This is a genomic window from Variovorax sp., from assembly GCF_035634955.1.
Taxonomy (GTDB): Bacteria; Pseudomonadota; Gammaproteobacteria; order Burkholderiales; family Burkholderiaceae_C; genus Variovorax.
Genome location: NZ_DASQBZ010000033.1, coordinates 1 through 345718 on the forward strand (window position 1 = coordinate 1; position 345718 = coordinate 345718).

General features: G+C 67.8%; 304 protein-coding genes, 7 tRNA genes and 1 riboswitch. Of the genes, 119 read left to right on the plus strand and 192 right to left on the minus strand.

Features of this window, described 5'->3' with window-relative positions:
• Positions 1-210: FimD/PapC N-terminal domain-containing protein (locus VES41_RS22680; protein ID WP_324821792.1), on the minus strand; the 210-nt coding region annotated here is incomplete at its 3' end.
• Between VES41_RS22680 and VES41_RS22685 the strand changes: the two genes are divergently transcribed.
• The gene (locus VES41_RS22685; RefSeq protein ID WP_324821794.1) at positions 203-466 is read left to right on the plus strand and encodes a hypothetical protein; all 264 of its coding nucleotides are present in this window, start codon (positions 203-205) and stop codon (positions 464-466) included. The genes VES41_RS22680 and VES41_RS22685 overlap by 8 nt on opposite strands.
• 212 nt (positions 467-678) lie before the next feature.
• Here VES41_RS22685 and VES41_RS22690 read toward each other — a convergent pair whose 3' ends face one another.
• Together VES41_RS22690 and VES41_RS22695 are read right to left on the minus strand one after the other, a co-directional pair.
• Positions 679-1425 carry a fimbrial biogenesis chaperone gene (locus VES41_RS22690; RefSeq protein WP_324821796.1) on the minus strand — a complete coding sequence of 249 codons (747 nt, stop codon included), beginning with the start codon at positions 1423-1425 and terminating at the stop codon, positions 679-681.
• Positions 1426-1504: 79 nt separating this feature from the next.
• Positions 1505-2062 (minus strand): fimbrial protein, encoded by a 558-nt coding sequence (locus VES41_RS22695; protein ID WP_324821798.1) that lies wholly within the window; start codon positions 2060-2062, stop codon positions 1505-1507.
• A gap of 453 nt (positions 2063-2515) precedes the next feature.
• On the opposite strand from VES41_RS22695, the gene VES41_RS22700 reads away from it, so the two are divergent.
• From VES41_RS22700 to VES41_RS22730, 7 genes are all read left to right on the plus strand, one after another.
• Positions 2516-5218, plus strand: coding sequence for a LuxR C-terminal-related transcriptional regulator (locus tag VES41_RS22700; protein ID WP_324821800.1), 2703 nt, complete (start codon positions 2516-2518; stop codon positions 5216-5218).
• Positions 5219-5383: 165 nt separating this feature from the next.
• Positions 5384-6271: a TauD/TfdA dioxygenase family protein gene (locus VES41_RS22705; protein WP_414719219.1), complete on the plus strand. Its 888-nt coding sequence runs from the start codon at positions 5384-5386 to the stop codon at positions 6269-6271.
• 42 nt (positions 6272-6313) lie between these two features.
• Entirely contained in the window at positions 6314-7372 is a 1059-nt protein-coding gene (locus tag VES41_RS22710; RefSeq protein WP_324821802.1) for a 3-keto-5-aminohexanoate cleavage protein, read from the plus strand.
• A 5-nt stretch (positions 7373-7377) separates the two neighbouring features.
• The gene (locus VES41_RS22715; protein ID WP_324821804.1) at positions 7378-8364 is read left to right on the plus strand and encodes a tripartite tricarboxylate transporter substrate binding protein; all 987 of its coding nucleotides are present in this window, start codon (positions 7378-7380) and stop codon (positions 8362-8364) included.
• Between the two features lie 24 nt (positions 8365-8388).
• The gene (locus tag VES41_RS22720; RefSeq protein ID WP_324821806.1) at positions 8389-9360 is read left to right on the plus strand and encodes a quinone oxidoreductase; all 972 of its coding nucleotides are present in this window, start codon (positions 8389-8391) and stop codon (positions 9358-9360) included.
• Positions 9361-9498: 138 nt separating this feature from the next.
• Positions 9499-10770: a porin gene (locus VES41_RS22725; RefSeq protein ID WP_324821808.1), complete on the plus strand. Its 1272-nt coding sequence runs from the start codon at positions 9499-9501 to the stop codon at positions 10768-10770.
• A gap of 171 nt (positions 10771-10941) precedes the next feature.
• Positions 10942-11100: a DUF3309 family protein gene (locus tag VES41_RS22730; RefSeq protein WP_324821810.1), complete on the plus strand. Its 159-nt coding sequence runs from the start codon at positions 10942-10944 to the stop codon at positions 11098-11100.
• 66 nt (positions 11101-11166) lie between these two features.
• Here the strand turns inward: VES41_RS22730 and hrpA are convergent, their stop codons facing one another.
• Complete coding sequence (gene hrpA, locus VES41_RS22735) at positions 11167-15213, minus strand: ATP-dependent RNA helicase HrpA (RefSeq protein ID WP_414719220.1); 4047 nt, start codon at positions 15211-15213, stop codon at positions 11167-11169.
• A 14-nt stretch (positions 15214-15227) separates the two neighbouring features.
• Between hrpA and argA the strand changes: the two genes are divergently transcribed.
• From argA to VES41_RS22775, 8 genes are all read left to right on the plus strand, one after another.
• The gene (argA, locus tag VES41_RS22740) at positions 15228-16577 is read left to right on the plus strand and encodes an amino-acid N-acetyltransferase (protein ID WP_324821814.1); all 1350 of its coding nucleotides are present in this window, start codon (positions 15228-15230) and stop codon (positions 16575-16577) included.
• A 58-nt stretch (positions 16578-16635) separates the two neighbouring features.
• Complete coding sequence (gene dapC, locus VES41_RS22745; RefSeq protein ID WP_324821816.1) at positions 16636-17841, plus strand: succinyldiaminopimelate transaminase; 1206 nt, start codon at positions 16636-16638, stop codon at positions 17839-17841.
• A gap of 38 nt (positions 17842-17879) precedes the next feature.
• Complete coding sequence (dapD, locus tag VES41_RS22750) at positions 17880-18713, plus strand: 2,3,4,5-tetrahydropyridine-2,6-dicarboxylate N-succinyltransferase (protein ID WP_324821818.1); 834 nt, start codon at positions 17880-17882, stop codon at positions 18711-18713.
• Positions 18714-18865: 152 nt separating this feature from the next.
• A complete protein-coding gene (locus VES41_RS22755; RefSeq protein ID WP_324821821.1) occupies positions 18866-20020 on the plus strand; it encodes a PilT/PilU family type 4a pilus ATPase in 1155 nt (384 codons plus the stop codon).
• A 14-nt stretch (positions 20021-20034) separates the two neighbouring features.
• Positions 20035-21210, plus strand: a complete 1176-nt coding sequence (dapE, locus tag VES41_RS22760; protein WP_324821823.1) for a succinyl-diaminopimelate desuccinylase — start codon at positions 20035-20037, stop codon at positions 21208-21210.
• On the plus strand, positions 21207-22076 hold the full coding sequence (gene prmB, locus VES41_RS22765; protein ID WP_324821825.1) for a 50S ribosomal protein L3 N(5)-glutamine methyltransferase: 870 nt from the start codon (positions 21207-21209) through the stop codon (positions 22074-22076). The genes dapE and prmB overlap by 4 nt, the downstream gene beginning before the upstream one ends.
• A gap of 106 nt (positions 22077-22182) precedes the next feature.
• Entirely contained in the window at positions 22183-24228 is a 2046-nt protein-coding gene (locus tag VES41_RS22770; protein ID WP_324821827.1) for an ABC-F family ATP-binding cassette domain-containing protein, read from the plus strand.
• Positions 24229-24413: 185 nt separating this feature from the next.
• Positions 24414-24647, plus strand: a complete 234-nt coding sequence (locus tag VES41_RS22775) for a hypothetical protein (RefSeq protein WP_324821829.1) — start codon at positions 24414-24416, stop codon at positions 24645-24647.
• Between the two features lie 81 nt (positions 24648-24728).
• Here the strand turns inward: VES41_RS22775 and VES41_RS22780 are convergent, their stop codons facing one another.
• From VES41_RS22780 to VES41_RS22790, 3 genes are all read right to left on the minus strand, one after another.
• Positions 24729-26291: an arylsulfatase gene (locus VES41_RS22780; RefSeq protein WP_324821831.1), complete on the minus strand. Its 1563-nt coding sequence runs from the start codon at positions 26289-26291 to the stop codon at positions 24729-24731.
• A 63-nt stretch (positions 26292-26354) separates the two neighbouring features.
• Positions 26355-27182, minus strand: coding sequence for a DUF2950 family protein (locus VES41_RS22785; RefSeq protein ID WP_324821833.1), 828 nt, complete (start codon positions 27180-27182; stop codon positions 26355-26357).
• A 6-nt stretch (positions 27183-27188) separates the two neighbouring features.
• Positions 27189-28583 carry a DUF3300 domain-containing protein gene (locus VES41_RS22790; RefSeq protein ID WP_324821835.1) on the minus strand — a complete coding sequence of 465 codons (1395 nt, stop codon included), beginning with the start codon at positions 28581-28583 and terminating at the stop codon, positions 27189-27191.
• A gap of 298 nt (positions 28584-28881) precedes the next feature.
• On the opposite strand from VES41_RS22790, the gene VES41_RS22795 reads away from it, so the two are divergent.
• Together VES41_RS22795 and msrA are read left to right on the plus strand one after the other, a co-directional pair.
• Entirely contained in the window at positions 28882-29697 is an 816-nt protein-coding gene (locus VES41_RS22795) for a hypothetical protein (RefSeq protein ID WP_324821837.1), read from the plus strand.
• Between the two features lie 30 nt (positions 29698-29727).
• Positions 29728-30240, plus strand: coding sequence for a peptide-methionine (S)-S-oxide reductase MsrA (msrA, locus tag VES41_RS22800; RefSeq protein ID WP_324821839.1), 513 nt, complete (start codon positions 29728-29730; stop codon positions 30238-30240).
• Positions 30241-30261: 21 nt separating this feature from the next.
• Here msrA and VES41_RS22805 read toward each other — a convergent pair whose 3' ends face one another.
• The 20 genes from VES41_RS22805 to tolB form a co-directional block, all read right to left on the minus strand.
• Complete coding sequence (locus tag VES41_RS22805) at positions 30262-30687, minus strand: low molecular weight protein-tyrosine-phosphatase (RefSeq protein WP_324821841.1); 426 nt, start codon at positions 30685-30687, stop codon at positions 30262-30264.
• 49 nt (positions 30688-30736) lie between these two features.
• Entirely contained in the window at positions 30737-33058 is a 2322-nt protein-coding gene (locus VES41_RS22810) for a nucleoside-diphosphate sugar epimerase/dehydratase (RefSeq protein ID WP_324821843.1), read from the minus strand.
• 146 nt (positions 33059-33204) lie between these two features.
• A complete protein-coding gene (locus tag VES41_RS22815; protein ID WP_324821845.1) occupies positions 33205-34401 on the minus strand; it encodes a DegT/DnrJ/EryC1/StrS aminotransferase family protein in 1197 nt (398 codons plus the stop codon).
• A 34-nt stretch (positions 34402-34435) separates the two neighbouring features.
• Positions 34436-35098: an acetyltransferase gene (locus tag VES41_RS22820; protein WP_324821847.1), complete on the minus strand. Its 663-nt coding sequence runs from the start codon at positions 35096-35098 to the stop codon at positions 34436-34438.
• Positions 35095-35691 carry a sugar transferase gene (locus VES41_RS22825; protein ID WP_324821849.1) on the minus strand — a complete coding sequence of 199 codons (597 nt, stop codon included), beginning with the start codon at positions 35689-35691 and terminating at the stop codon, positions 35095-35097. Before VES41_RS22825 ends, VES41_RS22820 begins: the two co-directional genes overlap by 4 nt.
• A complete protein-coding gene (locus VES41_RS22830) occupies positions 35688-36938 on the minus strand; it encodes a glycosyltransferase family 4 protein (protein ID WP_324821851.1) in 1251 nt (416 codons plus the stop codon). Before VES41_RS22830 ends, VES41_RS22825 begins: the two co-directional genes overlap by 4 nt.
• Positions 36935-38206 (minus strand): hypothetical protein, encoded by a 1272-nt coding sequence (locus VES41_RS22835; protein WP_324821853.1) that lies wholly within the window; start codon positions 38204-38206, stop codon positions 36935-36937. Before VES41_RS22835 ends, VES41_RS22830 begins: the two co-directional genes overlap by 4 nt.
• Positions 38207-38208: 2 nt before the next feature.
• Positions 38209-38958 (minus strand): lipid II flippase family protein, encoded by a 750-nt coding sequence (locus VES41_RS22840; RefSeq protein WP_324821855.1) that lies wholly within the window; start codon positions 38956-38958, stop codon positions 38209-38211.
• Positions 38948-40003 (minus strand): glycosyltransferase, encoded by a 1056-nt coding sequence (locus VES41_RS22845; protein WP_324821857.1) that lies wholly within the window; start codon positions 40001-40003, stop codon positions 38948-38950. Before VES41_RS22845 ends, VES41_RS22840 begins: the two co-directional genes overlap by 11 nt.
• 11 nt (positions 40004-40014) lie before the next feature.
• Positions 40015-41277 carry a UDP-N-acetyl-D-mannosamine dehydrogenase gene (gene wecC, locus VES41_RS22850; RefSeq protein ID WP_324821859.1) on the minus strand — a complete coding sequence of 421 codons (1263 nt, stop codon included), beginning with the start codon at positions 41275-41277 and terminating at the stop codon, positions 40015-40017.
• A gap of 16 nt (positions 41278-41293) precedes the next feature.
• Positions 41294-42421 carry a non-hydrolyzing UDP-N-acetylglucosamine 2-epimerase gene (gene wecB, locus VES41_RS22855; protein ID WP_324821861.1) on the minus strand — a complete coding sequence of 376 codons (1128 nt, stop codon included), beginning with the start codon at positions 42419-42421 and terminating at the stop codon, positions 41294-41296.
• 78 nt (positions 42422-42499) lie between these two features.
• Positions 42500-44734: a polysaccharide biosynthesis tyrosine autokinase gene (locus tag VES41_RS22860; RefSeq protein WP_324821863.1), complete on the minus strand. Its 2235-nt coding sequence runs from the start codon at positions 44732-44734 to the stop codon at positions 42500-42502.
• Between the two features lie 11 nt (positions 44735-44745).
• The gene (locus VES41_RS22865; protein WP_324821865.1) at positions 44746-45924 is read right to left on the minus strand and encodes a polysaccharide biosynthesis/export family protein; all 1179 of its coding nucleotides are present in this window, start codon (positions 45922-45924) and stop codon (positions 44746-44748) included.
• A gap of 28 nt (positions 45925-45952) precedes the next feature.
• Positions 45953-48190, minus strand: coding sequence for a YjbH domain-containing protein (locus VES41_RS22870; RefSeq protein ID WP_324821867.1), 2238 nt, complete (start codon positions 48188-48190; stop codon positions 45953-45955).
• A 147-nt stretch (positions 48191-48337) separates the two neighbouring features.
• Complete coding sequence (locus tag VES41_RS22875; RefSeq protein ID WP_324821869.1) at positions 48338-49096, minus strand: hypothetical protein; 759 nt, start codon at positions 49094-49096, stop codon at positions 48338-48340.
• A 418-nt stretch (positions 49097-49514) separates the two neighbouring features.
• Positions 49515-49590: transfer RNA gene (locus VES41_RS22880), tRNA-Lys, on the minus strand.
• A 43-nt stretch (positions 49591-49633) separates the two neighbouring features.
• Positions 49634-50455, minus strand: a complete 822-nt coding sequence (locus tag VES41_RS22885; RefSeq protein ID WP_324821871.1) for a tRNA threonylcarbamoyladenosine dehydratase — start codon at positions 50453-50455, stop codon at positions 49634-49636.
• Between the two features lie 8 nt (positions 50456-50463).
• Positions 50464-51195 carry a tol-pal system protein YbgF gene (gene ybgF, locus VES41_RS22890; RefSeq protein WP_324821873.1) on the minus strand — a complete coding sequence of 244 codons (732 nt, stop codon included), beginning with the start codon at positions 51193-51195 and terminating at the stop codon, positions 50464-50466.
• On the minus strand, positions 51192-51698 hold the full coding sequence (pal, locus tag VES41_RS22895) for a peptidoglycan-associated lipoprotein Pal (RefSeq protein ID WP_324821875.1): 507 nt from the start codon (positions 51696-51698) through the stop codon (positions 51192-51194). The genes ybgF and pal overlap by 4 nt, the downstream gene beginning before the upstream one ends.
• Positions 51699-51719: 21 nt before the next feature.
• Positions 51720-53036 carry a Tol-Pal system beta propeller repeat protein TolB gene (tolB, locus tag VES41_RS22900; protein WP_324821877.1) on the minus strand — a complete coding sequence of 439 codons (1317 nt, stop codon included), beginning with the start codon at positions 53034-53036 and terminating at the stop codon, positions 51720-51722.
• A gap of 137 nt (positions 53037-53173) precedes the next feature.
• Between tolB and msbA the strand changes: the two genes are divergently transcribed.
• Positions 53174-54964 (plus strand): lipid A export permease/ATP-binding protein MsbA, encoded by a 1791-nt coding sequence (msbA, locus tag VES41_RS22905; protein WP_324821879.1) that lies wholly within the window; start codon positions 53174-53176, stop codon positions 54962-54964.
• Between the two features lie 33 nt (positions 54965-54997).
• Here msbA and rng read toward each other — a convergent pair whose 3' ends face one another.
• Genes rng through VES41_RS22945 form a run of 8 tightly spaced genes read right to left on the minus strand, consistent with a single transcriptional unit; the run spans position 54998 to position 61874 of the window.
• Positions 54998-56524 (minus strand): ribonuclease G, encoded by a 1527-nt coding sequence (gene rng, locus VES41_RS22910; protein ID WP_324821880.1) that lies wholly within the window; start codon positions 56522-56524, stop codon positions 54998-55000.
• 2 nt (positions 56525-56526) lie between these two features.
• Positions 56527-57129: a Maf family protein gene (locus VES41_RS22915; protein WP_324821881.1), complete on the minus strand. Its 603-nt coding sequence runs from the start codon at positions 57127-57129 to the stop codon at positions 56527-56529.
• Positions 57126-57593, minus strand: a complete 468-nt coding sequence (gene rlmH, locus VES41_RS22920) for a 23S rRNA (pseudouridine(1915)-N(3))-methyltransferase RlmH (RefSeq protein ID WP_324821883.1) — start codon at positions 57591-57593, stop codon at positions 57126-57128. The genes VES41_RS22915 and rlmH overlap by 4 nt, the downstream gene beginning before the upstream one ends.
• Positions 57590-58297, minus strand: coding sequence for a ribosome silencing factor (rsfS, locus tag VES41_RS22925; protein WP_324821885.1), 708 nt, complete (start codon positions 58295-58297; stop codon positions 57590-57592). The genes rlmH and rsfS overlap by 4 nt, the downstream gene beginning before the upstream one ends.
• Entirely contained in the window at positions 58297-58935 is a 639-nt protein-coding gene (nadD, locus tag VES41_RS22930) for a nicotinate (nicotinamide) nucleotide adenylyltransferase (protein ID WP_324821887.1), read from the minus strand. Before nadD ends, rsfS begins: the two co-directional genes overlap by 1 nt.
• The gene (hemF, locus tag VES41_RS22935; protein ID WP_324822541.1) at positions 58926-59843 is read right to left on the minus strand and encodes an oxygen-dependent coproporphyrinogen oxidase; all 918 of its coding nucleotides are present in this window, start codon (positions 59841-59843) and stop codon (positions 58926-58928) included. The genes nadD and hemF overlap by 10 nt, the downstream gene beginning before the upstream one ends.
• A complete protein-coding gene (gene purD, locus VES41_RS22940) occupies positions 59843-61138 on the minus strand; it encodes a phosphoribosylamine--glycine ligase (protein ID WP_324821889.1) in 1296 nt (431 codons plus the stop codon). The genes hemF and purD overlap by 1 nt, the downstream gene beginning before the upstream one ends.
• Positions 61139-61148: 10 nt before the next feature.
• Entirely contained in the window at positions 61149-61874 is a 726-nt protein-coding gene (locus tag VES41_RS22945) for a YebC/PmpR family DNA-binding transcriptional regulator (protein WP_324821891.1), read from the minus strand.
• A gap of 119 nt (positions 61875-61993) precedes the next feature.
• Between VES41_RS22945 and VES41_RS22950 the strand changes: the two genes are divergently transcribed.
• From VES41_RS22950 to VES41_RS22965, 4 genes are read left to right on the plus strand one after another with little or no spacing between them, the layout of a single operon-like run.
• Positions 61994-62764, plus strand: coding sequence for a class I SAM-dependent methyltransferase (locus VES41_RS22950; protein ID WP_324821894.1), 771 nt, complete (start codon positions 61994-61996; stop codon positions 62762-62764).
• Positions 62761-63792, plus strand: a complete 1032-nt coding sequence (locus VES41_RS22955) for a Rid family hydrolase (protein ID WP_324821896.1) — start codon at positions 62761-62763, stop codon at positions 63790-63792. The genes VES41_RS22950 and VES41_RS22955 overlap by 4 nt, the downstream gene beginning before the upstream one ends.
• A 24-nt stretch (positions 63793-63816) precedes the next feature.
• Entirely contained in the window at positions 63817-64590 is a 774-nt protein-coding gene (locus VES41_RS22960; RefSeq protein WP_324821898.1) for a lysophospholipid acyltransferase family protein, read from the plus strand.
• A complete protein-coding gene (locus VES41_RS22965; protein WP_324821900.1) occupies positions 64557-65330 on the plus strand; it encodes a glycosyltransferase family 2 protein in 774 nt (257 codons plus the stop codon). The genes VES41_RS22960 and VES41_RS22965 overlap by 34 nt, the downstream gene beginning before the upstream one ends.
• 22 nt (positions 65331-65352) lie before the next feature.
• Here the strand turns inward: VES41_RS22965 and fabG are convergent, their stop codons facing one another.
• The 10 genes from fabG to VES41_RS23015 all read right to left on the minus strand — a co-directional run bounded on the left by fabG (position 65353) and on the right by VES41_RS23015 (position 74929).
• Positions 65353-66084 (minus strand): 3-oxoacyl-ACP reductase FabG, encoded by a 732-nt coding sequence (fabG, locus tag VES41_RS22970; protein WP_324821902.1) that lies wholly within the window; start codon positions 66082-66084, stop codon positions 65353-65355.
• Complete coding sequence (locus VES41_RS22975; RefSeq protein WP_414719234.1) at positions 66081-66485, minus strand: hydroxymyristoyl-ACP dehydratase; 405 nt, start codon at positions 66483-66485, stop codon at positions 66081-66083. Before VES41_RS22975 ends, fabG begins: the two co-directional genes overlap by 4 nt.
• 70 nt (positions 66486-66555) lie before the next feature.
• Complete coding sequence (locus tag VES41_RS22980; protein ID WP_324821906.1) at positions 66556-67323, minus strand: class I SAM-dependent methyltransferase; 768 nt, start codon at positions 67321-67323, stop codon at positions 66556-66558.
• Positions 67320-68195, minus strand: a complete 876-nt coding sequence (locus tag VES41_RS22985; protein WP_324821908.1) for a polysaccharide deacetylase family protein — start codon at positions 68193-68195, stop codon at positions 67320-67322. The genes VES41_RS22980 and VES41_RS22985 overlap by 4 nt, the downstream gene beginning before the upstream one ends.
• A 35-nt stretch (positions 68196-68230) precedes the next feature.
• A complete protein-coding gene (locus VES41_RS22990) occupies positions 68231-70624 on the minus strand; it encodes an MMPL family transporter (protein ID WP_324821910.1) in 2394 nt (797 codons plus the stop codon).
• Between the two features lie 17 nt (positions 70625-70641).
• Positions 70642-71265 (minus strand): LolA-related protein, encoded by a 624-nt coding sequence (locus VES41_RS22995; RefSeq protein WP_324821913.1) that lies wholly within the window; start codon positions 71263-71265, stop codon positions 70642-70644.
• The gene (locus VES41_RS23000) at positions 71237-72238 is read right to left on the minus strand and encodes an acyl-CoA synthetase (protein ID WP_324821915.1); all 1002 of its coding nucleotides are present in this window, start codon (positions 72236-72238) and stop codon (positions 71237-71239) included. The genes VES41_RS22995 and VES41_RS23000 overlap by 29 nt, the downstream gene beginning before the upstream one ends.
• A complete protein-coding gene (locus VES41_RS23005; protein WP_324821917.1) occupies positions 72235-73965 on the minus strand; it encodes an AMP-binding protein in 1731 nt (576 codons plus the stop codon). Before VES41_RS23005 ends, VES41_RS23000 begins: the two co-directional genes overlap by 4 nt.
• On the minus strand, positions 73962-74600 hold the full coding sequence (locus tag VES41_RS23010; RefSeq protein ID WP_324821919.1) for a hypothetical protein: 639 nt from the start codon (positions 74598-74600) through the stop codon (positions 73962-73964). The genes VES41_RS23005 and VES41_RS23010 overlap by 4 nt, the downstream gene beginning before the upstream one ends.
• Before the next feature lie 38 nt (positions 74601-74638).
• Positions 74639-74929 (minus strand): phosphopantetheine-binding protein, encoded by a 291-nt coding sequence (locus tag VES41_RS23015; protein ID WP_324821921.1) that lies wholly within the window; start codon positions 74927-74929, stop codon positions 74639-74641.
• A gap of 100 nt (positions 74930-75029) precedes the next feature.
• On the opposite strand from VES41_RS23015, the gene VES41_RS23020 reads away from it, so the two are divergent.
• From VES41_RS23020 to VES41_RS23035, 4 genes are read left to right on the plus strand one after another with little or no spacing between them, the layout of a single operon-like run.
• Positions 75030-76559, plus strand: a complete 1530-nt coding sequence (locus VES41_RS23020; RefSeq protein ID WP_324821923.1) for a helicase HerA-like domain-containing protein — start codon at positions 75030-75032, stop codon at positions 76557-76559.
• Between the two features lie 40 nt (positions 76560-76599).
• Positions 76600-77361: a leucyl/phenylalanyl-tRNA--protein transferase gene (gene aat, locus VES41_RS23025; protein ID WP_324821925.1), complete on the plus strand. Its 762-nt coding sequence runs from the start codon at positions 76600-76602 to the stop codon at positions 77359-77361.
• Positions 77358-78107 (plus strand): arginyltransferase, encoded by a 750-nt coding sequence (locus VES41_RS23030; RefSeq protein ID WP_324821927.1) that lies wholly within the window; start codon positions 77358-77360, stop codon positions 78105-78107. The genes aat and VES41_RS23030 overlap by 4 nt, the downstream gene beginning before the upstream one ends.
• Before the next feature lie 30 nt (positions 78108-78137).
• Positions 78138-78959 carry an IclR family transcriptional regulator gene (locus tag VES41_RS23035; RefSeq protein ID WP_324821929.1) on the plus strand — a complete coding sequence of 274 codons (822 nt, stop codon included), beginning with the start codon at positions 78138-78140 and terminating at the stop codon, positions 78957-78959.
• Between the two features lie 101 nt (positions 78960-79060).
• Here the strand turns inward: VES41_RS23035 and VES41_RS23040 are convergent, their stop codons facing one another.
• From VES41_RS23040 to VES41_RS23095, 12 genes are all read right to left on the minus strand, one after another.
• Positions 79061-80245 (minus strand): serine hydrolase, encoded by a 1185-nt coding sequence (locus tag VES41_RS23040; RefSeq protein ID WP_324821931.1) that lies wholly within the window; start codon positions 80243-80245, stop codon positions 79061-79063.
• Positions 80246-80363: 118 nt separating this feature from the next.
• Entirely contained in the window at positions 80364-81902 is a 1539-nt protein-coding gene (locus tag VES41_RS23045) for a 2-isopropylmalate synthase (RefSeq protein WP_324821933.1), read from the minus strand.
• A 33-nt stretch (positions 81903-81935) separates the two neighbouring features.
• Complete coding sequence (leuA, locus tag VES41_RS23050) at positions 81936-83639, minus strand: 2-isopropylmalate synthase (RefSeq protein WP_324822544.1); 1704 nt, start codon at positions 83637-83639, stop codon at positions 81936-81938.
• 198 nt (positions 83640-83837) lie between these two features.
• Positions 83838-85409: a TolC family protein gene (locus tag VES41_RS23055; RefSeq protein ID WP_324821935.1), complete on the minus strand. Its 1572-nt coding sequence runs from the start codon at positions 85407-85409 to the stop codon at positions 83838-83840.
• Complete coding sequence (locus VES41_RS23060) at positions 85402-86388, minus strand: efflux RND transporter periplasmic adaptor subunit (RefSeq protein WP_324821937.1); 987 nt, start codon at positions 86386-86388, stop codon at positions 85402-85404. Before VES41_RS23060 ends, VES41_RS23055 begins: the two co-directional genes overlap by 8 nt.
• Before the next feature lie 22 nt (positions 86389-86410).
• Positions 86411-86614 (minus strand): DUF1656 domain-containing protein, encoded by a 204-nt coding sequence (locus tag VES41_RS23065; protein ID WP_324821939.1) that lies wholly within the window; start codon positions 86612-86614, stop codon positions 86411-86413.
• A complete protein-coding gene (locus tag VES41_RS23070; RefSeq protein WP_324821941.1) occupies positions 86611-88788 on the minus strand; it encodes an FUSC family protein in 2178 nt (725 codons plus the stop codon). The genes VES41_RS23065 and VES41_RS23070 overlap by 4 nt, the downstream gene beginning before the upstream one ends.
• Complete coding sequence (locus VES41_RS23075; protein WP_324821943.1) at positions 88785-89282, minus strand: MarR family winged helix-turn-helix transcriptional regulator; 498 nt, start codon at positions 89280-89282, stop codon at positions 88785-88787. Before VES41_RS23075 ends, VES41_RS23070 begins: the two co-directional genes overlap by 4 nt.
• Positions 89283-89385: 103 nt before the next feature.
• Entirely contained in the window at positions 89386-90219 is an 834-nt protein-coding gene (pssA, locus tag VES41_RS23080; protein ID WP_324821945.1) for a CDP-diacylglycerol--serine O-phosphatidyltransferase, read from the minus strand.
• 223 nt (positions 90220-90442) lie between these two features.
• Positions 90443-91462 carry a ketol-acid reductoisomerase gene (gene ilvC / locus VES41_RS23085; RefSeq protein WP_324822547.1) on the minus strand — a complete coding sequence of 340 codons (1020 nt, stop codon included), beginning with the start codon at positions 91460-91462 and terminating at the stop codon, positions 90443-90445.
• 34 nt (positions 91463-91496) lie between these two features.
• Positions 91497-91988 carry an acetolactate synthase small subunit gene (ilvN, locus tag VES41_RS23090; protein ID WP_324821947.1) on the minus strand — a complete coding sequence of 164 codons (492 nt, stop codon included), beginning with the start codon at positions 91986-91988 and terminating at the stop codon, positions 91497-91499.
• A gap of 129 nt (positions 91989-92117) precedes the next feature.
• Positions 92118-93902, minus strand: a complete 1785-nt coding sequence (locus VES41_RS23095; protein ID WP_324821949.1) for an acetolactate synthase 3 catalytic subunit — start codon at positions 93900-93902, stop codon at positions 92118-92120.
• A 262-nt stretch (positions 93903-94164) separates the two neighbouring features.
• On the opposite strand from VES41_RS23095, the gene VES41_RS23100 reads away from it, so the two are divergent.
• The 6 genes from VES41_RS23100 to VES41_RS23125 all read left to right on the plus strand — a co-directional run bounded on the left by VES41_RS23100 (position 94165) and on the right by VES41_RS23125 (position 97489).
• Positions 94165-94737, plus strand: coding sequence for an RNA polymerase sigma factor (locus tag VES41_RS23100; protein WP_324821951.1), 573 nt, complete (start codon positions 94165-94167; stop codon positions 94735-94737).
• Positions 94734-95186, plus strand: a complete 453-nt coding sequence (locus tag VES41_RS23105; protein ID WP_324821953.1) for a DUF3619 family protein — start codon at positions 94734-94736, stop codon at positions 95184-95186. Before VES41_RS23100 ends, VES41_RS23105 begins: the two co-directional genes overlap by 4 nt.
• Entirely contained in the window at positions 95186-95908 is a 723-nt protein-coding gene (locus VES41_RS23110) for a DUF3106 domain-containing protein (protein WP_324821955.1), read from the plus strand. Before VES41_RS23105 ends, VES41_RS23110 begins: the two co-directional genes overlap by 1 nt.
• Before the next feature lie 119 nt (positions 95909-96027).
• A complete protein-coding gene (locus VES41_RS23115; RefSeq protein ID WP_414719235.1) occupies positions 96028-96483 on the plus strand; it encodes an RDD family protein in 456 nt (151 codons plus the stop codon).
• On the plus strand, positions 96476-96871 hold the full coding sequence (locus VES41_RS23120) for a diacylglycerol kinase (RefSeq protein WP_414719222.1): 396 nt from the start codon (positions 96476-96478) through the stop codon (positions 96869-96871). The genes VES41_RS23115 and VES41_RS23120 overlap by 8 nt, the downstream gene beginning before the upstream one ends.
• A gap of 18 nt (positions 96872-96889) precedes the next feature.
• Entirely contained in the window at positions 96890-97489 is a 600-nt protein-coding gene (locus VES41_RS23125; protein ID WP_324821957.1) for a TIGR00730 family Rossman fold protein, read from the plus strand.
• Between the two features lie 40 nt (positions 97490-97529).
• Here VES41_RS23125 and VES41_RS23130 read toward each other — a convergent pair whose 3' ends face one another.
• Both VES41_RS23130 and VES41_RS23135 read right to left on the minus strand, forming a co-directional pair.
• Positions 97530-97868, minus strand: coding sequence for a P-II family nitrogen regulator (locus VES41_RS23130; RefSeq protein ID WP_324821958.1), 339 nt, complete (start codon positions 97866-97868; stop codon positions 97530-97532).
• The gene (locus VES41_RS23135) at positions 97865-99556 is read right to left on the minus strand and encodes an NAD+ synthase (protein WP_324821960.1); all 1692 of its coding nucleotides are present in this window, start codon (positions 99554-99556) and stop codon (positions 97865-97867) included. Before VES41_RS23135 ends, VES41_RS23130 begins: the two co-directional genes overlap by 4 nt.
• 110 nt (positions 99557-99666) lie before the next feature.
• Between VES41_RS23135 and VES41_RS23140 the strand changes: the two genes are divergently transcribed.
• Positions 99667-100608 carry a DMT family transporter gene (locus tag VES41_RS23140; RefSeq protein ID WP_324821962.1) on the plus strand — a complete coding sequence of 314 codons (942 nt, stop codon included), beginning with the start codon at positions 99667-99669 and terminating at the stop codon, positions 100606-100608.
• Between the two features lie 6 nt (positions 100609-100614).
• Positions 100615-101796, plus strand: coding sequence for a GNAT family N-acetyltransferase (locus VES41_RS23145; RefSeq protein ID WP_324821964.1), 1182 nt, complete (start codon positions 100615-100617; stop codon positions 101794-101796).
• Positions 101797-101837: 41 nt separating this feature from the next.
• On the opposite strand, the gene ppa is transcribed toward VES41_RS23145, so the two are convergent.
• A complete protein-coding gene (gene ppa, locus VES41_RS23150; RefSeq protein ID WP_324821966.1) occupies positions 101838-102365 on the minus strand; it encodes an inorganic diphosphatase in 528 nt (175 codons plus the stop codon).
• 269 nt (positions 102366-102634) lie between these two features.
• On the opposite strand from ppa, the gene VES41_RS23155 reads away from it, so the two are divergent.
• Complete coding sequence (locus VES41_RS23155; protein ID WP_324821968.1) at positions 102635-104704, plus strand: sodium-translocating pyrophosphatase; 2070 nt, start codon at positions 102635-102637, stop codon at positions 104702-104704.
• A 27-nt stretch (positions 104705-104731) separates the two neighbouring features.
• On the opposite strand, the gene sbcB is transcribed toward VES41_RS23155, so the two are convergent.
• The 5 genes from sbcB to icd all read right to left on the minus strand — a co-directional run bounded on the left by sbcB (position 104732) and on the right by icd (position 112207).
• Positions 104732-106180, minus strand: a complete 1449-nt coding sequence (sbcB, locus tag VES41_RS23160) for an exodeoxyribonuclease I (protein ID WP_324821970.1) — start codon at positions 106178-106180, stop codon at positions 104732-104734.
• 138 nt (positions 106181-106318) lie between these two features.
• On the minus strand, positions 106319-107770 hold the full coding sequence (gene cls, locus VES41_RS23165) for a cardiolipin synthase (protein WP_324822554.1): 1452 nt from the start codon (positions 107768-107770) through the stop codon (positions 106319-106321).
• A 136-nt stretch (positions 107771-107906) separates the two neighbouring features.
• A complete protein-coding gene (clpA, locus tag VES41_RS23170) occupies positions 107907-110225 on the minus strand; it encodes an ATP-dependent Clp protease ATP-binding subunit ClpA (RefSeq protein ID WP_324821972.1) in 2319 nt (772 codons plus the stop codon).
• Between the two features lie 57 nt (positions 110226-110282).
• The gene (gene clpS, locus VES41_RS23175; protein WP_324821974.1) at positions 110283-110642 is read right to left on the minus strand and encodes an ATP-dependent Clp protease adapter ClpS; all 360 of its coding nucleotides are present in this window, start codon (positions 110640-110642) and stop codon (positions 110283-110285) included.
• Between the two features lie 305 nt (positions 110643-110947).
• On the minus strand, positions 110948-112207 hold the full coding sequence (gene icd / locus VES41_RS23180) for an NADP-dependent isocitrate dehydrogenase (protein WP_324821976.1): 1260 nt from the start codon (positions 112205-112207) through the stop codon (positions 110948-110950).
• Between the two features lie 246 nt (positions 112208-112453).
• Between icd and VES41_RS23185 the strand changes: the two genes are divergently transcribed.
• Positions 112454-112927, plus strand: coding sequence for a DUF192 domain-containing protein (locus VES41_RS23185; RefSeq protein ID WP_324821978.1), 474 nt, complete (start codon positions 112454-112456; stop codon positions 112925-112927).
• 76 nt (positions 112928-113003) lie between these two features.
• On the opposite strand, the gene VES41_RS23190 is transcribed toward VES41_RS23185, so the two are convergent.
• Positions 113004-113585 carry a superoxide dismutase gene (locus tag VES41_RS23190; protein ID WP_324821980.1) on the minus strand — a complete coding sequence of 194 codons (582 nt, stop codon included), beginning with the start codon at positions 113583-113585 and terminating at the stop codon, positions 113004-113006.
• 53 nt (positions 113586-113638) lie between these two features.
• Complete coding sequence (xseA, locus tag VES41_RS23195; RefSeq protein ID WP_414719236.1) at positions 113639-114961, minus strand: exodeoxyribonuclease VII large subunit; 1323 nt, start codon at positions 114959-114961, stop codon at positions 113639-113641.
• Positions 114962-115271: 310 nt separating this feature from the next.
• On the opposite strand from xseA, the gene VES41_RS23200 reads away from it, so the two are divergent.
• From VES41_RS23200 to adk, 6 genes are all read left to right on the plus strand, one after another.
• Positions 115272-115904: a MotA/TolQ/ExbB proton channel family protein gene (locus VES41_RS23200; RefSeq protein WP_324821985.1), complete on the plus strand. Its 633-nt coding sequence runs from the start codon at positions 115272-115274 to the stop codon at positions 115902-115904.
• Between the two features lie 7 nt (positions 115905-115911).
• Complete coding sequence (locus VES41_RS23205; RefSeq protein ID WP_414719225.1) at positions 115912-116355, plus strand: ExbD/TolR family protein; 444 nt, start codon at positions 115912-115914, stop codon at positions 116353-116355.
• Positions 116352-117326 carry a tetraacyldisaccharide 4'-kinase gene (gene lpxK, locus VES41_RS23210; protein ID WP_324822560.1) on the plus strand — a complete coding sequence of 325 codons (975 nt, stop codon included), beginning with the start codon at positions 116352-116354 and terminating at the stop codon, positions 117324-117326. The genes VES41_RS23205 and lpxK overlap by 4 nt, the downstream gene beginning before the upstream one ends.
• Complete coding sequence (locus VES41_RS23215) at positions 117319-117501, plus strand: Trm112 family protein (RefSeq protein ID WP_324821987.1); 183 nt, start codon at positions 117319-117321, stop codon at positions 117499-117501. The genes lpxK and VES41_RS23215 overlap by 8 nt, the downstream gene beginning before the upstream one ends.
• Positions 117502-117512: 11 nt before the next feature.
• Positions 117513-118286, plus strand: coding sequence for a 3-deoxy-manno-octulosonate cytidylyltransferase (kdsB, locus tag VES41_RS23220; RefSeq protein ID WP_324821989.1), 774 nt, complete (start codon positions 117513-117515; stop codon positions 118284-118286).
• A 125-nt stretch (positions 118287-118411) separates the two neighbouring features.
• The gene (gene adk / locus VES41_RS23225; protein WP_324821991.1) at positions 118412-119068 is read left to right on the plus strand and encodes an adenylate kinase; all 657 of its coding nucleotides are present in this window, start codon (positions 118412-118414) and stop codon (positions 119066-119068) included.
• A 44-nt stretch (positions 119069-119112) separates the two neighbouring features.
• Here the strand turns inward: adk and VES41_RS23230 are convergent, their stop codons facing one another.
• From VES41_RS23230 to VES41_RS23240, 3 genes are read right to left on the minus strand one after another with little or no spacing between them, the layout of a single operon-like run.
• Complete coding sequence (locus VES41_RS23230; RefSeq protein ID WP_324821993.1) at positions 119113-119589, minus strand: DUF6152 family protein; 477 nt, start codon at positions 119587-119589, stop codon at positions 119113-119115.
• A gap of 17 nt (positions 119590-119606) precedes the next feature.
• On the minus strand, positions 119607-120023 hold the full coding sequence (locus VES41_RS23235) for a hypothetical protein (RefSeq protein ID WP_324821995.1): 417 nt from the start codon (positions 120021-120023) through the stop codon (positions 119607-119609).
• Between the two features lie 5 nt (positions 120024-120028).
• Positions 120029-121018, minus strand: coding sequence for an asparaginase (locus VES41_RS23240; protein ID WP_324821997.1), 990 nt, complete (start codon positions 121016-121018; stop codon positions 120029-120031).
• A gap of 80 nt (positions 121019-121098) precedes the next feature.
• On the opposite strand from VES41_RS23240, the gene lexA reads away from it, so the two are divergent.
• The 3 genes from lexA to VES41_RS23255 all read left to right on the plus strand — a co-directional run bounded on the left by lexA (position 121099) and on the right by VES41_RS23255 (position 123369).
• On the plus strand, positions 121099-121782 hold the full coding sequence (gene lexA, locus VES41_RS23245; protein WP_324821999.1) for a transcriptional repressor LexA: 684 nt from the start codon (positions 121099-121101) through the stop codon (positions 121780-121782).
• 116 nt (positions 121783-121898) lie between these two features.
• Positions 121899-122243, plus strand: coding sequence for a hypothetical protein (locus VES41_RS23250; protein ID WP_324822001.1), 345 nt, complete (start codon positions 121899-121901; stop codon positions 122241-122243).
• Between the two features lie 118 nt (positions 122244-122361).
• Positions 122362-123369: a D-2-hydroxyacid dehydrogenase family protein gene (locus VES41_RS23255; protein WP_324822003.1), complete on the plus strand. Its 1008-nt coding sequence runs from the start codon at positions 122362-122364 to the stop codon at positions 123367-123369.
• Between the two features lie 21 nt (positions 123370-123390).
• Here the strand turns inward: VES41_RS23255 and VES41_RS23260 are convergent, their stop codons facing one another.
• Complete coding sequence (locus VES41_RS23260) at positions 123391-125727, minus strand: hypothetical protein (RefSeq protein ID WP_324822005.1); 2337 nt, start codon at positions 125725-125727, stop codon at positions 123391-123393.
• Between VES41_RS23260 and VES41_RS23265 the strand changes: the two genes are divergently transcribed.
• The 5 genes from VES41_RS23265 to VES41_RS23285 are packed head-to-tail and all read left to right on the plus strand — an operon-like array spanning position 125718 to position 131240.
• Complete coding sequence (locus VES41_RS23265; RefSeq protein WP_324822007.1) at positions 125718-127238, plus strand: 3-hydroxyacyl-CoA dehydrogenase; 1521 nt, start codon at positions 125718-125720, stop codon at positions 127236-127238. The genes VES41_RS23260 and VES41_RS23265 overlap by 10 nt on opposite strands.
• A gap of 25 nt (positions 127239-127263) precedes the next feature.
• Positions 127264-128043 (plus strand): oxepin-CoA hydrolase, alternative type, encoded by a 780-nt coding sequence (locus VES41_RS23270; protein ID WP_324822009.1) that lies wholly within the window; start codon positions 127264-127266, stop codon positions 128041-128043.
• A 58-nt stretch (positions 128044-128101) separates the two neighbouring features.
• Positions 128102-128821, plus strand: coding sequence for a Crp/Fnr family transcriptional regulator (locus VES41_RS23275; protein ID WP_324822011.1), 720 nt, complete (start codon positions 128102-128104; stop codon positions 128819-128821).
• A gap of 22 nt (positions 128822-128843) precedes the next feature.
• Positions 128844-129935 carry a phosphotransferase gene (locus VES41_RS23280; protein ID WP_324822013.1) on the plus strand — a complete coding sequence of 364 codons (1092 nt, stop codon included), beginning with the start codon at positions 128844-128846 and terminating at the stop codon, positions 129933-129935.
• 36 nt (positions 129936-129971) lie between these two features.
• On the plus strand, positions 129972-131240 hold the full coding sequence (locus tag VES41_RS23285) for an acyl-CoA dehydrogenase family protein (RefSeq protein WP_324822015.1): 1269 nt from the start codon (positions 129972-129974) through the stop codon (positions 131238-131240).
• A gap of 42 nt (positions 131241-131282) precedes the next feature.
• Here VES41_RS23285 and VES41_RS23290 read toward each other — a convergent pair whose 3' ends face one another.
• The 5 genes from VES41_RS23290 to VES41_RS23310 all read right to left on the minus strand — a co-directional run bounded on the left by VES41_RS23290 (position 131283) and on the right by VES41_RS23310 (position 136822).
• Positions 131283-131762: a GNAT family N-acetyltransferase gene (locus tag VES41_RS23290; RefSeq protein ID WP_324822017.1), complete on the minus strand. Its 480-nt coding sequence runs from the start codon at positions 131760-131762 to the stop codon at positions 131283-131285.
• A complete protein-coding gene (gene glmM, locus VES41_RS23295; protein WP_324822019.1) occupies positions 131759-133087 on the minus strand; it encodes a phosphoglucosamine mutase in 1329 nt (442 codons plus the stop codon). The genes VES41_RS23290 and glmM overlap by 4 nt, the downstream gene beginning before the upstream one ends.
• 68 nt (positions 133088-133155) lie before the next feature.
• On the minus strand, positions 133156-133938 hold the full coding sequence (gene folP, locus VES41_RS23300; RefSeq protein WP_324822563.1) for a dihydropteroate synthase: 783 nt from the start codon (positions 133936-133938) through the stop codon (positions 133156-133158).
• Positions 133939-134063: 125 nt separating this feature from the next.
• On the minus strand, positions 134064-135983 hold the full coding sequence (gene ftsH, locus VES41_RS23305) for an ATP-dependent zinc metalloprotease FtsH (protein ID WP_324822023.1): 1920 nt from the start codon (positions 135981-135983) through the stop codon (positions 134064-134066).
• Between the two features lie 176 nt (positions 135984-136159).
• Positions 136160-136822, minus strand: coding sequence for an RlmE family RNA methyltransferase (locus tag VES41_RS23310; protein ID WP_324822026.1), 663 nt, complete (start codon positions 136820-136822; stop codon positions 136160-136162).
• 21 nt (positions 136823-136843) lie between these two features.
• Here VES41_RS23310 and VES41_RS23315 point away from each other — a divergent pair, with 21 nt between their 5' ends.
• Both VES41_RS23315 and VES41_RS23320 read left to right on the plus strand, forming a co-directional pair.
• Positions 136844-137320: a YhbY family RNA-binding protein gene (locus VES41_RS23315; protein ID WP_324822029.1), complete on the plus strand. Its 477-nt coding sequence runs from the start codon at positions 136844-136846 to the stop codon at positions 137318-137320.
• An 11-nt stretch (positions 137321-137331) separates the two neighbouring features.
• Complete coding sequence (locus VES41_RS23320; RefSeq protein ID WP_324822032.1) at positions 137332-138105, plus strand: glycosyltransferase; 774 nt, start codon at positions 137332-137334, stop codon at positions 138103-138105.
• A gap of 47 nt (positions 138106-138152) precedes the next feature.
• Here VES41_RS23320 and VES41_RS23325 read toward each other — a convergent pair whose 3' ends face one another.
• The 21 genes from VES41_RS23325 to rpsB all read right to left on the minus strand — a co-directional run bounded on the left by VES41_RS23325 (position 138153) and on the right by rpsB (position 159915).
• The gene (locus tag VES41_RS23325; protein WP_324822035.1) at positions 138153-138575 is read right to left on the minus strand and encodes a DUF4149 domain-containing protein; all 423 of its coding nucleotides are present in this window, start codon (positions 138573-138575) and stop codon (positions 138153-138155) included.
• Positions 138576-138600: 25 nt separating this feature from the next.
• Positions 138601-139080: a transcription elongation factor GreA gene (gene greA / locus VES41_RS23330; RefSeq protein WP_324822039.1), complete on the minus strand. Its 480-nt coding sequence runs from the start codon at positions 139078-139080 to the stop codon at positions 138601-138603.
• A 93-nt stretch (positions 139081-139173) separates the two neighbouring features.
• Positions 139174-140049, minus strand: coding sequence for a Kdo hydroxylase family protein (locus tag VES41_RS23335; RefSeq protein WP_324822042.1), 876 nt, complete (start codon positions 140047-140049; stop codon positions 139174-139176).
• Between the two features lie 26 nt (positions 140050-140075).
• Complete coding sequence (carB, locus tag VES41_RS23340; RefSeq protein WP_324822045.1) at positions 140076-143303, minus strand: carbamoyl-phosphate synthase large subunit; 3228 nt, start codon at positions 143301-143303, stop codon at positions 140076-140078.
• Positions 143296-144480: a glutamine-hydrolyzing carbamoyl-phosphate synthase small subunit gene (carA, locus tag VES41_RS23345; protein WP_324822048.1), complete on the minus strand. Its 1185-nt coding sequence runs from the start codon at positions 144478-144480 to the stop codon at positions 143296-143298. The genes carB and carA overlap by 8 nt, the downstream gene beginning before the upstream one ends.
• A 145-nt stretch (positions 144481-144625) precedes the next feature.
• Positions 144626-145423 carry an RNA methyltransferase gene (locus VES41_RS23350; protein ID WP_324822052.1) on the minus strand — a complete coding sequence of 266 codons (798 nt, stop codon included), beginning with the start codon at positions 145421-145423 and terminating at the stop codon, positions 144626-144628.
• The gene (rnhB, locus tag VES41_RS23355) at positions 145420-146124 is read right to left on the minus strand and encodes a ribonuclease HII (RefSeq protein WP_414719226.1); all 705 of its coding nucleotides are present in this window, start codon (positions 146122-146124) and stop codon (positions 145420-145422) included. The genes VES41_RS23350 and rnhB overlap by 4 nt, the downstream gene beginning before the upstream one ends.
• Entirely contained in the window at positions 146096-147244 is a 1149-nt protein-coding gene (lpxB, locus tag VES41_RS23360) for a lipid-A-disaccharide synthase (protein ID WP_324822055.1), read from the minus strand. Before lpxB ends, rnhB begins: the two co-directional genes overlap by 29 nt.
• Positions 147245-147256: 12 nt before the next feature.
• A complete protein-coding gene (gene lpxA / locus VES41_RS23365) occupies positions 147257-148045 on the minus strand; it encodes an acyl-ACP--UDP-N-acetylglucosamine O-acyltransferase (RefSeq protein WP_324822058.1) in 789 nt (262 codons plus the stop codon).
• Positions 148046-148077: 32 nt separating this feature from the next.
• On the minus strand, positions 148078-148527 hold the full coding sequence (gene fabZ, locus VES41_RS23370; RefSeq protein ID WP_324822061.1) for a 3-hydroxyacyl-ACP dehydratase FabZ: 450 nt from the start codon (positions 148525-148527) through the stop codon (positions 148078-148080).
• Entirely contained in the window at positions 148524-149513 is a 990-nt protein-coding gene (gene lpxD / locus VES41_RS23375) for a UDP-3-O-(3-hydroxymyristoyl)glucosamine N-acyltransferase (protein ID WP_324822064.1), read from the minus strand. Before lpxD ends, fabZ begins: the two co-directional genes overlap by 4 nt.
• 26 nt (positions 149514-149539) lie before the next feature.
• Positions 149540-150082: an OmpH family outer membrane protein gene (locus tag VES41_RS23380; protein ID WP_324822067.1), complete on the minus strand. Its 543-nt coding sequence runs from the start codon at positions 150080-150082 to the stop codon at positions 149540-149542.
• On the minus strand, positions 150082-152484 hold the full coding sequence (gene bamA, locus VES41_RS23385) for an outer membrane protein assembly factor BamA (protein WP_324822071.1): 2403 nt from the start codon (positions 152482-152484) through the stop codon (positions 150082-150084). The genes VES41_RS23380 and bamA overlap by 1 nt, the downstream gene beginning before the upstream one ends.
• Positions 152485-152521: 37 nt before the next feature.
• A complete protein-coding gene (gene rseP, locus VES41_RS23390) occupies positions 152522-153892 on the minus strand; it encodes an RIP metalloprotease RseP (RefSeq protein ID WP_324822074.1) in 1371 nt (456 codons plus the stop codon).
• 31 nt (positions 153893-153923) lie between these two features.
• Entirely contained in the window at positions 153924-155108 is a 1185-nt protein-coding gene (ispC, locus tag VES41_RS23395; RefSeq protein ID WP_324822077.1) for a 1-deoxy-D-xylulose-5-phosphate reductoisomerase, read from the minus strand.
• Position 155109: 1 nt separating this feature from the next.
• A complete protein-coding gene (locus VES41_RS23400) occupies positions 155110-155955 on the minus strand; it encodes a phosphatidate cytidylyltransferase (protein ID WP_324822080.1) in 846 nt (281 codons plus the stop codon).
• A gap of 5 nt (positions 155956-155960) precedes the next feature.
• On the minus strand, positions 155961-156686 hold the full coding sequence (gene uppS / locus VES41_RS23405; protein ID WP_324822566.1) for a polyprenyl diphosphate synthase: 726 nt from the start codon (positions 156684-156686) through the stop codon (positions 155961-155963).
• A gap of 22 nt (positions 156687-156708) precedes the next feature.
• Positions 156709-157272: a ribosome recycling factor gene (gene frr / locus VES41_RS23410; RefSeq protein ID WP_324822082.1), complete on the minus strand. Its 564-nt coding sequence runs from the start codon at positions 157270-157272 to the stop codon at positions 156709-156711.
• Between the two features lie 69 nt (positions 157273-157341).
• Complete coding sequence (gene pyrH, locus VES41_RS23415) at positions 157342-158064, minus strand: UMP kinase (RefSeq protein ID WP_324822085.1); 723 nt, start codon at positions 158062-158064, stop codon at positions 157342-157344.
• Between the two features lie 88 nt (positions 158065-158152).
• A complete protein-coding gene (tsf, locus tag VES41_RS23420; protein ID WP_324822088.1) occupies positions 158153-159082 on the minus strand; it encodes a translation elongation factor Ts in 930 nt (309 codons plus the stop codon).
• A gap of 80 nt (positions 159083-159162) precedes the next feature.
• Complete coding sequence (rpsB, locus tag VES41_RS23425) at positions 159163-159915, minus strand: 30S ribosomal protein S2 (RefSeq protein ID WP_324822091.1); 753 nt, start codon at positions 159913-159915, stop codon at positions 159163-159165.
• Between the two features lie 265 nt (positions 159916-160180).
• Between rpsB and VES41_RS23430 the strand changes: the two genes are divergently transcribed.
• The 5 genes from VES41_RS23430 to VES41_RS23450 all read left to right on the plus strand — a co-directional run bounded on the left by VES41_RS23430 (position 160181) and on the right by VES41_RS23450 (position 166542).
• Positions 160181-161509, plus strand: a complete 1329-nt coding sequence (locus VES41_RS23430; RefSeq protein ID WP_324822094.1) for an amidase — start codon at positions 160181-160183, stop codon at positions 161507-161509.
• A 132-nt stretch (positions 161510-161641) separates the two neighbouring features.
• Positions 161642-162136 (plus strand): MarR family winged helix-turn-helix transcriptional regulator, encoded by a 495-nt coding sequence (locus VES41_RS23435; protein ID WP_324822097.1) that lies wholly within the window; start codon positions 161642-161644, stop codon positions 162134-162136.
• Positions 162133-163698, plus strand: coding sequence for an MFS transporter (locus VES41_RS23440; RefSeq protein ID WP_324822100.1), 1566 nt, complete (start codon positions 162133-162135; stop codon positions 163696-163698). Before VES41_RS23435 ends, VES41_RS23440 begins: the two co-directional genes overlap by 4 nt.
• A gap of 116 nt (positions 163699-163814) precedes the next feature.
• The gene (locus VES41_RS23445; RefSeq protein WP_324822103.1) at positions 163815-165071 is read left to right on the plus strand and encodes a D-amino acid dehydrogenase; all 1257 of its coding nucleotides are present in this window, start codon (positions 163815-163817) and stop codon (positions 165069-165071) included.
• Between the two features lie 25 nt (positions 165072-165096).
• Positions 165097-166542: an NAD(P)H-hydrate dehydratase gene (locus tag VES41_RS23450; RefSeq protein WP_324822106.1), complete on the plus strand. Its 1446-nt coding sequence runs from the start codon at positions 165097-165099 to the stop codon at positions 166540-166542.
• 48 nt (positions 166543-166590) lie between these two features.
• On the opposite strand, the gene VES41_RS23455 is transcribed toward VES41_RS23450, so the two are convergent.
• Positions 166591-167355: an SDR family oxidoreductase gene (locus VES41_RS23455; protein ID WP_324822109.1), complete on the minus strand. Its 765-nt coding sequence runs from the start codon at positions 167353-167355 to the stop codon at positions 166591-166593.
• 39 nt (positions 167356-167394) lie between these two features.
• Positions 167395-169674, minus strand: a complete 2280-nt coding sequence (rnr, locus tag VES41_RS23460) for a ribonuclease R (RefSeq protein WP_414719228.1) — start codon at positions 169672-169674, stop codon at positions 167395-167397.
• A 45-nt stretch (positions 169675-169719) separates the two neighbouring features.
• Here rnr and VES41_RS23465 point away from each other — a divergent pair.
• Positions 169720-169804, plus strand: a tRNA-Leu gene (locus VES41_RS23465).
• A gap of 131 nt (positions 169805-169935) precedes the next feature.
• Here VES41_RS23465 and VES41_RS23470 read toward each other — a convergent pair.
• Positions 169936-170961, minus strand: coding sequence for a LacI family DNA-binding transcriptional regulator (locus VES41_RS23470; RefSeq protein WP_324822112.1), 1026 nt, complete (start codon positions 170959-170961; stop codon positions 169936-169938).
• A 170-nt stretch (positions 170962-171131) separates the two neighbouring features.
• Here VES41_RS23470 and VES41_RS23475 point away from each other — a divergent pair, with 170 nt between their 5' ends.
• From VES41_RS23475 to VES41_RS23490, 4 genes are read left to right on the plus strand one after another with little or no spacing between them, the layout of a single operon-like run.
• Positions 171132-171641 carry a gluconokinase gene (locus tag VES41_RS23475; protein ID WP_324822115.1) on the plus strand — a complete coding sequence of 170 codons (510 nt, stop codon included), beginning with the start codon at positions 171132-171134 and terminating at the stop codon, positions 171639-171641.
• Positions 171638-172147, plus strand: coding sequence for a TRAP transporter small permease subunit (locus VES41_RS23480; protein WP_324822118.1), 510 nt, complete (start codon positions 171638-171640; stop codon positions 172145-172147). Before VES41_RS23475 ends, VES41_RS23480 begins: the two co-directional genes overlap by 4 nt.
• A gap of 4 nt (positions 172148-172151) precedes the next feature.
• Positions 172152-173444: a TRAP transporter large permease subunit gene (locus VES41_RS23485; protein WP_324822121.1), complete on the plus strand. Its 1293-nt coding sequence runs from the start codon at positions 172152-172154 to the stop codon at positions 173442-173444.
• A 42-nt stretch (positions 173445-173486) separates the two neighbouring features.
• On the plus strand, positions 173487-174506 hold the full coding sequence (locus VES41_RS23490) for a TRAP transporter substrate-binding protein (RefSeq protein ID WP_324822123.1): 1020 nt from the start codon (positions 173487-173489) through the stop codon (positions 174504-174506).
• Between the two features lie 21 nt (positions 174507-174527).
• Here the strand turns inward: VES41_RS23490 and rimO are convergent, their stop codons facing one another.
• The 6 genes from rimO to VES41_RS23520 all read right to left on the minus strand — a co-directional run bounded on the left by rimO (position 174528) and on the right by VES41_RS23520 (position 180521).
• Positions 174528-175922 carry a 30S ribosomal protein S12 methylthiotransferase RimO gene (rimO, locus tag VES41_RS23495; RefSeq protein WP_324822125.1) on the minus strand — a complete coding sequence of 465 codons (1395 nt, stop codon included), beginning with the start codon at positions 175920-175922 and terminating at the stop codon, positions 174528-174530.
• An 89-nt stretch (positions 175923-176011) separates the two neighbouring features.
• Positions 176012-176548, minus strand: a complete 537-nt coding sequence (gene phaR, locus VES41_RS23500) for a polyhydroxyalkanoate synthesis repressor PhaR (protein WP_324822129.1) — start codon at positions 176546-176548, stop codon at positions 176012-176014.
• Positions 176549-176647: 99 nt separating this feature from the next.
• Positions 176648-177022: a hypothetical protein gene (locus VES41_RS23505; RefSeq protein ID WP_324822131.1), complete on the minus strand. Its 375-nt coding sequence runs from the start codon at positions 177020-177022 to the stop codon at positions 176648-176650.
• 167 nt (positions 177023-177189) lie between these two features.
• Positions 177190-177266 (minus strand) — tRNA-Val (locus VES41_RS23510).
• Between the two features lie 59 nt (positions 177267-177325).
• On the minus strand, positions 177326-179509 hold the full coding sequence (locus tag VES41_RS23515) for a bifunctional (p)ppGpp synthetase/guanosine-3',5'-bis(diphosphate) 3'-pyrophosphohydrolase (protein ID WP_324822134.1): 2184 nt from the start codon (positions 179507-179509) through the stop codon (positions 177326-177328).
• Between the two features lie 64 nt (positions 179510-179573).
• Complete coding sequence (locus tag VES41_RS23520) at positions 179574-180521, minus strand: alpha/beta hydrolase (RefSeq protein WP_324822137.1); 948 nt, start codon at positions 180519-180521, stop codon at positions 179574-179576.
• A 69-nt stretch (positions 180522-180590) separates the two neighbouring features.
• Here VES41_RS23520 and VES41_RS23525 point away from each other — a divergent pair, with 69 nt between their 5' ends.
• Positions 180591-181361, plus strand: coding sequence for a 3-hydroxybutyrate dehydrogenase (locus tag VES41_RS23525; RefSeq protein WP_324822140.1), 771 nt, complete (start codon positions 180591-180593; stop codon positions 181359-181361).
• Positions 181362-181424: 63 nt separating this feature from the next.
• Here VES41_RS23525 and VES41_RS23530 read toward each other — a convergent pair whose 3' ends face one another.
• Both VES41_RS23530 and VES41_RS23535 read right to left on the minus strand, forming a co-directional pair.
• Positions 181425-182114 (minus strand): SIMPL domain-containing protein, encoded by a 690-nt coding sequence (locus VES41_RS23530; RefSeq protein WP_324822144.1) that lies wholly within the window; start codon positions 182112-182114, stop codon positions 181425-181427.
• Between the two features lie 87 nt (positions 182115-182201).
• On the minus strand, positions 182202-182519 hold the full coding sequence (locus VES41_RS23535) for a hypothetical protein (protein WP_324822147.1): 318 nt from the start codon (positions 182517-182519) through the stop codon (positions 182202-182204).
• Between the two features lie 183 nt (positions 182520-182702).
• Between VES41_RS23535 and ompR the strand changes: the two genes are divergently transcribed.
• Positions 182703-183434, plus strand: a complete 732-nt coding sequence (gene ompR, locus VES41_RS23540) for a two-component system response regulator OmpR (protein ID WP_324822150.1) — start codon at positions 182703-182705, stop codon at positions 183432-183434.
• Positions 183435-183480: 46 nt separating this feature from the next.
• Positions 183481-184962, plus strand: a complete 1482-nt coding sequence (locus VES41_RS23545; RefSeq protein ID WP_324822153.1) for a sensor histidine kinase — start codon at positions 183481-183483, stop codon at positions 184960-184962.
• A 45-nt stretch (positions 184963-185007) separates the two neighbouring features.
• Here VES41_RS23545 and ispF read toward each other — a convergent pair whose 3' ends face one another.
• Positions 185008-185484: a 2-C-methyl-D-erythritol 2,4-cyclodiphosphate synthase gene (gene ispF, locus VES41_RS23550; RefSeq protein ID WP_324822572.1), complete on the minus strand. Its 477-nt coding sequence runs from the start codon at positions 185482-185484 to the stop codon at positions 185008-185010.
• Between the two features lie 5 nt (positions 185485-185489).
• On the minus strand, positions 185490-186209 hold the full coding sequence (gene ispD / locus VES41_RS23555; protein ID WP_324822157.1) for a 2-C-methyl-D-erythritol 4-phosphate cytidylyltransferase: 720 nt from the start codon (positions 186207-186209) through the stop codon (positions 185490-185492).
• Between the two features lie 92 nt (positions 186210-186301).
• Here ispD and mfd point away from each other — a divergent pair, with 92 nt between their 5' ends.
• The 11 genes from mfd to VES41_RS23610 all read left to right on the plus strand — a co-directional run bounded on the left by mfd (position 186302) and on the right by VES41_RS23610 (position 200886).
• The gene (gene mfd, locus VES41_RS23560; protein ID WP_324822161.1) at positions 186302-189796 is read left to right on the plus strand and encodes a transcription-repair coupling factor; all 3495 of its coding nucleotides are present in this window, start codon (positions 186302-186304) and stop codon (positions 189794-189796) included.
• Positions 189797-189968: 172 nt separating this feature from the next.
• Positions 189969-191054: an OmpA family protein gene (locus tag VES41_RS23565; RefSeq protein ID WP_324822164.1), complete on the plus strand. Its 1086-nt coding sequence runs from the start codon at positions 189969-189971 to the stop codon at positions 191052-191054.
• A 126-nt stretch (positions 191055-191180) separates the two neighbouring features.
• Positions 191181-191915, plus strand: a complete 735-nt coding sequence (gene serB / locus VES41_RS23570) for a phosphoserine phosphatase SerB (RefSeq protein ID WP_324822167.1) — start codon at positions 191181-191183, stop codon at positions 191913-191915.
• A 174-nt stretch (positions 191916-192089) separates the two neighbouring features.
• Positions 192090-193658: an ABC transporter substrate-binding protein gene (locus VES41_RS23575; RefSeq protein ID WP_324822575.1), complete on the plus strand. Its 1569-nt coding sequence runs from the start codon at positions 192090-192092 to the stop codon at positions 193656-193658.
• A 51-nt stretch (positions 193659-193709) separates the two neighbouring features.
• Entirely contained in the window at positions 193710-194687 is a 978-nt protein-coding gene (locus VES41_RS23580; protein ID WP_324822170.1) for an ABC transporter permease, read from the plus strand.
• Entirely contained in the window at positions 194684-195604 is a 921-nt protein-coding gene (locus VES41_RS23585) for an ABC transporter permease (protein ID WP_324822173.1), read from the plus strand. Before VES41_RS23580 ends, VES41_RS23585 begins: the two co-directional genes overlap by 4 nt.
• Complete coding sequence (locus VES41_RS23590) at positions 195601-196575, plus strand: ABC transporter ATP-binding protein (protein WP_324822175.1); 975 nt, start codon at positions 195601-195603, stop codon at positions 196573-196575. Before VES41_RS23585 ends, VES41_RS23590 begins: the two co-directional genes overlap by 4 nt.
• Before the next feature lie 17 nt (positions 196576-196592).
• On the plus strand, positions 196593-197660 hold the full coding sequence (locus tag VES41_RS23595) for an oligopeptide/dipeptide ABC transporter ATP-binding protein (RefSeq protein ID WP_324822178.1): 1068 nt from the start codon (positions 196593-196595) through the stop codon (positions 197658-197660).
• Positions 197661-197668: 8 nt separating this feature from the next.
• Positions 197669-198559, plus strand: a complete 891-nt coding sequence (locus tag VES41_RS23600) for an N-formylglutamate amidohydrolase (protein WP_324822181.1) — start codon at positions 197669-197671, stop codon at positions 198557-198559.
• A 42-nt stretch (positions 198560-198601) separates the two neighbouring features.
• Positions 198602-199807: a M20 aminoacylase family protein gene (locus VES41_RS23605; protein ID WP_324822184.1), complete on the plus strand. Its 1206-nt coding sequence runs from the start codon at positions 198602-198604 to the stop codon at positions 199805-199807.
• Positions 199808-199821: 14 nt separating this feature from the next.
• Complete coding sequence (locus VES41_RS23610) at positions 199822-200886, plus strand: Ldh family oxidoreductase (RefSeq protein WP_324822187.1); 1065 nt, start codon at positions 199822-199824, stop codon at positions 200884-200886.
• Positions 200887-200941: 55 nt separating this feature from the next.
• Here the strand turns inward: VES41_RS23610 and VES41_RS23615 are convergent, their stop codons facing one another.
• Positions 200942-201274 carry a DUF6172 family protein gene (locus VES41_RS23615; protein WP_324822190.1) on the minus strand — a complete coding sequence of 111 codons (333 nt, stop codon included), beginning with the start codon at positions 201272-201274 and terminating at the stop codon, positions 200942-200944.
• Positions 201275-201278: 4 nt separating this feature from the next.
• Positions 201279-202478: a PLP-dependent aminotransferase family protein gene (locus VES41_RS23620; protein WP_324822193.1), complete on the minus strand. Its 1200-nt coding sequence runs from the start codon at positions 202476-202478 to the stop codon at positions 201279-201281.
• Positions 202479-202610: 132 nt separating this feature from the next.
• On the opposite strand from VES41_RS23620, the gene VES41_RS23625 reads away from it, so the two are divergent.
• Together VES41_RS23625 and VES41_RS23630 are read left to right on the plus strand one after the other, a co-directional pair.
• Positions 202611-203675 carry a TerB family tellurite resistance protein gene (locus VES41_RS23625; protein WP_324822195.1) on the plus strand — a complete coding sequence of 355 codons (1065 nt, stop codon included), beginning with the start codon at positions 202611-202613 and terminating at the stop codon, positions 203673-203675.
• A 149-nt stretch (positions 203676-203824) separates the two neighbouring features.
• On the plus strand, positions 203825-204028 hold the full coding sequence (locus tag VES41_RS23630; RefSeq protein ID WP_324822198.1) for a hypothetical protein: 204 nt from the start codon (positions 203825-203827) through the stop codon (positions 204026-204028).
• 13 nt (positions 204029-204041) lie between these two features.
• Here the strand turns inward: VES41_RS23630 and VES41_RS23635 are convergent, their stop codons facing one another.
• The 4 genes from VES41_RS23635 to VES41_RS23650 are packed head-to-tail and all read right to left on the minus strand — an operon-like array spanning position 204042 to position 208542.
• A complete protein-coding gene (locus VES41_RS23635; RefSeq protein ID WP_324822201.1) occupies positions 204042-205253 on the minus strand; it encodes a CoA transferase in 1212 nt (403 codons plus the stop codon).
• Positions 205253-206230 (minus strand): tripartite tricarboxylate transporter substrate binding protein, encoded by a 978-nt coding sequence (locus VES41_RS23640; RefSeq protein WP_324822204.1) that lies wholly within the window; start codon positions 206228-206230, stop codon positions 205253-205255. The genes VES41_RS23635 and VES41_RS23640 overlap by 1 nt, the downstream gene beginning before the upstream one ends.
• 9 nt (positions 206231-206239) lie before the next feature.
• Positions 206240-207388 carry an acyl-CoA dehydrogenase family protein gene (locus VES41_RS23645; protein ID WP_324822207.1) on the minus strand — a complete coding sequence of 383 codons (1149 nt, stop codon included), beginning with the start codon at positions 207386-207388 and terminating at the stop codon, positions 206240-206242.
• Entirely contained in the window at positions 207385-208542 is a 1158-nt protein-coding gene (locus VES41_RS23650) for an acyl-CoA dehydrogenase family protein (protein WP_324822210.1), read from the minus strand. The genes VES41_RS23645 and VES41_RS23650 overlap by 4 nt, the downstream gene beginning before the upstream one ends.
• A gap of 127 nt (positions 208543-208669) precedes the next feature.
• Between VES41_RS23650 and VES41_RS23655 the strand changes: the two genes are divergently transcribed.
• A complete protein-coding gene (locus VES41_RS23655) occupies positions 208670-209467 on the plus strand; it encodes an IclR family transcriptional regulator (RefSeq protein ID WP_324822213.1) in 798 nt (265 codons plus the stop codon).
• A 17-nt stretch (positions 209468-209484) separates the two neighbouring features.
• On the opposite strand, the gene VES41_RS23660 is transcribed toward VES41_RS23655, so the two are convergent.
• From VES41_RS23660 to VES41_RS23675, 4 genes are read right to left on the minus strand one after another with little or no spacing between them, the layout of a single operon-like run.
• Entirely contained in the window at positions 209485-210123 is a 639-nt protein-coding gene (locus tag VES41_RS23660; protein ID WP_324822215.1) for a glutathione S-transferase, read from the minus strand.
• Positions 210120-211019 (minus strand): aromatic ring-hydroxylating dioxygenase subunit alpha, encoded by a 900-nt coding sequence (locus tag VES41_RS23665; RefSeq protein ID WP_324822218.1) that lies wholly within the window; start codon positions 211017-211019, stop codon positions 210120-210122. Before VES41_RS23665 ends, VES41_RS23660 begins: the two co-directional genes overlap by 4 nt.
• The gene (locus VES41_RS23670) at positions 211016-211726 is read right to left on the minus strand and encodes a Rieske (2Fe-2S) protein (RefSeq protein ID WP_324822221.1); all 711 of its coding nucleotides are present in this window, start codon (positions 211724-211726) and stop codon (positions 211016-211018) included. The genes VES41_RS23665 and VES41_RS23670 overlap by 4 nt, the downstream gene beginning before the upstream one ends.
• Positions 211723-212796, minus strand: a complete 1074-nt coding sequence (locus VES41_RS23675; protein ID WP_324822224.1) for a BMP family ABC transporter substrate-binding protein — start codon at positions 212794-212796, stop codon at positions 211723-211725. Before VES41_RS23675 ends, VES41_RS23670 begins: the two co-directional genes overlap by 4 nt.
• A 116-nt stretch (positions 212797-212912) precedes the next feature.
• Here VES41_RS23675 and VES41_RS23680 point away from each other — a divergent pair, with 116 nt between their 5' ends.
• Positions 212913-213854 (plus strand): LysR family transcriptional regulator, encoded by a 942-nt coding sequence (locus tag VES41_RS23680; RefSeq protein WP_324822227.1) that lies wholly within the window; start codon positions 212913-212915, stop codon positions 213852-213854.
• A gap of 37 nt (positions 213855-213891) precedes the next feature.
• Here the strand turns inward: VES41_RS23680 and VES41_RS23685 are convergent, their stop codons facing one another.
• Positions 213892-216237 (minus strand): cytochrome P450/oxidoreductase, encoded by a 2346-nt coding sequence (locus VES41_RS23685; protein WP_324822230.1) that lies wholly within the window; start codon positions 216235-216237, stop codon positions 213892-213894.
• 150 nt (positions 216238-216387) lie between these two features.
• Positions 216388-217371 (minus strand): tripartite tricarboxylate transporter substrate binding protein, encoded by a 984-nt coding sequence (locus VES41_RS23690; protein ID WP_324822233.1) that lies wholly within the window; start codon positions 217369-217371, stop codon positions 216388-216390.
• 106 nt (positions 217372-217477) lie between these two features.
• Between VES41_RS23690 and VES41_RS23695 the strand changes: the two genes are divergently transcribed.
• Positions 217478-218323 carry an IclR family transcriptional regulator gene (locus VES41_RS23695; RefSeq protein WP_324822235.1) on the plus strand — a complete coding sequence of 282 codons (846 nt, stop codon included), beginning with the start codon at positions 217478-217480 and terminating at the stop codon, positions 218321-218323.
• A gap of 102 nt (positions 218324-218425) precedes the next feature.
• Here VES41_RS23695 and VES41_RS23700 read toward each other — a convergent pair whose 3' ends face one another.
• Genes VES41_RS23700 through VES41_RS23710 form a run of 3 tightly spaced genes read right to left on the minus strand, consistent with a single transcriptional unit; the run spans position 218426 to position 221415 of the window.
• The gene (locus VES41_RS23700) at positions 218426-219916 is read right to left on the minus strand and encodes a tripartite tricarboxylate transporter permease (RefSeq protein WP_324822237.1); all 1491 of its coding nucleotides are present in this window, start codon (positions 219914-219916) and stop codon (positions 218426-218428) included.
• 33 nt (positions 219917-219949) lie between these two features.
• Entirely contained in the window at positions 219950-220423 is a 474-nt protein-coding gene (locus VES41_RS23705) for a tripartite tricarboxylate transporter TctB family protein (RefSeq protein WP_324822240.1), read from the minus strand.
• Complete coding sequence (locus VES41_RS23710) at positions 220420-221415, minus strand: tripartite tricarboxylate transporter substrate binding protein (RefSeq protein WP_324822243.1); 996 nt, start codon at positions 221413-221415, stop codon at positions 220420-220422. Before VES41_RS23710 ends, VES41_RS23705 begins: the two co-directional genes overlap by 4 nt.
• A gap of 134 nt (positions 221416-221549) precedes the next feature.
• On the opposite strand from VES41_RS23710, the gene nth reads away from it, so the two are divergent.
• The 7 genes from nth to VES41_RS23745 all read left to right on the plus strand — a co-directional run bounded on the left by nth (position 221550) and on the right by VES41_RS23745 (position 236564).
• Entirely contained in the window at positions 221550-222203 is a 654-nt protein-coding gene (nth, locus tag VES41_RS23715) for an endonuclease III (RefSeq protein ID WP_324822246.1), read from the plus strand.
• Between the two features lie 311 nt (positions 222204-222514).
• Complete coding sequence (locus VES41_RS23720) at positions 222515-224341, plus strand: ShlB/FhaC/HecB family hemolysin secretion/activation protein (RefSeq protein WP_324822249.1); 1827 nt, start codon at positions 222515-222517, stop codon at positions 224339-224341.
• A gap of 124 nt (positions 224342-224465) precedes the next feature.
• Positions 224466-234905 carry a filamentous hemagglutinin N-terminal domain-containing protein gene (locus VES41_RS23725; RefSeq protein WP_324822252.1) on the plus strand — a complete coding sequence of 3480 codons (10440 nt, stop codon included), beginning with the start codon at positions 224466-224468 and terminating at the stop codon, positions 234903-234905.
• A 20-nt stretch (positions 234906-234925) separates the two neighbouring features.
• The gene (locus VES41_RS23730; protein ID WP_324822255.1) at positions 234926-235333 is read left to right on the plus strand and encodes a hypothetical protein; all 408 of its coding nucleotides are present in this window, start codon (positions 234926-234928) and stop codon (positions 235331-235333) included.
• Positions 235334-235534: 201 nt separating this feature from the next.
• Positions 235535-235729 carry a hypothetical protein gene (locus VES41_RS23735; RefSeq protein ID WP_324822257.1) on the plus strand — a complete coding sequence of 65 codons (195 nt, stop codon included), beginning with the start codon at positions 235535-235537 and terminating at the stop codon, positions 235727-235729.
• A 124-nt stretch (positions 235730-235853) separates the two neighbouring features.
• Complete coding sequence (locus tag VES41_RS23740) at positions 235854-236270, plus strand: hypothetical protein (RefSeq protein WP_324822260.1); 417 nt, start codon at positions 235854-235856, stop codon at positions 236268-236270.
• A 45-nt stretch (positions 236271-236315) separates the two neighbouring features.
• Positions 236316-236564, plus strand: a complete 249-nt coding sequence (locus VES41_RS23745) for a hypothetical protein (RefSeq protein ID WP_324822263.1) — start codon at positions 236316-236318, stop codon at positions 236562-236564.
• Positions 236565-236610: 46 nt separating this feature from the next.
• On the opposite strand, the gene VES41_RS23750 is transcribed toward VES41_RS23745, so the two are convergent.
• The 12 genes from VES41_RS23750 to VES41_RS23805 are packed head-to-tail and all read right to left on the minus strand — an operon-like array spanning position 236611 to position 248168.
• Complete coding sequence (locus VES41_RS23750; RefSeq protein WP_324822266.1) at positions 236611-237159, minus strand: histidine phosphatase family protein; 549 nt, start codon at positions 237157-237159, stop codon at positions 236611-236613.
• Complete coding sequence (gene cobS, locus VES41_RS23755) at positions 237156-237950, minus strand: adenosylcobinamide-GDP ribazoletransferase (RefSeq protein ID WP_324822268.1); 795 nt, start codon at positions 237948-237950, stop codon at positions 237156-237158. The genes VES41_RS23750 and cobS overlap by 4 nt, the downstream gene beginning before the upstream one ends.
• Positions 237947-239020, minus strand: a complete 1074-nt coding sequence (gene cobT / locus VES41_RS23760; RefSeq protein ID WP_324822272.1) for a nicotinate-nucleotide--dimethylbenzimidazole phosphoribosyltransferase — start codon at positions 239018-239020, stop codon at positions 237947-237949. Before cobT ends, cobS begins: the two co-directional genes overlap by 4 nt.
• Complete coding sequence (locus VES41_RS23765) at positions 239017-240492, minus strand: cobyric acid synthase (protein ID WP_324822275.1); 1476 nt, start codon at positions 240490-240492, stop codon at positions 239017-239019. Before VES41_RS23765 ends, cobT begins: the two co-directional genes overlap by 4 nt.
• A gap of 22 nt (positions 240493-240514) precedes the next feature.
• On the minus strand, positions 240515-241495 hold the full coding sequence (locus tag VES41_RS23770) for an aminotransferase class I/II-fold pyridoxal phosphate-dependent enzyme (protein ID WP_324822278.1): 981 nt from the start codon (positions 241493-241495) through the stop codon (positions 240515-240517).
• On the minus strand, positions 241492-242460 hold the full coding sequence (gene cbiB / locus VES41_RS23775) for an adenosylcobinamide-phosphate synthase CbiB (RefSeq protein WP_324822281.1): 969 nt from the start codon (positions 242458-242460) through the stop codon (positions 241492-241494). The genes VES41_RS23770 and cbiB overlap by 4 nt, the downstream gene beginning before the upstream one ends.
• Positions 242461-242471: 11 nt before the next feature.
• Positions 242472-243041, minus strand: coding sequence for a cob(I)yrinic acid a,c-diamide adenosyltransferase (gene cobO / locus VES41_RS23780; protein ID WP_324822284.1), 570 nt, complete (start codon positions 243039-243041; stop codon positions 242472-242474).
• A gap of 19 nt (positions 243042-243060) precedes the next feature.
• The gene (locus VES41_RS23785; protein ID WP_324822287.1) at positions 243061-243828 is read right to left on the minus strand and encodes an ABC transporter ATP-binding protein; all 768 of its coding nucleotides are present in this window, start codon (positions 243826-243828) and stop codon (positions 243061-243063) included.
• On the minus strand, positions 243825-244802 hold the full coding sequence (locus VES41_RS23790) for an iron ABC transporter permease (RefSeq protein WP_324822289.1): 978 nt from the start codon (positions 244800-244802) through the stop codon (positions 243825-243827). The genes VES41_RS23785 and VES41_RS23790 overlap by 4 nt, the downstream gene beginning before the upstream one ends.
• The gene (locus VES41_RS23795) at positions 244799-245659 is read right to left on the minus strand and encodes a helical backbone metal receptor (RefSeq protein WP_324822292.1); all 861 of its coding nucleotides are present in this window, start codon (positions 245657-245659) and stop codon (positions 244799-244801) included. Before VES41_RS23795 ends, VES41_RS23790 begins: the two co-directional genes overlap by 4 nt.
• Positions 245656-246273, minus strand: a complete 618-nt coding sequence (locus VES41_RS23800; protein WP_324822295.1) for a bifunctional adenosylcobinamide kinase/adenosylcobinamide-phosphate guanylyltransferase — start codon at positions 246271-246273, stop codon at positions 245656-245658. Before VES41_RS23800 ends, VES41_RS23795 begins: the two co-directional genes overlap by 4 nt.
• Entirely contained in the window at positions 246255-248168 is a 1914-nt protein-coding gene (locus VES41_RS23805; RefSeq protein ID WP_324822298.1) for a TonB-dependent receptor domain-containing protein, read from the minus strand. Before VES41_RS23805 ends, VES41_RS23800 begins: the two co-directional genes overlap by 19 nt.
• Positions 248169-248247: 79 nt before the next feature.
• Positions 248248-248498, minus strand: a riboswitch (cobalamin riboswitch).
• A 41-nt stretch (positions 248499-248539) separates the two neighbouring features.
• Between VES41_RS23805 and VES41_RS23810 the strand changes: the two genes are divergently transcribed.
• From VES41_RS23810 to VES41_RS23825, 4 genes are all read left to right on the plus strand, one after another.
• Entirely contained in the window at positions 248540-248764 is a 225-nt protein-coding gene (locus tag VES41_RS23810) for a DUF904 domain-containing protein (protein ID WP_324822300.1), read from the plus strand.
• Positions 248761-249096, plus strand: a complete 336-nt coding sequence (locus VES41_RS23815; RefSeq protein ID WP_324822303.1) for a cell division protein ZapA — start codon at positions 248761-248763, stop codon at positions 249094-249096. Before VES41_RS23810 ends, VES41_RS23815 begins: the two co-directional genes overlap by 4 nt.
• A gap of 505 nt (positions 249097-249601) precedes the next feature.
• Positions 249602-250417, plus strand: a complete 816-nt coding sequence (locus VES41_RS23820) for a sulfite exporter TauE/SafE family protein (protein WP_324822306.1) — start codon at positions 249602-249604, stop codon at positions 250415-250417.
• A gap of 103 nt (positions 250418-250520) precedes the next feature.
• Complete coding sequence (locus VES41_RS23825; protein ID WP_324822308.1) at positions 250521-250946, plus strand: universal stress protein; 426 nt, start codon at positions 250521-250523, stop codon at positions 250944-250946.
• Between the two features lie 40 nt (positions 250947-250986).
• Here VES41_RS23825 and VES41_RS23830 read toward each other — a convergent pair whose 3' ends face one another.
• The 4 genes from VES41_RS23830 to VES41_RS23845 are packed head-to-tail and all read right to left on the minus strand — an operon-like array spanning position 250987 to position 255498.
• On the minus strand, positions 250987-252528 hold the full coding sequence (locus VES41_RS23830) for a malonyl-CoA synthase (protein ID WP_324822311.1): 1542 nt from the start codon (positions 252526-252528) through the stop codon (positions 250987-250989).
• Positions 252529-252575: 47 nt separating this feature from the next.
• The gene (locus tag VES41_RS23835) at positions 252576-253376 is read right to left on the minus strand and encodes an enoyl-CoA hydratase/isomerase family protein (RefSeq protein ID WP_324822578.1); all 801 of its coding nucleotides are present in this window, start codon (positions 253374-253376) and stop codon (positions 252576-252578) included.
• Positions 253377-253408: 32 nt separating this feature from the next.
• Complete coding sequence (locus VES41_RS23840; protein WP_324822581.1) at positions 253409-254809, minus strand: malonyl-CoA decarboxylase; 1401 nt, start codon at positions 254807-254809, stop codon at positions 253409-253411.
• 17 nt (positions 254810-254826) lie between these two features.
• Positions 254827-255498 carry a GntR family transcriptional regulator gene (locus VES41_RS23845; protein ID WP_324822314.1) on the minus strand — a complete coding sequence of 224 codons (672 nt, stop codon included), beginning with the start codon at positions 255496-255498 and terminating at the stop codon, positions 254827-254829.
• Positions 255499-255558: 60 nt separating this feature from the next.
• On the opposite strand from VES41_RS23845, the gene VES41_RS23850 reads away from it, so the two are divergent.
• Positions 255559-256563 (plus strand): pseudouridine synthase, encoded by a 1005-nt coding sequence (locus VES41_RS23850; RefSeq protein WP_324822317.1) that lies wholly within the window; start codon positions 255559-255561, stop codon positions 256561-256563.
• A 16-nt stretch (positions 256564-256579) separates the two neighbouring features.
• Here the strand turns inward: VES41_RS23850 and lgt are convergent, their stop codons facing one another.
• Complete coding sequence (lgt, locus tag VES41_RS23855) at positions 256580-257422, minus strand: prolipoprotein diacylglyceryl transferase (RefSeq protein ID WP_324822320.1); 843 nt, start codon at positions 257420-257422, stop codon at positions 256580-256582.
• A gap of 4 nt (positions 257423-257426) precedes the next feature.
• The gene (locus tag VES41_RS23860) at positions 257427-258386 is read right to left on the minus strand and encodes a LysR family transcriptional regulator (protein ID WP_324822323.1); all 960 of its coding nucleotides are present in this window, start codon (positions 258384-258386) and stop codon (positions 257427-257429) included.
• A gap of 101 nt (positions 258387-258487) precedes the next feature.
• On the opposite strand from VES41_RS23860, the gene ilvD reads away from it, so the two are divergent.
• Entirely contained in the window at positions 258488-260182 is a 1695-nt protein-coding gene (ilvD, locus tag VES41_RS23865) for a dihydroxy-acid dehydratase (protein WP_324822326.1), read from the plus strand.
• Positions 260183-260200: 18 nt separating this feature from the next.
• Here the strand turns inward: ilvD and VES41_RS23870 are convergent, their stop codons facing one another.
• Positions 260201-260455 carry a TIGR04438 family Trp-rich protein gene (locus tag VES41_RS23870; protein ID WP_324822329.1) on the minus strand — a complete coding sequence of 85 codons (255 nt, stop codon included), beginning with the start codon at positions 260453-260455 and terminating at the stop codon, positions 260201-260203.
• A gap of 134 nt (positions 260456-260589) precedes the next feature.
• Between VES41_RS23870 and VES41_RS23875 the strand changes: the two genes are divergently transcribed.
• Positions 260590-260895: a c-type cytochrome gene (locus VES41_RS23875; RefSeq protein WP_324822332.1), complete on the plus strand. Its 306-nt coding sequence runs from the start codon at positions 260590-260592 to the stop codon at positions 260893-260895.
• 9 nt (positions 260896-260904) lie between these two features.
• On the opposite strand, the gene VES41_RS23880 is transcribed toward VES41_RS23875, so the two are convergent.
• Together VES41_RS23880 and acs are read right to left on the minus strand one after the other, a co-directional pair.
• On the minus strand, positions 260905-261405 hold the full coding sequence (locus tag VES41_RS23880) for a LapA family protein (protein WP_324822335.1): 501 nt from the start codon (positions 261403-261405) through the stop codon (positions 260905-260907).
• 123 nt (positions 261406-261528) lie between these two features.
• On the minus strand, positions 261529-263526 hold the full coding sequence (gene acs, locus VES41_RS23885) for an acetate--CoA ligase (RefSeq protein ID WP_324822339.1): 1998 nt from the start codon (positions 263524-263526) through the stop codon (positions 261529-261531).
• A gap of 220 nt (positions 263527-263746) precedes the next feature.
• On the opposite strand from acs, the gene VES41_RS23890 reads away from it, so the two are divergent.
• Positions 263747-264361, plus strand: coding sequence for a TIGR00645 family protein (locus VES41_RS23890; protein ID WP_324822342.1), 615 nt, complete (start codon positions 263747-263749; stop codon positions 264359-264361).
• Positions 264362-264419: 58 nt separating this feature from the next.
• On the opposite strand, the gene VES41_RS23895 is transcribed toward VES41_RS23890, so the two are convergent.
• The 4 genes from VES41_RS23895 to fumC form a co-directional block, all read right to left on the minus strand.
• Positions 264420-265943, minus strand: coding sequence for a cytochrome c (locus tag VES41_RS23895; RefSeq protein WP_324822344.1), 1524 nt, complete (start codon positions 265941-265943; stop codon positions 264420-264422).
• The gene (locus VES41_RS23900) at positions 265940-267712 is read right to left on the minus strand and encodes a GMC family oxidoreductase (protein WP_324822347.1); all 1773 of its coding nucleotides are present in this window, start codon (positions 267710-267712) and stop codon (positions 265940-265942) included. Before VES41_RS23900 ends, VES41_RS23895 begins: the two co-directional genes overlap by 4 nt.
• Before the next feature lie 12 nt (positions 267713-267724).
• Entirely contained in the window at positions 267725-268462 is a 738-nt protein-coding gene (locus VES41_RS23905) for a gluconate 2-dehydrogenase subunit 3 family protein (RefSeq protein WP_324822350.1), read from the minus strand.
• Positions 268463-268588: 126 nt separating this feature from the next.
• Positions 268589-269986, minus strand: coding sequence for a class II fumarate hydratase (gene fumC, locus VES41_RS23910; RefSeq protein ID WP_324822353.1), 1398 nt, complete (start codon positions 269984-269986; stop codon positions 268589-268591).
• Positions 269987-270384: 398 nt separating this feature from the next.
• Between fumC and proV the strand changes: the two genes are divergently transcribed.
• Genes proV through proX form a run of 3 tightly spaced genes read left to right on the plus strand, consistent with a single transcriptional unit; the run spans position 270385 to position 273953 of the window.
• The gene (gene proV / locus VES41_RS23915; protein ID WP_324822356.1) at positions 270385-271611 is read left to right on the plus strand and encodes a glycine betaine/L-proline ABC transporter ATP-binding protein ProV; all 1227 of its coding nucleotides are present in this window, start codon (positions 270385-270387) and stop codon (positions 271609-271611) included.
• 18 nt (positions 271612-271629) lie between these two features.
• Positions 271630-272910: a glycine betaine/L-proline ABC transporter permease ProW gene (gene proW, locus VES41_RS23920; protein WP_324822359.1), complete on the plus strand. Its 1281-nt coding sequence runs from the start codon at positions 271630-271632 to the stop codon at positions 272908-272910.
• A gap of 23 nt (positions 272911-272933) precedes the next feature.
• Positions 272934-273953, plus strand: a complete 1020-nt coding sequence (gene proX, locus VES41_RS23925) for a glycine betaine/L-proline ABC transporter substrate-binding protein ProX (protein ID WP_324822362.1) — start codon at positions 272934-272936, stop codon at positions 273951-273953.
• Positions 273954-273985: 32 nt separating this feature from the next.
• On the opposite strand, the gene VES41_RS23930 is transcribed toward proX, so the two are convergent.
• Positions 273986-274414, minus strand: coding sequence for a VOC family protein (locus VES41_RS23930; protein WP_324822365.1), 429 nt, complete (start codon positions 274412-274414; stop codon positions 273986-273988).
• Between the two features lie 165 nt (positions 274415-274579).
• Here VES41_RS23930 and VES41_RS23935 point away from each other — a divergent pair, with 165 nt between their 5' ends.
• Complete coding sequence (locus tag VES41_RS23935; protein WP_324822367.1) at positions 274580-276133, plus strand: fumarate hydratase; 1554 nt, start codon at positions 274580-274582, stop codon at positions 276131-276133.
• Positions 276130-276990 carry a glutamate racemase gene (murI, locus tag VES41_RS23940; protein WP_324822370.1) on the plus strand — a complete coding sequence of 287 codons (861 nt, stop codon included), beginning with the start codon at positions 276130-276132 and terminating at the stop codon, positions 276988-276990. Before VES41_RS23935 ends, murI begins: the two co-directional genes overlap by 4 nt.
• A 36-nt stretch (positions 276991-277026) precedes the next feature.
• Here the strand turns inward: murI and VES41_RS23945 are convergent, their stop codons facing one another.
• The 3 genes from VES41_RS23945 to VES41_RS23955 all read right to left on the minus strand — a co-directional run bounded on the left by VES41_RS23945 (position 277027) and on the right by VES41_RS23955 (position 279429).
• Positions 277027-278331, minus strand: a complete 1305-nt coding sequence (locus VES41_RS23945) for an MFS transporter (protein WP_324822373.1) — start codon at positions 278329-278331, stop codon at positions 277027-277029.
• A gap of 105 nt (positions 278332-278436) precedes the next feature.
• Positions 278437-279069, minus strand: coding sequence for a DUF6806 family protein (locus VES41_RS23950; RefSeq protein WP_324822376.1), 633 nt, complete (start codon positions 279067-279069; stop codon positions 278437-278439).
• 275 nt (positions 279070-279344) lie between these two features.
• Positions 279345-279429, minus strand: a tRNA-Leu gene (locus VES41_RS23955).
• Between the two features lie 611 nt (positions 279430-280040).
• Here VES41_RS23955 and VES41_RS23960 point away from each other — a divergent pair.
• Positions 280041-280739, plus strand: coding sequence for a type VI secretion system accessory protein TagJ (locus VES41_RS23960; protein WP_324822379.1), 699 nt, complete (start codon positions 280041-280043; stop codon positions 280737-280739).
• Positions 280740-280792: 53 nt separating this feature from the next.
• Here the strand turns inward: VES41_RS23960 and VES41_RS23965 are convergent.
• From VES41_RS23965 to VES41_RS24005, 9 genes are all read right to left on the minus strand, one after another.
• Positions 280793-280866, minus strand: a tRNA-Cys gene (locus VES41_RS23965).
• Between the two features lie 85 nt (positions 280867-280951).
• Positions 280952-281027, minus strand: a tRNA-Gly gene (locus tag VES41_RS23970).
• Between the two features lie 67 nt (positions 281028-281094).
• Positions 281095-283536: an endopeptidase La gene (gene lon, locus VES41_RS23975; RefSeq protein WP_324822382.1), complete on the minus strand. Its 2442-nt coding sequence runs from the start codon at positions 283534-283536 to the stop codon at positions 281095-281097.
• Positions 283537-283659: 123 nt separating this feature from the next.
• Positions 283660-284925, minus strand: a complete 1266-nt coding sequence (clpX, locus tag VES41_RS23980) for an ATP-dependent Clp protease ATP-binding subunit ClpX (protein ID WP_324822385.1) — start codon at positions 284923-284925, stop codon at positions 283660-283662.
• 103 nt (positions 284926-285028) lie between these two features.
• Positions 285029-285637, minus strand: coding sequence for an ATP-dependent Clp endopeptidase proteolytic subunit ClpP (gene clpP / locus VES41_RS23985; RefSeq protein ID WP_324822388.1), 609 nt, complete (start codon positions 285635-285637; stop codon positions 285029-285031).
• Between the two features lie 95 nt (positions 285638-285732).
• On the minus strand, positions 285733-287052 hold the full coding sequence (gene tig / locus VES41_RS23990) for a trigger factor (protein WP_324822391.1): 1320 nt from the start codon (positions 287050-287052) through the stop codon (positions 285733-285735).
• A 30-nt stretch (positions 287053-287082) separates the two neighbouring features.
• Positions 287083-287169, minus strand: a tRNA-Leu gene (locus tag VES41_RS23995).
• A gap of 145 nt (positions 287170-287314) precedes the next feature.
• Entirely contained in the window at positions 287315-290512 is a 3198-nt protein-coding gene (locus VES41_RS24000) for an efflux RND transporter permease subunit (protein WP_324822394.1), read from the minus strand.
• Between the two features lie 10 nt (positions 290513-290522).
• Entirely contained in the window at positions 290523-291707 is a 1185-nt protein-coding gene (locus VES41_RS24005) for an efflux RND transporter periplasmic adaptor subunit (protein WP_324822397.1), read from the minus strand.
• A 150-nt stretch (positions 291708-291857) separates the two neighbouring features.
• On the opposite strand from VES41_RS24005, the gene hpnC reads away from it, so the two are divergent.
• Genes hpnC through hpnE form a run of 3 tightly spaced genes read left to right on the plus strand, consistent with a single transcriptional unit; the run spans position 291858 to position 294948 of the window.
• Entirely contained in the window at positions 291858-292775 is a 918-nt protein-coding gene (hpnC, locus tag VES41_RS24010; protein WP_324822401.1) for a squalene synthase HpnC, read from the plus strand.
• Positions 292772-293611, plus strand: coding sequence for a presqualene diphosphate synthase HpnD (hpnD, locus tag VES41_RS24015; protein ID WP_324822404.1), 840 nt, complete (start codon positions 292772-292774; stop codon positions 293609-293611). The genes hpnC and hpnD overlap by 4 nt, the downstream gene beginning before the upstream one ends.
• Positions 293608-294948, plus strand: coding sequence for a hydroxysqualene dehydroxylase HpnE (hpnE, locus tag VES41_RS24020; protein ID WP_324822407.1), 1341 nt, complete (start codon positions 293608-293610; stop codon positions 294946-294948). The genes hpnD and hpnE overlap by 4 nt, the downstream gene beginning before the upstream one ends.
• Here the strand turns inward: hpnE and VES41_RS24025 are convergent.
• The 3 genes from VES41_RS24025 to VES41_RS24035 all read right to left on the minus strand — a co-directional run bounded on the left by VES41_RS24025 (position 294908) and on the right by VES41_RS24035 (position 298311).
• Positions 294908-295360 (minus strand): SH3 domain-containing protein, encoded by a 453-nt coding sequence (locus VES41_RS24025; protein WP_324822411.1) that lies wholly within the window; start codon positions 295358-295360, stop codon positions 294908-294910. The two genes, hpnE and VES41_RS24025, sit on opposite strands and share 41 nt — an antisense overlap.
• A gap of 126 nt (positions 295361-295486) precedes the next feature.
• A complete protein-coding gene (locus VES41_RS24030) occupies positions 295487-296920 on the minus strand; it encodes a sigma-54 dependent transcriptional regulator (RefSeq protein ID WP_324822414.1) in 1434 nt (477 codons plus the stop codon).
• Positions 296921-296934: 14 nt separating this feature from the next.
• Positions 296935-298311, minus strand: coding sequence for an acetate kinase (locus VES41_RS24035; protein ID WP_324822417.1), 1377 nt, complete (start codon positions 298309-298311; stop codon positions 296935-296937).
• A 679-nt stretch (positions 298312-298990) separates the two neighbouring features.
• Between VES41_RS24035 and VES41_RS24040 the strand changes: the two genes are divergently transcribed.
• From VES41_RS24040 to VES41_RS24055, 4 genes are all read left to right on the plus strand, one after another.
• Positions 298991-300298, plus strand: a complete 1308-nt coding sequence (locus VES41_RS24040) for a hypothetical protein (RefSeq protein WP_324822420.1) — start codon at positions 298991-298993, stop codon at positions 300296-300298.
• A 110-nt stretch (positions 300299-300408) separates the two neighbouring features.
• Positions 300409-300759 carry a hypothetical protein gene (locus VES41_RS24045; protein WP_324822423.1) on the plus strand — a complete coding sequence of 117 codons (351 nt, stop codon included), beginning with the start codon at positions 300409-300411 and terminating at the stop codon, positions 300757-300759.
• A gap of 10 nt (positions 300760-300769) precedes the next feature.
• Positions 300770-301450, plus strand: coding sequence for a C39 family peptidase (locus VES41_RS24050; RefSeq protein WP_324822426.1), 681 nt, complete (start codon positions 300770-300772; stop codon positions 301448-301450).
• Complete coding sequence (locus VES41_RS24055; protein WP_324822430.1) at positions 301450-301959, plus strand: hypothetical protein; 510 nt, start codon at positions 301450-301452, stop codon at positions 301957-301959. The genes VES41_RS24050 and VES41_RS24055 overlap by 1 nt, the downstream gene beginning before the upstream one ends.
• A 29-nt stretch (positions 301960-301988) precedes the next feature.
• On the opposite strand, the gene VES41_RS24060 is transcribed toward VES41_RS24055, so the two are convergent.
• Positions 301989-302753, minus strand: a complete 765-nt coding sequence (locus VES41_RS24060; protein ID WP_324822433.1) for an HAD-IA family hydrolase — start codon at positions 302751-302753, stop codon at positions 301989-301991.
• A 15-nt stretch (positions 302754-302768) separates the two neighbouring features.
• Here VES41_RS24060 and hemH point away from each other — a divergent pair, with 15 nt between their 5' ends.
• Positions 302769-303818 (plus strand): ferrochelatase, encoded by a 1050-nt coding sequence (gene hemH, locus VES41_RS24065; RefSeq protein ID WP_324822436.1) that lies wholly within the window; start codon positions 302769-302771, stop codon positions 303816-303818.
• A 3-nt stretch (positions 303819-303821) separates the two neighbouring features.
• Here hemH and VES41_RS24070 read toward each other — a convergent pair whose 3' ends face one another.
• The 9 genes from VES41_RS24070 to putA form a co-directional block, all read right to left on the minus strand.
• Positions 303822-304331, minus strand: coding sequence for a DUF1993 domain-containing protein (locus VES41_RS24070; RefSeq protein ID WP_324822439.1), 510 nt, complete (start codon positions 304329-304331; stop codon positions 303822-303824).
• Between the two features lie 39 nt (positions 304332-304370).
• A complete protein-coding gene (locus tag VES41_RS24075) occupies positions 304371-305258 on the minus strand; it encodes an alpha/beta fold hydrolase (protein ID WP_324822442.1) in 888 nt (295 codons plus the stop codon).
• Entirely contained in the window at positions 305255-306364 is a 1110-nt protein-coding gene (locus VES41_RS24080; RefSeq protein WP_324822446.1) for a branched-chain amino acid ABC transporter permease, read from the minus strand. The genes VES41_RS24075 and VES41_RS24080 overlap by 4 nt, the downstream gene beginning before the upstream one ends.
• A gap of 14 nt (positions 306365-306378) precedes the next feature.
• Complete coding sequence (locus VES41_RS24085; RefSeq protein ID WP_324822450.1) at positions 306379-307359, minus strand: branched-chain amino acid ABC transporter permease; 981 nt, start codon at positions 307357-307359, stop codon at positions 306379-306381.
• 53 nt (positions 307360-307412) lie between these two features.
• Positions 307413-308138, minus strand: a complete 726-nt coding sequence (locus tag VES41_RS24090; protein WP_324822453.1) for an ABC transporter ATP-binding protein — start codon at positions 308136-308138, stop codon at positions 307413-307415.
• Positions 308135-308965 carry an ABC transporter ATP-binding protein gene (locus tag VES41_RS24095; RefSeq protein WP_324822456.1) on the minus strand — a complete coding sequence of 277 codons (831 nt, stop codon included), beginning with the start codon at positions 308963-308965 and terminating at the stop codon, positions 308135-308137. Before VES41_RS24095 ends, VES41_RS24090 begins: the two co-directional genes overlap by 4 nt.
• Positions 308966-309027: 62 nt before the next feature.
• On the minus strand, positions 309028-310233 hold the full coding sequence (locus tag VES41_RS24100; protein ID WP_324822459.1) for a substrate-binding domain-containing protein: 1206 nt from the start codon (positions 310231-310233) through the stop codon (positions 309028-309030).
• Positions 310234-310398: 165 nt separating this feature from the next.
• The gene (locus VES41_RS24105; protein WP_324822462.1) at positions 310399-311922 is read right to left on the minus strand and encodes a sigma-54 interaction domain-containing protein; all 1524 of its coding nucleotides are present in this window, start codon (positions 311920-311922) and stop codon (positions 310399-310401) included.
• 70 nt (positions 311923-311992) lie between these two features.
• Positions 311993-315814: a trifunctional transcriptional regulator/proline dehydrogenase/L-glutamate gamma-semialdehyde dehydrogenase gene (gene putA, locus VES41_RS24110; protein WP_324822465.1), complete on the minus strand. Its 3822-nt coding sequence runs from the start codon at positions 315812-315814 to the stop codon at positions 311993-311995.
• Positions 315815-316213: 399 nt separating this feature from the next.
• On the opposite strand from putA, the gene VES41_RS24115 reads away from it, so the two are divergent.
• The 6 genes from VES41_RS24115 (at position 316214) to VES41_RS24140 (ending at position 325483) form a co-directional block, all read left to right on the plus strand.
• Entirely contained in the window at positions 316214-317725 is a 1512-nt protein-coding gene (locus tag VES41_RS24115; RefSeq protein ID WP_324822468.1) for an efflux transporter outer membrane subunit, read from the plus strand.
• Positions 317722-318978: an efflux RND transporter periplasmic adaptor subunit gene (locus VES41_RS24120; protein WP_324822470.1), complete on the plus strand. Its 1257-nt coding sequence runs from the start codon at positions 317722-317724 to the stop codon at positions 318976-318978. The genes VES41_RS24115 and VES41_RS24120 overlap by 4 nt, the downstream gene beginning before the upstream one ends.
• Positions 318979-319011: 33 nt before the next feature.
• A complete protein-coding gene (locus VES41_RS24125) occupies positions 319012-322125 on the plus strand; it encodes an efflux RND transporter permease subunit (RefSeq protein WP_324822474.1) in 3114 nt (1037 codons plus the stop codon).
• Positions 322126-322264: 139 nt separating this feature from the next.
• A complete protein-coding gene (locus tag VES41_RS24130) occupies positions 322265-323962 on the plus strand; it encodes a copper resistance system multicopper oxidase (RefSeq protein ID WP_324822477.1) in 1698 nt (565 codons plus the stop codon).
• Positions 323963-323988: 26 nt separating this feature from the next.
• A complete protein-coding gene (locus VES41_RS24135; RefSeq protein ID WP_324822479.1) occupies positions 323989-324972 on the plus strand; it encodes a copper resistance protein B in 984 nt (327 codons plus the stop codon).
• Between the two features lie 133 nt (positions 324973-325105).
• Positions 325106-325483, plus strand: a complete 378-nt coding sequence (locus tag VES41_RS24140) for a DUF4148 domain-containing protein (RefSeq protein ID WP_324822483.1) — start codon at positions 325106-325108, stop codon at positions 325481-325483.
• Positions 325484-325533: 50 nt separating this feature from the next.
• Here VES41_RS24140 and VES41_RS24145 read toward each other — a convergent pair whose 3' ends face one another.
• From VES41_RS24145 to VES41_RS24155, 3 genes are read right to left on the minus strand one after another with little or no spacing between them, the layout of a single operon-like run.
• On the minus strand, positions 325534-326898 hold the full coding sequence (locus VES41_RS24145) for a heavy metal sensor histidine kinase (protein ID WP_324822488.1): 1365 nt from the start codon (positions 326896-326898) through the stop codon (positions 325534-325536).
• Positions 326899-326927: 29 nt separating this feature from the next.
• Positions 326928-327608 carry a heavy metal response regulator transcription factor gene (locus tag VES41_RS24150; RefSeq protein WP_324822492.1) on the minus strand — a complete coding sequence of 227 codons (681 nt, stop codon included), beginning with the start codon at positions 327606-327608 and terminating at the stop codon, positions 326928-326930.
• Positions 327609-327654: 46 nt separating this feature from the next.
• Positions 327655-328134 (minus strand): winged helix-turn-helix transcriptional regulator, encoded by a 480-nt coding sequence (locus tag VES41_RS24155; RefSeq protein ID WP_324822495.1) that lies wholly within the window; start codon positions 328132-328134, stop codon positions 327655-327657.
• Between VES41_RS24155 and VES41_RS24160 the strand changes: the two genes are divergently transcribed.
• Positions 328023-329603, plus strand: a complete 1581-nt coding sequence (locus VES41_RS24160; protein WP_324822498.1) for a D-amino acid dehydrogenase — start codon at positions 328023-328025, stop codon at positions 329601-329603. The genes VES41_RS24155 and VES41_RS24160 overlap by 112 nt on opposite strands.
• A 106-nt stretch (positions 329604-329709) precedes the next feature.
• Positions 329710-330108 (plus strand): hypothetical protein, encoded by a 399-nt coding sequence (locus VES41_RS24165; protein ID WP_324822501.1) that lies wholly within the window; start codon positions 329710-329712, stop codon positions 330106-330108.
• A 22-nt stretch (positions 330109-330130) separates the two neighbouring features.
• Here the strand turns inward: VES41_RS24165 and VES41_RS24170 are convergent, their stop codons facing one another.
• The 13 genes from VES41_RS24170 to VES41_RS24230 all read right to left on the minus strand — a co-directional run.
• Positions 330131-330940: a Crp/Fnr family transcriptional regulator gene (locus tag VES41_RS24170; RefSeq protein ID WP_324822504.1), complete on the minus strand. Its 810-nt coding sequence runs from the start codon at positions 330938-330940 to the stop codon at positions 330131-330133.
• 17 nt (positions 330941-330957) lie between these two features.
• A complete protein-coding gene (locus VES41_RS24175) occupies positions 330958-331800 on the minus strand; it encodes a Crp/Fnr family transcriptional regulator (protein ID WP_324822507.1) in 843 nt (280 codons plus the stop codon).
• 75 nt (positions 331801-331875) lie between these two features.
• A complete protein-coding gene (locus tag VES41_RS24180; protein ID WP_324822510.1) occupies positions 331876-332631 on the minus strand; it encodes a SapC family protein in 756 nt (251 codons plus the stop codon).
• Positions 332632-332659: 28 nt separating this feature from the next.
• The gene (locus tag VES41_RS24185) at positions 332660-333016 is read right to left on the minus strand and encodes a DUF6277 family protein (RefSeq protein WP_324822512.1); all 357 of its coding nucleotides are present in this window, start codon (positions 333014-333016) and stop codon (positions 332660-332662) included.
• Between the two features lie 35 nt (positions 333017-333051).
• Positions 333052-336570 (minus strand): type VI secretion system membrane subunit TssM, encoded by a 3519-nt coding sequence (tssM, locus tag VES41_RS24190; RefSeq protein ID WP_324822515.1) that lies wholly within the window; start codon positions 336568-336570, stop codon positions 333052-333054.
• On the minus strand, positions 336567-338087 hold the full coding sequence (gene icmH, locus VES41_RS24195) for a type IVB secretion system protein IcmH/DotU (RefSeq protein ID WP_324822518.1): 1521 nt from the start codon (positions 338085-338087) through the stop codon (positions 336567-336569). The genes tssM and icmH overlap by 4 nt, the downstream gene beginning before the upstream one ends.
• A complete protein-coding gene (tssK, locus tag VES41_RS24200; protein WP_324822521.1) occupies positions 338084-339445 on the minus strand; it encodes a type VI secretion system baseplate subunit TssK in 1362 nt (453 codons plus the stop codon). Before tssK ends, icmH begins: the two co-directional genes overlap by 4 nt.
• A 13-nt stretch (positions 339446-339458) precedes the next feature.
• Positions 339459-340160, minus strand: a complete 702-nt coding sequence (locus tag VES41_RS24205; protein ID WP_324822524.1) for a type VI secretion lipoprotein TssJ — start codon at positions 340158-340160, stop codon at positions 339459-339461.
• 4 nt (positions 340161-340164) lie between these two features.
• Positions 340165-340569, minus strand: coding sequence for a DUF4150 domain-containing protein (locus tag VES41_RS24210; RefSeq protein WP_414719232.1), 405 nt, complete (start codon positions 340567-340569; stop codon positions 340165-340167).
• Between the two features lie 3 nt (positions 340570-340572).
• Positions 340573-341196: a DUF3540 domain-containing protein gene (locus VES41_RS24215; protein WP_324822527.1), complete on the minus strand. Its 624-nt coding sequence runs from the start codon at positions 341194-341196 to the stop codon at positions 340573-340575.
• 4 nt (positions 341197-341200) lie between these two features.
• Complete coding sequence (locus VES41_RS24220) at positions 341201-342295, minus strand: pentapeptide repeat-containing protein (protein ID WP_324822530.1); 1095 nt, start codon at positions 342293-342295, stop codon at positions 341201-341203.
• Positions 342292-344349 carry a DUF2169 family type VI secretion system accessory protein gene (locus VES41_RS24225; protein ID WP_324822533.1) on the minus strand — a complete coding sequence of 686 codons (2058 nt, stop codon included), beginning with the start codon at positions 344347-344349 and terminating at the stop codon, positions 342292-342294. Before VES41_RS24225 ends, VES41_RS24220 begins: the two co-directional genes overlap by 4 nt.
• Positions 344350-344550: 201 nt before the next feature.
• The coding region (locus VES41_RS24230) for a bacteriophage T4 gp5 trimerisation domain-containing protein (protein WP_414719233.1) at positions 344551-345718 on the minus strand (1168 nt) is incomplete at its 5' end.

Sequence of the window (345718 nt, forward strand, 5' to 3'; positions counted from 1 at the left end):
GGCGCCGACGAAGCGCACGTCGATGCGGTCCAGGCGCCTGCCGTTGACCAGGATGTCCAGGTTGTAGACGCCGGGGGCCACCTGGTTGGCGCGCGAGAAGCGCGCCACGTCCACGGTCTCGTTCGGGCGCGTGCGCAGGAAGGTGGTGGGAAAGGCAATGTCCTCGGCAGCGGTGGCCGAGGCAACGGTGGCCGAGGCAGCGGTGGCCACGGCATCGGCCGTGCTCGTGCTCGTGCTCGTGCTGGTGCTCGTGCTGGTGCTGGTGCTCGTGCTGGTGCTGGTGCTGGTGCTGGTGCTGGTGTTGCTACTCGTGCTGGTACTCGTGTTCGCGTCCGCGGGCATCGGAGCGGCCATGACGCCCACCAGCACCGACAGCGCCGACAGCACCGCCGGCGGCGCGCATGACAACCGGCCCGCGTCGGTGCGCACCCGCGGCGCCTTCAGGCGCGCGGGTGGCAGACGATGACGGGACCGGAGCTTCATGCTTGTGTTCCTGGTGGGTGCGTGCACCGGCACGCAGCCGTCCCCGCGGGCGTGCCACAAAGCAGCAGCGGCCGCACGGATCGGCAACGGGAAATAACGACGGTTCAGGCGATGCGCGGATCGCCATGCCGGCCGGGCGCCGGCGGGCCGCGGCGGGCCGCGGCAGACCGCGGCAGACCGCGACGCAGCGCAGCGCTACCTGGTGCTGATCGGCGCCTCGCCGGGCAGGGCCGCGGCGTGGTCGCTGATGGCCACGTAGTGCACCTTGGCGCCCGCGTCGGCCCCGGCCAGGTCGGGAATGCGCAGCACCGTGGCGCCTTCGGGGGCCACCATGCCGCCCATGTCGTTCTTGAACGTGCGGCTGCCGTCCTCGATGCCGAACTCGCTGAAGGACACGTGGTAGGGCGTGGGGTTGGTCACCCGCAGCGCCTGGCCCTTGCCATCGGGCGCGGGCACCAGTTGCCAGGTCAGCTTGGCCGGTGCGTCCTCGGGCCTGCCGTCGAGCCGGGCCGGGCGCACGAAGATCTTGATGCGCGTGCGAAACGCAAACTGCAGCGTGTTCGCGCGCGAGGCCTTGGCCGACTTGGGCGGAATGTCCAGCACGTTGAGCCAGAACACCGACTCGCGGTCGCTTGGCAGTGCCTCGCCCGTGTACATGATGCGCAGCGTCTGCGACTTCTGCGGCTCCATGCGAAAGATCGGCGGCGTCACCACGAACGGCACCTTCGACTGGCCCGGGTCGGCATCGGTCTTGCCGTCATCCACCCACACCTGCACCAGCGACGGCGCGCGGCTGTCGTTGTCGACCTTGACGTTGACTTCGCGCTCGGCCATCGGGTAGATCACCCGGGTCCCGCCGATGGTCACGCTGGCGTGGGCAGGCCCGGCCAGCAGCGCACCAGCGAGCGCCGCGGCGAAAAGGCAGCGGGTTGGCAACTTCAAGTCAATCTCCCTGGAACTGAAAAATCGAACACGTCGGGGCGCCCCACGCGGGGACGCCCTGCCCCTGGCCGGCACCGGCTTATTGATAGTCCATCGTGTATTGCACGGACGTGTCGACCGCGCCGGCGGTGGCGGCGCCGGTCGAGAAATACTGGCCGTAATAGGTCAGGTCCGCATTGCCAGCCGTAATTGCCGCACCGAGCGTCGCGATGTCGTTGTTCGAATTGGTGGTGATGTTGATCGGTTGGAAATTGCTGTTGAGCAATTGCACCTGCACGTTGCTGGCGCCGCCAGTGCTGGCCTGGTTGACCAGGTTGCCGCTCGACTGGTCCACGGTCGGGCCGTTCTCGAACCGCGCAATGGCCTTGGTGGCACCGCCGGTGCAACCGCTGAGCGAGAACACGATGTCGGATGGCCCCGACACACCGGCAGTGTCGCCAGCATTGGCAAGGGAGCTGGCCGGTACCGCAGGCAAGGTCACCGTGACGTCAGCCGGCGTGCCGGCGGCAACGCCGTTGATCGAGCAGGTGGTGTCCGTGATGCTCCCGGTGAACGTGATGGTGCCGTCGGCGGCTTGGGCATTGATGGCAAACAGGCTCGCAGCGGCGATTCCGACGGCGGAAATAACTTTCTTCATTTAGCGCTTTCGTAGAGTTTCAAATTAACCAAAAGCCACCGAGTCCGGGGTCAAACTCTCGCTTGGCTGGCGCTCAATCCGCCACCGTCGAGGGAGACAATGACCGAGTGACCGCAATTGCGGCAACCTTTAATTGAGCATTGTTAATTATCACCACAACAATAGTTGACTAATGTGCGAAACGGATTTGCGTGAACCCGGAAATTTCCTACAGAGGCGTCAACCGCGTCCTCAATGCACTGCAGAGGATTAGCATTTGCGAGCGGCCATGAATTAATTGACCGAATCGCTCTTGGATTGATCCGGCCCACTTGTCATTCGAGAAAGGCTTCGGCGCGTGCCTGCAACGCCCCGTCGCCTCTGGGCAGCGCGCACACGGGGCCGGCATGGCCGGCGCGGCACGGGTCTCCTGGGTGAGAATCCGGCGGTGCAGGCTTTGACGGACGCGACCCATTGGCGACCTCCACCTCCGCTGGCGCTGCCGGCAACCCCTACGATCTGCTGCTGAAGGTGACGCCGCCGCGATTGCCGCGCCACCTGGTGTCGCGGGCACGCCTGTTCTCCGGCGGCGAAGACCTGCGCGGCCACGCGGCATTCGTGGTGCAGGCCCCAGCCGGCTTCGGCAAGACGTCGCTGCTCGCGCAATGGCGACGCGAGTATCTGGTCACCGGCGCAGCCGTCGCCTGGGTCAGCGCCCAGTCGAACGATCACCCGCACCGCCTGGTGCAGAGCCTGGCGCTGGCCGTTCGACTGGCCATTGGTCGCCCGGCCTTCGGGCGAAGCGTGATCGAGGCCGACGCCGCCGATGCCAGTGCCGCGGCAGACGGCCTGGCCAGCGTCACGGAGTTCCTGGCCGATCTGGTGCAGGCGGCACCGGACGTCGTGCTGATCGTGGACGAAGCCGAGCGCCTGCCTTCTTCCTCGCGCAAGGCCCTGGCCTACCTGCTGCGCAATGCACCGTCGAACGTGCGCCTGCTGATCGCCGCGCGTCCCGATTTCGAACTGGACATCGACGACCTGATCGCCTACGGGCAATGCGTCGAGATCGGGGCGGCGCAGTTGCGCTTCAGCCTCGAGGACACCCTGAAGCTGGTACACGAGCGTTTCGGCGCCCGCGTCGATCACGACGCCACCGCCCGCCTGCATGCATTGACCGAAGGCTGGCCGCTGGGCCTGCAGCTGGCGCTGACGCTCGTGTCGCGCGGGGACGATGCCAGCGCCAACATGGCCGCGCTGGTGGCGCACGGCGGCCAGTTGCAGGGCCAGCTCGTCCGGCTGCTGCTCGCCGACCTGGCGCCGCCCGATCGCGAGTTGCTGACGCGGCTGTCCATCCTTGACCCGCTTCATCCCGACCTGTGCCGTGCCGTGGCCGATACCGCCGACGCCGGCGCGCGGCTGGCGCGCCTGGCCAGCGACACGCCGCTGTTCACCGCCGCGGAGCATGGCGAGTGGCTGCGCATGCATGCACTGGCGCGGGACGTGCTGCGCCAGCACTTCGCCGAACTCGACGCCGCGCAGCAGGCACAGGCACACGCGCGCGCGGCACAGTGGCTGGACGACCACGGCTTCCTCGAACAAGCTGCCCGCCACGCGCTGGCTGCCGGCCAGCGCGAGAAGGCCTATGACCTGGCCGAGCGCAGCCTCTACGAATCGTTGATGCAGCGCGGCCGCCAGGGTGCGGTGCTCGAATGGCTCGGCCGGCTGCCGGCCGACGAGCTCGACCGGCGACCGCGCCTGCTGCTGGCGGCGGCCTGGACGCTGGCGGCCAGCGAGCGCCATCCCGAAGCGCAGCGCCTGGTCGAGCGCATCCTGGCCCAGCCGATGGCGGACGAGCCGCTGCGCTGCGAATGCGCGCTGATCCTGGGCGGCGCCGCCGCGTTCGCGGACGACCCCGATCGCTTCGTGGCGCTGCACGCGCCCTGGACCGCGTCGGCGCCGCTGGCCGACCCGCTGCTCCAGCAGGTCCACGCCAACCGCATGGCCTACCAGGCGCTGCTCGAGGGCGAGCCGGCGCTGGCCCGCCTGCGGCTGCAGCAGGCGCCGCGCAGTGGGGCGGCGCCCGGTGCCGGCTACATCGGACACTGGAGCGAACTGCTCACCGGCCTGAGCTACATGTGGGAAGGCCAGGTCCTGCTGGCGGAACGTCTGCTTCGTCCCGCCGTGGCCCAGGTCGAGGCGGAGCTGGGCCGCCGCAACCGCTTCAGCTGCATGCTGGCCGCCCTGCTGGCGGCCGCCTCCTGGGACCTGGGACGGCCCGACGACGCCGCAGCACTGCTGGCCGACCGCCTCGACGTCCTCGAGCACAGCGGCCTGCCGGAGTCGTTGCTGCTGGCCTACCAGACCGCCGCGCGCATCGCCACGGCGGAAGGCGAACAGCACCGGGTGCTGGAACTGCTCGGCGCACTGGACGCGGCGGGCGTCGCCCGGAACCTGCCGCGGCTGCGCATCGCCAGCCTGGCCGACCGCGTACGACTGCACGCCCAGCACCGGCGCGCCGAGAGCTGCCGCGCGCTATGCGGGCAGATCGACGCCCTGCTGGCCGACCCGGCGTTCGCCGCCAGGCCCTTGTGGCGACGCGACGCGCAGCTGCGACGCGACCTCGCACACGGCTACGCGGCAATCGCCGCGCAGAACTGGCGCGATGCCCTGGCACCGCTCGAGCGTGCAGACGAACTCGCGCGGCAGCTCGGGCACGGTCGCACCCACATCGAACTGCTGGGCCTGCGCGCGCTGGCGCTCGAGCGTTGCGGCGAAGCATCGCAGGGGCTCATCCGCGAAGCGATGGACCTGGCGGGCGTCTACGGCCTGCGCCGCGTATTCTCCGACGCGCACCCCGACCTCGGCACCTGGGTCGCGACGCTCGCGGCCGAGGAGGCACCGCAGGACGCGCCGGGCATGGCGATGCCGCCGGCGGCTCCCGCGCCCACCCCCGCTGCCGCGGTCCCGCATGGCGCGGCGCTCACCCCAAAAGAGCGCGAGGTGCTCCAACTGCTCGCCCGCAACCTGTCGAACAAGGAGATCGGGCGGGCCATGCAGGTCGGGGAGACGACGACCAAGTGGCATGTCAAGAACCTGTTCGCCAAGCTCGAGGCCGGCACGCGAAAGCAGGTGGTCCAGCGTGCGCGCATCCTCGGGTTGATCGGTCCGGACGCCTGATTGCACCGTGTCGCGCCATCCGCCTGGATCGCCGGCACATGCAGAGAAACCCCCAGACGGGGGCCCCTCCTTCAAGAAGGGGGCGCCGGAAGGCATTGCTGCGTAACCTTCAGGTCTGCACGCATTCGGCCCACCCGGGCACGCTTGCGGCCCAGGAGACAAGCGATGAACACGACCACGACCCCTTCGGCGTCCGCGACCGGCATCGAGGCCCACCCGCTGACCTGCGCCATCGGCGCGCAAGTGCGCAACGTGAGCCTGGCCCGGGCCTCGCGCGACGCCGGGCTGGCAGCCGCGATCCGGGAACTGCTGTTGCGCCACAAGGTCCTGTTCTTCCGCGACCAGGAGCTCACCCGCGCCGAGCACGTGGCCTTTGCCCGCCACTTCGGCGAACTGGAAGACCACCCGGTGGCCGGCAGCGACCCTGAGCACCCCGGCCTGGTCCGCATCTACAAGACGCCCGACGCGCCGCTCGACCGCTACGAGAACGGCTGGCACACCGACGCCACCTGGCGCGAAGCGCCGCCCTTCGGCTGCGTGCTGCGCTGCGTGGAGTGCCCGCCAGTGGGCGGGGACACCATGTGGGCCAACATGGCGCTGGCCTACGAGAAGCTGCCGCAGCAGGTGAAGGAGCGGATTGCGCCCCTGCGGGCGCGCCACAGCATCGAGGCGACGTTCGGCGCCGCCATGCCGGTCGAGAAGCGCCTGGCACTGAAGGCCCAGTTCCCCGATGCCGAGCACCCCGTGGTCCGCACCCACCCCGAGACGGGCGAGAAGATCCTGTTCGTCAATGCCTTCACCACCCATCTGAGCAACTTCCACACGCCGGACAACGTCCGCTACGGCCAGGACTTCACGCAGGGCAGTTCGGCCCTGCTGCAGTACCTCATCAACCAGGCCGCCATCCCCGAATACCAGGTGCGCTGGCGCTGGCAGCCGGGTGACGTGGCCATGTGGGACAACCGGTCCACGCAGCACTACGCAGTGATGGACTACCCGCCGTGCCACCGAAAGATGGAACGGGCCGGCATCGTCGGCGAAGCCACCTTCTGAGCGCTCCTCGCCACTTTCAACTCTCTCTCCAAGGTCATCGCCATGAACTTCCTCGACGGCTCCCTCTACCCCGAAAACCAGCAGCCACTGATCATCACCGCCGCACCGTACGCGCCGGCCTGGGTCCCCGCCGACTTCCCCGAGGACATCGCGGTGACGATGGAGGAGCAGGTCCAGAAGGCGGTCGACTGCTATGAAGCCGGCGCCCGCGTCCTGCACCTGCACGTGCGCGAACTCGACGGCAAGGGCTCCAAGCGCCTGTCCAAGTTCAACGAGCTGATTGCCGGCGTGCGCCGCGCCGTGCCCGACATGATCATCCAGGTGGGAGGCTCGATCAGCTTCGCGCCCGAGACCGAAGGCGCCGCCGCGAAATGGCTGTCGGACGACACCCGCCACATGCTGGCCGAACTCGACCCCAAGCCCGACCAGGTGACGGTGACGGTCAACACCTCGCAGATGAACGTCGTCGAGCACTGGGAAGATGCGGACATCCGCGGCACGTCCATGGAAGACCCGGAGGTCTACAACGCCTACAAGGAAATGACCGTGCCGGCGCAGCCGGGCTGGGCCGAGGAACACATCCGGCGCCTGAACGAAGCCGGCATCCAGAGCGCGTTCCAGTGCTACAACATCAACAGCTTCGAGTCGGTCGAGCGCCTGATGCGCCGCGGCATCTACAAGGGGCCGCTGGTGCTCAACTGGGTGGCCATCGGCGGCGGCATGGACATGCCCAGCCTCTACAGTCTGGCCAACTTCGTGCGCGCCCTGCCCGACGGCGCGGTGCTGACGGTGGAAAGCTCCATGCGCAACGTTCTGCCGATCAACATGATGGGCATCGCCCTGGGCCTGCACGTGCGCTGCGGCACCGAGGACAACCTGTGGAACCAGGCGCGCACCGAGAAAATGAGCACGGTCGAGCAGATCCGGCAACTGGTGCGCATCTCGCAGGAGTTCGGCCGCCCGATCGCCACCGCCGCGCAGGCGCGCGAGATCTGCCAGATCGACGTGTTCTACGACACGGTCCAAGAGAGCCTGGCGCGCAACGGTTTCGCCCCCAACCGCAACGGCGGCCAGCAGGGCTTCCTGCGCAAGGTGGCCTGAACGCCATGCAGAACTCAGCATTCACCATAGCTGCACGCCTGGCCGGCCTGGCGATCGCCCTCGCAGCGGCGCTGCAGCCATCCGCGGCCAACGCCTTCATCGACAAGCCGGTCAAGTTGATCGTGCCGGCGCCGCCGGGCGGCACCATCGACGTCATGGCCCGCATCGTCGGCGACCAGCTCTCACGCGACATCGGCCAGGCGGTCATCGTCGAGAACAAGCCCGGTGCCGGCGGCGCCATCGCGGTCAAGTACATGTTGTCCCAGCCCGCGGACGGGCAGGCATTGATGATGATCGCCAGCAACGTGCTCACGGAAGTGCCGCACGTGCTCCAAGGCGGATTCGATCCGCTCAAGGACGTCAAGCCGGTGGCCGTGATGGCGCGCTCGGTCATGCTGTTCATTGCTTCGCCCCAGTTCCCGGCCAAGGACGCCAAGGCAGCGATCGCGTTCGTGAAGGCGCATCCGGGCGAGGTTTCCTACGCCTCGTACAGCGCCGGCACGGCCTCGCAGTACGCCGGCGCGATCCTGAACAAGTCGGCGCAGCTGGACATGGTGCATGTGCCCTTCCCCGGCTCGGCGCCGGCGCTGGCCCAGGTGATGGGCGGGCAGATCCCGCTGATGTTCGACGGCGCCGTCACCTCGAAGAACCTCATCGCCGCGGGCAAGGTCCGGCTGCTGGCGGTGGCGTACAAGTCGCGCCTGCCGGACTTTCCCACCGTGCCGACGTTCGCGGAACTCGGCTACCCGGAACTGAACTTCAGCAACTGGACCGGCGTGATCGCATCGTCCAGGCTGCCAGCCGAACTGACGGAGAAGATCCATGCGGCGCTGCAGAAGGTGGCGGCCAATCCCGACGTGCGCAAACGCCTGGTCGATGCGGGCTTCGAGCCGACCACCGACCTCTCGCCGGCACAGGCCGCGGTCGACGTGCGCGAAGAGTACGACCGCAACGCGGCGATCGTGAAGTCGTTCGACATCAAGCTGAACTAGGCACAGGCAGCAGAAGGAAAAACCATGGTCCAAGCCATCCGCTTCAATGAAACCGGCGGCCCGGAAGTCCTCAGGTTGGAGAACATCGACGTCGGCGAGCCCGGCCCGGGTCAGGCACGCGTGCGCCACACCTACATTGCCGTCAACTTCATCGACATCTACTTCCGTACCGGCCGCTACCCCCTGGCCTTGCCCAATGGCCTCGGCTCCGACGCGGTGGGCGTGGTCGAGGCCGTGGGGCCGGACGTCACCGGCATCGCGCCGGGCGACCGCGTGGGCTACCTCATCGGCCCGCAGGGCGCGTATTCGCAGGCACGAGTGATGCCGGCCGACTTGCTGATCCCCCTGCCGGACGGCATCAGCGACAGCACCGCCGCGACGCTGATGATGAAGGGCATGACGGCCCAGTACCTGTTCCGCCAGGTCTATCCGCTCAAGGGCGGCGAGACCATCCTCTACCACGCGGCCGCCGGCGGCGTCGGCCTGATCGCCTGCCAGTGGGCGCGGGCCATGGGCGTGACCATGATCGGCACCGTGAGCACCGACGAGAAGGCGGCGGTCGCCAAGGCCAATGGGTGCACCCACACCATCGTCACCTCGCGCGAGAACATTGCCCAGCGGGTGCGCGAACTGACCGGCGGCAAGGGCGTGCCGGTGGTCTACGACTCGGTGGGCAAGGACACGCTCGAGGCCTCGCTCGACAGCCTGCAGCCGCGCGGTTCGCTCGTGAGCAACGGCACGTCGTCGGGCCCGGTGGTCATCGATTCGCAGCTGCTCGCCGCCAAGGGTTCGCTGTGGGTCACGCGGCCGGCAATGATGCATTACATCCAGCCGCGGTCGCACATGCTGGACATGGCGCGCGAACTGTTCGACCACGTGCTGACCGGCAACATCGTCAGCGAGCCGCAGCAGACCTTCGCGCTGGCCGACGCGGCCGACGCGCACCGCGCGCTCGAAGGAAGAAGGACCACCGGCGCGACCGTGCTGGTCCCCTGACCCGGACAGGGACAGGAACAGGACCTCCGTCATTCATCGCACGCGCTCGGCGAGCGCGGGGGCGGCGCTCGCGTTCATGACGCGGCGCGCGCTCGCGCACGCCCTCAGGAATTCCCACAACTATCAGAGACAGTGATCATGAAGAGACCTCTCGTTGCCCTGGCCGCGATGGCCGGTGCCGGCCTGGCGACGGCCCAATCGTCCGTCACCGTGTTCGGCATCATCGACGCCGGCGTCAGCTACTACCAGACCCGCAGCCACTACGTGGACACCGGCAACGGCGGCGATTCGCAGCCTCATCCCACGATGGTGCAGAACCAGACGGTGATGTCCTCCGGCAACCTGATCGGCAGCCGGCTCGGATTCCGCGGCACGGAAGACCTGGGCGGCGGGATGGCGGCCAGCTTCTGGCTCGAGGCGGGCCTGGCCAACGACACGGGCTCGGGCTTCGCTCCCAATGGCCTGGGCTTCAATCGGCGCTCGACGGTGAGCCTGTCGGGCGGATTCGGCGAGTTCCGCCTGGGCCGGGACTACACCCCGACGTTCCTGAGCGACAACGTCTTCGATCCCTTCGCCACGGTGGGCGCCGGGGCGAGCGTCATCAGCATGCTGCTCGGCGGGGCGGGCGGCCCGGGCACGATCAACAACCTGATCGCCAACCCCAACTACGTGCGCGCCAACAACAGCGTCAGCTACTTCCTGCCGCCCAATCTCGGTGGCTTCTATGGCCAGGTGATGTACGGCTTGGGCGAGAACGTCAAGTACGACCCCGGCTCCAGCACGCCGACCACGCTCAACACCGCACGTACCGGCCGCTATGTCGGCGCCCGGCTCGGCTACGCGAAGGGGCCGCTGGATGTTGCAGCGTCGCACGGCGCGAGCACCATCGGCGACGACTACTACGGCGGCCTGACCAAGACGCTCGGCACCAGCAATGTCGCCGCGACCTACGACTTCGGCTTGCTGAAGCTGTTCGGCGAGTACACGTACGTCCAGGTGAAGAACGACTACGTGAACCCGCCGGTCGCCGCGCCGTCGGGCGACGTCACGGCCAACGGCTACCTGGTCGGCATGACGCTGCCGGTCGGCCCGGGCCTGATCCGCGTCGCGTACTCGCACCTGGTGGCGGACGTCAGCGAAGCACCGATGAGCCAGGGCCTGGACCTGCCCGACCCCACGGCCGACAAGCTCGCGCTGGGCTACGTGCACAACCTCTCCAGGCGCACCGCGCTCTACACGACGGTCGCCGTCACCAGGAACAGGAACGGCGCGGCGATTCCCCCCGCCCTGCCGCCCAACGGAACGGCCGGCTACACCGCCGCCTCCATCGACGACGTCCTCAATCAGCGCTCCGGGTATCGCGCGGACAAGGGATACGGCTGGGACGTCGGCATCCGCCACATCTTCTAGCCTCGCTTCCGGCGCGGCGCGGCGCGCGCCGCGCCGCCCGAACGCAGCCGGTGTCCGACAGCGAAGCCGGCTGTTTCCCGACCCGGCGACGGGCCCGGCTCCCGCGCTCAAGACAAGCACCGGCCCCCACGATGGACGGGCGTTGAACAACACCAATGTCCGGAGAAAAACATGTCCCTGTCCTTCATCCTGCTGATCGTCCTGATCCTGCTGCTTATCGGTGCGCTGCCCAGCTGGGGTTACAGCCGCAGCTGGGGCTACATGCCCAGCGGCGGCCTCGGGTTGGTACTGCTGATCGTGATCATCCTGCTGCTGCTCGGATACATCTAGCCTCGCGCAACACACCTGAAATCGGATGAACGCAGCGCCGGCCTCGGGAGGGGCCGGCGTTCTGCATCAATGTCCCAACTGGCTCCAGGCCTTGTCCAGCCGCTTGATGCTCACCGGTTGCGGCGTGCGCAGTTCCTGCGCGAAAAAACTCACCCTCAGTTCTTCCAGTAGCCAGCGAAACTCGCGCAGGCGATCGTCCTGTACGCCCTTGCGCTCGGCCACCAGCCGCCAGTAGCGCGCTTCCTGCGGCCGCAGTTCAGCCAGCTTCTGCGCATCGCGCGCCGGATCGGCGCGCAACTTGTCCAGCCTAAGCACGATGCCCTTGAGATAGCGGGCGAAGTGCTGCAATTGCGGCCACGGCGTCTCGGCGATGAATCGCTTGCCGACCAGCCTTTGCAACTGCTGGGCCGCGTCCTGCACCGCCTCGGGATGGTTCTTCGTGTCCTTGATCTTGCGAGCCGCCAGCGCGTACTCGACAAGAATGACTCCTGCCAGACGCGCCACCTCATTGGCGATCAAGGTCAGCCGGCCCCGTCCTTCCTCGGTCCGGCGCGCAAAGGCCGGCGCGTCCGTCGGCAGCGGCTCGAGCAGGAAGGCGCGTTCGAGCGCAACGTCGATGATCTGCGCGCGCAGCTCCTCCAACGTGCCCAGCGGCATGTAGGCCACCGCCATCTTCTGCAGGTCGGGAATGTTCTTTTCCAGGTACTTGAGCGCGTCGCGGATCTGCAGCGCGAACAGCCTGCGCAGGCCGGCGCGATGCTTTTGCGCGGCCACCTCCGGCTCGTCGAAGACCTCGATGCGCACCGCGTCGCCTTCGTCGAGCAGGGCCGGAAAGCCGATCAGCGTCTGTCCCCCGCGGCGCAGTTCCATCAGCTCAGGCAATTCGCCGAAGGACCAGTCCGTATAGCGGCGATCGGCCGCCGTGGCGCCGGGCGCCGCGTGCGCGGCGGAACTGCCGCCCTTGCCAGTCGCTGCCGGCGCGCCTGCGGACGCGGGCCGCGCCGCGCCAGCCGGCCCGGTCTGCTGGGCGCCGCCCGCGTCGGCGGTGCCGGCCTTGCGCGTCTGCAGGCCGGCCAGTGCCTGGAAGGCGCCGCGCGCCTTGGCGCCCAGCTCCGCGCGCAACGCGCCCAGGTTGCGGCCCATGCCCAGCTGCCGGCCGTGCTCGTCCACGACGCGCAGGTTCATGAACAGGTGGGGCGCGAGCATGTCGAGCTTGAAATCCGCGCGCTTGACGTCCAGCCCCGTGATGTCGCGCACCTGCTTGAGCAGGGCATCGGTGAGCGAGCCCTTGGCGAATTCCTCGGGGGTGCCCAGTTGCTCCGCCAGGCGGCCGGCCGATTCCGGCAGCGGCACCAGGCGCGAGCGCGGCTTCTGCGGCAGGCTCTTGAGCAAGGCCTGGATCTTGTCCTTGAGCATGCCCGGCACCAGCCATTCGCAGCGTTCCTCGGCGACCTGGTTGAGCACGAACAGCGGCACCGACACCGTCAGCCCGTCGCGCGCGTCGCCCGGCTCGTGCAGGTAGGCCGCCGCGCAGTCGACGCCGCCGAGCTTGACCGTGGGCGGAAAAGCTTGCGCGGTGACGCCGGCGGCCTGGTGGCGCATGAGGTCTTCGCGCGTCAGGTGCAGCAGCTTCGGCTGCTCGCGCGAGGCCACGCGCCACCAGCCCTGGAACTCGGCCGCGCTGGCCACGTTCGCGGGCAGCTGCGCGTCATAGAAGGCATAGATGAGCGCGTCGTCGACCAGCACGTCCTGGCGGCGCGACTTGTGCTCGAGCTGCTCGACTTCCCGCAGCAGCTTTCGGTTGGCCTGCAGGAATGGCAGCTGGGTGTCCCATTCCTGCGCCACCAGCGCCTCGCGGATGAATATCTGGCGCGCCTCGACCGGATCGACCTGCGCGTAGTCCACGCGCCGGCCGCTGTAGATCACCAGGCCGTAGAGCGTGGCGCGCTCGAAGGCGACCACGCGCGCCTCCTTCTTTTCCCAATGCGGGTCGAGCACCTGTTTCTTGAGCAGATGCGCGGCGGCCTGCTCGATCCAGCGCGGCTCGACATTGGCGATGCCGCGCCCGAACAGGCGCGTCGTCTCAACCAGCTCGGCGCACACGATCCAGCGGCCCGGCTTCTTCTTCAGGTGCGCGCCCGGATGGCGGTGGAACTTGATGCCTCGCGCGCCGAGGTATTCGCCCGAGCCGGCGCCCTCCTCGTCGAGCTTGCAGCCCACGTTGCCTAGCAGGCCCGAGAGCATGGAAAGGTGCAGCTCCTCGTAGCTCGCCGGCTGGGCATTCAGGCGCCACTTGTGCTCGGTCACCACCGTCAGCAACTGCGAATGGGTGTCGCGCCATTCACGCACCCGGCGCACGTTGACGAAGTTCTGCCGCAGCAACTGCTCGTACTGCCGGTTGCTCAGGCGATGCCGGTCGCCGTCCTGGCCGTGGCCGCCGCGCGCATCATGGATCCACTGCCACAGCCGCAGGTAGCCACTGAACTCGCTCTTCTCGTCGTCGAACTTGGCGTGAGCCTGGTCGGCCTGGGCCTGCGCCTCGAGCGGCCGGTCGCGCACGTCCTGAACCGACAGCGCGGAGGCGATCACCAGCACTTCGGCCAGGGCCCCGCGCTCGCGCGCCTCCAGGATCATCCGGCCGACCCGCGGGTCCAGCGGCAGCCGCGCCAGTTCGGTGCCGGTGGCCGTCAAGGCATTGGACTCGTCGACCGCGCCGAGCTCGCCCAGCAGCTGGTACCCGTCGGTGATCGCCCGGCGCGACGGCGCCTCGAGGAACGGGAAGCGCTCCACGTCGCCCAGGTGCAGCGACTTCATGCGCAGGATGACGCCGGCCAGCGAACTGCGCAGGATCTCCGGATCGGTAAAGCGCGGCCGGCCGTTGAAGTCGTCCTCGCCATACAGGCGGATGCAGATCCCGTTGGCCACCCGGCCGCAGCGGCCGGCGCGCTGGTTGGCCGCGGCCTGGCTGATCGGCTCGACCAGCAACTGCTCGACCTTGCTGCGGAAGCTGTAGCGCTTGACCCGCGCCGTGCCGGCGTCGATCACGTAGCGGATGCCCGGAACCGTCAACGACGTCTCGGCCACGTTGGTGGCCAGCACGATGCGCCGCCCGCCATGCGGCTGGAACACGCGGTCCTGCTCGGCCTGCGACAGCCGCGCGAACAGCGGCAGCACCTCGGCATTGCGCAGCGCCGGCTGGTGCGCCAGGTGCCGCCGCAGGTGGTCGGCGGCCTCGCGGATCTCGCGTTCGCCCGGCAGGAACACCAGGATGTCGCCGCCCATGCGCGGGTCGCGCCAGAGCTCGTCCACGCCTTCGGCGATGGCGTCGTTCAGGTCGTGGTCGCGCGTTTCCTCGAAAGGCCGCCAGCGCATCTCGACCGGGTAGGTCCGGCCCGAGACCATCAGCACAGGCGCGGGCACCGGCTCGGCCTGCCCGGGCGCCTGGGTGGCGAAATGCCGGGCAAAGCGGTCGGCGTCGATGGTGGCCGAGGTGACGATGACCTTCAGGTCCGGCCGGCGCGGCAGGATCTCGCGCAGGTAGCCCAGCAGGAAGTCGATGTTCAGCGAGCGCTCGTGCGCCTCGTCGATGATCAGCGTGTCGTAGGCCTTGAGCAGCGGATCGCCCTGGGTCTCGGCCAGCAGGATGCCGTCGGTCATCAGCTTGACCGAGGCGTCGCGCGAGAGCCGGTCCTGGAAGCGCACCTTGAAGCCCACCACCTCGCCCAGCGGCGTGTTCAGCTCCTCGGCGATGCGCCGCGCCACCGAACTGGCGGCGATCCGGCGCGGCTGCGTGTGCCCGATCAGCCGCCCCTTGCCCGGCGGCGCGTTCAGGCGCCCGCGGCCCAGCGCCAGCGCGATCTTGGGCAGCTGCGTGGTCTTGCCCGAGCCGGTCTCGCCGCAGACGATCACGACCTGGTGGGCGGCGATGGCGGCGGCGATCTCGTCGCGCCGGGCCGATACCGGCAGCGCGTCGGGGAATTCGATCTTCAGTGCGGTGGGGGCGGCAGCGGCGTCGGACAAGGCGGAATTGACCGGGCCTGGCGCCCGGAAGAAAGCTTCGGAGACAATCGCCGGATTATCCCCGCCGGGCTGGCGGGCCGCCGCCGGCCGCATTTGATTCCAGCTGCATGTCCACTGTTTTCAACTTCACCTTTGTCCCGTGGTTCCGGTCGGTCGCGCCGTACATCCACATGCACCGGGGCAAGACCTTCGTGGTGGCCATGGCGGGCGAGGCCATCGCCGCGGGCAAGCTGCAGCACATCGCGCAGGACCTGGCGCTCATCCAGAGCATGGGCGTCAAGGTGGTGCTGGTGCACGGCTTTCGCCCGCAGGTGAACGAGCAGCTCAAGGCCAAGGGGCACGAGGCGCGCTATTCGCACGGCATGCGCATCACCGACAGCGTGGCGCTCGACTGCGCGCAGGAGGCGGCCGGCCAGCTGCGCTACGAGATCGAGGCCGCGTTCAGCCAGGGCCTGCCGAACACGCCCATGGCCGGCGCCACGGTGCGGATGATCTCGGGCAACTTCATCACCGCCAGGCCGGTGGGCGTGGTGGACGGCGTGGATTTCATGCATTCGGGCCTGGTGCGCAAGGTGGACGTGGCCGGCATCCGGCGCGCGCTCGATTTCGGCGCCATGGTGCTGCTGTCGCCCTTCGGCTTCTCGCCCACCGGCGAGGCCTTCAACCTGACCATGGAAGAGGTGGCCACCAGCGTCGCCACGGCGATCCAGGCCGACAAGCTGATCTTCCTGACCGAGATTCCCGGCATTCCCCAGCAGCCGGACCATCCGGTGAGCGAAGACAACCCCATCGACACCGAGCTGCCCCTGGCCGATGCCAAGAAGCTGCTGGCCGCGCTGGCGTCGCCCCAGCGCCCGACGGACACCGCGTTCTACCTGCAGCACTGCGTCAAGGCCTGCGCCGGCGGCGTGGAGCGCAACCACATCATTCCGTTCGCGGTGGACGGCTCGCTGCTGCTCGAGGTGTACGTGCACGACGGCATCGGCACCATGGTGGTGGACGAGAAGCTCGAAAGCCTGCACGAGGCCACCGCCGACGACATCGGGGGCATCCTGCAGCTGATCGAGCCCTACGAGCGCGACGGCACGCTGGTCAAGCGCAGCCGCACCGAGATCGAGCGCGACATCGGCCACTACACCGTGATCGAGCACGACGGCGTGATCTTCGGCTGCGCGGCCCTCTACCCGTATCCGGAGGCGCGTACCGGCGAGATGGCGGCGCTGACGGTGTCGAACCAGTCGCAGTCGCAGGGCGACGGCGAACGCCTGCTCAAGCGCGTGGAACAGCGCGCCAGGGCCATGGGCCTCGAGAGCATCTTCGTGCTGACCACCCGCACCATGCACTGGTTCATCAAGCGCGGCTTCACCTCGGTCGACCCTGACTGGCTGCCCGAGGCGCGCAAGAAGAAATACAACTGGGACCGCAAGAGCCAGGTGCTGGTCAAGCGCCTCTCGTGAGCGCCGGCATGCCGCCGGCGGCCGGCAGCCCCCGGCCCGCTGGCCGATAATCCGGGCCATGAATCCCCTGCTTGCCAGGCTGCAGCCCTACCCCTTCGAGAGGCTGCGGCAACTGTTCGCCGGCGTCACGCCGGACCCGGCCTATTCGCCGATCAGCCTGGGCATCGGCGAGCCGCGCCATGCCACACCCGGCTTCATCAAGGACGCGCTGACCGCCGGCATGGGCGCGCTGGCGGCCTATCCGGCCACCGCCGGCGACCTGAAGCTGCGCGAGTCCTTCACCCGCTGGCTGCACAAGCGCTACCAGCTCGACCTCGACCCCGCCACCCAGGTGCTGCCGGTCAACGGCTCGCGCGAGGCGCTTTTCTCCCTGGCGCAGACAATCATCGACGGCCGCCGCGAACCGGCGCCGTTCGTGGTCTCGCCCAATCCGTTCTACCAGATCTACGAGGGTGCGGCCCTGCTGGCCGGGGCCGAGCCGTACTACGTGCCGAGCGTGCCCGCGCGCAACTTCGCGGTCGACTGGGCCGGCGTGCCCGAGGCGGTCTGGCAGCGCACGCAGCTGGTGTTCGTCTGCTCGCCGGGCAACCCGACCGGCGCCGTGATGCCGCTGGACGAGTGGCAGCGCCTGTTCGAACTGTCGGACCGGCACGGCTTCGTCATCGCCTCGGACGAGTGCTACGGCGAGATCTACTTCCGCGACGAGCCCCCGCTGGGCGGCCTGGAGGCGGCGGCCAAGCTCGGACGCAACGATTTCCGCAACCTGATCGCGCTGACCTCGCTGTCCAAGCGCAGCAACGTGCCGGGCCTGCGCAGCGGCTTCGTGGCGGGCGACGCGGCCCTCATCAAGGCCTTCCTGCTCTACCGCACCTACCACGGCAGCGCGATGAGCGGCGCGGTCGCGGCCGCCAGCATCGCGGCCTGGAGCGACGAGTCGCACGTGGTGGACAACCGCGCCCAGTACCGCGCCAAGTTCGCGGCGGTCACGCCCCTGCTCGAGCCGGTGCTCGACGTGCGCCTGCCGGACGCCAGCTTCTACCTGTGGGCCGGCGTGCCGCCAGCCTGGGAAGGCGACGACGCCGCGTTCGCCCGCGCCCTCTACGGTCAATACAATGTGACGGTTCTGCCCGGCTCCTACCTGGCGCGCGAGGCACAGGGCGCCAACCCGGGCCGGGGCCGCGTGCGCATGGCCCTGGTGGCAGACACCGCCGAATGCATCGAGGCCGCCGAGCGCATCGTGCGCTTCGTCCAGCAAGGCCGCTGAGCGCGCCCTGCCAACAGATACCAACCGAAACCATCGACATGACCCAGCAACTCCAGCAAACCATCGACGCCGCGTGGGAAGACCGCGCCAACATCTCGGCCAGCGCCGCCTCCAAGGAAGTGCGCGACGCCGTCGAGCACGTCATTGCCGAGCTCAACAACGGCAGCCTGCGCGTGGCCACCCGCGAGGCGGTCGGCCAGTGGACGGTGCACCAGTGGATCAAGAAGGCCGTGCTGCTGTCGTTCCGCCTGCGTGACAACGAGCAGATCACCGCCGGCGCGCTCGGTTTCTACGACAAGGTGCCGACCAAGTTCTCGCACCTGTCGGCCAGCGAGCTCAAGGAAGCCGGCGTGCGCATCGTGCCGCCGGCCGTGGCGCGCCGCGGCAGCTACATCGCCAAGGGCGCGGTGCTGATGCCGTCTTACGTGAACATCGGCGCCTACGTCGGCGAGAACACCATGGTCGACACCTGGGCCACCGTCGGCTCGTGCGCCCAGATCGGCGCCAACGTCCACCTGTCGGGCGGCGTGGGCATCGGCGGCGTGCTCGAGCCGCTGCAGGCCGGCCCCACCATCATCGAGGACAACTGCTTCATCGGCGCGCGTTCCGAAGTCGTCGAGGGCGTGGTCGTCGAAGAGAACTCGGTGCTGGGCATGGGCGTGTACCTCGGCAAGAGCACACCCATCTTCAACCGCGAGACCGGCGAGACGCTGTACGGCCGCGTGCCCGCCGGCAGCGTGGTGATCAGCGGCGGCCTGCAGAAGAAGGCGCCCAACGGCACCGACTACACCACCTACGCGGCAATCATCGTCAAGACGGTCGACGCCCAGACGCGCGCGAAGACCTCGCTCAACGACCTGCTGCGCGACTGAGACACATCGGCGCACCGGCATACGAGAACCAAGGCATTCATTTCTTCGGCGGTTGGCACTGGCGCTGACGCGAAAGGTCCCGCAAGGGCACGGGCATGCGGCTTGCAGCCCCTCACCGGTTTGACAAAAAACGTCACTTGAGGAGAGAGATTGTGAGCACCATGGAGCGCATCCTTCGGCTGATGGCCGAGCGCAAGGCGTCGGACATCTACCTGTCGGCGCATGCGCCGGCGCAGATCCGCATCAACGGCCAGTGCCTGCCGATCAATGCCCAGGTGCTGCCGCCGGAGGCGCCGCTGACCCTGCTGTCGGAGATCCTGCCGGGCGAGCGCGTGGACGAACTGAAGGCGACCGGCGAGCTCAACACCGCGGTTGCGCTCGAGGGCGTCGGCAACTTCCGTGTCAGCGCCATGCGCCAGCGCGGCACGTATGCGGTGGTGGTGCGCCACATCCCGGCTCGGATTCCCTCGTTCGAGGAACTGGGTCTGCCGCCGGTGCTCAAGACCCTCATCATGGAAAAGCGCGGCCTCATCCTGATGGTAGGGGCCACCGGCGCCGGCAAGTCGACCACGCTGGCCTCGATGCTGGACTACCGCAACGAGAACGCCAGCGGCCACATCCTGACGGTCGAAGAGCCCATCGAGTACATCTTCACCAACAAGAAATCGCTGGTGAACCAGCGCGACGTCGGCAGCGACACCCAGTCGCTGCAGCTGGCGCTGAAGAACGCGCTGCGCCAGGCGCCCGACGTGATCCAGATCGGCGAGATCCGCGACCGCGAAACCATGAGCGCGGCCATCGCCTATGCGCAGTCGGGCCACCTGTGCGTGGCCACGCTGCATGCCAACAACGCCTATCGCGCGCTCAACCGCATCCTGAGCTTCTATCCGGTGGAAGTGCGCCCGACCCTGCTGGGCGACCTGGGCTCGGCCATGCGCGCCGTCATCGCGCAGCGCCTGCTTCGCACGCCCGCCGGCGCCCGGGTGCCGGCCGTGGAGGTCATGCTCAACACCCAGCTGGTGGCCGAGCTGATCGAGAAGGGCGACCTGTCGGCGGTCAAGGAAGCGATGGAACAATCGCTGGCCGAAGGCTCGCAGACCTTCGAGGAAGACATTGCCCGCCTGATTCTTTCGGGCAAGATCGACCGCGCCGAAGGCCTGGCCCATGCCGATTCGCCCACCAACCTGATGTGGCGCCTGCAAAACCGCAACGTGGCGAGCAATGCGCCGCAACAGGAAGAGCGCGCCCTGCTCGACCAGGTCGAGGCGCCTTCCTTCACCGAAATCACGCTAGACGTGAAATTCTGACCCTGTCTGCCTGAATGTCCCGCACGCTGCTCCTCGCCGAAGAACTGATCGCCCGCCCCTCCGTCACGCCCGAGGACGGCGGCTGCCAGCAACTCATCGGCGAGCGGCTCGCGCCGCTTGGCTTCACGCTCGAGACCATCGCCAGCGGGCCGGCCGACTTCCGCGTCACCAACCTCTGGGCCATCCGCCGATCGGCCGACCCAGCGGCGCGCACGCTGGTCTTCGCCGGCCACACCGACGTCGTGCCCACAGGCCCGCTCGAGCAGTGGACCAGCCCGCCCTTCACGCCAACGCACCGCGACGGCCGCATGTACGGGCGCGGCGCCTGCGACATGAAGACCTCTCTGGCCGCCTTCGTGGTCGCCATCGAGGAATTCCTGGCGGCGCACCCCGACCCGCGCCTTTCGGTCGCGCTGCTGCTGACCAGCGACGAGGAAGGCCCGGCCGTGGACGGCACCGTGGTGGTGTGCCGCGAGCTGGCCGCCCGCGGGGAGAAGCTGCACTACTGCATCGTCGGCGAACCGACCTCGGTCGAGCGCTGCGGCGACATGATCAAGAATGGCCGGCGCGGCACGATGAGCGGGCGCCTCACCGTCAACGGCGTGCAAGGCCATATCGCCTATCCGCACCTGGCGCGCAATCCGGTGCACCAGCTGGCACCCGCCCTGGCCGAACTGGTGGCCATCAACAATGCCGGGGGCTGGGACAAGGGCAACGCGTACTTCCAGCCAACCAGCTGGCAGATCAGCAACTTCCACGCGGGCACCGGGGCCAGCAACGTGATCCCGGGCAGCGCCGTGGTGGACTTCAACTTCCGCTTCTCCACCGAATCGACGCCCGAGTCGCTGCAGCGGCGGGTGCACGGCGTGCTGGACGCCCACGGCGTCGACTACGACCTGAAATGGACCGTCGGCGGCCTGCCTTTCCTGACCCAGCCGGGGGCGCTGGTGTCCGCCGTGCGCACGGCCATCCAGGCCGAGACCGGCATCGCCACCGAGCTGTCCACCAGCGGCGGCACCAGCGACGCCCGCTTCATCGCCCAGGTCTGCGAGCAGGTGGTCGAGTTCGGGCCGGTCAACGCCAGCATCCACAAGATCGACGAGCACATCGCGGTGGCCGAGATCGACACGCTCAAGAACGTCTACGCCCGCACGCTGGCCGCATTGAACGCACTGGACGCCGCCGCGTGAGCACCGTCATCGCGCTCATCGAGGACGCGGCGCGCGCGTTGGAGGCCGCACAGGTCTCTTTCGGGCACGGCACCCTCAACGCCTTCGACGAGGCCGCCTGGCTGGTGCTCTGGCGCCTGAAGGTGCCGCTCGACGCACTGGACGAGGCCGCCGAGCGAGAAGTCTCGCCGGCCGACGCCCTCAAGGTGCAGGCCCTCGTGCGCGAGCGCATCGAGCGCCGCCTGCCGGCCGCCTACCTCACGCGCGAGGCGTGGCTGCAGGGCGTGTCCTTCTACGTCGACGAGCGGGCCATCGTGCCGCGCAGCTTCATCGCCGAACTGCTGGCCGACGGCACGATCGATCCGTGGCTCGGCGCGCACACGCAACGGGTGCTGGACCTGTGCACCGGCAATGGCAGCCTGGCGGTGCTCGCGGCCATGGCGTATCCGGACGTGCACGTGGACGCCGCCGACCTGTCCACCGAGGCGCTGGAAGTCGCCGCCATCAACGTCACCCGGCACGGGCTCGACGATCGCATCAAGCTGATGCGTTCCGACGGCCTGGCCATGCTGCCCGGGCCCTACGACCTGGTGCTGTGCAACCCGCCCTACGTCAACACGCAGAGCATGCAGGCCCTGCCCGCCGAATACCGCGCCGAGCCCGAACTGGCGCTGGCCGGCGGCGCGGACGGCATGGACTTCATCCGCAAGCTGCTGTCCGACCTGCCGGACCGCCTGTCGCCGCAGGGCGTGCTGGTGCTGGAGATCGGCAACGAGCGCGAGCACTTCGAGGCCGCGTTTCCGCAGCTCGAGGTGGTCTGGCTGGCCACCAGCGCGGGCGAGGACCAGGTGCTGCTGCTCACCCGGGAAGCCCTGCTGCGGCCCTAGCGGGCGCGACGCCCGCCATCCGCCGGCCGCCACTGCGGCCATACTCCCCCTTTGATGCATGGCGGCGCGCCCGGCAAGGACGCCCGCCACACCCTTTTTCCGAATCATGATCACGCTCAAGAACGTTGTCCTGCGCCGTGGCAGCAAGGTGCTGCTCGATGGCGCCAGCGTCACCCTCAATCCCGGCGAGAAGGTCGGCCTGGTCGGGCGCAACGGCGCCGGCAAGTCCACCCTCTTCGCACTGCTCAACGGCACCCTGCACGAAGACGGCGGCGATTTCTCGCGGCCGGCCGCCTGGCAACTGGCCCAGGTGGCGCAGAACATGCCCGAGACGGACGAACTCGCCACCGACTTCGTCGTTGCCGGCGACACCCGCCTGGCGCAACTGCAGGAAGAACTGGCGCGCCTGGACGCAGCACACCTGGCCGATCCGGACGACATGGACATCGGCATGGCGCTGGCCCACGTCCACAGCGACCTGGCCGACGCCGGCGCGCACGACGCCGTGCCCCGCGCGCAGTCGCTCATCCTGGGCCTGGGCTTCCAGATCCACGAGCTGATGCAGCCGGTCAACAGCTTCTCCGGCGGCTGGCGCATGCGCCTGCAGCTGGCGCGCGCGCTGATGTGCCCGAGCGACCTGCTCCTGCTCGACGAGCCGACCAACCACCTGGACCTCGACGCCCTGGTGTGGCTGGAGAGCTGGCTGCAGAAGTACGCCGGCACCATGATCGTCATCAGCCATGACCGCGAGTTTCTGGACGCGGTGACCAACGTCACGCTGCACATCGACCAGGCCCGACTGACCCGCTACGGCGGCAACTACAGCAAGTTCGAGGAAATGCGGGCGCTGCAGATGGAGCAGCAGCAGGCCGCCTACGCGCGCCAGCAGGAGAAGGTGGCGCACCTGCAGAAGTTCATCGACCGCTTCAAGGCCAAGGCCAGCAAGGCACGCCAGGCGCAAAGCCGCGTCAAGGCGCTCGAACGCATGGAAAAGGTGGCGCCGCTGCTGGCCGAGGCCGACTTCAGCTTCGAGTTCAAGGAGCCGCAGAACATCCCCAACCCGATGCTCACCATCAGCGGCGGCGCCTTCGGCTACCCGCAGGAAGACGCCGAGCCCAAGGTGATCCTGCGCGGCGTCAACCGCTCGGTGCTGGCGGGGCAGCGCATCGGCATCCTGGGCGCCAACGGCCAGGGCAAGTCCACGCTGGTCAAGACCATTGCGCGCACCATGGGTGCGGTGGCCGGGACCATCACCGAAGGCAAGGGCCTGTCGATCGGCTATTTCGCGCAGCAGGAACTCGACGTGCTGCATCCGGGCAGCAACCCGCTGGAGCACATGGTGCGCCTGGCGCGCGACCTCGGCGCCAACGCGCCCGAGCGCAGCACCGAGCAGGACCTGCGCGGGTTCCTGGGCAGCTTCAATTTCAGCGGCGACATGGTCAAGCAGGCCGTCGGCACCATGAGCGGCGGCGAGAAGGCGCGGCTGGTGCTGGCCATGATGGTCTGGCAGCGCCCCAACCTGCTGCTGATGGACGAGCCGACCAACCACCTCGACCTCGCCACGCGCGAGGCGCTGGCGATCGCCCTCAACGAGTTCGAGGGCACGCTGATGCTGGTCAGCCACGACCGGGCGCTGCTGCGCGCCGTCTGCGACGAATTCTGGCTGGTCGGCCGCGGCCGCATCGACGACTTCGACGGCGACCTGGACGACTACCAGCGCTACCTTCTGGAAGAAGCCAAGCGGCTGCGCGAGGTGGCGCGCGTGGCGGCGGCTGGCGACGCCTTGACCGCGCCAGCGGCCGTGGCCGTGGCCGCCCCCGAGCCTGCGGCCGCGCAGGCCCCGCCTGCACCGGCGCCCGCACCGGCCACACCGGCCGCGTCCGGCCGCGAGCAGAGACAGCAGGAAGCAGCCGCGCGCCAGAAGCTGGCCGAGCAACGCCGCCCCCTGCAACGCGAACTCGGCCGAATCGAGGCTCGCCTGGCCACGGCCGGCGAAGAGCGCGACGCGTTGCAGACCAGCCTGTCCGAGAACGTCACGCCCGACCAGATTGCGCAGGCCGGGCGCCGGCTCAAGGGGCTCGAAGACGAGATCGCCAAGCTCGAAGAAGACTGGCTGCGCCTGTCGGAACAGCTCCAGGCCATGACGGCTTGAGGGTTGTCCGCAGCCGCACCGTGCGCGCGCATGACCCCCGGCGCACAATTTTGTTGCAATTATGAGACAATAGCGCTCTGCGACGGCGCCTGTTTGGCGCACAGTCCGCATGGGAGAGACGAGTCACTGAAACTGGTGCGTCCTGATGCGCGATGACAGGCAGTGAATCAAACGGAGTGCAGTGAATGAATGAGGAAGATATTGCAGCGTCGATAGAGCGACTCATGGAGCGGGTCGACTATTACCTGCATTGCGAGCTGGACCAGGAATACGACCACGACCGCCCGGACTCGGCCCGCAAGCAACTGGAAGCGGCCCTGCGACAGGAACTGCTGCGCGCCAACGCGGTCGGCATCGTGTCCCACGCGGTCGCCGCCGCCAGTGATCGCGACACCGACCCGGCACCGCGCGGTCGCTGATCCACGGGCGTCGGCGCCCGTCACGAAAAAGGGGCGCCAGGCGCCCCTTTTTTCATGGCCGACCGGTACGGCCTGCGCTCGCTAGTTGCTGCTGCCGTTGGGCGACTCCAGCTTGGCCATGGCCATCTCGATGTTCTTCTTCAGACTCAGGCTGTCGGCGCCCTGCGTCGGCGGGAAATCCTGCAGGCTCTTGAGGTGCGCGGCCAGGAAAGGCCCGGCCGCCGTCGGCGCCCACATCTTGGAGGCGAAGAACTTGCGCCCGGCGTAACCCCACTCGTGCGACTCGGGGTCCATCTTCTCCATGGGGTCCATCAGCAGGTTGAAGACGTAGGGCACGCTCGGGTAGGCCTTCTCGTTCCACCAGCTGCCTTCCCTCTTGACGCCGACGTGCATCTTCCAGCTGTCGATGCGCACCGCCATCAGGTCGGTCTCGTCGTAGTAGTAGTACTCGCGCCGCGCCGACTTGGCCGACTTGCCGGTCCAGTGGTCGATGTTGTTGTACCCGTCGAGGTGCACCTTGTAGGTCACGCCGTTGGCCGCCTTGTGGCCCTTGAGGAGTTCTTCCTTCACCTTCGGCATGCCGGCGACGGCGCACAGGGTGACGAACAGGTCCTCGTGCGACTGGATGCCGTTGGACACGCTGCCGGCCGGAATCTTGCCGGGCCACTTGGCCAGGCAGGGCACGCGCACGCCGCCTTCCCACGTGGTGCCCTTCTCGCCCCGGAACGGCGCGTAGCCGCCGTCGGGCCACATCATGAGCTCGTTGCCGTTGTCGGTCGTGTAGATGACGATCGTGTTGTCGTCCACGCCCAGGTCCTTGAGCTTCTTGAGCAGCACGCCGACCTGCTCGTCATGCTCGAGCATCTTGGCGCGCACCACGTCCTGCTCGGCACGGCCTTCGTCGACGGCCATCTGGATGTACTTCTTGGGCGGGTGCGACCAGATGTGGATCGCCGTCGTGTTGAACCAGCAGAAGAACGGCTTGTCCGCCTTGGCGGTACGGTCGAGCCAGTCGAGCGTCTTGTCGAGCACCTCGCCGTCGAACGTCACCATGCGCTTTCGGGTGAGCGCGCCGGTGTCCTCGATCTTCTGCTTGCCCACCCGGCCGAACTTCGGGTCTTCGGTCGGATCGTCCTTGTCGGTGGCCCAGCAGTGCAGCACGCCGCGCGGGCCGAACTTCTTCTTGTACTCGGGGTTCTTCTGGCCAGGGTAGTCCAGCTCTTCGGGCTCTTCCTCGGCGTTGAGGTGGTAAAGGTTGCCGAACCACTCGTCGAAGCCGTGCATGGTCGGCAGGAACTCGTTGCGATCGCCCAGGTGGTTCTTGCCGAACTGGCCGGTCGCATAGCCGCCGGCCTTGAGAATCTCGGCGAGCGTCGGGTCTTCCTTCTGGATGCCACGAGCCGAGCCGGGAATGCCGATGGTGGTCATGCCGGTGCGCACCGGCAGCTGCCCCATGATGAAGGCGGCGCGCCCGGCGGTACAACTGGGCTGGCCGTAGTGGTCGGTGAACAGGATGCCGTCGCGGGCAATGCTGTCGATGTTGGGCGTGCGGCCCATCATGCCGTTCGCATAGGCGCCCACATTCCACATGCCGATGTCATCACCGAAGATGACGAGGATGTTGGGTTTCTTTTCCTTTGCCACATGAACTCCTTCTCGGGTTGATGGTCCGCACGGCGCGCCGACGCACGGGAAGAAAACACTGGCTTATTGGACGGCGCTCCAATTTTCTGTCGTGCTGACCCCTTGCACACGGCTGGCGGCGGCCGACGAGCCGAGGTCGCGCTCGCGCACGATGCCGTCGCCGCCGATCACGAAGGTATGCACGCCGTCGCTGCCATAGCGCGCCGGCCACGCCACGAAAGCGCAGCCCTTGCCGTCGGCGCCGGTTTGCGGCAGCAGGCGGTAGCGGTAGCCGTACAGCGCCGCATCCACCGGCGTATCGGGGCCCATGATGAGTGCATCCGGCCCGAGCGGGCTCTCGGCCCCGTCCACCGCCGGCCAGTAAAGGCCGTCGCGCTGGTCGGCGCTGCTGACGATGCGGCTTGCCGGCTGGCCCTGGCTCTGCGTGTAGCGGCCCTGGGCGGCGCAAAGCTCCTTCAGGGTCTCGATGGCGCCGAGCTCATTGCGGCCGATGCGCCGCCGCATGATCTCGGCCTGCGCGGCGCGCACGTCGAACGACCAGCCGTGCGCGCCCTTGACGATGGGCGCCGGGAAATGCCAGCCGTCGCCCACCACCAGTTCGGCCCGCGTGTCGGCGGCCTGCTCGATCACATGCGCCTTGTTCCACGCTTCGAGGAAGGCATAGGCGTCTTCCATGTTGACGTCGTGATCGGGCACGTAGCGCATGAAGTTGGCGCCGAGCACATGGCGGATCGCGTTGCGGTCGCTCAGGGCCAGTGCCTCGTGGAGTGCCTCCGATGCGGCCTGCGGGCTCGGATAGGCCGCCTGCGCGTGCGCCGCGCCCATCGTGCCGCAGGCCAGCGCGGCCGCCAGGCCCAGCGCACGCAGTGTCATGGTCTTGTTCTTTCTCATGGCTGATTACCTCCTGCGCCCACCACCCATGTGACCGCCGCCACCGGCCCGGCCACCTCCGCCGCCCATGTGGGCGCCGCCGCCGGACGGACGCGCGCCGCCGCCAGAGAACGAGTGGCCGCCGCCGACATTGGCGCGCTGCACGTTCCCGCGCTGAGCCTGCTGGCGCACCTTGGCGCCATTGCCCGCGTCGCGAAACGCGCTGTCGTGGTTCGCTGCGCGCGAACGGTTCATCGCCGCGCTGTGGTCGCGGCTCTGGCGCGCGGCCGCGCTCTCGCGCGCACCGCCGCTGCCCTGCCCGACGCGGTCACGCGCGGCGCCACCGCCTTGCTGCGCGACCCGGTCGCGTGCACCGCCCGCACCCTGGCCGGCGCGGTCGCGCGCTGCGCCAGACCCGGCACGGCCGCCGCCCACCTCGTGGCCCGCGATCGACTGGCCGGTGCGCGACTGCATCGACTGCGCGGCCCGGTCCCGCGCCGCATCGCGGCTGCCAGATGCCGCGGCACGCGCGCCGCCGAGATTGCCGCCGCGGTTGGCAAGGCCGGCCTGCCGCTGCGAATCGAAGCGCTGGCGGTTGGCCGCGTTGTTATAGGGCGTGGAGCCGCGGCGGGCGGCGTTGTGCTGGAAGTTCGTCTGGTTCGCACGCAACCGGTTGTTCACGTTGATGTTGTTGTAGCGGTTGACGTTGATGTTGACGTCGTTGCGGCCCCAGTCGAAGCCGCCCCACATCGAATCGATCGCCGCCACGCCCAGGCCGAAGCCGATGCCCGCCACCAGCGACGTGGCAAACACCGACCCCGGATACGGCGGGTAGTAGTAAGGCGGGTACGCGGGATACGGCCAGGCACCGTAGACCGCCGTCGGGTTGTACTGCGGCACGTAGACCACCTGCGGGTTGGCCGGCGCGATCTCGATGATCTGCGACGGTCCTTGCGACTGCACGGTGACGGTCTGCTGCTCGTTGCTCTTGAGCGAGCCTGCCGCCTGGGCCTGTCGGCGCAGCCGCTGGACCGAGTCCATCACGTCGTCGGGCTGGTCGAGGAAGGCATTGCCCACCTGCACCACCCAATCGGGCTGGCGCCCCATCAGGTCCATCACCGAAGGAAAGCCCACGAGCGATTTCACGCTCGGGTCCCACGGCTCGGCGTCCACGGCTTTCACCGCCGCATCGCCGCTCTGGTCCTGGTGGCCCCTGGACCAGTCGGCCGCCTCCTTCACGTCATCCGGATAGGTCGAGGCCATGAACAACTGGGACAGCACGGCATCGGGATACAGCGCCACCGGTGCGAGCAGCTGGTCGAGTTGCGCGTTGTCCAGCTTTGGAGCGTTCTGCGCCGACGCCAGCAGCGACACGCAAAGGAGCAAACTCCCTGCCAGCCATCGAGAAAATGTCTTCTTCATTGCACGTTCCTCTCGCTTCCCTCTCCAAGGAAATGATGTGGCCCGATGCGCCATGTCGTGGGCCGGAGCGCGCAGCATAGTCGATCGGTCCCGCATTCGTTACCGTCTTGCGACAAAGTTACCTAGCCAGAAAAGTCATTGCTAGACATTGCACCGTACACACTACTATGCCTCGATGACATATCAGCCAAGGCCATGCAATCTTCGATTCAATAGGTGGCATTCGTTTTCAACCGTTGTCGCACTATTCGCCCTGTCATTCTCATCTTTGGCTCAAGCCCAGTCAGCCGCCCGCATCATGTCGTGGGGCAACAGGCCGACGGAGAGTGCCGCCCCGTATGTCAATGAACTCCGGTATGGCTGCCACGCGGCCCCTCAAGAATGCGTTGACCGCTACAAGACGATTGCTGGGATCGACTCCGTCGCGATAGCCTTTGCGCAGGCGGGGAGGCAAGAAGAGAACATCGAGAAAGCAAAGCAGTACTCGTCTCTGTCGCTACAAGATCGAGCGCTCAAGGAGATTGGTGTCGACGACCTCCTGGCCTTCATGAAGAGGACCAAGACGAGCGCTGGGGATGCCTACCTCGATCAGTTGATCGATGCCGCAAAGTCGGTCAATCCGCACCTCAAGTTCGGCGTCACAGTCTATGAAGACGATATCGCCACGATTGGGCGCGATTCGTCAACCTTCCCTTCACAGGCGCGAGGGAAAGTAGATCGAGTGGCTCTCTACTTGCATTTCAGGAAGAGCGCCGCAAGCTATGCGGAGTATGTCCGGTCAGTCAAAGCCCTTTTTCCAAACGCAATGGTCTACGGCGGCGTGTACCACTACGACAGGGTCGACTACATTCGGTGCCGTCAGTTCCTTCCCGGCAACTGCAGCGCTGAAGATGACCTTGGCGCGTACAGCGAATTGCTTGGGTTGCAGGTTGCAATGTTGAAAGACAAGCGCTTGGATGGCCTGGAACTCTATCCCGGCTTTCTTGGCAACGAAGAGTCATGGTCCGGTTGGTCGCAAAGCCGGATATGCAGCCCGCCGAGGCGGAATGAATGCGTCGCAAACAGCAGGAAGATGACGCGCGCAACGATCGACGCGATCCGAAACTTGCGATAGCCTTTTTTACTTTGAACCAGGGACGTAACAATGAGTACCAACACCGAGACGACCATCCTTGCCGGCGGCTGCTTCTGGGGCATGCAGGAATTGCTGCGCGCCCAGCCAGGCGTGATTCGCACGCGCGTGGGCTACAGCGGCGGCGACGTGGCCAACGCCACCTACCGCAACCACGGCACGCACGCCGAAGCCATCGAAGTGGTGTTCGACCCCGAGCAGATGAGCTTCAGGCAACTGCTGGAATTCTTCTTCCAGATCCACGACCCCAGCACGCGCGACCGCCAGGGCAACGACCGCGGCAGTTCCTACCGCTCGGGCATCTACTACACGACCGACGAGCAGCGCCAGGTGGCCCTGGACACCATTGCGGACGTCGACGCCTCGGGCCTGTGGCCCGGCAAGGCCGTCACCGAAGTGAAGCCTGCCGGCCCGTTCTGGGAAGCCGAGCCGGAGCACCAGGACTACCTGCAACGCTACCCGGACGGCTACACCTGCCATTGGGTGCGCCCGGACTGGAAGCTGCCGCGCCGCAACGCCGGCTGAGCGGCGCCATCCGGTGCAGGCTCAGGACAAGCGCCGGATGCGCTGCACCCAGGCTTCGGCTCCGGCGGCGATCTCGGCGTAAGCCGTCTCGAAGGCCGGGCGTGGCTGGCGGTAGGGGTCGGCGATGTCGGCCTCTGCCAGGCGGAACACCTTGCCGCGCGCCAGCGGGTAGCGCCGCTCCAGCTCCTCGCGCTGGTGCTGCTCCATCACCAGGATCAGGTCAGCGCGCTGGCACATCACGGTGTTGATCTGCTGGGCGCGGTGGGCCGCCAGATCGAGCCCGTTTTCCTGCGCCAGCAGAAGCGACAACGGATCGGCCGGCTGCCCCACCAGCGCGCCCAGGCCGGCGGACCACACCGTCCGCTCGGGAAATGCCCGCAAAAGCATCGCCTCGGCCAGCGGGCTGCGGCAGATGTTGCCAATACAAACTGTCAGGATGAACTGCATTTCGTCAAGTGTAGTGGCGCCGCGAGGGCGTCCACTGCTGCCGCCGGCGTCAGCCGGCAGCGATGGCGAACGCCGTGCTTTGCTGCTCGACGTGCACCCAGTCGACCACGCGCACGTCCGGCCGGTAGTCGTGCACCATGTGCTGCAGCAGCTCGCGGATGTACGGCACGTTGTTGTCCTCGAGCGCGCCGTTGAGCGCGTCGAGCCGCTTGTGCAGCTCGGGCCAAGGCAGGAAATCCTCGTGCGCCTTCAGGATGCGCGGATGGGTGGTGGCCAGCGGGTTGTCGCCGATCAGCAGCTCTTCGTACAGCTTCTCGCCCGGGCGCAGGCCGGTAATGCGGATCGCGATGTCGCCTTCGGGATTTTGCTCGTCGCAAACCGTCAGCCCGCACAGCTCCACCATGCGGCGCGCCAGGTCGATGATGCGCACGGGCTCGCCCATGTCCAGCACGAACACGTCTCCGCCGCTGGCCATGGCGCCGGCCTGGATCACCAGTTGTGCGGCCTCCGGGATGGTCATGAAATAGCGCGTGATGTCGGCATGCGTGAGCGTGATCGGCCCGCCGTCGCGAATCTGGCGCCTGAACAGCGGCACCACCGAGCCCGACGAGCCCAGCACGTTGCCGAAGCGGACCATGCAAAAGCGCGTGCGGCGGGGCGCGCCCGTCGGCGACTCGGCAAGCGCCTGCAGGATCATTTCGGCCACGCGCTTGGTAGTGCCCATGATGTTGGTGGGGCGCACTGCCTTGTCGGTGCTGACGAGCACGAAATCCTCGACGCCGCACTCGACCGCCACCTGCGCCGTGACCAGCGTGCCGAAGACGTTGTTCTTGACGCCTTCGGCCGCGTTGTGCTCGACCAGCGGAACGTGCTTGTAGGCTGCCGCGTGGTAGACCGTGTGCGGCCGCCAGGTGCTCATGATCTCGCGCATGCGCGGTGCCTCGCGCACCGACGCCAGCAGCGGCACGATGCGGATGCCGTTGCCCACGCTCCCCGGCTCCAGGGCCAACGCCTGCTGCAACTCGCCATGAATGGCATAGAGCGCGTACTCGCTGCGTTCGACCAGCAGCAGCGTGTCCGGGCGGCCCTTGAGAATCTGCCGGCACAGCTCGCTGCCGATGGAGCCGCCCGCCCCGGTCACCAGCACAACCTTGTCGGTGATGTTCTTGCCGAGCAGTTGCCGGTCCGGTGGCACCGCGTCGCGACCGAGCAGGTCGTCGATGTCGAGTTCGCGCAGGTCGCTGGTCTGGACGCGGCCGTGCGCCAGGTCCATCAGGCTCGGCAACGTGCGGACTGCCACGTGCGCCTCGAGGATCGATTGCAGAATCTCGTTGCGGCGCTTGCGCGACGCCGACGGAATGGCCATGAGCACGGTGCTCACGTGCAGTTGCCGCACGCGTGCGGGCAACGTGTCGGGGCTGTAGACGCGCAGGCCGCGAATGGTGCCGCCATGCAGGCGCCGGTCGTCGTCGAGAAAGCCGACCACGCGCAGATCGGCGTTGTCGGCGAGCGCCGCCGCAAGTTGCTGGCCAGCCGAGCCAGCGCCGTAGATGAGCGCGAGCGGTTGCGCCGGCTGGGTGCCGTAGGGCGCCACGATGCCGCGGTACGCGTCGCTGAGCCAGTTGCGCGCCAGCACCCGCGTGGCCGCGACGGCGAGCAGCAGCAGCGGTGGCTGGATCAGCCCCACGGTGCGCGGCACGCCCTCGACGCCGATCATCGCGAAGAGCACCACATACACCACGGTGTAGATGAGGCCCGCAGCCCAGCCGGCAGCGCGCGCATGGTCGTCGCCATAGCGGAAGATGGCCCGGTACAACCCGAACCGCACGAACAGCGGCAACGCCAGCATCACCGAACCCAGCACGGCCGCCCAGTAGGCGCCGCGCAGCGGCACCCAGCCTTCGAGGCGCAGCGACAACGCAAGCCACACCGTCAGCACGCACAGGAAGGCGTCGACGAACAGCACCACGGCGCGCTTGGCGGCACGCGGCAAGGCCAGCACCGTGCCGACCGACCCTTGCAGCGGGTTGCGGTCGAGTACCAGGCCGCACAGGCAGCCAAGGCCGAGGCCGAGCGCATCGGCCAGCAGATCGGCCCATTCCGCCATGCGCGTGGGCGTGAAAGACTGCAGCACCTCGATCAGGCCGCCATAGGCGAACAGCCCCGCAAGCACCGCGAGCAGCTGGCGCCGATAGGCGGCGCGGCCCAGCAAGGCCAGCGCGGCGTAGGCCACGAGATGATTGGTCTTGTCCCAGCCCGTGCTGGGAATTTCCTCGGGCAGCACCGGCGCCAGCGACAGGACGCCGACGATCAGCGCAGTCACCCAAAACGACCAGCGCAGGAACTGCGCCCTGACGGCCATCGCGTTCATTGCGCCGAACCGGAAAGCCAACCAGTTTGCACTTGCCGTTCAGGCTTGGGGGCTCGGCCCCCTCGGCCGGACGCGCCTGTATCCGCTGCTTGCATCAAATACCGATCTGAATACGTTTGTATCTTTTTGTTAGTCGATCATAGTACTTAAGCAGCCGCTTCTTGCATCACGTTGTGAACTGCGTCACAGCATTTGTTGACTTCGGCCGTAGTCAGCGTCGGATGCACGAGGAACATCAGGCTGTCTTCGCCAAGTTGCCTGGCCACCGGCAGCCGAACGGCGGGCCGCCAGCCGGTGTCGTCGAAGGCTTTCTCGAGATACACCTCGGAGCAGGAGCCTTGATAGCACGGCACGCCCAGGGCGTTGATCGCCTCGACGATGCGGTCGCGGCTCCAGCCCTGGGCCAGCTTCTCCGGACGCACATAGACATAGCACTTGTACTGCGCGTGCATGCTGGACGAAGCGGCATCGCCGCCGTGGGTGGGAAACTCCGGCACCCGAAGCGCCGCATGCGACCGGCACGCCGAAAGAATGGCCTGCGCGTTCCTGGCGCGCATGGCGCTCCAGTCGGACATCTGGCGCAGTTGAATGCGCCCGATGACGGCCTGCATCTCAAGCATGCGCCAGTTGGTGCCGAAGCCGTCGTGCAGCCAGCGGAAGCCCGGCGGGTGCTGCCGCTCGTACACCGCTTCCCAATTCTTGCCGTGGTCCTTGAACGACCACATTGCAGACCATAGCGCGCGGTCGCTGGTGGTGACCATGCCGCCCTCCCCGCCGGTCGTCATGATCTTGTCCTGGCAGAAGCTCCAGGCGCCGATGTGCCCGATGCTGCCGACACCGCGCCCCTTGTAGCGGGCGCCATGGGCCTGCGCGCAATCCTCGATCACCTTGAAGCCATGTGCGTCGGCCAGCGCCATGATCGGGTCCATGTCGCAAGGCCAGCCGGCCAGGTGCACGCAGATCACGGCCTTGGTGCGCGACGTGACCACCCGCGCGATGGTGGCGGCCGAGATGTTGCCGCTGTCTTCTTCCACGTCGGCGAACACCGGCGTGGCGCCGGCATTGACCACGCACGAGACGCTGGCGATGAACGTACGCGGCGTCACCACCACCTCGTCGCCCGGACCGATGTCCAGCGCCTTCAGCGCAACGTCCAGGGCGAGGGTGCCGTTGGACAGCGCCACGGCGTACTCGGTGCCCGCCCACGCGGCGAACTCCTTCTCGAAATTACGGCACTCGGTCCCGGTCCAATAGTTGACCTTGTTGGACAGCAGCACCTGCTGGACGGCCGAGGCTTCTTCCTGGGTGAAGCTGGGCCAGGGGGAGAACGGAGTGTTGAGCATGACTGGGGAGATTGAAAAAACAAGAACTTGAAAATCAGCCCTGGACGGCGCGATTTGCCGCCAACGGCGCAGCCGGGCAGCCCACGACGGTCAAGCCGTCCGGCACATCCTTGACGACGACCGCGCCGGCGCCCACCGTCACACCGGCGCCGATGCGAATGCCCTGTCGCACGGCGGCACCCACGCCCACCCAACTGCACGCGCCGACCGACACGCCGCCGCAAAGGTGAGCGCCCGGGCTGATGTGAACGCCCTCGGCAAGGCGGCAGTCATGGTCGACCGAAGCGCCGGTGTTGACGATGCAGGCCAGGCCCAGCACAGCGTCCGCATTGATCACGGCCCCTGGCATCACGACGCTGCCGGCGCCCAACGTGGCCGAAGGGCTGACCCAGGCGCGCGGATGCACCACCGAAACCAGCTTCGCGCCCGCCTGCCGCAGATCCTCTTGCTTGCGCACTCGGACCGCGGCGTTGCCGATGGCCACCAGCACCCCGTCGAACTCGGCCAGCCGCGCCATCAGGTGGGCCGTGTCGCCTACAACCGACCACCTGCCATTGGCCGCCGACTGCGGCCACGAATCATCGAAAAAGGCGACCATGCCCCACCCGGCCGCGAGCGCCGACTCGGCGACCACCTTGCCATGACCACTGGCGCCGAGCAGCGCCAACTGCCTACGGGGAGATGCAATAGCCGTCATCCGCGCGCGCTGCCGGTGAACTTGGGCATGGTGGCATCGCCAGCCGCGCTGATGCCTTCGCGCACCAACACCTTCTTGACGGTCAGCCACAGGATCTTGATGTCAAGCCAGAACGAGCGGTTGTCCACGTACCAGACATCGAGCTTGAACTTTTCCTCCCAGCTCAACGCGTTGCGGCCATTGACCTGGGCCCAGCCGGTGATCCCCGGGCGCACCTCGTGACGCCGCGCCTGCTCGGGCGTATAGAGCGGCAGGTATTCCATGAGCAAAGGCCGCGGCCCCACCAAGCTCATGTCGCCCTTGAGGACGTTCCACAGTTCGGGTAGTTCGTCGAGGCTGGTGGCGCGGAGGAAACGGCCGAAGCCTGTCAGGCGCTCAGCGTCGGGTAGCAGTTTGCCGTCCGGCCCGCAGGCCTGCGTCATCGTTCTGAGCTTGATCATTTCAAATGGGTCGCCACGGAGACCCGGCCGCGTTTGTCTGAAGAGGACCGGGGTGCCGAGCCGTCGACGAACCAACCAAAGCAAGGGCAGCAAAGGCAAGCTCAAAAGCAACAACGCCAGCGCCGAAGCCGCAACGTCAAGACCGCGCTTCATGGCTTCGCGCTCGCAGATTGGTCAAGCGCTGCCGGCGCCGCACCCTCTACCCAATCCACCCAGCGATCCGCCAGTTTCTCGCGATCAAACTGGGTTTGAGCCAACACACGGCCCCGCTGGCCCATAAGCTTCAGGGCGGATCGATCGTCGGCTGCGCGCTCCAAAGCATCGGCAAATGCCCCGGCATCGTCTGGAGGAACGGCAAATCCGCATTCGTGCTCCGCAATCATCTCCGCCAGCCAGCCCGGATAGTTGTTGAGGACTGGCAAGCCCGCCGCGATGTAGTCAAAGAACTTGTTGGGGGACGTCCCGTAGTAAAACGCGGGCACGTTCGCGAGAACTTGGAGCCCGAGGTCAGTGGCTGCCATCAATCCTGCGAGTCGGGCTTTGTTGACTGGGTCGTGAAAGATCACGTTCACCAGACCCTCGCGCTGTGCGCGAGCTTGAAGGCCAGCCTTGAGCTTCCCCTGCCCGATCAGCATCAACTTGATGTCGCTCCGGCCCCGGCGCTTCAGTTCCGCGGCGGCATCGAGCACGGCGTCTAGTCCATTCGCGATGCCATGGGTCCCAGCAAAAACCGCCAACAGGTCATCAGCAGCAACACCCGCTGGACGCCACGGCTCGGGCGCATTTGCAAAAATGCCAAGATCGCAACCGTTTGGGACAAGCGCAATCCGGTCCCGTGAAACATTGCGATGAGCGATGCCATCGACGATGCCCGGCGACAAACCAATCAGGCGGTGCGCAGAACGATAGCTCGCCCATTCGAGGACTGACATTGCCCATAGCACGAGTGGATTGCGAATAACACCCATCGCGCGAGGCAACTCCGGCCAAAGATCCCGCACCTCAAACACAAACGGCTTGCCCCGAATCCAGCGCGCGAATATTCCTGGAATCCCAGCGGTCAATGGTGTCGTCGTAGCGAACACCACGTCATAGCGTTCGCCAAGCGCCAGCCCGACGCTGCGTGCTGCAAACTTGAAAAACACTGTGGCGCGCTTCAGGAATCCATCGCTGTTTGAGTACGCCAGATCGAACTCGACGATGTCAATTCCATCCACCACTCCTCGACGTCGGCCTCGAACAAATTTGCTTGTCAAGCCAGTTTCCCCACCGCCGTAGCTTCCACACACGATGGTCACCTGATGGCCAAGGCCCACCAACCGGCGTGCCATCTCGTAGGAGCGGATACCCACCGATCCCCTGGGCGTCGAAAAGTGCTGATGGAAGTAAAGAACTCTCATCGCAAACGCAATCTTCCAAAAAGACTAGCGAAAATAATCGCTGCGGCAACCAATATGAGCGGGAGTAGCGAGAACATGAAGGCGTTGTAAATGGCCCCACGCGCAAATATTAACGCGCAAACGCACATCAATGAAAACGCAGACAATTTAAGCAAATAACTACGACTTGCCTTCACCAGATACTCGACTCCCGAAAAATAAAGTGCAAGCAAAGTTGAATAGGTCAGTGCTCCAACGTAACCCGCATTACCGAATGCGTCCCCAAATACAGTAGGGTGCATCGACAAGCTGTCCTCCAAAGCCGAACCATAGTATGCGGAATGCATTACATACGAAAAATCAGGAGGTTTAACCCAATCGCCAAAACTAGGCAGCCAGAAAAGCAGCACTCGCTGGAGAGTAATGTTTTCCCCAAACCCTACAAACGCATCGCCTTTATACACAAAAAAATAAAAGGCCTTTACAAAATCCGTTTCCACACCGCTAGCGGCATCCCCCCAAAAATATGAGAGGCCAAACGATAGAAACTGATTCAAATCCTCCGCGTGCCGCACTGCCCTAGTGAGCACAAACACAAACGCAGTGCCCACAGACAAAAACAACAGACCCACAAATCCACTTTTCCCTTTGCCGCATAGAACAAAATAAAAGTATGGAACCAACAGCATCAAAGCATAACTTCTTGTCTTTAAAACAAAAACAGAAAAAACCAAGAAGAACACACTAAGACCAGCCGAAATATAAAATGCCCTGGGAAAATCTTTCCGCCAAAGATGAACAAGTATTAACAAGCAAGATGCAGAATAAGCAGTGTAGGTGGCCAGCAACACCAAGGGACTACCGGAGTGCACAAGATCCCACCAATTTATAGAGAAGGCAGCGTTTACACTATAGATGCCCAGCCCTGTTAAAAAGAACAATATGCTCGCCAATAAACACGCAGGAATTATCCAGCTATTTTTTGGCGCACCCCAGTCTCTTAAAGCCTCAAAGAGACCACTCCAAATACTCGCAAGACCCCAACCGCTCACCACAATATAGCGTGTAACGACAAAGCAAATTAGATACAACAACGCAAAGAAACTAGCATCAACGTACACCCACTCCGGAAACTCGCTAGGTCCGATCATTGCCTCGAAAGTCGGAAAACTAAATAGGACGCAAATTGCCAGATAAAACAAGAAAACGGGCGATCTGTTCACATACTCCAGCCTGGCTCCTACGAAACCAACGCCAAGAATGCAAAACCCAATAAGAAAGCCAATCACTTTCAGGCGGACCTAGAGAAAACGAGCCATAGGCCTATTAATGGCAAATAAGCCAAAACGCCCAGACCCAAAAGTCGCCCCAGCAGCATGGAAAATATCTTCTTGGCGGGATCATCCCCTTTGTCTATGGCTACCGAGATTCTGGGTTCGACATAAAACGTCAGAAGCACTGTGGCCAACGCGTTTGTGACCGCAGATAGCTGACTAATCGACGTGCGAAATTCAGAAAAAATCAAACCAAAGTAGAACGCCACGAATATTGAAGTCGCGTAAATTGAGAACACTACAGCAGAAAACCAAAATATCCGACTTCTCCAATGCACGGTTATCGAACCTATCGCCGGAGAAAAACCTGAAACTACGAATACTCGAATTGGCACCTTCGCCAGCGAGAACAGCAAAGACCCGCCTTTTCGAACATCGCCAACAACCAAATCAAACGAGGCTATCAATTTTCCACGAAGTGCGATGGCCCCGAGGCTTGCCAAGAAAGCACATCCAATCGCTACCGAAACAACGATCAAATAGGTTCCCGTCTCAACCTTCAAATCTACAACGAGCCCCAGCATCGGCAGCAAGAGCATAGAAAAAAAACGCGTTGCCATAAACACCGCGCTTTGAGTTGCATATGCGAGAGCGTTGTTTCCGCTTTCAACGCCTGATAACCTCGCCAAATAGGACGATATCTCAATGAAATGAATAGCGGTAAAGCAAACAATTATTGCAAGAAATATGGCGATATCAAATCGCATGAAAAAACTCAATTTCTTTTTTTACCAACATATCGGAGTCAAATTTACGATTCTTGACTGTCGCCGATTGAAGGCATTGAATCCGCTGCATCGAATCAGGGGCATCGAGATCAAGGCACGCGCAATTATCAAATCCTGCGAGCATCTCTTGGCAGACAGTAAACTTCGTTGTAACGACGGGAATTCCGTAAACGGCCATTTCGCACATCATCACACCTTGAGCGTCAAACCGCGTCGGCATTAACGCATATGAATATTGGTTCAAAACCCTTGGAATTTGATCTTGCGTGATATAACGATCAAACCATACAACATTCTTCGGCTGCCGAATATGCAAAAAAAATTGCCCTCGGCCAAAGATGTGAAATTTCTTTCCTGGAAATCGTTCGGCAAACCTTACGACCATGTCGACACAATATTTTGAATCATCCAGAGGCCGAATAGTTACAAAATCAGCACTCTTTACCCTACTTGGCACATACGAATTGTCGACAAAAGAATCATGGACAGCATTTGGAATTACAGTCGAGATCCATTCTTCGCCGGCAATCTTCCCAATATTGCTTTCGAACTTTTGCCGCATCCACTCACTTACGAAGACGAGCCCGATATCATTCGATTTGCACTTTCTTCTAAGCCAGCTATGAAGCACAATAAGCTTTGCAGAGTCGTACAGGCTCGCGGAAAACCTTTTAAGTGCACTCGGCCGATTCCACTTATAGGGAGTCGGATACTCCGATCTTCGCAACACTTCGTGACCGTGAAAGAAGAACGCTATTTTCGCATTGGTCACTTTATTCAAGTAGCGAACGTGGTTTTTCAGATTTGGAGCGTGGGAAATGATCCTATCGTAGATTCTCCAATCACATCCAGCCTCGGCGAAGACGTTAATGCCTTGGTGCGCATAGTCACGCTCGCTCGAAAAGTTCAATACGTCGACTTCGTGTCCCCTCTTCTGATACCCTAAGCACCGTGTATGCACGTAGCTCATAGCATATGGATTTTCATCCGAGGGATAGTCCTGAACAAGCACCAGGAGTTTCATTTGCGAGCGATCTACCAGATTCCCTTGCAGTCAATCAGCACTTGATTTTTTCGTAGCTGCGGCTTTATTTCAGCAAATTGCCTGTGATCGACAAGCAGGAGAACGACGTCGGCAACCTCTAAGGCCTCCTTGTCGGTGATCAAGGTGAAGGAATTCTCAAATTGCGGCGGAACGGCCGAGATATTTGGTTCGACGACAAATATGTTTCCTACTGCTCTTTCTGCCAGCGAAGCGGCAATTGACAGGGCCGGGCTTTCTCGCAAATCATCAATATTCGGCTTGAACGCAAGGCCGAAGCACGCAACGTTAACCTTACTTTTATTTTTTGTTTGATTCGCACGCAAATGGTCTTCAATTGCAGACTCAACCTTGGCGATCACCCACTGCGGCTTATAGTCGTTGACGCCGCGAGCCGCTCTGATGAGTCGAGCGTCTTCCGGGGCTGCGCTCACGATGAACCAAGGATCAACAGCAATACAGTGACCGCCAACGCCTGGTCCCGGTTGCAAAATATTAACGCGCGGATGGCGATTCGCCAGCTTGATGAGTTCCCAAACATTGATTCCCTGCTTATCGCAAATAACGGACAACTCGTTCGCGAATGCAATGTTCACGTCTCGAAAGCTGTTCTCCGTAAGCTTGCACATTTCTGCCGTCCGCGCATCCGTGACGATGCATTCACCTTCAACAAACAGTTTGTATAGGCGAACGCATGCTGCCGAACATTTTTCGGTCATCCCTCCGATAACGCGATCATTCTGGACAAGTTCACGCAACACATGACCGGGCAAAACACGTTCCGGGCAATGGGCAACCCGTATATCTGACTCCGCGCCGTGGGTCATTGGGAATGTGAGATCCGGCCTAAGTTCTGCCATCCACCCCGCCATCTGCTCCGTCGCCCCAACCGGAGACGTGGACTCGAGGATGACCAAGTCACCTTTTTTGAGTACAGGCGCGACAGACTTGCTCGCCGCTTCGATGAACGACATGTCCGGTTGATGGTCGCCGGTGAACGGCGTCGGAACTGCTATAAGAAACGCATCAGCTTGCTCTGGGCTAGTAGTAGCGCGCAAGTAACCCTCATGCACGGCCGCGTGAACCACCATGTCTAGGTCAGGTTCCACAATATGAATCTTCCCTTGGTTGATTGTGTCAACCGTCTTGGGATTGACGTCAACGCCGACAACCTGAAGTTTTCGGGAAGCGAGGACGGCCGCGGTTGGCAAGCCGATGTAGCCGAGGCCGATAACAGAAACGGTTTTGAAAGTCATGTTTTAGGTGTTTGCGCTAGGCGGCAAGGATGGCTTCGGCGATGCGCTTGCATGCTTGTCCGTCGCCGTAAGGGTTGTGTGCGAAGGACATCGCTTCATATGCCTTCGAATCAGTGAGCAGCGAGCGTGATTGGCTTGCGATTGCGTCGACCTCAGTCCCGACCAACTTGACCGTTCCAGCTTCGACGGCCTCGGGGCGCTCGGTCGTGTCTCGCATGACCAACACCGGCTTGCCCAACGAAGGCGCTTCCTCCTGAATACCACCCGAGTCTGTGAGGATCAACGTTGCGCGATCCATGAGATACACAAACGGCAGATAGTCGAGCGGCGCGATCAGATGCACGTTTTCAACGCTTCCGAGCAGACGCTTTACGGGTTCCTGCACTTGCGGGTTCAAATGGACGGGATACACCACCTGAACGTCAGAATGCTCTCGGGCAATCTGAGCCAGACCTTGGCAAATGCGCTCGAATCCGTCACCGAAATTCTCTCGTCGATGGCCCGTGACGAGCACGATTCGCTTGGCGGAGTCGATGAAGTCGAATGTCTTGCCGAACGAGGCTTGCAATTGCTTGTCGGCGTTGACTTTCTCACGCACTTGGAGCAATGCATCGATAACGGTGTTACCCGTTACGTGGACGGCCGTGCTGGGGATACCCTCTGCCAGAAGGTTCGCGCGCGAGGTCGTCGTCGGCGCAAAGTGCCAGCGCGCGAGTACGCTGGTCAACTTCCGGTTGGCCTCTTCCGGCCAGGGCGAATACAGGTTTCCGGTGCGTAGACCCGCTTCCACGTGACCCACATCGACGCGCTGGTAGAACGCGGCCAGTGATGCAGCAAAAGTTGTCGACGTGTCGCCATGCACCAGCATCACGTCTGGCCGCCAGTCGTTCAGCACACCCTTTACCCCTTTGAGCACGCCAGACGTGATGTCAGTCAAATCCTGACCAGGCTTCATCAGATTGAGGTCAAAGTCCGGCGTTATGTCGAACAATGCAAGCACCTGGTCCAGCATCTCGCGATGCTGCGCTGTAACGCACACCCTGACATCAAATTCCGGATGGGCCTGCAGATGCTTCACCAACGGCGCCATCTTGATTGCTTCAGGGCGCGTGCCGAATACTAAGAGCGTCTTTTTTCTTGACATAAGGAAGTATCAAATCCGCGGCGAACGGCTTTCGATTAGGCGGGGCCAAATCCGTGGATTTGTGCCCAGAGGTGGCGGCTAATAGTTGTAATTGGTATACCGATATCCACCGTACTTGTAGCCAACCCCATAGCCATACCGCCGCTTGTCCATCCTCAACCCGTTGAAGATGATTCCCTTCGCCTTCACGCCGGTATCCAGCAAGCGCTTGTTGCTTTCCTTCAGCTCGCCCAGATTGGTGATTTCGGCGCGAGCAACCAGGAACACCGCGCCCGCGTGCGGCGCAAGAATTGCGGTATCGGATGCGGCCAGGACGGGCGGCGTGTCGATCAGCACAAGGTCATAGTCCTGTGACGCTTGGCGAATCAATTCAATGGTCGCCGGCATCATCAGCAGTTCCGCCGGGTTCGGCGGCAAGACGCCCGTGCTCAGAAAGTCGAGATTCGGGGCCAGCTCGCGGTGCAGCGCGTCAGCCAACGGCACGCTGCCGCTCACCACTTCGCTCATGCCTCGCTCGCGTGGCAGGCCGAAGTACTGGTTCAAGTGGCCCTTGCGCAAGTCGGCGTCGATCAACAGCACGCGCTTATTTGCCGCGCCCAGCACGGCTGCCAGGTTCACGCTGGTAAAGCTCTTGCCGATGCCCGGCGTGGGGCCGGTGACGAGGATGACGTTGTTGGCGGCGTCGAGCATGGCGAACTGCAGCGCGGTACGCAGGCTCCGCAAGCTTTCGATCGCGGGCTCCTGCGGCGATGTCACGGCCAGCACGTGGGTGCCCTTGACCTTGTTGCTCACGTCCAGCGCCTGGCGCGCCTGCACGTCGGAGTGCGGCACCGTGGCAAAAACGTGCAGGCCGGTCTGTTCGATCTCGGAAGGGTCTTTCAGGCCCGAGCGCAGGCTGTTGCGCACGAAGGCCAGTGCCACGCCGGCCAGTACGCCGAGCACTGCGGCCAGTGCCACCACGAGTGCCCGCTGGGGCTTGACCGGCTTGCGGGTGACGGCGGCGACGTCCACCACGCGCACGTTGCCCACCTTGCCTTCCTTGACCAGCCGCAGTTGCTGCGCGCTGTTGAGCAGATTGGCGTACATCTCGCTGTTGACCTTCATGTCGCGCGTCAGGCCCAGCAGTTCCTGCTCGATGTTGGGCAGCTTCTTGGTGCGCGTTTCCAGGTCTTGCAGCTTGGCCTGCACGCCTTCGATCTGCGCGTCGACGGTGCGCACGGTGTAGTGCTCGGGGGTGTAGAGCGCGCGCAGTTCCTTGCGCTTCTGTTGCAGCGTCAGCAGGTCGGTCTGCAGTTGCACGGCGCTGTCCAGCACGGCCTTGCCCTCGGCGTTCAGGTCGAACGTGCTGTTGCGGTTGCGGAACTGGTTGAAGCGCGTCTCCGATTCTTCGAGCTGGCGGCGCAGTTGCGGCAGGTAGCTGCCCAGGAAGTCCAGCGACCGCTCGGCCTCGGCCGCCTTGCGCTCGGTGTTCTGGCGCACGTAGAGCGTGCCGATCTCGTTGAGCAGGCGCGCCACTTCGCGCGGGTCCTCGCCTTCCAGGCTGGCGCGGATCACTCCGGACTGCTTGCCTTCTTCGGAGATGCGCAGGTCCTTCTGGAGGTCTTCGGTCACTTCCAGGCGGAAGTAGCGGGTGACGTTGAAGGTGGCGCCCGGCAGCCCCTGCGCATCGGCCACCAGCAGGCGGCCGGCAGCGCCGTCGATCTTGAAGTGGAACTCCTGGCCGACCTGACCCTGCCCCAGGTCTTCGCCGTCCGGTGTGATCAGGCGATAGGCGCCCTTGTCCATCAGCCGCACGCGAAATGCCTTGCCTTGCACGTCCTGCGGTACGTCGAACAGGCCAACATGCATCGACTCGGTGCCGCAGACAAAGCCGCCCCAGCCGAAGATGCCGGGGTTGGACAAGTCGGTGGCGCGCTTGGCCAGCCAGCGGCCCACCAGCGGCAGGTAGCGCGGCTGCACTTCGATGTCCAGGCCCAGGTTGGCCACGGCCTGCTCGACCACCAGGCGCGAGCGCAGGATCTGCATTTCGGCAGATGCCGGCGAGCGGACGTCGAAGAGGCCGGCGGCGGACTGCCCGAGCATGCTGCCGATGGGGTCTCCCTTGCTGTCCTCCACCTGGATCAGCGTATTAGCCTGGTAGATGGGCGTTGCCAGCAGCGCATAGACTGCGCCGACAAGAATCGCCAGCGCGGTCACGGCGGCGATGAGCCAGCGGTGGTCGAGCACCACGTCCAGCAGCTCGAGCAGGTTGATTTCGTCGCCGCGGCGCGCGTTGGCCGGTGCGTTGTTGGCGGGGGCTTGCGTCTGGTTCATTGCGGCGCCCCTCAGTTCACGAGAACGTTGTTGCCGACGCCCACCACCTGCGCACTGGGCAGGATGAGGTTGATCACGCGGCTCCAGCGCACCAGCGGCACCGGGTCCACGTACACCACGTCGCGTGCCTTGAGCTCGAAGCCCTCGGCAAGGGCGTAAGACACGGGAGAACTGGCGTCCAGGTGGAAGATGTCGGGGTTGCCTTCGGGCTTGGCACGCACCACGTAGATCTGGCGCGGATCGCCGCTGGTGGTGCTGACGCCGCCCGCCTCGCCCAACGCCTGATTCAGCGTCAGGCGGCCATTGCGCAGCGCTTGCGCGGACGGGCGCGTGACTTCGCCCAGCACGTAGATCTTGGCGTCTTCCTGGCTGAACACGCGCACCATGTCTCCGGGCGCGAGCATGATCTGATTGGGGTTGACGCCCTGCTGCACCAGTTGCGGCAGGTTGACCAGCGTGGTCTTGCCGTTGCGCGACACGGCGATGGTGGAGCGGTCGGCATCGGTGGCAAAGCCGCCGGCGCGGTTGATCGCCTCGGGCAGCGTCATGGGCACGTCGTTGACGGCCTGCAGACCAGGCGTGCGCACGGAGCCGTCGACATAAACGCGGCCGTTGCGGTACGACTGCACCCGCACCGTGAGCTTGGGCTCGTTGAGGTAGCGCGACAGTTGCTTGACCAGTCCGTCGCGAATCTGGTATTCGGTCAGTCCGCCGGCCTTGAAGTTGCCCACGTACGGAAACTGGATCAGCCCGTCCTGGCTGACGTTGTAGCCGTTGCTCACCGGCGACCCGCTGATGGCATCGGTGGTGATGGAGCCGGCAGGCTGCAGCGACAGCTCGGGGTGGTCCCACACGACGATGTTCAGGATGTCGCCGGCGCCGACGCGGTATTGCGCCGGCTCGCCGAACAGGCTTTGCACTTCCGCGCCGACGTGGCGCGCTTGCGCGGCGCGCTGGGTGCGGATCAGCTCCGGGGTGATGTCTTGCAGCGCGCCGGCGGGCGGCGCGTCAGCGTCCGCGGCGTTCATGCCGGGGCCGGCCGTGGCGGTTGCGGCCGCGGCGCGCGCCTCTGCCTTGAGGGCTTCGTCGAAGTTCACGCCGGGCGCCATGGCGCAGCCGGTCATCAGCATCACGGCGCCCAGGGACAAGGGCCAGCGCACCGCTGGCTGGCGACGTGGAGAGAAAAGCAAATACCGAAACATAGTTGACTCAGTTGGCTCATTGCGCCGCGGCGCTGCGAATGCGGGGCAGATTGGCCTGGAAGTACGCCAAGCCCGCACGATCGCTGTTGAAGGTGGCGTCCAGGGTCGCTGCGTTGGGCCTGACGCCCTGCGCGACTCCGACGCCGACGCTGTTCCTGCCCTCGCCCACGACCGTCTCCACGGCATAGGACCAGCGCGGCACGCCCGTCACCTGGATGTGGTGCGTCGGGCTCATGTCCTTGCGCGGGGTGAACGGAATGGAGATCTCGATACCGGCAACGTCACGCGAGGCGTTGGCCCAGTCGAACTTGCTGCGCCGCCAGTACATGCTGACGGCCACGTCGTGGAACCACTGCTTGACGCCCAGCCGCACCCCGACGTCGCCGTACATGAACTGGCCGGCGCTGGCCTCGAAGTAGGTGTTCGTCGGCCGATAGGCGTAGCGGTAGCTGCCCAGCAGCGAGCGCGTGTCGATGGGCAGCACCTGGTCGTAGTAGGTGGTGCGTTCGAAGCGCCCGCCTTCCAGCGCCAGGCGATGGTCGCCGGCGCCCGGTTCCCAGCGCAGTTCTCCGAACAAGCCGCGGTAGTTGCTGTCGAAGCGGCCGGCGGCCACGTGGGCCGTCAACGCGCTGGCACCCCGGCGCGAGGCGGCCTCGCGGTCGGCGAACAGGCGCTCCAGCGGAAGGCGCAGCGACTGGTGCACCAGGATGCGGTCGGTGTCGTTCTCGATGCGGCTGCGCGCAAAGACGCCACCGTCGCGGTAGTCGTCGGACTCGGCCATGGGCGCGATGTGGCTCACCTCGGCATAGGCGCCCGACCACAGCGGCTGCTGCAGTGTCGCGCGCAAGCCGAGCGAATAGTCGAATGCGCCATACTCGGTGGCCAGGGCGCTGCGCAGCACCGGCTGCACCGACACGCGCGCCGTATGCCAGCTCGGCGCGCGGCCCTCAACGGCCCACGCGGCGCCGGCGACAAGCGCGTCGACCTCGTCCTGCCCCGGCGCATGCAGGCCGACAGCGGTACACGAAGGCGTTTCGCGCACGATCCATTGCGCAAGGCAGTCCGCGCGGCCGCTGGCGCCAACCACGGCCAACTGCCGCTGCGTCAGGACCAGCCGGTAGTCCGCCCGGTCGGTGGCGAGTTCCCGCGCCACGACGCCCAGCGCCTCACCGAGCGCGTCGGCGGTGTTGACGTTGTAGGTGGCGTTGTTGATGCGTACGGCTACCGCCCCGTTCGCCAGGCGGCCGACGTCGACGTCTTCGAAGCCCTTGGCCACCAGCGCGTCGGCCAGTCGGGACAGCCGCTCGTCGTCGATCGACCGCGCGCCGGCTTGCATGTCCTGCGACGATGGCGCGGCCAGCGACTGCGCCACGGCCTGCAGCGGCGCCGATGGCGGCAGCCCCGCCGGCGAAAACTCGCGCGCATTCGGGGAAGGCGCAGCAGGGTCCGGCGCGGCAGGCGCCACCAGCGCACCTGGAGCGCCTGTCGATGTCGGTGCCGGCCGGACGGTGGGCACCTTGTACAGCGGCACCGTCAGGCCAACGCTGAACCAGTTGCGCGGCGTGCGATCGTCGCCATGCAGGCGCACGTTCGCGCCAAGGTGGGCCGACCAGCCTTCGGGCAGCCAGCTGGATGGGGCGTAGAGCCGCGCTCCGGCCCAGCTGCCGCCATCCACGTATTCGACAGAGCCCTGCAGCCACGACCAGGGCCGGTACGCTGCGCTGGCGAACGGGCCGTCGAGCGGCGCGGCGGGCCGATTGGCGCGGGCCTGATCGCGACGCGCCCAACCCGCGCTTGCGTCGAACTCGCCGAACGGCAGCTTGCCGTCGGTGTAGCTCAACACGCCGTAGTACGAGCGGAACAGTGTTGCGGCGCCGCCCAGGTCGGTGATGCCGCCCGCAACCTTCCACTGGCCGGCCTTGTCGAGCGCCAGGCCGGCCTTGAAGTTGAAGGACAGGTCGCGCACGCCGCAGTTGGTGACGTAGCAGTTTTCGTCGAGCGTGCTGGACGCGACACGGCCCGTGATTTCCAGGTTGGGCAGCAGCCCGAAACCCGCCACGAGGTTGTGTCCGTCAGTGCCATGTCGACTGCCCGGCGTTGCGCCAAGCACCGCGTTGTCGTACGCGAGGCCCATCGTGCCCCAGCGAAGAAGTCGCGCATCCGGCGTGACCGCCAGGCCGCTGTAGCCTGCTGCGCTCAATCCGGGCACACCCTGTCCCCACACCGGCTGCGCCGCCATGGCCAGCAGCGCCATGCCGGCTCCCATCCCTGCTACCCGCCCCATTCAACCCGCCCCACAGTTGTCTTATTAGTGTTACATCTGCCCTCGCCAACAAGCCGAAGGGCAGTCCGCGGACTGCCCTTCGGCTTCAGAGAGCGTGAAGAAAGATCGAACGATCGATCAGCTGCCCGAACCGCCGGTGGCGCCGGTGGCGCTGGCGCCCGGAACCGGCAGCTTGTCGGCCTCGGTCTTGACGTCGGCCAGCACCTCGAACTTGACGCTGCCGTCGGCGTTCTGCACATCCTGCGCGGTGTTGTCCAGCAGCTTGTCCAGGTCGGAGCCCAGGCGGAAGCGGATCGCGTCGAAGTTCTGCCTGATCGGCGCGAAAATCGGCTCCAGCGATTCCGGCTGCAGGCGCAACGCGAGCAGACGCATGATCTGGTTGCGCACCACATCGCGATAGAGATCGGCCGAAGAGGCCAGGTTGCGAGCGAACGTCGCGTCCTTGAGCTTGTCGATGAACTGCGCGCGCGTCAGCGACTCGTTGCCAGGTGCAGAGGCGGCAAAGACGCCTTCGACCAGCATGTCGGTCAGCGGCGTGAAGTTGGCCACGTCGCCAGAGAAGAGGATGCCGCGATAAACCAGGTTGCCTTGCGTAGCAGAGCCGATGCACGGGTAGGCAATCTGACCGGCAGTGGTGTACTGGCCGTCCGCACCGGTGGTCGCGGACAGGTTCGTGCCGTTGGCGCAGGTCAACTGGATCGAGGCGCTGGGCAGCATGGCGCCCTTGGCTGCCGTGCCGGTGATCACCACCTGGGCGCCGGCGCCGGTGCTGTTGTCGTCGCTACCACCGCCGCCGCCACAGGCCGCGAGGGCGGCCAGGGCCACCGTGCCAATAACGAGCTTCAGGCCACCCAGTTTTGCGAACTTGCTATACATAAATGAAGAAACCAAGTTAAGAAGAAAGTCCCCAGTTGCCCGGCAATTCAGCGGCGGACTCGAATTAAGGCGCCATGCCGGCGCGCTTGATGACTGGGATCTGTGCTTGGCAACGAAGACCTCCCCCCGCTGCAGCAAAACAAAGTCTAACAAACCTGTTGCCTACACATGACGCGACTGCCCGCCGCGTGCGAGTGACAATCAGGAGACGTTCTGACGACTTGAATGCCGTTGTTCAAGTTTGACCGAAGTTGCCTGCAAGTTCGAGCATACCTCGTATCGCGGGTGTGAAAATGTCACACACCGGGGGAATATTCACTGTCGGCAAATCAGCACGTTTAATTCACATTTATGAGACAAAACAAAGGCCTGCAATCGCAAACCGATTGCAGGCCTTATATGTTGCCGAAAATGCGATTGGTAGGACGTGCGTGACTCGAACACGCGACCAACGGATTAAAAGTCCGCTGCTCTACCAACTGAGCTAACGTCCCACACTAGGTGTTTTTGCCCCGCAACGCGCAGCAAAGCCGTAAATTATAGCCTGAAAGAACGCGCTATCCGGTCGAGCGCCCAGCCCGCGGCGCATTGGCCGAAGGTCGCGGTCACCGCCACGACGGAGCCGTAGCCATGGCAGTTCAGACTGCCGTCGCCGCCCGACTCGATCTCGCACGACGCGTCCGGCGGCGCCACGGCCTCGCGGCTGAACACGCACTCGACACCGATCTTCCGGCCTTCGCGCGGCGCACCGAACTGCTTGCGCAGGCGCTGGCGCAGTTGAGCAAGCAGCGGATCGTGTGTGACTTGCGACAAGTCGTCGATCTCTACCTTGTGGGCCAACCGCTTGCCGCCGGCGGCGCCCACGGTGACGAAGGCGCTCGCCTGTTCTGCGCTGCCGCCCCCGCGGTGCTGGTCACGCGACCACTGGGCCAGTGCCAGCTTGGCCTTGACCTGGTCACAGCAATCGATGACGGCTGTGACCTCGCCCTGGCTGGTGCGGGCGGACGACAGCAGTTGCAGCCAGTTGTCGGGTTCGACGAACTCGTCGACCGGCAGCACCTTGCATTCCGGATTGATCTGGCCGATGCGCTCGCGCATGGCGAGCACCTTGGCCTGGCCGACGGTGCTTTCCAGTGCGTGAATCTGGCGGTTGATGTTGGACTCGGCCACGTGGTCCAGGTCGACCAGCGTGAGGCGGCCGACACCGCTGCGTGCCAGCGCCTCGGCTGCCCATGAACCGACGCCGCCGATGCCTATCACCATGACGTGGGATGCGCGAATGCGCGACGCGCCGGCCATGCCGTAGAGGCGTTCGAGGCCGGAAAAGCGCCGCGCGAGATCCGCGGTTTCCGTATTCATGATGGGGCCTACTTGAGGCGCGCCAGACGTTCCTTGCCGGCCTGGGCCGCTTCGGAGTTCGGGTAGGCCTTGGCCAGGTCTTCCAGGGTGCGCCGAGCACCCTTGGTGTCTTTCAACTCGATCTGGCAGTTGGCGATGGACAGAACTGCCTCCGGCGCCTTGGCATGGTCCGGCGCCAGCGACAACATCGAGCGAAAGTTGGCGATGGCCTCGGTGTAGTTGCGCGTGGCGTACTGTGCATTGCCCAGCCAGAACAGCGCCGAAGGGTTGTAGCCGCTTTGCGGATAGCGTTTGACGAACTCGGCAAACGATGTCTGCGCCTGCGCGAACTGTCCGGCCCGGAAGATACCGAGGGCCGCGTCGAAGTCAGCCTTCTCGCGCGGGTCGGCGGTGAACTCGCGGCCATCGACGTTGACCTGCGCTGGCCCGTTGGCCTTCGCGGCCTCGGCCTGCCTGGATTGCAGGTCGGAAAGCTGCTTGGTCAGCTCTTCGTTCTTGCCAGTCATGCGCTGCATTTCGCCGCGCATGGCTTCGATCTGGGTCTGCAGGTCGAGCAGGCTGCGGCGCAGCTGCTCCGTCTCCTCGCTCGAACGCTGGCGCATGGTCTCGACCCGCTCACGCAGGTCGAGAATGGCGCGGCGAGCCTCGTCGTCCTCGAACAAGGCAGCGCGCGCACCGGCGGTGGCGCTCACGAGTGCGACAGCCAGCACGAGCTGCCGCCATGCGAGGCGTGGTTTCATCGACGGTAGACGATCTCGGCGCGGCGGTTCTGGGCCCACACGTCTTCACCCGTACCCTGCGCTGCGGGCTTTTCCTTGCCGAAGCTCACCGCCTCGATCTGCCGGTCGTTCACGCCCAGCAGGGTCAAGGCGCGGCGCACTGCTTCGGCACGCTTCTGGCCGAGCGCCAGGTTGTATTCGCGGCCGCCGCGCTCGTCGGTATGGCCCTCGATCTGGATGGACCGGGTCGGGCTGGCCTTCAGGAACCGCGCATGACCGTCGATGAGCGACTGGTATTCGGGCTTGATGGTGTAGCTGTCGTAGTCGAAGTAAACGATGCGCGCCACACCGACCGGGCCGGCCGCATTCTGCGCATTCGGATCGACGGTGACGGGCGCAACACCGCTGGCTGAACCGCCGGCGCCGCCTGCGCCGTCGGTGACCGGCGCGTCATTGAGCTTGGTGCTGGAACATCCCGCGACGAACGCGAGGATGGCCAGGGAACAAATCGTACGATTCAACATTGAGAACTCCTCTGAGTGGACCTATTGCTTTTGGAACGGACCCCAGTCCGGCTCGCGAATGTCTCCCGCCTGCCCCGCCAGTCGCGCCTTGATCTTGCCGTCGAGCGTCGTGGTCATCAGCGCCTCGCGCCCTTGCAGGTGCGTGGCGTAGACGAGCAGCTTGCTATTGGGCGCGAAGCTCGGACTCTCGTCCGCGCTGGTGTCGGTGATGGCGGTGGCGGTGCCGGCGGACAGATCCATGACGTACAGCTTGAAGGCGCCGCTGACACGCGAGATGTAGGCCAGCCAGCGTCCGTCCGGGCTGATCGCCGGCGAGATGTTGTAGCTGCCGTTGAACGTCACGCGCTCGGGGTTGCCGCCGCTGGCACTCATGCGGTAGATCTGCGGCGCTCCGCCGCGGTCACTCACGAAGTAGATGTAGCGCCCGTCAGCCGAATAGACCGGCTCGGTGTCGATGCCTGCGCTCTGCGTCAGGCGCTTGGGCTCTCCGCCGGTGGCGGGAATGGTGTAGAGCTGCGAGCCGCCGTCGCGGCTGAGCGTGACCGCCAGCGTGCTGCCGTCGGGCGACCAGGCTGGCGCGCTGTTGGAGCCCTTGAAGTTGGCCACCAGGCGGCGCTGGCCGCTCGAGACGGTGTGAACATAGACGACCGGCTTGCGCGACTCGAAGGACACGTAGGCCAGTTGCCCCCCGCTGGCCGACCAGGCCGGCGAGATGATCGGCTCGGGGCTGTTCAAGGCGGCTTGGGCGTTCTCGCCGTCGGCGTCGGCAACCCACAGTGAATAGCGCGTGCCGGCCTTGGTCACATAGGCGATGCGGGTCGAGAAGATGCCCCGCTCGCCCGTGAGCTTCTCGTAGATGAAGTCCGCAATGCGGTGCGCGGCCAGGCGCAGGTCGGCCTGCGGAACGGTATAGCTCTGGCCGCCGAGGTCCTGGCCCTTGACGACGTCCCAAAGGCGAAAGCGCACCGAATAGCGGCCGTCGCCCATGCGTTGCACGCTGCCCGTGGCGAGCGAATCAGCCGAGCGCTGGCGCCACAGATTCAGGTCGGGACGCGAATTTTCGTCGAGTTGATCGCCGGAGGCGTCGACGCCGCGGAACTGTCCGCTGCGTTCCAGGTCAGCCTGGATGATGGAAGAAATCTTCTGCGGCGACGATCCTTCTCCTGCAAAGGGCGCAATTGCGATCGGCAACTGCGTCAGCCCCACGCCGCTCACCTCGACCCTGAACTGGGCCAGGGCGGAAGCGACGGGAGAACTGGCAAGAGCCGCCACCAGCGTGCGGCGCGAGAAGGCGAATGCAGAAGGAGTCGTTCGAGATGGGGACAACGGCTTGTTCATGCGTTTCGGAAGGTTCGGAGCGCGAAAAGTTCAACCCCGGCGACAGGCGCCAATGGTACACAACGTCTTGACCCGCTCGTCACAAACTGTATAACTTGCGGCGCGCTCCTACAGGCCCGCCCGTAGAATCCGCGCACATGCAGCCTTCTCCCGCCGCCGCCGACGACCCGGTCGCGCGCCTTTCCCTCCCCCGCCGTCTCGTTCGTCTGGCCACCTGGTTCGTGGGCTCACGGCGCTGGTGGGTCGTTGGCGTGTTGGCGGCCCTGGTGGCCGCATCGACAGAGCCGCTCATGCCCGCGCTGGTCAAGCCGTTGCTCGACCACGGCTTCACGGGCGGCATCGATCTGTGGATCGTGCCGGTGGCTGCGATCTCGCTCTTCGCGGTCCGAGGCCTGGCGCAGTTCGTGTCGCAGTACGCGCTCGCGCGCATCGCCAACGAAGGCATGCACAGCTTGCGCCGCGTGATGTTCGCCCGATTGATGGACGCCGAGCTCGCGTTGTTCTCGCGCCAGTCCGCCAGCGCCCTGTCCAACACTGTGGTGTACGAGATACAGACGGGTTCGATGTTGCTGGTGCAGGCCATGCTCGGCCTGTCCCGCGACGGCTTCACGCTGATCGCGCTGCTGGCCTATCTGCTCTATCTCAACTGGAAGCTCACGCTGGTCGTCGGCCTGATGGTGCCGGGCGTGGCATGGGTCATGAAGGTGTTCTCGCGCCGCCTCTATCACCTGACCCAGCTGGGGCAGAAGACCACCGACGAACTGGCGTACGTGGTCGAGGAAAACGTGCTCGCCCACCGCATGGTGCGCCTGCATGGCGCGGAGGAAAGCCAGAAGGCGCGGTTCGAGAAACTGAGCCACCTGCTGACGCGGCTGGCGGTCAAGTCGACCATCGCCTCGGCCGCCATGACGCCCATCACGCAGCTGCTGGCCTCGGTCGCACTGTCGGTGGTGGTGATGATCGCCTTGTGGCAAAGCGGCGACCAGGGCCTGACCGTCGGCGGCTTCGTCGCGTACATCGCCGCCATGGCCATGCTGATCGCCCCCATCCGCCGCCTGTCGGACATGGCCAACCCGATCACCCGCGGCCTGGCCGCGCTCGAGCGCGGGCTGGGCATGGTGGACACCGTGCCGAGCGAGGCCCACGGCAGCTTCTCGGTGCCGCGCGCGGCCGGCCGCATCGAGCTCAAGAACGTCGTGGTGGCCTATCGCGGCGAAGACGAGGCGCGCGCGCTCGACAGGGTCGACCTGACCATCTCGCCCGGCGAGATCGTCGCACTCGTCGGCCCTTCAGGGTCGGGCAAGACCACGCTGGTCAACCTGCTGCCGCGCTTCGTGCTGCCGCTCGGCGGACAGGTGCTGCTGGACGATCACCCCATCGACCAATGGGACCTGCGCCAGCTCCGCGCCCAGTTCGCCATGGTCAGCCAGGACGTCGTGATGCTCAACGACACGCTGGCCGCCAACGTGGCGCTGGGCGGCGAGATCGACCGGGCGCGGGTCCAGTCGTGCGTCGAGGCGGCCAACCTGGCCACGCACGTCGAGGGCCTGCCGCAGGGCCTCGACACGATCCTTGGGCACAACGCCACGCAACTGTCCGGCGGGCAGCGCCAGCGCCTGGCCATTGCGCGGGCCCTGTACAAGGACGCCCCCATCCTGCTGCTTGACGAGGCCACCTCGGCCCTCGATACCGAATCCGAGCGCCTGGTGCAGGACGCGCTGCAGCGACTCATGCAAGGCCGCACGACCCTGATCGTGGCTCACCGCCTGTCGACCATCCAGCACGCGGACCGGATCGTTGTGATGGACCATGGCCGCATCGCCGAGCAAGGCACCCACGCGCAACTGATGGCCTACGACGGCCTCTATGCGCGCCTGCAGACGCTGGCCGTCCGCACGGCCGACCCCGAGAAGGAAGTGACGATCTGACCGTTGCCGCGCCCTGCGGCGCGGCCGGTGCCCTCAGAGCAGCACGATGTCGTACTGCCCCTGCCCCATTGCCGGCTCGGCTTGCAGCGAGATCGGCTTGCCGATGAAATCGGACAGGCCCGCCAGGTGCTGGCTTTCCTCGTCCAGGAACAGCTCGATCACCTGTGGCGACGACACGATGCGAAACTCGCGTGGCGTGAACTGCCGCGCCTCGCGCAGGATCTCGCGCAGCACGTCGTAGGCCACGCTGCGCGCGGTCTTGACGATGCCCTGGCCATTGCAGGCCTGGCAGGGCTCGCACAGCATGTGGGCCAATGATTCGCGCGTGCGCTTGCGCGTCATCTCGACCAGGCCGAGCTGCGAGAAGCCTCCTGCGGTGGTCTTGACCCGGTCGCGTGCCAGTTGCTTGCGAAACTCCGCCAGCACCTGGTCGCGATGATCGTCTCGCGTCATGTCGATGAAGTCCACGATGACGATGCCGCCCAGGTTGCGCAGCCGCAGCTGCCGCGCGATGGCCAGCGCGGCTTCCAGGTTGGTCTTGAACACCGTGTCGTCGAAGTTGCGCGCGCCGACGTAGCCACCGGTGTTCACGTCGATCGTGGTCAGCGCCTCGGTCTGGTCGACCACCAGGTAGCCGCCCGACTTGAGGTCGACCCGGCGGCCCAGCGCGCGCGCGATCTCGTCGTCCACCGAGTACAGGTCGAAGATCGGGCGCTCGCCCTTGTAGAGCTGCAGCTTGCCGGCAGCCTGCGGCATGAACTCGCGGCCGAACCGCAGCAACTCGTCGTGCTGCTCGCGCGAGTCGATGCGGATGCTCTGCGTGTCCTCGCTGGTCAGGTCGCGCAGCACCCGTTGCAGGAGGCTGAGATCTTGGTGCAGCAGCGACATGGGCGCCACCCGCACCGACAGTTCGCGGATGCGCGACCAGGTCTTGCGCAGGTAGGCGATGTCCTCGGCCAGCTCGGCGTCGGTGGCGTCCTCGCCATTGGTGCGCAGGATGAAGCCGCCGGTGTTCTCGGGCACCACGCCATTGTTCTCGGCCGCCGCCGCGGCCTCGCTCAGCGCCAGCATGCGCATGCGCAGTGCCTCGCGCAGATCCGGCGGGATCTTCTGCGAAATGCCGATGTGGTTGTCCTGCGGCAGAAACACGAGCAGTCGCCCGGCAATGCTGATCTGGGTGGACAGCCGCGCGCCCTTGGTGCCGATCGGGTCCTTGACCACCTGCACGAGTAGCGACTGCCCCTCGTGCACCAGCCGCTCGATGGGCACTGCGGCGCTGTTGCGATGATCGCGTTCGGTGTTGGCAGCGTTGGCAGAGCGCGAACCCGGCGCAAACGGCGCAATGATGTCGGCCACGTGCAGGAACGCGGTGCGCTCCAGGCCGATGTCGATGAAGGCCGACTGCATGCCGGGCAGCACCCGCGAGACCTTGCCCAGGTAGACGTTGCCGACCAGTCCGCGCTCGAGCGTGCGCTCGACGTGCAGTTCCTGCACCGCGCCTTGCTCGATGACCGCGACGCGCGTCTCCTGCGGAGACCAGTTGATCAGTATTTCCTGCATGCTCACAGCTTGAAGCCCGCTCCGCGCAGCAATTGCGCGGTCTCGAACATGGGCAACCCCATGATGCCTGAATAGCTGCCGCTGATGTGCTCGATCATCGCCGCCGCGCGGCCCTGCACCGCGTAGGCGCCCGCCTTGCCCAGCGGCTCGCCGCTGGCCACGTAGGCCTTCAGTTGCGCTTCGCTCCATCGGGCGAAGCGCACGCGCGACTCGCTGAGCAGGGCGTGGCGCTTGCGGCCATGCTGCAGGGCCACGGCCGTCAACACACGGTGCGTGGTGCCGGACAACAGCCGCAGCATGCGGCGGGCGTCCTCGGCGTCCGCGGGCTTGCCGAGAATCTGCCGCCCCAACGCCACGGTGGTGTCCGCGCACAGGATCGGCGCCGCCGGCAGTGCACGCCGTCGATGGCGCGCCACGGCCGCATCCAGCTTGAGCCCGGTGACCCGCTGCACGTACGCCGCCGGAGCCTCGCCCGGGCGCAGCGCCTCGAGCGCCTCGGCGTCTTCCTCGTCGGCCTGGGCCAGCAGCAGTTGGTGTGACACGCCCAACTGGTCGAGCAGCTGGGATCGGCGAGGGCTTTGCGAAGCCAGGTAGATGAAGCTCATTCGCGGTGGTAGGGATGTCCGGCGTTGATCGACCAGGCGCGGTACAGCTGCTCGACCAGCAGCACACGCACCATTGCGTGCGGCAGCGTCAGATCGGACAGGCGGATGCTCTCGTGCGCCGCGGCGCGCATTGCCGGGTCGAGCCCGTCGGGGCCGCCGATGACCAGGGCCACGTCACCCCCCTCGCCCTGCCAGGCCTTGAGGCGGCCGGCCAGGTCCTGCGTGCTCAGGCGCGTGCCCCGCTCGTCGAGCACGACTCGGCGCATGCCCTTGGCGATGGCGGCCTCGATGCGCGCGCGCTCGGCGGCGTAGAGGGTTTCGAGCGTCTTGGAGCCGCGCGGCTCGGTCTTGACGGCGCGCAGTTCCAGCTTGAGTTCGGGTGGGAAGCGCTTGGCGTAGTCGTCCCAGGCGGTCTGCGCCCAGTCGGGCACTCGCTGCCCGACTGCGACCACCAGGAGCTTCATCGTCCGCTGGCAGCCGCCTTGCGGGCCGGTGCCTTGCGGGCCGGCGCCTTCTTGCCGACTGCCGGCTTGCCGACCACCTTCTGCACCGGACCGGCCGGTGCGGCGGCGGGCGCGCGCTTGCGGCTGGCGGCCGCGCCTGCGGCCTTCGCCCCCGGCGCCTTCGTCGCCGGGGCCTTCCTGGCGGCGGGTGCTTTCTTCGCGGCCGGCGCGCGCGCGCCGGTACTCGTCTTCGCGGGCGCAGCCTTGGCCGAGGCGCCCGGCTTGCGGGCGCGCGGCGCCGACTCCGCCGACTCGCCGGCCGTCTCGGCCATGCGGGGGTTCTTGGCCGGCTTGGGCGCGCCGAGCTTCAGCCGCACCGGCTTCTCGCCCCAGATGTCTTCCAGGTGGTAGTACTGGCGGATCGCCGGCTGCATGATGTGCGCCACCGCGGCGCCGCAGTCGACGATGATCCATTCGCCGTTTTCCTCGCCTTCGGTCCTGGGCTTGGCGAAGCCCGCCTCGCGCACGGCATCGCGCACGCTCGCGGCCAGGGCCTTGGTCTGGCGGTTGGAGGTGCCGGAGGCAACGATCACACGCTCGAACAGCGGCGAGAGTTGCTCGGTGTCGAACACCTGGATGTCCTGCGCCTTGACGTCCTCCAGGCCATCGACGATGGCCCGCTGCAATTTCTGGGTGTCTTTCTTGGCGGCGGATTCAGAGCTCATCAGGGGTTCGGGTAAAGGTGGTGTAAGTCAATATAGCGCGCAACGGCGGGCGGAACCAGACCGCCCAGGTCTTCGCCGCGCGCCGCGCGAGCGCGAATGTCGGTTGCGCTGAGGTCGGTTGGCGGCAAGTCGATCGATTCGAAACGCGCGCCGGCCGGCAGGCCGGTCAACGCGGAGGGGTCGAAGTCGAGGGATTCCGAAGCGGGGCCTGGACGCCGCGCTACACAAACAATAGCAAGCGCCAGGATCTCCTGCCAGCCGTGCCAGGTCGGCAGCGCCCTGGCCTGGTCGGCGCCGAGCAACAGCAGCAATTGTGCCTGGGGTTGCTCGGCCCGCAGTTCGCGCAGGGTATCGAGGGTATAGGTCGGGCCGGCGCGGCGAATCTCGCGGTCGTCGATCTGCGTGCGGGGCAGTTCGCCGAAGGCCAGGCGTGCCATGGCCAACCGGTCCTGCGCCGGACTGAGCCCATGCGCCTTGTGCCAGGCCTGGCCGGTGGGCATCACGCGCAACTCGTCCAGTGCCAGTTGGGCCAGCGCCTGGCGCGCGAGGGCGACATGCGCGTTGTGAGGCGGATCGAAGGCACCGCCGAAGATGCCGATGCGCGCAGTCCCGGCGGACCGGCCTGGACTCAGAGCCATTCGCGGCGCACCAGAAAATCGGTGTACAGGCGCGCCTCGGGCGAACCGGGCGCCGGCGCCTGGCGGTACGCCCAGCTGGCCAGCGGCGGCATCGACAGGAGGATCGACTCGGTGCGTCCTCCGGACTGCAGGCCGAAGTGCGTGCCACGGTCCCACACCAGGTTGAATTCCACGTACCGGCCGCGCCGGTAGAGCTGGAATTCCCGTTCGCGCTCGCCGTAGGGCGTGTCGCGCCTGCGCTGCACGATCGGCAGGTAGGCCGGCAGGAATGCGTCTCCCACGGAGCGCAGCATGTCGAAGCTGCGCTCGAAGCCCAGCTCGGAGAAGTCGTCGAAGAAGATGCCGCCGACGCCGCGCTGCTCGTTGCGATGGCGCAGATGGAAGTAGTCGTCGCACCAGGTCTTGAAGCGCGGGTACTTGTCGTCGCCGAACGGCACCAGCGCGTCGCGGCAGACGCCATGGAAATGACGCGCGTCTTCCTCGAAGCCGTAGTACGGCGTGAGGTCCATGCCGCCGCCGAACCAGCACACCGGCTCGCCGCCTTCGGGCAAAGCCGCCAGCATGCGCACGTTCATGTGCACGGTCGGTACGTAGGGGTTGCGGGGATGGAACACCAGCGACACGCCCATGGCCTCGAAAGGCGCACCGGCCAGTTCGGGACGATGCTGGGTCGCCGACGGCGGCAGCTTCGGCCCGCTGACCTGCGAGAAGCCGCACCCGGCCCGCTCGAAAAGCGCGCCGCCTTCGAGGATGCAGGTCAGGCCGCTGCCCTGGAGGGGTTCGTGCGGTTCCTTGGTCCAGCCGTCCCGGGTGCAGGACTTGCCATCGGCCTCCTCCACCGCCGTCATGATCCGCTGCTGCAGGCCGCGCAGGTATTCGCCTGCTGCGTCCGGCGACGCGCCCGACATCACGTGCTGGCGCCGCGCGGGTGCACGGCCCGGTGTCCGATGTCCTTGCGGTACTGCGCGCCGTCGAAGCCGACCTTGGAGGCCACCTCGTAGGCGCGCTGCTGGGCCAGCTTGACGCTGTCGGCCAGCACGGTGACGCACAGCACGCGGCCGCCGCTGGTGCGCAGCTCGCCGCTGTCCATCGAGGTTCCGGCGTGGAAGACCACCGCGTCGGGTGCTTCAGGCGGAATGCCGGTGATGCGGTCGCCCTTGCGCGGGTCGAGCGGATAGCCGGCCGCGGCCATCACCACGCCGAGCGCGATGTGGCGGTCCCATTGCAGTTCGACCTGGTCGAGCGTGCCGTCGGTGGCGTGCGACAGGACCTCGAACAGGTCGGACTTGAAGCGCATCATGATCGGCTGCGTTTCCGGGTCGCCCATGCGGCAGTTGAATTCCAGCGTCTTCGGGTGTCCGGACGCGTCGATCATCAGGCCCGCGTACAGAAAGCCGGTGTACGGAATGCCGTCCTTTTCCATGCCGCGCACGGTGGGCAGGATGATCTCGCGCATCACCCGCGCATGCACCTCCGCGGTGACCACAGGCGCAGGCGAATACGCGCCCATGCCACCCGTGTTGGGGCCGGCGTCGCCGTCGAGCAGGCGCTTGTGGTCCTGGCTGGTGGCCAGCGGCAGGACGTTCTTGCCGTCGCACATGACGATGAAGCTGGCCTCTTCGCCGGCGAGGAATTCCTCGATCACCACCCGGGCGCCGCCCTGGTTGTGCGACACGCCGAACTTGTTGTCGACCAGCATGAAGTCGATGGCCTCGTGTGCTTCCTGCGCAGTCTGGGCCACCACCACGCCCTTGCCGGCCGCGAGGCCGTCGGCCTTGACCACGATCGGGGCGCCTTGCGCGTCCACGTACGCATGCGCCGCCGCCGCGTCGGTGAAGGTTTCGTACTTCGCCGTCGGGATCTTGTGGCGCTTCATGAAGTCCTTGGAGAAGGCCTTCGAGCTCTCGAGCTGGGCTGCCGCCTTGGTCGGGCCGAAGATGCGCAGTCCGTTGGCGCGGAACTCGTCGACCACGCCGGCCGCCAGCGGCCCTTCCGGGCCGACCACGGTCAACGCGATCTTTTCCTTCTTCGCCCAGGCGCACAGCTTGGCCGGATCGGTGATGCTCACCTGCGTGAAGCGCGGATCGCCCTCGGTCCCGCCGTTGCCCGGCGCCACGTAGACGCGGCTGACCCGATTGCCTTGTGCCAGGCGCCAGGCCAGTGCGTGCTCGCGGCCGCCGCCTCCGATGACCAATACCTTCATGCGCAGGCTTTCATTCGTCCAGTGAAGCGTTGTGGTAGACCTCCTGGACGTCGTCCAGGTCTTCCAGGGCGTCGAGCAGCTTCTGCATCTTCTGGGCGTCCTCGCCCTGCATGTCGATGGTGTTCTCGGCTCGCATTGTCACCTCGGCCACCTCGGGGACGAGCCCGGCGGCTTCGAGTGCGTTCTTGACCGACTCGAAGTCGCCGGTTGCCGTCAGCACTTCGATGGCGCCGTCGTCGCCGGTGATCACGTCTTCGGCGCCCGCTTCGAGCGCCACTTCCATGAGCTTGTCCTCGTCCGTGCCCGGCGCGAAGATCAACTGGCCGCAGTGCTTGAACTGGAAGGCCACCGAGCCCTCGGTGCCCATGTTGCCGCCGTACTTGCCGAATGCATGGCGCACCTCGGCCACCGTGCGCACCCGGTTGTCCGTCATGGTGTCGACGATGATGGCGGCGCCGCCGATGCCGTAGCCCTCGTAGCGGATTTCCTCGTAGGTCACGCCTTCGAGATTGCCGGTGGCCTTGTCGATGTTGCGCTTGACCGTGTCGGCCGGCATGTTGGCCGCCTTGGCCTTGTCAACGGCCAGGCGCAGGCGCGGGTTGGCGTTCAGGTCGCCGCCGCCCTGGCGCGCCGCGACCATGATCTCGCGGATGACGCGCGTCCAGACCTTGCCGCGCTTCTCGTCCTGGCGCCCTTTCCGATGCTGGATGTTGGCCCATTTGCTGTGTCCGGCCATGGCTTTTCTCTCTAGCTTTCTTTTGTTTCAAGGCAAAGGGCGATCTTACTTGGCCCGCGCAGGCGCCTCGTGGGCAGTGGCAACAGAATTTCACAGGAGGCTTTGCGCATAATCATGCGATGCAGAACCAGTCCCCCGACGCAAACCGCATGGCCCCGCCGCTCGCACCCCATGCGACGCTGCCGGACTATTACAAGAACGAGACAGAACATCGCGCGTTCCTGACGCGCATCTTCGACGAGACGGCCCCCGACTACGAACGCATCGAGCACGTGCTGGCCCTCGGTTCGGGCCGCTGGTACCGGCGCAAGGCGCTCCAGCGCGCGGGGTTGGCGGCGGGCATGCAGGTGCTCGACGTCGGCATCGGCACCGGCATGGTGGCAACCGAGGCGCTGGGTCTGATCGGGCCGTCGGGCAAGTTGGTCGGCGTGGACCCCAGCCCGGGCATGATGGGCCAGGTGCACCTGCCGGGCGTCGAACTGGTGCAAGGCATGGCCGAGTCGCTCCCGCGGCCGGACGCCAGCTGCGACTTCCTCAGCATGGGTTATGCGCTGCGCCACATCGGCGATGTGTCGGCCGCCTTCGCCGAATTCCACCGTGTCCTGCGGCCAGGCGGCCGCCTGGTCATCCTCGAGATCACCCGGCCGCGCACCGCCCTCGGCATGTCGGTCCTCAAGGGCTACATGCGCGGCGTGGTGCCGGTGGTGGCCCGCCTGGCCGGGCGGGCCCATGGGTCGGCCGAGTTGTGGCGCTATTACTGGGACACCATCGAGGCCTGCATCCCGCCCGACGCGGTGCTCACGGCGCTGCGCGAAGCCGGCTTCCAGGACGTGCGTCAGCACCTGGAGCTCGGCATCTTCTCCGAATACACCGCAAGCAAAGCCCAGTGAGCCTCTCTGCCGAATCCGCTCCGTCTTCCCTCGAAGTTCGCCGCCTGCCCCTGTCGAGACTCGGCGACAGCCTCGGAACGGGCCGATCACCGCTCGGTGCGCTGGCCTACGGCAGCCACGGCGGCCCGGACTGGCTGACCAGCGTCAAGGGCGCCATCCTCGGCGACGCACAGCCAAGCGCCGATGTCTGGTCGACCGGCCGGAGCACACACGCCGGCAGCCACGGCGCCGCGCGCTGGCGCACCGACGGCCATTGGATGCTCGGCGTGGTCGAGTTCGACGAAACATCGATGCCGGGCGGGCTCGAAATGCTCGCCCGCGAGGGCTACAGCCAGCTTTTCGAAGCCATGCGACGTGCAGGCTGTCCGCATCTGCAGCGTATCTGGAACTATCTGCCGCGGATCAACGAGGATGGCGGTGGCCTGGAGCGCTATCGACAGTTCAACGTGGGCCGGCAGCAGGCGTTCCTCGAGACCGGGCTGGGCGTGCTCGAAGGCGCGCCGGCCGCCTGCGCGCTCGGCGTCCAGCGCGGCGGCCTGGCCATCCACTTCCTGGCCGGCCAGCGGGCGCCACTCGCCGTCGAGAACCCGCGGCAGGTGTCCGCCTACCGCTATCCCAGCGACTACGGCCCGCGCCCGCCCCTGTTCTCCCGGGCGGCGCTGGCCGACATCGGCAACGGCGCCCTGGCACTGTTCATCTCCGGCACCGCCAGCATCGTCGGCCATGCCACGGTGCACCCGGGCGACGTGGCCGAGCAGACGCGCGAGACGCTGCGCAACCTCGCGGCGGTGATCGATGCCGCACGCCAGCGCTGCAGCGCTCGCTTCGACCTGGGCGCGCTGGACGTGGTCGTGTACATCCGCGACGCGGCTCACCTGGACGTCGTGCGCCAGGTCCTGGCGCACACCCTCGGGCCCGATAGTGCCACCCTGCGCCGCGCCGTGTTCCTCCAGGCCGACGTCTGCAGGGCTGATCTGCTGGTCGAGATCGAAGCACACGCCGTGGCGCCGGGCGCGCTGAAGGCCTGACTCACCAGCCGTCAAGGAACCCGGATGCTGAAACTCCTCGGGGGCCTGAGGCTGTATGCGACATTGCTGTTCATCGGCCTGTGCTCGCTGGCCTGGAACCTGTTGGCGCTGCCATTGCAACTGCTGCCGGAACACCAGGCGCGCACGCTCGGGCGCGCCGGCATTTCCTATGGCTACCGCCTTTTCTGGACGGTGGCGCAGGCACTGCACACGATGCGCATCGACGATGGCTGCCTCGACGCATTGCGCGACGAGCGTGGCCTGATCATCGTGGCGAACCATCCCACGATGTTCGACGCCCTGCTGCTGGTGGCGCGCCTGCCGCGCAGCGCCTGCATCATGAAGGCAGGCCTGCTGCACAACGTCTTCCTGGGTGCCGGCGCGCGACTGGCCCGCTACATCAGCAACGAATCGGCCTGGCAGATGGTACGGGCAGCCCGGGACGACCTGCGCGGCGGGGGGCAACTCGTGATCTTTCCGGAAGCCACCCGCACCGAGACGCCGCCGCTGGACACCTTTCGGCCGAGCGTCACGCTGATCGCGCGCCTGGCCCAGGTGCCGATCCAGACCGTCTTCATAGAAACCGACACGCCCTACCTGCGCAAGGGATGGCCGCTTTGGCGCGTGCCGCCGCTGCCGGTCACCTTCAGGCTGCGGCTCGGCCGGCGCTTCAGCCCCGCTGCCGACGACGACGCGTTGCTGGCGGAGCTGGAACGGTACTATCGGGAAAACATCGTGGAAGGCGCTCCGGACGCCCCCCCTGCATGCCCCAAGCCTCGCGCACCCACCTCGTCCTGATTCCCAGCTACAACACCGGAGAGCGGCTGTTCGACACCGTGGCCGCCGCGCGCGCCCAATGGGATCCCGTCTGGGTCGTCATCGACGGGAGCACCGACGGCACCGGCGAACGCCTTCAGGCGCTCGCCGAACAAGACCCAGGGCTGCGCGTCTGGCACCTGCCGACCAACCGGGGCAAGGGCGCCGCGGTGCTGCACGGCCTGCGTGCGGCGCGCGCGGCCGGCTTCACCCACGCGTTGACCATGGACTCGGACGGGCAGCACCCGGCCGACCTGATCGGCACGTTCATGGAACGGTCGATCCGGCAGCCCGATGCCATGGTGCTCGGCATGCCCGTGTTCGATGCCAGCGCCCCGCAATTGCGCGTGCAGGGGCGTCGCGTGTCCAACGGCTGGACGCATCTCGAGACGCTGTGCGCCGGCATCGGCGACTCGCTCTACGGCTTCCGGGTCTATCCGGTGGCGGACCTGATCGCGGTGATGGAACGCCAGCCATGGATGCGCCGCTTCGACTTCGACACCGAGGCGGTGGTGCGCCTGGCCTGGCGCGGCGTCAAGCCGGTCAACATCGATGCGCCGGTGAAGTACCTCAGTGCGGACGAAGGCGGTGTCTCGCACTTCAACTATGTCCGCGACAACGCCCTGCTCAGCTGGATGCACACCCGGTTGATGGCGGAATTCGTGTTGCGCCTGCCGCTGCTGGTCGCCAAGAAGGTGCTGCGCCTGCCGCCGTTCCAATAGGCGCGTCCGGCAGGACGCCCTCTCAGATCATTCCGCCGTTGATGGAGATCACCTGCCCGGTGATATAGGACGCCTCGTTGCTGGCCAGGAATGCAGCAAGGGCAGCCACCTCGTCCGGCGTGCCGGCGCGCTTGGCAGGAACCAGTTGGTCGATGGTGGCCTTGTCGAACACGGCGTCTGCCATGGGCGAGGCAATGATGCCCGGGGCTATGGCATTGACCGTCACCCCGCGCGCGGCCACTTCGAGCGAGAGCGCCTTGGTCGCGCTGTTCAGGCCGCCCTTGGCCGCGGCGTAGTTGACCTGCCCGCGATTGCCGGTGAGCGCCGCCACCGACGAGATGTTGAGAATGCGGCCCCAGCGCGTGCGCAGCATCGGCAGCAGCAGCGGCTGGGTGACGCGGAAGAAGCCGTTGAGCGAGACATCGACCACCTTGTGCCATTGCCCGGCCTGCATGCCCGGCAGCACGGCGTCGTCGTGCACGCCGGCGTTGTTGACCAGGATCTGTACCGGCCCCTCGGCCAGGATGGCCTGGCAGGCTTGCGCGCAGGCATCGTCGCTGCGCAGGTCGAACACATGGCATTGCGCCTTGCCTCCGTCCCGGGTGATCTGCTCGGCCAGGGCATGCACGGCTTCGGGCCTCGAATTGGCGTGCAGCAGCACCGTGGCGCCGCCGGCCGCGAGGCGGCGGGCGATGGCCTCGCCCAGGGCGCCACTGGCACCGGTGATCAATGCGCGCTTGCCGCTCCAGTTCATGCGAGGTCTTCCGTTGAAAGTGGGGTATTGAGTACGACGACGGCCCGTCCCTGGGCCAGCATCCGCCCGCCGGCGTCGCCGACGCGAAATTCGTAGAGCACCTGCCGTTCGTCGCCGGACAGCCGGTGGGCCTGGACCTGGAGGTCGCCATCGACCGTGTCCAGTCTCGCCTGGCCGAACTGAACGTTGCGCACGCTGGCCAGGTAGCCCGCGCTGGCCTCCTGGCCTTCCTTGGCCAGCAGGCCGCCGTGCAGCGCCATGGCCTGCGCGGCATATTCGATGGCGCATGGCGCCATCAGGCCATCGGCGGTGCGCAACGGATTGTCGGGCAGCCGGTGGGTGGCCGTGCTGCATGCGATGTGCTGCGCGTCCCAGGCGTCGAGCCGCTCGAGCAGGCACATGGTGCCGCTATGCGGGATGCGCGCGGCAATGCCGTCGCGGTCAAGTTGCAAGAGGCTCACTCGGATTCCTTCATGTCGGCAGATCGGCCACCAGCAGCACGTTGGCGAAAGGCGTGCCGCGGCTCATGGGCACGCTGCTCACCTCGAAGCCCAGCCGTTCGAGCTGGCGCTGCCATTCCGCCAGCGGCCGCCCCCAGGTCGGCGGCATCTGATGGCCGCGCGCGCGCGTCACGGCGTGGTCCACCCATTGGCTGATGCGATAGCCCACCGCGCTGGCGGCGTCGCCCACGCGCAGCAGCAGGCGCGGCGGCACGCCGTCGCGTCGATCGCCCGCGCCGGCGGCGAGCGCCTCGCGCACGCGTTCCAGCACCTTCTCCTGCGCCGACAGGTCGACGTAGTGCAGCACGTCAAGGATCACCACGAGGTCGCTCGCCGGCAACGCCGCGCTGCACATGTCGGCGCAGACGAACGCCGGCGGCGGTTGCAGGTGGCCGATCGACCGCTCCGCACGGGCCACGTCACGCGGCATCAGCTCGATGCCCGTATAGCGGGCAGGCGCCGGCGGCAATGACCAGCCGGTCGGCCATTGGGCGTCGGAATGCATTTCGTTCATGGCGGCCAGCAGGCTGGCCAGCAGGCCCTGGCCGCACCCGATGTCGAGCACGCGGCGATGGCCCGGCATGATCAGCCCTTGTTCGACCACCCAGCGGAACACCGGGTCGCGCCCGAGCTTTCCACGCGCGAAATGCCAGGCGAAGCGCCCCGCCTGCCGGTACGGCTGCGCGGCATTCACAAGCAGGCTGTTCCAGTGGTTGTCGGTGCTTGGCAATCGAGTCATGGCGTGTCGTCGCTCTCCCGTCCTGTACTTTTCGCGTGCGCCGCTCGTCGGCTCAGCCCGCGTGTCAGTGTGACCGAGTGCAGTCCCTGTCGGCGCAACTGTTCGAGCAGCGGCGGGAGAACGTCCAGCAGCACTGCCCCGCCGCGCGCCGTACGCGCCGCGTTGCCGTCGTGCAGCAGGAGGATGTCGCCGGCGCGAAGGCCGCGCAGCAGGCGCTGCTGCACGCGGGCCGGATCGGCATCGCGCGTGTCGAAGCCGCGGCGGGTCCAGCTGACGAGTTGCAGGTCCAGGCGTTGCAGCACCGGCGCCAGGAAAAGGTTGCGGAATCCGGCGGGCGCCCGAAAGCAGGTCGGGCGCACGCCGGTCACCTGCTGCAGGATGTCCTGCGCTCGTCCGATCTCCCTCGCGTACCCGGCGGGTCCGAGCAGCGAGAATGTGTGCGAATGCCGGGCGGTGTGGTTCTGCACGTCGTGGCCGCGCGCCACGATCTGCCGTGCGAGCTCGGGATACAGCGCAACCCGCTCCGCAATGCAGAAGAACGTGGCGCGCTGGCCGGCGGCGTCGAGCAGGTCGAGCACCTGCGGCGTCACCTCGGGATCCGGGCCGTCGTCGATGGTGAGCGCCACCTCGCCCGCGTCCGCCGCGCTCGCCGGCAGGCGGGTGATGTTGCCGCCGAGCAGCGCGGTGCGCGGCGTCAATGTTGCCGCGGTCAGCACCAGATGGTTCAGCACCAGCGCCGCCACCGCCCAAGGCAGCGCGCCGGGCCACGCGAGCGCGGCCGCCAGCGCGAGCGCGTGCCAGGCGATGCTGGCGCGCACGAAGGGCGACAGTGGCTTGAGCGCGTCAAGCCCGAAGGGAGTTGGCGACATCATGGCGGTTGCGCGATTTTCGCTCAGACCCGAGGGGTCTAAGCCGATGGCCGCACCTGCCCGCGGGCAAATGCCGCAGACAGCAGCAATGCCAGCAGTGCCCCCGGTGCCACCACCCGGCCGATGGCCGAAAGCGAAGGAATTTCCGACAGCGCAATCAGGCCGAAAGACACCACGGTCGTGAGATTGGCCAGCAGCAGCGACGCCAGCGTGTCTTCGTCGGCGCGCCCGGTTTCGCGCAGCTGGTCGAAGAACAGCGCGTAGTTCGAGCCCACGGCCACCACCAGCAGCAGGCCCACCAGATGGAGGATGCCCAGCGGCACGCCGAGCACTGCTTGCGCGCCGAGCGTCAGCAACACGGCGCCCACCAGAGGCCGGCACACGGCAAGGAGGCGCCGCAACGATCGCAGGTAGAGGCCGAGCAGCACCACGACGCCCAACGCCCCGAGCAGGACCTGCACGAAGGCCTCGCTCAGGTACCGCGCGTAGAGCGCATGGAGTTCCACGCCGACGTCGATGACCTGGACTTGCGGCAGGCCGGCCAGCGCCTGCCGCAGCGCGGCGGGATCGAATGTGGCGCCGGGGTGCAGCGAAACCACCGCGCTGTAGCCGCTGCCCGGCCGTTCGACCAGCATGGCGTTCACCAGAGGTGCCAGCGAGCCGTTGCGCAGATCCGCCAGGCCGATGGGCGCCAGGGTGCGGGCGGCCGAGGCTTCCTCGATGAAGGGCTCCAGCCGGGACGCCGAGAGCGGCAGGCCTTGCAAGGCTTGCTGCAGGCGCTCGCGCAGGGTCTGCGCATCCGGCACGCTGGCCTGGCGCGCCTGCTGTGCGGCCCGGCTCGGCAGCACGCGCGTGACGGCGTCGAATCCGGCCAGTTGGCCAGCGTCGACCAGCGGCTGCAGGCGGGCACTTGCGGCCTCGACCGATTGCAAGGTGGACTCGAGGTCATCGCCCTGCACCATCACGAGCGTACTGGCTTCGTCGGCGCCGAGATCGGCGCGAAGCTTCTCATCGAGCTCCTGCGCCGCGAGCGGCACCGGGCTCATCGATCCGAGCCCGGCTCGCCAGATGTGGTCGTGTTGCCAGGCGAGCAGCGCCGCTGACGCCAGGCAAAGCGCCAGCAACAGCCAGCGCAGGCGCGGCAATGCCTGCATCAGGCCGTTGGCCATTTGCGCCATGTGGTGGCGCAGGCCGCGCCCGGACGCGCCATCGGGTGTGAAGACAGGCAGCACGTACCGCGTGGCCAGGGCGGCCGTCACCAGTCCGGCCACCGAGAACACGCCCAGTTGCGCCAGTCCCGGGAAGCCCGAGAAGACCAGCGCGCTGAAGCCGCACACCGACGTCAGCACGCCCAGCCGAACGGTGGGCCAGTGGACCCGGACCCACTGGCGCCAGCCGCTGCCGGGAGCGCCGTCGGTGGCGCCGCGACGCGCCTGGATCAGGTAGTAGATGGCGTAGTCGATGGTCTCACCGATCAGTGTGCTGCCAAAGCCCATCGTCAGCCCGTGGACGTGGCCGAACGCCAGGCCCACGGCAGCGGTGCCGCCGACGACGCCGGTCGCCACCGGCACCACCGCCACCAGCAATGCCCGCGGCGAAGCAAAGGCCAGCAGCAACAGGCCGCCGACGACCAGCGCGCCAATGGTCGCGAGCTTGACGGCCTCGGCCTTGATCTGGTCGCGGCTCTGGACGGAGAACAACGGCGCGCCACTGATCTGCAGCGTCGGTCGGGTCGCGCCCGCCTGCTTCGTCGCCTCGTCGAACGCGGTACGCACCGCTTCGATGGCGACGGCTTGCGCATCGAGGTCGCTGCCCGCGGCGCGGGTCGTGACCAGCAGCAGAGCGCGCGGTGCCGTGCGCGAGACCCAGACGCCGCCTTCCGAGCGCGGCGCACTTGCCGGGATCAGCCCTTCGGCGATGCGCTGCATCTCCCCGGTCGGATCGCGCTCGAGCAAGGGCTTGACGAGGTTGCCCGCGGGCGTACCCAGCAGCGACAGCGTGTCGAGCACGGCATCGCGCAGGCCCGCGACGCTGAAGTGCGCAGGATCCACGCCGGGCGCCAGCTGGTAGCGGTGCGCGAGAAGCCATTCGCCCGCCTCGGTCCAGTCGCTGTGCTCCCCGTTCTGGACCAGGTCGAACAGGCCACTGTCGCGCAGGCGGTTGGCCATGGCGCGGGAGACCTCGGCGCGTTGAGCGGCGTCGGCGCCGCCCTCCAGCCCCACCAGCAGGCTGCGCGAGGCCACGCCGCCCTGCAACTGTTCGATGAGAAGGCGCTGTCGGGCGTCGGGATGCGCCGGCAGGAAAGCCGACAGGTCGGCGCTGAAAGGGGTGCGGGCGATGAAGAGCGCGCCTATGGCCATCGCCGCGAGCCACAGCACGAGCGTCAGCGCGCGGCGCGGCCGATGCTCGCGACTGGCTGGGGCCTTGCGCATGCGCTGCGGCGACCGGTTCAGGACGGCGCCTTGGCAGCGGCGCGCGCCGGCGTGATGCGCATCACCGAGCGGTCTCCGCCAATGAGTTCCATCTCGATGCCCAGCACGTCGCCGCCGCGGCCGGTCAGGCGCATGCTGCGCACCTGGGCCGCCAGGCGGTCGTCCAAGGGCTGAAGCTGCAGTGCCCAGCTGGCCTCGGTACCACTGAGCGTGCTGCGGAACTGCTGCTTCAGGATCCGCCCGTCGCCATTGAGGGTGCCGCGCATGGCGTCCACCATGCCGCGCACCTCTGGCATGCTGTCCAGCGCCATGGTGCGGGTTCGCCCGCCGCGCGACAGGGTCAGCGTGTTGCCGTCCACGACCATCGACTCCTCGCGCGGCGATTCGGTACGGCGCACCAGCTTGTCCGGCGGCGAAAAGCTCAGCGTGCCGCGAGACTCCAGCGGGCCTTCCACGCCGCGCACGAAGCGCTGCTCGGTAAAGCGCGCGTCGCCACCCTTGCTGGCTGCGAGCTGGGCCATCAGGCCGTCCAGGTCGAAGGCCCAGGAGGCGGCGGGCCCCAGCAGCAGCGGCGCGCCGAGCAAGGCGACGCGCAGGCTCCGCCCCAGCTTTTCAGCGAGTGTCTTCCAGCCAGAAGTCATGAAAGTTGAACCAGTTGTGCGGATGCTCGCGGCACAGCGCCGCCAGACGCCGGACGTAGGCCTGGAGTGCGGCCTCGATGGCACTTTCGCGATCGCCCGGCGTGACGTCGGTGAAATCCGCCAGCGGCTCGAAACGCACCTCGTAGCGCGCCCCGCCCAGGTAGATGCCCGCCATGAAGAACGCCTTGCGCCGCAACAGCGCCGCCAGGCGGAACGGCCCGTCGCTGAACACGGTCGGATGACCGAGAAAGTCGATGGTGCGGCTGCTGCCGCGCTGCGCCTCCTGTTCATCCTGGCGCGGCAGCGTGCGGTCGGCCAGCAGGCCGGCAAGCCCGCCGGCGTCGAGCCAGTCGCGCAGCTGCAGCATCGACTCCGGCCGGCCCAGCGGAATCACCTCCGGCCGGTAGCGTTCGTCGCTGATGGCGCTCAGTACCGCGTGGATCTGCTGCGCGTTTTCCAGGTACATCAGCATGGCCAGGCGCAGGCGCTCGGCGTCGGCGCTGGTCTGCCGGCTCGCGCCGACGGCCTCGAAGCTGCCGACGTGGGCCCCAATGAGGAATGCCCCGCGGCCGAGCGCGTACTCGGCGTCCAGGGCCTCGTTGCCCACCACGCGCAGGTCGAACAGGTCAATCCGCCCGCGCAGGAAGAAGATGCGGTCGAGAACCGTGGCGGCGAAGTTGTAGATCAGCCGGTAGCCGTCGCGCCACCCCATCTGGGGGCCGATGGCGCGCTGCAGGTAGCGCTTGACGCAGCGGCGCGGCCCCGGCGAGAAAAGAAAGAAGTAGAGGGTCAGCGGATGAAGCGCCAACCGCGCCGCGCGCCGGCCGCAGCGCAGCACGAATGCGCTGAAGAAGCGCAGTGCCACCAGGTTGCTGCGCTCGGGCATGCGGGCCCAGTGGCCGCTCGACCCGGCTGCCGTCGATGCGCCCGTTCCCGCCACGGCTTCCGGCCGCGATGTGGCCGGGACGCTCATGGCGCGGCCCCCTCGCCGGACAGCCAACGGCCACTGGCCGCCAACACATCCTCGCGATGGACCTCGAACCGCACCCCCTGGGAAGCGCCGGCCTCGGGCAGGAGCGAGATAGTCAGCCGCGCGCCCGGTCCGACCGGCGCCAGGAACTTCGCAGCCGCGAGGGTCGGATGCGGCCCGAGCCGCGCCGCCAGCACCGGCACGCGTGCCAGCGCCTCCAGCACGTCGGCCAATATGAGCGCACCGGGCAGCAGCGGGTGGCCAGGAAAGTGGCCGGCGAAGGCCGGGTGGTCGGCCGGCACGTCCCGCGTGAGGCGGACCGGTTCGCCGTCCCTGGCGAGCTGTGCCAGGGCGAATTCGCGCAAGGTGCGCACCACCAGCTTGCCGGTGGCCTCGCGCGGCAGCGCGTTCACGTGCACCACACGGCGCGGCACGAAGACCGACTCCAGCCGCTGGCGCAACGCTGCCGTGATGTCGGCGGCGGAGAGTTCGGGCGCGACGACGAAGGCGACCGGCCGGACCACGCCGTCGGCCACCTCGTCGGGTAGCCAGAACGCGCCGTCCTGGACGCCCGGAATGCTGTTGAGGTGGAAGTTCAGGTGCCCAAGGGAGCTGCGCCGTCCTGCCACGTGGATCAGGTCGTTGGCGCGGCCCAGCAGGCGGAAGCGCCGGTCGTCCAGCAGCTCCAGCACGTCGGCCATCGGCGTGGGGGCGGGCACGAAGTCGCCCTCCATGATGTAGCGCTCGGCGCCGTCACCGCCGACCGCGTCCTCGCGGCGCACCCGGATCTCGCCCATCGTCTCCCATTCCGCGCTGCGCGTCGTGTGGCGCGTGGCCACCTGGCCGGTCTCGGTGCTGCCGTAGATTTCGATCAGCGGCCCGCCCAGGGCCTGCTCGGCCTGCGCAGCCAGTTGCGGCGACAACGGCGCCGTGGCCGACAGCATGAAATCGACCTGCGGCAACGCCAGGCCCGACATCAGGAGGGTCTTGAGATGGAACGGCGTGGTCACCAGCGCTCGCGGGCGCGGCACGGCTTCGAGCGCAGCCACGATGTCCGCCGGGAAGAACGGCCGGGCGCTGTCGAAGGCGGCACCGCCGAGCATGGCAAGCAGGGCCGACGATTCGAGGCCGTAGCTGTGCTGGACCGGCACCGTCGCGACCAGCGTCAGCCCGGCCAGCGACGGACGCCCCAGCAGCGCCGACAGACGCGGCACGGCAGCGGCAACGTCGCCCACCAACGTGTCCCAGCGTTTGGCATGCGCCTGTGGCACGCCGGTCGAGCCGGACGTGAGCAGGCTCACCGCATGGCAGCCGGGGGCGAAGGCCGGAACCGGAAGCGCCACGGCATCGTCGTCCGCCTCGGTCGGCGGCAGATCCACCAGGTGGCAGGCCAGGCCTTCCGGCGGCTGCAGCTGCGCATCGTCGGTCAGGACGTACGTGCCGCCGCCGGGAGTAGCCAGCCGCGCCAGCGTGTCCGGCCGCGCGTCGGGCGGCAGGAGGCTGGCCTGCCCGCGCATCAGCGCGGCCCCGAGCCCGACCGCGAAGACATAACGGTCGCTGCACAGGTTCAGGACGCGGGCATGGGTTGGCAGGCGCGTGGCAAGCTGGTGCACGTCCGCCAGGAAGCGGTGTCCGCTGACCGGACGGCCGGCGCGCCAGGCGAGCGGCGCGGCAAGATCGCGCTGGGAGAGCAGCGGCAGCGCGACTGTGGTGGCAAGGCGAGACGTCATTGACGAAGGGTATCGCGTGACCGGCCGGCGACGGCGACGCGCAGGACATCGACCAGGCGCGATCGCTCGAATTCCGGATGCAGCCGGTAGCGGGCGAAATGTTCTCCGAGGAACAAGGCCACCACGCACAAGGGCGTGAGCACGTTCGCCAGCAGCGACCAGGCCTCGAACGGCAGGATGAGATAGGTGGAAACCGAGGCCAGCGCCATGAGGGCGAAGTACAAAGCCCACAACCGCGTGACCTTGGCGGTATAGAGACGCTGCTCGGCCGACAGCGGATGGATCCGGCGGGCGAACTCACCGATCAGCGACACCCTGCCGGGCCGCAGGGTGCTCGTGAACCATGCGCAGAGCACGGCGTTGATGCCCACGTGCTGCAACACATACAGGCGGTTCGGGTCGCCCGCCTGGCCGTGCGCGATCTCGTAGACGCATGCCGCGCCCGCCAGCAACACGACCAGCGCGCCCAGCCGCCCGAAGCGGCCAGCAGCCAGACCGACCAGCGCCAGCCACAACGGTGCGAACAGCGCCGCCAGCGCCCAGGGCGCGGCCGCGTGATAGAGCATCATCCAGTGAGACAGGCCGGCATAGGCGATGCCCCCGGCGAGCCACAATGCCAAGCGCCAGCGCGACATCGTCAGCGGCGGGTTCAGGTCAGGGGAATCACCGGCACTCAGGGCGTTGTCCGGTTGCTCGCCACGTGCGTCGCCAGGCTGCGCAGCGAGGAGAAGATTTCCTGGTTGCGTTCGTCGTCGGAACGCAACTGGAATCCGTAACGGCGCGAAACTTCCAGGGCGACTTCCAGGATGTCGATCGAGTCGAGCCCGAGCCCTTCGCCGTAGAGCGGCGCTTCGGGCGGGATGTCCTGCGGTGCCACTTCAAGGTTGAGAGCCTCCACCAGCAATGTGGCCAGTTCGCTTTCCAGCGGTGATTGTTGGTTCGTGGACTCGGCAGGAACAGACAAAGGAAACTCCAGTGGGGTGGGCTCTGAGGAAGCGACGCGCCGATTATAGGGAGCCCCTTTGGATAGACTGGACCCTTCTCGAAGCACTCCGGAGCATCCCATGGCAGACCCTCTTCTCATCGCCCGGCACGGCAGCACGGAATGCGCGCTCCTGCCGGGCCTGGCCAATCGCCACGGGCTGATCACCGGCGCCACCGGCACCGGCAAGACGGTCACCCTGCAGACGCTGGCCGAGAAGCTCTCGGGCATCGGGGTGCCGATATTCATGGCCGACGTCAAGGGCGACCTGACCGGCATCAGCCAGCCCGGCAGCATCGGCGACAAGATGGCGGCCATGCTCAAGGAGCGCGGCATCGACGCCCCGCCGCCGCAGGCCTGCCCGGTCACCCTCTGGGACGTCTTTGCCGAGCAGGGCCATCCGGTGCGCGCCACCGTGTCCGACATGGGGCCCTTGCTGCTCGGGCGCATGCTGGATCTGAACGAGACGCAGGCGGGCGTGCTGAACCTGGTCTTCAAGATCGCCGACGACAACGGCCTGCTGCTGCTGGACCTGAAGGACCTGCGCGCCATGCTGCAGCACGTGGGCGACAACGCGAAGGAATTCACCACCGCCTACGGCAACGTGAGCGCGGCAAGCATCGGCGCCATCCAGCGCGGCCTGCTGGCCATCGAGGCGCAGGGCGGCGACAAGTTCTTCGGCGAGCCGATGCTCAACATCAACGACTTCATGCAGACCGTCTCGGGCAAGGGCGTCATCAACATCCTGGCCGCCGACAAGCTGATGAACTCACCCCGGCTGTACGCAACATTCCTGCTGTGGATGCTGTCGGAGCTGTTCGAGCAGCTGCCCGAGATCGGCGACCCGGACAAGCCCAAGCTGGTGTTCTTCTTCGACGAGGCGCACCTGCTCTTCAACGATGCGCCCAAGGCGCTGATCGAACGCATCGAATTGGTAGTGCGGCTGGTGCGCTCCAAGGGCGTCGGCGTGTTCTTCGTGACGCAGAATCCCCTGGACATCCCCGATGCCGTGCTGGCCCAACTGGGCAACCGGGTGCAGCATGCGCTGCGCGCTTTCACCCCGCGCGACCAGAAGGCGGTCAAGGCGACCGCCACCACCATGCGGCCCAAGCCGGGGCTCGACATCGAGGCGGCCATCACCGAGCTGGCGGTCGGCGAGGCGCTGGTGAGCCTGCTCGACGCCAAGGGCCGCCCCAGCGTGACCGAGCGCGTCTACGTGGTTCCACCGGGTAGCCAGTTGGGCCCCATCACTGCGCAGCAGCGCCAGCAACTGGTCGCCGGCTCGCTGGTGGCCGGCGTGTACGAGAAGACGGTCGACCGCGAATCCGCGTACGAAAAGCTCAAGGATCGCGCCCAAAGCGCGCCGGATGCCGCCACCGTGGCGGCCGGTGCCAGGAGCGGTGCCGGCGCCGGGGCGGAATCGGGGGGCCTGCTCGGCGGCCTGAACATCAACGAACTGCTGTTCGGCTCCACCGGCCCTCGCGGCGGAAAGCGCGACGGCCTGGTGCAGACCATGGCAAAGTCGGCGGTCCGGACCATGGGCACCACGGCCGGCCGCGAGATCCTGCGCGGCGTGCTGGGGGGAATTTTCGGCGGCAAGCGGGGCCGCTGAAGCCCGCGGCCCTCGACGCCCCGCTCCGGTGACGCGCCAGATGCGCCCACGCCCCCTGCCCTGGCTGACCCCGGGCCAGGCCCTGCCCGCGCCGGCGCAGGCCTGGGGCGCCAACGACCCGGTGCCTGGGCTGCTTGCCGCCGGTGGCGCGCTGGACGTGTCGACGCTGCTGCAGGCCTACGGCCAGGGCATCTTTCCATGGTTCAGCGACAACCAGCCGATCCTGTGGTGGAGCCCCGATCCGCGCATGGTGCTGCAGACCGCGCAATTTCGCCTGCACCGCTCGTTCGGCAGGACCCTGCGACGCTTCGCCATCACCCCCGGCTGCGAGATCCGCATCGACAACGACTTCGAAGCTGTGATCCAGGCCTGCGCCGGCGTTGCGCGACCCGGGCAAAGCGGCACCTGGATCCTTCCGGAAATGGTCCAGGCGTACCTGGCATTGCACCGCGCGGGCCACGCCCACAGCGTCGAGACCTGGATCGGCGGCGAACTCGCCGGCGGCCTGTACTGCGTGGGCGTCGGTCGCGCCGTGTTTGGCGAATCCATGTTCACCCGCCGCCCCGACGCCTCCAAGACCGCCTTGGCGGCACTTGTCGCGTTCTGCCGCGCCCACGGCATCGCGCAGATCGACTGCCAGCAGAACACCACCCACCTGGCCAGCCTGGGTGCCGCCGAAATGCCGCGAGCCGACTTCCTCGCACAGGTGGCGCAAAGCGCACGAATGCCGGGCCCCACGTGGGAATTCAAGCCCGTATACTGGAACGAACTCCTGACCGAGCGACCCGCATCGACGACGTGACGCACCTCAAGGATCTCCCGCTTCAGACGCTGCAGTTCTACGCGACTGCGCCCTATCCGTGCAGCTACCTGCCGGATCGGCTGGCCCGGTCGCAGGTGGCCACCCCCAGCCACCTCATTCACAACGACGCCTATTCCAACCTGGTGCTGGAAGGGTTTCGCCGCAGCGGCATGTTCACCTACCGCCCCTACTGCGACGGATGCCATGCGTGCGTCCCGCTGCGGGTGCTGGTCGATCGCTTCGCCCCGTCGCGCAGCCAGCGCCGCGCGCGTGCCCGGCATGCCGGGCTGCAGGCGCGCGTCCTGCGGCTGTGCTTCGTGCCCGAGCATTACCAGCTCTACCTGCGCTACCAGAATGGCCGCCATGCCGGCGGCGGCATGGACCACGACAGCATCGACCAGTACACCCAGTTCCTGCTGCAAAGCAGGGTCAATTCACGCCTGGTGGAGTTTCGCGAGACGCTGCCGGACGGCGGCCCCGGCAAGCTCAAGATGGTGTCGATCCTGGACGTGCTCAACGACGGCTTGTCGGCCGTCTATACGTTCTACGAGCCCGAACCCGGCGCCAGTTATGGCAATTTCAGCGTGCTCTGGCAGATCGAGCAGGCGCGCCAACTCGGCTTGCCGCACGTCTACCTCGGCTACTGGATCCAGGACAGTTCCAAGATGGCCTACAAGTCGCGCTACCTGCCCAACGAGGTGCTGGTCAACGGCCGCTGGCAAGCCAATGTTAATTTCACAAAGTAAAATGGCCGGCAGCTCCATTCCTGCCCAGCCATGAGAAAAACACAGTCCGACATTCCCGCCACGCCGGTCATCCAGGTGATCGAGCGCATGTTCTCGCTGATCGACGTCCTGGCATCGCGCGAGGAAGCCATCTCCCTCAAGGAAATCAGCGAAAAGACCGGCCTGCACCCGTCCACCGCGCACCGGATCCTCAACGACCTGGCGGTCGGCCGGTTCGTCGACCGGCCCGAGGCGGGAAGCTATCGCCTGGGAATGCGTCTGCTGGAGCTTGGCAACCTGGTCAAGGGCCGGTTGAACGTGCGCGACGCAGCCATCGTTCCGATGCGCGAATTGCACAAGCTGACGCAGCAACCCGTCAATCTGAGCATGCGCCAGGGCGACGAAATCGTCTATATCGAGCGCGCCTACAGCGAGCGTTCCGGCATGCAGGTGGTGCGCGCCATCGGTGGGCGGGCGCCGCTGCACCTGACCTCGACCGGCAAGCTGTTCCTGGCCCTGGACGATCCGCAGCGCATCCGCAACTACGCCACGCGCACCGGGCTGGCCGGCCACACCCGAAACAGCATCACCCAGTTGCCGCAACTGGAGCGCGAATTGTCGAAAGCCCGCCAATACGGCATCGCCCGCGACAACGAGGAACTCGAACTGGGCGTGCGCTGCATGGCGGCAGGCATCTACGACGACCAGGGCAAGCTGGTGGCCGGCCTTTCCATCTCGGCGCCGGCCGACCGGCTGGACGAAGGCTGGCTGTCCAAGCTCCAGGCGACCGCCGGCGAGATCTCAGGCGCCCTGGGCTACAAGGCGGGACCGGCGGGCGCGGCAGACTCGGCGCCTGCGGCCGCCTCCTCCTGAAGCGCCGACCACTGCAGCGAAGCTGAAAGACAAAGCGCCCGGCCTGCAAAGGCTCGGGCGCTTTCGAATGTGCTTTGGCGCCCGCTCGGGCGCGGGCCTTCTCAGCTGGAAAAATCGACCGTGCGAACGGCGGTCTGCTGGCGCTCGCCAGCCGACGGCGACATGTACTGGTTGGCTTCCACCCAGCGGCGCACCCGCTCGGCGTCCGCAATGCGGGAGTAGCGGCCCACGCCATCCAGGAACACCATGATCAGCTTGCGCCCGGCAATGCGCGCCTGCATTACCAGGCACTGGCCGGCTTCGGAGATGTAGCCGGTCTTCTGCAGGCCGATGTCCCATTCGGGGCTGCGGACCAGGCGGTTCGTCGTGTTGAACTGAAGGACGCGGCGGCCCACTTCGACCTGGCGCTCCGACGACGTGCTGTACTCGCGCAGCAGCGGGTCGCCATAGGCGTAGTTGACTAGCAGTGCCAGGTCGCGGGCGCTGGACTGGTTCTCGCTCGACAGGCCGGTCGGCTCGACGTAGCGGGTGTCGTTCATGCCCAGGGAACGCGCCTTGGCGTTCATCATCGCGACGAAGGTGCGCAGGCCGCCCGGGTAGGTCCGGCCGAGCGCATGCGCGGCGCGGTTCTCGCTCGACATCAGCGCCAGGTGCAGCAGTTCGCCGCGCGGCAGGACGGTGCCGACGCGCAGCCGCGAACTGCTGTGCTTCTCGGTGTCGACGTCGTCCTGGGTGATGGTGATGAGATCGTCCGGCGGCAGGTGCGCCTCGCTGATCAGCACGCCGGTCATCAGCTTGGTGATCGAGGCGATGGGCAGCACCGCCTGGTCATTCTTGCTGTAGAGCACTTCGCGCGTGTCCTGGTCGACGACCAAAGCGACACTGGAGCGCAGTTCGAGCGAGTCCTCCGCGCCGTGCAGGCCGGCCATCTGGCCGAAGGACTGGCGCGGCTCGAAGGTGCGCGCCACCGGGCGGGCCTTGGTCATCGCCTTGGCGGTTCCGGATTTGGTGTACGTCACCGAGACGCGCGAACTCGACTTGACGCTGGTGCGGCTCGTCTTGGTCTTGGCCTCGGCCCGGCTCGACACCGCCCGTTTGCTGCTGGCGGTCTTGGTGGCCGATGCGCTCTTGGCGGTTGAGGCGGATTTGCTGCGAACGTCCTTCTTGGACGATGCGGCCTGCGCGCCGGACAACAAAAAAGCCGTCGCACAAAAGGCGACGGCGAGCATGCGCAGGCCGGGCAGCAACCGCTGGGGGGAAACTCGGCCGGGATGGGCTTCGGGCATGGGAAGACTCTCCAGCGGAAACAAAAAGTGACCGCAGTGTAGCGGCTCAGAAAATGATATGCAATATCAGCGACTTGCAAACCTTTCTTCGATTGAGAACAAAGGACTACAAAATAAACTAACCTTGCGCGGCAACTCTCTCAGCTTGGCTTTGTAACTTGTTGAGCGCACTCAAATAAGCCTTGGCGGAGGCGACGACGATGTCGGGGTCGGCCCCCACGCCATTGACCACGCGCCCGGCATTTTGCAGCCGAACGGTCACTTCGCCCTGGCTTTCTGTCGATCCGCTGATCGCATTGACCGAATAGAGCACCATTTCCGCCCCGCTGGCGACATGCGACTCGATCGCCTTGAGCGACGCGTCGACCGGACCGTTTCCGTCCGCCTCGCCATGCACCTCCTTGCCCTCGACCGTGAACACGATGCGCGCATGCGGACGCTCACCGGTTTCGCTGTGCTGGGACAAGGAGACAAAACCAAACCGCTCTCCAACGTGCGACGCCGCCTCGTCGCTGACAAGCGCGAGGATGTCTTCGTCAAATATTTCACTCTTGCGATCGGCCAGTTCCTTGAAGCGCAGGAAGGCGGCGTTGATGTCGGCCTCGCTTTCCATGCTCACGCCGAGTTCCTGCAGGCGCTGCTTGAAGGCGTTGCGGCCGCTGAGCTTGCCCAGCACGATCTTGTTGTTGCTCCAGCCCACATCCTCGGCGCGCATGATCTCGTAGGTGTCGCGCGCCTTGAGCACGCCGTCCTGGTGGATGCCAGAGGCATGCGCGAAGGCGTTGGCGCCCACCACCGCCTTGTTCGGCTGCACCACGAAGCCGGTGGTCTGGCTGACCATACGGCTGGCCGCCACGATGTGGCTGGCATCGATGCCCAGGTCCAGCCCGAAATAGTCGCGCCGCGTCTTGACGGCCATCACCACTTCCTCGAGCGAGCAGTTGCCGGCGCGCTCGCCCAGGCCGTTGATGGTGCATTCGACCTGCCGCGCACCGCCGATCTTCACGCCGGCCAGCGAGTTGGCCACGGCCATGCCCAGGTCGTTGTGGCAGTGCACAGACCACACGGCCTTGTCGCTGTTGGGGATGCGCTCGCGCAGGTTGCGGATGAACTGGCCATACAACTCGGGGATGGCGTAGCCGACCGTGTCGGGCACGTTGATGGTGGTCGCGCCCTCCTGGATCACGGCTTCGAGCACGCGGCAAAGGAAATCGACGTCGCTGCGGTAGCCGTCTTCCGGACTGAACTCGACGTCCCCCATGAGGTTGCGCGCGAAGCGCACCGACAGGCGCGCCTGCTCGAGCACTTCCTCGGGCGTCATGCGCAGCTTCTTCTCCATGTGCAGCGGCGACGTGGCGATGAAGGTGTGGATGCGTCCGCTGGCCGCGCCCTTGAGCGCCTCGGCCGCGCGCGAGATGTCGCGGTCGTTGGCGCGCGACAGGCCGCACACGGTGGAGTCCTTGATGACGTTGGCGATCGCCTGCACCGCCTCGAAGTCGCCGTTCGAGCTGGCCGGGAAACCGGCCTCGATCACGTCCACCTTGAGTCGCTCGAGCTGGCGCGCGATGCGCATCTTCTCGTCGCGCGTCATGGAGGCGCCGGGCGATTGCTCGCCGTCGCGCAAGGTGGTGTCGAAAATGATCAGCTTGTCGGTCATCGTGGATCTCCTGGGATGTGCCGCCGTCTCCCGTCAGGCGGTTTCGAGCGCCGATTGTGCCCCTTGCGCGGACGACGGGCGCCCGCGCTGCAGGCCTGAGACGATCGCCTTGAGCGAGGCGGAGATGATGTCCGCGTCGACGCCCACGCCGAACAGCGTGCGCGAGCCGTCCACGCGCAGCTCCATGTAGGCCACGGCACGCGCATCGGCGCCGGTGCCGATGGCATGCTGGTGGTAGTCGATCACGCGAATCTCGTGGCCGGTGGCGTCCGACAGCGCGCGGGTGAACGCGTCCACCGGGCCATTGCCCCGCCCTTCGACGGCACGCACCTCGCCGTCCCACGCCAGGTCGCCGCGCAGCACCACGCTGGCTCCGGCGCCCTCGCCCTCTTCCTGCAGCACGCGGTGCGTCAGCGCATGCGCGTCGTCGAGGCCGTACTCGCGGCGGAAGATGTCCCAGAGGTCGGCCGCGCTGAGTTCCTTGCCCTGCACGTCCATGACGCGTTGCACGACCTGGCTGAACTCGATCTGCAGGCGGCGCGGCAACTCGAGGCCGTACTCGCTCTCGAGGAGGTAGGTGATGCCGCCCTTGCCCGACTGGCTGTTGACGCGGATCACGGCTTCGTAGCTGCGACCGACGTCCTTCGGATCGATCGGCAGGTACGGGATGTCCCATACGTCGTCTTCGCGTCGCGCCGCGAAGGCCTTGCGGATGGCGTCCTGGTGCGAGCCGGAGAACGACGTGTAGACCAGGTCGCCCACATAGGGATGGCGCGGATGCACAGGCAACTGGTTGCAGTGCTCGACCGTGGCGCGGATCTCGTCGATGTTGGAGAAATCCAGTTCGGGATCCACGCCCTGGGTGTAGAGATTGAGCGCCACGTTCACCAGGTCGAGGTTGCCGGTGCGCTCGCCGTTGCCGAACAGGCACCCTTCGATGCGGTCGGCGCCGGCCATCAGCGCCAGTTCGGCCGCGGCCGTTCCGGTGCCGCGGTCGTTGTGCGGATGAACCGACAGGACGATCGCGTCGCGCCGCGCCAGGTGGCGGTCCATCCACTCGATCATGTCGGCGAAGATGTTGGGCGTCGAGTGCTCCACCGTCGAAGGCAGGTTGACGATGCACTTGCGCTGCGGCGTCGGCGACCACACGTCGGTGACCGCGTCCACCACGCGTTTGGAGAACGCCAGGTCGGTGCCGGAGAACATCTCGGGCGAATACTGGAACGTCCACTCCGTCTCCGGCTGGCGTGCCGCCTGCGCCATGAACATGCGCGCGTGCGTGCTGGCCAGTTCCACGATGCCGTCCTCGTCCAGCCCCAGCACGACGCGGCGCATGACCGGCGCGACCGCGTTGTAGAGGTGCACGATGGCGCGCGGGACGCCCTGCAGGGCCTCGAAGGTGCGCTCGATCAGGTGGTCGCGCGCCTGGGTCAGCACCTGGATCGTCACGTCGTCCGGGATGCGGTCTTCTTCGATGAGCCGGCGCACGAAGTCGAATTCGACCTGCGAGGCCGAGGGAAAGCCCACCTCGATCTCCTTGAAGCCGATGGCGACCAGCGTCTCGAACATGCGCATCTTGCGCTCGATGTCCATGGGCTCGACCAGCGCCTGGTTGCCATCGCGAAGGTCGGTCGACAGCCAGATCGGGGCACGGGTCAGAACGGCGTCGGGCCAGGTGCGGTCCTTGAGGCCGACGGGTGCGAAGGCGCGGTACTTGCGGCTGGGTTGCTTCAACATGGTCATCTTCGAGCTTTGGTTGGATGAACCAGCAACCCCAAAAGCAAACGGCCCGTTGCTGGTGCTAACGGGCCGTTGGTCGAGGAAATGCGCGCGCGCTACCGACTCCGCCCGAGAGGCAGGATTAGTAGGGCCAGCGAAATCTTCTTCATGGTGCGGGCAAGTCTAGCACACGTGCGCGCAGGCTTGGCAAGCGGGTCAGCCTTCGCGCCCGGCTGCGCCTGCCGGGCGACCGGCGGCGGGCGTGGCCACCGCGGCATCCGGCTCGACCCGGGCCTGCACTTCTTCTGCCTGCCAGCCGCCGCCGAGCGCGAGGAACAGCGTCACCTGGTCATCGGCCAGTTGGCCTTCGGACGAAGCGAGCGCGGCCTCGGCCTGCGCCAGCGACCGCTCGGCATCCAATGCGGAAAGGTAGCCCGTCTTGCCGCCCTGGTACAGGCGCCGTGCCTGCTGCGCGACCTGCTCGGCCGCGTCGCGGGCCGCCTCGAGTTGCTGGCGGCGCTGCAACTCGCGCGCATAGGCGTCGAGCGCGGTCTCCGTCTCGCGCAGCGCGTTGAGCACCTTGCCGTCGAACGTAGCGACTGCCGCGCGCGTGCCGGCCTCGGCCTGCGCGATGTGGGCCTGGACCACGCCGGTGCTCGGGACGCTCCAGGTGATGAGCGGCCCCAGGCCCCAGGAGAACGCGTCCTTGCCCAGGAAGTCCCGCGCCGGCCCTGCCGACGAGGCCGACAGGCCAATGGCGATCTTGGGGTACAGGTCGCCCGTCGCCACGCCGATGCGTGCGGTGGCCGCGGCCACCTGGCGCTCGGCCTGCCGGATGTCCGGACGACGGCGCAGCAGCGCCCGCCCGTCGCCGACCGGCAGCGCCGCCGTCACGCGCGGCGGCGTCACGCAGTCGGCCACCGCCGCCGGGAAGTCTCCCGGTGCCTCGCCCATCAGCGTGGCCAGGCGGAACAGCCCGCTGCGCTTGTGCGCCTGCAGCGTCGGCAGGGCCGCCTGCAGGCCGTGCAGCTGCGCCTGGGCCCGCAGGCTGTCGATGCTGCCGGTGCGGCCGGCCTCGCGCAGGCGATCGGACAAATCCAGCGCCTGGCGCTGCAGCGCGATCGACTGCTCGGACTGGCGGATCTGCAGCCCGCTGCTGCAGACCGCCGCATAGGCCCGGGCCGTGCTGGCCGCAACGTTGATGCGCACCAGATCGAGCGCAGCCTGGGCCGCCTCGGTGTCGGCACGCGCGGCTTCGATCGAGCGGCGGATCTGCCCCACCACGTCGATCTGGTAGCCCAGCGTGACGCCGAGCACGTCGTCCACTTCGTTCGGCGGCGAATAGTCTTCGGCCAGCAGCGACAGCCCCGACACGTGGCCGTAGAGCGCCTCGGCCTTGGCGCCGATCTGCGGCTTGCCCGCCCCGGCGGCGACGCCTTCCATCTGGCGCACCCGCTCGAGGTTGGCCGCTGCGACGCGCAGGTCGGTGTTGTGGGCCAGGGCGCGCTGCACCAGGCCGTCGAGCGTGGCGTCGTCGTACAGGCGCCACCAATGTGCCGGCAGCGCCTCGCTGGTAAAGAGCTTGCCGCGGGCCTGGTCGCCCTGCCCGCCCGTTGCGGAAACGAACGGCGCGTTGGCCGAGAGCTTGTTCGCAGCCGCGTCCGCTGGCATCTGGTAGTCGGGCCCGACCGTGGTGCAAGCCGAAAGCAGGCCCGCCAGCGCGATCGCGCTCGATACGCCGGCCAGGCGCCTGCCGTACGCGCGCACTCTGTCGTGGGCGTCATGCATGGCGTTCCCCCGGCTTGCGGCCGACAGCATCGGCCGACGGAGGCAACGACGGAGCCGGCTCGGGCGCCGGCCCCGCGGCCGCCGCTGCGCCGCGGACCTGCACGGTCACCGTCTCGCCCGCCACGAGCCGCACGTCCGGCGGCAAGGCATCGAGCTTGACGCGCACCGGGATGCGCTGCGCCAGCCGCACCCAGTTGAAATTGGGGGACACGCTGGGCAACAGGTTGGCGCCGGTGGACCGGTCGCGGTCGGCAATGCCGGCCGCGATGCTCTGCACCGTGCCGCGCAGCACGCCGCCACCGCCCATCGGCGTGACTTCGACGCGGTCGCCGACGTGGATGCGCGGCAGCTTGGTTTCCTCGAAGTAGCCTTCCACGTACATCGAGCCTGCGTCGACCAGCGCCAACGCCGGACGCCCGGTGGACGCATAGCCGCCGACGCGCAGGTCGAGATTGGTGACCATGCCGTCCATGGGGGCCTGCACGTGGGCCCGGCGCAGGTTGAGCTCGGCGCCCTGCAGGGCCACCTCGCCCTGCGCCACGGCGGCATGCGCCTGCGCCACGCGCGAACGGGTCTGCTCGCGCGCTTCTGCCGACACCAGGTTGCCCAGCGACGCATTGCGCGCGTCCTCGCGTGCGGCTTGGGCAAGCAATGCCCGTTGCGCCTCCAGCGCGGCGCGTGTCTGATGCACGGCGAGCTCGTAGCGCGCGGTATCGACCGCAAAGAGCAGGCTGCCGGCCTTCACTGCTTCGTTGTCCTGAACCGGCACATCGGTCACCAGCCCGGAGACGTCGGGCGCGATCATGACCACGTTGGCGCGTACGCGTCCGTCACGGGTCCAGGGCGACAGCTCGTAGTGGTCCCACAGGCGCCAGCTTGCCCAGCCGGCGGCGCCGACCACGGCGGCGGTGACGAGCACGCTGACCACGCGGCGCTGCCATGCGTTCACGCTCCTGGGATGGCGGGTCGATTCATTCATTTCTTCGTTCTTTCTGGTGTGTTCACAGGTGCGCCGTCACGCGGGTCAGGCCGAACAGGATCAGCAGGTAAAGGCCGACGTCGAACAGGGCCGGATGCCAGACCCAGCGATACAGGCCCGCCGCCGCCAGCGCGCGCCGTGCCACCCACAGGCCCGGCAGCGCGATCAGCGCGAGAACGCCCAGCCAGGGGATGTAGATGCCGTAGATGTTGGCCTCGCCGATCATGCGAATGCTTCCTTGGGAGTGAGATGCCCGCCGGCGCTGCCGCCGCCGGCAGTCAGTGCGGCCGGCAACGCCGGCTGCACGTGGGCGAAGAGATTGCGGCGCAAGCCGACAAGAGCGGCCACGGCCACGCGTTCGTCGGCGCTGCCGCTCGGCAAGGGCAAGAGGGCCGCGAGCGCCAGGTCGAGGTCCGCCAGCGCGCCTGCGGCGTCGGCATCGGCGCGGCCGGCAGCGCGTCGGTCGAAATAGTCGGCCACATTGGCGATCAACGCGGCCACCGGCGCCATCGCGGTCGGTGGCAGTGCATGCCGGGTTCGCTGCAGCGCCGCGATGTCCAGGCCCATGCGCAGGTCGCGCAACGCGGCCTGGGCGGCGCCATCGGGGGCGGTGCCGTCGGCCTGCGCCACGCGCGGAGCAATCAGGCCGATGCGGTCGAGCGTTCGAGCCGCATGGCTGCGGGCGGCCTCGGCGTGGGCCGGATGGCGCGCCAGGTCGGCCAGGTCGCGCCAGGTCGCGCGCTGCAGGCGCTGCGCCATCCACTGCCCGCCCACCGTGCGCACCAGCGCCGTGACCCGCGCGGCGATGACGATGCCGACCACCTGCGAAATGATGCTGTTGGCAAAGTCGACGAAGTCGGCCGTGTGGGTATCGCGCGCCGCCAGCACGCCGGCCACGCCGAACAGCATGGCCATCGCCTGTCCGGCCGTGGCGGGGCGCGCGATCAGGCAGCCGAGCAGCAGGAAGACCGGCGCACACACCAGCACGAGCGACGCCATGTCCTGCACCAGCGGCATCAGCACCAGGATGTAGAAGAACGCGATCGGCACCGACCACAGCGTGAACTTCAGGAACATGTGGATCGCCGGGACCGGGTCGTCCATGCCGGCGAAGAAGCTGCAGAAGATCGCGGCCATCATGGCGGCGCCGGCGCCGCCCGACCATCCGGTGAGGATCCAGAACGCGCACGACGCGCCGATGGCCAGGAAGGCTGCCAGCGCCGACAGCAGTGCCATCCCGCGGTCCAGGTGCAGGACGTTCGCGCTGGCGGCAGCGGCATTGCGCCGCCGGGCGGCGGCATTGCCGGCCAATCCGCGGTCGATGTCGGCGCGCACCGCAATGGTGGCTTGCCAGCCTTCGGTCAACTGTTCGAGCCGCGCGGCCAGTGCGACATACAGCGCCTGGTGCCATGGCGACCCGCGCCGATCGCCCACGGCGCCCAGCGCGCGCACCTGCTGCCGCAGGGCGGCGGTGCGCGACGCGTCCAGCCAGCCCTGCGCACCGATCCAGGCGTCCACCTGTGCAAGCACGCCAAGCACTTCGGGCGACAGCGCGCCCTCGGCCTCGTGCAGGGCACGCAGCCGATCCTCTACCGCGGCGAACACCGGCGTCAGCGCCGCAACGCCGTCCTGCATGAGGTGAAGCGCCCCTGCGGCAAAGCGCAGGTTGCCGGTGTCGAAGGGCACGTGCGTGGAGAGCGTGCGCAACTGCGTGATGTCGGCCGCCAGTCGGCGCCGGTCGGCGCCGAGGCCGCTCAGCGGCGCGGCCGCGGTCCCAGCCAGATCATCAGCCGCGCCCTCGGCCGGGTTCGCAGGGACGCCGGCGCGCATGAGGTCCGAGAACCAGGTGCGTGCATCCGCGAGGGTGCGATCGAGCAGGCCGATGACCGTGCCGGCCAGGCTGGTGGGCAGCACGAGCGAATGGACCAGCGCGGCGCACAGGATGCCCAGGCCGATCTCCTCGACGCGTGCGCTGGCCGTGTCGAACACCAGCGCCGGCGTCTGGACCGAGGGGAAGCCGATGAGCGCCGCCGTGTAGCCGGCCAGCATGAACAGGTAGGCGCGAGGCGTGCGGTCGAGCAGCGAGACGTAGAGGCACACGGCCACCCACAGGCTCAGCGCAAGCGTGAGCAGTTCGGGTGCATTCGACAGCGCAGGCACGATCGCGAGCGTGGCGGCGGACCCGACGAAGGTGCCGATGAAGCGATACACCGCCTTCGAACGCACCGCCCCCGCGAACGGATTGGCCACCACGTAGGCGGTCAGCATGGCCCAGAACGGCCTCGGCAGGCCGGCCCATTGCGCGATGTATGCGGCCAGCATCGCCGCCGCGAAACTCTTGACTGAAAACAGCATCTCCGGCGCGCTCACGCGCAGCCAGGCAGGCCGATGGAACGTCATGGCCGCCCCGCTTCATCGTCCACGCCGTCGAGCAGCGGAATGGACGGAATGGCGCAGTCCAGCCGCTTGCCCATGTGCACGAACACGCGCAGGCAGGCCGCCAGGTCGCGATCGGACACGCCGTCGAACACCTCTGCGCGCAAGCCGCGCAGCACGATCTCGATTTGCTCGCGTACCTGCTCGCCGACGGCAGTGATGTGGATGGTCTTGGCGCGGCCGTCGTTCGGGTCACTGCGCCGTTCGGCCAGGCCTGCCGACACCAGTTGGTCGAGAGAACGGGTCAGCGATGGCGCCTCGATACCGAGCGCATCGGCCAGCACGCCGGGCCGCACCGCACCGCCCAGCCGGCCGAGGATCAGCAGCGGCCACACCAGCGCCTGGGACAACCCGTACTGCGCCACGGCCTTGTCGGCACTCGCGCGGTAGTGGCGCTGCAACACCCCGAGAGCGGTCGTCAGGGTCATGCGCGCCATCGAGCGCGTGGCTTCGTCCATTGGATATCAAAGAATAGTTAGCTATCTAACTATTATAGGCAGACCAAGGGAAAACCCTTGGCTCTGAAGGCGCAATTGCCGCGCTCGGACGGCGCCGTCGACGCTACCGGTGCAGGCCGCGCTCGTCCGGCTCGTCGGTCGACACGCTGATCACGCTGGCCTGCTGGCCCTTGGCCCGGCGCCACAGGTACACCGCGTAGCCGCTCAACCCATAGACGACGAACAGGCTGAACAGGACAGTGGGCGGATGGATGTTGATGACCGCGATGCCCAGCGCGATCAGGACGATCACGGCAAAAGGCACGCTGCGCTTCATCTGGATGTCCTTGAAGCTGTAGAACGGGGCATTGGTCACCATGCTCAGGCCCGCATAAAGCGTGAACCCGAACGTGATCCAGGTGATCTGCTGCCACGTGAGGTACAGCACGTCCCCGCCGCGCCGCCCCCATTCGTTCATCAGCCAGATGAAGCCGGCGACGAGTGCCGCTGCCGCCGGCGAGGGCAGCCCCTGGAACCAGCGCTTGTCGATCACGCCCGTGTTGACGTTGAAGCGAGCCAGCCGGAGCGCCGCGCAGGCGCAATAGACGAAGGCCGCAATCCAGCCCCAGCGGCCCAACCCCTTGAGCGACCATTCGTAGGCGATGAGCGCCGGTGCCGCACCGAACGACACCATGTCGGACAGCGAGTCCATCTGCTCGCCGAACGCGCTTTGCGTGTTCGTCATGCGCGCGACCCGCCCGTCCAGGCTGTCCAGGACCATGGCCGCGAATACGCCGAGCGTCGCCTGGTCGAACTGCGCGTTCATCGCCATCACGATGGCGTAGAAGCCGCCGAACAGCGCCCCCAGAGTGAAGAGGTTCGGCAGGATGTAGATGCCCTTGCGCCGCTTGCGCGGCTCGGGCGTGGTGCCGGTGTCCAGGGAGGTGTCGTCGTGCATGAAGCGGCGAGTTTAGTGCACGCCGTCCCCGCCCCACGCTTGCGACGCTCTGAATAAAAAAGGCCACCGCAAAGCGGTGGCCGGCAACCCATCTTCAAGCCTGCCCATGCGCGGCAAGCGCAGCGAAGCCCCTTCGGGGCCACCGCGGATCCGGCTTCGCCGGGCCGCAGATGGCGCCCCCTGAAAGGGGGTTGGCTGGCCTGCGCAGCAGGTAGGCTGGGGGTCAGTTCCGAGTCTGGTCGACGAGCTTGTTCTTCTTGATCCAGGGCATCATCGCCCGCAGCTTCTCGCCCACCACTTCGATCTGGTGCTCGGCGTTGAGGCGGCGGCGGCTGATCAGCGTGGGCGCGCCACCGGCGTTCTCCAGGACGAAGCTCTTGGCGTATTCGCCGGTCTGGATGTCCTTGAGCACCTTCTTCATCGTGGCCTTGGTCTCCTCGGTCACGATGCGCGGGCCGGTGACGTACTCGCCGTACTCCGCGTTGTTGGAGATCGAGTAGTTCATGTTGGCGATGCCGCCTTCGTAGATCAGGTCGACGATCAGCTTGAGCTCGTGCAGGCACTCGAAATAGGCCATCTCGGGCGCGTAGCCGGCTTCCACCAGCGTCTCGAAGCCGGCCTTGATCAACTCGACGGTGCCGCCGCACAGCACGGCCTGCTCGCCGAACAGGTCGGTCTCGGTCTCTTCGCGGAAGTTGGTCTCGATGATGCCGGCCTTGCCGCCGCCGTTGGCGATGGCGTACGACAGGGCCAGGTCACGGGCCTTGCCGCTCTTGTCCTGGTAGACGGCCACCAGGTGCGGCACGCCGCCGCCCTGGGTGTACGTGCTGCGCACGGTATGGCCAGGGGCCTTGGGTGCGACCATCCACACGTCGAGGTCAGCGCGCGGCTGCACGAAGCCGTAGTGCACGTTGAAGCCGTGCGCGAACACCAGCGAGGCGCCTTCCTTGATGTTGGGCGCGACGTCGTTCTTGTAGACGTTGGCGATCTGCTCGTCGGGCAGCAGGATCATGACCACGTCGGCCTGCTTGACCGCGTCGGCCACTTCGGCGACCTTGAGGCCGGCCTTCTCGACCTTGGGCCAGGAAGCGCCGCCCTTGCGCAGGCCGACGACGACCTTGACGCCGCTGTCGTTCAGGTTCTGCGCGTGGGCATGGCCCTGCGAGCCGTAGCCGATGATCGCGACCGTCTTGCCCTTGATCAGGCTCAGATCTGCGTCCTTGTCGTAATAGACCTTCATGATTGCTCCTTCTTGGATTCGTAAGTTGGCGTGATGCCTAGACGCGCAGGATGCGCTCGCCGCGGCCGATGCCGCTCGGCCCGGTGCGCACGGTTTCGAGAATGGCGCTGCGCTCGATCGCGTCGAGAAACGCGTCGTTCTTGCCCATGTCGCCAGTCAATTCGATGGTGTAGCTCTTGTCGGTCACGTCGATGATGCGGCCGCGGAAGATGTCGGCCATGCGCTTCATTTCCTCGCGCTCCTTGCCGACGGCGCGCACCTTCACCATCATGAGTTCGCGCTCGGTATAGGCGCCCTCGGTGAGGTCGACCACCTTGACCACCTCGATGAGGCGGTTGAGGTGCTTGGTGATCTGCTCGATGACGTCGTCCGACCCGGCGGTCTGGATCGTCATGCGCGAGAGGCTCGGGTCTTCCGTGGGGGCCACGGTGAGCGATTCGATGTTGTAGCCGCGGGCCGAGAACAGGCCCACGACGCGGGAGAGAGCGCCGGGCTCGTTCTCCAGCAGGACAGCAATGATGTGTTTCATGGTTGACGGGCTCCTCTTTTCGCTGCCCTCCCCCGTGCACGGTAATGCGCGGGCTCGACAAGCAATAGATTCGCCTCTGAAGAGGGATGAATGGCCCGCCCCGCTTCCGCGCGGCGGGCGTGAGTCGTTCTACAGGTCCTCGGAACCCATCAGCATTTCGGTGATGCCCTTGCCGGCCTGCACCATCGGGAACACGTTCTCGGTGGGGTCGGTGCGGAAGTCCATGAAGACCGTGCGGTCCTTGAGCTTGCGCGCCTCGCGCAGTGCAGGCTCGACGTCCTGCGGCCGCTCGATCAGCATGCCCACATGCCCGTAGGCCTCGGCCAGCTTCACGAAATTGGGCAGCGCGTCCATGTAGCTGTGGCTGTAGCGGCCGGAGTATTCGATCTCCTGCCACTGGCGCACCATCCCGAGGTAGCGGTTGTTCAGCGACACCACCTTGATCGGCGTGTTGTACTGCAGGCAGGTAGACAGTTCCTGGATGCACATCTGCACCGAGCCTTCACCGGTGATGCAGAACACCTCGGAATCGGGCTTGGCCAGCTTGACGCCCATGGCGTAGGGAATGCCGACGCCCATGGTGCCCAGGCCGCCGGAGTTGATCCAGCGGCGCGGCTCGTCGAAGCGGTAGTACTGGGCCGCCCACATCTGGTGCTGACCGACGTCGGAGGTGATGTAGGTGTCGGCGTCCTTCGTCATGTTCCACAGCGTCTCGAGGACGTGCTGCGGCTTGATGACGTCGTTGTTGCCGCGGTCGTATTTGAGGCAATCGCGCGAGCGCCAGCCTTCGATCGTCTTCCACCAGCTGTCGAGCGCCGCACCGTCGGGCCGCGCATCACCCTCGCGGATCATGGCGATCAGCTCCGCCAGCACTTCCTTGACGTCGCCGACGATCGGAATGTCGACCTTCACCCGCTTGGAAATGCTCGACGGATCGATGTCGACGTGGATGATCTTGCGCTCGTTCTGGGCGAAGTGCTTCGGGTTGCCGATCACGCGATCGTCGAAGCGCGCGCCCACCGCCAGCAGCACGTCGCAGTTCTGCATGGCCTGGTTGGCTTCCAGCGTGCCGTGCATGCCGAGCATGCCCAGGAACTTGCGGTCCGATGCCGGATAGGCGCCCAGGCCCATCAGCGTGTTGGTGACCGGGTAGCCCAGCATGTCGACCAACGTGCGCAGTTCCTCGCAGGCATTGCCCAGCAGCACGCCGCCGCCGCTGTAGATATAGGGCCGCTTGGCCGCCAACAGCAGTTGCAGCGCCTTGCGGATCTGCCCGCCGTGGCCCTTGCGCACCGGGTTGTACGAGCGCATCTCCACCTTTTCGGGGTAGCCGGTGTAGGGCACCTTCCTGAAGGAGACGTCCTTGGGCACGTCCACCACGACGGGCCCGGGACGGCCCGTGCGGGCGATGTGGAATGCCTTCTTCATCGTCAGCGCCAGGTCCTTGGCATCCTTGACCAGGAAGTTGTGCTTGACGATGGGCCGGGTGATGCCGACGGTGTCGCACTCCTGGAAGGCGTCCAGCCCGATCGCGGGCGTGGGCACCTGGCCGGAGATGATCACCATCGGGATGGAATCCATGTAGGCCGTGGCGATGCCGGTGACCGCATTGGTCAGGCCGGGGCCGGAGGTGACCAGCGCCACGCCGACGTCGCCGGTCGCGCGGGCATAGCCGTCGGCCGCGTGCACGGCCGCCTGCTCGTGACGCACCAGCACGTGCTGGATGGAATCCTGCTTGTAGAAAGCGTCGTAGATGTACAGAACCGCACCGCCGGGATAGCCCCAGACGTACTTGACGCCTTCGGCCTGCAGCGCGCGCACGAGCACCTCGGCGCCCATGAGTTCTTCGGATTGCGTGCCCATCCCGGAGGATGCGGCGGCAGCGGATGCGATTTCCGCCTTGGAGATTTCCATGATGAACCTTCGAGTTTCTTCGGGAACGAAAAACCTGGGGTGCCCCTTCGCAAGCTCTTGTGAAGCCGCGTCGAGACTTGAGGCCTTGACCATGGGCGCACCAGATTTGCGCCGGACCAAGACCCGTTTGCCTTTTGACTTGCAGACCACGATTATGGCATTTTTCCTGCCCCGCCCGGCGCGGGCGGCGCGCCGGGCGCCATGGCATGCCGCCGCCGCCCGGGCATAATTCACCGCGCTTTCGCTCCAAGATACTCCCCGTTTGGCCTCCGAAAAAGAACTCTCCGACTTCCTCAAGGGCGTCGAGCGGCGCGCCTTCAAGCGGTCGCTGTATCACGTTCGCGACGACGAGGCGGCCCTGGACATCGTGCAGGACAGCATGCTCAAGCTGGCCGAGCACTACGGGGACAAGCCGGCGCAGGAGCTGCCCATGCTCTTCCACCGCATCCTGTCGAACTGCACGCTCGACTGGTTCCGGCGCCAGAAAACGCGGCGCGCCCTGTTCTCGAACATGAGCGACTTCGAAGGCGGCGAAGCCCGGGGCGAGGACGATTTCGACCTGATGGAAAGCCTGGTCGCCACGGTCGACACCCGGGAAACCGAGAGCGCCCAGGACAGCACGCAGCGGGCCCAGGTCCTGCGGGAGATCGAAGGCGAGATCAGCGCCCTGCCCGCCCGTCAACGCGAGGCCTTTCTGCTGCGTTACTGGGAGGAGATGGACGTCGCCGAGACGGCGGCGGCCATGGGGTGCTCGGAAGGCAGCGTCAAGACCCATTGTTCGCGCGCCGTTCACGCCCTCAGCCGCGCGCTGAAGGCCAAGGGAATCCAATTGTGAACTCACTTCATTCGCTGACTGCATCCGTCCCAACGCAGGATGATCCGCAGGCGCGCTTCGGCGCGCGCGTGGCGGTTCACCTGAACAGGGGCACACGGGAACTGCCGCACGACATCGGCGAGCGACTGCGCGCCAGCCGCGAACGGGCGCTGGCGCGGCGCAGGGCGGCGGTGGGCACCTCCGCACTGTCGCCGACCGGGCGGGCCGATCCCGCACGCCCTGCGACGTCGCGCGCCGGGGGGTGGTGGACCCGCATCGCTTCGGCCCTGCCGGTAGTGGCGCTGGTGGCGGGGCTGGTTGCCATCAAGATCGTCCAGGACGAGAACCGCGCCAACGAAGTGGCCGAGGTGGACGCCGCATTGCTGTCCGGCGAGTTGCCGCCCGCAGCCTACACCGACCCCGGCTTCGCGCAGTTCCTCAAGACTGACGCCGACACCACGGTCCGTTGATGCGCCTGACTGAACGCCTTCTTGCGCGCCGTCGCGGCGGCCCCGCTCCGCGCCCGCGTTGGCGCGCCGCGCTCGCGCTGCTGGCGCTGACGGGCAGCCTGGCGCACGCGGGCGCGCATGCGCAGGGTCCGGCGCCGGCAGCCACGCAGCCGCCTGCAGGCACGCAGGCCAAGCCTCCTGCGAGCGGCAAGGCGGTCCGGCCCTCAGCGCAGCCCAAGGCATCGCCCAATGGCCTGGCCTGGAGCGAACTGAGCGCCCGGCAGCAAGAGGCGCTGGCCCCGCTGGCGGGCCATTGGGGCCAGTTGCACCCGGCGCAGCAACGCAAGTGGATTGCCTTGTCCGGCAATTTCGCCAAGATGTCGGCCGATGAGCGGTCGGCGCTGCACAGCCGCATGACGGTCTGGGCCGCACTCAGCCCACAGGAGCGCAGCCGCGCGCGGCTCAACTATGCCGAGGTCAAGCGCCTGGCACCCGCGGACGAGCGCAGGGCCAAGTGGGAGGCCTACCAGGCGCTGCCCCCCGAAGAGCGCCAGAAGCTGGCCGAACAAGGCGCCGGCGCACCCAAGGGGGCCGCCGTCCCGGTCAGGCCGGTGCCGCAGCGCATGCTGGCCCCCGTCCCGCCCCTGGACCACACGGTCCAGCGCACGCCGCGCATCCAGCTGGCGCCGCCCGAAAGCCAGGTCTCCACTCCGGCACAATCGGCCCCCATCGTCCAGAAATAGGCGGCCCGGCCGCGGGCCGATCGATTCGCGTGAGTTCTCCCACTTCCCTGCCCGCCGACGCGGGCGCGCCCGTCGGCGCGGTCCAGTCACCGCTGCGCGCCCCCGGCCTGTGGCGCCGGATGGCCTGCTGGCTGTACGAGGGCATGCTGCTGTTCGCCGTCGTCTTCATCGCGGGTTGGCTGTTCAGCACCCTGACACAGATGCGAAATGCGGTCGACGGCAGCCGCCACCCGCTGCTGCAGGCGTTCCTGTTCGTCGTGATCGGCGTCTATTTCACCTGGTTCTGGTCGCGCGGGCAGACACTGGCGATGAAAACGTGGCGCATCCGCATCGTCGATGCGCACGGGCGCCCGCTCAGCCAGGGGCGTGCGCTGCTGCGCTACCTGCTGTCCTGGATCTGGTTCCTGCCACCGCTGGCGGTGCTGTCCATGTTCCAGGTCAGCGGCGGCGAGGCGGCCGTCGTCGTCTTCGGCTGGGTCGCCGTGTGGGCGGTCATGAGCCGGTTCCATCCGCTCGGCCAGTTCTGGCACGATGCCTGGAGCGGCACCCGGCTGGTGCATGGCGACCATGGCTGACGCCAAGGGCAGCGCCAACACCCAGCGCGGCCGGCGCGGACTGGAACGGATCTGGCACGCCGCGCTGATCTCCCTGCAGGGCCTGCACATCGGCTGGCACGAAACGGCGTTCAGGCAGGAGGCCATCGTCGCGATCGTGGCCATTCCGCTGTCGTTCTGGCTGGGCCAGGACTGGGTGCAGACCGCACTGCTGGCTGGCAGCGTGGTGCTGGTCCTGATCGTCGAGTTGCTCAACACGGCGGTCGAGTCGGCCATCGATCGCATCGGCCCCGAATGGCATGACCTGTCCAAACGCGCCAAGGACACGGGCAGTGCCGCCGTGCTGCTGGCGCTGCTGCTGGCCGCCGGCGTCTGGCTGGCGTGCCTGTGGCACCGATTTGTCGCCTGAACGCGGCATGATCGGGGGATGAGTTCTCCTGCCGTTCCCTTTTCAGTTTGTGTCTATTGCGGATCGCGCCCGGGCGCGCGGCCCGAATTCGCTGCCGCCGCCGAGTCCGTCGGGCGTTGGATCGGCACCAATCGCGGCCAGTTGGTGTACGGCGGCGGCCGCACCGGCCTGATGGGCGCGGTGGCGGAAGCCACCCGCGCGGCCGGCGGACGCGTGGTCGGCATCATTCCCAAGGCGCTGGTGGACCGGGAACTGGCCAATCCGTTGTGCGACGAGCTGCACGTCGTGGACACCATGCACGAGCGCAAGGCCATGATGGCCAGTCGCTCGCACGCCTTCCTGGCGCTACCCGGGGGCATCGGCACCTTCGAGGAGTTGTTCGAGGTCTGGACCTGGCGCCAGCTGGGCTATCACGACAAGCCGATCGGCGTGCTCGACGCGGGCGGCTACTACGCGGGCATGCTGCAATTCCTGCAGCACAGCGTCCGCGAAGGGTTCATGGGTGAATGGCAGATGGGGCTGATCCGCACCGGCACGGTGCCGGAACAGTTGCTGCAGGCTCTGCGCGACGAGGTGCCGCGCCACCCCGAAGGCGATCGGCTGGCCGAGAACCTGTGAATAGGCGCGCCGCCGCAGCGGCGCCCGGCCCGCCCCGGCCCTAGACCGCGTTCTCGTCGGTCTCGCCGGTGCGGATGCGCACGACGCGCTCGACATTGGTGACGAAGATCTTGCCGTCGCCGATCTTGCCGGTGCGCGCGGCGCTCACGATGGCGTCGACGCTGCGTTCGACGTCGCCTTCGTTGACGACGACCTCGATCTTCATCTTCGGCAGGAAGTCCACCACGTATTCGGCGCCGCGGTAGAGCTCGGTGTGGCCCTTCTGCCGGCCGAAGCCCTTGACCTCGGTGACCGTCAGCCCGGTGACGCCGACCTCGGCCAGTGCCTCGCGAACGTCGTCGAGCTTGAAGGGTTTGACGATGGCAGTGATTTGCTTCATTTCGCTGTGCTCCCGGCGGTTTCGTTGAACTTGCTGGTGATAGGGTAGCGCCAATCCTTGCCGAAGCTGCGGTGCGTGACCCGGATCCCCACCGGCGCCTGGCGGCGCTTGTACTCGTTGATCTTGATCAATCGCACCACGCGCTCCACCACGGCCCGGTCGAAGCCGGCGGCAATGATGTCGTCGACGCTTTCATCGTCTTGCATATAGCGGGCCAGGATGCCGTCGAGCACCTCGTAGGGCGGCAGGCTGTCCTGGTCGACCTGGTCCGGACGCAGCTCGGCGCTGGGCGGCCGGGTGATGATGCGCTCCGGGATCGGGTTGGCGCCGGTGCCGTATGGATCGTTCGCGTTGCGCCAGCGCGCCAGCTCGAACACGGTGGTCTTGAGCAGATCCTTGATGACGGCGAAGCCTCCGGCCATGTCGCCGTAGAGCGTGCAATATCCGGTGGCCATTTCGCTCTTGTTGCCGGTGGTCAGCACGATCGAGCCGAACTTGTTCGACAGGCCCATGAGCAGCGTGCCGCGGATGCGCGCCTGGATATTCTCCTCGGTGGCGTCCTCGGGCAGCCCGGCGAACTCACCGGCCAGCGCCTTCTTGAACGACTCGAAGGTGTCCCTGATCGAGATTTCGTCATACCGCACACCCAGGCGCTGCGCCATGTCGCGCGCATCGATCCAGCTGATGTCTGCCGTGTAGGGCGAGGGCATCATCACCGCCCGCATCCTGTCCTTGCCCAGCGCGTCGACGGCGATGGCCAGGACCAGCGCGGAATCGATGCCTCCGGACAGGCCCAGCAGGGCGCCGGGAAAGCCGTTCTTGCCGATGTAGTCGCGCACGCCCAGCACCAGGGCGTCCCACAGCTGCGCCAATGGCTCGCGCGCGCCCGGAGGCTGCCGGCCGGCCGCGACGCGCAGGACGCCGGCTTCGCGCGATACCTCGACGAAGGCCAGCTCTTCACGGAACGATTCGGCCTGCATGGCCGCGCTGCCGTCGGCCTGCAAGGCGAACGAGGCGCCGTCGAAGACCACCTCGTCCTGCCCGCCCACCAGGTGGGCGAACACCAGCGGCATGTCGGCGGCGCGGGCACGCTCTGCCATGCGCTCGACACGTTCGCCTTCCTTGCCGACGTGGTAAGGCGACGCATTGATGACGGCCAGGAGCTCGGCCCCGGCCTCGCGCGCCAGCCGCGCCGGCTCCTCGAACCAGGCGTCCTCGCAGATCAGTAGCGCCACCGAGACGCCTGCGGCCTCGAACACGCAGGTGCCCTGCCCCGGCGCGAAGTAGCGCCGCTCGTCGAACACCTGGTAGTTGGGCAGTTCGCGCTTGGCGTAGGTTTCGACGATGCGGCCGTCGCGTATCACGCTGGCGGCGTTGTGGCGCATCTGCACCGACACCGATCGGCCGCGCAGGCTGTGGCCGCTGGGGTGGCCCACCACCACGGTCAGCCCGGCCAGTTGCGCCGTCTCGCGCGCCACGGTGCGCACCGCTTCGTCGCAACCCTGGATGAAGGCCGGCCGCAGGAAAAGGTCCTCGGCGGCGTAGCCGCAGATCGACAGTTCGGGCGTGAGCAGCAGATGCGCACCCTGGGCATGGGCGGCACGGGCCGCATCGACGATCCGGCGCGCGTTGCCGGCGAGGTCACCCACCACGAAGTTCAGCTGCGCGATCGCGATCTTGAGAGTCATGCAATTGGACGAGAGAAGCTGCAACGATTATGTCATTCACCCTTCGCCCCGTTGGCCTTGTGCGGGCATCGGCCACGCGCCGGCGCGAGGACTGCTACCCTCGCCCGGCAATGTCCTCCGGCTCCGCCCCCGCCTCCCCAGTGCTTGCCGCCACAGGCGCCCAATCCGCCGGCCGGGCGTACCTCCTGCTGATATTCACCACGCTCATCTGGGGCGCGAACGCGGTGGCCGCGCGCCTCGCGGTCGGCCAGGTCTCGCCGATGCTCCTGACGTTCATGCGCTGGGGCATCAGCTGCGCCGCACTGCTGCTGTTCGCGCGCGGGCCGATCCGGGCGCACTGGCATGCGCTGCGCGGTCACTGGCGAGCGATCGCCCTGATGGGCGCGCTGGGTTTCACCGGCTTCAACGCCCTGTTCTACGCGGCCGCCTATCACACGACGGCGATCAACATCGCCATCCTGCAGGGGACGATTCCGGTACTGGTGCTGATCGGCAGCGTGCTGCTGTTCGGCACCCGGGTCAACGCCTTGCAGTGCTTCGGCGTGGTGGTGACGCTCGCCGGCATCGCGGTGGTGGCCTCGCACGGCGAGCTCGAACAGCTCGCGCGTCTGCAGTTCAACATCGGCGACGTCTGGATGATCGTGGCCTGCCTCCTCTACGCCGGCTATGCGCTGGGCCTGCGCAAGCGTCCGCAGGTGCCGGCCATCGTCTTCTTTGCCGCCACCGCGATGGTGGCTTGCCTGGCATCGCTGCCGCTGGTGGCCATGGAAGCGGTGAACGGGCAACTGCAGGCGCCGACCGCCCAAGGCTGGGCCCTGGTTGCGTTCGTCGGCCTGCTGCCCTCCTTCGTCTCGCAGGTCACTTTCATCCAGGCGGTGGGCCTGATCGGGCCGGCCCGGGCCGGCGTGTTCCTCAACTTGGTGCCGATCTTCGGCCCGCTGCTGGCGATGCTGGTGCTGGGCGAGCCGATTTCGGTGTATCACGGCGTGGCGCTGGCGATGGTGCTTGGCGGCATCTGGATTGCCGAGCGGCTGGGCGTGCGCCGCCCCTGAGCGTCGATGGCCGGGTCCGAGCTCATCGCGCGCATCGTCGCCTCCGTCGCGGACATCGACGCCGCCGCCTGGGACGGCCTGCTTGCCAGGCAACGGGCACCCACCCCGTTCATGCGCCACGCCTACCTGTCGGCGCTCGAGAGCAGTGCCAGCGCGGTGGCCGACAGCGGCTGGCTCACGCGCTTCGTGACGCTGTGGCGCGGCCGCCAGTTGCTGGCTGCCTGCCCGCTGTACCTCAAGTCGCACTCCTATGGCGAGTACGTGTTCGACTGGGCGTGGGCCAATGCCTACCGCGAGAACGGGCTGGACTACTACCCGAAGGCGCTGGTGGCGGTGCCGTTCACGCCGGTTCCCGGCGCGCGCCTGCTGGCGCGCGATGCCGACAGCCGAGCCCATCTCGTCCAGGCGCTGCTGGCCTGGTGCGGCCAGGAAGAGCTTTCGTCGCTGCACCTGCTCTTTTGCGATGAGGACGACGTTGCGGCCTGCGCCGACGCCGGGCTGATGATGCGCCACACGGTGCAGTTCCACTGGCTCAACCAGGGCTGGGCCGATTTCGACGCCTTCCTGGCGAGCCTGGCGCAGGAAAAACGCAAGAAGATCCGCCAGGAACGGCGCAAGGTCGAGGAAGCGGGCGTGCGGTTCCGATGGGCGCGCGGCGCCGACATCGGCGCGGCCGACTGGGACTTCTTCTATCGCTGCTACGCACGCACCTACCGCGAACACGGCAATCCGCCGTACCTGACGCGGGAGTTCTTCCATGCCATGGCCCGCGACATGCCCGAGGCGTGGCTGCTTTTCGTGGCCGAACGGGAGGGTCGGCCGATCGCCTGCAGCTTGATCGCCCTTTCTGGCACCGGCGCGGCGGGCGAGCCGCCTCCGGTGGCCTACGGTCGCTACTGGGGCGCCCTGGAACGGGTGGATTGCCTGCATTTCGAGGCGTGCTACTACCAGCCCCTGCAGTGGTGCATCGCCCACGGGGTCGCCCGCTTCGAAGGCGGCGCGCAGGGAGAACACAAGATGGCCCGCGCGCTGATGCCGGTGAAGACCACCAGCTGCCACTGGCTGGCCCACCCGGCCTTTGCCGACGCGGTGGAGCGGTTCCTCGAGCGGGAGGACCAGGGCATCGCGCACTATCTCGAAGACCTGCAGGAGCGCAGCCCGTTCAGGAACCCGTCCGCGCAGGACTGAGCGGCCTGCGGCCCGGCAGCGCCGCGGGCCTGCCTTGCCTCTTACTTCTGGTAGTTGGCCACGCCGTCGAGCACTTCCTTGCGGGCCGCGTCGATGCCTTCCCAGCCCAGCACCTTGACCCACTTGCCTTCTTCCAGGTCCTTGTAGTGCTCGAAGAAGTGGCTGATCGCCTTCAGGCGCATCGGATTGACGTCGTCGACCGACTTCCAGTGGCTGTAGATGGGCAGCACCTTGTCGGTCGGGACGGCCAGCACCTTGCCGTCGACGCCGGCTTCGTCTTCCATCATCAGGATGCCCAGCGGGCGGCAGGGCACGACCACGCCGGGATGCAGCGGATAGGGGGTGATGACCAGCACGTCCACCGGGTCGCCGTCACCCGACAGCGTCTGCGGCACGTAGCCGTAGTTGGCGGGGTAGTACATGGCGGTGGTCATGAAGCGGTCGACGAAGATCGCGCCCGACTCCTTGTCCACCTCGTACTTGATGGGATCGGAGTTCATCGGGATCTCGATGACCACGTTGAACGTGTCCGGGAGGTTCTTGCCGGGGGAGACTTTGTCGAGGGCCATGGCGGTGTGCGCTTTGAAAGTTGGAATTAGACGGAAAGTTGTCGCGAGATGCGGACAAACCCGAAGTTTACTTTCCGCGTCACGACACATTCATACCAAGTTGAGGATTTGCCTGTAAATTTGTCCACGTTGGCCAATCGGCCGTCCGGCAGCGCCGCGGCGGCTTCGAGGAAGCAACGCGGCGAAGGTTCACACCCGTGCGCGTTGACTCCCACGGTGAAAGCCCTTCGTCTCCAGAAGTCACAACGATTGAATGGAGAAGCAAAGGCATGAATGGCAACACACCCCTCATCCTCGCGATCGTCTGCGGCCTGGTGGCCGTGGGCTATGGCGTCTGGGCCCGCAGTTGGATTCTTTCCCGTGACGCCGGCAACGCGCGAATGCAGGAGATCGCCGCGGCGATCCAGACCGGCGCCGCGGCATACCTGGCCAAGCAGTACCGCACCATCGCCGTCGTCGGGGTGGTGCTGGCCATCCTGATCGGCATCTTCCTGCACGTGACGACCGCCGTCGGCTTCGTGATCGGCGCCGTGCTGTCGGGCGCCTGCGGCTTCATCGGCATGAACGTGTCCGTGCGCGCCAACGTACGCACGGCCCAGGCCGCGACCCTGGGCATCGGACCGGCGCTGCAGGTGGCGTTCCGCGGCGGCGCCATCACCGGCATGCTGGTGGTCGGACTCGGGCTGCTGGGCGTGTCCGCCTTCACCTGGTTCCTGATCGGCAACGGCGCCCTGACGCCGGACAAGAGCCTGGCGCGGCTGCTGGATCCGCTGATCGGCTTTGCCTTCGGCTCTTCACTGATCTCCATCTTTGCGCGCCTGGGCGGGGGCATCTTCACCAAGGGCGCCGACGTCGGCGCCGACCTCGTGGGCAAGGTCGAGGCCGGGATACCCGAAGACGATCCGCGCAACCCGGCGGTGATTGCGGACAACGTGGGGGACAACGTCGGCGACTGCGCCGGCATGGCCGCCGACCTGTTCGAGACCTACGCCGTCACGCTCATCGCCACGATGGTGCTGGGCGCGCTGATGGTGGCAGCCGCACCGGTCAACGCGGTGTTCTATCCGCTGGCGCTGGGCGCGGTATCGATCATCGCGTCGATCATCGGCTGCTTCTTCGTCAAGGCCTCGCCGGGCATGACCAACGTGATGCCCGCGTTGTACAAGGGCCTGGCAGTGGCGGGCATCCTGTCGCTCATCGCCTTCTGGTTCGTCACCGGCTGGCTGATGCCCGACAACGCCATCGCGGCCAGCGGCAGCCGGATGCGGCTGTTCGGCGCCTGCTTCGTCGGGCTGGCGCTGACGGCGGCGCTGGTGTGGATCACCGAGTTCTACACCGGCACGCAGTACTCGCCCGTGCAGCACGTGGCCAAGGCATCCACCACCGGCCACGGCACCAACATCATTGCCGGGCTCGGCGTGTCGATGCGCTCGACGGCCTGGCCGGTGCTGTTCGTGTGCGCGGCCATCATCGCCTCGTACACGCTCGCCGGGCTGTACGGCATCGCCGTGGCGGCCACGTCCATGTTGAGCATGGCCGGCATCGTAGTGGCGCTGGACGCCTATGGCCCGATCACCGACAACGCAGGCGGCATTGCCGAGATGAGCGAACTGCCCGCCTCGGTGCGCGACATCACCGACCCGCTGGACGCCGTGGGCAACACCACCAAGGCGGTGACCAAGGGCTATGCCATCGGTTCGGCCGGCTTGGCCGCGCTGGTGCTGTTCGCCGACTACACCCACAAGCTGGAAAGCTACGGCCAGTCGCTGGACTTCAACCTGTCCGATCCGATGGTGATCGTAGGCCTGTTCATCGGCGGGCTCATTCCTTACCTGTTCGGCGCCATGGCAATGGAGGCGGTCGGCCGCGCCGCCGGTTCGGTGGTGGAGGAAGTGCGCCGCCAGTTCCGCGAGATCCCCGGCATCATGGAGGGCACAGCCAAGCCGGAATACGGCCGCGCGGTGAGCATGCTGACCGGCGCCGCCATCAAGGAGATGATGATCCCGTCGCTGCTGCCGGTGCTGGTGCCGATCGTCGTCGGCCTGGCGCTCGGACCGAAGGCGCTGGGCGGACTCTTGATGGGCACCATCGTCACCGGCCTGTTCGTGGCCATCTCGATGTGTACCGGCGGCGGCGCCTGGGACAATGCCAAGAAGTACATCGAGGACGGCCATTTCGGCGGCAAGGGCAGCGAAGCACACAAGGCCGCCGTCACGGGCGACACGGTGGGCGACCCCTACAAGGACACGGCCGGCCCAGCGGTCAATCCGCTGATCAAGATCATCAACATCGTGGCCCTGCTCATCGTGCCGCTGGTCGTGAAGTTCCACGCAGGCTGAGCGAGTAGCGCGCCGCGGTCGACGCGGCTACATCGTCGGGGCGATGGCTTCGGCGTAGTCGTAGAGCTGCGAAAGAATGCCCTCGGCGCGCTCATCGCCCTCGGCCTGCTCGGCCAGTTCGTCGATCTGCGCGAAGTACGCATCGACGTTGCGGGCCCCGCCCTCGCCTTCGAGCAGTCGGGCGGCGCGATGCGCCTCCCAACGCTCGGCATCCTCAGGCGCAAGCGTGTCCGGGAAGTTGCGCGCGCGATAGCGAAACAGCAGTTCCTCCAGGCGGCCATCGTCGAAGCCGGTACGCGCCGCCGCCAGCTCCGCAGGCGACAGCGCACGCAGCTGCTCGAGTCGCCGCCGGTCGGCGTCGCCGACGAAGCCGCCGTACAGGTCCTCGTCGACATCCGTCGCCGGCTGGCGCGGCCGCTCGAACACGGCGGGCCAGATGGCGCTCATGTCCGGCAGGCCGGCCGCGCGTTCGGCATGGCGCAGGGCCTGCGGCAGGTCAAGCTTCCAGCGCTCGGCCATCGCCGGCGTGAGTGTGCGCAGATTGCCCACGACCATCGGCGACTTGTTCAGGTGGATGCTCTTGATGGGCAGCCGCAGCACGCCTTCGGGCAGGTCGGCCGTGCGGGTGAACAGGCGCTGGCGGATCGTGTCGACGTCCAGCATGGGCAGTTCGGCCGGGTCGTGGGTCAGGTCCCAGGCCAGCAGTTCGTTGCGATTGGTCGGGTGGCTGGCCAGCGGCCACATCACCGCCAGGCAGCCGCGCTCGGCCGGGAACATGCCCGAGACGTGCAGGAACGGCTTCGCGCTGCCGGGCGACGTGGGCAGCCCCAGCTCGGAGGCGACCCGATCCTTGCGGCGCAGCGCCAGGGCGAAATCGAACAGGCGCGGCTGGCGCTGCCGGATCAGGCGCGCCAGGGCAATCGTGGCGCGCACGTCCGACAGGGCATCGTGGGCGGCCTCGTGCACGAGCCCGTTGGCGCGGGTGAGCTCCTCGAGCTTGAAGCTGGTGCTGCCGTCCTCGCGCACGGGCCACTCGATGCCTTCCGGGCGCAGGGCGTGCGTCAGCCGCACGACGTCCAGCAGGTCCCAGCGGCCACAGTCGTTGCGCCATTCGCGCGAATACGGGTCGATGAGATTGCGCCAGAAAAGGAAGCGCGTCACCTCGTCGTCGAAGCGGATCGTGTTGTAGCCCACGCCGATGGTGCCCGGTTGCGCGAGTTCGCGCTCGATGCGCGCGGCGAATTCATTCTCGGGCACGCCGCGCTCCAGGCAGGTCTGCGGCGTGATGCCGGTGAGCAGGCACGAGCCGGGATCGGGCAGGTAGTCGGGCGCCGGGCGGCAATAGAGCATCAGCGGCTCGCCGATCTCGTTGAGCTCGGCATCGGTGCGGATGCCGGCAAACTGGGCTGGGCGGTCGCGGCGCGGCACCACGCCGAAGGTTTCGTAGTCGTGCCAGAAGAAGGTTTGGGCGGGCATGCGAGTTGGATAGGTCGGGAACACCGGCGGCTTGCCGCGCGGCGCGGGATGGCGCAATGCTCCGCCGAGCATAGCCGCATGCGCGCCGCCGGCCGCGAGCGCGGGCGCGCGGCAAGCGCCACGCCCGTGCCAGCGTGCTCAAAGCAGTGGGGAGAAAAGCCGCGCCAGCGAATCGCCCAGCCGTTGCCAGAAGGGCCGCTTGCGCAGCGCACGCACCAGTGCGGCGTTGTGCAGGTCGGTCTCGAACTGAGCACCCAGCGGGGATGCCAGCGCCGGCCCGTAGACCACCGCCATCACCTCGAAGTTGAGCCTGAAGCTTCGATTGTCGAAGTTGGCGGTGCCGATCATGGCGCAGTCGTCGTCGACCACCAGGGTCTTGGAATGCAGCATGCGCGCCTCGTACTCCCACACCTTCACGCCGGCGGCCTGCAGTTCGTCGAAGTACGAGCGTGCCGCGGCGCTCACCACCAGCGAATCGCTGCGGCGCGGCACCAGCAGGCGCACGTCAACGCCACGCAAGGCCGCGCTGGTCAGAGCCATCAAGGCCGGCTCACCCGGCACGAAATATGGCGTGGTGAGCCAGGCGCGCGTGGTCGCGGCATGGATCGCCGCCACGTGCATGCGGTGGATGGCCTCCTGTGGACTGTCGGGACCGCTGGTGACGATCTGCACCGCGATGTCGCCGGCCTCCACCCGCGGCATCAGGTGCGGCAGGTCGTGGTCGATGTCCGGCGCCAGATCGCCGGTGGCATACGTCCAGTCCTCCAGGAATGTCGTCTGCAGCCAGCGCACCACGCCGCCCTCGAGCTTCAGGTGCACGTCGTGATAGGCGTCGCCGCGTGTGCGCAGGTCCTCCTCGTCGGTGATGTTCACGCCGCCGGTGAAGCCGACGTGGCCGTCGCACACCACGATCTTGCGGTGCGTGCGGTAGTTGATGACCGGACGCATGCGCCGGCCGATGCGCGTCTCGTGGAACAGCGCGATCTCGACGCCGGCCTCGCGCAGCGGTGCGAGAAAGGATTTGCCAACTCGCTTGGAGCCCAGCGAATCGATCAGCAGCCGAACCGCCACGCCAGCGCGGGCGCGCTCGGCCAGCAGATCCCGCAGCTGCGTGCCAATGAGATCTGGCTCGACGATGTAGTACTCCAGATGCACGTGGTGACGCGCCTGCCGGATCGCCTCGAAGATCGCATCGAAGGTCTGCGCCCCGCCGACCAGCAGTTCGATTGCGGTGGCGCTCGAGACCGGCAGGCCACAGGCCCCGCTGCCCAGGGCCGCCAGCTGGCGCAGCGCCGGCGGCGCCTGTGCCGCAGCCTCGCGCAGGCGCGCCACATCCGCCGGTGCGTGCGCACTGGCCCGGCTGCGCAGCCGCCTCAGACGCTGCTTGACCAGCCGCTGCGGGCCCAGGAAGTAGTAGATGAAAAACCCGGCAATGGGCAGGAGCGCCAGCGACAGGATCCAGCTCAGCGTGGACACCGGCGCGCGCCGCTGCATCACGATCCAGATCACGAGCACGGCGATGTAGGCGCTCCAGCCGACGGACAGCGCGGTCTTCCAGTAGAGACTCGTGAAGGCGTGTATGTCGTGCAGGTTCAAGGCGGCTAACGTCGGCGTCGCGGTGCGCTGGCCAGCGCGCGGGCAAAGAAAAAGGCCGGTGGCGATGCTACCGGCCTTTTGATGATGCCCGGCCGCCCGTCGGGCGAACCGGCGGCGGCTGGCGGGTCGCTCAGCCCGCGGCGGCTTCCTCGGCCTCGGGCCGGGACTTGCCTTCCTTCTTGGGCAGCGGCGTGATGTCGAGCACGACCTCGTCCTTGTCGTCCAGGTCGACTTCGAGCCGTCCACCCTCGGTCAGGCGTCCGAACAGCAGCTCGTCGGCCAGGGCGCGGCGGATCGTGTCCTGGATCAGGCGCTGCATCGGGCGCGCACCCATCAGCGGATCGAAGCCCTTCTTGGCCAAGTGCTTGCGCAGCTTGTCGGTGAACGTGACCTCGACCTTCTTTTCGGCCAGTTGCGTCTCGAGCTGCAGCAGGAACTTGTCCACCACGCGCAGGATGATCTGCTCGTCCAGCGGCTTGAAGCTCACGGTCGCGTCCAGACGGTTGCGGAACTCGGGCGTGAACAGGCGCTTGATGTCGGCCATCTCGTCACCCGCCTGGCGCGGGTTGGTGAAGCCGATGGTGGCCTTGTTCATGGTCTCGGCACCCGCGTTCGTCGTCATGATGATGATGACGTTGCGGAAGTCGGCCTTGCGTCCGTTGTTGTCCGTCAGCGTGCCGTGGTCCATGACCTGCAGCAGCACGTTGAAGATGTCCGGGTGCGCCTTCTCGATCTCGTCGAGCAGCAGCACCGCATGCGGCTTCTTGGTGACGGCCTCGGTCAGCAGGCCGCCCTGGTCGAATCCGACATAGCCCGGAGGCGCGCCGATCAGCCGGCTGACCGCATGGCGCTCCATGTACTCGGACATGTCGAAGCGGATCAGGTCGACGCCCATGATGAAGGCCAGTTGCTTGGCCGCCTCGGTCTTGCCCACGCCGGTGGGGCCGGAGAACAGGTAGGAACCGATCGGCTTGTCCGGCTTGCCCAGACCCGAACGCGCCATCTTGACGGCCGAGGACAGCACCTCGAGCGCCTTGTCCTGGCCGAACACCACGCTCTTGAGATCGCGCTCGAGCGTCTGCAGCTTGCTGCGGTCGTCGTTGCTCACGTTCGCGGGCGGGATGCGCGCGATCTTGGCGACGATCTCCTCGACCTCGCTCTTGCCGATGGTCTTCTTGCGCTTGGACGCAATCAGGATGCGCTGGGCCGCACCGGCCTCGTCGATCACGTCGATGGCCTTGTCAGGCAGGTGGCGGTCGTTGATGTACTTGGCCGACAGCTCGGCCGCAGCCTGCAGCGCAGCGGTGGCGTACTTGACGCTGTGATGCTCCTCGAACCGGCTCTTGAGGCCCTTGAGGATCTCGATCGTCTCGGCCACGGTGGGCTCGACCACGTCGACCTTCTGGAAGCGACGGGACAGCGCCGCGTCCTTCTCGAAGATGCCGCGGTACTCGGTGAAGGTGGTCGCGCCGATGCACTTGAGCTGGCCGCTCGAGAGCGCCGGCTTGAGCAGGTTGGACGCGTCCAGCGTACCGCCGGAGGCCGCACCGGCGCCGATCAACGTGTGGATCTCGTCGATGAACAGGATGGCATTGGGCTTGTCCTTGAGCGACTTGAGCACGCCCTTGAGCCGCTGCTCGAAATCGCCGCGGTACTTGGTGCCGGCCAGCAGCGCGCCCATGTCGAGCGAATAGACGCTCGACTCGGCCAGGATCTCGGGCACGTCGCCCTGCGTGATGCGCCAGGCCAGGCCTTCGGCGATGGCGGTCTTGCCCACGCCGGCCTCGCCCACCAGCAGCGGGTTGTTCTTGCGGCGGCGGCACAGGATCTGGATGACGCGCTCGACCTCGTACTCGCGGCCGATCAGCGGATCGATCTTGCCGTCCTTGGCCAGCTGGTTCAGGTTCTGGGTGAACTGCTCGAGCGGGGAGGCCTTCTCGTTCTTCTCGGCCGCGCCCTCTTCGCCTTCGGCACCGCCAGCCTCGTTGTTCTTGGCCGGCTCGGGCGGGTCGCTCTTCTTGATGCCGTGCGCAATGAAGTTGACCACGTCCAGGCGCGTGACGCCCTGCTGGTGCAGGTAGTAGACGGCGTGCGAGTCCTTCTCGCCGAAGATCGCCACCAGCACGTTGGCGCCGGTGACCTCCTTCTTGCCGTTGCCGGTGGACTGCACGTGCATGATGGCGCGCTGGATCACGCGCTGGAAACCCAGGGTGGGCTGGGTGTCGACGTCGTCGGTACCGGCCACCTGGGGCGTGTTGTCCTTGATGAAATTGGTCAGCGACGCGCGCAGATCATCGATGTTGGCCGAGCAGGCGCGCAGCACCTCTGCGGCGCTGGGGTTGTCCAGCAGCGCCAGCAGCAGGTGTTCCACGGTGATGAACTCGTGCCGCTGTTGCCTGGCCTCCACGAAGGCCATGTGCAAGCTGACTTCCAGTTCCTGGGCAATCATGTGATTTCCTTTTTGCCTTGCTGTGTGAATACGGGCTAGATGGGATTGGAGTGACCGTTATTCAACCGGTTCACTCACGCATTGGAGAGGGTGGCCGGCCTGGTGGGCCGCCTCCATCACTTGATTGACCTTCGTGGCAGCCATGTCCCTCGAATACACCCCACAGACGCCGCGGCCGTCGAGGTGGATCTTGAGCATGATCTGCGTTGCCGTTTCGCGGTCCTTGTTGAAAAACTGCTGGATGACGACGACGACGAATTCCATGGGGGTGTAATCGTCGTTGAGCATCACCACCTGGTACATCTGGGGCGGCGCGGTCTTCTGTGGCCGCCGCTCCAGGACCACGGAGTCACCGTCGTCCCGCGCCGGCTTGACGGCCGGCGGTTTGGGAGGAACGGAGGGGATTCGGGTAGCCATGAAAATCATTCTATCGAGCACGCATGGGGCGTGCCTACCCGGTTGGAATTGGTGGCTGTCCGCCGACAATTCAAGTGTGCGATTGTGAACGGCACTGTGGCGCGGCCGCTGAATCCGGCCGGCGACAAGGCCGGGAAAAGGGCATCCGGCGAGGATGGGCATTCGACCCGGGCAGATGGCAAGGACGCCTGGGCGCCCTCACCGCGGCCGCGCTTGCAGGGCCACCATGAAAAAGGCCCCGCATCGCGGGGCCCTGGATCGATGTGGCAACGTCACCCGGCAAGTCGCAGCCGGGTGCCGCGCGATCACATGTTGTCGATCATCACCTGGCCGAAGCCGGAGCAGCTGACCTGGGTCGCACCGTCCATCAGGCGGGCGAAGTCGTAGGTGACCTTCTTGCTCGCGATGGACTTCTCCATGGAGCTGATGATCAGGTCGGCCGCCTCTTTCCAGCCCATGTGCCGCAGCATCATCTCGGCCGACAGGATCTCGGAGCCCGGGTTGACGTAGTCCTTGCCGGCGTACTTGGGGGCCGTGCCATGGGTGGCTTCGAACATCGCGACGGTGTCGCTCATGTTGGCGCCCGGGGCGATGCCGATGCCGCCGACCTGCGCAGCCAGGGCGTCAGAGACGTAGTCGCCGTTCAGGTTGAGCGTGGCGATGACCGAGTACTCGGCCGGGCGAAGCAGGATCTGCTGCAGGAAGGCATCGGCGATGCTGTCCTTGATGGTGATTTCCTTGCCCGTCTTCGGGTTCTTGATCTTCATCCAGGGGCCGCCGTCGATCAGTTCGCCGCCGAATTCCTTGGCTGCCAGGCCATAGGCCCAGTCACGGAAGCCACCTTCGGTGAACTTCATGATGTTGCCCTTGTGCACGATGGTCACGCTGGGCTTGTCGTTGTCGAGGGCGTACTGGATCGCCTTGCGGACCAGGCGCTCGGTGCCTTCGCGCGACACCGGCTTGACGCCGATACCCGAGGTGTTGGGGAAGCGGATCTTCTTGACGCCGAATTCGTCCTGGAGGATCTTGATCAGCTTCTTGGCCTTCTCGCTCTCGGCCTCGAACTCGATGCCGGCGTAGATGTCTTCCGAGTTCTCGCGGAAGATCACCATGTTGGTCTTGTGCGGCTCCTTGACGGGGCTGGGCACGCCGTCGAAGTACTGCACCGGGCGCAGGCACACGTACAGGTCGAGTTCCTGGCGCAGGGCCACGTTCAGGGAGCGGATGCCGCCGCCCACCGGGGTGGTCAGCGGGCCCTTGATCGACACCACGTAGTCGCGCACGGCGGCCAGGGTTTCTTCGGGCAGCCAGACGTCGGGGCCGTACACCTTGGTCGACTTCTCGCCGGCGAAGACCTCCATCCAGTGGATCTTGCGCTTGCCGCCGTAGGCCTTGGCCACGGCCGCGTCCACCACCTTCAGCATCACGGGCGTGATGTCCATGCCGGTGCCGTCGCCCTCGATGAACGGGATGATGGGCTGGTCAGGCACATTGAGGGAGTTGTCGGCGTTGACGGTGATCTTCTGGCCTTCGGTCGGGACCTTGATGTGCTGGTAGGCGGACATGAGGGGGTTGGCTCCGGGGTAAATGAAAACGCCGACGCGCAAAGACAGGCGTCGACGGGCTCAATGCAGGTTGAGCCCCGGAATTCTAGAGCAACAGTGAAAGACGGCGCTGAAAGACGGCGCTGAAAGACGGCGCTGTCAACCAATGGGAACCCTGGGACGTCTGCGACGTTGTAAGCTGCCGCCGCGCCATTGCCGCTTCTTCGGCCGCCGTGCCGGCGGCTCCACCGTCCATATTTTCAAGACATGATCCGATTGACCCGCCTGCCGCGCCGCATCGCCTTGCTTCTCCTGTGTCTCGCTCCGGTCGCCGCGCTCGCGCAAGCGCAGGGCGAGCCGCAGTCCGGCCTGCCGAGGGTGCATCTGTCCGCCGGCATGTACCAGATCGAGGCGCAGGTGGCCGCCACGCCGACACAGCGCGAGATCGGCCTGATGTTCCGCAAGGAGATGCCGCAGCAGGAAGGCATGCTCTTCGTATTCGAGCAGGCGGCGCCGCAGTGCTTCTGGATGAAGAACACGCTGCTGCCCCTGACGGCGGCCTTCATTGCCGAGGACGGCCGCATCGTCAACCTGGCCGACATGCAGCCGCAGACGACCGACAACCACTGCTCGTCGGAGCCGGTGCGCTTCGTGCTGGAGATGAACCAAGGCTGGTTCGAGCGCAAGAACATCAAGGCGGGCAGCCGGCTCGGCGGCTCGCCCTTCTCCGCTACACGCTGAACGCCGCCGGCGCGGCGCGCTCCCAATGAAAAAAAACCGGTCGCAAGGACCGGTTTTTCGTTGGAACGGGCGCCGCTCAGCCGAAGTTCTTCGCAGCGAAATCCCAGTTTGCCAGCTTGGCCAGGAAGGTCTCGACGAACTTGGGACGCAGGTTGCGATAGTCGATGTAGTACGCGTGTTCCCACACGTCGATGGTCAGCAGCGCGGTGTCTGCCGTGGTCAGCGGCGTGCCGGCGGGGCCGGTGTTGACGATGTCGACGCTGCCGTCCGGCTTCTTGACCAGCCAGGTCCAGCCGGAGCCGAAGTTTCCGACGGCCGACTTGGTGAACGCTTCCTTGAAGGCGTCGAAACTGCCCCACTTGGCATCGATGGCCTTGGCCAGCGCGCCGCTCGGCGCACCGCCGCCCTGCGGCTTCATGCAGTTCCAGAAGAAGGTGTGGTTCCAGATCTGGGCCGCGTTGTTGTAGATGCCGCCGCTGGACTTCTTGATGATTTCCTCCAGGGGCATGTTCTCGAACTCGGTGCCCTTCTGCAGGTTGTTCAAGTTCACGACGTAGGCATTGTGGTGCTTGCCGTAGTGGTACTCCATCGTTTCCTTGGAGTACTCGGGCGCCAGGGCGTCGAGGGCGTAGGGAAGCGCAGGCAGAACGTGTTCCATGATTTCTTGCTCGTGGGTGGTTGATGAAACTGGTGAACAGCCCATTCTAGAAACTATTCAGGCGACCCGTTTGTCGGACCGCTGCGCGTTCGCCGCGTGTCCAGCACTTTCATGCGGGCCTGGCCATCGGCCAGCCGGGCGTTGATTTCGGCGCCGGGCTCGAGCTGCTCGATGCTGCCCAAGGCATGGCCGCGGTCGTCTGCCAGCCAGGCATAGCCGCGCTGCAGCACGAGGCTTGGATCCAGCAGTTGCAGCCGGGTGGCGGCATGAGCCAGTGCGTTGTCGCGCTGCGCCAGAGTCTGCGCCAGCGCGCGCGGCAGGCGCTGCTGCAATTGGCGCTGGGCCTCGGCACCACGCACCAGCCGCGCCAGTGCCGCGTGATGAAGGCGCTGCGCCAGGTGGGCGCAGCCCAGCTGCTGGCGCGCCACGATGCCCGACGGCCGGCCCATTCGCGCAGAAGCCCGGTCCAGGCGCTGCGCCAGCGCGTCGAGCCGGCTCGTCACCGCGTCTTCGAGGCGGCCTTCGAGCAGTTCGAGCGCGCCCAGCCAGGTGTCGCGCGAGGCGCTCACCAGCTCTGCCGCAGCCGTGGGCGTGGGGGCGCGGAGATCGGCGCAGAAGTCGGCGATGGTGAAGTCCGTCTCGTGGCCGACGCCGCAGATGACCGGCACCGGGCTTTGCACGATCACATGCGCCAGTTGCTCGTCGTTGAAGGCCCACAAGTCCTCGATGGAGCCGCCGCCGCGAACCAGCAGGATCACGTCCGGCGCAGGGTCGCGCAGCGCGTAGAGCGACCGCAATGCGCGCGCCAGTTCGGCCGGCGCGGCCGCGCCCTGCACTTGCGCCGGCGCCAGCACCACAGGAATGTGCGGCACGCGGCGGCGCAAGGCGGTGGCCACGTCGTGCAATGCCGCCGCACCGGTCGACGTGACCAGGCCGATGGCGCGTGGCAGCACCGGCAACGGGCGCTTGCGTTCGTTGTCGAACAGGCCCAGCGCCTCCAGCCGCGCCTTGCGCTGAAGGAATTGCTCGAACAAGGCGCCCTGCCCGGCGCGCGTGAGGCTTTCGACGACGAGTTGCAGATCGCCACGCGGCTCGTAGACCGCCAGGCGCCCCCGCGCCTCGACCTGGTCGCCCTCGCGAGGCGAGAAATCCAGCAGCGATGCCGAACGCCGGAACATCGCGCACCGCAGCTGGCCTGCGTCGTCCTTCAGCCCGAAATAGCAGTGACCGCTGGCTGCACGGGAGAAACCGCTGATCTCACCGCGCACCGTCACCGGGTTGAACCGCGCGTCCAGCGTATCGGCCACGGCGCGGCAAAGCGCACCCACGGCCCACACACGGGCGCCGGGAGAGGAAAAGTTATGTTCGATCACCAGGCATGTATCCGCTGCGATGCACTCGTCCACAACGCGGCAAGCCACGATCGGCCGCGACGCGACCACCACGGAAGGCCAATGTTGTGGTGCAAGTGATTGATTTCATTGGGCAATGCCCTGCTCATTTTTCGTTCGCCCCGGCGCAACCGCGCAACCATGCGGGCCGCCGGGGTCGGAGGGGCCGGTTAATCACAAAGTTATCAACAGAAAGTGTGGGCCGAATCCGACATGCTCCGACAGGGTTTGCACGCTGCTCGCGCGGTGGATAATCGACGCGCATTTGCATTCTTTTACAGGGACCGGAGGTCTTTTGTTCTCGATCATAGTTGCCGCGGGCTGGCCGATCTGGCCCCTGCTTGCCTGTTCCGTCATTGCTCTGGCGCTGGTCATCGAGCGCTTCACGTCTCTCAAGATCTCGCGGGTGCTGCCGCCGAAACTCCTGGACGAGGCCATCAGCGTCTCGCGCGACTCCGTGCCGGCGCCTGACGTGGTGAACAAGCTCGAGCGCAACTCGTCGCTGGGCGAAGTCCTGGCCTCGGGCTTCCGGGCGCTCAATGCCAACCCGGCCTCCACGGACGACGACATCCGTGCCGCGATGGAGGCGAGCGGCCGCAAGGTGGCGCACAAGCTCGAGCGCTACCTGGCGGCTCTGGCAACGATAGCCTCGGCCGCGCCGCTGCTGGGCCTGCTGGGCACGGTGATCGGCATGATCGAGATCTTCGGTTCGCAGTCGCCCGGCTCCGGTGCAGTCGGGTCGGGCAATCCGGCGCAACTGGCGCACGGCATCTCGATCGCGCTCTACAACACAGCCTTCGGCCTGATGGTGGCGATTCCCACGCTCATCTTCTGGCGCTACTTCCGCAGCAGGGTGGACGAATACCTGCTCAATCTCGAACTGGCGAGCGAGCGCTTCGCCCGCCACCTGAACATGCTGCGAGGCTGAGCGGGCCGTGAAACGCAAGAGCTCGCTGGATTTCCGCCAAGGTTCGCGCGACGAGCCGGAGATCAACCTGATCCCCTTCATCGACGTGCTGCTGGTGATCCTGATCTTCCTGATGCTGTCGACCACCTACAGCAAGTTCACCGAGATGCAGTTGCGCCTGCCGGTCGCCAATGCCGACGCGCAGCGGGACTATCCGAAGGAGATCATCGTCTCGGTGGCCGCGGACGGCCGCTACATGATCAACAAGACGCCCCTGCAAGATCGCAGCGTCGAAGCCGTGGCCGCCGCGCTGAGCGCCGCCGCCGGCCCGGCCAAGGACAACGTGGTCATCATCAGCGCCGATGCCAGCAGCACCCATCAGGCCGTGATCACCGTGATGGAAGGCGCCCGCCGCGCCGGGCTGCTGCAGATCACGTTCGCGACGCAAACGGCCGCCCAGGCAGGGCAATAGCCTTGGACCTGCAGCGGGCCTGGCTCCAGCGCGGCGCGACGGCGCGGCTGTTGTGGCCCGTGTCCCTGCTGTTCGGATCGCTGGCCGCCCTGCGCCGCACCGCCTATCGCACCGGTTTGCTGCGCAGCTGGCGCGCGCCCCGCCCCGTCCTGGTGGTCGGCAACGTCGTCGCCGGTGGCGCCGGCAAGACCCCCACCACCATCGCCGTGGTCCGGCACCTCCAGGAGCGCGGCATCGGCGTCGGCGTCATCTCGCGTGGCCATGGCCGCCGGACCCGGGACTGCCGCGAGGTACTGGCGGACAGCTCGCCCACGGACGTCGGCGACGAACCCCTGCTGATCCAACACGCCACCGGCGCGCCGGTGTTCGTCGCGAGGCAGCGGATCGATGCTGCGCGCGCCCTGGCCGCACGTCATCCGCAAGTGAGCTGGCTGGTCTGCGACGACGGGCTGCAACACCTGGCCCTGGCGCGCGACCTGGAGCTGTGCGTTTTCGACGACCGCGGCACCGGCAACGGCTGGCTCCTGCCCGCGGGCCCCTTGCGCGAGCCCTGGCCGCGGCGCTGCGACCTGGTGCTGCACACTGGGGCGCGGCCGGCGTTCACCGGCTTTCGGGGCAGGCGCAGCCTGGCCGACGCCGCTCGCGGGCGGGACGGCTCGACCGTGCCACTGGCCGACCTGGCTGGCCGGCGGCTGGCGGCGGTGGCCGGCATCGCGCGGCCGCAGGGCTTCTTCGACATGCTGGCGGCGCGCGGCCTCGTCCTGGAGCGCACGGTCGCGCTGCCGGATCACGACGATTTCTCCAGCTGGCAATCGCTGGCCGGCGCCGGCCTGACCGTCCTGTGTACCGAGAAAGACGCCGCCAAGATCTGGCCGCGCGAACCCGGCGCGCTGGCCGTCCCGCTGCTCTTCGAACCCGAGCCGGCGTTCTTCGCGGCGCTCGATGCGAAGCTATCATCGGCCGATGGATAGCAAGCTTCTCGAATTGCTCGTGTGCCCCGTGACCAAGGGCCCTCTCACCTGGCATCCCGCCGGGCAGGAGCTGTGGTCGCGCAGCGCGCGCCTGGCCTACCCCGTGCGCGACGGCATCCCGGTCCTGCTCGAGGTCGAGGCACGCGTCCTGACCGACGAAGAACTCGGCCTCTGAGCGCACCTGAGATGAACGCGGCCCGCGGCTTCACGGTCCTCATTCCGGCCCGGCTGGCGTCGACGCGCCTGCCCGACAAGCCGCTGGCGGACATTGCCGGCCTGCCCATGGTGGTGCACGTCGCGCGGCGCGCCGGGCAATCGGGCGCGGCCCGCGTGGTGGTGGCTGCAGACGACGCGCGCATCGTCGACGCCTGCGCGGCCCATGGTGTCGAGGCGCTCCTGACGCGCAAGGACCATCCCAGCGGCAGCGACCGCCTCGCCGAAGCCTGCGTGCAGCTGGGCTTGCCGGACGAGGCGCTCGTGGTCAACGTCCAGGGCGACGAGCCCCTGATCCAGGCCGACCTGATCGATGCCGTGGCCTGCACGCTGGCCGAACGCCCAGAGGCCGAGATGAGCACTGCCGTGCACGCCATCGACAGCCTGGAGGAATTCCTCAACCCCAACGTCGTCAAGGCCGTGCTGGACGCGCGCGGCATGGCGCTGTACTTCAGCCGCGCCCCGATTCCCTGGTGGCGCGACGGGCACCTGCCCGGTGGCGGCTTCAGCGCGCTGCCGTCGCCGGCGCCCTGGCGCCACATCGGCATCTACGGCTACCGGGCCGGCTTCGTGAGGAGTTTCCCGTCCCTGCCGCCCGCGCCGATCGAAACCGGCGAGGCGCTCGAGCAGTTGCGTGCCTTGTGGCATGGACATCGGATCGCGGTGCACCAGAGCGCGCATGCGCCCGGTCCGGGCGTGGACACGCCAGCCGATCTGGAGCGCGTCCGCCGCCTGTTCGAGGGCTGAGCAGGCCCGGGCGGCGGGGTGATCGCCCGGCTGCACATGCTATCCTCGCGACGCCCCCGGACCGCATCCATCCAAGCAACCACGCGCCGGCGCGACGCACAAAATACAAATCCTCCGAGGACGAAATGAGACTGATTCTGCTGGGCGCCCCCGGGGCCGGAAAAGGCACGCAAGCGACCTTCATCTGCAAGAAATACGGCATTCCCCAGATCTCTACAGGAGACATGCTGCGCGCCGCCGTCAAGGCGGGCACCCCTCTGGGGCTGCAGGCCAAGGCCGTGATGGAAGCCGGCCAGCTGGTGAGCGACGACCTCATCATCAATCTCGTGAAAGAGCGCATCTCCCAGCCGGACTGCGGAGGCGGCTTTCTGTTCGACGGCTTCCCGCGGACCATTCCGCAGGCCGATGCCATGAAGGCGGCCGGCGTCAGGCTCGACTACGTGCTCGAAATCGACGTCCCGTTCGACGACATCATCGAGCGCATGAGCGGGCGCCGCTCGCATGCGCCTTCGGGCCGCACCTATCACGTCAAGTTCAACCCGCCCAAGGTCGAAGGCCAGGACGACGTCACCGGCGAGGCGCTGATCCAGCGTGAGGACGACAAGGAAGAGACGGTGCGCAAGCGGCTGGAGGTCTACAGCCAGCAGACCCGTCCGCTGGTCGACTACTACGCCGCCTGGGCCAAGGCCGAACCGGACGCCGCGCCCAAGTACCGCAAGATCAGCGGCACCGGCCCGGTCGATCAGATCACGCAGCGGGCGCTGGAGGCCCTCTCCGCCTGAGGCTCGCCGTCCGCGCCCGGATGCGCTGAGGGCCGAACCCGTGCTCAGGCCGGGCTCGAACGCAATCCGTACGTCCGGTCGGCAACGAAAAGGTACTCCACCCGCATGACGGGGTCCCCGGCCTCGCCCTGTGCGGTGTAGCCCACGGCCGAGATCACTTCGCCAGGCTTGATGGGCGCGACCTTCCAGGCTTCCATACGCGACAACGGAGCGAGCTCAAGGGTCCATTGACGGTCGCTGCGCTTGGGCGCCGCCGCCTTGGCCACCAAGGCCGGGCCATCCACCTTTGCCGTCTGCGCCGGCAGGCTGCGTTGCAGCAGCGACGCCGGCACCTTCAGGTCGGTCGGGACCTCGATCACCAGCTCCGCATGCGGGTTCTGCCACTGCGACTTGATGACGCGGCCCTCCAGGTAGATCGGATGCCCCTGGTCGAAACCGCTCCATCCATGATGGGCCCAGGCCCGGGGAGCCAGCAGCGGCAGCGAAGCCGATGTGGCCAGAAGGAACAGGCGTCGTTTCATGGTCGATTCCTCTTTCGTCAATAAGCGATCCAGCGACCGCAGAAGATAACCGCAAGCCACAGCGCCGTGGAAACGATCATCTGGATGCGCGCAAGGGCATCCAGGCGACGCAGCGATCCGCGCGCGTGAAATGCCGCCGCATTGACGCCGGCGGCCGCGAGCAAGCACATCTTGGTGATGAAAGCGGCGTTGGCCAGCAGCTCCTGCGGCTGGGTCGCGAACATCAGCGCACCGGTGCAGGCTGCCAGGCCGAACCCACCGAGCGCAAGGCCGAGCGACAGCCGCGCGAGAGCCTGCACCGGCAGCGCAGGCGCCCGCCCGAAGACGCGCAGCTCCAGCGCCACCAGGTTGCCCACGAGCAAGGCGATGCCCACCACGTGCAGGGCCTCGAGCGCCGGATAGGCCCAAGTGCTCGTCTGCAGGGCACTGAACATCCCGGTCAGGCGGCAGAGTCCGCCAGCAGTTCCAGCATGAGCGCCACGCGCGCCTTCGCCGGCCCAAGAGCATCTGCCGAGGGCAGCGCATCGCCCGGCCTGGGCAGGATGCGGCCTTGCAGGCACCGCGTAGCGCGCAGCACCGCCACGCCCGCCGCCTGGGCCCTGAGCGCAGCGGCTTCCAATTCGTGATGCAGCGTGCCGTTGCCGGTGGCGCCCAATACCAGGCCCTGGATCGGGCGCGCGGTGCCAGGCGCCTGGCGCTCGCGCAGGAGCAGATCGACCAGCGCGCCGCTGGCGCCGGCATGGCTGAACACGATCTCGACGCGCGGCAACGCTTGCGCGGCGCCCACGCGCGGCAGGAGCGCACCGTCGGCGGACGCCGGCCAGTCACGCAACCGCCGCACCTGGCCTTCCTCGACATAGGCCAGCGGCCCGGCGTCGCCGGAGTCGAATGCGTCGAGGCGGTAGGTATGGGCCTTTTGCACATCCTGCGCGGCGTGCACGACGCCGGCACACACCACGCTGACACCTCGGGCACCCTCGGCTGCGACCACCGCCAGCGCGTCGCGAAGGTTTCCCGGGCCGTCGGGCGACAGCGACGTGGAAGGTCGCATGGCGCACGTCAGCACCACCGGCTTGGCCCGGGCAGGCAGCACCCGCTGCAGAAAGCATGCGGTTTCTTCCAGCGTGTCCGTGCCGTGCGTGATGACCACGCCCCGCACCTGCGGGTCCGCCAGCCAATGCGCACAGCGCAGCGCCAACTGCCGCCAGACCGGAAAGTCCATGTCCTTGCTGTCGACCTGCGCCACCTGCTCGACCTCGAGCACATGCCCGGCGGGGGCCTCGATGCCCGCCAGAAGCTCGCCGACGCCCACCTGGGCTGCCACGTAGCCGACGTTGTCGGCGCGGGTGGCGGCGCGCCCGGCAATCGTGCCGCCGGTACCCAGGATGACGATGCGCCCACGCGACAGTTCAAGCCCTTCTTCAGCCATGCTTGCCAAACCCATGAAACTGTTTAAAAATACAGGTACTGGATGAAACACCAGCTCACTGCCCCAGGAGTCTAGCCGCCATGCTCAAAGCGTCTTTCGCCGTCAAGCTTACTGCCCGCCAGCAGCAGATTCTGGACCTGATCCAGGCCGCCATCGCCCGTACCGGCGCCCCGCCAACGCGGGCTGAGATTGCCGGCGAACTGGGCTTCAAGTCAGCCAACGCGGCCGAGGAGCACCTGCAGGCCCTGGCCCGCAAGGGCGTCATCGAGCTGGTCAGCGGCACCTCGCGCGGTATCCGCCTCAAGGGCGAGGCACTGCGGGCCCTCAATGCCACCCGCAACAGCCAGTTCTCGCTTCCCCTGCCCGGCCTGGCGCAACTGGCGCTGCCGCTGGTGGGCCGCGTCGCCGCGGGCTCACCCATCCTGGCGCAGGAACACGTCGACCAGACGTTCTACGTCGAAAGCAGCCTGTTCCAGCGCCAGCCCGACTACCTGCTCAAGGTTCGCGGCATGTCGATGCGCGACGCCGGCATCATGGACGGCGACCTGCTGGCCGTGCAATCCACTAAGGAGGCGCGCAATGGCCAGATTGTGGTGGCCCGGTTGGGCGACGAGGTCACGGTCAAGCGGCTCAAGCGCACCCACAACGCAGTCGAACTCCATGCCGAGAACCCGGACTACCCCACCATCGTGGTGCAGCCGGGCGAGCCCTTCGAGATCGAGGGCCTGGCGGTAGGGCTGATCCGCAACACGATGCTCATGTAGCACCGCAGGACCGCACCAGGTGGCGGGCGTATGGCGGCAAGGCCATCACCCTGGAGCGGCCCGAAGTCGAAAGCAATCCTGCCTGTGTCCAACCCCTAGCCATCCTTGGAGTTCACATGGGAATCGCGCTTCTCGCCTTCACCGACCTTCTTTCCCCGCTGCAGGCCCTGGCCGGCCGCTGGATTGCGCCGCGCCGCCACGCCCGCGGCGCCGAACTTCGCTACGTGGCCATCCGGCCCAGTTGCCCCACGCGCCCTGCCTCCGTCCCGGGCGCCGACACCGCCGCCATGCGCAAGTCGCGGCCATTGCGCGTCGTGCGCGTGGTCGAGTCGCATGCACGCGCCACGGACGCCGGACGGGTCGTCATTTCCGGACGCATGGCCGACGTCTGCGCCGAACTGGACCGATTGGCCGCACTGGAATCGAACGGCCCGGACGCAGCGGCGCGCCCCGCCCACTGACGCGCGCGCTGGGGCAACGCCGTCCGGGCGTCCGGGAGCAGGCCGCTGCTCCCCCCGGAGGCCGGCCGGGCCGGCGGGGCGGGAGGCAATGGGCGGGCGCAGGGCACAATAGTGGGCCATGAACATTGTGATCCTCGACGACTACCAGGACGCGGTACGCAAGCTGCAGTGCGCAGCCACGCTGGACGCCTACCCCGCCAAGGTCTACACCAACACGGTCAAGGGCATCGGGCAGCTCTCGGTGCGCCTGAAGGACGCCGACGTCATCGTGCTGATTCGCGAACGCACGCAGATCACGCGCCCGCTGATCGAGAAGCTGCCCCGGCTCAAGCTGATTTCGCAGACTGGTCGCGCGGGCTCGCACATCGACATCCAGGCTTGTACCGAGATGGGCGTGGCGGTCGCCGAAGGCACCGGCTCGCCGCAGGCGCCGGCAGAACTGACATGGGCGCTGATCATGGCCGCGATGCGGCGCCTGCCGCAGTACATCAGCAACCTCAAGCATGGCGCATGGCAGCAGTCCGGGCTCAAGTCGGCCTCGATGCCGGCCAACTTCGGCCTGGGCTCCGTGCTCAAGGGCAAGACACTGGGAATCTGGGGCTACGGCCGCATCGGCCAGCTCGTGGCGCGTTACGGGCAGGCCTTCGGCATGCAGGTGGTGGTCTGGGGCAGCGACAACAGTTGCGCCAAGGCACGCTCCGACGGTCTCCAGGTGGCAGCAAGCCGTGAGGCGCTGTTCACCAGCGCGGACGTGCTTTCGCTGCACCTGCGCCTGACCGACGAGACCCGCGGCATCGTGCGTCTGGAAGACCTGGCGCGCATGAAACCCACGGCGCTGTTCGTCAACACCTCGCGCGCCGAACTGGTCGAACAGGATGCATTGCTGGCCGCCCTCAATCGTGGCCGCCCGGGCCTGGCGGCAGTCGACGTGTTCGAGAGCGAGCCGCCGCTGCAGGGTCATGCCCTGCTGCGGCTCGAAAACTGCATCTGTACGCCGCACATCGGCTACGTCGAGCAGGAAAGCTACGAGTCGTACTTCGGGCAGGCTTTCGACAACGTCGCGAATTTCATCCGCGGCAATCCCACGAACATCATCAATCCGGGCGCGCTGCAGGTTCGCCGCTGAAGCCTGCGCCGACAGCTGGCGTCAGCGCTTGATGTGGAACCGGCCCGGCTTGAGCTCGTCGTCGTTCTCCGGGTCGAACGGATTGAAGTCGATGATGTGCGGATCGACTGGCGCCGGAGCCGTCGGCTCGGGCAGGTTCTCGATCGGTGCGCGCAGCGTCTGGAACGCCGTGCGATCGAGGTCGGCCAGGTCTAGGCCGACGGCGGGCATGGTCATCGGGGCCGGACTGCGCCCGCCCTCGGGCAGGTAGGGCATCGGCACCGTCTGATCGTCCCCCTCTTCCCACGGCTGGACCTCCCCCGCGCCCATCGGCTCCGGGGGCGAATGCGCGTGATCTTCCGGGAATGCCGGCGCCGGCTGGGCGTGCGGCGCCGGATGATCGGCGAGGTCGCGCACCACGGCATGGAGAAGCAGCAGTTCCTGGTAGGCCGGCAGGTCGAACACACCCTCCTGCGAGCCGGGATGGCGGAACACCAGTTCTTCGATCAACTCCGAAGTGCCCGGACCGGGCCATAGCGCCACGATGCGATCGAGCACCGGCTTGTAGTCGCCCAGGCCTCTGCCTTGCCGGTCGAATGTGTCAAAGGGCGGCACTTCGGCGTTGAAGCGGTGTTCGAACTCGCGGGCCTGGCGCGCATAGTCGTCCCTGCGGCCGAGGGCGTGCAAGACGCTCAGCAGGTCCAGGTACACCAGCGCGCTGGTGCCGGGATTGGCCGCCACGTGGTCGCGCAGCACGCCGATCGCCTGCTCGTGCTTGCCCAAAGACATGAAGAACTCGGCCTGCTGCTGCACGTCATAGAGTTCCTCCGCGTTGACCGAACGAACCGGCGCCCGATCGACCGCTCCCGTATCCAGGACACCACGGCGCAAGCCCTGTGCCGGTGCACCGGTCTCCTCGGCGTCGAGGATCGCCGCTGCGGACGCGCCATGCTCATCGCCGTCTTCGTCCTCATCGTCCTGCCAATCGCCGCGGCGCGGCAGGCGCCCCGGAATCGCTCCTCGAAAGCGTCGGGGCACCGAATCGCCGTCGCCCTCGCCCTCGATCCACCACTGCGCGTTCCTGGCCCGCCGCAGAGACCGCCACATCAGGAGCAGGATGAGCAGCAGCCCGCCCACGAGCGCCAGCAGGCCGTAGACAAACGGATTCCGGTAGCGGCCCGATTCGGCCTCGGCCAGTTCGCCACGCAACTCAAGCAGCAGGCGCTGGGTCTGCGCCGATTGGACGCGCAGCGTTGCCAGTGCATCTTCCATGTCCTTCATCCGGGCCACTTCCCGCTGCAGGGCGTCGGCATCGGTTCCGGATTGCGCCAACGTCGTGGGCTCTCCAGCGCCAGTGGCGCCGCCCGGCGTCGAGCCAACGACGCCGCCGGTGGACGAGCCTCCCGCCCCCGAAGTCAGCGGCACCGACGTGGAGCCGGCCGCCGGCGCCGCCGCCCCCGGCCGCGTGGCCAGTGCGCCGGCAATCGACGTCGACGGCGTCAGCGGCTCGATCTGCAGGCGCGATTGGCCTTCCACGGCCGTACCGGGCGTCGGTGCCGGTGCCGGTGCCGGTGCCGGTGCCGGTGCCGGCGCCGGCGCCGCTCCCGCAGCGGGCGCGGGGGCTGCCGCTGGCGCCTGCCTTGCCGCAGGCGCCTTTTTCGGCCGAGGCGCGGATTTCGCGACCTGCGGGTCCGCCGGACGACGCACTGGCGGCGCAGCGCTCGCGCGCCGGCGCGTGGCCTCGGCGTTGCGGGCGGATGACGCGCCGGATGCCGCCCGGCGAGTCGCGCTGCGTTGCGTCGGGGCCGGTGCGGCAACCGGCGCGCCCGACCAGGCGTCGGGCGACGCGTCGGCCGTGGCATCGCGCGCCGGGCGCGCAGCCCGCGTCGGCGGTGCCACCACCGCAGGGGTCACCGGCAGGTCAGCCAGCAATGTGTACTGGCGCGTAGACTTGAAAGCGCAGCCTGCGCTGAGCCTGATCGACACGACAGGCTCGACAATGGCGTGTGTCGTGCGCACGTGCACGCGTGGCGTGTCTGGCGTCGGGCCCGGGTCCAGCGACAGCATGACGCGCTTGTCGTCCATCCGGGACTCGCCCTGGCGGACGTCCGCCTCGAGGCACAGGCTTCCTCCCGCATCGCGGCCGTCGAGCGACAGAGGAATGACCACGTCGAGCGGTTGGCCGATCCAGGCAGTGCCTTGAGCAGACCCGATCGACAACGCAAACGAGGGCTGAAATGCCCCAAGCAAGAGAATCGCCGCCGTCTGACGCAGGACTTTCAATTCGACCCGACAGTAATCAAAAGTAAACGTATTCTGACACGCCACCCGATACTTTCCACTGATGTTCCAGGAGACAGGATTTTTGTATGAGCGCAATGTTTAACAAAGTTGGCGTGGTTGGTGTCGGCGCCATGGGCCGCGGCATCGCGCAGATCGCGGCGCAAGCCGGCAGCCAGGTGCTGCTGATGGACACGCAGCCCGGCGCAGCCCGGTCCGCCCTGGAGTCCATCACCGGCCAATGGGTCCGCATGGAAGAAAAGGGCAAGCTCACCGGCACGCAACGGACGGAGCTCGCCGCGCGTCTCCAGGCGGTCGACGGATTGCAGGATCTGTCGGCCTGCGACCTGATCATCGAAGCGGTGGTCGAGGACCTGGCGATCAAGCGCGAACTGTTCGGCGCGCTCGAGGCCGTCGTGCGTCCCGATGCAGCCCTGGCGACCAACACATCGTCGCTGTCGGTGACAGCCATCGGCGCCGCGCTGGCCCGTCCGGAGCGCTTCGCCGGCTATCACTTCTTCAACCCGGTGCCGCTGATGAAGGTGGTGGAGGTGGTCGCGGGGTTTCGCACCGAGCGGGCGCTGTGCGAACGGTTGGCGGCCTATGCCGGCCAGATGGGCCATGCCGCGGTGCAGGCCCAGGACACGCCCGGCTTCATCGTCAACCACGCGGGCCGCGGCTACGGCACCGAAGCGCTGCGCATCGTCGGCGAAGGCGTTGCCGATTTCGCGACGGTGGACCGCATCCTGAAGGACCAGGCCGGTTTTCGCCTGGGCCCGTTCGAACTGCTCGACCTCACCGCCGTCGACGTCTCGCATCCGGTGATGGAATCGATCTACCGCCAGTACTACGAGGAGCCGCGCTTTCGGCCGAGCGTGATCACTGCGCAGCGTGTGGCGGCCGGCGTCTATGGCCGCAAGACCGGCGAGGGCTTCTACCGATACGTCGACGGCGTGGCGCAAGTGCCTGACGAACCGCCTGCGCCGCAGGTGGGCACGGTGCCGCCGGTATGGGTCTCGCCTCGCGCCGCGCGGCGCGCCGAACTGCTGCGGCTGGTGCACGAACTGGGCGCCACCATCGAAACCGGGGCCGCACCGTCGTCCGCGGCGCTGATCCTGGTGGCCCCGCTCGGATTCGACGTGACCACCGTCGCGGCGGTCGACCGGCTCGACGCGAGCCGGACGGTGGGCATCGACATGCTGGTCGACGATGCCGCGACCAGGCGCCGCGTCCTGGCGGGCAACCCTGCCACCCGGCGCGACATGCGCGAAGCCGCGCACGCCCTCTTCGCCCGCGACGGCAAGAAGGTCAGCGTGATCCGCGATTCGGGTGGCTTCGTCACTCAGCGCGTGATCGCCACGATCGTGAACATTGCCGCCGACATGTGCCAGCAACGCATCTGCACGCCGGCAGACCTGGAGACCGCAGTACGCCTGGGCCTGGGCTATCCGCAGGGCCCGCTGTCCATGGGCGACGCCTTCGGTCCGACCAACATGCTCGAGGTGCTGTTCAACCTCCAGACCGTCTACGGCGATCCGCGCTACCGCCCCAGTCCCTGGCTGCGGCGCCGCGGCGCCCTCGGACTGAGCCTCAAGCACGAAGAAGATTGAACCCTTCGAACTCACCACTCCACGCATGACCGCACAACTCAAGAGCAGTTCCGAAGGCGCCACCATGGTGCTTCGGATCTCCAACCCCGAACAACGCAATGCACTGGGGCCGGAGATCTACGCAGCCGGTGTCGAAACCCTCAACCGCGCCAGTGCCAGCGCCGAGGTTCGCAGCGTGGTGCTGGCGGGCGAAGGCCGCTGGTTCTGCGCCGGCGGCTCGCTGCAGCGGCTGCAGGCCAACCGGGCGCGCGAGCCCGAATTCCAGGCAGAGAGCATCGAAGGGCTGCACAACTGGATCGAGGCGATGCGCGCTTTTCCCAAGCCCATCGTCGCCGCCGTGGAGGGCGCCGCCGCAGGCGCCGGCTTCTCGTTGGCCCTGGCCTGCGACTTCATCGTCGCCGCCCGCGACGCGGTGTTTGCCGCCTCGTACAGCAACATCGCGCTGTCGCCGGACGGCGGCATGACATGGCAGCTGGCGCGCAGTCTCCCGCGTCAGATCGTTTCCGAATGGGTGATGCTCGGCGAGCGCATAGCAGCCGACCGCCTGCACGCGCTGGGCGTGGTCAACCACCTGTCCGACAGCGGGCATGCGCTGTCGGACGCCCTGGCCATTGCTGCCCGCTTGAACGAAAGGGCCCCCAACGCACTGGCCAGCGCCAAGGAACTGCTGAGCGAAGGCTCGCATGCCACGTTGAGCGAGCATCTGAACGCGGAGCGCGATCATTTCGTGCGCAACCTGCATCACCCCAACGCCGGCGTCGGCATCGCCGCGTTCCTGGCCAAGGAAAAGCCCCAGTACCGCTGACGTCGTGCGGTCGCTTGCGCGACCGCGTCTCAGCATTCAGTCGCCGACAGGACAGAACATGGAAGACCCCATTCTTAATATCGAGGAACGCGAGGCGATCAACAGTGGTCGCTGGTTCGGCTCCCTCTCCCCTTCCCTGCGCCACGACATTCTTCGATGCGCCTTCGTCAAACGCTACAAGGACGGCGACCTGATCGCGGCCCGCGGCGATCCGCCGGAACAATGGATCGCCTGCGCCAAGGGCGCCGTGCGCGTCAGCTCGACGGCGGTATCGGGCAAGCAGGTCACGCTGACCTATGTCGAACCGGGCATCTGGTTCGGCGACGTGGCGATGTTCGACGGCGACCGGCGCACGCACGACGCCTATGCGCACGGCGATACCACCATCCTGTGCGTGGCCCGGGCCGACTTCCAGAAGATCCTCGCCGCGCACGTCGAGCTGTACGAAGCGCTCATGCGGCTGCAGGCACGCCGCATCAGGCAGCTTTTCGGCCTGGTGGAGGACCTCAACACGCTGCCCTTGCGCGCGCGGCTGGCCAAGCAACTGATCCACCTCGTTCGCAGCTATGGCGTGCCCAACCTCGCCGATGGCTCGCAGACCCGCATCGGCCTGCACCTGGCGCAGGAGGAACTCGCGCAGTTGCTCGGCGCCTCGCGGCAGCGCGTCAACCAGGAACTCAAGGCGATGGAGCGCGAGGACGCCATCCGGGTGGAGTCCGGCGGGCTGGTGGTGCTCGATCGCGCGGCGCTCATGCGCATCTCCGAATCCGATCAATAGGCCGATTCACGGCAAGGCAGACATGACCCAGCAGGACTTCAACAACTTCGTCGGCACGCGCCCCGTTTCCGCCCAGCACGCATTCGACGTGCAGGCCTTGTCGGACTGGCTGTCGCGCAACCTTGACGGCTTCGAAGGCCCGCTCACGGTGGAAATGTTCAAGGGCGGGCAGTCCAACCCCACGTACAAGCTGGTCACGCCGGGCCGCAGCTACGTCATGCGCGCCAAGCCCGGCCCGGTCGCCAAGCTGCTGCCGTCGGCACACGCCGTCGAGCGCGAATACAAGGTGATGAGCGGCCTGGCCGGCACCGACGTGCCTGTGCCGCGCATGTATGTCCTGTGCGAGGACGAAGCCGTGATCGGCCGCGCCTTCTACGTGATGGAGTTCATGAGCGGCCGCGTGCTGTGGGACCAGTCCCTGCCGGGCATGGCCAACGCCGAGCGCGCGGCGCTGTACGACGAGATGAACCGCGTCATCGCGGCGCTGCACACGGTCGACGTTGCTGCACGCGGGCTGTCCGGCTACGGCAAGCCGGGCAACTACTTCGAGCGCCAGATCGGTCGGTGGAGCAAGCAATACGTGGCCTCGGTCACCGAGCCCATCGCCGAGATGGACAAGCTGATGGAATGGCTGCCTGCGCACATCCCCGCCAGCGGACGCAACGAGAACCTGGTGAGCGTCGTCCACGGCGACTTCCGCCTGGACAACCTGATGTTCCATCCCACCGAGCCGCGCGCCATCGCCGTGCTGGACTGGGAGTTGTCCACCCTGGGCCATCCGCTGGCGGACTTCAGCTACCACTGCATGTCCTGGCACATCCCCCCCGGTTCTTTCCGCGGACTCGGTGGCGTGGACGTCAAGAGCCTGGGCATCCCGACCGAGAGCGAATACATCCGTCGCTACTGCGAGCGCACCGGCATCACCACGCCCGAAGCGCTGGCGCCTGACTGGAATTTCTACCTCGCCTACAACATGTTCCGCATCGCCGCGATCCTGCAAGGGATCGCCTGGCGCGCCCAGCAAGGCACCGCATCGAGCGAGCAGGCCGTGGCTTCCGGCCGCGGCGCGCGGCCGATGGCGGAGATGGCCTGGCATTTCGCCCGCCAGGCCTGAACGCGCCGGCCCCACCTTTTTCAGGAGACAGGCAGCATGGATTTCGAACTTTCGGCCAAGACCCGGCAACTGCAGCAACGCGTCGGCGCCTTCATGGACGCACACGTCTACCCGGCCGAGGCCGATTACGCAGCCGAACTGGCGGCGAACACGGCGGCTGGCAAGCGGTGGACGCCGTTGCAGACGATCGAGAAGCTCAAGAAGAAGGCCCGGGCCGAAGGCCTGTGGAACCTGTTCCTTCCGGTCGACAGCGCGTCGGTCTCCGGGTATGAGGGCGCGGGCCTGACGAACCTGGAGTACGCGCCGCTGGCCGAGATCATGGGTCGTGTGCCGTGGGCGCCGGAGGTGTTCAACTGCTCGGCGCCCGACACCGGCAACATGGAGACCATCGCCCGCTACGGCTCCGACGAGATCAAGGCGCGCTGGCTCAAGCCGCTGCTCGAAGGCGAGATCCGCTCTGCGTTCGCCATGACCGAGCCGGAGGTCGCCTCCAGCGACGCCACGAACATCTGCACCCGCGTCGAGCGCCAGGGGGACGAGTACGTCATCAACGGCCACAAGTGGTGGATCTCCGGCGCCGGAGATCCACGCTGCGCCGTCTTCATCACCATGGGCAAGAGCGACCCGGAGGCGCCGAAGCACTCGCAGCAGAGCATGATCGTGGTGCCGGCCGATGCACCGGGCATCCGCATCGTGCGCCCCCTCAACGTGATGGGCTACGACGACGCACCGCACGGCCACATGGAGATGTATTTCGAGAATGTGCGCGTGCCGGCCGCCAACATGCTGCTGGGCGAAGGCCGTGGCTTCGAGATCGCCCAGGGCCGCCTGGGGCCGGGCCGCATCCACCATTGCATGCGCCTGATCGGCCTGGCCGAGCGCGCCCTCGAGCTGATGTGCAAGCGTGCGTCCGCACGCGTGGCGTTCGGCAAGACCGTGGCGGCCCAGACCGTCACGCAGGAGCGCATCGCCGAGGCGCGCTGCCGCATCGACATGGCGCGCCTGCTCACGCTCAGGGCGGCGTGGCTGATGGACGTGGCCGGCAACAAGGTCGCCAAAACCGACATTGCCATGATCAAGGTGGTGGCGCCGAACATGGCATGCCAGGTGATCGACTGGGCCATGCAGGTGCATGGTGGCGGCGGCATGAGCGACGACTTTCCGCTCGCCTCGGCCTATGCCCACGCCCGCACGCTGCGCTTCGCCGACGGCCCGGACGAGGTGCACCGCAATGCCATTGCCAAGTGGGAACTGGGCAAGTGGGGCACCGGCAGGCAGGACGAACCGCCCGTCACGCGCTTCTGACCCCGCTTCTGAGCCCGCCTCTGCCCGACGCCGTGCCTGCGGCTAAAGCTTCTTCTGCATGAAGGTCGCGGTGCCGAAAGCCGGGTCGAGGCGATAGCCCTCGAAGCCCTCGCGCTCGTAGGCGCGGATGGCGCTGGCATTGCCGCTGAGCACCTCCAGCGTGAGCTTGCAGGCGCCACGGCGCCTTGCTTCCGTTTCGACGCATGCCAGCATCCGCTGCGCGATACGCCGGCCGCGGTGGCCGTCGCGCACCACGACGTCGTGAACGTTCACCAGCGGGCGACAGGCAAAGGTGGAAAAGCCCTCGAAGCAGTTCACCAGGCCGACCGGCACCTGGTCGTGGAAGGCCAGCACGCTGAAGGCCGTCGCGCGACGCGCCAGCTCGTCCACCAGACGCTCGCGCACGCCGGGGGCCAGTGCCGCGCCGCCGCCCGCCGGGTCGCTGGCGTAGTGGTCGAGCAGGTCGACCAGCGCCTGCGCGTGCATGGGCCGCGCATAGTCCGCCAGCAGGACCTCGATCATGCGAGCGTCGCGGCAATCCGCTGCGCCCAACCCTCCGCCTTGGCGGCGTCCCGCGCCTCGACCATCACGCGAAGCAGCGGCTCCGTGCCGCTGGGGCGGATCAGCACGCGGCCGGTGTCTCCCAGTTCGATCTCGGCCTGTTCGGAGGCTTCCGCCAGCTCGCAGTTGCCCCTCCAGTCCTGGCCGGGCGTCAGACGCACGTTGATGAGCACCTGCGGGAAAAGCGTGAGTCCGTCCAGCAGTTGCGCCACCGTCCTGCCGCTGCGGACGCAGGCCTGCAACACCTGCAGCGCGCTGACGACGCCGTCGCCGGTGGTCTGCCTGTCGAGTGCGAGCAGGTGGCCGGAGCCTTCGCCGCCGAGCAGCCAGCCGTGCTTGTCCAGTTCCTCGAGCACGTAGCGGTCTCCAACCTTGGCGCGCACGAACGCCACGCCCAGGCCGCGCAGGGCCACTTCGACCGCCTTGTTGGTCATCAGCGTTCCCACGACGCCGGCGACCTTCTCGCCGCGATCCAGGCGATCCTTGACCATCAGGTAGAGCAACTCGTCGCCGTTGAACAGGCGTCCGCTCGCATCCACCAGTTGCAGGCGATCGGCGTCGCCGTCGAGCGCGATGCCGTAGTGCGCGCCCTGCGCCTTGACTGCCTCGATCAATGCCTTGGGGTGGGTGGCCCCGACGTCCTTGTTGATGTTGAGTCCGTCCGGCGCACCGCCGATGGCGCTCACGTCGGCGCCGAGTTCATGGAAGACCTGGGGCGCGACCTGGTAGGCCGCGCCGTGCGCCGAATCGATCACCAGCTTCATGCCGCGCAGGCTCAGGTCGTTGGCGAACGTGCTCTTGCAGAATTCGGTGTAGCGCCCGGTGGCATCGTTCAGGCGGCGGGCGCGGCCGAGATTGGCCGAGTCGACCCATTGCGGAGGTTCTTCCAGCAGGGCTTCGACCGCGGTTTCCCAGGCGTCGTCGAGCTTGGTCCCCTGCGCGCTGAAGAACTTGATGCCGTTGTCCGGATAGGCGTTGTGGCTCGCGCTGATGACCACGCCAAGGCTGGCGCGCTGGGCGCGCGTGAGATAGGCCACGCCGGGCGTCGGCAGCGGCCCGAGCAGCACCACGTCCACGCCAGCCGAATTGAAGCCCGATTCGAGCGCGCTCTCGAGCATGTAGCCGGAGATGCGCGTGTCCTTGCCAATCAGCACGACGGGCCGGTCTTCGCTCTTCTTGAGTACGCGACCCACCGCGTGCGCCAGCCGCAGGACGAAATCAGGGGTGATGGGTGGCTGTCCGACGGTGCCACGGATGCCATCGGTGCCGAAATATTGACGAGTCATGTTGTTAGCTTCTCCTGCCCCCGATTGTCCCTCGCCCGCCGGCACGATCGGCCGGGCGTCGCCAAGAACTACGCGTGATCGTGCATGGCTTGCCAAACCGCCAGCGCGGACACGGTCTGCGCCACGTCATGCACGCGCAGCACGCGCGCGCCGCGCTCTGCCGCCAGCAGCGCGGCGGCCACGCTGGGGACCATGCGCTGCGACGGCACATCGATCCCGGTGACCGCTCCGAGCGATGACTTGCGCGACCAGCCGGCCAGCAGCGGGTAGCCGAGCGCCAGCAGTTCGCCCTGTTGCGCCAACAGTTCGAAGTTCTGCGCCACCGTCTTGCCGAAGCCGAAGCCGGGATCGAGCACGACGCACGCCGACAGCACGCCTGCGGCCCGCAGCGCCTCGGCCCGATCGTGCAGGAACGCCCGCACCGGCGCCAGAACGGAGCCCTGCATCGGCGCCACCTGCATGGTTTGCGGATCGCGGTGCATGTGCATCAGGCAGACGCCGCAGCCGGGATGCTTCGCCACCGCCTCCAGCGCACCGGGCTGCCGCAAGGCCCAGATGTCATTGATGATGTCGGCGCCTGTATCCAGCGCAGCCTGCATTACCTGCGCCTTGTACGTGTCGACCGATATGGGCACGCCAAGGCGCAAGGCCTCCTTGAGAACCGGCAGCACGCGCGCCAGTTCTTCGGCCAGGGGCACGGCCGGGCTGCCCGGCCGTGTCGATTCGCCGCCGATGTCGAGGATGTCGCAACCCTCGCGCAGAAGCTGCTCGCAATGGCGCAAGGCGCTGGAAGGCGTGTCGCAGGTACCGCCGTCCGAGAACGAATCGGGCGTGACGTTGACGATGCCCATCACGCGCGGGCGCGAGAGGTCGATCTCGAAGCGTGCCGTGCGCCAATGGGGCGCAGCTGCTGGCGCCCCATCATGAAAAACGGGGCGCGAGGCCCCGTTTTCCGATCCGTCCTGGTGTGCCTGCATCAGGCGGCTGTCGGTGCCGGATCGGGCTTGACCGCCGGCGCGCCGCCGCTGCCGCTACCGCCGCCCGAGGGCGGGGTACGCGGCGTCCAGTCCTTGGGAGGACGCGGGTCGCGCCCGGCGAGGATGTCGTCGAGTTGTTCGGAATCGATGGTTTCCCATTCCAGCAGCGCCTTGGCCATGGCGTGCATCTTGTCCTGGTTCTCCTCGATCAGGCGTCGCGCCAGCACGTATTGTTCGTCGATGATGCGGCGCACCTCGGCGTCCACCTTCTGCATCGTGGCCTCGCTCATGTTGGTCGTCTTGGTGACCGAGCGGCCCAGGAACACTTCGCCCTCGTTCTCCGCGTAGACCATCGGGCCGAGCGATTCGCTCATGCCGTACTTCATGACCATGTCACGCGCCAGGTTGGTGGCACGCTCGAAGTCGTTGGAAGCACCGGTGGTCATCTGGTGCATGAACACTTCTTCCGCGATGCGCCCGCCGAACAGCATGCTGATCTGGTTGAGCATGTACTCGCGGTCGTAGCTGTAGCGGTCGTTCTCGGGCAGGCTCATGGTGACGCCCAGCGCACGCCCGCGCGGAATGATGGTGACCTTGTGGACCGGATCGCACTTGGGCAGCAGCTTGCCGATCAGCGCATGGCCCGACTCGTGGTAGGCCGTGTTGCGGCGCTCTTCCTCGGGCATCACCATGCTCTTGCGCTCGGGACCCATGAAGATCTTGTCCTTGGCGCGCTCGAAGTCCTGCATCTCGACCACGCGCGCACTGCGGCGGGCGGCCATCAGGGCGGCCTCGTTGCACAGGTTGGCCAGGTCCGCACCGCTCATGCCCGGCGTGCCGCGCGCGATGATGCTGGCGCTGACGTCCTGGCCGAGCGGCACCTTGCGCATGTGCACATTGAGGATCTGTTCGCGGCCGCGGATGTCGGGCAGCGTCACGTAGACCTGGCGGTCGAAGCGGCCCGGGCGCAGCAGCGCAGCGTCGAGAATGTCGGGACGATTGGTGGCCGCAACCACGATTACGCCGAGGTTGGTCTCGAAGCCGTCCATCTCGACCAGCATCTGGTTGAGCGTCTGCTCGCGCTCGTCGTTGCCGCCGCCGAGGCCGGCACCACGCTGGCGGCCGACGGCGTCGATTTCATCGATGAAGATGATGCACGGCGCGTTCTTCTTAGCGTTCTCGAACATGTCGCGCACGCGGGCAGCGCCCACGCCGACGAACATCTCGACGAAATCCGAACCCGAGATGGAGAAGAACGGCACCTTGGCTTCGCCGGCGATGGACTTCGCCAGCAGCGTCTTGCCGGTGCCGGGCGGGCCGACGAGCAGCAGGCCGCGCGGAATGCGCCCACCGAGCTTCTGGAACTTTGCCGGGTCCTTCAGGAAGTCCACGACTTCCTTGACTTCTTCCTTGGCCTCGTCGCAACCGGCGACGTCGGCGAAGGTGACCTGGTTGCTGTTTTCGTCCAGCATGCGGGCCTTGCTCTTGCCGAAGCTGAAGGCGCCACCCTTGCCGCCGCCCTGCATCTGGCGCATGAAGTACACCCATACGCCGATCAGCAGCAGCATCGGGCCCCAGCTGACCAGCAAGGTCATGAGCAGGGAGCCTTCCTCGCGCGGCTTGACATCGAACTTGACGTTGTAGCGGATCAGGTCGCCGACCAGGCCGCGATCGAGGTAGGTCGCGGTGGTGCGCACCTTGCGGTCGTCGTTGGTGACGGCGACGATCTCGCTGCCGCCCTGTCCTTCCTGGATGGTGGCGCTCTTGATGCGATTGGCGCGGACGTCTTCCAGGAAATCGGAATAGCCCACGTAGCCGGCGCCTGCGGCGCCACGGGTGTCAAACTGCTTGAACACAGTGAACAGCACCATGGCGATCACGAGCCACACGGCGACCTTCGAAAACCACTGATTGTTCAAACGACGCTCCAGTCGGGAAATCTAGAAAGGCGAAATGCCGGGGCAGCGCCAATTGACGACAGCCTCAGCCCGGCATTTGGCCTCCATTTTAGGCTTTTCAAGCTGCAAAACTCTGTAAAACCCCTGCACCCACGGCCCCTACAAGGGTTTGGGTCACATTTCTCCACAATCTCGGCTCACTGCAAGGGTTTGAGCCCGATTCCGACGAGGAACGTCTCGGAGGAACGGTCCCGCGACGCCTTGGGCTTGATCGGCTTCACGATGCGGAAATGCGTTTTGAAAAGGCGCACCTGCTCGTCGTAGCCGCCACCATGAAATACCTTTGCCACCAGCGCCCCGTCCGGATGCAGGTGCTGGCGCGCGAATTCCACGGCCAGTTCGATCAGGTGGGTAATGCGTGCGGCGTCCGCCGATGCAATGCCCGAAAGGTTGGGCGCCATGTCGGACACCACCAGGTTAGCGCGCCGCCCGCCCATGGCGGCCTCCAGCCGGGCCAGCATCTCATCTTCCCGGAAATCGCCTTGCAGAAACTGCACGCCTTCGATCGGCTCCATGGGCAGCAGGTCGAGGGCGATGATTGCGCCGTCGAGCTCGCCGACCGCCGCCCCGCCGGGCGACAGGCGCCGGCGCAGGTATTGGCTCCAGGCCCCGGGCGTCGAGCCGAGGTCGACCACCACGTGGCCGGGCTTGACCAACCCCAGCGTCTCGTCGATTTCCTTGAGTTTGTAGGCCGCGCGCGCGCGGTAGCCCTCCCGGTGGGCGAGTTGCACCCAGGGGTCCGTGACGTGGTCGTTGAGCCACGCCTTGTTGATCTTCTTGCTTTTGGACTTGACCTTCATGCTGGGCCCGATAATACGTACATGTCCGCCATTGAACTCACCCCCGCCCAGCGCAAGGAATACCGCGCGCAGGCCCACCACCTGGATCCGATCGTGATGATCGGTGGCGACGGGCTCTCCCCGGCCGTCAAGAAAGAAGCCGACGCCGCGCTCAAGGCGCACGGCCTGATCAAGATCCGGGTCTTTTCCGACGACCGCCTGGCGCGCGAAGCCATGCTCAAGACGTTGGCGGACGAACTCGACGCCGCGCCGATCCAGCATATCGGAAAGCTGCTCGTGCTCTGGCGCCCCAAGCCGGAAAAGGCCCGACGCGCCGAAGACGAGGACCGCAAGCCGGGGCCGCGCGACGTGAAGGTGCTCAAGTACGCCAAGCGCGCGGGCCAGAAGCCGGAAATCAAGACGCTGCGCGTGCTGGGCAACCAGCGCCTGACGGCGGGCGGCAGCGTCAAGCGCGCCAAGCCGCGGCAGGTCTCGTCCAAGAAGCGCGGACTCGGTTGAGCGCACCGGCGATGTCCTCGACCCCGCCGGCCGGCGTCGCACCGATGCGCCATGTCGTGTGCATGAAATGGGGCACGAAGTACGGCCCCGATTACGTCAACAAGCTCTACGCCATGGCGCGCCGCCACATGAGCGGCGAGTTCCGGTTCGTCTGCCTGACCGACGATGCCGTGGGCATCCGTCCCGAGGTCGACTGCTTTCCGATTCCGCCGGTGGCCATTCGGCCCGAACTGCCCGGCGTGCGCGACCGCGCCTGGCGCAAGCTGACCACGTTCAGCGCGGACCTGCGCGACAAGTACGGCCTGTACGGGCCCGCGCTGTTCCTCGACCTGGACCTGGTCGTCGTCGGGAGCCTGGACGAATTCTTCGACGAACCCGGAGAGTTCCTCATCATCAAGGACTACCGCCGCCCCTGGCGGGTGACCGGCAACTCGTCGGTGTACCGCTGGCAGATCGGCGAGCTGACCGACGTGCTGGACTACTTCCGCGAGAACGAAGTCGCCATTCGGAAGCGCTTCCGCAACGAGCAGACCTTCCTCTCGGACTACCTGCACGGCAAAGGCAAGCTGCGCTACTGGCCTAGCGCCTGGTGCCCGAGCTTCAAGTACGATGGCATCCCGCTGTGGCCGAGCAACTACTGGCGCCGCCCCTTCGTGCCCGAGGGTGCCAAGGTCATGGTGTTCCATGGCGAATGCAATCCGCCCGATGCGCTCGCCGGCCGTCGCAACCGGCGATTCCGCTTCATCCGGCAGGCGACCTGGGTGGCCGAGCACTGGCACGAATAGGCCGGCACGCGCCGGTGTGTCCATTGCGCCGGCTTCAGGACGGCGGCTCAGCGCGGTGCGCATGGGCGCAGCAGCCGCCACAGCACCGTGGCAGCACAGGCCCACTGGACAAGATACAGCCCGCTGCCAGCGGCATGCCACAGCTTGAGGTTCTGGCGCGCCACGATGCGCGGCGCGATGCCGAACTCCACGACCAGGGCCAGGAGCAGGCCCAGGATCACGAACACGATGGCAGCGTCGACCGCAGGCGCGGCCTCGCTCTGACTGCGCGACAACGCCAGCAGCAGCACGGCGCAGGCAATCGATACCCAGGTCTGCGCGGTAAACAGGTGCGCCGCCATGCTGCCCGCCATGGCGGGCGTCGGCAGGTGCTGGAACAGCAGCGGTACGACCAGGAAGCCCACCACCGTCAGGCTCACCCACCAGAAGGCAGCGACCAGGACAGGCAGGCGTTCGGTCAATGCGCGCATCTTCCGGGACAAGTCGGCTCGAAGGTCAGATGTAGCGCACGGAGACGATCTCGTAGCGCTTGACGCCGCCAGGCGCCTGCACTTCGGCGGTGTCGCCCTCTTCCTTGCCGATCAGCGCGCGGCCGATGGGGCTGGAGACGTTGATCAGGCCCTGCTTGAGGTCGGCTTCGTCCTCGCCGACGATCTGGTAGCGAACCGCGTCGCCGGAGTCCTCCTCCTCCAGGTCGACGGTGGCACCGAACACCACCTTGCCGCCGCCGTCGAGGCCGCTGGGATCGATCACTTGCGCGATCGACAGCTTGCCCTCGATCTCCTGGATGCGCCCTTCGATGAAGCCCTGTCGGTCCTTGGCGGCATCGTAGTCGGCGTTCTCGCTCAGGTCGCCCTGCGCGCGCGCCTCGGCAATGGCGTTGATGATGTTCGGCCGTTCGACGGTCTTGAGGCGGTGCAGCTCTTCCTTGAGCTTCTCCGCCCCGCGCTTGGTGATCGGGAAAGTAGTGGCCATGTCTCTGAATTTGCTTGGCGTCAAAAAAGCGAAACCGCCGAACGTCGCCGTTCGGCGGTATCAGGTTCTCGCGAGATCGCGAAAGGAAGCTCGCTAGATGAGCTTCCTGCCGGTCAGGCGGCTCAGAATGCCCAGTGGGCTCGAATCCGGATTGTATTGGCTCGCGACCGGCAGGTGCAGGGTCTGTTCCATCATGAATTGCCCGGACATGACCGCGTGGGAGGTCTGGTCCGAGAAACAAACCCAGGTTGTGCCCGGAGCAAAAGGCACCGTCTCCTGAGGGCTGTCGCGCTGGTAATCCAGATCGGACTTCATGCCGTCATGCAGCTGCAGCATGAGGTGATCGTATTCGCTGCGCAGCGACTTGGTCACGTGCAGGCGATGCAGCAGCCTGGCCTGCCACGCCGAGTACGGTTTGCTGCGCGGCAGGAAGCGCCGCGCGACGTCCTCGAAAGGCTCCCCCACACGCCACACCCGCGGCGCCCCTTGCGGGTTCAGGTTGGTGAACACGCGCAGGATGCGCTCGCCGTAGTTGGGACGCGACGGAAACGCGTCCACGTGCAGGCGGCGGTCGTCGGCACGCCACGACTGAGCCCGGCCTTCGACCTGCATCGGCCTGAAGCTGGTCGGCGCCATTCGCAGCGCCGGGCCGTAGGCCGGCAGCAGGCGGTCGATCAGCCCCATGGCCTGTGCACGAAAGCGCCCGATCATGGCATTGGCCGCCTGCTGGACGTCGTCCGCACCCTCGACGCCCTTGAGCTTGCCCTTGGCGTCCAGGCTGATGTTGCGCACGCCCTTGGCCAGCACGGCCGGATCGAGAAGTCGCTGCTCGCCCTGCTCCGGCGTGAAGCCGAGGAAGGGGAAAAGCAGCACCTTGCCCGCCTCCAGCGCCTCGATCCAGCCCTCTTGCGACGCCGGCGCGAGCGCCTGCCATTCCTGCTGTTCGATCGTGACGACTTGTGCTTCCATGGCCGCGCCCTGCCTTTCCTTCAGCCTCAGGCGGCCGCCAGCTGGGCGTGCATTTCCTGCACCGAGATCACGCTGAGCTCGTCCAGGTACTGCATGCCCTCCACCGCTGCCTCGGCGCCGAAGATGGTCGTGATGATGTTGACCCGTGCCAACAGCGCCGACGTGCGGATCTGGCGCGAATCGGTGATGGCGTTGCGGCGCTCTTCCACGGTGTTGATGACGAGGGCGATCTCGTTGTTCTTGATCATGTCCACGATGTGTGGTCGCCCCTCGGTGACCTTGTTGACCGTGGTGCAGGCGATGCCCGCCGCCTCGATGGCCACGGCAGTGCCCTTGGTGGCGACCAGCTCGTAGCCCAGCTTCGCCAGGCCGCGCGCGACCTCGACCGCACGCGGCTTGTCGTTGTTCTTCACCGAGATGAAGACCTTGCCCGACTTGGGCAGGTGCGTGCCGGCGCCCAGCTGCGACTTGACGAAGGCCTCGCCGAACGTCTTGCCCACCCCCATGACCTCGCCGGTCGACTTCATCTCCGGGCCGAGGATCGGGTCGACGCCGGGGAACTTGACGAACGGGAAGACGGCCTCCTTGACGCTGAAGTAAGGCGGCGTCACTTCCGTCGTGACGCCCTGCTCGGCCAGCGAACGCCCCGCCATGCAGCGCGCCGCCACCTTGGCCAGCTGGATGCCCGTCGCCTTGCTCACGAAGGGCACCGTGCGCGAGGCACGCGGATTGACCTCCAGCACGTAGATGACGTCCTTGCCGTCCACTTCCTGGATGGCGAACTGCACGTTCATGAGTCCGACGACGCCCAGCGCCTTGGCCATGGCCGCGCTCTGGCGCTTGAGTTCGGCCACGGTGTCGGCGCGCAGGCTGTAGGGCGGCAACGAGCACGCCGAGTCGCCCGAGTGCACGCCGGCCTGCTCGATATGCTCCATCACGCCGCCGATCAGGGTGGCGCCGGTGGCGTCCCGGATGCAGTCCACGTCGCACTCGACCGCGTCGTTCAGGAAGCGGTCCAGCAGCACCGGCGAGTCGTTGCTCACCTTGACCGCCTCGCGCATGTAGCGCTCCAGGTCACGCTGCTCGTGCACGATCTCCATTGCCCGGCCGCCCAGCACGTAGCTGGGGCGCACCACCAACGGATAGCCCAGGGAAGCGGCCTTCTCCAGCGCCTCGCTCTCGGTGCGCGCGGTGGCGTTGGGCGGCTGGCGCAAGCCCAGTTCGTGCAGCAGCTTCTGGAAGCGCTCACGGTCCTCGGCCGCGTCGATCATGTCCGGGCTGGTGCCGATGATCGGCACGCCGTTGGCCTCCAGGTCGAGCGCGAGCTTCAGCGGCGTCTGGCCGCCGTACTGCACGATCACGCCGGTGGGTTTTTCCTTGTCGACGATCTCCAGCACGTCTTCCAGCGTCAAGGGCTCGAAGTACAGGCGGTCGGAGGTGTCGTAGTCGGTCGAGACGGTCTCGGGATTGCAGTTGACCATGATGGTCTCGTAGCCGTCCTCGCGCATCGCCAGCGCCGCGTGGACGCAACAGTAGTCGAACTCGATGCCCTGGCCAATGCGGTTCGGACCGCCGCCCAGCACCATGATCTTCTTCTTGTCGGTCGGCTCGGATTCGCACTCCTGCTCGTACGTGGAGTACATGTACGCCGTGTTGGTGGCGAACTCGGCCGCGCAGGTGTCCACGCGCTTGTAGACCGGCCGCACGCCCAGTGCGCGGCGCTTCTCTCGCACCGCGGTGTCCGTGGTGCGCAACTGCCTGGCCAGCCGGCGGTCGGAGAAGCCCTTCTGCTTGAGGATGAGCAAGGTGGCCGCGTCGATGTCGTCCAGGCTCTTCGATTCCAGCTCGAGCTCGATCTTGACGATCTCCTCGATCTGCACCAGGAACCACTTGTCGATCTTCGTGAGGTCATGCACCTCGTCGACCGACATGCCCTGGGCGAAGGCGTCGCCGACATACCAGATGCGCTCGGGCCCGGGCTCGCCCAGTTCCTTCTCGAGCACTTCGCGGTCCTGCGTCTTCTCGTTCATGCCGTCCACGCCGACCTCGAGCCCGCGCAGCGCCTTCTGGAACGACTCCTGGAAGGTGCGGCCCATGGCCATCACTTCGCCCACCGACTTCATCTGCGTGGTCAGGCGCGAGTCGGCCTGCGGGAACTTCTCGAAGGCGAAGCGCGGGATCTTGGTGACGACATAGTCGATCGACGGCTCGAAGCTCGTCGGCGTGGCGCCGCCAGTGATCTCGTTGCGCAGTTCGTCGAGCGTGTAGCCCACGGCCAGCTTGGCCGCGACCTTGGCGATCGGGAAGCCGGTGGCCTTGGAGGCCAGTGCCGAGGACCGCGACACGCGCGGGTTCATCTCGATGACGATCAGGCGCCCGTCCTTCGGATTGAGCGAGAACTGGACGTTCGAGCCGCCGGTGTCCACGCCGATCTCGCGCAGCACCGCCAGGCTGGCGTCTCGCATGACCTGGTATTCCTTGTCGGTGAGCGTCTGCGCCGGCGCCACGGTGATCGAGTCGCCGGTGTGCACGCCCATCGGGTCGAGGTTCTCGATCGAGCACACGATGATGCAGTTGTCCGCCTTGTCGCGCACCACCTCCATCTCGTACTCCTTCCAGCCGAGCAGCGATTCCTCGATCAGCAACTCGTTGGTGGGCGAGGCCTCCAGGCCGCGCTTGCAGATGGTCTCGAACTCTTCGGGGTTGTAGGCGATGCCGCCGCCGGTGCCGCCCAGCGTGAAGCTCGGGCGGATGACGGTCGGAAAGCCCACGGTCTTCTGCACGCCCCAGGCCTCGTCCATGCTGTGCGCGATACCCGAGCGTGCCGAGCCCAGCCCGATCCTGGTCATCGCGTCCTTGAACTTCAGGCGGTCCTCGGCCTTGTCGATGGCCTCCGGGGTCGCGCCGATCAGCTCGACCTTGTACTTGTCGAGCACGCCGTGGCGCCACAGGTCGAGCGCGCAGTTGAGCGCGGTCTGCCCGCCCATGGTGGGCAGGATGGCATCGGGCCGCTCCTTGGCGATGATCTTCTCGACCGTCGGCCAGGTGATCGGCTCGATGTAGGTGACGTCGGCCGTGGCCGGGTCGGTCATGATCGTCGCCGGGTTGCTGTTGATCAGGATGACCTTGTAGCCCTCCTCGCGCAGCGCCTTGCAGGCCTGCACGCCGGAGTAGTCGAACTCGCACGCCTGGCCGATGATGATCGGGCCCGCGCCAATGATGAGGATGCTGCGGATATCCGTACGCTTAGGCATTCACAGCCTCCGACTTGTGTTTTTCCATGAGTGCCGTGAAGCGATCGAACAGGTACCCGAGGTCCTGCGGACCGGGCGAAGCCTCCGGGTGTCCCTGGAAGCAGAAAGCGGGGCGATCGGTGCGCGCCAGCCCTTGCAGCGTGCCGTCGAACAGGCTCACGTGGGTGGGCCGCATGTTGGCCGGCAAGGTCTTCTCGTCCACCGCGAAGCCGTGGTTCTGGCTGGTGATGGCCACGTGGCCGCTGTCCAGGTCCTTCACGGGATGGTTGGCGCCGTGATGGCCGAACTTCATCTTGAAGGTCTTGGCGCCGCACGCCAGCGCCATGATCTGGTGGCCCAGGCAGATCCCGAAGGTCGGGATGCCCGTGTCGATCAGTTCGCGCGTGGCGTCGATGGCGTAGTCGCACGGCTCCGGGTCGCCGGGACCGTTCGACAGGAAGATGCCGTCGGGCTTGAGCTTGAGCACGTCGGCCGCGGGCGTCTTGGCCGGCACCACGGTGACGCGGGCGCCGCGCTGTGCCAGCATGCGCAGGATGTTCTTCTTGATGCCGAAGTCGTAGGCCACGACGTGGAACCGGGGCGTGATCTGCACGCCATAGCCCACACCGGGCTTCCACTCGGTCTGCGTCCATTCGTAGGTCTGCGGCACGGACACCACCTTGGCGAGGTCCAGGCCGACCATTGCCGGAGCCGCCTTGGCCGCGTCGATGGCCTTGTCGATCAGGGCCTGCGTCACCGACTCGCCCTCGGCCAGGCCGAGGATGCAGCCGTTCTGGGCGCCATTGGTGCGCAGGTGCCGGGTCAGCTTGCGCGTGTCGACGTTCGAGATGGCGACCGTGCCGCTGCGCACGAGGTACTGCGACAGGGTGGACGAGCTTCGGAAGTTGGACGCCACGAGGGGCAGGTCGCGAATGATCAGGCCCGCGGCGTGGATCTTGTCGGCTTCGATGTCCTCATCGTTGACGCCGTAGTTGCCGATGTGCGGATACGTCAGCGTGACGATCTGCTGGCAGTAGCTGGGGTCGGTGAGGATTTCCTGGTAGCCGGTGATGGCGGTGTTGAACACCACCTCACCCACTGTGGCGCCGGTGGCGCCGATCGAATTGCCGAGAAAGACCGTGCCGTCTGCGAGCGCCAGGATGGCGGGCGGGAAGGCTCCCTTGAGGGACAAAAGCACTGGGTTCTCCGGATGGATGGTGGCCCACAGCGAACCCAAGAGACAACTCGGGCTTGCAACTTTCGTCGAAGGAGTGGCGTGGCGTGCGCGGTGGGCTGAGGTTCGAGCGGGAAAGCCGCCTATTATAGCCGGGCCATTCGCGTTTCTATGGCGATCCGACCGCCATGGCCGCACTGGCGTGCAGGCAAATCGCCGCCGCCGCAGCCACGTTGAGAGACTCCTCGCCGCCGGGCTGCGCAATGCGAATGTGGAGCGTGGCGCGCGCCTGCAGCGCGGGTGAAAGGCCCTGCCCTTCATGCCCGAGCAACCAGGCGCACGGGTGCGGCAGATTGCGCGCCGATTGCGCCTCATGAAGCCATTGCCCCGCATGTGAGCTGGTCGCCAGCATCGGCATGGTGAGCGGCGCCAGATCCGGCAGTTGCGCGCCCTCGATGAGCCGCAGGCCGAAATGGGCGCCCATGCCGGCGCGCAGCACTTTGGGCGACCAGAGCGCTGCCGTGCCTTTCAGGGCGACCACCTGCGCGAAGCCGAAGGCTGCGGCGCTGCGCAGCACCGATCCGACGTTGCCGGCGTCCTGCAGCCGGTCCAGCACCACCGTGGGCACGCCGTCCTGCACCGCCGGCGGCGCCGGCGCATCGATGACGAAGCCCATGGGCGCCGGCGATTCGAGGCCGCTGACGTCGTGGAGCAGCGCATCCGGCAGCACCACCGTGCGCTCGGCGTAGCCGTCCCATTCGTGCTGCGCCTGCGGCCAGAAGGATTCGGTGAAGACGGCGATGGCCGGCTTCAGGCCGCGCTGGCGCGCCGCCCGGCACAGGTGATCGCCCTCGATCCAGACGCGGCCCAGCCGCCGGTAGGCGCCAGCGTCCTGCGCCAGGCGGCGCAGTTCCTTGAGCAGCGGGTTGTCGCGCGAACTGATGCGGGTGGGGCCGGTTTCGCTCATGGCGCCGCCGCCTGCTCCAGCGGCATCGGCCGCACGGGCTGGGTGGAGGACAACGGCTCCGGCGTCATCGAAACGGGCGGTTGCCAAAGCGGCGCGGCGGCGACCGGCGCGAACGAGCGCCGATGGTGCACGCAGGCACCATGGGTCCGCAGCGCCTCCAGGTGCTCAGGCGTGCCGTAGCCCTTGTGGGCGGCAAAACCGTAGTGCGGGAATTCCTCGTGCAACTGCGCGCACAGGCGGTCCCGGTGCACCTTGGCGAGGATGGATGCGGCGGAAATGGACTTGACCAGCGCATCGCCGCCCACCACCGCCTCGGCCAGCACGTCGAGCACCGGAAGCCGGTTGCCGTCGACCAGCACCTTGCCGGGCTTCAGGCGCAGGCCGACCACGGCACGGCGCATGGCCAGCATGGTCGCCTGCAGAATGTTGTGGGTGTCGATCTCCTCCACGCTGGCCTGCGCCACCGAACAGCACAGGGCCCGCTCCATGATCAGGTCGTAGAGGCGCTCGCGCTTGAGGGCGGTGAGCTGCTTGGAGTCGGCCAGACCGCGGATCGGGCGGCGCTCGTCCAGGATCACGGCCGCGGCCACCACCGGGCCGGCCAGCGGGCCACGCCCGGCCTCGTCCACGCCGGCGACCAGGCCTGGCACATCCCAGGTCAGGCTGACTTGCTTAGCCTGCAAGAACTTTCTCGATCGCATCGGCGCAAAGTGTGGGCGTATCGCGCCGCAATTCGTCGTGCAGCGCAGTGAATCGTTGTTGCAGTTGGCTCACCTTCGCGGGTGAACGCAGCCATTCCAGCGTCGCGCGGGCCAGCGCCTCGGGCGAGGCCTGGTCCTGGATCAATTCGGGCACGACGAATTCCTGGCACAGGATATTCGGCAATCCGATCCAGGGTTGCAACTGCTTGCGCACCATCAGCCGCCAGGTCAGATGGTTCATCGTGTAGGCGATGACCATTGGCCGCTTGAAGAGGGCCGCCTCCAGCGTGGCGGTGCCGCTGGCGATCAGCGTGACGTCGCAGGCGGCCAGAACCTCGTGCGAACGGCCTTGGGTCAGCAACACCTGCCCGGCCAGGCCGGCCGCGTCGACCATCTGGCGCGCCTGCGGCATCAGCGACGGCAGCGTTGGCAGCACGAACTGCAAGCCCGCTTCGTCGGCGCGCATGCGCGCGGCTGCCTGCAGAAAGCGCGGGGCGATGTAGCGCAGCTCCGACAGGCGGCTGCCCGGAAGCAGCGCCACCACCGGCGCCTGCGCGTCGAGCCCCAGGGCCGCGCGGGCTGCCGCCCGGTCCGGCTGCATCGGAATCACCTGTGCCAGCGGATGGCCGACGTAGCTGCCGGCCACGCCATGCCGCGCCAGCAGGTCGGGCTCGAAGGGGAAAATGCACAGGACATGGTCGGCGGCCGCGCGGATCTTCTCGATGCGTTCCGGCCGCCAGGCCCAGATCGACGGGCAGACGAAATGCGCCGTGCGCACGCCACTGGCGCGCAGGCCGGCCTCGAGGTCGAGATTGAAGTCGGGCGCATCCACGCCGATGAAGATGTCGGGCCGTTCGCGCAGCAGGCGCGCCTTGAGCTGGCGACGGATGCCGGCAATCTCAGGGTAGTGTCGCAGCACCTCGATGTAGCCACGCACCGCCAGTTTCTCCTGGGGCCACCAGCTCTCGAACCCGCGCGCGAGCATCTGCGGACCCCCGATGCCGGCTGCCTGCATGCCCGGCCAGCGCGCACGCAGTCCGTCGAGCATCAGGCCGGCCAGGAGGTCTCCGGAAGCCTCGCCCGCGACCAGCGCGAACTGCCGCTGCTGCTGCGTATCCATGGGCGGCGCGCCTCAGCGGGCAATGCCGCGCGTGGCGTCGGCCAGGAAGGCGTCCATCAGCGCCGAGTCGGGCGCAGCCTCCGGCGACGCATCGGCCAGGGCGCGAATCGCGGCACGCGCGTCATCCAGCGTGCGGCCCTCCCGATAGAGCAGCCGATGCATCTGCTTGACGGCGGCCAGCCGCTTGGGCCCGAATCCGCGGCGCTTCAGGCCTACGGCATTGAACCCGCGCACGGCCAGCGGATTGCCGTCCACCAGCATGAACGGCGGCACATCCTGCGCGACGGCACTGGCAAAGCCGATCATGGCGTGCGCGCCGATCTTCACGAACTGGTGGATGCCGGTGAGCCCGCCGACCGTCACCCAATCGCCCAGCACGACGTGGCCGGCCAGCGTCGTGTTGTTGGCCAGCGTGGTGTGGTTGCCGATCAGGCAATCGTGCGCCACGTGGGTGTAGGCCATGATCCAGTTGTCGTCGCCGATGCGCGTGACTCCGCCTGCCTGGGGAACGCCAAGGTTGAAGGTGCAGAACTCGCGAACCGTGTTGCGGTCGCCGATCACCAGTTCGGTGTCTTCTCCTGCGTACTTCTTGTCCTGCGGCTGCGCGCCGATGGAGCCGAACTGAAAAAAATGGTTGTCGCGGCCGATGGTGGTGCGGCCGTCGATCACGCAATGCGGGCCGATGGTGGTGCCGGCCCCGATGCGCACCTTGGGCCCGATCACGGAGTACGGTCCGACGGAAACGCTGCTGTCGAGCTGGGCCGCCGGATCGACGATGGCCGTCGGGTGGATCTGCGTCATGCGGCCGATTGCACGCGGGTCTCGCGCATGCCTCAGTTGATCTGGCGCATGGCGCACATCAGCTGCGCCTCGCAGGCGAGTTCCTCGCCCACCAGCGCGCGCCCGCGGAACTTGGAGATGCCGGCCTTCACGCGCTCGATCTCGACCTCCAGCGTGAGCTGGTCGCCCGGCTCGACGGGGCGCTTGAAGCGCGCACCGTCGATGGCCGCGAAGTAATAGACCATGTTTTCGTCGGGCACGATGTCCAGCGAGCGGAACGAAAGCAGCGCCGCCGCCTGTGCCATGGCCTCGAGCATCAGCACGCCGGGCATCACCGGGCGGTGCGGAAAATGGCCGTTGAAGAAGGGCTCGTTCATCGTCACGTTCTTCAAGGCCGTGATGTGCTTGCCCTTCTCCATGCCGATCACCCGGTCAACGAGCAGAAACGGGTAGCGATGCGGCAGCAGTTTGAGGATCTGATGAATGTCGAGCGTCGTCGTCATGATGTCTTGTCGTTCTGCGCGAGGGCCTTTTCCAGGGCCTTGACACGCTCCCGCAGCGAATGCAGGTGCCGCAGCGTCGCGGCGTTTTTCTCCCATGACGCATTGTCGTCGATGGGAAACACGCCGGTGTACTGGCCCGGCTTGAGGATTGATCGGGTGACCAGCGACGCGGCCGATACGTGCACGCCGTCGGCCAGCGTCAGGTGGCCGAGCACCATGCCGGCGCCGGCGATGGTGCAGTTGGCGCCGATGTGCGCGCTGCCGGCCACCGCCGAGCATCCCGCCATCGCGGTGTTGCGCCCGATGTGCACGTTGTGGCCGATCTGGATGAGGTTGTCGAGCTTGACGCCGTCCTCGATGACGGTGTCCTCCAGCGCGCCCCGGTCGATGCAGGTATTGGCACCGATCTCGACATCGTCGCCGATGCGCACCGCGCCGAGTTGCTCGATCTTGACCCAGCCGTCCGCGGAAGGCGCCAGGCCGAAGCCGTCGGCGCCGATGACGACGCCCGGATGCACCAGGCACCGCGCGCCGATGACGCAGCCTTCGCTGACGGTGACGCCGGATTTGAGCACCGTGCCGGCCCCGATGCGCGCACCGCGCCCGACCACGCACAGCGGCCCGATCGCGGCGGTCTCGTCGACCTCGGCCTGGGGGTGGACGACCGCGCTCGGGTGGATGCGCGCTTCCGGCGGCGGCGCATGATGCGCCTTCCACAGTTGCGTCAGGCGGGCGAAGTAGAGGTAGGGATCGGGCGTGAGGATGTAGTCGCCACGCACCTTGGCCGCATCCTCGGCAGGCGGCGACACGATGACGCATCCCGCCTTCGAGGCCGCCAGATCCTTCTGGAACCTGGGATTGGACAGGAAGGTCAGCGCCTCGGGCGTGGCGCTTTGCAGTGGCGCCAGCCGCTCGATGGCGCGCGCACCGTCGCCGTGCAACTCGCCACCGAGGGCGTCAACGATGGCTGCCAGTTGCAATGCCACGTGGCGTTTTCGGGCCGAAGCGGCCCTTACCTGCTCGCGCCAGGCGCCGGATCGCCGACAGCGCTGTAGGCGTTCAGCGCCCGGATCACCTTGTCGGTGATGTCGTGCTTGGGGTTGATGTAGATCGCCTCCTGCAGGATCGCGTCGTAGCGGTCCGCTTCTGCGATCTGCTTGATCACGCGGTTGGCGCGCTCGTAGACAGCCTGGAGCTCTTCGTTCTTGCGGGCGTTGAGGTCCTCCTGGAACTCCCGGCGCTTGCGCTGGAACTCGCGGTCCTGGTCGATCAGGGCGCGCTGGCGCTGCATTCGCTGCGACTCCGACAAGGTCGGCGCCTCGCGCTCGAAGCGCTCCGACGCAGCCTTCAGGGCTTCGCCCTGGGCCTGCAGGTCCTTGTCGCGCTTGGTGAACTCAGCTTCCAGCTTGGCCTGGGCCGCCTTGGCCGGCTGCGCTTCGCGCAGCACGCGGTCCGGATTGACGAAGCCGACCCGGAAATCCTCGGCCTGGGCCGGGCTGCCGCACAGCGCTAGCGCGGAAACCAGCACTGCAGCGGCGCGGAACAGATGAGTCATCAGAAGGAGGTTCCGATCTGGAATTGAATGCGCTGAATTCTATCCTCGGGGATATAGCCCGCCTGGCCCTCAATCCCCACTTCCTCATCCTGGTACTGGAGCGGAACGGCATAGGCCAGCCGCAGCGGCCCGAGCGGCGAAACCCAGCTGATGCCGATGCCGGCCGAGGCGCGCAGCTTCTTCTGGGCGCTCCATTGCGCATCGGTCTGGCCGTCCAGGCGGTCGGTGAACACGTTGCCGACGTCGACGAAGCCGTACATGCGCAGCGTGCGGTCGTTGCCGGCCCCCGGGAACGGCGTGCTGATCTCGGCGTTGAAGACCGCCTTCTTGGTGCCGCCCAGCGCAGCCGTCGTGACGCCGTCGCGCGGGCCCAGCGAGTTCTGCTCGAAACCGCGGATCGACCCCAGGCCACCGGCGTAGAAGTTCTTGAAGATCGGATAAATATTGTCGCCGTACGCCTTGCCGTACCCCAGGTCACCGAAGAATGCCAGCGTGTACTGCTTGTTCAGCGGGATGTACTGCTGGATCTGATAGCTGCCCTTGTAGTACTTCATGTCGCCGGCCGAGCCGATCTCGACACCGGCGCGCTGCACCCGGCCCCTGGTCGGCGACAGGGCGCTGTCGCGCGAATCGCGCGACCAGCCGATGGTCAGCGGGATGCCCCAGACGCTGTCGTTGTCGCACGACGTGACATAGCCGCCGCTCAGCTGGCAGCCGAAGTAGTTGCGGTAGGCCTCGGGCGTCTGCGAGGCCAGGTTGGAGCCGGGCTCGAAGCTGTAGCGCTCCAGGCCGGCACCGAAGTAGACGGTGTCGACTTCACTGAACGGCACGCCGAAGCGCAGCGTTCCGCCTTCGTTGATCAGGCGGTAGTCGCCGTCTTCCGTGTAGTACGGGCGCGTGGTGCGGTAGTACAGATCGAAGGTCCGCGAGATGCCTTCCTTGGTGAAGTACGGGTCGGTGCTGGTCAGCTGGATGACCCGGTTGTACTTGCTGGTGTTCACGTTCAGGCCGAGGTAGTTGCCCGAACCGAACACGTTCTCCTGCTGGATCCCGAAGCTGAACGACACCTTCTCCGCGGTGGAGAAGCCGGCGCCCAGTTGCAGCGCGCCGGTGGGCTTCTCGACCACGGAAACCGACAGGTCGACCTGGTCGGGGGTGCCCGGCACCTCCTGCGTCTCGATGTTGACGTCGGTGAAGAAGCCCAGGCGGTTCACACGGTCGCGCGACAGCTTGATGCGGTCGCCGTCGTACCAGGAGGCCTCGTACTGGCGGAATTCGCGGCGGATGACTTCATCGCGCGTGCGGTTGTTGCCGCTGATGTTGAGGCGGCGCACGTACACGCGGCGGACCGGGTCGGACTGGATGACCAGCGCCACGCGGTTGTTGGTGCGGTCGATCTCCGGACGGGCCTGCACGCGAGCGAAAGCGTAGCCGAAGCTTCCAAAATAGTCGGTAAATGCGTTGGTCGTCTCGGTGACCTGCTCGGCGTTGTACGGCTCGCCCGGCTCGATGGTGATCAGCGACTTGAACTCGTCGTCGCGGCCGAGGTAGTTGCCGGCGAGCTTGACGCCCGAGACCACGTACTTCTGGCCCTCGGTGACGTTGATGGTCAGCGTCAGGTCTTCCCGGTCCGGCGACACGGCGACCTGGGTGGAATCGATGCGGAACTCCAGGTAGCCGCGCTGCAGGTAGTACGACCGCAGCGTCTCCAGGTCGGCGTTGAGCTTGGCGCGCGCGTACTGGTCCGACTTGGTGTACCAGCTCAGCCAGCCGCCGGTGTCGAGATCGAACAGGCCGCGCAGCGTGGATTCGCTGAAGGCCTGGTTGCCGACAATGCGGATGTCCTTGATGCGCGCAGGCGCACCTTCGGTGACGGTGAACGTCAGGTTGACACGGTTGCGCTCGATCGGCGTGACGGTGGTGACCACCTCGGCGTTGTACAGGCTGCGGCTGACGTACTGGCGCTTGAGCTCCTGTTCGGCACGGTCGGTCAGTGCCTTGTCGTACGGGCGGCCATCGGCCAGGCCGACCTCGCGCAGCGACTTGACCAGCGCGTCCTTGTCGAATTCCTTCGCCCCGACGAAGTCCACGCCGGCGACCGTGGGCCGTTCCTCGACGATCACGACGACGACGTTGTCGTTGACGTCGATGCGCACATCCTTGAACAGGCCGAGGTCGAACAACGCCCGGATGGCGGCGGAGCCACGGTCGTCGGTGTAGGTTTCGCCGACGCGGATGGGCATGGATGCGAAGATCGTCCCGGGCTCGACCCGCTGAAGGCCCTCGACCCGGATGTCGCGAATGGTGAAGGGCTCGACCGCCCAGGCCGCAAATGCGGCAACCGCTCCGGCCACCATGACGACCACGCTGCGCAGACGGAAGCGGTTGTATCTTGTTTTCATCTGAGAGTTGACCGACGGCGCGCGGCCTGAAAGAAAGTTAACCAAAGAGCCGCGTCACGTCGTTGAAGAGCGCGATCGACATCATGAGCAGCAGCAGTGCGATGCCACCGCGCTGAAGCCGTTCCATCCATGCGTCGGACACGCCGCGACCCGTGAGGCCCTCCCAAAGATAATACATCAGGTGTCCCCCATCGAGGACCGGGAGCGGCATCAGGTTGAGCACACCCAGGCTGACGCTGATCAGGGCCAGGAAGCCGAGGTACTGGGTCAGGCCGAGGCTGGCCGACTTGCCGGCGTAGTCGGCAATGGTCAGCGGCCCGCTCAGGTTCTTGAGCGAGGCCTCGCCGATCACCATTCGGCCCATCATGCGGACCGTGAGGGCCGAGACCTCCCAGGTGCGCACGGCGCCCATCCACAGGCCGTCCAGCGGGCCCTGGCGCACGGTGACCATCTCCGGCGCGGCGCCAACGTATGCACCGACCCGTCCGATCGCGACCCCACCCTCCATGCGAACTTCGGGGGCCACCTCGATCTCGAGCGGGCGGCCACCGCGCTCGATGCGCCACAACTGCGCGCGAGGCTCGTCGCCGGAGACCGACATGCGGATCTCTTCGCGCAACTGCTGCCCGTCGATGATGGGCGTGCCGCCGATGGACAGCACCAGGTCTCCTTGCCGGAGCCCGTCCCGCTGGGCCGCTCCGCCATTGATGACCTGGCCGATCTCCGGCCGCGTCAGGGGCGCGAGGATGCCGATGCGGCGGAACATCTGCGCGTCGGCGTCCTGCGCCTCGACCTCACTCAGTGGCAGACGCACCGAATGCAGCCGGCCCCGGCCGTCGCTGTCGACCTCCAGGTCGAGATCGCGCTGCTCCAACGCACCGCGCGTGATTCGCCAACGCAGGTCCTCGAAGGATTCGACCGGCGTCAAGTCGCCGTCGAATCCGGCGCGCAACACCCGCTCTCCCCCGCTGAGGCCGGCGCCTTCCGCCAGCGAGCCGGGCACGGGCCGGGCCAGCAGCGCCACCGGCTCGTCGATGCCGATCCAGTTCACCGCCGCGTACAGGAACACCGCCAGCAGCAGGTTGGCTACCGGTCCGGCAGCAACGATGGCGGCCCGGGCGCGCAACGGCTGGGTATTGAACGCACGGTGACGCTCATGCGGATCGACCGGGGCTTCGCGCTCGTCGAGCATGCGCACATAGCCGCCGAACGGGAACGCGCCGATCACGAATTCGGTGTCCTGACCCGGCCTGGGCCGGCGCGGCTGCCATCGGTACAGGACCTTGCCGAAGCCGATGGAGAACCGGAGCACCCTGACGTTGCACGCGACCGCGACGCGGTAGTGGCCCCACTCGTGGACGGCGATCAGCACGCCCAGGGCGACGACGAAGGCGATGACGGTGAGCATGGAATGTGTGGTGGAAGGTTGGCGGCGCCGATCAAGCCGCCAGCCGCCGGACTGCCGCGGCGGCGGCAGCTCGCGCGCGCTCGTCTATTGCCAGCAGGTCGGCCAGCGCCTGTGGCTTGGATGGAAGCACGGCCTCCAAGGTTTCCAGATTGACCGCATGAATTCGATCGAAGCGCAGTTGCCCGTCCAGGAATGCCTGCACCGCCACCTCGTTGGCGGCATTGAGGACGGCGGTGGTCCCGGGGGCCGCCTCCATTGCGCGCCACGCCAGGCCCAGGCCCGGGAAACGCGCTGCGTCCGGGGCCTCGAAGGTCAGCGCGGCCATTGCACGGAAATCCAGCCGGCCGGCGCCGCTCTCAAGCCGCTCCGGCCAGGCCAACCCGCAGGCAATCGGCACCCGCATGTCCGGCGTGCCGAGTTGCGCGATGACCGACGCGTCGGTGAACTGGACCATCGAATGGACCACGCTCTGAGGGTGAATGACGACCTCGATCTGTCGCGGCGCGACGCCGAACAGGAAGCGCGCCTCGATCACCTCGAGCGCCTTGTTCATCATGGTGGCCGAATCGACCGAGATCTTGCGCCCCATCACCCAGTTCGGATGCGCGCAGGCCTCGTCGGGCGTGACGCTGCCGAGCGTCGCAGGGTCGCGCGAGCGAAACGGCCCGCCCGAGGCGGTCAGCAGGATCTTGTCGACCCGCCTCGGCCAGGTGGCCGGGTCCTCGGGCAGCGACTGGAAGATGGCCGAATGCTCACTGTCGATGGGCAGCAGCGTCGCGCCCCCCTGCGTGACCGCGGCCATGAAGAGTTCGGCGCCGACCACCAGCGCTTCCTTGTTGGCCAGCAGCAGGCGCTTGCCTGCGCGCGCCGCCGCCAGGCAGGGCGACAGCCCCGCCGCGCCGACGATGGCCGCCATGACGGCGTCGACCTGCTCGTGCGCGGCGATCTGCTCGAGCGCGTCGTCGGCCCGCAGGACCTGCGTCGGCAAGTCGTTGCGGCGCAGGCGGTCGGCCAGTTCGGCGGCATGCGCATCACTCGCCATGACCGCGTAGCGCGGCCGGAACTGCGCGCACTGCGCCAGCAATTCGTCGACCCGCGTGGCCGCCGAAAGAGCGAACACCTCGAAACGATCCGCATGACGCGCGATGACGTCGAGCGTGCTGACGCCGATCGAGCCGGTCGAACCGAGGACGGTGATGCGCTGCTTGGCGGACATATCAGATAAAGGCCAGCATCATCGCCAGCGGAAAGGTGGGCAACAACGCATCGACCCGGTCCAGCACCCCGCCATGGCCGGGCAGCAACTGGCTGCTGTCCTTGGCACCGGCGCTGCGCTTGACCAGCGATTCGGCCAGGTCGCCGACCACGCTCATGGCGGCCAGGAAGATCACGCCAATGATGAGCACGGGCCAGCCGCGATCCCACAGCCGCGAGTAGAGACTGGCCACGTCGGCACCGGCGGCGCGGTCGGCCCAGGTCCAGGCCAGCGCCAACACGAGCACACCGGCCATGCCGCCCCACACGCCCTCCCAGCTCTTGCCCGGACTGATGGCAGGCGCAAGCCGCTCGCGCGTCAGTCGCAGGCCGAACGCGCGTCCCGCGAAATAGGCGAAGACATCGGCCACCCAGACCAGGACGAGGATCGACAACAGAAAATTGATGCCGAGCATCCGCGCCTGCAGCGCACCAAGCCAGGCCAGCCACAGCACCAGCATGCCGCCTGCCAGCCGAAGCACGCGCGGTACCTGCGGCCAGCCACTGACGCCCGTGCGCAAGAGCATCGCGCCGCCGATCACCCAGCCGGCGCCGGAGACGATCCACAGCAACCGGTGCGACTGATCGAGCCAGCCCGCCCACCATGTCGCGACGCACAGCAATGCCAGCACGGCGCCAAGCGCCAGCGAGGCGGCCGGGCCGCAGCCGTTGAGCCGGCCCCATTCCCAGCCGGCTGCGCCGATCAGTACCACCATGACGCAGGCGAACGGAACGTAGGACGGATAGAACAGCGCCGGCAGCAAGATGGCCAGCAGGACCAGCGCCGTGATGATTCGGAGCTTGAGCATTCGCTTCAGGCCGTGGTCAGGCCGTCGGCGCCGGCGACTTGCGCCGACGTCTGGCCGAAACGGCGCTCGCGCTTGTGGAAGGCATCGATGGCGTCGTCCAGCGCCGCCTCGTCGAACTCCGGCCACAGGCGGTCACTGAAGACGAACTCGGAATACGCGCTCTGCCAGAGCAGGAAGTTCGAGATGCGCTGCTCACCACCGGTGCGGATGAAAAGATCCGGGTCTGGCACGTGCGCCAGCGCCAGCGCCCGGCCGAGCGACGCCTCTGTGATCGGCTCGTTCTTCTGCGCCAGGCGCGCGGCCGCCTGGGTGATGTCCCAGCGGCCGCCGTAGTTGAAGCACACGTTGAGGAGGAGCTTGTCGTTGCCCGCCGTGGCGGCCTCGGCCTGGGCCAGGCCGCTGGCGATGCGGTCCGACAACGCGGCGCGATCGCCCACGAAATACAGGCGCACGCCGTCGTCGCGCAACCGGGGCACCTCGCGGCCCAGGGCGAGCGCCATCAGTTCCATCAGGCCGGAGACTTCGTCCTTGGGACGGCTCCAGTTCTCGGACGAGAAGGCGAACACCGTGAGCACCCTCACGCCGCGCGCCACGCAGGCCCGGACGCAGCGCCGCAGGGATTCGACGCCCTGTCGATGGCCGGCCACCCGCGGCAGAAAGCGACGCGTGGCCCACCGCCCATTGCCGTCCATCACGATGGCAATGTGGTGAGGCGGCGCCGGGCATGTCATCGACAAGTCGGTTCCGTGGCCGTCAAACGGCCATGATGTCCGCTTCCTTCGCCACGACCAGTTTGTCGATCTCGGCAATGTAGCGGTCGGTGATCTTCTGGATGTCGGCTTCGGAGCGCTTCTGGTCGTCCTCGGACGCCAGCTTGTCCTTGACCAGTTTCTTGACGCCCTCGTTGGCGTCGCGACGCAGGTTTCGCATGGCCACCTTGGCCTGTTCGCCTTCGGTGCGTGCCAGCTTGGTCATTTCCTTGCGGCGTTCCTCGCTCATGGGCGGCATCGGCACGCGGATGAGGTCGCCCATCGAGGCGGGGTTCAGCCCGAGGTCGCTTTCGCGGATGGCTTTCTCGATCTTGGCGCCCATGCCCTTTTCCCAGGGCTGAACGCTGATCGTGCGCGCGTCGATCAGCGACACATTGGCAACCTGGCTCAGCGGCACCTGCGAGCCGTAGTAGTCCACGTGCACGGTGTCCAGCAAGGCCGGGCTCGCGCGGCCGGTGCGGATCTTGACGAGGTTGTTCTGAAAGGCCGACAGCGACTGCTTCATCTTCGCTTCGGCAGCGTTTCGAATCTCGGTGATAGTGGTCATTTCTTGCATTCCCGAAAGACAGGTGCCGGCCCGCCCACCCGGGCGGCCGGCACCCCGCATTGTGTCAGGTCAGACGTGAACCAGCGTGCCTTCGTCGTCGCCCATCACGACCCGGCGCAGGGCACCGCTCTTGAGGATCGAGAACACCTTGATCGGCAGCTTCTGGTCGCGGCACAGGGCAAACGCCGTGGCGTCCATGATGCCCAGGTTCTTGGCAATGGCTTCGTCGAAAGAAAGGGAGCCGTAGCGGGTGGCGAGCGGGTCCTTGTTGGGGTCCGCGCTGTAGACGCCGTCGACCTTGGTCGCCTTGAGGACCAGTTCGGCCCCGATTTCGGCACCGCGCAGCGCCGCGGCGGTGTCGGTGGTAAAGAAGGGGTTGCCGGTGCCTGCGGCAAAAACCACGACCTTGCCCTCTTCGAGGTACTGCAGGGCCTTGGGCCGCACGTAGGGCTCGACCACCTGCTCGATGGCGATGGCCGACATCACGCGGGCCACCAGGCCCTGGCGGTCCATCGCGTCGGCCAGCGCCAGCGAATTCATGACCGTCGCCAGCATGCCCATGTAGTCGGCGGTTGCGCGATCCATTCCGATCGCCCCGCCTGCCACGCCGCGAAAGATGTTCCCGCCGCCGATGACGACGGCCACCTGCACCCCCAGCTTCACCACGTCGGCCACTTCTGCGACCATGCGCTCGATGGTCGCGCGGTTGATGCCGAAGGCGTCATCGCCCATCAACGCCTCACCCGACAGCTTCAACAAAATGCGCTTGTGGGCAGGGCTGGGCTGGGACATAGGCGATTCCTTGGTGGCGTGCGGCCGAGTTTAAAGGGGGACGGGCGCCGCGACACCCCCAAGTGCGGGGGATCGCGGCGACAGGGAGTTACTGCGCGGCGGCAGCCTTGGCGGCGGCGACCTGTGCAGCCACCTCGGCGGCGAAGTCGTCGGCCTTCTTCTCGATGCCCTCGCCCACCACGTAGAGGGTGAAGCCCTTCACGCTGGTGTTGGCGGCCTTGAGCATCTGCTCTACGGTCTGCTTGTCGTTCTTGACGAAGGGCTGGTTGTGCAGCGAGACCTCCTTGAGGTACTTCTGCACCGCGCCTTCGACACGCTTGGCAACGATCTCTGCCGACTGGGCAGGCTTGCCCGCAGCTTCGGCGACCTTGCGGTCCTCGTCGGCCTTGCCAGCGGCCACGGCGCGTTCCTTCTCGATGAGGTCGGCCGACACATCGGCGGTCGACAGCGCCACCGGCTTCATGGCCGCGATGTGCATCGCGACGTCCTTGGCGGCGACATCATCACCTTCGAACTCGACGACCACGCCGATGCGGGTGCCGTGCAGGTACGAGGCAAGCTTGTTGCCGGAAGCGAAGCGCTTGAAACGGCGGAAGCTCATGTTCTCGCCGATCTTGCCGATCAGGCCCTTGCGAACGTCTTCCAGCGTGGGGCCGAAGCCGTCCTGGCTGTAGGGCAGCGCGCCCAGCGCGGCCACGTCGGCCGGATCGTTCTTGGCGACCAGTTCGGCAGCCGCCTTGGCCATGGCCACGAAGCTGTCGTTCTTGGTCACGAAGTCGGTTTCGCAGTTGATCTCGACCATGGCGCCGGCATTGCCGTCGACATAGGCGGTCACAACGCCTTCGGCGGTGACGCGCGAAGATGCCTTGCCAGCCTTGTTGCCCAGCTTGATGCGCAGCAGCTCCTCGGCCTTTTCCATGTTGCCGTCGGCCTCGGTCAGGGCCTTCTTGCATTCCATCATGGGGGCGTCGGTCTTGGCGCGCAGCTCGGCGACCATGCTTGCAGAAATTGCTGCCATATCTATTCTCCGTACTTCACAGTGTTCAGATTGAAAAAAAGGGGCATCTAGGCCCCTTTCTCAAGCGCTCGGGGGCGCAATCAGGCGGAGGCGCCTTCTTCGACTTCGACGAACTCGTCGCCACCTTCGGACACGGCCTTGACCACGTCGGAAACGGCGCTCGAGCGGCCTTCGATGATCGCGTCGGCGATACCGCGGGCGTACAGTTGCACGGCCTTGGCGGAGTCGTCGTTACCCGGGATGACGTAGTCGATGCCTTCGGGCGAGTGGTTGGAGTCCACGACGCCGATCAGCGGGATGCCCAGCTTCTTGGCCTCGGCCACGGCGATCTTGTGGAAGCCCACGTCGATCACGAAGATGGCGTCGGGCAGCGCACCCATGTCCTGGATGCCGCCGATGTCCTTCTCGAGCTTGGCGATCTCGCGGGTAAAGGTCAGCTGCTCCTTCTTGCTCAGGCTGTCGAGGCCAGCTTCTTGCTGGGCCTTCATTTCCTTGAGGCGCTTGATGGAGGTCTTGACCGTCTTGAAGTTGGTCAGCATGCCGCCGAGCCAGCGGGTGTCGACGAACGGCACGCCGGCGCGACGAGCCTCTTCGGCCACGATCTCGCGGGCCTGGCGCTTGGTGCCCACCATCAGGATGGTGCCGCGGTTGGCGGTCAGCTGCTTGGCGTACTTCATCGCGTCCTGGAACATCGGCAGCGACTTTTCCAGGTTGATGATGTGGATCTTGTTGCGATGGCCGAAGATGTACGGGGCCATCTTCGGGTTCCAGAAACGGGTCTGGTGGCCGAAGTGAACTCCGGCTTCCAGCATTTCGCGCATGGTGGTCGACATAGGAATGTGCTCCAAAGGTTGGGTCTTAAATCCGGCCCCTCCTTGCACGTTGCCGCCTCCTGTTCTGGATGGCGGCAAACGGACAACACCTTGGGCGGGCCGGTTTGCGGATACGTTCCACTCGAACAAGGGCGGCTTGAAGGACCCGGCTGTTGCGCAAATGCATCAACTCGGGGTAAGCGCCCGTTGAGCGAAACCCAAAGAGTATAGCACGCAGGGGTCGCACTTCCTGGCTGGCGAAGGGGTGCGGTACCCTTGGCCGACCATGCTGCCCGACCTCTTCCAGACCCGCCAGGCCATTCGCGCCGGGCAGACCGACGCCCGCACCGAAATGGGGCATTGCCTGTCCATCTCCCGATCCGACGCCTGCCGCCACGCGTTCATCGGCCCGCTGTTCGCCAGCGCGCCGGACGACGCGGCGGCCGCCTCGGCAGACGCGCCGCTCGCCGGGCTGGCGGTGACCGTCAAGGACCTGTTCGACATCGCCGGCCAGCCGACGCCGGCAGGCTCCCTGGTGCTCGGCCATGCACCGGCGGCCAGCGCCGACGCGCCTGCGGTGGCACGCCTGAAGGCTGCCGGTGGCACGGTGCTCGGGCGCACCAACATGTCGGAATTCGCGTTCTCGGGCGTGGGCGTCAATCCGCATCACGGCACGCCCGCGAACGCCGCGGACAGCGCCGTGCCGCGCGTGCCGGGCGGCTCGTCCTCCGGTGCGGCGGTATCGGTCGCCACCGGCGCTGCCTTCGTCGGGCTGGGGTCGGACACCGGCGGCTCGATCCGCATTCCTGCGGCGCTGAACGGCATCGTCGGTTTCAAGAGCACGGCCAGGCTCGTGCCGACCGATGGCGCGCTGCCGCTTTCGACCACTCTGGACACTGCCTGCGCGATGACCCGGTCGGTTCGGGACGCGATTCTCGTGCACGAGATCCTGGCCGCGCGTCGCGTCGATCCCGGACCGTCGCGCCTGGCGGACTGCCGCCTTGCCGTCGCGCGCGAGCTGTTCCAGGACGCAACCGACGACGCCGTGGCCAGGGCCTTCGACAATGCGCTGCGCCGGCTGCGCGACGCGGGCGCGCGCGTCGAGGAAATCAGCCTTCCGGCGCTAGGCGACCTGCCCGCCATCAACGCGACCGGCGGCTTTTCTGCCGCCGAGAGCTATGCCTGGCACCGCCTGCTCCTCGAACGCAGCGGCGCCGGCTACGACCCGCGGGTCGCCCAGCGGATCCTGCGCGGCGCCGGCATGAAGGCCTTCGAGTACATCGACCTGGTGCGTGCGCGCACCGAGTGGATCAGCCGCATGGGGGCCGCACTGGAAGGCTTCGATGCCGTCGTGTCGCCAACCGTGCCGGTCGTCGCGCCGCCCATCGCAGAGGTTGCGCCGGGCGCCGAACGCGACGAGGCCTTCTTCGCCCTCAACGCCCTGCTCCTTCGAAATCCGTCGGTGATCAACATGCTCGACGGCTGCGCGATCTCGCTGCCCTGTCATGCGCGCGGAGACCTGCCTGTCGGCCTGATGCTGTGGCACGGCGCCCTGCGCGACGCCCAGATCCTCGGCATCGCCCTGCTCGCCGAACCCCTGCTTCGCACCGCCTGACTCCCAGCGCCGCCATCCGTCCCGATGGCCGCACCCGCTCAATGGGGGTCAGATTCCAATTTCGTCTTTCGCCCGACGAATGCAAAAGACGAGTGATTGCTTATAATTTCATTCGTAATTATCTCGAATGAAATGACTTCACCTTCCCGTCTCGACCGGCTGCTGGCCGGACGGCCTCCAGCCGTCGCCGATGCCATTGCCGCATCGCGCCTGCTGTTCCGCGTCGCCCACATGCTGGAAGCCCGGATCGACGCCGCGCTATCGCAATTCGGCATCGACATGCGCGACTACCTGGCACTCGTGCTGATCGCAGACGCCGCCGTCGAGCCGTTGCGACCGTCGGATCTGAGCACCACGCTGGACGCCACGCGCACGCAGATCACGCGCCTGCTCGACGGCCTGGAGAAGAAGGGCCTGGCCCGCCGCCTGCCGGGCAGCCAGCGTGACCGTCGCAGCCTTCATCTCGAGTTGACTGAAGATGGCCGCCAACTCCTGCGCCGGGCGGCTGCCAACGTCCACGCCGCCTATTCGGAAGGCTGGGCCGCTCTGGGGCCTGACCGGACACGGCAGGCCGCCGCCCTGCTCGGCGCCATGCACCGGGCGATCGAGCCGACCGAGGAACCATGACGTTGCCCACCGCCTCCTCGACGCCGGTCGCGGCGCCGCGCGACCAGGCGGCGCATCTGCGGCATCTCGGCAAACGCCGCATGCTGATGCTGCTGCTCGGCCTGATCGTCGGCACCGAGTTTCTCGAGAACGGCATGTTCGTGTTCTCCGCGAGCCACATCATGGGAGGCATTGGCGCGGCGCCCGGGGAGTTCGCGCAGGTGCTCGCGGCCTATGCCATCGGCAGCATGATGATGATCGTGTCGCAGCAATGGCTGTCGCGGCATTTCGGCTACCGGCGCTACCTGGCTGCTTCGCTGGCGTTGTTCATCGTCGGGGCGTTGGGGTGCGCGCTTTCAGGCAGCATGCCCGAGATGGCGCTGGCGCGGCTGCTGCAAGGCATCGGAGGCGGCGCCCTGTTCACCAGCAGCCGGGTGTTGGTGCCGCAATTGTTCGGCGTGCGCGAACGCCCGCTCGCGCTCAAGTACTTCATGCTCATGCTCTTCGGAATGAGCGCCGCAGGCCCTGCGCTGGCCGCCGCACTGGTGGAATCGACCGGCTGGCGCAGCCTCTTTGTGGCAATCATTCCAATGGCGCTGGCGGCGATGGCAGGTGTCTGGCTTCTGATTCCCGACGCGTTGGGCCGCGGCGCCCGGCCGGTGCGCTGGGCGGCCACGCCGTTGTTGCTGTTCGGCGCCGCCATTGCGCTGGTCCAGACCGGCCTGGCACAGGCGCGCTACGAGTTCTTCACCGACCCGCTGCGACTGGCCATCCTCGCTGTTGCCGGCGCTGCGCTACTGGGCACGTTCCTCTGGCACCAATGGCGCCATGACGAGCCGCTGCTGCGGGTGCGCGATCTGGCTCACCCGGTGTACTTCACGGGACTGTCCCTGTATTTCCTGCACTACGCGTTGTCCGGCGCGGCAAGCTATCTGTTCCCGGTGCTGGCCGAACAGGGCCTGGGCCTGCCGCTGGCGACCGTGGGCTGGCTCAACTCGGCTGCGGCGCTGGTGGCCCTGGCCACGGCCTACGCCTACATCAAGCTCGGGCCGCGCATGCCCGGAAAGAAGCCGCTGATGGTGACGGGCGCCCTGGCGATGGTGCTGGCCGCATGGCTGTTCAGCCTGGTTCCTGCCGGAACGCCGGCAACGGCCCTGTTGCCGGCGCTGGTGGTCAAGGGCGTCTTCGGCGCGCTGCTGGTGCTGCCGGTCGCGGGCTTGACCTTTCGCGAACTCGGCGAGGAACGATTCGCCCATGCCTACCAGGGCAAGAACCTGATGCGGCAGATGGCCCAGTCCTTCGCACCGGCGCTGGCCGCGATCGCCCTGCAGGACCGCGAGTTCGCCAACCAGGCTGCCATCACCGCGACCGCGCACTCGCAGGGTTGGCTCCAGGCGCTGCAGTCGGGCCTGGCCGCCAAGGGCCTGGCGGCACCCGAGGCGCACATGGCCGCGCTGGCTGACCTGGCCCGACTCATCGAACAGCAGGCCTTGCTGATGTCGTGCGCGGACCTCTACCGCGTCCTGGCGGCGGCTGCCGCCTGCACGGCAGTGGCGGTGGTGTTGCAGCGCCGTCTCAAATAGCCCGCCGGCACGGCGAAAGCGGCGCCCCTCGTCTATGCTCCGGTCATCCCCCGCGGGCGGCAGCGCCGACAAGAGCGACATCCGGTCCCGCTTCACCACAGATTCAGTTTTGGACGATGAGAATAGCGATCGTGGGCGCCGGAGTGATCGGCGTGACCACCGCCTGGGAGTTGACGCGCGACGGCCATGAGGTCGATGTCTTCGAGCGACGCAACGCCGCCGCCGAAGAAGCCAGTTTCGCCAATGCCGGCGTGATCGCCCCGGGCTATGTCACGCCGTGGGCGGCGCCGGGCATGGCCGGCAAGGTGCTGCGCTCGCTTTTTTCCAGCCATGGGGCCGTCAAGCTGCGCTGGCCCCTGGGCGGCAGCGAACTCGAATGGATGTCGCGCTGGCGCCGCGCCTGCACCCTCGAGACCTACCTGCGCAATCGCGCACGCCTGCAGCGCCTGGCCTTCTACAGCCGCGGCCGCCTGCACGACATCGCCACCGAGCGCGAGCTGGTCTACGAACGCACCCAGGGCTACATGGTGCTGCTTCGTGGCAAGACCGAGCAGAAGCTGGTGCAGGCCGGCCTGGAGGTGCTTCGCAGCGCCGGCACGCGCTTTCGCGAGATCGACGCCGACGAGGCCCGGCGCATCGAGCCGGCGCTGAGCACCGAGACAGAACTGGCCGGCGCCATCCACCTGCCCGACGACGAAGTGGGCAACTGCCGCCAGTTCGTCATGCTGCTCAAGCGCGAGGCCGAGTCGCTGGGTGCGCAATTTCATTTCGGCTGCGACATTGCGCCGCTGGACCGGGCGCGTCCGCGCTCGCTCTCGCTGGCCAGCGGCTCGCCTGCGCTCGACTTTGACGCGGTCGTGATCTGCGCCGGCCTGGGCTGCGCCGAACTGCTGCGGCCGCTGGGCCTGCACATTCCGCTGGTGCCGGTGTACGGCCATTCGCTCAGCGCCGCCGTCGCCGAATCGGACCTGGCCCCGGCCAGCGCCGTGATGGACGAACGCTTCAAGGTGGCCATCTCGCGCATGGGAATGCGGGTTCGCGTGGCCGGGGGCGCCGAACTCGGCGGAATGGCCGGGCAACCCCACGCCAACGCCGTCAAGACCCTCTTCAAGGTGCTTCACGACTGGTTCCCTGCCGCCGCCCGGCTGAACGCCGGCGTGCAAACCTGGAAAGGCGCACGCCCCATGCTGCCCGACGGCCCGCCCCTGCTGGGCGCCAGCGGCGTGCCCGGCGTCTGGCTCAATCTCGGCCATGGATCAAGCGGCTGGGCGCTCTCGTGCGGCAGCGCACGGGTGGTTGCCGACCTGATCGCCGGGCAGGACCCTGGCATCGACCTCGAAGGCCTGGGCGTCGAGCGACTGCGCGAAGATTGACCCCCGCCCTGCCGGAGCAGCCACCATGCACCGCATCACCAGTGCCAGTCCGGCCGACCTGTTCGGCCTCGATGCCAGCCGTCGCATCGAACAGGCCTCGGCCGCCCGGCTACCCCCGCACGCGCTGATGCGCCGCGCCGGCCTCGCGGTGGCCCGGTTGGCGGCCGCCCTGGCGCCACATGCGCAGGTCATCTGGATCGCCTGCGGGCCGGGCAACAACGGCGGCGATGGCTTCGAAGCCGCGGCACAACTGGCACGGCGCGGCTTTCGGCTGGCGTTGACTTTTGCCGGCGACGAGACGCGGCTGCCCGACGACGCCCGCGACGCGCTGCAACGCGCACGCGCGGCCGGGGCGACGCCGCTGTCGCAGCCGCCGGCCGACTACGACCTGGCCGTCGACGCACTGCTCGGGCTGGGCGCCACGCGCGCGCCGGCAGGCCGCATGGCCAGTTGGCTGTCACGCCTGTACGACGATTCGAAGCCGGTGCTCGCGGTCGACCTGCCGTCCGGCTTGAATGCGGACAGCGGCACCGCCCTGTTCGATCTGGGCCCCGGCAGCGCCGGCATGCGGCACTGCCTGAGCCTCCTGACCCTCAAGCCCGGCCTGTTCACCGCGCAAGGCCGCGATGCAGCAGGCGAGGTCTGGTTCGACGACCTCGCCTGCAGTCCGGCCGGCGAGCCGCCCACTGCGCGCCTGGCCGGCGCGCCCGCAACGCGGCTGCGCCCGCATGCGTCGCACAAGGGCAGCTACGGCGACCTTGCCGTCATCGGTGGTGCTCCGGGCATGGCCGGTGCTGCGCTGCTGGCCGCCACGGCCGCCTTGCACCAGGGCGCCGGGCGCGTTTTCCTGGGCCTGCTCGATGCGTCGCTGCCGCAACTCGTCGCGCAGCGGCCGGAACTGATGCTGCGCGATCCGCACGCCCTGGCGCTTGCGGATCTCACCGTGGTGTGCGGATGCGGCGGCGGCAATGCGGTGCGCGCCATGCTGCCCGACGTGCTTGCGCAGACGCCCCGCCTCGTCCTCGACGCCGACGCCCTCAACGCCGTCGCTGCGGACGGCGCACTGCAAGCGCTTCTGGCCGAAAGGAGCCGGCGTGGTGCCGCCACCGTACTGACGCCGCATCCGCTCGAAGCGGCCCGGCTCATGGGCGGCGACACGGCGGCAGTGCAGCAGGACCGCCTGGCGGCGGCCCGGGCGCTTGCACAGCGCTTTGGCGCCACCGTGGTGCTGAAGGGGTCGGGGACCATCGTCGCCGCGCCCGATGGCGTTCCGGTGATCAATGCCAGCGGCAATGCCCGCCTGGCCACCGGCGGCACCGGCGACGTGCTGGCCGGCATGATCGGCGCCGGCCTGGCCGCCGGACTCGGCCCGGCGCAGGCGGCCAGCGAGGCGGTCTGGCGCCATGGCGCGCTGGCCGACGCGTGGCCGTCCGGACAGCCGCTCACGGCCGGCGCGCTGGCCGCCGCCTGACTGCCCGTCAGCCGGAAATTCGCGGCGCGCCCCTTTGCGCGCCAGCGCTCAGCCGCGACCGACGAACGGCATCTTCGTGGCCATCACCGTGTGGAACAGCACGTTGGCCTCCAACGGCAGGTTGGCCATGTAGAGCACCGACTGGCCGACGACGGACACGTCCATCAGCGGCTCAATGGCGATTTCGCCATTGGCTTGCGGCACGCCCTTGGCCATCTTCGAGGCCAGTTCGGTCATCGCGTTGCCGACATCGATCTGGCCGACTGCGATGTCGTACTTGCGTCCGTCCAGCGAAGCCGTCTTGGTCAGCCCCTGCACCGCATGCTTGGTCGAGGTGTAGGCCGGCGAGTTGGGACGCGGCGCCGACGCCGAGATCGAACCGTTGTTGATGATGCGCCCGCCGCGCGGCGTCTGCGCCTTCATCACGCGGAACGCGTGCTGAATGCAATAGAACATGCCGCTGAGGTTGATGTCGACCACGGCCTTCCAGTCCTCCGGCTTCCAGTCCTCGAAGGGACCGGGAGGGTTGCCGACGCCGGCGTTGTTGAACAGCAGGTCCACGCGGCCGAAACGCGCGACCGTGGCCTTGAACAGCGCCTCGACCGACGCCGGATCGGCCACGTCGGTCGGCACCGCCAGCGCACGCGCGGCGGCGCCCGATTCGTCGGCCACGGCCTTCAAGGGCTCCGGGCGGCGGCCTGCCAGGGCCACGTGCCAGCCATCGCCCAGCAGCGCCAGCGCCGCAGCGCGGCCGATGCCGGTACCGGCACCGGTGACGATGGCAACGCGGCCGGAAGGATTCGTCGAACTCATATGTGCTTATCTCCTTGCATTGATCGTTTCGCACCGCTGCTAGCGTCGCGCGCCGCGGCCCTTGCCTTTCATTTTGCTGGCAGCCTTCTTGACGGCGCTGCGCAAGGCCTGGATGGCCGAGCCCGGCTCTTCGGTCTTGCGGTTGCGCCCGGATCGCTTGTCGGCCGCCTTGACCGGAACGCCCGTTGTCGCAATGCCCTTGTCCTTGGCGGCGCGGTGCGGTAGTTCTTCGCCCTCGCGCACCAGTCGGAAGTCGATCCTGCGGCCGTCCAGGTCGACCCGGCTGACCTGCACCCGGACCCGCGAACCGATGGCATAGCGGATGCCGGTGCGCTCGCCGCGCAGTTCCTGGCGCGCCTCGTCGAACTTGAAGTACTCGCCGCCGAGCTCGGTGATGTGCACCAGCCCTTCGACGTACATCGCGTCGAGCGTGACGAAGATGCCGAAGGTGGTAACCGACGACACGACGCCGCCGTACTCCTCGCCCAGATGCTCGCGCATGTACTTGCACTTGAGCCATGCCTCGACGTCGCGGCTGGCCTCGTCGGCGCGCCGCTCGTTGGCGCTGCAATGCAGGCCGGCGGCCTCCCATGCCTGCATCTCGGCAGGCGACGCCACGGCCTTGACCGCGCTCTTCGGCTGGGGCGCCTTGACGCGCGCGGCCAGCCGCTTGGCGAGCTTGGCATGCGCCTCGCCGGGCGTGGGCAGCATGGGCAGCTGGTACTTGGTCTTGCCCATGATCGCCTTGATCACGCGGTGCACCAGCAGATCCGGGTAGCGCCGGATGGGACTGGTGAAGTGCGTGTAGGCCTCGTACGCCAGGCCGAAGTGGCCGCTGTTGATCGGCGTGTAGATCGCCTGCTGCATCGAGCGCAGCAGCATGGTGTGGATCTGCTGCGCGTCCGGCCGGTCCTTGGTGGCTTCGGCCACCGCCTGGAACTCCGACGGGTGCGGCTCGTCGCTGATGGACATGCCCACGCCCATGGCCTTGAGGTAGTTGCGCAGCACTTCCTTCTTCTCGGGCGTCGGGCCTTCGTGGACGCGGAACAGCCCGGGATGCTTGCCCTCGGCGATGAAGTCGGCGCTGCACACGTTGGCCGCGAGCATGGCCTCCTCGATCAGCTTGTGCGCGTCATTGCGCGTGCGCGGCACGATCTTCTCGATGCGACCGGCATCGTCGCAGATGATCTGCGTCTCGGTCGTCTCGAAGTCGACGGCGCCGCGGGCGGCGCGCGACTTGACGAGCGCGCGGTAGACATCGTGCAGGTTCAGCAGGTCCTTGACGCGCTCCTTGCGCTTGGCCGCCTCCGGTCCGCGCGTGTTGGCCAGGATGGCCGCCACCTCGTTGTAGGTGAACCGGGCATGGCTGAACATCACCGCCGGATAGAACTGGTACGCATGCACGTCGCCTGCAGAGGTGACGAGCATGTCGCACACCATGCACAGGCGCTCCACCTCGGGGTTGAGCGAGCACAGCCCGTTCGAGAGCTTCTCCGGCAGCATGGGAATCACCCGGCGCGGGAAGTACACGCTGGTGGCGCGGTCGTAGGCGTCGATGTCGATGGCGCTGCCGGTCGTCACGTAGTGGCTCACGTCGGCAATCGCGACCAGCAGCCGCCAGCCCTTGCCGCGGCCCACGCGCGCGGTCTCGCAATACACCGCATCGTCGAAGTCGCGGGCGTCCTCTCCGTCGATGGTGACCAGCGGCACGTCGGTCAGGTCGATACGGCCCTTCTTGTCTGCCGCGCGTACCTTGTCCGGCAGTGCCTTGGCTTGCGCCAGGCATTCCTCCGAGAACTCGTGCGGCACGCCGTACTTGCGCACCGCGATCTCGATTTCCATGCCCGGGTCGTCGATCTCGCCCAGCACCTCCTTCACGCGGCCGACGGGCTGGCCGAACAGTGCCGGCGGTTCCGTCAACTGCACCACCACGACCTGGCCGACCTTGGCGGGCCCGGTCGCTCCCTTGGGGATGAGGACATCCTGGCCGTAGCGCTTGTCCTCGGGTGCCACCAGCCAGATGCCGCCTTCGTGCAGCAGGCGGCCGATGATCGGCTGTTCGGAGCGCTGCGTGATCTCGACCACGCGGCCCTCGGGGCGGCCGCGCCGGTCGTGCCGGACGATGCGGGCCTTGACCCGATCCTTGTGCAGCACGGCGCGCATTTCATTGGGCGGCAGATAGATGTCCACCTCGCCGTCGTCGCGCACTACGAACCCATGACCGTCACGGTGACCCTGGACGATTCCCTCAACTTCTTCCGACAGACTGCCGGAGTGGGCTAAATTTTTGATATGATTCCTCTCGTTCCTGAAATTCAAGTTGTGTTGCAGAGCAGACCTAGAGGTTAACTCAGCAACACGCAGGCCCAGGTGGCGGAATTGGTAGACGCACTAGTTTCAGGTACTAGCGAGTAACATCGTGGAGGTTCGAGTCCTCTCCTGGGCACCAAACTGAAAATCCCCTGCAAGTGAAAACCTGCAGGGGATTTTTCTTTGTCGGCCGCGCATCGCGCGCCGCATTCATCGGCCGGATGTTGGATCCTTGCCACACACTGTCCAGCGCTCGCGTGCGCCGGGCATTCACGAACTGTCACGCACCACCAGTTCGAACCCGACGTCGACGCTCGACTTCGCGGGCCGGCCGCCGCGCATCAACGCCAGCAGCATCTGCGCCGCCGCCTCGCCGATCTCGCGCCGGGGCGTGCGGACCGTCGTCAACGAAGGCACCATCTGGTCGCTGCCCACGAGATCGTTGAACCCCACGATGGCGATCTGCTCGGGCACCGCGATGCCCAGGCGCAGGGCGGCCAGCAACGCGCCCTGGGCCAGGTCGTCGTTGTTGAAGAAGATCGCGTCCACCGCAGGCTGCATCCCGGCGATCTGCTCCAGCATGGCGGCCCCCAGCGCGGGCGACGAAGGCGACGCATTGAGCCACTCGAGCGCCGGCGAATGGAGACCGGCCGCCGCCATCTCGCGCTGCCAGCCCTCGCGGCGGCTCATGGTGCGCGGATCGAGCTGTGCGGCGGCAAAGGCGATGCGGCGGCGCCCCCGCGCAAGAAGATGCCGCGTCAGCGCGGCACCCGCCTCGCGCTGCGAGAAGCCCACCGCGTGGATGCCCGGCTCGGTGGTCGTTTCCATCGCGTGCACGCATGGAATGCCACTGGCCTCGATCATGGCGCGCGTGGCCTTGTTCTGCTGCAGGCCGGTGACGATCAGGCCGGCCGGGCGATGCGGCAGTTGCTCGCGCAGCAGTTGCTCTTCCTCGCTGTCACGATAGTTGGTGATGCCGATCAGCATCTGGTAGCCGGCCGCGCGCAGCACGCTCTGCGCCGCCTCGATCAGGTCGACGAAGAGCGCATTCGACAGCAGCGGCACCAGCACCGCCACATGCGAGCCCGAGCGCGAAGCCAACGCCCGTGCCGCCGGGTCGGGTACGTAGCCGAGCCGGCCGGCGGCCTCCTTTACCCGCGCCACCAACTCCGGCGCCACTGCGCGCTCGCCGCGCAGGGCGCGCGAGACGGTGATCGGACTGACCCCGGCCACGCGCGCCACGTCAGCCAGCGTGACCCGGCCGGAAGCGCGACGGCTCGATTGCTTGTCGTTCATACCTCGGGCAAACCCCTAACGCGTCTGATTGGATAGGTTATAGGATAACGCTGTCCAAGCCGACCTCCACAACGGACAAACCCTCCCCAAAAAGGCTTTCTCTTCCAATGGTGCGTTGGCGCCATGGCAAGTAAACGTCTTTCCACCTTTCGGGATAGCGCAATCCAAACATGCAGGCACTGATCGTCATGGGCGTGGCCGGATGCGGCAAGTCGAGCGTCGGCCACGCGGTGGCGCAGGCGCTCGGCTGGCGCCTCGTCGAAGGCGACGATTTCCACAGTGCCGCCAATCGCGACAAGATGAGCCGCGGCGTCGCCCTCACCGACGAAGACCGCGCCGACTGGCTGGCCGCCCTCGGCGATCAGATCCGCCAGGCCGACACGCCCATCGTGCTGACCTGCTCGGCACTCAAGCTGGACTATCGCGAGCGACTGCGCCGGGCCGGCAATTGCGTCGGGTTTCTCTTCCTGCGCCTGGACCGGGACGCGGCCCTGCAACGCGTCGCCGCGCGCGGCGACCACTTCTTTTCCCCCACCCTGGTCGACAGCCAGTTCGCCGCGCTCGAAGCGCCGGACGGCGAGAACGGCGTGCTCACGCTCGATGCCGCCGCGCCGCTGGCGCAAGTCACGAGCCAGGCATTGCGCTGGCTGCAGCAGGAACCCACCAAGGAGACACGATGACCACCGCCGAAACCCAGGCGCCGCCCGGACGCCTGCAACGTGCACTCAACCTGGCGATGGCAGCCTGCCTCGCCGTGATGGCGCTGGCCGTCTTCGTCAACGTGGTGCTGCGCTACGGCTTCGGCAGCGGCATCGCCGCCAGCGAAGAGCTGTCGCGGCTGCTGTTCGTCTGGATGGTCTTCATCGGCGCCACGGCCGCCTACCCGGCCGGCGAGCACATGGCCTTCACCGGGCTGGTCGGGCTGCTTCGCGATCGGCCCGCTGCCTTCAAGGCCATGACGGTGCTGATCCGGCTGCTGGTGATCCTGGGCGCCAGCCTGGTCGCCTGGGGCGCGTGGCAGCAGGTGGTCGTGGGAATGGGCAGCCGCTCCGTCGTACTGAGCTACCCGATCGCCGTGTTGCCGCTGCCCGCACTGCTCAGCGCCGCCGCGATTGCCGTCATGGCGCTGCGCGAACTGCTGCGCGGCGTCCCGCTCGATCTGGGCCATGCCCATGACGTGGAGTGACGCGATGAGCAGCGAAGCCCTTGCTTTCATCGTGTTCTGCGGCGGCATGCTGGTGCTCATGGGCATCGGCATGAACATGGCCCTGGCGCTCGTGCTGACCGGCGCCGGCATGGCCTGGGTGCTCGGCTTCTGGGACACCCAGCTGCTGGCGCAGAACCTGGTGGCCGGCGTCGACAGCTTTCCGCTGCTGGCGGTGCCATTCTTCATCCTGGCCGGTGAGCTGATGAACGCCGGCGGCATCAGCCGCCGCATCATCGACATGGCGCAGGCGTGGGTCGGCCACATTCGCGGCGGGCTGGGGTACGTGGCCATCGGCGCGGCAGTGCTCATGGCCAGCATGAGCGGCTCGGCGCTGGCCGACACGGCGGCGCTGGCGACGATCCTGCTGCCCATGATGCGCCGCGAGGGCTATCCGCTGAAGACCTCCGCCGGCCTGCTGGCCTCCGGCGGCATCATCGCGCCGATCATTCCGCCGTCGATGCCCTTCGTCATCTACGGCGTGACCACGAACACGTCGATCTCGGCCCTGTTTCTCTCGGGCATCGTGCCCGGCCTGCTGATGGGTATCGGGCTGATCATCACCTGGCGCCTGGTGCTGGGCCGCACGGTGCTCCCGCAAGGCGCCGCCAAGCCGATGCGCGAGCGCCTGATCGCCACGGCCAAGGCGTTCTGGGCGATGCTGATGCCGGTCATCATCATCGGCGGCATGAAAAGCGGCATCTTCACGCCGACCGAAGCGGCCGTGGTGGCAGCCGTCTATGCGCTGTTCGTTGCCTTCTTCGTGCACCGTGAGATGAAGCTGGCCGAGCTCGAAGGCGTGCTGGTGCGCGCGGCGCGCACCACCGCCATCGTCATGTTCCTGTGCGCCGGCGCGCAGGTGGCCAGCTACATGATCACCCTGGCCGACCTGCCCGGCGTGCTGACCGGCTGGCTCGGCCCGCTGATCGAGCAGCCGCGCACGCTCATGCTGGTGATGATGATCGTGCTGGTGCTGATCGGCACCGCCCTCGACCTGACGCCCACCATCCTGATCTTCGCGCCGGTGATGCTGCCGATCGCCGTGAAGGCCGGCATCGACCCGGTCTACTTCGGACTGATGTTCGTGCTCAACGGCACCATCGGCCTCATCACTCCGCCGGTGGGCACGGTGCTGAACGTCGTCGCCGGTGTCGGCCGGATGCCACTGTCCGAGGTGATCCGGGGGGTGAACCCGTTCCTGCTGACCTACACGCTCATCCTGTTCATCTTCGTTGCCTTCCCGCAGATCGTGATCGCGCCGATCGCGTGGATGCGCTGAAGCCCGCATCTCTTTCCAGCTTTCATTCAAAAGGAGACCTCCATGTCGCTCACCCGCCGCGCCCTGTGCGCTACCGCTGCCGCCGTCGCGTTCGCCGCGCCCCTGCTGGCCCAGGCCCAGGCCCAGGACATCAAGCCGCGCCTGATCCGCTTCGGCTACGGGCTCAACGAGAACAGCAACCAGGGCCGCGCCTCCAAGTTCATGGCCCAGGAGATCGAGAAGGCCTCGGGCGGAAAGATGAAGATGCGCGCCATCGGCGCCGCCGCCCTGGGCCCGGACACGCAGATGCAGCAGGCGCTGATCGGCGGCGCGCAGGAGATGATGGTCGGCTCGACCGCCACGCTCGTCGGCATCACCAAGGAAATGGCCCTTTGGGACACCCCTTTCCTGTTCAACAACACCCGCGAGGCCGACGCGATCCTCGACGGCCCCATCGGCCAGAAGGTCATGGACAAGCTGCAGGAGAAAGGCCTCGTCGGCCTGGTCTACTGGGAGAACGGCTTTCGCAACCTGACCAACAGCAAGCATCCGGTGGCCAAGGCCGAGGACCTGGGCGGCATCAAGCTGCGCGTGATGCAGAACAACGTCTACCTCGACAGCTTCAAGCTGCTCGGCGCCAACGCGGTGCCGCTGCCATTCTCCGAGCTGTTCAGCGCCCTGGAGACCAAGACGGTGGACGGCCAGGAGAACCCGTACAACACCATCCTGTCGAGCAAGTTCTACGAGGTGCAGAAGTACCTGAGCGTGACCAACCACGTCTACAGTCCGTGGATCATCCTGGCGAGCAAGAAGTGGTGGGACGGCCTGTCGAAGGACGAGCAGAAGGTATTGCTCGATGCCGCCCGCGCCGCCCGCGATTTCGAGCGCAAGGACACCCGCGAAGAAGGCGAGAAGGCGCTGGCCGACCTCAAGGCCAAGGGCATGCAGATCAATGAAGTGCCCGCCGCCGAGGTGGCCCGCATGCGCGAGAAGCTCGCGCCCGTGAACACCGCCATTGCCAACGAGGTCGGCGCCGGCCTGTGGCAGGAAACGCAGGCCGCGCTGGCGGCCATGCGCAAGTAGCGCGCCGGCGCGCTGGCCGACTCAGATCGGCAGCGCGACCAGGTCGTGGCCCTCGGTGGCCACGATGCGGGCCCGGGTGAACTCGCCAACCCTGAGCTGCTTGCTGATCTTCTCGGGCGGCAGCAGGCGCACCACGCCGTCGATCTCGGGCGCATCGGCATAGCTGCGCCCCACCCCGCCGCGGCGGCCCAGCGCCGGCGCCGAATCGACCAGCACCTGCATGGTCGCGCCGATGCGACGGCGCAGCCGCTCGGCCGAGACGCTTTCGGCCACTTCCATGAACCGCGCCCGGCGTGCCTCGCGTTCGGCCTCGGGCAGCATGCCGGGAATTTCGTTGGCGGCGGCACCCTCGACCGGGCTGTAGGCAAAGCAGCCGGCGCGGTCGATCTGCGCCTCGCGCACGAATTCGAGCAGGTGCTCGAACTCTTCTTCCGTCTCGCCGGGAAAGCCGGCGATGAAGGTGCTGCGAATCACCAGTTCCGGGCACAGCTCGCGCCAGCGCGCCAGGCGTTCCAGGTTCTTCTCGCCGGAGGCCGGCCGCTTCATGCGCCGCAGCACCGCCGGGTGGCTGTGCTGGAAGGGCACGTCCAGGTAGGGCAGCACATGGCCGCTGGCCATCAGGGGGATGACCTCGTCCACGCTCGGGTACGGATAGACATAGTGCAGCCGCACCCAGGCGCCATAGGGCTCGGCGATTTCCCCGAGCGTGCGCACCAGCTCGAGCATGCGCGTCTTGACCGGCTTTCCGTCCCAGAAGCCGGTACGGTACTTGACGTCCACGCCATAGGCCGAGGTGTCCTGGCTGATCACCAGCAGTTCCTTCACGCCGCCGGCGAACAGCGCCTGCGCCTCCTTGAGCACGTCGCCCACGGGGCGCGAGACCAGGTCGCCGCGCATCGACGGAATGATGCAGAAGGTGCAGCGGTGGTTGCAGCCCTCGCTGATCTTGAGATAGGCGTAGTGCTTGGGCGTGAGCTTGATGCCCATCGGGGGCACCAGGTCGGTGAACGGGTCGTGCGGCTTGGGCAGGTGCGCGTGCACCGCATCCATCACCTCCTGGGTGGCGTGCGGCCCGGTCACGGCCAGCACGCTCGGGTGCATCTGCCGCACCAGGTTGCCGCCGTCCTGGCCGCTCTTGGCGCCCAGGCAGCCGGTGACGATCACCCGGCCGTTGTCCGCCAGCGCCTCGCCGATGGTGTCCAGGCTTTCCTTGACGGCGTCGTCGATGAATCCGCAGGTGTTGACGATGACCAGATCGGCGCCCTCGAAGGTCTTGGCGGTCTGGTAGCCCTCGGCGCTCAACTGGGTCAGGATCAGCTCGGAATCGGTCAGGGCCTTGGGGCAGCCCAGGCTCACGAAGCCCACCTTGGGGATGGTGGCTTCGGCAGGTCTATCGTGGGTGGCGGCTTCGCTCATGGGCGCTATTGTCCCAGGAGTGGCCCCGGCAGGCGCGCCGGCGGCCCCATGCCCCCTGGCCGGCGCCGCCCGGCGCCGCGCCGGGACCGTCAGGGCTGCCGCTTGATGCCGAACGCGCCCAGCATCTGCTCGGTGTTCTTCTGCATCTGGTCCTGCAGCTGCTGCAGCGCGGTCTTCGACTGGGTGGCGTAGCTGCCCCAGAAGTTCTGCAGCAGCGGCGACTGCATCGACATGAAGCGGGCCCACGTCTCGGGCGTCAGTTCCTCGGCCTTGTCGGTCAGCTGCGCCTGCATCTCGGACATCGCCTGGATGTTCTTCTCGAGGTAGGGACCCATGTAGCCCTGCATGGCCTGCCCGTAGAACCGGATGATGTTGGCCAGCACCTGCTCGCTGAACATCGGCGCGCCGCCCGCCTCCTCTTCCAGGATGATCTGCAGCAGGATGCTGCGGGTGAGATCGTCGCTCGTCTTGGCATCGCGCACCACGAAGGCCACATGCTCCATGACCAGCCGCTTGACCTCGGCCAGGGTGATGTACGAGGAGGTTTCCGTGTCGTAGAGGCGCCGGTTCGGGTACTTCTTGATGACGCGCTGCGCCGCCTTGGGGCCGGCCTTCTTGCTCTGCACTGAAAACTCCTTAAGACGTCGCGGATGCCCGGACGGCGCGGATCATTCTATGGACGGGTTTGCTGCACTGCGCCAAGGTTTTCCCTGTACGGGATTCCATCAGTCCAGAGAGCACGCGTACTCGGCGCCGCAGACCTTGCAATGGGCGGTTTCAGCGCGCTCCCCGTCGGCCAGGCGAAACTCGAGCAGGTGCTTGACGCCGTTGAACACCCAGCAGCGGGGGCAGTGCTCGTGCCCAACCATCGGCAGGTAGGCGCGGGCGCGTTGCTCCGCGCGCTCGCGCGTCACCGGCACCCCGTGCCGCTCGGTGCGGGCCACGTCCTCTGCCGCCATCGTGTCGACCCGGCCATTGGCCCGGTCGTTCAAGCCGTAGACGACGCGCGCAAACTCGAGGGGCGCCTGCCGCAAAAGTGCGGCCAGACGCTGTTCCCCGGATTCGGCAGGTTCGGAATCTGGCGCGTCGGTCAGCGGCATAGAGGTCGTGCGGGCAGTCGAGTTAACTCAAGTTAACACAATCGACGGCACTTCAAGCAGCCTGCGGATGCCGGCCGTTGTCAGACAGCGCCAACGATTTCGGGTGCCCCGGGCTCAGCAAAGAAAAAAGGGCTCGTCGATGAGACGAGCCCTTTTCCAATAAGCCTTGGTAGGCGCGAGTGGATTCGAACCACCGACCCCCACCATGTCAAGGTGGTGCTCTAACCAACTGAGCTACGCGCCTGGGAAGCCTCGCAGTATAGCATCGTTTTTTGCAAACTTTGCACTCTCGCGCAGATCATCTCAACGGCGACGCGCCCACCGCACGCCATTGACCGCGCGCACCGTTCCAAGCACCTGGCCAAGGCGGGTGGCGTCGGCGATCTCGATGGTGAACGTCATCCAGGCCGTGCCGCGCACCGACTGCGTCTGCACGCCGATCACGTTCATCTTCTCGCGTGCAAAGACGTCGGAGATGTCGCGCAGCAGGCCCTGGCGGTCGGTGGCCTCGACCGCCACGTCGACCGCATACACAGCGCCGGCCTCGGGCTTGTTGCTGCCCCATTGGACGTCGATGGCGCGCTCCGGATGGGTGGCGGCCATCGTCCGGTAGTTACTGCAGTCCATGCGATGGATGCTCACGCCGTGGCCACGCGTGACGAAGCCGCCGATCGCATCGGGCGGCGCCGGACGGCAGCACTTGGCCAACTGGGTCATCAGAGAGGAGACGCCCACCACCAGCACGCCACCGCGCGAGGACTTGTCGGACGCGCGCGACTTCTTGATGGTCACGCCGTCGTCCGCCGGCGGCGGCGGCTCGGCCGGACGCAGCAGGTTCTCGATGCTGCGCAGCGAGAACTCGTCCTTGCCGACCACCTCGAACAGCTGGTCGGCCGTCTTGAAGCCCAGCCGCGCCGCCAGGTCGTCCAGCTTGAGCGCGGTGCGGCCTTCGCGCTGCAGCAGCTTCTCGACCGCCTCCCGACCGCGCGCGACCGTCTCGTGCGTGATCTGCGCGTTGAACCAGGCGCGCACCTTGGCTCGCGCACGGTGGCTGGCGAGGTACCCGAGGTCGGCATTGAGCCAGTCGCGCGAAGGCCCGCCTTCCTTGGCGGCGATGACCTCGACCGTCTGGCCGTTCGTCAGCGGCGTGTTCAGGGGCACCATGGCGCCATCGACGCGCGCACCGCGGCAGCGGTGGCCCAGGCTGGTGTGCACGCTATAGGCGAAGTCCACCGGCGTGGCGCCCTGCGGCAACTCGACGATGGCGGCGTCCGGCGTGAGCACGTAGATGCGGTCGTCGAACAGACCGCGCCCCTGCTCGCCGCCGGACAGATCGCGCTCCCAGGCCAGCAGCTGGCGCAGCACCGCGATCTTGGCGTCGTACTCGCCGCCGGCCCACACGCCGGCATAGCCCTTGGTGCCCGCTTCCTTGTAGGCCCAGTGCGCGGCCACGCCATGCTCGGCATGCTCGTGCATCTGCTCGGTACGGATCTGTATCTCGATCGGCCGTCCGCCGGTGCCGTCGTCGGCCAGTTCGCGCACCACCGTGTGCAGCGACTGGTAGCCGTTGGGCTTCGGCCGCGCGATGTAGTCGTCGAACTCCTCCGGGATCGGCTGGAAGTGCGAATGCACCCAGGCGAGCACCGCGTAGCAGTCCTTCACGTCCGGTACCACCACGCGCAGCGCCGTGATGTCGAAGACCTGCGCGAAGTCGAGCGACTTGCCGCGCATCTTCTTGACGATGCTGTAGATGTTCTTGGGCCGTCCCTGCACCTTGGCCTGGATGCCCTCGACCCCGAGGTCCTGCTCGAGCTGCAGCCGCAACTGCTCGACGTAGCCCTCGCGCTCGGCACGCTTTTCCTCGAGCAGCCGGGCGATCAGCTTGTAGGTTTCGGGCTCGAGGAAGCGGAACGAGAGATCTTCCAGCTCCCACTTGACCTGCCAGATGCCCAGCCGGTTGGCCAGCGGCGCGAACACCTGGAGCGATTCGCGCGCGAGGTTCTCCGGCACCGGCCGCCTGATCTGGGCGGCGTAGCGCAGCGTCTGCAGGCGCGAGGCCAGGCGCAGCATGACCACGCGCAGATCGCGCGAGAACGCCAGCAGCATCTTGCGCACGTTCTCGGTCTGGGTTCCGGCGTCCTCGAGCAGGTGGCCGGTGGCCGTGCGGGCCTGCTTCTGCACCTGCACCAGCTTGGTGGTCTCGACCGCCAGCAGCGCGAAGTTGTCGCCGAACACCTTGGCGATCACCTCCAGCGGGCGGTTCAGATGCTGGCAGGAATAGACCAGGTAGCTGGCCGCCTGCATGGCCTCGGAGCCGCCCATGTGCGCCACGATGGCGGCCACGGCGTCGGCGTGCGCGAGCGTGTTCTCGCCGGTGTCGAGTGTTTCGTCGGCGATCAGCGGCGCGGCGAATGCGCGGGCGCGCGCGAGCATGTTGTCGACCGGCGAACGCTCGGCGGTGGCTGCGGACAGCGCGGTTTCAGCCATGGCGCTGTCGGCCGCGGCGGTCGCGCTTGACGATGAACGTGCCAAAGCCGTCTCTTTCTCAATCTCAATCAAGCAGGAATTCCACCACGGCGCGTTGCTGGTCGGGCGCGACCAGCGTCGGCGCATGGCCGACCTTCTGGAACTCCACCAGTCGCGCGCACGGCCCGCGCGTCGTCATCGCCAGCGCGGTTTCCTTCGAAAGCAGGTCCGAATCGGCGCCGCGGAGGAGCAAGGTGCGGGCCTTGATGGCGTCGTACAGCGTCCACATCACCGCCTCGCCCTGGTCGGTCGCCTCAGGGGTGAGCGCGCGCAGCGGCACGCCGATGGCCGGGTCGTAGTGCAGCACGAAAGGTCCGGCGGCAACGCCGGCCGACACCTTGGCGCGCCCGTCGGCGCTGCGCGAGGCCGCCGGCACGAGCATGGGGCGCGACAAGGCCAGCCATTGCTCGGGCGTGTGCTCCCCGAAACTGGTCGACAGCGCCCACATCGCCTCGGCCGCCTGCTCGACGCTGTCATAGCGCCCGCCGGTGCCGACGTAGGCGCCGATGCGCTCGATCGCCTGGCGGTTGATGGCCGGGCCGACGTCGTTGAGCACCAGCCGACGCACCGGCGCCGGCAACGGCAGCTGCGGGCTTCCGGCGATCACCATGCCGATCAGCCCTCCCATGCTGGTGCCGACCCAGTCGAGCATGCCGACCGGATGGGCGGCATGCAATTGCGCCAGCATGGCCAGCACATCGGCTGCGTAGACAGGCACCTGGTAACCCTGAGGGTCGCGCAGCCAGTCGCTCTCGCCTCGGCCCACGATGTCGGGGCACACGACGCGGATTCGGCCTTGCGCCCGTTCCACCAGCGCGCGTGCCAGGGTGTCGAAGTCGCGCCCCTGGCGCGTCAGCCCGTGCACGCAGACCACCACGTGCTGCGCCTTCGGATCGCCCCAGCCCCACCAGGCCATGCGGTGGCCGCCTTGATTGTCGGCGCACGCCACGAATTCAAGTGTTGGTTCTGTCATGCGTTCTCGGGCAGCGTGTGCTGATAATGGTCGCGTTGCATCTTATTCAATCTCCGGAGTTCGTTCATCATGCTCAAAGGCAAGACAGCACTCGTCACAGGTTCCACCAGCGGTATCGGCCTGGGAATCGCAAAGGCACTGGCCGCACAGGGCGCCAACATCGTCGTCAACGGCTTCGGCGACGCCGAGGCGCCGCAGGCGGAGTTGCGCGCGCTGGGCGTGCAGGTGCACTACCACGGCGCCGACATGAGCAAGCCGGCCGAGATCGAGGACATGATGAAGTCCGCCGCCGACAAGTTCGGCCGGGTCGACGTCCTGGTCAACAACGCCGGCATCCAGCACGTGGCCAACATCGAGGATTTTCCGCCCCAGCGCTGGGACGCCATCATCGCGATCAACCTGACCAGCGCCTTCCACACCACGCGCCTGGCGCTGCCGGCCATGCGGCAGGCCAACTGGGGCCGCGTGATCAACATCGCGTCGGCCCACGGCCTTGTGGCATCGGCCGGCAAGTCGGCCTATGTCGCGGCCAAGCACGGCATCGTCGGCATGACCAAGTCGGTGGCGCTCGAGACGGCGACGACCGGCGTCACCTGCAATGCCATCTGCCCTGGCTGGGTGCTCACCCCGCTGGTGCAAAAGCAGATCGACGACCGCTCGGCCCGGGAAGACATCTCCGTCGAGCAGGCCCAGAAAGAACTCCTGGGCGAAAAGCAGCCCTCGCTGCAGTTCACGACGGTCGAGCAGCTCGGCGGCCTGGCGGTCTTCCTGTGCTCCGCGGCCGCAGACCAGGTACGCGGTGTCGCCTGGCAGGTGGACGGCGGCTGGACCGCCCAGTAGCCGGGGGCCGGCTGCGCCCGCCCGGACCCGCGGCGGTCCGCGGACGGACCACCGCCGGCCGCGCTACTTCAGCTGGACCGAGCCGTTGATGTTGACCACGACGCTCGTCTTGCCCGGCTCCACCGGGACCGGCGCGTCGGCCGATGCGGACGCCGCCGCCGGTGCACGCATGGCCATCATGCGGGGCATGGGCGAGCCCTGGTTCACCGACACCTCGCGCAGCGTGTAGCCGGAAAAGCCGAACCCCTTGGCCAGCTCCGTGGCCTTCGACTTGAAGGCATCGATGGCCTGCGTCTGTGCCTCGCCCTCGGCCTTGCGGCGCGATTCCGGGCTCAGCCCGAAGGCGATGTTGCCTACCGTGAGGGTGCTGATGCGGCCCGCCGCCTGAGTGACGCGCGCAAAGTCGCGCCCCTCCAGCACCAGTTCGGCATCGCCCTGCCAGCCGTTCATGTTGCCGTCGCGGGTGTAGCGCGGATGCAGGTTGAAGTTGCCGGTGCGCACGTCCAGCTGGCCCGGCTGGGCATCCTTGCGGGCGGCCGCCAGCGCGCTGTCCAAGGCCTGCTTGAGCTCGGTCTGGACCGCAGTGGCATCGGCGCCGTCCTTGTGCGCGGTCAGCGTGATGCTCAGCATGTCCTGCTGCACCTCGACACTGCCGTTGGCAGAAAGTTGCAGGACGTTCTGCGGCGGGGCCGCCTCGCCGGCCAGGGCCGCGCTCGCAGCCAGCGCGGCGAAGCCCGCAACGGCGGTGGTCATCAAGTTTCTCAAAGCGAAAGTTCTCCCTCAAAAAGTTCCGGGACAGGCAGCCGGAAGGCGACCCGGGGGCCCTGAAGCGCGAACGGCCTAGCGCGCGAAGGCGCGGCCCTCGGCATCAGCCAATGGCGTCGCCGCGGCCGGCTCGCCCGCGGTCGCGGGTGCCCGGCGCTCCAACCACTGGAGGCGCACCTGCTCGCGCAGCTTGGCGCGCTCGGACGCGCTCAAGTGGTGGCCCGGCTCGTCCGACGTCTGCACCACGCCCCCGGCGGGGCCGGGGCCACCTGCCATCGCGCGTTCCGACACGTTGCCCGCTCCCGCCGTCGACCCGGGCGAGAAGTCGGCGGCCCGGGCCGCCTGGACGTTGAGCAACAACAGCGAGATGGGAAACAACAGTGCGGGACGCATCGCGAATGACAGGACCGTGCAGATGTGAAGGCATGAACTTTGCCACCCTCACGTGTCCGGTCGAGCGCATAAGCGCATGTGGTCGCAAGTTTTGTAACTTAGTGTCAGCGAACCATGGAATCTCGGTCAACCGGGCCGCTTCCGTTACAAAATCGGCGCTGTTACAAATTCAGCGTTGTTGAAATGACTCAGACACCTGCTCGAACCGACAAGATCGTGATCGTCGACGACGACGCCCGTATCCGTGACCTGCTGCGCCGGTACCTGACGCAGGAGGGGTTCGAAGTCATCGTCGCGGAAGACGGCAAGGCGCTCAACCGCATCCTGCTGCGCGACACGGTGGACCTCATCGTGCTCGACCTGATGATGCCCGGCGAAGACGGCCTGTCCGTATGCCGGCGCCTTCGGGCGGCGAACGACCGCACGCCGATCATCATGCTCACCGCCAAGGGCGAGGACGTGGACCGCATCGTCGGCCTGGAGGTCGGGGCCGACGACTACCTCGGCAAGCCGTTCAATCCGCGCGAACTCCTGGCGCGCGTGCACGCCGTGCTGCGTCGCCGCCCCCCGATGGAGGCGCCCGGCGCGCCGTCGACCGACAACGAGACGGTCACCTTCGGCCCGTTCAGCTTCGATCTGGGCTCGCGCACCCTGCGCAAGGACGGCGAGGAGGTCTCGCTCACCACCGGCGAATTCGCCATGCTCAAGGCCCTGGTGCGCCACCCGCGCCAGCCGCTGTCGCGCGAGAAGCTGGCGCAGCTGGCCCGTGGCCGTGAATTCGAGCCCTTCGACCGCAGCCTCGACGTGCAGATCTCCCGCCTGCGCAAGCTCGTCGAGACCGACGCGGCGGCACCCCGCTACATCCAGACCGTCTGGGGCGTGGGCTACGTGTTCGTGCCGGACGGCGCGACCTGATCCCGTGGCCGCAGGCGGCCCCCCCACGACGCAGTCCAGCCCCCTGATGGAGGAGGGCTCGGCCGTCACCGTCTCCAGCCCGCTGGCCAACGCCTCAGGCCCGCGACGGCGGCGCGTGCGCGTCGGCCTGAGCCTGTTCTGGCGCACCTTCTTCATGCTGGCGCTGCTGCTCATCGGCAGCACCGTCGCCTGGCTCCAGACTTTCCGCCAGCTCGAATACGAGCCGCGCACCATCCAGACCGCGCACCAGATCGCGTCGCTGGTCAACCTCACGCGCGCCGCGCTGGTGTACTCGGACGCGATCACCCGCGTCTCGCTGATCAAGACGCTGGCGGACCAGGAAGGCGTGCGCATCGTGCCGCACGAGCCGACCGACCGCTTCGTGCCCTACACCAGCGGCGCGCTCGACGTGCGGGTGACCGAGGAACTCATCGCCCGCCTCGGGCGCGGCACGCTGGTGGCCAGCAGCGTCAATGACGAGGCCGGCCTGTGGGTCGGGTTCGCCATCGAGAGCGACAACTACTGGCTGCTGCTCGATCCGGCGCGCTTCACGCGCGTCGGCGGGCGCACCTGGCTGGTCTGGCTGGTCACTGCCATGGGCCTGTCGCTCACGGGCGCGGCGCTCATCACCAGCTTCATCAACCGCCCCCTGAGCCAGCTGTCGCGTGCGGCGCGGCAGCTGCGCGAAGGCGAGTACGAGGTGCAGCGGCTGGACGAAGGGGCGCGCACTACCGAGATCCGCGCAGTGAACATCGGCTTCAACCGCATGGCCGACCAGTTGGCAAAGATCGAGCAGGACCGCGCCGTCATGCTGGCCGGCATCTCGCACGACCTGCGCACGCCGCTGGCGCGCCTGCGGCTGGAGACGGAGATGAGCGTGGCCGACGAGGACGCCCGCGCCCACATGGCCGCCGACATCGCGCAGCTCGACGCCATCATCGACAAGTTCCTGGACTATGCCCGGCCCGACCACGTGGAGTTCAAGCCGGTGCAGCTGCGCGACGTGGTCGAAGCCTGCAGCTACGCCCTGAAGGACCAGGAAGACGTGAAGATCAGCGCCGAGGTGCCGCCCGACCTGCGGGTGATGGCCGACGAGGTGGAGCTCGTGCGCGTCATCTCGAACCTGCTGGAGAACGCCCGGCGCTACGGCAAGACGCCGGGCACCGACGTCACCCGCGTCACCATCCAGGCGCAGGCGCACAACGACGCGGTGCTGATCAAGGTGCGCGACTACGGCGCCGGCGTGGCGCCGGCGATGCTGTCGCAGCTGACCAAGCCCTTCTTCCGGGGCGACACGGCCCGCACCTCCGCGGCCGGCGCCGGCCTGGGCCTGTCGATCGTGTCGAAGAACATCGAGCGCATGGGCGGCACGTTCGCCCTGACGAGCACGCCCGGGCGCGGGCTGGCGGCACACATCAGGTTGCCGCGGGCCGCCTCGGTGCGCCCCGCCGCCGGCGCCCAGGGCGCGGGCGCGGCTTCGCGCGGCGCGGCGGCCGCGAGCTCCACGCCGTCGCAGCGGCCGGTCTGAACCGCCGGCGCGGTCAGCGGTAGACGGTCTGAACCGCCGGCGCGGTCAGCGGTAGAGCAGAACGACGGCCCGCGCCTCCATGGCGCGGCCTTCGCCGACCGGGCCCAGCTTCTCGGCCGTCTTGGCCTTCACGTTGACGCGCTCCGGCGCCAGCCCGAGCCCCTGCGCGATCCGCTCGCGCATGGCCGGGATGTGCGGCGCCAGCTTGGGCGCCTGGGCGATGACGGTGCTGTCGACGTTGCCGATGCGCCACCCCTGCTCGCGCACCCGCTGCGCGGCCTCGGCCAGCAGCACCATCGAATCGGCGCCGCGGAACTGCGCGTCGGTGTCCGGGAAGTGCCGGCCGATGTCGCCCAGGCCGGCGGCGCCGAACAGCGCGTCCGTGATGGCATGCAGCAGCGCATCGGCATCGGAATGGCCCAGCAGTCCTGCGCTGTGGGGAATCTCGACACCGCCCAGCACCAGGCGACGGTCGGCAACGAGCTGGTGAACGTCCCAGCCCTCGCCGACGCGAATGTCCATGAGCTTCATGTCGCCGCCCTCCCCCGCAGCACGGCTTCGGCCAGTGCGAAATCTTCCGGATAGGTGACCTTGAAGTTCTGTGCGCTGCCGGGCACCAGCAGGGGTGCCAGCCCGAGCGCCTCGATCGCGCCGGCCTCGTCGGTCACGGCGTCGCCGGCCTTGTCGAGCGCATCGTGCAGGATGCCCAGGCGGAACATCTGCGGCGTCTGCGCCAACCACTTGTCGGCCCGCGTGAGCGTGGCCTGGACCCGCCCCTCCGGCGTGGCCGACTTGAGCGTGTCCGCCAGGCGCAGCGCCAGCAGGCCGCCCACTGCGTCGTGCTCGCAGGCCGCGATCAGCGCCTCGACCTGCGACGGCTCGAGCAGGCAGCGCGCGGCGTCATGCACCAGCACCCAGTCGTTGGGCCTGGCGCCCTGGCGCCGCAGTGCCTGAAGGCCGTTGCGCACGGTGGCGGCACGGGTGCTGCCGCCGACCTGCAGCAGGCGCTCGTTCGGCTCGCGAGGAAAGGCCGGCAGCGCCGCCGCCACCTCGTCGTCGTCGGGCGCCACCACCAGGGCCAGGGTGGCCAGGCGATCCGACACGGCGCGGAATGCCTCGAGCGTGTGGGCGACCAGCGGGCGCCCGCCCAGCCGGCGGTATTGCTTCGGACCGCCCGCGCCGGCGCGATGGCCGCTGCCGGCGCAGGGGATGAGAACGTGCAGGTGTTGAGGTGATGCGGCGTGCATGAGTGCGTCTGAGTTGGCTGCATTCTAAAATTGCGCCGTTGCACACCCCGCACCGGACGGCGCGGGGTGTTCTGCTTTGTCTGGACACCCTCATGGAACTCCCCTCACTCGCAGCCGGCAAGCGTTTCACCCTGCCGCGGCCGCCGTTGTCCGCCGACGCCCTTCTCCTGGCGCGGCTGGCCGCGCGCGAGAAGGCCGCCGGGCGTGCGACCGCCGTCTTCACCGCCGACGCCAACGACGCGCAGCGCCTGATCGAGGAAGTGCGCTTCTTCGCTCCCGAATTGCGCTGCGCGCTCTTCCCCGACTGGGAGACGCTGCCCTACGACAGCTTCTCGCCGCACCAGGACCTGATCAGCGAGCGGCTGGCCACGCTGTGGCGCATCCGCCAGCACGAGGCGGACCTGGTGCTGGTGCCCGCGACCACTGCGTTGTACCGGCTCGCGCCGCCGGCCTTCCTGGGCGGCTACACCTTCCATTTCAAGACCGGCCAGCAGCTCGACGAGGCCAAGCTGCGCAGCCAGCTCACGCTGGCGGGCTACAGCCATGTCACGCAGGTGGTCAGCCCCGGGGAATACGCGGTGCGTGGCGGCCTGATCGACCTGTTCCCCATGGGCTCGGCAATGCCGCTGCGGGTCGACCTGTTCGATGACGAGATCGATTCCATCCGAACGTTCGACCCCGACACGCAGCGCAGCCTCTACCCGGTGCCGGAAGTGCGGCTGCTGCCCGGGCGCGAGTTCCCGATGGACGAGGACGCCCGCGCGCGCTTTCGCAGCCGCTGGCGCGAGCTGATGGAAGGCGACCCGACCCGCAGCCGCATCTACAAGGACATCGGCAACGGCGTGGCCACGGCCGGCATCGAGTATTACCTGCCGCTGTTCTTCGAGGAGACCGCGACCGTGTTCGACTACCTGGGCGAGACCGCTACGGTGGTGCTGCACGGCGAGCTCGAAGGCGCCTTCAGCCACTTCTGGCAGGACACTGGCGAGCGCTACCGCCTGGTGCGGGGCGACCCCGAGCGCCCCGCCCTTCCGCCCGAGGCGCTGTTCCTCACCGCCGAGCAATTCCACGTGCGTGCCAAGGCGCATGCGCAGTTGGCGATCCGCGCCGGCGCCGAGAAGGACGGCACGCCCGCCTACGACGAGTTCGACCGCCTGCCCGACCTGTCGGTGGTACGCGGCGCCGAAGACCCCCTGGTCCGCCTGAAGGCGCATCTCGCGGGCAGCGGCCACAGGCTGCTGGTGATCGCCGAGAGCGATGGCCGGCGCGAAAGCCTGCTGGACTTCCTGCGCGCCAGTGGCTTGCAGCCTCCGGCCTTCGACAGCCTGGCCGAGTTCCAGGCCGAGGGCGACGAGAAGATCGGCATCGCCACAGCCGCGCTGGCCGCGGGCTTCGCCTGGCGCGAGGAGGCAATCGACTTCGTCACCGAGACCGAGCTGTTCGCGGCGGCGCCGGGCGCGCGGCGGCGGCACCGGCGGCAGGAGCAGGTCAGCGACGTCGAGGCGCTGATCAAGGACCTGTCCGAGCTCAAGGTCGGCGATCCGGTGGTCCACAACGCTCACGGCATCGGGCGCTATCGCGGGCTGGTCAACATGGACCTGGGCCAGGGCGTGGACGCCGAGGGCAAGCCGCTGCTGCAGGAGTTCCTGCACCTGGAATATGCCGACAAGGCCACGCTCTACGTACCCGTCAGCCAGCTGCACCTGATCAGCCGCTACACCGGGGTATCGGCCGAAGAGGCGCCCCTGCACAAGCTCGGCTCCGGGCAATGGGAAAAGGCCAAGCGCAAGGCGGCCGAGCAGGTGCGCGACACCGCCGCCGAGCTGCTGAACATCTATGCGCGCCGTGCCGCACGCGAAGGCTTTGCGTTCCGCTTCTCGGCGCAGGACTACGAGACCTTCGCCAACGACTTCGGCTTCCAGGAAACCGCCGACCAGCAGGCGGCCATCCACGCCGTCATCCAGGACATGATCTCCCCGCGCCCGATGGACCGGCTGGTGTGCGGAGACGTCGGCTTCGGCAAGACCGAGGTCGCGTTGCGCGCTGCATTCGTCGCCGTGACCGGCGGCAAGCAGGTGGCCTTCCTGGCGCCCACCACCTTGCTGGCCGAGCAGCACTACCAGACGCTGGTCGACCGCTTCGCCAAGTGGCCGGTGAAGGTCGCCGAGATGAGCCGCTTCCGCTCGACCAAGGAGATCACCGCGGCCGCCAAGGGGCTGGCCGACGGCTCGGTCGACATCGTCGTGGGCACGCACAAGCTGCTCAGCGAAAGCGTCAGGTTCAAGAACCTGGGCCTGCTCATCATCGACGAAGAGCACCGCTTCGGCGTGCGCCACAAGGAGGCCATGAAGGCCATGCGCGCCGAGGTCGACGTGCTCACGCTCACCGCCACCCCGATTCCGCGCACGCTCGGCATGGCGCTCGAAGGCCTGCGCGACCTGTCGGTCATCGCCACCGCGCCGCAGCGGCGCCTGGCCATCAAGACCTTCGTGCGAAGCGAGAACAACGGCGTGATCCGCGAGGCGGTGCTGCGCGAACTCAAGCGCGGCGGCCAGGTCTACTTCCTGCACAACGAGGTCGAGACCATCGAGAACCGGCGCGCCAAGCTGGAGGAGCTGCTGCCCGAGGCGCGCATCGCCGTGGCCCACGGCCAGATGCCCGAACGCGAACTCGAGCGGGTGATGCGCGACTTCGTGGCCCAGCGCTTCAACGTCCTGCTGTGTTCGACCATCATCGAGACCGGCATCGACGTGCCCAGCGCCAACACCATCGTCATGAGCCGCGCCGACAAGTTCGGCCTGGCGCAGCTGCACCAGTTGCGCGGGCGCGTGGGCCGCAGCCATCACCAGGCCTATGCCTACCTGATGGTTCCCGACCTCGAGGGGCTGACCAAGCAGGCCACGCAGCGCCTGGAGGCCATCCAGCAGATGGAGGAACTCGGCTCGGGCTTCTACCTGGCCATGCACGACCTCGAGATCCGCGGCACCGGCGAAGTGCTGGGCGAGAACCAGAGCGGCAACATGATGGAGATCGGCTTCCAGCTCTACAACGAGATGCTGTCCGAGGCGGTGCGCTCGCTCAAGGCCGGCCAGGAGCCGGACCTGCTGTCGCCGCTGTCGGCCACCACCGAGATCAACCTGCACGCGCCGGCGCTGCTGCCGGACGACTACTGCGGCGACGTGCACCTGCGCCTGTCCTTCTACAAGAAGCTGGCCACCGCCAAGACACCGACGCAGATCGATGCGCTGCTCGAGGAGATCGTCGACCGGTTCGGCAAGCTGCCGCCCCAGGCGCAGACGCTGATCGACGTGCACCGCCTGCGCGTGCTGGCGCGGCCGTACGGCGTGACCAAGGTCGATGCCGCGCCTGGCGTGATCAACATCACGTTCAAGAAGGACCCGCCGGTCGACCCGATGGCCATCATCGGCCTGATCCAGAAGAACCGGCACATCAAGCTGGCGGGCAACGAGAAGCTGCGCATCGAACGCGAACTCAAGGAGCCGAAGGACCGGGCCCAGATGGTGCGCGACGTGCTGCGCAGCCTGGGACAGCCGACGACGGCGCAACCGGCATCCGCACAGGTGTAGGCCCAGGCGCGTTCAACGAAGCAAAACTGCAATAGGAAATCTCTGTTACCTCTGTAGAGGGAAACATCCGCTTGCGAATGCGGCATGGAGCGCCCATGGCTGCATCTATCTTCGAGAGTTCATCGCCTTTAGGGAGGCGTTCTTCAGAAACTCGGAGAAGAGAAAACCATTCATGGTCAACAAGCGATTCCTTGCGGCGTGCGCGCTCGCCGCGCCGTTCACCTGCCTCGCGCAGTCCCAAGTCTCGGACCAGTATTTCGACAACCGCTGGTACATCACGCCATTCGGCACCTTCATCAACCCTGACAGCGCCCGCGTCACCATCGACGACAAGGGCTGGGGCGGCGGCTTCGCCATCGGCAAGGCGATCAGCCCGTACTGGAACATCGAGCTGCGGACGCAGTACGAGGAGATCGAGTCGAACTGGCTGTCGGCCGGCGGCGACGGAAAGTTCAAGAACTGGAGCGCAACGCTCGATGCGCAGTGGTTCTTCCTCGGCCGCAAGGGCATCGATGCCTGGCAGATCGGCAGCATCCAGCCGTACCTCGTCGGTGGCATCGGTGCCATGAACGACAAGTACACCTGGAACGGGCTCGAGGCCGACAACACGAGCTTCATCGCCAACGCCGGCCTCGGCGTCGTCTGGCCGTTCGCCTCGTGGGGCCGCCTGACGGCGGACGCGCGCTACCGCTACAACGACAACAAGCGCGGGTTCGTGACGAACCAGGGTCAACTGGACGAATGGCAGTTCTCGGTCGGCCTGCAGATCCCGTTCGGCCCGGCACCGACCGTGGCCCCGCCGCCGCGTCCGCCCGCCCCCCCGGCGCCGCCGCCACCGCCACCCCCGCCCGCGCCGCCGCGCACGTTCGATATCTCGGCCGACGGCACCTTCGAGTTCGACAAGGCGGTGCTCACCAGCATGGGCCGCAGCCGTATCGACGACATGCTCAGGCAGATCGGGGCCACCGGTGGCAAGGTGCAGTCGATTTCCATCGTCGGTTACACCGATCCGCTGGGCAGCACGCTGTACAACCAGCGCCTGTCGACGGCGCGGGCCAACGCGGTGCGCAACGCGCTGGTCGGCCGCGGCGTTCCGGCCGGACTCATCCGGACCGAAGGACGAGGCGAGAGCGACCTGAAGGTCACCGAGTCCGAGTGCCGGGCGCAGGGTGCGCGCGGCCGCAGGGCACTGATCGAATGCCTGCAGCCGAACCGGCGCGTCGAGGTCCGCGTGACGGGCCAGAAGACCGGGCGCTAGTCGGCGCAGCCAAGGGTCGGGCGCCATCGCGCGCCCGGCCAACCAGAACAAGGCGGCTTCGGGCCGCCTTTTTCCTGCCGGCGCAAGTGCCGGGATAATCGCTGCCTGGTCAGAAAGCATCCCCGCATGAGCAACACCCTCCCCGCCACCGAGTACGCGCCAGGCCTGGTCGTGCAGCAGTTCGCGCCGCCGCTGCGCCTGTCGAGCTACCGGCTGATCGCCTTCGACATGGATTCGACGCTGATCAACATCGAATGTATCGACGAGATCGCCGACGCGGCCGGCAAGAAGGCCGAGGTGGCCGCCATCACCGAGGCCACCATGCGCGGCGAGATCGCCGACTTCAAGGAAAGCCTGCGCCGTCGCGTGGCGCTGCTCGACGGCGTTCCGGTGTCCGCGCTGCAGCGGGTGTACGACGAACGCCTGCGGCTCAATCCGGGCGCCGAGCGCCTGGTGGCCGCCTGCAAGGCCGCAGGCCTGAAGGTGCTGCTGGTGTCCGGCGGCTTCACGTTCTTCGCCAACCGTGTGCGTGACCGCCTGGGCATCGACTTCGTGCGGTCCAACCTGCTCGACGAGGCCGACGGCCGCCTCACCGGCCGCGTGGCGCCGCAAAGCTGGGGCGACATCTGCGACGGCGCCGAGAAGCGCCGAACGCTGCTGGAAGTGGCCTCGCTGCTGGGCATCGCGCCGGGCGAGACGATCGCCGTGGGCGACGGCGCCAACGACCTGCCGATGATGGGCGAGGCCGGCCTGTCGGTTGCCTTCCATGCCAAGCCGAAGGTCCGCGAGCGCGCCATGGTGGCCATCAACGAAGGCGGGCTCGACCGCCTGCTCGACGTCCTGCAGCCCGACGCCGGCTGATCCACCGCGCGGCGCGGCAGACCGCCGCTGACCGTTGGCATGCGCCTTGCTGCGCTCATGGTTTTCCTTTGGACGCAGGTCCTGCGCCTCGTGGCACAGTGGCCCGCTTGTCCTGAACCTGTTGGAAGACCGCAGACCATGACCGTAGCTAGAACTTCCGCGCGCCTGGCGCCAATGGATGTCCGCCATGTCCTGGGCGCCGCCGTGCTGCTGGCCCTTGCCGGCACCGCGATGGCGCGCGACCTGGTGGTGGGGCTCAAGACCGAGCCCAGCTCCATGGACCCGCAATACCACGCACTGACGCCGAACATCCAGTTGTCGCAGTCGCTGTTCGACCCGCTGGTGTGCCCCACCGCCGACCTGGCGCTCAAGCCATGCCTGGCCACCGAATGGAAGGCCGACGGCACGACCTGGACGTTCAAGTTGCGCCCCAACGTGAAGTTCTCCGACGGCTCTCCCTTTACCGCGCAGGACGTCATCTTCAGCTTCGACCGGGTACCCAAGGTGCCCAACAGCCCATCCTCCTTCAAGCTGTACCTGCAGCACATCGTGAAGGTCGAGGCGCCGGATCCGCTGACGGTGAAGATCACCACCAACGAGCCCTACCCGCTGCTGCCCAACAACATGGGCAGCCTGCCCATCATGTCGTCGAAGGCCGCGGCCGGCCCGGCGCCGGAGGGCAAGACCACCACCGAGCTCAACGGTGGCGACGGCATGGTCGGCACCGGCCCCTACAAGTTCGTCAGCTGGAAGCGCGGCGCCGAGATCGTGTTCGAGCGCAATCCCAACTACTGGGGCCCCAAGCCGGATTTCGACAAGGTCATCTACCGGCCGATCGGCAACCCGGCCGCGCGCGTGGCCTCGCTCCTGTCCGGCGACGTCGACCTGATCGAGGACCCGCCCACCGACGACCTCGAGCGCCTGAAGAAGGACCCCAAGCTCAACGTCATCTCCAAGGCCTCGGTGCGCATCATCTACGTGGCGCTCGACCAGCACGGCGACAAGACGCCGGGCATCCCCGACGCGAACGGCAAGAATCCGCTGCTGGACAAGCGCGTGCGAGAGGCCATGTCGCTGGCCATCGACCGCAAGGCCCTGGTGGACCGCATCATGGGCGGCGTGGCCACGCCCGCGGCGCAACTGCTGCCCTACCCGATGCTCGGCGCGAGCGCGAAGCTGACCCACGCGGACAAGCCTGACGTCAACAAGGCCAAGGAACTGCTCAAGCAGGCCGGCTACCCCAACGGCTTCTCGCTGACGCTGGGCACGCCCAATGGCCGGTACATCAACGACACCAAGATTGCCCAGACGCTGGCCTCGATGTGGACACGTGTGGGCATCAAGACCACGGTGGACGCCGCCGCCCCGCCGGTGTTCTTCAAGAACCGCAACGACTATGCCTACAGCGCCTACCTGGCCGGCTGGGCAACGGCCACGGGCGAGATGTCGAACACGCTCAACTCGCTGCTGGTCACGCCGGACAAGGAAAAGGGTGTCGGCACCACAAACATGAGCCGCTACTCGAACAAGGCGATGGACGAACTCGTGCAGAAGGCCGGCACCACCATGGACGACAAGCAGCGCGGCGCCCTGCTGGCCCAGGCCAGCGAGGTCGCGATGGCCGACTACGCCATGCTGCCGATCCACTTCGAGCATTCGGTCTGGGCCATGAAGAAGGGCCTGAAGTTCGATGCCCGGGCCGACCAGGAAACCCTGGTCCAGTACGTGACGGTCGCCAAGTAGGAAGGACCGGCGGGTCCAAGCGCCGTCCCGGCGCAGCCCGCCCCTCGCAAGATGCTCGCCTACATCATCCGGCGCCTGCTGCAGGCGCTGCTGGTCGTCTTCGTGATGTCGGGGCTGGTGTTCGTCGGCCTCTACGTGGTGGGCGATCCGGTCGAGATGATGGCCAGCCCCGAGGCTTCGCAGGTCCAGCGCGACGAGATCCGCGCCAACTTCGGCCTCGACAAGCCGCTGGTGCAGCAGTACGCCATGTTCATGGGGCATGCGTTCACGCTCGACTTCGGCCGCAGCTTCCTGACCGGGCAGCCGGCCATGTCGCTCATCCTGGAGCGCATGCCGGCCACGCTCGAACTGGCCTGCGTGGCCATGGGCCTGGCGATACTGGTCGGCGTGCCGCTGGGCATGTACGCCGGGCTGCGGCCGCAGGCGCCGGTGTCGCGCGCCATCATGACCGGCTCGGTGCTGGGCTTCTCGCTGCCCAACTTCTGGGTGGCGCTCATGCTCATCATGGTGTTCGCGGTGCAGCTGGGCTGGCTGCCCGCCAGCGGGCGCGGCGACACCGGACACATCGGTCCGCTGCACCTGGCGGTGCTGTCGCGCGACGGCTGGGCGCACCTGCTGCTGCCGGCGTTGACCATCGCGCTGGCCAAGGGTGCGCTGCTGATCCGCGTCACCCGCGCCGCGATGCGCGAGGCACTGCCGCAGGACTACATCAAGTTCGCGCGTGCCAAGGGCCTGGCCTGGGGCCGCATCCTTCGCGTGCACCTGCTCAAGAACATTCTCATTCCGATCGTCACCATCAGCGGGTTGGAGTTCGGCCAGGTGGTGGCGTTCGCGGTGGTGACCGAATCCATCTTCGCCTGGCCGGGCATGGGCAAGCTGCTGATCGACTCCATCGTCACGCTCGACCGACCGGTCGTGGTGGCCTACCTCATCCTCATCGTGTTCTTCCTGGTGCTGCTCAACCTGGTGGTGGACATCCTCTATTCGGTGCTCGATCCTCGGGTGCGGTTGACGGGAGCCGCGGCATGAGCGCGATCGTCTCCCCCCTGGACGCGGCCGCGCTGCCGCCGGCCGAGACGCCGTGGCAGCGTTTCCGGCGTGAGTTCTTCGCCAGCCGACTGGCCGTCGCCGGGCTGGTGCTGATGGCGCTGGTGGTCGGCGCGGCGCTGCTGGCGCCCTGGATCGCGCCGCAGAACCCGTACGACATCGGCAGCCTGGACATCTTCGACGCCAAGCTGCCGCCGGGCAGCCACAACGCCGACGGCACGATGACCTACTGGCTGGGCACCGACGGCCAGTCGCGCGACCTGCTCTCGGCCATGCTCTACGGCCTGCGCATCAGCCTGCTGGTGGGCGTGGTGTCGGTGGCGGCGGCACTGGCCATCGGCAGCGCCGTGGGGCTCGCGGCAGCCTATTTCGGTGGCCGCATCGACGCCCTGCTGATGCGCATCGTCGACATCCAGCTGTCGTTTCCGGCCATCTTGCTCGCGCTCATCCTGCTCGCCACGCTGGGCAAGGGCGTGGACAAGGTCATCATCGCCCTGATCGCCGTGCAGTGGGCCTACTTCGCCCGCGCGGCGCGCGGCGCGGCGCTGGTCGAACGCGGCAAGGAGTACATCGAGGCGGCGCAGTGCATGGCGCTGGGATCGCCGCGGATCCTGCTGCGCCACATGCTGCCGAACTGCCTGCCGCCGCTGATCGTGATCGCCACCATCGACCTGGCCCACGCCATCGCGCTGGAGGCCACGCTGTCCTTCCTGGGCGTCGGCGTGCCGGTCACCCAGCCGTCACTGGGCATGCTCATCGCCAACGGGTTCGAGTTCATGCTCTCGGGGCACTACTGGATCTCCTTCTTCCCGGGCATCGCGCTCGCGCTGTCCATCGTCGCCCTCAACCTGGTGGGCGACCACCTGCGCGACGTGCTGAACCCGCACAACGAACGATGAAGGCAAGCGAAGACGCGGTCCTGGACATCCGCGGGCTGAAGACGCACTTCTTCACCCATGGCGGCGCGGTGAAGGCGGTGGACGGCGTCGACCTGCGCGTGGAAGCCGGCGAGATCCTGGGCCTGGTCGGCGAATCGGGCTCGGGCAAGAGCGTCACCGGTTTTTCCATCATCGGCCTGATCGACCCGCCCGGGCGGGTGGTCGACGGTAGCATCCGCTACCGCGGGGAAGAGCTGGTCGGGGCCGGCGAGGCGCGGCTGCGCGCCCTGCGCGGCAAGGAGATCGCCATGATCTTCCAGGACCCGATGATGACGCTCAACCCCGTGCTGCGCATCGACACGCAGATGGTCGAGGCAGTCCAGGCGCATGAAAAGGTCAGCCATGCCGCGGCCCGCGAGCGGGCGCGCGAGACGCTGGCCCGGGTCGGCATCCCCTCGCCCGACGAGCGGCTGGCGACCTACCCGCACCAGCTCTCGGGCGGCATGCGCCAGCGCGTGGCGATCGCCATTGCGCTGCTTAACCGCCCACGCCTGATCGTCGCGGACGAACCCACCACCGCGCTGGACGTCACCATCCAGGCGCAGATCCTGTACGAGGTGCGCAAGCTGTGCCGCGAGACCGGCACGGCGCTGATCTGGATCACGCACGACCTGGCGGTGGTCTCGGGCCTGGCCGACAACGTGTCGGTGATGTATGCCGGGCGCGTGGTCGAGAGCGGCCGCACCGCGCAGATCGTGCATGCGCCGGCGCATCCGTACACGCGTGGCCTGATCGACTCGATCCCGACCCGCGCCACCCATGGCACCGCCTTGCGCCAGATCTCCGGCATGACGCCGTCGCTGCTGCACCTGCCGCCGGGCTGCGCCTTCCGGCCGCGCTGCGCCCACGCCACCGACCAATGCCTGGCACCGCCCGCGCCCACCGAGCCGCGGCCGGGCGTGGTGACGCGCTGCTGGCATCCGCTGAACTGATCGCCCGGAAGCCGCCGATGAACGCCACTCTCGAAACTCCGCCTGCGGCCGACCCGCCGATTGCGCCGGCGGCGTCCAACGGCGTGCCGCTGCTTTCGCTGCGCGGCGTGCACAAGCGCTACGTGCAAGGCGTCGACCTGGCCGGCCGCATCGCCAACCTGCTGGGCGCGAACAACCGCGCGGCGGTGGTGCACGCGGTGGACGGCGTCGACCTCGACGTGCGCGCCGGCGAAGTGATCGGCGTGGTCGGCGAATCGGGCTGCGGAAAATCCACCCTCGGCAGAGTCGTGGCCGGCATCCATCCGCCCAGCGCCGGCGAAGTGCTCTGGGAGGGCCGGCCGGTGGCACAGTTGCCGCCCGCCGAGCGGCGCGCCTGGAATCTCGGCGTGCAGATGATCTTCCAGAACCCCATGGCCTCGCTCAATCCGCGCCTGCGGGTGCTGGACATCATTGGCGAGGCGCCGGTGGTGCACGGCATCATCCGCGCGCGGGAGAAGGCCGACTACGTCGCCGCGCTGATGCGTCAGGTGGGCCTGGACCCGGACTACGGGCAGCGCTACCCGCACCAGTTCTCCGGCGGCCAGCGCCAGCGCATCGGCATCGCGCGCGCGCTTGCCGTCAGGCCGCGCATGATCGTGTGCGACGAGGCGGTGGCGGCGCTCGACGTGTCGATCCAGGCGCAGGTGCTCAACCTGTTTGCGCAGCTGCGGCGCGAGCACGACCTCACCTACCTTTTCATCAGCCATAACCTGGGCGTGGTGGGCCACATCTCCGACCGGGTCGTGATCATGTACCTCGGGCGCATCGTCGAATCGGCACCGACCGAGGTGATCTTCTCGCGCCCCAACCACCCGTACACCCGTGCGCTCCTGGCCGAGCTGCCGACCCTGGAGACACAGCGGCGCGACTACCAGCCGATCCAGGGCGAGCTGCCTTCGCCGCTGGCGCCGCCCGCCGGCTGCACATTCCATCCGCGCTGCCCGCATGCCATGGCGCGCTGCAAGGTCGACGTGCCCGTGCTGAAATCCGTGGCCGGCGGCCACCAGAGCGCCTGCCATCTCAACGACGCCGCCCCGGCGGCCTGAATCGCCCCATGACCGATACCGTCCAGCCTCGCGCCACGACACCCTTCCCGCCATTCACACTGCGCCTGCCCGAAGGCGACGCCATTCCGCTCGTTTGCGACTCGCCGCACAGCGGCGTGCGCTATCCCGATGACTTCGGCTTCGCGATGCCGTTCGAGCAGCTGCGCTCCGGCGAGGACACCGACGTGCACGTCCTGTGGAACGCGCTGCCGGCGGTCGGTGCGACGCTGCTGGCGGCCGAGTTCCCGCGCAGCTACATCGACCCGAACCGCGACACCGACGACATCGACCCGGGCCTGCTGGCCGCCCCCTGGCCCGGCGCGCCGCTGCGCCCGAGCGAGAAGTCGCGCCTGGGCATCGGCCTGATCTGGCGCCAGGCCGGCCAGGCCAAGGAAGTGCCCATCTACGACCGGCAGTTGTCGCCCGCCGAAGTGCAGGCCCGCATCGACAATTACCACCGCCCCTACCACGAGGCGATGCGCGAGCACATCGAGGCGGCCTATGCGCGCTTCGGCGCGGTGTGGCACCTCAATTTGCACTCGATGCCCGCCAACTCCTACGAAAGCCTGCAGATCCGGTCGGACCATCCGCTGGCGGACTTCGTCCTCGGCGACCGCGACGGCGCCACCTGTGCCCCAAAGTTCGTCCAGATGGTGGCGCAGTCGCTGCGAAAGCACGGCTACCGCGTCGCCATCAACGATCCGTTCAAGGGCGTCGCACTGATCGCACGCCTGGGCCGGCCGGCCGAGCGTCGGCACAGCATCCAGATCGAGGTGCATCGCGGCCTCTACATGAACGAACTCACGCGCGAACGCAGCGCCGGCTTCGCGCAACTGCAGTCGCACCTGGCCGAGGTGGCCGCCGACATCGGCGCCTACGTGCGCAGCCAGTTGCCCTGATCCTCCCCGCGCCTCATACGCACCGAACGAAAGCCCCACGCCATGAGCCTCATCAGCGAAATCGAGCACGAGCACGCCGCCCTCACGTCCATCCGCCGCGACATCCATGCTCATCCCGAGCTGGCCTTCCAGGAACAGCGCACCGCCGACCTGGTCGCGGAAAAGCTGCAGGGCTGGGGCATCGAGGTGCATCGCGGACTGGGCAAGACCGGCCTGGTGGGCGTGCTGCACGGCGACCGCGGACCCGGCACCCGCACGCTCGGCCTGCGCGCCGACATGGACGCGCTGCCCATGCCCGAGCACAACCGGTTCGCCCATGCCTCGAAGAACCCGGGACGCATGCACGGCTGCGGCCACGACGGCCACACCACCATGCTGCTGGGTGCGGCGCACCACCTGTCGCGCCACCGCGATTTCGAGGGCACGGTCCACCTCATCTTCCAGCCCGCAGAGGAAGGCGGCAACGCCGGCGCCCGCGCCATGATGGAGGACGGCCTGTTCCGGCGCTTTCCCTGCGACGAGGTCTACGGCATGCACAACATGCCCGGCATGCCCACGGGGGTGTTCGGGTTCCGGCGCGGCGCGATGATGGCCTCGAGCAATCGTTTCGACATCACCGTGCGCGGCGTCGGCGGCCACGCGGCCATGCCGAACATGACGGTGGACCCGATCGTCATCGCCTGCGAGATGGTCGGCGTGCTGCAGACCGTGATCTCGCGCCACAAGGACCCGATCGACACCGCCGTGCTGTCGGTCACGCAGATCCACGCCGGCGATGCCTACAACGTCATTCCCGCCGAGGCTGTCATCCGCGGCACGGTGCGGACCTTCAGCACCGCGGTGCTCGACCAGATCGAGGCGCAGATGCGCCGCATTGCCGAGACCTTGCCGAAGGTGCACGGCGGCAGTGGCGAGCTGAGCTTCTACCGCGCCTATCCGCCGCTCATCAACCACGCGGCGCAGACGGACTTCGCCAGCGCCGTGGCCGAACAGGCGTTCGGGCCCGACATGGTGCGGCGCGAGATCCCGCCCGTGGGCGGCGCGGAGGACTTCTCCTTCTTCCTGGAGGAAGTCCCCGGCACCTACGTGTTCGTGGGCAACGGCGAAGGCGACCACCGCGAGGCCAGCTACCACGGCATGGGGCCGTGCCAGCTGCACAACCCCAACTACGATTTCAACGACGCGCTGTTGCCCGTCGGCGCCACCTACTGGGTCAAGCTGGCCGAAGCCTTCTTCGCCCGGGCCTGACGAAGGGGAGAAACATGAGCGATTGCGCACCGCGCTACGACGCCGGGCAGCTCGTGGCCTTCGCCGACGCCTTGCTGCGCGCCGCCGGCATGGCCGACGCGCCAGCCGCGACCGTGGCCCGCACGCTGGTCGACGGCGACCTGCTGGGCCACGACACCCATGGCCTGGCCCTGTTGGCCGGCTATGTGAAGGAACTCGAATCCGGCGGCATGCGCCGCGAGGGCCAGCCGCTCGTCGTCTCCGACAGGCCCGCCGCCGTGCTCTGGGACGGCCAACGGCTGCCCGGCCCCTGGCTCGTGCACCGCGGCATCGACCTGCTGCTGCCGCGTGCGCGCGAACTCGGCACCGCCTCGCTGGTCATCCGCCGCAGCCACCACATCGCCTGCCTGGCGGCCTACATGCTGCGCGCGCTCGACGAAGGCATGTTGCTGCTGCTGGCCTGCTCCGACCCGAACAGCGCCAGCGTCGCGCCCTTTGGTGGAACCGAGGCGGTGTTCACGCCCAATCCGCTGGCCCTGGGCTTTGCGCTCACCGGCAGCGGCGTGATGGTCGACATCTCGGCCTCGATCACGACCAACGGCATGAGCAACCGCAAGCGCGCGGCCGGCGAGACCTTCGCGCGCGACGTGCTGATCGATGCCCAGGGCCGACCGAGCAACGATCCGCAGGTGCTGTTCGACGACCCGCCCGGCACGCTGCTGCCGCTCGGCGGGCTCGATCACGGCCACAAGGGCTACGGCATGGCGCTGCTCGTGGAAGCACTGACCGGCGGCCTGGCGGGGCACGGCAGAGCCGATCCGCCGGAAGGCTGGGGCGCGACGGTATACCTCACGCTGCACGACCTGGATGCATTCGGCGGCAAGCGGGCGTTCCTGCGCCAGATGGACCATCTTGCCGAGGCCTGCCGGACCAACCGGCCGGCCGACCCGGGCCGGCCCGTACGCCTGCCGGGCGAAGGCGGACTGCGGCGCCGCGCCGAGCAGGCCGCCGCGGGCGTGTGCCTGCACCCATCGATTGCGCCGGCGCTCGAATCCCTCGGCCAGCGCTACGGACTGGACTTGCCCTCGGCGCTCGCCTGAGGCCCCGCAGCGCCGCCGCCGGCGAGCTGCGTGGGCGCGAGCCCCATCCGGACGCCTACTGTCCGGCGCCGCCGCTGCCGTCGTCGGCGGCCGCATCAGGCATCGGCCGCCATTGGCGACGGGCCGGCCTGGCCAGGATCTCCACGTACACCTGCGGGTTCGCGGCCTTTGCCGCCGCGTCGACCACGGCGATCAGTTCCGCGACGTGCACGGTCGCGGCCTGCGCCGCATCGGCGCCCGCCTTGCAATCGAAATCCCAGAAGTCCATGCCCTCGGGCAGCGCACGGCGGCGCTCACGCTTGAGGTACTTGCGGATCTCGTGCTTGACCGCGTCCAGAACGCGATCGGGATGCCTGCCATCGGCGCTCAGCGCAAAGGTCTTTCTCATGGGGTTACCTTGCGCCTCGCAGCGCCTGTCCGAGGCGTCCGATGCCCTCCTCGATCTTCTCCACGTTGGCGGTGGCGAAGCTCAGGCGCAGCGTGGCGACGTCGGGCTTCTCGGCGAAGAACGGCGCGCCGGGCACGAAGGCCACGCCCTTCTCGATGGCACGCTTGGCCAGTTCGTTGGCGTCGGCCAGCGCACCGCCGGCACCGGTCAGGCGCGCCCAGAAGAACAGGCCGCCGCCGGGCTGGGTGAACGACACCGCGTCGCCGAGTTCGCGTGCGAGTGCCGCGCCCATCGCTGCGGCGCGCTGCCCATAGACCTCGCGCACGTTCGCCAGCGTCGCCGGCATCCGGCCGCTGCGCAGGTACTGCGCGGCGGTGGCCTGGGCAAAGGTGCTGGTGTGGGCGTCGCTGAACTGCTTGCACATGGTGGCGCGGGCCAGCAGGTCGGCCGGCGCGATCATCCAGCCGATGCGCAGCCCGGGGCTCAGCACCTTCGACAGGCTGCCGCAGTGCACGACCAGCTCGCGGCTGCCCGGAACCTCGGCCGTCAGCGCCATCAGCGAAGGCGGCGGCGCCTCGCCGAAGTACAGCTCGCCGTAGGGATCGTCCTCGACGATCACCGTGCCATGCCGCACGGCCGACGCCAGCACCTTCCTGCGGCGTTCCAGGCTCAGCGTGCCGCCGCTCGGGTTGCCGAAGGTGGGAATGAGATAGACGAACTTCGGCTTGTGCTCGGCGATCAGCTGCTCGAGCCGGTCGGCGTCGACGCCGTCGGCATCCACCGGCGCGCTGATGAGTTGCGCGCCGTAGAGGCGGAAGCACTGGATGGTCGCCAGGAACGTGGGCCCTTCGACGATCACCTTGTCGCCGGGCGAGATGAGCGTCTTGCCCAGCAGGTCCAGCGCCTGCTGGCTGCCGGTGGTGACGATCAGGCCGCCGGGCTCGACCGCCACGCCCTTCGTCTTCATGAACACCGACAGCTGTTCGCGCAGCGGGTCGTAGCCCTCGGTCGCGCCGTACTGCAGGGCGCCGCCCGGCTCCTCGTCGAGCGCGCGGCGGCTGGCTTCGCGCAGGCCCTCCACGTCGAACATGGCGCTGTCGGGAAAGCCGCCCGCGAAGCTGATGATGCCGGGCTTGCCCAGCAGCTTGAACAGCTCGCGGATGGCGGAGGTTTCGACGTTGTCGAGGCGGGAAGCGAATTGCATGCGGATGTGTCTCAGGTAAACGGCCGGCAATGGGCAATGGCCGGAATTCCCCCATTTTCAACCAAGCGGCTTTGCCCCGCTGGCCGCCCGGGTGCGACACTGCCCTTTGTGCAAACCCAAGGAAGGACGCGAATGCTCGACACCGAAGAAATCCGTGCCACGCTCACCCTGTGCCTGCTGGCCGCCTATGCGGACGGCGACAAGCATGACCGCGAGCGCGAACAGATCCGCCAGGTGGCTCAGGGGCTGGCCCAGGATGCGCAGGTCAACCTGCCCGGCCTGTACCAGGACGTGCTGATGCGGCGCGTCCAGCTGCCCGACGTGCTGGGCCGCCTCAAGACCGGGGAATCGCGCCAGCTCGCCTACGAGATGGCCGTGTGCGTGTGCGATGCCGACGGCCAGACCAGCGAAGCCGAACGCGCCTTCCTCGCCCAGGTTCGACAGGGGCTGGGCCACGCGCCCGCGGCCGGTGCGGCCAACGCGGCAGGCGACGCGCCGGCGGCGCCGGCCGCGTTCGCCGACCACGCCGAGGCATTGGCCACCGCGCCCCTGGAGCAGCCGGCCGGGCCCGCCGTCGCCCTGCCCGACGTGGTACCGGCCAGCCTGCCGGTGCCGCACCCGCAGGCCGTCGATGCGCTGCAGGCGCCGACCCCGGGCAAGGCCCGCCTGGCGGGCAAGCTCGGCGCCGAGGAGATGGACCGCAAGATCCTCAACGCCGCCATCCTGAACGGGGCGATCGAGCTGCTGCCGGAAAACCTGTCGACGCTGGCCATCATTCCGCTTCAGATGCGAATGGTCTACCAGGTGGGCCAGAACTACGGCTTCGAGCTCGACGCGGGCCACATCAAGGACCTGCTGGCCACCCTCGGCGTGGGGCTGACCTCGCAGTACCTGGAGCAGGCCGGGCGCAAGCTGCTGGGCGGGCTGCTCGGCAAGGCCGGCAAGGGGCTGCTCGGCGGCCTGGGCAAGCAGGCCGTCAGCAGCGGCATGAGCTTCGCTTCCACCTATGCGCTGGGGCATGTGGCCAACCAGTACTACGCGGGCGGGCGCGAGTTGAGCACCCAGATGCTGCGCGATGCTTACGAGCACGTGATGCGCGACGGACGCAGCCTGCAGCAGCGCTACCTTCCACAGATGCAGGAGACGGCGCGCGGCCTGGACACCGCCAAAATCCTGGCCATGGTGCGCGGCCGCTGAAACGCCCCGCCACCGGTCACTGACGTCCGGCTGCGCGGGCGTCAAGCAACGGTCAGGCAAGGGCGTTAGAGTCGCTGCCGGGCAAGAACCTGGCAGTTTGGCAGTCGATGGATCTGGACTTGGTATTCGGCAACTCCGCTGATGCGGGCATGGCGGTCAGCGTTGTCGCCATGGTGGTTGCCTTTCTCATCTACCTTCGGCTGTCGAAGCTGTGGGACCGCGACAGCGGGGACGACAGGGCGCGCATCCGCAAGCCGGTCGCGCCGCAGCCGCATCGGCCGCCGCACGATGGCGACGAGGCACCGCCGCCCGACGCGCCCGACGCCACCCGCTCCGGGGGCGACGGCACCTGACGGTCAGGCGCCGTCAGATCACCTTCGCCTCGCGCAGCGCGGCCAATTCCTCACCACCCAGGCCCAGCGCCGCATACACCTCGTCGTTGTGCTGTCCGGTCTCCGGCCCGGTGGCCGGCGGTGCGGGGTCGGCGCGGCCGACGAAGCGCGGCACCGCGGCCGGCGCGGGTACGGTGCCGAAGCGGGCATCCGGCAGCTCGATGAAGGCGCCGCGCGCCTGCATGTGCGGATCGGCCTGCAGATCGGCGATCGAATACACCTTGCCGTAGGGCACTTCCTGCCGGTCCAGCTGCGCCGCGAGCTCGGCGAAGGGCTGGCTGGCGCACCATTGCGCGATCAGCGAGTCGAGTGCCTCGAGGTTGCGGATGCGCGCCGCGTTGTCGGCAAAGCGCGGGTCGTCCAGCAGGTCCTCGCGGCCGATGGCGCGGCAGATGCGCGCGAAGATCGGGCCGCCGGTGCCCACCAGGGTGAACCACACGCCGTCGGCCGCCCGGAAGACGTTCGACGGCGCGGTGTAGGTGGCGCGCGAGCCCGTGCGCTCGCGCACCACGCCGCCGATGCGGTGCTCGGCCGCCAGCGGGTCGAGCAGGCGGGCCATCGCCTCGGTCGCCGACAGGTCGATCTCGGCGCCCTTCTGCGCCTCGCGCGGCAGTGCGTTGCGCTCGGCCAGGGCCGTGCTGATGGCGAAGGCCCCGAACAGTCCCGCCACGACGTCGCCCAGCGGATAGTTCATGTGTTGCGGCGGCCCGCCGGGTTCGCCGGTCAGGTGGGTGAAGCCGCTCATCGCCTCGAAGATGCGGGCGAAGCCCGGGCGCCGCGCATACGGGCCGGTCTGGCCGAAGCCGGTCAGGCGCAGCACGATCAGGCGCGGATTGGCCTCGTGCAGCGTGCGCATGTCCAGGCCCCATCCATCCAGCGTGCCGGTGCGGAAGTTCTCGACCAGCACGTCGAAGTCGCGCACGAGGCGCAGGAACAGCGCCTTGCCCTGGGCCTTGCGCACGTCCAGCGAAATGCCCTTCTTGCCCCGGTTGGCCGTCTTCCAGAACAGCGGATGGCCTTCGTGGACGGGGGTCAGGCCCCGCAGCGGATCGCCGCCGGCGGGCAGTTCGAGCTTGACCACCTCGGCGCCCATGTCGCCGCACAGCGTGGCCGAGAACGGCGCCGCCAGCACGGTGGCCATGTCGAGGATGCGCACGCCGCGCAGGGGCAGATCGGCGCGGCTCATCAGTTGGTCTTCAGGTCGACGCGCTTGAGCACCGGGTCCCAGGCGGCCCGGTCGGCGGCAATGCGCTTGTCGAAAACAGCGGGCGCCGGGTCGAGCGCGGTGGCGCCGAGCTTGAGCAGCTTGTCCTTGACGTCGGGCAGCGCCATCGCCTTGGCCAACGCCTGGCGCAGCGGGCCGAGCACCGCGTCCGGCGTGCCCTTGGGCGCCACGACGCCCACCCACAGGCCGCTGTCCAGGCCTTGCAGCCCCAGTTCGGCGAAGGTCGGCACGTCCGGCACCGCGGGCGAGCGGGTGCGGCCGGTCTGCGCCAGGATGCGGATCTGGCCGCTGCTCATGTACGGCAGCGTGCCGCCCAGGTTGTTGCACATGACCGGGATGTGGCCGGCGATCACGTCGTTCACCGCCGGTGCGTTGCCCTTGTATGGCACGTGCTGCATCTTGATGCCGGCCTGGTGGTTGACCATCTCGCACACCAGGTGCGAAGGCGTGGCGACGCCGGCCGAGCCGAACGCGATGCCGCCGGGCTTGGCCTTCTCGGCGGCGATCAGCTCGGGCAGTTTCTGGTAGGGCGTCCTGGCGTTGACCGCGATCACGTTGGGCAGGTCGGCCACCAGTCCGATCGGCAGGAAGTCGTCCACCGGATTCCAGTTCAGGCCCTTGTGCACGTACGGCAGGAACACGTTGGTCAGGCCCGCCATCAGCAGCGTGTAGCCATCCGGCGCGGCCTTGGCCACGTATTCGGAGCCGATCAGGCTCCCCGCTCCGGCCTTGTTCTCGACCACGACCGGCTGGCCCAGCGCCTTGCCGAATTCGATGGCCACGTCGCGCGCCACCAGGTCGGTGCTGCCGCCGGCCGGGAACGGCACCACCAGCTTCACCGGCCGGTCGGGAAAGGCGGCCAGCGCCAGCGAGGTGGCAAGGCCGAGCGCCAGGCCGGTGGCCAGGCGCGAGAAAGCAGTCAGTCGGTTCGATGTCATGGTCGTCTCCTAGGTCCTGGAAGCAGTGTTGAGAAAGCGGCGGCCCAGCGTGGCCCGGTGCAGTTCGGAGGCGCCGTCGTAGATGCGGAAGGGCCGCAGTTCGCGCAGGATCAGCGCCAGCGGCTCGTCCTCGGACATGCCGAAGGCGCCGCACATCTGGGCTGCGCGGTCGGCGACGCGGTTGAGTGCCTCGGAGACGAAGACCTTCGTCATCGCCGATTCGGTCTTGACCGGCTCGCCCGCATCCATGCGGCGCGCGCAGTCCTGCGTCATGAGGCGGCTGGCGTGCAGGTCGATGTGGCAATCGGCCACCATGGCCTGGATCTGCTGCAGGTCGGCCAGGCGCTGGCCGAACGAAGCGCGCTCGCAGACGTAGGCCTGCGCGATTTCCACGGCGCGCCGGGCCCGGCCGGTCAGCCGCATGCAGTGCGCCAGGCGCGCCGGTTCCAGCCGCTGCTGCGCGTAGGCCAGGCCCTGCCCGACCTCGCCCAGCACCGCATCGTCCGACACGCGGCAGGCATCGAAGCGAAGCTCCCCGTGCCCGCCGATGGCGAAGGGGTCTATCGCCCGGATCGCACGCACGAGCTGCAGCCCCGGGGCGTCCATCTCGACGATGAACTGCGTCGGCCCCTCGTCGGTCTGCGCCAGCACGATGCAAAAGCGCGCGTCGACCGCGCCGGTGATGAACCACTTGTGGCCGTCGATCACCCAGCCGTGCGCCACGCGCCGCGCGCGAGTGCGCAGCATCGACGGATCGGACCCGGCGCCGGGTGCCGGCTCGGTCATGGCGAAGCACGACCGGATGTCCCCGTCCGCCAGCGGCTTGAGGTAGCGGCGTTGCTGCTCGCCATTGCCCTGGCGCAGCAGGCTGATCATGTTGGGCTGGTCCGGGGCGGCGCAGTTGAGCGCGCCCGGGCCGAGGTAGCTGCGGCCGGCTTCCTCGAAGACCCCGGCGCGGTCGGCCCAGCCCAGGCCCAGGCCGCCCTGCTCCACCGGCATCTGCGGCAGGTAGAGCCCCTGTGCGCGCGCGATCGGCCGCAGCGTCGCCAGTGCGGCGTCGAGCGCGGCCGGATCGTGCACGTGCGCGGGCGATTCGAGCGGAAGGCAATGCGCCTCGACGAAATCGCGCACACGCGCGACGAGGTCGGTGCGGCTCATCGCGCGCCCGCCTCGCGCAATGCCAGCTTGGCGATGTTGAGCTGGTGGATCTGGCTGGTGCCCTCGTACAGGCGGAACAGGCGCACGTCCCGGTAGTAGCGCTCGATCGGGCTGAAGTCGGCCACGTAGCCGGCGCCGCCGAACATCTGCACCGCGCGGTCGGCCACGCGGCCGCACATCTCCGAGGCGAAGTACTTGCACATCGAGGCCGTCATCGCGACGTCGTCGCCGCGGTCGCGCGCGCGGGCCGCCTCCAGGATCATCGAGCGGGCGGCGAAGATCTCGGTGCGGCTGTCGGCGATCATGGCCTGCACCAGCTGGAAGTCGGCCACCGCCTGGCCGAACTGGCTGCGCTGCGTCGTGTGCGCGATGGCCAGGTCCAGCATGCGGATGGCCGGCCCCGTGCACAGCGCAGCCAGGTGCAGGCGCTGCTTGTTGAGCACCTTCATCACGGTCTGGAAGCCCACGCCCTCGCGCCCGCCGATGAGCTGGCTCGCATGCACGCGACAGTCCTTGAAGTGCACGTCGCCGACGTGCGAGCCGGACTGGCCCATCATGCGATAGGGCTCGCTGGTGGTCAGGCCCGGCGAGCGCTCGACCAGGAAGGCCGACACGCCCTTGCTGCCGCGCGAGCCCTCCTCGGTGCGCGCGATGACGGTGAACACGTCCGCCACCGGCGCGTTGGTGATGAAGCGCTTGCTGCCGTCGAGCACGTAGTGGTCGCCGTCGCGCCGCGCCGTCGTCTGCACGTTGCTCGCCTCCGAGCCGGCCTCGGGCTCGGTCAGCGCCAGGCAGCCGGTGAGTTCGCCCGTGGCCATGCGCGGCAGCCAGCGCTGCTTCTGCTCGTCGGTGCCGTCGGCCACCAGCGCCTCGGAACCGATGCCGGTGTTGGTGCCCACCCGCGCGCGCAGCGCCACCGACGATTGCGACAGCTCCATGGCGCACAGCACCAGTTCTTCCGTCGTCAGCCCCAGCCCGCCGTAGGCCTCGGGGATGCTCCAGCCGAACCAGCCCTTGCGGCGCAGTTCGTCCACGACGTCGGGTGGAATGTCGTTCTCGCGGCTGACGCGGTCTTCGAGGGGATGCCAGCGTTCGCGCACGAAGGCGCGGATGTCGGCGATGAGGGCTTCGAGGCGGGCGGTGTCTCTGATCATGGTGGCCGCGACTGTACGAAGCAGGTCCACAATGGGCGGCACGCGATTTCAACTATTGAAATGACGATTCGCAACCATGCCCCGCACCACCCAGAATCGGCGCCAGACATCCCACCCCCTCCACCAGATGAAGGACCACGACGACTTGCGCCGCGTCCGCGAGGAAGACCCGTACTTCGCCGGCACGCTGGCCAAGGGCCTGCTGATCCTGCAGACCTTCGTGAGCGATCCGCGCGCGCATGCCAACAGCGAGTTCGCGGCCAAGCTGGGCCTGTCCCGGCCGACCGTCTCCCGGCTGTGCAAGAGCCTGCGCGCGCTGGGCTTCCTGGATCATGACGAACGGCTGGACCGCTATTTCATCGGCCCTGCCGCGGTGGCGCTGGGCTATCCGTACGTGATCAACACGCCCATGCTCGCCACCCTGCGGCCGGCCATGCAGGAGCTGGCCGATCGCATCGAAGGCGCCGTGTCGGTGGGCGTGACCATGGACCTGGACGTCGTCTATCTCGAGACCTGCAGCCACGAGGAAGGCACGCTCAAGCGGCCCGGCGTCGGCGCGGTGCGGGGCATCGTCGAGACCGCCATGGGCCGCGCCTGGCTGGCGCAACTGGACGCGGACGAGCGCCGGACCTTCCTGGCGCGCACCGAGCGCGAGCGCCCCGAGGAGCACGCGCGCTGCAGCGAAGGCGTGCGCGAGAGCCTGGCGCAATACGCCCGGCGCGGCTTCTCGGTCAACCTGGGAGACGCCGGCTTCGGCGTGCTGGCGGTGGGCGTGGCCGCACGCCTGCGCTACGGCCCGCGTCGGCTCCTGTTCAACTGCGCGGTGCCGGGCTTTCGCACCAGGAAGACGCAACTGCTCGAGTCCATCGGGCCGCAGCTGGTCCAGCTGGTGGGCGCGGCCGACCGCCAGTCGGGCTTGCGCTGAGCCTGGCGCGCCGCCGTTCAGGCCGCCGGCAGCGGCACGAAGATGCCCGGCATGCCGATGAAGCCCGGCAGGTGCCGCACGTCGCGCACCCAGCGGCGCAGCGCCGGGTAGGCGTCCAGCACGATGCCGCCCTCGGGCGCCAGCGCCACGTAGGGAAAGCAGGCCAGGTCGGCGATGGTGGCATGGCTGCCGGCCAGCCACTTGCCGCCGGCCGAGGCGCGCTCGGCCAGGTGGTCGTCCATCAACCGGAACAGCGCATGCGCGCCCCGGCGCGCGGCATGCACGTCGAGCGAATAGCCGAACGCGTCGTGCAGGCGCGCGGCCGAGGCGGTGCCCGTGATCTCGTCGGCGGTGGCCAGCCACAGCGTGATCTCGCCGCGCAGCGCCGGGTCGTCCGGGTACCAGCGGTGCTCGCCGTCGTAGCGGCTGGCCAGATAGACCAGGATGGCCTGCGCGTCGCGCAGCACGAAGCCGTCGTCGTCCAGCACCGGCAGCTGGCCGCGCGGATTCACGCGCGCCAGGAACTCGGGCGACTTGTGCGCCTTGCCGGGATGGAAGTCGATCGCCACCGGCTGCCATTCGAGGCCCAGCCAGGCGAGCATCTGCCGCACCTTGAAGCAATTGCCCGACAGGGGATAGTCGTACAGGCGGATCATGCGGCCGACCCTGTCGCGGCCAGGGCCGCCGTGCGATCGGCCGCCAGCGCGCCGTACTGCTGCCCCCGCTCGCGCAGCCAGCGCCGGTAGGTCACCGACAGCATGTCGGCGCGTGTCGGCGTCTCGAGCCGGCCTTCCAGCGGCAGCAGCTGCGGCCGGTGGCTCTCGAGGATCGGCTTGTCCTGGCCGAAGATGGTGTGCTGGAAGGCGATCAGCTCGGCGTCGCTGCTGGTGTCGTCGAAGTAGGCCAGCAGCGTGTGGGCGATCACGCGCGTCTCGTCGACCGGCTGCACGAACAGGCCGATCGCATCCCGCTCGCCCGCGCGCGAACTCGACTTGTAGAGCATCGCGCAGAAAGGCTGCATGACGCGGTAGACGTAGGCCGCATCGCTGCCCTCGGCATGCGCCGCGGACGAGCGCGGCTGCCAGAAGCGGCAGTCGGTGGCCCAGATCTCGTCGGTCGCCGCGTCGATGTCCACCTTGTACGGCGTGACCTCGGTGTGGGGCAGCTCGCCCAGGTAGTGCGCATGCACGTAGGGGAAATGGGCCATGTCCAGGAAGTTCTCGACGACCCGCAGCCCGGAAGTGGCGACGCCGACCGGCCCGCAGTCGATGATGCGGCGGCCGGGTTCGTCGAACTCCGGAAAGGCGAACAGCTCGCGCGCCGGCCGGCCGTCCGGGCACACCCAGGCGAAGCCGTAGCGCCCCTGCGCGAACAGCGGCGCGCCGTCGCATTCGGCCCGCACGGCGCCGTCGTCCGACAGCCACAGCGCGACCTCGCGCCCGAGCAGGCCGGTACGGAACGGCCGGTCGGCGCTGGCCGCGCGCAAGGCCGACAGCGGGCCGGCCACGAGCCAGCTGCCCAGCAGGCCCGGGTCCTGGATCGCGAAGCTCATGAGGACACCTCCGTGGCCGGCGCCGCTGCGCCCGCCTGCGATTCGATATCGGCGCGCAGCTGGCGCGCCAGGGCATGCACGTCGCGCAGCGCGCCGGCCGCGCCGCAGCGCAGATGCAGCATGGCAAGTTCCGATTGCGCCTCGAGCAGCAGCGCCTGCGCCGGCTGGTCGCCCAGCCGGCCGCTCCACAGCGCGCCGCCCTCGTGGCGCCAGCCCAGCGCCGCCAGCGCCAGCCGCGTCATCGCTGCGCTGCAGCGCAGCGACAGCGTGCGCAGCGGCGCCCAGCCCGGCGGCAGCGGGTGTGCGGGCGGCTCGGCCGCCGGCGCGTCCGCGCCCAGCCAGGCCCACACCGTGCCGTCGCGCTCGGCGCAGGTGAAGGTCCGGGCGCACAGGTTGGCCGGCGGCGTGCGGTCCGGATGGGCCGGGATGCGCTCGCAGCGCGCACTGTCGGCGGCGTAGGACCAACCGTGATAGGCGCAGCTCAGGCGGTTGTCCACCACCTGGCCCAGCGTGAGCCGCACGCTGCGATGCGGGCAGCGGTTCTCCCACACCTGGGGCGTGCCGTCGGCGGCGCGCCAGACCACCAGCTCCTGCCCGCGTGCGAAGGCGCCCACCACATCGCTGGCCGGCGCCACCTCTGCGCCCGGCAGCAGCGGAAACCATTCGCCCCGGTCCGTGGCCGGGGACTGCGCACCGGCGGCCGTCACTTGCCGCCCACCACGCCTTCGGCGAACCAGTCCATGCTGCCCAGATCGGCATCGCCCAGGGCCTTGCCCGCGGCCACCCGCACCTGCCCGCCCTGGTCCTTGATCGGGCCGCCGAACACGTTGAGCTTGCCCGACACGATCTCCTTGGACTTGGCCTCGATCAGCTCGGCGGTCGCCTTGTCCACGCGCGGACCGAACGGCGCCATGCGGATCACGCCGTCGGCCAGCCCGCCGAAATACAGCGACGGCTTCCAGGTGCCGGCCATCACCTCGTTGGCCACCCGCGTGTAGAAGCCGCCCCAGTTGTGCGTCACGCCGGTCAGGTAATGGTTGGGCGCGTACTTGCGCATGTCGGAATGGAACGAGATCACCGCCACGCCGCGCGCCTCGGCCGCGGTGGCCACCGCCGGCGAGTCGGTGAAGTGCGTCAGCACGTCCACGCCCTGGTTCATCAGCGCGGTGGCGGCGTCGCGCTCGCGCGGCGGGTCGAACCAGGTGTTGATGAACACCACGCGCACCGTCGCCTTCGGATTGACGCTGCGCGCGCCGAGCGTGAAGCTGTTGAGGTACCACATGACGTCGGGCACCGGCAGCGCGCCGACCAGGCCGAGATTGCCCGTCTTGCTGGCACGCGCGGCGGCGATGCCCGCCAGGTAGCCGCCCTCGTGCCACTTGGCGTTGTAGCCGCCGAAGTTGGCCGCCGTCTGGTAGCCGCTGGCGATCAGGATCTTCACGTCCGGGTTGTCCTGCGCCACCTTGAGCATCGGCTTCATGTAGCCGAACGAGGCGCCGAAGATCAGCTTGCAGCCATCCGACACCAGTTCGCGCGCAACGCGCTCGGCGTCCGGCCCTTCGTTGGTGTCCGCCACGGCGCGCACCGACACCTTGGCGCCGAGGTTCTTCTCCATCTCGGCGCGGCTGAGGTCATGCTGGTGGGTCCAGCCGGAATCGCCGACGGGCCCCAGGAAGACGAAGCCGACCGTCAGCGGTTCGGCGGCGAGGGTGCGCAAGGAAGTCCCGGCGGCCGCCAGGGCGGACAGGGACAGGAGGGCGGAGCGGCGGTTCATCATGGCTTTTGTCGGTTCTGGGACGCGGAAGAACCGGCGACGATAGACCCCCGGGGCGCCGCGCGAAAGGGGCATTCGCGGCATACTCGGTTTCATTTTTGAAACGATGAACGAAATTTGTGCCTGCTGACCTGAAGTCCGTTGAAGCGTTCGTGCACATCATGCGCAGCGGCAGCCTGACCCGCGCCGAGCAGCGCAGCGGGATGTCCAAGGCCAGCCTGTCGCGCCACCTGGCGCAGCTCGAAGCCTCGCTCGGCGCGGAGCTGATCCAGCGCGGCTCGCGCCACATGCGCCCGACCGAGGCCGGCCGCGCCTTCTTCGCCCGCTGCGAGCCGATGCTCGGCGAGCTGGCGCAGCGGCTGGACGACGCCCGCACCGAGGTGCAGGACCTCTCGGCCGGCCGCACCGGCAGCCTGCGGGTGCTGGCCGACCCGCAGTTCGGCACCGCCTTCGTCTGCCAGGTGGTGCGCCTGTACATGGCGTCCTACCCGGGCGTGCACTGCCGCGTGGACATCGCCGGCATGCCCGGCTCGCTGGCGCCGGACGAGGCCGACTGCTACGTCTGCGCCGAGGCGCCGGACATGCCGGACCTGGTCGCCAAATCGATCGGACAGCTCGGCTTCGGCCTGTACGCCAGCCCGCAGTACCTCGCGCGTGCCGGCGCGCCCGATGCCCCGGCGCAGCTGGCCGGGCACGACGCGATCGTCATGCACGACGCATTGGGGCGGGCCGACCTGACCCTGCTGCGCGGGCGATCGCATGCCGTCATCCACCCGCACGTGGCGTTTTCCACCAACGACCACTGGGTGATGAAGACGCTATGCCTGGACGGCCTGGGCATCGCGCTGATGCCCGACTACTTCGTGCAGCCCGAGTTGCGCCACCACGCGCTGGCCGCGGTGCTGCCGGAATGGAAGCCCGCACCCCGGCGCATCCATTGCGCCTTCAAGCGGCAGCGCTACACCGGCGCGAAGCTGCGCGGCTTCGTCGACCTGATGGCGCGCTGCGTGGTCGACATCGACTCGTTCAACCTGTACGTGGGCGGCGCGCGGCCCGCCTAGGCCCGCCCCGCGGTTACCCGCGCGGCGGCGGCGCCGGTCACAACGCCAGCACCAGCCGTCCGCCGCCGCAGGCGCGCGAGCAGCAGCTCATCATGCGCTCGCCCTGTTCGCGCTCGGCGCGGGTGAGCACGCGGTCGCGGTGGTCGACCGCGCCGGCGAGCACACGTACCTCGCAGGAGCCGCACAGGCCTTCCTCGCAATCGCTCTGCACGTCGATGTTGGCCGCACGCAGGGCGGCCAGCAGCGTCTGGTCGGAACGCACCGGCAGCGTCATGCCCGAGTCCTTCAACTCGACCTCGAACGCCTGCTCCTTCGACGGGTCCAGCGTGCCGAGCGTCGATTCGAAATGCTCGATCCGCAGGCTGTCCTGCGGCCAATGCGCGCAGGCCGCTTCGAGCGCATCGAGCATGCGCAGCGGGCCGCACGCATAGACCTGCGCGCCGGGCTGCGGCGTGGCCAGCAGCGCCTGCAGGTCGAGCCGCGAGCCTTCGGCGCTCAGGTGCAGGTGCAGTCGTTCGCCGTGCAGCCGCTGCAGGTCGTCCACGAAGGCGAGCGCGGCCCGGTCGCGTCCGCAGTAGTGCAGCTCGTAGTCCTTGCCCAGTTCGTGCGCGCGGCGCGCCATGGCGGCGATGGGCGTGATGCCGATGCCGCCGGCCACGAAGATCAGCCGTGCGGCGCTCTCGTCGAGGCGGAAATGGTTGCGCGGGCCACGGATGCGCAGGCGGTCGCCCTCCTTCGCGTTCGCGTGCACCCAGGCCGACCCGCCACGGCTTTGCGGATCGCGCAGCACGGCGATCTCCAGCGCCTGCGGATCGGACGGGTCGCCGCACAGCGAGTACTGGCGCGACAGCCCGGTGTCGCCGCATTCGACGTCGATGTGCGAGCCCGGGGCCCAGCGCGGCATCGGCCGGCCGTCCGGCGCCACCAGCCGCAGCGCGACGATGTCGGTGGCTGCCGCCTCGACACGCTGCACCACCACAGGCCGCGCAATGGCATGGGACGAAGGCTCGCCGATACGCACCACCGCGCGCGCGCCGGTGCGCACCGCCGGGTCGCGGCGCTCGGGGTTGCGCGCCGGATCCCAGGTCACCCACAGGTGCTCCGGACCCCGGAACGAGGTGTTGGGCACGTAGCTGAACTGCTGCGGCGCCAGTTCCATGTGCGGCAGGCGCCGCGTGAACTCCTCGAGGAACACCTGCATTTCCATGCGCGCCAGGTTCTTGCCCATGCACTGGTGCGCGCCGTAGCCGAAGGTCAGGTGGTCGCTGGCGTTCTCGCGCCGGATGTCGAACAGGTCGGCATCGGCGAAATGCGCCTCGTCATGGTTGGCCGACGAGGTGACGATCAGCAGCTTCGAGCCGGCCGGGATGGCGATGCCGCCCACGGTCGTGTCCTTCGTGGCCAGGCGGCGCCAGGCGGCCACCGAGCCGTTGTGGCGCAGGCATTCCTCGACCGCGCTGGGAATGAGCGCCGGGTCCTCGCACAGCTCGCGCCAGGCGTCGGGATGCTGCAGCAGCAGCTTCATGGCATTGGCGGTGGCGTTGGCGGTCGTCTCGTGCGCGGCGACGATGCCGGCCATCATCATCGAGTGCAGGTACGAGTCGGTCACGACCTCGGGCAGTTCCTTCTGCCGGCGGATGCCGTACTGCATCCAGCCCGGCGCGTCCGGGTCCTGGCGCATCTTGTCGAGCACCTTGCCGGCGTATTGCCAGAAGTTGCCGACGGCATGGGCGACCGCGACCTGCTCTTGCGGCTTCGGCCGGCCCCACGTGTTGACGGTGTGCGCGATCGAATACTTGCGCAGCGTGTCCATGTCTTCCTCGGGCACGCCCAGGAAGTGCAATGCCACCGTGAGCGGCACCTCCCACAGCATCTGGTCGACCAGGTCGGCGCGCCCGTCGTCGATGAAGCGGTCGACGTAGGCGCGCGCCAGCTCGCGCACCAGTGGCTCGTGGTGCCTCAGGTGCTCGGGCGTGAAAGGTTCCATCAGCGCGCGGCGGCGCGGCATGTGGGCGGGCTCGTCCTCGTTGACCAGCGTGCGGTTGAGCGCGAAGCCGTAGCTCTCGAGCACGGCGTTGGCCTCGGGGCCGGTGGGCGTGATCTTCTCCAGCGCGATCGACGGGCTGAAGGTGAGGTTGTCCCGGAAGATCGCCTTGATGTCCTCGTAGCGCGTGACCACCCAGTAGCCCAGTTGCGGGCTGTAGAACACCGGTTCCTGCTCGCGCGCCCAGCGCACGTAGTCCGGCGGGTCCTGCTGGTAGCCGTCGCTGAACGGGTCGAAATCGGCAGCGCGGTGGCTCACCGGGCAACCGTTCGGCGCCGGCGGCGCCGCGGCGGCGCCGGGGGCGAACGGGCACGCTTGCGGCGCGGCGGATGTGGTCATGGTCGGGGCTCCGGAAAGGCCCCCCGTCCCGGCAAGCGCAGCGAAGCCTCCGGGGCACCGACGGGGCCGGCCTTGCCGCACCGTCGGGTGTGCCCCGTCGAGAGGGGAATCGAGCGACACGCAGTGCGCGAGGAACGGGGGTGGTTCACATCAATCCAGGGTGATGCCCAGGTCGCGGATCAGCTTGTGCCAGCGCGCCGTCTCGCTCTTGAGCAGCTCGGCGAACTGCTCCGGCGAACTGCCGACCGGCTCGACGCCGAAGTCCACCAGCTTCTTGTGGACGTCCGGCGCGTTGATGGCGGCAACCACCTGCTTGTTCAGGCTGGCGATCACGTCCTTGGGCGTGGCCGCCGGCGCGACCATGCCAACCAGTGCGGCGGCCTCGACGTTCTTGTAGCCGAGCTCGGCAAAGGTCGGCACGTCCGGCAGCTGCGGCAGGCGGGTGGCATTGGCCACCGCCAGAGGACGCACCTTGCCGCCCTTGATGAAGCCGGCGCCTGCGGCCATGTCGACCATCATGGCCGGCACCTGGCCGCCGGCCACGTCGGCCAGCGCCGGGGCGGCGCCGCGGTACGGCGCGTGCGTCATCTTCAGGCCGGCCTCGGTCTTGAGCAGCTCCATCGCCAGGTGGTGCGGGCTGCCAGCGCCCGCGGAGGCGTAGTTGATGCCCGCCGGGTTGGCCTTGACCTCGGCGATGAACGCCTTGGCGTCCTTGGCCGTCACGCTCGGGCTGACCACCAGGATCATGGGGAAACGGCCCATCAGCGACACCGGCGCCAGGTCCTTGGACGGGTTGTACGACAGGGTCTTGTAGAGCGCCGGGTTGAACACCAGCGTGCCGTTGTCGGCCGACAGCACGGTATAGCCGTCCGGCGCCGAGCGTGCGACGTCGGACGCCGCGATGGCCGTGTTGCCGCCGGGCTTGTTGTCGACCAGCACCGGCTGTCCGATCTGCGTCGACAACTGCTGGCCGATGGTGCGCGCCAGGAAGTCCGAACCGCCTCCGGCCGGGTACGGCACCAGCCAGCGCATCGGCTTGGACGGCCAGGCGGGGCCCTGCGCAGACGCCGCGACCGGCACGAGGGACGCCGCGAGCGGCAGGGCGAGCAGGCCGGCGGCCAGAAGCTTCTTCATGAGGTGTCTCCAAAAGGGGCCAGGATACGAGGGTGTTCCTGTATTGCGTAATTGTGATGCGCATTGCGTAATCGATGCGTCCGGATTTACCCGACACTCGACGCCCATGCCTTCGCCCATCCGCCCTGCCCCCGCGCCCTCCTCCGCTGCCGGCCCGACCACCGAGGCCCTGGTGCGTCCACGCGAGCGCCGCCAGCGCGTGCAGGCGGCGGAAACCGGCATGGCGGTGCTCAAGGGCCTCGCGCGCCTGGGCGGGCGCGCCACCCTGACGGCACTGGCCGCGCATGTGCAGGAAGCGCCGGCCAAGGTGCACCGCTACCTGGCCAGCCTGAGCGAGGAAGGCCTGGTGGCACAGGACAGCGGTTCGCAGCAGTACTACCTTGGCCCGGAGGCCATCGCCATCGGCGTGGCCGCCATGCGCCAGGCCGACCCGATCCGCGCCAGCGAGCCGGCACTGCTGCGCCTGCGCGAATCGCTGGAGGTCACCTGCTTCGTCGCCGTCATGGGCAACAAGGGCGCGACCATCGTGCGCTTCGAGGAACCGGGCCTGCCGGTCACCGTCAACGTGCGGGCCGGCTCGGTGCTGCCGCTTCTGTGGTCGGCCACCGGGCGCGTCTTCCTGGCCGCGCTCGACGACGCGCGCATCCGCGAGATGGCTGCCGAAGAACTCGCCGGGGCCACGCCCGACCTGCGCCGGCTGCTGCCCGCGCGCGATCCGGTCGGCTCCCTGCGCGCCGAAGTGCAGGCCGCCGGCTGCGCGTGCGTGCGCGACACCCACCTGCGCGGCATCAGCGCCGTGGCGGCGCCGATCACCGACTACGGCGGGCGCATCTGCGCGGTGCTGACCGCCCTGGGCGCCACCGGCGGCTTCGACCCCGCGCCCGACGGCCCCATCGCCCGCGCGATCCGCCAGGAAGCGGCGGCGATCAGCGCGCAGCTGGGGCGGCGCTAGCGGTTCGGCCCACTCCAGGCGGCCGCGTGCTTTTGCGCCAAGGCATGGCCGGCGAGCGACCGGTCAAGGGCGAGCAGGACTGCGGCGATGAGAGTTGGCGATCTACGCCGCTGCACGCCGACCGAACAGCCGCTTGATCAGCGGCACGCCCCAGATCAGCAGCGTCAGCACCGCCAGGCCGGCGGCGATGGGGCGGGTCAGGAAGGCCATCAGGTTGCCGTCGGCCTTGATCATCGAGGTGATGAAGTTCTCCTCCAGCATGCCGCCCAGCACCACGCCGAGGATGGCCGGCGCGATGGGAAAGTCGTTGTCCTCGAGCACCCAGGCGGCAACGCCGGCGGCCAGCATCACGCCGATGTCGAACACCGAGTTGTTGATCGCGAAGGTGCCGACGATGCAGAAGATCAGGATCATCGGCATGAGCACGTCGCGCGGCACCAGCAGGATGCGCTTGGCGACCTTGATGCACAGGATGCCCAGCGGAATCATGATGATGTTGGCGATCACGAACAGCATGAACACGGCGTAGATGTTCTGCGGGTTGGTCGTGAACAGCGTCGGGCCCGGGTTGAGGTTCTTCATGTAGAGCACGCCGATCACGATGGCGGTGATCGAGTCGCCCGGAATGCCGAAGACCAGTGCCGGAATCCAGGCACCCGCGAGCGCACTGTTGTTGGCTGCGCCCGACTCGACGATGCCCTCCACATGCCCGGTGCCGAACTTCTCCGGCTCCTTCGAGAACTTCTTGCTCATGGCGTAGGACATCCAGGCGGCGATGTCGGCGCCGGCGCCCGGCAGCGCGCCCACTACCGTGCCCAGCGTGCTCCCGCGCAGGATCTGCACCGGGTAGCGCCGCGCCAGTTGCCACTGGCCGGCCAGCACGCCGCCGACTTTCTCGACCACCAGCTCGCCCGGCGGCGTGGTGTCCACCGCATGGCGGATCACCTGCGAGATGGCGAACATGCCGATCATCATCGGGATCATGCCGATGCCGCCGGTCATGTCGACGCTGCCGAAGGTGAAGCGCGGAAAGGCCGCCGGGTTGTTCAACCCGACGCAGGCGACCAGCAGCCCGAGCAGCAGCATCACCAGCCCCTTGAGCGGCCGGTCCGACGTGATGAACACCGCGCAGGTCAGGCCCAGGAGCACCAGCCAGAAATACTCGAACGAGCTGAAGTTGAGGGCGAACTCGGCCAGTGCCGGCGACGCCACGATCAGCACCGCCGTGCCGAACAGGCCACCCACCGCCGAGAACACCAGGCCGGCGCCGAGGGCCAGCTCGGCCTGCCCCTTGCGCGTGAGCGCGAATGCCTCGTCGGTGTACGCAGCCGAAGCCGGCGTGCCCGGAATGCGCAGCAGGCAGCCCGGGATGTCCCCGGAGAAGATCGCCATGGCGGTCGCGGTGACCATCGCGGCAATGGCCGGGATCGGCTGCATGAAGAATGTCACCGGCACCAGCAGCGCCACCGCCATGGTGGCCGACAGCCCCGGCACCGCGCCGACGAAGAGCCCGTAGAGCGATGCGACCACCATCACCAACAGGGTGTAGGGGTCGAACACCATCGCAAAGGCCTGCGCGAGTGCTTGCTCCATCCGATCTTTTCTCCGTTGGGCTTCGCCGGTCGTCTACCAGGCGATCGGCTGCAGCACGCCCCAGGGCAGCGGCACCCGCAGCAGCTTGTAGAAGGCCAGGTGGATCACCAGCGCGGCCACCACCGCGAGCGGCACGGCCGCCAGCGGGCGCACGCCCATGGCCAGCATGCAGGCCACCAGGACCACGGCGGCGCATACCAGGAAGCCCAGCGCCTGCGCCGCCAGCATGTAGAACAGCACGCCGCCGACGACGGCCACCAGCGCCACGACATGGCGTGGCAAGCGCGCCCAGGGACCGACCTGGATCCAGGGCGCCGCCGCCCGGTCGCGCCAGCCGCGCACCGCCAGCATCAGTCCGCCGACGAACAGGCCGGTGGCGATCAATCCGGGAAACAGCGCCGGCCCCACCTGCTGGCCCGGGATCTTCGGGTACCCCTGCACCACGGCCAGCACGACGGCGCCGAGCAGCATCAGCAGCACGCCGAAGACGGCGTCGTTGAACTTCATTTGGCGATGCCGACTGCCTTCATGGTGGCGCCCAGTTCGGCGTCCGACTTGGCCATGAACTTGCCGAAGGCATCCGGCGCCGCATAGGTCACGCCGAAGCCGCGCGAGCCCATGAAGTCTGCGTACTCCTTGCTCTCGGCAGCCTTCTTGACGGCGGCGGCCAGCTTGTCGCGCACGTCGTTCGGGATGCCCTTGGGCGCGACGATGCCGCGCCATGCCGCCATCTGCCAGTCGCTGCCGATGGCCGACTTGAGCGTGGGCACGTTCGGATACAGCGTGGACGGCTTGTCGCTCATGAGCACCAGGCTCTTGATCTTGCCGGCGTCGATCAGCGAGCGCGCCTCGGGCAATGACACCGGCGCGATGTCGACACCGCCGGCCACCATGTCCTGCAGGCCGGGCGCGGCTCCGTTGCTGGGCACCCAGGGCACCGCCGTGGGGTCGATCTTCTGGTCGCGCAGCAGCCCGGCGATGGCCAGGTGCCAGATCCCGCCCTGGCCGGTACCGCTGGCCTTGTGCTTGCCGGGGTTGGCCTTGATGTCGGCCAGCAGGTCGGCAATGCCCTTGTACGGTGCGTCCGCGCGCACCTGCACGCCGGCGGGGTCGGCGTTGACCAGGCCGATCGGCGTGTACGAGGCGCCGGTCAGCTCGGTCAGGCCCTGCCAGTGCATCATGCCGATTTCCACCGTGGCCAGGCCGATGGTGTAGCCGTCGGGCGGCGCGGCGGCGATGGCCGCATGGCCCACCACGCCACTGCCGCCGGTGCGATTGACCACCGTGACCGGCTGGCCGAGGTCCTTCTCGATCAGGCTGGCAATGATGCGCGCGGTGGCGTCCGTGCCCCCGCCCGCGCCCCAGGGCACGATCAGCGTAACGGGGCGGGTGGGATAGTTCTGTGCCAGGGCCGGCGCGGCGGCGCCCCAGAGGGCGAGGCTGCCCAGCGCGGCGGCCGCGGTCTGGGCAAGGAAGGAACGGCGTGATCTCAACTTCATGCAAGTCTCCATTCGTTCTTCGACAAGAGACGGTTTTTTGCATGCGCGGCGCGGCGCGGCAATAGGGATTCAGCTCACTTGCGGGCGGCTGGCTCCTGTGGTGTGAAATCGGTTTCCTGACCGATGATCGCACCATGAAGAAAGACAATATCGCGCCGTTCTTTGCAACCCTGCAGGCGGCCAACCCCACGCCCGAGACCGAGCTCGAGTACAGCACCCCGTTCGAGCTGATGGCCGCCGTGCTGCTGTCGGCGCAAGCCACCGACGTGGGCGTCAACAAGGCCACGCGGCGGCTGTTTCCGGTGGCCAACACGCCGCAGGCCATCGTGGCGCTGGGCGAGGAAGGCCTGGCCGACTACATCAAGACGATCGGCCTGTACCGCAGCAAGGCGCGGCACCTGGTCGAAGCCAGCCGCCTGCTGCTGGAGCGGCACGGCGGCGAGGTGCCGCGCGACCGTGCCGCGCTGGAGGCCCTGCCGGGCGTCGGGCGCAAGACGGCCAACGTGGTGCTGAACGTGGCCTTTGGCGAAGCCACCATCGCGGTCGACACGCACATCTTCCGCGTGGGCAACCGCACCGGCCTGGCGCCGGGCAAGACGCCGCTGGAGGTCGAACTGAAGCTGGAGAAGCGCGTGCCGGCCGAGTACCTCCTGCATGCGCATCATTGGCTGATCCTGCACGGACGCTACGTCTGCGTGGCGCGCAAGCCCAAGTGCTGGCAATGCGCGGTGGCCGTGTATTGCGACTACAGGCCCAAGACGCCGGCGCCGGCCGCGCCCGGGCGCTGATCAACAAGACACTCAGTCGTCACCATTCATGCCCGGCAGCTGCTGGACGTGCATGAGTGCCAAAGTCTTCGTGGCATACCGATGCCGCCGGGAGGTTTGGTGCGCGAATGAATAGAGCGTGCAACACCGTGAACTAGTCACACGTGTGGCCTGAGGCCGCCGCTGCACAATCCCCAGCGGCTCGGAAAGAAGCCGTCAGGGATGCAAGCATGACAACAGGGAACGTGGGCGCAGCGCGCCCATGCAGGGAGGATGGCGGCAACCGGCACGGGGGCGCGTGCCGCTCGCAGTTGGCCTTGGCGGCGGCCGGCATGGCCGCGGCGTTCGCATTGGCGGGGGCGCCCGCCGCCCAGGCGCAGGCCGCGCGTGCGCTCACCTCCGATCCGTTCATCGAGCAACAGCGCCAACTCGAACGCGAGCGTGCACTGCGCAAGCAGCAGGAGCCCGCCCCCGACGTGCGCCTGCAGCCCGAAGCGCCCAAGACTGCCGAGCGCCTGCCCGCCGAGGACCAGGACCAGCCATGCCAGCGCATCGACCAGTTGCGGCTGGTCGGCGAAGAGGCCGAACGATTCCAATGGCTGCTCGGACGCGCCGACCTCGCCGAGCCGGGCGCGGCTTCGCTGCCCGCCGGCAGCGTCCGCGCCGCCGGGTACGCCGCCGGGGCCGCTGGCGCGCATGCGCCCGGTCCATCCGCCGATTCGCCGCTGGGCCGGTGCATCGGCACACGCGGCGTCAACATCGTGCTGGCACGGCTGCAGCAGGCACTGATCGAGGCCGGCTGGGTCACCACCCGCGTGCTGGCTGCCCCGCAGGACCTGAGCGGTGGACAGCTCACGCTGACCCTAGTGCCCGGGCGGATTGCCGCCATCCGCGCCGCCCAGGCGGACCAGCCCATGCCGCGCACGCTGCGCAGCGCCTTGCCGGCGCGCGAGGGCGAGCTGCTCAACCTGCGCGACATCGAGCAGGGCCTGGAGAACTTCAAGCGGCTGGCCTCGGCCGAAGTCAACATCCGCATCGAGCCTGCCGCCGATCCGGGCGCCGGCCCGGGCCGCAGCGATCTTGTCATTGACTACAAGCAACGGTTCCCGCTGCGCGCAACGCTCAGCCTGGACGACGGCGGCACCGATGCCACCGGCCGCAACCAAGCCGGCGCCACCATCGCCTGGGACGGGCCGCTGGGGCTGAACGACCTGGCCTACATCAACGTCAACCACGACGTGTTCAACCACACGGGCCAGGACACCGACGGGTACACGGCGCACTATTCGGTGCCCTGGGGGCATTGGCTGCTCGCGGCCACGGGCAGCGCGGGCAGCTACCGCCAGACTGTGGCCGGCGCTTTCGAGAACTACGTCTACGCCGGCGATTCCACCAACGCGCAACTGAGCCTCACGCGCAGCCTGTACCGGGATGCGACCCGCAAGACCAGCGCCAGCGTGGAGGCCTTCCAGCGCACCAGCCGCAGCTACATCGACGATGCGGAGATCGAGAACCAGGCGCGCCGGCTTGGCGGCTGGGGGCTGGGGGTGCAGCACCGGGAGTACTTCGGCCAGGCCACGCTCGATCTGAACCTGCGCTGGCGCCAGTTCACCGGCGCGTTCGGCGCGACACGTGCGCCCGAGGAGATCTGCCGTGCCAACAGTCCTGCGCCAGAACTGTGCGGCACCGGCACCTCGCACATGCGCCTGCTCAACGCCGACGTGGCGCTTGCCATTCCGTGGCGCATCGGCGAGCAGCGGTTCCGTTACGGCGGGCTGTGGCGCGTGCAGTGGAACCGCACCCCGGTGGTGAACCTGGAGCGCTTTGCCATCGGTGGGCGTTATAGCGTTCGCGGCTTCGACGGCGAGGCCAATCTCATGGGCGACCGCGGCTGGCTGGTGCGAAACGACATCGGCTGGCTGGCCGGCCAGAGCGGCGCGGAAATCTACCTGGGCCTGGACTACGGCGAAGTCGGCGGCCCCAGCGCGGCCTGGGGGCTGGGCAACCACTTGGCGGGCGCGGTGATCGGCGTGCGCGGTGCCTATGGCGCGCGGGGCAGCCTTGGCTACGACCTGTTCGTGGGCACGCCCATTGCCAAGCCGGAGGGTTTTCCGACGGCGCATGTCACAGCGGGCTTCAGCCTGACCTACAGCTTCTAGTGAAGAAGCATCCCGCCGGCGCGCACGCCGGCGGGCGGCGGCCCAGGTGGGCACAAGCGCGACAACGCAGCGGCGCCGGCAAGAAGGCGCCACAAGAGCAGAAGGCAAGAGGGAGGACACAACAATGAACAAGAACCTGTATCGCGTCGTCTTCAACGCCGCGCGCGCCCTGCGCATGGTGGTGCATGAGAAGGCGGCCAGCGGCAGTGGCGGCGGTAGTGGCAGTGACCGTGTCAGTGACTTTGGCAGCGGCGGCGGCAGCGCAGGGGCCAGCGCCTGCAATGGCCGCGGTGCCGACGCCGCAGATGCGTGCGCGGCGACGCCGGTCTTGCGCGGCGCGTCCGGCGCGTCCGGCGTTGCCGGCCGGGCCGCCTGGCGGACCTCCAAATGGCCGCGCGCCGGCGCGGCCTCGGTGCTCTGGTCTCTCGGCGTGGTGGGCGGCGTGGCCGGGTTGGGCGCGTTCGCCGGGCGGGAGGCTGCCGCGCAGATCATCGCCGACCCCTCGGCGCCGGCGAACCAGCGCCCCACGGTGCTGGGCGCACCCAATGGCGTGCCGCTGGTCAACATCCAGGCGCCCTCCGCCGCTGGCGTGAGCCGCAACACCTACCGCCAGTTCGACGTCGACCGCCAGGGCGTCATCCTCAACAACAGCCCCGGCAACGTGCAGACCCAACAAGGCGGCTGGGTGCAGGGCAACCCCTGGCTCGGCCACGGGCCGGCGCGCATCATCCTCAACGAAGTCAACAGCCCCAACCCCAGCCAGCTGCGCGGCTACGTGGAGGTGGCCGGCCAGCGCGCCGAGGTGATCATTGCCAACCCCTCGGGCATCCAGGTCGGCGGCGGCGGGTTCATCAACGCCACGCGCGGCACGCTCACCACCGGCAAGCCGCAGTTCAACAATGCCGGCAGCCTGGAGAGCTTCCTGGTGCGCGGCGGCACCGTCAGCATCGACGGCGCCGGGCTGGATGCCACCGGTACCGACTACGCGGCCATCCTGGCCAAGGCGGTCAAGGTCAACGCCGGCATCTGGGCCAGCCAGCTCAGGGTGGTGGCCGGCAGCGGCACACGCAGCGCCGATGCGGCCGACACCAGCGTGGCGCAGGCGGGCGCGGCGGGCGCCGCGGATGGCGCATCCCCCGCCACGGGCGACACCCCCGCCGGCGACATGCCCACCTACGCGCTGGACGTAGCCGCCGTGGGCGGCATGTATGCCGGGCACATCGTGCTGGTGGGCACCGACGCCGGCCTGGGCGTGCGCAACGCCGGCACGATCGGCGCCGGCGCGGGCGAACTGGTCATCACATCAGGCGGGCGGCTGGAGAACTCCGGCACCCTTGAAGCCGCGCGGCTTCAACTGGCCTCGGTCGACGTGCTGCACAACACCGGCACGCTGCGCCAGACCGGCGCAGCGCCACTGCAGATCGCAGCGCCCAGCCTGCGCAGCAACGCTGGCGGGTACATCGGTGCGCCGCCGGTGGCCAGCGGCGGCGGCGAAGCTGGCGAGGGGGGCGAGACTGGCGGCAGCGGCTCGGGCGGAACCGGCGGCACCGATGGCGGCAGCAACGGCGGCACGGGTGGCGGCACGGATGGCGGCACAGATGGCGGCGCCACGGGCGACAACCAAGGCAGCGGCGCCAACCCGGCCCCCGCGCCCTTGCCCGCACCGCCGGCCCCAACCACGCCCGGCAGCATCGTCGCCACCGGCGGCGTGCATAACGAGGGCGGCCGCATCGAGGCCGCCGCCGTCGAGCTGGACACCCCGCGCATCGACAACAGCGGCGGCACCCTCAGCGTGGGCAGCCTGCAGGCCAGCGGGCCCCAGTTCAGCAACGCCGGTGGCACGCTCAACGTCACGGGCCAGTTCGGCGCCCAGGTGGGCCAGTTCGACAACACCGGCGGGCGCATCAACGCCGGGGTGCTCGACATCCGCGTGGACGACGCCCTGGCCAACCGGGACGGCACCCTCGTCAGCGGCGCCAACGCCCTGCTCGACGCCGGCGGCCTGCTGGACAACACCGGCGGCATCATCCAGGCCGGCGCAGACCTGCAGATCAATGCCGCCAGTGTGGTCAACGCGCCGGGCGACCGCACCAGCAGCACCAGCAGCACCAGCAGCACCAGCACCGCCAACGCGGGCAGCGAGCCTGCGGCGGCCACGGATGGCGCCGAGCAGCCGCCCGGCGGCAGCATCCGCGCCGGACGCGACGCCACCGTGACGGCCACCGTCGGCGTCGCCAACGACGGCACCATCACCGCCGGGCGCCATGTTGCCCTGGACGCGGCCGGCTACCAGGGCGGCGCAGCCAGCACGCTGGGCGCCGGCATCCAGCCCGACGGCCGCCTGAACCCCGATGGCGGCGACCTGCGCGCCACCACCCGCGACGGCCTGCAAGCCCACGGCACCCAGCTGGCCGCCGGCAGCCTCAGCCTGCAAGGCGCACGCCTGGACCTGGACGGCAGCACCACGCAAGGCGCCAACGTCACCCTGGCCGCCACGCAAGGCGCCGCGAGCACGCAGGACGCCACCGTGCGTGCGGACGGCATCCTGCGCCTGGATGCCCAGGGCCCAGGCGCCACCGGGCTGGACAACCGGCGCGGCGTGCTCGAAGCGCAGCGCCTGCAGCTCGATGCCGCCCACATCGACAACACCGACGGGCGCATCGCGCAAGGTGGCCCCCAGGCACTTGCCATCACCACCGGCCGGCTCACCAACCAGCGTGGGGAGCTTCTGCAGGCCGGCGCGCTGTCTGTGCAGGCCGCTCGCATCGACAATGACGAAGGCGTCATCGCCAGCAACGCCGACGCGCTCTCGGTCGACAGCGCCGCGGCCATCAGCAACCTCGGCGGCACCATCGGCTCGCAAGGCGCCACCGCCGTCAACGCCGGCGGCGCCCTGGACAACACTGACGGCCGCATCGTCGGCCAACAACTGGCCGTCACCGCCGGCGGCGAGTTGGTCAACCGCGGCGGCACCCTCGCCGGCGACGACGACGCCACCGTGGCCGCGCAGGGCCGGCTCGACAACACCGAAGGCACGCTCGCGGCGCAGCAGCAACTGCAGGTCCGGGCCGGCGAGCTGCTCAACACCGGCGGGCGGATCGAATCCACCGCGGGCGATGCCCGGCTGGATGTGGCCGGCTCGCTGGACAACGCCAGCGGCTCGCTCAGCGCCGCGCGCGATCTCGAAGTGAACAGCGGTGCGCTGGGTGTCGGCGCGGGCGGCCTCGTCATCGCCGGGCGCGACGCCCGGCTGGACGTCGATGGGCAACTGAACGCCAGCGGCGACGCCAGGCTGCGCGCCGGCAACGCCCTGGCCATTGACGCTGAGAATCTGCAAGCCGGCGCGGACAGCGAACTGGCCGCCGGCATCGCCCGCGACGGCACCGTCAACCCGGACGGCCAACTGCGCATCGACTCCACCGCCGACACCCGCGCACATGGGCGTCTGCTCTCGGGCGGGCAGGCCCGCATCCAGGCCGACGCGCTGAACCTGCAGGGCGCGCATGCAAGCGCCGCCGGGCTGCAACTGACGGCGCGCCGGGGCGACATCGACACGCGCAGCGCCACCCTCGCCAGCAGCGCCGGCCTGCAGGTGCGGGCCAACACGCAAAGTGCCCAGGCGCTGGACAACCGGGGCGGCCAACTGCTGGCCGACCACATCGACATCGCCGCCGGGCGCATCGACAACAGAGCCGGCGGCCTCATCCAGCAAAGCGGCGCTGCCCAGGCCGCCAGCGTCACCGCCAGCCAGGCGCTCAACAACGACGACGGCACCATCGCCGCCAACGGCGCGCTGGACATCGCCAGCGGCAGCTTCAGCAACGTGGGCGGCACGGCCGCATCCGTCGGTGGGGACCTTGCCCTCACCGTAACCGGGGCCGCCGACAACAGCGGCGGCACGCTCCAGGCCGGCCAGACGCTCACGCTGGCCAGCGCCAGCCTGTCCAACCGCGACGGCGGCCGCATCGTCGCCGCCCAGGCGGACATCGACACGCGCGAAGGTGCGCTGGACAACCAGGGCGGCATCATCGCCACGCAGGCGCAGGCCACTGCCGTGCCCCATGCGCAAGGCGGCGCCCTGCGCATCGACAGCGGCGCGCTGAACAATGACGCGGGCCTGATCCAGGCGCAAGGCGACCTGGCGCTGGACACGCACGGCCAGGCGCTCACCAACACCCGTTCCACCCTCGCCCAGAGTGGCGGCGCCGCCGCCGGCCAGGCGCCCAGCGGCATCGTCAGCGGCGGCGACATTGCCCTGGCCACCGGTGCGCTGGGCAACATCGGCGGCGCCATCCTTGCCGATGGCGCCGTGAACGCCAAGGCGGCCAGCGCCACCAACCAGGGCGGCATGCTGCTCGGCGGCACCCGGCTGGCCCTGGACACCCAGGGCGGCGACATCGACAACCGCGGCGGGCGGCTGCTGTCGCTGGGCGCGCTGCAACTGCAAGTCGGCCGGTTGGACAACAGTGCCGGGCAGGTCCAGGCCAACGGCGACGCCGCCGTCAACGCGCAGACCGTGGTCAACCGCAATATCACCTCGCCGAACCTGGGCATCGCCGCGAACAACCTCGCGATCGACGCCGACGTGCTGGACAACACCGGCGGCGCGGTCACCGCCAACGCCGACGCCCGGCTCAACCTGCGCCAGCGCCTGGACAACGGCGGCGGCGGGCAGGTGCAGGCCGTGGGCAACCTGGCCATCGCCGCCGCGGAAGCCGGCAGCACGTTGGGCACGCCGGGCACGCCGGGAGCGTCGCAGACGCGCGGCGAGTTGCAGGTGAACAACACCGGCGGCACCCTGGCGGCCAACGGCGCGCTGTCGCTGGCGGCCGACCGCTTCAGCGGCGACGGCACCGTCAACGCCGGCGGCGACCTGCGCATCGCCCTCACACAGGACGTGAAACAGACGCGCGACATCGCCAGCGGCGGCGCGCTGCGCTACAGCACCGAAGGGCGCCTGACCAACAACGCCAAGATCACCGCCGGCGGCGACCTGGGCGTGCGCGCGGCCAACGTGGACAACACCGCCACAGGCGAGCTCAGCGGCGCCAACACCGCCGTGAGCGCCAGCGCGGGCACCGTGAACAACCAGGGCCTGATCGACAGCGTGGGCACCACGCGCATCGACGCGGCCAGCGTCGTCAACGAAGGCGCTGGCCGCATCTACGGCGACCGCGTCGTCATTGCCACCCAGACGCTGCGCAACGCCGGGCGCGACGTGAACGGCCAGCAGCGCGCAGGCACCATCGCCTCGCGCACGGGCGACGTGGACGTTGCCGCCGCGCAGAACCTGGACAACCTGGACGGCGCCATCATCAGCGCGGGGCAGGACCTGCGTATCGGCGGCGCCATCGACGACACCTCGGGCCAGGCCAGTGGCCGCGCCCAGCGCGTGGGCAACGCCGGGTCCACCATCGAATCGGCCGGCAACATGCGCATCGGCGCCGAGCGGCTCGACAACCTCAATGTGGGGTTTGCGACCGGCAGCCAGACCACGAGCGAGGCGCGCAACGAGACGTACCGGTCCATCAACAGCGTCACCGAATGGTGGTTCCGCCAGGATGAGCTTGGCTGGTGCTACCAGTGCGCGTCGGATCGCAACGACAGCGGCTACATCGGCCAGTACCGCCTGGAGCCGGTGCGCCCGAGCGACCAGTACCGCTTTGAAGACGGCTACCAGCGCCACCCCTACGACGTTTCGGCCAACGCCCGCTACGGCGCCGACAACCCGGTCTGGGGCCTGTTCGAAGTGGACTACGGAGACTACGGCGCGCTGCTGCCCAAACTCAGCGCCTACAACCAGGACTTCATGGCCCGCGCCACGCGCGGCTATGTCGACATCAACGTCAACCGCGCCGACATCACGGAAACCGTGGTCACCGACCCGGGCCGGCCCGGCGTTATCCGCAGCGGCGGCGACCTGACGCTGGACATTGGCAGCGGCAGCAACACCAACAGCCAGGTGCTGGCCGGCGCCACGCTCGGCGGCAACGCCGATGCGCTGGTCAATACCGAGACCCCCGGCGAGCGCCGCACCGTCGAATACGGAACGTGGAAGAAGAAGATCGTCAGATACAAGGACTACAGGGTCGTCGACGACAGCAGCGGCACCACCGAAAGGCCTCGCACCGAATCGTTCGACCTGTCCATCGCCCGCAAGGAGTCGAACCAGGACGGCGGCCGCACCCTGAACGCCCCCGAGAGCGCCGACACCGCAGAAGGCGGCGGCACCGTCACGGCAAGCGCCCAGGTGCAGCCCGCCACCCGCAGCGGCGCCATCGTCGAAGTGCCGGCCAAGGCCACCCCTGCAGACACCGCGCCGACCGGGGCCGCGCCCGCGGCCGGGACCGCCGCCGACGCCATCTTGGAGACAGACACCGCCCCCACCACACCGCCACCCACCCCCAAGCCCATCGTTGTGCGCACCACCGCGCCCGACAGCACTGTGCCCGCCGCCAGCCTGTTCAACACCACGCCCAGCGGCAGCCACCTCATCGAGACCGACCCGCGCTTTGCGAGCTACCGCCAGTGGCTGAGCAGCGACTACCTGCTCGAACAACTCGGCCACGACCCGGCCAGCGTGCAAAAGCGCCTGGGCGACGGCTACTACGAGCAACGCCTGATCCGCGAGCAGGTCGCCAAACTCACCGGCTACCGCTACCTGCAAGGCTACAGCAGCGACGAGGACGAATACATCGCCCTCATGAACAACGGCGCCACCTTCGCGAAGCAGTACAACCTGCGCCCCGGCGTAGCCCTCACACCCGAGCAGATGGCGCAGCTGACCAGCGACATCGTCTGGCTGGTCGAGCAGACCGTCACGCTGCCCGACGGCAGCGTGCAAAGAGTGCTCGCCCCGCAGGTGTACGTGCGCGTCAAGGACGGCGACATCGACGGCAATGGCGCCCTGCTCGCTGGCGCCAACGTGGACCTGAACCTCAAGGCCGGCGAGCTCAAGAACCAGGGCGGCACGGTGGCTGGGCGCGAGGTGCTCAGGATCGACGCCAAGAGCATCGCCAACCTGGACGGCGGGCGCATCAGCGCCACCGACGTGGCGGTGCATGCCGACGAGGACATCACCGTCAAAGGCGCGCGCATCGACGCCAGCCGCAGCCTCAGCGCCCGGGCAGGGCGGGATCTGAACGTGGAAACCACGCTGGTTGATGATGCTGCGCGCAGCGGCAGCTACAGCTACGAGAGCACCCGCATCGACCGCGTGGCAGGGTTGTACGTGAGCGGCGAGAACGAAGGCACGCTGCTAGCCAGTGCCGGACAGGACGTGAACCTCAAGGGCGGCATAGTTGCCAATGAAGGCCAACGCGGCATCGTCAGCGTGAGTGCCGAACGCGACGTCAACCTGGGCACCGTCACCACCCGCGAGTCAGCCAACCACAACGGCCAGGCAGAAAACTCCAGCACCCGCACCACCAGCCAGGAGGTGGGCTCTCGCATCCAAGGCAACGGCTGGGTGAACCTCCAGGCCGGCAACGACTTCAAAGCCCGTCAAGTGCAAGTCGATGCTGGCTCGGGCCTGCTGACCGTGCATGCCAACCGCAATCTGGACATCGAGGCCGGCCGAAACATCGAAGATGCGCAGAGCCGCACCCGCAGCACCAGCAGCAACGCGTTCAACCTCAGCAAGAAGACAACGCAAACCAGCAGCTCCAGCCACTCCGACCTGAGCCAGTCCAGCAGGTTCAACGGTGGTGTGGTCAGCATCACCGCAGGCGGCAACCTCACCGGAGAGGGCGTCAAGATCAACGGCGAGCAGGGCGTGATCGTGGAGGCGGGCAACGTGCTGGATCTGCACGAGGCCCGCGACATCCGCACAAGCGACCAGACCATCCAGACCAGAAAGCGCAGCCTCAGCGGCGGCTCGTTCGGCGGCGTGCTGCTGCCCGGCAGCAAAGGCAGCCGCGATACGCTGCACCAGGAAAGCGATACCGCCAACGTCACCCGCATCACCAGCGCCAGTGGCAACGTGGTATTGCGCGGCGGGCTGAGCCAGCTAGATGCGGCGGCCAGTACTCTCGCGAACGCGATCTCTGGGCAGGCTTCCGGCGCACAGACCGAGCCAGCGGCATCCGCGCCGGCGCAGACCGACAACGCGCAGGCGCAAGAAGATGGCGCCGTTCCCCAGGGGGGTGTGGCCTTGCGCGGTGTGGATGTCCAGGCCGGCGGCGACGTCATCGTGCGTGGCCCGGCGGTGTCCATCACCGGCGCGCTCGATTCAAGCTACAGCCGCGCCGAGCACTACACCAAGGGCGGGCAATCCAACGTCATCACGGGCTGGCACGACCTGGGCAAAGGCCAGAACGCGAAGAACACCGACACCCATGAAGAGTCGGGCACCACGCTAGTGCGTAGCCGGCTCGATGGCGCCAACGTCACCGTGCAAGCCACCGACGCCAATGACAAGCGCGGCGCCCTCAGCCTGAGCGGCACCGCGGTCAACGCACCCGGCACGCTCAAGCTCGAAGGCGACGTCGTCAACTTCGGAGTACAGCAGACGCTGAGCATGGCCTCCGACAACAGCGAGGGCCGCGACCTGTTGTGGCAAAAGAGCAAGAACAAAGGCACTGTTGACGCGACCAGCCACTACAACGAGCTGAACGTGGGCAAGCTCGACCTGCAGGCCAACGCCGTCACGGCCGAGATGGGCGCCAGGGACAGCGTCCAGGCCTTGTCCAAGCAACCTGGCATGGAGTGGATCGGCCAGTTGCAAAGCGACCCAGAGCTGGCCCCCAAGGTGGACTGGAAGCAGGTCGAGGAAGCCCACGAGCAGTGGGACTACAAGCAGCAAGGCCTCACTCCCGAAGGCGCAGCCATCGTCACCGCGGTGGTGACCTACTTCACCTGGGGCGCTGCCTCGGGTGTGGGTCAGAGCGCGGCGGCGGCTGCCGGGCAAACCACGGTGACCGCCGCTGGCATGACCACCCTGACCGCCGCCGGCACGGTCATCCAGGGGGCCGTGGCGGCGGGCCTCACCGCGCTGAGCTCGCAAACGGCGGTGTCATTGATCAACAACAAGGGCAACCTCAAGAAGACCTTCAAGGACCTGGGCAGCAAGGACAGCGTCAAGAGTCTGGTGACGGCCATTGTCACCGGCGGGGTGCTGGGCGGATTGAACCTGAACCCCACAGGCTTGCCAACGGAAAGCGGCGGGGCGCAGACGTTCCTCAAGCAGTTGGGCCAGAACGTCAAGGCGGGCGCCGCGCGGGCGCTGGTGGACACGGCCATCAACGGCGGCAGCCTGGAGGACCGGCTCAAGGACGGGCTGATTGCCAGCTTCCTGGACACTGCGGCGGCGCAGGGTGCCTACGAGATCGGCGACCTCAGCGTAGGCAGCGAGCCGCTGTTCAACACCTTCACCAACAAAGTGGCCCACCTGATCGCCGGCTGCGCGGCGGGTGCTGCTCGCACGGGCAACTCCGAAGGCTGCGCCGCTGGCGGGCTGGGTGCGGTGGTGGGCGAGAGCGCCGCTGAGATCTACGGCAACAGTGCCGACACGGTGCAGTTCGCGGCCATGTTCGCGACGCTGGCGGCGGGCATCGCGGGGCTCGATGCGGATGAGATCCAGCTTGCCGGCGAGGCGGGGGCCAATGCGGCGGCGAACAACTATGTGAGCCACTCTCCATTCGATGACGTCAAGAAACTCGTGGCCGAGGAGAACGCACGCCTGACGACGCAGTGCGAAGCCAAGGCGGGCGGGTGCACACAGGCGGACTTCGATGCGATCGACCGGCAGATGGGGGCGTTGGAAGGCGTTGCGACCATCCGGCGCAAGGGCACGTTGACGCAGGACGACGCCGAGCGATTGGCGCAGTTCGCCTTCGAGATGCTGCCGGTGCTGGGCTCGGGCGAAGCGGTGGCGCAGTTCATTACCGGAAAGGCCAGCCTGTCGGGCGAGGAAGTCAGCCGGTTCTGGGCCGCTGTGGGCGCGGTGCCGGTCGCCGGCGGTACGTTCAGGCGCGTCGCGCCAGCGGTGGCAGACGGGCTCACGACGCTCTTCAGGGGCGGCGAGACCATCAAGCCTGTGGGCAATGCCGTCGATGCGGCGCACGCGAGCAATGCGGCCGAAGGAGGCAAACTGCAAGGCGAGTTGCAGGATCTGGCGTCCGTCACAGTAGACACGACCCGCGATGCGGAATACATCGCCAAGACGGATCGCGCGCTGCTCGATCAGAACAACTTCGACATGGATCACGTCCTTGCCGGCGAGATCAACGCAAGAGGCAATGCGACCGGCTATCACGCCGAAGGGGCGGCCGATGGGGCTTCGCGGATTCAGCCGGGGGCGGAAATCAAGTACAACGCCAATGGGACCTATGAAGCACCGGTGCAGATATGGGATGCGAGCAAGGGTGTGTGGGTGGATAAGTTCGCAAAGTCCACGTTCTTCCCACCTTCGTGGTCCAAGGCTCGGATTGAGTATGAGGTGGCGGAGGCGTTCAAGCTGGCAATACCGGGTGCCAGTTCCATTGGAACAACGCCCAGCGGGATTCGAATCCAGTTCCACTGGGACAAGAAGAACCAAAGAATTACCTTCTATCCATTGAAATAGTGATGCAAGATCAATCAAAGATGAAGCTGACCTGCAAGCCAAGAGCTTGGATCACGATTCCGGAACAAGGCAAGCACTACAGCGTGGATTTCAATCTGCACGTTTGTAGAGCCAACGGAGAAATTGTCCAAGATTTTGAATTGATGTGCGCTGCTACTGACGGCGACATTCAAACTGCCGAAGGATCTGGCGCAGATTTCATGGACGGAATCCGCCGCGTCGAGGCCGGAGAAGTCGATTTGATCGAGGCCGACGGTAACGCATGGATTGCCCACATCACCCGCGACAAAGTCTGGTTCGAAGGCCTGTACAGCCAGGGCGAAGGCGGCGAAGTCACCTTTGCTCAATACAAACTGGCGGTCGAGACGTATGTGCGTTTCCTCGCCGATCCCGAGCGCAAGCCGATTGAAGTCGACTTCCCGGCCTGAGTCGTTGTCGGACGCAGAGCGGTCGGAAAAATACGTCGTCCTCATGAACAACGGCGCCATCCAAGGCGACGGCTCGGCTGGGTCAATCTCAGGAACGGGCTGATTGCCAGCTTCCTGGGCACTGCGGCGGCGCAGGGCGCCTACGAAATCGGCGACCTCAGCGTAGGCAGCGAGCCACTGTTCAACACCTTCACCAACAAGGTGGCCCACCTGATCGCCGGCTGCGCGGCGGCCGCCGCTCGCACGGACAACTCCGAAGGCTGCGCCGCTGGCGGGCTGGGTGCGGTGGTGGGCGAGAGCACCGCTGAGATCGGCCGCATTGCTCGCTTGCGCCGCATCGGCGGCATTGCCCAAGCCGGGGGCGGAAATCAAGTACAACGCCAATGGGACCTATGAAGCACCGGTGCAGATATGGGATGCTTTCTGGGAGAGGCACGGAAGGCGTAACTCCCAGTGGCATCACTATCCAATTCTTCTGGGATCAGAAGAACCAACGCACCACGTTCTATCCCACTAAAAAATGACCGCAACCTATACATTGCGAGCCTGCCGTTCAACACTTGTTGCCATCAACAAAGAGTCTGTTCTTACACCGCGAATTGCTGTGTACGACTTTGCGCGGCAAGGTGCCTTGGTCGAGAAGTTCGAGTTGATGTGCGCGGCCATCGATTGCGACATCCAAACCGCTGAGGGGTCGGGCGCTTGCGTACTTGAGTGGATTCGGAAAGTGGAATCTGGAGAGATAGATATTGCAGACGTTGATGGGAACGCGTGGGTGATGAACATTACCCGCGACAAAGTCTGGTTCGAAGGCCTGTACAGCCAGGGCGAAGGCGGCGAAGTCACCATTGCTCAATACAAACTGGCGGTCGAGACGTATGTGCGTTTCCTCGCCGATCCCGAGCGCAAGCCGATTGAAGTCGACTTCCCGGCCTGAGTCGTTGTCGGACGCATAGAGCGGTCGGAAAAATACGTCGTCCTCATGAACAACGGCGCCATCTTCGCCCGGCAATACAACCTGCGCTCCGGCGCGGCCCTCACGCCCGAGCAGATGGCGCACCTGACCGGCGACATCGTCTGGCTGGTCGAGCGGACTGTGACGCTGCCCGACGGCAGCGTCCAGAAAGTGCTCGCCCCGCAGGTGTACGTGCGCGTCAAGGACGGGACATCGACGGGCGAAAGGCGCGCTGCTCGCCGGCGCCAACGTGGACCGGAACCTCAAGGCGGGTGAGCTTGAGAACCGCGCACATCGACGCCAGCCAGCTTTGCGGCCGGCTCTACGCGCCGAGCACGATCAGCTCGCCCCAGCCGATGGCCCGCGCCGGCCACCGGTCGGCGCGCTGCACCCGGCGCTGGCCGGCCTGCAGCAGCAGGGCCGCGCGCATCACGCCGGCATGCGTGACCCACAGCGCCGGCTGCCCGCCCGCCTGCCATGCGTCGTACGCCGCGCCCACCCGCGCCATGAGGCCGGCGGTGCTTTCGCCGCTGCCGCCGGCCCGGGCGCCGGCGAAGTCGCGGGTCCAGGCATCGATCTCGGCGCGGTCGATGTCGCACCAGGCGCGGCCCTCCCAGGCGCCGAAGTCCATTTCGGCGATGCGCGCATCGGTGTGCAGGCGCAGGTCCGGGCGCAATGCCTGCAGCGCCTGCGCCAGCATCAGGCAGCGCGCGCGCGGCGAGCTCACCAGCGCCAGCGCATGCGGCAGCGCCGGCGCCACGCGCGCAGCGATCTCGCCGGCAGGCGGCACCAGCGCCGGCACGTCGGCGCGGCCATAGCAGTGGTTCGGCGGGCAGTCCACCGGGCCATGGCGCAGCAACCAGAGCGTCACGCCAGCTGCACCGCCAGGCCGAGGTAGAGCGCCACCTCGCACAGCTGCTGGGTCGCGCCCAGCGCGTCGCCGGTGAAGCCCGCCAGGCGCCGGCGGAGGAGCCGCAGCATCCAGGCCACCACCGCCAGCGCCAGCAGCATGGCGCCGAGCACGTTTTCCACCGGCTGCGTGGCCACCAGCAGCGCAAGCGCCGGCAAGGCCCAGCACAGCGCCACCACCAGCGACCCGGCGCTCACCGCGTCGGCCATCGGCTTGGCCTTGCCGCCCTCCCCGCCCACGTACGGCAGGCTGCGCATCAGCGCCAGCGGCGCGAAGCGCGACAGCACATGCGCGGCCAGCAGGCCGGCCAGCGCGGCCGACTCGTCCTGGTCGGCCAAGGCCGCCAGAAGCGCCACCTTCAGGCCGACCGTCAGCACCATCGCCAGCGCGCCGAAGCTGCCGATGCGCGAGTCCTTCATGATCTCCAGCGCACGCTCGCGTTCGGCCGAGCCGCCCAGACCATCGATCATGTCGGTCAGGCCGTCCTCGTGGAAGGCGCCGGTCAGCCACACCGTGGCGGCCAGGCCGAGCAGCGCGGCCGCCAGCGCGCCGGCCTCGCCAGGCAGCAGCAGCAGGCCGGCCCACATGACGGCCGTGCCGACCGCGCCGACGATCCAGCCCACCCCGGGGAAATGGCCGGCACTGGCGCGCAGCATGTCCGGCTCGAAGCCGACCCACCGCGCCAGCGAGCCGGTGATCGGAATGCGCGTGAAGAACTGCAGGGCCACCAGGAAATGGCGCAGGCCTGTCATGGCGACGACCCCGCCTGCGCGCTCTGGCGCGACACGCCGGCCGAATCGAAGCTGGCCATCTCGCGCGCAATGGCGCAGGCGGACATCAGCAGCGGCCAGGCCAGCGCCGCGCCGGAACCTTCGCCCAGCCGCAGGTCGAGCCGCAGCAACGGCGACAGTCCCAGCTGCCTGAGCAGCAGCGCATGTCCCGGCTCGGCAGATTCGTGCGCGGCCACGCAGCGCTGCGCCACGCGCGGTTCGAGCGCGTGCGCCACCAACACGGCAGCAGCGGTGATGAAGCCGTCGACCACGATCACCCGGCGCTGGTGCGCCGCCTCCAGCACCACGCCCACCAGCGTGGCGATCTCGAATCCGCCGAAGGCGGCCAGCACTTCCAGCGGCGCACGCGCCTGGGCGTGGCGCGCCAGCACCTGGCCGAGCAGGTCGCGCTTGTGCCGCAGGCCGGCGGCATCCAGCCCGGTGCCGGGGCCGACGCATTGCGCCAGGTCCAGATCGGCCAGGCGCGCCAGGATCAGCGCGGCCGACGAGCTGTTGCCAATGCCCATCTCGCCCAGCAACACGGCGTTGCCCGGCAGGCCACGCACGATCTCCCGGCCGTTGCGGATCGCGTCGGCGCATTGCTGCGCCGTCATGGCGCTGCCCAGGGACGCATCCGCGGTTCCGGCGGCGATCTTGCGCACCAGCAGGCCCGGCTGCGCCTCGAAATCGCGGCGCACGCCGCAATCGACCACGGTCAGCGCCAGCCCGTGCTGGCGCGCCAGCACGCCGACCGCCGCCCCGCCCGCGAGGAAGTTGTGCACCATCTGCCAGGTGACGTCGGCCGGATAGGCCGAGACGCCGCGCGCCGCCAGCCCGTGGTCGCCGGCGCACACCAGCATCTGCGGCTGGGCGAGCACCGGCCGCACCTGCCCCAGCACCTGCGCGATGCGCAGGGCCAGTGCCTCCAGGCGGCCGAGCGAGCCGACCGGCTTGGTCTTGTTGTCGAGCACGGCCAGCACCTCGGCGGTGAAGGCGGCGTCGTGCAGATCCGCGATCGCGGGAATGAGCGGATCGCTACTACTGTCGTTCATGTCTTGACTGGTTGGATGAGCCCGGCCAGGACGCCGGGCGCGAAATATCGGTCCACATAGTCGGCCAGGCCTTCGAACACGCTGTCCAGGGTCGGCACGCCGGCGCCAAACAGGGCGCGCAGCACGCGATCATCCTCGAACAGGCCATGCACGTAGCAGCCCATGACGTTGCCGGCCGCGTTGGACCAGCCCAGGCCCGCGGGCAGCACCTGCCGCGGCACGTCGCCGGCCGCGACCAGCGACGGATGCGGCGCCGTCTGCCCGTGGTGGATCTCGTAGCCGGCCACCGGCACGCCGGACAGTGCGGACCACGGACCGGGCAACCCGTCCGCGAAGCGCGAGTGGCACCGCCGCAGCGTCTTGTCCGGCTCGAACACCGTCACCAGCGGCAGCAGGCCGAGGCCGGCGGCATTGCCGTCGATGCCGTGCGGGTCGACCAGCGCCTCGCCCAGCATCTGCAGTCCGCCGCAGATGCCCAGGACCGCGCCGCCGGCGCCGGCATGCGCCGCGATGGCCGCATCCAGCCCCTGGGCGCGCAGCCAGCCCAGGTCGGCGCTGGTGGCCTTGGAGCCGGGCAGGATGATCGTGTCGGCACCCTGCAACTGCGCCGGGGTGCGGGCCCAGCGCAGCCGCACGCCCGGCAGGCGCCGCAGCGGCTGGAATTCGTCGAGGTTGCTGATGCGCGGATAGGCGACCACGGCGACCGTGCGCGCCGCGTCCGCCGCCGGCCCGGCAGCCGCGGGTTCGCCGCCCTCGTACAGGCCGTCTTCCTCCGGCAGGCCGTGCGCCCACCACATCGGCAGGGTCGCCACCGTGGGCACGCCGGTCATTCGCTCCAGCTCCTGCGGCGCCGGCGCCAGCAGCGCGGCATCGCCGCGGAAGCGGTTGAGCACGAAGCCGGCCAGCCGCGCGCGGTCCTCTGGCGGCAGCAGCGACCAGGTGCCGAACAGATGCGCGAAAGCGCCACCGCGGTCGATGTCGGTCACGAGCAGGCAGCGCGCATCCGCATGCCGCGCCACGCGCAGGTTGACGATGTCCGACGCCATCAGGTTGATCTCGGCCGGCGAGCCGGCGCCCTCGATGACGACCACGTCGTTCTCGGCGCGCAGCGCGTCGAGCGACTGCGCGATCGTCGGCCAGACCCGCTCGCTGCGAGCGCGCCACGGCGTGTCGGCCAGGGCGGAGTCGACGCGGCCGAGCAGCACCACCTGGCTGCGCGTATCCGCCTCCGGCTTGAGCAGCAGCGGATTCATCCGCACGTCGGGCTCGGCACGCGCGGCCAGCGCCTGGAAGTACTGGGCGCTGCCGATCTCGCCGCCCGCCACCACGCGGGCGTTGTTGCTCATGTTCTGCGCCTTGAACGGCGCCACCTTCAGGCCGCGCCGTGCATACCAGCGGCACAGGGCCGTGGCCAGCCAGCTCTTGCCGGCACCGCTGGTGGTGCCCAGGACCATGACGCATCGGGAATTCATGCGGCGAGTGTGACCTGAATCGTCATGGTTGCAGGGTCCGCAGCGCAGCGTGCAGGGCCGCCTGCGACGGCGGCTGCAGCGCGTTCAGCCGCACGTGGCCCGGCATGCCGAGCGGGCCGGCGTCGCGCAGCTTGATGCCATGCGCCGCGCGCAACGTGTCCAGCAGCCACGGGATGTCGGCCGTCGCCGGCCGGGCGCAGAAGAAAGGGGTCTCGCCGGGCAGGCATTGCCAGCCGAGGGATTCGCAGACCGCGATCTGCTGCTGCTTCCACGCGCGCAGGCGCTCGAGGCTGCTCGCGAGCCAACGCTGTACGCCGGCATCTGTCCACTGCTCCAGCAGTGCAACGCCGTGCGCACCGATCGGCCACGACGGCATGAGCGCCGCCAGCCTGGCGCCCAGGGCCGACGCCTGCGGATGGTCGGGCGCAATGGCGTAGGCCGCGCGCACGCCGGTCAGGCCCAGCGCCTTGTTCGGCGTCCACAGCTGCCACGCCTGCGGCAGCATCAGGGACGTGCCGGCCAGGCGCAGCGGGGCATAGGCACGGTCGATGACGAGCACCGCATGTGCAGCCGCTTCCGGCGGCGCGCTCGCCGCCTGGCCACTCGGGCTGCCGGGGTCGCACAGCCACACCAGATCGGCCTCGCGAGCCGGCACCAGCGCCATGCCGTGCGCCGTGGCCACGCGCGCGTAGTCCGCATAGCCGGGCCGCGGCACGGCGACCGTCCTGCCCCCGCTGCACAGCACGGCGGCTGTCATGCGCGCGATGAATTCGCTGGCGCTGGCCGCTAGGTGAATGCGCGCCACCGCCACACCATGAAAGGCGGCCAGGCGCGCACGCAATCGCACGTAGGCCGGATCGGGATAGCGCGCGGCGTCGGCCGCGACGACGGCCGCCAGCGCCTGCGGGCAGGGGCCGCAGGCATTGGCATTGGTCGAGAAGTCATGGGCCGGCACGCCCAGCGCGTCCGGCCCGCCATGCGCAAGGGCATCCTGCGCCGTCATGCCGTGTCCCCGGCGGCCGCCGCCACGGCCAGTGCCAAGGCTGCGCTGACCAGCGCGGCCAAGGCCACCACGCGCCCGGCCAGTCGCAGCGCACGCGCGGTGTCCTGCGGCACGGGCGGCCGGCCGGCGCGATTGAACGCGTAGGCGCCAGGCTTGGCCAGCCGCACGTCAAGCAGCAATGCCATGGCCGCCATCGGCCAGCCGCCGTTGGGCGAAGGTGCCAGCCGAGCCTGGGCGCGCAGCCCATGCGGCCAGCGCCGGCCGGCCAGTGCGAGCAGCACCGCGGTGATGCGCGCCGGCAGCCATGACAGCACGTCGTCGGCGCGCGCCGCGAACTTGCCGGCCCATTCCCAGACACGCCCGGCGCGCGCGCCGCGGTAGCCCCACATGGCATCGGCCGTGTTGGCGAACCGATAGAGCGCTGCGCCCGGTAAGCCGGCCAGCGCGTACCAGAAGAGTGGCGCCACGAGCGAATCGTTGAGGTTCTCGGCCAGCGACTCGATCGCGCTTTCGCGCACCTGGCCCTCGTCGAGCCGCGCGACGTCGCGGCTGACCAGCGCGCCCAGGCGCGAGCGTCCGGCGTCCAGCGAACCGGCCAATGCGTGTTCGACCGCGAGCACTTCGTCGTGCAGCATCTGCCAGGCCAGCATGGGCTTGAGCAGCACGCCGGCCAATACGGCGGCGCACCATGGAGGAAGGCCGGCAAGCAGCGCCTGTGCGGCCAGCGCGACCGCCACGACCGCGCAGGCGCCCGCGGCCCAGGCCAACGCCCCGCAGGCGAACGAGCGGACGTCCCGGGCAGGCGCCGTTCCGTCCGGCGGCGCAATGCGCCGGCCTGCCCAACCCAGAAAGCGCCCCATCCAGACGACCGGATGCCAGCGCGCCGGCGGCTCGCCGAAGGCGCGGTCGACGGCCAGTGCCACGCACGGCGCCAGCACGGCGGTCCATGGGTCGTGCGCAATCATCACACGCGCGTTCAGTCCTCGATGCCGCGCTGCGCAGGAACACCCGCCTTGAAGGCATGCTTGACCATCTGCATCTCGGTCACCGTATCGGCCAGGTCGATCAGCTCGGCCGGCGCGCGCCGGCCCGTCAAGGCCACGTGCACGTCGCGCGGGCGCTCGCGCAGGGTCTGCAGGACGTCGTCGAGCGGCAGCCAGCCATAGATGAGCGGATAGGTGATCTCGTCGAGCACGACCAGGAAGAGTTCGCCCGACAGGATCGCGGCGCGAGCGCGCTGCCACCCCTCGCGCGCGAGCCCGGCCGACCGCTCCAGGTCCTGGCTCTTCCAGCTGAACCCGTCGCCGAGCCCCTCGATCGGAATGCCGATCTGCTCGAACATGCGGTGCTCGCCGAAGCGCGCGGTCGGCACCTTCATGAACTGGTAGATCTTCACGGCCTTTCCGCGGCCGTGGGCGCGCAGCGCGAGCCCGAACGCGGCCGTGCTCTTTCCCTTGCCGTCGCCGGTATTGACGATGACCAGGCCGCGGCGCTCGCCTTCGGGCTTGTCGTAGGGCTTGGCGGTCGGAGGATTTTCGACTTGCATGTCGCGGGGTTCCTGTCGGTTACTTCGGCAGCACGACCCATTGGCCGGCCACCTGGTGAAGGGCAATGCGCTGCTCGAAGACGTCCACCAGTGCCTGGCGGCAAGCGGCGTCGTCGGTGCGGCCGTGGTGCACCACCCGCCCGTGCGCCAGCACCAGCAGCTCGTCGGCCTGCAGCGCCATGCCGAGCTCGTGGAGCACGCTGACGACCGTGCGGCCGTCCCGTACGAGTTGCCTGACGCTGAGCAGCCAGTCGGCCTGGTGCGGCGCATCAAGGTTGGCCAGCGGCTCGTCCATCAACAGGACCTGCGACCGCACCGCCAGCGCGCGCGCCAGCAGCACCCGCTGGCGCTCGCCGCCGGAGAGTTGGCCGAGCGGGCGCTCGCGCCAATCCCAGCTCTGCGTCTGGCGCATCGCGTCTTCCACTGCCGCACGATCGGACGGGCCCGGGGCGCCCAGCCACGACTGGTGCGGCAGGCGCCCCAGCATGACGACGTCCTGCGCCAGCAAGTCCTCGGCGCCGCCTTCGTTCTGGCCCAGCCATGCCAGGGCGCGGGCGCGCGCCTTGCCGCCCCACTGGTTCATGTCGCGGCCCAGCAAGTGCACCCTGCCCTGCGCCGACGGCAACAGGTGCGCCAGCGTCTTGAGCAAGGTGGTCTTGCCGGCGCCGTTGGGCCCGACCACCGCGGTCCAGCGTCCGCCGGGCACGGCGAGCCGCGGCACGTCGAGGATGCACCGGCCATGCACGGTGACCCGCAGGGCCTGCGCTTCGAGCACGCTGGCCGTCACAGCCTTCTCCGATGCATGAGCCACAGCAGGTAGCCGCCGCCGAGCAGCGCCGTCACGCCGCCCACCGGCAACTCCTGCGGCGCCAGCAGCCAGCGCGCCAGCACGTCCGCCGCAAGCAGCAGCGCGCCCCCCATCAGCGCGGCCAGGAAGACCAGCCAGCCGTGCGTCGGCTTGACGATGCCGCGCACCAGGTGCGGCGCCACCAATCCGACGAACGCCACCAGTCCGACCTGCGCCACCGCCGCGCCGGTGGCCAGCGCCAGCGCCGCCACCAGTGCCAGCCGCACCCAGGGCAAGGCGATGCCCAGGCTCAGCGCACTGGCCTCGCCCAGGGCCAGGGCATCGAGCGCGCGTGCCAGCCCGATGGCGGGCAGCAGGCAGACCAGCAGCGCGCCGCCGAGCAGAGCGACGCTGGGCCAGCCCAGAAACGCGGTGGTGCCCAGGATGAACGCCTGCATGGCACGCATGATGTCGGGCACCCACAGCACCACCATCGCCGCGGTGGCGCCCAGCACCATGCTCACGACCACGCCGGCCAGCAGCAGGCGCAGCGTCTGCTGCACGCCGCGCGCGAGCGACAGCGTGACGGCAACCGCCAGCAGCGCGCCGACGAAGGCGGCGCCGGTCGTGCCCAGGCGGGCGGCCCATCCGCCGCTGCCGGGCGAAGCGCCCAACGCCACCAGCAGCAGCGACACGCCCAGGTTGGCGCCGGACGCACTGCCCAGGAGGTAGGGGTCGGCCAGCGGATTGCGGAACAGGCCCTGGGCCAGCGCGCCGCCCAGGCCCAGCAGCGCGCCGGCCAGCCAGGCGCCGAGCGTGCGCGGAAGGCGGATGTCGCGCACGATCTGCATCGCTGTGGCGTCGCCAGCCATCTGGCGCAGGCTTTCGAGGCCGGTGCTGCCGATGCACAGGCCGAGCACCGCCAGGGCCGCGCTGAGCAATCCGATGACCAGCGCGAATCCTGCCCTCGTCACGGGAAGTACTTTTCCAGGCAGGCGGCCATGATCCGGGCGGCCTCGACCATGCGCGGCCCCGGCCGCACCAGCACGTCGCCCTCGGCGGCGCTGAACACGCAGACGCGCCGGTTGCGCACCGCGTCGATGCCGTCCCAGCCGGGCCGCGCCGCCAGGTCGACCGCGTTGCGGTCGCCCATCATGATGAGCTGCGGATCGGCGCGCACCACGAATTCCGGATTGAGCTTGGGAAAGGGGCCGAGCGCAGCCGGCACGATGTTGACGGCGCCCAGCCGTGCCAGCGTCTCGCCGATGAACGACGACTCGCCCGCCGCGTAGGGGCCGCTGTTGACCTCGAAATAGACGCGCTTGCCGTGCGCACGCTGCGGCAGTTGCGCGGCGGCATCGCTGACGCCCGCGTCCAGGCGCTGCCAGAGTGCACGGGCCTGCGGCTCGCGGCCGAGCAGCTGGCCGACCTTGCCGAGCACCCGCTGCACGTCCTTCATCGACTTGGGCTCGAGCGCGACGACGCGCAGCCCGAGGTTCTCCAGGCGGCCGCTGACGCGCGCGGAAGTGGCCAGCAGCACCACGTCGGGCCGCAGCGCGACGATGCGTTCGACGTTGGCGTCCTCCAGGCCGCCGACGTGCGGGAGCTTGTGAACCTGCTCGGGCCAGTTGGAGAAGTCGTCGACGCCGACCAGGCGATCGCACGCATCCAGCGCGCACACCGTCTCGGTCAGCGAAGGCAGCAGCGAGACGATGCGCCGCGGCGGCGCGTCGAACGCCACCTCGACGCCCCGGTCGTCGACAAGCCCGGCCGCACACGCCGCGAGTGCCCACCAGCACAGCGCCAGTCCGGCGAGGACGCGCCCGATCATGGCACCTCCTTGATGGCCAGCGGCAGGCCCGCCACCATCAGCGTGACGCGTTCGCAAGCCGCCGCCACGCGCTGGTTGAGCAGGCCCAGCGCATCGACGAACGCGCGTACCTCGCGGCCGAGCGGAATCACGCCCAGGCCGATCTCGTTGCCGACCAGGACGACCGGGCCGCGCGCGTCGCGCAGTGCCAGCACAAGGTCGTCGATGGCGGCGTCGCCGCCTGCCTCGCTGCGCTGAGCGGCGTCGGCAAGGTCATGCGGCATCAGCAACTGGGTCAGCCAGAGCGTCAGGCAGTCGACCAGCACCAGCGTGCCCGGCGCTTCGTGCGCGCGCAACGCATCGGCAAGGCGCACCGGAACCTCCAGCGTCTCGAGGCCGGGCACGCGCTGCGCCCGCTCGGCGCGGTGCCGCGCGATTCGCTGGCGCATCTCGTCGTCATGCGCCAGCCCGGTCGCCAGCAGCACCGCGCGGTGCGCCGGCGAAAGCGCAAGCCACTGCGCGGCCAGCGACTCGCCGCGCCGCGACTTGCCGCTCTTCTGGCCGCCCAGGATCAGCTCGCGCCGCACCGGGACGGCGCCGGAAAGGTCGTTTCGGATCAGAACCTCGGACTCCACTTGACGCCCACGTAGAAGACCCGGCCGGCCGTGGCATAGCCAGGCACCAGCTCGTAGTCCTTGTCGGTGACATTGTCCAGCCGGACCAGCAGGTCCAGGCCGCGGCCGATCGGCCGGGCCAGGCTGAGGTTCAGCAAGGTGTAGCCGCCCAGCGTCTGCGTGTTGTCCGCGTCGGCGTAGCGCTGGCCCGAAGCCACGACCTCGCCACCGAGCAGCCATTCGCCCAGTCGCCAGTCGGCGCCCAGCGTGCCGTACTGGCGGGCGCGCCGCACCAGCATCTTGTCGGTCTCGAGGTCGCGCGGGTCCTGCCAGTCGAACGAACCGCGCAGCGACACGTTGCCGATGCGATGAGTGGCGGTGAGCGTCACCCCTTCGTACTGCGCGCGGCCGACGTTGCCGTAGCAGCCGAAGGGCGACTGGCAGGCGGTCGAGGCGTAGTCGAAGTCGATCAGATTGCGCACGCGGTTGCGGTAGACGGTCATGGCCACGCTGCTCGCGTCCTGCGCCCAGCGCAGGCCGGCTTCGTAGTTGGTGCTTTCCTCGGGCTGAAGGCTGGCGACGCCGTATTCGCTGAAGCGCTGGTAGAGCGTCGGCGCGCGGAAGGCGGTGCCGGCCGACACGGTCGCGCGCCAGGCCGGCGTGAACGCGAAGCCGTAGGCGGCGCTGCCGGTGGTGTTGCCGCCGAACTCGCTGTCGTCGTCATGGCGCGCATTCAGCTGCAGCGTGTGCGGCCCCTGCTGGAAGCCGTAGCCCAGCGCGACGCCGTCCTGCCCGCGCTTGCCGGTCACGCCCGGGCTGGCGAAGGGGCCGATGCCCGGTGCGTTGTCCAGCTGGTCCTCGCGCCGCTCCAGGTCGGCGGTCAGGCGATGCGGGCCAAACTGCAGCTCGTTCTGGAACAGGTAGCCGCGCTGGCGCGTCTCGGTCTGGTAGAAGTTCGGCGTGCTGCGGTAGAGGTTGTAGCTGTCGGTGATGGCCAGGTTGGTGCGGTAGTTGTCCGTCCACTGCGAGCGCCAGTTGATGCCCGCGGTGCGAAGCTTGTGATGGTTGCGGTCGTCCACCGGGTTGGCCGGGTCGTAGCCGTAGTCGTCGTAGTCGGAGTCCATCACGTTGCCCAGCAACGTGCCCTCGATGCGCTGGCGCGCATTGATCTGCAGGCCCAGGCGCAGGTTGCCCGAGGTGGTTTCGTAGCCGTCGTCGTCCGGGTCGAACCCTGGCGTGGTGGTGGCGTTGAAGCCCCGGCTGCGCTCGGTGGCGACGCCCAGCGAATAGTCGACGGCGCCGCTCGCGCCGCTGACGCCGGCCTCGGCCTTGAACAGTCCGCGGCTGCCGCCGCCGACGCCCACGTAGGGCGCCACGCCCGGCTCCCCCTTGCGGGTGAACAGCTGGATCACGCCGCCGATGGCGTCGGAGCCATAGACTGCCGCGGCCGGACCGCGCACGACCTCGATGCGGTCGATCTGCGCCAGCGGAATGGACTCCCAAGGCGCGCCGCCGACCGACTGCGAATCCACCCGCACGCCGTCGATGAAGACGGCGGAGAAGCGCGTCTCGGTGCCGCGCAGGAAAACGCTGGTCGTGCTGCCCGGCCCGCCGTTGCGGGCGATCTGGATGCCCTGGACCCGGGACAGCACGTCGGCCACGCTGTTGGCGCCGCTGCGCTCGATGGTGTCGCGGTCGATCACCGAGATGTCGGCCAGCGTGTCCGACAGCCGCTGCTCGACCCGTCCGGCGGTGACCACGGTCTCGGGCAGCGTCGGCGCGGCAGCGCGCGCGGGGGTCTGCGCCAGCACGGCGCCGCTGGCGGCCGCCAGGCCGGTACAGACAAGCAGGGGACGCGCGAGCGCGCGGACGCGTCGGTGCGAAGCGGCACCGGTGCGGAGGGGACGTTGATTCATCGTGAACCCGAAAACAAGAACCCGATCCGGCCTCCCCGCCGGATGTGTGGGCGTCAAATGAGCAGCACTGCACCAGGTGCAGCGGCTCGCCTCGTTGGCCGGTATCCGGGCTGACAGCCCTCCCGCCGCCTTCCCAGGCGCCTGTTTCAGGGCACCCAGTGGCTGATTGGCGGGAGTGGAGAACGCACGCATGGCGTGCGCTTCCTGCTGCTTGACCGTTGCGGGGGCAGCGCAGGCTGGCCTGGCCGTGGACACGGCGCGGACCTCCTGCTTCCCGTTGAACTGCGCCGCGTGAACCACGGCGCGAGCACCAACGCGGCCGATTCTAAGGCCCGGCACGCCACGGCCGCAGCCCCATACAATGCGCTTCCATGTCTGTCGCCAGCCCCATCGACCAGATCGCCGAACGCGTCGAGCGCCTCCTGGTTCGCCATGAAGAGTTGCAGCGCACCAATGTGCTGCTGCAGGAGCAGGTCGACGCGCTCGCGCGTGAGCGCGACGCGCTCAAGTCCCGGCTGGCCGCAGCGCGAACCCGCATCGAGGCCATGCTCGAGAAGCTGCCGGCCGATGACGCGACACCCCAGGGCCCGGCATGAATCACATCGAAGTACAGATCATGGGACAGAGCTACATGCTCGGTTGTCCCGAAGGCGGAGAGGCCCAGTTGCGCGCGGCGGTCGAGCGTGTGGACGCGGCCATGAACAAGATCCGCGATGCCGGCAAGGTCAAGGCGCGCGACCGCATCGCGGTGCTGGCCTCGCTCAACCTGGCCTTCGAGCTGGCGCAGTTGCAGCGCGCTGCCGACAAGCCTGCGCCCGCCCCAGCGCCGGCACCGCTGCCCGGCTCCGTCGACGAGGCCGACCCCCGCCTCGCGCAGCTGGTGCAGCGCCTCGACCAGGTGCTGGCGGGCGACGGGCATCTTCTCTGACAAGGTTGTGCGCCAGCGGCGCGCGCGCGGCGCGGCCTTCGGCGTAAAATCGACCCTGTCTGCGGTGCGCGTCGGGCTTTATATTTCCTTGAACCAATGCTCTATGGAGCCCGGGCTTGGTAAATTGCTTGGCGGGCGTGATCATCTCGCGTCAGATGAACCCGAAGCCCTGCTGCCCTCGCCCACCTGAACCCTGCGTTCAGGATGACGGTCCGGCGGCATTCGCAGACACCTTTTTCCGCTTCGGCGCGGCGCAACACGCGACCCGGCGCCACGCCCGAAGCCGTTGCAGCGGCAGCCCTGGGTTAACCCTTGGGCATTGCCCGAAGGCCCGGTAAACTCTCGGCCTGTTGCTTCCAGAACCATAGCGCCGAACCGGCATTGCTGCCGGCACGCGGCGCTGTCGCTTCAGCGCCCCGGCGCGCAACTCCCCTTCACGGCCACTGCCCCGCTCCCCGGGGCGGTCGGCTTTTCCGTTGTCTACCCGTCCGACCTCACGTTTCCTATGCTCAGCCCATTGATCGTTCTTGAACTCGCCGCACTGGGTATCGGGGCAGGTTTCCTGGCCGGACTGCTGGGTATCGGCGGGGGCATGGTGATGGTGCCCTTCATCACCATCATCATGACCGAGGTCGGCGTGGATCCCGGGCTGGCGGTGAAGATGGCGATCGCCACGTCGATGGCCACCATCATGTTCACCTCGATCTCCAGCGTGCGCGCGCACCACAAGCGCGGCGCCGTGCGCTGGGACATCGTGCGGCGCCTGGCACCCGGCATCATCGGCGGGGCGCTGGTGGCCAGCATGGGCGTGTTCGCCCTGCTCAAGGGCGCCTGGCTGGCCGTGCTGTTCGCGGTGTTCGTCGCCTTCTCCGCCACTCAGATGTTCCTGGACCGCAAGCCGCCGCCGTCGCGCCAGATGCCGGGCACCGCCGGGCAGCTCGGCGCGGGCGGCACCATCGGCTTCATGTCGGGGCTGGTGGGCGCCGGCGGCGGATTCATCAGCGTTCCTTTCATGGCCTGGTGCAACGTGCCCATCCACAACGCGGTCGCCACCAGCGCCGCGCTGGGATTCCCGATCGCGGTGGCGAACGTGGTGGGCTACGTCATCGCCGGCAACGCGGCGACCGGCTTGCCGCCGGCCTCGTTCGGCTACATCTGGCTGCCGGCGCTGGCCGTGATCGCGCTGTGCAGCGTGATGACCGCGCCGCTGGGCGCCAAGGCCGCGCACGCACTGCCGGTGACCCGGCTCAAGCGGATCTTCGCCAGCATCCTGTACGCGCTGGCGGCCTACATGCTCTGGAAGGGGCTGTCCGGCCGCTGATGCCCCGACGGCCGCGCAGGTCATCCGGCTTGCACGCGTGCGTGTTGAATAAGATGCCACGCACCGGCGGCCCGGCGCCGCTCCAATCAAGAGAGGCACGCTCATGAAGATCATCCTTGCCGTCGACGGCAGTGCGTTCACCACCAAGGCGCTCGACTACGTGGCGGCCAACCGCGCCATGTTCGTCGATGGCCACGAGTTGATCGTCGTGCACGCCTGCGCCGGCGTACCCAGCCACGTCACGCGCCACGTCAGCAAGGAAGTGGTGCAGGACTACTACCGCGAAGAGCAGGAAAAGGTGCTCGAGCCGGCCCGCAAGCTGCTGGCCGAGCGCGGCATCGAGAACTTCCGCATCGATGCGCGCCACGGCCACGCGGCCGAGCAGATCATCGCGGCGGCCAAGGAAAACGCCGCCGGCCTGATCGTCATGGGCACACATGGCCACGGCATCATCGGCCGCGCGCTGATGGGTTCGGTGGCGACCAAGGTGGTGGCGGAAAGCTCCACCGCGGTGCTGCTGGTCGTCTAGGGCCCGCCCATGCGTCCGGCGTGTGCCGGACCCGGCCGCCTCAACCTGCGAACAGCTGCTTGTGCTGCTCGCGCAGCAGCGCCTTCTGCACCTTGCCCATGGTGTTGCGCGGCAGTTCGTCGACCACGAAGCAGCGCTTCGGAATCTTGAAGTTGGCCAGTCGCGCCTTGAGTTCGCGCACGATGGCGTCAGCGTCGAGCGTGGCACCGGCGCGCGCAATGACGATGGCCACGCCGACCTCGCCGAAGTCCGGATGCGGCACGCCCACCAGGGCGCTCTCGGCCACGCCGGGCAGTTCGTTGATGAAGGCCTCCACCTCCGCCGGGTAGACGTTGTAGCCGCCGCTGATGATGAGGTCCTTGCTGCGGCCCACGATGGTCACGTAGCCCAGCGAATCCACCTTCCCGACGTCGCCGGTCTTGAAGTAGGCGTCGGCGGTGAACTCCTCCTTCGTCTTCTCGGGCATGCGCCAGTAGCCGGCAAAGACATTGGGGCCGCGAACCTGGATGTTGCCGATCTCGCCGGTCGGCAGGTCCTGGCCCTGGTCGTCGCGCACCCGCAGCGAGACACCCGGCAGCGGAAAGCCCACCGTGCCGCCGCGCCGCTCGCCCTGCGCCGGCTCGTACGGGTTGGAGGTGAGCATCACCGTCTCGCTCATGCCGTAGCGCTCCAGGATGGTGTGGCCGGTGCGCTCGCGCCATTCGTTGAAGGTCTCGATCAGCAGCGGCGCCGAGCCCGAGACGAACAGCCGCATGTTGCCGGCGTTGCGGCGATCGAGCGCCGGCTCGGCCAGCATGCGCACGTAGAGCGTGGGCACGCCCATGAACACGCTCGCCTCGGGCATGCGTTCGATCACCCGCTTCGGGTCGAACTTCGACATCCAGATCATCTTGCTGCCGTTGAGCAGCGCGCCGTGGATGGCGACGAACAGGCCGTGCACGTGAAAGATGGGCAGCGCGTGGATCAGCACGTCGCCCTCGGTCCAGCCCCAGTAGTCCTTGAGCACCAAGGCGTTGGACAACAGGTTGCCATGGGTGAGCATGGCCCCCTTGCTGCGGCCCGTGGTGCCGCTGGTGTAGAGGATGGCGGCCAGGTCGTCGGCCTTCCTGCGCGCCGGCACATGGCGGTCGCGGCAACGGGCGGCCGCTTGGAGCAGCGTGCCGGTGCGATCGTCGTCCAGCGTGAAGACGTGCGCGGTGCCGGCCGCCTGCGCGATCGGCCGCACCCACGCCTCGTTGCGCGACGTGCACACCACGACCGCCGGCTCGGCATTGCCGATGAAGTACTCGATCTCGGCGCTCTGGTAGGCCGTGTTGAGCGGCAGAAACACATAGCCCGCGCGCAGCGTGCCGAGATACAACAGCATGGCCTCGACCGACTTCTCGACCTGCACCGCGATTCGCGCGCCGGGCTCCAGGCGCAGCGAATCGAGCAGGTTGGCGATCATGGCGCTGGCGCGCTCGAGGTCGCGCCAGCTGTATTTCAGGCCGTCATCGGTTTCGACGGCGACGGCGTCCAGGTCGGCCGGAAAGGCGGCGCGCAGGGCCACGAACAGGTTGGTGTTGTCTTGTGTTTTCTTCATGACGCGATCGACGGGAAGGAAGTACGCACCGCCTTGCGGCGGCGCGATCAGAAACGGGGTGGGCGCTTGTCCAGAAAGGCGCCGACGCCCTCGCGGTGCTCCGGGCTGTCAGCATAGCCATACGCGCCTTCGAGCAATTCGGGCGCAACCCGGGTGGCCGCGAGCAGGCGCAGGTTGCGCTTGTTGGCGCGCGCCGCCAACGGCGCGAGTTCGGCGATGCGGCCGGCGCAGGCCTGCGCCGCAGCAGCCACCTGCGCATCGGGCAGCACGCGCAGCAGGAACCCGGCTTGCAGCAGGCGTTCGGCCGTATGCACGCCGGCGCAAAAGAGCATGTCGCGCACCAGCGCGTCGCCGACCGCAGCGTGCACCAGCGCAGCCTCACGCGGCGCCATGGGAAAGCCCAGCCTGGCGATCGGCGCGCCGAACCGGCTGCCTTCGCCTGCCAGGCGGATGTCGCAGCAGCTCGCGATCTCCAGGCCGGCGCCCATGCACGCGCCTTCGATCGCCGCGACCACCGGCACCGGGCATTCGAGGATGGCGTGCAGCGCGCCCCACACCTGCACCTCGTGGAAGTGCGCCAGTTGTGCCTCGTCGAAGCGGAAGCCGGGGTATTCGGAGATGTCGCCACCGGCGCAGAAGCTGCCGCCCTCCCCGCGCAAGACCACGCAGCGCAGGTCGGCGTCGGCATTGAGCGACTCGAACGCCGCGCGCAGGGCCAGCCACATGCTGCGCGTCATGGCATTGAGGCGCGGCAGGTTCGACAGGGTGACGGTGGCGAGCGCGCCGTGCCGCTCGAGGCGGATGTCCGGCACGGCCGCGGTTTCCCCGGGCCCTTGCGCGGGCGGCATTCGCGCCTGTGATTGCGTCGACATGCTCCGCCTCAGCCGCGCAGGCCGTCGATCTCGCGCGAGACCGGCACCCTTCCCTGCGCCAGCAGCGCGCGATGCTTGTCCAGGCGCTTGAGGTCGTACAGGTAGTTGACCATCAGGCCATAGGATTGCTTGAGGCCCTTGGCGGACGGGTCGCCGCCCCAGTTGAGGCGCTCCACGCGGGCGCCGTTGCCCAGGTGGAAGCGCGCCACCGGGTCGACCGGCTGCCCGTCCTTGAGCTCGGCGCCGAGGTAGCGGGCGCAGGCACGCATCAGCCACTGGCGAACCGGCGAGCGGGCTTCCAGCGCCAGCGGCTGCTCGGCGGCGCGCAGCACAGCTGCGGCGTCGACGTCGGGCTGGCCGATGGCACGACCGAGCTCGGCGCGGCGCTTGTCGTCGGTGGCCTCCAGCAAGGCGGCGGCATTCTTGGCCAGCCAGCCGCGGAAGCCCGGGACGGGCGAGAGCGTGGCGAAGACCTTCAGCTTGGGAAACTCGCTCGAGAGCGTCTCCACGACGCGCTTGATCAGGGAATCGCCGAAGCTCACGCCGCGCAGCCCCACTTGCGTGCTGCTGATGGAATAGAAGATGGCGGTGGTGGCACGCGACAGGTCGCCCGCCGCGGCCGCTTCGTCCAGCAGCGGCGTGATGCCGTCGCTGATGTGGTCGAGCAACGCCACCTCGACGAAGATCAGCGGCTCGTTGGGCAGGCGCGGGTGGAAGAAGCCGTAGCAGCGGCGGTCGCTGTCGAGCCGGTTCTTCACGTCGGACCAGCTGCGGATGTCGTGCACCGCCTCGTAGCGGATCAGCTTCTCGATGAGCGACGCCGGCGAATCCCAGCTGATGCGCCGCAGGTCGAGAAAGGCGACGTCGAACCAGGTCGAGAAAAGGTGCTCGAGCTCGGCCTCCAGCGCCACCAGGCGCGTGTCCTCCCGCAGGTGCGGCAGCAGTTCGGCGCGCAGATCGATCAGGAAGCGCATGCCCGGCTCGGCCACTGCGAAGCGCTGCAGCAGCCGGGCACGCGGCGAGACCAGCGCCCGGCGCAGTCGCACCTCGGCCTGGCCGGACTCCCCGCCGCGGCTGACCGCCGCGTCGTACTGGGCACGGGCGGCCTGGATTCTGGCGGCGTCGGGCGCGAAACGTTCGCTCATCAGCAGCCACACGTCGCGCCGCTCGTCGGCCGACAGCGTGGCGTACCACTGCGCCACCTCCGCGGCACGGCGGCCAGCCTCGACTTCGCTCAGGCGCGCATCGACGATGGCCTGCATGTCGGCCAACGCCTTTCGCAGCGCGCGGGGCGACAGCGCCTCGCCGGGCCTGCGCAAGGTGGCTTCCATGCGCTCTTCCATCGAGCGTGGCGCGCGCGCACCGCTGCGCATGCTGTCGGCCAGGTTGCGCATGCTGTTGCCGGTCATGGTCAGGATGGAGGTGTTCATGTTGCGGTGATGCGGGAGGTGGAAAGGCGCGCTACCTCGTGCAGCGCCTCGCGTTGACGGTCGAGATGGGTCCGCATGGCAGCTTCGGCGCCGTTGCAGTCGCGCGCCTTCAGCGCGGCAAACACGGCCAGGTGCTCCGACAGGCTCTGCTCCAGCCGGCCGGGCGCGTGCAGTTGCTGCAAGCGGGCGAGCTTCAGTATCTTGCGCAGGTCGCCGATGACCTGCGCCAGCCACCGATTGTCGGCCAGCAGGATGATGGCTTCGTGAATGGCGTAGTTGGTCGCGTAGTAGTCGTTGATGCGGCGCGCCCTGGCGTGGCGCTCGAGCTTGTCGTGCAGGACGGCCAGCGCGGCGATGTCGGCATCGTTGGCGTGGCGCGCGGCCTCGTAGGCGCAGCGGCCCTCGAGCAGCGCGATGACCGGGAAGATCTCGTCCAGGTCCCGCTGGGTCACCTCGGCCACGAAACAGCCGCGCCGCGGCTCGTGCCGCAGCAGTCCCTCGGCGGTGAGCACCTTCAGCGCCTCGCGCAGCGGTGTGCGCGAAATCTCCAGGCGCGCGCACAAAGCGGCCTCGTCGACGAAGCTGCCGGGCGGCAGGCGGCCGGCGAAGATCTCTTCGCGCAGGCTGGCCGCGACTTCGTCGTGAAGGGAGTTGTGAACCACGCGCATGGCGAAAATGCAGGCCTTCGTGTCAACCAGAGAATGACGGGTCGATAATTACGCGTAATTATGAGAAGGATCGACGCCCAGGGCAACCCCCTTGCGCCCAAGCCGCGCCGCCGTGTGCGGCCGGTTTCGCCCTTGCCGATGCGCGACGGCGTGAGCGCAAGCTGGGTCGCGGTGCCACCCGGCGCGTGGCCGACCGTGCTGGATTTCTTCGCCGAGCGCTTCGCGCTGGTCGCGCGGGACGAATGGCACTCGCGCATGGCGGCCGGAGAGGTCGTGGACGACGCCGGTCGTCCGGTCGACGCGGACGCACCGTGCCGGCCCCACCTGCGCCTGTGGTACTGGCGCACACTCGCCCGGGAATCGCCGATTCCCTTCCAGGAGCAGGTGCTCTACCGCGACGACCGGATCCTGGTGGCGGACAAGCCCCACTTCCTGCCGGTCGTGCCGACCGGGCGCTATCTGCAGGAAAGCCTGCTGGTGCGGCTCAAGCGGCGTCTGGGCATCGAGTCGCTGTCGCCATTGCATCGCATCGACCGGGGCACCGCCGGCCTGGTGCTGTTCTCGCTGGACGCCGCGGCCCGCGAGCCGTACCAGGCGCTGTTTCGCGACCGGTCCGTCCACAAGGAATACGAGGCCATCGTCCATTGGCAGCCCGGCCTGTCGATTCCGCCGGTGCACCGCAGCCTGTTGTGCGACGACGCGTCGTTTCTGCGCACGCAGGAGGTGCCCGGCACCCCCAATTCCGAGACCCGCATCGAGCTGCTGCACGCCGCCGGCGAACGCGCGCACCTGCGGCTGCTGCCGATCAGCGGGCGCAAGCACCAGTTGCGCGTCCATTGCGCCGCACTGGGCATGCCCATCGTCAATGACGATTACTACCCCGTGCTGCACCCCGAGGGGCCGGACGACTTCGATCGCCCGCTCCAGCTGCTGGCCCGGTCGCTGTCGTTTCGTGATCCGCTCGACGGGCGCGAATTGCGCTTCGAAAGCCGCCTGCGCCTTGCGCTGGCCACGCCTGACGAAGGCGCGGATGCAGCGGGCCCCTCGCCGCTCGGCTCGCGGTGATCGGGCCCAATGCGGCTCAGCGCCGCGCCGCCGCCTTGGCCGGGCCTTGCGCTTGCGCCGCCCGCCCGGCGCTCCAGTAGAGCCAGGCGCCCAACGCCAGCATGGGAATGCACAACCACTGGCCCATGCTCATGTTCAATGCCAGCAGCCCGAGGAAGTCGTCCGGCTCGCGGAAGAATTCGGCGATGAAACGCATCGCGCCATAGCCGATCAGGAAGACCGCGGACACCCGGCGTGGCAGGTGCGGCTTGCGCGCGTACAACCACAGAATCACGAAAAGCAGCAGCCCTTCGAGCAGGAACTGGTAGACCTGCGAAGGGTGGCGCGGCAGCATCGAGCCGCTTTGCGGAAACACCATGCCCCATGGCAGATCGGGGCTCGAAAAGCGTCCCCAGAGTTCGCCGTTGATGAAGTTGCCGACCCGTCCGGCGGCCAGTCCGGTCGGCACGCACGGCGCCACGAAATCCATCACCTGCCAGAAAGGCCGCCCGCGCGAATGTGCATACCAGCCCATGGCGCCGATGACGCCGAGCAGGCCGCCGTGGAAGCTCATGCCGCCCTTCCAGACGAACAGCACCTCCAGCGGATGGACGGCGTAGTACTCCGGCTTGTAGAACAGGCAGTAGCCCAGGCGGCCGCCGACCACCACGCCCATGACGCCAAGGAACAGGATGTCCTCCACGTCCTTGCGCGTCCACGGCAGCGGCTGCGCGATCGAGCGGAACGGTTCGTGGTGCAGGCGGCGCGTCGCCAGGAAATAGAACAGGCCGAAGGCGGCGAGATAGGTCAGGCCATACCAGTGAATGGCGATCGGACCCAGCTGCAGTGCCACCGGGTCGATGTGCGGATACATGAGCATCCAACTATTGTGCCCGGCCGGGCAATGGCGCCAGGCGCGCCCGGACGAAATCGATGAAGCGCCGCAAGGCGGGCTGCTCGCCCTCCGGTGGCCACACCAGGCTGGTTTCGCAGGCCGGCAGCGCCGGCGACGTGCGCGCCGCGCGGCGCGGCGGCAGCGCTAGCTCATCGGCGGCGCGATACACCACGCCGGCGCGGCGAAACTGCATGACGCTGGCCGGCACCCACGCCACGCCGAGGCCGCCCCAGACCAGGTTGACGATGGTCTGCATCTGGATCGCCTCCTGCGCCACGCGGGGCGTGCAGCCGGCGGCGTGGTACAGGCTGAAGATGGCATCGTGCAGCGACGGCACGATCCGGCGCGGAAAGACCACCAGCGGCTCGGCCAGCACCGCGGCCAGGGGCAGCGCCGGCAGCCGGGCGAGCGCATGTGCCTCGGGCATCGCCAGCACCAGCGGTTCGCGCGCCACGGGCAGGTGCTGCAGACCGGGCGCGGCGGCGCCGGGCGAGTGCAGCATCAGGCCGGCGTCGATGTCGCCGCGCTCGAAGGCGGCCAGTTGCACGTCGCCGGTGGCCTCCACGAGTTCCAGCGACACCTCCGGGCTGGCCGCCCGGAACTCGCGCACCCACACCGGCAGATGCTCGAAGCCGATGGTCGACACGAACGCCAGCCGCACCCGCCCCACCTCGCCGGCAGCGGCAGCGCGCGCCCGCCCGGGCAACGCCTGCGCCCGCGCCAGCAGGTCGCGCACCTCGGGCAGCAGCGCCTCGCCGGCCGGCGTGAGCGCGACCCGGCGCCGGGTGCGGTCGAACAGGCGCACTTCCAGGGTCTTCTCCAGTTGGGCGATGGCCTGCGTGACCGGCGGCTGCGTCATGTGCAGCCGCGCCGCCGCACGGCCGAAGTGCAGCTCCTCGGCAACCGCGAGGAATTGCCGCCAGGCGCGCAGATCGATACCTTGACTCATTCGCCCAGCATATCAATACAAAGCAAAAATAGGATTGGAAGCAATCAGTGAAGCGCGGGATACTCGGGGCCCCACGAGATTGACCGGACCGAGAGACCGCCATGGACACCAAGACCATCCAGATCAACCGCCGCAGCGCCAACATCACCGAAGGCAAGTCGCGCGCGCCCAACCGCTCCATGTTCTACGCCATGGGCTACGAAGAGGGCGACTTCAAGAAGCCCATGGTCGGCGTGGCCAACGGCCACAGCACCATCACGCCGTGCAACAGCGGCCTGCAGAAGCTGGCCGACGCGGCCATCGCCGGCATCGAGGAAGCCGGCGGCAATGCCCAGGTGTTCGGCACGCCCACCATTTCCGACGGCATGGCCATGGGAACCGAAGGCATGAAGTACTCGCTGGTCAGCCGCGAGGTGATCTCCGACTGCATCGAGACCTGCGTCGGCGGCCAGTGGATGGACGGCGTGCTCGTGGTCGGCGGCTGCGACAAGAACATGCCCGGCGGCATGATGGGCATGCTGCGCGCCAATGTGCCGGCCATCTACGTCTATGGCGGCACCATCCTCCCGGGCCGCTACAAGGGCCAGGACCTGAACATCGTCAGCGTGTTCGAGGCAGTCGGCCAGAACGCCGCCGGCAACATGAGCGACGACGATCTCAAGGAGATCGAGAAGCGCGCCATTCCCGGCACCGGCTCGTGCGGCGGCATGTACACCGCCAACACGATGTCCAGCGCATTCGAGGCGCTGGGCATGAGCCTGCCCTATTCGTCGACCATGGCCAACCCGCATGACGAGAAGGAAAACTCGGCCAGGGAATCGGCCAAGGCGCTGGTCGAGGCGATCAGGAACGACCTCAAGCCGCGCGACATCGTGACCAAGAAGGCGATCGAGAACGCGGTGGCCGTCATCATGGCCACGGGGGGCTCGACCAACGCGGTGCTGCACTTCCTGGCCATCGCCCACGCGGCCGGCGTGGACTGGTCGATCGACGACTTCGAACGCATGCGCAAGAAGGTGCCGGTGATCTGCGACCTCAAGCCCAGCGGCAAGTACCTGGCGGTCGACCTGCACAAGGCCGGCGGCATCCCGCAGGTCATGAAGGTGCTTCTCAATGCGGGCCTGCTGCACGGGGACTGCATCACCATCACCGGCAAGACCATTGCCCAGACGCTGGCCGACGTGCCCGACGTCCCCGCGGCCGACCAGGACGTCATCCGTCCGATCGACAAGCCGATGTACGAGCAAGGCCACCTGGCCATCCTCAAGGGCAACCTCTCGCCCGAAGGCGCCGTGGCCAAGATCACCGGCCTGAAGAACCCCACCATCACCGGCCCGGCCCGCGTGTTCGACGACGAGCAGTCGGCCCTGCAGGCCATCCTGGACGGCAAGATCAAGGCCGGTGACGTCATGGTGCTTCGCTACCTCGGCCCCAAGGGCGGCCCGGGCATGCCCGAGATGCTGGCACCCACCGGCGCGCTCATCGGCGCCGGCCTGGGCGAGAGCGTGGGGCTGATCACCGACGGCCGGTTCTCCGGCGGCACCTGGGGCATGGTGGTCGGGCACGTGGCACCCGAAGCGGCCGCCGGCGGCACGATTGCCTTCGTCAAGGAAGGCGACTCCATCACCATCGACGCGCGCGAACTCAAGCTGGAGCTGAACGTGCCCGAGGCCGAGATCGCCGCACGCCGCGAAGGCTGGACGCCGCCGGCGCCGCGCTACACGCGCGGGGTGCAGGCCAAGTTCGCCTTCAATGCATCGAGCGCCAGCGAGGGCGCCGTCCTCGACAAGTTCTGACGCAGCCGCGGCGCCGCGCTAGCGGCGCTTGCTGCGCGAACGGCCGCCCAGCATGCCCAGCTGGCTGCGCTGGCGGTCGATGCGCTCCTGTTTGCGCGCTTCGTCACGCTCGACCGCCTTGCGCTTGGTGTAGCCCGACCAGTCGGCCCACGCCCACCAGACCAGGGCCAGCGCAAAGGGCGAGAGCACCCACAGCCAGGTCAGCTGGGCCACCGGACCGACCTCGAAGTACTTGAGGGCCACCAGCGCAAGGCCCAGTCCCAGGAACCACATCGTCTACCCTCTGTCTTTTGACGGCACTCTCGCAGGCGCACCGGACGCCGCGACAACGCGACCGTGCACTGGCGCCTAGAATCGCAGCAACTTAGTCACTAAATGTAGCGCAGCCATGCGCTGCATGTCGTTCCATGAAGCGTACGTTGTTGTTTCTGTGCCTGTCCGCCGCTCTGGCGGGCCCAGCCCTGGCCGACCTGCAACTGGCCAAGGCCAAGAATTGCATGGCCTGCCACTCGGTGGACAAGAAGGTCATCGGCCCGGCATTCACGGATGTCGCGGCCAAGTACAAGGGCGATGCCGGCGCCGTCGACAAGCTCGCCGACAAGATCCGCAAGGGCGGCTCGGGCGTGTGGGGCCCGGTGCCCATGCCGGCCAACCCCCAGGTCAGCGAGGAAGACGCCCGGAAGCTGGCTGCCTGGGTGCTCGAGGCCAAGTAGCCGCGCGCATCAGATCTGCGGGTTGATATCCGTGGGCACGTTGCGGCGCTCGATGCGGTCCTCGAGTTGTCCGATATGCGCCGCCGTGGTGTTGTCCGACTGGTCGACGCGCGACCTGAACGAATTCTCGAGCTGCTCCATCCGGGCAGACAGCTGCTGCTGCAGCTCCGCCACCCGCAGCGTCCGCGCCTGCTCCTGGGCGTCCAGGTAGGTGCGCAACTCGGTGAAGCGCGAGGCTTCGGCCTTGTCGGCCAGGTCGCGCTGCGCCTGCATCTCCTTGCCGTGGCGGCGCGTTTCCAGCAGGACGGTGCTTTGCAGGTACAGCACGTAGGCCAGGCCGAGAACGCCGAGCGCGACCGTCAGCGCCAGCATCACCAGCCCAAGCGGCGCCGACATTTCCATGAAGCCGAGCGACATCGTGGTGGGCGTGGACAGCTGCCCCCAGTTGAGCGCCGCCAGCGCCGCGATCAGCAGCACGACGAGCAGCACGATTCCGGTGCGCACACGCATGATTGAAATCCTCCTGGTCTTGGGTTTGTCGGTTCGAGAGGCTCGTTTGTAACCCAAGCCGGGCGCGCGGGGTGTCGGACGTTCGCCCGGGGCGGCCGGCGCCCCGAGCGCATGCCGCCCGGATCAGTTGACCTGCGACAACTGGTCGAGGATCGCGGGATTCTCCAGCGTCGACGTGTCCTGCGTGATCGCCTCGCCCTTGGCGATCGAGCGCAGCAGCCGGCGCATGATCTTGCCGCTGCGCGTCTTGGGCAGGTTCTCGCCGAAGCGGATGTCCTTGGGCTTGGCAATGGGGCCGATTTCCTTGGCCACCCAGTCGCGCAGCTGCGCGGCGATCTGCTTGGCCTCGTCGCCCGTGGGGCGGGGGCGCTTGAGCACCACGAAGGCGCAGACGGCCTCGCCGCTCACATCGTCCGGGCGGCCCACCACCGCCGCCTCGGCCACCAGGTCGGTCTTGGCGACCAGCGCCGACTCGATTTCCATGGTCCCCAGGCGGTGGCCCGACACATTGAGCACGTCGTCGATGCGGCCGGTGATGCGGAAGTAGCCGCGGTCGGCGCTGCGCACCGCGCCGTCGCCGGCCAGGTAGATCCTGCCGCCCATCTCTTCGGGGAAGTAGCTCTTCTTGAAGCGTTCCGGGTCGTTCCAGATGGTGCGGATCATCGAGGGCCAGGGGCGCTTGATCACGAGCATGCCGCCGGCGCCGTTGGGAAGGTCCTTGCCGGTCTCGTCGACGATGGCGGCCGCGATGCCCGGCAGCGGCAGCGTGCACGATCCCGGCACCAGCGGCGTCGCGCCCGGCAGCGGCGTAATGACGTGGCCGCCGGTCTCGGTCTGCCAGAAGGTGTCGACGATGGGGCAGCGCTCGCCGCCGACGTTACGGTGGTACCACATCCACGCTTCGGGGTTGATCGGCTCGCCCACGGAGCCCAGGATGCGCAGGCTCGACAGGTCCCAGTTCTTCGGGTGGACTTTCTCGTCGGATTCGGCGGCCTTGATCAGCGAGCGGATCGCGGTGGGCGCGGTATAGAAGATCGAGATCTTGTGCTTCTCGATCATCTGCCAGAAGCGCCCGGCATGCGGGAACGTCGGCACGCCCTCGAAAACCACCTGGGTCGCGCCGGCCGCGAGCGGGCCGTAGGCGACGTAGGTGTGGCCGGTAATCCAGCCGATGTCGGCGGTGCACCAGAAGACGTCCTCCGGCCGAACGTCGAACGTCCATTCCATCGTCATCCGGGCCCAGAGCATGTAGCCCCCGGTGGCATGCTGCACGCCCTTGGGCTTGCCGGTGGAGCCGGACGTGTACAGGATGAACAGCGGGTGCTCGGCATTGACCGGCGTCGGCGGGCAGTGGGCGTTCTGGCCCTCCAGGACTTCGGCGAAGGTCTTGTCGCGCCCTTCCACCCGGTTCCAGGCGCTGAGGGTGCGCTCGAACACCAGCACGGTCTTGATGCTCTCGCAGCCGCCCAGGGCGATCCCGTCGTCGACGATCGACTTGAGCGGCAGCTCCTTGCCGCCGCGCATCTGGTAGTTGGCGGTGATGACCGCCACCGCGCCGGCGTCGATGATGCGCTCCTGCAGCGCCTTGGCCGAGAAGCCGCCGAACACCACGCTGTGCGTCGCGCCGATGCGCGCGCATGCCTGCATGGCGATCACGCCCTCGATCGTCATCGGCATGTAGATGATGACGCGGTCGCCCTTCTCGATGCCCTGGCTCTTCAGCGCGTTGGCGAACTGCGAGACGCGGGTGAGCAGGTCCTTGTAGGTGATGGTGCTGACCTGGCCGTCGTCCGCCTCGAAGATGATCGCCGTCTTGTTCTCGACAGGCGTGCCGATGTGGCGATCCAGGCAGTTGGCGCTGGCATTGAGTTCTCCGTCGTCGAACCAGCGGTAGAACGGGGCGTTCGACTCGTCGAGCACGCGGGTGAACGGCTTGGTCCAGACCAGGCCTTCCCTGGCGTGGCGGGCCCAGAAGCCGTCGGAATCCGTTTCCGCCTCCCGGCACAGCGCCTCGTAGGCGTCCATGCTGGCGATGCGGGCGCCCCGGCTCGCCGATTCGCCGGGCGGAAACACCCGGTTCTCCACCAGAACGGATTCGATGGTCTTCGCTGTCGTGCTCATTGCGCTTGTCTCCTGATCCTGTCTGTTCAACGCGGGGAATGGTGGCCGTCCCTTCTTACGGGCCACTGACGCTTGCGATCGGAATGTTAGCGCCGGCACGGCAAGCCCGCCGGAGCGAAGCCCACACGCGGCGCTGGAGTGGTAGGCGCTGGCGCGATGCCCGCCGATAGAATCCCGCGGCTGGCCGACCCGGCCCACATTCCTTTTACTTTCAAACCCAATGTCTCTGCCCGACCCGATGGTCCCGCTGGGCGGCGCGTCTTCGCCGATGCGCCCGTTGCCCAAGCTCATCTTCGCCAGCCGCTGGCTGCAATTGCCGCTTTATCTCGGGCTGATCGTCGCCCAGGCGGTCTACGTGGTGCATTTCCTGGTCGAGCTACTGCATCTGGTGGAAGCCGCCTTCGGTAGCGAAAAGGCGCTCCAGGCCCTCGTCGCCAGCATCGGCTACAAGGCGACGACGCCGGTGGCGACGCTCAACGAGACGGTGATCATGCTGGTGGTGCTGGCACTGATCGACGTGGTGATGATCTCCAACCTGCTCATCATGGTCATCGTCGGCGGCTACGAGACCTTCGTCAGCCGGATGGACCTGCGCGGGCACCCCGACCAGCCCGAGTGGCTCAGCCATGTCAATGCCTCGGTGCTCAAGGTCAAGCTGGCGATGTCGATCATCGGCATCAGTTCGATCCACCTGCTCAAGACCTTCATCAATGCCGACAACTACACCGACAAGGTGTTGATCGCGCAGACGGTGATCCACATCGCGTTCCTGCTGTCGGCAATGGCGATTGCCTATACCGATCGCCTGATGATGGCGGGCACCGCCAAGCACTGATCGCCCGCGCCCCGGGCGGCGCGCCGGGCCTGGCCACGGCGCCCGCCCCGGCGGCGCGTCACTTGCCTGCGGCCTTCACCTCGGGCGGCAGGGCCTTGCGGACAGACGCCACCTGGGCGCTGGTCACGGCCGACGCCTTGTTGCCCCAGCCGGCACGCACGAAGGTCAGCAGCTGTGCCACGTCCTCGTCGTCCAGGCGCCAGCCGAAGCCCGGCATGGCCAGCGGCGTGGGCGCATCGGCGGTGGCCGGCATCGCCGCCCCCTGCAGGACGATGCGGATGAGCGAGGTCGGGTCCTGCGCGTTGACGACGCCGTTGCCGGACAGGGCCGGGAAGGTGCGTTCCCAGCCCGCGCCGCTGGATCGGTGGCATCCCGCGCAGTTGTTCAGGTAGACCATCGCGCCGCGCTGCCCCTCGACCGTGCCGTCGCGCAATCGGGCCGCGTCGGCGTGCAGCGGCGGCGCCGACGCGGGCGCGTCGGTTGCGGCCGGCATGGCTGCCGGCGACGGTCCGGGCGCGGGCGGCGGCGTGTAGCCCGCCGGCGCGCCGACCGATTGCAGGTACGTCGCCATCGCGCCCAGGTCCTGCGGCGTCATGTACTGCGTGCTGTTCTCGACCACCTGCGCCATCGGGCCGAAGGCGCCGCTGCGCGCCGTGCGGCCGCTGCGCAGGTACTGGACCAGCTCCGCGGTGCTCCATTGCGCGGCGCTGTGGACGGCGCCGTGGCGCAACGGCTGCGCGTACCAGCCGTCGACCTGCGCGCCCGAGAGGAATGCGTCGCCGTCGGCCGCGCTGTCGGCCTTCAGGCCGCCCAGCCGGCTGCGCGGCGTGTGGCACTCGCCGCAGTGGCCCAGGCCGTTGACCAGATAGGCGCCGCGGTTCCATTCGGCGCTGCGGGCGGGATCCGGCTCGAAGCGCTTGTCGTCCAGGTACAGCCAGTTCCAGAACACCAGGAGCGGGCGCATGTTGAACGGGAACGACAGCTTCGTCTCCGGCGGGCGGTTGGCCACCGGCTTGACGCCCTGGCGGAAGTAGGCGAACAGGGCGTGCACGTCCTCGTCGCTGGTGCGCGCGAAGGATGCGTACGGCATGGCCGGATAGAGCCGGTGCCCGCCCTTGCCCACGCCTTCGCGCACCGCGCGGGCGAACTCCTCTTCCGAGTAGCTGCCGATGCCGGCGCCGGTGTCGGGCGTGATGTTGGTGGAGATGACCGTGCCGAAGGGCGTCGCCATCGGCAGGCCGCCGGCGAACGGTGCGCCGCCGGGCGCGGTGTGGCAGCTGACGCAATCGGCCACGCGCGCCAGGTACTCACCACGCGCGACCAGTGGATCGGCCGGCGCGGTCGGTGCCGCCGGCGTGGCGACGCCCGAGGCCCGCGCGTTGCCGGTGCCCTGTGCCGAAGGCGCAGCCTGGGGGACAGGGACGACGACCGGCGCCTTCCCGCCGCCGGCGGTGCCGGTGACGGGCGGCGGCGCCGGGGTCGTTTCGCGCTGCGCCAGCGCCCACGTGGCGCCGGCGATGGACACGGCGGCAACGGCCACCGCGCCGAGCCAGCGGGTCGAAAGGAACGGTGCCCGCTTCATGCCAGCGCCCCCGGGTTCTTCAGGTAGCGCTCTCGGATATGGGTCGCGGCCCAGTAGGCCAGCGCCGCCACCGTGCCCGTGGGGTTGTAGCCGAAGTTCTGCGGGAACAGACAGGCGCCGGTCACGAATACGTTCGGCACATCCCACACCTGGGTGAACGGATTGACCACGCTGGTCTCGCGGTCGCGCCCCATGACGGCGCCGCCGGTGTTGTGGGTGGACTGGTAGGGCCGGACGTCGTAGTGCGCGCCCGGCTTCATGAATCCCAGCGACATTTGCTTGGGCTTCATGGCCTTGGAGATCTGCTCGATCTTGCCGCCGATGAACTGCGTCATGGCAATGTCGTTGGGCTTCCAGTCGAAGGTCATGCGCAGCAGCGGCTGGCCCCAGGCATCCTTGTAAGTAGGGTCGAGGTCGAGGTAGTTGTCGCGGTACGACATCACCGAGCCCTGGCTGCCGACGCCGGTGTGGAACAGGTACGTGTCCTTGACCGCCTTCTTCCACTGCGCGCCCCAGGCCGGGGTGCCGGGCGGCACCGCCATCTGCTGAATCGGTCGCCCGCCGGTGTTGATGCAGTTGATGCTGGCCCCGCCGACGAAGCCGTGCGGTCCGTGGTCGAAGTTGTCGCCGTCGAAGTCGTCGAGCACGTGGCCGCTGGCACCGGAGCCGACGAACGGGTTCATCGGCTGGTCCTTGTCGAAGAACAGGCTGGCACCGCCGTTGAGCTGGTAGGCATAGTTGCGGCCGACCACGCCGCGCCCGGTGGCCGGGTCGTAGGGCTGCCCGATCTTCGACAGCAGCAGCAGCCGCACGTTGTGCATCTGGTAGGCGCACAGTACGACCAGGTCGGCCGGTTGCTCGACCTCGTTGCCCTGGGCGTCGATGTACGTCACGCCGGTGGCGTGCTTGCCGTCCGCCGCCAGGTTCACGCGCAACACCTGCGATCGCGTGCGCAGCTCGAAGTTGGCGCGCCGACGCAGCACCGGCAGCAACGTGGTCTGCGGCGACGCCTTGGAATAGTTGTAGCAGCCGTAGCGTTCGCAGAACCCGCAGAAATTGCACGGCCCGAGCTGCGCGCCATGCGGATTGGTGTACGGGCGCGAGGCATTGGCAGCGGCCTGCGGGAACGGGTGGAGTCCGAGTTCGGCCGCCGCCTTGGCGAACAGCAGCGCGCTGTTGGGCGAGCCCAGCGGCGGCAGTGGATATTCGGAACGGCGCGCGCCCTCGAACGGGTTGCCGCCCGGGCGGATCTGCCCGCCCACGTTGCCGGCACGGCCGGAGATGCCGCACAGCTTCTCGAAACTCTCGTAGTGCGGCTCCAGGTCGTCGTAGGTCACGCCCCAATCCTGGATGGTCATGCCCTCGGGGATGAACTTGCGCCCGTAGCGCTGCTCGTAGGTGCTGCGGATGGTGAGGTCGGCCGGCAGGGCGCGCCAGTGATGGCCATTCCAGTGCACGCCGGCGCCGCCCACGCCGGTGCCCAGCAGGAACGAGCCGTGCTGCCGGTACGGCAGCGCCGCCTCGGCCGGCGTGTGGCGCACCGTCACGGTTTCCTTGGCCAGCGGCTGGAACAGCTTGCCGCGGATGCCGTAGCTCAGCTCGTCGGTGTTGCGCGGAAAGGCGAAGTCCGGGTTGGTGTCGCGCGGCTCGCCGCGCTCGAGCGCCAGCACGTTCAGGCCGGCGTCGGTCAGTTCGGTGGCCATGATGGCGCCGGTCCAGCCGAAGCCGACCAGCACCACGTCAACGGAGGGTTTCTTCTGCGATGCCATGTGCTTGCCCCCTCAACCCTGCGGGCCCGCAATGCTGACCGGCGGCAGCGGATAGCGCTCGCCGGGACGGTTGACCCAGTCGAGGTAGTCCGCCCGCGCGCCGGGAAAGCCGATCATGGCCCAGGCAGCGGCGTTCTTGTTGCCGCCGTGGATCGGGTCGCTGAAGTAGCCTTCCTTGGCGTTCTGCAGCAGCATGTCGAAGAAGTCCTTGGCCGGCACGCCGTCGAGCTGCAGCTTGCGCTGGTCCAGGGCGTGCAGCACCTCGTCCTGCGCGGCCGCGTCGAGCTGCGCGAACGTCTTGCCGCCGCGCTGCTGGCGGCAGGCGGCATCGAGCGCGGCAATGGAGGCGCGGTAGAGCTCGCGCGGCGGCATCGGGTTCTGGTAGCCGAACAGCGGCGATGCATCCGGCGCGAACGGCCCCTGCATGTACCACAGGCCGCCATTGCCCCAGGCGGTATCCATCTGGCGGTCGATGAACTCGGGCACGCCGGCCTCGATGGCGCCAGGGCCCTCGGCATCCGACGGAATGAGGCGGCCGACCGCGGCCTTGACGAAGGCCCATTCGTCGGCGTTGAAGTAGGCCGGGGTATAGGGAGCGGCAGCAGGTGGGTTCGCCGCCTGCGCGGCGGCGGCGTCGGCAGTGCCGGCGACACCAGCGGCGCCGGCGGCGCCGAGCGCAGCCGACGCCGGAACGAGTGCAATGGAACGGCGCAGGAAATCGCGCCGGCCTGGAGCAGATGAATTGGCCATGGCTTTCGGCGCCGTGGGAGCGCCTCGGTTGTTATGGATCGAGTCTGCCATCTCGAAACGTTAAACGTCCAACACGTTTGTGTCAGATCCTGTCAGCCACGGCCGCGCAAAACTTCCAGTTCCTTTTCAACGGCCGGTCATCTGCTGCGGCACCACCCAGGCGTCGAACTGCTCGGCGGTCACGTGGCCGGAAGCAATCGCCGCATCGCGCAGGCTGGTGCCTTCCTTGTGCGCCTTCTTGGCGATGGCGGCGGCCTTGTCGTAACCGATGTGGGTGTTCAACGCCGTCACCAGCATCAGCGAGCGCGACACCAGCTCGCCGATGCGCTCGCGATTCGGTTCGATGCCCACGGCGCAATGGTCGTTGAAGCTCACCATGCCATCGGCCAGCAGGCGCACGCTCTGCAGGAAGTTGTGCGCCACCATCGGGCGGAACACGTTCAGCTCGAAGTTGCCGGAGGCGCCACCGAAGTTGATCGCCACGTCGTTGCCGAAGACCTGCGCCGCCAGCATGGTGACCGCTTCGCTCTGCGTCGGGTTGACCTTGCCGGGCATGATCGACGAGCCCGGCTCGTTCTCCGGAATGCTCAGTTCGCCGATGCCGCTGCGCGGGCCGCTGGCCAGCCAGCGCACGTCGTTGGCAATCTTCATCATGCTCGCGGCCACCGTCTTGAGCGCGCCGTGGGCGTTGACCAGCCCGTCGACCGACGCCAGCGCCTCGAACTTGTTGGGCGCTGTCACGAACGGCAGCCCCGTGAGTGTGGCCAGTTCTTCGGCGACGCCCTGCGCATAGCCCTTGGGCGCATTCAGGCCGGTGCCGACGGCCGTGCCTCCGAGTGCCAGTTCGCACAAGTGCGGCAACGCCGCCTGCACGTGCCGCTCGCCATGCGCCAGTTGTGCCACCCACCCGGAAAACTCCTGGCCGAGCGTGAGCGGCGTGGCATCCTGCAAATGCGTACGGCCGATCTTGACGATCCCGTCGAAATCACGCGCCTTGGCCGCCAGCGTCTCGCGCAGCCTGGCCATGGCGGGCAGCAGCTTGTGGGTGATTGCCTCGACCGCTGCCACATGCATTGCGGTGGGGAACACGTCGTTGCTGGACTGACTGCGATTGACGTCGTCGTTCGGATGCACGAGCCGCCCCTCGCCGCGCTCGCCACCCATCAGCTCGCTGGCGCGATTGGCCAGTACCTCGTTGACGTTCATGTTGGTCTGCGTGCCCGAACCGGTCTGCCACACCACGAGCGGGAATTCACCGTCGTGCCGCCCGGCCAGCACCTCGTCGGCGGCGGCAATGATGGCGTCGGTCTTGCGTGCCTCGGCCAGCCCCAGCGCATGGTTGACCTTCGCCGAGGCGCGCTTGACCAGCACCAGCGCACGGATGATCTCGCGCGGCTGGCGCTCGCCGGAAATGTCGAAGTTCTGGAGCGAGCGCTGAGTCTGCGCCCCCCACAGGCGCTCGGCTGGCACGTCGATGGGACCGAAGGTGTCGCGTTCGGTACGGGTATTGGACGGGGAATTCATGAATCGGGACTCCGGCGGACTGCAAGGCCAGCACCATACGACAACGTCTCGATTTCCGGTCGAATCGCGTCCGTTGCCCATAGATCATGACGTGAAGTTATAATCGTGGGCTTCAACTGACCCGCCGGCGTATTTCGATCGCCACCGCGGGTCGCGCTGGTGTTACTCGCGGATCTCCTGAGCATCCCGTCGCGACACCGGTTCGTTCTTCGCCGGGCCTGCCCCGGCATGTCCCGGATCTTCCGGGGCCATTGCCACGCCCAGAGCCGGCACTGGCGTCGTCGACCTTCGTGCGTCTCCAGTCCCAGCCTGCGTCCCCTCGGGGATGGCGTGGCCGCGCGCGCCAAAGGGGCGCGCGCCTTGTCCACCGCAATCCGACAAGGGAGGAAATGGAACAGATGGCCAAGTCCATTCAGATCGACCACATCTTCAAGGTCTTCGGCGAGAAGCCGCAACACGCGCTGGAACTGGTGCGCCAGGGCCTGACCAAGCAGGAGATCGTCGAGCGCACCGGGCAATCGATCGGCGTCTTCGACGCCAGCTTCGAGATCCAGGCCGGCGAAATATTCGTCGTGATGGGCCTGTCGGGCTCGGGCAAGTCGACGCTCGTGCGCCTGATCAATCGCCTGATCGAGCCGACCGCGGGCCGCATCGTGATCGACGGCGCCGACGTCAGCGCGTTCAGCGACGCGCAACTGCGTGCGCTGCGCCGCAAGGACATCAGCATGGTGTTCCAGTCCTTCGCGCTCATGCCGCACATGACGGTGCGCGACAACACCGCCTTCGGGCTGGAACTGGCCGGGGTCGACCGCAAGCAGCGCCTGCCGCTGGCCGACGCCGCGCTCGAGCAGGTCGGCCTCGCCGCCTACGGCAAGAGCTATCCGGACGAACTGTCCGGCGGCATGCAGCAGCGCGTCGGCCTGGCTCGCGCGCTGGCGTCCGACCCCTCCATCCTGCTCATGGACGAGGCTTTCTCGGCGCTCGACCCGATCATCCGCACGGAGATGCAGTCGGAACTGTTGCGCCTGCAGCAGATCAAGCGCCGCACCATCGTCTTCATTTCACACGACCTCGACGAGGCGATGCGCATCGGCGATCGCATCGCGATCATGAAGGACGGCCAGGTCGTCCAGGTCGGCACGCCGGACGACATCCTGCGCAATCCGGCCAATGACTACGTGCGCGACTTCGTCCGGGGCGTGGATGCGTCCGTGGTGTTCAAGGCCGGCGACATCGCGCGGCGCGCCATGACCGTGATCAGCGAACATGCCGATCGCGGCTCGCGTGCCGCCCTGCGGCTGCTGGAAGACCAGGACCGAGACTTCGCCTACGTGCTCGCGCCCGACAAGCGCTACCTGGGCACCGTGTCGACGGACCTGCTGCGCACCGCGCTGCGCGGGCACAGCGGCCCGTTGGGCCTGCAACATGCCATGCTGCCCGAGGTGCCGGTCCTCGATGCCGACGCCCCGGTGGCCGACCTGTTCGGCCAGCTCGCACAGGCGCCCTGCCCGCTGCCGGTGCTGCGCGACGGCCGCTTCTGCGGCGTGATCAGCAAGACCACCCTGCTCAAGTTCCTGGACCGCGACACGCCGCCGATCGAAGCCGGCGCCGCCGCCGTCCACTGACCCGGAAGAAGGAGACTCATGAACGAACTCGCCTCCCCCGCAGCCGGCGCGGCCTCGACGCCGGACACCTTCGCCGACCCCTGGGCCGCCGCCGGAGCCGCCCCGCCCCCCGCGGCAGCGCCCGACGCCTTTGTCGACCCCTGGGCCGCCACCCCCGACCCTTCGGCAAGCAATGCCTGGCTCGACGGCCCGGCGCATGCGGCACAAGCCGCGCACAGCGCCGCGGATGCTGCCGCCAGCGCCGCCACCCAGGCGGCCACCACGGCCACGGATGCCCACGCCAGCGGCTTCTCCCTCCACCAGTTGTGGGACGGCACGTTGCCGGTCGAGCAGTGGATCAACCATGGCCTCGATTGGGTCGTGACCAATTTCCGGCCGTTCTTCCAGTCGGCACGCGTGCCGGTCGACCATGCGCTGACGAGCATCGAGAACATGCTCACCAGCCTGCCCGCGCCCGCCGTGATCGCGCTGGTGGCCATGCTGGCATGGCAATTTGCCGGCCGCGCCGTGGCCGCCGGCATCACCATCGCGCTGCTGATCGTCACCATGCTCGGCATCTGGCCCGAGGCCATGACCACGCTGTCGCTGGTGCTCACCTCGCTGGTGTTCTGCATGGCCATCGGCCTGCCGCTGGGCGTCTTGCTGGCACGCAGCGACCGTGCGCAGCGCCTCATGCGGCCGCTGCTCGACGCGATGCAGACCACGCCCGCCTTCGTCTACCTGGTGCCGGTCGTGATGCTGTTCGGCATCGGCAACGTGCCGGGCGTGATCGTGACGGTCATCTTCGCGCTGGCGCCGCTCGTGCGTCTGACCAACCTGGGCCTGCGCCAGGTGCGGCCCGACCTGATCGAGGCGGCACGCGCCTACGGTGCATCGCCGTGGCAACTGCTGGTGAAGGTGCAGCTGCCGCTGGCCATGCCGTCGATCATGGCCGGCATCAACCAGGCGCTGATGATGTCGCTGTCCATGGTTGTCATCGCCTCGATGATCGCCGTGGGCGGCCTCGGCCAGATGGTTCTGCGCGGCATCGGCCGCCTTGACATGGGCCTGGCCACCGTCGGCGGCCTTGGCATCGTGCTGCTCGCCATTTCGCTGGACCGCCTGACCCAGGCCATGGGTCAGCCGCGGCGCGGCGCGCGCCACTGGTGGCACACCGGCCCGGCAGGCCTGCTCATGCGGCTCGCGCCGCAGGCTGACACGACCGCCACCGCCCCGGTCCGCAGCGCAGACGCCGGCAAGGCCGGCGGACCGGGTCGCCCGGCCGCCCCGGCCCTGGCCACCGCCTCGGCTCGCCATTGAATCAACCAAGGAGGAAAAACGATATGAAGAATCAAACGCACGTCACCCTTCGGCACGCCGCCTTCGGCGCCGCCCTGCTTGCCAGCCTGGCGGCGGCCCACGCCGCAGCGGCCCTGCCCGGCGAGGGCATCACTGTCAAACCGGTGCGCAGTTCGCTCGCCGAGGAGTCTTTCCAGACCCAGTTGGTGGTGCGCGGCCTGCAGCGCCTGGGCTACACGGTCGAGCCGACCAGCGAAATCGAGCCGGCGACGGCGCACGTGGCCGTCGCCAACGGCGACGCCACCTTCATGGCCAACCACTGGACCGGCCTGCACGACGCGTACTACGCCAACAGCGGCGGCGACGCCAAGCTCTGGCACAAGGGCGTCTACATCCGCGGGGCCGTCCAGGGCTACCTGATCGACCGCAAGACGGCGCAGGAGCATCACATCGACAACCTGGGCCAGCTGACCGACCCGAAGATTGCCAAGCTCTTCGACACCGACGGCGACGGCAAGGCCGACCTGACCGGCTGCACCCCGGGCTGGGGCTGCGAACTGCTGGTCGAGAACCACCTGACCGCCTACAAGCTGCGCGACACGGTGACCCACAAGCAGGGCAACTATCCGGCCCTGATGGCCGACACCATCCAGCGCTACAAGGCCGGCAAGTCCATCCTGTACTACACCTGGACGCCCTACTGGGTCAGCGCCGAACTGGTGCCGGGCAAGGACGTCGTCTGGCTGCAGGTGCCTTTCTCTTCGGCGCCCGGGGGCAAGAAAATCGACACCACGCTGCCCAACGGCAAGAACTATGGCACGCTGCCCTCCGAGCAGTGGATCACTGCCAACAAGGCGTTCATCGACAAGAACCCTGCGGCTGCCAAGCTGTTCGAGCTGATGCAACTTCCCATTGCCGACATCAACGAGGAAAACCTGCGCATGCGTGCCGGCGAGGACAAGCCCGCGGACATTGCCCGCCATACCGATGGCTGGATCGCCGCGCACCAGAAGGAATTCGACGGCTGGATCGCGCAGGCGATGGCCGCGGCCAAGAGCGACTGAGGCGACGGCAGGCCACCTCGCGTGGCCGCACCTCAGAAGGTGATCAGCACGGAGGGCGCACTGCGCTGCGCCTCGCCGTGGAAGACGGCCTCGATGTTGTTGCCGTCGGGGTCGAGCACGAAGGCGGCGTAGTAGCCGGGGTGGTATTCCCGCTCGCCCGGCGCGCCATTGTCCTTGCCGCCATGCGCCAGGGCGGCGCGATAGAAGGCGTCGACCATGCCCCGGTCGGCGGCCTGGAAAGCCAGGTGGTGCCGGCCCGTCAGCTGGCCTTGCGCCTCCGGGCTGGCGGCCGTGGAAACGAACAGTTCATCGGCCCAGAAATGCTGCTCGGCGCTGCCGCCGATCGGAATTCCAAGGACCTCGAACACGGCGGTGTAGAAACCGCGGGAGGCGTCCAGGTCGCGTACCACCAGCTGGAGATGGTCGATCAGGCGGCCGCGGTGCAATTGCTGCGTCTGCATGTCGTCTTCCTTTCGGTCGGGTCTGCCCGCCAGCGCGGGCCAGCAGTGATTGTGGCGGCCCCTCGCGCAGCGGCCAAGGGCTGGCAGCGCATGGGCAGCGCCGGCGCAGGACGGGCCCGGATGGGATAATCCCTGTCGCCTCCGATCGTCTTTTCGCGAACAAACATGCCCACGACCATCAAAGCCGCCGACCTGACCGAATCGATCAGCGCCGCGCTCCAGTACATCAGCTATTACCACCCCGCCGACTACATCGCCCACCTGGCCCGCGCCTACGAGCGCGAGCAGAGCCCGGCGGCCAAGGACGCGATGGCGCAGATCCTGACCAACAGCAAGATGAGCGCCACCGGGCACCGCCCGATCTGCCAGGACACCGGCATCGTCAACGTCTTCCTCAAGGTCGGCATGGACGTGCGCTGGGAAGGCTTCGACGGCAGCCTGGACGACGCCATCAACGAAGGCGTGCGCCGCGCCTACAACCACCCGGACAATACCCTGCGCGCCTCGGTCGTCGCCGACCCGCAGTTCGCCCGAAAGAACACCAAGGACAACACGCCCGCGGTCATCTTCACCGAGATCGTCCCCGGCGACACGGTCGAGGTAACCGTTGCCGCCAAGGGCGGCGGCAGCGAGAACAAGAGCAAGCTGGTGATGCTCAACCCCGGCGACAGCGTGGTCGACTGGGTGCTCAAGACCGTGCCGACCATGGGCGCCGGCTGGTGCCCGCCCGGCATGCTGGGCATCGGCATCGGCGGGACCGCCGAGAAGGCGGCGCTGATGGCCAAGGAAAGCCTGATGGACGACCTGGACATGCACGAACTGCAGGCCAAGGCCGCAAAGGGCGAATCGCTCAGCCAGGTCGAGGAACTGCGCCTGGAGCTGTACGAGAAGGTCAATGCGCTCGGCATCGGCGCCCAGGGCCTTGGCGGTCTGGCGACCGTGCTGGACATCAAGATCAAGATGTACCCGACGCACGCGGCCAGCAAGCCGGTGGCGATGATCCCCAACTGCGCCGCCACGCGCCACGCCCATTTCGTCCTGAACGGTTCCGGCCCGGTCTACCTCGAAGCGCCCTCGCTCGATCTGTGGCCCAAGGTCGACTGGGCGCCCGACACCCAGAAGAGCACGCGGGTCGACCTGAACACGCTCACGCCCGAAGTGGTCGCCAGCTGGAAGCCGGGCCAGACACTGCTGCTCAACGGCAAGATGCTCACCGGCCGGGATGCCGCGCACAAGCGCATCCAGGGCATGCTCGCCAAGGGCGAGAAGCTGCCGGTGGACTTCACCAACCGCGTCATCTACTACGTCGGCCCGGTCGATCCGATCGGTGACGAGGCCGTCGGCCCGGCCGGTCCCACCACCGCCACGCGCATGGACGGCTTCACCGAGATGATGCTGGCGCAGACCGGGTTGATCGCGATGATCGGCAAGGCCGAGCGCGGCCCGGTGGCCATCGAGGCGATCAAGAAGCACAAGAGCGCCTACCTGATGGCCGTGGGCGGCGCCGCCTACCTGGTGAGCAAGGCGATCAAGCAGGCCAGGGTCGTGGGCTTCGAAGACCTCGGCATGGAAGCCATCTACGAATTCGACGTGGTCGACATGCCGGTGACGGTGGCGGTCGACGCCGGCGGCACGAGCGCACACATCACCGGCCCGGCCGAGTGGAGCAAGCGCATCGCCAGCGGCGAATTCAAGGGCATCGAACTCGCCACCGCTTGACCTTCCTGGCCGCCGGCGCCACGCAACCCGATGCCGCGGTCGGCGTGTTCGACAGCGGCGTCGGCGGCTTGAGCGTGCTGCGGGCGCTGCAGAGCGAATTGCCCGGCGAGCGCTTCGTATACTTCTCGGATTCCGCTCATGCGCCCTACGGCGAGCGCGACGAAGCCCAGGTGCGCGCGCGCACGCTTGCCGTGGCGGCAGCGATGCGTGAGCAGGCACCGGGGATCAAGCTGCTGGTCGTGGCCTGCAACACGGCCACTGCGGCGGCCGTGCACGCCTTGCGCGAGCGCTGGCCGGACCTGCCGGTCGTCGGCGTCGAGCCGGCGCTCAAGCCTGCCGCGCTGCATAGCCGTAGCGGCGCCGTGGTGGTCCTGGCCACGCGCGGCACGCTGCACAGCGCCAAATACCAGTCATTGCGTCAGGCGGTGGCCGCCACCCATCCTGCGCTCGACGTGCGCGGGATCGCCTGCGACGGTCTCGCCGCGGCCATCGAGGCTGGCGACGCGGCAAGCATCGACGCCTTAGCCGCGCGCTACCTGGCGCAGGCCGGCCCTCTGGGCAACGGCCCCGGAATGGCGGACTGCGTGGTGCTGGGCTGCACTCACTACCCGTTTGCGCTGGACACGCTGCGCCGTCATGTGCCCGAAGGGGTCACCTTCATCGATACCGGCATCGCCGTGGCACGGCAGGCGCGCCGGCTCATCTCGCAGCGCCACCTGCTGCGCGACGCCGCGGCCGGACATCTGGAACTGCGCAGCACTGGCGACGCCGCGGCGTTGCACGCGTTCGCATCGCAATGGCTGAGCGTCGTGCCCGACGCGACCAGCCCTTGCTCGACGACGACGGCCGGAACCTGAGCGCGGCCCGGCGGCGCGGCGGCGCGGCATCCGGTTTCAGGCCGCGACCGTCTCCAGCGCGGCGCGACGCCCGCGCCGCATGTCGATCGGCAACAGCAGCAGCAGGCCCGCGATGAACAGCACCGATGTCGCCAGGATCGCGACGCGCTGGTTGCCGTGCGTCGCCCAGGTCACGAGCCCATAGGCCAGCGGGCCGACAATGGCCGCCAACCGTGTGGCAAAGCTCCACAGGCCGAAGAACTCCGCCAGCTGGCGCGGCGGCGTGAGCACGCCGACCATTGCGCGTCCGGCGCTCTGGCTCGATCCCATGGCCAGGCCCGCGATGGCGGCAGCGATCCAGAAGCCGCCCTTGGTCGTGACGCTCGCCGCGATCAGGCATACGGCAATCCATGCGATCAGGGTGATGGACAAGGCCAGCCGATGGCCCAGCCGGTCCTGCACATAACCGAACGCAAAGGCGCCGGCGGCAGCGGCCAGGTTCAGCACGAAGATCAGCACCATGGTCTCTTGCGGCTTGAAGCCGATCACCTGCTCGGCATAGATCGCCGCCAGCGTGATGGCCACCGCCACGCCGCCCTGGTAGCACACGGTGCAGGCCAGCAGCCAGACGAAATCACGGTAGCGCCGCGCGGCGCGCCAGGTATCGAGCAACTGCCGCCAGGCGCTGGTGGCCGCGCGCGCCTGCGGCACTGCGCGCTCGGGCAACAGCCAGAAGGTCGCGCATGCGGCCGAACCATAGAGCGCCGCCGTGATCAGCATGCACACCGGCACGAAGTGCGACGCCGGCAGTCCGCGGGCCTGCGACCACAGCACGTAGCCCAGGCACAGCCCCAGCGCAAGCATGCCGCCGATGTAGCCGAAGCCCCAGCCCCAGCCGCTGACCTTGCCCATGCCCTCGGCCGTCGCGAGTTCCGGCAGGAAGGCCGCGGTCAGCGACTCGCCGTACGAATAGAAGGTGTTGGACACGACGATGAAGAGCAACGATGCCAGCACGGCCCACTGGGCCGGCAACGCCGGCACGCAGGCCAGCAGTGCCGTGCCGGCAACGCAGCCGGCCGTCACGATCATCAGCAGTCTCTTCTTGGCCGCATGCAGGTCGGCCCATGCGCCCAGCGCCGGCATGCTGATCATGACGATGGCGTAGGACAGGCTCAGTGCGCTGGTCCAGGCCAGCGGCCCCCAGTGCGCGCCTTGGGCAATGCCGCCGACGAAGTACGCCGAGAACACGGCGGTGATGACCACTGTGGTGTAGCCCGAGTTGGCGAAGTCGTACATGGCCCAGCCGAAGACTTCGCGCCGGCGCACGCCCGAGCGCAGGGCCGATGAGGAAAAGAGCGACAAGACGGGCTTTCGTGGACAAAACGGCGCGAAGCATAGCCCAGACGCACAACGCGCGGGCCGTGGCTTCGCTGCCGTATCCACGCCGGGCACTCGCCCGGCGGTCGCTCAGTGCAGGTGGCGCGGCCTGCGGCCGCCGCCGTGGCCGCCGGCACCCGGTCCGCCGCTGCCTCCGCGCGGTCGCTTGCCGATTTCCAGCGAGCTGACGAGCGCGTCGAAGCGGTCGGAGAAGAGCTTGTCGATCTCCGCGACCACGCCGCCGAGTTCGGCGCCTTCGAAGTGGCGCTCCATCAGGTGAACCACGTCCTCGACGAGAAGGTCACGCTGCACCTGCATGATGGCAGCAGGATTGGGGCCGACGAAAAGCATGAGGAAGTCGTCGCGCGATTCGTCCTCGGGCTCGCCCTCGTCCTCGTCGTAGTCGGTGTCGTAGAAGGTGACCTCGATCGCCGCGCCCTGCTCGGTCAGATCGTTGAGCGCCATGCACATCTCGTCGAGGGCATGGCGGAAATCCTCGTCGCCCGCCACGGTCCAGCATATCTGCAGGACCTGTTCCTTCTGCTCGAAGCGGATGCCGGGCTCCTCCTCGTAGGAACTGGCGGCGCCGTCGGCCAGCGACTTGGCGCCGGCGTACTGCCACAGAGGCTTGAGGGCTTCCTGGATCTGCGCAAAGCTCACGTCAGCGCGCAGGGGCACATCGCCGTGCACATGGATTTCGAATGGAGCGTCGTAGCGTGACATCGTCATGCTCCCTTGTCATGTAGTTGGTGTCTATACGGGTCGCGAAGTGCCGAGAGACCCGCACGAGTGCTGGGCACCTTGGATTTTGACTCGCCGGATACCGTGAAAAGCACCGCAGATTCTCGAGCGTAGCGCCGATCCAACGACCGCGCAGCAGGTCTGCGAGTGTATTCGACCAGGGGAGGTACGGCGCCGGACGTCGCAACAGGCCCTTCAAGGGAACGACAGCCCGCCAGTGGCATGCGAGGGCTTCGAGTGTCGCTCGACATCTCGACTGGTGCCCGGAGCCGGAATCGAACCGGCACGCCTCTCGGCGGGGGATTTTAAGTCCCCTGTGTCTACCAATTTCACCATCCGGGCCGTGGGCCTCCGCATGCGAAGCCCCAAAACGAAACAGCCCCGCCAACTCGGTGGGGCTGCCAAACTGAACTTTCTGAGTTTAAGGCACGGCGCCGTGAGCTGACGCAGGCGCGTGGCTTTGCCTCGTCGCGACCGTCACGCGGCACACACGCGAGCCGTCGAGCGCTTGCGCGTGGAGCCCACCTGCGACCAGCGGGCTGGCTCGGCTTTCGCAGTGTACTTTGCTCACAAAAATCTCCATTTGGTCATCGACATTTTTTAGAATCGATTAAGAATAAGAATTCCAAATCTATTCATGCAATTGACCATCCGAGCGCGAGGATTCGGGACATTATTCCAATGCAAATTAACGCCGGAACCGTATATTTTCAAAGGTTCCGGTTGCATGGCGTCGCAGTTGAGCCGACCCGTCCTGGGCCGAATATTCAACTTTGCAAGCAAGAATGCCGTCAAATCCTTCCCGGTCTTTCAGAGAATGGTCTCAATCCAGGCCGCTACGTACCAGCCTTGCACGCGCCGAGGCAGCCGTGCGCGCGCAGCCGCGCAGCCCCAGGTCACGCAGGCTGCTTTTTGACCTGCTGTGCATCCTCGGCCAATGGAAGCGGGCCGGGATGCAATTGCAGATCCTTGCCGACACCGATCGCAGCTTCGAGGACAACGCCACGCTCCTTGGCAAACTGATCCGGGCCGAGTGCCAGCGCGCCAAGGTGCTCCGCGGGCTGGCCGCCCCATCGACGTTCGGGTCCAAGGACGGCTTTACGCCACCGTGGATGCTGCAACTGTCCGAAGCGCTGCGGCTCATCGCGCGGCCGCCCGCCATGGCGTCGACCGCCCTCACAGCCAGCGACGCCCTGCGCAGGACGGCGCTCGCCGGCACGCCCGAAACGCCGGGACGGTGCGACGCCCTCCCCGCAGCCTTCGACTGGATCACGGACAGCGACACGCGGCTCGGGCCGGTCTGCGAAGTGGTCCTGCCCAACGGCTACCACTGGATCGCGCTGGACGACCTTCAAAGCCTGCGCATGGAGGCTCCCACGCAATTGCAGGACCTCATCTGGTCGCGCGCGCAATTCCAGCTTCGCCATGGACCAGAGTTCGAAGGCTACATGCCGATGCGTTATCCCGTGCGGGCGGAGGATCGGGACACCTTGCTGCTTGCCCGCGAAACCGTGTGGACCAACCTCGGCGAAACCGCGGTACTCGGCCACGGGCAGAAAGTGTGGAGCACGGACAAAGGCGATATTCCTTTGCTCGATGTTCGGCACTGCACGTTCCACGAACCAGGCAGCACCGTCGCGCCAGGCCAATGAAAAACGCCGCGCATGTCATTCATGCGCGGCGCTGGAAAAGTGCCTGAAGGGGGTGGAGGCGCGAGCCGGAGTCGAACCGGCCTAACCGGATTTGCAATCCGGGGCATAACCGCTTTGCTATCGCGCCGCTCTCAAAAGCTAGTCGAGCGAGGACGTTGCATACCCGCTGACGAAAAAGGGAAGCCCGTGCTTCCCTTTCCTGTACGTGACTCTGGAGCGGGAAAGGAGGCTCGAACTCCCGACCTCAACCTTGGCAAGGTTGCGCTCTACCAACTGAGCTATTCCCGCGTCTCGAAGCCTTCGATTATAGCGTAGATATTTGAGCTCGATCAAGCAATTCGCACGTGATACGTGCTCAATGCTTGACCGGGCCTTCTCCCGGCTGCGCAGCACGCTGCTTGGCAATGTCGGCCATGGCCGCCTGAGAGGCTGCAACCTCTTCGTCGGACAACGGCGTCGGCGCCTTCTCGAGCGCGATCTCCAGCACCTTGTCGATCCACTTGACCGGGATGATCTCGAGGCCGTTCTTCACGTTCTCGGGAATGTCCTGCAGGTCCTTCGCGTTCTCCTCGGGAATCATCACGGTCTTGATACCGCCGCGCAGCGCCGCCAGGAGTTTCTCCTTCAGGCCGCCGATGGCCGTCACCTCTCCGCGAAGCGTGATCTCGCCAGTCATGGCGACGTCGCCGCGGACCGGAATGCCGGTCAGTGCCGACACCAAAGCCGTCGTCATCGCCGCGCCGGCGCTCGGCCCGTCCTTGGGCGTCGCACCGTCCGGCACGTGGATGTGGATGTCGCGCTTCTCGAACGCGTCGTCGCGGATGCCCAGGCGCCGCGCCCGGCTGCGCACCACGGTGCGCGCCGCCTCAACCGACTCCTTCATGACATCACCGAGCGACCCGGTCCGGGCGATGATGCCCTTGCCGGGCATGCTCGCCGCCTCGATGGTCAGCAGGTCGCCGCCCACTTCGGTCCAGGCCAGGCCCACGACCTGGCCCACCTGGTTCTGCTGCTCGGCGCGGCCATAGGTGAACTTCTGGACACCCAGGAATTCGTTCAGATTGTCCGGCGTGACCGTCACCAGCGGCTGCAGCTTCTTGAGCTGGATTCCCTTGACCACCTTGCGGCAGATCTTGGAGAGTTCCCGCTCGAGCGAGCGCACGCCGGCTTCGCGCGTGTAGTAACGGACGATGTCCCGCACCGCCTCGTCGGTGATGCGCAGTTCGCCTTCCTTGACGCCGTTGTTGGCCAGTTGCTTGGGCAGCAGGTACTTCAGCGCGATGTTCGTCTTCTCGTCCTCGGTGTAGCCCGACAGGCGGATCACTTCCATCCGGTCCAGCAGGGCTGGCGGGATGTTCATCGAGTTGGACGTGGCAACGAACATCACGTCCGACAGGTCGAAATCGACCTCGACATAGTGGTCGCCGAACGTGTGGTTCTGCTCCGGATCGAGCACTTCCAGCAGGGCCGACGACGGGTCGCCCCGGAAATCGGTTCCCAGCTTGTCGATCTCGTCGAGCAGGAACAGCGGATTGCGGGTGCCGACCTTGCTCAGGCTGGTGAGCACCTTGCCCGGCAGCGCCCCGATGTAGGTGCGGCGATGGCCCCGGATCTCGGCCTCGTCGCGCATGCCGCCCAGTGCCATGCGAACGTATTTGCGCCCCGTGGCCTTGGCAACCGACTGGCCCAGCGAGGTCTTGCCCACCCCGGGCGGGCCGACCAGGCACAGGATCGGTGCCTTGACCTTGTCCACGCGCTGCTGAACCGCGAGATATTCCAGGATGCGGTCCTTGACCTTCTCCAGGCCGTAGTGGTCCTCGTTGAGGACTTCCTCGGCATGCGCCAGGTCGTGCTTGATCTTCGTCTTCTTCGCCCAGGGCAGGCCCACCAGCACGTCGATGTAGTTGCGCACCACCGTGGCCTCGGCCGACATGGGCGACATCAGCTTGAGCTTCTTGAGCTCCGCGTCGGCCTTCTTGCGCGCGTCCTTGGGCATCTTGGCGAGCTTGATCTTCTTTTCGATCTCCTCGATGTCCGCGCCGTCCTCGCCCTCGCCCAGTTCCTTCTGGATCGCCTTGACCTGCTCGTTGAGGTAGAAGTCGCGTTGGTTCTTCTCCATCTGCCGTTTCACGCGGCCGCGGATCTTCTTGTCCACGTTGAGGATGTCGACCTCGCGCTCGAGCTGCGCGAAAAGGTTCTCCAGCCGGTCCTTGACCGGGTCCAGGTCGAGCACCGCCTGCTTGTTCTCGAGCTTGAGCGGCAGGTGCGCCGCGATCGTGTCGGCCAGGCGGCCCGGCGCGTCGATGCTGGAGATCGAGGTGAGGATCTCCGGCGGAATCTTCTTGTTGAGCTTGACGTACTGGTCGAACTGCTGCATGACCGCACGGCGCAGCGCCTCGACCTCGGTGTTCGCCGGGCTGGTGACCTCCACCGCCTCGACCGGCGTCACGTTGGCGCTGAAATGCGACTCATGGTCGACGATCTGGTTCACGCGGGCGCGCTGCTGCCCTTCGACCAGCACCTTCACGGTGCCGTCGGGCAACTTGAGCATCTGCAGGATGGTCGAGACGCAACCGACTTCGAACATGTCGTCCGTCGCGGGCTCGTCCTTGGCGGCGGCCTTCTGCGCCACCAGCATGATGCGGCGCTCGGCCTCCATCGCGAGCTCGAGTGCCTTGATGCTCTTGGGCCGGCCGACAAACAGGGGAATGACCATATGGGGAAATACCACGACGTCGCGCAGCGGCAACAGCGGCAGGTCCACCGGGTCGGAAGGCAAGGGAGTGTGTCCGGACATGGCAATCCTTCAGGGGAGATCAGACAAAGATGGTCGGATCCGCACGCATTTCAAGTGCGCGCGGCAAACCCAAGGGAAACGCGCCTGCGCGCGTGGCCGGAAAAAAGCCCAGGCGATTGAACACTAGGCCTTCTTGGCCGCCTCTCGGTACACGAGCAGCGGCGGCTTGTTTTCGTCGATGGTGGAATCCTCGACGACCACTTTCTCGACGTTCGCGGCGTTCGGCAGGTCGAACATCGTGTCGATCAGGGATTGCTCGAGAATGGAGCGCAGGCCGCGCGCACCGGTCTTGCGCGCCAGCGCCTTGCGTGCAATGGCCTTGAGCGCCGCCGGGCGGATCTCGAGCTCGACGCCCTCCATCTGCAGCAGCTTGTGGAACTGCTTGACGACGGCGTTCTTCGGCTCGGTGAGGATCCGGACCAGGGCATCCTCGCTCAGCTCGGCCAGCGAGGCGACCACCGGCATGCGGCCCACCAGTTCGGGAATCAGGCCGAACTTGATCAGGTCTTCCGGCTCGACCTCGCGGAACACCTCGGTGATGCTGCGCTGCTGCTTGCTGCGCACGGCGGCGCCGAAGCCGATGCCGGAGGCCTCGGTGCGGTTCTCGATCACCTTCTCCAGGCCGGCGAACGCGCCGCCGCAGATGAACAGGATGTTGGTCGTGTCGATCTGCAGGAAATCCTGGTTGGGGTGCTTGCGCCCGCCTTGCGGCGGCACGCTGGCCATGGTCCCCTCGATGAGCTTGAGCAGCGCCTGCTGCACGCCCTCGCCGGAGACGTCGCGCGTGATGCTGGGGTTGTCCGACTTGCGCGAGATCTTGTCGATTTCGTCGATGTAGACGATGCCGCGCTGGGCCCGCTCGACCTCGTAGTTGCAGCTTTGCAGCAGCTTCTGGATGATGTTCTCGACGTCCTCGCCGACGTAGCCGGCTTCGGTCAGCGTGGTGGCGTCGGCCATCACGAAAGGCACGTTGAGCTGGCGCGCCAGCGTCTGCGCCAGCAGCGTCTTGCCGGACCCGGTCGGGCCGATCAGCAGGATGTTGCTCTTGGACAGTTCGACGTCGTCACCGGCGGACTTTTCCTTGTGCTTGAGGCGCTTGTAGTGGTTGTACACCGCCACCGCCAGCATCCGCTTGGCGGGCTCCTGGCCGATCACGTAGTTGTCGAGGTTGGCCTTGATCTCGGACGGCGCCGGAAGATCGCTCTTGGCCTCGCGTCCTTCGTCGGCGGCGGGCAACTCGTCACGGATGATCTCGTTGCACAGGTCGATGCATTCGTCGCAAATGAACACCGAAGGCCCAGCGATCAGCTTTTTCACCTCATGCTGGCTCTTGCCGCAGAAGGAGCAGTAAAGCGTTTTTTCGCTGGAAGAGCCTTTCTTGTCGGCCATGGGCGGATGCCTCGTAACAGGGGTGTGTCAATGATAGCGAAACAAAAACGGCGTCCTCCGTGTGGAAAACGCCGTTCTGGGGGGACCGGGCGTCCAGGTGCGCTCAGGAGCGCTGGTGGATGACCTGGTCGACCAGTCCGTATTCCTTGGACTCGTCGGCCGTCAGGAAATAGTCACGCTCGGTGTCGGCCTTGATTTTCTCAAGCGGCTGGCCGGTGCGCTCGGCCAGGATGCGATTCATCTGATCCTTGGTGCGCAGAATGTCGCGCGCATGGATCTCGATGTCGGTCGCCTGGCCGCGGGCGCCGCCCAGCACCTGGTGGATCATGATCTTGGAATTGGGCAGGGAGAAACGCTTGCCCTTGGCACCGGCGGCCAGCAGGAACGCGCCCATGCTGGCTGCGAAGCCTACGCACAGGGTCGACACATCCGGCTTGATGAACTGCATGGTGTCGTAGATCGCCATGCCGGCCGTGACGCTGCCGCCGGGCGAATTGATGTAGAACGAGATGTCCTTGTCGGGGTTCTCGCTCTCCAGGAACAGCAGCTGCGCCACCACCAGGTTGGCGGTCTGGTCGTTCACTTCGCCGACCAGGAAGATCACGCGCTCCTTCAGCAGGCGCGAATAGATGTCGTACGACCGCTCGCCGCGGCCCGACTGCTCGATGACCATCGGGATCATGCCGAGGGCCTGGGTGTCCTGTGCGCTCATGTGTTGCTCCGGAAAGTGCTTGTACTTTACCCAAACGAAATGGGGCTCGTGCGCCAAAGCACAAGCCCCATCCCGGATCAGGGACGCAGCGCCGCTCAGGCCTGCTGCTGTTGCGCCATCAGTTCGTCGAATCCGACCTTCTTCTCGGCGACCTTGGCCTTGCCCAGCACGAAGTCGGTCACGTTGTTCTCGATCACGACGGCTTCCACCTCGCCGAGGCGGCGGGCGTCGCTGTAGTACCAACGCACCACGTCCGCCGGACGCTCGTAGCTGGCGGCCATTTCTTCCACGTGGGCCTTGATCTGCTCGGGCTTGGCCGTCAGGTCGTTGGCGCGAACCAGCTCTGCCACCACCAGGCCCAGGCGCACGCGCCGCTCTGCCTGCGGGCGGAAGACCTCGTCGGGGATCGGCGCCTTGTCGGCGTCCTTGATGCCGCGCTGCTTGAGTTCGGCGCGGGCATTCTCGACCATGCGCTCGATCTCGGCCTGGACGCTGGCGTTGGGCAGGTCCAGCTCGGCGTTGGCGATCAGCGCGTCCATCACGGCGGTCTTGTTGCGCGCCAGGAGGCGGAACTTGACTTCGCGCTCGAGATTCTTGCGGACGTCCGCGCGCAGTCCTTCGACCGTGGCGTCGGCGATGCCCAGCGACTTGGCCAGTTGCTCGTTCACTTCCGGCAGGTTGGCCGCTTCGAGCTTCTTCACGGTGACCATGAAGTCGGCCTGCTTGCCGGCCACGTCGCGGCCATGGTAGTCCTCGGGGAAGGACAGCGGGAAGGTGCGGCTGTCGCCGACCTTCAGGCCGGCCACGGCGTCCTCGAATTCCTTGAGCATCTGGCCTTCGCCGACGATGAACTGGAAGTCCTCGGCCTTGCCGCCCTGGAAGGGCTCGCCGTCGATCTTGCCCTCGAAATCGACCGTCACGCGGTCGCCGTCCTGCACCACGGCGTCCTGCGGACGCTGCGCGAAGGAGCGGCGCTGCTTGCGCAGGATGTCGATGGTCTTGTCGATCGCGTCGTCGCCCACCTCGGCGTCGAGCTTCTCGACGGTCGCGGCCGACAGGTCGCCGATCTTGACCTCGGGGAACACCTCGAAGACGGCGTCGAAGCTCATCTCGCCCTCGGGCGCGCCGTCCTTCTCGGTGATGCGCGGCTGCCCGGCCACGCGCAGCTTGGCCTCGTTGGCTGCCTGCGAGAACGCCTCGCCGACCTTGTCATTCATGACCTCGTAGTGCACCGAGTAGCCGTAGCGCTGGGCAACGACGCTCATCGGCACCTTGCCGGGGCGAAAGCCGTCCATGCGGACAGTGCGCGCCAGCTTCTTCAGGCGGCTGTCGACTTCGGACTTGATGACGTCGACCGGAAGGGTCAGCGTGATCTTGCGTTCGAGCTTCTCGAGGGTTTCAACGTTCACGGTCATTTCCATTTCCTAGGAAGGATATCTTTGCAGTGGTGCGCGGGGCCGGACTCGAACCGGCACACTCTTGCGAGCGTCAGGACCTAAACCTGGTGCGTCTACCAATTTCGCCACCCGCGCTGACGTACCTGGCAATGCCTCAGCAAAGACTCAAGCAGATCTCTTCTGGTTGCAGGCTGCCTTGAAGGCCGCACCGGCTTGCGCGAGCAGCAAACCCGTGAGCCTGCGTGCTGCGCCGCCCGGCCGAAGCCGCCCGCGAAATTAGTCAACCCGGTATTTTAATCGGCTTCGACCCGCCCTTTTCGGGCGACCCGTCCGGCGCGTCGCGGCGGACGCGAAACCAGGCCGCGTACATGGCCGGAAGCGCCAGCAAGGTGAGCACCGTGGCCACGACCAGGCCCCCCATGATTGAGACCGCCATCGGGCCCCAGAAGCCGCTGCGCGACAGCGGCACCATGGCCAGCACCGCGGCTGCCGCGGTCAGGACGATCGGCCGCAGCCGCCGCACGGTGGATTCGACGATCGCGTCCCAGGCCGGCACCCCGGCGGCACGGTCCTGCTCGATCTGGTCGATCAGGATCACCGAGTTGCGCTGGATCATGCCCATCAGCGCGATCACGCCGAGCATGGCCACGAAGCCGAACGGCCGGTTCGACAGCAGCAGCGCGGCGGAAACGCCCGCGATGCCCAGCGGCCCTGTGATGAACACCAGCATCGCGCGGCTGAAGCTGTGCAACTGCAGCATGAGCAGGGTGAAGATGATGAACAGCATCACCGGCAGGCCCACGACGATGGACGACGACCCCTTGCTGCTTTCTTCGACCGCGCCGGCCACGTCGATGCGGTAGCCAGTGACGCCGTCGTCCTGCCAACGCGCTTCGAGGCGGCGCAACTCGGGCAGGAGCTGATCGGTCACGGTGGCGCCCTGCAGGCCTTCGGTGATGTCACCCTGGACCGTGATGGCATAGTCGCGGCCTTCGCGCCACATCACGCCGGGCTCCCAGGTGAAGACGGGCCTGGCGATCTGCGCCAACGGAATGGCCTGGCCGGACGCGGTGGGCACGTAGGCGTTGCCGATGTCGGAGATCGCCTCGCGCTCGTTCGGCGTCTGGCGCAGCACGATGTCGATCAGCTTGTCGCCCTCGCGGAACTGGCCGACGTTGGTTCCGCTGAACATGGTGCGCGAGGCCTGCGCGATCGACTGGCTGCTCACGCCCAGTGCGCGCGCCTTGGCCTGGTCCACCTCGAGCCGGATCACCTTGACCGACTCGTTCCAGTTGTCGTTGACACCGCGCATGTTGGGGTTGGCGCGCATCGCCTCCTTGACCTGGTCGGCCAGCACCCGCAGCTGCGCCGGATCGCCGCCGCGCACCCGGAACTGCACCGGGTAGGCCACGGGCGGGCCATTGGGCAGCAGCTTGACGCGCCCTCGCACCTCGGGGAACTCGTGGGCGAGAAGTTCAGGAAGCAGCTTGCGCAGCCGCTCACGCTCGTGCAGGTCCGCGGTCAGGACGATGAGCTGCGACACGTTGGTCTGCGGAAACACCTGGTCCAGCGGCAGGTAGAAGCGCGGCACGCCGGAGCCGATCCAGGCGGTCACCGACTTCACGCCGTCCTGCTGGCGCAGGCGCGCCTCGAGGCGCCGGGTCACCGCCTCGTTGGCGCCGAAGGACGTGCCCTCCGGGAACCAGGCGTCGACCAGGATTTCCGGCCTGCTCGAATCCGGGAAGAACTGTTGCTGCACCTTGCCCATGCCGACCACGCCCAGGGCGAACAGCAGCACGGTGCCGCCGATGGTGATCCAGCGGTGTGCCACGCACCAGTTCACCGTACGTCGGAAGGTGTTGTAGAAGGGCGTGTCGAACAGCTCGTGCGGCGGCGCGTCCGGCTCGCGCGCCTTCACCTTGAGCATCAGCGTGCCCAGGTACGGCACGAAGTAGACCGAGACGAACCAGGACAGCACCAGCGCCGTCACCGTCACCGCGAAGATGGCGTAGGTGTATTCGCCCGTGGTCGAGCGCGCCATGCCGATCGGCAGGAAGCCCGCCGCCGTGATCAGCGTGCCGGTCAGCATCGGCTTGGCCGTCAGGTCGTAGGCGAAGGTGGCTGCGCGCTTCTTGTCGTAGCCCTCCTCCAGCTTGCGCACCATCATCTCGACCGCGATGATGGCATCGTCCACCAGCAGGCCAAGCGCGATGATCAGCGAGCCCAGCGAGATCTTGTGCAGGCCGATGTCGAGGAACTTCATGGCCAGGAAGGTCACGCTCAGCACGAGCGGAATGGTGATGGCCACCACCAGGCCGGGACGCACGTCCACGTGCCAGCCCAGGCGGCCGCCCTTGTGCAGCCCGAGCGACAGGATGCTCACCGCGAGCACGATCACCACCGCCTCGATCAGCACCCTGATGAACTCGTTGACCGACGTCGACACGGCGACCGGCTGGTCCTGCACCTGCGCCAGGCGCATGCCGACGGGCAGACGGCGGCCGATCTCGTCCGTCGCCGCATGCAGCGCCTTGCCCAGCGCGATGATGTCCCCGCCCTTCGTCATGGCCACCCCCAGCGCGATCACGTCGCGGCCCTGGTGGCGCACCTTCACGGTAGGCGGATCGACGTAGCCGCGATGCACCTCGGCAACGTCCGACAGGCGCAGCTGGCGGCCCGAACTGCCACGGATCGGCATGCTGCGAAGTTGCTCGACATCGTTGAACTGGCCCGCCACCCGCACCTGCACCACGTCCTGCGTCGACTGGATGGCGCCGGCGCTTTCCACCGCGTTCTGCTGGCCGAGCTGGCTCAGCACCGCATTGAAATCAAGGCCAAGCTGCGCCAGGCGCTTTTGCGACACCTCGATGTAGACCTTCTCGTCCTGCACGCCGAACAGCTCGACTTTCGAGACGTCCCGCACCCGCAGCAACTGCTGGCGCACGTCGTCCGCATGCACCTTGAGTTCGGCCAGCGAGAAGCCTTCGCTCTCCAGGGCATAGATCACGCCGTAGACGTCGCCGAACTCATCGTTGAAGAACGGCCCCTGAACGCCCGATGGCAAGGTCGAGCGCATGTCGCCCACCTTCTTGCGCACCGTGTACCAGACGTTGGGCACCTCGGCAGGGCGCGAGTTGTCCTTGATCTGGAAGATGATCTGCGACTCGCCCGGCTTCGAATAGCTGCGGATGACGTCGGCGTACGGCACCTCCTGCAGCGTGCGCTCGATCTTGTCGGTCACCTGCTCGGCGACCTGCTGCGCGGTCGCGCCAGGCCAGTAGGTGCGCACCACCATCGCCCGGAAGGTGAAGGGCGGGTCCTCGTTCTGGCCGAGCTGGAAGAAGGCGACGCTGCCCAGCAGCATCAGCACCACCATCAGGTAGCGCGTCAGCGGCGCATGCTCCAGCGCCCACTGCGAAAGATTGAAGCCGCGCTTGCCTTCGGGCGCGGCGCCCGGACCTTGGGAAGAGGACGTCATCGGCCGGTCCTCAGCGCTCGGCCGTGCGGGTGGCGGCCACCGGGGCGCGCTGGTCGGGGCCTGCCTCCTTGCGCCCGTACTTTTCCTTGTAGATGCTCACCTTCTGTCCCGGCGACAGCACATGCACGCCGGCGGTCACCACCAGCATGCCGGGCGCCAGCCCGGAGGCGATGACGGCCTCGTTGCCGTCCGCCGTGGCCACCTCGACCGTCTGCAGCTGTACCGTCATGCTGGACCGGTCGAGCACCCACACCGCGCTGCCCTTGCCCTGCGCGGCCTGTCGCAGCGCGCTGGTCGGCAGCTTGATCACCGGCCTGCCGACCTGCGACAACGCCTGCGGCCGCGCGTAGACGGTCGCACCCAGCGGCGGCGCCTTGTCGGCGTCGATGGCGACCTTGATCATGTACGTGCGCGTGACGGCGTCGGCACTGGCAGCGACCTCGCGCACCGTGCCTTGCAAATGGCCGTCGCCCTGCCCGTCCCAGCGCCGCACGCTGACCGGGGAGCCGACCGGGACCGCAACGGCCTGGTCCTCTGGCACGGCGAACACGACGTCGCGCCCGCCGTCCTGCGCCAGCCGCACCACGGTCGTGCCGGCCGTGACCACCTGGCCCGGCTCCGCCTCCACCGCGGTGATCACGCCGGCCGTATCGGCCACCAGCCGCGTGTAGCGCGCCTGGTTGCCTTGGGACGCCACCTGCGCCTGGGCCTGTTCCAGCTGTGCCTGGGCCGACCTGGCGGTGCTCTCGCGCCGCTCGAGTTCCGCCGCGCTGATGAAGTTCTGCGCCCGCAGGTCGCGGTAGCGCTTGAGATCGGCCGCCGCAAGGTCGCGGCTGGTCAGCGCGGCCGCGGCCTGGGCGCGCGCCGCCTCGGCCGCCAGCTGATAGTCGCGCGGATCGAGTTGCGCCAGCACCGTGCCGGGCGTCACGTGCTGGCCCAGTTGCGCCTGGCGCTCGGTGATCTTGCCGGTGACGCGAAAGCCGAGCCGCGTCTCGATGCGGGCTCGCACCTCGCCCGAGAACTCCACGGCGGTCCCGAACCGATCGGCCGCGACCTCCATCACCTTGACCGCCCGGACCGGCTCCGGCGGCGGCGGCGCCTGCTTGCAGCCGCCCACGGCGGTGGCCACGACGGCGCCTGCCAGGATGAGCCCCAGGATGCGTGGAAAAGCGGCTGAGTCGTTCGGCACAGTCATGGCACAGGCGGGGGAAGGGTCCAAGGGAGATCGGCCAGTTAATGACCGACCGGTTAGTAATCTAGGTCAAAGCACCCCCAAAGTCAACGCGGCGAACGACATCGCGTGCGCCGCCGGGAGAGCGCCGGCGCGCTGCCCCACAATCCGCGCGTGCCGGATTCCTCTTCCTCCTCCCCGCCCTTCCCGACCGCGCCTGCCGTCGCCGGCCGCCACTACGAGAACTTTCCCGTCGCATCGTGGCTCTGCCCCCCGCGCCTGCGCCCGCCGATCGCCGCCATCTATGCCTTTGCCCGCACGGCGGACGACATCGCCGACGAGGGCGATGCGACACCCGATGAACGCCTGGCGCAGCTGGCGGCATACCGCGCGGACCTGCGCGCCTGCGCCGGCAATGCCGCGCATTCGGGCATGTGGCCCGACGTGTTCGGCCCCCTGGCCGAGGCCATCGCAGCCTTCGACCTGCCGCAGGACCTGCTGGCCGACCTGCTCAGCGCGTTCTGCCAGGACATCGAGAAAACCCGCGACGGCGCCGCATACGCCGACCGCGCCGAACTGCTTGACTACTGCGCCCGTTCCGCCAACCCGGTCGGCCGACTGCTGCTGCACCTGTACGGCATCGGAGACACCCGCGCCCTGGCGCAGAGTGACGCCATCTGCAGCGCCTTGCAGCTGATCAATTTCTGGCAGGACCTGGGCACCGACCTGCCGCGCGGCCGCTTCTACCTGCCGCTGGCCGATTGCGCCGCCCATGGCCTGTCGCGCGCCGACTTCGCCGGGGCGCGGCCGCTCGGATCGGCTGCGCCAGCGCCCGCCGCCCTGAGGCTCGTCGCCGCCGAAGTCGATTGGGCGCGGCGGCTGATGCACGAAGGCGCGCCGCTGGTCCACCGGGTGCCCGGACGGGCCGGCTGGGAACTGCGCCTGGTGGTCCAGGGCGGCCTGGCCATCCTGGACAAGATCGAACGGCTCGGCTTCGACACCTTCTCGCGCCGGCCCACCGTCGGCGCGGCGGATGCACCTCGCCTGGCGTGGAAAGCGCTGCGGATGCGGAGACAATCGCCCGCTGCATGAATCCAGAACAATACGTCCAGGAAAAGGCCGCCGCATCGGGCAGCAGCTTCTACTACGCCTTTCTCTTCCTGCCGGCCCCACGACGCGCCGCGATCACCGCCTTTTATGCCTTCTGCCGTGAGGTGGACGACGTGGTCGACGAGGTTCATGACCCTGGCGTGGCCGCGACCAAGCTGGCCTGGTGGCAAACCGAGGTGTCGCAGTCGTTTGCCGACCGCCCGCAGCATCCCGTCATGCAGGCGCTGATGCCGCACACCGCCGCGTTCGGGATCGAGGAGCGGCAGTTGCAGGACGTCATACGCGGCTGCCAGATGGACCTGGAGCAGACCCGCTACCTGGATTTCCCCGGCCTGGCCCGCTATTGCCACCTGGTGGCCGGCGTGGTCGGCGAAGTCGCGGCGCGCATCTTCGGCCAGCGCGACGAGGCCACCACCGTCTACGCGCACAAGCTCGGGCTGGCGCTGCAGCTGACCAACGTCATCCGCGACGTGGGCGAGGACGCCCTGCGCGGGCGCATCTATTTGCCGGTCAATGAACTGCAGCAATTCGACGTCAAGGCGCACGAGATCCTCAACCGTGTGCACTCCGAGCGCTTCGTGGCGTTGATGCGCTTCCAGGCCGAACGCGCCCACCGCTGCTACGACGAGGCGCTGGCACTGCTGCCCGCGGTCGACCGCCGCAGCCAGAAGCCGGGGCTGATGATGGCCAGCATCTACCGCACCCTGCTGCGGGAAATCGAGCGCGACAGCTTCCAGGTGCTGCACCAGCGCGTCAGCCTCACGCCGGTGCGCAAGCTCTGGCTGGCGTGGAAGGTGCAGGCGCTGGGCCGGTTGTGATCGCGGGCCGGGCGCCTGCCGCCGGACGGCAGCCGGCGCGCGTCGCCATCGTCGGCGGCGGCTGGGCCGGACTCGCGTGCGCCGTGCGCGCAACCGAGGCCGGCCATGCGGTCACCGTCTTCGAGGCCACGCGCACCTGGGGCGGGCGCGCCCGGCGCGTCGAGACGAACGAGGGCACGCTCGACAACGGCCAGCACATCCTCATCGGCGCCTACAGCGCATCGCTGGCCCTGATGCGCACGGTCGGCGTGGACCCGGACGCCGCCCTGCTGCGCATGCCGCTGACGCTGCGCTTCGCCGACGGCGGCGGCGTCGCCCTGCCGGCAGCGCCGCCGTCGCTGGCGCTTCTGGCCGGCATATGGGGCGCACGCGGCTGGGACTGGCGGGACAAGTCGACGCTGCTGGCCTGGGCATTGCGTTGGCGGGTGGCGGGGTTCCGATGTGCGCCGCAGGCCACGGTGGCCGACCTGGCGCGCAGCCTCACACCACGCGTGCGCGCCCAGCTGATCGAGCCGCTGTGCGTCTCGGCCCTCAATACGCCGCTCGACCGCGCCAGCGGCGAAGTGTTTCTGCGCGTGCTGCGCGATGCGCTGCTCGGCGGCCGCGGCAGCGCCGATCTCCTGCTGCCCCGGGTGGACCTGGGCGCGATGCTCCCCGATGCGGCGGCAGCCTGGCTCGCCGGCCACGGTGCCGTGCTCGAGCCCGGGCTGCGCGTGCGATCGCTCGCGCGGGTGGCGGCACGCTGGCAGATCGACGGCAACGCATTCGATGCCGTGGTACTGGCGACGCCGCCATGGGAAACCGCCCGCCTGGTGCGCGAAGCCTCCGGGATGGAAGAGCGCGCTGCCGCCGACTGGGCCGCTTGCGCGCAAACCCTGCAATACGAGGGCATTGCCACGGTCTACGCGGACGGGGCGCCGGCGCTGCCAGGCGGCCTTCCGTTGATGGCCCTGCATGGCAGCGGCGCGGCACCGGCCCAGTTCGTGTTCGACCGCGGCATGCTCGGCGGCCCACGCGGCCTGGCCGCCTTCGTGATCAGCGCCACGGATGCGCCGGCCGCGACCTTGCAGCGGCAGGTCCTGGCACAGGCCCGCGAGCAACTCGGATGGGAAGGACTGCGACCGGTCCGCACGATCGTGGAGAGACGGGCAACATTCGCCTGCGTTCCGGGCCTGCGACGGCCGTGGGCCGGCATCGCGCCCGGACTATGGGCCTGCGGCGACTACGTCGACGGTCCGTACCCGGCAACGCTCGAAGGGGCCGCGCGATGCGCGGACCAGGTGGCCGCCGCCCTGGCTACCAGCCCCAGACCAGGCGCCGCGACACCCAGCCCGTAACCCGGCCGAGCTTCACCTTCACCCAGTCGCCCTGGCGGCCGAGGGTGCGCATGATCTCGCCGTACTTGGCCTTGGCCAGCACCCGATGCTTCGTGCCGGGCCCGCTGCGGATGTTCAGGTTGTCGACCTTGGCGACGTGGTGGGCCTGGCGGTTGGTGACGGAACGGGCGATCCAGCCGGTATCGCCTTCGAAGTCGCGCACCTTGTACCAGTTGCTCTTGCGCCCGATCACCGCCAGCGGATAGCCGCGACTGAGTTCCCACTGCACCTTGTATCGCGTACTGGGCCCCGAGCGCAGGTGGGCACCTTCGCTCGCGGTGGCCACCATGTCGGCGGCCTGGGCCACGGTGCCGGCCAGCAGCAGCGCCAGGCCCATGAGCAGCGGGGTGATCCATCGGGCGGCCATCTTCATGCGTATTTTCTCCTCTTGCGCAATCATTGTGAAAAGGTCTTCGACGCACGGTGGCGCCGGAGCCGAAGTCGTATGTGCGCACCCGGGCGGTGAAGTTCCCGAGATGGAGAAGTTTTTGCCTGCGCGCTATCGGACGGCGCCGAGGCCGCCCATGTCCTCGCGCGTGCGGATGGGCGCCATGCCGCCGCGCGCCCCCCAGCCCGCGGCGGACGCGCCGCGCGGCAGTTCGTCGAGGACGATGCCGTGCTTGTCCATGAGGCGGTAGAGCGTCATGCGCGAGACGCCAAGCTCTCGGGCGGCGTGCGTGACGTTGTGGCTCATCCGATGCAGGGTGTGGCAGATCACGTCCCGTTCGGCGGCGGTGCGCGCCACGTTGAGCGCCACGCCCATTGCGCCCTGCACGGTCGGCAGGCCGAGGTCGTCCGGCGAGATCAGCCGCCGCTCGGTCATGACCAGCGCCCGCTGCACCCGGTTGAACAACTCGCGCACGTTGCCCGGCCAGGTGTGGGCCTGCATCGCCTCGAAGGACTGGCGCGAGAAGCCGCGCGCACGGCTGCGGCCGGCGGTGGCGCAGCGGTCGAAGAAGTGCTGCGCCAGCACCGGTACGTCCTCCATGCGCTTGCGCAGCGGCTGCACCTCGATCGACAGCACGTTCAGGCGATAGAACAGGTCCTCGCGGAACCGCCCGACCGCGACCGCCTCCGCCAGGTCGACGTGCGATGCGGCGACCACCCGCGCGTCCACCTTGACGTGCCTTACGGCGCCCACGCGGGCGATGGTCTTTTCCTGCAGGAAGCGCAGCAGGTTCGTCTGCAGGTCCAGCGGCAGGTCGCCGATCTCGTCCAGGAACAGTGTGCCGCCATGCGCCGCCTCGATAAGGCCGCGGCGCTCCGACGATGCGCCGGTGAAAGCGCCGCGTTCGTGACCGAACAGTTCCGAGTGGATGAGCGTGGGAGCGATGGCGCCGCAGTTGACCACCACGAACGGACCTGCCGCCCGCTGCGAGCATTGGTGAATGGCACGCGCCGCCAGTTCCTTGCCGCTGCCGCTCTCGCCGCCGATGAGGACCGGGGCCTCGGTGCTGGCGACCTTGCGGATGGCGGCGCGCAGTCGGGCGATCACCAGCCCCTGTCCCACCATGCCGAGCGCATCATGGCCATGCCGCTCGTCCCGGCGCAGGCGGTGCAGCAAGGCGCGCTCTCGCGCGTGGCGCAGCCGGATGGACAGTTCGGGGCCATCGGCCGGCATCAGCTGATGGTCGAAGAAGCTGTCTAGCACCAGGTCGCGAAAGGCCGGCTCCTGCAGCGCCTGGGGCTCGCACAGCGCGACCCATTCGGTGCCGGGGCCGGTGTCGAGCAGGCTTTCGACAGCCGCATGCGTCAGCGCCGGCTCCGCACCGGCCACCAGCAAGGCCACCGGGAAGTCGCCGTGGGCCTGCATGCGCTGCGCCGCCTGCACGTTGCGCGCGTGGCTGACGGCCCAGCCCTGCGCGACCAGCTGCGCGGCAATGCCGGTGGCGTCGCCATCGAGCGTGAGGCACAGGACGTCGGGGGGGTGCATGGCGCGCGGCGGTCTCAGAAGGTCATCGGCACGCGCAGCGTGAGGGTCAGATCGGGCGTGTCGCGCGTCAGGCCAGCCCCTACCGATACGTTCACGTTGGTCCGGTCGCTCATGCGGAACGAGTAGCCCAGCAGCAGCGAGGCCAGTTGCGTGCGCACCGAGCCGCGCACCGTCTCGTCGTTCTGCTTGGTCGGGCCGATCGAGTACAGCTCGACGCCGATCGAGAACGACGAGCGCTCGTTGATCGACAGGCCCATGCCGAAGTTCATGCCCCAGACGTCGCCCGGCTTGATGGAGCCGAGCATTTCGGACTCGCCGTTCTGCAGCATGCGCGAGACGTTGTCGCGCCCGACGTTGTAGGTGTAGCTGATGCCGCCGAAGAACACGGCCGGATCGCTCGGATACAGGAACGTCAGGCTGGGCTGCCACGAATAGAAGCCCGAGCCGGTCGGCGCCTCCAGCGGCAGGCCGGTTCCGGTGGTGTTGCCCAGGCAGCGGGTGACGCAGTCCGTGGGCACTTCGAACGGGTCCTTGCCGGTGCGCGACTTGAAGCGCAGGCCGCCGACCAGGTAGGGCCAGTTCTCGCGCGCGCTGAACAGCTGGTAGCGCATTGCCAGCTCGACGTCGCCGATGCCGTTGCCCTTGGTGTCGAACACGTTGTCGACCGCCGCGCCGGTGAACACCTCCCGGCTGACCGTCGAGTCGGAGCGGATCACGTAGGGCAGCTTCGCTTCCAGCTCCATCTTGTTGGTCACGCCCCAGCGTCCGGTCAGGGCCGGCACCATCATGTTGCGCTTGACCTCGCGCACGTCGATCAGGCCGATGAGGATGGCCGGTATGACGGTGTAGCCCACCAGCGCCACCCGGTCGTTCGACGAATAGCTGTACTGGAACGACGGCTCCAGCGCGAACCGGCCGCGCGGCGTGAGGATGCTGGGCTCGTCGAAGATCTGCGCCATCGGCGGCGCCACCTCCTGCTTGGCCGGCGCGACGCCGACGCGCACCGGCCGCTCGGCGCCGGCATCGGGCGCGGCTGCCGCGGCCCCCGTCGTCGTCCCACTGGCCGCCGCGGGCGCAGCCGCCGCTGCAGCGCCGGCCGTTGCCGCCGCCGCCTCCGCAGTGCCCGGCGCACGCACCGTCGGCTTGCGCGCCTCCTGCGCCGCATTGGCCTTCTGCTGCATCTCCCGGTAGCGCGCCTCCTGGTCGGCCAGTTGTCGCTGCAGCGCCTCGATCTGGCGGCCCTGAGCTTCCAGCGCCTGCTGCAGCGCATCGACACGCTTGGCAGTCGGCACCGCATTGCGGCCGCTTTGCGCCAGAGCCGGCATGGAAGCAGCGGCCAGCGACGCACCCAGTGCGAGCGCGCGCCAGCCGCCCGAATTCTGTTCTTGCATGAGCCCTCACCGCCAGTTCGATCTTGTCGGGGGCAGCGTATGCCTTTGCGTATGGTGACGGAAGACTCAATTTGCAAACAAAGGTAAACAACTTCCTACACAACGGCGCGGTGTCACGGAAATGTGGCGGTTGCATTCGCGCGTCGGGCGACGTGCAGTCGCACAGTGCACGTGCGGTCGGCCGCGAAGCGTCATCTTCCGAGGGGAGTGCATGCCGTCTCCGAGCTGTGACAGTCACAGCGCTGCAACACCTCGCACGCGAGCCGTGCCGCGCCCCCTGCAAACGTCTCCCCGGGAGCATTGCCAGGGGAGCGTTTCCCTATGCGGCGTACTGGTGATGTGACACCTTGCGTCCGCAAAACCGCACCTCCATCCGATTGCGTGCATGGCGCAGCGTCCGTGCACCGTCCCGCAAGCCGCATGGCGCCTCGAAAGCGAAGTAAATGAACACACAAGTACTACCCGCTGGCCCCGAAGTTGCAATGAGCCGCGCTCGATTTGCGTGCATCGCAGATCGAGCACTTCTCTGTTCATCAATCAACCTGGAGCCTTCATGAAAAAGACACTGTTAGCGTCAGCCCTCGCCATGGCCTTCGGGGTCACAGGTGTGGCACATGCCACTGCCAATGACCAGACAAGTGGCGACGGCGGAACGAATACCTCGACCGACACGACGACGGTGACCGTGTCCCCCACCATCACGGTGACCAAGACGCCGACCACCACCAATACCGCGACCGACAGCGGTGACGCCAATGCCAATGCCGCGCGCTCGGCTGCGCTGAACAACGGCTCGACCGGCACCTTCAGCAATGCGTTCAACACCACCAGCGTGGCGGCGATCAGCAGGCTCGAAGGCACGGTGACCGGCAACACCATCGGCGGCCTGGGCAACAACGCCTACAACTACGGCTCGGCGGCCGGTGGGCGTGGCTTGGGCGGTACCGGCGGCAATGGCGCCGGCGGGACGGCGTCGGGCAGCGGCGCCGGCGGCAATGGCGCTGTCGGGCGCGGCGCGACGGGCGCCGTCAGCGGTGATGCCAGCAACGGCGATGCCACCAACGGCGGTGCCGAGAACGGCAGCGCGACGGCCGGGAACGGCGGTCGCGGCGCCGGCGGCAACTCCAACGGCAGCGGCGACGGCGCCTCGGCTACGGCCAACGGCGCGCGCGGCGGTCGCGCCAGCAGCGCCGGCAACGGCGGCAGCGGTGGTGAGGGCGGCGGCGCAGCCGGTGCGCGTGGCGGCGGCGCAGGCGGCGGTGGCGACACCGGCAGCGCCTCTGCCGGCAGCGGCGGAGCCGGCGGCTCGGCGGGCTATGCCCGTGGCGGCGGCGGCGGCGATACCGGCAATGCCAATGGCGGCCGGCGCAACGGTGGCGCGGGCGGCACCAATACCGCGGGCGCCGGTGGCGCGGGCGGCAGCAACACCGGCGGGGCCGGTGCGGCAGGCGGTACGGGCGGCACGAACACCGCAGGCGCCGGCGGCACGGGCGGTGCGGGCGGCACGAACACCGCAGGCGCCGGCGCGGCCGGCGGTGCGGGCGGAACCGGCGGGGCGGGTGGCGCGGGCGGCGCAGGTGGCACGGCCACCGGTGGCGCAGGCGGCACGCACACCGCGGCCGCAGGCACCGGCGGTGCGGGCGGCTCGGCGACCAACGGCAGCGCCACCAACGGCAGCGCCAGCAACGGCAGCAACACCACCGGCGACGGCGGTGCGGGCGGCGACGGCACCGGCGGCGCCGGCGGCAACGGCAACGGCGGGACCAACAGCGCCCAGGGCGGCACCGGTGGCGCTGGCAACGGCGGCATGGGCGGCGGCGGCGGCACCGTGACGGTGGACGCAGGCACGTTCAACATGTCCAACACCATGACCAGCGTCGGCCAGTCGGCCGCCGGCGTCATGCTGGCCAGCCAGAACAGCGGCATGGCCTCGTTGGTGCAGCAGAGCGTGAACGTCCAGGCCAACCTGACGGTCGGCGGACCCTGAGCGGGGACGGTAGTTCCGAGCAGCGCCGTGCGCGTCGCGCCCTCCGGAGTGCGGCACGCGCGGCGCGTGAGCCGCCACACGCTGGCGGCCTTCCTGCAGGAGTCGATGTCATGACACCACGCCTTTGCGTTGCCAGCGCCTGTTTCATGTTCGCAGCCACCGGCCTCGGGCCGGCACTCGCGCAGACGGCGGACTCCGGTCCGCTCGCCGACGCGAGCCTGTTCGCCCATCCGGTCGGCGAGGAAGCCCTCAATGCGTACCGCGGCGGTGCGCAGGTGCACAGCGACATGGTGCTGGCCGGCACGACGGCGGAAAACTCGGCACGCAACGTCTCCACCGGTTCCAATGCCATCGACGGCGGCTCGTTCCAGAACATGAGCGGGCTGCCGGTGGTGATCCAGAACTCCGGGGCGAACGTGCTGATCCAGAACGCCGTGATCCTCAATGTGCAGATGAACTGAAGGCCGCGCGATGCAACGCCTACTGCTCTGCACCTGCCTGCTGGCGGCGGCCTTGCCGGCCGTCGCGCAGCAAGCCTACATTCCCGGACTCGGCGGCGGCGACTTCGTGCTGCCGATATCGAGCATGAAGCAGGCCCGCAGCCGCACCACGCTGATCCAGAAGTACGACTTCAGTTGCGGCTCCGCCGCCGTGGCGACGCTGCTGACGCACCACTACGGCGTGCCGGTCACCGAGGAAACCGTATTCCAGGAGATGTACACCCGCGGCGACCAGGCCAAGATCCACCGCGAGGGCTTCTCGCTGCTGGACATGAAGCGGTTCCTGGAGGCGCGCGGCTTCCAGGCCGACGGCTTCGAGCTGCCGCTGGACAAGCTCAACGAAGCGCGCGTGCCGGCCATCGTGCTCATCAACGAAGGCGGGTATTTCCACTTCGTCGTCGTCAAGGGCCTGCAGGGGCAGCGCGTGCTGCTGGGCGACCCGGCGCGCGGCACCCGCGTGATGGCCAGGAAGGACTTCGAGGCGATCTGGCAGCAGCGCCTGCTGTTCGTGATCCACAACCGCATGGATCAGGCGCGCTTCAATGTCGCCTCCGAATGGCGACTGATACCGCGCGCACCGCTGTCGGACGCGATCGACCGCAGCGCCATGAGCGACTTCACCTTGCCCAAGATGGGCCCCGGGGACTTCTGATGCGCCGTCGCATCGCGCTCCCGTTCCTCGCCGCCGCGATCGGCGCGTGCGGCCTGACGCCGGCCAGCGCCGAGCCGGCGCTGCAGCGGCATGAAGAAATCTGGATGGCGGTGAGCGACAACACGCTCGACTCGCAGCGCGGCGGCTTCGACATCGGGGCCGGCCTGCTGGTCAGCTTCGGCATCTCTCGCGCGGCCTACATCAATGGCGCGCTGGTCACGCAGACCACCCTCAACCTCGGCCAGCTGGACAAGATCACGCCGCTGCAGGCGGCCGAGCTGAGCCGACAGATGAGCACGCTCAACCTGGTCCAGAACGGGCCCGGCAACAGCGTGGCGGGCCCGCTCGGGCCGCTGGGCGGCACGGTGATCCAGAACACCCTGAACGACCAGTACATCGCCAACCACACCGTCATCAATGCCGACACCAACAGCATGAGCATGATGAAGGACATCAACACGGCCCGCACCATCACGGATGGCATCGCGCGGGCGGTGGGCGGCCGCTGAGCCAAGGGCCGCGTCGCCGGCGGGGCGGCTCAGCCCGGCGCGGGGTTGGCGCCCAGCGCCACGCACAGTGCGTGCAGGTCGTGCACGATCAGGTGCGGCCGCTGCGCGAATTCCCACGGCCGACCATCGCGCACCAGCCATGCGGCCTGCATGCCTGCATCCAGCGCGCCCACCACGTCCAGCGCGGCATCGTCACCGACGTGCAGCACGTCGCCCGGCGCCAGGCCCAGCAGGTCCGCCGCCGCCTGGAAGATCGGCGCGTGCGGCTTGCCCTGGCCGAACTCGCGCGCGCTGATCGCGCCCTTGAACCAGCTGCCGACGCCGGCCAGATGGATGTCCGCATTGCCGTTTGACAGCGCCACCAGAGCAAACCGGTCGGACAGCCATTGCAGCGAAGGCAACACGTCCTCGTACAGCGTCACGCGCTGGCGCTCGGCGAAGAAGGCCTCGAATGCCGGCTGGGCCAGTTGCGGATCTTCGCCGGCGCGTGAGAGCGCCACGCGGATCGATTCGCGCCGCAGCGCGCTCATGTCGTGGCCCAACTCGGGGTGCGCGGCGTCCACGGCCTGCCGGATCTCGCGCAGCACGCCGGGCGTGAGCAGCAGCTCTGCGGTGCGGGGTGCCTCGCGCGCGAGCCATCCATGCAGCACTTTCTCGGCGCGCTCGATGGTGGGCCAGATCGGCCACAGGGTGTCGTCCAGGTCGAGCGTGAGGGCACGCACGCGGCGGGCGTCGAATGCGGCGTCGGCGGCCGGGGCCGCTGGCGCGCCGGCCGGAAGGAAGGGCGAAGGCATGCAGGAGAATATCGCATGGCCTTCCGCCCCGAACCGCCCCCCGTCCCCCCCTCGCCTTCCCCGGCCCCCTCGTCGGGCACGGCCGTGCTGTGGTGCAACCTCGGGTCGCCCGACGCCCCCACCGCCCAAGCGGTTCGGCCTTACCTGGCGCAGTTCCTGTCGGACCCGCGCGTCGTCGAGCTGCCCGCCGCGCTGTGGCGGCCGATCCTGCACGGCGTCGTGCTGCGTACCCGCCCGGCCCGGTCGGCCGCCAAGTACGCCAAGGTCTGGCTGCCGGAAGGCTCGCCGCTGAAGGTGTGGAGCGCGCGGCAGGCGACGCTGCTGCACGGCCGGCTCGGCGCAGACGGGCACGCGGTACAGGTGCGCGAGGCCATGCGCTACGGCCAGCCCGCCATCGGCCATCAAATGGATGCGTTCAAGAACGAAGGCATCCGGCGCATGCTGGTGCTGCCGGCGTATCCGCAGTACTCCGGCACCACCACCGCCAGCGTGGTCGATGCCGTCAACGACTGGTGCCGCACGATCCGCCGGTTGCCCGAGCTGCGCTTCGTGGCCGACTACCACGACGACCCCGGCTACATCGAGGCCCTGGCCGCGACCGTGCAGCGCCATTGGCAGGCCAACGGCCGCGCCGGTGTCCTGCTGATGAGCTTTCACGGGGTGCCCGAACGCACCGCGAAGCTGGGCGACCCCTACGCCGAGCAATGCCTGGCAACGGCGCGGCTGCTGGCAGCGCGGCTGCAGCTGACCGACGCGCAGTGGCGGTTGAGCTTCCAGTCGCGCTTCGGCAAGGCCCGTTGGCTGGAGCCCTCGACCGACGCCGTGCTTCGGGAACTCGGCGCAAGTGGCGGCACCATCGACGTCATGTGCCCGGGCTTCACCAGCGATTGCCTCGAGACGCTGGAAGAGATCGCGATCGAGGGCCGCGAAACCTTCCAGTCCGCGGGCGGACGCGAGTTCCGCTACATCCCCTGCCTGAACGACGACCCGGCCTGGATCTCGGCACTCGCCGCGATCGCGCAGCGCCATCTGGCGGGCTGGCCCACGACGGCAACCCCTGGCTGACGCTCAGGCCAACGGGCCGATGTAGTCGAGCTTGCCCACCGGCACGCCCTGGTGGCGCAGGATGTCGTAGGCCGTCGTGACGTGGAAGAAGAAGTTCGGGATGCCGAACTGCAGCAGATAGTGCTGGCCGCTGAATCTCACCTGGTGGCCAGGCATCTTCATCTCGACCACGCGCTCGCCGCTGCCCTTGAAGGCGTCCGGGTCCACGCCGGCGATGAAATCGCGCGTCTTGGCGCAACGGCCCAACAGGTCGTCGAAGCTGGCTTCGTCATCCGCCATGGCCGGCGCCGCCAGGCCGGTGAGCCGCGCGACGCTCGCCTTGGCGGTGTCGCTCGCGCGTTGCACCTGGTTGGCCAGGGTGAACATGTCCGGCGCCAGGCGGGCCTGCACCAGCGTGGATGGATCGATCCCGGCCGCCTCGGCGTGCGCCGCGCCCTTGCGCAACACGTGGGCCAGCTGGTCGAGGCCGCGCAGGAACAGCGGGACCGAGGCTTCATACATCGACAGGGCCATGCACCGTCTCCTGGAATCGGCTGATGAAAGTGCGGATTGTCAGGCCTGGCGCGGCTTTGCGCTGGCGGCAATGAAAGCGGCCACCGCATCGAGCTGCGCGGGCACGTTGAGGGCCGGCGCATGGCCGCAGTCGGGCACCTCGATGACCCGCAGCGTTCCGCGCGCGCCGGGGCCCCGCGCGCGCATGCGCTCGATCGTCTCTGGCAGCACCAGGTCCGACTGCGCACCGCGCAGACACAGCACCGGCACGTCGATGGCATCGTAGTGCGGCCAGATGAGGTAGTCGTCCGGATGGGCGGTGAACTGCCGCGCCATGGCGGGGTCGTAGTGCGGCGTCACGCGGCCGTCGGCCAGCCGGCGCGTGGAAGTCTCGGCCAGCCGCCGCCACTGCGCGTCGCTGAGCCAACCGTACGGCGCATAGACCTGGCGGAAAAAGGCTTCGAGCTCCGTGACCGCATCGAACGCCGGCGGATGGCCCGCATAGGCGCGGATGCGCTCGATCGCCGGCGCGGCGAGCTCGGGCGCGTTGTCGTTGAGCACCAGGCTGGCAATGCGCGCCTTCATGCGCGGATGCGCCAGTCCCGAGGCGCACACGGTGCCGATCGCGCCGCCCATCGACGTGCCGACCCAATGCACCTCGTCCAGCGCAAGCTGCTTGCACAGATCGTCCGCGATGCGGGCATAGAACGCGAGCTGGTAGTGCGAATCGGGGTCGCGGGCCCATTGGCTGAGCCCGCGGCCGATGGTGTCCGGGCAGATCACGCGGTAGCCGCGGCGCGCCAGGTCGACGGCCAGTTCGTCCATATCGCGTCCGGTGCGCGCCAGCCCGTGCCAGGCGATGACGTTGCCCGCCGTCCCGCCGGAGCCCCATTCGACATAGTGGATCTCGTGGTCTGCGCAGCGCAGGTAGTGGGATGTCGGTGTCATGACGTGCCTCGGGCCGCGGCGGCGGACGACGGATTGGCCGCGTGCGCGGCACGCGCCGCACGCAGCTTGCCCACCACGCCGGTGGGGAAGAAGTAGACCGAGAGCACGAACAGCAGGCCGAGCCACAGCAGCCAGCGGTCCGGCGACAGGACGGCGGCCAGCCAGGGCCAGCCGGCGACCTGCTCGCTCGCCAGCCGCAGCAGGTCCTGCAGATAGCTCTGTGCGATGACGAACACCGCCGAGCCGATCACCGCGCCGTAGATGGTGCCCATGCCGCCGATCACCACGATCAGCAGCACGTCCACCATGATCTCGAACGACAGCGACGTGTCCGGCCCGTTGTAGCGCAGCCAGATCGCCAGCATGCACCCGGCCAGCGTGGCGAACAGCGCCGACAGCATCGAAGCAACGGTGCGGTACACCACCACCCGGTAGCCGATCGCCTCGGCCCGGAATTCGTTCTCGCGGATCGCCTGCAGCACCCGGCCGAAGGGCGAGTTGACGATGCGCAGCAGTGCCAGCACCAGCGCCGCCGCCACCACGAAGAGCAGGTAGTAGCACAGCAGGCGCCCATCGAGCGACGCGCCCATGAAGGGATCTTCCGAGAACTCGAAACTCGGCGAGATGATCGCGGGCAGCTTGAAGGACAGGCCATCCTCCCCGCCGGTGAACACCGACAGCTGCGAGGCCAGCGTCTGGAACGCCGCGGCCACCGCCAACGTGATCATGGCGAAGAAGATCGCCCGCACCCGCAGCGAGAACAGCCCGATGGCCAGCGACAACACCAGCGACAGCGCCAGCGCGCCGGCGATGCCCACGCCGACGGCCGTCCAGGTCGGCCCCAGGCGCGTCGAGGCGATGGCGATGCCGTAGGCCCCGATGCCGAAGAACATCGTGTGCGCGAAGCTCACGATGCCGGTGTAGCCCAGCAGCAGGTCGAAGCCGGCCACCAGCACGATGAAGACCAGAATCTTGGCCGCCACGTTCAGCGCCTTGACGCCGGGGAAGGCGAAAGGCGCCAGCGCCAGGGCCAGCACGATGGCCACCAGGATCACCGCCAGCACGCGGCTGCGCGGCAGGTCGTGGGATAGGAGTCTGCCCAGCATGTGTGCCCTTCCCTTCAGCGGTTGACCACGGGGAAGACGCCCTGCGGCCGCCACAGCAGCACCGCCACCATCAAGGCGATGGTCGAGAACGGCGTCGCCACGGGCAGGAGGAAACCCACGTAGTTGTTCATCAGGCCGACCAGCAGCGCGCCGATCAATGCGCCGCCGGTCGAGCCCAGTCCGCCGATGATGATCACGATGAAGATCAGCACGTTGACCTGCGCGCCCATCTGCGGGATGAGGTTCTGCTGGAACAGGCCCCACATCGTGCCGCCCAGGCCGGCCAGCGCGCTGCCGGCGACGAACACGCCGATGAACAGCAGGCCGATGCGGTAGCCCAGCGCCTCGACCATCTCGCGGTCCTGCACGCCGGCGCGGATCAACAGCCCGATCTTGGTGCGCGCCAGCGTCCAGGCCAGCAGGGCGAACACCGCCAGGCCCACCACCATGGCCAGCAGGCGGTACCTGGAGATGGCCGCGTCCATCACGAAGATCGAGCCGCGCAGCGCCTCGGGCAGCGGCAGCGGCAGCTGCGCCGGCCCCCAGATCACCTTGATGAGCTCCTCGCCGATGATCATGCCGCCCATGGTGATCAGGATCTGCTTGAGATGCTGGCCATAGACCGGGCGCACGATCAGGCGCTCGAATGCGAGGCCCACGGCGCCGGCGACCAGCATCGCCACCAGCATGGCCGGAAACACCGCCATCAGGTTCAGCAGGAGCGAGGACGAGCCCGACCAGTCGCCCATCATCGCCAGCACGCTGCTGGCCACGAAAGCGCCCAGCGCGATGAACACGCCATGGCCAAAGTTGAGCACGTCCATCAGTCCGAACACCAGCGTCAGGCCCGAGGCGATGATGAAGATGATCATGCCCATGGCCAGCCCCGCGACCGTGAGCGTCAGCCAGATGGAGAAGGAGCCGGTCAGTGGCAGCGCAACCAGCGCAAGCACGGGGGCGAGCAGCAGGGGCTTCCAGTCGATGTCACGGGTCATGCGTTGTCCTGGGGCGGCCGCCGCGGCGCCCGCGCTGGAAGTGGCGGGCGCGTTCACAGCGCCAGCCCCAGCAGTCGCTGCTGCAACTGCGTGTCTTCGGAGAATTCGGCCATGCGGCCGGCGTGCGCCACGCGGCCGTTGTCCATCACCGCCACGGTGTCGCCCAGGCGCTGCGCGAAACTGAGGTTCTGTTCCACCAGCAGGATGGTCACGCCCCTGGCCTTGAGTTCGCCGAACGCGTCGATCATGTTGTTGATGATGGCCGGCGCCAGGCCCTTGCTGGGCTCGTCGATGATGAGCAGCTCGCGCGGCTCGACGATCGCGCGCGAGACCGCCAGCATCTGCTTCTGCCCGCCCGAGAGCTTGCCGGCCGGGTGGTTCCAGAACTTCTGCACCGCCGGAAAGAGCTGGAATATCCATTGCAGCCGCTGCTCGTCCATGTCCCGCGCATGGCGTGCGCCGCGCGCGGCCAGCAGCATGTTCTCCCTGACCGTGAGGTCGGAGAAGATGCCCATGTTCTCCGGCACGTAGGCAATGCCGAGCTCGGCGATCTGCGGCGTGCGCAGCGCGGCGATGTCGCGACCGCCGAAGCGAACGGCCCCCTGCGAAGCGCGCCACAACCCCATGATCGTGCGCAGCGTGGTGGTCTTGCCGGCTCCGTTGCGCCCCAGCAGCATCGTCAGCTGCCCGCGCGGCACCGCCAGGTCGACCCCGTGGAGGATGTGATAGGCCCCGATGTGCGTGTGCACGCCGTCCAGTTCAAGCAAGGCCTTGCTCATGCGTCCTCTCCCGTTTCGCGGCGGCGGCCAGGCCCGGCGTCGAGGTGCGACCCGTCATGCGCCGAGGCGTCCTGCGCGCTCACGCCGAGGTAAGCCTCCTGGACGATCGGCGAGGCGATCACCGCGGCCGGTTCGCCGTCGGCCACCAGGGTGCCGTTGTGCAGCACGATGATGCGGTCGGCCAGTTCCCTGACCACGTCCATCTTGTGCTCCACCAGCAGGATGGTCTTGCTGCGGTCCTGCTTGAGCTGGCGGATCAGGTCCAGGATGACCGGTGCCTCGGCCGCGTTCATTCCCGCCGTCGGCTCGTCGAACATGAACACCTTGGGTTCCAGCGCGATCAGCAGCGCCACCTCCAGCTTGCGCTGGTCGCCGTGCGGCAGGCTGGCGACCGTGTCGTGCTGGCGCGCCTGCAGCGACACCTGGGCGAGGATCTGGTCCGCGCGCGTGCGCAGGCCCTGGTGATCGCTCCAGATGCTCCACAGGTTGAGCCCGCGCCGGTGTGCACCTTCGCGCGTGGCCTGCACGGCCAGCCGCACGTTCTCCAGCACCGTCAAGTGCGGAAACAGGTTGGTCAGCTGGAATGCGCGCCCCAAGCCGGCGCGCGTGCGCGCCGAAGGCGGCAGCGCCGACAGCGCCCGGCCGTCCAGCGACACCGATCCGGCGCTCGCCTTGAGCTGCCCCGAGATCAGGTTGAAGTAGGTCGTCTTGCCGGCCCCGTTGGGCCCCACGATGGCCGTCAGCGTGCCCGGCGCGAAAGCGCAGGACACGGCATTGACCGCCACGTGTCCGCCGAAGCGGATCGTCAGATCTTTGGTTTCAAGCATGAACGTCCCGCACCCCCGAACGGCTGCGGGGAATGAAGTGCGCGAGAGACCGGCGTCGCGCGTCAGCGCGTGTTGCGCACCGGAATCTGCATTTCCTCGGGCTTGATCTCATGCACCAGCTCGGGCACGCCCCAGGCGAATGCCGGGTCGACCTTGATCTTGAAGTGGTACATGCTCTGCATGGCCTGGTGGTCTTCCTTGCGGAAGGTCATCTTGCCCTTGGGCGAATCGAAACTCATGCCCTCCATGGTCGAGATCAGCTTGCTGGCCTTCGCGTCGCCCTCGGTCTTCTTGAGTGCGGTCACGATGGCCATGGCCGCGGTGAACCCGCCGGCGGTGAAGAAATCGGGCGGCGCCTTGAATTCCTTGTAGTGCGCCGCGACCATCGCCTCGTTGACCGGATTCTTCGGAATGCCGAAGTAATAGTAGGTGGCCCCTTCCATGCCGGGGAAGCGCTTGTACGCGGCCATGGCCGGCAGGATGTTGCCGCCCGAGCCGACCTCGATGCCGTAGCGCGTCTTCAGGTCGGCATCGGCCAGCGCATTGAAGGGCGTGGTGGCACCGGCCCACACCACGGCAATGATCTTGCGGCCGGGCTTGTCCTTCAGGGCATCCACCATGCGGGCAATGCCGGCGGTGAAGTCGGTGGTGGCCGGCGGCAGGTATTCCTCGTGGACGATCTTCGCCTTCTTGAGCGCATCCTTGAAGGCCTTCACGCCATCGCGACCGAAGGCGTAGTCCTGTGCCAGCATGACGATGGAGGTGCCCTCCTTGTCGACCGCCACCGCATTGCTGATGGCGTCCTGGCTGGAGTTGCGGCCCGTGCGGAAGATGTACTTGTTCCACTTGTCGCCAGTGATCGAGTCGGCCACCGCAGGTTCGACCAGCAGGATCTTCTTGTACTCCTCGGCCACCGGCAGCAGCGCCAGCGCCACGCCGGACGAGGTGGGGCCTACGGCCAGGTCTGCCTTGTCGTCTGAATAGGCGGCCGCCAGCAAAGACTTGCCCAGGTCAGGCTTGCCCTGGTCGTCTTTCTCGATCACCACGATCTTCTTGCCCGCCACTGTCATCGTGCCACCGGTGGCGTATTGCAGCCCCATCATCAGGCCGGTCTGGGTCTGCTTGCCGTAGGCCTCGAGAGGGCCGGTCTTGCTGTAGACGTGGGCAATTCGGATCTCGCCCGGCTCGGCCTGGGCCGGGAGCGCCAGGACTGAAGCGGCGATGGCGCCGGCCATGGTGGCGGCGATGACGAGTGAACGACGTTGCATTTGCTTTGTCTCCTGAAATGCGATGACGAAACGGTGACCAAATATTGCACAGTCCGTGCCAAGGCGGCGGAGCACGCATTCCCTAGCGATCTCCCTCGACCAGCCCATTCAAGAGACAAACTTCAAACAGTTTGATTGCCAATGATTCAGACACCCGACTGAATTTCAGACAGGGTTTTCCAGACGCTGATAGAGCGTGGCCCGCGAGATGCGCAGCAGGCGCGACGTCGCGAGCTTGTTGCCGCCGGTCGCCGCCATGGCGGCGCCGATGGCGCGCCGCTCCAGTTCGGCGATCTGGTCTTCGAGCGGACGCAGCAGGAGCGCCTGCGCCTCTTGCGCGCTGGCGGCCGCGTCCGCGGGCGGCAGCGCCGCCTCGATTCGCTCCACGCCGCACTCGCGCATGATGCGTTCGAGCTGCGCCGCATCGATGCGCTGCGAATCGCTGCGCATGGCCATCTGCTCGAGCACGTTGCGCAACTCCCGGATGTTGCCGCGCCAGCGCTGCGCCGCCAGCAGCGCCAGTGCGTCGGGCATCAGCTCGGGCGGCGCCTCGCCGCTGCGCAACGCCATGTCCTCGCCCAGCACCTCTACCAGCGCCGGAATGTCGGCACGCCGCTCCCGAAGCGGCGGCACCTTCAGGGGCAGCACGTTGAGGCGGTAGTAGAGGTCTTCTCGAAAGCGCCCTTCGCGCACCAGCGCCGCCAGGTCGCGCGACGTGGCGGCGATCACGCGCGCGTCGAACGGCACCAGCTTGTTCGAGCCGAGCGGCTCGATCTCGCCCTCCTGCAGGGCGCGCAGCAGCTTCGCCTGCAAGCCCGGGGGCATGTCGCCGATTTCGTCCAGGAACAGGGTGCCGCCGTCCGCCAGCTTGAATTTGCCGGTGCGGCCCTTGCGATCGGCGCCGGTGTAGGCGCCCGGCGCGACACCGAAGAACTCGGCCTCCAGCAGCGTGTCCGGCACCGCCGCGATGTTGACGCTGACGAACGACCCCTGGGCGCGCGCCGAAGCGGCGTGAATCGCATGCGCGAGCAGCTCCTTGCCCGTGCCCGTCTCGCCCAGCAGCAGGACGGGGCTGGCCGTCTGCGCTGCGCGCCGCGCATGGCGCTTGACTTCCACCGCCGCCGGGCTGCTGCCCACGAAGCTCGCAAAGGTGTACTTGGACCGGCGCTGGCCGTCGGCGGCGTGGCGCAGCAGCGGGTTGGCGCGCTGGCTGGCCAGTTCGCGCCGGGCGTCCTCCAGGTCGCGCTGCAGGCGCGCAAACTTGTCGATCAGCGGGGCCAGCGTGGTCTGCGGCTGGTCGAACAGCACGATGCCGATGGCGCCGATCACCGCCGGGCGTGCGCCGCGTTCGCGCGCGCCTTCCTCGTGCAGCGGAATGCGGCTGACGACGAAGGTGCCGGCCTTGTTGGTCAGCAGGTCGATCAGCACCGGCTCGCCGCTGTCGAGCACCTGGCGCATGAGGGTGTTGGGAATCACCTCTTCGACCCTGTGGCCGACGAAGTCCTCGGGCGAGGCGATGTCAAGCGCCGGCAGGAATCGCTTGTAGCCCTCGTTCATCCAGACGATGCGCCCCTCGCGGTCGACCAGGAACATGCCCTGGCTCATGCTGGAGAAGAGCTGGAACATCGAGCGCGCCGCCAGCGACAGGATGCCGTCGGCGTCGAGCGGAAGCGCGGGAGTCTCTGACATGGGCGCCCATTCTAAGAATCGCGCAGGTCGGGCCGGCGGCGCAGGCGGCCGGCCCGGGCACCCTGGCAATTCAGCCGATGCTCATGAGCGAGGCATTTCCGCCAGCGGCCGCGGTGTTGGTGCTGACGCTGCGCTCGGCCACCAACCGCTCGCGCAGGTAGCGCCCGCGGCCGCTCTCGATGTCGCCCCCGGCAAGCCCCTGCACCGGCACGATCGGGCCGTTGCGCGCGGCCACGCGCTGATGCAGGGCGCGCAGGGCGTCGGGGTCGCCTTCGAACAGGACGGCGTCGAACCGCGCCTCCTCGAGCGCGCCCTCGTCCACGAAACCGCAGGCGGCGCGCTCGGCCTCGGGCAGCGCCGCGACGAATTCGCGCGCGGCCGGCGCCTCCACCCAGAGCGCGCGGTTGCCCAGCGGCCGCAGCGCCTCCCACTGCGCCTGTGCGCCGCTCCGGCTGGCGGCCATGCACAGCACCGTGCCGCGCGGCACCACGCTGTAGGCGTTGCGCTCGCCGGTCGGGCCCGGCAGCGTGATCGATTCGTTCGTCTGCAGGGCCACTTCCGGCCCCTGCGCCAGCAGGCGGTGCAGATACAGCGGGCCGCCCGCCTTCGGGCCGGTTCCGGACAATCCTTCGCCGCCGAACGGCTGCACGCCGACGACTGCGCCGACGACGTTGCGGTTGATGTAGACATTGCCCGCATGCACGCGCGAGACGACCTGCGCGATCGTCTCGTCGATGCGCGTGTGCAGGCCGAACGTCAGCCCGTAGCCGGTGTCGTTGATGGCATCGATCAGTGCCGGCAGGCCGCCGCGCGCGTAGCGCAGCACGTGCAGCACCGGCCCGAAGACCTCGCGTTCGAGTTGGCCGGGGTTGTCGATCTCGATCAGCGTCGGCGCCACGAAGCTGCCCTGGACGCAGGCGGCCGGCAGCGGCAGGCGCTCGACCTTGCAGCCGGCCGCCTGCATGACCGCCACGTGCTGTTCGATGACATCGCGGGCCGGTTCGTCGATCACCGGGCCGACGTCGACGGACAGGCGATCGGGGTTGCCCACCGCCAGTTCGCGCAGCGCGCCGCGCAGCATGGCCAGCATGCGGTCGGCCACCTCTTCCTGCACGCAAAGCAGGCGCAGCGCGGAGCAGCGCTGGCCGGCCGAATCGAAGGCGGACTGCAGCACGTCGAGCACCACCTGCTCGGCCAGCGCGGACGAATCCACCACCATGGCGTTCTGCCCCCCGGTCTCGGCAATCAGCGGGATGGTGTGGCCGGCTTCGTCCAGCCGCGTCGCGAGCGTGCGGGCGATCAGGCGTGCCACCTCGGTCGAACCGGTGAACATGACGCCGCGAACCCGCGCATCGGCCACCAGCGGCGCCCCCACCGTCTCGCCCTGCCCGGGCAGCAATTGCACGGCGCCGGGGGGCACGCCCGACTCGTGCAGCAGTTCGACCATGCGGGCGGCAATCAGCGGCGTCTGCTCGGCGGGCTTGGCCAGCACCACGTTGCCGGCAGCCAGCGCCGCAGCCACCTGGCCGGTGAAGATGGCCAGGGGGAAGTTCCAGGGACTGATGCAGGTCACCGGGCCGAGCGGACGGCTGGCGGCGTCGGCGAGTTCGTCGCGCGCCTGCGCCGCGTAGTAGCGCAGGAAGTCCACCGCCTCGCGCACCTCGGCGATGGCGTTGCTCAGCGTCTTGCCGGCTTCGCGCACGATCAGGCCGAGCAACGGCTGCATCTGCGACTCCAGCGCATGCGCGGCGCGCTCGAGGCATTGCGCCCGCTGCTGCACCGGGGTCGATTGCCAGATCGGCGCCTCGGCCGCGGCGGCGGCCAGCGCAAGCGCGACCTCCTCGGCACTCGCCTCGATCACGTGGCCGACGAGGTCGCGGCGGTCGGCGGGATTGCGCACCGGCTGCGCGCGGGCCTCGTCCCAGGCCACGCCGGTGGGCGCCGCACGCCACGGCTGGCTGGTGCCCGCGAGCAGGGCGGCGGCCAGCGACGCCAGGCGCTGCTCGTTGGTCAGGTCCAGCCCCTGCGAATTGCCGCGGCCGCGGCCTTCGGCGTCGCGGTAGAGGTCGACCGGAAGCGCGATGCGTTCGTGTGGCGCACCCAGCGGCTCGATGCGCTCGGCCAGCGCCACCGGATCGGCGATCAATGCATCGATGGGCACCTTCGGGTCGGCGATCTGGTTGACGAACGAGGTGTTGGCACCGTTCTCCAGCAGCCGCCGGACCAGGTAGGCCAGCAGGGTCTCGTGCGTGCCCACCGGCGCGTAGACGCGGCATGGCCGTGCCAGCTTCCCCTCGGCCACCGGCCCGACGACTTCCTCGTACAGCGGCTCGCCCATGCCGTGCAGGCATTGGAACTCGTACTGCCCGGGGTAGTAGTTGTTGCCCGCCATCTGGTGGATCGCTGCCAGCGAATACGCGTTGTGGGTGGCGAACTGCGGGTAGACCTGCTGCGGCGCGGCCAAGAGCCGACGCGCGCAGGCGAGGTACGACACATCGGTGTGCACCTTGCGGGTGAAGACGGGGTAGTCCTCCAGCCCGTCCACCTGGGCACGCTTGATCTCGCTGTCCCAGTAGGCGCCCTTGACCAGGCGCACCATCAGGCGGCGGCCGCTGCGCTCGGCCAGCTCGATCAGGTGGTCGATCACGAAAGGGCAGCGCTTCTGGTAGGCCTGCACGACGAAGCCGATGCCGTTCCAGCCCTGCAGCTCGGCGTCGAAGCACAGCGCCTCCAGCAGGCCAAGCGACAACTCGAGCCGGTCGGCCTCCTCGGCGTCGATGTTCAGGCCGATGTCATAGCGGCGCGCCAGCAGCGCCAGTTCGCGCACGCGCGGCAGCAGCTCCGCCATGACACGTTCCTGCTGCGCCCGCGCATAGCGTGGATGCAGCGCCGACAGCTTGATGGAGATGCCGGGCCCTTCATAGATGCCGCGGCCCGCGCTGGCGCGGCCGATGGCATGGATCGCCTGCTCGTACAGCGAGTAGTAATGCCGGGCATCTTCGGCCGTGGTGGCCGCCTCGCCCAGCATGTCGTAGGAGTAGCGGAAGCCCTTCGCCTCGAACTTGCGGCTGTTGGCCAGCGCGTCCGAGATGCTCTCTCCGGTGACGAACTGTTCGCCCATGAGCCGCATGGCCATGTCCACGCCCTTGCGGATCAGCGGCTCGCCGCCCTTGCCGATGAGCCGCGACAGGGCGGTCCCGAGGGACTTCTCGCTGCTGGTGCCCACCAGCCGGCCGGTCAGCAGCAGGCCCCAGGTCGCGGCGTTGACGAACATGGACCGCGAATGGCCCACGTGCGACTGCCAGTCGCCCTGGCTGATCTTGTCGCGAATCAGCGCGTCGCGCGTGGCGCGATCGGGAATGCGCAGCAGCGCCTCGGCCAGGCACATCAGGGCGACACCCTCGTGGCTGGACAGGGAGAATTCCTGCAGCAATCCTTCGACACCCCCGCTGGCGCGCTTGTCGCGCAGCGCGCCGACCAGCTTGCGCGCCAGCTCGGCAGCCCCCTTGGCCTGCACCGGCGTCAGCCGCGCCTGCGCCAGCAGCGCCGGCAGGCATTCGGTCTCCGGCCGCCGGTAGGCAGCGGTGATCGCCGCGCGCCGAACCGACTGCGGAGCGATCGACTGCGCAAACTCCAGGAAAGGTTGCACCTGAGCGGACGCCTCGAAGATCTGGGTGGCACCTTCGAGGTGCGCCATGCCGTCCAAGGCCGTTCCGAGCTCGCCCGCGCCGAGGATGCGGCCGGGCACCATGCCGCCTTCGACCCGCTCGATGGCGCCCACCACCGCTTGCTTGATGAACCAGTGCGGGGTTCGTCCCAGCGCGTCCGCGGCGCTGCGAAGGCGCGCCCGAAACTCCTCGTCCACCTTGATTCCCAGCGTCGTCAAGCTCATTTGTGGTTTCCTCCCGTTTGCTGAAGCCGGCGGCGACTATAGCCATGGCATCAGTTTCGGCGCATAAGGTGCAACCCTAAGCGGGATAAAGGTGCAACCTTTGTGCAATTGGCATGCCAACCGCTCCGCGCAGGCTTGGGCAACCGCTTTCAGGCCAGCACAAATTGCAGCGCTGACGCGCCCGCGCGACGAATCGGCATCCGGCGGTGTAGGACGCGGCTGTATCTGCGACGCCATGTCAAGGAATGGCGCTAAGTGCCGGAGGCGACTTGCTATGCTCGCCTGCTCTTTCGCGTGCGCCGCTGGCACCGGCAAGCGCGCAATGCCCACGCCGGCCGCCGCCGATCGGCGCAGGCCGTCGCCGCAACCCCTTCGCCACGAGCCCGACCCATCGACACCATGAGGAATGGAAGCCTCCTAACGCCTTGCCTTGGCGCCCTGCTGCTGCTGGCAGGCTGCGTCTCCCGGCCACCGGACAAGGCCCCCGATCCGACGCCCGCGCAATGGCATGTGCCGCTGCCGCACGACGGAGCCGTGACACTGATGGCCGAATGGTGGAAGCGGCTCGACGACCCGCTGCTGGTCGACCTGATCAGTGCCGCCCAGGCCGAGAGCCCGGACATCGCAAGCGCCGCCGCGCGCATCTCCGAGGCCTCCGCCGACCGCGTGGCCGCCGGCGCCGCGATGATCCCGAACCTCAACGGCAACCTCCAGGCCCAGCGCGGCAACACCTTGTCCGCGGCCGCACCCAACCAGCCGGTCATGCCGATCACCACGTTGCAGGGGTCGCTGGCGTCGAGCTGGGAGATCGACCTGTTCGGCGGCCTCGCCGCCAGCCGGGACGCGGCGCAGGCCAGCCTCGAGGGCGCGCAGGCGCGCTGGCACGCGGCGCGCGTGTCGGTCGCTGCCGAGACTGCCAACAACTATTTCGACGAGCGCGCGTGCCAGGGACAGCTGCAGGTCCAGATTTCCGACACGCGCTCGCGAAATGAAACCGCGCGGCTGACCGACCTGGCCGCCAAGGCCGGCTTCCAGGCTCCGGCGGATGCCGCGCGCGCCCGCGCCACGGCCGCAGACGGCAACGCCCGCCTTGTGCAGCAGCGCACCCAGTGCGCGCTGTACCGCAAGGCACTGGTGGCGCTCACGGGGATGGATGCGGCAGCGCTCGATGCCCGGCTCGACGCCGCGGCACTGACGCCGCCGCCGCTCGAGGCGGTGGCGGTAGGGCCGGTGCCCGCGCAGGTGCTGGCGCAGCGACCCGACGTCTTTGCCGCCGAGCGCGCCGTCGCCTCGGCCAGCGCCTCTGCCGGCGCAGCGCTGGCCAAGCGCTTCCCGCGGCTGACGCTGCAGGGCAACATCGGCGTCATGCAGTTCCGCATGAGCGGCTTCCAGCAGACGCTGGACACCTGGACGATCGGGCCGCTCGCGCTGGACATCCCCATCTTCGACGCCGGTACCCGGGCGGCCAATGTCGAGGCCGCGCGCGCACGCTATGACGAGTCGGTGGCGCAATACCGATCGACGGTGCGGCAGGCGGTGCGCGAGGTCGAGTCCGCCCTGCTCTCGCTGCAGAGCAGCCACGACCGCTATGCCGACGCGGACGATGCGGTGCGCTACTCCCAGCGTTCGTTTGCCGCCACGCAGGCCCGATTCGACAGCGGGCTGGCCAGCCTGTTCGAGCTGGAAGACGCACGCCGCCAGCTGTTCGTGGCGCAAACCACCCTGGTGGGCCTGCAACGCGACCGCGCCGAAGCGTTCGTGACCCTCTACCGCGCGATGGGCGGCGGCTGGCAGCGGCCGGGCAGCGAAGTCCAGCCCACCACCGTGTCCTCCGCCACACCCGCCGTCGCACCGGCCCAGCCTGCGACCGCTCCTTCGCCCAACGTGCCCACCGCCCCTGCCCGACCATGAGCACCACCCGCCGCTTTCACATCAGACCTGTCGTCCTCGTCATCGTCCTGGCCGTTCTGGCCGCGGCCGTGGCCCTCTTCCTGCTGCGCAAGCCGCAAGCACCCGGCGACGGCGCCCCTGGCAAGGCCGACGGCCAGAAGGCCGCCTCGCAACAGCGCCCCGCGCTCACCGTATCGGTCGCCCCGCCCGAGGACGCCGAGCTGACCATCACCCTGCCGGCCAACGGCAACATCGCCGCGTGGCAGGAAGCCAGCATCGGCTCCGAATCCAGCGGCCTGCGGCTGTCCGAAGTGCGGGTGAACGTGGGCGACCGCGTGCGCAAGGGCCAGGTGCTGGCCACCTTCGCGCCCGAATCCGTCAATGCCGACCTGGCCCAGGCCAAGGCCTCGCTGGTGGAGGCGCAAGCCACTGCCGCCGATGCGGCCGCCACGGCCAAGCGCGCGCGCACCCTGGATGCCACGGGCGCGCTGAGCCAGCAGCAGATCAACCAGTACCTGACGTCGGAGCAGACGGCCAAGGCCCGCGTCGAGGCGGCCAAGGCGGCGCTGGTCGCGCAGCAAGTGCGCGTGGGCAATACCCGCGTGCTGGCGCCCGACGATGGCGTCATTTCCGCGCGCACTGCCACCGTGGGCAGCGTCGTCCAGGCCGGCACCGAGCTGTTCCGCCTGATCCGCCAGGGCCGGCTGGAGTGGCGCGCCGAGGTCACGGCAAGCGAGCTCGGGCGCCTGAACGTGGGCACGCCGGCGGTGGTGACCGGCGCCAGCGGCGCGCAGGCGCGCGGCACCGTGCGCAGCGTGGCGCCGACGGTCGATCCGCAGACACGCAACGCGCTGGTGTACGTCGACCTGCCCGGGCTGTTGCAGGCCGACGCGGCGCCGGCGTCGCTCAAGGCCGGCATGTTCGCCAGCGGCGTGTTCGAGCTTGGACGTAGCCGCGCTGTAACGGTCCCACAGCAATCCATCGTGCCGCGCGACGGGTTCAACAATGTGCTGGTGCTGCAGCCCGACCAGCGCGTGCGCCTGCTCAAGGTCGAGACCGGGCGGCGCGTGGGCGACCGCGTCGAGGTGACCACGCCGCTGCCGGCCGGCGCGCAAGTGGTGGTGCAAGGCGCCGGCTTCCTGAACGACGGCGACCTGGTGCGCGTGGTCGAGCCGACGGCCTCCGCGCCGGCCGCCGCCGCGGGGAGCACGCCACCTGCCGCTCCACAGGCGCCGGCGAAGCCCGCCGCCGCACCGGCCGCCAAGAGCAACTGAGCGCGTCCCCGCGCCCCAATCAAGACATCCGCCATGAACGTCTCGGCCTGGTCCATACGCAACCCGATTCCGGCAGTGATGGTGTTCGTGCTGCTCACCATCGCCGGCCTGTTCTCCTTCAAGGCCATGAAGGTACAGAACTTCCCGGACATCGACCTGCCCACCATCACGGTCAGTGCCGCCCTGCCGGGCGCCTCGCCTTCGCAGCTCGAGAACGATGTGGCGCGCAAGCTCGAGAACTCGATCGCCACCATCCAGGGTCTCAAGCACATCACCACCAAGGTGCAGGACGGCGCGGCCACGCTGATCGTCGAATTCCGCCTCGAGAAGCCGCTGCAGGAGGCGCTAGACGAGACGCGTTCGGCCGTGCAGCGCGTGCGCTCCGACCTGCCCACCGACCTGCGCGATCCGGTGGTCAACAAGCTCGACCTGGCGGCCCAGCCGGTGCTCGCCTACACCATCGCCTCCCGTCGCATGGACGACGAAGCGCTGTCCTGGTATGTGGACAACGACATCCAGCGCATGCTGCTGGCGCTGCCCGGCGTGGGCGCGGTCAACCGCGTCGGCGGCGTCACCCGCCAGGTGCACATCGACCTGGACCCGCTGCGCCTGCAGGCGCTGGGCGCCACCGCTGCGGAGATCTCGCAGCAACTGCGCCAGATGCAGCTGGAAAGCGCCGGCGGCCGCACCGACCTCGGCGGCAGCGAGCAACCCGTGCGCACCATGGCGACGGTGGAATCGGCCGACCAACTCGCCGACATCCAGATTCCGCTGCGGGACGGGCGCCGCATCCGGCTGGATCAGGTGGCACGCATCTCCGACACCATCGCCGAGCAACGCTCGGCCGCCCTGCTCGACGGCAAGCCCGTGGTCGGCTTCGAAGTGGCCCGTGCGCGCGGCGAGAGCGAGGTGGAAGTGGGCGCCGCGGTGCGCGCGCGCCTGGCGCAGCTCAAGGCCGAGCGGCCCGACATCGAACTGACCGAGGCGTTCAACTTCGTCGATCCGGCGCAGGAGGAGTACGAAGGCTCGCTGCACCTCCTGTACGAAGGCGCGCTGCTCGCGGTGCTGGTGGTGTGGCTGTTCCTGCGCGATTGGCGGGCCACTTTCGTGTCTGCCGTGGCCCTGCCGATGTCGGCCATTCCCGCCTTCATCGGCATGCACTACCTGGGCTTCTCGATCAACGTGGTGACGCTGCTGGCCTTGTCGCTCGTGATCGGCATCCTGGTGGACGACGCCATCGTGGAGGTCGAGAACATCGTGCGCCACCTGCGCATGGGCAAGACGCCCTACCAGGCGGCAATGGAGGCGGCCGACGAGATCGGTCTGGCGGTGATCGCCACCACCTTCACCCTGATCGCCGTGTTCCTGCCCACCGCCTTCATGAGCGGAGTGGCCGGCAAGTTCTTCAAGCAGTTCGGCTGGACTGCGTCGCTGGCGGTGTTCGCCTCGCTGGTGGTGGCGCGGATGCTCACGCCCATGATGGCGGCCTACCTGCTCAAGCCGATCGTCGGCACGGAAAAGGAACCCGGCTGGCTGTCGCGCTACATGTGGCTGGTGCAGTGGTGCATGCGCCACCGCTTCAAGACGATGGTGCTGGCCACCATCTTCTTCGTCGCGTCGATCGCCATGATTCCGCTGCTGCCGACCGGGTTCGTACCGCCGGACGACAACTCGCAGACCCAGGTCTATGTCTCTCTGGCGCCCGGTGCGACGCTCGCCCAGACAAGCGCGGCAGCGGAGGAAACGCGCCGCCGCGTGATGGGTGTGGCGCACGTCAAGAGCGTCTACACCACCATCGGCGGCGGCAGCGCCGGCGGCGACCCGTTCGCCAGCTTCGGCACGCCCGAGACGCGCAAGGCCACGTTGACCATCCAGCTCGACGCGCGCGGCGACCGGCCCAAGAAGCAGGTGATCGAGCAGCAGATCCGCAGCGCGCTTGCAAGCCAGCCGGGGGTGCGCACGACGGTCGGGCTGGGCGGCTCCGGCGAGAAGTACATCCTCGTGCTGACCGGCGAGGATCCGAAGACGCTGACGACCGCCGCGCGCGCCGTGGAAAGCGACCTGCGCACCATCCCCGGCCTGGGCAACATCACCTCGACCGCCAGCCTGGTGCGGCCCGAGATCGCCGTGCGGCCCGACTTCGCCCGTGCCGCCGACCTTGGCGTGACCAGCTCAGCCATTGCCGAGACGCTGCGCGTGGCCACGCTGGGCGACTACGACCAGAACCTGCCCAAGCTCAATCTGGCGCAACGCCAGGTGCCGATCCTGGTGAAGCTGGAAGACTCGGCGCGCCAGAACCTTGCGCTGCTGTCGCGCCTGACCGTCCCCGGCGCGCGCGGTCCGGTCATGCTCGATCAGGTCGCGTCGCTCGACGTCGCGGGCGGCCCGGCCGTGATCGACCGCTACGACCGCTCACGCAACGTCAACTTCGAGATCGAACTGTCAGGCGTGGGCCTGGGCGACGCGAAGACGGCGGTCGACAACCTGCCCTCGGTGCGCAACCTGCCCGCAGGCGTGCGCGTGGCCGAGGTCGGCGACGCCGAGATGATGGGCGAGTTGTTCGCCAGCTTCGGCCTGGCCATGCTGACGGGCGTGCTGTGCATCTACATCGTGCTGGTGCTGCTTTTCAAGGACTTCCTGCACCCGGTGACCATCCTGTGCGCGCTGCCGCTGGCGCTGGGCGGTGCCTTCGTGGGCCTGCTGATCGCGCACAAGGCGTTCTCGATGCCGTCGCTCATCGGCCTGATCATGCTGATGGGCATTGCGACCAAGAACTCCATCCTGCTGGTCGAGTACGCCATTGTGGCGCGGCGCGACCACGGCATGAGCCGCTGGGACGCGCTGCGCGATGCCTGCCACAAGCGCGCCCGCCCCATCATCATGACGACGCTGGCGATGGGTGCCGGCATGCTGCCCATCGCACTGGGACTGGGCGCAGCCGACTCCAGCTTCCGCTCGCCGATGGCGGTGGCCGTGATCGGCGGCCTGATCACGTCGACCGTTCTCAGCCTGCTGGTGGTGCCGGCGGTGTTCACCTACATCGACGACATCGAGCACTGGCTGCGCCGCATGTCGCGCAGGCTGCGCGGGCAGCCGGCGGACCCGCACATCGACGACGACCTGCGCCCGGCGGCTTCCGGCGAGTGACGCCCGCTGCTCGGCGAGCGGCCCCGGCGCAGGGCGGCCGAAAGGCGCACGCCCGAAGATGACAGAAATGTAATGTCACGGTCGCCGTGTTGTTCGGGGCGGTTCATAGCATTCGCGCTTTGAACCGCCGAACGAACGCATGCGCTCCAAGCTCCTCCCTGCCGTTCGCGGCATGCCCGCCGCTGCGGCCGGGCGTCGGAGATTCGTTACGGGTTTGGCCGCCGGCGGCGTCATGCTGGGCCTTTCGCCCCTGGCTTCGCCGGCCCGCGGCGTGGAGACCGGCAGCGCCGCGCAGCCGCTCGAACTGCGCGGCACCGACTTTCATCTCGAGATCGCGGAACTGCCGGTGAATTTCACCGGCGCTCCCCGCATGGCCACGGCGATCAACGGATCGATTCCCGGTCCCACGCTGCGCTGGCGCGAAGGCGACGAAGTGACCATCCGCGTCACCAACCGCCTGCGCGAAACCACCTCGATCCACTGGCACGGAATCATCCTGCCCTACCAGATGGACGGGGTGCCCGGCATCAGCTTCGACGGCATCGCGCCGGGGGCGACCTTCACCTACCGCTTCAAGGTCGCGCAAAGCGGCAGCTACTGGTACCACTCGCACTCGGGCATGCAGGAACAGACCGGAATGTACGGGGCGATCATCATCGAACCGCGCGACGGCGATCGCGTACGCGCCGACCGCGACCATGTCGTCCTGCTGTCGGACTGGACGGACGACGACCCGATGGCGGTGTTTCACAAGCTCAAGGCCCAGAGCGATTACTACAACGTCAACCAGCCGACGGCGGTCGACTTCTTTCGCGACGTTTCGGCCACCGGACTGAATGCGGCACTCGACAAGCGACGCATGTGGAACCGGATGCGCATGAGCCCAGCCGACCTGGGCGACCTGTCCGCGGTGGCGCTCACCTACCTGATGAACGGCGCCACCCCGGCGGGCAACTGGACAGGGCTCTTCCGTCCCGGCGAGCGGGTGCGGCTGCGCTTCGTGAACGCATCGGCCAACACCTTCTACGACGTGCGCATTCCGGGCCTGGAGCTCACGATCATCCAGGCCGACGGCGTCGACGTCGAGCCGACACCGGTGGACGAGTTCCGCTTCGGCCCGGGCGAGACCTACGACGCCATCGTCCAGCCCCGCGAAGACGCCTATACGGTCTTCGCGCAGTCGATGGAGCGGACCGGCTACGCCTGCGGAACGCTGGCGGTGCGGCGCGGCCTGCAGGCGGAAGTGCCTTCCCCGGACCGGCGCGAATGGCTGAGCATGGCCGACATGATGGGCGACATGGGCGACGCCCAGGCCGCGCAGGCACACCATGCCCGCACCGAATACGGCCCCAGCACCGACATGCGCGTGGACATGGCGCGCACCAGCCTGGACGACCCCGGCGTCGGCCTGCGCGGCAACGGCAGGCGGGTGCTGACGCTGGCCGACCTGCACACCGTGGGCGGTCCGATGGATCCTCGCGGTCCCGGGCGAGAGATCGAACTGCACCTGACCGGCAACATGGAGCGCTACACGTGGTCGTTCGATGGCCTGGAGTTCGGCAAGTCCACGCCCGTCACGCTGCGCCACGGTGAGCGCGTGCGCGTCATCCTGCACAACGACACCATGATGACCCATCCGATGCACCTGCACGGCATGTGGAGCGAACTGGAGCTGCCCGACGGCCGCTTCCTGGCGCGCCGCCATACCCTGCCGGTACAGCCGGCGCAGCGCATCAGCTTCCTCGTCACCGCGGACGCGCTCGGGCGCTGGGCCTGGCATTGCCACCTGATGCTTCACATGGACGCCGGCATGTTCCGCGAAGTCGTCGTCGCCTGATGGCCGCCACACGACATGCGACACCGATGAACAGCAACGCCGTACTGATCCTGGCCGCGGCGCTGCTGGCGGCGGCCGCTCTCCCCGGCGCCGCAGGGGCGCAGCCGGTCGACCATCCGGCGCACCACCATCACGCCCCGGCATCCGCGCCAGCGCCTTCGGAGGACGCTGCCGCCGGCATCGACCACGCCGAGCAACATGGCCGATCGGCCGCGATGCCTTCGCACGGTGCCGAAGGCGCCATGGACCATGGCGACATGCAGATGCAGGGTGGATCGGCGCCGCCGGATGCACGCGATCCGCACGCCTATTCGGCAGGCAACACGCTCTCCGGCGGTCCGTACACGCTGGGACCGGCGCGCAGCCTGCACCTGCATGACGAGTCGACCTGGGGCACGCTGCGTGTGGACCGGCTCGAGGCCGTGCGCACCGACGAGCACACCAGCGGCGCGTACGAGGCGACCGCCCGCATCGGCCACGACTACAACCGCCTGGTCATCAAGGCCGAAGGGGAGGCTTCGGGCGGCCGCATCGAGGAGTCGCGCACCGAGGCGCTATGGAGCCACGCCGTCGCAACGTTCTGGGACGCCCAGTTCGGCGTTCGCCACGACACCGGACCAGGCCCTGGCCGCACGTGGGCGGCGCTGGGCATCGAGGGGCTGGCGCCATACTGGTTCGAGGTGGACGCGGCCGCGTATCTGGGCGACGACGGGCGCACCGGGCTGCGCCTCAGTGTCGAATACGAGTTGCTTCTGACCCAGCGGCTGGTCCTGCAGCCGCGCCTGGAAGCCGCCGTCTACGGCAAGGGCGATCCCGCAAACGGCATCGGAAAGGGACTGTCGAGCGTCACTGCCGGCCTGCGCCTGCGCTACGAGTTCTCGCGCCAGTTCGCGCCCTATGTCGGCGTCGAATGGGCCGGCCGCTTCGGCGATACCGCCCACCTCGCCCGCGTGGCCGGCGAGACCACCAACGAAACTCGGGTGATGGCCGGCGTCCGCTTCTGGTTCTGAACACGCTCGAATGACAGCGATGTCATCTGCCTGTTGGTGGACTGCCGGGCTGCTTGCCTAAAGTTGAGTTGTGCCCGATACGCGGGCGCTGCCAGCCCAGATCGTGTACTGGCAAACACAACGGGAGAGATGATTGATCCGCAAGAACACCCTCGTAGCCACCCTCTTCGTCATCGGAGCATCTGCCACGTCCGTCGCCCAGGCCGACGCCCCGACGCACTTCGCACCGACCGAATTGGGCATCGTGTATCACCATGACGCGGCCAGGCAGCGCCTTTCGCGCGCGCAAGTGTCGGCCGAGCTGGCCCTGGCGCGCCAGCAGCCCGGTTGGGACGTCGCCTCGCGCACCGGTGAACGACCTGCCGCGGCCGTGGGGGCCAGGAGCCGAGCCGAAGTCCTGGCTGAGCTGAGCGCCGCGCAACGCCACCCCGGCTGGGACAATGCGGCCCGCACGGGCTTTCCTCTGGCAGCCAGCGCCATGGCCGACTCACAACAGTCCATCCGGCGCTGATCCCATCGCCCGGCACGGGCGCGCACGGCGAGCCGATTCTCCGACAGGGGCTATGGCGAAACAGCCGGACCAGGCGAACCAGTCGTGCTGCCGGCGGGGGCCTGCCCGGGGCTCGTCGGCTCGGCCAGCCGCAGGCCGATGCGCGTCTGCCCCCGCTCGCTGCTCGCAAACGTCGATCCGCCGTGCATGCGCGCTATCGCCGCAACAATGGCCAGCCCGAGCCCGTGGTGATGCGCCGAGTCGATGCGCGACATGTCGGCGCGATAGAAGCGCTCGAACAATCGCGACATGGCCTGTTCACCGATCACCGGACCGGAGTTGCGGACCGCCAGCGAGGCGTATGCGCCATCACGGCGGATCTCGACGACGATCGGCGTGCCCGGCGTGGCATAGCCGACGGCATTGCTCACCAGGTTCGAGACGGCGCGGCGCACGAGGCTGGCGTCCATCGCCACATTGGTGTCGCCCTGCACCTGGAGCACGAATCCGCTGTCTTCCAACATGGCGTCGTAGTAGTCGGCCACCTGCTGCACGAGCGCAGCCAGGCTCTCGGGCGCGCCGCGGCGTGCCTGCACGCCGCGGTCGGCCTTGGAAAGGAAGAGCATATCGGTAACGATCGCAGACAGCCGACGCACATCGTCCAACTGCGATGCCATCGCCGCCTGCATCTCGCCAACAGTGCGCGTTCGCCCGAGTTCCACTTCCGCCTGCGCGATCAGGTTCGACAGCGGCGTGCGCAACTCGTGCGCCACGTCCGCATTGAACGACTCCAGTTGCGCGTAGGCGTCTTCGACGCGTTGCAGCAAGGCATTGAACTGCACGATCCAGGGCTGCAGTTCGCTGGCATAGCCGGCCGCATCCACGCGCCGGCCCGGGTCCCCAGGGCCTGCGGCGGCGGTTTCCCTGGCCAGCTGCTTCAGGGGCTGCAGGCCTCTTCGCACAAGGAGCGCACCGGTCACGGAGACCAGCAACGTCCCGGCCACCGCGGCACCCACCAGCGTCCACGCCAGGCGTCGCAGCAGCAAGCGATCGGCGCCGACTTCGAGGCTCAACTGCAACTGCACCGGAACGCCGCCGGGCAATGCATCGGCAATGACCACCTGCCGCGTGATCCAGTCGACGCTGGGCGACGGCGGATTCGATTCGTAGAGCAACTCGTCGCCACGGCGCAGCGTCACCCGGGCGTCCTGGTGGGCAGCGAAATGATCGCCCACCTTGTTGCGCAGCGTGACCGCGTCAAACGGCCCGCCTTCGGCAACCATGTGCCGCACGATGTCGGCCTGCCGCGCGAGCGCGTCCGCCTGCTTGAGGCCGAAGCTCAAGCTCGTGACGCCATAGACCGCCGCCAGCACCAGGCTCAGCACCACCAGCGCCTGCGCGGCAAGCCACCGTGACAACGATGCCTGGATGGACATGGGTCGGCCTCGTCTCGGTGGTCGATCCGCTAGGCTTGGGACGCGCGCTGCTCGAGCACGTAGCCCATGCCGCGCACTGTATGCAGCAGCTTGTCCGGGAAGGGGTCGTCCATCTTGCGCCGGAGACGGCGCACGGCCACGTCCACGACATTGGTCTCGCTGTCGAAGTTCATACCCCAGACCTGGTCGGCCAGTACGGCGCGCGACAGCACCTGGCCCTGGCGGCGCAGCAGCAAGGCCAGCAGCGAGAACTCCTTGGCCGTCAGGTCCAGCCGCGTTCCGGCGCGAACGGCCCGCCGGGTGGTCAGGTCGAGTTGAAGGTCGCCCAGAACATAGCGGCTGACCTCCTGCATCGGCCCGCGCCGCAACAGCGCCCGCACCCGGGCCAGCAGCTCGCTGAAGGCAAAGGGCTTGGGCAGGTAGTCGTCGGCGCCAGCCTCCAGGCCCCTGACGCGGTCTTCCACCGCATCGCGTGCAGTGAGCATCAGCACGGGCATCGGGCGCGAACCGCGAAGTCCGGCCAACAGCTGGAAGCCGTCCATGCGCGGCAGCATGACGTCCAGCACCATCACGTCGTAGTTGCCGCTGCGCGCCATTGCCAGGCCTTCGATGCCGTCGCGCGCCAGGTCGACGCTGAACCCGCTTTCGACCAGCCCTTTGCGCAGGTAGTCGCCCAACTTGACCTCGTCCTCCACGATCAACAGATGCATTTGGCAATGCTAGCTGCTGCAAGCGCGGCAGAACATGACATTTGCGTCATCTCGCGAGCCGGTCCAGCGGCACGGCCAGCGTCTCCTTGACGGACTCCATCACCACGTAGCTCTGCGACTGCGCCGGTACCGGCAGCTTCTTCAGCATGGCCCCGAGCAGGTTGCGGTATTCCTCCATGCCGGCCAGCCTGGCCTTGACCAGGTAGTCGAAGCTGCCAGAGACGAGGTGGCATTCCTGCACCTCCGGCATGAGCATCAATTGGTCGCGCACCTTGTCGAACACGTCGGCCGACTTGGACGACAGTGCGATTTCGACGAAGACCAGCAGGGGCCGACCCACCGCCTCGGGATCGACCCGCGCCTGGTAGCCGGTGATGATGCCGGCGCGTTCCAGCCGCCTGACCCGCTCCGAACATGGCGACATCGACAGGCCCACCCGCTGGGCGAGTTCGGTGTTCGAAATTCGGCCTTCGACCTGAAGAATATCCAGGATCTTTCGGTCGATGCGGTCGATGTTTTCAGGCACGGCGATCTTTCTGCGGCGCCGGAGCGCGTCCGCGCGCTCCGACAGGAAGTTCTTCTGAGTTCGCTCGATATTTCGGCGAAATTTTCTCCGCACTCTTCCATAAAGTCCACATATTCCCTTCACGGACTTGGAATGGCAGCATGAAAGTCATCGTTCTCGGCGGCGGCGTAATCGGCACCACCACGGCTTACTACCTTGCCCGCGCAGGCGCCGAAGTGACCCTCCTCGACCGGCAGGACGGCGTGGCGCAGGAAACCAGCTTCGGCAATGCCGGCCAGGTCTCGCCCGGCTATTCCACCCCGTGGGCGGCACCGGGCATCCCGCTCAAGGCGCTCAAGTGGATGCTGCAACGCGAGCACGCGCCGCTGGCTGTCCGCCTAGACGGCAGCGCCTTCCAACTGCGCTGGCTTGCCGCCATGCTGTCCAACTGCACCGATGCGCGCTATGCGGTCAACAAGGAACGCATGATGCGCGTTGCCGAGTACAGCCGGCGCTGCCTCCAACAGCTTCGCACAGACACGGGCATTGGCTACGAGCAGCGTACCGGCGGCACCTTGCAACTGTTCCGCACCCCCGCCCAGTTCGATGCCGCGCAGCGCGACATCGCGGTACTCGAGGAGTGCGGCGTTCCCTATCAACTCCTGCGGCCCGAACACCTGAACGAGGTGGAACCGGCGCTGGCCCGCGTCAGCCACAAGCTGGCAGGCGGCCTTCGCCTGCCGCTGGACGAGACCGGCGATTGCCACCTGTTTACCCGTGCGCTCGCAGAACATGCCGCCGCCCTCGGCGTGCGAACGCGCTTCGGCACCCGGGTCGAACACCTTGTTGCCGACGGCGACCGCATCACCGGCGTGCAACTCGCCCCCGAGCCCAACGCAAGCACACGCGAAGTCCTCAAGGCTGACCGTTACGTGCTCGCCCTCGGCAGCTACTCGCGCGATGCGCTGACGGCGCTGGGCCTGGACATTCCCGTCTACCCGGTCAAGGGCTACTCGCTGACGGTGCCGCTGGTCGACCCCGAACTGGCCCCGCATTCCACCGTCCTCGACGAGACGTACAAGATCGCCGTCACCCGCTTCGACGATCGCATCCGCGTCGGCGGCATGGCCGAGTTGGCCGGCTTCGATCTCCGACTCGACCCGCGCCGCCGTGCCACGCTGGAGATGGTGGTCGATGACCTCTTTCCCGGCGGCGACCTGACCCGCGCGACCTTCTGGACCGGCCTGCGCCCGATGACGCCCGACGGAACGCCGATCGTCGGCGCCACGCCACTGTCGAACCTGTTCCTCAATACCGGGCACGGCACCCTGGGCTGGACCATGGCGTGCGGCAGCGGCAAGCTTCTTGCGGACCAGATGACGGGCCACCATCCGGAAATCAGCACCGAAGGGCTGGCAATGAGCCGCTATGCCAAAGGCTCAGCCGGCACGGGCGCCCGGCATCGCCCCGCCATCGGCGCCAGCGCCTGAGCGGCGCCGACCGCCTGGCGGGCGCAGCTCGTCTCGCCGCGAGGTGGGTTGCGCGAACCGGCCCGCACCTACACACAGCCGCCATCCGCTACGCCACAATCCGCGCATGACACAAGCGAGCGGACTCTCCGGCGTGCAGACCAGGATGGGCGTGCAGACGCCCTTGGCCCTGTCGTGCCTGATCCTTGTCATGAATGGCGCAATGGCCCAGGCGCCCGCACCATCCCAAAGCACGCCCCAGCAAAGCTACGAACGGCAGTTGGCGTTCTGCAACAGTGGCCGGTTGCCGGAACCTCAACGCGACGCCTGCGTACGCGACGCCGGCCGACAGCTCGATCAGGCCCTGGGCAAGACACCCGGCAACGTGGTACGCACGACGCCGGACGGACGCGCCACGGTCGTGACGCCGTCCGGTCTGCCGGTTCCGGACAGCGGGTCGAGCGAAACGACGTCGAAGGATGGCCGGTCAACAATCGTCTTGCCCGCTGACCAACCATCCAGGTAGTCGGGGCGCAGCCTGTCGACGCTCATGACGAAGGTGCGCGAGCGTTCGACCCGTGGTCCACAGTGCCCCGTTCGGCATAGTGCTGGAGGGCCACAAGGTCTCGAACCAGGATGTGATTGTAGCGGCGCACGATCAGGTCCAGCCCCTCGAGAGCCCGCAGCTCTCTTCCTACCGTCTTGCGCGACAGTTGAAGCAGCGTGCCCAACTCATCCTGCGACATCCTGACCTTCACTGCATCCGTGTGTTCATCCCGATGGTCGCTGCACAACTGCGTGTACTGGAGCAGTGTCCGCGTCACTCGCTGGGCCACAGTGCCTGTCGCCTGGCCAACAACCGTTGCCAACAGCCCCTCTTCCTGGTCGAGCAGCGCCAAGGCGAGATCAGCCCAGAGATGGGGCGATTCATCGAGCTGGCGCTGCAGCGCGGCCGAGGGGATCTCCACGAGCGCCGTTTCGCGCTGCGCCGAGGCATCGAACGATCCGAACAGGTTCTTGTCGGGCATGAGGCTGCACACCATCATTCCTTCGCCCAGCATGGCTACCGCGCTGGGGACATCTTCTTTTCGCGAGGGCACTTGCAGCATCAACCAGCCCGACTGCACGACATAGCTGAGAGTGCCGCGTGCGACTTCGCGGCACAGGCGTTCGCCCCGCTCGAGCCAGACGACCCGACACTTGCTGCCGAGGCGCCCGAGCGTCGAGTCTGGCCAGTTCGCAAACGCGTTGTTGCGGCGCAATGCCGTCTCGACGCCAGCGACACCCTCAACCCGATCCGCCTGCCGGCCTGCATCGCGCACTCCATGAAGGTGCCGGCTCGGCGACAGGAGCGGCATGCCGGGACTTCTCACACTCACCCTCCCTGCCGGACCGTATCTGCGGCACGCGGGGCGGCGTCGTTCGGCAATGGCTTTCCCGCCACTGGAGCGAATCCCGAGCGCACGCCGAATCCGCCCGAGCGCGCCGGTACGGGGGGCGCAGAGACGACATCCGATCTTCCTGCGGCGCACCGCAGTGCAGCCGGGTCTTTCACAGACACACTGCTGTAGTCCACCTGGATGACACCAAGCTCCTGCAGGCGCCCCAGCGCCTCGTTGGCGGTCTGTCGGCACAGTTGCGCCAGTGCACCGAGGTCTTCCTGTGAAAGGCGCACGCGCAAGGCACCCGCACCCGTGCCCACGGTATCGCTGCCGTATTGGTCCTGGAAACGAAGCAGAAGGCTCGCCAGACGCTCGACAGCAGTGCCTCTCGTCTGCTCCACGATGGTCTCGATCAGTTCGCGCTGCTGCTTGAGCATGACCGCACCAAGATCGCGCCACAGGACCGGAAACTGGGCCAACACGCCGGACAAGGCTTCGCTTGCGACATGAATCAGGACGGTCGGCTCCTGCGCGACCTGCTCGTACCGAAGTTGGGTCGAGCGTGCGTCGTTGCAGCGTGATCGCCAGACCCGCCCCGGCCCCAGGATACCGACGGTGCACGCGCGCTTTCCGTTGATCACTCGCTGAAGACGCAGATAGCCCGAGACAATGACCAGCATCGACCCGTACCGCGGATCACGATCATTGCTTGGCACCACTTCTCCTTTTACGTAAGTGCGCAAGCAGGCACCGCGCTGTATGCGATCAAGGGCCGTTCCTGGCCAATGCGCGAAAGCGGCGTTGAGCTTCAGCGCGCGTTGCATCAGCAGTTCCAAATCTCCCTCCCATCGGCGCCTGTCAGCGCCTGTTTTCGTCGGTGCGGATATCCCGGGGACGCGGTGATTGCTGCGTCAGCTCAAGGACGCCTTCCAACGGCGCCAGGCAAGCTCGGTCAGGTTGCCCAGCGATGCCCGATGCAGGCTCAGAAGATGAAGCACGCCATTGCGATGCAATTCGCTGATCTCCATCTTCGACAAGGAAGCCAGGCGCTCCTCCGACACGCTCAGGAAGCCCGCTACCGTGTATTCGCTGTCGTCGGGAAGCCGCACATTGATCTGCCGGTCTTCGAGCAGGCCGAAATGCATCAGGCGCTCACCGAAGACGCGGGTGACCTCGGTCTGCGCCTCCAGTTGGCCGATCGCCCCGTGCATCTCGGACACGAGCGCACTTGGCGTACCGTCATCCTGGAACAACGGCACCCCTTTTCTTGTCGACCACCCCTGCCAATCCTCGTCGATGCAAAGGCCCCAATGAGCTTCGTCGACCCGCGCGACGGTGAATGGGTAGAGGCGCAGGAAAGCTGGCGTATAGCGTCCGAGCCACTGTGCCCTGCCTCCCTTGCCGAGCCTGATGAAGTGGTTCTCTCCCTCCTGCAGACCCATGACGGCCACAGGTGCGACCTGGGGCCGACCGAGCGCATCCTCGCCCGCGGTCATGAAGAGAATCGGGAACTCCTTGCACGCGGCATCGAACTCCTGGGCAGTGATGAAGACGACATTCACGCGCTCGGCACAGCCGATCGCGCGCGAGCCATCGGAAAACCGAAGATCCTTGTGCGCCACTGGATCCAGCGGCTTTGGCGAAATGTAGAGGTTTGGATTGAGCACAGCGTCCCCGCAGCCAGTCGGGCACGAACTACTTGCCGAAGAACGGCTTGAAGAACTCGTCGCCGAGTTCCTGCGGCCACCCCTGGGCGTCGGTGGGCCGCAAGTCATCCATTGCAGGCTGGAAGTCGTAGGTCTTCTCGCGCCGCTGCTTGTCCTGGATGACCGCCAACTGGTTGAGCACGGACTCCTTGACGCCGCCCATCAGTCCGAGCATCTGCTGACATGCCTGGTTCACCCCGTCGGTGATCTGGCTGGCGTTGTCCCCAGACCCGATGTCGCGCGTCTGCACCTTGTCCATGAATGGCTTGGACATGGTCGACGTTGCACTGGCGCCGATGTCGTGTGCGGCCTGGACGGCTTCGAAGATCTTTGAAGGATCGATCATGGTTTTCTCCCTTTTCCTACTAGTCAACAACCCCGCTAGCGCGGGCACGAGAAGCTGCGCAGCAAGCGCGACCACAGCGGCGCTGGCGTGCTGAGCGACTGCCAGTTCAGACGCACAGTGCCCAGCGGCGTCTGATGGACTGTTTCCCGGACATCCGCGCCCGACCCGACCGCGCGGCCCGAATCGAAGAAGCGAAACAGCGCCCAGGGTCCGTCGTACTGCTTGACGTCCACGCGCCCGTCGACCGTGCGCACGGTGCTCCTGACGTAGACCTTGCCGCCGGGCCCGCCCGCCGCCCCGGTCCAGTTGATCTGCTTTCTCGCCACGCTTCCGTGCGCGTAGCGGATCTCGGTGGGGCCGATCTCCAGCAAGAGCTCGCCGATCTGCGGATCCATGTCCACGACACGCAGCATGACGGCAATGCGCAGATTTCCCTGTTCATCCAGCATCGACGCGCCGATGCGTTGTGCAGACTCGAATGAAGCCAGCGCATCCGCAGGCACCAACCCCTTGTCGCCATCGGCCGGTCTGGCGCGCCAGGGCGAACTCGATGTGTCCACGTAGGGCGCCAGGTGCTCCTGGAAGTGGGTGGCCATCGTGCCTTGCGGCCCGAACAACCTCTCGAAATCCTGCACCGTCACTTCGGCCTGCGCCGAGCGAACGAAGGGGTAGCGCGCCTGCAATCCTTGCTGACAGAAGGAACGACTGGCGCTTGCTGCAGACTCGGCCAGGACGCTCCTCGCGCCATTGACGCCGGCTCGGCTCCCGCTGTTGACGAGGTCGAGCACGATCCCTCTAATCGGCTCGGGTTGCCTCCCCGCCTGGGCGCGCAACCTGGCGAACGCGTCGAACTTCGGAAGCACCTGTCCGCTCAGCATGGCGCCGTTGACAAGGTTCAGTTGCCGCGCAAGCGGCTCGAACAGGCGAACCAGCGGATTGCTGCCGGTCCCGGCGCTGGCCGATTTGACCAGCTCGGTGCCGAGTCGACGAATGGCTTCGAAGTGATCATCGACGACATGCTCTGGCAGGCGCCTGAATCGTGCCCGCTCGCCGGCCAGCTCGCCGACGATCGCCCGGCGCCCGCGCTCGAGATTGAGCTTCTGCCGATCAATCCAGCTGTCGACATTCCCTTCGTAGTTGCCGGTCAGGCTGGTCTCCTTGCCAGCAAAGCGCAGCAGCAATGCCAACGGTGACTGCGGATCGAGGAACGACGAAGCGATCTGGGCGGCGTCATCCATTCCCGAATAGTGTCGGACCGTCACGTCGTTCAGGAATGTCTGCCAGCGGCGGATGTACTCCTGCAGGAACTGGGCCCGCGCTGCGTCGGCCAACTTCTCAGCGGCCTTTTCGATCTCGAAGGTATTCCCGTCAAGCTTCTCGTCGCGCAGGACCCAGCTCTCCTCTTCGAGCGTATCCATCGCGGCATCGCGCAGGCGCGGCTTGAAGACATCCTGATAGCCTGCTCGCGTATACCAGCCGGGAATGGCGGCGTCGGTTGGCGAAAGATCGCCGCGCATGCGCAACATCGTGGACGCCATGAACCCGCCTGCACTTGCAAGCGAAACGTCCTCGACCTTGGCCGGCAGTCCGCCACTCTTGGCGCGGTCGATCACCCGCGAGACACTCGGAATCTGCGATGCCCTGGCCCGAGCTTCCTGCACGAGCGCGGAATCCTCAGGCGTCGCGGGCATGCCCGCAGTACTGAACAGCGCTCGCAGGTGCGCTTCGTATTCCGAGCGGTCGTCCCCCGATGAACCGGCCCGTTCCAGCTTGCGCCACTGTTGGTCCATCCATCGGATGAGTTCGTCTGCGTTTCGATGCTGCGGCCTCGACAGCATGAGATAGACCTTGAGTGTCTCGTAGATGTCGCCCGGCTCGCCCTGCAATTGGGCAATGAGCGTCTCGCCGACATAGTTGTAGAGGCCGGGCATCAGGGACTTGCGCAGATGCTTTCTGTAGGTGGCCTGCGCCGCGCCTGAAACCCGTGTGTGTTCCCAGTACGGCGCGACGACGGCCTGGCTGGTGCTGACCACGTTGTCATTGACGTAGCGCATCTGCGTCATCACGTCGACCAGTGCAGCCGCCGGCATCGCCTCGGCGGACTGCGCTTCTGCAAGACGCTTGCCTTCGTTGAAGCGTGCCCATACCTGCTCGAGATAGTTGCGCTCGATGAGGTAGCCCGCAAACAGCACGGCACCGATCACGCAGGCGGCGACAGCGGCGACGCCCCAGGCCATGAGGCCCCACATGCGATGGCGAACCTTGGCCGGTTGCGTCGGCGTCGCCAGGCCCCGCTCCTCGAGCATCTGCCGCAGACCAATGTTCCAACTCGGCGCCAGACGATGTACGCCGTATCCCTCCAGTTCGACGTCATCCGCCTCCAGCAAGCTCGCCGTGTCGTCTCCTGTGAGATCGATCGACGATCCGAGCCATACGCCGCGCACCCTGATCGCAAACCCTTCGGCCGCGCCTTCGAGCACACTACGGCCCAGGTAGTCGCCCAGGTGACGCCGTAGCCGCGAGAGTTGCTCGACGAATCTCAGACGCTCGGCGTTTCGTTCGGGATCCACGGTGTCCGGAGCCATGAAGAGCACGTGCTGCTGCACCCGCTCTTCCAGCGCCTTCATGCCGTCCTCGTAGAGCGCCGCGACGACATCCCCGGTCGGCGCCCCCCGGCTGGCCGGAAAACCGAATCCAAGGCCATTCTCCACAATGGCGTCGTCGAGGCCGCTCAGGAAGGAGGTGGCTCCGGGAATCTTGTCCAACCCCGACACCGCGACGTACAGCGGAAGCTGCAACCCCAGGAGGTCGGCCATTTCGCGCAGGCGCGCTCTGACGCCGTCGGCGACGCGCTTGCGGGTCTCTGTCGACGCCTTGAGCAGCCAGTCGCAATCCACGCACAGCAGGACGCCATCGAGATGCGGTGCGCGGCCGATCTTTCGCAACGCTGCAAGCAAGGAACGCCATTCGCCTTGTGATTCGGCAGCGCCCTCGTCCGCGCCCTCCAGCCAAAGACCGTTGATGTCGATCCAGATGGCATTCCCGGCGCGCCAGAAGTTGGCGTCCACGGTATGACCCTCTTCACTGCCATTCCTGCCGAGAAGATCGGCATGACCGTTCAGGCCCACGCCGGCTCTGCGCAGCAAGGTGGTCTTGCCACTGCCGCTGGCGCCGACGACAAGGAACCAAGGCTGGGCAGCGAGATGGGGTGCGCGCCAGCGCGCGATCCAGCGTGAACGCCAGCCCGGGTTGGCCTTCATCCAACGCTGGCGCAGTTGCGCGTCCAGATCGGCAAGCCGCTTGGCAAGGCCGCCCGGCGCTGCGGCGGCGGGCTTCGGCTGGCGGCGCACCCGTCGCGGCCCCATTGCGAGCTTCGCCCAGACGATGACAAGGATCGGCCAGAAGGCCCAAAGCAGCAGGATCGCAACCAGGATCTGACGCAGCAGCAACGGACCCAGCGGGTGATAGACGCCGATCGCGATCAGCGGGCCGATCCACCAGATGGCGCATGCAATGAGCGCCCCCAACACGATTCGCAAGCTCAGTCGGATCATCGCGCCACCGTCCTTGGCGTCTGCGGCTCGATGTCGCGGACACGCCAGAGCACTTCGACGCGCCTGTTTCGTTCGTACGCGGCAGCCGTTCTGGCGGGATCGACCGGCTCCGTGGCGCCCCGTCCCGAGTACCCGATGTCGCGCGACAATGCATTGGCAGGCGCGCGCGACCCGCCAGCCACCGCCGTATGCTTGAGTTCTTCCGCCACGACGCGCGCACGCTCCTGTGACAACGCCATGTTGTCAGGGAACTCTCGACTACCGCGCATGGGCCTGCTGTCCGAGTGTCCGATCACCTCGATGTCACCTGGCCATGGCGCGAAGGCCAACCCGAGACGATCGATCTGCGGCTTGAACTCGGGCCGGAAATTCGCCTTGCCAACAGCGAACGCGCCGTCCGATTTGAAGGCCAGCCGCCATCCCTGCGGGTCCTTTTGCGCTGCGACCCACCCCTCCGACAACAGCCCCGGAAGAGGCGGCGGAAGTGTCTCGGCGAGGTTGATGGTCTTCACAGGCGGATCCCATGCCGCAAGTGCCTCCCGGATCGGCCGCCCCCGCGAATCGAGGTCCAGCACCAGCCAGGCGTACATTGCCGCCAGCACGAGGCCCGACACCGCAAGGAACAGCGCAGGGCCGAACCTGCGCCGACGCTGTACGGGCGCGACTTCGAGGACGGGTGCCGAGAGCCAACCGAGCTTCTGCTCGCGCCAGATCATCCCGTGGAGTTCCGAGCGCAGGTCGCCCAACAGGACTTCACCACGCTCGATGATGCGATAGCGTCCTCGCCACCCGAAGGAAAGGATCAACTCGTAGAACTCAAGGATGGCCAGTTGCGGCGGGGAAGCCCGCATCCAGCGCTCAAGGTCCACGAAGGCGTCTTCGCCTCCCCACGCATCGCCATGAAATTCGACGAGAAGGCTCGGCTCGCCGCCGTAGGGGGCAACCGATGCCTCTCTCGCGGCGTCGTTCACGACCTCGTCGACGTAGGCGCAAAGGAGGTAGGACGCGTCCGCGGTCGGCTCCGACCCCACATCGGACCTGGCCAGCCGATCCCTGAACAACTTGATCTCCAGGGAGAGCTGGGCGCGAGCGGCTGGCTCGTGCAACTGTTTCAAGGAACGCAACTGTTCGAGGCGTAGAAGCACGGGCATTGCCACGTCTATGAACGGGTTGGCCCAGCGGGATTCGCTGCGGCCGGGGCGCAGAATCGCTGGACGTGCCGGCGTCAATCCACGCCCTATGGCAGGACGGCGCGGTCCGTCGTCCTGCCATAGGGCGCCGGCGCCCGCATCGCCGCCTCCTTGTTTGTCGATTGCGTCTTCGACCAGGCTGGTCTGCTGTTGCTGCCCCTCGAGTTGCCCGCCACCGCTCATGGCTCTCGCCGAGCCGAGGACCGAGTCGAGTTGGGTCACGGCGCCGCTCGTGCCGGGCAGTCGGTTCAGCGCCGCTTGCGGCGAACTGACATTCGCGCCGGTTGCGCGCCGGAGGACCTCCGACATGTTGTTGAAGAAGCTCATGCCACTTTGCCCTCTCGGAGGCCCCAGGCCTCGAAGCGCAAGTTCGAGAAATCCCCCACGACACGCAGCGCCATGGCTGCGCTGTTGACCGTCTGCTGCCAATACGGATCCGCCGCCTCCACCTCGAAATAGACACTTTGCGCGAAGTACGGCACGTGGCGGGGAACGACGGACACCGGCCGCAACCGGGCGCCCGGCAGTTGAAGGTCGACGAGGTACTGGATCTTCTCGACAGGACCCAACTTCAACTGCTGCGGCAACTTGAGTCGCAAGGCGTCCGCAGGAACGTCTGCGGAGAACGCAAACACGAGCTTCTGCAACTTCCACTGGGGGTCGAGCACGCACCGGTAGAAGCCGTCACCCTGGTTTTCAAATGGCAGGATGACGAGAGGCGTCTCGATGACCAACGCCAGCGCGCGACGCAGGGCCCGCGCAAGACCTTCGAAGCTTCCCTGAAGATCATCGTGGTTGTACTTCCAATCCGATTCCTCCAGTTCGCGTTCGACACTTGGAACGACCGACAGCCGGCCGAGCAGCCCGGTCATCTCCGAGAACAGGAGCGCTGGCGGCAGTGGAGAAAAGGCCTCCAGATGACCCAGCCTCAGCCGATATTCCGACAGTGCCTGCACCATCAGAAGTTCGATGAGCTCCGCAACGCCGGAACCCGCCGACAGGAATCGAGGGCCTGAGCGGGTACCCAGACGCAAGCGAAGGATGCTCTGCAGCTCGTTGCACAACGCAAGCAGCGACGGATGCGCCCTGGCATCGACCAGCGGAGGTATGAAACGCGCATCCAGTTGGATCTCACGAGACCCGTTACGCCCAAGGACGCGGGCCAGAGGTAAAAATGTCTCGTCCGAGCGCAACTGCGATTCCGTGCACAAGCGCATGCGCAGCACGCAGGTGCTCATCCCCACGCGCCGCGGCGCCCCTGAGTCGGTCAGTCCGAGATTGGCATCGGCGACTTCGATCTCCTGCGTCCGATAGCGCGCAGGTCGCTCGACATTGCCGAACGCCACCTCGCCACCGCCCAGATGAGCGCGGGCCACAGCCAGACAGAACACTTCGCCTGGCTGAGCGGCGTCGATCTCGAGATAGTCCGGGAACGCATCGGTGTCCGGAATGGAAAAGGCAGTCCCGTCCGGAAAGATGCCCTTGGCGACGCGTATCCCCAAGCGCCCAAGTCCAATGGATTCTTCGTCGATCTCGAACCTGGTGAAGCCCCAACGATGGTTGTCCAGCAACGCCGATCGCATCGTGAACTGGTGCTCGATCGAGCGCTCCATCTGCTGGAAGTGCTGGACTTCGATCAACATACCTTCGACCCAAGCCACGCGATTGCAGCTGATCTGACTCACTGATTGCCCCCAATCATTGCCCCGACCCCGAAGAACTGCGCGCGGGTAGCCAGGTTGTCGCGCGCGGCGCAGGCACCGACGCGCTCGCGGCGCCAGGCACCGGAACAGAACGCTGGACCTCGGCGGCGCCTCCGACATCGCGACGCGTGTGCGTTGGCACGTCTGCAGGAGCCCTGCTTCGGTCCTGGCGACGGCGTACGGGCCGGTTGCCGTAGCCGTCCATTGCACTTGTCCCGTCGAGAAGGACCAGATGCGAGCTGTACTCCGAAGCGTTGACCCGCAGCCGCAACGGCGCCTGAGTCCGGCTTGCATTGGCAAAGTCAGGATCCACGACGAGCCAGCCCTCTTCGTTGGATGGCATCTTCATCTCGACCGGCTGAGCGCGATTGGCGGCAACGACACGTCTTTCGCTCACGATGACATCGTCTCCGTTCGCGCCCTTGGTGCATTTGTCCTCGTCGGACCAGACGTCCTCGGGCACCCAATCGGACCGCGTGACGAGGTACACGCACAACTGCACCGGACGCGCACGTCCATCGGCTCCCGGATTGAGATGCTCGCCACCAAGCAACGTGACGTGAACCACGCGATCGCGTCGGATGGCCCGCATGCCTTCAGCAGGGATGTCAATAGGATTGCGCAAGAGGCTGCAACCTTGGACGAGGATGACACCGCACAGCCAGACCACGCCACGTGCCCGCAAACAATGAAGCATGCTCTTATCCGATGACCATGATCTTGGTCTGACTCGGTTGAATGCGGGTTCCGCTTGTATTCTGTGAATTCGGAAGATTGACGCTTGTCATCCGAGTGATCGGAGCGCCGTTGATCAGAAAGAAGTCAGCGCCGGTGACATGCCTTGAACTTGAAGCAACGGTTCCCGAGGCCACGCCACCCATGGAGCCCGGCTCGTCACCGTGCGTAACCGGAATGACTGTGTTCATGTTGTGAACAGGACCGCCAACGTAGACGATCGTCGGGATGTTTGGTATCGCCTCCGGCCCGTTGGCAGTGTTCACATAGGAAATGGGAATGCCCAATGGCGGCGTAGCGCATACATCGGAAGGCGCAAGGTCCTGCCCTCCTGCCTGACAATTGGCGTACATCTTGATCTCCTCCCTCACGCTTCAGCCCATGTGGATCTGGGCGCCATCAATCTTCAGCAAGCTCTCGGCCGTCACGGTGGCCAGCTTTGAGCGGAGACTCAGATGGCGGTCCGCATCAATCATCATCGAGCCGGACTGAACGATCTGAGCGCCTGAGCACATCGTAGTCTTGCGAGCTACCGATTCGTCGATGGAGACTGCTTTTTGCGAGATTCTGTCGGCTTTTACCGCCAGCGTCGTCTCACTGCTGATCGTGACCTCGCGCCCCTTGACGCGTAGCGCTTTTTGACCTGCGTCGATCGTCAGTTCCTCGGGAGATGCACTCATCAGCACGGACACAATCCAGGCGCGAGCACCATGGTCGGGAACGAGCAGCTGCACGGTGTCCCCCGCCATGGGTTGCAAAAGGCAACTTTCCGATCGAACCACATGCATGATGCGGCCAGCGCACGCGATGCGCCATTGCCCATCGACGCCCGCCTCGCCCAAGCAGACAGTGAAGACACCGGCGGCAGTGGCTCTTGGCTCGCGCTCTCCGATCGGCGACATTCGCATCAGACGCGGTAGAACACCCAGGTCACGTTCACCGGAGGTCTCGCCGCCGAGAGCCATTGCTGCGCCCTGCACTGGCATGTGTTGATTCATTTGGTCATTCCTTTGGGTTCGGACCGGGCTTGTGCGTTTCCCACCAGGCGTCATCGCGCAGGTCGGGCTCTTCTTCGAAGCGCGCGCCCGGCAGCTTCGCGCCGCGCCAGGTCGACCGCAGTTGTCCAATCAGGACCGCACCGCTGGCGTCGACGCCGTCGAGCCTGGTGCCGTTGAATCTGGCGCCGCGAGCGTCCAGTCCACGAGCCTGCAGGCCTCGCAGATCCACGCCATCCAATGTGGCATCGCGCAACGACAAGCCGGGCATGGACTGGGCGTTCAGACGACAATCGGCCAGTCGTGCACCGTCGAAGATCAGCCGGTCGCACGGGCTTTCTATCCATTGCACACCGTGCAACACAGCCTCGTTGAAGGCCGCAAGCTCGAGATTCGAGCGCAGGAAATGCCCGTCTCTCCACTCGCTGCGAGTCCAGCCGCATTGCCTCAGTCTCACCCCTTCATAGCGTGCAAGTCGAAGCTCGCAACCGATCCATTGATTGGAGCTTCCGGCGCAGTCCACAAGGATCATGGAGTGCAGCTTGCTGCCGCTCGCCACCAGGCGCATCAAGGCCAGCGAATACATTCGAAGGTCAGTCACTTCACATTCGGCAATTGCAAGGTCGATCACGCGTGCTTCGCTGAACTCGACGTCGCCAAGCTTGCAGTCGACAAGAGCCCAATGCTCGACGGTCGACTCCGCCAGCAACAACTGCTCCCATTCGGCCTGCGAACTGGTGCAGTTCACCAGGGCGCTTTTTCTGAGGCCGATGCCCTTTGCCGTGCCTCCCGTGAAGTTGCAGCGGTCGAGCGAGCAAGCTTCGAAGCGGACCCGCTCGAACACACAATCGTCCCAGCACACGTCTTCGAAGGACGTCGAATGCCACTGCACGTTCACCAAGCGGCAGCGAACGAATCGAACGCGACGCAATGTGCCATGCCAGACGATGTCGCGAAACGTGCAGTCGACCAGATCGACGAGATCCAGCGACTCGCGCAAGGTGCTGTCCTCGAAGGAAGCCGTCTCGACCTTCTGGGGCGTGGGCGGCATGTTGTGCGCGGCAAGGTCTGCCTCGGCAGGATGGAGATCGTCCGCGTTCAAGCACCCCTCCTTGGTACCAGCTGCGCACGTGCGCTCAGGTTGCCCCGTCGCGTCAATGCTTCTGGCTCCCTTACCCATCCGGCTTGCAGGCGGATGAGGTTCGAGTCCTTGATGCGGGCTCCGCGCAGATCCGCTCCATACATGTTTGCGTCCTTGAGCGAGGTCGCTTCGAGACGCATGTCGAGCAGATACGCATGCATGAGGTTTGCACCACTCAGGTCCGAATGCTCCCATCGACTTTCGGGTGCTTGCAGCCCCTTGGCGTACAGCGGCTTGAAGACGCACCGGCGGACCTGAATGTGGGCCGCGTCCACCTCGACCCAGCTGGAAGTTCCGAAGGTGCAATCCTCGAGCTTTGCGTTTGACAGGCTGGTGCCTCCAGCACAGTTCATCGAGCTCCCCGAGCATCTCAACCAGGTGCTCTTTGCGAGCTTGCAGTCGACGATGCTCAAGCGCTCGAGGTGACATGCAGTGACCGCGAGATCGTCGAACCTGCACTGCGACATGCTGCAGCTCGTGGCCCGGATATCCGACCAGCGCGCCTGACGGACGTTGCAATCCTGCCATGTCACCCCGTCCCATCGGGAGTTGCTGATGGCAAAGCCGGCGCCGCGAAGCGCCTGATGGGTGAGTTGGACGCAAGTGTTGTCGGCGAACCTTGCGTGATCGACGTTGCATTCGCCGAGACTGCAACTGTCCAGCTCGCACCCATCGATCGAGACGAAGGACAACGAGCATTCGGCGAATCGGCATCGGACGAAGCGGCATCGCGCAAAGGTTGCGTTGTCCATGCGACACCTTGTGAAGTCGACGGCATGGAATTCGCAGCCGGACCACTGGGAGTGGTTCAGGTCCGCCTCGGTCAAGCGCACGCTGTCGAGCCGTTTGTCGGCCACCTGCACGCCGCGGAGTTCTGCGCGAATGATGTCGGCGTTGGTCAGCGGCTCCTTGTCGCCAAGTTGTTCTCGCCATGACCGCGCCGGAGGCTGCTGCGCAGTCAGCAGTGCTTCACCCTCCTTCCATGGTTCGTCCTTCGCCTGCTTCCGGAGGGCGGCGAGGGTCTTGCTGGCATTGAGCATGTCGTCGATCTGAGACTCGAAGTCGTCCATCCGGTCAAGACAGCTCTGGTGGCTGTACGCGGCCGGCATGGCATCCGGATGGTCGCGCGGCGAAAGAATCAGCTCCCACGCCCAACCGTGCGCGCGATCCGGCAGGAGATCGCTGTCTCGCATGGCATATGCACTTGACGTTCGGCCGGATGTCCGGCGGTTCAGGACCATTTCCAGCTGTTCGACCGACATCTGGGCGCTCGTGTCGCGGACGGCGGCGACCGCCATGTCGATCTCTTCCGAGAGCAGGCAATCAATGGGCGTGGTGCCGCTCCACCACATGACACCCAGGTCGGCATCCGGAAGAAACCAAACCGTCTGCAGCTTCAGCGATACGGACTCCATGGGAGAGTTTCTGCCGCGGCGGACCATCAACTGCGCGGCAAGGTCCGGAAGGCGGCCCTGGAACCCACGGCCGTCCCGGCCAACGCCCGTGAGTGCGAATTCGGCGCCGCCAGTCCAATGGTCGACCGGGAGGCGCTGGTCCTCGGGCGCGAGTTGGAAGTACCGCAAGTCCATGTCGGCAGGCCAGCCCATGTGAGTCCCGTCCCTTCCAAACGGATCGAGTGTGCCTGAGCGCATGGGCAGCCAGCGGGAGCGCGAAGCCCAGCGTGGATCCATCGGCCCCATGCCTGCCAGTGGATGGGCAACCGCGCCCAATGGCCTGAGCATTCGCAGCGCGGCGTCCGCGCGGATACCTGACGGGTTGTGTTCTGCCGTCAGGTCCCTCATCGCATAGGCATGGTCCAGTGGTAGACGCGCGCGCACAAGCGTGGTGGCGGCTCCGTCCGGCCATGATCGAGCCTCGGCACTACAAACGACAGCCTTGCGAACACCTTGCAGGATGACGTGAACCTCCCAGTCGATCTTGCGGCCAATCTCGATGGCCTCGGCGACGCACGCGCCATGGCCACCGAGCAACCACTCCGCATGCATCTTGGGCATGGACGCCTCCATGAGCGGTACGGTCAGCGGAGCTGCCGCGAATGCACTCCACACTTGTGACTCATGGGCGAGGATGCGCGGATCACTCAGCCGGAAGCCGCATCCAACCGACAATCCCATGAAAGCTTGAGAGCCGATCTGTGTCGGCGCGGGTAAGACTGTCAGTGCCTGTGGCTTGTGTACGTGCATCGGGTCTTGGCGCTAGCTCTTGGATTTGCTGGACTTGTAGGTGAATTGCGTGCCCGTGCAGCTGACTTGCATTCCAGTCGAGCTGCGGGTGGATTGAATGTTGGCCCGTGCGACGCCCCTGCAACTGGTCGACTGCCCGGCGGTCGACGTCGACGAGCCGGTCGTGCTGGTCGAGGAGCCCGTACTGCTCTTGCTGGTGCCCGTCGTCGATGAGCTCGTGCCGGTAGACGAGGTTGACGAGCCCGTCTGGCTGATGGCTGTGCCCGTCACGCTGTTCGCGCTGCCAGTGGTGCCGTTGAAGACCCCGGTTCGACTGATGGACACGCCAGTGCAAGCCACCAACGAGCCGGTCGCGCCCGTGTCGACTCCAATGGCGACAAACTCGATACCCAAGAGGGACTTCGACATACCCGTCATCGATTTGGATACTCCAGTCATCGAACAGGACACGCCTGTCATCGATGTGCTGACGCCTGTTACCGATGTCGCCGCGCCCGTGAGGGAGGTGGAGATGCCGGTCATTCCGACGGAAGTACCAGTGAAGCTGGTGCTGACCCCGGTGAAACCCGTCGACACTCCCGTGAACGACGTCGACACGCCAACGAAACTCGTGCTCATCCCGGTGAAGCTGACGCTTTTTCCCGTGAATGACGTGGCACAACCCGTGAATGAGGTGGCGGTTCCTGTGCAGCCCACGGCCAGACCGGTCATCGAGATGCGCGTGCCAGTCATCGAGACAACCATTCCCGTCGCGGATCGGCTGATGTAGGTAACCGAACGACTGGTTCCGGTCGCCGAGTTGCTCTCGCCCGTGACCGAGTTGCTTACCTCGTTTGTCGAGTTGCTGGTCTCCTTGACGGATGCGCTCGAATCTTCCAGTACCGAGTCGCGCAATCCGTCGAGGAAGCCGCCAATGGACATCGTCAAGATGCCCGCGACACTGATGTTGTGGTCGTTGCCGACAGTCACTGAACTGGTGCGCTCTGCACTCTGCTGCAAGTCCCGCTCGGCATGGAGCATCAGCCGCTCTGCGCCGCGTTGGTCGTCGATGGTGATCAGGCTGGCGTTCTGGACTTCCCCCTGCTTGAGCGAGCGCGAGACCATGCCCGAATATCGGATGTCCTTGGGCAGGTCATACGGCACCGGGTTCTCCCCGTTGTAGACCGTCCCGACCGCCAGG

Excerpts from the sequence above, each read along its gene's own strand:
- VES41_RS22695 (WP_324821798.1), bottom strand. The coding sequence starts at position 2,062 with ATGAAGAAAGTTATTTCCGCCGTCGGAATCGCCGCTGCGAGCCTGTTT.
- VES41_RS22705 (WP_414719219.1), top strand. The coding sequence starts at position 5,384 with ATGAACACGACCACGACCCCTTCGGCGTCCGCGACCGGCATCGAGGCC.
- VES41_RS22710 (WP_324821802.1), top strand. The coding sequence starts at position 6,314 with ATGAACTTCCTCGACGGCTCCCTCTACCCCGAAAACCAGCAGCCACTG.
- VES41_RS22715 (WP_324821804.1), top strand. The coding sequence starts at position 7,378 with ATGCAGAACTCAGCATTCACCATAGCTGCACGCCTGGCCGGCCTGGCG.
- VES41_RS22720 (WP_324821806.1), top strand. The coding sequence starts at position 8,389 with ATGGTCCAAGCCATCCGCTTCAATGAAACCGGCGGCCCGGAAGTCCTC.
- VES41_RS22725 (WP_324821808.1), top strand. The coding sequence starts at position 9,499 with ATGAAGAGACCTCTCGTTGCCCTGGCCGCGATGGCCGGTGCCGGCCTG.
- VES41_RS22730 (WP_324821810.1), top strand. The coding sequence starts at position 10,942 with ATGTCCCTGTCCTTCATCCTGCTGATCGTCCTGATCCTGCTGCTTATC.
- hrpA (WP_414719220.1), bottom strand. The coding sequence starts at position 15,213 with ATGCGGCCGGCGGCGGCCCGCCAGCCCGGCGGGGATAATCCGGCGATT.
- argA (WP_324821814.1), top strand. The coding sequence starts at position 15,228 with ATGTCCACTGTTTTCAACTTCACCTTTGTCCCGTGGTTCCGGTCGGTC.
- dapC (WP_324821816.1), top strand. The coding sequence starts at position 16,636 with ATGAATCCCCTGCTTGCCAGGCTGCAGCCCTACCCCTTCGAGAGGCTG.
- dapD (WP_324821818.1), top strand. The coding sequence starts at position 17,880 with ATGACCCAGCAACTCCAGCAAACCATCGACGCCGCGTGGGAAGACCGC.
- dapE (WP_324821823.1), top strand. The coding sequence starts at position 20,035 with ATGTCCCGCACGCTGCTCCTCGCCGAAGAACTGATCGCCCGCCCCTCC.
- VES41_RS22770 (WP_324821827.1), top strand. The coding sequence starts at position 22,183 with ATGATCACGCTCAAGAACGTTGTCCTGCGCCGTGGCAGCAAGGTGCTG.
- VES41_RS22775 (WP_324821829.1), top strand. The coding sequence starts at position 24,414 with ATGAATGAGGAAGATATTGCAGCGTCGATAGAGCGACTCATGGAGCGG.
- VES41_RS22785 (WP_324821833.1), bottom strand. The coding sequence starts at position 27,182 with ATGAGAAAGAACAAGACCATGACACTGCGTGCGCTGGGCCTGGCGGCC.
- VES41_RS22790 (WP_324821835.1), bottom strand. The coding sequence starts at position 28,583 with ATGAAGAAGACATTTTCTCGATGGCTGGCAGGGAGTTTGCTCCTTTGC.
- VES41_RS22795 (WP_324821837.1), top strand. The coding sequence starts at position 28,882 with ATGTCGTGGGGCAACAGGCCGACGGAGAGTGCCGCCCCGTATGTCAAT.
- msrA (WP_324821839.1), top strand. The coding sequence starts at position 29,728 with ATGAGTACCAACACCGAGACGACCATCCTTGCCGGCGGCTGCTTCTGG.
- VES41_RS22805 (WP_324821841.1), bottom strand. The coding sequence starts at position 30,687 with ATGCAGTTCATCCTGACAGTTTGTATTGGCAACATCTGCCGCAGCCCG.
- VES41_RS22810 (WP_324821843.1), bottom strand. The coding sequence starts at position 33,058 with ATGAACGCGATGGCCGTCAGGGCGCAGTTCCTGCGCTGGTCGTTTTGG.
- VES41_RS22815 (WP_324821845.1), bottom strand. The coding sequence starts at position 34,401 with ATGCTCAACACTCCGTTCTCCCCCTGGCCCAGCTTCACCCAGGAAGAA.
- VES41_RS22820 (WP_324821847.1), bottom strand. The coding sequence starts at position 35,098 with ATGACGGCTATTGCATCTCCCCGTAGGCAGTTGGCGCTGCTCGGCGCC.
- VES41_RS22825 (WP_324821849.1), bottom strand. The coding sequence starts at position 35,691 with ATGAAGCGCGGTCTTGACGTTGCGGCTTCGGCGCTGGCGTTGTTGCTT.
- VES41_RS22830 (WP_324821851.1), bottom strand. The coding sequence starts at position 36,938 with ATGAGAGTTCTTTACTTCCATCAGCACTTTTCGACGCCCAGGGGATCG.
- VES41_RS22840 (WP_324821855.1), bottom strand. The coding sequence starts at position 38,958 with ATGCGATTTGATATCGCCATATTTCTTGCAATAATTGTTTGCTTTACC.
- VES41_RS22845 (WP_324821857.1), bottom strand. The coding sequence starts at position 40,003 with ATGAAACTCCTGGTGCTTGTTCAGGACTATCCCTCGGATGAAAATCCA.
- wecC (WP_324821859.1), bottom strand. The coding sequence starts at position 41,277 with ATGACTTTCAAAACCGTTTCTGTTATCGGCCTCGGCTACATCGGCTTG.
- wecB (WP_324821861.1), bottom strand. The coding sequence starts at position 42,421 with ATGTCAAGAAAAAAGACGCTCTTAGTATTCGGCACGCGCCCTGAAGCA.
- VES41_RS22860 (WP_324821863.1), bottom strand. The coding sequence starts at position 44,734 with ATGAACCAGACGCAAGCCCCCGCCAACAACGCACCGGCCAACGCGCGC.
- VES41_RS22870 (WP_324821867.1), bottom strand. The coding sequence starts at position 48,190 with ATGGCGCTGCTGGCCATGGCGGCGCAGCCGGTGTGGGGACAGGGTGTG.
- VES41_RS22875 (WP_324821869.1), bottom strand. The coding sequence starts at position 49,096 with ATGTATAGCAAGTTCGCAAAACTGGGTGGCCTGAAGCTCGTTATTGGC.
- VES41_RS22885 (WP_324821871.1), bottom strand. The coding sequence starts at position 50,455 with ATGAATACGGAAACCGCGGATCTCGCGCGGCGCTTTTCCGGCCTCGAA.
- ybgF (WP_324821873.1), bottom strand. The coding sequence starts at position 51,195 with ATGAAACCACGCCTCGCATGGCGGCAGCTCGTGCTGGCTGTCGCACTC.
- pal (WP_324821875.1), bottom strand. The coding sequence starts at position 51,698 with ATGTTGAATCGTACGATTTGTTCCCTGGCCATCCTCGCGTTCGTCGCG.
- tolB (WP_324821877.1), bottom strand. The coding sequence starts at position 53,036 with ATGAACAAGCCGTTGTCCCCATCTCGAACGACTCCTTCTGCATTCGCC.
- msbA (WP_324821879.1), top strand. The coding sequence starts at position 53,174 with ATGCAGCCTTCTCCCGCCGCCGCCGACGACCCGGTCGCGCGCCTTTCC.
- rng (WP_324821880.1), bottom strand. The coding sequence starts at position 56,524 with ATGCAGGAAATACTGATCAACTGGTCTCCGCAGGAGACGCGCGTCGCG.
- VES41_RS22915 (WP_324821881.1), bottom strand. The coding sequence starts at position 57,129 with ATGAGCTTCATCTACCTGGCTTCGCAAAGCCCTCGCCGATCCCAGCTG.
- rlmH (WP_324821883.1), bottom strand. The coding sequence starts at position 57,593 with ATGAAGCTCCTGGTGGTCGCAGTCGGGCAGCGAGTGCCCGACTGGGCG.
- rsfS (WP_324821885.1), bottom strand. The coding sequence starts at position 58,297 with ATGAGCTCTGAATCCGCCGCCAAGAAAGACACCCAGAAATTGCAGCGG.
- nadD (WP_324821887.1), bottom strand. The coding sequence starts at position 58,935 with ATGGCTCTGAGTCCAGGCCGGTCCGCCGGGACTGCGCGCATCGGCATC.
- hemF (WP_324822541.1), bottom strand. The coding sequence starts at position 59,843 with ATGTCGGGCGCGTCGCCGGACGCAGCAGGCGAATACCTGCGCGGCCTG.
- purD (WP_324821889.1), bottom strand. The coding sequence starts at position 61,138 with ATGAAGGTATTGGTCATCGGAGGCGGCGGCCGCGAGCACGCACTGGCC.
- VES41_RS22945 (WP_324821891.1), bottom strand. The coding sequence starts at position 61,874 with ATGGCCGGACACAGCAAATGGGCCAACATCCAGCATCGGAAAGGGCGC.
- VES41_RS22950 (WP_324821894.1), top strand. The coding sequence starts at position 61,994 with ATGCAGAACCAGTCCCCCGACGCAAACCGCATGGCCCCGCCGCTCGCA.
- VES41_RS22960 (WP_324821898.1), top strand. The coding sequence starts at position 63,817 with ATGCTGAAACTCCTCGGGGGCCTGAGGCTGTATGCGACATTGCTGTTC.
- VES41_RS22965 (WP_324821900.1), top strand. The coding sequence starts at position 64,557 with ATGCCCCAAGCCTCGCGCACCCACCTCGTCCTGATTCCCAGCTACAAC.
- fabG (WP_324821902.1), bottom strand. The coding sequence starts at position 66,084 with ATGAACTGGAGCGGCAAGCGCGCATTGATCACCGGTGCCAGTGGCGCC.
- VES41_RS22975 (WP_414719234.1), bottom strand. The coding sequence starts at position 66,485 with ATGTGCCTGCTCGAGCGGCTCGACGCCTGGGACGCGCAGCACATCGCA.
- VES41_RS22980 (WP_324821906.1), bottom strand. The coding sequence starts at position 67,323 with ATGACTCGATTGCCAAGCACCGACAACCACTGGAACAGCCTGCTTGTG.
- VES41_RS22985 (WP_324821908.1), bottom strand. The coding sequence starts at position 68,195 with ATGATGTCGCCAACTCCCTTCGGGCTTGACGCGCTCAAGCCACTGTCG.
- VES41_RS22990 (WP_324821910.1), bottom strand. The coding sequence starts at position 70,624 with ATGCGCAAGGCCCCAGCCAGTCGCGAGCATCGGCCGCGCCGCGCGCTG.
- VES41_RS22995 (WP_324821913.1), bottom strand. The coding sequence starts at position 71,265 with ATGACTTCTGGCTGGAAGACACTCGCTGAAAAGCTGGGGCGGAGCCTG.
- VES41_RS23000 (WP_324821915.1), bottom strand. The coding sequence starts at position 72,238 with ATGAGCGTCCCGGCCACATCGCGGCCGGAAGCCGTGGCGGGAACGGGC.
- VES41_RS23005 (WP_324821917.1), bottom strand. The coding sequence starts at position 73,965 with ATGACGTCTCGCCTTGCCACCACAGTCGCGCTGCCGCTGCTCTCCCAG.
- VES41_RS23010 (WP_324821919.1), bottom strand. The coding sequence starts at position 74,600 with ATGTCGCGCTGGCGCTTGGCATTGTGGCTCGCCGGGGGCATCGCCTAT.
- VES41_RS23020 (WP_324821923.1), top strand. The coding sequence starts at position 75,030 with ATGGCAGACCCTCTTCTCATCGCCCGGCACGGCAGCACGGAATGCGCG.
- aat (WP_324821925.1), top strand. The coding sequence starts at position 76,600 with ATGCGCCCACGCCCCCTGCCCTGGCTGACCCCGGGCCAGGCCCTGCCC.
- VES41_RS23035 (WP_324821929.1), top strand. The coding sequence starts at position 78,138 with ATGAGAAAAACACAGTCCGACATTCCCGCCACGCCGGTCATCCAGGTG.
- VES41_RS23040 (WP_324821931.1), bottom strand. The coding sequence starts at position 80,245 with ATGCCCGAAGCCCATCCCGGCCGAGTTTCCCCCCAGCGGTTGCTGCCC.
- VES41_RS23045 (WP_324821933.1), bottom strand. The coding sequence starts at position 81,902 with ATGACCGACAAGCTGATCATTTTCGACACCACCTTGCGCGACGGCGAG.
- leuA (WP_324822544.1), bottom strand. The coding sequence starts at position 83,639 with ATGTTGAAGCAACCCAGCCGCAAGTACCGCGCCTTCGCACCCGTCGGC.
- VES41_RS23055 (WP_324821935.1), bottom strand. The coding sequence starts at position 85,409 with ATGCATGACGCCCACGACAGAGTGCGCGCGTACGGCAGGCGCCTGGCC.
- VES41_RS23060 (WP_324821937.1), bottom strand. The coding sequence starts at position 86,388 with ATGAATGAATCGACCCGCCATCCCAGGAGCGTGAACGCATGGCAGCGC.
- VES41_RS23065 (WP_324821939.1), bottom strand. The coding sequence starts at position 86,614 with ATGATCGGCGAGGCCAACATCTACGGCATCTACATCCCCTGGCTGGGC.
- VES41_RS23070 (WP_324821941.1), bottom strand. The coding sequence starts at position 88,788 with ATGACGTTCCATCGGCCTGCCTGGCTGCGCGTGAGCGCGCCGGAGATG.
- VES41_RS23075 (WP_324821943.1), bottom strand. The coding sequence starts at position 89,282 with ATGGACGAAGCCACGCGCTCGATGGCGCGCATGACCCTGACGACCGCT.
- pssA (WP_324821945.1), bottom strand. The coding sequence starts at position 90,219 with ATGCACGACGACACCTCCCTGGACACCGGCACCACGCCCGAGCCGCGC.
- ilvN (WP_324821947.1), bottom strand. The coding sequence starts at position 91,988 with ATGAAACACATCATTGCTGTCCTGCTGGAGAACGAGCCCGGCGCTCTC.
- VES41_RS23095 (WP_324821949.1), bottom strand. The coding sequence starts at position 93,902 with ATGGAAATCTCCAAGGCGGAAATCGCATCCGCTGCCGCCGCATCCTCC.
- VES41_RS23110 (WP_324821955.1), top strand. The coding sequence starts at position 95,186 with ATGCGCCTGACTGAACGCCTTCTTGCGCGCCGTCGCGGCGGCCCCGCT.
- VES41_RS23115 (WP_414719235.1), top strand. The coding sequence starts at position 96,028 with ATGGCCTGCTGGCTGTACGAGGGCATGCTGCTGTTCGCCGTCGTCTTC.
- VES41_RS23120 (WP_414719222.1), top strand. The coding sequence starts at position 96,476 with ATGGCTGACGCCAAGGGCAGCGCCAACACCCAGCGCGGCCGGCGCGGA.
- VES41_RS23125 (WP_324821957.1), top strand. The coding sequence starts at position 96,890 with ATGAGTTCTCCTGCCGTTCCCTTTTCAGTTTGTGTCTATTGCGGATCG.
- VES41_RS23130 (WP_324821958.1), bottom strand. The coding sequence starts at position 97,868 with ATGAAGCAAATCACTGCCATCGTCAAACCCTTCAAGCTCGACGACGTT.
- VES41_RS23135 (WP_324821960.1), bottom strand. The coding sequence starts at position 99,556 with ATGACTCTCAAGATCGCGATCGCGCAGCTGAACTTCGTGGTGGGTGAC.
- VES41_RS23140 (WP_324821962.1), top strand. The coding sequence starts at position 99,667 with ATGTCCTCCGGCTCCGCCCCCGCCTCCCCAGTGCTTGCCGCCACAGGC.
- VES41_RS23145 (WP_324821964.1), top strand. The coding sequence starts at position 100,615 with ATGGCCGGGTCCGAGCTCATCGCGCGCATCGTCGCCTCCGTCGCGGAC.
- ppa (WP_324821966.1), bottom strand. The coding sequence starts at position 102,365 with ATGGCCCTCGACAAAGTCTCCCCCGGCAAGAACCTCCCGGACACGTTC.
- VES41_RS23155 (WP_324821968.1), top strand. The coding sequence starts at position 102,635 with ATGAATGGCAACACACCCCTCATCCTCGCGATCGTCTGCGGCCTGGTG.
- sbcB (WP_324821970.1), bottom strand. The coding sequence starts at position 106,180 with ATGCCCGCCCAAACCTTCTTCTGGCACGACTACGAAACCTTCGGCGTG.
- clpA (WP_324821972.1), bottom strand. The coding sequence starts at position 110,225 with ATGATTGCCCAGGAACTGGAAGTCAGCTTGCACATGGCCTTCGTGGAG.
- clpS (WP_324821974.1), bottom strand. The coding sequence starts at position 110,642 with ATGGCTACCCGAATCCCCTCCGTTCCTCCCAAACCGCCGGCCGTCAAG.
- icd (WP_324821976.1), bottom strand. The coding sequence starts at position 112,207 with ATGTCCGCCTACCAGCACATCAAGGTCCCGACCGAAGGCCAGAAGATC.
- VES41_RS23185 (WP_324821978.1), top strand. The coding sequence starts at position 112,454 with ATGATCCGATTGACCCGCCTGCCGCGCCGCATCGCCTTGCTTCTCCTG.
- VES41_RS23190 (WP_324821980.1), bottom strand. The coding sequence starts at position 113,585 with ATGGAACACGTTCTGCCTGCGCTTCCCTACGCCCTCGACGCCCTGGCG.
- VES41_RS23215 (WP_324821987.1), top strand. The coding sequence starts at position 117,319 with ATGGATAGCAAGCTTCTCGAATTGCTCGTGTGCCCCGTGACCAAGGGC.
- kdsB (WP_324821989.1), top strand. The coding sequence starts at position 117,513 with ATGAACGCGGCCCGCGGCTTCACGGTCCTCATTCCGGCCCGGCTGGCG.
- adk (WP_324821991.1), top strand. The coding sequence starts at position 118,412 with ATGAGACTGATTCTGCTGGGCGCCCCCGGGGCCGGAAAAGGCACGCAA.
- VES41_RS23230 (WP_324821993.1), bottom strand. The coding sequence starts at position 119,589 with ATGAAACGACGCCTGTTCCTTCTGGCCACATCGGCTTCGCTGCCGCTG.
- VES41_RS23235 (WP_324821995.1), bottom strand. The coding sequence starts at position 120,023 with ATGTTCAGTGCCCTGCAGACGAGCACTTGGGCCTATCCGGCGCTCGAG.
- VES41_RS23240 (WP_324821997.1), bottom strand. The coding sequence starts at position 121,018 with ATGGCTGAAGAAGGGCTTGAACTGTCGCGTGGGCGCATCGTCATCCTG.
- lexA (WP_324821999.1), top strand. The coding sequence starts at position 121,099 with ATGCTCAAAGCGTCTTTCGCCGTCAAGCTTACTGCCCGCCAGCAGCAG.
- VES41_RS23250 (WP_324822001.1), top strand. The coding sequence starts at position 121,899 with ATGGGAATCGCGCTTCTCGCCTTCACCGACCTTCTTTCCCCGCTGCAG.
- VES41_RS23255 (WP_324822003.1), top strand. The coding sequence starts at position 122,362 with ATGAACATTGTGATCCTCGACGACTACCAGGACGCGGTACGCAAGCTG.
- VES41_RS23265 (WP_324822007.1), top strand. The coding sequence starts at position 125,718 with ATGAGCGCAATGTTTAACAAAGTTGGCGTGGTTGGTGTCGGCGCCATG.
- VES41_RS23270 (WP_324822009.1), top strand. The coding sequence starts at position 127,264 with ATGACCGCACAACTCAAGAGCAGTTCCGAAGGCGCCACCATGGTGCTT.
- VES41_RS23275 (WP_324822011.1), top strand. The coding sequence starts at position 128,102 with ATGGAAGACCCCATTCTTAATATCGAGGAACGCGAGGCGATCAACAGT.
- VES41_RS23280 (WP_324822013.1), top strand. The coding sequence starts at position 128,844 with ATGACCCAGCAGGACTTCAACAACTTCGTCGGCACGCGCCCCGTTTCC.
- VES41_RS23285 (WP_324822015.1), top strand. The coding sequence starts at position 129,972 with ATGGATTTCGAACTTTCGGCCAAGACCCGGCAACTGCAGCAACGCGTC.
- VES41_RS23290 (WP_324822017.1), bottom strand. The coding sequence starts at position 131,762 with ATGATCGAGGTCCTGCTGGCGGACTATGCGCGGCCCATGCACGCGCAG.
- glmM (WP_324822019.1), bottom strand. The coding sequence starts at position 133,087 with ATGACTCGTCAATATTTCGGCACCGATGGCATCCGTGGCACCGTCGGA.
- folP (WP_324822563.1), bottom strand. The coding sequence starts at position 133,938 with ATGGGCATCGTCAACGTCACGCCCGATTCGTTCTCGGACGGCGGTACC.
- VES41_RS23310 (WP_324822026.1), bottom strand. The coding sequence starts at position 136,822 with ATGAAGGTCAAGTCCAAAAGCAAGAAGATCAACAAGGCGTGGCTCAAC.
- VES41_RS23315 (WP_324822029.1), top strand. The coding sequence starts at position 136,844 with ATGTCCGCCATTGAACTCACCCCCGCCCAGCGCAAGGAATACCGCGCG.
- VES41_RS23320 (WP_324822032.1), top strand. The coding sequence starts at position 137,332 with ATGTCCTCGACCCCGCCGGCCGGCGTCGCACCGATGCGCCATGTCGTG.
- VES41_RS23325 (WP_324822035.1), bottom strand. The coding sequence starts at position 138,575 with ATGCGCGCATTGACCGAACGCCTGCCTGTCCTGGTCGCTGCCTTCTGG.
- greA (WP_324822039.1), bottom strand. The coding sequence starts at position 139,080 with ATGGCCACTACTTTCCCGATCACCAAGCGCGGGGCGGAGAAGCTCAAG.
- VES41_RS23335 (WP_324822042.1), bottom strand. The coding sequence starts at position 140,049 with ATGGAAGCACAAGTCGTCACGATCGAACAGCAGGAATGGCAGGCGCTC.
- carB (WP_324822045.1), bottom strand. The coding sequence starts at position 143,303 with ATGCCTAAGCGTACGGATATCCGCAGCATCCTCATCATTGGCGCGGGC.
- VES41_RS23350 (WP_324822052.1), bottom strand. The coding sequence starts at position 145,423 with ATGAGCGAAACCGGCCCCACCCGCATCAGTTCGCGCGACAACCCGCTG.
- rnhB (WP_414719226.1), bottom strand. The coding sequence starts at position 146,124 with ATGCGATCGAGAAAGTTCTTGCAGGCTAAGCAAGTCAGCCTGACCTGG.
- lpxB (WP_324822055.1), bottom strand. The coding sequence starts at position 147,244 with ATGGATACGCAGCAGCAGCGGCAGTTCGCGCTGGTCGCGGGCGAGGCT.
- lpxA (WP_324822058.1), bottom strand. The coding sequence starts at position 148,045 with ATGACGCAGATCCACCCGACGGCCATCGTCGATCCGGCGGCCCAGCTC.
- fabZ (WP_324822061.1), bottom strand. The coding sequence starts at position 148,527 with ATGACGACGACGCTCGACATTCATCAGATCCTCAAACTGCTGCCGCAT.
- VES41_RS23380 (WP_324822067.1), bottom strand. The coding sequence starts at position 150,082 with ATGACTCATCTGTTCCGCGCCGCTGCAGTGCTGGTTTCCGCGCTAGCG.
- bamA (WP_324822071.1), bottom strand. The coding sequence starts at position 152,484 with ATGAAAACAAGATACAACCGCTTCCGTCTGCGCAGCGTGGTCGTCATG.
- rseP (WP_324822074.1), bottom strand. The coding sequence starts at position 153,892 with ATGCTCACCGTCATCGCCTTCGTCGTCGCCCTGGGCGTGCTGATCGCC.
- ispC (WP_324822077.1), bottom strand. The coding sequence starts at position 155,108 with ATGTCCGCCAAGCAGCGCATCACCGTCCTCGGTTCGACCGGCTCGATC.
- VES41_RS23400 (WP_324822080.1), bottom strand. The coding sequence starts at position 155,955 with ATGCTCAAGCTCCGAATCATCACGGCGCTGGTCCTGCTGGCCATCTTG.
- uppS (WP_324822566.1), bottom strand. The coding sequence starts at position 156,686 with ATGACATGCCCGGCGCCGCCTCACCACATTGCCATCGTGATGGACGGC.
- frr (WP_324822082.1), bottom strand. The coding sequence starts at position 157,272 with ATGACCACTATCACCGAGATTCGAAACGCTGCCGAAGCGAAGATGAAG.
- pyrH (WP_324822085.1), bottom strand. The coding sequence starts at position 158,064 with ATGTCCCAGCCCAGCCCTGCCCACAAGCGCATTTTGTTGAAGCTGTCG.
- tsf (WP_324822088.1), bottom strand. The coding sequence starts at position 159,082 with ATGGCAGCAATTTCTGCAAGCATGGTCGCCGAGCTGCGCGCCAAGACC.
- rpsB (WP_324822091.1), bottom strand. The coding sequence starts at position 159,915 with ATGTCGACCACCATGCGCGAAATGCTGGAAGCCGGAGTTCACTTCGGC.
- VES41_RS23430 (WP_324822094.1), top strand. The coding sequence starts at position 160,181 with ATGCTGCCCGACCTCTTCCAGACCCGCCAGGCCATTCGCGCCGGGCAG.
- VES41_RS23435 (WP_324822097.1), top strand. The coding sequence starts at position 161,642 with ATGACTTCACCTTCCCGTCTCGACCGGCTGCTGGCCGGACGGCCTCCA.
- VES41_RS23440 (WP_324822100.1), top strand. The coding sequence starts at position 162,133 with ATGACGTTGCCCACCGCCTCCTCGACGCCGGTCGCGGCGCCGCGCGAC.
- VES41_RS23445 (WP_324822103.1), top strand. The coding sequence starts at position 163,815 with ATGAGAATAGCGATCGTGGGCGCCGGAGTGATCGGCGTGACCACCGCC.
- VES41_RS23450 (WP_324822106.1), top strand. The coding sequence starts at position 165,097 with ATGCACCGCATCACCAGTGCCAGTCCGGCCGACCTGTTCGGCCTCGAT.
- VES41_RS23455 (WP_324822109.1), bottom strand. The coding sequence starts at position 167,355 with ATGAGTTCGACGAATCCTTCCGGCCGCGTTGCCATCGTCACCGGTGCC.
- VES41_RS23470 (WP_324822112.1), bottom strand. The coding sequence starts at position 170,961 with ATGAACGACAAGCAATCGAGCCGTCGCGCTTCCGGCCGGGTCACGCTG.
- VES41_RS23475 (WP_324822115.1), top strand. The coding sequence starts at position 171,132 with ATGCAGGCACTGATCGTCATGGGCGTGGCCGGATGCGGCAAGTCGAGC.
- VES41_RS23480 (WP_324822118.1), top strand. The coding sequence starts at position 171,638 with ATGACCACCGCCGAAACCCAGGCGCCGCCCGGACGCCTGCAACGTGCA.
- VES41_RS23485 (WP_324822121.1), top strand. The coding sequence starts at position 172,152 with ATGAGCAGCGAAGCCCTTGCTTTCATCGTGTTCTGCGGCGGCATGCTG.
- VES41_RS23490 (WP_324822123.1), top strand. The coding sequence starts at position 173,487 with ATGTCGCTCACCCGCCGCGCCCTGTGCGCTACCGCTGCCGCCGTCGCG.
- rimO (WP_324822125.1), bottom strand. The coding sequence starts at position 175,922 with ATGAGCGAAGCCGCCACCCACGATAGACCTGCCGAAGCCACCATCCCC.
- VES41_RS23505 (WP_324822131.1), bottom strand. The coding sequence starts at position 177,022 with ATGCCGCTGACCGACGCGCCAGATTCCGAACCTGCCGAATCCGGGGAA.
- VES41_RS23515 (WP_324822134.1), bottom strand. The coding sequence starts at position 179,509 with ATGGCTGAAACCGCGCTGTCCGCAGCCACCGCCGAGCGTTCGCCGGTC.
- VES41_RS23520 (WP_324822137.1), bottom strand. The coding sequence starts at position 180,521 with ATGACAGAACCAACACTTGAATTCGTGGCGTGCGCCGACAATCAAGGC.
- VES41_RS23525 (WP_324822140.1), top strand. The coding sequence starts at position 180,591 with ATGCTCAAAGGCAAGACAGCACTCGTCACAGGTTCCACCAGCGGTATC.
- VES41_RS23530 (WP_324822144.1), bottom strand. The coding sequence starts at position 182,114 with ATGACCACCGCCGTTGCGGGCTTCGCCGCGCTGGCTGCGAGCGCGGCC.
- VES41_RS23535 (WP_324822147.1), bottom strand. The coding sequence starts at position 182,519 with ATGCGTCCCGCACTGTTGTTTCCCATCTCGCTGTTGTTGCTCAACGTC.
- ompR (WP_324822150.1), top strand. The coding sequence starts at position 182,703 with ATGACTCAGACACCTGCTCGAACCGACAAGATCGTGATCGTCGACGAC.
- VES41_RS23545 (WP_324822153.1), top strand. The coding sequence starts at position 183,481 with ATGGAGGAGGGCTCGGCCGTCACCGTCTCCAGCCCGCTGGCCAACGCC.
- ispF (WP_324822572.1), bottom strand. The coding sequence starts at position 185,484 with ATGGACATTCGCGTCGGCGAGGGCTGGGACGTTCACCAGCTCGTTGCC.
- ispD (WP_324822157.1), bottom strand. The coding sequence starts at position 186,209 with ATGCACGCCGCATCACCTCAACACCTGCACGTTCTCATCCCCTGCGCC.
- mfd (WP_324822161.1), top strand. The coding sequence starts at position 186,302 with ATGGAACTCCCCTCACTCGCAGCCGGCAAGCGTTTCACCCTGCCGCGG.
- VES41_RS23565 (WP_324822164.1), top strand. The coding sequence starts at position 189,969 with ATGGTCAACAAGCGATTCCTTGCGGCGTGCGCGCTCGCCGCGCCGTTC.
- serB (WP_324822167.1), top strand. The coding sequence starts at position 191,181 with ATGAGCAACACCCTCCCCGCCACCGAGTACGCGCCAGGCCTGGTCGTG.
- VES41_RS23575 (WP_324822575.1), top strand. The coding sequence starts at position 192,090 with ATGGATGTCCGCCATGTCCTGGGCGCCGCCGTGCTGCTGGCCCTTGCC.
- VES41_RS23580 (WP_324822170.1), top strand. The coding sequence starts at position 193,710 with ATGCTCGCCTACATCATCCGGCGCCTGCTGCAGGCGCTGCTGGTCGTC.
- VES41_RS23585 (WP_324822173.1), top strand. The coding sequence starts at position 194,684 with ATGAGCGCGATCGTCTCCCCCCTGGACGCGGCCGCGCTGCCGCCGGCC.
- VES41_RS23590 (WP_324822175.1), top strand. The coding sequence starts at position 195,601 with ATGAAGGCAAGCGAAGACGCGGTCCTGGACATCCGCGGGCTGAAGACG.
- VES41_RS23595 (WP_324822178.1), top strand. The coding sequence starts at position 196,593 with ATGAACGCCACTCTCGAAACTCCGCCTGCGGCCGACCCGCCGATTGCG.
- VES41_RS23600 (WP_324822181.1), top strand. The coding sequence starts at position 197,669 with ATGACCGATACCGTCCAGCCTCGCGCCACGACACCCTTCCCGCCATTC.
- VES41_RS23605 (WP_324822184.1), top strand. The coding sequence starts at position 198,602 with ATGAGCCTCATCAGCGAAATCGAGCACGAGCACGCCGCCCTCACGTCC.
- VES41_RS23610 (WP_324822187.1), top strand. The coding sequence starts at position 199,822 with ATGAGCGATTGCGCACCGCGCTACGACGCCGGGCAGCTCGTGGCCTTC.
- VES41_RS23615 (WP_324822190.1), bottom strand. The coding sequence starts at position 201,274 with ATGAGAAAGACCTTTGCGCTGAGCGCCGATGGCAGGCATCCCGATCGC.
- VES41_RS23620 (WP_324822193.1), bottom strand. The coding sequence starts at position 202,478 with ATGCAATTCGCTTCCCGCCTCGACAACGTCGAAACCTCCGCCATCCGC.
- VES41_RS23625 (WP_324822195.1), top strand. The coding sequence starts at position 202,611 with ATGCTCGACACCGAAGAAATCCGTGCCACGCTCACCCTGTGCCTGCTG.
- VES41_RS23630 (WP_324822198.1), top strand. The coding sequence starts at position 203,825 with ATGGCGGTCAGCGTTGTCGCCATGGTGGTTGCCTTTCTCATCTACCTT.
- VES41_RS23635 (WP_324822201.1), bottom strand. The coding sequence starts at position 205,253 with ATGAGCCGCGCCGATCTGCCCCTGCGCGGCGTGCGCATCCTCGACATG.
- VES41_RS23640 (WP_324822204.1), bottom strand. The coding sequence starts at position 206,230 with ATGACATCGAACCGACTGACTGCTTTCTCGCGCCTGGCCACCGGCCTG.
- VES41_RS23645 (WP_324822207.1), bottom strand. The coding sequence starts at position 207,388 with ATGAGCCGCACCGACCTCGTCGCGCGTGTGCGCGATTTCGTCGAGGCG.
- VES41_RS23650 (WP_324822210.1), bottom strand. The coding sequence starts at position 208,542 with ATGATCAGAGACACCGCCCGCCTCGAAGCCCTCATCGCCGACATCCGC.
- VES41_RS23655 (WP_324822213.1), top strand. The coding sequence starts at position 208,670 with ATGAAGGACCACGACGACTTGCGCCGCGTCCGCGAGGAAGACCCGTAC.
- VES41_RS23660 (WP_324822215.1), bottom strand. The coding sequence starts at position 210,123 with ATGATCCGCCTGTACGACTATCCCCTGTCGGGCAATTGCTTCAAGGTG.
- VES41_RS23665 (WP_324822218.1), bottom strand. The coding sequence starts at position 211,019 with ATGAGCTTCGCGATCCAGGACCCGGGCCTGCTGGGCAGCTGGCTCGTG.
- VES41_RS23675 (WP_324822224.1), bottom strand. The coding sequence starts at position 212,796 with ATGATGAACCGCCGCTCCGCCCTCCTGTCCCTGTCCGCCCTGGCGGCC.
- VES41_RS23685 (WP_324822230.1), bottom strand. The coding sequence starts at position 216,237 with ATGACCACATCCGCCGCGCCGCAAGCGTGCCCGTTCGCCCCCGGCGCC.
- VES41_RS23690 (WP_324822233.1), bottom strand. The coding sequence starts at position 217,371 with ATGAAGAAGCTTCTGGCCGCCGGCCTGCTCGCCCTGCCGCTCGCGGCG.
- VES41_RS23695 (WP_324822235.1), top strand. The coding sequence starts at position 217,478 with ATGCCTTCGCCCATCCGCCCTGCCCCCGCGCCCTCCTCCGCTGCCGGC.
- VES41_RS23700 (WP_324822237.1), bottom strand. The coding sequence starts at position 219,916 with ATGGAGCAAGCACTCGCGCAGGCCTTTGCGATGGTGTTCGACCCCTAC.
- VES41_RS23705 (WP_324822240.1), bottom strand. The coding sequence starts at position 220,423 with ATGAAGTTCAACGACGCCGTCTTCGGCGTGCTGCTGATGCTGCTCGGC.
- VES41_RS23710 (WP_324822243.1), bottom strand. The coding sequence starts at position 221,415 with ATGAAGTTGAGATCACGCCGTTCCTTCCTTGCCCAGACCGCGGCCGCC.
- nth (WP_324822246.1), top strand. The coding sequence starts at position 221,550 with ATGAAGAAAGACAATATCGCGCCGTTCTTTGCAACCCTGCAGGCGGCC.
- VES41_RS23720 (WP_324822249.1), top strand. The coding sequence starts at position 222,515 with ATGGCCGCGGCGTTCGCATTGGCGGGGGCGCCCGCCGCCCAGGCGCAG.
- VES41_RS23725 (WP_324822252.1), top strand. The coding sequence starts at position 224,466 with ATGAACAAGAACCTGTATCGCGTCGTCTTCAACGCCGCGCGCGCCCTG.
- VES41_RS23730 (WP_324822255.1), top strand. The coding sequence starts at position 234,926 with ATGAAGCTGACCTGCAAGCCAAGAGCTTGGATCACGATTCCGGAACAA.
- VES41_RS23740 (WP_324822260.1), top strand. The coding sequence starts at position 235,854 with ATGACCGCAACCTATACATTGCGAGCCTGCCGTTCAACACTTGTTGCC.
- VES41_RS23745 (WP_324822263.1), top strand. The coding sequence starts at position 236,316 with ATGAACAACGGCGCCATCTTCGCCCGGCAATACAACCTGCGCTCCGGC.
- cobS (WP_324822268.1), bottom strand. The coding sequence starts at position 237,950 with ATGACAGGCCTGCGCCATTTCCTGGTGGCCCTGCAGTTCTTCACGCGC.
- cobT (WP_324822272.1), bottom strand. The coding sequence starts at position 239,020 with ATGAACGACAGTAGTAGCGATCCGCTCATTCCCGCGATCGCGGATCTG.
- VES41_RS23765 (WP_324822275.1), bottom strand. The coding sequence starts at position 240,492 with ATGAATTCCCGATGCGTCATGGTCCTGGGCACCACCAGCGGTGCCGGC.
- VES41_RS23770 (WP_324822278.1), bottom strand. The coding sequence starts at position 241,495 with ATGACGGCGCAGGATGCCCTTGCGCATGGCGGGCCGGACGCGCTGGGC.
- cbiB (WP_324822281.1), bottom strand. The coding sequence starts at position 242,460 with ATGATTGCGCACGACCCATGGACCGCCGTGCTGGCGCCGTGCGTGGCA.
- cobO (WP_324822284.1), bottom strand. The coding sequence starts at position 243,041 with ATGCAAGTCGAAAATCCTCCGACCGCCAAGCCCTACGACAAGCCCGAA.
- VES41_RS23795 (WP_324822292.1), bottom strand. The coding sequence starts at position 245,659 with ATGATCGGGCGCGTCCTCGCCGGACTGGCGCTGTGCTGGTGGGCACTC.
- VES41_RS23805 (WP_324822298.1), bottom strand. The coding sequence starts at position 248,168 with ATGAATCAACGTCCCCTCCGCACCGGTGCCGCTTCGCACCGACGCGTC.
- VES41_RS23810 (WP_324822300.1), top strand. The coding sequence starts at position 248,540 with ATGTCTGTCGCCAGCCCCATCGACCAGATCGCCGAACGCGTCGAGCGC.
- VES41_RS23815 (WP_324822303.1), top strand. The coding sequence starts at position 248,761 with ATGAATCACATCGAAGTACAGATCATGGGACAGAGCTACATGCTCGGT.
- VES41_RS23820 (WP_324822306.1), top strand. The coding sequence starts at position 249,602 with ATGCTCAGCCCATTGATCGTTCTTGAACTCGCCGCACTGGGTATCGGG.
- VES41_RS23825 (WP_324822308.1), top strand. The coding sequence starts at position 250,521 with ATGAAGATCATCCTTGCCGTCGACGGCAGTGCGTTCACCACCAAGGCG.
- VES41_RS23830 (WP_324822311.1), bottom strand. The coding sequence starts at position 252,528 with ATGAAGAAAACACAAGACAACACCAACCTGTTCGTGGCCCTGCGCGCC.
- VES41_RS23835 (WP_324822578.1), bottom strand. The coding sequence starts at position 253,376 with ATGCCGCCCGCGCAAGGGCCCGGGGAAACCGCGGCCGTGCCGGACATC.
- VES41_RS23840 (WP_324822581.1), bottom strand. The coding sequence starts at position 254,809 with ATGACCGGCAACAGCATGCGCAACCTGGCCGACAGCATGCGCAGCGGT.
- VES41_RS23845 (WP_324822314.1), bottom strand. The coding sequence starts at position 255,498 with ATGCGCGTGGTTCACAACTCCCTTCACGACGAAGTCGCGGCCAGCCTG.
- VES41_RS23850 (WP_324822317.1), top strand. The coding sequence starts at position 255,559 with ATGAGAAGGATCGACGCCCAGGGCAACCCCCTTGCGCCCAAGCCGCGC.
- lgt (WP_324822320.1), bottom strand. The coding sequence starts at position 257,422 with ATGCTCATGTATCCGCACATCGACCCGGTGGCACTGCAGCTGGGTCCG.
- VES41_RS23860 (WP_324822323.1), bottom strand. The coding sequence starts at position 258,386 with ATGAGTCAAGGTATCGATCTGCGCGCCTGGCGGCAATTCCTCGCGGTT.
- ilvD (WP_324822326.1), top strand. The coding sequence starts at position 258,488 with ATGGACACCAAGACCATCCAGATCAACCGCCGCAGCGCCAACATCACC.
- VES41_RS23870 (WP_324822329.1), bottom strand. The coding sequence starts at position 260,455 with ATGTGGTTCCTGGGACTGGGCCTTGCGCTGGTGGCCCTCAAGTACTTC.
- VES41_RS23875 (WP_324822332.1), top strand. The coding sequence starts at position 260,590 with ATGAAGCGTACGTTGTTGTTTCTGTGCCTGTCCGCCGCTCTGGCGGGC.
- VES41_RS23880 (WP_324822335.1), bottom strand. The coding sequence starts at position 261,405 with ATGCGTGTGCGCACCGGAATCGTGCTGCTCGTCGTGCTGCTGATCGCG.
- acs (WP_324822339.1), bottom strand. The coding sequence starts at position 263,526 with ATGAGCACGACAGCGAAGACCATCGAATCCGTTCTGGTGGAGAACCGG.
- VES41_RS23890 (WP_324822342.1), top strand. The coding sequence starts at position 263,747 with ATGTCTCTGCCCGACCCGATGGTCCCGCTGGGCGGCGCGTCTTCGCCG.
- VES41_RS23895 (WP_324822344.1), bottom strand. The coding sequence starts at position 265,943 with ATGAAGCGGGCACCGTTCCTTTCGACCCGCTGGCTCGGCGCGGTGGCC.
- VES41_RS23900 (WP_324822347.1), bottom strand. The coding sequence starts at position 267,712 with ATGGCATCGCAGAAGAAACCCTCCGTTGACGTGGTGCTGGTCGGCTTC.
- VES41_RS23905 (WP_324822350.1), bottom strand. The coding sequence starts at position 268,462 with ATGGCCAATTCATCTGCTCCAGGCCGGCGCGATTTCCTGCGCCGTTCC.
- fumC (WP_324822353.1), bottom strand. The coding sequence starts at position 269,986 with ATGAATTCCCCGTCCAATACCCGTACCGAACGCGACACCTTCGGTCCC.
- proV (WP_324822356.1), top strand. The coding sequence starts at position 270,385 with ATGGCCAAGTCCATTCAGATCGACCACATCTTCAAGGTCTTCGGCGAG.
- proW (WP_324822359.1), top strand. The coding sequence starts at position 271,630 with ATGAACGAACTCGCCTCCCCCGCAGCCGGCGCGGCCTCGACGCCGGAC.
- proX (WP_324822362.1), top strand. The coding sequence starts at position 272,934 with ATGAAGAATCAAACGCACGTCACCCTTCGGCACGCCGCCTTCGGCGCC.
- VES41_RS23930 (WP_324822365.1), bottom strand. The coding sequence starts at position 274,414 with ATGCAGACGCAGCAATTGCACCGCGGCCGCCTGATCGACCATCTCCAG.
- VES41_RS23935 (WP_324822367.1), top strand. The coding sequence starts at position 274,580 with ATGCCCACGACCATCAAAGCCGCCGACCTGACCGAATCGATCAGCGCC.
- VES41_RS23950 (WP_324822376.1), bottom strand. The coding sequence starts at position 279,069 with ATGTCACGCTACGACGCTCCATTCGAAATCCATGTGCACGGCGATGTG.
- VES41_RS23960 (WP_324822379.1), top strand. The coding sequence starts at position 280,041 with ATGCAATTGCAGATCCTTGCCGACACCGATCGCAGCTTCGAGGACAAC.
- lon (WP_324822382.1), bottom strand. The coding sequence starts at position 283,536 with ATGTCCGGACACACTCCCTTGCCTTCCGACCCGGTGGACCTGCCGCTG.
- clpX (WP_324822385.1), bottom strand. The coding sequence starts at position 284,925 with ATGGCCGACAAGAAAGGCTCTTCCAGCGAAAAAACGCTTTACTGCTCC.
- clpP (WP_324822388.1), bottom strand. The coding sequence starts at position 285,637 with ATGAGCGCACAGGACACCCAGGCCCTCGGCATGATCCCGATGGTCATC.
- tig (WP_324822391.1), bottom strand. The coding sequence starts at position 287,052 with ATGACCGTGAACGTTGAAACCCTCGAGAAGCTCGAACGCAAGATCACG.
- VES41_RS24000 (WP_324822394.1), bottom strand. The coding sequence starts at position 290,512 with ATGACGTCCTCTTCCCAAGGTCCGGGCGCCGCGCCCGAAGGCAAGCGC.
- VES41_RS24005 (WP_324822397.1), bottom strand. The coding sequence starts at position 291,707 with ATGACTGTGCCGAACGACTCAGCCGCTTTTCCACGCATCCTGGGGCTC.
- hpnD (WP_324822404.1), top strand. The coding sequence starts at position 292,772 with ATGAATCCAGAACAATACGTCCAGGAAAAGGCCGCCGCATCGGGCAGC.
- VES41_RS24025 (WP_324822411.1), bottom strand. The coding sequence starts at position 295,360 with ATGAAGATGGCCGCCCGATGGATCACCCCGCTGCTCATGGGCCTGGCG.
- VES41_RS24030 (WP_324822414.1), bottom strand. The coding sequence starts at position 296,920 with ATGCACCCCCCCGACGTCCTGTGCCTCACGCTCGATGGCGACGCCACC.
- VES41_RS24035 (WP_324822417.1), bottom strand. The coding sequence starts at position 298,311 with ATGCAAGAACAGAATTCGGGCGGCTGGCGCGCGCTCGCACTGGGTGCG.
- VES41_RS24045 (WP_324822423.1), top strand. The coding sequence starts at position 300,409 with ATGACACCACGCCTTTGCGTTGCCAGCGCCTGTTTCATGTTCGCAGCC.
- VES41_RS24050 (WP_324822426.1), top strand. The coding sequence starts at position 300,770 with ATGCAACGCCTACTGCTCTGCACCTGCCTGCTGGCGGCGGCCTTGCCG.
- VES41_RS24055 (WP_324822430.1), top strand. The coding sequence starts at position 301,450 with ATGCGCCGTCGCATCGCGCTCCCGTTCCTCGCCGCCGCGATCGGCGCG.
- VES41_RS24060 (WP_324822433.1), bottom strand. The coding sequence starts at position 302,753 with ATGCCTTCGCCCTTCCTTCCGGCCGGCGCGCCAGCGGCCCCGGCCGCC.
- hemH (WP_324822436.1), top strand. The coding sequence starts at position 302,769 with ATGGCCTTCCGCCCCGAACCGCCCCCCGTCCCCCCCTCGCCTTCCCCG.
- VES41_RS24070 (WP_324822439.1), bottom strand. The coding sequence starts at position 304,331 with ATGGCCCTGTCGATGTATGAAGCCTCGGTCCCGCTGTTCCTGCGCGGC.
- VES41_RS24075 (WP_324822442.1), bottom strand. The coding sequence starts at position 305,258 with ATGACACCGACATCCCACTACCTGCGCTGCGCAGACCACGAGATCCAC.
- VES41_RS24080 (WP_324822446.1), bottom strand. The coding sequence starts at position 306,364 with ATGCTGGGCAGACTCCTATCCCACGACCTGCCGCGCAGCCGCGTGCTG.
- VES41_RS24085 (WP_324822450.1), bottom strand. The coding sequence starts at position 307,359 with ATGACCCGTGACATCGACTGGAAGCCCCTGCTGCTCGCCCCCGTGCTT.
- VES41_RS24090 (WP_324822453.1), bottom strand. The coding sequence starts at position 308,138 with ATGAGCAAGGCCTTGCTTGAACTGGACGGCGTGCACACGCACATCGGG.
- VES41_RS24095 (WP_324822456.1), bottom strand. The coding sequence starts at position 308,965 with ATGCTTGAAACCAAAGATCTGACGATCCGCTTCGGCGGACACGTGGCG.
- VES41_RS24100 (WP_324822459.1), bottom strand. The coding sequence starts at position 310,233 with ATGCAACGTCGTTCACTCGTCATCGCCGCCACCATGGCCGGCGCCATC.
- VES41_RS24105 (WP_324822462.1), bottom strand. The coding sequence starts at position 311,922 with ATGTCAGAGACTCCCGCGCTTCCGCTCGACGCCGACGGCATCCTGTCG.
- putA (WP_324822465.1), bottom strand. The coding sequence starts at position 315,814 with ATGAGCTTGACGACGCTGGGAATCAAGGTGGACGAGGAGTTTCGGGCG.
- VES41_RS24115 (WP_324822468.1), top strand. The coding sequence starts at position 316,214 with ATGAGGAATGGAAGCCTCCTAACGCCTTGCCTTGGCGCCCTGCTGCTG.
- VES41_RS24120 (WP_324822470.1), top strand. The coding sequence starts at position 317,722 with ATGAGCACCACCCGCCGCTTTCACATCAGACCTGTCGTCCTCGTCATC.
- VES41_RS24125 (WP_324822474.1), top strand. The coding sequence starts at position 319,012 with ATGAACGTCTCGGCCTGGTCCATACGCAACCCGATTCCGGCAGTGATG.
- VES41_RS24130 (WP_324822477.1), top strand. The coding sequence starts at position 322,265 with ATGCGCTCCAAGCTCCTCCCTGCCGTTCGCGGCATGCCCGCCGCTGCG.
- VES41_RS24135 (WP_324822479.1), top strand. The coding sequence starts at position 323,989 with ATGAACAGCAACGCCGTACTGATCCTGGCCGCGGCGCTGCTGGCGGCG.
- VES41_RS24145 (WP_324822488.1), bottom strand. The coding sequence starts at position 326,898 with ATGTCCATCCAGGCATCGTTGTCACGGTGGCTTGCCGCGCAGGCGCTG.
- VES41_RS24150 (WP_324822492.1), bottom strand. The coding sequence starts at position 327,608 with ATGCATCTGTTGATCGTGGAGGACGAGGTCAAGTTGGGCGACTACCTG.
- VES41_RS24160 (WP_324822498.1), top strand. The coding sequence starts at position 328,023 with ATGGCGACATCGACAGGCCCACCCGCTGGGCGAGTTCGGTGTTCGAAA.
- VES41_RS24165 (WP_324822501.1), top strand. The coding sequence starts at position 329,710 with ATGACACAAGCGAGCGGACTCTCCGGCGTGCAGACCAGGATGGGCGTG.
- VES41_RS24170 (WP_324822504.1), bottom strand. The coding sequence starts at position 330,940 with ATGCCGCTCCTGTCGCCGAGCCGGCACCTTCATGGAGTGCGCGATGCA.
- VES41_RS24185 (WP_324822512.1), bottom strand. The coding sequence starts at position 333,016 with ATGATCGATCCTTCAAAGATCTTCGAAGCCGTCCAGGCCGCACACGAC.
- tssM (WP_324822515.1), bottom strand. The coding sequence starts at position 336,570 with ATGATCCGACTGAGCTTGCGAATCGTGTTGGGGGCGCTCATTGCATGC.
- icmH (WP_324822518.1), bottom strand. The coding sequence starts at position 338,087 with ATGAGCTTCTTCAACAACATGTCGGAGGTCCTCCGGCGCGCAACCGGC.
- VES41_RS24205 (WP_324822524.1), bottom strand. The coding sequence starts at position 340,160 with ATGCTTCATTGTTTGCGGGCACGTGGCGTGGTCTGGCTGTGCGGTGTC.
- VES41_RS24215 (WP_324822527.1), bottom strand. The coding sequence starts at position 341,196 with ATGAATCAACACATGCCAGTGCAGGGCGCAGCAATGGCTCTCGGCGGC.
- VES41_RS24225 (WP_324822533.1), bottom strand. The coding sequence starts at position 344,349 with ATGCCCAAGATGCATGCGGAGTGGTTGCTCGGTGGCCATGGCGCGTGC.